General features: G+C 62.5%; 414 protein-coding genes, 9 tRNA genes, 18 pseudogenes and 1 riboswitch (2 of these 442 cut by a window edge). Of the genes and pseudogenes, 162 read left to right on the top strand and 279 right to left on the bottom strand.

Translation table 11 applies throughout. The annotated features are described in order from the left end of the window. On the bottom strand, positions 1–111 hold the beginning of the coding sequence (locus tag ACUCCZ_RS04470; RefSeq protein WP_435916441.1) for an exodeoxyribonuclease V subunit gamma. 3048 nt of this gene lie to the left of the window's left edge; the window shows 111 of its 3159 coding nt (coding positions 1–111); it begins with the start codon at positions 109–111; its stop codon lies off the left edge, out of view. A 140-nt stretch (positions 112–251) separates the two neighbouring features. Here ACUCCZ_RS04470 and ACUCCZ_RS04475 point away from each other — a divergent pair, with 140 nt between their 5' ends. Further along, positions 252–2357 (top strand): UvrD-helicase domain-containing protein, encoded by a 2106-nt coding sequence (locus ACUCCZ_RS04475; RefSeq protein ID WP_435916989.1) that lies wholly within the window; start codon positions 252–254, stop codon positions 2355–2357. Here ACUCCZ_RS04475 and ACUCCZ_RS04480 read toward each other — a convergent pair. Beyond that, positions 2315–2920 (bottom strand): hypothetical protein, encoded by a 606-nt coding sequence (locus tag ACUCCZ_RS04480; protein WP_435916442.1) that lies wholly within the window; start codon positions 2918–2920, stop codon positions 2315–2317. The genes ACUCCZ_RS04475 and ACUCCZ_RS04480 overlap by 43 nt on opposite strands. 516 nt (positions 2921–3436) lie before the next feature. Between ACUCCZ_RS04480 and ACUCCZ_RS04485 the strand changes: the two genes are divergently transcribed. After that, positions 3437–4060: a M48 metallopeptidase family protein gene (locus ACUCCZ_RS04485; RefSeq protein ID WP_435916443.1), complete on the top strand. Its 624-nt coding sequence runs from the start codon at positions 3437–3439 to the stop codon at positions 4058–4060. Here ACUCCZ_RS04485 and ACUCCZ_RS04490 read toward each other — a convergent pair. Beyond that, on the bottom strand, positions 4048–5409 hold the full coding sequence (locus ACUCCZ_RS04490) for a zinc-dependent metalloprotease (protein ID WP_435916444.1): 1362 nt from the start codon (positions 5407–5409) through the stop codon (positions 4048–4050). The genes ACUCCZ_RS04485 and ACUCCZ_RS04490 overlap by 13 nt on opposite strands. Positions 5410–5495: 86 nt before the next feature. Between ACUCCZ_RS04490 and ACUCCZ_RS04495 the strand changes: the two genes are divergently transcribed. From ACUCCZ_RS04495 to ACUCCZ_RS04505, 3 genes are all read left to right on the top strand, one after another. Beyond that, complete coding sequence (locus ACUCCZ_RS04495; protein WP_435916445.1) at positions 5496–6644, top strand: YlbL family protein; 1149 nt, start codon at positions 5496–5498, stop codon at positions 6642–6644. Positions 6645–6661: 17 nt separating this feature from the next. Then, on the top strand, positions 6662–7204 hold the full coding sequence (locus tag ACUCCZ_RS04500) for a PPA1309 family protein (RefSeq protein WP_435916446.1): 543 nt from the start codon (positions 6662–6664) through the stop codon (positions 7202–7204). Positions 7205–7371: 167 nt separating this feature from the next. Continuing rightward, positions 7372–7857: a universal stress protein gene (locus ACUCCZ_RS04505; protein ID WP_435916990.1), complete on the top strand. Its 486-nt coding sequence runs from the start codon at positions 7372–7374 to the stop codon at positions 7855–7857. 74 nt (positions 7858–7931) lie between these two features. On the opposite strand, the gene ACUCCZ_RS04510 is transcribed toward ACUCCZ_RS04505, so the two are convergent. Together ACUCCZ_RS04510 and ACUCCZ_RS04515 are read right to left on the bottom strand one after the other, a co-directional pair. After that, positions 7932–8576 (bottom strand): cation efflux transmembrane domain-containing protein, encoded by a 645-nt coding sequence (locus ACUCCZ_RS04510; RefSeq protein WP_435916447.1) that lies wholly within the window; start codon positions 8574–8576, stop codon positions 7932–7934. A 144-nt stretch (positions 8577–8720) separates the two neighbouring features. Then, positions 8721–8797, bottom strand: a tRNA-Met gene (locus ACUCCZ_RS04515). A gap of 214 nt (positions 8798–9011) precedes the next feature. On the opposite strand from ACUCCZ_RS04515, the gene ACUCCZ_RS04520 reads away from it, so the two are divergent. From ACUCCZ_RS04520 to serA, 6 genes are read left to right on the top strand one after another with little or no spacing between them, the layout of a single operon-like run. After that, entirely contained in the window at positions 9012–10499 is a 1488-nt protein-coding gene (locus ACUCCZ_RS04520) for an ABC transporter substrate-binding protein (protein ID WP_435916448.1), read from the top strand. Continuing rightward, entirely contained in the window at positions 10496–11473 is a 978-nt protein-coding gene (locus ACUCCZ_RS04525) for an ABC transporter permease (protein WP_435916449.1), read from the top strand. Before ACUCCZ_RS04520 ends, ACUCCZ_RS04525 begins: the two co-directional genes overlap by 4 nt. Next, positions 11470–12282 carry an ABC transporter permease gene (locus ACUCCZ_RS04530; RefSeq protein WP_435916450.1) on the top strand — a complete coding sequence of 271 codons (813 nt, stop codon included), beginning with the start codon at positions 11470–11472 and terminating at the stop codon, positions 12280–12282. The genes ACUCCZ_RS04525 and ACUCCZ_RS04530 overlap by 4 nt, the downstream gene beginning before the upstream one ends. Then, positions 12282–13094, top strand: a complete 813-nt coding sequence (locus ACUCCZ_RS04535; RefSeq protein ID WP_435916451.1) for an ABC transporter ATP-binding protein — start codon at positions 12282–12284, stop codon at positions 13092–13094. The genes ACUCCZ_RS04530 and ACUCCZ_RS04535 overlap by 1 nt, the downstream gene beginning before the upstream one ends. Beyond that, positions 13091–13876 (top strand): ABC transporter ATP-binding protein, encoded by a 786-nt coding sequence (locus tag ACUCCZ_RS04540; protein WP_435916452.1) that lies wholly within the window; start codon positions 13091–13093, stop codon positions 13874–13876. Before ACUCCZ_RS04535 ends, ACUCCZ_RS04540 begins: the two co-directional genes overlap by 4 nt. A 46-nt stretch (positions 13877–13922) precedes the next feature. Further along, positions 13923–15113 carry a phosphoglycerate dehydrogenase gene (gene serA, locus ACUCCZ_RS04545; RefSeq protein WP_435916453.1) on the top strand — a complete coding sequence of 397 codons (1191 nt, stop codon included), beginning with the start codon at positions 13923–13925 and terminating at the stop codon, positions 15111–15113. Between the two features lie 80 nt (positions 15114–15193). Here the strand turns inward: serA and ACUCCZ_RS04550 are convergent, their stop codons facing one another. Beyond that, a complete protein-coding gene (locus ACUCCZ_RS04550) occupies positions 15194–15982 on the bottom strand; it encodes an inositol monophosphatase family protein (RefSeq protein WP_435916454.1) in 789 nt (262 codons plus the stop codon). Positions 15983–16062: 80 nt separating this feature from the next. On the opposite strand from ACUCCZ_RS04550, the gene ACUCCZ_RS04555 reads away from it, so the two are divergent. Beyond that, entirely contained in the window at positions 16063–17580 is a 1518-nt protein-coding gene (locus ACUCCZ_RS04555) for a S10 family peptidase (protein WP_435916455.1), read from the top strand. A gap of 18 nt (positions 17581–17598) precedes the next feature. Here the strand turns inward: ACUCCZ_RS04555 and rsgA are convergent, their stop codons facing one another. The 3 genes from rsgA to ACUCCZ_RS04570 are packed head-to-tail and all read right to left on the bottom strand — an operon-like array spanning position 17599 to position 20506. Next, positions 17599–18600, bottom strand: a complete 1002-nt coding sequence (rsgA, locus tag ACUCCZ_RS04560; RefSeq protein WP_435916456.1) for a ribosome small subunit-dependent GTPase A — start codon at positions 18598–18600, stop codon at positions 17599–17601. Then, on the bottom strand, positions 18601–19890 hold the full coding sequence (gene aroA, locus ACUCCZ_RS04565; protein ID WP_435916458.1) for a 3-phosphoshikimate 1-carboxyvinyltransferase: 1290 nt from the start codon (positions 19888–19890) through the stop codon (positions 18601–18603). Further along, entirely contained in the window at positions 19880–20506 is a 627-nt protein-coding gene (locus tag ACUCCZ_RS04570) for a DoxX family protein (protein WP_435916459.1), read from the bottom strand. The genes aroA and ACUCCZ_RS04570 overlap by 11 nt, the downstream gene beginning before the upstream one ends. A gap of 226 nt (positions 20507–20732) precedes the next feature. Here ACUCCZ_RS04570 and ACUCCZ_RS04575 point away from each other — a divergent pair, with 226 nt between their 5' ends. Next, positions 20733–21416: a sigma-70 family RNA polymerase sigma factor gene (locus ACUCCZ_RS04575; protein WP_435916991.1), complete on the top strand. Its 684-nt coding sequence runs from the start codon at positions 20733–20735 to the stop codon at positions 21414–21416. Continuing rightward, entirely contained in the window at positions 21413–21664 is a 252-nt protein-coding gene (locus ACUCCZ_RS04580; RefSeq protein ID WP_435916460.1) for a zf-HC2 domain-containing protein, read from the top strand. Before ACUCCZ_RS04575 ends, ACUCCZ_RS04580 begins: the two co-directional genes overlap by 4 nt. Positions 21665–21750: 86 nt before the next feature. Here ACUCCZ_RS04580 and ACUCCZ_RS04585 read toward each other — a convergent pair whose 3' ends face one another. Continuing rightward, on the bottom strand, positions 21751–21825 hold the full coding sequence (locus ACUCCZ_RS04585) for a 50S ribosomal protein bL37 (RefSeq protein ID WP_369797015.1): 75 nt from the start codon (positions 21823–21825) through the stop codon (positions 21751–21753). Between the two features lie 180 nt (positions 21826–22005). On the opposite strand from ACUCCZ_RS04585, the gene ACUCCZ_RS04590 reads away from it, so the two are divergent. Then, positions 22006–23481, top strand: a complete 1476-nt coding sequence (locus ACUCCZ_RS04590) for a sensor histidine kinase (RefSeq protein WP_435916461.1) — start codon at positions 22006–22008, stop codon at positions 23479–23481. Between the two features lie 68 nt (positions 23482–23549). On the opposite strand, the gene ACUCCZ_RS04595 is transcribed toward ACUCCZ_RS04590, so the two are convergent. The 5 genes from ACUCCZ_RS04595 to ACUCCZ_RS04615 form a co-directional block, all read right to left on the bottom strand. Continuing rightward, on the bottom strand, positions 23550–23801 hold the full coding sequence (locus ACUCCZ_RS04595; protein WP_435916462.1) for a WhiB family transcriptional regulator: 252 nt from the start codon (positions 23799–23801) through the stop codon (positions 23550–23552). Between the two features lie 345 nt (positions 23802–24146). After that, the gene (locus ACUCCZ_RS04600) at positions 24147–24323 is read right to left on the bottom strand and encodes a DUF6104 family protein (protein ID WP_435916463.1); all 177 of its coding nucleotides are present in this window, start codon (positions 24321–24323) and stop codon (positions 24147–24149) included. A 64-nt stretch (positions 24324–24387) separates the two neighbouring features. Further along, on the bottom strand, positions 24388–28116 hold the full coding sequence (locus tag ACUCCZ_RS04605) for a multifunctional oxoglutarate decarboxylase/oxoglutarate dehydrogenase thiamine pyrophosphate-binding subunit/dihydrolipoyllysine-residue succinyltransferase subunit (protein ID WP_435916464.1): 3729 nt from the start codon (positions 28114–28116) through the stop codon (positions 24388–24390). Between the two features lie 186 nt (positions 28117–28302). Further along, on the bottom strand, positions 28303–29532 hold the full coding sequence (locus ACUCCZ_RS04610) for a glycosyltransferase 87 family protein (protein WP_435916992.1): 1230 nt from the start codon (positions 29530–29532) through the stop codon (positions 28303–28305). 149 nt (positions 29533–29681) lie between these two features. Next, a tRNA-Arg gene (locus ACUCCZ_RS04615) sits at positions 29682–29753 on the bottom strand. A 122-nt stretch (positions 29754–29875) separates the two neighbouring features. Here ACUCCZ_RS04615 and lysA point away from each other — a divergent pair. From lysA to ACUCCZ_RS04720, 21 genes are all read left to right on the top strand, one after another. Continuing rightward, positions 29876–31312: a diaminopimelate decarboxylase gene (gene lysA, locus ACUCCZ_RS04620; protein ID WP_435916465.1), complete on the top strand. Its 1437-nt coding sequence runs from the start codon at positions 29876–29878 to the stop codon at positions 31310–31312. A 70-nt stretch (positions 31313–31382) separates the two neighbouring features. Beyond that, a complete protein-coding gene (locus ACUCCZ_RS04625; protein ID WP_435916466.1) occupies positions 31383–32708 on the top strand; it encodes a homoserine dehydrogenase in 1326 nt (441 codons plus the stop codon). A 2-nt stretch (positions 32709–32710) separates the two neighbouring features. After that, positions 32711–33781, top strand: a complete 1071-nt coding sequence (gene thrC / locus ACUCCZ_RS04630) for a threonine synthase (protein WP_435916467.1) — start codon at positions 32711–32713, stop codon at positions 33779–33781. Positions 33782–33791: 10 nt separating this feature from the next. Continuing rightward, positions 33792–34682: a homoserine kinase gene (gene thrB / locus ACUCCZ_RS04635; protein WP_435916468.1), complete on the top strand. Its 891-nt coding sequence runs from the start codon at positions 33792–33794 to the stop codon at positions 34680–34682. A 299-nt stretch (positions 34683–34981) separates the two neighbouring features. Next, positions 34982–36892: a transcription termination factor Rho gene (gene rho, locus ACUCCZ_RS04640; RefSeq protein ID WP_435916469.1), complete on the top strand. Its 1911-nt coding sequence runs from the start codon at positions 34982–34984 to the stop codon at positions 36890–36892. A 115-nt stretch (positions 36893–37007) separates the two neighbouring features. After that, positions 37008–37217, top strand: coding sequence for a 50S ribosomal protein L31 (rpmE, locus tag ACUCCZ_RS04645; protein ID WP_435916470.1), 210 nt, complete (start codon positions 37008–37010; stop codon positions 37215–37217). A 106-nt stretch (positions 37218–37323) separates the two neighbouring features. Then, positions 37324–38412 carry a peptide chain release factor 1 gene (prfA, locus tag ACUCCZ_RS04650; protein WP_435916471.1) on the top strand — a complete coding sequence of 363 codons (1089 nt, stop codon included), beginning with the start codon at positions 37324–37326 and terminating at the stop codon, positions 38410–38412. After that, positions 38409–39284 (top strand): peptide chain release factor N(5)-glutamine methyltransferase, encoded by an 876-nt coding sequence (prmC, locus tag ACUCCZ_RS04655; protein WP_435916472.1) that lies wholly within the window; start codon positions 38409–38411, stop codon positions 39282–39284. The genes prfA and prmC overlap by 4 nt, the downstream gene beginning before the upstream one ends. Further along, on the top strand, positions 39277–40152 hold the full coding sequence (locus tag ACUCCZ_RS04660; protein ID WP_435916473.1) for an L-threonylcarbamoyladenylate synthase: 876 nt from the start codon (positions 39277–39279) through the stop codon (positions 40150–40152). The genes prmC and ACUCCZ_RS04660 overlap by 8 nt, the downstream gene beginning before the upstream one ends. Before the next feature lie 9 nt (positions 40153–40161). Continuing rightward, positions 40162–41265, top strand: coding sequence for an MraY family glycosyltransferase (locus ACUCCZ_RS04665; protein ID WP_435916474.1), 1104 nt, complete (start codon positions 40162–40164; stop codon positions 41263–41265). Between the two features lie 156 nt (positions 41266–41421). Beyond that, complete coding sequence (locus ACUCCZ_RS04670; RefSeq protein WP_435916475.1) at positions 41422–41916, top strand: cyanate permease; 495 nt, start codon at positions 41422–41424, stop codon at positions 41914–41916. Positions 41917–41930: 14 nt separating this feature from the next. Then, positions 41931–42209, top strand: coding sequence for an AtpZ/AtpI family protein (locus ACUCCZ_RS04675; protein ID WP_435916476.1), 279 nt, complete (start codon positions 41931–41933; stop codon positions 42207–42209). Beyond that, complete coding sequence (gene atpB, locus ACUCCZ_RS04680) at positions 42206–42982, top strand: F0F1 ATP synthase subunit A (RefSeq protein ID WP_435916477.1); 777 nt, start codon at positions 42206–42208, stop codon at positions 42980–42982. Before ACUCCZ_RS04675 ends, atpB begins: the two co-directional genes overlap by 4 nt. A gap of 86 nt (positions 42983–43068) precedes the next feature. Then, a complete protein-coding gene (locus ACUCCZ_RS04685; protein WP_435916478.1) occupies positions 43069–43290 on the top strand; it encodes a F0F1 ATP synthase subunit C in 222 nt (73 codons plus the stop codon). 10 nt (positions 43291–43300) lie between these two features. Further along, positions 43301–43855, top strand: coding sequence for a F0F1 ATP synthase subunit B (locus tag ACUCCZ_RS04690; protein ID WP_435916479.1), 555 nt, complete (start codon positions 43301–43303; stop codon positions 43853–43855). After that, positions 43852–44643, top strand: a complete 792-nt coding sequence (locus ACUCCZ_RS04695; protein ID WP_435916480.1) for a F0F1 ATP synthase subunit delta — start codon at positions 43852–43854, stop codon at positions 44641–44643. Before ACUCCZ_RS04690 ends, ACUCCZ_RS04695 begins: the two co-directional genes overlap by 4 nt. Before the next feature lie 53 nt (positions 44644–44696). Further along, complete coding sequence (gene atpA, locus ACUCCZ_RS04700) at positions 44697–46334, top strand: F0F1 ATP synthase subunit alpha (RefSeq protein ID WP_435916481.1); 1638 nt, start codon at positions 44697–44699, stop codon at positions 46332–46334. A gap of 3 nt (positions 46335–46337) precedes the next feature. Continuing rightward, positions 46338–47282 (top strand): F0F1 ATP synthase subunit gamma, encoded by a 945-nt coding sequence (locus tag ACUCCZ_RS04705; RefSeq protein WP_435916482.1) that lies wholly within the window; start codon positions 46338–46340, stop codon positions 47280–47282. A gap of 11 nt (positions 47283–47293) precedes the next feature. Then, positions 47294–48748 carry a F0F1 ATP synthase subunit beta gene (atpD, locus tag ACUCCZ_RS04710; protein WP_435916483.1) on the top strand — a complete coding sequence of 485 codons (1455 nt, stop codon included), beginning with the start codon at positions 47294–47296 and terminating at the stop codon, positions 48746–48748. A 6-nt stretch (positions 48749–48754) separates the two neighbouring features. Continuing rightward, the gene (locus ACUCCZ_RS04715; protein ID WP_435916484.1) at positions 48755–49195 is read left to right on the top strand and encodes a F0F1 ATP synthase subunit epsilon; all 441 of its coding nucleotides are present in this window, start codon (positions 48755–48757) and stop codon (positions 49193–49195) included. Between the two features lie 145 nt (positions 49196–49340). Further along, positions 49341–49826 (top strand): DUF2550 domain-containing protein, encoded by a 486-nt coding sequence (locus tag ACUCCZ_RS04720; RefSeq protein WP_435916993.1) that lies wholly within the window; start codon positions 49341–49343, stop codon positions 49824–49826. Here the strand turns inward: ACUCCZ_RS04720 and ACUCCZ_RS04725 are convergent, their stop codons facing one another. Beyond that, the gene (locus ACUCCZ_RS04725) at positions 49827–50477 is read right to left on the bottom strand and encodes a cob(I)yrinic acid a,c-diamide adenosyltransferase (protein ID WP_435916485.1); all 651 of its coding nucleotides are present in this window, start codon (positions 50475–50477) and stop codon (positions 49827–49829) included. A gap of 165 nt (positions 50478–50642) precedes the next feature. Here ACUCCZ_RS04725 and ACUCCZ_RS04730 point away from each other — a divergent pair. Next, positions 50643–50771: pseudogene (locus tag ACUCCZ_RS04730) on the top strand (MarR family winged helix-turn-helix transcriptional regulator); the annotation flags it as partial. A 249-nt stretch (positions 50772–51020) separates the two neighbouring features. On the opposite strand, the gene ACUCCZ_RS04735 reads toward ACUCCZ_RS04730, so the two are convergent. Both ACUCCZ_RS04735 and ACUCCZ_RS04740 read right to left on the bottom strand, forming a co-directional pair. Continuing rightward, the gene (locus ACUCCZ_RS04735) at positions 51021–51857 is read right to left on the bottom strand and encodes a uracil-DNA glycosylase (protein ID WP_435916486.1); all 837 of its coding nucleotides are present in this window, start codon (positions 51855–51857) and stop codon (positions 51021–51023) included. A gap of 2 nt (positions 51858–51859) precedes the next feature. Continuing rightward, entirely contained in the window at positions 51860–52171 is a 312-nt protein-coding gene (locus ACUCCZ_RS04740) for a hypothetical protein (RefSeq protein WP_435916487.1), read from the bottom strand. A 253-nt stretch (positions 52172–52424) separates the two neighbouring features. Between ACUCCZ_RS04740 and ACUCCZ_RS04745 the strand changes: the two genes are divergently transcribed. The 3 genes from ACUCCZ_RS04745 (at position 52425) to arfB (ending at position 54553) form a co-directional block, all read left to right on the top strand. Further along, entirely contained in the window at positions 52425–52745 is a 321-nt protein-coding gene (locus ACUCCZ_RS04745; protein ID WP_435916994.1) for a MarR family winged helix-turn-helix transcriptional regulator, read from the top strand. 62 nt (positions 52746–52807) lie between these two features. After that, the gene (locus ACUCCZ_RS04750) at positions 52808–53941 is read left to right on the top strand and encodes an MFS transporter (RefSeq protein ID WP_462981558.1); all 1134 of its coding nucleotides are present in this window, start codon (positions 52808–52810) and stop codon (positions 53939–53941) included. A gap of 189 nt (positions 53942–54130) precedes the next feature. Continuing rightward, complete coding sequence (arfB, locus tag ACUCCZ_RS04755) at positions 54131–54553, top strand: alternative ribosome rescue aminoacyl-tRNA hydrolase ArfB (protein WP_435916489.1); 423 nt, start codon at positions 54131–54133, stop codon at positions 54551–54553. 299 nt (positions 54554–54852) lie between these two features. On the opposite strand, the gene ACUCCZ_RS04760 is transcribed toward arfB, so the two are convergent. After that, the gene (locus tag ACUCCZ_RS04760; protein WP_435916490.1) at positions 54853–55311 is read right to left on the bottom strand and encodes a cupin domain-containing protein; all 459 of its coding nucleotides are present in this window, start codon (positions 55309–55311) and stop codon (positions 54853–54855) included. Between the two features lie 231 nt (positions 55312–55542). Here ACUCCZ_RS04760 and ACUCCZ_RS04765 point away from each other — a divergent pair, with 231 nt between their 5' ends. Further along, entirely contained in the window at positions 55543–56280 is a 738-nt protein-coding gene (locus ACUCCZ_RS04765; RefSeq protein ID WP_435916491.1) for a hypothetical protein, read from the top strand. A gap of 18 nt (positions 56281–56298) precedes the next feature. On the opposite strand, the gene lpdA (ACUCCZ_RS04770) is transcribed toward ACUCCZ_RS04765, so the two are convergent. Continuing rightward, complete coding sequence (gene lpdA, locus ACUCCZ_RS04770) at positions 56299–57702, bottom strand: dihydrolipoyl dehydrogenase (RefSeq protein WP_435916492.1); 1404 nt, start codon at positions 57700–57702, stop codon at positions 56299–56301. A gap of 149 nt (positions 57703–57851) precedes the next feature. Between lpdA (ACUCCZ_RS04770) and ACUCCZ_RS04775 the strand changes: the two genes are divergently transcribed. Beyond that, complete coding sequence (locus ACUCCZ_RS04775) at positions 57852–59378, top strand: helix-turn-helix domain-containing protein (protein ID WP_435916493.1); 1527 nt, start codon at positions 57852–57854, stop codon at positions 59376–59378. On the opposite strand, the gene pdxY is transcribed toward ACUCCZ_RS04775, so the two are convergent. Next, positions 59315–60190, bottom strand: coding sequence for a pyridoxal kinase (pdxY, locus tag ACUCCZ_RS04780; RefSeq protein ID WP_435916494.1), 876 nt, complete (start codon positions 60188–60190; stop codon positions 59315–59317). The genes ACUCCZ_RS04775 and pdxY overlap by 64 nt on opposite strands. A gap of 66 nt (positions 60191–60256) precedes the next feature. Between pdxY and ACUCCZ_RS04785 the strand changes: the two genes are divergently transcribed. Together ACUCCZ_RS04785 and ACUCCZ_RS04790 are read left to right on the top strand one after the other, a co-directional pair. Then, positions 60257–61051, top strand: coding sequence for a glycerophosphodiester phosphodiesterase (locus ACUCCZ_RS04785; RefSeq protein WP_435916495.1), 795 nt, complete (start codon positions 60257–60259; stop codon positions 61049–61051). A 161-nt stretch (positions 61052–61212) separates the two neighbouring features. Further along, positions 61213–61545 carry an RNA polymerase-binding protein RbpA gene (locus ACUCCZ_RS04790; protein ID WP_435916496.1) on the top strand — a complete coding sequence of 111 codons (333 nt, stop codon included), beginning with the start codon at positions 61213–61215 and terminating at the stop codon, positions 61543–61545. A 115-nt stretch (positions 61546–61660) separates the two neighbouring features. Here the strand turns inward: ACUCCZ_RS04790 and ACUCCZ_RS04795 are convergent, their stop codons facing one another. From ACUCCZ_RS04795 to metX, 5 genes are read right to left on the bottom strand one after another with little or no spacing between them, the layout of a single operon-like run. Then, positions 61661–62479: a polyprenol monophosphomannose synthase gene (locus ACUCCZ_RS04795; protein ID WP_435916497.1), complete on the bottom strand. Its 819-nt coding sequence runs from the start codon at positions 62477–62479 to the stop codon at positions 61661–61663. Beyond that, positions 62460–64052, bottom strand: coding sequence for an apolipoprotein N-acyltransferase (gene lnt, locus ACUCCZ_RS04800; RefSeq protein ID WP_435916498.1), 1593 nt, complete (start codon positions 64050–64052; stop codon positions 62460–62462). The genes ACUCCZ_RS04795 and lnt overlap by 20 nt, the downstream gene beginning before the upstream one ends. After that, positions 64049–64540 carry an Lrp/AsnC family transcriptional regulator gene (locus ACUCCZ_RS04805; protein ID WP_435916499.1) on the bottom strand — a complete coding sequence of 164 codons (492 nt, stop codon included), beginning with the start codon at positions 64538–64540 and terminating at the stop codon, positions 64049–64051. The genes lnt and ACUCCZ_RS04805 overlap by 4 nt, the downstream gene beginning before the upstream one ends. Beyond that, positions 64537–65187, bottom strand: coding sequence for a methionine biosynthesis protein MetW (gene metW / locus ACUCCZ_RS04810; protein ID WP_435916500.1), 651 nt, complete (start codon positions 65185–65187; stop codon positions 64537–64539). Before metW ends, ACUCCZ_RS04805 begins: the two co-directional genes overlap by 4 nt. Continuing rightward, positions 65163–66389 carry a homoserine O-acetyltransferase MetX gene (metX, locus tag ACUCCZ_RS04815; RefSeq protein ID WP_435916995.1) on the bottom strand — a complete coding sequence of 409 codons (1227 nt, stop codon included), beginning with the start codon at positions 66387–66389 and terminating at the stop codon, positions 65163–65165. Before metX ends, metW begins: the two co-directional genes overlap by 25 nt. A 67-nt stretch (positions 66390–66456) precedes the next feature. Between metX and ACUCCZ_RS04820 the strand changes: the two genes are divergently transcribed. Then, positions 66457–67674: an acetyl-CoA hydrolase/transferase family protein gene (locus tag ACUCCZ_RS04820; RefSeq protein WP_435916996.1), complete on the top strand. Its 1218-nt coding sequence runs from the start codon at positions 66457–66459 to the stop codon at positions 67672–67674. On the opposite strand, the gene ACUCCZ_RS04825 is transcribed toward ACUCCZ_RS04820, so the two are convergent. From ACUCCZ_RS04825 to prcB, 7 genes are all read right to left on the bottom strand, one after another. Continuing rightward, on the bottom strand, positions 67675–68523 hold the full coding sequence (locus ACUCCZ_RS04825; RefSeq protein ID WP_435916997.1) for an HAD family hydrolase: 849 nt from the start codon (positions 68521–68523) through the stop codon (positions 67675–67677). Between the two features lie 300 nt (positions 68524–68823). Next, positions 68824–68897: transfer RNA gene (locus ACUCCZ_RS04830), tRNA-Pro, on the bottom strand. Between the two features lie 63 nt (positions 68898–68960). Then, positions 68961–70319, bottom strand: coding sequence for a ribosome biogenesis GTPase Der (gene der, locus ACUCCZ_RS04835; protein ID WP_435916501.1), 1359 nt, complete (start codon positions 70317–70319; stop codon positions 68961–68963). A 64-nt stretch (positions 70320–70383) separates the two neighbouring features. Then, positions 70384–71055, bottom strand: a complete 672-nt coding sequence (gene cmk / locus ACUCCZ_RS04840) for a (d)CMP kinase (protein WP_435916502.1) — start codon at positions 71053–71055, stop codon at positions 70384–70386. Between the two features lie 62 nt (positions 71056–71117). Continuing rightward, positions 71118–72221 (bottom strand): prephenate dehydrogenase, encoded by a 1104-nt coding sequence (locus ACUCCZ_RS04845; RefSeq protein WP_435916998.1) that lies wholly within the window; start codon positions 72219–72221, stop codon positions 71118–71120. Further along, positions 72202–72879, bottom strand: a complete 678-nt coding sequence (gene prcA / locus ACUCCZ_RS04850; RefSeq protein ID WP_435916503.1) for a proteasome subunit alpha — start codon at positions 72877–72879, stop codon at positions 72202–72204. The genes ACUCCZ_RS04845 and prcA overlap by 20 nt, the downstream gene beginning before the upstream one ends. Next, the gene (gene prcB / locus ACUCCZ_RS04855) at positions 72876–73715 is read right to left on the bottom strand and encodes a proteasome subunit beta (RefSeq protein WP_435916504.1); all 840 of its coding nucleotides are present in this window, start codon (positions 73713–73715) and stop codon (positions 72876–72878) included. The genes prcA and prcB overlap by 4 nt, the downstream gene beginning before the upstream one ends. Before the next feature lie 143 nt (positions 73716–73858). On the opposite strand from prcB, the gene ACUCCZ_RS04860 reads away from it, so the two are divergent. Genes ACUCCZ_RS04860 through ACUCCZ_RS04875 form a run of 4 tightly spaced genes read left to right on the top strand, consistent with a single transcriptional unit; the run spans position 73859 to position 77966 of the window. Further along, on the top strand, positions 73859–74479 hold the full coding sequence (locus ACUCCZ_RS04860; protein ID WP_435916505.1) for a TetR/AcrR family transcriptional regulator: 621 nt from the start codon (positions 73859–73861) through the stop codon (positions 74477–74479). Then, positions 74479–75387, top strand: a complete 909-nt coding sequence (locus ACUCCZ_RS04865) for an ATP-binding cassette domain-containing protein (protein WP_435916506.1) — start codon at positions 74479–74481, stop codon at positions 75385–75387. Before ACUCCZ_RS04860 ends, ACUCCZ_RS04865 begins: the two co-directional genes overlap by 1 nt. A gap of 3 nt (positions 75388–75390) precedes the next feature. Beyond that, positions 75391–77577: a YhgE/Pip family protein gene (locus tag ACUCCZ_RS04870; RefSeq protein ID WP_435916507.1), complete on the top strand. Its 2187-nt coding sequence runs from the start codon at positions 75391–75393 to the stop codon at positions 77575–77577. Beyond that, the gene (locus tag ACUCCZ_RS04875) at positions 77574–77966 is read left to right on the top strand and encodes a DUF3054 domain-containing protein (protein ID WP_435916508.1); all 393 of its coding nucleotides are present in this window, start codon (positions 77574–77576) and stop codon (positions 77964–77966) included. The genes ACUCCZ_RS04870 and ACUCCZ_RS04875 overlap by 4 nt, the downstream gene beginning before the upstream one ends. Before the next feature lie 102 nt (positions 77967–78068). Here ACUCCZ_RS04875 and ACUCCZ_RS04880 read toward each other — a convergent pair whose 3' ends face one another. Both ACUCCZ_RS04880 and metH read right to left on the bottom strand, forming a co-directional pair. Continuing rightward, positions 78069–79709, bottom strand: a complete 1641-nt coding sequence (locus ACUCCZ_RS04880; RefSeq protein ID WP_435916509.1) for an HAD-IA family hydrolase — start codon at positions 79707–79709, stop codon at positions 78069–78071. Beyond that, a complete protein-coding gene (gene metH / locus ACUCCZ_RS04885; RefSeq protein WP_435916510.1) occupies positions 79699–83184 on the bottom strand; it encodes a methionine synthase in 3486 nt (1161 codons plus the stop codon). The genes ACUCCZ_RS04880 and metH overlap by 11 nt, the downstream gene beginning before the upstream one ends. A 51-nt stretch (positions 83185–83235) precedes the next feature. On the opposite strand from metH, the gene ACUCCZ_RS04890 reads away from it, so the two are divergent. Continuing rightward, positions 83236–84042 (top strand): proteasome assembly chaperone family protein, encoded by an 807-nt coding sequence (locus ACUCCZ_RS04890; protein ID WP_435916999.1) that lies wholly within the window; start codon positions 83236–83238, stop codon positions 84040–84042. A 12-nt stretch (positions 84043–84054) separates the two neighbouring features. On the opposite strand, the gene rpe is transcribed toward ACUCCZ_RS04890, so the two are convergent. The 12 genes from rpe to efp all read right to left on the bottom strand — a co-directional run bounded on the left by rpe (position 84055) and on the right by efp (position 96063). Next, the gene (gene rpe / locus ACUCCZ_RS04895; protein ID WP_435916511.1) at positions 84055–84726 is read right to left on the bottom strand and encodes a ribulose-phosphate 3-epimerase; all 672 of its coding nucleotides are present in this window, start codon (positions 84724–84726) and stop codon (positions 84055–84057) included. Positions 84727–85146: 420 nt separating this feature from the next. Next, entirely contained in the window at positions 85147–85992 is an 846-nt protein-coding gene (locus ACUCCZ_RS04900) for a CAMP factor family pore-forming toxin (protein WP_435916512.1), read from the bottom strand. A 397-nt stretch (positions 85993–86389) separates the two neighbouring features. Continuing rightward, positions 86390–87754, bottom strand: a complete 1365-nt coding sequence (locus ACUCCZ_RS04905) for an RsmB/NOP family class I SAM-dependent RNA methyltransferase (RefSeq protein WP_435916513.1) — start codon at positions 87752–87754, stop codon at positions 86390–86392. Next, the gene (gene fmt, locus ACUCCZ_RS04910) at positions 87751–88698 is read right to left on the bottom strand and encodes a methionyl-tRNA formyltransferase (RefSeq protein WP_435916514.1); all 948 of its coding nucleotides are present in this window, start codon (positions 88696–88698) and stop codon (positions 87751–87753) included. The genes ACUCCZ_RS04905 and fmt overlap by 4 nt, the downstream gene beginning before the upstream one ends. Positions 88699–88734: 36 nt before the next feature. Then, the gene (locus tag ACUCCZ_RS04915; RefSeq protein WP_435916515.1) at positions 88735–90744 is read right to left on the bottom strand and encodes a primosomal protein N'; all 2010 of its coding nucleotides are present in this window, start codon (positions 90742–90744) and stop codon (positions 88735–88737) included. 52 nt (positions 90745–90796) lie between these two features. Further along, positions 90797–91993 (bottom strand): methionine adenosyltransferase, encoded by a 1197-nt coding sequence (gene metK, locus ACUCCZ_RS04920; protein ID WP_435916516.1) that lies wholly within the window; start codon positions 91991–91993, stop codon positions 90797–90799. Between the two features lie 40 nt (positions 91994–92033). After that, positions 92034–93266: a bifunctional phosphopantothenoylcysteine decarboxylase/phosphopantothenate--cysteine ligase CoaBC gene (gene coaBC, locus ACUCCZ_RS04925; RefSeq protein ID WP_435916517.1), complete on the bottom strand. Its 1233-nt coding sequence runs from the start codon at positions 93264–93266 to the stop codon at positions 92034–92036. 12 nt (positions 93267–93278) lie between these two features. After that, a complete protein-coding gene (gene rpoZ / locus ACUCCZ_RS04930) occupies positions 93279–93626 on the bottom strand; it encodes a DNA-directed RNA polymerase subunit omega (RefSeq protein ID WP_435916518.1) in 348 nt (115 codons plus the stop codon). Between the two features lie 20 nt (positions 93627–93646). Continuing rightward, positions 93647–94246, bottom strand: coding sequence for a guanylate kinase (gene gmk, locus ACUCCZ_RS04935; RefSeq protein ID WP_435916519.1), 600 nt, complete (start codon positions 94244–94246; stop codon positions 93647–93649). Between the two features lie 51 nt (positions 94247–94297). Beyond that, positions 94298–94618, bottom strand: coding sequence for an integration host factor, actinobacterial type (gene mihF, locus ACUCCZ_RS04940; protein WP_435916520.1), 321 nt, complete (start codon positions 94616–94618; stop codon positions 94298–94300). A 90-nt stretch (positions 94619–94708) separates the two neighbouring features. Beyond that, complete coding sequence (gene nusB / locus ACUCCZ_RS04945) at positions 94709–95497, bottom strand: transcription antitermination factor NusB (RefSeq protein WP_435916521.1); 789 nt, start codon at positions 95495–95497, stop codon at positions 94709–94711. Next, a complete protein-coding gene (efp, locus tag ACUCCZ_RS04950; RefSeq protein WP_435917000.1) occupies positions 95494–96063 on the bottom strand; it encodes an elongation factor P in 570 nt (189 codons plus the stop codon). The genes nusB and efp overlap by 4 nt, the downstream gene beginning before the upstream one ends. A 230-nt stretch (positions 96064–96293) precedes the next feature. Between efp and ppk2 the strand changes: the two genes are divergently transcribed. Further along, positions 96294–97244, top strand: a complete 951-nt coding sequence (gene ppk2 / locus ACUCCZ_RS04955; RefSeq protein ID WP_435917001.1) for a polyphosphate kinase 2 — start codon at positions 96294–96296, stop codon at positions 97242–97244. Between the two features lie 569 nt (positions 97245–97813). Here ppk2 and ACUCCZ_RS04960 read toward each other — a convergent pair. Beyond that, a complete protein-coding gene (locus tag ACUCCZ_RS04960) occupies positions 97814–97963 on the bottom strand; it encodes a P-type ATPase actuator domain-containing protein (RefSeq protein ID WP_435916522.1) in 150 nt (49 codons plus the stop codon). A gap of 386 nt (positions 97964–98349) precedes the next feature. On the opposite strand from ACUCCZ_RS04960, the gene ACUCCZ_RS04965 reads away from it, so the two are divergent. Beyond that, positions 98350–99234 (top strand): endonuclease domain-containing protein, encoded by an 885-nt coding sequence (locus tag ACUCCZ_RS04965; protein WP_435917002.1) that lies wholly within the window; start codon positions 98350–98352, stop codon positions 99232–99234. A 330-nt stretch (positions 99235–99564) separates the two neighbouring features. On the opposite strand, the gene ACUCCZ_RS04970 is transcribed toward ACUCCZ_RS04965, so the two are convergent. The 12 genes from ACUCCZ_RS04970 to ACUCCZ_RS05025 form a co-directional block, all read right to left on the bottom strand. Beyond that, positions 99565–100644, bottom strand: coding sequence for a 3-dehydroquinate synthase family protein (locus ACUCCZ_RS04970; RefSeq protein WP_435916524.1), 1080 nt, complete (start codon positions 100642–100644; stop codon positions 99565–99567). Beyond that, entirely contained in the window at positions 100641–101156 is a 516-nt protein-coding gene (locus ACUCCZ_RS04975) for a shikimate kinase (RefSeq protein WP_270236099.1), read from the bottom strand. The genes ACUCCZ_RS04970 and ACUCCZ_RS04975 overlap by 4 nt, the downstream gene beginning before the upstream one ends. Beyond that, positions 101153–102349, bottom strand: a complete 1197-nt coding sequence (aroC, locus tag ACUCCZ_RS04980) for a chorismate synthase (protein ID WP_435916525.1) — start codon at positions 102347–102349, stop codon at positions 101153–101155. The genes ACUCCZ_RS04975 and aroC overlap by 4 nt, the downstream gene beginning before the upstream one ends. Positions 102350–102362: 13 nt before the next feature. Then, the gene (locus tag ACUCCZ_RS04985; protein ID WP_435916526.1) at positions 102363–103169 is read right to left on the bottom strand and encodes a shikimate dehydrogenase; all 807 of its coding nucleotides are present in this window, start codon (positions 103167–103169) and stop codon (positions 102363–102365) included. 16 nt (positions 103170–103185) lie between these two features. Next, positions 103186–104295, bottom strand: coding sequence for an endolytic transglycosylase MltG (mltG, locus tag ACUCCZ_RS04990; RefSeq protein WP_063279946.1), 1110 nt, complete (start codon positions 104293–104295; stop codon positions 103186–103188). Beyond that, positions 104292–104735 carry a Holliday junction resolvase RuvX gene (gene ruvX, locus ACUCCZ_RS04995; RefSeq protein ID WP_171048567.1) on the bottom strand — a complete coding sequence of 148 codons (444 nt, stop codon included), beginning with the start codon at positions 104733–104735 and terminating at the stop codon, positions 104292–104294. The genes mltG and ruvX overlap by 4 nt, the downstream gene beginning before the upstream one ends. Before the next feature lie 35 nt (positions 104736–104770). Further along, positions 104771–107449 (bottom strand): alanine--tRNA ligase, encoded by a 2679-nt coding sequence (gene alaS / locus ACUCCZ_RS05000; protein ID WP_435916527.1) that lies wholly within the window; start codon positions 107447–107449, stop codon positions 104771–104773. 171 nt (positions 107450–107620) lie between these two features. Then, on the bottom strand, positions 107621–108082 hold the full coding sequence (locus ACUCCZ_RS05005) for a DUF948 domain-containing protein (protein ID WP_435916528.1): 462 nt from the start codon (positions 108080–108082) through the stop codon (positions 107621–107623). After that, the gene (locus tag ACUCCZ_RS05010) at positions 108079–109470 is read right to left on the bottom strand and encodes a replication-associated recombination protein A (protein ID WP_435916529.1); all 1392 of its coding nucleotides are present in this window, start codon (positions 109468–109470) and stop codon (positions 108079–108081) included. The genes ACUCCZ_RS05005 and ACUCCZ_RS05010 overlap by 4 nt, the downstream gene beginning before the upstream one ends. A gap of 107 nt (positions 109471–109577) precedes the next feature. Further along, on the bottom strand, positions 109578–111401 hold the full coding sequence (gene aspS, locus ACUCCZ_RS05015; protein ID WP_435916530.1) for an aspartate--tRNA ligase: 1824 nt from the start codon (positions 111399–111401) through the stop codon (positions 109578–109580). Between the two features lie 183 nt (positions 111402–111584). Beyond that, on the bottom strand, positions 111585–112655 hold the full coding sequence (locus ACUCCZ_RS05020) for a glycosyltransferase family 1 protein (RefSeq protein ID WP_435916531.1): 1071 nt from the start codon (positions 112653–112655) through the stop codon (positions 111585–111587). Positions 112656–112777: 122 nt separating this feature from the next. After that, positions 112778–113431: a TetR/AcrR family transcriptional regulator gene (locus ACUCCZ_RS05025; protein WP_445439669.1), complete on the bottom strand. Its 654-nt coding sequence runs from the start codon at positions 113429–113431 to the stop codon at positions 112778–112780. Positions 113432–113515: 84 nt separating this feature from the next. Between ACUCCZ_RS05025 and ACUCCZ_RS05030 the strand changes: the two genes are divergently transcribed. Genes ACUCCZ_RS05030 through ACUCCZ_RS05040 form a run of 3 tightly spaced genes read left to right on the top strand, consistent with a single transcriptional unit; the run spans position 113516 to position 119230 of the window. Further along, positions 113516–117952 (top strand): acyl-CoA dehydratase activase-related protein, encoded by a 4437-nt coding sequence (locus tag ACUCCZ_RS05030; protein WP_435916532.1) that lies wholly within the window; start codon positions 113516–113518, stop codon positions 117950–117952. A gap of 32 nt (positions 117953–117984) precedes the next feature. Continuing rightward, a complete protein-coding gene (locus ACUCCZ_RS05035) occupies positions 117985–118554 on the top strand; it encodes a GNAT family N-acetyltransferase (protein ID WP_036975979.1) in 570 nt (189 codons plus the stop codon). Continuing rightward, complete coding sequence (locus ACUCCZ_RS05040; RefSeq protein ID WP_435916533.1) at positions 118538–119230, top strand: DUF998 domain-containing protein; 693 nt, start codon at positions 118538–118540, stop codon at positions 119228–119230. The genes ACUCCZ_RS05035 and ACUCCZ_RS05040 overlap by 17 nt, the downstream gene beginning before the upstream one ends. A 71-nt stretch (positions 119231–119301) precedes the next feature. Here ACUCCZ_RS05040 and hisS read toward each other — a convergent pair whose 3' ends face one another. After that, on the bottom strand, positions 119302–120666 hold the full coding sequence (gene hisS / locus ACUCCZ_RS05045; RefSeq protein WP_435916534.1) for a histidine--tRNA ligase: 1365 nt from the start codon (positions 120664–120666) through the stop codon (positions 119302–119304). Between the two features lie 127 nt (positions 120667–120793). Beyond that, the gene (locus ACUCCZ_RS05050) at positions 120794–121465 is read right to left on the bottom strand and encodes an MBL fold metallo-hydrolase (RefSeq protein WP_435916535.1); all 672 of its coding nucleotides are present in this window, start codon (positions 121463–121465) and stop codon (positions 120794–120796) included. Between the two features lie 30 nt (positions 121466–121495). On the opposite strand from ACUCCZ_RS05050, the gene ACUCCZ_RS05055 reads away from it, so the two are divergent. Continuing rightward, positions 121496–122740: a DUF349 domain-containing protein gene (locus tag ACUCCZ_RS05055; protein ID WP_435916536.1), complete on the top strand. Its 1245-nt coding sequence runs from the start codon at positions 121496–121498 to the stop codon at positions 122738–122740. 53 nt (positions 122741–122793) lie between these two features. Here ACUCCZ_RS05055 and ACUCCZ_RS05060 read toward each other — a convergent pair whose 3' ends face one another. The 26 genes and pseudogenes from ACUCCZ_RS05060 to murQ form a co-directional block, all read right to left on the bottom strand. Beyond that, positions 122794–125115, bottom strand: coding sequence for a RelA/SpoT family protein (locus ACUCCZ_RS05060; RefSeq protein WP_435916537.1), 2322 nt, complete (start codon positions 125113–125115; stop codon positions 122794–122796). A gap of 140 nt (positions 125116–125255) precedes the next feature. Further along, positions 125256–126350: a potassium channel family protein gene (locus ACUCCZ_RS05065; protein ID WP_435916538.1), complete on the bottom strand. Its 1095-nt coding sequence runs from the start codon at positions 126348–126350 to the stop codon at positions 125256–125258. Positions 126351–126352: 2 nt separating this feature from the next. Next, positions 126353–126886 (bottom strand): adenine phosphoribosyltransferase, encoded by a 534-nt coding sequence (locus ACUCCZ_RS05070; protein WP_435916539.1) that lies wholly within the window; start codon positions 126884–126886, stop codon positions 126353–126355. After that, entirely contained in the window at positions 126883–128052 is a 1170-nt protein-coding gene (gene secF, locus ACUCCZ_RS05075) for a protein translocase subunit SecF (RefSeq protein ID WP_435916540.1), read from the bottom strand. The genes ACUCCZ_RS05070 and secF overlap by 4 nt, the downstream gene beginning before the upstream one ends. Next, entirely contained in the window at positions 128045–129697 is a 1653-nt protein-coding gene (secD, locus tag ACUCCZ_RS05080; protein WP_435917004.1) for a protein translocase subunit SecD, read from the bottom strand. Before secD ends, secF begins: the two co-directional genes overlap by 8 nt. A 72-nt stretch (positions 129698–129769) precedes the next feature. Continuing rightward, complete coding sequence (gene yajC, locus ACUCCZ_RS05085; RefSeq protein WP_435916541.1) at positions 129770–130207, bottom strand: preprotein translocase subunit YajC; 438 nt, start codon at positions 130205–130207, stop codon at positions 129770–129772. Between the two features lie 61 nt (positions 130208–130268). Continuing rightward, the gene (gene ruvB, locus ACUCCZ_RS05090; protein ID WP_435916542.1) at positions 130269–131291 is read right to left on the bottom strand and encodes a Holliday junction branch migration DNA helicase RuvB; all 1023 of its coding nucleotides are present in this window, start codon (positions 131289–131291) and stop codon (positions 130269–130271) included. Between the two features lie 53 nt (positions 131292–131344). Continuing rightward, positions 131345–131950, bottom strand: coding sequence for a Holliday junction branch migration protein RuvA (gene ruvA, locus ACUCCZ_RS05095; RefSeq protein WP_435916543.1), 606 nt, complete (start codon positions 131948–131950; stop codon positions 131345–131347). Beyond that, a complete protein-coding gene (gene ruvC / locus ACUCCZ_RS05100; protein ID WP_435916544.1) occupies positions 131947–132492 on the bottom strand; it encodes a crossover junction endodeoxyribonuclease RuvC in 546 nt (181 codons plus the stop codon). The genes ruvA and ruvC overlap by 4 nt, the downstream gene beginning before the upstream one ends. 41 nt (positions 132493–132533) lie before the next feature. Next, complete coding sequence (locus ACUCCZ_RS05105) at positions 132534–133328, bottom strand: YebC/PmpR family DNA-binding transcriptional regulator (RefSeq protein ID WP_435916545.1); 795 nt, start codon at positions 133326–133328, stop codon at positions 132534–132536. 150 nt (positions 133329–133478) lie between these two features. Beyond that, positions 133479–134246 (bottom strand): bifunctional 1-(5-phosphoribosyl)-5-((5-phosphoribosylamino)methylideneamino)imidazole-4-carboxamide isomerase/phosphoribosylanthranilate isomerase PriA, encoded by a 768-nt coding sequence (gene priA / locus ACUCCZ_RS05110; protein WP_435916546.1) that lies wholly within the window; start codon positions 134244–134246, stop codon positions 133479–133481. 13 nt (positions 134247–134259) lie between these two features. After that, a complete protein-coding gene (gene hisH / locus ACUCCZ_RS05115; protein ID WP_435916547.1) occupies positions 134260–134880 on the bottom strand; it encodes an imidazole glycerol phosphate synthase subunit HisH in 621 nt (206 codons plus the stop codon). Then, positions 134873–135493, bottom strand: a complete 621-nt coding sequence (hisB, locus tag ACUCCZ_RS05120; protein WP_435916548.1) for an imidazoleglycerol-phosphate dehydratase HisB — start codon at positions 135491–135493, stop codon at positions 134873–134875. The genes hisH and hisB overlap by 8 nt, the downstream gene beginning before the upstream one ends. Beyond that, a complete protein-coding gene (locus ACUCCZ_RS05125; RefSeq protein WP_435917005.1) occupies positions 135493–136620 on the bottom strand; it encodes a histidinol-phosphate transaminase in 1128 nt (375 codons plus the stop codon). Before ACUCCZ_RS05125 ends, hisB begins: the two co-directional genes overlap by 1 nt. Before the next feature lie 32 nt (positions 136621–136652). Beyond that, a complete protein-coding gene (gene hisD, locus ACUCCZ_RS05130; protein WP_435916549.1) occupies positions 136653–137972 on the bottom strand; it encodes a histidinol dehydrogenase in 1320 nt (439 codons plus the stop codon). 4 nt (positions 137973–137976) lie between these two features. Beyond that, positions 137977–138531: a hypothetical protein gene (locus ACUCCZ_RS05135; protein ID WP_435916550.1), complete on the bottom strand. Its 555-nt coding sequence runs from the start codon at positions 138529–138531 to the stop codon at positions 137977–137979. Next, positions 138528–142100 (bottom strand): DNA polymerase III subunit alpha, encoded by a 3573-nt coding sequence (gene dnaE / locus ACUCCZ_RS05140; protein WP_435916551.1) that lies wholly within the window; start codon positions 142098–142100, stop codon positions 138528–138530. The genes ACUCCZ_RS05135 and dnaE overlap by 4 nt, the downstream gene beginning before the upstream one ends. A 104-nt stretch (positions 142101–142204) precedes the next feature. Beyond that, positions 142205–142477: a hypothetical protein gene (locus ACUCCZ_RS05145; RefSeq protein WP_435916552.1), complete on the bottom strand. Its 273-nt coding sequence runs from the start codon at positions 142475–142477 to the stop codon at positions 142205–142207. A 205-nt stretch (positions 142478–142682) separates the two neighbouring features. After that, positions 142683–143012: a PTS lactose/cellobiose transporter subunit IIA gene (locus ACUCCZ_RS05150; protein WP_435917006.1), complete on the bottom strand. Its 330-nt coding sequence runs from the start codon at positions 143010–143012 to the stop codon at positions 142683–142685. Positions 143013–143061: 49 nt separating this feature from the next. Then, a complete protein-coding gene (locus ACUCCZ_RS05155) occupies positions 143062–144339 on the bottom strand; it encodes a PTS sugar transporter subunit IIC (RefSeq protein ID WP_435916553.1) in 1278 nt (425 codons plus the stop codon). Beyond that, entirely contained in the window at positions 144336–144614 is a 279-nt protein-coding gene (locus ACUCCZ_RS05160; RefSeq protein WP_462981559.1) for a PTS sugar transporter subunit IIB, read from the bottom strand. The genes ACUCCZ_RS05155 and ACUCCZ_RS05160 overlap by 4 nt, the downstream gene beginning before the upstream one ends. Positions 144615–144675: 61 nt before the next feature. After that, positions 144676–146106: a glycoside hydrolase family 1 protein gene (locus tag ACUCCZ_RS05165; RefSeq protein WP_435916555.1), complete on the bottom strand. Its 1431-nt coding sequence runs from the start codon at positions 146104–146106 to the stop codon at positions 144676–144678. After that, positions 146103–147119 carry a Tat (twin-arginine translocation) pathway signal sequence gene (locus ACUCCZ_RS05170; RefSeq protein ID WP_435916556.1) on the bottom strand — a complete coding sequence of 339 codons (1017 nt, stop codon included), beginning with the start codon at positions 147117–147119 and terminating at the stop codon, positions 146103–146105. Before ACUCCZ_RS05170 ends, ACUCCZ_RS05165 begins: the two co-directional genes overlap by 4 nt. A gap of 14 nt (positions 147120–147133) precedes the next feature. Then, complete coding sequence (locus ACUCCZ_RS05175; protein WP_435917007.1) at positions 147134–148060, bottom strand: N-acetylglucosamine kinase; 927 nt, start codon at positions 148058–148060, stop codon at positions 147134–147136. Between the two features lie 300 nt (positions 148061–148360). After that, a pseudogene (locus ACUCCZ_RS05180) lies at positions 148361–148531 on the bottom strand (PTS transporter subunit EIIB); the annotation flags it as partial. 16 nt (positions 148532–148547) lie between these two features. Then, on the bottom strand, positions 148548–149462 hold the full coding sequence (gene murQ, locus ACUCCZ_RS05185) for an N-acetylmuramic acid 6-phosphate etherase (protein WP_435916557.1): 915 nt from the start codon (positions 149460–149462) through the stop codon (positions 148548–148550). 180 nt (positions 149463–149642) lie between these two features. Between murQ and ACUCCZ_RS05190 the strand changes: the two genes are divergently transcribed. Next, positions 149643–150506 carry a MurR/RpiR family transcriptional regulator gene (locus tag ACUCCZ_RS05190; protein WP_435916558.1) on the top strand — a complete coding sequence of 288 codons (864 nt, stop codon included), beginning with the start codon at positions 149643–149645 and terminating at the stop codon, positions 150504–150506. A gap of 22 nt (positions 150507–150528) precedes the next feature. Beyond that, complete coding sequence (locus tag ACUCCZ_RS05195) at positions 150529–151188, top strand: HdeD family acid-resistance protein (protein WP_435916559.1); 660 nt, start codon at positions 150529–150531, stop codon at positions 151186–151188. Between the two features lie 444 nt (positions 151189–151632). On the opposite strand, the gene ACUCCZ_RS05200 is transcribed toward ACUCCZ_RS05195, so the two are convergent. The 9 genes and pseudogenes from ACUCCZ_RS05200 to hisI all read right to left on the bottom strand — a co-directional run bounded on the left by ACUCCZ_RS05200 (position 151633) and on the right by hisI (position 158795). Further along, entirely contained in the window at positions 151633–151935 is a 303-nt protein-coding gene (locus ACUCCZ_RS05200; protein WP_435916560.1) for a hypothetical protein, read from the bottom strand. Continuing rightward, positions 151932–152300, bottom strand: a pseudogene (locus ACUCCZ_RS05205) (hypothetical protein); the annotation flags it as partial. The pseudogene ACUCCZ_RS05205 and the gene ACUCCZ_RS05200, both read right to left, overlap by 4 nt. Before the next feature lie 229 nt (positions 152301–152529). Beyond that, positions 152530–153369: a prolipoprotein diacylglyceryl transferase gene (gene lgt, locus ACUCCZ_RS05210; protein WP_435916561.1), complete on the bottom strand. Its 840-nt coding sequence runs from the start codon at positions 153367–153369 to the stop codon at positions 152530–152532. Continuing rightward, on the bottom strand, positions 153366–154199 hold the full coding sequence (gene trpA, locus ACUCCZ_RS05215; RefSeq protein WP_435916562.1) for a tryptophan synthase subunit alpha: 834 nt from the start codon (positions 154197–154199) through the stop codon (positions 153366–153368). The genes lgt and trpA overlap by 4 nt, the downstream gene beginning before the upstream one ends. Next, positions 154196–155452: a tryptophan synthase subunit beta gene (gene trpB, locus ACUCCZ_RS05220; RefSeq protein ID WP_435916565.1), complete on the bottom strand. Its 1257-nt coding sequence runs from the start codon at positions 155450–155452 to the stop codon at positions 154196–154198. The genes trpA and trpB overlap by 4 nt, the downstream gene beginning before the upstream one ends. Positions 155453–155481: 29 nt before the next feature. Beyond that, positions 155482–156281, bottom strand: a pseudogene (trpC, locus tag ACUCCZ_RS05225) (indole-3-glycerol phosphate synthase TrpC). Further along, a pseudogene (locus ACUCCZ_RS05230) lies at positions 156282–156502 on the bottom strand (HGxxPAAW family protein). It abuts the pseudogene before it with no gap. A 419-nt stretch (positions 156503–156921) separates the two neighbouring features. Then, entirely contained in the window at positions 156922–158421 is a 1500-nt protein-coding gene (gene trpE, locus ACUCCZ_RS05235) for an anthranilate synthase component I (RefSeq protein WP_435916566.1), read from the bottom strand. Next, positions 158421–158795, bottom strand: coding sequence for a phosphoribosyl-AMP cyclohydrolase (gene hisI / locus ACUCCZ_RS05240; protein ID WP_435916567.1), 375 nt, complete (start codon positions 158793–158795; stop codon positions 158421–158423). Before hisI ends, trpE begins: the two co-directional genes overlap by 1 nt. Before the next feature lie 88 nt (positions 158796–158883). Between hisI and ACUCCZ_RS05245 the strand changes: the two genes are divergently transcribed. After that, a complete protein-coding gene (locus tag ACUCCZ_RS05245) occupies positions 158884–159519 on the top strand; it encodes a TIGR03085 family metal-binding protein (protein ID WP_435916568.1) in 636 nt (211 codons plus the stop codon). Between the two features lie 31 nt (positions 159520–159550). Here ACUCCZ_RS05245 and gatB read toward each other — a convergent pair whose 3' ends face one another. From gatB to gatC, 3 genes are read right to left on the bottom strand one after another with little or no spacing between them, the layout of a single operon-like run. After that, positions 159551–161044, bottom strand: a complete 1494-nt coding sequence (gene gatB / locus ACUCCZ_RS05250) for an Asp-tRNA(Asn)/Glu-tRNA(Gln) amidotransferase subunit GatB (RefSeq protein ID WP_435916569.1) — start codon at positions 161042–161044, stop codon at positions 159551–159553. Beyond that, entirely contained in the window at positions 161037–162554 is a 1518-nt protein-coding gene (gene gatA / locus ACUCCZ_RS05255) for an Asp-tRNA(Asn)/Glu-tRNA(Gln) amidotransferase subunit GatA (RefSeq protein WP_435916570.1), read from the bottom strand. Before gatA ends, gatB begins: the two co-directional genes overlap by 8 nt. Next, positions 162551–162874, bottom strand: coding sequence for an Asp-tRNA(Asn)/Glu-tRNA(Gln) amidotransferase subunit GatC (gene gatC, locus ACUCCZ_RS05260; protein WP_435916571.1), 324 nt, complete (start codon positions 162872–162874; stop codon positions 162551–162553). Before gatC ends, gatA begins: the two co-directional genes overlap by 4 nt. A 143-nt stretch (positions 162875–163017) precedes the next feature. On the opposite strand from gatC, the gene ACUCCZ_RS05265 reads away from it, so the two are divergent. Together ACUCCZ_RS05265 and ACUCCZ_RS05270 are read left to right on the top strand one after the other, a co-directional pair. Beyond that, on the top strand, positions 163018–163629 hold the full coding sequence (locus ACUCCZ_RS05265; protein ID WP_435916572.1) for an ACT domain-containing protein: 612 nt from the start codon (positions 163018–163020) through the stop codon (positions 163627–163629). A 6-nt stretch (positions 163630–163635) separates the two neighbouring features. Continuing rightward, positions 163636–164148, top strand: coding sequence for a hypothetical protein (locus ACUCCZ_RS05270; RefSeq protein ID WP_435916573.1), 513 nt, complete (start codon positions 163636–163638; stop codon positions 164146–164148). Between the two features lie 28 nt (positions 164149–164176). Here the strand turns inward: ACUCCZ_RS05270 and ACUCCZ_RS05275 are convergent, their stop codons facing one another. The 4 genes from ACUCCZ_RS05275 to ACUCCZ_RS05290 all read right to left on the bottom strand — a co-directional run bounded on the left by ACUCCZ_RS05275 (position 164177) and on the right by ACUCCZ_RS05290 (position 167734). Beyond that, positions 164177–164389, bottom strand: a complete 213-nt coding sequence (locus tag ACUCCZ_RS05275; RefSeq protein WP_435916574.1) for a hypothetical protein — start codon at positions 164387–164389, stop codon at positions 164177–164179. An 18-nt stretch (positions 164390–164407) separates the two neighbouring features. Further along, positions 164408–165352 (bottom strand): methionine synthase, encoded by a 945-nt coding sequence (locus ACUCCZ_RS05280; protein ID WP_435917008.1) that lies wholly within the window; start codon positions 165350–165352, stop codon positions 164408–164410. A 35-nt stretch (positions 165353–165387) separates the two neighbouring features. Beyond that, positions 165388–166470 carry a tRNA 2-thiouridine(34) synthase MnmA gene (gene mnmA / locus ACUCCZ_RS05285; protein WP_462981560.1) on the bottom strand — a complete coding sequence of 361 codons (1083 nt, stop codon included), beginning with the start codon at positions 166468–166470 and terminating at the stop codon, positions 165388–165390. 118 nt (positions 166471–166588) lie between these two features. Continuing rightward, the gene (locus ACUCCZ_RS05290) at positions 166589–167734 is read right to left on the bottom strand and encodes a cysteine desulfurase family protein (RefSeq protein WP_435916576.1); all 1146 of its coding nucleotides are present in this window, start codon (positions 167732–167734) and stop codon (positions 166589–166591) included. A 156-nt stretch (positions 167735–167890) separates the two neighbouring features. Between ACUCCZ_RS05290 and glgX the strand changes: the two genes are divergently transcribed. The 7 genes from glgX to ACUCCZ_RS05325 all read left to right on the top strand — a co-directional run bounded on the left by glgX (position 167891) and on the right by ACUCCZ_RS05325 (position 180432). Beyond that, positions 167891–169981, top strand: coding sequence for a glycogen debranching protein GlgX (gene glgX, locus ACUCCZ_RS05295; protein ID WP_435916577.1), 2091 nt, complete (start codon positions 167891–167893; stop codon positions 169979–169981). A gap of 128 nt (positions 169982–170109) precedes the next feature. Continuing rightward, positions 170110–172359, top strand: coding sequence for an alpha-1,4-glucan--maltose-1-phosphate maltosyltransferase (locus tag ACUCCZ_RS05300; RefSeq protein WP_435916578.1), 2250 nt, complete (start codon positions 170110–170112; stop codon positions 172357–172359). After that, on the top strand, positions 172356–174128 hold the full coding sequence (gene treS / locus ACUCCZ_RS05305) for a maltose alpha-D-glucosyltransferase (protein ID WP_435916579.1): 1773 nt from the start codon (positions 172356–172358) through the stop codon (positions 174126–174128). The genes ACUCCZ_RS05300 and treS overlap by 4 nt, the downstream gene beginning before the upstream one ends. Continuing rightward, positions 174125–175423, top strand: coding sequence for a phosphotransferase (locus tag ACUCCZ_RS05310; protein WP_435916580.1), 1299 nt, complete (start codon positions 174125–174127; stop codon positions 175421–175423). The genes treS and ACUCCZ_RS05310 overlap by 4 nt, the downstream gene beginning before the upstream one ends. Positions 175424–175507: 84 nt before the next feature. Then, entirely contained in the window at positions 175508–177442 is a 1935-nt protein-coding gene (gene glgB, locus ACUCCZ_RS05315; protein ID WP_435916581.1) for a 1,4-alpha-glucan branching protein GlgB, read from the top strand. 22 nt (positions 177443–177464) lie between these two features. Next, positions 177465–178259, top strand: coding sequence for an NUDIX hydrolase (locus ACUCCZ_RS05320; protein ID WP_435916582.1), 795 nt, complete (start codon positions 177465–177467; stop codon positions 178257–178259). A 94-nt stretch (positions 178260–178353) separates the two neighbouring features. Next, the gene (locus ACUCCZ_RS05325) at positions 178354–180432 is read left to right on the top strand and encodes a glucose PTS transporter subunit IIA (RefSeq protein ID WP_435916583.1); all 2079 of its coding nucleotides are present in this window, start codon (positions 178354–178356) and stop codon (positions 180430–180432) included. A 104-nt stretch (positions 180433–180536) separates the two neighbouring features. Here ACUCCZ_RS05325 and ACUCCZ_RS05330 read toward each other — a convergent pair whose 3' ends face one another. The 3 genes from ACUCCZ_RS05330 to ACUCCZ_RS05340 all read right to left on the bottom strand — a co-directional run bounded on the left by ACUCCZ_RS05330 (position 180537) and on the right by ACUCCZ_RS05340 (position 184829). Beyond that, positions 180537–183044, bottom strand: a complete 2508-nt coding sequence (locus tag ACUCCZ_RS05330) for a glycoside hydrolase family 65 protein (RefSeq protein ID WP_435916584.1) — start codon at positions 183042–183044, stop codon at positions 180537–180539. Then, entirely contained in the window at positions 183041–183775 is a 735-nt protein-coding gene (locus ACUCCZ_RS05335; RefSeq protein ID WP_435916585.1) for an HAD family hydrolase, read from the bottom strand. The genes ACUCCZ_RS05330 and ACUCCZ_RS05335 overlap by 4 nt, the downstream gene beginning before the upstream one ends. 115 nt (positions 183776–183890) lie before the next feature. Further along, a complete protein-coding gene (locus ACUCCZ_RS05340; RefSeq protein ID WP_435916586.1) occupies positions 183891–184829 on the bottom strand; it encodes a tetratricopeptide repeat protein in 939 nt (312 codons plus the stop codon). Between the two features lie 110 nt (positions 184830–184939). Here ACUCCZ_RS05340 and pgm point away from each other — a divergent pair, with 110 nt between their 5' ends. Continuing rightward, entirely contained in the window at positions 184940–186571 is a 1632-nt protein-coding gene (gene pgm / locus ACUCCZ_RS05345; RefSeq protein ID WP_435916587.1) for a phosphoglucomutase (alpha-D-glucose-1,6-bisphosphate-dependent), read from the top strand. A gap of 90 nt (positions 186572–186661) precedes the next feature. Here pgm and ACUCCZ_RS05350 read toward each other — a convergent pair whose 3' ends face one another. Next, on the bottom strand, positions 186662–187189 hold the full coding sequence (locus tag ACUCCZ_RS05350; protein ID WP_435916588.1) for a PH domain-containing protein: 528 nt from the start codon (positions 187187–187189) through the stop codon (positions 186662–186664). A gap of 2 nt (positions 187190–187191) precedes the next feature. Continuing rightward, entirely contained in the window at positions 187192–187344 is a 153-nt protein-coding gene (locus tag ACUCCZ_RS05355; RefSeq protein WP_435916589.1) for a hypothetical protein, read from the bottom strand. 251 nt (positions 187345–187595) lie between these two features. Between ACUCCZ_RS05355 and mce the strand changes: the two genes are divergently transcribed. Both mce and ACUCCZ_RS05365 read left to right on the top strand, forming a co-directional pair. Beyond that, complete coding sequence (mce, locus tag ACUCCZ_RS05360; protein ID WP_435916590.1) at positions 187596–188054, top strand: methylmalonyl-CoA epimerase; 459 nt, start codon at positions 187596–187598, stop codon at positions 188052–188054. A gap of 137 nt (positions 188055–188191) precedes the next feature. After that, the gene (locus ACUCCZ_RS05365; RefSeq protein ID WP_435916591.1) at positions 188192–189553 is read left to right on the top strand and encodes a DivIVA domain-containing protein; all 1362 of its coding nucleotides are present in this window, start codon (positions 188192–188194) and stop codon (positions 189551–189553) included. Between the two features lie 81 nt (positions 189554–189634). Here ACUCCZ_RS05365 and nucS read toward each other — a convergent pair whose 3' ends face one another. After that, positions 189635–190396, bottom strand: coding sequence for an endonuclease NucS (gene nucS, locus ACUCCZ_RS05370; protein ID WP_435917009.1), 762 nt, complete (start codon positions 190394–190396; stop codon positions 189635–189637). A gap of 64 nt (positions 190397–190460) precedes the next feature. On the opposite strand from nucS, the gene ACUCCZ_RS05375 reads away from it, so the two are divergent. Together ACUCCZ_RS05375 and ACUCCZ_RS05380 are read left to right on the top strand one after the other, a co-directional pair. Then, positions 190461–190751: a hypothetical protein gene (locus ACUCCZ_RS05375; protein WP_435916592.1), complete on the top strand. Its 291-nt coding sequence runs from the start codon at positions 190461–190463 to the stop codon at positions 190749–190751. After that, positions 190748–191560 (top strand): alpha/beta fold hydrolase, encoded by an 813-nt coding sequence (locus ACUCCZ_RS05380; protein ID WP_435916593.1) that lies wholly within the window; start codon positions 190748–190750, stop codon positions 191558–191560. Before ACUCCZ_RS05375 ends, ACUCCZ_RS05380 begins: the two co-directional genes overlap by 4 nt. Before the next feature lie 10 nt (positions 191561–191570). Here the strand turns inward: ACUCCZ_RS05380 and ACUCCZ_RS05385 are convergent, their stop codons facing one another. Beyond that, positions 191571–192074, bottom strand: coding sequence for a peptidylprolyl isomerase (locus ACUCCZ_RS05385; RefSeq protein ID WP_435917010.1), 504 nt, complete (start codon positions 192072–192074; stop codon positions 191571–191573). A 391-nt stretch (positions 192075–192465) separates the two neighbouring features. Here ACUCCZ_RS05385 and ACUCCZ_RS05390 point away from each other — a divergent pair, with 391 nt between their 5' ends. The 5 genes from ACUCCZ_RS05390 (at position 192466) to ACUCCZ_RS05410 (ending at position 198362) form a co-directional block, all read left to right on the top strand. Further along, on the top strand, positions 192466–193485 hold the full coding sequence (locus ACUCCZ_RS05390; RefSeq protein WP_435916594.1) for a PAC2 family protein: 1020 nt from the start codon (positions 192466–192468) through the stop codon (positions 193483–193485). Between the two features lie 35 nt (positions 193486–193520). After that, entirely contained in the window at positions 193521–195008 is a 1488-nt protein-coding gene (locus ACUCCZ_RS05395; protein WP_435916595.1) for an Hsp70 family protein, read from the top strand. Then, the gene (locus tag ACUCCZ_RS05400) at positions 195005–196759 is read left to right on the top strand and encodes an FUSC family protein (protein WP_435916596.1); all 1755 of its coding nucleotides are present in this window, start codon (positions 195005–195007) and stop codon (positions 196757–196759) included. The genes ACUCCZ_RS05395 and ACUCCZ_RS05400 overlap by 4 nt, the downstream gene beginning before the upstream one ends. After that, a complete protein-coding gene (locus tag ACUCCZ_RS05405) occupies positions 196756–197406 on the top strand; it encodes an IMPACT family protein (RefSeq protein ID WP_435916597.1) in 651 nt (216 codons plus the stop codon). The genes ACUCCZ_RS05400 and ACUCCZ_RS05405 overlap by 4 nt, the downstream gene beginning before the upstream one ends. A gap of 89 nt (positions 197407–197495) precedes the next feature. Further along, positions 197496–198362, top strand: a complete 867-nt coding sequence (locus tag ACUCCZ_RS05410) for a diacylglycerol/lipid kinase family protein (protein ID WP_462981549.1) — start codon at positions 197496–197498, stop codon at positions 198360–198362. A 46-nt stretch (positions 198363–198408) separates the two neighbouring features. Here the strand turns inward: ACUCCZ_RS05410 and ACUCCZ_RS05415 are convergent, their stop codons facing one another. From ACUCCZ_RS05415 to ACUCCZ_RS05425, 3 genes are read right to left on the bottom strand one after another with little or no spacing between them, the layout of a single operon-like run. Further along, entirely contained in the window at positions 198409–199089 is a 681-nt protein-coding gene (locus ACUCCZ_RS05415; protein ID WP_435916599.1) for a 5'-methylthioadenosine/adenosylhomocysteine nucleosidase, read from the bottom strand. Positions 199090–199141: 52 nt separating this feature from the next. Beyond that, positions 199142–199762 (bottom strand): L-threonylcarbamoyladenylate synthase, encoded by a 621-nt coding sequence (locus ACUCCZ_RS05420; protein ID WP_435916600.1) that lies wholly within the window; start codon positions 199760–199762, stop codon positions 199142–199144. 37 nt (positions 199763–199799) lie between these two features. Further along, entirely contained in the window at positions 199800–200120 is a 321-nt protein-coding gene (locus ACUCCZ_RS05425; protein WP_435917011.1) for a hypothetical protein, read from the bottom strand. Between the two features lie 261 nt (positions 200121–200381). Here ACUCCZ_RS05425 and ACUCCZ_RS05430 point away from each other — a divergent pair, with 261 nt between their 5' ends. Continuing rightward, a complete protein-coding gene (locus ACUCCZ_RS05430; RefSeq protein ID WP_435916601.1) occupies positions 200382–201584 on the top strand; it encodes a pyrophosphate--fructose-6-phosphate 1-phosphotransferase in 1203 nt (400 codons plus the stop codon). A 62-nt stretch (positions 201585–201646) separates the two neighbouring features. Here ACUCCZ_RS05430 and ACUCCZ_RS05435 read toward each other — a convergent pair whose 3' ends face one another. From ACUCCZ_RS05435 to ACUCCZ_RS05505, 15 genes are all read right to left on the bottom strand, one after another. Next, positions 201647–202927, bottom strand: a complete 1281-nt coding sequence (locus tag ACUCCZ_RS05435; protein WP_435916602.1) for a YhjD/YihY/BrkB family envelope integrity protein — start codon at positions 202925–202927, stop codon at positions 201647–201649. Between the two features lie 99 nt (positions 202928–203026). After that, entirely contained in the window at positions 203027–203614 is a 588-nt protein-coding gene (locus ACUCCZ_RS05440; protein WP_435916603.1) for a MerR family transcriptional regulator, read from the bottom strand. 183 nt (positions 203615–203797) lie between these two features. Then, positions 203798–204277 (bottom strand): bifunctional nuclease family protein, encoded by a 480-nt coding sequence (locus tag ACUCCZ_RS05445; protein WP_435916604.1) that lies wholly within the window; start codon positions 204275–204277, stop codon positions 203798–203800. A gap of 82 nt (positions 204278–204359) precedes the next feature. Then, complete coding sequence (ftsR, locus tag ACUCCZ_RS05450; RefSeq protein WP_435916605.1) at positions 204360–205070, bottom strand: transcriptional regulator FtsR; 711 nt, start codon at positions 205068–205070, stop codon at positions 204360–204362. After that, positions 205070–205612 (bottom strand): FHA domain-containing protein, encoded by a 543-nt coding sequence (locus ACUCCZ_RS05455; RefSeq protein WP_435916606.1) that lies wholly within the window; start codon positions 205610–205612, stop codon positions 205070–205072. The genes ftsR and ACUCCZ_RS05455 overlap by 1 nt, the downstream gene beginning before the upstream one ends. A 46-nt stretch (positions 205613–205658) precedes the next feature. Next, positions 205659–206051: a glycine cleavage system protein H gene (locus ACUCCZ_RS05460; protein ID WP_435917012.1), complete on the bottom strand. Its 393-nt coding sequence runs from the start codon at positions 206049–206051 to the stop codon at positions 205659–205661. A gap of 64 nt (positions 206052–206115) precedes the next feature. After that, positions 206116–206868: a DUF881 domain-containing protein gene (locus tag ACUCCZ_RS05465; protein WP_435916607.1), complete on the bottom strand. Its 753-nt coding sequence runs from the start codon at positions 206866–206868 to the stop codon at positions 206116–206118. Further along, complete coding sequence (locus ACUCCZ_RS05470; protein WP_435916608.1) at positions 206861–207193, bottom strand: small basic family protein; 333 nt, start codon at positions 207191–207193, stop codon at positions 206861–206863. Before ACUCCZ_RS05470 ends, ACUCCZ_RS05465 begins: the two co-directional genes overlap by 8 nt. A 42-nt stretch (positions 207194–207235) precedes the next feature. Next, positions 207236–207979 carry a DUF881 domain-containing protein gene (locus ACUCCZ_RS05475; RefSeq protein WP_435917013.1) on the bottom strand — a complete coding sequence of 248 codons (744 nt, stop codon included), beginning with the start codon at positions 207977–207979 and terminating at the stop codon, positions 207236–207238. A gap of 20 nt (positions 207980–207999) precedes the next feature. Then, positions 208000–208653 carry a CDP-alcohol phosphatidyltransferase family protein gene (locus ACUCCZ_RS05480; RefSeq protein ID WP_435916609.1) on the bottom strand — a complete coding sequence of 218 codons (654 nt, stop codon included), beginning with the start codon at positions 208651–208653 and terminating at the stop codon, positions 208000–208002. A 45-nt stretch (positions 208654–208698) separates the two neighbouring features. Beyond that, complete coding sequence (pgsA, locus tag ACUCCZ_RS05485; RefSeq protein WP_435916610.1) at positions 208699–209322, bottom strand: phosphatidylinositol phosphate synthase; 624 nt, start codon at positions 209320–209322, stop codon at positions 208699–208701. Beyond that, positions 209315–209875, bottom strand: a complete 561-nt coding sequence (locus tag ACUCCZ_RS05490; RefSeq protein ID WP_435916611.1) for an HIT family protein — start codon at positions 209873–209875, stop codon at positions 209315–209317. Before ACUCCZ_RS05490 ends, pgsA (ACUCCZ_RS05485) begins: the two co-directional genes overlap by 8 nt. Continuing rightward, entirely contained in the window at positions 209868–211937 is a 2070-nt protein-coding gene (gene thrS, locus ACUCCZ_RS05495; RefSeq protein WP_435916612.1) for a threonine--tRNA ligase, read from the bottom strand. Before thrS ends, ACUCCZ_RS05490 begins: the two co-directional genes overlap by 8 nt. A gap of 73 nt (positions 211938–212010) precedes the next feature. After that, complete coding sequence (locus ACUCCZ_RS05500; RefSeq protein ID WP_435916613.1) at positions 212011–212643, bottom strand: response regulator; 633 nt, start codon at positions 212641–212643, stop codon at positions 212011–212013. Continuing rightward, positions 212640–213860 (bottom strand): sensor histidine kinase, encoded by a 1221-nt coding sequence (locus ACUCCZ_RS05505; RefSeq protein ID WP_435917014.1) that lies wholly within the window; start codon positions 213858–213860, stop codon positions 212640–212642. The genes ACUCCZ_RS05500 and ACUCCZ_RS05505 overlap by 4 nt, the downstream gene beginning before the upstream one ends. A gap of 225 nt (positions 213861–214085) precedes the next feature. On the opposite strand from ACUCCZ_RS05505, the gene ACUCCZ_RS05510 reads away from it, so the two are divergent. From ACUCCZ_RS05510 to ACUCCZ_RS05520, 3 genes are all read left to right on the top strand, one after another. Beyond that, on the top strand, positions 214086–214232 hold the full coding sequence (locus ACUCCZ_RS05510; protein ID WP_435916614.1) for a hypothetical protein: 147 nt from the start codon (positions 214086–214088) through the stop codon (positions 214230–214232). Positions 214233–214294: 62 nt separating this feature from the next. Continuing rightward, positions 214295–215146: an FtsX-like permease family protein gene (locus ACUCCZ_RS05515; RefSeq protein WP_435916615.1), complete on the top strand. Its 852-nt coding sequence runs from the start codon at positions 214295–214297 to the stop codon at positions 215144–215146. Positions 215147–215173: 27 nt separating this feature from the next. Further along, entirely contained in the window at positions 215174–215962 is a 789-nt protein-coding gene (locus ACUCCZ_RS05520; protein ID WP_435916616.1) for an ABC transporter ATP-binding protein, read from the top strand. Here the strand turns inward: ACUCCZ_RS05520 and ACUCCZ_RS05525 are convergent. Next, a complete protein-coding gene (locus ACUCCZ_RS05525; protein ID WP_435916617.1) occupies positions 215919–216983 on the bottom strand; it encodes an NAD(P)-dependent alcohol dehydrogenase in 1065 nt (354 codons plus the stop codon). The two genes, ACUCCZ_RS05520 and ACUCCZ_RS05525, sit on opposite strands and share 44 nt — an antisense overlap. Before the next feature lie 140 nt (positions 216984–217123). Then, positions 217124–217198: transfer RNA gene (locus ACUCCZ_RS05530), tRNA-Val, on the bottom strand. A gap of 471 nt (positions 217199–217669) precedes the next feature. On the opposite strand from ACUCCZ_RS05530, the gene ACUCCZ_RS05535 reads away from it, so the two are divergent. From ACUCCZ_RS05535 to ACUCCZ_RS05550, 4 genes are all read left to right on the top strand, one after another. Beyond that, a tRNA-Gly gene (locus tag ACUCCZ_RS05535) sits at positions 217670–217742 on the top strand. 28 nt (positions 217743–217770) lie between these two features. Beyond that, positions 217771–217841, top strand: a tRNA-Cys gene (locus tag ACUCCZ_RS05540). A 1-nt stretch (position 217842) separates the two neighbouring features. After that, positions 217843–217917, top strand: a tRNA-Val gene (locus ACUCCZ_RS05545). 242 nt (positions 217918–218159) lie between these two features. Continuing rightward, complete coding sequence (locus ACUCCZ_RS05550) at positions 218160–218918, top strand: sirohydrochlorin chelatase (protein WP_435916618.1); 759 nt, start codon at positions 218160–218162, stop codon at positions 218916–218918. 54 nt (positions 218919–218972) lie between these two features. Here ACUCCZ_RS05550 and ACUCCZ_RS05555 read toward each other — a convergent pair whose 3' ends face one another. After that, complete coding sequence (locus ACUCCZ_RS05555; protein WP_435916619.1) at positions 218973–219827, bottom strand: PPK2 family polyphosphate kinase; 855 nt, start codon at positions 219825–219827, stop codon at positions 218973–218975. Positions 219828–220039: 212 nt separating this feature from the next. Here ACUCCZ_RS05555 and ACUCCZ_RS05560 point away from each other — a divergent pair. From ACUCCZ_RS05560 to ACUCCZ_RS05570, 3 genes and pseudogenes are all read left to right on the top strand, one after another. After that, positions 220040–220165: pseudogene (locus tag ACUCCZ_RS05560) on the top strand (peptide-methionine (R)-S-oxide reductase); the annotation flags it as partial. A 143-nt stretch (positions 220166–220308) separates the two neighbouring features. After that, entirely contained in the window at positions 220309–220878 is a 570-nt protein-coding gene (locus ACUCCZ_RS05565) for a DUF3000 domain-containing protein (protein ID WP_435917015.1), read from the top strand. After that, on the top strand, positions 220875–222113 hold the full coding sequence (locus ACUCCZ_RS05570; protein WP_435916620.1) for a ribonuclease D: 1239 nt from the start codon (positions 220875–220877) through the stop codon (positions 222111–222113). The genes ACUCCZ_RS05565 and ACUCCZ_RS05570 overlap by 4 nt, the downstream gene beginning before the upstream one ends. A 29-nt stretch (positions 222114–222142) precedes the next feature. On the opposite strand, the gene dxs is transcribed toward ACUCCZ_RS05570, so the two are convergent. The 6 genes from dxs to ACUCCZ_RS05600 form a co-directional block, all read right to left on the bottom strand. Further along, positions 222143–224011 (bottom strand): 1-deoxy-D-xylulose-5-phosphate synthase, encoded by a 1869-nt coding sequence (dxs, locus tag ACUCCZ_RS05575; protein ID WP_435916621.1) that lies wholly within the window; start codon positions 224009–224011, stop codon positions 222143–222145. A gap of 207 nt (positions 224012–224218) precedes the next feature. Next, positions 224219–225340: an alpha/beta hydrolase gene (locus ACUCCZ_RS05580; protein ID WP_435916622.1), complete on the bottom strand. Its 1122-nt coding sequence runs from the start codon at positions 225338–225340 to the stop codon at positions 224219–224221. A 215-nt stretch (positions 225341–225555) separates the two neighbouring features. Beyond that, positions 225556–228225, bottom strand: coding sequence for an aconitate hydratase AcnA (gene acnA / locus ACUCCZ_RS05585; RefSeq protein WP_435916623.1), 2670 nt, complete (start codon positions 228223–228225; stop codon positions 225556–225558). A 539-nt stretch (positions 228226–228764) separates the two neighbouring features. Next, entirely contained in the window at positions 228765–229010 is a 246-nt protein-coding gene (locus tag ACUCCZ_RS05590; RefSeq protein WP_435916624.1) for a DUF6767 domain-containing protein, read from the bottom strand. Position 229011: 1 nt separating this feature from the next. After that, positions 229012–230193, bottom strand: a complete 1182-nt coding sequence (locus tag ACUCCZ_RS05595) for a class I SAM-dependent RNA methyltransferase (protein ID WP_435916625.1) — start codon at positions 230191–230193, stop codon at positions 229012–229014. A 170-nt stretch (positions 230194–230363) separates the two neighbouring features. Next, complete coding sequence (locus tag ACUCCZ_RS05600; RefSeq protein WP_435916626.1) at positions 230364–232388, bottom strand: APC family permease; 2025 nt, start codon at positions 232386–232388, stop codon at positions 230364–230366. A 133-nt stretch (positions 232389–232521) separates the two neighbouring features. On the opposite strand from ACUCCZ_RS05600, the gene ACUCCZ_RS05605 reads away from it, so the two are divergent. After that, complete coding sequence (locus ACUCCZ_RS05605) at positions 232522–233217, top strand: potassium channel family protein (protein ID WP_435917016.1); 696 nt, start codon at positions 232522–232524, stop codon at positions 233215–233217. A 39-nt stretch (positions 233218–233256) separates the two neighbouring features. Next, positions 233257–233916 (top strand): potassium channel family protein, encoded by a 660-nt coding sequence (locus ACUCCZ_RS05610; RefSeq protein ID WP_435916627.1) that lies wholly within the window; start codon positions 233257–233259, stop codon positions 233914–233916. An 893-nt stretch (positions 233917–234809) separates the two neighbouring features. On the opposite strand, the gene ACUCCZ_RS05615 is transcribed toward ACUCCZ_RS05610, so the two are convergent. From ACUCCZ_RS05615 to ACUCCZ_RS05630, 4 genes and pseudogenes are all read right to left on the bottom strand, one after another. Beyond that, entirely contained in the window at positions 234810–235163 is a 354-nt protein-coding gene (locus ACUCCZ_RS05615) for an OB-fold nucleic acid binding domain-containing protein (RefSeq protein ID WP_435917017.1), read from the bottom strand. 41 nt (positions 235164–235204) lie between these two features. Further along, on the bottom strand, positions 235205–235900 hold the full coding sequence (locus ACUCCZ_RS05620) for a DUF3710 domain-containing protein (protein ID WP_435916628.1): 696 nt from the start codon (positions 235898–235900) through the stop codon (positions 235205–235207). A 42-nt stretch (positions 235901–235942) separates the two neighbouring features. Then, positions 235943–236401 carry a dUTP diphosphatase gene (gene dut, locus ACUCCZ_RS05625; RefSeq protein WP_435916629.1) on the bottom strand — a complete coding sequence of 153 codons (459 nt, stop codon included), beginning with the start codon at positions 236399–236401 and terminating at the stop codon, positions 235943–235945. A 38-nt stretch (positions 236402–236439) separates the two neighbouring features. Next, positions 236440–236702 (bottom strand): annotated as a pseudogene (locus ACUCCZ_RS05630) (DUF3093 domain-containing protein); the annotation flags it as partial. Between the two features lie 38 nt (positions 236703–236740). Here ACUCCZ_RS05630 and ACUCCZ_RS05635 point away from each other — a divergent pair. Then, positions 236741–237040 (top strand): DUF4235 domain-containing protein, encoded by a 300-nt coding sequence (locus ACUCCZ_RS05635; RefSeq protein WP_435916630.1) that lies wholly within the window; start codon positions 236741–236743, stop codon positions 237038–237040. 70 nt (positions 237041–237110) lie between these two features. On the opposite strand, the gene ACUCCZ_RS05640 is transcribed toward ACUCCZ_RS05635, so the two are convergent. Further along, on the bottom strand, positions 237111–237407 hold the full coding sequence (locus tag ACUCCZ_RS05640) for a DUF4193 domain-containing protein (RefSeq protein WP_002513666.1): 297 nt from the start codon (positions 237405–237407) through the stop codon (positions 237111–237113). A gap of 209 nt (positions 237408–237616) precedes the next feature. On the opposite strand from ACUCCZ_RS05640, the gene sepH reads away from it, so the two are divergent. Further along, positions 237617–238660: a septation protein SepH gene (sepH, locus tag ACUCCZ_RS05645; RefSeq protein WP_435916631.1), complete on the top strand. Its 1044-nt coding sequence runs from the start codon at positions 237617–237619 to the stop codon at positions 238658–238660. A 59-nt stretch (positions 238661–238719) separates the two neighbouring features. On the opposite strand, the gene ACUCCZ_RS05650 is transcribed toward sepH, so the two are convergent. Genes ACUCCZ_RS05650 through ACUCCZ_RS05660 form a run of 3 tightly spaced genes read right to left on the bottom strand, consistent with a single transcriptional unit; the run spans position 238720 to position 241150 of the window. Further along, complete coding sequence (locus ACUCCZ_RS05650) at positions 238720–239367, bottom strand: thymidine kinase (RefSeq protein ID WP_435917018.1); 648 nt, start codon at positions 239365–239367, stop codon at positions 238720–238722. Next, complete coding sequence (locus ACUCCZ_RS05655) at positions 239364–240491, bottom strand: alkaline phosphatase family protein (protein ID WP_435916632.1); 1128 nt, start codon at positions 240489–240491, stop codon at positions 239364–239366. Before ACUCCZ_RS05655 ends, ACUCCZ_RS05650 begins: the two co-directional genes overlap by 4 nt. Further along, positions 240488–241150: a DUF5998 family protein gene (locus ACUCCZ_RS05660; protein ID WP_435916633.1), complete on the bottom strand. Its 663-nt coding sequence runs from the start codon at positions 241148–241150 to the stop codon at positions 240488–240490. Before ACUCCZ_RS05660 ends, ACUCCZ_RS05655 begins: the two co-directional genes overlap by 4 nt. Here ACUCCZ_RS05660 and ACUCCZ_RS05665 point away from each other — a divergent pair. The 3 genes from ACUCCZ_RS05665 (at position 241131) to ACUCCZ_RS05675 (ending at position 245185) form a co-directional block, all read left to right on the top strand. After that, positions 241131–242228, top strand: coding sequence for an App1 family protein (locus tag ACUCCZ_RS05665; protein WP_435916634.1), 1098 nt, complete (start codon positions 241131–241133; stop codon positions 242226–242228). The two genes, ACUCCZ_RS05660 and ACUCCZ_RS05665, sit on opposite strands and share 20 nt — an antisense overlap. A gap of 65 nt (positions 242229–242293) precedes the next feature. Next, on the top strand, positions 242294–244960 hold the full coding sequence (locus ACUCCZ_RS05670; protein WP_435916635.1) for a DNA gyrase/topoisomerase IV subunit A: 2667 nt from the start codon (positions 242294–242296) through the stop codon (positions 244958–244960). A gap of 75 nt (positions 244961–245035) precedes the next feature. Next, positions 245036–245185 carry a hypothetical protein gene (locus ACUCCZ_RS05675; protein ID WP_435916636.1) on the top strand — a complete coding sequence of 50 codons (150 nt, stop codon included), beginning with the start codon at positions 245036–245038 and terminating at the stop codon, positions 245183–245185. A 70-nt stretch (positions 245186–245255) separates the two neighbouring features. Here the strand turns inward: ACUCCZ_RS05675 and ACUCCZ_RS05680 are convergent, their stop codons facing one another. Together ACUCCZ_RS05680 and ACUCCZ_RS05685 are read right to left on the bottom strand one after the other, a co-directional pair. Then, positions 245256–246587, bottom strand: coding sequence for an MFS transporter (locus tag ACUCCZ_RS05680; RefSeq protein ID WP_435916637.1), 1332 nt, complete (start codon positions 246585–246587; stop codon positions 245256–245258). Between the two features lie 138 nt (positions 246588–246725). After that, positions 246726–248885, bottom strand: a complete 2160-nt coding sequence (locus ACUCCZ_RS05685) for a DNA gyrase/topoisomerase IV subunit B (protein WP_435917019.1) — start codon at positions 248883–248885, stop codon at positions 246726–246728. A gap of 155 nt (positions 248886–249040) precedes the next feature. On the opposite strand from ACUCCZ_RS05685, the gene ACUCCZ_RS05690 reads away from it, so the two are divergent. Continuing rightward, positions 249041–249247, top strand: a complete 207-nt coding sequence (locus ACUCCZ_RS05690) for a DUF7455 domain-containing protein (RefSeq protein ID WP_016667527.1) — start codon at positions 249041–249043, stop codon at positions 249245–249247. Positions 249248–249406: 159 nt separating this feature from the next. Here the strand turns inward: ACUCCZ_RS05690 and ACUCCZ_RS05695 are convergent, their stop codons facing one another. The 5 genes and pseudogenes from ACUCCZ_RS05695 to ACUCCZ_RS05715 form a co-directional block, all read right to left on the bottom strand. Continuing rightward, positions 249407–249988 carry a GNAT family N-acetyltransferase gene (locus ACUCCZ_RS05695; protein WP_435916638.1) on the bottom strand — a complete coding sequence of 194 codons (582 nt, stop codon included), beginning with the start codon at positions 249986–249988 and terminating at the stop codon, positions 249407–249409. 115 nt (positions 249989–250103) lie between these two features. Further along, positions 250104–251378, bottom strand: coding sequence for an FAD-dependent oxidoreductase (locus ACUCCZ_RS05700; RefSeq protein ID WP_435916639.1), 1275 nt, complete (start codon positions 251376–251378; stop codon positions 250104–250106). Between the two features lie 54 nt (positions 251379–251432). Beyond that, on the bottom strand, positions 251433–251726 hold the full coding sequence (locus ACUCCZ_RS05705) for a hypothetical protein (RefSeq protein ID WP_069101449.1): 294 nt from the start codon (positions 251724–251726) through the stop codon (positions 251433–251435). Then, positions 251704–252485: pseudogene (locus ACUCCZ_RS05710) on the bottom strand (hypothetical protein). The gene ACUCCZ_RS05705 and the pseudogene ACUCCZ_RS05710 overlap by 23 nt, the downstream one beginning before the upstream one ends. A gap of 120 nt (positions 252486–252605) precedes the next feature. Beyond that, complete coding sequence (locus ACUCCZ_RS05715; RefSeq protein ID WP_435916640.1) at positions 252606–252845, bottom strand: GNAT family N-acetyltransferase; 240 nt, start codon at positions 252843–252845, stop codon at positions 252606–252608. 133 nt (positions 252846–252978) lie between these two features. Between ACUCCZ_RS05715 and ACUCCZ_RS05720 the strand changes: the two genes are divergently transcribed. Beyond that, positions 252979–253932, top strand: a complete 954-nt coding sequence (locus tag ACUCCZ_RS05720) for an alpha/beta hydrolase family protein (RefSeq protein WP_435917020.1) — start codon at positions 252979–252981, stop codon at positions 253930–253932. Here ACUCCZ_RS05720 and ACUCCZ_RS05725 read toward each other — a convergent pair. Next, entirely contained in the window at positions 253876–254484 is a 609-nt protein-coding gene (locus tag ACUCCZ_RS05725) for a TetR/AcrR family transcriptional regulator (protein WP_435916641.1), read from the bottom strand. The two genes, ACUCCZ_RS05720 and ACUCCZ_RS05725, sit on opposite strands and share 57 nt — an antisense overlap. Positions 254485–254591: 107 nt before the next feature. Between ACUCCZ_RS05725 and ACUCCZ_RS05730 the strand changes: the two genes are divergently transcribed. After that, on the top strand, positions 254592–257162 hold the full coding sequence (locus ACUCCZ_RS05730; RefSeq protein WP_435916642.1) for a glycoside hydrolase family 2 protein: 2571 nt from the start codon (positions 254592–254594) through the stop codon (positions 257160–257162). Positions 257163–257231: 69 nt separating this feature from the next. Here ACUCCZ_RS05730 and ACUCCZ_RS05735 read toward each other — a convergent pair whose 3' ends face one another. Beyond that, positions 257232–258695 (bottom strand): RNA polymerase sigma factor, encoded by a 1464-nt coding sequence (locus tag ACUCCZ_RS05735; protein ID WP_435916643.1) that lies wholly within the window; start codon positions 258693–258695, stop codon positions 257232–257234. 331 nt (positions 258696–259026) lie between these two features. On the opposite strand from ACUCCZ_RS05735, the gene ACUCCZ_RS05740 reads away from it, so the two are divergent. Continuing rightward, positions 259027–259965, top strand: coding sequence for a sigma-70 family RNA polymerase sigma factor (locus ACUCCZ_RS05740; RefSeq protein WP_435916644.1), 939 nt, complete (start codon positions 259027–259029; stop codon positions 259963–259965). Between the two features lie 87 nt (positions 259966–260052). Here ACUCCZ_RS05740 and ACUCCZ_RS05745 read toward each other — a convergent pair whose 3' ends face one another. The 9 genes and pseudogenes from ACUCCZ_RS05745 to ACUCCZ_RS05785 form a co-directional block, all read right to left on the bottom strand. Further along, positions 260053–260949 carry an acyl-CoA thioesterase gene (locus ACUCCZ_RS05745; protein WP_435916645.1) on the bottom strand — a complete coding sequence of 299 codons (897 nt, stop codon included), beginning with the start codon at positions 260947–260949 and terminating at the stop codon, positions 260053–260055. A 107-nt stretch (positions 260950–261056) separates the two neighbouring features. Beyond that, a pseudogene (locus tag ACUCCZ_RS05750) lies at positions 261057–261128 on the bottom strand (hypothetical protein); the annotation flags it as partial. After that, the gene (locus ACUCCZ_RS05755) at positions 261129–261368 is read right to left on the bottom strand and encodes a 1,3-beta-galactosyl-N-acetylhexosamine phosphorylase N-terminal domain-containing protein (RefSeq protein WP_462981550.1); all 240 of its coding nucleotides are present in this window, start codon (positions 261366–261368) and stop codon (positions 261129–261131) included. It abuts the pseudogene before it with no gap. Positions 261369–261682: 314 nt separating this feature from the next. Further along, entirely contained in the window at positions 261683–265774 is a 4092-nt protein-coding gene (gene hrpA, locus ACUCCZ_RS05760; protein WP_435916647.1) for an ATP-dependent RNA helicase HrpA, read from the bottom strand. Positions 265775–266231: 457 nt separating this feature from the next. Next, a complete protein-coding gene (locus ACUCCZ_RS05765) occupies positions 266232–267086 on the bottom strand; it encodes a universal stress protein (RefSeq protein ID WP_435916648.1) in 855 nt (284 codons plus the stop codon). Between the two features lie 83 nt (positions 267087–267169). Beyond that, positions 267170–268102 carry a T3SS (YopN, CesT) and YbjN peptide-binding chaperone 1 gene (locus tag ACUCCZ_RS05770; RefSeq protein WP_435916649.1) on the bottom strand — a complete coding sequence of 311 codons (933 nt, stop codon included), beginning with the start codon at positions 268100–268102 and terminating at the stop codon, positions 267170–267172. 193 nt (positions 268103–268295) lie between these two features. Further along, complete coding sequence (locus tag ACUCCZ_RS05775) at positions 268296–271148, bottom strand: vitamin B12-dependent ribonucleotide reductase (RefSeq protein ID WP_435916650.1); 2853 nt, start codon at positions 271146–271148, stop codon at positions 268296–268298. 81 nt (positions 271149–271229) lie between these two features. Further along, a complete protein-coding gene (nrdR, locus tag ACUCCZ_RS05780; RefSeq protein WP_435916651.1) occupies positions 271230–271736 on the bottom strand; it encodes a transcriptional regulator NrdR in 507 nt (168 codons plus the stop codon). Positions 271737–271960: 224 nt separating this feature from the next. After that, the gene (locus tag ACUCCZ_RS05785) at positions 271961–272311 is read right to left on the bottom strand and encodes a hypothetical protein (RefSeq protein WP_435916652.1); all 351 of its coding nucleotides are present in this window, start codon (positions 272309–272311) and stop codon (positions 271961–271963) included. A gap of 280 nt (positions 272312–272591) precedes the next feature. Here ACUCCZ_RS05785 and ACUCCZ_RS05790 point away from each other — a divergent pair, with 280 nt between their 5' ends. Next, the gene (locus tag ACUCCZ_RS05790; RefSeq protein ID WP_435916653.1) at positions 272592–273275 is read left to right on the top strand and encodes a LexA family protein; all 684 of its coding nucleotides are present in this window, start codon (positions 272592–272594) and stop codon (positions 273273–273275) included. Positions 273276–273284: 9 nt separating this feature from the next. Here ACUCCZ_RS05790 and ACUCCZ_RS05795 read toward each other — a convergent pair whose 3' ends face one another. From ACUCCZ_RS05795 to miaA, 4 genes are all read right to left on the bottom strand, one after another. Further along, entirely contained in the window at positions 273285–275333 is a 2049-nt protein-coding gene (locus tag ACUCCZ_RS05795) for an ATP-dependent DNA helicase (protein ID WP_435916654.1), read from the bottom strand. After that, a complete protein-coding gene (gene hflX, locus ACUCCZ_RS05800; RefSeq protein WP_462981551.1) occupies positions 275323–276771 on the bottom strand; it encodes a GTPase HflX in 1449 nt (482 codons plus the stop codon). Before hflX ends, ACUCCZ_RS05795 begins: the two co-directional genes overlap by 11 nt. A 110-nt stretch (positions 276772–276881) precedes the next feature. Next, complete coding sequence (gene dapF, locus ACUCCZ_RS05805) at positions 276882–277706, bottom strand: diaminopimelate epimerase (RefSeq protein WP_435916656.1); 825 nt, start codon at positions 277704–277706, stop codon at positions 276882–276884. A gap of 4 nt (positions 277707–277710) precedes the next feature. Next, positions 277711–278592: a tRNA (adenosine(37)-N6)-dimethylallyltransferase MiaA gene (miaA, locus tag ACUCCZ_RS05810; RefSeq protein WP_435917021.1), complete on the bottom strand. Its 882-nt coding sequence runs from the start codon at positions 278590–278592 to the stop codon at positions 277711–277713. Positions 278593–278785: 193 nt separating this feature from the next. Between miaA and ACUCCZ_RS05815 the strand changes: the two genes are divergently transcribed. After that, on the top strand, positions 278786–278986 hold the full coding sequence (locus tag ACUCCZ_RS05815) for an antitoxin (RefSeq protein ID WP_435916657.1): 201 nt from the start codon (positions 278786–278788) through the stop codon (positions 278984–278986). 193 nt (positions 278987–279179) lie between these two features. Here the strand turns inward: ACUCCZ_RS05815 and miaB are convergent, their stop codons facing one another. Then, positions 279180–280664 (bottom strand): tRNA (N6-isopentenyl adenosine(37)-C2)-methylthiotransferase MiaB, encoded by a 1485-nt coding sequence (miaB, locus tag ACUCCZ_RS05820; protein WP_435916658.1) that lies wholly within the window; start codon positions 280662–280664, stop codon positions 279180–279182. Positions 280665–281426: 762 nt separating this feature from the next. Here miaB and ACUCCZ_RS05825 point away from each other — a divergent pair. Beyond that, positions 281427–282326 (top strand): aldose 1-epimerase family protein, encoded by a 900-nt coding sequence (locus ACUCCZ_RS05825; RefSeq protein ID WP_435916659.1) that lies wholly within the window; start codon positions 281427–281429, stop codon positions 282324–282326. Positions 282327–282334: 8 nt separating this feature from the next. Here ACUCCZ_RS05825 and rny read toward each other — a convergent pair whose 3' ends face one another. From rny to ACUCCZ_RS05845, 4 genes and pseudogenes are all read right to left on the bottom strand, one after another. Beyond that, a complete protein-coding gene (rny, locus tag ACUCCZ_RS05830) occupies positions 282335–283960 on the bottom strand; it encodes a ribonuclease Y (protein ID WP_435916660.1) in 1626 nt (541 codons plus the stop codon). Between the two features lie 97 nt (positions 283961–284057). Further along, positions 284058–284572 (bottom strand): annotated as a pseudogene (recX, locus tag ACUCCZ_RS05835) (recombination regulator RecX). Positions 284573–284601: 29 nt separating this feature from the next. Further along, complete coding sequence (recA, locus tag ACUCCZ_RS05840) at positions 284602–285648, bottom strand: recombinase RecA (RefSeq protein ID WP_435916661.1); 1047 nt, start codon at positions 285646–285648, stop codon at positions 284602–284604. 325 nt (positions 285649–285973) lie between these two features. After that, complete coding sequence (locus ACUCCZ_RS05845; protein WP_435916663.1) at positions 285974–286168, bottom strand: DUF3046 domain-containing protein; 195 nt, start codon at positions 286166–286168, stop codon at positions 285974–285976. A gap of 150 nt (positions 286169–286318) precedes the next feature. On the opposite strand from ACUCCZ_RS05845, the gene ACUCCZ_RS05850 reads away from it, so the two are divergent. Next, positions 286319–287077, top strand: coding sequence for a DeoR/GlpR family DNA-binding transcription regulator (locus ACUCCZ_RS05850; RefSeq protein WP_435917022.1), 759 nt, complete (start codon positions 286319–286321; stop codon positions 287075–287077). A gap of 122 nt (positions 287078–287199) precedes the next feature. Here the strand turns inward: ACUCCZ_RS05850 and ACUCCZ_RS05855 are convergent, their stop codons facing one another. The 4 genes from ACUCCZ_RS05855 to rimO form a co-directional block, all read right to left on the bottom strand. Continuing rightward, positions 287200–287475 (bottom strand): helix-turn-helix domain-containing protein, encoded by a 276-nt coding sequence (locus ACUCCZ_RS05855; protein WP_435916664.1) that lies wholly within the window; start codon positions 287473–287475, stop codon positions 287200–287202. A gap of 102 nt (positions 287476–287577) precedes the next feature. Further along, positions 287578–288063, bottom strand: coding sequence for a CinA family protein (locus ACUCCZ_RS05860; RefSeq protein ID WP_435916665.1), 486 nt, complete (start codon positions 288061–288063; stop codon positions 287578–287580). Next, on the bottom strand, positions 288060–288680 hold the full coding sequence (gene pgsA, locus ACUCCZ_RS05865) for a CDP-diacylglycerol--glycerol-3-phosphate 3-phosphatidyltransferase (RefSeq protein WP_435916666.1): 621 nt from the start codon (positions 288678–288680) through the stop codon (positions 288060–288062). The genes ACUCCZ_RS05860 and pgsA (ACUCCZ_RS05865) overlap by 4 nt, the downstream gene beginning before the upstream one ends. Positions 288681–288806: 126 nt before the next feature. After that, positions 288807–290225, bottom strand: a complete 1419-nt coding sequence (rimO, locus tag ACUCCZ_RS05870; protein ID WP_435916667.1) for a 30S ribosomal protein S12 methylthiotransferase RimO — start codon at positions 290223–290225, stop codon at positions 288807–288809. A gap of 35 nt (positions 290226–290260) precedes the next feature. Between rimO and ACUCCZ_RS05875 the strand changes: the two genes are divergently transcribed. After that, positions 290261–291067, top strand: coding sequence for a fructosamine kinase family protein (locus ACUCCZ_RS05875; protein ID WP_435916668.1), 807 nt, complete (start codon positions 290261–290263; stop codon positions 291065–291067). Positions 291068–291192: 125 nt separating this feature from the next. Here ACUCCZ_RS05875 and pyrE read toward each other — a convergent pair whose 3' ends face one another. The 11 genes from pyrE to ACUCCZ_RS05930 all read right to left on the bottom strand — a co-directional run bounded on the left by pyrE (position 291193) and on the right by ACUCCZ_RS05930 (position 304419). After that, complete coding sequence (gene pyrE / locus ACUCCZ_RS05880) at positions 291193–291843, bottom strand: orotate phosphoribosyltransferase (protein WP_435916669.1); 651 nt, start codon at positions 291841–291843, stop codon at positions 291193–291195. Positions 291844–291871: 28 nt separating this feature from the next. After that, the gene (gene pyrF, locus ACUCCZ_RS05885; protein WP_435916670.1) at positions 291872–292582 is read right to left on the bottom strand and encodes an orotidine-5'-phosphate decarboxylase; all 711 of its coding nucleotides are present in this window, start codon (positions 292580–292582) and stop codon (positions 291872–291874) included. Between the two features lie 26 nt (positions 292583–292608). Next, on the bottom strand, positions 292609–293532 hold the full coding sequence (locus tag ACUCCZ_RS05890) for a dihydroorotate dehydrogenase (RefSeq protein ID WP_435916671.1): 924 nt from the start codon (positions 293530–293532) through the stop codon (positions 292609–292611). Continuing rightward, positions 293529–294323 (bottom strand): dihydroorotate dehydrogenase electron transfer subunit, encoded by a 795-nt coding sequence (locus ACUCCZ_RS05895; protein WP_435916672.1) that lies wholly within the window; start codon positions 294321–294323, stop codon positions 293529–293531. The genes ACUCCZ_RS05890 and ACUCCZ_RS05895 overlap by 4 nt, the downstream gene beginning before the upstream one ends. After that, a complete protein-coding gene (gene carB, locus ACUCCZ_RS05900) occupies positions 294323–297529 on the bottom strand; it encodes a carbamoyl-phosphate synthase large subunit (RefSeq protein WP_435916673.1) in 3207 nt (1068 codons plus the stop codon). The genes ACUCCZ_RS05895 and carB overlap by 1 nt, the downstream gene beginning before the upstream one ends. Further along, positions 297529–298617: a carbamoyl phosphate synthase small subunit gene (locus ACUCCZ_RS05905; protein ID WP_435916674.1), complete on the bottom strand. Its 1089-nt coding sequence runs from the start codon at positions 298615–298617 to the stop codon at positions 297529–297531. Before ACUCCZ_RS05905 ends, carB begins: the two co-directional genes overlap by 1 nt. Next, positions 298614–299951: a dihydroorotase gene (locus ACUCCZ_RS05910; protein WP_435916675.1), complete on the bottom strand. Its 1338-nt coding sequence runs from the start codon at positions 299949–299951 to the stop codon at positions 298614–298616. The genes ACUCCZ_RS05905 and ACUCCZ_RS05910 overlap by 4 nt, the downstream gene beginning before the upstream one ends. Further along, positions 299948–300892: an aspartate carbamoyltransferase catalytic subunit gene (locus ACUCCZ_RS05915; RefSeq protein WP_435916676.1), complete on the bottom strand. Its 945-nt coding sequence runs from the start codon at positions 300890–300892 to the stop codon at positions 299948–299950. The genes ACUCCZ_RS05910 and ACUCCZ_RS05915 overlap by 4 nt, the downstream gene beginning before the upstream one ends. Next, positions 300889–301464: a bifunctional pyr operon transcriptional regulator/uracil phosphoribosyltransferase PyrR gene (gene pyrR, locus ACUCCZ_RS05920; RefSeq protein WP_435916677.1), complete on the bottom strand. Its 576-nt coding sequence runs from the start codon at positions 301462–301464 to the stop codon at positions 300889–300891. Before pyrR ends, ACUCCZ_RS05915 begins: the two co-directional genes overlap by 4 nt. Before the next feature lie 156 nt (positions 301465–301620). After that, entirely contained in the window at positions 301621–302634 is a 1014-nt protein-coding gene (gene mgrA / locus ACUCCZ_RS05925) for an L-glyceraldehyde 3-phosphate reductase (protein WP_435916678.1), read from the bottom strand. 174 nt (positions 302635–302808) lie between these two features. After that, positions 302809–304419 carry a glycoside hydrolase family 13 protein gene (locus ACUCCZ_RS05930; RefSeq protein ID WP_435916679.1) on the bottom strand — a complete coding sequence of 537 codons (1611 nt, stop codon included), beginning with the start codon at positions 304417–304419 and terminating at the stop codon, positions 302809–302811. Positions 304420–304575: 156 nt separating this feature from the next. On the opposite strand from ACUCCZ_RS05930, the gene ACUCCZ_RS05935 reads away from it, so the two are divergent. After that, the gene (locus ACUCCZ_RS05935) at positions 304576–306813 is read left to right on the top strand and encodes a glycoside hydrolase family 3 C-terminal domain-containing protein (RefSeq protein WP_435916681.1); all 2238 of its coding nucleotides are present in this window, start codon (positions 304576–304578) and stop codon (positions 306811–306813) included. 99 nt (positions 306814–306912) lie between these two features. On the opposite strand, the gene ACUCCZ_RS05940 is transcribed toward ACUCCZ_RS05935, so the two are convergent. Together ACUCCZ_RS05940 and aceE are read right to left on the bottom strand one after the other, a co-directional pair. After that, on the bottom strand, positions 306913–307317 hold the full coding sequence (locus ACUCCZ_RS05940) for a DUF3052 domain-containing protein (RefSeq protein ID WP_435916682.1): 405 nt from the start codon (positions 307315–307317) through the stop codon (positions 306913–306915). A 116-nt stretch (positions 307318–307433) separates the two neighbouring features. Continuing rightward, entirely contained in the window at positions 307434–310187 is a 2754-nt protein-coding gene (gene aceE / locus ACUCCZ_RS05945) for a pyruvate dehydrogenase (acetyl-transferring), homodimeric type (RefSeq protein ID WP_435916683.1), read from the bottom strand. A gap of 365 nt (positions 310188–310552) precedes the next feature. Between aceE and ACUCCZ_RS05950 the strand changes: the two genes are divergently transcribed. The 7 genes from ACUCCZ_RS05950 to ACUCCZ_RS05980 all read left to right on the top strand — a co-directional run bounded on the left by ACUCCZ_RS05950 (position 310553) and on the right by ACUCCZ_RS05980 (position 316724). Next, on the top strand, positions 310553–311674 hold the full coding sequence (locus ACUCCZ_RS05950; protein ID WP_435916684.1) for a PucR family transcriptional regulator: 1122 nt from the start codon (positions 310553–310555) through the stop codon (positions 311672–311674). Positions 311675–311716: 42 nt separating this feature from the next. Next, positions 311717–312082 (top strand): NifB/NifX family molybdenum-iron cluster-binding protein, encoded by a 366-nt coding sequence (locus ACUCCZ_RS05955; RefSeq protein ID WP_435916685.1) that lies wholly within the window; start codon positions 311717–311719, stop codon positions 312080–312082. Next, a complete protein-coding gene (locus tag ACUCCZ_RS05960; protein WP_435916686.1) occupies positions 312079–312993 on the top strand; it encodes a 2-dehydropantoate 2-reductase in 915 nt (304 codons plus the stop codon). Before ACUCCZ_RS05955 ends, ACUCCZ_RS05960 begins: the two co-directional genes overlap by 4 nt. A gap of 188 nt (positions 312994–313181) precedes the next feature. Beyond that, the gene (locus ACUCCZ_RS05965) at positions 313182–314054 is read left to right on the top strand and encodes an ACP S-malonyltransferase (RefSeq protein WP_435917023.1); all 873 of its coding nucleotides are present in this window, start codon (positions 313182–313184) and stop codon (positions 314052–314054) included. Next, positions 314051–315049: a beta-ketoacyl-ACP synthase III gene (locus tag ACUCCZ_RS05970; protein WP_435916687.1), complete on the top strand. Its 999-nt coding sequence runs from the start codon at positions 314051–314053 to the stop codon at positions 315047–315049. Before ACUCCZ_RS05965 ends, ACUCCZ_RS05970 begins: the two co-directional genes overlap by 4 nt. 82 nt (positions 315050–315131) lie before the next feature. Next, entirely contained in the window at positions 315132–315377 is a 246-nt protein-coding gene (locus ACUCCZ_RS05975) for an acyl carrier protein (protein ID WP_435916688.1), read from the top strand. Between the two features lie 72 nt (positions 315378–315449). After that, positions 315450–316724, top strand: a complete 1275-nt coding sequence (locus ACUCCZ_RS05980) for a beta-ketoacyl-[acyl-carrier-protein] synthase family protein (RefSeq protein WP_435916689.1) — start codon at positions 315450–315452, stop codon at positions 316722–316724. Positions 316725–316778: 54 nt separating this feature from the next. Here the strand turns inward: ACUCCZ_RS05980 and ACUCCZ_RS05985 are convergent, their stop codons facing one another. The 6 genes from ACUCCZ_RS05985 to ACUCCZ_RS06010 all read right to left on the bottom strand — a co-directional run bounded on the left by ACUCCZ_RS05985 (position 316779) and on the right by ACUCCZ_RS06010 (position 322229). Continuing rightward, positions 316779–317282: a DUF3145 family protein gene (locus ACUCCZ_RS05985; RefSeq protein WP_435916690.1), complete on the bottom strand. Its 504-nt coding sequence runs from the start codon at positions 317280–317282 to the stop codon at positions 316779–316781. Positions 317283–317356: 74 nt separating this feature from the next. Next, a complete protein-coding gene (locus ACUCCZ_RS05990) occupies positions 317357–318076 on the bottom strand; it encodes a YggS family pyridoxal phosphate-dependent enzyme (RefSeq protein ID WP_435916691.1) in 720 nt (239 codons plus the stop codon). A gap of 54 nt (positions 318077–318130) precedes the next feature. Beyond that, positions 318131–319093: a VWA domain-containing protein gene (locus ACUCCZ_RS05995; protein WP_435916692.1), complete on the bottom strand. Its 963-nt coding sequence runs from the start codon at positions 319091–319093 to the stop codon at positions 318131–318133. Then, positions 319084–320058, bottom strand: coding sequence for a VWA domain-containing protein (locus ACUCCZ_RS06000; protein WP_435916693.1), 975 nt, complete (start codon positions 320056–320058; stop codon positions 319084–319086). The genes ACUCCZ_RS05995 and ACUCCZ_RS06000 overlap by 10 nt, the downstream gene beginning before the upstream one ends. Continuing rightward, positions 320055–321059 carry a DUF58 domain-containing protein gene (locus tag ACUCCZ_RS06005; protein WP_435917024.1) on the bottom strand — a complete coding sequence of 335 codons (1005 nt, stop codon included), beginning with the start codon at positions 321057–321059 and terminating at the stop codon, positions 320055–320057. The genes ACUCCZ_RS06000 and ACUCCZ_RS06005 overlap by 4 nt, the downstream gene beginning before the upstream one ends. Before the next feature lie 48 nt (positions 321060–321107). After that, positions 321108–322229 (bottom strand): AAA family ATPase, encoded by a 1122-nt coding sequence (locus ACUCCZ_RS06010; protein WP_435916694.1) that lies wholly within the window; start codon positions 322227–322229, stop codon positions 321108–321110. A 151-nt stretch (positions 322230–322380) separates the two neighbouring features. On the opposite strand from ACUCCZ_RS06010, the gene ACUCCZ_RS06015 reads away from it, so the two are divergent. After that, complete coding sequence (locus ACUCCZ_RS06015; protein WP_435916695.1) at positions 322381–323295, top strand: hypothetical protein; 915 nt, start codon at positions 322381–322383, stop codon at positions 323293–323295. Then, the gene (locus ACUCCZ_RS06020) at positions 323295–324092 is read left to right on the top strand and encodes an HAD family hydrolase (RefSeq protein ID WP_435916696.1); all 798 of its coding nucleotides are present in this window, start codon (positions 323295–323297) and stop codon (positions 324090–324092) included. The genes ACUCCZ_RS06015 and ACUCCZ_RS06020 overlap by 1 nt, the downstream gene beginning before the upstream one ends. A gap of 145 nt (positions 324093–324237) precedes the next feature. Here ACUCCZ_RS06020 and ACUCCZ_RS06025 read toward each other — a convergent pair whose 3' ends face one another. Next, entirely contained in the window at positions 324238–325206 is a 969-nt protein-coding gene (locus tag ACUCCZ_RS06025; RefSeq protein WP_435917025.1) for an esterase/lipase family protein, read from the bottom strand. 415 nt (positions 325207–325621) lie between these two features. Beyond that, a tRNA-Ile gene (locus ACUCCZ_RS06030) sits at positions 325622–325695 on the bottom strand. A 182-nt stretch (positions 325696–325877) separates the two neighbouring features. Between ACUCCZ_RS06030 and ACUCCZ_RS06035 the strand changes: the two genes are divergently transcribed. Together ACUCCZ_RS06035 and ACUCCZ_RS06040 are read left to right on the top strand one after the other, a co-directional pair. Continuing rightward, the gene (locus ACUCCZ_RS06035) at positions 325878–326075 is read left to right on the top strand and encodes a hypothetical protein (protein ID WP_435916697.1); all 198 of its coding nucleotides are present in this window, start codon (positions 325878–325880) and stop codon (positions 326073–326075) included. A gap of 73 nt (positions 326076–326148) precedes the next feature. Further along, positions 326149–326499 (top strand): hypothetical protein, encoded by a 351-nt coding sequence (locus tag ACUCCZ_RS06040; RefSeq protein WP_435916698.1) that lies wholly within the window; start codon positions 326149–326151, stop codon positions 326497–326499. Here ACUCCZ_RS06040 and ACUCCZ_RS06045 read toward each other — a convergent pair. The 5 genes from ACUCCZ_RS06045 to pdxS form a co-directional block, all read right to left on the bottom strand. Further along, entirely contained in the window at positions 326485–327855 is a 1371-nt protein-coding gene (locus tag ACUCCZ_RS06045) for an APC family permease (RefSeq protein WP_435916699.1), read from the bottom strand. The two genes, ACUCCZ_RS06040 and ACUCCZ_RS06045, sit on opposite strands and share 15 nt — an antisense overlap. After that, positions 327852–328556 carry a dethiobiotin synthase gene (gene bioD, locus ACUCCZ_RS06050; RefSeq protein ID WP_435916700.1) on the bottom strand — a complete coding sequence of 235 codons (705 nt, stop codon included), beginning with the start codon at positions 328554–328556 and terminating at the stop codon, positions 327852–327854. Before bioD ends, ACUCCZ_RS06045 begins: the two co-directional genes overlap by 4 nt. Further along, entirely contained in the window at positions 328553–329809 is a 1257-nt protein-coding gene (bioA, locus tag ACUCCZ_RS06055) for an adenosylmethionine--8-amino-7-oxononanoate transaminase (RefSeq protein ID WP_462981561.1), read from the bottom strand. The genes bioD and bioA overlap by 4 nt, the downstream gene beginning before the upstream one ends. A 139-nt stretch (positions 329810–329948) precedes the next feature. Further along, complete coding sequence (gene pdxT / locus ACUCCZ_RS06060) at positions 329949–330566, bottom strand: pyridoxal 5'-phosphate synthase glutaminase subunit PdxT (protein WP_435916703.1); 618 nt, start codon at positions 330564–330566, stop codon at positions 329949–329951. Position 330567: 1 nt separating this feature from the next. Beyond that, the gene (gene pdxS, locus ACUCCZ_RS06065; RefSeq protein ID WP_435917027.1) at positions 330568–331407 is read right to left on the bottom strand and encodes a pyridoxal 5'-phosphate synthase lyase subunit PdxS; all 840 of its coding nucleotides are present in this window, start codon (positions 331405–331407) and stop codon (positions 330568–330570) included. Between the two features lie 143 nt (positions 331408–331550). Between pdxS and pdxR the strand changes: the two genes are divergently transcribed. Then, the gene (pdxR, locus tag ACUCCZ_RS06070; RefSeq protein WP_435916704.1) at positions 331551–332957 is read left to right on the top strand and encodes a MocR-like pyridoxine biosynthesis transcription factor PdxR; all 1407 of its coding nucleotides are present in this window, start codon (positions 331551–331553) and stop codon (positions 332955–332957) included. A 51-nt stretch (positions 332958–333008) separates the two neighbouring features. Here the strand turns inward: pdxR and cysK are convergent, their stop codons facing one another. The 4 genes from cysK to otsB all read right to left on the bottom strand — a co-directional run bounded on the left by cysK (position 333009) and on the right by otsB (position 336630). Next, on the bottom strand, positions 333009–333944 hold the full coding sequence (gene cysK / locus ACUCCZ_RS06075) for a cysteine synthase A (protein WP_435916705.1): 936 nt from the start codon (positions 333942–333944) through the stop codon (positions 333009–333011). 70 nt (positions 333945–334014) lie between these two features. Beyond that, entirely contained in the window at positions 334015–334242 is a 228-nt protein-coding gene (locus ACUCCZ_RS06080; RefSeq protein ID WP_435916706.1) for a sulfurtransferase TusA family protein, read from the bottom strand. Beyond that, a complete protein-coding gene (locus ACUCCZ_RS06085; RefSeq protein WP_435916707.1) occupies positions 334239–335243 on the bottom strand; it encodes a YeeE/YedE family protein in 1005 nt (334 codons plus the stop codon). The genes ACUCCZ_RS06080 and ACUCCZ_RS06085 overlap by 4 nt, the downstream gene beginning before the upstream one ends. A 493-nt stretch (positions 335244–335736) precedes the next feature. Continuing rightward, positions 335737–336630, bottom strand: coding sequence for a trehalose-phosphatase (gene otsB, locus ACUCCZ_RS06090; RefSeq protein WP_435917028.1), 894 nt, complete (start codon positions 336628–336630; stop codon positions 335737–335739). Positions 336631–336754: 124 nt separating this feature from the next. Here otsB and ACUCCZ_RS06095 point away from each other — a divergent pair, with 124 nt between their 5' ends. Continuing rightward, complete coding sequence (locus ACUCCZ_RS06095) at positions 336755–338158, top strand: alpha,alpha-trehalose-phosphate synthase (UDP-forming) (protein ID WP_435916708.1); 1404 nt, start codon at positions 336755–336757, stop codon at positions 338156–338158. A 124-nt stretch (positions 338159–338282) separates the two neighbouring features. Here the strand turns inward: ACUCCZ_RS06095 and ACUCCZ_RS06100 are convergent. From ACUCCZ_RS06100 to dnaG, 4 genes are all read right to left on the bottom strand, one after another. Continuing rightward, positions 338283–338355: transfer RNA gene (locus ACUCCZ_RS06100), tRNA-Asn, on the bottom strand. A 103-nt stretch (positions 338356–338458) separates the two neighbouring features. Continuing rightward, on the bottom strand, positions 338459–338974 hold the full coding sequence (locus tag ACUCCZ_RS06105) for a hypothetical protein (protein ID WP_435916709.1): 516 nt from the start codon (positions 338972–338974) through the stop codon (positions 338459–338461). A gap of 4 nt (positions 338975–338978) precedes the next feature. Next, entirely contained in the window at positions 338979–339791 is an 813-nt protein-coding gene (locus ACUCCZ_RS06110; RefSeq protein ID WP_435916710.1) for a sigma-70 family RNA polymerase sigma factor, read from the bottom strand. Positions 339792–339878: 87 nt separating this feature from the next. Further along, positions 339879–341750 (bottom strand): DNA primase, encoded by a 1872-nt coding sequence (gene dnaG, locus ACUCCZ_RS06115; RefSeq protein ID WP_435917029.1) that lies wholly within the window; start codon positions 341748–341750, stop codon positions 339879–339881. A gap of 101 nt (positions 341751–341851) precedes the next feature. Between dnaG and ACUCCZ_RS06120 the strand changes: the two genes are divergently transcribed. Next, positions 341852–342574 (top strand): ABC transporter permease, encoded by a 723-nt coding sequence (locus tag ACUCCZ_RS06120; RefSeq protein ID WP_462981562.1) that lies wholly within the window; start codon positions 341852–341854, stop codon positions 342572–342574. Positions 342575–342595: 21 nt separating this feature from the next. Here the strand turns inward: ACUCCZ_RS06120 and ACUCCZ_RS06125 are convergent, their stop codons facing one another. Both ACUCCZ_RS06125 and dusB read right to left on the bottom strand, forming a co-directional pair. Continuing rightward, positions 342596–343714 (bottom strand): HD domain-containing protein, encoded by a 1119-nt coding sequence (locus ACUCCZ_RS06125; protein ID WP_435916712.1) that lies wholly within the window; start codon positions 343712–343714, stop codon positions 342596–342598. A gap of 48 nt (positions 343715–343762) precedes the next feature. After that, on the bottom strand, positions 343763–344830 hold the full coding sequence (gene dusB, locus ACUCCZ_RS06130) for a tRNA dihydrouridine synthase DusB (protein WP_462981563.1): 1068 nt from the start codon (positions 344828–344830) through the stop codon (positions 343763–343765). A gap of 215 nt (positions 344831–345045) precedes the next feature. Here dusB and bluB point away from each other — a divergent pair. Then, positions 345046–346780, top strand: a pseudogene (gene bluB / locus ACUCCZ_RS06135) (5,6-dimethylbenzimidazole synthase). A 3-nt stretch (positions 346781–346783) separates the two neighbouring features. Here bluB and ACUCCZ_RS06140 read toward each other — a convergent pair. Further along, entirely contained in the window at positions 346784–347530 is a 747-nt protein-coding gene (locus tag ACUCCZ_RS06140; RefSeq protein ID WP_435917031.1) for an NUDIX hydrolase, read from the bottom strand. A 98-nt stretch (positions 347531–347628) separates the two neighbouring features. Here ACUCCZ_RS06140 and nadA point away from each other — a divergent pair, with 98 nt between their 5' ends. The 3 genes from nadA to nadC are packed head-to-tail and all read left to right on the top strand — an operon-like array spanning position 347629 to position 351096. Beyond that, positions 347629–348636, top strand: coding sequence for a quinolinate synthase NadA (nadA, locus tag ACUCCZ_RS06145; RefSeq protein WP_435916713.1), 1008 nt, complete (start codon positions 347629–347631; stop codon positions 348634–348636). Then, on the top strand, positions 348629–350209 hold the full coding sequence (gene nadB / locus ACUCCZ_RS06150; RefSeq protein WP_435916714.1) for an L-aspartate oxidase: 1581 nt from the start codon (positions 348629–348631) through the stop codon (positions 350207–350209). Before nadA ends, nadB begins: the two co-directional genes overlap by 8 nt. Continuing rightward, on the top strand, positions 350206–351096 hold the full coding sequence (gene nadC, locus ACUCCZ_RS06155) for a carboxylating nicotinate-nucleotide diphosphorylase (protein WP_435916715.1): 891 nt from the start codon (positions 350206–350208) through the stop codon (positions 351094–351096). Before nadB ends, nadC begins: the two co-directional genes overlap by 4 nt. An 82-nt stretch (positions 351097–351178) precedes the next feature. Here the strand turns inward: nadC and ACUCCZ_RS06160 are convergent, their stop codons facing one another. The 4 genes from ACUCCZ_RS06160 to ACUCCZ_RS06175 form a co-directional block, all read right to left on the bottom strand. Further along, complete coding sequence (locus tag ACUCCZ_RS06160) at positions 351179–351937, bottom strand: succinate dehydrogenase/fumarate reductase iron-sulfur subunit (RefSeq protein WP_435916716.1); 759 nt, start codon at positions 351935–351937, stop codon at positions 351179–351181. After that, the gene (locus tag ACUCCZ_RS06165; protein WP_435916717.1) at positions 351934–354066 is read right to left on the bottom strand and encodes a fumarate reductase/succinate dehydrogenase flavoprotein subunit; all 2133 of its coding nucleotides are present in this window, start codon (positions 354064–354066) and stop codon (positions 351934–351936) included. The genes ACUCCZ_RS06160 and ACUCCZ_RS06165 overlap by 4 nt, the downstream gene beginning before the upstream one ends. After that, on the bottom strand, positions 354063–354722 hold the full coding sequence (locus tag ACUCCZ_RS06170; protein ID WP_462981564.1) for a succinate dehydrogenase cytochrome b subunit: 660 nt from the start codon (positions 354720–354722) through the stop codon (positions 354063–354065). The genes ACUCCZ_RS06165 and ACUCCZ_RS06170 overlap by 4 nt, the downstream gene beginning before the upstream one ends. A gap of 246 nt (positions 354723–354968) precedes the next feature. Continuing rightward, on the bottom strand, positions 354969–356387 hold the full coding sequence (locus tag ACUCCZ_RS06175; protein WP_435916719.1) for a glycine--tRNA ligase: 1419 nt from the start codon (positions 356385–356387) through the stop codon (positions 354969–354971). 213 nt (positions 356388–356600) lie between these two features. Here ACUCCZ_RS06175 and ACUCCZ_RS06180 point away from each other — a divergent pair, with 213 nt between their 5' ends. Next, entirely contained in the window at positions 356601–357011 is a 411-nt protein-coding gene (locus tag ACUCCZ_RS06180) for a Fur family transcriptional regulator (protein ID WP_435916720.1), read from the top strand. Here ACUCCZ_RS06180 and ACUCCZ_RS06185 read toward each other — a convergent pair whose 3' ends face one another. Then, on the bottom strand, positions 357012–357686 hold the full coding sequence (locus ACUCCZ_RS06185; protein WP_435916721.1) for a response regulator: 675 nt from the start codon (positions 357684–357686) through the stop codon (positions 357012–357014). A gap of 338 nt (positions 357687–358024) precedes the next feature. On the opposite strand from ACUCCZ_RS06185, the gene ACUCCZ_RS06190 reads away from it, so the two are divergent. Next, on the top strand, positions 358025–358213 hold the full coding sequence (locus ACUCCZ_RS06190) for a hypothetical protein (protein WP_435916722.1): 189 nt from the start codon (positions 358025–358027) through the stop codon (positions 358211–358213). A 52-nt stretch (positions 358214–358265) separates the two neighbouring features. Further along, entirely contained in the window at positions 358266–359429 is a 1164-nt protein-coding gene (locus ACUCCZ_RS06195; RefSeq protein ID WP_435917032.1) for a sensor histidine kinase, read from the top strand. Between the two features lie 73 nt (positions 359430–359502). Here the strand turns inward: ACUCCZ_RS06195 and ACUCCZ_RS06200 are convergent, their stop codons facing one another. From ACUCCZ_RS06200 to recO, 3 genes are all read right to left on the bottom strand, one after another. Further along, positions 359503–360090 (bottom strand): hypothetical protein, encoded by a 588-nt coding sequence (locus tag ACUCCZ_RS06200; RefSeq protein ID WP_435916723.1) that lies wholly within the window; start codon positions 360088–360090, stop codon positions 359503–359505. Then, the gene (locus ACUCCZ_RS06205; protein WP_016667436.1) at positions 360090–360752 is read right to left on the bottom strand and encodes a hypothetical protein; all 663 of its coding nucleotides are present in this window, start codon (positions 360750–360752) and stop codon (positions 360090–360092) included. Before ACUCCZ_RS06205 ends, ACUCCZ_RS06200 begins: the two co-directional genes overlap by 1 nt. Positions 360753–360930: 178 nt before the next feature. Then, complete coding sequence (gene recO / locus ACUCCZ_RS06210) at positions 360931–361671, bottom strand: DNA repair protein RecO (protein ID WP_279186643.1); 741 nt, start codon at positions 361669–361671, stop codon at positions 360931–360933. 145 nt (positions 361672–361816) lie between these two features. On the opposite strand from recO, the gene ACUCCZ_RS06215 reads away from it, so the two are divergent. Next, complete coding sequence (locus ACUCCZ_RS06215) at positions 361817–362482, top strand: hypothetical protein (RefSeq protein ID WP_435916724.1); 666 nt, start codon at positions 361817–361819, stop codon at positions 362480–362482. A 222-nt stretch (positions 362483–362704) separates the two neighbouring features. Then, positions 362705–363400 (top strand): isoprenyl transferase, encoded by a 696-nt coding sequence (locus tag ACUCCZ_RS06220; protein WP_435917033.1) that lies wholly within the window; start codon positions 362705–362707, stop codon positions 363398–363400. Between the two features lie 21 nt (positions 363401–363421). Here ACUCCZ_RS06220 and leuA read toward each other — a convergent pair whose 3' ends face one another. After that, positions 363422–365146, bottom strand: a complete 1725-nt coding sequence (gene leuA / locus ACUCCZ_RS06225; RefSeq protein ID WP_435916725.1) for a 2-isopropylmalate synthase — start codon at positions 365144–365146, stop codon at positions 363422–363424. A gap of 245 nt (positions 365147–365391) precedes the next feature. Here leuA and ACUCCZ_RS06230 point away from each other — a divergent pair. Next, positions 365392–365628, top strand: a pseudogene (locus ACUCCZ_RS06230) (amidohydrolase); the annotation flags it as partial. A 145-nt stretch (positions 365629–365773) separates the two neighbouring features. On the opposite strand, the gene era reads toward ACUCCZ_RS06230, so the two are convergent. Genes era through ACUCCZ_RS06250 form a run of 4 tightly spaced genes read right to left on the bottom strand, consistent with a single transcriptional unit; the run spans position 365774 to position 369576 of the window. Beyond that, positions 365774–366796, bottom strand: a complete 1023-nt coding sequence (gene era, locus ACUCCZ_RS06235; protein WP_435916726.1) for a GTPase Era — start codon at positions 366794–366796, stop codon at positions 365774–365776. Then, positions 366789–368087, bottom strand: coding sequence for a hemolysin family protein (locus tag ACUCCZ_RS06240; protein WP_435917034.1), 1299 nt, complete (start codon positions 368085–368087; stop codon positions 366789–366791). The genes era and ACUCCZ_RS06240 overlap by 8 nt, the downstream gene beginning before the upstream one ends. After that, positions 368084–368551 (bottom strand): rRNA maturation RNase YbeY, encoded by a 468-nt coding sequence (ybeY, locus tag ACUCCZ_RS06245; RefSeq protein ID WP_435916727.1) that lies wholly within the window; start codon positions 368549–368551, stop codon positions 368084–368086. The genes ACUCCZ_RS06240 and ybeY overlap by 4 nt, the downstream gene beginning before the upstream one ends. Beyond that, complete coding sequence (locus ACUCCZ_RS06250) at positions 368548–369576, bottom strand: PhoH family protein (RefSeq protein WP_435916728.1); 1029 nt, start codon at positions 369574–369576, stop codon at positions 368548–368550. The genes ybeY and ACUCCZ_RS06250 overlap by 4 nt, the downstream gene beginning before the upstream one ends. A gap of 36 nt (positions 369577–369612) precedes the next feature. On the opposite strand from ACUCCZ_RS06250, the gene ACUCCZ_RS06255 reads away from it, so the two are divergent. Next, positions 369613–370755 carry a phosphotransferase family protein gene (locus ACUCCZ_RS06255; protein WP_435916729.1) on the top strand — a complete coding sequence of 381 codons (1143 nt, stop codon included), beginning with the start codon at positions 369613–369615 and terminating at the stop codon, positions 370753–370755. Between the two features lie 191 nt (positions 370756–370946). On the opposite strand, the gene pip is transcribed toward ACUCCZ_RS06255, so the two are convergent. After that, a complete protein-coding gene (gene pip / locus ACUCCZ_RS06260) occupies positions 370947–371951 on the bottom strand; it encodes a prolyl aminopeptidase (protein WP_435916730.1) in 1005 nt (334 codons plus the stop codon). A gap of 37 nt (positions 371952–371988) precedes the next feature. On the opposite strand from pip, the gene ACUCCZ_RS06265 reads away from it, so the two are divergent. Further along, positions 371989–372741: a queuosine precursor transporter gene (locus ACUCCZ_RS06265; RefSeq protein ID WP_036976556.1), complete on the top strand. Its 753-nt coding sequence runs from the start codon at positions 371989–371991 to the stop codon at positions 372739–372741. A gap of 126 nt (positions 372742–372867) precedes the next feature. On the opposite strand, the pseudogene ACUCCZ_RS06270 reads toward ACUCCZ_RS06265, so the two are convergent. From ACUCCZ_RS06270 to tgt, 3 genes and pseudogenes are all read right to left on the bottom strand, one after another. Further along, a pseudogene (locus ACUCCZ_RS06270) lies at positions 372868–373034 on the bottom strand (ABC transporter permease); the annotation flags it as partial. A gap of 233 nt (positions 373035–373267) precedes the next feature. Then, positions 373268–373383 (bottom strand): annotated as a pseudogene (locus ACUCCZ_RS06275) (sensor histidine kinase); the annotation flags it as partial. Between the two features lie 118 nt (positions 373384–373501). Beyond that, a complete protein-coding gene (gene tgt, locus ACUCCZ_RS06280; RefSeq protein ID WP_435916731.1) occupies positions 373502–374743 on the bottom strand; it encodes a tRNA guanosine(34) transglycosylase Tgt in 1242 nt (413 codons plus the stop codon). A gap of 148 nt (positions 374744–374891) precedes the next feature. Here tgt and ACUCCZ_RS06285 point away from each other — a divergent pair, with 148 nt between their 5' ends. From ACUCCZ_RS06285 to ACUCCZ_RS06320, 8 genes are all read left to right on the top strand, one after another. Beyond that, positions 374892–375623, top strand: coding sequence for a hypothetical protein (locus tag ACUCCZ_RS06285; protein ID WP_435916732.1), 732 nt, complete (start codon positions 374892–374894; stop codon positions 375621–375623). 2 nt (positions 375624–375625) lie between these two features. Further along, on the top strand, positions 375626–376855 hold the full coding sequence (locus tag ACUCCZ_RS06290) for a hypothetical protein (protein WP_435916733.1): 1230 nt from the start codon (positions 375626–375628) through the stop codon (positions 376853–376855). Between the two features lie 102 nt (positions 376856–376957). After that, the gene (locus ACUCCZ_RS06295; RefSeq protein WP_435916734.1) at positions 376958–377809 is read left to right on the top strand and encodes an EamA family transporter; all 852 of its coding nucleotides are present in this window, start codon (positions 376958–376960) and stop codon (positions 377807–377809) included. A gap of 41 nt (positions 377810–377850) precedes the next feature. After that, the gene (locus ACUCCZ_RS06300; RefSeq protein ID WP_435916735.1) at positions 377851–379068 is read left to right on the top strand and encodes a UDP-N-acetylglucosamine pyrophosphorylase; all 1218 of its coding nucleotides are present in this window, start codon (positions 377851–377853) and stop codon (positions 379066–379068) included. 61 nt (positions 379069–379129) lie between these two features. Beyond that, positions 379130–381301 carry a RecQ family ATP-dependent DNA helicase gene (locus ACUCCZ_RS06305; protein WP_435916736.1) on the top strand — a complete coding sequence of 724 codons (2172 nt, stop codon included), beginning with the start codon at positions 379130–379132 and terminating at the stop codon, positions 381299–381301. Positions 381302–381504: 203 nt separating this feature from the next. Beyond that, positions 381505–381906: a DoxX family protein gene (locus ACUCCZ_RS06310; protein WP_435916737.1), complete on the top strand. Its 402-nt coding sequence runs from the start codon at positions 381505–381507 to the stop codon at positions 381904–381906. Positions 381907–382087: 181 nt separating this feature from the next. Further along, entirely contained in the window at positions 382088–383995 is a 1908-nt protein-coding gene (locus ACUCCZ_RS06315; protein ID WP_435916738.1) for a PTS mannitol transporter subunit IICBA, read from the top strand. A 27-nt stretch (positions 383996–384022) separates the two neighbouring features. Further along, entirely contained in the window at positions 384023–385069 is a 1047-nt protein-coding gene (locus tag ACUCCZ_RS06320; protein ID WP_435916739.1) for a zinc-dependent dehydrogenase, read from the top strand. An 18-nt stretch (positions 385070–385087) separates the two neighbouring features. On the opposite strand, the gene ACUCCZ_RS06325 is transcribed toward ACUCCZ_RS06320, so the two are convergent. From ACUCCZ_RS06325 to hrcA, 3 genes are read right to left on the bottom strand one after another with little or no spacing between them, the layout of a single operon-like run. Further along, the gene (locus ACUCCZ_RS06325) at positions 385088–385828 is read right to left on the bottom strand and encodes a 16S rRNA (uracil(1498)-N(3))-methyltransferase (RefSeq protein WP_435916740.1); all 741 of its coding nucleotides are present in this window, start codon (positions 385826–385828) and stop codon (positions 385088–385090) included. Further along, positions 385825–387000, bottom strand: coding sequence for a molecular chaperone DnaJ (gene dnaJ, locus ACUCCZ_RS06330; RefSeq protein WP_435916741.1), 1176 nt, complete (start codon positions 386998–387000; stop codon positions 385825–385827). Before dnaJ ends, ACUCCZ_RS06325 begins: the two co-directional genes overlap by 4 nt. Before the next feature lie 3 nt (positions 387001–387003). After that, positions 387004–388023, bottom strand: coding sequence for a heat-inducible transcriptional repressor HrcA (hrcA, locus tag ACUCCZ_RS06335; protein ID WP_435916742.1), 1020 nt, complete (start codon positions 388021–388023; stop codon positions 387004–387006). Positions 388024–388160: 137 nt separating this feature from the next. On the opposite strand from hrcA, the gene ACUCCZ_RS06340 reads away from it, so the two are divergent. After that, complete coding sequence (locus tag ACUCCZ_RS06340) at positions 388161–388889, top strand: MBL fold metallo-hydrolase (protein ID WP_435916743.1); 729 nt, start codon at positions 388161–388163, stop codon at positions 388887–388889. Here ACUCCZ_RS06340 and ACUCCZ_RS06345 read toward each other — a convergent pair. The 3 genes from ACUCCZ_RS06345 to hemW form a co-directional block, all read right to left on the bottom strand. Next, complete coding sequence (locus tag ACUCCZ_RS06345; RefSeq protein ID WP_435916744.1) at positions 388859–389620, bottom strand: inositol monophosphatase family protein; 762 nt, start codon at positions 389618–389620, stop codon at positions 388859–388861. The two genes, ACUCCZ_RS06340 and ACUCCZ_RS06345, sit on opposite strands and share 31 nt — an antisense overlap. Next, complete coding sequence (locus ACUCCZ_RS06350; RefSeq protein ID WP_435916745.1) at positions 389617–390495, bottom strand: DUF3097 domain-containing protein; 879 nt, start codon at positions 390493–390495, stop codon at positions 389617–389619. Before ACUCCZ_RS06350 ends, ACUCCZ_RS06345 begins: the two co-directional genes overlap by 4 nt. An 84-nt stretch (positions 390496–390579) precedes the next feature. Next, the gene (gene hemW / locus ACUCCZ_RS06355) at positions 390580–391758 is read right to left on the bottom strand and encodes a radical SAM family heme chaperone HemW (RefSeq protein WP_435916746.1); all 1179 of its coding nucleotides are present in this window, start codon (positions 391756–391758) and stop codon (positions 390580–390582) included. Between the two features lie 151 nt (positions 391759–391909). On the opposite strand from hemW, the gene ACUCCZ_RS06360 reads away from it, so the two are divergent. From ACUCCZ_RS06360 to ACUCCZ_RS06390, 7 genes are all read left to right on the top strand, one after another. After that, positions 391910–393202 carry an ABC transporter substrate-binding protein gene (locus tag ACUCCZ_RS06360; protein WP_435916747.1) on the top strand — a complete coding sequence of 431 codons (1293 nt, stop codon included), beginning with the start codon at positions 391910–391912 and terminating at the stop codon, positions 393200–393202. Next, the gene (locus ACUCCZ_RS06365) at positions 393199–394203 is read left to right on the top strand and encodes a carbohydrate ABC transporter permease (RefSeq protein ID WP_435916748.1); all 1005 of its coding nucleotides are present in this window, start codon (positions 393199–393201) and stop codon (positions 394201–394203) included. The genes ACUCCZ_RS06360 and ACUCCZ_RS06365 overlap by 4 nt, the downstream gene beginning before the upstream one ends. Next, the gene (locus tag ACUCCZ_RS06370) at positions 394196–395050 is read left to right on the top strand and encodes a carbohydrate ABC transporter permease (RefSeq protein WP_435916749.1); all 855 of its coding nucleotides are present in this window, start codon (positions 394196–394198) and stop codon (positions 395048–395050) included. The genes ACUCCZ_RS06365 and ACUCCZ_RS06370 overlap by 8 nt, the downstream gene beginning before the upstream one ends. 402 nt (positions 395051–395452) lie before the next feature. Continuing rightward, a complete protein-coding gene (locus ACUCCZ_RS06375; RefSeq protein WP_435917035.1) occupies positions 395453–395974 on the top strand; it encodes a rhomboid family intramembrane serine protease in 522 nt (173 codons plus the stop codon). 87 nt (positions 395975–396061) lie between these two features. Further along, positions 396062–396997, top strand: coding sequence for a 1,4-dihydroxy-2-naphthoyl-CoA synthase (locus tag ACUCCZ_RS06380; protein WP_462981565.1), 936 nt, complete (start codon positions 396062–396064; stop codon positions 396995–396997). Positions 396998–397036: 39 nt separating this feature from the next. After that, entirely contained in the window at positions 397037–398203 is a 1167-nt protein-coding gene (locus ACUCCZ_RS06385) for an AMP-binding protein (protein WP_435916751.1), read from the top strand. 277 nt (positions 398204–398480) lie between these two features. Further along, the gene (locus ACUCCZ_RS06390) at positions 398481–399671 is read left to right on the top strand and encodes an isochorismate synthase (protein WP_435916752.1); all 1191 of its coding nucleotides are present in this window, start codon (positions 398481–398483) and stop codon (positions 399669–399671) included. 6 nt (positions 399672–399677) lie between these two features. Here the strand turns inward: ACUCCZ_RS06390 and menD are convergent, their stop codons facing one another. The 3 genes from menD to lepA form a co-directional block, all read right to left on the bottom strand. Beyond that, complete coding sequence (menD, locus tag ACUCCZ_RS06395; RefSeq protein WP_435916753.1) at positions 399678–401228, bottom strand: 2-succinyl-5-enolpyruvyl-6-hydroxy-3-cyclohexene-1-carboxylic-acid synthase; 1551 nt, start codon at positions 401226–401228, stop codon at positions 399678–399680. After that, positions 401225–402166 (bottom strand): o-succinylbenzoate synthase, encoded by a 942-nt coding sequence (locus ACUCCZ_RS06400; protein ID WP_435917037.1) that lies wholly within the window; start codon positions 402164–402166, stop codon positions 401225–401227. The genes menD and ACUCCZ_RS06400 overlap by 4 nt, the downstream gene beginning before the upstream one ends. A gap of 65 nt (positions 402167–402231) precedes the next feature. Continuing rightward, positions 402232–404079, bottom strand: a complete 1848-nt coding sequence (gene lepA / locus ACUCCZ_RS06405) for a translation elongation factor 4 (RefSeq protein WP_435916754.1) — start codon at positions 404077–404079, stop codon at positions 402232–402234. Positions 404080–404221: 142 nt separating this feature from the next. On the opposite strand from lepA, the gene ACUCCZ_RS06410 reads away from it, so the two are divergent. Then, on the top strand, positions 404222–406135 hold the full coding sequence (locus ACUCCZ_RS06410; RefSeq protein WP_435916755.1) for an alpha-amylase family protein: 1914 nt from the start codon (positions 404222–404224) through the stop codon (positions 406133–406135). Between the two features lie 126 nt (positions 406136–406261). After that, on the top strand, positions 406262–406528 hold the full coding sequence (gene rpsT / locus ACUCCZ_RS06415) for a 30S ribosomal protein S20 (RefSeq protein ID WP_435916756.1): 267 nt from the start codon (positions 406262–406264) through the stop codon (positions 406526–406528). Positions 406529–406628: 100 nt separating this feature from the next. Here rpsT and holA read toward each other — a convergent pair whose 3' ends face one another. From holA to ACUCCZ_RS06450, 7 genes and pseudogenes are all read right to left on the bottom strand, one after another. After that, positions 406629–407642 carry a DNA polymerase III subunit delta gene (gene holA / locus ACUCCZ_RS06420; RefSeq protein WP_435916757.1) on the bottom strand — a complete coding sequence of 338 codons (1014 nt, stop codon included), beginning with the start codon at positions 407640–407642 and terminating at the stop codon, positions 406629–406631. Between the two features lie 38 nt (positions 407643–407680). After that, positions 407681–409393 carry a DEAD/DEAH box helicase gene (locus ACUCCZ_RS06425; protein ID WP_435917038.1) on the bottom strand — a complete coding sequence of 571 codons (1713 nt, stop codon included), beginning with the start codon at positions 409391–409393 and terminating at the stop codon, positions 407681–407683. A gap of 145 nt (positions 409394–409538) precedes the next feature. Further along, positions 409539–411821 (bottom strand): ComEC/Rec2 family competence protein, encoded by a 2283-nt coding sequence (locus ACUCCZ_RS06430; RefSeq protein ID WP_435917039.1) that lies wholly within the window; start codon positions 411819–411821, stop codon positions 409539–409541. A gap of 40 nt (positions 411822–411861) precedes the next feature. Continuing rightward, positions 411862–412710, bottom strand: a complete 849-nt coding sequence (locus ACUCCZ_RS06435) for a helix-hairpin-helix domain-containing protein (protein WP_435916758.1) — start codon at positions 412708–412710, stop codon at positions 411862–411864. A 152-nt stretch (positions 412711–412862) separates the two neighbouring features. After that, positions 412863–415343 (bottom strand): leucine--tRNA ligase, encoded by a 2481-nt coding sequence (gene leuS / locus ACUCCZ_RS06440; RefSeq protein WP_435916759.1) that lies wholly within the window; start codon positions 415341–415343, stop codon positions 412863–412865. A gap of 233 nt (positions 415344–415576) precedes the next feature. Then, entirely contained in the window at positions 415577–416599 is a 1023-nt protein-coding gene (locus ACUCCZ_RS06445; RefSeq protein WP_435916760.1) for a DUF4192 domain-containing protein, read from the bottom strand. A gap of 144 nt (positions 416600–416743) precedes the next feature. Then, positions 416744–417058: pseudogene (locus tag ACUCCZ_RS06450) on the bottom strand (hypothetical protein). Between the two features lie 43 nt (positions 417059–417101). Between ACUCCZ_RS06450 and ACUCCZ_RS06455 the strand changes: the two are divergent. Next, complete coding sequence (locus ACUCCZ_RS06455; RefSeq protein WP_435916761.1) at positions 417102–417293, top strand: hypothetical protein; 192 nt, start codon at positions 417102–417104, stop codon at positions 417291–417293. A gap of 44 nt (positions 417294–417337) precedes the next feature. Here ACUCCZ_RS06455 and ACUCCZ_RS06460 read toward each other — a convergent pair whose 3' ends face one another. From ACUCCZ_RS06460 to ACUCCZ_RS06495, 8 genes and pseudogenes are all read right to left on the bottom strand, one after another. Next, positions 417338–419044 carry an NAD-dependent malic enzyme gene (locus ACUCCZ_RS06460; RefSeq protein ID WP_435916762.1) on the bottom strand — a complete coding sequence of 569 codons (1707 nt, stop codon included), beginning with the start codon at positions 419042–419044 and terminating at the stop codon, positions 417338–417340. A 42-nt stretch (positions 419045–419086) separates the two neighbouring features. Then, positions 419087–420055 (bottom strand): L-lactate dehydrogenase, encoded by a 969-nt coding sequence (locus ACUCCZ_RS06465; RefSeq protein ID WP_435916763.1) that lies wholly within the window; start codon positions 420053–420055, stop codon positions 419087–419089. A 97-nt stretch (positions 420056–420152) separates the two neighbouring features. Further along, on the bottom strand, positions 420153–420800 hold the full coding sequence (thiE, locus tag ACUCCZ_RS06470) for a thiamine phosphate synthase (protein WP_435916764.1): 648 nt from the start codon (positions 420798–420800) through the stop codon (positions 420153–420155). After that, a complete protein-coding gene (gene thiM / locus ACUCCZ_RS06475; protein WP_435916765.1) occupies positions 420787–421620 on the bottom strand; it encodes a hydroxyethylthiazole kinase in 834 nt (277 codons plus the stop codon). Before thiM ends, thiE begins: the two co-directional genes overlap by 14 nt. Next, positions 421589–421697: riboswitch (TPP riboswitch) on the bottom strand. Its footprint overlaps the gene before it by 32 nt. Positions 421698–421738: 41 nt before the next feature. Then, on the bottom strand, positions 421739–423085 hold the full coding sequence (lpdA, locus tag ACUCCZ_RS06480) for a dihydrolipoyl dehydrogenase (RefSeq protein ID WP_462981533.1): 1347 nt from the start codon (positions 423083–423085) through the stop codon (positions 421739–421741). Further along, a pseudogene (locus ACUCCZ_RS06485) lies at positions 423033–423149 on the bottom strand (FAD-dependent oxidoreductase); the annotation flags it as partial. The gene lpdA (ACUCCZ_RS06480) and the pseudogene ACUCCZ_RS06485, both read right to left, overlap by 53 nt. A 10-nt stretch (positions 423150–423159) precedes the next feature. Continuing rightward, positions 423160–423405, bottom strand: a complete 246-nt coding sequence (locus ACUCCZ_RS06490) for a 2-oxo acid dehydrogenase subunit E2 (protein ID WP_435916766.1) — start codon at positions 423403–423405, stop codon at positions 423160–423162. Next, positions 423317–424108 (bottom strand): 2-oxo acid dehydrogenase subunit E2, encoded by a 792-nt coding sequence (locus ACUCCZ_RS06495; RefSeq protein WP_435916767.1) that lies wholly within the window; start codon positions 424106–424108, stop codon positions 423317–423319. The genes ACUCCZ_RS06490 and ACUCCZ_RS06495 overlap by 89 nt, the downstream gene beginning before the upstream one ends. Here ACUCCZ_RS06495 and ACUCCZ_RS06500 point away from each other — a divergent pair. Both ACUCCZ_RS06500 and ACUCCZ_RS06505 read left to right on the top strand, forming a co-directional pair. Next, positions 424034–424540, top strand: coding sequence for a hypothetical protein (locus ACUCCZ_RS06500; protein WP_435916768.1), 507 nt, complete (start codon positions 424034–424036; stop codon positions 424538–424540). The genes ACUCCZ_RS06495 and ACUCCZ_RS06500 overlap by 75 nt on opposite strands. Before the next feature lie 189 nt (positions 424541–424729). Then, positions 424730–426094 (top strand): serine hydrolase domain-containing protein, encoded by a 1365-nt coding sequence (locus tag ACUCCZ_RS06505; RefSeq protein WP_435916769.1) that lies wholly within the window; start codon positions 424730–424732, stop codon positions 426092–426094. A gap of 4 nt (positions 426095–426098) precedes the next feature. On the opposite strand, the gene ACUCCZ_RS06510 is transcribed toward ACUCCZ_RS06505, so the two are convergent. From ACUCCZ_RS06510 to ACUCCZ_RS06535, 6 genes are all read right to left on the bottom strand, one after another. Further along, positions 426099–427457, bottom strand: a complete 1359-nt coding sequence (locus tag ACUCCZ_RS06510; RefSeq protein ID WP_435916770.1) for an MFS transporter — start codon at positions 427455–427457, stop codon at positions 426099–426101. A gap of 34 nt (positions 427458–427491) precedes the next feature. Further along, a complete protein-coding gene (locus ACUCCZ_RS06515; protein ID WP_435916771.1) occupies positions 427492–428442 on the bottom strand; it encodes a sugar kinase in 951 nt (316 codons plus the stop codon). Next, positions 428439–429107 (bottom strand): L-ribulose-5-phosphate 4-epimerase, encoded by a 669-nt coding sequence (locus tag ACUCCZ_RS06520; RefSeq protein ID WP_435916772.1) that lies wholly within the window; start codon positions 429105–429107, stop codon positions 428439–428441. The genes ACUCCZ_RS06515 and ACUCCZ_RS06520 overlap by 4 nt, the downstream gene beginning before the upstream one ends. Before the next feature lie 89 nt (positions 429108–429196). Continuing rightward, on the bottom strand, positions 429197–430084 hold the full coding sequence (locus tag ACUCCZ_RS06525; RefSeq protein WP_435916773.1) for an L-ribulose-5-phosphate 3-epimerase: 888 nt from the start codon (positions 430082–430084) through the stop codon (positions 429197–429199). Next, the gene (locus ACUCCZ_RS06530) at positions 430081–430734 is read right to left on the bottom strand and encodes a 3-keto-L-gulonate-6-phosphate decarboxylase UlaD (protein WP_435916774.1); all 654 of its coding nucleotides are present in this window, start codon (positions 430732–430734) and stop codon (positions 430081–430083) included. The genes ACUCCZ_RS06525 and ACUCCZ_RS06530 overlap by 4 nt, the downstream gene beginning before the upstream one ends. 5 nt (positions 430735–430739) lie before the next feature. Beyond that, complete coding sequence (locus ACUCCZ_RS06535; RefSeq protein WP_435916775.1) at positions 430740–431732, bottom strand: phosphotriesterase family protein; 993 nt, start codon at positions 431730–431732, stop codon at positions 430740–430742. 180 nt (positions 431733–431912) lie between these two features. On the opposite strand from ACUCCZ_RS06535, the gene ACUCCZ_RS06540 reads away from it, so the two are divergent. From ACUCCZ_RS06540 to ACUCCZ_RS06550, 3 genes and pseudogenes are all read left to right on the top strand, one after another. Next, positions 431913–432857 carry a sugar-binding transcriptional regulator gene (locus ACUCCZ_RS06540; RefSeq protein WP_435916777.1) on the top strand — a complete coding sequence of 315 codons (945 nt, stop codon included), beginning with the start codon at positions 431913–431915 and terminating at the stop codon, positions 432855–432857. Between the two features lie 273 nt (positions 432858–433130). Beyond that, positions 433131–433346 carry a hypothetical protein gene (locus tag ACUCCZ_RS06545; RefSeq protein ID WP_435916778.1) on the top strand — a complete coding sequence of 72 codons (216 nt, stop codon included), beginning with the start codon at positions 433131–433133 and terminating at the stop codon, positions 433344–433346. Between the two features lie 26 nt (positions 433347–433372). Continuing rightward, positions 433373–433900, top strand: a pseudogene (locus ACUCCZ_RS06550) (Ldh family oxidoreductase). Positions 433901–433945: 45 nt separating this feature from the next. Here the strand turns inward: ACUCCZ_RS06550 and ACUCCZ_RS06555 are convergent. From ACUCCZ_RS06555 to ACUCCZ_RS06595, 9 genes are all read right to left on the bottom strand, one after another. Then, positions 433946–434134: a hypothetical protein gene (locus tag ACUCCZ_RS06555; protein WP_435916779.1), complete on the bottom strand. Its 189-nt coding sequence runs from the start codon at positions 434132–434134 to the stop codon at positions 433946–433948. 105 nt (positions 434135–434239) lie between these two features. Beyond that, positions 434240–434725 carry a PRD domain-containing protein gene (locus ACUCCZ_RS06560; RefSeq protein ID WP_435916780.1) on the bottom strand — a complete coding sequence of 162 codons (486 nt, stop codon included), beginning with the start codon at positions 434723–434725 and terminating at the stop codon, positions 434240–434242. A 22-nt stretch (positions 434726–434747) separates the two neighbouring features. Beyond that, positions 434748–435641: a YhfZ family protein gene (locus tag ACUCCZ_RS06565; RefSeq protein ID WP_435916781.1), complete on the bottom strand. Its 894-nt coding sequence runs from the start codon at positions 435639–435641 to the stop codon at positions 434748–434750. A 130-nt stretch (positions 435642–435771) separates the two neighbouring features. Then, positions 435772–436386 carry a type I restriction endonuclease subunit R, EcoR124 family gene (locus ACUCCZ_RS06570; protein ID WP_435917042.1) on the bottom strand — a complete coding sequence of 205 codons (615 nt, stop codon included), beginning with the start codon at positions 436384–436386 and terminating at the stop codon, positions 435772–435774. A 1-nt stretch (position 436387) separates the two neighbouring features. Next, a complete protein-coding gene (locus tag ACUCCZ_RS06575) occupies positions 436388–437191 on the bottom strand; it encodes a type I restriction endonuclease subunit R, EcoR124 family (RefSeq protein ID WP_435917043.1) in 804 nt (267 codons plus the stop codon). Then, complete coding sequence (locus tag ACUCCZ_RS06580; protein ID WP_435916782.1) at positions 437092–438219, bottom strand: DEAD/DEAH box helicase family protein; 1128 nt, start codon at positions 438217–438219, stop codon at positions 437092–437094. Before ACUCCZ_RS06580 ends, ACUCCZ_RS06575 begins: the two co-directional genes overlap by 100 nt. Positions 438220–438401: 182 nt before the next feature. Further along, positions 438402–439454 (bottom strand): phosphotriesterase family protein, encoded by a 1053-nt coding sequence (locus ACUCCZ_RS06585; protein ID WP_334355094.1) that lies wholly within the window; start codon positions 439452–439454, stop codon positions 438402–438404. A gap of 15 nt (positions 439455–439469) precedes the next feature. Next, the gene (locus ACUCCZ_RS06590; protein WP_435916783.1) at positions 439470–440456 is read right to left on the bottom strand and encodes a DMT family transporter; all 987 of its coding nucleotides are present in this window, start codon (positions 440454–440456) and stop codon (positions 439470–439472) included. A gap of 91 nt (positions 440457–440547) precedes the next feature. Continuing rightward, complete coding sequence (locus ACUCCZ_RS06595) at positions 440548–441294, bottom strand: glutamine amidotransferase (RefSeq protein ID WP_435916784.1); 747 nt, start codon at positions 441292–441294, stop codon at positions 440548–440550. A gap of 113 nt (positions 441295–441407) precedes the next feature. On the opposite strand from ACUCCZ_RS06595, the gene ACUCCZ_RS06600 reads away from it, so the two are divergent. Beyond that, the gene (locus tag ACUCCZ_RS06600) at positions 441408–442403 is read left to right on the top strand and encodes a LacI family DNA-binding transcriptional regulator (RefSeq protein ID WP_334355097.1); all 996 of its coding nucleotides are present in this window, start codon (positions 441408–441410) and stop codon (positions 442401–442403) included. Positions 442404–442560: 157 nt separating this feature from the next. Beyond that, positions 442561–442898 (top strand): annotated as a pseudogene (locus ACUCCZ_RS06605) (ISL3 family transposase); the annotation flags it as partial. 1633 nt (positions 442899–444531) lie between these two features. On the opposite strand, the gene ACUCCZ_RS06610 reads toward ACUCCZ_RS06605, so the two are convergent. The 5 genes from ACUCCZ_RS06610 to ACUCCZ_RS06630 are packed head-to-tail and all read right to left on the bottom strand — an operon-like array spanning position 444532 to position 450874. After that, positions 444532–445317, bottom strand: a complete 786-nt coding sequence (locus ACUCCZ_RS06610) for a hypothetical protein (RefSeq protein WP_435916785.1) — start codon at positions 445315–445317, stop codon at positions 444532–444534. A 13-nt stretch (positions 445318–445330) separates the two neighbouring features. Beyond that, entirely contained in the window at positions 445331–447382 is a 2052-nt protein-coding gene (locus ACUCCZ_RS06615) for a beta-galactosidase (protein ID WP_435916786.1), read from the bottom strand. A 51-nt stretch (positions 447383–447433) separates the two neighbouring features. Continuing rightward, complete coding sequence (locus ACUCCZ_RS06620; RefSeq protein WP_435916787.1) at positions 447434–448393, bottom strand: ABC transporter permease; 960 nt, start codon at positions 448391–448393, stop codon at positions 447434–447436. Beyond that, on the bottom strand, positions 448386–449918 hold the full coding sequence (locus ACUCCZ_RS06625) for a sugar ABC transporter ATP-binding protein (protein WP_435916788.1): 1533 nt from the start codon (positions 449916–449918) through the stop codon (positions 448386–448388). The genes ACUCCZ_RS06620 and ACUCCZ_RS06625 overlap by 8 nt, the downstream gene beginning before the upstream one ends. Beyond that, positions 449915–450874, bottom strand: a complete 960-nt coding sequence (locus tag ACUCCZ_RS06630) for a substrate-binding domain-containing protein (RefSeq protein ID WP_435916789.1) — start codon at positions 450872–450874, stop codon at positions 449915–449917. Before ACUCCZ_RS06630 ends, ACUCCZ_RS06625 begins: the two co-directional genes overlap by 4 nt. 423 nt (positions 450875–451297) lie before the next feature. Here ACUCCZ_RS06630 and ACUCCZ_RS06635 point away from each other — a divergent pair, with 423 nt between their 5' ends. Continuing rightward, on the top strand, positions 451298–452245 hold the full coding sequence (locus ACUCCZ_RS06635) for a LacI family DNA-binding transcriptional regulator (RefSeq protein ID WP_462981534.1): 948 nt from the start codon (positions 451298–451300) through the stop codon (positions 452243–452245). A gap of 1138 nt (positions 452246–453383) precedes the next feature. Here ACUCCZ_RS06635 and ACUCCZ_RS06640 read toward each other — a convergent pair. Beyond that, positions 453384–454781 (bottom strand): aminotransferase-like domain-containing protein, encoded by a 1398-nt coding sequence (locus ACUCCZ_RS06640; protein ID WP_435916791.1) that lies wholly within the window; start codon positions 454779–454781, stop codon positions 453384–453386. 124 nt (positions 454782–454905) lie between these two features. On the opposite strand from ACUCCZ_RS06640, the gene ACUCCZ_RS06645 reads away from it, so the two are divergent. From ACUCCZ_RS06645 to ACUCCZ_RS06655, 3 genes are all read left to right on the top strand, one after another. Beyond that, positions 454906–456132: a Tm-1-like ATP-binding domain-containing protein gene (locus ACUCCZ_RS06645; RefSeq protein ID WP_435916792.1), complete on the top strand. Its 1227-nt coding sequence runs from the start codon at positions 454906–454908 to the stop codon at positions 456130–456132. 18 nt (positions 456133–456150) lie between these two features. Further along, entirely contained in the window at positions 456151–456981 is an 831-nt protein-coding gene (locus ACUCCZ_RS06650; protein WP_435916793.1) for a phosphoenolpyruvate hydrolase family protein, read from the top strand. A gap of 804 nt (positions 456982–457785) precedes the next feature. Next, positions 457786–458799 (top strand): LacI family DNA-binding transcriptional regulator, encoded by a 1014-nt coding sequence (locus tag ACUCCZ_RS06655; RefSeq protein WP_435916794.1) that lies wholly within the window; start codon positions 457786–457788, stop codon positions 458797–458799. A 56-nt stretch (positions 458800–458855) separates the two neighbouring features. Here ACUCCZ_RS06655 and ACUCCZ_RS06660 read toward each other — a convergent pair whose 3' ends face one another. The 3 genes from ACUCCZ_RS06660 to ACUCCZ_RS06670 form a co-directional block, all read right to left on the bottom strand. Beyond that, positions 458856–459098: a hypothetical protein gene (locus ACUCCZ_RS06660; protein ID WP_435916795.1), complete on the bottom strand. Its 243-nt coding sequence runs from the start codon at positions 459096–459098 to the stop codon at positions 458856–458858. 454 nt (positions 459099–459552) lie between these two features. Further along, entirely contained in the window at positions 459553–460779 is a 1227-nt protein-coding gene (locus ACUCCZ_RS06665) for a glycoside hydrolase family 32 protein (protein ID WP_435917044.1), read from the bottom strand. 8 nt (positions 460780–460787) lie between these two features. Then, positions 460788–461373, bottom strand: partial view of a carbohydrate ABC transporter permease gene (locus tag ACUCCZ_RS06670; protein WP_435916796.1) — the 3' portion only. The gene runs 260 nt beyond the window's last position; 586 of the gene's 846 nt are visible here — the last part of the coding sequence; its start codon lies off the right edge, out of view; it ends in the stop codon at positions 460788–460790.

Genomic DNA, 461373 nt, shown 5'->3' on the forward strand with positions numbered 1-461373 from the left:
TGTCACGAGCAGCGGGCGAATGAAAGGGTCCTCAGAAGGTTGCGCAAGGGCCGCCGTCACAGCTTCGCAGACCTGGTGCCAGCTGTGAACAACCTTCACCACTCCTGCCATCGGAGCACCTCCTCGTGACGACTCGGTCCCATCCTGAACTGTTGGAAGCCGAACTGGTCAGTCAGTTTAGGGGCGCTGTCGGACAGGATTTGAGACAGTTGGATACGTGTCAGCCGAACAGCTCGACGGACCATGCCGCCGTGGAGCTGTCGGTACGTGCCTCTAGGGTGAGCACCGTGAGACCCCGATCGGCGGATGCGATCCTGGCAGCACTGGATCCTGAGCAGGTGAAGGTTGCCAAGACCTTCGACGTTCCGGTGTGTGTCATAGCTGGTGCCGGAACGGGAAAGACTCGCGCTGTCACCCACCGCATCGCCTACGGAGCCGCGACCGGAAAGCTTGACCCGCGCCGGACTCTTGCCGTGACCTTCACCACCAAGGCCGCCGGCACGATGAAGGGACGACTCGCTGACCTCGGTGTGATGGGGGTACAGGCTCGCACCATTCACTCGGCAGCCCTGCGCCAGATCAGATTCTTCTGGCCGCGCGCCTACAACTGCGAATTGCCACCGGTGAGCGATTCGAGATTCTTCATGGTTGCCGAGGCCACCCGACGTATCGGCCTGGGACATGACACAGCACTGTTGCGGGATCTGTCTGCCGAGATTTCCTGGGCGAAGGTCTCGAATGTTCCCAACGAACGATATGCAGCCTTGGCGCGAACGGAAGGACGGGTGGTGGCCGGGGTGTCCGCCACCGATGTCGGCAGGGTCCTGGCCGGATACGAAGCGGTCAAACGGGAGCGTTGCGTCATTGACCTGGACGACATCTTGCTGTGTGCCGTCGGAATGTTGGTTCAACACCGCGACATCACTGAGGAAATCCGTTCCCGATATCAACACTTCGTCGTTGATGAGTATCAGGATGTGTCTCCCCTCCAGCACCGGTTGCTCGAGCTGTGGTTCGGCGACCGCAATGATGTGTGCGTTGTCGGGGATCCCCATCAGGCCATTCACTCTTACGCTGGTGCGCGGGCCGACTACCTGATGAACTTTGTGGCAGATCACCCTGGTGCCACACGCATTGACTTGGTCCGGAACTATCGTTCGACTCCGGAAATCATCCGGCTGGCCAATGGAGTTCTCGTCAACCGCATGGCCTCCGATGAAGCTCCCGAACATGGCAGGGGAGTGACCTTGGTCTCTCATGGCCGTTCGGGCCCCGAGCCGATCTACCAGGTGCTTGGTGACGACTCGTCCGAAGCCTCGGCGATCGCGATGTGGGTGGAATCGCGTCATGCCGCGGGGACCCCGTGGTCTGAGATTGCCGTGTTGTACCGAGTGAATCCCCAGGCGAGCCATCTTGAGGCAGCGTTCGCCGAGCGGTCCATCCCATACCTGGTCAAGGGATCCGAGCGGTTCTATGAGAGGCGGGAGGTCCGGCGCACTCTCGATGCCCTCATCCGGATCGTCGCTGATGAACCTGGGGCCGACGCCATGCTCGCCTTCGACCAACTTCTTGCCTCGCAAGGGTGGACGACCGCAGCTCCCCAGGGAGAGGGAGAGGTGAGGCAGCGGTGGGAATCGCTGCAGGCCCTCCATGACCTCGCGGCCTCTGCCGTCAGGGAGGGGGCGACGACCCTGGCGGACTTGGCCACCGTGTTCTCGCGGCGAGCTGCTACCCGGGAAGTCCCTGTTGGAGACGGCGTCACTCTGTCGACATTGCACGCATCGAAGGGGCTCGAATGGGATGTCGTCGCCCTGTATGGGATGAGCGACGCCATGGTGCCGTTCATCATGGCGGAAACTCCCGCCGAGATCGCCTCGGAGCGACGTCTGCTTCACGTCGGCGTCACCAGAGCTCGTCGAGACCTGTGGGTTTCGTATTCCTGGGCGGGATCGAACCGCGACCGCCAGGGGATCTCGCGCTTCCTGCGAGGATTGCCGGGCGCCGCAGACGCATCCACCACACCTCCACACCACCGGAAACGCCGCGCGACCGTCGCAGTGTGTTCGGTCTGTGGGGAGGCGTTGACTGTTGCGCGGGATCGCAAACTCGGCCACCACATTGCATGCGAGGTCGGGGTTGACCCGGCACTGGTCGAGCGGTTGCGCGCATGGCGTAGCGAACGAGCGGAGGCGGATCGCGTACCCGCCTTCGTCATTCTCACCGATGCCACCTTGCTCAGCGTGTCCGAGAAACGGCCAAAATCGGTGGAGGAGCTGCTGCAGGTTCCGGGAATCGGCCGACGTAAGGCCGATCTTTACGCAGCTGATCTCATCCAGGTGTTGCACGACCCCTCCTGAAACGACCAGCAGTGACAACCCGGCTGAGCCGGCACATCGAGACTGCGTTCGCCGGCGTCGGTCTTCACGTGGACGGACTTCGCGCGACACACATCTGAGCCATCGCGAAGGGCCAGAGCTGCCGCTTCGATCTGGTTCACCAGCCACGCGGTGACAGTCGGATCGTGACTGTCTCCCTTCGTCGTACGAGCCATCGTCATCCAATCGGGATCGCGCGCCGCCAGCGCCATGTCCGCGCAGTGCTGGCACCCCGGGTGATGATCGTTGATCGGTCCGAGAACACCCCAACGATGGCGTCCCCAGGCAATGACCGACGGGATGCCGGCTCGATGACACTGCTCGGCAATGTCACGGCCTCCGGACAAGGTACTTGGACAGATGACGACGACGTGGACCTCGGGGCAGGACACCTCGGACACGCACTGAAGGTCGCGAAATCCCCGGGCCTGCCCGCCACGCATCCACATCGTCACCTCGACACGTCGTGCATCCAGACCGTGAACGATGTCCTGGGAGACGCCGTCGTCACTGACAACGGCAACTCGCAGGCCGGTCGGTCTCATCACCATTGCGCACGTGTGAAGGCAATTCGCGATATCTGCAGGAACATCGATGTGTCCGTCATGGCTTGCACGCACGCCTCGCAGCCGAAATGATCGACCGTCTGGGGCAAGCAGGCGCAATCCGCCGGGTACGGGCGTCCAAGGACAATCAAGTTCAACACGCATGCCTTGAGAATCGCGAAAGGCTTGAAGCGCGGGAAGGACCAACAAGACGACGGGCAACACGTCAGCAGTGACGGGCAACACACTGCCCCTCGCGGACAACACATGCGGACGTTCGAACAACACCGAGTCCGAGCACGACCTGGCACGTCAGGACACGAGGCTAGAGGGGACATGGGAACCCCCGGACCACCACGATGTGCCTTCCCCTGCACACCCGAGATCCGGGGGTTGGTCTCAATCTAGGGCAGGTTGGGGTTCTCGTCAACCACTGTGCGCTCAGATTTCGTGATGCCTCAGAGCCGAGCCGCAGCGCAGGACACTGCCTCGCCGACAGTGTCCTACCCACCGGGCATGATGGGTCACATGGCTGGCAGGGCAACCACTGACGAGATCATCGCAGCGCGCGACGGTAGGCCAGAAATCATCATTCGGCGTAGTTCTCGACGCCACCGCACCTTGAGCGCACGAATGGAGGGCACGTCCGTCCTCGTCATGGTTCCCATGGGTATGCGGAAAGCCGATCAGAATCGTCAAGTCATGGACCTGGTCGACAAGGTGACGCGATCCCAGACTCGACGACGATCCAGTGCGACATCTGAAGAGCTGACACGTCGCGCTCGTCGGCTGTGCCGGACTCACCTAGAGCCGCGGGTGAGGCACCCTGTCGAGCCCACCTCAGTGAGGTGGGTGTCAAATCAGAACACTCGGTGGGGATCATGTACTCCGGCGACGGGACAGATCAGGCTGTCAGACCGCATGGTCGGATTCCCAGACTGGGTTCTGGATCATGTTCTGGCCCATGAGCTGTGCCATCTGGTGGAAGCCAGTCACAATCGACGGTTCCACGAGCTGCTCGCAGGATTTCCCAATGCGGAGCGTGCAGAGGGATTCCTTGACGGGTATCAGTGGGCTGCTTCCGGAGGAGTCGATACTCCCGAACACCAGCCCGACGACAGGTTGGCTCAGTCGCCCTGACCGTGATCGCGCAACAGCTTCTCCAACTCGGCATCGAGATCATCGCCGTCTTCAGCAATGTTCTGACGATCGCCTGAGACATAGCCCAACGGGTCATCAAGGTCGGCAGCGGTGGGCACGAGATCGGGGTGGTTCCACACCTGGTCGCGTCCGACCGTGCCACGGGCCTCGCGCAGTGCCGCCCACAGGTTAGCCGCGTCGCGGACGCGGCGAGGGCGAAGCTCCAGACCGAGCAAGGACTGGAAGAACGTCTCGGCGGGGCCAGATGTGGCGCGACGACGGCGCACGGCCTCGGCCAGCTGGTCGTGGCTGGGAAGCCAGGTGCGGGCGACCTGGGATGTCACCTCGTCGACCCATCCCTCAATGAGGGCGAGCAGGGTTTCAAGACGCTGAAGGACGCCCTCCTGCTCCGGCGTGCGGGTCGGCTCGAAGAGGCGTCCTTGCAACCGCTCGGACATCTCCTGGGCCTTCTCCGGGGTCAACTGGGACAGGTCATCAATGTCGATGGCGTCCTCGATGGCAGAGGAATCGATGCGAATTTCGCGAGCATAGTGCTCGACGAGGGCCAACAGCTGCGGTCCAAGCCAACTCACCGCGTTGAACAGACGCTGACGGGCCGACTCACGCAGCACGAGGTAGAGCTCGACATCTCGTGGATCAAGGTCGAGGTCATTCCATGCCGCGGCAATGTTGGCCGGAAGAAGGACGACCTGCGGTACCGGCAACACCTGCAGACCAATTTCGGTTCCCGTCACCGTCGAGGTCGACAGTTCACCAAGGCCCTGGGCCAGCTGTGCTCCGTACAGCATGGCCGACATCCGGCGAAACACCGGTCCCATCATCTGGGTCAGGGCAGCCACCGGGTCATCGGGGCCGCCAGGTGACATCAATCCAGTCATCGCCTCGGTCAGGGAGACCAGTACCGGCTCAACGACCGACTGCCATGAGGAAAAGGTGTGCTCGATCCACTCCGCACGGCTCCAACAGGCAGGCTGCGTGTTGACCTGGGCGAACTCGCATTCTCGGTCGAGCCAGCTCTCTGCAAGACGCGATGCGTCGAGCAGGGCGGTGCGCTCCTGCTGGCCTGGCGTCGGATCAGGGCCGCGAGAGGCAGTGATGTGGCGAGCCATGTCCTTGATGTGAGACCAATCGACCGGTCCGTCGCTCGGATTGGCTCCCGGCATTGCGAAACCAACCGGTCCGTCTGAGCTGAACATCTGCGACAACTGGGTCATGAACGAGGTGAGGTCACCATTGGCGGGCAGGCCCAGTTGCTGCATCATGCGGCGTAACTGCGCGGCCATCTCCTCGGGGTCGGGCTGCCCAGAATTCTGGGGTCCGTCACTCATTCCCGTCTCCGTTCGCTCGTCGTGGTGTCCCTGCCAAGTCTAGAGCTGTCGCCGTGGTGGAAAAGTGATTGCCCGTTCCGGCTAGCATGGCCACCATGTCCGAGTCGATCACGCCCACTTCACCGGCGCAGGACTCCGGCACGCCCGCAGCGACGACCACCGCGGTCGATGCCGAGACCCGCCAGAGGGCGCGTTTTCCCACTCGTTGGACCGCGATCTCGTCGGCTCTTGTCGTGCTGCTGTGCGTGCTGGCCCTGATCCTCGTGCCCATCCCATTCGTAGCCAGGTCGCCAGGACAGACGGTGAATCTGCTTTCGACGAACGAGCAGGGTAAGCCGATGATCCAGATTGACGGCTTGACCACTCGGCACAGCGAGGGCGAGATGAGGATGACCACGGTGTCCACCACCCGTGCGGATTCACGTCTCAGTCTCGCGGAGGCGTTGGTGGACCACATCCGTCAGGACCATGATGTCTTGCAGCGGGAGGCCATCTACCCGCCTGGGCGTTCCCCTCAGCAGGTCAACGCTGAGGAGTCGTACATGATGGACACCTCCCAGCGTGATGCTGCCGTGGCTGCACTGCGCGCCGCAGGTCAGCCTGTCGTTGAAATGCCCATGGTCAATGCCGTCAGTGCGGTTGGTCCCGCCCACGGAAAACTCGAGCCCGGTGACCTCATCGAGAAGGTCGATGGGAAGCCGGTGAGCTCCCTTCTCGACGTCGGCAAGGCGCTTCGCAAGCACGCCGTGGGCGACACAATGGTGTTCGGGGTGTTGCGGAACTCCACTTCGAGGACGGTTGCTGTGACGACGGTCTCATCTGTCAGCGATCGCAGAGCTCCCGCCGTCGGCATCACCGTCGACACCGGATACCGCTACGCCCCGACGGTCAACTATGGAATCCCAGCAGACATCGTCGGCCCTTCAGCCGGACTTGCCATGGCCCTGTCGATCTATCAGATGGTCGCCCCGAATGACCTCATCGGCTCGCTTCGAATCGCCAGTACCGGAAGTATTTCCCCTGACGGCAACGTGGTTGCCATCGGCGGTATCCAGGAGAAGATCGCTGGCGCGGAGCGGGACGGCGCCAAGATCTTCCTCGTGCCGGCAGGCAATTGTCGCGACGTCAGTGGGGTTCGGACCTCGATGCGTCTGGTCAAGGTCTCAAACCTCAAGGACGCGATTGCGGTCATCCAGAAGATCCGCAGTGGAGGAACGGGAGTACCGCATTGCTGAGTGATGAGGGCGAGAAGATGAGTCAGGATGTCGAGAACGCAGGGTCCGAGACACCGTCGGTCAATGATGCGCTCGTGGCATGTCTGGCTGAGATCGAGAGGTTCGTCGGAACATCGAGCTGGGGTGGCCCCCCACGCCTGTTCGCCCTGGCGCGCACCGTCGACCTCATGAAGGCCGAACCTGCACTTGCCGGTCAGCTCGCCCCGGGCAGTCCGGGTAGTCTCTCCAGCATCGAGCAGGACGACTTCCATGCGGGGGAGGATCTGGCCCAGGCCCTCGCCACGACGGCTTGGGGAGAGGCCGTTGACGGGGCGGCCATCTGTGTCGAACGGATCTTCCTGCCCGACGAGTGTGCCAACGAGATTCCGGACGGTCCGGACAAGGCTGCAGCTTTCGTCGCAGCTCATCCCAAGCGTCAGGACGTACGTGTCGTGGCCGGTGCGCTGCGTGATGGCAGCCACTATGGGGTGGCCCGTCTCGTCGATCATCCGGAGGACTTGCTCGGATCGGTCGACCTCGTCCCGGCCTTGGAGTCCGCCGTTCTCGGCACCCTGAGGTGACGACCGGTCGTGAGGTCGTCTCGTGGTCGGTAATGTGCACCGTGTCGGTAACGTGCCGCCACATGTAGGAGACGATCATGACCGAGCAGCAACACGAGCTGGCCAAGGACACCTCCGTGACCGACCGCCGTGCATCCGTGACATACGAGCGTTCGCCCCGGGGGACGATGAGGGGCCGTCCGGTCATCGTCGCGATCATGCCGGACATTCCGCGAGCCGTGCTGGAGGTCGGCGTCGAGCATGCCAGGGCCATGGGCGGCAAGATCGTCTTCGCTTATGTCGCGACCGATCGTGTGCCGAACCCGTCTGATCCCGACCAGAGCCACCCACTGGACCCGAGTGCCCAACGCATTTCGATGGCGACTGCCCGGTCGTCGATCCAAGGCGCTCTGGACACCTTCATGGCGAACTACCCGGAGATGGAGTGGGACCTCATCCACCTGTCCGGCCTGCCGGATCAGCAGCTTGCCCACCTTGCTCACAACATCGACGCCGGATGTTTCGTGCTGGGGACACGGCGTCCCGGGTTCCGTGCTGGTTTGCAGGAGTGGCTGGACGGCTCTGTGGCAGTCCAGTTGGGACGCCGCCAGCTGCGTCCGGTCATCATTGCCCCACTGCGTGGCGAGGACTGGGACCAGCCGCTGTGTCGGTGAGGCCCATGGCGTCTGGCGGTTCCGTGCCGGGAGGTGTGGCTGACGAGGGGCTCGGCGAGACGTTCCGGTGCCGCTCAGTCCTCGTCAATCTCTAGTTGAGGCACCTCCCGGCGAGCCTGCGCCCACACGTCCTTGGCGGCGTTGGCATTGATGGCGGACATCACGAGTCCGACGATGACGTCGGGCCAGACCGTGAACCACACCGTCGTGATGAGACCAGCGACCAGAATGAGCACATTGCCGAGCACGTCATTGCGTGCGGCCAGCCATGCCCCTCGAACCAGGCTCGATCCTTGGTGACGCAATGTCATGAGTGCGATGGCGCACGACAGGTTGATGAGCAGGGCAATGATGGCCGTCACTGACAACGGCACGGGCTCGGGCGGGACCCCTGAGATGATCTTCCAGACGGCAGTTCCCAATGCTGCAGCTGCCGGTACGAGGATGAGACCGGCCAACCAGATGCTGGCCTTCCGTCGTGACTGCACCGACCACCCGAGGGCCACCAGGACGAGTCCGTTGATGAGGACGTCCTCGAGGAAGTCTGCCGCGTCGGCGAACAGCGATGCTGATCCGATTATGGATGCGACCGTGACGTCAATGACGAGTCCGATGGCATTGAGGATCGTCACGAGAGCGATGATCCGTCTGGTCGATGGTGAATTGATCTCGTCGGCTGCGTCGGCGGTACAGGTGGGGGACTCATCGGAATGTGTCACGAGTCGCCAGTCTGTCAGATTACGCATGACCGAGTGACCGTGTCCGATTCCTGCGGACGAGTCCGTCATCCCTCGCGAAGCGAACTCAGGGGGCATGACGAAGGCCGGTTCACAAGGAGAGTTCCTTGTGAACCGGCCTTCTGGTGGTAGCGGGGACAGGATTTGAACCTGTGACCTCCGGGTTATGAGCCCGGCGAGCTACCGAACTGCTCCACCCCGCGTCGACTTGCTCGACTATACAGATCACACCGGTGCAAGACAAATCAGGTCGGGACGTGCTTCACACGCCAGGCGCATCACCCCCCGTCTTCGGCATCCGGCCGGTCCGCAGATCGGGCACATCTCACCCCACTACCAACCTCACTGTCAGTATGAATCCGGGGTCGGTTATGCTAACCCGCAGGGTGCTGAACCCGAGGGGAGCGTGACCATACGATGCGAGGTCAGTTGAAAGCTGCGGGGCTTGCCGTGGCAGTGGCTCTGTCGACCACCGGAATCGCCGGTTGCCAGTCCGCCGAAGAGGGAGTTCTCACCATTGGGGCGACGGCTGCTCCTCCGACACTGGACCTGGTGTCGAATGCCGCCGCAGCGATCCCACAGGTCCTCCTCTACAACGTGTATGAAACCCTCGTCCGCATTGACGACTCGGGCAAGCTCGTCGGTCTGTTGGCCAAGTCGTGGCAGCTGTCCGAGGATGGACTTCACCTCACCTTCCGCCTCGATCCATCAGCGCGCTTCGCGTCCGGGACCGCGGTGAACTCAGCGGCGGTGAAGTCCTCCCTGGAACGGATGAGGGCCGAGTCCGCCAGCCCCGTCAACCAGGCGAACCTGTCGGCAATCAAGGCCATCCGTACCCCCGACGACGACACGGTCGTCCTCGACCTGTCCCATCGCGACAATTTCCTGCTGTTCAACCTCGCAAGCACATCGGGTGTCGTCATCGATCCCGCCACCAAGGACCTGGCCACCCGGCCACAGGGATCTGGGCCCTACGTCGTCACCGAGTTCACACCGGGTCACTCGGTGACCTTGTCGCCGTCCCCTCGCCCGTGGCACGAGGGGGGACGTCCCACCGTTCGTTTCTCGTACTACTCGGACCCGACCTCGCAGACGGCCGCCCTGCTGTCGGGAGATCTCGACGTCGTCTCCGATCTGACGACACCTCAGGCGCTCTCCCGCTTCACCGGCAACCCGGACTACCGGGTACTGCGGGGATCCACGAACGGCGAGGTCGTGCTGGGCATGAACAACACCTCCAAGCCGCTGTCAGACCGACGCGTCCGACAGGCCATCCTCATGGCGATCGACCGCAAGGGATTGCTCGATGTCGTGTGGAATGGCCAAGGAACACTCATCGGTTCGATGGTCCCACCTACCGACCCTTGGTACACTGATCTGTCCCACACCTGGCCCTATGACCCAGCACGGGCGCGCAAGCTTCTCGCTGAGGCCGGATACCCCAATGGGCTGACTCTCAGGTTGCGGGCCGCAGCCCTGCCCTACGCGACGGCAGCATCCCGGGTGATTGCCTCCGACCTGGCCCAGGTCGGCATCACCGTCGACAACGACGAGCTGGAATTCCCGGCTCGCTGGCTTGACGTCGTCTACACCCATGCTGATTACGATCTGACGATCGTCGCCCACGTGGAGGCTCGCGACATCGTCAACTGGGCCAACCCCGACTACTACTGGCGCTACCGCAACAAGGAATTCAACCGTCTCATCGACTCCGCCCGGACCGGCCCAGCCGACCGCACCAACGACACCATGATGCAGGCCAGCCGGATCCTGGCGAATGATGCTGCTGGGGGGTTCCTCTTCCTGATGCCAAAGATCACCATCAGCAAGGCTGACATCAGCGGACTTCAACGCAACACCACCTCAATGAGCTTTGACCTCACCAATGTCAGGAGGTCGAGGTGACCTTCCTCAAACGTGTCCTCCTCCCATTGGGGGAGTTGCTGGTGTGGTTGCTGGTTGCATCCTTGGTCGTCTTTGCCCTGCTCAGCTTGCTCCCCGGTGACGTCGCCCAGGTGATTCTGGGAGCCAACGCGGACCCGAAGGCTGCGGCAGCCGTCCGCACCCGATTGGGCCTGGACCTTCCTTGGCCCCAGCGTTATTGGGATTGGATCAGCTCTTTGATCAAGGGAGACTTGGGTACCTCGATCGTGTCGGCCGAACCGATCGGGCCGCAGATCACCTCACGCCTGGCGGTGACGGGTTGGCTGGTGGGGCTGGCCCTGCTGTTGGCTCTCCTGGTCTGCCTGCCGATGGGCGCCTATGCAGCTGTCCATCGTCGGGAGGGTCGCGGATTCGCCGCCTCGGCACTGTCCCAGATCCTCATGAGCATCCCAGCGTTCCTCGCCGGAATCCTTCTCATCCTGCTGTTCTCGGTGACCCTTGGATGGCTGCCTGCTGGCGGGTATGTCCCGCTGCACGAGGATGTCGGAGAATGGGCAGCACACCTCGTCCTTCCTGTGTTGTCCCTGTCCATTGTCCAGGCTGCGGTCATGACACGTTACGTACGCAGCGCCTTCATCGACGTTCTCGCTGACGATCACCTGCGCACCGCACGCGCTGCCGGCTGGCGGCTGTGGCCCGCGCTTCATCGTCACGGATTGCGTAATGCTTCGATCAGCCTGGCCACCGTCCTCGGTCTGCAGGCAAGCGCAATGCTCGTGGGAGCGATCGTCGTTGAAGAGGTCTTCGTCATCCCAGGTTTGGGGTCCTATCTCCTCGATGCCGTCAGTACCCGCGATCTTCTCGTCGTCAGCGACGTCGTCATGGTCATCGTGGCCCTCGTACTGCTCATCTCCTACCTCACGGATCTTGTCATCGTGGCCCTTGATCCTCGGCTGCGTACCAGTGCCGCTTCCAGACAGGAGGACCGCTCATGAAGAGGGCAAGTCTGGTCATTGGGTGTGTTCTGGTCGGCGTGGTCGTCCTCGCCGGAGTCACCTCCGCGGTGTGGACACCATATGATCCCAATCTCGTCGTTCCGGCAGATCGTCTTCTGGGGCCCAGCAGCCAGCATTGGCTTGGCACTGACGGGTTCGGCTCTGACATTGCATCCCGGATGCTCGTGGGCGCCCGTACCTGCCTGCTCGTCGGTGTGGTGTCAGTACTCATCGCTGCCGGAATCGGAGTGCCGTGGGGGGTGACATCTGCCATGCTTGCCCGGCCTTGGTCCATGATCGTGGGACGAGCTGCCGATCTGCTGTATGCGTTCCCAGCCTTGTTGCTGGCCATCATTTTTGCCGCGGCGGTGGGTGGATCAACCCTGACCGGCATGGTGGCCATCGGCGTCTCGACGGTTCCGGTATTCGCGCGAATCACGAGAACGGCCAGTCGGCAGGTCCTTGCCCAGGATTACGTCGTCGCGGCCCGCAGCTCAGGAATGTCATGGCACTCCGTCGCCTACAACCACGTGCTGCCCAACATTGCTCCACTGATCGGCGTGCAGGCCTCGGTGTCCTATGGCACCGCGATCCTGGCAGAGGCAGCGCTGAGTTATCTCGGTCTGGCCACTCCGGCAACCGTTGCCACCTGGGGACGAATGTTGCGTGATTCCCAAGTGTATCTTTTCGACAACCCCTGGCTAACCGTGGCGCCGGCGTTGGCGATCGCCGGAGTCGTCATGGGCTTCACGCTCCTGGGAGACGGTTTGCGCGATTTCCTTGATCCGAGATTGCGGGAGGTCCGCTGATGGCACTTCTGGAAGTCAACGATCTCGTTGTCGATTTCGGACGGCACCGTCGGGTCGCGGTCGATCATGTCAGCTGGTCCCTGGATCCCGGTGAGCGCCTTGGCCTCATCGGTGAGTCCGGATCGGGGAAGTCCGTCACTGCCCTGGCGATCATGGGCCTGCTTCCTGGAAACGCCCACGTCTCGGGTTCCATCCGTTGGAGGGGCGAGGAGATCATCGGGGCCAGCGATCGAGCTATGTCCGCATTGCGAGGCAGCAGCATCGGGATGGTGTTCCAAGAACCCATGACAGCACTCGACCCGACGATGAAGGTCGGAAGGCAGGTTGGCGAGGTTCCCCTGCTGCACCATGCCATCGCGCGAGGCCGGGCTCATGATCGAGTCATGGAGATGCTGGAACAAGTTGGCATTGAGGACCCGGCCCGAGTGGCCAACTCCTACCCACACCAACTCTCCGGTGGCCAGCGTCAGAGAGTCCTGCTTGCCATGGCCCTGGTCAACTCCCCGGACCTGCTCATCTGCGACGAACCGACGACAGCCCTTGACGTGACGGTGCAGGCACAGGTACTCACAACGATTGACGAGGTGCTTGACTCAGTGGGCGCGGCCTGTTTGTTCATCACTCACGACCTTGCGGTGGTGTCCCACGTCTGCCACGACCTCATCGTCATGACCTCGGGCCGGATCGTCGAAACCGGCCCGGCCCGCACAGTGCTGTCCGAACCAGCTCATACCTACACCCGACGGCTACTGCGAGCCGCCCGACTCGACCTTGTCGAGCCCGGGGCAGCGATCGTGTTGGAGGATTCATGACCACTCAGATCGAGGTTGAGGACCTGCATCTTCATCTGGGGCCGCGTGGCGCCGGGGTTGACGCTCTGGGCGGGGTCTCCCTGCACATCGACGAGGGGGAACGGCTCGGTCTGGTGGGGGAGTCCGGATCAGGGAAGTCCACCCTGCTGAAAGTCATGATGGCCTTGCGGCGGCCGGATTCTGGCTCCGTCCGCTTCCGGGGACGATCCTTGGACGATACCGACGCGGTACGTGATTTGCGTCGGTCGGCCTCGATGGTGTTCCAGGACCCGCGGTCCTCCCTGGATCCGCGTATGAACATCGGTCGAGCGATCACTGAGCCACTGCGGTCCCCGGTCGCGCGCAAGATGACCCGCCAGGAACGAAAGGACCGGCTGACGAAGGCCATGATTGACGTCGGACTGGATCCCGAGTCCGCCAGCCGTTTTCCCCATGAGTTCTCTGGTGGTCAGCGTCAGCGTATTGCCATTGCCAGGGCCTTGGTCACTGAGCCCGCCGTCCTGCTGGCCGATGAACCGGTGTCGGCGCTCGACGTGTCGGTGCGTGCCCAGGTGCTCAACCTGCTGAATGACTTGGTGCGTCGACGAGGACTGACGATGGTCTTCGTTTCTCACGATCTGGCCGTGGTGCGTCATCTGTGCGACACCGTGGCTGTCATGAGCGCTGGACGCATTGTCGAAAGAGGCCCTCTTTCTGACGTCTACCGCGATCCGCACCACGAAGTCACCCAGGAATTGTTGGCAGCGATTCCTCGGATCCGTGTGGGCGATTCCACCCACTGAGACGGGCTCGGCACGTCGACCCTGCTGTCTCCATAGACTGATCGCCATGAAGGCGCTCCTGCTTGAGAACATCCACGATGAAGCCGTTCGAACCTTGAAACAGGCCGGTTATGAGGTCGAGCGGGTGAGTGAGGCCCTCGACGAGGACGACCTCATCAGCGCTCTCGACGGAGTTGATCTGTTGGGTATCAGGTCGCGGACTCGCGTCAGCGGTCGGGTCGTCGAGGCGTGTGGTGACACTCTCACTGCTGTGGGAGCTTTCTGCATTGGCACGAACCAGATGGATCTGGCCACCATGGCCCAGGTTGGTGTTCCGGCTTTCAACGCCCCTTATTCCAATACCCGATCAGTTGTTGAACTGGTGATGGCGGAGATCACTGCGTTGGCCCGTCGTCTTGGTGATCGCAACACCCAGATGCACAACGGGGTGTGGCGCAAGTCCGCCATTGGGTCCCACGAGATCCGCGGTCGTCGTCTCGGCATCATCGGATACGGAAACATCGGCCAGCAGCTGTCCGTGGTGGCCGAAGCGATGGGCATGCAGGTCTTCTTCTACGACATTGCTGACGTCCTGCCCATGGGAAACGCCCACAAGTGTGAATCCATGGAAGAGCTGCTGGGCAGTGTTGAGACGGTGTCCTTGCACGTTGATGGACGCCCGAGCAACGACAACCTCATTGGAGCGCGGGAGTTTTCCATGATGAGGCCGCGCTCGTTGTTCCTCAACCTTTCTCGCGGCAAGGTCGTCGACATTGATGCTTTGGTTGACAATCTGCGTACCGGACACATCGCAGGTGCAGGAATCGACGTCTACCCTGAGGAACCCGCCTCGGGCAAGGAGCCGTTCATGTCCCCATTGCGTGAGCTGGACAATGTGATCCTCACTCCGCACATTGGTGGCTCCACCCAAGAGGCCCAGGTCGACATCGGTCGTTACGTCGCCGGGAAGCTCATTGATTACGTCGAAAATGGCGCAACCGGGATGAGCGTCAATATTCCCGAAATCACTCCGTCTCCGCGTACTGGCGCCCGTATCGGTCATCTTCATCGCAATATCCCCGGTGTGATGGCCACGCTCAACCGACTCGTCGCCGACCAGGGAGGCAACGTCACGTATCAGGCGCTGGCCACCAAGGGGGAGCTCGGCTATTGCGTCCTCGACATTGCCGAAACTGACGGCGAGTTGTTGGCCAATGTCACCGATCTCGAGGGGACGATTCGCGCCAGAATCCTCTGATCCCAACGACACAAGACAGCAGGAGGCGATGATCACCCGTCCGCTCCCTTACCAACGGGTCTGAGGTTGACGGCGGAGCCTCAATCCTCAGGCCTGACCAAGCCCAAGGCCTCGTCGTGAAGGAATCCGTTGGACGCCATGGCATTTCCTGACCAAGGGCCCTCCCTGCCATCGAGGCCAGTGAACTTGCCGCCGGCCTCGGTGACGATGACGTCAAGGGCGGCCATGTCGTGCAGTCCCAACTCCGGTTCGCATGCCAGGTCGACGACTCCCTCGGCCACCATCATGTACGACCAGAAATCACCGAAGGCGCGGGTACGCCACACCGATCTCATGAGCTCGCCGAAACCTCGACCGCGTCCACTTTCCACCCATCCGTGGAGGGAGGAGTAGGACAGGAAGGCGTCGTCAAGGTTGCGCACATTGGACACGTGAATGGGTGTTGCCGAGGCAAGTGACTTGCCGGTCCACGCCCCGGAACCCCTGGCGGCCCACCAGCGTCGTTTCAGGGCTGGAGCCGACACGACGGACGCGACGACCTGGTCCTCGACGCTGAGGGCAATAAGGGTGGCCCATACTGGAACTCCGCGTAGGAAATTCGCGGTGCCGTCGATCGGATCGATGATCCAGCGACGCGGGCCCTCGCCGGTGTCGGCCCGTTCCTCGCCATGTACGGCGTCTCGGGAGCGCATCCGCGACAAGGTGCGACGTACCGAATCCTCAACGGCCAGATCTGCGTCGGTCACTTCGGAACGATCGGGCTTGGTCGAGACCGTCAGGTCCCGGGCGCCGAATCGAGACGTCGTCAAGGAGTCGGCATCGTCAGCGAGAATGTGTGCCAAGCGGAGGTCATCGGTGTGATCGGCCATGTCCTCACCCTACTGGTGTGCGCGGCATCGAGGACACCGAAACTCAGGAGGTTTGCGATCGACAGTCCTAGGCTGAGGTCATGACGACAGATGAAACCTCCACCAAGGGCCCAGAGACACCCGCTCCGACTGATGACCTGGTGACGACTCACCACACCATCTCCACGGTTGACGGTGACCTCAGCTACACCGCAACCACCGGACGCATCGTCCTGGGCAGCGAGAAGATCGTCAACAATGCCTTCACCGCTCACACGCCGCTGGCTCTCATGGGAGTGACGGCCTACACCTTGGACGACATCGATCCCACCACGCGACCGTTGACATTCGTGTTCAATGGTGGCCCGGGATCCTCCTCGGTGTGGTTGCACATGGGCCTGGTTGGACCCCGCGTCGTTGATCCGGGGACCCCTGAGGACCCGGCCACCCCGCCGTTCCACCTCATGGACAACGAGCACACACTACTTCGGGAGACCGACCTCGTCGTCATTGATGCGATGTCGACCGGATACTCCCGAGTTGTTGACGGCGAGGACCCCACTCAGTGGCACGGCTGGAGCAAGGACGTCGAGCTCGTCAGTGAGCTCATCCGACTGTGGGTCACCCGTCATGGCAGGTGGGCAAGCCCGCTCTACCTGTTGGGAGAGTCCTACGGAACTGTCCGGGCCGTGAGTGTTGCGCAGCGCCTGCAGGACACCTTCTCGATGTACCTCAACGGCATCATCCTCGTCTCTTCCGTGCTCGACTTCGGTAACCAGGACTTCGAGGACCTCACCTGGGATCGCGCCTGCGTTGACTTCCTTCCAACTTATGCCGCCGTCGCCCACTACCACGGCCACAACGCTGATCGCAGCCTTGAAGACGTGCTCGCAGAGGCCGAGGAATTCGCCGTCGGTCCCTACCGTCAGGCTCTCGCCGCCGGTCATCGCCTTGACCGTGCGGAGAGGGGTCAGGTCACGGAGACCATGTCCCGGCTCACCGGTCTGAACGGCGGCTACATCGAACGTGCCGACCTGCGTGTCGAACACATGCGCTTCTGCACCGAGCTGCTGCGTGGCGAGGGCAAGGTTGTCGGCCGTATCGACGGCCGCTACAAGGGTGCGTTGCCGAAGCGAACCGACGAGATTGCCGACACCGACCCGAGTGGCGACGACACCGGGGCAGCCTTCGTCCATGGCTTCCAACACTACCTGCGCAGCGAGCTCGGGGTGACCACCGAGTCCCAGTACAACCTGGGCCTGCCGCTGTACAAGAACTGGAATTACAAGGAGTTTCAGGGCCGTCCGGTCAACGTCACCGACAAGCTGGAACGGGTCATGCGAGCTCAGAAGGGCCTGCACATGCGCGTCGAATACGCCCACTACGACCTGGCCACCCCGTATTTTGCGGCTCGCGACACCATCAACCATCTCAAGCTCGACGACGATGCCTTCGATCGCATCGAGGAGGCCTTCTTCGACACCGGTCACATGCCGTACATTGGCTGTCGTGATGAAGAAGCCGACGGGATCGCAACCTTCATCCGTCGTACCAGCGGACGTCTTGCCATCGAGGTGCTTGAGGAGAACGCCGAGGACAACCGGGATGACAGCAAGTGAATGACGCTGCTGCCCTGCTCAGCGCGGGGCGGTAGCGCTCAACAGGCGTCGCAGTGAGTCCACCCGGGACTGCCGCACCCTTCCCGTGGCGAGGGCCTCGTCAATGGCGCACCCGGGACTGTCGTCACTGTGGCGGCACCCGCGTGGGCACTCGACGGCAACCTCGTCGAGTTCCTGGAAACTGGCGAGGATGTCATCGGGCTCGACGTGGGACAGGCCAAAGGACCGCACCCCAGGGGTGTCGATGATCCAGCCGCCCTGGGGCAGCGGGATCGCTTCCGCGCTGGTGGAGGTGTGGCGGCCACGCCCGGTGACGTCGTTGACGTGGCCCGTGACCCGATGGACGCCGGGAACCACAGCATTGATGAGCGTTGATTTTCCGACTCCGGAATGGCCGACGAGTACGCTGATCCTGCCGTCCAGCAGCTCGTGAAGATCCTTCAGATCGCTACCTGGGCGGCTGGTCACGACCGGAATCCCCAAGTCGCAGTAGAGCGCCACGAAGTCATCCCCCGGCGCCAGATCAGCCTTGGTCAGGCAGATGACGGGGGAAACCCCGGAGGCGTGGGCAGCCACCAGAATACGGTCGATCATCCCGGGACGCGGTGGGGGATCGGCGAGGGCGGTGACGATGACCACCTGATTGGCATTGGCAACGATGGGACGCTCATGCGGATCGGTGTCGTCGGCCGTGCGACGCAGGACGGTGGCACGTTCCTCGGTGTGGACGATTCTGGCCAACGTCCCCTCGCCACCCGACACGTCGCCGTCAAGACGCACTTTGTCCCCGACGATGACTGACTTGCGGCCAAGTTGTCGTGCCTTGGCAGCGATGACCTCACTGTCGTCATCGAGACGGCAGCGGTATCGGCCTCTGTCGATGGTGATGACGGTCCCGATGGGCAACGAGGAGTGATCCGGGCGTTGCTTGGTTCGCGGCTTGGTGCGGCGACGTGGTCGGTCGTAGGAGGACCAGTCGCTGGTGTCGATTCCCGAGGAGGCCAGACGTCGTGGTGACACTCAGCTCTCCTTGACGAGGTCAGCCCACATCTGTGGGAACTGCGGCATGGTCTTGGCCGTGCACGTGATGTCGTCGAGCTCGATCCTGTTGACGGCCAGGCCCAGAAGGGCACCGGCATGGGCCATCCGGTGATCGGCGTAGCACCGGATCAACCCGCCATTGAGGGAGTCGGCACCGTGACCGTCGATCTGCAGACCGTCCTCGGTCTGTTGGACGGTGACGCCGATCCTGGACAATTCATGCTCGAGGGCGGCAAGGCGATCGGTTTCGTGGCCGCGAATGTGTGCGACCCCACGAATACGCGACGGCCCCTGGGCAAGGGACGCAACAGCAGCCACAACGGGGGTGAGCTCGCTCGCTTCATGCAGGTCGACGTCGATCGGTTGGAGGGCTTGCCATCCGGGGGATTCCAGTGTCATCGAGCCTTCGGAATGAGTCGCTGTGGCTCCCATCATCGTGGCGATCTGGATGAACTGTGCCCCGGGTTGGGCGCTGGATGCAGGCCATGCCTGCACCGTCACGAATCCGCCAGCGACCAGGGACGCGGCGAGGAAGACGGCGGCATTGGTGAGGTCTGGCTCGATGACGTGGTCAAGGGCGTGAATCGGGCCGGGCCGCACCACCCAGTGGCAGAGCTCGTCACTGGTCACCGTGACGCCACGATCCGCCAGCATCTCGCAGGTCATGGCGATGTGGGGAGCTGACGGCACAGACGTCCCGTCGTGATGAAGATCAATACCACGTGGGAAGCGAGCCGCGGCTAACAACAAGGCCGAGATGAACTGGCTCGACGTCGAGGAATCGATCGTCACCTCGGGGCCACCCAGACGGTCAGGAGCTGTCATGGCGAATGGCAGCTGGTTGGAATCAACTGTCACACCGAGCTGGCGCAACCCGTCGAGAACGGGGCCGATCGGACGTCGGCAAGCCTGCGTGTCACCGACGAAACGGGTCTTGCCGGGGACAAGTGCGGCAACCCCCGGGAGGAACCTCATGACGGTGCCGGCGAGGCCGCAGTCAATCAGACCGGCAGAATGCGCCAGGCCGGGCATGACTCGAACCGAGGACGGGCCGACTGGCTGGATGTCAGCACCGAGGCGCTGCAGCCCGGCGGTCATGAGGGCAGAGTCACGCGAGGTGAGGACACCGTCAAGGACGCTGGGTCCGTCACCGAGTGCAGCGAGAACAAGGGCGCGGTTCGTCTGGGACTTGGATCCCGGGACGACGACACGCCCCGCGAGACGATGGTCGACTCGCGGGGCGGTCCAGCGGTGCTGGTCAGTCAGCAATCTTCTTCTGAGCCTTCTTGGCCTTTTTCTGCGCCTTGACAGCTTCCTTCTGAGCTCTTTCCTGGGCCTTCTTGAGCTTCTTGCGGGCCGACTTCGACAAGTCGTCGACGGAGGAGCTGACGGCCTTGCGCTGGTCGCTGGCAGCAGACGAGACCCGACGCTGGGTGTCAGCAGCGCGCCAAGCCAGGCTGGGACGACCGGCGGTGTCGCGGGAGGCCATCATGGCCCCACCCAGAAGAGCGACGTTACGCAGCAGGACCGAACGGGCCGCGGCGCGCTCGTCCTTCGGCAAGGACTTGTCAGGAATGGAAGCGAGCACATGCGGAATCATCGTGGTGGCGACAACTCCGGCACCGACACGACGGGCGAGACCCGTCGCCATTCCAAGACCGCCACAAGCCTGGGCAGCGCCGGTGATGCGAACCAAGATCTTGGTGTCCTCAGGGATGTACGCGCCGACAGATGCCGGCAGTGCGCGCTGTACCAGAGGAAGGAGACGGTCGGCAACCGGCTCGGCATCCTCCACGAAGGAATCGGGCTTCATCGCGGAGTTCGTCCCCTTGACGATGAAGTAACTGGCGAACATGGTTCGGCCCAAGCCTCGGATGATACTCATGAATACATGTCTACCGCGCCAACGGCCACCGCGGTAGCCGGATGGGCAATATTTTCGTCAGATGAACACGTGCCGTGGGAATAGATCAACCTTTGTGATGTGTTGACCGGACATGAACGCTGTCCTCACCACGCGATGTACCGGGCGGAGCCGTCGCCCCTCCGATCGTCATCGGCGCTGTGCATTAAGCTGGACAGCGATGACCACAGGAGAGCCCAAATCCATGATGAATCGCCGCGGGGACGCGTCGAGCACCATGGATGTCACCAAGGAAACCGAGGCTGAAAGGGCCGAGCGGTTCGAACGTGATGCCCTCGAGTATCTTGATCAGCTCTACGGCGCCGCGCTGCGAATGACCCGTAACGCGGCTGACGCCGAGGACGTCGTCCAGGAGACCTATGCGAAGGCATTCGTGTCATTCCGTCAGTTCCGCCCAGGGACCAATCTCAAGGCTTGGCTCTACCGCATCCTGACGAACACCTACATCAATTCGTACCGAAAGGCCCAGCGCCGACCGCAGACCTCCGACGATGAGGACGTCGAGGACTGGCAGATCGCGCGGGCTGCATCCCATGACAGCAACGGACTTCGATCCGCCGAGTTGGAAGCCTTGGACGGGCTGCCCGACCAGCAGATCCTTGATGCTCTTGACGGGCTGTCCGACGAGTTCCGACAGGTTGTGCTGTTGGCCGACGTCGAGGGATTCGCCTACAAGGAAATCGCCGAGATCATGGGTACGCCCATCGGTACGGTGATGAGCCGGCTCAACCGCGCCCGCAAGCAGCTGCGCACGCAGCTGGTTGACGTCGCAGGTGCGCGAGGGATTGGCCCTCACGCCGGTCAGGTCGACGAGGAGTATCTCGGCCGTCCGGAGTTGGCCCGTGTGGCAGGAAAAGAGGGACCACGATGACACAGCCCCTCGGTGACGAGGAATCCTGTTACTGGGTCATTGACCACCTCCAGGATTTCCTGCACGGTGAGATGAGTGCGCAGGACGCCGACGCGTTCCGCCGTCACATCGTGGCTTGCGAGAGCTGCATGGACGAGGCGGACATGGAGGCAGCCGTGTCCCGTGCCCTCAAGCGATGCAATCGCACTGTTGCTGCGCCGATGCAGTTGCGCAGCCGTGTCGTGCACATGCACGTGGCATATCGCTGACAGTCCTGACACCGCCCACCGGGGCCGAAGCATGTACAAAAGACCCCCGTCCATATGGACGGGGGTCTCGTCAGCCCACAAAAAACTCAGGCGTTGGGACGCTTACCGTGGTTGGCGCCCTTCTTGCGACGCGCACGACGCTTACGACCAGTCTTGCCCATGGCGCTCTCCTTCCTGAGGGGTCACAAACCTCCCTACTGATGAAGGAGGGTCCGCGCGGATGCGCGGCAACGACGACTAATTCTGCCGTATCGGGTGGGCGTGCCCCAAATCGAGACGCACATTCGTCGACAACAGGCGCCGGGTGGAGATCGCTCGATCCTGGTCACTAGAGTGACGGCATGCCTGCCATCAATCGCTTGGTCGCCGACCGGACCAGCCTCGCTGCTGCCGACATCACATGGCTCGAGGAACTCGTCGACGACTGGCAGATGTTGGCCGACACGTCCTTTTCCGATCTTATCCTCTGGGTTCCCGACAAGGACCCCAATGTTTTCTGGGCCGCGGCCCAAGTCCGTCCCGACACCGGCCCGACCGCCCTGGAGGACGACGTCGTCGGCGAGTCGGTCTCCTACGACGACGAGAGCCTCGTCACCGAGGCGTTCATGAGCGCCGAGATGTGCGAGACCAGCGACAACAAGCTGTCGGCGGGTATTCCTGTGGACGTCTGGGCGATTCCCGTCATTCGTCATGACGATGTCATCGCCGTGGTCGAAAGACACACCAACCAGATGGGGGTGCGAGCTCCCGGCAGCACCGAGGACAATTACCTCGAAATCGCCGACATCCTGTCCGAGATGCTTCACCATGGTCGGTTCCCGCTCTTTCCGGACTCTGACCGGGCACTGGCTCCGAAGGTGACCGACGGCGTCATCAGGGTCGCGTCGACGGGAATGGTAACCTTTGCCAGCCCGAATGCCCTGTCGGCCTTCCGCCGCCTGGGCCTGGCAGGAGACCTGGACGGCGAGTACTTCATTCCGACGGTTCGGGACCTGTGCCCCAAGGTGCGCGAGGTCGGGCAGTCCCTCACCCTCGATCTGGAAGGCAGGTGGCTTTCCGAGACCGATGTCGAGAACTCCGAGGCGACCTTGCGTGCCCGCGTCATTCCCCTGCAGACCTGGCTGGATGACGTCGAGGTCTCGGCAGGAACGATGATTCTCATCCGCGATCTCACCGAGTTGCGGGACCGAGATCGTCAGCTCGTCACCAAGGACGCCACGATCCGTGAGATCCATCACCGGGTCAAGAACAACCTGCAGACTGTGGCAGCTCTGCTGCGTCTGCAGTCGCGACGGATCAGGAATCCGGACGCCAAGGAAGCTCTCCAACTGGCCATGGGACGAGTCTCGGCCATCGCCGTGGTGCACGAGATCCTGTCACAGAACTTCGAGGAGCAGGTTGCCTTCGACGAGGTCGCCGATCGCATCCTCCACATGGTCGGGGACGTCGCAGCATCATCAGGATCTGTGGTGGCGCGGCGCGAGGGGACCTTCGGCAGTGTTCCTGCCGAGGCTGCCACAGCATTGTCACTGGCGACGACGGAGCTGTGCCAGAATGCCATTGAGCACAGCCTGGCCTCCTCATCGGGAAACGTCATCGTGCGTCCTCACCGCACCGAAGACTCGCTGGTCGTCGACATCGTCAACGACGGAAAGCCTCTACCGGAGGGGTTCGTGCTCGACCGGCACCGAAGCTCCTTGGGCCTGTCCATCGTCACGACATTGGTCCAGGACCTCGGTGGAACCTTCACCCTCGAGAACAATCCTGACGGCGTGGGGACCTGCGCCAAACTCGTGATCCCGCTTGACCGGTTGTGAGTCTGAGACGCGACCGTCGGTCGGCCCGGGATGGATTCGAATCATTCTGGGCTGCTGTCCGACCTGCGTCAGGACCGACGAACACGCGAGCGGGACTGACGACGCTTGATGGCGCGCCTCTCATCCTCGCTCATGCCGCCCCACACACCGTGATCCTGGCCGGCTTCCAGAGCCCAGGCCAGGCACTCGGTGCGAACCTCGCAGCGGGCACAGACCTTCTTGGCCTCCTCGATCTGGGCAAGGGCCGGGCCGGTGTTCCCAATCGGGAAGAACAGCTCGGGATCCTCAGTCAGGCAGGCAGCCCTGTGGCGCCAGTCCATGCCTCTTCGACTCCTTCTCCCCAGCGCAACCCGGGGCACGTGTGATATGCGGGTGGATGACCCGTCATGCCGTACGACCGACGAGCGACCGTGCGGCGGGCAACCATCAAAGTTTGGCAACCGTCGAATGTTCTGGCAAGAGCATCCACCGAAGGACGAACATCCTCCCACGAATTATCCGGACACGATGAACGTTAATCCGGGAGATGACGCTTCGAGGAGTTCGCGGCCAGTTCGATTATGATACGTCGCCGGTCCACCCGTGCAGGAGCAAAACAATGATTCCCTCAGGCGAGCAGGAGTCATGATCGCCAACGGTCTGCTTCACGTCGTTGCCCTGGTGTCTCAGTCGTCCTCGTCGTCGAGTCGGGCGAGGAAGGTGGCCAGACGCTCAACGGGGACTTCAAACTCTGGGTTGAGGTCGACGAAGTGACGTAGCTCGTCGGCCAGCCACGCGAAGGTGATGTCCTCGTCTCCGCGACGATCCTCCAGTTCCTCAATGCCCCTGTCGGTGAAATACATGGGCACAATGATGCACCACGGCGCCACCCATTGTGGGATGGCGCCGTGGTGGTGATCAGGCGGGTCAGGCGATGGCCTTCTCGAGCAGCTCCTGCTCCTCGCGGACGTGCACGCTGTGCTGGCCCACGGAGGGGGCTGAGGACGGCGGACGCGTCACGGCGGTCAGGTCATCGAGGAAGCCGGGCAGTGTGTGGGACATCGCCTGAGGCAGGTGGGTGAGGATGTAGTACCAGGCACCCTGGTTCTCCGGCTCCTCCTGCACCCAACGAACGTCAGTGACGTTGCTGTAGGGTGCGAGCACCTCGGTCAGCTCCTTGTCTGGTAGCGGATAGAGACGCTCCAGCGGAATAATGGCCAGCTGCCCGTCGAGTCCGGCAGACTTGCGCCGCTTGACGAGCTCCCAGCGCACCTTGCCCGAGCACAGGATGACCTTCTTGACGGTCGACGGATCAGTGATTGACGGATCGGGAAGGACCGGACGCCACTTGCCGGTGGTGAACTCCTCTGGGTCAGAGGTCGCCATCTTGTTGCGCAGCATGGACTTCGGGGTCGCGATGACGACCGGTCGGTGCATGTTGACATAGGCGTGCTGACGCAGCAGATGGCTGTAGCTGGCCGGGGTCGAGGGTTGGCAGACAGCCAGGGCGTCCTCGCTGCACAGGTTGAGGAAGCGCTCCAGACGGGCTGAGGAATGGTCCGGTCCCTGGCCCTCATAGCCGTGGGGGAGCAGCAGGACGACGCCGGACTTCTGGCCCCACTTCGAACCTGCCGAAGCGATGAACTCGTCAATGATTGTCTGGGCTCCGTTGACGAAGTCACCGAACTGGGCCTCCCACAGCACCAGGGAGTCCGGACGGGCGACCGAATACCCGTACTCGAAGCCCATTGCTGCGTACTCGTTGAGTGGGGAGTCGAACACGTCCAGGTGAGCCTGTTCGCCACCGAGGTGGTTGACGGGCACGTAGAACCCTCCGGTCGCACGATCGACCAGGGCCGCGAAGCGCTGCGAAAAGGTGCCGCGGCGGCTGTCCTGCCCGGCCAGGCGGACGTGGACGCCATCACGCAGCAGGGAGCCCAAGGCGATCATCTCGCCGGTTGCCCAGTCGATCCCACCCTCGCGGATGTGCTTGGCGCGACGCGTCATCTGAGGAGCAACCTTGGGATGGGCGTTGAAAGTCTCCGGCAGGTTCTCGTGAGCCCGGGCGACGGCCTCCAAGGTGTCGGCCTCGACCTTGGTCGGATGCAGGCCACTGTGCTTGACGGGGTAGTCCGGAACGCCGCTGTAGGGCTCGGGCTTCGAGGTGGCCTCCCGGACCTCCTTGAAGACCGTCTCCAAGCGAGACCGGAACTTCGACATCACGGCATCGGCGTCCTCGTCGGTGATGTCACCACGACCGATGAGGCTCTCGGTGTAGAGCTTTCGGGTCGAGCGCTTCTCAACGATGAGGTCGTACATGTGCGGCTGAGTGAAGCTGGGATCATCGCCCTCGTTGTGGCCGCGGCGGCGGTAGCAGATCACGTCGATGACAACGTCACGGTGGAAGGTCTGACGGTACTCGTAGGCAATACGAGCAGCATGGACAACCGTTGCGGGGTCATCTCCATTGACGTGCAGGACCGGCGCCCCGACGGCCTTGGCAACATCGGTGCAATAGGTCGAGGAACGTCCGTCACGAGGCGAGGTGGTGAATCCGACCTGGTTGTTGACGACGACGTGGATGGTGCCACCGGTGCGGTATCCGTCGAGCTGGCTCATCTGCAGGGTCTCGTAGACGACACCCTGACCCGAGAAGGCAGCGTCACCGTGCATGAGGATTGGCAGCACCGGGAAGTCGTCCGGGTTGCCCAGAGCGTCGAGCTTGGCCCGGCAGATGCCCTCAAGGACCGGATCGACGGCTTCGAGGTGACTCGGGTTGGCGGCGACCGAGGCCTTGATGGTGTTGCCGGAGGCTGCGGTGAACTCACCCTCGTCACCGAGGTGGTACTTGACGTCACCGGATCCCTGCGAGTTCACCGGTTCGGCATTGCCCTCGAACTCACGGAAGATCTGTCCGTAGGACTTGCCGATGATGTTGGCCAGCACGTTGAGACGACCGCGGTGAGGCATGCCGATACACACCTCGTCGAGGCCGTTGTCGGCAGCCTGGTTACACAGTGCAGCCAACAGGACGATGGCCGACTCTCCACCCTCGAGGCTGAACCGCTTCTGACCGACAAACTTGGTCTGCAGGAAGGTCTCGAAGATCTCGGCCTCATTGAGCTGGTCGAGGATCTGCAGGTGCATCTCGCGGGAGAGGGGCTGGTGCTCCTTCTCGAAACGATCCTGGAACCATTTGCGCTGCTCGTGGTCAGCAATGTGCATGTATTCGATGCCCATCGTCGAGGCGTAGGAGTCACGCAGGATCGTGAGGATCTCACGCAGAGTCATGATGGCGCGACGCTGCCCGGCGAAGTTCGCGATCGGGAAGGTGCGGTCCATGTCCCACAAGGTCAGGCCGTGGCTGTTGAGCATGAGATCGTGGTGGAACCGCGGTCGGTATTCGATGGGATCGATGTCGGCGGACAGGTGGCCGAAGCGACGCCAGGAGTTGATGAGTTCGATGACGCGGGCTTGCTTGCCGACCTGGTCGGGGCGGTTGGCCTGACGGTCGCTTGCCCACTGGACCGGAGCGTAGGGGATGCGTAGCGACTCGAAGATGCTCTCGTAGAAGCGATCGGCGCCCAGGAGCAGCTGGTGCATGCGCCGCAGGAACTCGCCGGACTGGGCGCCCTGGATGATGCGGTGATCGTAGGTGGAGGTGAGGGTCGTCACCTTGGAGATGCCGAGCTCCGCCATACGAGTGGGAGAGTTGCCCTGGTAACCAGCCGGGTAATCGATCGAGCCGACGCCGAGGATCATGCCCTGACCAGGCATGAGGCGGGCAATGGAGTGGTTGGTGCCGAAACCACCGGGGTTCGTCAGGGAGGTCGTGACCCCCTTGAAATCCTCGATAGTCAGCTCATTGGTGCGCCCCTTGCGGACGATCTCCTCGTAGGCACGCCAGAAGTTGAGGAAGTTCATTTGCTCGGCGCCCTTGATCGCGGGCACCACGAGCTTGCGGGAGCCGTCCTTGTTGACGACGTCAATGGCCATGCCGAGGTTGATCTGACGGTTCTCGATGAGGTGTGGCTTGCCGTCAATCTCGGCGTAGGAGTTGTTCATGGCAGGAATGGTTTTCAAGGCCTGAACCATCGCGTAGGCGAGGATGTGGGTGAAGGAGACCTTGCCGCCCTTCGCCTTGCGGAGGAAATTGTTGATCATGGTGCGCTGCTCGATGACAAGCTGCATCGGCACGTCACGCACCGTGGTGGCAGTCGGCATGGTCAGTGACTGATCCATGTTCTTGGCGGTGCGCATCGGCGCACCCTTCATCTTCGTCACCGTCGGCTCGACGGTCTCCAGCTTCGCGCTGTGACGCGGGGCATCGGCCGTCAGCAGAGGACGGGCAGGCTTGCGGGAGACCATCGATGGTTCGGGCTCTGATGCCACGTCCATGGCTCTCGGCGTCGAGGTGGGGCCGGGCTTGAGAGTCCGCTCAGGCTTGGGATCCTGACGCGCAGGCTGTTCGTCGACAGTCGATCCATTCACCTCGTCGTACGTCTGGGTCGCCTCGTGGCGAAAAAAGGTGACCCAGGCGGGATCGACCGAGGTCGGATCATTCTGGTACTGGTCGCGCATCTCCTCGATGAGCCAGTCATTGGCCCCGAAATCAGAAGAGTTGTTGGACTTGTCGTGTGGGGCGGGACTCACCACTGCCTTCTTCCGTCAAACCGTCGTGTCAAGCATTCGCGGAACCTCTGGAAAGGCCCTCCGAGCTGCGTTGCTCCATCTGTGTCCATCGACCCAGACGTCATGATCGTAGCCGGATTGACCAAGCCATCCCAACAATTTGGGCGCATCGGGGAACACCGCCCCCCGATCGCTCAAATGTGAGATTGGTCACCGCGCTTCCAGAGCAGCGTGGGCTGGTCTTGCCGGTGCCGATGCTGGCTGGGTGGGACGGTCCACGCGGAGGCTCGCGATGAGCGCGACAACACAAACCACGAGGGTCACAAGGGTCATGACGTTACGGGCGACCAAGACGCTCGTACTGGCGCGGCCGGGAGACGACCCGATGATGCCGCCGTAATGCAGTGGGTACACCAGTTGGGTCATGCAGGCTGTGATGAGCAGGAACCCCGCGACGATCCAGCACCATGTCCGGGCCCAGGACAGGGCGCTCGGATTGGGAGGATTCTCAGAGGTGTTCTCCCCCCGGACTCGATCGAGAACCATGGCTGCTGGCGCAGCCCACCACACGAAGTACTGAGGGGACAACGTCTTGTTGGCGATGATGAGATCGCCGATGATGACGAGATCAGCCAGCACAGCGCTGCGGTAGTCAAGACCATTGCGTCGCCACGAGAGAAGGGCCATCCCGATCGCCAGCGCCACGGTGAGGGACATGAGGACGGTCGAGATCGATTGCCACGTAGACACGCCTGGTCCATAGATTTCGAAGGCGTTGTACTTCGACATCTCGACCTTGTAACCACCGTCGGGGTTCTTGAACCGTTGGTACATGGGGACGGTTGCGAGTACGGATTCAGCCTGGAGGCCCCGGTCCGACTGCCACGTCAGGGGGGACATGAGTCGGTCCCATCCGCCTGCCAGCAACGAGGCCAGTGCAAGCGCAATGCCAGTCACACTGAACGCGATGAGGCGTCGGACAGCTGCCTTGTGCCGGGAAATCATGGGAAGGATGAGAAGGGCCGGCCACAGCTTCACCGCGGCACCCAAGGCAATCATGACACCACAAGCGGCGGGGTGACGTCGGCACCATAAGACTGCCAACCCCACGCAAACGGCGGGGACCATGTCGAAGCGATTCCACATGATCGGTCCGAGGCATGGCACCAGGACGATCCACCACAGTGCCCCAGCTCGGTGGCCTTCGAGCCACATGGCGACAGCGAGCAGCGCGTCAAGCAGCAGCATCGTCGTGGCGAATGCCGGTAAGAAGTAGGAGTTACCGGCAGACCAGTACAAGGCTCGCAGGAACCACACGACAGGAATCGGATACTCCGGAAGAACTGCTGAATCGGGCTGTCCGCTCTGCATCCACCACAGGTAGTACTGCACATCCCCGGTGATGTAGTTCGACGACGGTTTGATGAAGACGTGGAGCATGATCATGCGTCCGACGACCCACAGCATGATGGCACCGGTCCCGGAGAACAGGGCGGCTCGTGATCTCTGATGAGGAGAGTCGGTGTCAAAGACTTGCACGATGTGAAACCCTAGCCGACAAACTGGTGCCCCGCTGCGTCACTGGTGGGCGCTCCCGGAGGGATTCGAACCCTCGCTCCCGCCTCCGGAGGGCGGTGCTCTATCCCCTGAGCTACGGGAGCCGTTGGGTCCGTGGGCCCCGACTGTCCGTTGACTTTAGCGCACGGGTGGGGTGATTTGCCATTCATGACCACGGGTATGGACACCTGCCAGTCCTGTCGTCACTCTCTGGCAAGGTGGAACCATGACGCACATGCACGTTGCCGGCTCGGTCCATGCCGACGTCGCGGCTGCCGGGCCTCAGTGGCTGACCCTGCCCGATGACGTCAACGCCTTGGATCCTGCGCTCTGGTCAGCGTCAACGGGACGTGGCGATGATGGAATCGTCGATGTCGCAGGCGTTTGCGTGACAGATCTTCTGGCCGAGTACGGTTCCCCCCTCTACGTCCTTGACGAGGCTGACTTCCGCCAGCGCGCCCGGACCTTCCGCGACGCTTTCGCAGGCTGGGACGTCTACTACGCAGGCAAGGCCTTCCTGACGCGCACCGTCGCCTCCTGGATCGACGAGGAAGGCCTTTGTCTGGACACCTGCACCGGTGGAGAGCTCATCACCGCTCTCCAGGGCGGAATGGATCCTGCGCGCATCGGCCTGCACGGGAACAACAAGTCCATTGACGAGCTCAAGTTGGCGCTCAGTACCGGGGTCGGTCGGATCATCGTCGACTCGCTTGATGAAATCACCCTTGTCGAGAATCTATGTCGCGAGCACGGCTGGCACGCCCGTGTCATGGTGCGTGTCACGGCGGGTGTCGAGGCTCATACACACGAGTACATCGCCACCGCACATGAGGACCAGAAGTTCGGTTTCTCGATCACCAATGGTGCAGCCATGGTGGCCATGGTGAGGTGCCACACCAGTGATGTCATTGACCTGTTGGGCATTCATTCCCACATTGGCTCCCAGATCTTCGACACCGCAGGTTTCGAGGTGGCGGCTCGTCGCACCATGAAACTGCTCGAACAGTTCAAGCAGGCTACCGGTATTGCCCTGCCGGAACTCGACCTCGGTGGCGGATTCGGTATTGCCTACACCAGCCAGGATTCTCCGGCCACCGCTGAGAGCCTGGCTGACTCCCTTCGGGAGATCGTCGCCCTTGAGGCCAGGGGGAGAGGAATGGCGGTTCCTCACGTCTGTCTGGAGCCTGGTCGTGCGATCGTCGGGCCGACGACGATGGCCCTGTACACCGTCGGCACTGTCAAGCCGGTGGACCTGTCCACCGGCGCTCAGCGGATCTACGTGTCGGTTGACGGTGGCATGAGCGACAACATTCGTCCTGCTCTCTATGCCGCGGAATACTCCGCCGTCATCGCCAACCGTGCCTCCACGGTCACCCCGTTGCTGTGCCGCGTCGTTGGAAAGCACTGCGAGGCCGGCGACATCCTGGTCCGCGACGTGTACCTCCCCGGCGATGTGTCTCCGGGCGACGTCATCGCAGTTCCTGGTGCCGGCGCCTATTCACGGTCCATGGCATCCAACTACAACCACATACCGAGACCTGCTGTCGTCTGCGTCGGTACCGGAGATCCCCCTGGCACATCGGTATTGCTACGGCGCGAGAGCATTGACGACCTGCTGTCCCTGGATCCGGGCCCTGTCAAGTCCGAGGTGACGTGGCCGTGATAGATCACAAAAGCAGGTGGCCCAGGCCCCCTCAACAATCATCAGCTGACAACAACGAGATGAGGACGAGATGACGAACACCATCGATTCCGCGTCAGCCCAGCCGATCCGCGTGGCCCTCCTGGGGTGCGGGGTCGTGGGTTCCCAGGTGGCCCGCATGATTGAGTCCCGCAGCGACGACGTCACCGCTCGAGTGGGCCGTCGCGTCGAGCTCGCAGGCATCGCTGTTGCCCATCCTGATCGCCCGCGCCAGGGCCTTGACTCGCGGCTGTTCACGGATGATCCGACAGCGCTGGTCAATCGTGGCGACATTGACATCGTCATCGAGCTCATCGGTGGCATCGACCCTGCGCGTCAGCTCCTGACAACCGCCCTTGAGAAGGGTCATTCCGTCGTCACCGCCAACAAGGCTCTGCTGGCCGCCCATGGTACGCAACTGCACGCGGTCGCCGAGGATCATGGCGTCGACCTCTATTACGAAGCTGCTGTGGCCGGAGCCATCCCGATCGTTCGGCCTCTGCGCGAGTCACTCGTCGGTGACCAGATCACCCGAGTCATGGGCATCGTGAATGGTACGACGAATTACATCCTCGACCAGATGACGACCACGGGAGCAGGTTTCGACGAGGCCCTGGCCCAGGCGCAGGCCAAGGGATATGCCGAGGCTGATCCGACTGCCGACGTCGAGGGCTATGACGCCGCTGCCAAGGCGGCCCTGCTGTCCACCCTGGCGTTTCACACGCGCATGCGCGGCGACCAGGTGTACCGGGAGGGCATTACTGCGATCACCCGTGAGGACATTGCCGCCGCTCGGGACATGGACTGCGTCATCAAGCTGCTCGCCGTCTGTCAGGCCGCCCCTGTCGGTATCTCCGCTCGCGTTCATCCGGCTCTGATTCCTGCCGCTCATCCGCTGGGCGGAGTGTCCGGCGCCTTCAATGCTGTCTTCGTGGAGGCCCGCGAAGCCGGACACCTGATGTTCCTCGGGCCGGGTGCTGGGGGTGCCCCGACGGCCTCAGCCGTGATGGGTGACTTGGTGACGGTGGCTCGTAACCTGGTTCGAGGAGTGGCCGGGCCTCCCCAGGACGTCTACGGCGAGTTCCCGATTCTGCCCATCGCCGACGTGCACACCAGGTTCCACCTGCGCCTGCAGGTGCGCGATGAACCGGGCGTCCTCGCCGAGGTCGCGAAGATCTTCGCGAGTCATGGTGTCTCCTTGCAGACCGTCCAGCAGTCAGCGGTGGAGGGCAATGACCGTGCCGACGGCTGGTCCGCGACCCTCAAGATCCTCACCCACGAGGCCCGAGAGTGCGACGTCCAGGAATGCGTCGATGAACTCACCGGACACCATTACGTCAACTCTGATCCTCGTGTCATCCGAGTGGAGGGAATGTGATCATGACCAAGCAGAAGTGTCCCTTCGGCGTCATCGAGAATTACCGAGACCATCTCCCGATGGAGGGTATCGACGAGATCATCACCCTGGGGGAGGGCTCCACACCGTTGGTGCCTGCGTCGCGTCTAGGCGCCGAGCTTGACGCCTCGGTGTGGATCAAGGTCGAGGGGGCCAACCCGACCGGTTCCTTCAAGGACCGGGGCATGACGATGGCCATGACGAAAGCCGTGGCCGATGGTTCCAAGGCCGTCGTGTGTGCCTCCACCGGCAACACCTCGGCCTCGGCCTCGGCCTACGCAACCCGGGCCGGCATGACCCCAGTCGTGCTTCTTCCGCAAGGAAAGATCGCGGCCGGCAAGCTTGCCCAGGCCGTCGTCCATGGCGGTCGCATCATCCAGGTCCTCGGAAATTTCGACGACTGTCTTCGCATCGCTCGTGAGCTGGCCGAGAACTTCCCGGTGTCCTTGGTGAACTCGGTCAACCCGTACCGCATCGAAGGGCAGAAGACGGCTGCCTTCGAAATCGTCGACGTCCTCGGCGATGCCCCTGACATCCATGCCCTGCCGGTCGGCAATGCAGGAAACATCACCGCGTACTGGAAGGGTTATCGTGAGTACGCCGCTGACGGCTCTGCTGGTCACGCCCCGAGGATGTTTGGGTTCCAGGCCTCTGGGGCTGCTCCGCTGGTGTTGGGCCACGACGTCGACGATCCCGAAACAGTGGCCACGGCCATTCGTATCGGCCGTCCGGCATCGGGCAGTCTCGCCCTTGCCGCCCGCGATGAGTCGAACGGTCTCATCGAGGCCGTCACCGATGAGCAGATCCTCAACGCGCAGGCTTTCCTGGCAGCTCGCGAAGGCATTTTCGTGGAGCCAGCCTCGGCCGCTGGGGTGGCCGGTCTTCTCAAGCTGAAGTCTGAGGGTCGTCTGGAGTCCGGGCAGCGCATCGTCATCACGGTGACGGGCAATGGCCTCAAAGACATCGACACTGCTCTGAGCCGTACCACCTTGTCGACCGAGGCCGTCGAGGCGTCGACCGACAAGGTCGCAGCGTTGTTGGATTTCCACTCCTGAGAGGTTGACAATGGCTGACAGTGTGCGGGTGCGTGTTCCTGCCACCTCGGCGAATCTGGGTCCTGGCTATGACTGTATGGGCCTGGCACTGGACCTGTGGGACGACGTTGGAGTCGAAGTCCTTGATCAACCCGGGGTGCAGATCGATGTCACGGGGCAGGGGGCCGACACCGTTCCCCATGACGAATCTCACCTTGTCGTCGCGACGCTGCGACAGGGGTTGGTGGAACTGGGTTACCCCCACCCGGGTGCTGGATTGCACCTGACCGCTGTCAACGCCATTCCGCACAGCCGTGGCCTCGGGTCCTCGGCTGCGGCAATCGTGTCAGGATTGGCCTTGGCCTGGGGACTGGCGCGTCCCGGAGTCCCGTTGGATCGCACCGAGCTGCTGACGATGGCGGCTGCCATCGAGGGGCATCCTGACAATGCCGCCCCGGCCATCCTCGGCGGTGCCCAGCTGGCGTGGTTGAGCGGGGACGTCGTCAATCACATCGGGCTGGCCGTCAACCCGTCAATCATCTTCCGGGTCTTCGTTCCCGACCGCCATATGCCCACTGCACTGGCACGCCAGGTCCTTCCAGAGCAGGTCGATCGTGGCGACGCCGTGCACCAAGTTCTGGCCGCGTCCCTCCTGGTCACAGCGTTGACGACCGCACCGGAACACCTGTTGGCTGCCACTCAGGACTGGCTACATCAGCCTTACCGTCGCACTCTCATGCCGGAGTCAGCTGCGCTCATGGACACCCTGCGCGATCGTGGTGTGGCCACCGTTGTTTCCGGCGCCGGACCCACCGTCCTGGCCTTGGGAACGCGTGAACAGTTCGAGGCAGCCTGCGACGTCGACGCGACCGGTTTCGTCGTCCACGATCTCGTTCTCGGTGAAGGTGTTCATGTCCTTTGACCGCTGTGTGAACGCGATCCGTTGTGTGCGTTATAGTAGTGACGTACACGCGCCGGATGCGCGCAATTCCCCACTGACGATCGAGTCGTGACCCTTGTGTCACAGTCCCGTCCTTGGGGACCATGTCCTCGGCGTTCGAGGGCCTCGAACGCCACACCATGGCCGAGAGTCTCACTCAGCAGACCATCCCGGATCTCCGTGGTGTCAGCCGCCCGACCCATTGTCGATTCCGACGGCAGGCCCGATGAAACCTCGCCCGCCGGAAGTTGCACCGGCCAGGGCAGTTCGAAGGGACTTACGTGACTCAAACCTCACAGCCGGGTGGATCCTCGGATCTGTCCACGAAGTTGCTGCCTGAACTTCGATCCATCGCCACCCAGATGGGTATCAAGGGAGCTCGCAGTATGCGCAAGGCTGACCTCGTGGCCGCCATCTCAGAAGGGGGATACCCAGGAGCCAGGAAACCAGCCCCGCGCCGTGACGGTGGTCAAAAGCCCCACACTTCCGGTGAGGGGGACCAGACCCGTCCACAGCGTACCCAGCGTCGTCGCGACAATGACCTGATCGATTCCGAGTCGCGCTCCTCGAAGGGCGAGAACACTCCGTCGGTCGGTGACCTTCTTGAGTCCGCGGAAGCACACAAGCGCGCCGACAAGACGAAGAAGCTGGAAGGCGACGGCCAGCGTGGCGAGGACGACACCAACGACCGTCCGCACGGCGACAATGGCGACCGTGGCGGCAGAGGAGACCCGCCGCGTCGTCGGGCTCGCAACACCTCCCGCGAGAATTCCAACGGAGATTCCGGCGACAGCAATGTCAACGATGAGGTCGGTGCCCGGTTGGAGGCACTCTCGCGTGGGAAGAACGGCGAGCGTTCCCAACTGGATCGCGGAGGTCATCGTGACCGCACCAACAATGACAACGACTCGAACCATGAGTCCGACGACGACTATGGCCGCTCCTCGGACTACGGCAATGGTGGTCGCCGCTCGCGCCGTCGCCGTCAACGCGATCGACAGAACCGTCGCAAGCGTTCCAACGATCGTTACTCAGATTCCGAGCCGAATGTCCGCGAGGATGACGTCCTCGTGCCGTGCTCCGGCATTCTCGACACTCGCGACCAGTACGCTTTCGTGCGTACCTCGGGATACCTGCCCGGCTCGAACGATGCCTATGTCTCAATGGCCATGGTTCGTCGTCATGGGCTACGCAAGGGCGATGTCATCGTCGGTCAGATGCGTGCACACCGCGAGGGGGAAAGGCGTGAGAAGTTCGCACCCTTGGTCAAGATCGAGCAGGTCAATGGTGCGGATCCTGAGCAGATGAAGCAGCGTCCCGAGTTCTCCAAGCTCACCCCGCTGTATCCGCAGGAGCGTCTGCGTCTCGAGGATGACCCGAAGAACATGACCGGCCGCATCATCGACCTGGTCAGCCCGATCGGTAAGGGCCAGCGCGGCCTCATCGTCTCGCCTCCGAAGGCCGGCAAGACGATGATCATGCAGTCGATCGCGAACTCGATCACCAAGAACAATCCTGAGGTTCACCTCATGGTGGTGTTGGTCGACGAGCGCCCTGAGGAGGTCACCGACTTCCAGCGCACCGTCAGTGGTGAGGTCATTGCGTCGACCTTTGATCGTCCTGCCGACGATCACACCCAGTTGTCCGAGTTGGCCATCGAGCGAGCCAAGCGTCTGGTGGAACTCGGTCATGACGTCGTCATTCTGCTGGACGGCATCACCCGTCTGGGACGTGCCTACAACCTGGCCGCCCCCGCCTCCGGACGTATCCTCTCCGGTGGTGTCGACTCGGCCGCTCTGTATCCGCCCAAGAAGTTCTTCGGCGCGGCCCGAAACATCGAGCACGGCGGCTCCCTGACGATTCTCGCCACCGCCCTCGTGGAGACTGGCTCGAAGATGGATGAGGTCATCTTCGAGGAATTCAAGGGCACCGGCAACATGGAGTTGCGCCTGCGCCGCGAATTCGCAAACAAGAGGCTCTTCCCGGCCATTGATGTCGACGCATCCGGTACCCGGCGCGAGGAATTGCTGCTCTCGCGTGAGGAGACCGCGATCATGTGGAAGCTGCGCCGCGTTCTCTCTGGTCTGGAAGGCTCCCAGGCCCTCGAGATGATGCTCTCGAGGCTGCGCAAGACTCAGACCAACGTCGAATTCCTCTACACGATTTCCAAGACGACTCCCAGCCAGGACTGACACGGCCGAGTGGACCGGTACCGGCCATTCGGTGTACTGTGGAGCGCCGGTTCCGGTTCACGCCCGAGTGGATCAGTCGGGCGACCCGGAGCACGTTTGATTAAGGAGATCACATATGAAGCAGGGAATTCATCCCGAGTACCATGAGACGACCGTGGTGTGCACGTGTGGGAACACCTTCACCACCCACAGCACCGCGAAGTCCGGCACCCTCAATGCCGACGTCTGCTCGCAGTGTCACCCGTTCTACACCGGTAAGCAGAAGATTCTCGACACCGGTGGCCGCGTCGCCCGGTTCGAGCGCCGCTACGGCAAGAAGAACTGACGTCGTCCATCAATGACGTATCACCATGACGCCGGGCTCATGCTCGGCGTCATGGTCGTTTCCGGGGCCTTTCAACGCCCCCCGGGCATGGTTGGTCAGGAGGGTCATGAGTGAATCGACGCAGCAAGCGGTTGACGAGGTTCGTCGTCGGCTGCGGGAGGTTGAGACCCAACTTGCCGACCCACATGTGTTGTCTGACCCGGCAGTGATGGGGCGATTGGGCAAACGCCACTCACGCCTATGTCACGTTGTGTCAGTCGCCGACCGCGTCAACCAGCTGACCGCAGACATCCAGGCCGCTGACGACCTTGCCGACGAGGACCCCGCCTTTGCGCAGGAGGCCGAAACCCTGCGAAACCACCTCGATGCCTTCAATGCTGAACTGACCGAGCTGCTCGTCCCCTCGGACCCACTCGATCATGAGGACGCCTTGGTCGAGATCCATTCGGGTGAGGGCGGCGAGGAGTCCGCCCTCTTCGCCGCTGATCTGCTGCGGATGTACACGCGCTACGCCGAGAGGGTTGGCTGGTCGGTTCGTGAACTCACCAGCGAGTTGACTGACTTGGGTGGTTACCGTTCTGTCGTCGTCGCCGTCGAGGGTGTGCCGTCACACCCGGCGTACGGCTACCTTAAGCACGAGGGCGGCGTTCACCGAGTTCAGCGGGTGCCAGTGACGGAATCCGCTGGACGTATTCACACCTCAGCGGTCGGTGTCCTCGTCATGCCTGACGTCGACGAGACAGAGGTGGACATCGATCCTGCCGATGTTCGCGTCGACGTGTACCGCTCGTCGGGCCCCGGCGGACAAGGAGTCAACACCACCGATTCCGCGGTCCGTCTCACCCACCTTCCAACCGGAATCGTCGCCAGCTGCCAAAACGAACGTAGTCAGCTGCAGAACAAGACCGAGGCCATGCGGATGCTGCGTGCCAAGGTTGCTGCTCTGGCTGCCCAGCGAGCTGCTGATGAGAATGATCGTATGCGCCGGGACCAGGTCCGTACCGTTGACCGCTCGGCGCGAGTGCGGACCTACAACTTCCCGGAGAATCGGCTCACCGACCACCGCATCGGCTACAAGTCCCGCAAACTCGACCAAATCCTCGCGGGTGATCTCGGCGAGGTACTTGATGCTCTCCACACAGACGAGGTGAGACGGCGGATGGCTGACGAGCGTCATGAGCAGGAGGCCTCATGACAGATCCCAGCCCCTCACTGCTTCTGGCACGAGCTACCCGAAAGCTGGCCACCGGAGGTGTCGAAACCCCAGCTGCTGACGCACGGATGTTGCTGTGCGAGGCCCTTGACGTCCAACCCGCCACGCTTGTCTTCGTGTCGAGTGTGAGCCCTCATGACGCGGATCGCTTCGACGAGATGGTGGACCGACGTCGATCCGGGGAACCGACCCAATACATCGTCGGTCATGCCTGGTTCCGCGGGCTGCGCATGGACGTTGGACCTGGGGTCTTCATACCTCGGCCGGAAACCGAATTGCTGGTCGAACGGGCCGTTGACGAGGCACGCCGTCTCGTCATGGCCGGATCCGCCCCGAGCGTCATCGATCTGTGTGCGGGTACCGGCGCCATCGCGCTAGCGATTGCCAGCGAGGTACCAGGAGCGCGTGTCAGCGCGGTCGAGCTCGATGAGGACGCCTTGGTGTGGACTCGTGGGAACCTTGCCGGTTCCGGGGTGGAAGTTCTCGCCGGTGACGCATTGGAGGTGCCGGATGATGGACGTCGCTTCGATGTCGTCGTCACCAACCCACCGTATCTGCGACGCGTCGATGCTGCTGCCATGCCCACTGACGTCACGGACCACGAACCCGACCTCGCGCTGTTCTCCGGGGATGACGGGTTGGACCTTCCACGTCGACTCATTGACCGTGCATCAGAGCTCCTCGTGCCGGGAGGACTGTTCGTGATGGAACATGGTGACACTCACCGCCAGGCCGTGACTGAGTACATGACGACGACGGCACAGTGGGACGAAGTCGAGGATCATGATGATCTGGCAGGTAGGCCGAGGTTCGTCACTGCTCGACGACGGTGGAAGGATGTATGGCATGGATGAGACTGACCAGACGATGGTCGAGGACAACGAGCTGACGGAAGGCGCTGACGTGGAGTCGGCCGACAGTCAGTCCGATCCCATTGAGGCCGAGGCCGACACGGAGGGCATCGGGACCACCCCGCTCATTCTCGATGTCACGAATCCAGACACCTACGAAGCGGCTCTGGAACAGGCCGCGGATGCCATCGCTGATGGCGAGTGCATCGTCCTGCCGACCGACACCGTGTACGGGATCGGCGCTGATGCCCTCGACACCTTGGCCGTTCAGCGTCTTCTCAATGCCAAGGAACGCGGGCGTGACATGCCACCGCCGATCCTCGTCAGTGATTCGGTCGCGCTGCCGGCCCTGTGCCAGCGCATCCCGGCCGCAGCGGAGGCTCTCGCGCAGAAGTACTGGCCAGGTGGTCTGACTCTCATCCTGCGTGCTCAGGAGTCGCTCGGGATGGACCTGGGAGAGACCAACGGGACTCTTGCCGTGCGCGTCCCTGACCAGGAGCAGACCCGTGAGTTGTTGCGCATGACGGGCCCCATGGCGGTCTCGAGTGCGAACAAGTCCGGACATTCGGCTGCGCTGACGGCTCAGGGAGCCGCCGAACAACTCGGCGTCACGGTTGCGGTGTATCTGGACGCCGGACCGAGTCGGGTAGGGGAGGCGTCCACCATCATCGACTTCGTGTCGACCACTGACGGCAAGATCGTTCGTCAGGGTGCCTTGTCCTTGGAGGCCATCCACGAGGTGGCTCCCGATGTTGTCGGAATGGAAGAGCCCAAAGCCGCCGAGGAGGACGTTCGCAAGGCCGACACCACTTCGTCGGACGAGCCCGGTCCAGACTCCGAGCCTCCAGCCACCTCGACCGGCGAGAACTGACCCGCGAACATGCGCGAGTACATCCTGGTGATGCTGACATCAGGTCTGACGACCTATTTGTTGTCGAGCCTGTGTCGGCAGGCTGCTCTGAGATGGGGGGCTGTTGCCAAGGTGCGCTCGAGAGACGTCCACACCAGGCCTGTTCCCTACTTCGGAGGGGTGGCCATGCTCGGTGGAGTGGCATTGGCATGCTTGTTGGCGCGAAACATGCCTTTCTTGGGGCGTCACCTCCTGGTGGCTGATGATGCCCTGACGATTTGCGTCGCGGGGGCCGTCATCTGCGCCGTGGGTGTCCTTGACGACCTGCTTGACCTACCTGCTCTGGCGAAGGCTGCAGGGCAGGTGTTGGCGGCCGGAATCGTCGTCACAGGTGGAGTCCGGATGTTCTGGATTCCGCTGCCCAACTCAATCATTGCCCTGGGGACGCCAACGTCGATCCTCGTCACGGTCTTCTTCATCGTGTTGTGTGCAAATGCGGTGAACTTCATCGATGGCCTGGACGGGTTGGCCTCTGGTGTCGTCGCCATTGGGTCTCTCGCCTTCTTCTTCTACACCTACCTGCTGGCCCACGAGCAGGATTTCGTGGTGGCGACGACGACGAGCCTCATCACCGCTGCGAGTGCGGGAGCCTGTATGGGATTCCTGCCGCACAACTGGCACCCCGCGAAGATGTTCATGGGGGATTCGGGATCCCTGTTGCTGGGTTTGCTTCTCGCCACGTCCACGATCTCTTTGACCGGGCAGATCGACTCCACAGCCCTTACGGCCCACGGTGGTGGGTTGGTTCCCGCCTACCTGCCGATCATCGTCCCGCTCATGGTGCTCGCGATTCCCTTCCTCGACCTCGTCATGGGGTACGTCAGGCGAACGTGGCGAGGAACCTGGTTCTTCGTCGCCGACAAGCAGCACCTTCACCACCGTCTTCTGCAGCGAGGGCACTCCCACATTCGAGCCGTGTTGCTGATGTACCTGTGGACCACTGTGTTGACCTTCGGAACGGTGTTCATCGGCTTGGAGAGAACCTGGTGGGCGGTAGCCATCGTCATCGCGGGGCTGATCATGTGCGTGCTCCTGACGATGGAAAACTCGCGGCATCCATCTGCCGAAACCTGAGACTTCGACGCCATCACGCGTCATGTGTTACGTTTCTCACCGAGGGCGACCTCACCAGGCCAATCACTCGACTCACAGCGTCGCGTTGCCGAGTTCTGATGGTTTGACTCACCACTTTTGGATTCATTGGTCATGACCACGGGGAGGGATGACGAGATGACACGTCTCGCCATGGGTCATGCTCGCGTTGACCGTCGTGCGTCGGCGACATCTCGTGTCGTGTCTCGTGTGTACCGTAGTGGGCTGCTGTGGGCTACAGTGACCGGCCTGCTCGTGACCTCAGTGACGACCGTCATCGTTCGACCCCGCGTACCGTCAGCCTGTAGTGGTCTGGCTGGCACCGTCGTGGCTGTGGCATTTCTTGCGTGCGGCCGTGGTGTTCATCTGCTCAATCGGAGCGGTTCCTGGCTTCTCGGCGTTGGACTCTTCGTCATCCAGATCAGTGTTCTGGGCGGCCTTGGGGTTCTGGTATCCGAGCACCACACTGGGCTTGTCCCGCTTCCATGCGCATCAGCAATAGTCGGGTCCGCACTGGCCTGGACCGTCGGCGCGGCCCTAGCTAGTTCGCAGCCACAGCGGATTTATGAAGATCCTGAAGATCCCAATCCGACCGATGCCGAGTGTCGTCACGACGATGGCAGCCTTCGATGAGTACTAGTGGGGTCATGGCTGCTAAAGTCACCATAGACATGAGTACGAACTCAATGACGCGAACGAGTACCAGCTCCGCGCCGTCCAGTGACGGCGACGCCTGGGGGGTCTTGAGCTATGTCCTCGCGGGCATGCTCTTCTATGGTGGTATCGGCTGGCTACTGTCAAGCCACTTCCATCAAGTGTGGATTTTTGTCGTCGGCATGATCGGTGGCTTTGCGGCGAGCGTCTATCTCATTGTCAAGCGCTACGGGATCGTGCCCGACCAGAACAACGACCGGGAGGGTCAGTGAACGGGATCGTGTCTCCCCTGGAATTTCACACTCCAGGGCTTGAGGACTTCATGTTCGACGGGACCTTCGGGGTGGCTTGGATGGACAAGCCGTTCTGGCAGGCGATCATCGCCTTCATCGTCGTCATCGCCTTCTGGGTATGGATGAGCCGCGGGCTCAAGGTCGTTCCCGGTAAGCGTCAGGTTTTCGGCGAGTACTGCTACAACTTCATCCGCAACGCGCTGGTGCGCGACACCATCGGTCATGGGTTCGAGCCCTGGTTGCCGTACTTGGTAGCGCTGTTCAGCTTCATCCTCATCAACAACTGGTTCGGCGAGCTCTTCGTCTTCATGTTCCCGACCTTCTCCCACGTCGGGTACGTCTACGGTCTCGCGATCGTCTCGTGGTTCGTCTACGTCATCGCCGGCTTCAAGACCAAGGGCATCCGTTACCTCAAGGACTCGATGCTTCCTCCAGGCGTCCCGTGGTACCTGTGGTGGCTCATCATCCCGCTCGAGTTCCTGTCAAACTTCATCACCCGTCCGCTGACCTTGTCGTTGCGACTGTTCGCCAACATGTTCGCCGGCCACCTCATCATCATGATCTTCGTCGTCGGCGGCGGATTCCTTCTCACCTATCCCTCCAGCGTCATGTACAACATCGCTGGTGGTTTCTCCCTGATCCTCAGTTTCGCGCTCTTCGCGCTGGAACTGTTCGTGGGCTTCCTGCAGGCCTACGTGTTCACCGTGCTGTCGGCACAGTATGTGGCATCCTCGATATCCGAGGAACACTGACGGCACGCTGCCTCTAGGACCTCGTCGTCAAACAGACCGGCGACGAAGACAACGCCCCACAGGGGCACAATTCGGAAGGAAACACCATGGTACCCATGCTCATCGGTGGCTCGCTCAACGTGCTCGGCTATGGCCTGGCCACCCTCGGCCCGGCCCTCGGCGTGGCGTGGATCTTCGCTGCCGTCATCAATGGCACCGCTCGTCAGCCGGAGGCCCGATCGGCTATGTGGACGCCGGCAATCCTCGGCTTCGCTGTGGTTGAGGCCCTGGCGCTGTTCGGCTTCGTTCTTGCCTTCGTCGTTAAGTGAGCCCGGACGTATGAACATCCTCGAGATGGATCTCGGGCCGCTTGCTCCTGAGGATCCCATCGAGATCATCGTCGGAGTCATCCTTGTCCTGCTCCTCACGTGGCTCATCGCCAAGGCGGTTGTTCCCCGTTTCGAGGAGCTTTACGAGGAGCGCACCGAGACGATTCAAGGTGGAATTGAGAGGGCCGAGAAAGCTCAAGCTGAGGCGAAGGCGGCTCTGGAGAAGTACCAGGCTCAGCTGGCCAACGCGCGCGGTGAGGCCGCCCAGATACGTGACGACGCCAAGAACCAGGGCGCGCAGATCGTTGAGGAGATGCGTGCCCAGGCCCAGGCCGAGGCCAGTCGCATCACTGAGCGCGCCAACGCCCAGATTCAGGCGGAACGCGATCAGGCTGTGCGCGACGTACGTGCCGAGATCGGTGGCCTTGCGACCACTCTGGCCAGTCGGATCGTAGGGGAGTCCTTACAAGACGACCAGCGCGTCCAGGCGACCGTCGACCGCTTCCTGTCCTCGCTGGCCGAGGAGCCCTCGGCTTCTGACTCGCGGACGGTGAATCGGGTATGACGACGGCGGTGAGCGCATCACAGCACCTAGACGAGGTTGGCGATCGGCGTGGTACAGGTACCGATTTCGCTACTGAGATTTTCGCGGTTGTCGACGTTCTGAATCGTGAGTCCGGCTTACGACGCGCAGTGTCAGACACTGGTTCTGAGGCCAAGGCGCGTCAGGGACTCGTGGACGCGGTCTTCGCGTCGAAGGTCTCTCCTGACTGCAAGGAACTTCTGGACGCGACCACCACGTGCACGTGGCGGTCACCAGCAGCCTTGACGCGCGCCCTGGAGCGTCAGGGTGTTCGTGCCGTGCTGCGCGGAGCCCGACAGGCTGACCGTCTTGAGGCGGTTGCCGACGAGTTGTTCCACATCAGTCGGCTGGTGCGCGGACAGGCTTCACTTCAGGTGGCGATCGGTGATCCGAACCGTTCGGTGGAGGATCGCCAGAAGCTGTTGACGACGCTGATAGGCGACCGAGTCAGCGCGGACACCCTCGCTCTGGCTCGCCGCGCGGTGGTGTCATCCGACAGCACTTTCGAGCAGGTCGTCGACGGCTATCTGCACATTGCCGCCGAAATGGCCGAACGGAGGCGTGCCATCGTGACGACTGCCAGTGCGCTGACTGCCGCACAGCGTGCCGAGATGGTGAAGCAACTGGAACGGATCACCGGCAGCCCGATCGAGCTGTCCGAGGTCGTCGACCCGGCGGTGCTTGGTGGTGCGCTCATCGACCTCGGCACCGAGGTCATCGACTCGACGGTGGCCCACCGTCTGGACAAAGCCCGACGAGAACTGGGCTGACACACGTGACCCCCACCTCGAGTGCGGGACAGGGGAGCTTACAAGGAGACGCAATGGCGGAACTGACGATACGTCCGGAGGAGATCCGCGACGCCCTGGACAACTTCGTCCAGAACTACGAGCCGGAGACGGCGGCCCGTGAGGAGGTCGGCACTGTCGTCACCTCCGGTGACGGTATCGCCCACGTCGAGGGTCTTCCCTCGGTCATGGCCAACGAGTTGCTGCGCTTCGAGAACGGGACGATGGGCATTGCCCTCAATCTGGAAGAGCGGCAGATTGGTGTGGTCGTGCTTGGCGACTCCGACGGCATTGATGAGGGATCGACCGTTCATGGCACTGGCGAGGTGTTGTCGGTGCCGGTTGGTGAGGGTTACCTCGGTCGCGTCGTCGACGCGATGGGCAACCCCGTGGACGGCCTCGGCGAGATCAAGGATGTTGAAGGTCGCCGTGCCCTCGAGATTCAGGCTGCTGGTGTCATGGATCGCCAGGAGGTCCGTGAGCCGTTGCAGACCGGTCTCAAAGCCATCGACTCGATGATCCCGATCGGTCGTGGTCAGCGGCAGCTCATCATTGGCGACCGCAAGACCGGTAAGACCGCCATCGCGATGGACACCATCATCAACCAGAAGGCCAACTGGGAGTCCGGCGACCCCAAGAAGCAGGTCCGCTGCATCTACGTGGCCGTCGGCCAGAAGGGCTCGACGGTTGCCGAGGTCAAGGGCGCCCTCGAGAAGGCCGGTGCGATGGAGTACACCACCATTGTTCACGCTCCTGCGTCCGACCCCGCCGGCTTCAAGTACATTGCTCCGTACGCCGGATCGGCCATCGGACAGCACTGGATGTACCAGGGCAAGCACGTCCTCATCGTGTTCGATGACCTGACCAAGCAGGCCGAGGCCTACCGAGCAATGTCGCTGCTGCTGCGTCGTCCGCCGGGCCGCGAAGCCTACCCCGGTGACGTTTTCTACCTCCATTCCCGTCTACTGGAGCGTTGTGCGAAGCTCTCCGACGAGCTGGGTGGGGGTTCGATGACCGGTCTTCCAATCATCGAGACCAAGGCCAACGACGTGTCGGCCTTCATCCCGACGAACGTCATCTCCATCACCGATGGTCAGATCTTCCTGCAGTCCGATCTGTTCAACGCCAACCAACGTCCGGCTGTCGACGTCGGTATCTCGGTGTCCCGTGTCGGTGGGGCGGCCCAAATCAAGGCCATGAAGTCGGTGTCCGGCACGCTCAAGATCTCCTTGGCCCAGTACCGGGACATGGAAGCCTTCGCAATGTTCGCCTCCGACCTGGACGAGACCTCTCGTCGTCAGCTGGATCGTGGCGCCCGCTTGATGGAGCTCCTGAAGCAGGGACAGTTCTCCCCTTACCCGGTCGAGGAGCAGACCATCAGCGTGTGGGGCGGGACCACCGGCAGGTTCGACGACGTCCCCGTTGATGACGTGCTGCGTTTCGAGGGCGATGTGCTCGAGTACCTGCGCAGCCACGGAAACGTGCTGACCACGATCCGTGAGACCGGCAAGTTCGACGACGACGCCCAGAAGGAGGCTGCGGTCGCCTTCGACGTGGTCAAGCAGGGATTCAAGACCTCTGACGGCAAGGTGTTGGCTGGTCATGAGGAGTTCGATCCGATGTCCGCCGAGGACATCGATCAGATCAAGATCGTTCGCGCGAAGAAGGGCTGAGTCGTGGCCTCAAACCTTCGGGAACTGCGGGAACGGCGGAACTCGGTCGCGACGACGAAGAAGATCACTCGCGCGATGGAGCTCATTGCCTCCTCCCGGATCGTCAAGGCACAGAACATCGTCAAGGCGGCGAGTCCGTACTCCTTGGAGCTGACGCGAGCCCTGTCGGCGGTTGCCTCTCGCACTCACGAGGAGCATCCGCTCACCTCCGTCAATCCGGATCCGAAGCGTTCGGCCGTGCTGTTGATCACCTCCGATCGTGGCCTTGCCGGAGCATATTCCTCAAACGTGATCAAGTCGGCTGAGCAGTTGCACGCTGCTCTCAGACCGAGGCAGGAGGTTGTCACCTATCTGTGTGGTCGCAAGGGAGTGCAGTACTTCGAGTTCCGTGGCCGCAAAGTCGAGCACGTGTGGGGTGGTTTCTCCGACTCGCCTACCTACAAGCAGGCCCGGGACATCGCGGACACGCTGATCGAGGAGTTCCTCCGTCCGACCGAGGATGGTGGGGTTGACGAGATTCACGTCGTGTACACCCATTTCGCCTCGATGCTGACGCAGATGCCGAAGGTCGTGAGGTTGTTGCCGCTGGCCGTCGTCGACCCGGAGGCGACGCCGGAGGGAGAACTCGAGGCTGGTGATCCTGGAGTCGGTACATCTGATGAGGAGATCTTCCACGAGTACCGCTTCGAACCGGATCCGGTCAGCGTTCTGGATCAATTGCTGCCCTTGTACGTCGCGAACCGTATCCATTACGCCCTGCTGCAATCGGCTGCCTCGGAGCTGGCAAGCCGGCAGCGCGCCATGAAAGCGGCCACCGACAACGCCGAGCAGTTGATCCAGTCGCTGAGTCGGCAGGCCAACCAGGCTCGTCAGGCTGCCATTACCCAGGAAATCACCGAGATCGTGGGTGGCGCCGCTGCCCTTGCAGAGTCCGCCCCACAGGAGTGAGAGAGAACATCATGACTGCGACAGCTATGTCCCCCGAGATGAAGGACGAGGTTGCAAGTGTCGGCCGCGTCGTCCGCGTTATCGGCCCCGTCGTTGACGTCGAGTTTCCGGCTGGACGGATGCCGGAGATCCTCAACGCCCTTCACGTCGACACCGAGGTGATGGGGGAGACCCATACCATCACCCTCGAAGTGGCCCTGCACATCGGCGAGAACGTTGTGCGTGCCATCTCCCTCAAGCCGACTGATGGTCTGCGCCGAGGCACCGAGGTCCGTGACACGGGTGCTCCGATCAGTGTGCCGGTGGGCGATGTCACCAAGGGCCACGTGTGGAACGTGACCGGTGACGTCCTCAACGTCGATCCCTCGACCATCGAGGTCACCGAGCGCTGGCCGATCCATCGTGATCCGCCCGGATTCGATGACCTGGAACCTGAGACCGAGATGCTGCAAACCGGCATCAAGGTTCTCGACCTGCTCACCCCGTACGTCAAGGGCGGCAAGATCGGCCTCTTCGGCGGCGCTGGCGTTGGCAAGACGGTTCTGATTCAGGAGATGATTTACCGCATTGCTCACAACTTCGGCGGTACCTCGGTGTTCGCCGGTGTCGGGGAGCGTACCCGTGAGGGCAATGACCTCATCAATGAGATGGACGAGGCCGGAGTGCTGAAGGACACCGCCCTTGTCTTCGGCCAGATGGACGAGCCCCCGGGCACCCGTCTTCGCATTGCCCTGACCGGCCTGACAATGGCTGAGTACTTCCGCGATGTCCAGAATCAGGACGTGCTGCTGTTCATCGACAACATTTTCCGCTTCTCGCAGGCTGGTTCCGAGGTCTCGACCTTGCTCGGCCGCATGCCTTCGGCCGTGGGTTATCAGCCGAACCTGGCGGACGAGATGGGCCAGCTGCAGGAGCGAATCACGTCGACCCGAGGTCACTCGATCACCTCGATGCAGGCCGTCTACGTCCCTGCCGACGACTACACCGACCCAGCTCCGGCCACGACCTTTGCTCACCTGGATGCCACCACCGAGCTCTCCCGCGAGATTGCCTCTCGTGGTCTGTACCCGGCTGTGGACCCGCTGACGTCGACCTCTCGTATCCTCGACCCGCTGTACGTGGGCCAGGAGCATTACGACACTGCGACCCAGGTGAAGCAGATATTGCAGCGCAACAAGGAGCTTCAGGACATCATCGCCATCCTCGGTGTTGACGAGCTGAGCGAGGAGGACAAGGTCACCGTCGCTCGTGCCCGTCGCATCCAGCAATTCCTGTCGCAAAGTACCTACACGGGTGAGAAGTTCACTGGTGTCCCTGGCTCGACCGTCTCCATGGCCGACACCATTGAGGGATTCCAGATGATCTGCCGCGGTGACGTGGATCACGTCCCGGAGCAGGCTTTCTTCAACGTTGGCAACATGGACATGGTGATGGAGAACTGGGACAAGAAGAAGAGGGAGGGCTGAGTCCCCATGGGTCACCCGACGCTTCAAGTCAAGGTCGTCTGTGCTGACGGCGAGGTCTGGAAGGGGGAGTCGATCAACATCATCGTTCGGACCACCGAGGGTGATATTGGTCTCCTTCCCGGACACGAGGCCTTCCTCGCGGCCCTCGTACCCTGCGCGGCCCAGATCATCACTCCTGATGGAGCTCGTGAGGTCATCGCCTGCGACGGTGGCTTCGTGGCTCTCGACAATGACGGGCACGTGTCGATCATCACCCAGTACGCCACGAAGTCGGAGGAAATCTCGGTCGATCAGGCCCACCGTGACCTCGACGAACTGAGGAAAAAGATCAATACGGACGAGCGCACCGAGGAGGACTCCTTGGTCATCCAGGATCTGACCCATCGTCTTCACCTGGCCCAGGCTCAGCTTGCTGCTTCCCGCATCGCCGGGAAGAAGAACGTCTGACAAAGGCCGGGAAGGGGCTGTCGCGACTCATGGCAGCCCCTTCCCCGTATCGTCACCGGCGGTCAACCTTAGGGTGACCTTCATGGACTATCAATGATCTGATGACTAGCGTTGAAACGTGCGTGCTTCCATCGTTTTCATCGGGATGAGACCGATGTTGTCGACACTGGCGATGGATGCCGTCATCATCGGCCTCATTGTTTGTTGTGCCGTCATCTACATGATTTGGCTCCTCGTCAGGCACCGCGTCCTCATGCGTAGACGCGGTGCTTTTTTGTGTGGCTTGCGAGTCATAGGTGGGCCCAAACCCGGTGGATGGATGATTGGATCTGCCCGCTACGTCGACGGCGCCTTCGAGTGGTACCGGGCAATTGATCCACGTCACGTTCCCACCATTGTCCTGAGACGGGGCGGACTCGTCATGGTCGAGCATCGCCCACCGAGTGTGGATGACTCGTTGGCACTTGCCTCCGATGCCTACGAGACCGTCACCCTTGAGACGGGGCGCAAAGGCAAGTATTCGGTGTGCCAGATCGTCGTTGACCCTGGCGTGGTGACTGGCCTCATGTCGTGGCTCGAGGCGGCTCCCCCTGGTGGCGTCGAATACGCCACCAGGGGTCACCTCCTCTGATCATTCCTTGTGAGCCGCCGAGTTGCGTTCGCCGCCCGGAACCCACAACACCTCGTCGGAAGAATCCTCGCCAGCCTTGTTGGCTGTCCGCGACAGGATGAAGAGCAGGTCGGACAAGCGATTGAGGTACGTGATCGCCAGTTCGTTGACGCCTCCCGGAGTCGTCTCGGGATCGTCCGAAACCTCAGTTCCGTATGCTTCCGCAGCGCGCCATGCCGCTCGCTCCGCGGTACGAATGGCAGTTCGGCACACGTGCAACTGCGCACCGACAGGGTTTCCGCCGGGCAGGATGAACGACTTCAGAGTCGGAAGATCGGCACCGAACTCGTCACACCAACGCTCAAGCCGATCAACGCTTCCCGCATCGGTGCGTAGCGGCTCCCACTTCGGGTTTGCGGTAAGGGGGTTGGCCAGATCAGCGCCGACGTCAAACAGCTCGTTCTGGACGATGCCGAGGGCTTCGCGCACCTCATCGGTGAGGACGTGGACCATTGAGTCCAGGGCAACAGCCAGACCGATGTTCGCGTTGGCCTCATCAATGAGACCGTACGCTTCGACGCGCAAATCTGACTTCGCTGCCACGGAGTTGTCGACCAGACGAGTCGAGCCGTGGTCGCCAGTACGGGTGTAAATCTTGGAGAGAATGACCATGTTCCCAGCCTACGAGCATTCTTCATGCGCGGAAGGCGGTCATGGTGCGTGGTTGTCCACATCGCCAGCTATCCTTACGCGATGGATCGAGGTCTCTTCTTCAGTGTCGATCAGGCCGCTGAACTGGCGATGGCGTGCGGCAGGGTGCAGCGTCATGCCAAGAGAATGGCTGGTGTGCCAGGGGCATCTGTGACGTGGCGGGTGCTGCGCACCATCGAAAGCGAAGGCCCCTTGCCGATGGGCGCTCTCACTCGGATCGAGGGGACCAAGCCCGCCACCACGACTGACCTCATCAATCGCCTCGTCGACGAGGGGTATGTCACGCGGACTGTCAAACCCAGCGATGCTCGCACGAAGGTGGTCGCCATCACGGACCAGGGACGCCACTACTGCCGCGAGTCCGAGAGGAAGGTTGGCGAAGGATTGGTTGGCGCCCTCAACGAGATGTCCGTTGAGGAGAGGCGGATCCTGTTGGCCGCACTTCCGACGCTGTCCCACCTGGTCACCGTACTCAGGTACACCCACCACGACGGTGAGGCTGTGTCATCCGAGGGCCAGACCGCGAAGCGTGTGGACGGCGTCGCCGAGCATCTGTCGCGTGAGGCGTCCGGTGTTCGTGTTCTGCCGACTGACGTGGTAACACCCGACGATGTGGACTGTGGTGCCATCTGTCCTCGTGATCTCGGCTCGAGCCCCGTGACCGAAGCGGGGAGCGGGACGGGGGACCTGCCACCCGAGCCTGCGGGCAGCACCCAGAGTTGACGTCCAGGCAATCTGGCCAAGACACATCATGGCGCGCAGGGTGGCCAACGCAGAGAGTTCTCGGTCGAACCAGATCGCACAGGTGCGTTTCTCGTCGGGATTCGGCCAATTGTCTGGGGGCGCGCAGTGCACCGGGGCAATGATGCGACAGTCGTTGAGGCTCAGACCATCAGCGGCGTCGACGCTGTCCGCCTGAGAAGCGATACCGGCGTCATGCAAGGCACGGTACAGCCACTCTCCAGACTGGTCTCCGGTGAACATCCGACCAGTCCGATTCGCCCCGTTGGCCGCGGGAGCCAAGCCGATGACGGCCATTCGGGCCGTCGGATCCCCGAATGAGGGCACGGGCCGTCCCCAGTAGGGCTCGTCGCGCCATTGAGCGCGCTTGCTGATCGCTTTGCCCTCCCGCCACTCGATGAGTCGAGGACATGCCCGGCACACTGAAATTGCGGCGTCAAGGTTGGCAAGTTCATCGCACTGGGCAGCGATCCTCGCAACGGCATCAGCGTTGGTGGCAACTGGTGTTCGTGCTGTTGCCAGATCGCCTGGCCAGCCGGTTCCAGGAATGACAGGGGATGTGAACAGGTTGCCTGTGCGTGGATGGGGGAGAGCAGTCATGGTCACTTCTCAATGATTCGGTCGTGTTCAGTCGGGTCTCGGTCGAAGTGTTTCATGTGGTGGCGGCTCATGACAGTGACGACGAGGACGACCGCAACCAAGGAGTCGGTCACGATGAAAGCGATGGTCGCAAGGAGGTTGAGTAGATGGAACCCTGCCTCATGAAGGTTGGTAGTCGGGCGTCTGGCTCGACGAAAGTGCCGATGATCCAACCAACGGCCCGACACACAGTGCCACACCATGACGCCGCGGGAATGGAATGTCCTCTCTTCACGACCATCGGTGGCGTCGTCGTGTCGCTCGTGGGTCCTCATCAGTAAAGTGTCGCGTCACATGCTAGGGGACATAGACGTGGCGATGACCTCATGATGAAATACTCCGGAAACCGGAGTACTCTGAGATCATGTGACTCCCGGACGCACCCTGCCCGAACCCTTCACTCCGTCCGAGGCCGAATCCGCGGCCGACCTGGTTCTCGCCTGCGGTCGATTACAACGCCTGGCCAAGCGACGTGCTGGCATTCCGCCGTCCTCAGTGACGTGGCGGGTCCTGCACACCCTCGAGGTGATGGGGAACATCAGTACTGGGACCCTCAGCCGTGTGGAAGGCACCAGACCAACCACCACGACGGACATCGTCGAGAGGCTCGAGCGTGACGGATTGGTGACCCGACGGCGTGACCCCAACGACGCCCGCAGCAGGTTGATCGAGATCACCGACGAAGGCCACGACTACTGTCGCCGTTGCGAAGTGTCAGTGGGGAAGTCGGTCGTGCCCGCCCTCAAGGAAATGACCGACGAAGAGCGCTCCATCCTGAGTCACGCGCTTCCAGTTCTGCGGAAGGCGGTCCAGGTGCTGGCTGCCGACGAGAGGACGACAAAGAAGTGACGAGTAAGGAACCCATCAGACCGGCCGTGTGGGCGGTCACCATTGCGGCGGCCTTCTCCTACATGGGGGTGGGCGTGGTTGACCCCATCCTCCCGGAGATTTCGTCGGCCCTGCACGCCAGCCCGGGGCAGACCGAGCTGCTGTTCAGCACCTATCTCTTCGTGTCTGCCGCGTCGATGTTCTTCGCCTCATGGGTGGCCACTCGCATTGGCCGCAAGAAGACCCTCCTCGTCGGACTCATCGTCATCGTGACCTTTGCGACAGCATGTGCATTGTCTGGTCACGTCAACCTCATCATCGGGTTCCGCGGCGGTTGGGGAGTGGGGAACGCCCTCTTCGTCTCAACCGCCTTGGCGACCGTTCTTGGTGCTTCTTCCGATGCCCGTCGCGCCATCATGCTGTACGAGGGGGCTCTTGGAGCAGGGATGGCCCTGGGGCCACTCATCGGTGGCGCTTTGGGGTCTATGTCATGGCGAGGCCCTTTCATCGGCACTGCTGTTCTCATGGCGATCGGTCTCGTCGCCATCGCGTTCTTCGTCCCACCAACCCCGATCCACAAGTCCCAGCGCCGGTCTGCCGCCGAGCCGTTCAAGGCTCTCGTCGATCCGCGGGTCGCGATTCTCATGCTGGCTGCCCTGGTCTACAACTACGGCTACTTCACCTTGCTTGCCTACGCGCCGTTCCCGCTGGCCGAGGCGTCCATTCGAGCTGGTGGTCAATTCACCCCACTCGATCTGGGACTGGTCTTCTTTGGTTGGGGGCTCATGGTCTCATTGGGGTCGGTATGGCTCGGGCCGCGTTCCTGCGAGCACCTCGGTATCCGTCGCACAGTTGTCGTCACTCTGGTCCTGTTCACCATTGACGAGATCCTGCTGGCGACGTGGATCTCGCCCATTCCTCAGGTGATCGGGGTCATCATTGGTGGTCTGTTCATTGGCATCGTCAACACTGCCATGACCGAAATCGTGATGTCTGCAAGCACCATTCAGCGCGAGGTCGCGTCGTCGGCCTACTCCGGGGTTCGCTTCCTTGGCGGCGCATGCGCTCCCACCCTTGCGGGTGCGCTGAGCTCCTTGTGGGGAGTTGGTGGACCGTACTACGTCGGAGCCGGCACCCTCGTTCTCACAATCGTCTTGTTGTGGATTGACGGTCAGCACCGCATGCGGATGACGGCACACAGCGTGGCATTGAAGTGACGTCGATTCCCGTGAAGTCTTGAGTAGCCCACATCAGACTGGTGCGAACCCTCAATCGGGTGGAGAGGGGGAGCTCAGCCGCTCCTTGATGTCATCGGGGAATACAGGCTTTGCGTCACGCTGTGGACACATTCGGCAACAGCTATTCTGGGAATATCAGACTGGGCACATGAAAGCGAGGGGAGTGACATGGTCAAGGAGCTGGAAGTCATTCCTGGTTTCGTCATTCCCGAGTCACAGTTGCATGAGAGGTTTTCCCACAGTTCTGGGCCAGGTGGACAGGGCGTCAACACCAGCGACTCTCGGGTGGAGCTCCTGTTTGACGTGGGTCACTCTGACGCCGTGCCGGAACACTTGCGGTCGATTGTGCTCACATCACTGTCGAAGCGCCTTGTCAATGGTGTGTTGACGGTAACCGTTCAGAATGAGCGGGCTCAGCTCGCGAATCGCCGGTTGGCTCGGGCCCGGTTGGCCACTGTGCTTGAGGAAGCGTGCATCCAACCCCGCCGACGTCGTCCCACCAAGAGAACCAAAGGATCACAACGACGCCGTCTTGACGCGAAGAAACGGCGTGGAGAGGTCAAAAGGAATCGGCAACGTCCAACGTGGTAATCGCGATGATCAGTCATGTTTCTCGCGGGAACTGGCTGGGGAGCGTTACCCACTGGCGTAGTGACATAATGATCCTTATCGGACATACGGGGATGGTCATGTGCGACTGCCCTGTGAGAATTGCATCACGGCTATCTTGGTCTGCTTCGACCGACACGATGCAGCCAGGACCACTGTCCTGGACATCTCCACGATCGCACGCACCCCGTCACCAGGGGGGAAACTGGCTTGGAGTCCTTTGTTCTGGGGGCTCAACGCAGAGTGTCGAGCCCCCATCCATCACTGTTGACCCACCGTCATCACCTGGGCTGGACGGTCCACTCCGGCGGGGTGTCCTTGCCGGACTCCTCGTCCGCCTCGGCGTCGGCAGCGGTCTCATGGATGATTCCCTTGGCGTGGTGACTCGGCGCGTACACCGCGTAGACCTGCATCGGCTCGTCGCCGGTGTTGACGATGTCGTGCCACGTGCCGGCCGGCACCTGCACGGCCCAGCCGTCGCTGACGTCCTGCACGACGGTGGCCTCATCCTGGTTCTCGTTGGGGCCCAGGATGCACTTGCCCGTGCCGCCGTCCAGACGCAGGAACTGATCGGTCTCGGGGTGCACCTCCCAACCAATGGACTCCCCCACCGGGATCGACATGAGCGTCACCTGCAGGTACTTGCCGGTCCACGCCGTCGTTCGGTAGTTGGTGTTCTCCTCGGTGGCTGTCTCGATGTCGAAGACGTTGGGTTCGGGTCCGTTGTCCACAATCTTCACGATGAACTCCATCCTTCGTTGTCAGGCTCACTGTCAGCGTTCGATCGCTTGCGCAATCGTCAACTTCCTACTTTGGCACAACCACAACGTGCCGCCACGTATTCCCCTGTCCATGATCGTCACGCCGGTACGGCTGAGGGGCCACGCCAGTATCGTGCCGAAATACCTCCGTCGATGACGAACGGGATACATTGTTGGGGTGCATTGTGACAGTCAAGGGCCTGTGACGACGTGGTGAGTGACTATGTGGTCGCGCGATCCTTCAACGTTCTCTACATCTGGATCGACGTCATACTGTTGCTGGCCTTCCTCTGCATACTGGCGTGGACGCGGCGTCGTGCTGCGCTCGTCGTTGGCCTGCTTGGTGGCCTGCTCTACTTCGTCGTCGACTACGGCTTCTTCCACATGTTGCTTGGAACCCGGAGCGTGGTCGGGATGGGTGTCCTGTCACTGGAGTTCTGGCTGTCCTTCAGCTACGGCATCACGAACATGGCATGGATGTGGCTCTGGTTCGACGAACCGGACAACCGCTGGGAGTGGTCGATCCTCTTCCCCGCAGGGTGGCTCACCAGCGCTCTGGTCAGCCAAGGACTTGGCGACACCTTCCACAGCGTGGAGATCGCGCGTCATGTCGGCAGTTACCACGGCGCGATGGCTGCCTTCGCTCTCGTGGGATACGGATGGCTTGCGCTGCACAACCTGCGCCACCAGGACGAGCGCTATTCGATTCGCTCGGCATTGACGATCGGTATCGGTATTCAATTCACGTGGGAGGCGGTGCTGATGATCTCGGGCATCAGGCCGTTGTCCTGGCGTCCGCTTGTCGTCGATTCCCTCATCGAGACCAACCTCGGTGCCCCGTTCATGCTCCTCATTGTGCGGGCATGGCGGGTGCGTCATCCCCGGGAATTCTCGGATCCAGCCCCAGCTCACACTGGGCGGTCGGTGATCCGACAGGAATCCATCTGATCTGGTGGGGCGAGCCTGTCAGATGTTGATCATCTCACCGGTAATGCCCTCAACGGCCTCCTTGAGAGCCTCGGACAGCGACGGATGCGCGTGGATGTTGCGTCCGATCTCCTCGGCGGTGATGTCCCACAGCTGAGCCAAGGTCAGCTCAGGCAGCAGCTCGGAGACGTCGTGTCCTACCAGCGAGGCCCCCAGGAGCTCCCCGTGACGGGCGTCAGCAACGATCTTGACGAATCCGCTGCCATCTCCCAGTCCCCAGGCCTTGCCGTTGGCGGCGAACGGGAACTTGGAGACCTTGACCTCGTAGCCCTTCTCGCGGGCCTGGTCCTCGGAATATCCGAAGGAACCGATCTGCGGCTGACAGTAGGTGGCGCGCGGGATCATGTCGTAGTTGATCGGCATGGTTTCAGCCCCGGCGATGGTCTCAGCGGCGACGACGCCCTGGGTCTCGGCGGTGTGGGCCAGCATGAGCTTGGCGGTGCAGTCACCAATGGCGTAGATGCCGTCGACGTTGGTGCGCATGAAGTCGTCAATCCCGATGGCGCCACGCTCGGTGAGCGTGACCCCGGTCTTCTCCAGACCGTAGCCTTCGACACGCGGGGCAAATCCGACGGCCTGCAAGACGCGATCGGCCTCGATGACCTTGGAGTCGCCACCCTTCGAGGGCGAGACAGTGACCTTGACCTTGTCGCCGGAGTCGTCGATGGAGTCGACCTTGGTCGATGTCAGGAGCTTGATGCCGAGCTTCTTGTAGGCCCTGGTCAGCTCGGCCGAGACGTCCTTGTCCTCATTGGGAACCATGCGGTCGAGGAACTCCACGACGGTGACGTCACAGCCGTAGTTGGCCAGCACATAGGCGAACTCGGTGCCGATAGCGCCGGACCCGGCGATGACGATCGATCCCGGGACGTTGCCGGAGAGGATCTGCTCCTTGTAGGTGACGACGCGATCGGACAGTTGGGTGCCCGGCAGGGTCTTGACGACCGATCCTGCAGCGATGATCGCATTGTCGAAGGTGATCTCATCGGTGACATTGCCCTCAGAGTCCTTGACGGAGATGGCCTTGGGGCCGGTGAATTCTCCCCATCCGTTGAACTCTGTGACCTTGTTTTTCCTCATGAGGAAGTGGATGCCCTTGACCATGCGAGCGGAGACCTCACGAGACCGGCTGAAGGCCTTGCCGTAGTCGACGGTGATGTCGCCACCGATGCCGAAGGTCTTGGCCTCCTTGGTGACGATGTGCGCAAGTTCTGCGTTGCGCAGAAGAGACTTCGTGGGGATGCAACCAACGTTGAGGCAGACACCACCCCAGTATTCCTTCTCGATGATGGCAGTCTTCTTGCCGAGCTGAGCGGCACGAATGGCGGCAACGTAGCCACCGGGGCCAGCTCCGAGGACAACAACGTCGAAATGTGAGCTCATGGGTAACACTCTAGTGGGAAGGTCAGTGTGTGACGAAGATCTCACTGAAGAGATTTCGGACGGATCGCACAGCGCCCTTCTTCCCCACATCTGAACTCAGATCTGATATATCGTTGTCGGAAGACTTCTTCTCGTTGAAAGGATCTGCTGTGGATAACATCACCCCCGCTGCCGTTGGTCGCCTCATCCGCGACGCACGCAAGCAGCGTGGCATGACGCAGAACCAACTAGCGGAGCTTCTCAAGACCTCCCAGAGCGCCATCCACCGGGTTGAGTCAGGCACACAGAACCTGTCCCTGGAGTACATCAACCGCATAGCGGAGGCCCTTGAGTCCCCCATCATCACTCAGCCTGGTAGCGGCACGATGAACTACCGCATCGAAGGTGGCCACAAACTTGAGGGCTCCATCGAGGTACGTTCCTCCAAGAACGCTGCCGTCGCCCTGCTGTGTGGGTGCCTCATCAACCGTGGTCGCACTGTGTTGCGCGGGATCGCTCACATTGAGGAGGTCAATCGCATCCTCGAGGTGCTGACCTCCATCGGTGTCACCTACGAGTGGTCCGAGGACGAGCGCGACCTTACCCTCGTTCGTCCCGCTGAACTCAACCTTGACGACATGGACATCGAGGCTGCCCGTCGCACTCGAAGCGTCATCATGTTCCTCGGCCCGCTCATGCGGTTCTACGACTCCTTCAAGCTTCCCTATGCCGGTGGCTGCAATTTGGGCGCCCGCACCGTCGAGCCTCACTTGCAGGTCCTACGCGCCTTTGGTCTGGACGTCGTCGCGACCGAGGGCTTCTACCAGTGCCGCGTCACGGATCGCACGGTGAGGGAGCGTCACATCGTCCTGACCGAACGCGGCGACACCGTCACCGAGAATGCCCTGCTCGCTGCAGCCCAGACTCCGGGCGTGACGGTGCTGCGCAACGCCAGCCCCAATTACATGGTTCAGGACCTGTGCGTCTTCCTTTGTCAGCTCGGCGTCGAGATCGAGGGCATCGGGACGACGACCCTGCGCATCCGTGGCGTCGAGAACATTGACGTCGACGTCGAGTATGCCCCGTCCGAAGACCCGATCGAGGCCATGAGCCTCATCACGGCAGCTGTCGTCACCAAGTCCGAGTTGACGATCACCCGCTGCCCCATCGAATTCCTCGAGATCGAGTTGGCGATTCTCTCGGAGATGGGTCTGGACTTCGATCTCTCCCCCGAGTACGTCTCCCACAACGGATTCACCCGTCTGGTCGACGTCACTGTCCGCCCGAGCGAGTTGCGCGCGGTCGCGGACAAGATCCACCCGATGCCGTTCCCGGGCCTCAACATCGACAACTTGCCGTTCTTCGCCGTCATCGCCGCCGAGGCCAAGGGCCAGACTCTCATCCACGACTGGTGCTACGAGAACCGAGCCATCCATCTGCTCGACCTTGGCAAGCTCGGTGCCGACGTCCAGCTCCTCGATCCGCACCGACTCATCGTGCGCGGACCGACGCGCTGGCGTGGCCGAGAGCTCATCTGCCCGCCGGCCCTGCGCCCGGCCGTCTGCCTGCTGTTGGCTGCCCTGGCGGCCTCCGGCGAGACGACCCTGCGCGACGTCTACATGATCAACCGCGGTTACGAGGACCTGCCCACGCGACTTGGGGCGCTGGGAGCCAAGATCTCGGTCTTCCACGGCTGAGCGAAAGCGTCCTCCGGCCACCAGTTCAGCTCGTCACCGGGATGGTTCCAGGTGCGCTCGAGGACGGCATGGACGACGCCGGACGCTTTGCCGAGAGCGGACTGCCAGGACTCCCCTGCGGCGAGTTGCGCGGTCAGGACTGCCGTCGTGAGATCTCCTGCACCGTTGAAGTGACGATGGATGAGTGGGCCATGGGTCATCGCGGCCCACTCCCGCGCCACCGCAACCATGCCCAGCCCAGCACCGTCCTCATCCTGGTGCGGTACTGAGGTGACGACGACGAGCTGTGGTCCGGTCAGGCCACGAGCTGCCTGCACGATCTGGTCAATGGTGCGCGGCATCGTGTCGGTCAAGATGCCGAGCTCGGCCACATTGGGTACGAGGACGTCGGCACACTGGATCGCTTCTTTCATGAAAGCCACGGTGTCGTCGGGAACGTAGACCCTCACCTGGTCGCCATCCATGTCCCCCATGACGGGGTCGCACACCCACATGGCATTGGAGTGGCGTTCCCGACATTTCTTCACGGTCCGCAGGACGGCGGGACCGGTGAGAGCCGTGAGATAACCCGACAGCACTGCGTCAACATGCTTGAGTTCGCCGTTGGAATCGAGGGCGTCAACCATGCCGTTGATGTGCTGCGCCTCGATCGGGGCGCCGGCGACGCTCGAGCGACCGTTGTGGTTGGACAGCAGGGCAGTCGGCATCCCCCATGCTCGGATCCCCATGGCGCGCATCACCGGAACCGCGATGCTGTTTCCGACGGTGCCCTGAACGACCTGGGACTGCAATGACAAGACGGTGGGGCTCACACATGGACACTGTAGTGGCCAAGGCGATCATGGATCCGAACCAGCTCAGCGGCAGAATGGATAGCCGTGAGAGCCACTGAATACCCGTATTGCCAACGTCCCTTCACCGTTCTTGCTCATAGGGGCGGAGCCGGAATGGCAGTCAACACAGGGATCGAGAACACCCTGGCGGCCTTTGGACATGCGGTGGATCTGGGATGCACCCACCTCGAGACTGACGTCCACGCCACCAGAGACGGTGTGCTCGTGGCCTTTCATGACCCTGTTCTCGACCGAGTGACGGAGTCCAGCGGTGTCATTGCGAAGATGCCGTGGCACGAGGTCAAACAAGCCAGCGTCGGCGGCGAGCCCATCCCGACGCTTGATGAGATCCTCGACACGTTTGCGGAGTCCTTCATCAACATCGACATCAAGCACGACGCCGCCACCATGCCCCTCATCGACGTACTGTCCCGCCACCGTGCCTGGAATCGGGTCTGCGTCGGATCGTTCAGCAGCAAACGAATAAGAACATTCCGCCGGTTGGTGCGCGAACGCACGGCCACCGCAGTGGGACCGCTCGGGGTCGGTTGGGCCGTCATCGGACCGAACAGTCTCCAGATGGCCGAGTCCCGAGGTGAGGCGTACCAAGTTCCCCACCGTGTGACCCGTTACGGTGTTCCCCTAGTGACACCAACCTTCATTGCCGCTGCCCATCGCCTTGGTCGCGCGGTTCACGTCTGGACGGTCAACGAGGTGTCCGAGGCTCTAGAACTCATGGACATGGGAGTCGACGGGATCGTCACGGATCGTCCCGACCTCATGTGTGACTTCGCGCGTATTCACCAGCCCAAGGATGCTCCGACCCTCGTTCCGAGGTGAGTGACGACGAGCTGAATGCCTACTTGGTCACAGGTTGCTCCGCGACGTGAACACCCGTCCCGGAATCCGGTTCTGTTCCCGGGATTTGTGGCTTGTGGGATGCTGGACCTGTGGACGACGGCCCAACCAGGGCCGGACCCCTACGACCAGGAGGGAGCATCATGGCCGACCGTGCACTGCGAGGCATGGGTTTGGGATCCAAGAGCTTCGAGGACGAGGAAGGCGTTGAGATGGCCGAACGCCAAGAGATTGGCTTCGACTGTCACAACGGCCACCACTTCGACCTCACTTTCTCCACCGAGGCGGATCTGCCGAGCTTGTGGGAGTGCCCGCGCTGTGGCGCTGAGGCGCTGCGAAGCGACGGCACCGACCCTCAGTGGAAGAAGCAGAAGCCACAGCGCACCCACTGGGACATGCTCACTGAGCGCCGCTCGATCCCCGAACTCGAGGAACTGCTTGCCGAAAGGCTGGAGGAGATCCGGAAGGAGGACTGATTCCCCGACCACTCCGGCTCCAGGCCACCAGACCGACGTGGCTTGGACTCCAGAAACAGACGGATGTGCCCCGCGGACATCCTCCGCGGGGCACTGTCATGCTCTGTGGTTGCCCTCAGTGCTTCGAGCGGCGTTCCTTGATGTCGCCGGCAACCTGCTCAGCCCGTTCGAGGGCGACGTGTCCGAGATCCTTGAGCTGATGAGAGCGATGATGAACCCCCCACACGGTGGTGCGAAGCAGAGCCTCAACGACGATGTCCTTGCTCATCTTGGAGTTGCCATACTCGCGCTCGATGAACTCAATCGGCACCTCGGCAACGGTCATGTCCTTCTTGAGGGTGCGCCACGTCAGGTCGAGCTGAAAACAATAACCCGCCGAGGCGACCTCGTCCAAGCCGATGGTTCGAAGGGTGTCTGCGCGGAATGCGTTGAATCCACCGGTGGGATCCTTGACATCGATTCCCAGGCACATGCGAGTCCAGAGGCCGCCACCGCGTGAGATGAGCTCACGGTACTTCGGCCAGTTCACGACGGACCCACCCTTGACGTAGCGGGATCCCTTGACCATGTCGGCATGCTTGAGGGCCTCGAGGAGCAACGGCAGCTGCTCGGGCTGGTGGGAGCCATCGGCGTCCATCTCGACGAGGACGTCGTAGCCGTGGTCCAGACCCCAGTGGAAGCCGGCAAGGTACGCGGCGCCGAGGCCTTCCTTGCCCTTGCGATGCAGGACGTGAACGTGATCGTCCGCAGACGCCAGACGGTCAGCGATCTCGCCGGTGCCGTCCGGAGAGTTGTCATCGGCGACGAGAACGTTGACCTTCGGATTGGCGCGGCGGGTACGCGTGACAATCATCTCGACATTCTCCGCCTCGTTGTAGGTCGGAATGATGACGAGGGCCTTGTCGAGCCGGACCTCAGTGTCGGTGGCGGACATCTTTCTCCGATCTGTTGTGGTGTGCTTGTGTGAGCATATCGCGGCGGTGCCGAGGCACCGACATCACTGTTGCCCCAGTCGCAGTGAGAACGACGACGACCCGTAGCCACCTTGCAATTCTTACGGCCGGCGTCAGCCCTGACTCCAGCGGCAGCGTCACCGTGACATTGGTGTGCCCTCCCTCGTCAGTACGTAGCGCGACCGAGCCATCTGGATTGACCAACCCGGAAAAGGAGTTCGTCGTCGAGACGATGATGTGACGGCCGGTTTCAACCGCTCGCGCCCTGGTGATCTGCCACTGCTGACGAGTCTGGCCTGTGTCGATGAAGGACGAATTGTTCGACTGGACGGCCAGTATCCGTGCCCCATGGCGAACCGTGTCCGCGACGGTGTCGTCGTGGGCCACTTCGAAACAGATCGCCACACCAACCGATATCTTCCTGCCAGCAATGGTCGCGTCGAGGACACCGGGGGCCGTCCCCGGAACGGACTGTCGTCCGATGTTCTTCAATATGGGAATGAGCGGCAGGAAGAATGACCTTGCGGGGATCCACTCACCAAATGGCACCAGGTTGCGTTTGTGATAGGTGGATGTCGGCTCAGGTGACGACACCGGCCACCACATTGATGTCGTCTGGCGTTCGTCGTCACCGGGACCGTCAGTCACGGCCCCCACGAGGATTGGCAGCTTCGAGATGGCCAGCGCCCCCATGACGATCTGGTGACTTTCGTCGTCGAGAATCGGATCGATGTCAGTGGAGTTCTCGGGCCACAGAATCATGTCGGGCGCGCCCCTGCCCGAGACGCGGTGCTCGGCGACGGCCATGATCGTCTGGGAGAGATGATTGTCCGTGACGGATCGGGCGTAGCCCATCGCGTAGGGGCCAGCGGTGCCGTCCACTCCTCCTTGGACCACGAGTACCCGAATCTTCTCATCGTTGGTGGCGCGCGTGGCGATCACTCCTGATACCGAAGCCAGGACGGCCACGACGAGAAGCTCCGTGACGAGTGCGATGGCGTGGCAAAGGCGTGACCTTCCACGTGTGACGACAACACGCGCCAGGAGAGCTGCTGCCAAGGCGACGAGAAGGCTTGTTCCCGCCGTGCCAGCCCATCTCAGGGCTCCGACCCATGGAGTGTCGACGACAGTCCATGCCAGCCGAACCCACCCGAAACCGCCGAGCGGGACCGCAGCCGCTCCCACCTCGGTGGCCGTCCAGACCATGGCCTGCCACAAAGGTGCACCGGGAAGCCCGCTGACGCAACGGATGGCCCATCCAGCCAGCAGACACCACATCGCCATGACTGCGACGAGGAGCACCGCCACTGGCGGACCCATGACGCCAACCCAGGCGAGGGTGGTGGTACACAGGCCGAGACCGAAGAGGTACCCCAGACCGGCGGCGGCCCGCCCGGTCGTGGGACGGACGAGCAGGATGAGTACGGCGAGTCCTGGGATGACGAGGATCCACCAGTTCTGCGGATGGAATCCGGCACCCGTTGCGACTCCGGCGACGAGTGCGGCCAAGCCGCGCAGCCACGAGGTGCGCGGGAGACGGGAGAGCCGCGTCACCGGATTCCCAGCATGCCGAGATCGTCGAACATGGTGTCGAGGACGACCACCGTCTCCGTGCCGCAGTGACACTCCTTGCGGATGCGGGTGAGCAGCTGGTCGAGGTGACTGGTGTTGGGGGCCTGGACCCGGGCTAGGTAGGAGGCCGAGCCTGCGATGGAGTGACAGCCGCGCACCTCTGAGAAGGTCCTCAGGATGTCAGGGATCTTCTCGTCCTCCTCAGGATCAATAGGGTTGAGGAAGATGAATGCTGTGATCCCAGCGCCGATGGCTTCCAAATTGAGAGTGGCGTGGTAACCGCGGATGATTCCCTTGGCTTCGAGCCTCTTGACGCGCTGCTGGGCAGCGGAGGTTGACAAACCCGTTTGGTGCCCGAGCTCGGTCCACGACATCCGACCGTCTTCCTCGAGCAGACTCAGGATCTGACGATCGGTGGCCTCCAGAATCGGCGGCCGCTCCTCGTCCTCGTCGTCGTGGTGCTTGGTCATGAATGGCTCCTCCCCGTACCCGGTTCGGCCCAGTGGGATCTCAGCACGTGAATGGTGGACCCGGCGAGCAGATTCGGTCCTGCAGATGCTACCCGGGATGGACGACCTCGGCCGTCGAGGCACACCCTTTCCACGGTCTCCAGATTGAATTCGGCGAACCAGTCCTCAAGGTCTGCCACACCGGAATACGACTGGTTGGGGGTGTCATGCCAGGAGTACGGTAGGTCATGGGAGGTAGGCATTCTGCCTCCGATGATCTTGAGTCGGTTGCGCCAGTACACGAAGTTCGGAACGAGCAGGATGAGCAGGGTACCGATCCGCGCCATTTCTGCGAGCACGACGTCGGGTGAGACGACGGCCTGCAGGGTCTGGGACAGGATGACGACGTCGTAGGAGTCGTCGTGGAACTCCCCCAAGTCCTCGTTGAGATCCATCCCCAGCACCGGCACGCCCGTCGACATGGCCGCCACCAGGGAGGATTGATCGAGTTCAACCCCCGTTCCCAGGCAATCCCGGGTGGTGATGAGATGCCGAAGCAGAGATCCGTCGCCACATCCAAGGTCAAGGACACGGGAATGGGACGGCACCAGCGACGTGATGATGCGTTGATCGGGACGAATTGTCACAGCGTCGTCTCTCTCGTGCATAGATGGCCGTCAACGTGCGGGGCACGCCGTGATGCCCTCATCGGCAGCCGATCGGCGTTGAGGAAGGCCCTGACGAGGTCGTGGTAGGGGTCGAGCTTCATGAGGAAGGAGTCATGACCCCATGACGAGGCGATAGTCGCACAACTCACTGGTAGTCCTGCCCCCTCGAGATGACGGACGATCCGGCGTGAGTGGGCCGGGGAGAACCGCCAGTCGGTGTCGAAGCAGATGACGAGGAAGTTGACCGGATCTGCCACAAGTGCGTCGGTGGCCCCAGCTCGACCGAAGGGGTCGAAGTAGTCCATGACCCGCGTCAGATAGATGTAGCTGAGTGGGTCGAATCGGGTGAGGAAGGCCTCGCCCTGGTGATCCAGGTAGGACTCGACGGCGAAATTGATGCCGAATCCGCGTTTCACCGATTCTGATTGACGGGACCGTCCGAACTTCTCGGCGAAGGCGTCCTCGGACAGATAGGTGATGTGAGCGAGCATCCGCGCAATCGACAATCCGGTGTCGGGACGGACGTCGTCATAAGTACCGTCGGCAAAGGCCGGATCGCGCAGGATGGCTTCGCGCCCCACTGCCGAGAAGGCGATGTTCTGGGCCGTCAATCCACTCGATGAGGCGATGATGATGGCATTGTCCAGGGTGGTCGGACGCGTCAACGACCAGTCGAGGGCCTGCATGCCGCCCATGGAGCCGCCGACGACGGCGTGAAAGTGCTCCACACCCAGGTGCTTGGCGAGTCGTAGGTGCACTTCGACGAAATCGTGCATGTCAATCTGAGGAAAATCGAGTCCCCAGCGTTTCCCGGTGTCCGGGTTGGTCGAGGCAGGTCCGGTGGTACCGGAACAGCCTCCCAGCAGGTTGGAGGCAATGACGAAGAAACGGTCGGTGTCGATGGCGCGCCCTGGGCCGATGATGTTGTCCCACCATCCAGGGCGATCCGCTCCCGGGTGGAAACCCGCCGCATGGGCATCGCCGGTGAGAGCGTGACAGATGTACACCGCGTTGTCACGAGCTTCATTGAGAGCGCCGTAGGTTTCATAGGCGACGGTGACATGATCGAGACGGCCACCTGCGACCAGATGGAGAGGGTCATCCGGTGTGGCGACCGTCGCGTATTGGGTCTCGACGATCCCGATTCCGGGACCGTCGGGGCTAGTTCTGGGCGCTGGTAGACGAGGTGACATCGTGACCATTCTGCCAGTTCTCGTCGTCGTGCCCACGATGTGAAGGCCTTCAGCCACTACGCTCTTTGTCATGCGCATGATGGATCAAGGCGGACTCGAAGGCGTCATGCATGGTGTCAGGGGCCAGCCCCGGGTGATCTGTGGTGGTTCGGGGGCCACTCCCCTGCCACTTCTGGACGTCATCGACCGATGCGTCGAGAGGTGGCGGTTGGTGTGCGTCAATGCGCCACTTGGCGTTCCGACACGCAAGGACGTCGTTCACGAGACGATCTTCATTGGCCCGGGTGGCCGTCGTGCCGAGAGCCTCGAGTACATTCCTTGTCGTCTGAGTCTGGCACCGAGTCTCTACGAGGAACGATTGGCGCCCGACATCCTCGTCCTACACACCAGTACTCCGCGCAACGGCTCAGTGAGCATGGGCATTGAGGTCCAGGTGTTACCGGCTGCCCTGGAGGCGGCCAAGCGTCGGGGGGCCCTCATCATTGCCCAAATCAATCCGAACATGCCCTATGTCCTCGGCGATGGGATCGTCAACGTCGACGACATTGACATAGGCGTGGTCGTCGACGTACCCCTGCCTGCGGTCGCCATGCCGTCGCCGGGTCCACTGGCTTGCCAGATCGGTGACCGAGTAGCATCTCGGATCCCTGACGGTGCCACTCTCCAGGTGGGCATCGGTGCGGTTCCTGATGCGGTCGTCGCTCAACTGCCCGAGGACATCCACGTGGGCGTGTGGACTGAACTCCTCACCGACTCCATCCGTGTCCTGGAGGAGGCTCACACACTGGATGATCGCGTCATCACCGGCACCTTCGCCATGGGAACACCCGCCTTGTACGAATGGCTTGAGGATAACCCGCGAGTGTCGTTGCTGCGCTGTGAGACGACGAATGACCCCGGTACCATCGCCGGCCAGCCCAAAGTCACCAGTGTCAACACGGGTTTGCAGGTGGACCTGTTCGGTCAGGTCAATGCAACTCGAGTGGGAACCAAGATCCATTCCGGGGTGGGAGGCTCCACTGACTTCCTGGTGGGAGCCATGCACTCCCCCAGCGGTCAGGCTCTCATTACCATGCTCAGTTGGCACCCGAAAGCCAACTGCTCGACGATCGTCGACGCGCTGGACTCACCAGTTTCGGCGATCCAGCCCTCGGTGATCGTCACGGAGCAGGGCACGGCTGAGCTGTTCGGCAATTCCCAGAACGAACAGGCCCGTCAACTCATCGAGAACACCGCCCACCCCGCCGCCCGCGACCATCTGTGGCAACGGGCCCGGGAGTTTGGGCTGGTCTGATCAGACCTCCGGAACATCGACGCCGAGCAGCTGAGCAAGGACCGTGATGACGCCGTTGTCCTTGTTGGACGGGGCAACGTAGTTCGAGGCCGCAATGATGTCGGGATGGGCGTTGGCCATGGCAAAGGACCACGTCGCCAGCGGCATCATCTCGAGGTCGTTGAGGAAGTCCCCGAAGATCGCCGTCTGGTCAGGGGAGACCCCCAGGTCGGCCTGCACAGCCTCAACCGCGCTGCCCTTGTTCACTCCTGGGTTCATGATGTCGACCCAGTTCGGGGTGGCAAGGATGACTTGGTGGTCAGGGGCGATGTCCTGCATCGTCGGGTGGGTGACCTCGGAGGCCTCACCGAAGTCGTAGATGGACAGCTTGATGACGTCGTCAATGCGCTCCGTGAGGTCATCGACGACGGTGTTTCTGTGGTAGTAGGTTGCGACGTGGGAGACGAAGGCGTCGTCACCACGCTCGAGGTAAGCGATGGACTTGGTCGCGAGGACCAGCCCGACGTCATGACCATCTTCCACGAGCTTTCGAACTCCCTTGATGACCTTGCGAGCGAGGTTGGGGGCGATGATCGAGGAGGAGACGTCGACGCCATCGCGAACGACATAGGTACCGTTTTCCGAAATGAGTGGCATCCCGTCAAGGTGGGAATGAAACATCGTGGACAAAGTGGTGCATTGACGTCCGGAGGCCGGTACGAAGGCTACGCCACGATCATTCATGATTTCCAGCAGAGGCCACAGCTGGGGCGGGATGTTCCCCTCTCCGTCGAGAAGAGTGCCATCCATGTCGGAGATGACCAGTCGGAGGTCGTCGGCGGGGGCAGGAAATGGGGTCGGCTTCGGCATATCCACGCGATCAGGATAGCGATCGCGGCACGGGCCGGACACACAGGCGCCGTGGCTGTCCTGGGAGTGTGCATGTACTCCTCGCTGGCAGCCTTCGAACTCCTGCGATGTGGCCCAACGGGCGGTCAAGATGTGACTTATGCGGTTTCGTTGTGACGAGGTGCGACACTCGGATGGGGATAATACGAGTCCCATTCGCCGAGGACCACAAAACCGCGTCGTTGCGGGTGGATATGCGGACAGTCCTTCCCCGGAAATGATGAATGCCTGGCGAGAACCACGTTCTCACCAGGCATGTCGTCGGGCTGACAGGATTCGAACCTGCGACCCCTTGACCCCCAGTCAAGTGCGCTACCAAGCTGCGCTACAGCCCGATCGGATCGCTTGGCAATCCGAGGAAGCACATTAGCTTACTTCCACTCCGGCGACCAAATCGGTCACTTCTTCCCGCGCCTGCCGCGCGGTCGAATCTGGACGTGAACTGGCGATCCGGTGAAGCCGAAGTCCTCGCGAAGTCGCCTGATGATGAACCGCACGTACCCCTGGTCGAACATCCCGGAGGTGAACAGGGCGAAGGTCGGCGGGCAGTTGTGGGCCTGGGTACCGAAGAGGATCCTTGGCTGCTTGCCACCACGCACCGGATGCGGATGAGCCGCCGCCAGACGTCCGAGGAACGCGTTGAGCTTGCCGGTCGAGATCCTCGTCTCCCAACCTGCTGCGGCCGTCTCGATGGCCTTCTCGAGCTTGTCGACGTTACGACCCTTGAGAGCAGAGATGTTGACTCGGGGAGCCCAGGTGTAGGCCTGCACATCCCGTTCGATCTCACGCTCCAGGTGACGACGACGCTCATCGTCGGTCAGATCCCACTTGTTGTAGGCGATCACCATGGCGCGTCCGGTGTCCTCGACCATGGTGAGGATGCGCAGATCCTGGTCACTGATCGGCTCCGAGGCATCGATGACGACGACGCACACCTCGGCACGCTCGATGGCAGCCTGGGTGCGCAAGGAGGCGTAGTACTCGTGCCCCGAAGCTTCCTTGACCCGCTTACGCAGACCAGCGGTGTCGATGAACTGGTACACAGTGCTGCCAACGGTCACGAGCTCGTCGACCGGGTCCACCGTCGTACCGGAGACGTCAGAGACCACCGCACGGTTGTGACGGGCCAGACGGTTCAGTAGGGACGACTTGCCGACGTTCGGCTTGCCGACGATAGCGACACGGCGCGGGCCGCCCGTCGTCTCGTAGTTGGCGGGACTGTCAGGAAGCACGTCTATGAGGGCGTCGAGAAGATCACCCGATCCACGACCGTGCATGGCTGACACCGGATGGGGCTCCCCCAGGCCGAGATCCCACATCGTTGCGGCCTCGGCCTCGCCACGCACGTCATCAACCTTGTTAGCTGCCACGACGACGGGCTTGCGTGACTGCCTCAACACCTGGACGACCGCCTCGTCCTCGTCAGTCGTACCGACATTGGCGTCGACGACGAACAACACGGCGTCAGCCGTCGAGATGGCCAACTCTGCCTGCTCGGTGATCATCGCGGCCATGCCCGAGGCATCGGAGGCCCAACCGCCAGTATCGACGAGCACGAACTGCCGACCGGACCACTCGGCGTCATAGGACACCCGGTCACGGGTCACGCCGGGAACATCCTGCACAACAGCCGCTCGGCGACCAAGGATACGGTTGACGAGGGTGGACTTACCCACGTTGGGCCGTCCGACGACGGCGACAACAGGCTTTGGAAAAGTCTCCTCGGTGCCGTCGAGGAACTCGGGCGAGTCGGACATGAGGACACCCTCCTGCTAGGGGACTGGACCACGGTACACGCTCTGGCGCCCGTGGAGATGCTGCTCAACGCAGCGACGGGGGAACCAGATCGATGACGGCGTTGATGACCTGGTCCAGATTGAGGTGGGTGGAGTCGAGCAAGGTAACTCCCTCGGCGGGCTTCTCGAAGGTCGACACCGTCGAGTCGTCACGGTCGCGACGCACGATCGAGTCGATGACCTGTTCCATGTCGACGTTCTCGCCCAGCTCAGCCTGACGGCGCGCAATACGGACGGCGGGATCGGCGACGAGAAGCACTCTTACCTGAGCGTCGGGGTACACCACCGTGGTGATGTCGCGTCCTTCCATGACGATACGCCCGCACTCGTCCGCGATCTGGCGCATGCGAGCGGTGAGGGCGTCACGAACAGGCTGAATCGTGGCAACCGCGGACACCTGGGCACTGGTTTCGGGCCGTCGGATCTCCTCGGTGACATCTTCGCCGTCGATGAGGACGAGGTCATGGTTGGCAGAGGTGTCGAGGTTCAAGTGACAAGTACGAGCCACCTCGATGGCGTCACGAGGATTGGCCTTCGGATCGATCCCGAGGTGGGCAACACGACAGGCCACCGCGCGATACATCGAACCGGTGTCCAGATGGGCCACGTCGAGTTGATGGGCAACCCCGCGAGAGGTCGATGACTTGCCGGACCCGCTGGGCCCGTCAATGGCGATGACAAGAGGTGAGAGGGACACGTTCTGCCTGCCTTTCGATGGCGCTCCGACGAGGTGAGACTATCGGTATCCACCGACAAGGGTCAGGAACGCACCGACCATCCATGATCGCGCATCAAGACCGTCAACTGCTCCGCACCTTCCGGGGCAACATCGATGGACAGGAAACCTATCTCTCGAGCCGGATCATGCTCCACCGACAAATCCTCGACGTTGACCCCGGCAGCCTCGACGTCGGCGAACAGCCTTGCGAGGGCACCAGGGGCATCGGGAATCTCGACAACGACAGCGGTCGTCTCCATCATCTGGTGACCATGCTTACCTGCGACCTTGCGTGCCCCCGACTGCCCGACGCTCAGGAATTCCTCAAGACAGTGCGGGTCGTCCAGACGAGACAACAGGTCGTCAACATCGTCACGAATGGCTTCCAGCTGACGCCGAACCTCAGTGCGATTGGAATTGAGGATCTGGCGCCACATGGCGGTCTGGGAACGAGCCACTCGCGTGACGTCACGGATCCCTGATCCTGCCAGTCTGAGATGTTCGGGGCGAGCATGCCGCAGATTGGCCGCCGTGAGGATGCTCATGAGATGAGGAAGGTGAGACACCTCGGCGACGGCTCGGTCATGCTCGTCAGCGTCCATGCTCACTACGCGAGCACCACATGCCCCAGCCAGTGCAATGACCCGTTCGACGTCGTCATGACGGTTGTCACTGCGAGGAGTGACCACCCAGGTGCGATCGACGAAGAGGTCGTCAGAGGCCGTCAGTGGGCCGGTGTACTGAGTGCCTGCCATCGGGTGTGAACCGACATAACGGGTGAGGTCGACATCGCGGCCAGCTGCCAGGTCAAGGAGGTCGGCGAGTACCGCCCCCTTGACCGACGCCGTGTCCGTGACGACGGCGTGGGGATGACGGTTGAGGCGCTCGACGATGGTTGACGCGACGGCGGCGGGCGGGGTCGCCACCACGACAACCCGATAGGCATCGTCGTCGAGACCGTCCAGCTGTCCTGCGCCGCGTCCGGCTGCCACCAGGGCGTTGGCGCGATCGATATCCCACAGGTGGACGTCAATCCCTGCGGTGACGAGGGCTCTCCCGATCGACGCACCGATGAGCCCGGTACCGACGATGAGAACGGGCCCCCTCAAGGCCGGTGCAACGCTGTCAGGACTCGTCACCATCAGCCTCCAGCACGGTGACAGCGTCGAGACGACGGAAATGACGTCGAGTTGAGGCGTGGCGATCGAGAAATCCTATTTCAAGGCTCTCTGGTCCGGCACCAAGAATGCTCACCGAAGCCCGAACGACGTCAGACACCGCCGCATGGTCCGGCAGATCGAGAGAGTGCTGAGAAGCCACCCCCATGAGAACAGGACCGGTGCTGGCACGCACGGTGCCGTCAAAGTCAATGGTGTAGAAGCGATCCTCGGAAGGGACGAGGCCGAGTTCTGCCACGGTCACCTGAACCTGGTAGGGCTTGACCTCAGGGTGAGCGAAAACCTTGCCTATGATGCGGGAATACATGCTCGCCAAGCTGCGTCCCGTCACGTCGAGCCGGTCATAGGCATAGGCGCGAAGATCGGCGAACCGAATGCCCGCCACCCTCAGGTCCTCGGCCTCATGGAAGATCCCGACCGCGGCGAAGGCGAGCCGATCGTGCGTCTCGGAGATTGACCTCATACCCCTGGGCAGATGTGCACCACTGTGACGCGCGACCAATGCAATGCCTTCGGCACATCGAGCGACGACGACGCCGTCACCTTTATCGCGGATCGAATCAGACACGAAGCTGGCCCGGTCAGCCACCCACTGACGTGGAGGAACGTAGGCAGGAATCGTCATGACCGAGCCTCCTCATGCTCCGTCTCGGCAGTGATCCCATCAACGACTCGCTTCGCCAACATCGCGATCTCCTCGGTGGGAATCCGCGTGACACCGGTGGGATCGGCATGGCACACGGTCGGGTACAGGCCACGGGACAAATCAGGTCCTGACGGCGCCGAGGTGGTGTCGTCGCTGACGGCGGCGTGCAAGGCGCGAATCGCAAGCATGACGGCGTCGTCGCGATCCATACCGGGGCGGTAGCCGTCATTGATGACACCGGTTGCGAAGAGGGTCCCCGCCCCGACGCAGGCGTGGGCGCGCTCCTCAGTGCGTCCACCCGTTCCGTCGTAGGAGAAGATGCGTCCTCGATGAGCGAGGTCATCCCACCCGGCCAACAACGGCGTCACCGCCATACCCTGAGCCATCATCGTGCCGTTCGAGCGAACCAAGCTGGACAGCCTCGCGGCTCGACCGTCCATGCTGATGCGTTGTCCTTGGATCTTCTCGAGGTGATCGACCTCGGCCTGGAAGAGGCGAATCATCTCCCCTGCGAGACCCGCCGCCCCGGCGGCTCCGATCACGCAGCGATCATCGGTACCGAGAATTCGGTCAATGTCTCGCTGGTTCGGGTGCCGCGTCATCGTCGATCCAAGGTCAGCGGCGGCTATCACGCCCCCACTGCAACGAATGGCCAGCACCGTTCTGCCGTGCCTCAACAGCTCAGGAACACTGGTGTCCACCGTCGTCGGGGGCAGCAGCTCAGGGGCCACACGCCTCAAGAACAGGGCAAACGAATCGGTGGTTGTACTCGAGGTGAGGTAGGCCTCATCAAGATCGGACAGCGACAGTGGCATGACCCTCCTCGTCACGGATGCACTCGGGATTTCCAGCCTAGCCGACCGATTTGGGTACGGGCCTCGATGCGGATACCATTGGTATTCGATACCAGTGGTACTGCTTACGATCCCCTTGCTCTTCCAAAGGACGCCAACCTGTGATGCCCACCGCAGTGGAAAGACCTCATCGCGATGAGGTCAGAAACCGTATCCTCGCCGCTGCTACCAAAGAATTCGAACGGGACGGCTATGCCGGCGCAAGTCTGCGTCGTATCGCATCGGATGCCGGATTCACCAAGGGAGCCGTGTACTCCAACTTCGGATCCAAGCCCGACCTCTTCGGGCAGGTGTGCACCGAAAGACTTGCCAGTGGCGAGCGGGACGTCGTCGATGCCCTCTCCCCCATCTTGTCGAACGGTGGCAGCCCTGACGAGGTCATGAGGCAGATCAGCCAGAAACTCACGGAAATCCTCCTGGAGGATGCTCCGTGGCAGGTGATCCTCGCAGAATTCCGCGCTCTGGCCCGCCACGACGAGGAGATCGCCGAGGCCTACGCAAAACTGCAAAAACAGCGGATCGCTCAACTGGTCGATGTGACGACCCAGTACGGTGTACTCGATCACGTCGACTCCACAGAAGCTGCCAACCCACGCAGCCTCGCGGTGGTGGTCCTCAGCCTGGTCAACGTACTCGCCTTGGAATTCTCCGTGGCCAGTGCGGTCATTGACCAGCAGGTCATAACCGATGTCATCGAACGTTCAATCAGGGGGTTCCTTCAGTGATGCGTTTCTCGAAACGTCCTCCGGTCGACACCCAGGCCCTTGAGGACGCCTCGGGAGTGGTGCTCCACGCCCACGACTTGAACGCCCAGGGGCGGCAGGGGATGATCTTCGGGCCTCTCGACATGGACCTGGCGCCGCGTCAGCTCGCCGTTATTCACGGCCCGGCTGGCGCCGGAAAGTCCGCCCTGTTGTTGGCGTTGTCCGGACGATTCCGCAGGACGCGCGGGACTCTCATCATTGACGGTATTGACGCGATGGCCGAACCCTACCGCGCGATTCAGCGCACGTCCGTCGCCCGCATTGCCGATTACGTCGTCCCGGAGGACCGCCTTACCCTCAACGAGTCGCTCGCCGAACGGTGCCATCTCGATGCCGTCAACCTCAAGACAGCCGAGGGCAGGGTGCGTCAGATCGAGGAAATCGTTGGTTTCCGCATCGACCGCTCCTGCGAGTTCGAGCAACTCGATGCCATTGAGCGTGCCGTGGCGTCCGTAGCTCTCGCCATGCTGAGGGAGACGAAGGTTGTCGTCATCGACGATGCCGACGTCATGGTTCCCCACAACCAGCAGCGAGTGTTGTTCGAGATGTTCTCGAAGCTCACCGAGCTCGACGATTCGACCATCATCGCCGCAACGGTCGATGACGACATGGCTCCGCCCGGATCTCTCGACGTCGAGTTGCCGGCCCACCACCGCACCCATGCGGTCACGGACATTCATGGCAACAAGGACGACGACGATAATTCTGGTGGCCCAGAAGTCCCAGAGGTAACACACATTCCTCGCGAGGCCGACGAGGAAGGCGCAGAGACCACGGTGGAGATCGAGTCCAGATCTCCATCCGATGACGAACCCGAAAACAACGCCCTGAGGGAAAGTGACCGTCCCGATGACTCCTCCCGGAGATAACGCATGCTGACTCGATTCATCAGACTCGTACAGTTCGAGTTCCGGCGTTTCAAAGGACGCTCCAAGCTCGGACTCATCTTCATTCTCATCATTCCGCTGCTGTACGGCGGTATCTATCTTCACGCCAACTGGGATCTTTACTCCAATACCGACAAGGTGAAGATCGCCATTGTCAGCCATGACAAGCCGGCCACGTTTGACGGACGGACCGTCGAAGGTGGTAAGGAATTCCAGGAAACCCTGAAGAAGAACCCGCGATTCGACTGGCAGTTCCTCGGAACCGATGAGGACAAGGCTTATCAGGGGCTTCGTGACGCCGAGTACTTCATGGTCATCGAGGTACCTGATAATTTCTCGACGAGCATCGTGTCCGCCGGTGACTTCAAACCAGCTCGCGCGACACTCAAACTCCACCGAGACGACGCCAACGGATTCATCATCGGTCTGTTGACCTCGCAGGTTCAGACAGCCCTCGAACAGGCCTTGGACCAGAGTGTGTCCGAGACCTACTTCAATGCACTCTTCATCAACCTGGGCGTCATCAAGGACGCATTGACCAAAGCGTCTGAGGGGTCAGCGACACTCGATACTGGCATGAAGACCCTCGACGCGGGGGTCAATGAGATGAACACCAGGGTCTTGGGGGCAACCAAGGCTATCGGCGACTCCACCGCCACCATCAACAAGGTCAATTCCGCACTGGCGAACGCCGACTCGGCAGCGGCCAAGACGTCGATGGCAGTTGGCCAGACTCGGGTGGGTGCCCAGGCCATTACCGGGTCCGCACAAAGCGTCATGGCCGATACCCAGGCCGTCAATTCCGCGATGATTCCGCTCATCAACAATGTGACCAAGAATCTCCCTGCCCTGCAGAAGCAAGCCAGGAATCTTGTCTCCGCGACGGCGACGTTACAGAACCCCAACGGGAATTCAGTCGTCAAGATTCAGCATGATGTGAATGGAGCAGCCAACAAGGCATCCTCTCTCGTTGCCAAGCATCCTGAAATTGCCGATGACCCTGACTACATCGCTTTGGTCAAACAAATCAATGGCGCCGCGAGTTCGACGACGACCGTGTCGTCCAACATCGCGGCCGTCGCAAATATCTCTGCCGGTCTCAACTTGAGCCTCAATCAACAGAACGCTGACACCTTGGCCGACAATGCCAAGGCTGCGCTGAATCGTCTCAACAAGGACGCCCAGCAGGTCAACAACGGCCTTGAGACGATCAACGGCGCCATGGACACCGCTGATTCGGCTGCCAAGGATCTCAACAAGGCCGTCAACAATGCCACCGACGCCGGTCGAGACTTCACCGCGAAGGCTCCCGAAATTGCATCCGGCGTCATGCAGTTGAGCAACGGTCTGGGACAGCTCAAGTCGGGTGCTGACGCCCTGTCCAAGGGAGCGACACAGCTCCATCAGGGCCTCGACAGCGGTGCCAAGCAAATTCCCGGCATGACGGACGACCAGCGCACCAATCTGGCCAATGTCATGAGCTCCCCGGTCGACGTCGAGCAGACCATCCTCCACTCCGCAAAGTACTACGGACGTGGCCTTGCACCGATGTTCTTCTCCATCGCGATGTGGATCGCCTGTATCTCCACCTTCCTTGTCGTGCGTACTTTCTCCGGTCGTGCCATGACGGGGCGGGCGAACGCCCTGTCGATCGCGCTCGTCGGCTTCGGTCCGCTGGCCGTCATCGCCCTGGTCGGTGCGTACATCATGGCCTTCGGCGTCTGGTTCACCTTGGGACTCGACCCGGTCCATCCCTGGCACTTCATAGGATTCGTCACACTGACCTCACTGTCATGGATGATGCTGGCCTTCTGGATTCGACTCATCTTTGGCTCTCCACAGACAGCTATCTTCCTCATCCTCCTGGTGCTTCAGCTGCCCACCTGTGGCGGAACCTTCCCCGTGACGATGCTGCCGCCGGTCTATCAAAAGCTGGCAGTCGTCATGCCGATGAAGTACTCCGTCGACACCTTCCGTGTCGTCATCTCCGGTGGACCGATGTCGACGATGGCGCTCGGATTCGCCGTCCAGGGTGGCATCCTCATCATCTCGACGATCATCACCTTGGCGCTCGTCCATCGCCACAAGCTGTTCCGTATGCGTGACCTGCACCCGCCGATGATCACCTCGACCTCCACGGCCGACTTCGCCTTCTCCGTGAGGCCGCGATGAGCGACGACCTGGCATCGCCCTTGGTGCGAAGGGCACTCGTCGCTGACATCATCTGTGTGATCCTGTTCGCGACGATTGGACGGGCCAGCCACGGAAGGGCCCTCTCCCCCGGTGGCCTGTTGCGAACCGGCACTCCCTTCGTGCTGGGACTTGCCGTCGGTTGGGTCATCGTCGTGACGGCCCGTGTCCCGGCACAGCGCTGGGTGGCTGGACTGGTTGTGTGGGCGTCCACCCTCATCGTGGGAATGGCAGTTCGCTACTTCACGAACCAAGCAGTGACAGTCTTCTTCGTGACCGTGGCGGCGAGCTTCTTGGCTCTCGCCCTCATCGGGTGGCGGGCCGTGATGATTGGCATCACAGCGACACGTCGCAAGAAGCCACAAACGTGACCGCGAGAGGGCCGGCGGGATTCACCCTGCCGGCCCTCTGACTGTGGTTGAAACTATGCGGTCGAACGCATCAGCCACAGCGTGGTCATGCCGCTCCAGCCATCACTTCTGCTCCTTCGGCAACCGCCACTGGTCGTGCTCTGTGATGTTGCGTGGCCGAGGGCCGTGATACTCAGGCCCGTAAGCACCCGGGGCAGGACGACGCTTACGCATGGGTGCCGTCACACCAGGAGCAAGACGTCGTGAGATGACAAGGAAACCGGTGTGGCCTGTCGTACCGTGCCCCGGACGGATGGCCAGGCCCTCCGCGTGCCAGTCTCGGGTCGTGGTCTCAGTGGCCTGGGGCTCCGTCCATCCACCGTCGGCACGGAGGGTTTCCATCACCCGACCCATCTGGGTCGTGGTCGCGACGTAACAGCACAGCACGCCGCCCGGAACCAACACCTTGCCAACCGCCTCGACGCACTCCCAAGGAGCGAGCATGTCCAGGATGGCGCGGTCAATCGGCTCAGATGTCATGCCGGTCACCAGGTCGGAGACCTTGAGGTCCCAGCTGGACGGCACCTCGCCATAGAAGGACTCGACGTTCATGCGGGCCACGTCAGCGAACTCCTGCCGCCGCTCGTAGGAATGCAGACGCCCGTTCGGGCCAATGGCGCGCAGCAGTGGGATCGACAGACCACCGGACCCGACTCCTGCCTCCAGCACGCGCGCCCCGGGAAAGATGTCAGCCCACATCGTGATCTGGGCCGCCTCTTTCGGATAAATGATTGCGGCCTCGCGCGGCATGGAGACGGTGAACTCGCTGAGAATCGGTCGCATGGCCAGGAACTCCAGGCCTCCGACTGAGGTGGCGACGACCCCCTGAGGCCCGCCGATGAGGTCGTCGTGGCGAACTGCCCCCTTGGTGGTGTGGAAGATGCCACCTGACTGCAGGACGACTGAGTGTTTGCGCCCCTTGGGATCGGTGAGAGTGATCCGCTCACCAGCACGCAGAACTCCCCCGCCCCCATTGGCCACCGGAGCAGCAGGCTCGTCGGCAAGGTGCCAGAGGCTGACGAGATCAGCCAGCGACAGACCGGACAGGTCCGGGCGATGAACCCGGCGCGGTCCGGGACCGACACCAGCCAGCCCGTCGACGGTGAGTACCGCGGCACCGGCTGTCGTCGCCGAGGTGGCCCCCTTGGGGGAATCCTCGATCGCCAGGCAGTCGGCGATGTCGACGCCAAGCCTGTCGGCAGCCAACAAGTACGGCTCTGGAGCTGGCTTGGCGGTCTCCGGGGTGACGTCGTCGAAGGTCACGACCGTGTCGAAGGGGTTGCCGATAAGGTCGCGGATTGCCTCGAGCACCGGTTCGACGACAGCGTGTGCCGATCCCGTGACGATCGCCATGGGGATGCCAGCCTCACGGATCTGTGTCAGCAGGTCCAGCACACTCGGACGCCACGGCACCTCTCGTTCCCGGTTGAAGGTCGAGACCATCGTGACGAGCTGGTGTTGCACGTCCTCGGCGGTCACCGACTCACCAATCTCCGCAGCCATCGCCTGGCAGACGTCGGTCATCGGTCCGCCGGTGAAGCTACTGGCTTTTTCGGCCTCCCACGGGATCCCGTGGGAGGCCAGAATCGCCAGTTCTGCCTCGACCCAGCGAGATTCGGTATCGACGAGGGTCCCGTCAAAGTCCCACAGCACTGCCGCAAAATGGTCGGCAGTCCAGGTGTGCACGGGCGTCTCACTTGGCATTGAAATAGTTGGCCTCCGGATGATGGACGACGAAGGCGTCGGTGGACTGTTCTGGATGGAGCTGGAACTCCTCCGACAGCTCCACTCCGATCCTCGCCGGGTTGAGCAGTGTGACCACTCTGGCCCTGTCTTCGAGGTTTGGGCAGGCGGCGTACCCGAAACTGTACCGGCAGCCACGGTAGGTCTGATGATCGATGGCATCGGCGACGGAGGAACCGTCGTCGTCAATCCCCAATTCGTGACGCACGCGAGCATGCCACATCTCGGCGAGGGCTTCGGTCAGCTGGACAGACAACCCGTGCAACTCGAGGTACTCCCGGTAGGAATTGACCTCGAAGAGCCGTTGGGTGGCAGCCGAGATGGCCTTGCCCATCGTCACCAGCTGGAAGCCGATGACGTCTGGTCCGTACTCGCCGGCCTCGTCAGTATCCCGGAAGAAGTCGGCCAAGCAGAGTTTCCTGCCATTGCTCTGGCGCGGGAACGTGAATCGAGTGAGCTCCTTCGAGGTGTCCTCGGGATCCAGGACGATGAGATCGCGCCCCTGCGAGAAGCACGGCCAGTAGCCATCGACCACGCCGAACTGGGCCAAGTTCTCCTGACGAACGCGGTCGAGCAGGAGGCGCAGGCGGGGCCGAGCCACCTCGTTGACCATGCGATCCCAGGACCCGTCGGTGCGCGAGCCCTTGAGGCCCCACCGGCCCATGAAGGTGGCGCGCTCATCGAGCCAGACCAGAACGTCGGCCAACGAAATACCCGTTGAGACTCGCGAGCCCCAGAACGGTGGGGTCGGGATCTCGACCGAGCCCGGCACCGGACGTGCCACATCGGCGCGTGGGACGTCGTCATCACAGGTCATGTCGTCGGTCTCACCAGTGGTCCGTCTGATCCTGGCACGACGGCGTCGGGGCTTCGGGAGTTCGGCTCCCGGGACCCCCCTCTTGACGGCCATCACGGAGTCCATGACGCGAAGCCCCTCGAAGGCGTCCTTCGCGTAACGCACCTCGCCCTCGAACAGGTCATTGAGGTCTTCCTCGACGAATGTCCTCGTCAGGGCTGCGCCACCGAGCATGACGGGGTACTTGGAGGCCAGTCCGGCCTGGTTCAACTCGAGCAGGTTGTCCTTCATGACCATCGTCGACTTCACCAGCAGACCGGACATACCGATGACGTCAGCCTGGTGAGTTTCGGCGGCCTCGATGATGGCTGTCACCGGCTGCTTGATGCCCAAATTGACGACGTGGTAGCCGTTGTTGGAGACGATGATGTCCACGAGGTTCTTGCCGATGTCGTGGACGTCTCCTTTGACCGTCGCGAGCACCAGGGTGCCCTTGCCCGAGGTGTCCGACTTGTCCATGTGAGGCTCGAGGTGAGCCACTGCCGCCTTCATGACCTCCGCAGACTGCAGCACGAAGGGAAGCTGCATCTTGCCCGACCCGAAGAGGTCGCCAACCACCTGCATGCCGGCCAGGAGATCCTCGTTCACGATGTCGAGAGCGGGCTTGGTCTCCATGGCCTCGTCGAGGTCGGCCTCCAGGCCCTTCGCATTGCCGTCGATAATGCGCCGCTTGAGGCGCTCGGACAGCGGCATGGCAGCCAACTCAGCCTCACGCTCAGCGCGCATCGAGGCAGCCGTCACACCCTCGAAGAGTTCCAGGAAGCGATTGAGCGGGTCATAGCCCTCATGACGACGGTCGTAGACGAGGTCGAGGGCAACTTCCCGCTGCTCGTCGGGGATGCGATCGATCGGCAGGATCTTCGCGGTGTGGACGATGGCCGAGTCCAGACCGGCCTTGACAGCCTCGTGGAGGAAGACCGAGTTGAGGACGATGCGAGCGGCCGGGTTGAGGCCGAAAGAGATGTTCGAGACGCCGAGTGTGGTGCGCACACCCGGGTAACGCTTCTTGATCTCGGCAATGGCGTTGATGGTCTCCAGACCGTCGCGGCGGGTCTCCTCCTGACCGGTGCCGATGGGGAAGGTGAGGCAGTCGACGAGAATGTCACCGATGTCCATGCCCCAGGTACCAACGAGATCGTCGATGAGCCGAGAGGCCACCCGGACCTTCCATTGGGCAGTGCGGGCCTGACCATCCTCGTCGATGGTGAGCGCGACGACTCCAGCCCCATTCTCGACGACCATCGGCATGACACGCTGGTAGCGCGACCCAGGGCCGTCCCCGTCCTCGAAGTTGACCGAGTTGATGACGCAGCGACCAGGCAGGTGCTCCAGACCAGCGGCCAGGACGTCGGGCTCGGTGGAGTCGAGGATGATCGGCAGCGTGCAGGCGGTGGCGAGGCGAGCGCTGAGTTCCGACATGTCCGCCACGCCATCACGACCGACGTAGTCGACGCACAGGTCGAGCAGGTGGGCACCGTCGCGGGTCTGAGCCTTGGCGATGTCGACACATTCATCCCAGTTCTGGGCCACCATCGCTTCGCGGAAAGCCTTGGAACCATTGGCGTTGGTGCGCTCGCCAATGGCGAGATAAGCGGTGTCCTGGCTCAGCGGGACGTCGTTGTACAGGGAAGCCACAGCGTTGACGTGGTGACTCTCTCGCTGGCGAACCGGGCGGCCTGACACCCGCTCGGCAACAGCACGGATGTGGTCGGGGGTGGTACCGCAGCAGCCGCCGACGACGGACAGGCCGTAACGATCGACGTAGTCGTCCAGAACGGGGGCGAGATCGCCAGGACTGAGAGGATAATGGGCTCCCTCCCCCGTGATCTCGGGAAGGCCGGCATTGGGCATGCACATGATCGGCACCCGTGCACCACGGGACAGGGTGCGCAGATGCTCGGCCATCTCAGCAGGTCCAGTGGCACAGTTGAGGCCGATGGCGTCGACACCGAGGGACTCCAGCACCGTCACAGCGGCACCGGTCTCCGACCCCATGAGCATGGTTCCGGTGGTTTCGACGGTGAGGTCGACGAGAACCGGCAGGTCAACCTTGCGCGCGGCGGCGGCACGATGAGCGCCGATGATGGCAGCTCGGGCCTGCAGGAGATCCTGGCAGGTCTCGATCTGGACGCCGTCGGCGCCGGCGTCAATCATGGCCTCGATGACCTGCTGGTACACGTCGCGAATCGCGGCGAAACCGATCTGACGAAGGGTCGGCAGTTTTGTTCCTGGACCGATCGATCCGACGACATAGCGCGGCTTGTCGGTGCGTTTGTCAGCTGCTTCACGAGCCAGTTCCGTGGCCGCGGCTGCCAGTTCAACAGCGCGTGGGGCAATGCCGTACTCCGTCAACGCCGGTAAGTTCACACCGAAAGTGTTGGTCTCGATGATGTCAGCACCGGCATCCAGATACGCGTCATGAATCCCGGAGATGACGTCGGGTCGGGTGACATTGAGGATCTCATTGCAGCCCTCGAGTCCTTGAAAGTCATCGATTGTGAGATCGCTGCTCTGCAGCATCGTGCCCATGGCGCCGTCAATGACGAGAACGTGCTGGGACAGAGCGGTGCGAATGGTCATGGCTTCCAGCCTAGGGGCCGGGCTAGCCTTGACACCATGCGATTTCGACACATGGACCGGCCATGGGTCGTGGTGGCCTTCAGCGGCTGGAACGACGCCGGCTCGGCCGCCACTCAAGCGGCAACCCTCATCGCTGAATACTCCGAGGCGAAGACCTGGCGCACGATCGATGGCGAGGAGTTCCACGACTTCCGTCAGACCCGTCCGGCCATCACCGTCATGAACGACGTCGAAATCGTCAACTGGCCGCGCACGACGATCTGCCTCGGCAGCTGGCAAGGCCGGCCGATCATCGTCGTCACCGGTCCGGAGCCGAGTCTGCGCTGGCGAACCTACTGCCTGCGCTTGCTGCGACGACTACGCCGGTTCAAGCCGGCCGGCCTGGTCGTGCTCGGCGCAATGGCCACTGATGTCGCCCACACACGGCAATTGCCGGTGATGGTCTCGACGACCAACCCTGACCTCATCAGTGCGCTGGGCGCGGAGAAGCTCACGTACGACGGTCCGACGGGGATCCCCTTCGTCCTCGTCACTGAGGCACGGCGTCACGACTTCAACGCGATCGGGTTGTGGGTCGGGGTGCCGCAATACGCCTGCGAATCCGCCTGCCCGCCGGCTGTGCAGTCCCTCCTCGTCCGGATCGAGGAGCTCACCGGAATTGCCGTACCGCAAGCCGGTCTCGAGGAGGACACGCGGGAGTGGGCCACAGCCATCGACGAGGCCTTGTCAGAGCATCCCGAACTGGCCGAGTACGTCGCAGCCCTGGAGACCGAACAGGACGCCGCCCTGCCCGAGGGGCTCACAGGAGACGTCCTGGCCGTGGAGTTCCAGTCCTATCTACGACACCGCAACACATGAGACCGCGGTGACTCAGTGGCAGCAGCTCTGGGCCGCCTGAGCCTGACTGCGCAGTGAGGCGACGACCTGGTCCGGGTCATCGGATCGGTAGACGGCAGAACCCGCCACGAACGTGTCAGCCCCGGCCTTGGTTGCCCGCTCAATCGTGTCAGCCGAGACCCCGCCGTCGATCTGTAGCCAGATGTCTGCCCCCGACGCGTCAATGAGTGTGCGTACTCGACGGATCTTGGCAAGGACCGGGTCGAGGAATCCCTGGCCGCCGAATCCAGGCTCCACGGTCATGAGGAGGATCTGGTCGAACTCCGTCAGGACATCAGCGAGCTGCTCGACCGGAGTGGCCGGACGCAGTGCCACGGATGCACGCGCCCCCATCGCCCGGAGCTCACGGGCCAGCTTGATGGGCGCGGTGGCAGCTTCCAGGTGGAATGTGACCGACTGGGCACCGGCCTCGACATATTGCAGTGCCCATCTGTCGGGATCCTCGATCATGAGGTGGACGTCAAACATGAGGTCAGTGGTCGGACGCAGGGATTCCACGAAAGACGCCCCCATGACGAGGTTCGGTACGAAGTGACCGTCCATGACATCGATGTGGAGGCCGTCGGCAGAGGGGATTCGCGCCACCTCCCCCGCAAGGTTGGCCAGGTTGGCGTTGAGGATTGACGGTGTGATGCGAACTGTCATGCTGTCAGCCTAGAGGGTCAGGGGACGCGGGGAAGGACTCTCCTTGCCACGACGTCAGGACCGTGCCCACCATCCCCGCTTGAAGTGATGGTGTACCCAGAGTTGATGACGACTACCGCGTCGCTCGTCAACTATCGACACAGGCTTGGGTGCAGGAACACCGACGCCTGACCCGCGACATGTCGCGATGTACGACCACTTGACGGTGGCCGATTCGGTAACCGTCATGGGGGGTGGACATTCGCAATACCCTTTCGATGCATCATCACCAACATCTTGGCTTCCGCATCGTCCATCGGTGACGACTGCGACTCACGTCTTTGTCCCGGATGTGGAAAGGACATTGATCACGACTGACATGACCAGCCACACACAAAGCGATCATCAGGACCACCAGCGTGGTCCTGATGATCATTGGTATCAGGCGAAAGCCACCGGAGCATTGGCAGCCGGCATGCAGAAGGATGGCGAGGCCGGAGCGTCCTTCTTGTTCGGAGCTTTGAGGGCGTCCTGGTAGGCGACCTTGAGGTCCTCCATGGCCTGGTCGACTTCGGCGACCCGCACCCATGCGTTACCACGAATGAGACCAGCCCTGTCAATGGCACGGTTGAGCTGACGGATGGTGTCGTTGTCCTTGTAATTGATGACGCAGGTGTCGCGATCGAACAGAACTTGCGCCATCAAGCGTCCCAGTTTGGCGCGCACGAACTTGGTGGCAACATCGGTCGGCTTAAGGTCGGGCATGGCCTGAGCTGTAGCGAGAGCCTTTTTAAGTGCAGCCACCTCGTCGGTCAACTGCGCGGGGGTGGAATCAAGAGAAATCAGCACGTTGATGGCGTGGGCAATCTCATCGAACACGACAGTATGCGCGTTCTGCACCTTGTCTTGAATGGTGAGAGTCGCGGTGTGCGTGGTGTCGCACATGGTCAGGAACAACTCGACACGAGCCGGAATCGACTTGACGAAGGTGGTGACTCCCTTGATGACCTTCTCAAGTTGAGCCTTGAGAATCTTGGCCTGCTTCAGTAGGTCCGAAATGGTGTCAATGACCTCCTTAGGAGACAGAGAGACCTTGGCGACCTTGAGATCACTGGTCAGCGAGTCAATACGATCATTGACATCGCCGAGCAATGCGTGTGCATCAGAGGTATTGCTCGACACGGCGGAAACAGCCGGTACGGCAGCCTGAGCCGCGGGGGTGGAAAGAGCGGCTGGAGCCATCAGGGCACCGGCAACCAGTGGGGCGGCGATCAACTTGATCCTCATGAGGTTCTCCTCGTTAGAGCGACTTGTCCACGATCTCGGACCACATCACCATCGCAGACGAGCCCGAGTGCTGAGAATGCAAGAGCCGGGACATCCCCCAAAACGCTACCTACATGTATACCAAGGAACTCCGCAGGATGACGAGAGCTAACTTTTGTCTTCCATACCGTGTCGAGCACCACGCGCACCAAGGCTGCTGCCGACTCATGTCACACGTAGCCCGTTCCGACCTACGGTGTGGTTGCCAACCAACCCGGGGGCAACCACTCCCCTCGGCCCCGCTTCCGGAAATACCCAGTGCGTCAAGTGCCGACGTCAGCGTGGACTGGGCTGTTTCTGCATCTTGGGATGTCGTTTGACATCCTTCAGCCACACATATGCCTGATAATCGCATTCCTCACTCGTCATGTCTGCGGAACAATGCGCAACACATGGCGTCGGTGCCGTGACGATGTGGCCACAGTTGGATGACGTTTGAGTTTCCGGACGCAGCGATACCAGGAATGCCCGGGAGCATGGCAGGAGCGTCGAGGACGTCAACTGGCAGGGACGCGCGAGCATACTCAACGATGTCAACGGTTTCGGCTCGGTGCGGTGAGCACGTGACGTATCCGACGATCCCACCTGGTCGGCTGAGATTGACCGCCGAGGTAAGGAGTCGACGCTGCAGGTGGGTCAACTCCTCGACGTCAGCAGGAGTACGACGCCAGCGCGCTTCTGGACGTCTGCGCAGGGATCCCAGACCCGAGCACGGCACATCAGCAAGGACGGCGTCAAAAGACCGAACTGGAAGTGGCGGGCACGTGCCGTCGGCAGTCATGACGCGATGGTTGCCCGGGATGGTCTTGAGGGCCTTCGCCACGAGATCAGCACGATGTTCATGCAGTTCCACCGCGGTCAGATTGGTGTTGTGCTGGTTCGCGAGTCCGGCCAGGAGCGCGGATTTGCCACCCGGCCCGGCACAGAGATCCAGCCATTGACCAAAATTGCCATTCGCCTCGGCTGCATGAAGCAAGGCCAGGATCACCAATTGAGAGCCCTCATCTTGTACGCCGACCCTCCCCTCACGCACCGCAGTGACATCGGACGGGTTTCCTGGACGCACGACACCCCATGGGGAATACCGAGTTGGGGTCCCAGACTCAATTTCGTCGCGCTCAGCGAGGCCAGGGCGGACGACCAGGGTCGGGACCGGCGGCTCGTTGTCCGCCAGCAGGGCGGCCTCCACCTCGTCAGTTCCAAGACGATCCTGGAAGGCCTTGACGATCCAGGTCGGGTGCAGGGTTCGCAGGGCCATGACGTCGACGCCCTCGCGTCCACCGATCTCGCTGGCCCATTCCTCGAGGCTGTGGGTGCTGATGCGCCGGGATACAGCGTTGACAAGACCTGTTACTCGTTCTCCGATGACTTGACGGGACAAATCGACCGAAGTGGCCACAGCAGCCCGGGTGGGCACCCTCATGGCAAGGATCTGGTGTGCCGCCATCCGTAGGACGACGCGCACTCCGGGCTGGAGTTTGGCAGGGTTTCGCCCTGATGCGGCCTCAATGATGCGATCCCAGGTACCCGATCCGCGGGAGGTGCCGTCGACGAGCTCGGTCGCGAACGCCGCGTCACGTCCGGTCATCCCGGTGGCACGCAATTGGTCGGCCAGGGCAAGGTTGGCATAGGCACCATGGGTCTCGACGGCCAACAGTGCGGTGTATGCCAGCCGTCGTGCTGGATCCGTCTTGCGGCGTTTCTGGTGGGGACGCTGATTCATCGCAGCCTGGTTCCGGCGTCAATCCCTGCGCCTCGCGCCCAGTCAGCTCCGTTCATGGCCTTCTTCCCGAAAGCCTGGACCTGCAGCAGTTCGAGGGGCCGAGAACCAGTCCCGAGGAAGAGCTGTTTGCGGGTGGCGACGAGCTGGCCCGGTCGAGCCGTCGTCACGGTGTTCGGGACCGTGGCGTCGGGGCCAAGGTGGCAGGTGCGCAACACTTTGAAGCGCTTGTCATCGAGTTCAGCCCATGCTCCCGGGGTCGGGGACGTGCCACGGACCAGATGGTCGATCTCCTCGGCAGGAGCCGTCAGATCAATGCGGACGTCACCTGGGTGTATCTGTGGGGCGGTCGTCACCCCTTCAGACGACTGAGGCGTCGGCTCGATCCCGGAATCGATGTCCTCGAGTGTCTGAGTCACCAGCGGGGTCGCGGTCTGGGCCAGTTCGGCGAGGAGCTCACCAGCTGTGGTCGTCTCGCCAATCGGCACTGTCATGGAGCGATACACCGGTCCGGCGTCGAGGTCCTTGACGAGTTGGAAGACGCAGGCACCCGTCTCCTCGTCCCCAGCCATGATGGCCCGCTGCACCGGGGCAGCTCCCCTCCAACGGGGCAACAGGGAGAAGTGCAGATTGATCCAACCATGTTTCGGCGCAGCCAGGAGATCAGTGGGGATGAGACCGCCATAAGCGACAACGACTGCGGCATCAATGTCGAGGGATGCGACAGCATCGTGCCCCTCACCTGACTTCACGCTGGCTGGCTTGATGACGGGAATGCCGAGATCCTCGGCTGCCTTGGCGACTGGGCAGGGACGCGGTGTGCGATGACGTCCGACTGGGGCGTCGGGTCGAGTCAGGACGGCGACGACCTCGTGGTGCGGGTCGTCAACAAGGGCCGTCAGGGTGGGGACGGCTACGTCCGGGGTGCCAGCGAAAAGTAATTTCACCCTTCCAGCCTATCGGCCGGACAACGCCTGCCGGCTTCACAAGAGATGCGCAGGATCGATGACGACGCGCAGAGTGCCCTGCTCATGGTTCATGGTGTGTTTGGAACGCAGGTGGAACAGGGCTGAGGACAACTCCCCGACGGAGAGTTGTCCCACCGGACGCACGATGATCCGGTCACGCTCACTCTCTCCAGCTCGCCGCTGTTGGGGGGCCGGGCCCAGCACTTCCAGCTTGTCCCCCATGTCCGCGTTCAGTCGCTCGGCTGCCAGGGCGACCGCTTGCGGTTCCCCGTCGACGATCCCACAGGGAACCGCGGGTGGGAACCGAGCCTCTCGTCGGTCCTCGAGCTCACGGGCCGCCCAACCGATGGGATCGTTGCGAACCATGGCCTGCAAGGCAGCATCCTCCGATGGGCCGACGACGACTACCCGCCCGCCATCGCGAACTGATCTGACGAGGGCCATGATCGCCATCCAGCGATCAACGGTCTGCTCCACCGCAGCCAGCCCCGGTCGAGACAGGGAGGACAGCGCATCGAGGATGACGGCGCAGGAGTATCCCGATTCCGGCGCTGGTTCAGCCCCCGGCGTGGCGACGACGAGTCTGGGAGCTGGGTCGACGCTGTCTCGCACGTGGTTTCCCGAGGAGTCGACGACGGGCACGTCCGGGAAGGCGCGGCCCAGTTCGCCGGCCGTCGTAGTCGCTCCGACGATTCCGGACCTGACGTCGGTGGAACCGCACTCGGGGCAACGCCACCGAGGTAGATGGGTGCCGCACCAAGTGCAGTGCAGGTCAACTCCCGTGTCAGTACGCCGTCCTGTCACCGGGCCGCCGCAGGAAGGACATCTCACGGGTGTCCGACACACCGAGCAGGATGGTGAGACCAGATCCCCAACTCGAGGCACCGACACGAGGACCGGTCCACGCAGCAATCCTTCCCTGATCGTCGTCATCGCCAGATCAGGCAGCCGCACGGACCGGGCCAATGGATCTCGTTCCAGAGCGATGTCGGAATCGCCTGGGATGCGTACCGGCGCACAGACGGATCTCATCGTCTGACGGTCTGCCCCGATGCTGACGAGCCAGCCTGACCTTAGCCACGACGCACAGCGAACCGAGCAGGAGTAGCTCGCCAACAGCAGAGCGCCGTGGTCGACCTGGGCTCGTAGGGCCGCAACATCCCGGGTGTTCGGGTAGGGAGCTCGGGGCTCGTCATGAAGGTCGGAGCCCTCGTCCCAGACTGCGACCAGCCCGATGTTCTCGATGGGCGCCATGACAGCTGACCTGGTGCCGATGACGACCTTGGCTGTACCACGAATGACGGCCAGATAATGACGCCATCTCGTCGACGCCGGTTGATCAGCGTGGAGGACGGCCACCGTCCCCGCCCCCAGGACGGCTTCGAACCTGGAATGGAGGGTGGTGACATCCTCGACGGTCGGACAGCAGACAATGGCACTACGCCCGGAGGCAAGAGCTGCGGAGACGGCCTGCAACAGGCCATTGGCCCAGTCCCCCAGACCTTCGTCATCTCCTGGGCCGCATACTGGGGTGACCCGCCAATGAGCTCGGGGACGCTCGCCGGCTGCCACCAGGTCGAGGAAATGACGTCCATCCGTGAGGGCCCGCAAGGTGCCTGACGGCATCGTCTCGGACGGGTTTGGCCACGGCGGCGGGTCAGCAGCCTCGGTCGTCGCGTGACGGGTCGGAATGGCCCACCTGAGCACCTCGTCGAGAGTGCCAGCCCAGTGATCGGCAACCTTACGAGCCAGCCTGAGCTGGTTCGGGGTCGACACGACCTGTTCGGAGATCAGCTTCACGACCGGGGAAAGCTTGACCCCTGGTTCCTGTTCGTGGTCGACCACCATCACGACGCCGTCACACAGTCGTCCGGCGAGTTTCACCCTGACCCGCGCACCCACCTGAATCCGACCGACGAGGTCATCAGGGATGAGGTAGTCGAAGGGACGGTCTAGGTGCGCCAAACCAGTGGAGACGACCACATGGGCAATCCATGTGGTCGTCTCCAGCAGCGGTTCGGTCATGGGTCAGATGCTACGGCCCACCACCGACGGCATCGCGACAGGTGGTGTTCTCTCAGAGACGGGCGGCCGCGGCCAAGGCCTCGGCACGGTCCGTCACCTCCCAGGTGATGCCGGGGAGCTCGCGTCCGAAGTGTCCTCCGGCGACGAGCTGGGAGTAAATCGGACGAAGCAGGTCGAGGTTCTTAATGATCGCCCCGGGACGAAGGTCGAAGACCTCGGTGACTGCGCGCTCGATCTCGATCTCGGGAACATGGTTGGTCCCGAAGGTGTCGATGCGGAATCCCACTGGACGCGCGGCACCGATGGCGTAAGCCACCTGGCACTCGCAGCGGTCGGCCAGACCTGCGGCGACGACGTTCTTGGCCACCCAGCGCATGGCGTAGGCAGCGGAACGGTCGACCTTGGAGGGGTCCTTGCCGGAGAAGGCACCGCCACCGTGACGGGCCATGCCGCCATAGGTGTCGACGATGATCTTGCGACCGGTCAGACCGGCGTCGCCCATGGGGCCACCGATGACGAACTTGCCGGTCGGGTTGACGAGCACCCTCATGTCCTTGTGATCAAGGCCGTAACGCTCCACCACCGGGTCGATGACAAGACGCCGCAGGTCCGCGCTCATCGTCGCGTCAATGTCAACGCCGTCACGATGCTGACTGGACACAACGACGGTGTCCACCGCCACCGGCTTGTCGTTCTCGTCGTAACGAATCGTGACCTGGGTCTTGCCATCGGGGCACAGGTAGTCCAGCGCACCCTCCTTGCGGACCTTGGTGAGCGTCAGGGACAGGGCGTGTGCCATGTCGATCGGAAGCGGCATGAGGGACGGGGTCTCGGTGCAGGCGTATCCGAACATCAGGCCCTGGTCGCCGGCGCCCTGGGCGTCGACGAGGTCAGTGGAACCGTGCCGTGTCTCGTAGGCCGAGGTCACTCCCCGAGCGATGTCGGGACTCTGGGCATCAATCGCCACCGATACGCCGCAGGAAGCACCGTCGAAACCCTTGGCCGAGGAGTCGTAGCCGATGTCGAGGATGCGGGACCGAGCAATACCTGCGATGTCGACATAGGCCTCGGTGGTGACCTCGCCACAGACCATCACCTGCCCGGTCGTCACGACAGTTTCGACGGCTGCGTGGGAATGCGGGTCCTCGGCAAGAAGAGCATCGAGGACGGCGTCAGAGATAGCATCAGCAATCTTGTCGGGATGGCCTTCCGTCACCGATTCGGATGTGAACAGACGAGTGGTGGGCATGGTGATTTCCTGTCCGCGCGGCCACAAGCCGCGCATCGTGTTACTGAGTGGCCAGCAGCGTGTGGACCTGGTCGAGAATGGCCACTGCAGCCTGCGACTTCGATCCGGTGAAGCGTCGACCGGGCCCCTGCTGGTGGACCACAGTGACGTCGGTGCCGGCCTTGCCGAACACCTTCCCCTCGCTCACGTCGTTGACGACCAACAGGTCGCATCCCTTGCGGGCGAGTTTGGCCTGAGCCAGCTCAAGGAGCTGGTCACGGTCAGGTGCCGTCTCGGCGGCAAACCCGACGACGACCCGGTGCGGTATCGATTGGGCACAGATTCGGGCCAGGACGTCAGGAGTCTGGTGTAACTCAAGGGATGTCGTCGTGGCGCCGACGGAGCCCTCTTCGTATTTCTTGATCTTCGTACTGACTGAAACCGGGGCGAAATCGGCAGCTGCAACGGCCTGGATGACGACGTCAGCCTCCAGTGCCAGATCATCCATGGCCTCGGCGAGGTCCTCGGTACTGGAGATCCGCGTCAGCTCGACGCATGACGGCATGGTGACATCAGTATGAGCTGCCACGACGTGAACGTTCGCACCGCGAGCAGCTGCCACCTGAGCGATGGCCCTTCCCATCCGTCCGGAGGAGGAGTTCCCGAGGTAACGCACTGGGTCAATGGCTTCGCGGGTGCCACCCAACGAGATGACGACGCATTTTCCTGCAAGATCCCGACGACACATTGCGTCAGCGGCATCCGGACAGGTCAACAAAAGCTCAACGAACTCGGCGATCTCGTCAGGATCGGGCAGACGTCCCGGACCGGAATCCCGACCGGTGAGACGTCCGGAGGCCGGATCCTTGACGACGATGCCGCGACGACGCAGGGTTGCGACATTGTCAACAGTGGCTGGATTCTGCCACATCCCGGTGTGCATGCCGGGAGCCAGCAGAACGGGCGCGGACGTGGCGAGAATCGTCGTTGTCAGGAGGTCGTCGGCGTGACCACCGGCGATCCGTGCCATGAGATCGGCGGTCGCTGGGGCGACGACGACCACGTCGGCACGCTCGGCCAGCCGAATGTGTTCGACGCCGGGAACGTCGTCGAAGACATCGGTGTGGACCGGGTGCCCACTCAGTGCCTCCCACGTGGGGCGTCCGACAAATTCGAGAGCAGCCCTGGTGGGGACGACGTGGACCTCATGGCCAGCCTCGGAAAGGAGCCGCAAGAGCAGACATGCCTTGTAGGCGGCAATTCCTCCTCCGACGCCGAGGACAACGACACTCACGCCGGACTCAGATCAGGCGTTCGGATCAGCGAGGTCGGCAAAGGGGTCGTCGAGCTCGATGGCCGGGGCCTCCTGGGCCGCCTCGGCCTGAGCAGCGATCTCCTCGGCGTCCATCTCATGAGCCTCGACGACGCCGGCCTGGATCTCACGCATGGCGATGGACAGCGGCTTTTCCTGGTTGGTGGTCTCCACCAGCGGGCCGACGTTCTCCAGCAGCCCCTCCGCCAGCTGCGAGTAGTACGCGTTGATCTGACGGGCGCGCTTCGCGGCGAAGAGAACGAGGCGGTACTTCGAGTCGACGTGCTCGAGGAGCTGGTCGATGGGCGGGTTGACGATGCCTTCAGGCGTGGTCTCGGTCAAGGAATGTCCTCCCAGTATGGTCATAGACCCAGCAACCCTACCAGAGAGGCAACGGCATGGTCCACGGTGTCGTTGATGACAACGGCGTCGAACTCATCGGCGTTCGCCAACTCCACACGAGCTGTCTGCAGCCGACGCTCCTGCTGTGCGGGAGTCTCCGTCCCCCGACCGATCAAACGGTGCACGAGCTCCTCCCACGACGGCGGGGCGAGAAAGACCTGAGTGGCCTGCGGATAGGTCTGTCGCACCTGACGAGCACCCTGAAGATCGATCTCAAGAATGACGGTGCGCCCGCTCGCAACTGCCTTCTCGACGGGCTTGCGCGGGGTGCCGTACCGGTGACTGTTGTGGACGACGGCCCATTCCAGCAGCCCGTCACCCTCAACAAGGTCATCGAACTGCTCCTGGCTGATGAAGTCGTACTCAATTCCGTCGCGCTCAGTGGGGCGAGGCGGACGGGTCGTCACTGACCTCGAGACGACGATCTCAGGGTGGCGACGCAGCAACGCGCTCACCACCGTTCCCTTGCCAACGGCTGTTGGCCCAGAGACGACGGCCACCTTGACAGGGTCGTTGTGCAGAAGGCCACGGGCCTGTGGGATGGTGGGATCGCTGCTCATGGCAACACCCTAATGGTCCATGGCGACGACGTCGCGCAGGGGCGTGGAACCTCAGGAACGATGGTCGAACTCGGCACGCAGGTCAGCGACCTGATGTCGCCCCAGGCCACGAATGCGACGATTCGGGGCGATCTCAAGGCGCTCCATGATCTCGGCGGCACGCTTGTCCCCCACGCGAGGAAGGGCCTTCAGCAGGTCAACAACCTTGACGTGGGCAAGCACATCATCCTTGGCAGCCTCGTCCAACGCCTCGGACAACGACAAGTCACCGGTGCGAACCTTCGCCTTGAACTCAGCTCGGACTCGCCTGGCCCGTGTCGCTGCTTCACGAGCAGCCGAAAGCTGTTCCGGTGAAAGAGTGGGTATGGACACGAGCCCCTCCGATCAAGTGCGCAGCCATTCCGAACAATGCGAAAGGCTCCCACCAGAACCCTGGTGGAGACCTTTGGCACACTAGTCCGCTTAGTCGGAGTTTGGGTCCGATTTGTGGAGATCTGTATCCAATTCGTGATCTTTGGATGTTGGGTGTTCTTCCGCCTCCAGATCGGCTCCACCAGAGAGTTTCGTGGACTCTACGACATTTTCGGTAGCCAGACCCACATTGTCAGCCTCGTCGGAGACAGAGTCGGAATCTGAGGTGACCTTCATCCGCAGCTGCTCGGTTCCATCTGGTGGTTCGGCTCTGTTCTCGTCTTCACCAACAGTGTGCGGGGGGAGGACGTCCGCAGAGGACACATCCTCCACCCGGGCAGGGCCGTGGGCAATGACGGCGTTCAGCAGACCGTTGAGGAATGGCGCCGAGTCATCCGTCGAGAACTCCTCGCTCAACTCAATGGCCTCAGAGATGACGGCCGGGTCCGGCGTATCCGTGTGCAGAATCTCGAAGGCGGCCAGGCGAGCGAGAGCACGGTCGACGCGCGGCATCCGAGCCAGCGTCCAGCCCTCGGAGAGGCAATCAGCGAGGACCGAATCCAGACCAACCTGGCAGGCAGCCACTCCGCGAACCAGATCAGCTGCGAACGGGCGCACCGGGTTCGTGAAGACCCCTGGGCGAGCGGCCAGGACTTCGAGGGGATCGGTGCTCATGAGGTCAGCCTCGAACAGAATGTCGAGCGCCTGTTTGCGAGCCTTGGACCGCGTAGAGAGATCAGTGTGCTTCTGGATGTCTCCGCTGATGCGCCTGACCTCGAGGTCCCCGATCCTCTCGACGGGGCCCTCGTCGTCAGGCGTGGGAGTGGTGCTCGTACTCACTTCTCGGAAATGCGACCGAGGTAGTCGCCGGAGCGGGTGTCGACCTTGACCTTCTCACCAGTGGTGATGAAAAGCGGGACCTGGATCTCGCGACCGGTCTCGAGGGTGGCTGGCTTGGTGCCGCCGGTGGAGCGATCACCCTGCAGGCCAGGCTCGGTGTAGGTGATCTCGAGTTCGACCGAGGCGGGCAGATCAATGTACAGCGGGTTGCCCTCGTGCAGGGCGACGGTGGCGGTCTGGTTCTCGAGCATGAAGTCCTTGGCGTCACCGACGACCTCGGAGGGAATCGGCAGCTGCTCGTAAGTGGTCTCGTCCATGAAGACGTAAACGTCACCATCTTGGTACAGGTACTGCATGTCGCGGCGATCGACCTCGGCCGACTCGATCTTGACGTCAGAGTTGAAGGTTTTGTCCACAACCTTGCCGCTCAGAACGTGCTTGAGCTTGGTACGAACGACAGTGTTTCCCTTACCCGGCTTGTGGTGCTGGAACCAGATGACCGTCCACAGCTGGCCGTCGAGGTCGAGAACGGTGCCGTTCTTGATGTCATTGGTGGAGATAACCACAGGTCGGTCCCTTTCGAGGTGGATTGCGTCGATCATGGATCAGGATGAGGCCCGCCAGCCGACATCCCGAGCAAGTCTAGCGGACGCAGGCCTTCACCCCTATTGCCGGTAGCGGGCCGGCCCCTGATATACACATCCCAACCACTCGACGCCTTCACGACATGATCCTGTCACGCCCCGTTCATGCCGTTGAGGGCTTGGCCGCGCACCTCGTCAGTAACGTTGTCGCCATGCACGACCTCGACTCCACTGAGCTGCGGGCCCACTTCGATCCCGCCACGGATTCCGACCAGCACTCACTGCGCGAATTCATTGATCTGGTCGCTGATGCCGGATATGTCGTCGATTCCGATGAGCACGGAGACGATCCCGAACTCATCGCTCCTGACGGTTCCGCCGTGGAGACATGGCATGAGGACTACCCCTATCCGAATCTCATGGACAGGCGCGAGTACGAAACCCAGAAAAGGTTGCTGCAAATTGAGCTTCTCAAGCTGCAATACTCCATTGACGACACCGGCGAGCGCCACGTCATCGTCTTCGAGGGACGCGACGCCGCAGGAAAGGGTGGGGCAATCAAGAGATTCAGTGAGCATCTCAATCCCCGTCGCTGCCGTACCGTCGCCCTCGACAAGCCCTCGGACCGCGAGCTCGGTCAGTGGAACTTCCAGCGGTACATCCAACACTTCCCCACTGCTGGCGAGATCGTCCTCTTCGACCGATCCTGGTACAACCGCGGCGGTGTCGAGCGAGTGATGGGGTTCTGTACCGACGAAGAGCATCGAGTCTTCCTGCGTCAAGCACCAATCCTTGAGGAGATGATGATCGAGTCGGGAATTCACGTCACCAAGTTCTGGTTCTCGGTGACCCGTCAGGAACAACGCACCCGATTTGCCATTCGTCAGCTTGATCCAGTTCGCCGCTGGAAGCTCTCTCCTATGGACCTGGAATCCTTGGGACGTTGGGACGACTACACCCGCGCCAAGGAAGAGATGTTCGCCGCTACTGACACCGATGCTGCCCCGTGGATTTGCATCAAGTCCAACGACAAGAAACGCGCGCGTCTCAATGCCATGAGGTATTTCCTGTCCCAATATGATTACGAAGGCAAAGATACCGATGTAGTCAGTCAGCCCGACCCTCGGTTGGTACGTCGAGCCCGAGACATGGTTGGAGACTGAGTGGTGCTGGCTCGACGAGGTTGAGTGGTGGCAGCCCTGACGGCAGAACTCATGGCGTGCTGATGTGCCACGGCCCCCTCCTGGCGACATCGCACTACCCCCCGTCTCGCCTTCCAGCACGTTGAAGGCGCTGGGCAAAGTTGGCAAGGCTCGAGGAGATGAGGATGACGTCGGCAGATCGTCGGGCCATCTCGATGCAGCACCCATGCCCACTCCGACAGTTGCTGCCGAAAGAGCGGGAACGTCGTTGACGCCATGACCGACCATGACCATCTTGTGTCCCGACACCATGAGTTCCGAGGCGACATCGGCGTTTCCGATCGGACGCAGTTTGGCGCGATCCTCGTCAATGAACTGGATTGCGTCAATCCACTCGTCGTTCACCCATACGTGTGACCGCGCGGTCGTATCCGTGGAAAACCCGGTGGGACACGGCGGCTGACCCCGACATGGCGGCCGCTCACGCCACCTGAAACACCATGCCCAAACTCTTGACGGAACTCCGCGGCCATAGGGGCTGGCGAATCACGACCCGCACAGATGACGCAGTCAACCGGATGTTCACTGAACTACTCAACGGCTGCGACCGGCATCGGACCTCCAGTGATCCGGAACTGATCAACCTCGGATACACCAGTTTCGACGGCTCCATCCATGGCGATGCGGTCGCCTGGAGAGATGACGACGAAGTCACCCACGCCTTCGGCCAAATCGTTCACGGGGCCCCTCCGCCACGGGGTCGACGTAGTCGCTGTCGACACCACAAAGACATGGCTGCGTATTTTTCGCTCACATGAAGGTAGTCAGCGTGGTTGATGCCGAGCAGCAACCCTGCGATTCCTGTTGACGGTCATTCCCAGCACGCAACAGGGTGAATCGATGGGCGGTGTGTCGACCTCCCCTCTTCTCCTCCCTGTGGCAATCTTGATGATGCCCAGCGTTGGGCACCGAGCGACGTCGCAAGAACCTCGACCAACAGACAGTTGTCCACAGATCTGACATTGCCTGACAGATTTCACGGTCTCCGACGACAACTGAAGGCGTGAAGACCTTTCAAGACCAGATCGAGCGCCGCGGTGTCGCCCGTATTCACCGCCACAGCTACATTCGAGGCCAAGCGGACCGTGCAGTGGCCCGCGGAGACGCAGTCCGGATCCTGCCCGGAGTAGTTGCCGCAGCCTCGCTTGCTCGCGACCCACAGACGATCATCCGGGCACTCTTCCTGTGGCACCGAGATGTCGTTCTCGTCGGCAAGGCGGCCCTCATCCTTCTCGGCATGAGGGCCCCGGGATCGGCTCGACCGATGGACTTGCGCAGCGTCGCCGAGGTCGAGGCATTCTCCCGAACCCGCAGCCTCGTTCGTCCAGCCATCCAGGTTCATCGCTGGCATGTACCGCACCGATTCATCACTGAAAGGGAGAGAGTTCGTCTCGCCACACCCGAGGTGTCAGTCCTGATGCTGGCCGTCCAAGGCGAATGGGAATGGGTGTGCGAAGCGCTGCGCCAGCGCATCGTCACTCCTGGGAGCTGCCGAAAGGCGCGTAGGGGGCTCACCGGGCGGTTCCCGAAGGTCCAAGTTGATGCCGCTCTGGCTGACATCACGTTGGTAGCCTGGTCGATTCCCGAGTTGGAGATGGGCCGAATGCTGAGGGCAGTTGGGATAACCGGACACAAACCAAACCACAAGGTTCAGGTCGGCGACCGCTACTTCTACCTCGACCAAGCTTTCGAGGAGGAAAAGGTGGCCCTCGAGATCGACGGCAGGAAGATGCATGGCACCGCGGATGGTTACGAGGCGACGATGATGCGGTCCGCCCATCTCGACCGGCACGGGTGGAAGGTGCTCCACACCACCCCGACCATGATCCGGCGGAATCCTCAATTCGTGCTTGACTGGTTGGCCTCTCATCTCCATCGCCGTCACCGACCCAAGGCCATGTTCAGCGAACCGGTGTTGCGGAGCATCATGATGGGCCTTGGCACCGCCTAGCGACCTTCTCGCCAGACACTGGACTAATAAGATCACTGTTCCAGGTTTTCATCCCGTGCGGCTGTGGCGATATCGGTCATGACCACGCAATGTGCTGCCACACGTAGCAATCTCAGCCTTCACAACCGGGATCGCCACACGAGAGGATGAAGACCTCCGAACACACAGATGCACTCGTAATGGTTAGGGGAGGCGGACTCGTCATCGGGGACACCAGCTTGTGATCAGCGAGATGTGACGGGGCGTCGTGATGACGAACGGGCAGTTTTCCCGACCGAAGGGCGAAGAGATCGACGGCAGGAACCGCCTCACAGCGACTGACCCGCAGCATCAGGAAGCCTGCAGGCTCCTGTAACACTCGACCAGCACGTCCTCATCGGGATCCGCGATCATCGCGGCCTCACCAGGCTCACTGATGCCGACGAACCTCAACACACGGCGGCCAGTCTGTGGGTCGAGTCGAGTCTTCTTGTCGAGGTCCATCGTCTCGCGCAGCTCCGACCACGCGACCTCGTCGAAGGTGATGGGCAGTCCGATACCCGACAGGATGGCCCGAGTACGAGAGACCTCCCCGTCGGACAGTCCTAGGTACCGTCGAGACAACTCAGCAGCGAAGACCATCCCGACGGAGTCCGCCTCCCCGTGACGCCAGGTGAAATGCTTGTGGGCCTCGACGGCGTGGGCCAAGGTGTGCCCATAATTCAATCTCTCGCGGCCAACGTGTCCGCTCGAGGAGGTTCGCTCGTGCAGATCACCACTGACAACCTCGGCCTTCACTGCGACCGCCCTGGTCAGCACCTCGACGAAAGCCGCCGAGGTGACGTCGAGAACGTCCTGTCCGGCAACAAGATCCAGGATCACCGGGTCATTGATGAACCCACACTTGACGATCTCCGCCAAGCCCGATCGCACCTCACGAACAGACAGGGTCGTCAAGAGATCGGTGTCACACAGCACGGCCTTCGGCTCATGGAAGGCACCGACGAGGTTCTTCCCGGCAGGAATGTTGATACCGGTCTTGCCGCCGATCGCGGCATCGGCCATCGCGAGCACCGTCGTCGGGATCTGGATGGCGTCGACCCCGCGCATCCAGGTCGCCGCCAGGAACCCGGCGAGATCCGTGGCGGCTCCCCCACCGAGACCGACGATGACGTCGCCGCGAGTCATGCCAGCCTCGGCCAGGCCCTGCCAACCGCGGGCCAGCACATCAGGTGACTTGGCGGCCTCGGCGTCCGGCACCTCGATGACGACCGGATCGTGAATTCCAAGTCGCCCGACGCGGTCCACGAGTGGCTGGGGACACACCACGGCGACCCTGCGTCCTGCCACCAGAGTGGGCAGTTCCGTCACCGCGCCGGGGCCAATCCGCACCTGGTAGGGCTGCGCCGTTGGTACCTCGACACGGCTCATGACTCCCCCTCCAGGTCGGCCAGCTCACTCATGATCGCCTCGACGACCTGGTCAGGGGTCAGTTTGTCGGTGGCCACTCGGATAGTTGCCGGGCGCTCATACACCGCTCGCCTATCCTTCATGAGCCGCACCAATTGCGAGTGCACTTGGCCTCCCAACAGTGGTCGGCCGGTGTCCTTCAGCCCCACCCGGTCAGCCGCGGTACGAGCCGAGACGTCCAGCCAGACGACGCACACCTGGTCCAAGGCCTTACCGACCTCGATGTCGACCGGCGCTCCCCCACCGAGGGAAACCACCCCGCCGCGTTCGATCGCAGCGAGGGTCTCCCGCCTCTCCACCTGGCGGAAGTACGGCTCTCCCTCGACGAGGAAGATCTCCGGGATGTCGCGCCCCTCGACCTGCTCGATGAGAGCATCGACGTCGACGAACTCCTCCTCCAGGCGCTCAGCCAAGAGCGGCCCCACCGTCGACTTGCCGGACCCTGGAGCACCGATGAGGACGATGACACTCACGGGGCCACCACCAGACCGCGTTCGGCCAGGCGACCCAGGTAGGCCTGAGCGTTACGGCGGGTCTCGGCCACCGAGTCTCCGCCGAACTTGTCCAGGGCGCACTCGGCCAGCACCAGGGCAACCATGGCCTCGGCCACGACACCTGCCGCCGGGACCGCGCAGACGTCGGAACGCTGATGATGGGCCGTGGCGGCCTCACCCGTGGTGGTGTCGATCGTCGGCAGGGCACGGGGAACAGTTGCGATGGGCTTCATGGCCGCCCTCACCCGCAACACCTGGCCGGTGGACATGCCGCCCTCGGTACCGCCCGCACGATCACTCATGCGGTGGATACCCGCCTCGGTCGGCTCCATCCAGTCATGGGCCTGAGAGCCGCGACGACGGGCCAGCTCAAAGCCGTCCCCCAGTTCGACGCCCTTGATGGCCTGGATCCCCATGAGTGCTCCGGCGAGACGCGCATCGAGTCGTCGGTCCCCCTGGCTGTGGGATCCCAACCCGGCAGGCAGGCCATATGCCAACACCTCGACGACACCACCCATGGTCTCGCCCTCCTTGCGGCACGCCTCCACCTCAGCAACCATCCGCTCGCTCGTGGCCGGGTCAGTACAACGCACCGGATCAGCGTCAATACGGGCCAGATCCGCCGGTTCCGGCCGCACATCCTCAGGACACTCGATAGGCCCGAGGGACACGACATGGGACAACACATCGACGTCGAGGGCCTGTTTGAGGAAGGCCTTGGCAATTGCTCCCAGGGCCACTCGCGCAGCGGTTTCACGGGCCGATGCGCGTTCCAGGATCGGCCGGGCCTCATCAAAGTCGTACTTCTGCATACCCGCGAGGTCAGCGTGTCCCGGACGGGGACGGGTCAGAGCAGCTCCACGAGCCTGACCGGCCAGCTCCTCGGGGGATACCGGTCCGGGGGCCATGACGGTACGCCACTTATCCCATTCGGAGTTACCGATCTGGATCGCGATGGGATCGCCGAGGGTCTCCCCGCGACGGAATCCCGCGATCAGCTCCAACTCATCGGCTTCGAAGGACATCCGGGCCCCTCGCCCCACCCCGAGGCGACGACGCCGCAACTCCTCTGAAATCTCGTCGGCCCCGACGCGGACATGGGCCGGGATGCCCTCCATCGTCGCGACAAGGGCAGCGCCGTGAGACTCCCCGGCAGTGAGGTAACGCAACATGGAGCCCAGTCTCTCAAAGGCGTGCGCGCTCAGCCAGAGCGTTCTGCGCTGTGGACCTCAAGACATCCATGGGAACGTCATGGCCCGTCATGAGACGAACCTGGTCGACGGCCTGTCCGGCGAGCAGGTCGAGGCCATCGATAATCGTGATGCCGGCGTTCTCCCCAGCCACCGTCAGCGGCGTCGGCCACGGGTCGTAAATGACGTCGAAGACGGCGTCAGCACGGGCAGCGAGGTCCTCAGCCCGGTCCATGAGGGACCCGGCCGGAACCGTCGAGACCATGAGGTCACAACGCGACGGCTCGGACTCGAAGGGCAACCAGGCGACGCGGATCCCAAGACGGTTGGCAAGCTCAAGGATCTCGGTCGACCGATCGCGAGAGCGCGACATGATGATGACCTCGTCTGTCCCCAGTTGGACGGCAGCGGCAAGAACTGACCGTGCCGTCGCCCCCGCTCCGAGCATGACGACCTTCCCAACCCCGGTGACGCCCCGAGACCGAAGCGCAACCCCGGCGCCGGTCACGTCGGTGTTACGGACGATGGCTCTCCCGTCACGACGCACCCAGGTGTTCGCCGCTCCGAGCAGTTCGACGGTCTCGTCGGCCTCCCCCAACTCACTGAGATCAACCTTGTGGGGCATCGTCACCGACAAGCCGCGCCACGACTCGTCCAGCTCATCGACGAAGGTGCGCAGTCCACCGGGCTCGACGTCAACGGCGTCATAGGACCAGTCCAGTCCGAGAACCCGATATGCGGCCCGGTGGATTGCCGGCGACACGGAATGAGCCACTGGATGACCAACAACCGCGCACCGCATCGTCAACTCCCCCCGATCAGCACTTGCCCTTGTGGGCCTGACACCACGCCTGGAACTTCTTCACATTCTTCTCGTGATCGGCCAGGGTCTTGGCATAGGCCGTCGTCCCCTTGTCGGGATCCGTGACGACCCAGTACAGGTAGTCGCTCTTGATCGGGGTCACGGCCGCCTCCATCGACGCCGCACCAGGATTGTTGATGGGAGTCGGTGGGAGGCCGTTGTGCAGGTAGGTGTTGTAAGGAGAGTCCTTGGCACGCTGCTCGTCGGTCGTCGTCAGCTTTCCGTCGGCATGGTTGGCGTACAGCACCGTCGCATCCGACTCCACCTTCATACCCTGGTTGAGACGGTTGTAGATGATGCCGGCGACCATCCTCATGTCCTTGGGGTTCCTGGCCTCCTTCTCCAGGATGGAGGCGACGATGAGGGCATCATAGGGACTGCGCTTGATGGCCTGGGCCTGACCCATGAAGTTCATGGTGTTCACCTGTTTGACGAACTGGTTCGCCTGCATCTGCAGAATCTCCAGCGGTGTCGGGTTGGAACCCACCTCGTAGGTGTCGGGGAAGAGGAAACCCTCCGGACGGTCCTTGGCCCACACCGGCAGGCCAAGCTTCTTGGTCTGCTTGTACGCGACCTTGAAACTGTCGACGGGCATGGTGGTGCCCTTGGCCATGATGGCGAACTGTTCCTCGGTTGTCAGTCCCTCGGGAAGGGTGACGCGAGTGCGCTGGATGTTGTCCGGGTTGCCCAGGATGGAGACAGCCTTCGCCGCGCTCATGTGGGTCTTGAGCTTGTACTGGCCGGCCTGGATCGTGACGTCAGACTCCGACTCGCGAATGGCCTTGTTGTAGGCCTTCGTCGACTTGATGACGTCGTTGTCGAGCAGGATCGATCCGACCTCGCTCACCGACGCGCCCGAGGGCACACGCACCAGGACGTCCTTCTCACCGTCTCCGAGGTAGTCGTCGGCCGACTTGTACGAGATGTAGGCGTCATAGGTCTTGACACCGACGAAGACGCACCCACCAACGAGAACCGCCAAGGACAAGATGACCGCCACAGCACTGCGAAACTTGTACCAGAACTCCGCCTTGGGGTCATCCTGTTCGTCGAACGGTCCGCTCACGAATCCGTCCCTCCTGTCGTCGTCGCCGATCGGGCCGACCGGACTTGCTCCAACACGTGCTCCAGTATGGCCACCGCAGCCACCTGATCAATAACGCCACGCTGTTTGCGCGCGTCTCGCCCGGCATCGTGGAGAGCACGAGCGGCCGTACGTGTCGTCATCCTTTCATCGACCCAGCGCACCGGAATCGGACTGATGGCCTCGGCAAGCTGATGTCCGGCCTGCCGAACATCCCGCGCGGCGATCTTCTCGGTGCCGTCGAGGGCCACCGGGAGGCCCATGATGACCTCGACGGGCTCATACTCGGCGACAATCTCGGCCAGGCGCTGTACCGGACGATTCGCGGTCTGCACCGTTTCGACCGGGAAGGCAAGGATGGCATCACGGTCACTCGCAGCCACACCAATCCGGGCCTTCCCCCAGTCGACAGCGATCCTCACACCGCGCAGGGAGGTATCGGGGCGCTCCTCGGGGTTCACAGCGCAGTCAGCTCAGCATTGACGGCACGAAGAGCGGCGTCGATGCCAGAAGCATCGCTGCCAGCACCTTGAGCCATGTCGTCCTTGCCGCCACCGCGGCCACCGATCGGCCCCGTGCCGGCCTTAATGAGGGCACCAGCCCTGGCTCCGGCGGCGCGAGCGGACTCAGTCGTCGCGACGATCATGGCGGGCTTGTCGTCTGTACCTCCGATGAGGGTGACGACCGCCGGGCGATCCTTGACGCGGACCCGGACCTCGGAGGCCAGGGTGCGCAGGTCGTTGCCAAGAACACCAGGCACCCTGGCCGCGATGAGGTCAAAGGACCCGGCCGGGGTGGCACCGGCGACGATGTCGTCAACCTGCCCCATGAGTTCGCGGGTGCGGGCGGCGGCCAGCCTGTGCTCAGCGTCCTTGAGGTCGGCAGCGAGCTTGGAGACGCGGTCGGCCAGCTGGTCAGGCTGCACCTTGAGGATGCCGGTGAGCTCGTTGACCAGGGCACGTTCGGCAGCCATGTGGCGGAAGGCATCGGTGGAGACCAGCGCCTCGACGCGGCGAGTCCCTGAACCGACCGATTGTTCGCTCAGCAGGCTCAGCATGCCGATACGACCGGTGGAGGCGACGTGAGTGCCACCGCACAACTCGCGGGACCACGGGCCGGCCAGTTCGACGACGCGCACGATCGGCGGGTACTTCTCGCCGAACATGGCCATCGCTCCCATGGCCTTGGCATCCTCAAGAGGCATCTGGGTGTCGGTGACCTCGAAGTCGTCGTGGATGGCGACGTTGCAGCGCTCCTCGATCTCCTCCTTGAGGGATTCCGAGAGTCCCTTGGTGGCCGAGAAGTCGAAACGCAGGTAGCCGGGCTTGTTGTAGGAGCCGGCCTGGGTGGCCGACGGCCCGACCAGCTCGCGCAGGGCTGCGTGGATGACGTGGGTGGCGGTGTGGGCCTGGCAAGCTCCAAAACGGGTGGTCGGGTTGACCTGCGCGGTCACCTTGTCACCGACAGCGAGGTCTCCGTCGAGACGTACCTTGTGGACGATGAGGCCGGGAACCGGGCGCTGGACGTCCAGGACCTCGAGATCGAAGCCATTGGCGCGGATGATGCCGGAGTCGGAGTCCTGGCCACCCATCTCGGCGTAGAACGGGGTCTCGGCGAGCACGACCTCGACGACTGATCCGGACTCGGCAACCGTGACGGAGGCACCGTTGGCGATAATGCCAGTGACGGTGGTGTCGACGGTCAGATCCGTGTAGCCGAGGAAGGGAGTCTCGCCGAGGGCGCGCACCTGGGAGTAAGCCTCCGGGTCGGTGAGCAGGCCCTTCTTGGCCTTGGAGTCTGCCTTGGCACGGGCGCGCTGCTCGGCCATCAGGGCGGTGAACTTGTCACGGTCGACCTGCAGGCCCTGTTCGGCCGCCATCTCAAGGGTGAGGTCAATCGGGAAACCGTAGGTGTCGTGCAACTGGAAGGCCTTATCGCCAGACAGGGTCTTGGAGCCCGCAGCTCTGGTGTCTGCCACCGCGGCGTCGAGCATCGCGGTACCGGCGCTGAGGGTACGACGGAAGGTCTCCTCCTCGGCAGTGGCAGCCCCGATGACGCGATCCCACTGAGCGAGGACGTCCGGGAAGGAAGCCGACATGAGGTCACGGGAGACCGGCAGCAGCTCAGGTAGCACCGGATCCTCCACACCGAGCAGACGCATGGCACGGACGACGCGACGCAGCAGACGACGAAGCACATATCCACGAGCCTCGTTGCCGGGGGTGACGCCGTCGGTCATGAGCATGAGGCCGGAACGGACGTGGTCGGCAACCACGCGCAGCCGGACGTCGTCGTCATGGTTGGCGCCATAACGCCTGCCCGACATCTCCGAAGCCTTCTCGATGACGGGGAAGACCTGGTCAATCTCGTACATGTTGTCGACGCCCTGGAGCAGGTACGCGATGCGCTCCAGACCAGCGCCGGTGTCGATGTTGAGGCTGCGCAGCGGGCCGGCGATGTCGAAGTCGTCCTTGGCGCGAACCGCGGACAGATCCTCGGTCTCGAACACGAGGTTCCAGATCTCGAGGTAACGATCCTCATCGGCCTGCGGACCTCCGTCGGGGCCGTAAGCCGGACCACGGTCGATGTAGATCTCGGAGCAGGGGCCGCCCGGACCGGGGACGCCCATGTGCCAGTAGTTGTCCTTGAGGGAACGGCCCTGGATGTGCTCATCGGGAACCCCGACGGCTCGCCAGGCCTCGCGCGCCTCGATGTCGCCCTCGGGGTAGTCCGGATGGAATCCCGGGCCGAGGACCGTCACCCAGATGCTGGCCGGGTCAAAGCCGAATCCACCCTGATCGGCAGGCTTGGCGACGAGCTCCCAGGCGTACTGGATGGCCTCATTCTTGAAGTAGTCACCGAAGGAGAAGTTGCCCAGCATCTGGAAGAAGGTGCCGTGGCGGGTGGTCTTGCCGACCTCGTCGATGTCGAGGGTACGGACGCACTTCTGGATGCTGGTGGCGCGTTTCCACGGGGAAGGCTCGGAGCCCATGAGGTAGGGCTTGAACGGCACCATGCCGGCATTGACGAACAGCAGGGTGGGGTCGTTGTACAACAGCGAGGCGCTCGGCACCACTGCGTGACCCTTGTTCTCGAAGAAGTCGACGAAGCGCTGTCCGATCTCCGCTGTTCTCATGCCTGGTCCTTCTTGACGTGGTCGCTGATTGTGGCCTGTGGGAAATCCTGACAGATTTTCAGGACATACCGGGTCCCAACCCTACCCGGACGCGCGGTAGGCCACATCTCAGCGCGCCGCGGAAAATGTCGAGCTGGGGAATCGTGGAGCGACGGGTGATCCGATTGTGGATCAGTTCTCGTCGTCGAGGTCCTCAGCTGCTGACGCACCATGACTCACCTCAGCGGGAGCTGTCTCGTTCTCGACCTGGGAGGGATGGTTGCGACGCCTGGGACGACGAATCGTGCGTCGCACTCCCTCACCAAAAGCAGCGGCCTTCACCATCGGCGTCCCGACCGTCTGGGTGAAGGTTTGAGCGAGTTCAGCAGCCTGACCGGTGACGACGGTGCCGTGCTCGGAAATGGTGTGAATGTCCTCGATGACCTGGTCAAGCTTCGAGATCTCACCATTGGTGATGACGACCGTTCCCTTGAGTTCTTCCAAGATCGGCACCGTCGACTCATCCACGTCGCGGACCGTCCTGCGCACCTCATCCAGGACGCCACCAAGTTTCAGCAGGGGAACGGCACACAGCGCGACGAGCACCACCGCCGCGAGAGCAGCGATGAGTCCGGCGATCTGACCCAGGGTCATGACTTCTTCTCCTCGGTGGTATCTCGTCCGAGCAGCATCCGTATCTGGCTCAGACGTTGTGAGATGGCAGCCTCATTGCCGTGGTCGGTCGGGTGGTAATACCGCGTCGAGGCGATGTCGTCAGGAAGATACTGCTGTTCTGCCACCCCGTGCGGAAAGTTGTGAGCGTAACGGTATCCGACCCCGTGACCGAGGTCGTGGGCGGATGAATAGTGCGCGTCCCGCAAATGGGCAGGCACCTCTCCTCCCTTACCGGCGCGGACGTCGGACAGTGCCCCGTCGATGGCGGTGATGACGGCGTTGGACTTCGGGGCGGTGGCCGCTGCAATGGTCGCCTGGGCCAGGTTGAGGCGGGCCTCGGGCATACCGATGAGTTGAACGGCCTGGGCTGCGGCGACACAGGTTTGTAGCACGCTCGGGGCGGCCATGCCGATGTCCTCGCTGGCCAAGATCACCAGACGGCGGCCGATGAACCGGGGATCCTCCCCCGCCTCGATCATCCGGGCCAGATAGTGCAAGGCTGCGTCGACGTCCGAACCACGTACCGACTTGATGAAGGCACTGATGACGTCGTAGTGCTGATCACCGTCACGGTCGTACCGCACCGCAGCGCGATCCACAGCCGTCGAGACGATCTGACTGGTGATGATGTCAGTTCCAGCCGTGCCCGCTCCGGCGGCGGCCTCCTCGAGATAGGTCAGGGCTCGTCGGGCGTCTCCCCCCGCCAGCTGCAACAGGTCGGCTCGGGCATCGTCGTCAAGGGCGTAGAGCCCGTCCGAGTCGGTGCGCAGACCGCGCGGATCACTCAGTGCACGGTCGATGAGGGAGGAGACATCAGCCTCGGTGAGGGGTTTCAGGGTCAGCAGCAGGGATCGGGACAGCAGCGGGGAGATGACCGAGAAGGATGGATTCTCCGTGGTGGCGGCGATGAGGGTCACGGTCCGGTTCTCGACTGCGGGCAGGAGCACGTCCTGCTGGGCCTTGGAGAACCGGTGCACCTCGTCGACGAAGAGGACGGTCGGCTTTCCCAGCGCCAGCTGACGACGAGCGGTGTCGAGTTCCCGTCGGACATCCTTGACTCCGGCGGTCACGGCCGAGATCTCCACGAATCGTCGGTTCGTGGCGTGGGACACCACAGAGGCAATCGTCGTCTTGCCGACCCCCGGAGGGCCCCACAGGAAGACGCTCATGGCCCCGGTGCCCTCAGCCAGCCGACGCAACGGCGACCCGGGGGTCAACAGGTGTTGCTGACCGACGATCTCGTCAATCGTGCGGGGGCGCAGTCGAACGGCCAGTGGCGCGTCAGGGTTGGGAGTGTCCAGGGACCCGCCACTGGTCGCGTCGGGCTGTGCCGGCCCGACGTTGCCGAAGAGATCCTCACTCACCATGGCACCATATCGCCGCGCTGCGACACCCCGACGTCCAACGACGCTCAACATGAGGAACGGGCGACGACCGTACGCATCAGTCGCCGCCCGTCGTCAGCTCGGAATCGTCACTTCTTGGACTTCTCTGCGTCGTCCTTCTGCCCCTCGGGGGACTCGGCCTTCTTCTTCGGCTTGGCGTCCACCCCAGCCTCACGACGCTGAGCCGGGGTGATGGGAGCCGGAGCGGCCGTCAACGGGTCATAGCCGTTGCCGGTCTTCGGGAAGGCGATGACGTCCCGGATGGTCTCGAAGCTGCCGAGCAGCATGACCAGACGGTCCAGGCCGAAGGCGATGCCACCATGCGGCGGAGCACCGAACTTGAAGGCGTCGAGGAGGAAACCGAACTTCTCCTGGGCCTCCTCCGGACCAATGCCCATGACGTTGAAGACGCGCTCCTGGACATCACGACGATGGATACGGATGGATCCACCGCCGACCTCATTGCCATTGACGACGAAGTCGTAGGCGTAGGCGAGGGCCGAACCCGGATCGGTATCGAAGGTGTCCATGCACTCAGGGGTCGGGCTGGTGAAAGCGTGGTGGACAGCAGTCCAGGCACCGTCACCGACCGCGACGTCGCCAGAGGCCTCGGCCTCCTTGGTCGGCTTGAACAGCGGGGCGTCGACCACCCAGCAGAAGGCCCAGTCGGAGGGATCGAAGAGTTCACAACGACGACCGATCTCCAGACGGGCCGCACCGAGCAGCTCCTGGGAGGAGGTCTTCGGTCCAGCGGCGAAGAAGATGGCGTCACCGGGCCTGGCACCGACCTTCTCGGCGATACCAGCCTTCTCCTCCTCCGAGATGTTCTTGGCGACCGGACCGCCAGGCACACCCTCGTCGGAGATGGTGATGTAGGCCAGGCCCTTAGCGCCTCGGGTACGAGCCCACTCCTGCCAAGCGTCGAACTGGCGACGCGGTAGCGAGGCTCCACCAGGCATGACGACGGCGCCCACGTAGGGAGCCTGGAAGACGCGGAACGGGGTGTTGGCGAAGAAGTCAGTGACCTCGGTGATCTTGTTGCCGAAACGAAGATCAGGCTTGTCGGAGCCGTAACGGTCCATCGCCTCGTGCCAGGTGATGCGCGGCAACGGGGTCGGCATGTCGACGCCAATGATCTTCCAGCAGGCCGCCATGGTCTCCTCCGCCAGGGAGATGACGTCATCCTGGTCGACGAAGCTCATCTCGACGTCGAGCTGGGTGAACTCGGGCTGACGGTCAGCTCGGAAGTCCTCGTCGCGGTAGCAACGTGCGATCTGGTAGTAGCGCTCCATACCCGACACCATGAGCAGCTGCTTGAACAGCTGGGGGCTCTGCGGCAGGGCGTACCAGCACCCGGGGGCAAGACGGGCCGGCACCAGGAAGTCACGGGCACCCTCAGGAGTGGAACGGGTCAGGGTCGGGGTCTCGATGTCATAGAAGTTGTGACGGTCGAGAACCTCACGAATGGCGTGAGTCACCTTGGAGCGCAGCACCAGGGCCTCGTGCTGACGTGGACGCCGCAGGTCCAGGTAGCGGTACTTGAGACGGGCGTCCTCACCGACGGTGACGTGCTCGTCGATCTGGAAGGGCAACGGGGCCGAGGGGTTGAGAACCTCGAGCTCGGAGATGGCGACCTCGATCTCGCCGGTGGGAAGGTTCGGGTTGGCATTGCCCTCCGGACGAGCCTCGACGACACCAGTCACCTTGATGCAGTACTCGTTGCGCAGATCATGGGCGCCGGAGGACTCCAGGATCTCGTCACGGATGACGACCTGGGCCAGACCGGATGCGTCGCGAAGATCGATGAAGGCAACGCCGCCATGGTCGCGTCGGTGCCCAACCCATCCGGCGAGAGTCACCTCCTTGCCGATGTCGCTGGCTCGCAGGCTTCCGGCGTCATGGGTTCGCAGCACGTTTCATCCTTCCGTTGTCGCAGGCCACGTATAGACGGTACGGGCCGCGAGCCAGCATACCGGCGGCCACCTCAGCCGTCATCCGGAACGCTCCACCTGAGGGACATGCCTCACGTCACCACATGAGAAGAGCCCCGTAGCGGTCAAAACGCCACGGGGCTCAATCATCGTCCGAGGCAGGGATCAGGCCTCGATCTCGGGGAACCACTCCTCGATCTGCTTGCGGATGGCCTCGTTACCACCGGAACGCTCGTTGTTGGCGAGGATCCACTCGCGCAGCGAGCCGCCGGCAGCGTCATTGATGGCGTTTCGGGCCGTCTCGGGATCGCGCAACACATCCTTCAGCATCGACACCGCCTCGTCAGTGGTGCGATAGAAGTACGGGTAGTCCTCAGGAACGGTCTTGCGGGCCCAAGCAGCATCCGGGAAGACACCGATCGCGCCAGCGACCAGGGCCTCGAGATACTCGAAGCCGTAGGCCTCATTCTTCGCAGTGGCGAGGAATGCCGTCATACGCGCCAGGGCCTCCCAGTATTCCTCGCGCTGACCGAACAGCGGACCGACCGAGGCCCACTTGGGCGAGGACATCTTCATGGCCATGACGCTGGCGAGATCGCGCTGGCTCAGGCGAACCTCCATGCGCACGTCCATCTCAGAGGCGACGCGATTCATGACGTCGAGGAAGACCTTCGGCTGCTTGTTGTCGGTGAGGTGGATGGCCGGGTAGAGGACGGTCGGTACGTCGGGATCGACGTGCTCGCGGACGAGATCGTCACGAATGCCAGGCTGGATCCAGGCGATCCGAGCCTGATGGGCCAGCGGGGAGATCGTCCAGCGACGGACCAACTCGGCCACCTCGCCGGCGGTGCGCTCACCGGAGCACAGGGTCGGGAAGAGAGCGTAGGACAGCCCCATGGCCGCGAAGTTCACCTTGTGGTGGTAATGGGACGGGGGCAGCCACTGCAGATTGAGGATCTTCGGCTCAGCACCCTCACGGTGCATCGTCTGGAACACGCCGACCGAGTCGATGACGTCAAGATTGATGACGAGTGTCTCCAGCGGGTCAAGGCTGGTCAGTGCCTTGGCCTCGAAACCGTCACACTGGCGATCCTCGTGGTCGACGACGACAGCTCCCGGGTACATCTTGAGAAGTCGCTCGACCAGCGCGGTCCCTCCTCCTCGTCCGACAAGTCGACCTTGGTCGTCAACGATGGGGCCACCATCGAGGAAACCCATCTTGATTGCGATGGTCATTGGTCATCTCCCGTTGTCCGTGGGCGGAGGCGCGGCTGTGCGCCAAGCTTGTGGGTATCACTCTATCGCCGGCCGTGGCACAGTGGTGGGCCGCTAAACGTCCCGAGGATCACCAGGATGTGTTATTCCCTGGGAGCCGAACCAGTCAGGGTCTTCTGCAGGGTCGGAGCCTCTCGAGCAATGAGTTCCGAGGCGGAGAGGCTTGCCAGGGATTGCAGTCCGACGACGTAACGAGCCGTGAAGATTCCCAACACATGCGACAGTCCCAGCGAGGCACGGACCCCGGCCTCCTCCTCCCCGAACCGGGGAGCCAAGAGCTCGACGACGGGGGCCAGGATCTGGTCGGTGTAGAACTCACGCACTGTGTCGAAGGCGTCAGGTTGGGTGAGGAGCGCCTGAACCACCCCCTGCATCTGCGGATCTGGTCCGCCCAGGCCGAGGTGACCATCCCAGGCGTCGATGAAGGCCTTCACCAGCGCCTCACCCAGGTGATCCGGGTCTGTGTGGGAACAGACGTCAGCAATGATTCGGTGTGGTCCGTTTGGCAGGGACATTGCTTCGTTGTAAAGAGCCTGTTTGGAGCCGAAGTAATAGCTCACCAGAGAGGTGTCCACCCCGGCCTCGCGAGCAATGGCTCGCAGACTCACCGACTGGAAATCCCCGGCCAGGAAGAGAGCCCTGGCAGCCGCCAGAATCGATGCGCGGGCTGCTCCGGCCTCGCCACGCGGACCACGGCGAGGCGATCGAGTGCACTGTGACTGACGCCGGACAGACATGGCACGACCGTACTCTCCCGACATCTCCCGAAAAACGGGACCCCGGTGGCTGCGGCGTGATTTCCACGGTGATGAAATGGGGGCATGGACGCACATCATGGCAATGCGGTTCCACTGGCCGACCAGGATCTCAGGATGGGCCTTGACGTCGGATCGACGACGATCAAGGCCGTCGTCCTCGACCCCGACGAGAACATTGTCTTCGAGGACTACAGACGCCACCATGCCGACATCACCGGAGCCATGGCGTCACTGCTCGGCGACGCCGTTGAGGCGCTTCCGGGCGCCAAGGTGCGCGCAACCGTCACCGGATCGGCAGGTCTGGGAACCGCTGAGGCCCTGGACCTCACCTTCATCCAGGAGGTCATGGCCGAGACTGCTGCTGTCCAGCACTGGAACCCGGACGCCGACGTCCTCCTGGAACTCGGCGGTGAGGATGCCAAGATCACCTACCTCAAGCCGGTCCCCGAGCAGCGCATGAACGGTTCGTGCGCCGGTGGTACCGGCGCCTTCATCGACCAGATGGCCACCCTGCTCCACACCGATACCCCGGGACTCAACGACCTGGCATCGCGAGCCCACACCATCCATCCCATTGCGTCGCGCTGTGGTGTGTTCGCCAAGTCTGACCTCCAGCCCCTCATCAACGAGGGTGCGCGTCATGAGGACCTTGCGGCGTCGGTCATGCAGGCCGTTGCCACCCAGTGCATCGCCGGTCTGGCCTGTGGTCGTCCCATCCGTGGCAAGGTCATCTTCCTCGGAGGCCCGTTGCATTTCATGCCGACCCTGCGAAACGCCTTCGCGCGAGTACTGGACGGCAAGGTCGACGAGTACATCACCCCGGAGCGCGCCCAGCTCTACGTGGCCATGGGCGCCGCCCTGACGTCGGCCTCGGAGCCCGTCGACCTCGCCGAAACCGCCGAGCGTTCCCGTCACGCCCGCACTCAGAAAGGCATCTCCCAGTCGATGCCGCCGCTGTTCAGGAATGACGAGGAACTGGCCGAGTTCACCACGCGTCACTCCCAGGCCAAACTCCCCCATATGCCACTGCATGACGCCCGCGGCAACCTCTTCCTCGGTATTGACGCCGGTTCGACGACGATCAAGTCGGTCCTGCTCGACGAATCACTCAACATCGTCACCTCCCATTACGCCTCCAACGAGGGCGACCCGGTGAGCGCAGCGGTGCAGATCCTTGCCGATCTCTACGACACCATGCCCGCCGAGGCGACCATCGCTCGTACCTGCACCACCGGTTACGGCGAAGGGCTCGTCAAGGCTGCCCTGGGTGCCGAGGACGGTGAGGTGGAGACCATGGCTCACTACCGGGCCGCCGACCACCTGCTTCCCGGCGTCACCGCCATCATCGACATCGGTGGCCAGGACATGAAATACCTGCGCGTCGTCGACAAGGTCATTGACTCCATTTCCGTCAATGAGGCCTGCTCGTCGGGATGTGGATCCTTCCTCCAGACTTTCGCCGCCGGGATGGACACCGACATCCAGTCCTTCGCCGACATGAGCCTGATGGCCCAGCATCCCGTCGACCTGGGCAGCCGCTGCACCGTCTTCATGAATTCCTCGGTCAAACAGGCCCAGAAGGAGGGTGCCTCCCCCGCCGACATCGCTGCCGGACTGTCCTATTCCGTGGTCCGCAACGCCCTGTACAAGGTCATCAAGCTGACCGATCCGTCCCAGCTGGGTGACAAGGTCGTCGTCCAGGGCGGCACCTTCCTCAACAATGCCGTGCTGCGAGCCTTCGAGAAGCTCACCGGTCGTGAGGTCGTCCGTCCTGCCGAAGCCGGACTCATGGGTGCTTACGGCGCGGCGCTGACGGCCCGTGCCCGCTTCCACGCAGGTGAGCCCACCACCTCTGATGGTCTTCGCGGCCGCGCCGAGCTGGACGGATTTGCCGTCGAGACCTACCGCGACGACTGCACCCTGTGTCAGAACCACTGCCAGCGCACCATCGCCACCTTCTCGGACGGACGGGTCTTCGTCTCCGGAAACAGGTGCGACCGCGGCGCCGAGGTCGACAACCGCAAAATGGCCAAGCTGCCGAAGTCCGAACTGCCCAACGTCTTCGAGGCCAAGTACAAGAGACTCTTCAGCTACCGACGCCTCACTGCCAAGAAGGCCTTCCGCGGCGACCTGGGCCTACCTCGTGCCCTCAACATGTATGAAAACTACCCGTTCTGGTTCACGACTCTTTCGGCCCTGGGCTACCGCGTCATGATCTCGGGACGCTCCTCCCACGCCCTGTTCGAGAAGGGCATGGAATCCATCGCCAGCGAAAACATCTGCTACCCCGCCAAACTCAACAACGGCCACGTCGAAGATCTCGTGGAGCGCGGCGTCAATCGCATCTTTGACCCATGCATCCGCTTCGAGCAGACCAGCGTGACCGATGCCGACGCCCACTTCAACTGTCCGGTCGTGGCCTCCTACCCCGAGGTCATCCGTGCCAATGTCGAGAGCCTGCGTGAGAAGGACATCGAGCTCATCTCCCCCTTCCTGTCCCTGGCCAACCCGGACAAGCTCGCCGAACGACTGGCGGAGATCTTCACCGAGGACGGGGTGACCGTCGAGGAGGCCCGTCAAGCCGTTACCGAGGGGCTCGAGGAGGACAAGGCCTTTCATGACGACGTCCGCAAGATGGGCGAGGACGCCTTGGCCTACATGGCTGAGCACAACGTTCCCGGCATCGTGCTGGCAGGACGCCCTTATCACGTCGATCCCGAGATTCACCACGGCATTCCCGAGATGGTGAATTCCCTGGGCATGGCGGTCCTCACCGAGGACTCCGTGGCCCATCTTGGGTCTGACCTGCTAGAGCGTCCGCTGCGTGTGCGTGACCAGTGGATGTTCCACTCCCGCCTCTACCAGGCAGCCGCCTTCGTGGGCTCCCGCCCCGATCTCGAGCTCGTCCAGCTCAACTCCTTCGGTTGCGGACTGGACGCCATCACCACCGACCAGGTGCGCGAGATCCTGGCAGCGCGTGACCGCATCTACACCACTCTCAAGATTGACGAGGTATCGAACCTGGGTGCAGCCCGTATTCGGATGCGCTCCCTGCAGGCCGCGGCGAAGGAACGCGCCGGCCACGATCGCAAGCTGGTGACCCATCCGCTTTCCGACGACCGGGTCCCCTTCACCAAGGACATGAAGGCGACCCACACCATCCTGGTGCCCCAGCTCGCCCCGTACCAGACCTCGGTCGCCGAAGCAGCACTGCGCGCGTCCGGTTACAACGTCGAGGTGTTGGAGCAAGCTTCCCGAGAGAACATCGACTTCGGTCTGTCGGTGGTCAACAACGATGCCTGCTTCCCCGCCATCGTCGTCATTGGTCAGCTCGTCTCGGCGCTGAGGTCGGGCAAGTACGACCTGGACCACACCACCCTCTTCCTGACCCAGACCGGCGGCATGTGCCGTGCCACGAACTACATAGGTCTGTTGCGCAAGGCCCTCAAGGATGCCGGATTCGGAAGCATCCCGGTCATCGCGGCTTCCCTGCAGGGTGTCGAGGACAACCCGGGCTTCTCCCTCACCGCTCCCCTGATTCACCGCATGGTTCAGGCCATCACGATCGGGGACCTGCTGCAGAAGGTCCACTTGCGTACCCGACCTTACGAGGCGGTTCCGGGTTCAGCTGACGAGCTCATGCATCACTGGACGGCCATCGCCAGGGAGCACTTCCTGGATGGCGGACATTCCAAGACCTGGGGACGGCGCACCTCCTACAAGGCGATCATCAACGGCATCGTCGACGGCTTCGAGCACCTCGAACTCGTCGATGGCCCGCGCAAACCTCGCGTCGGTGTCCTCGGCGAGATCTTGGTGCAGTTCCACCCGGACGCCAACAACCACATCGTCGACACCATCGAGTCCGAGGACTGCGAGGCCGTCCTGCCAGGTCTGATGTGGTTCGTCTACAACTGTTTGTCCGCGGGCGACTACAACTACAAGACCTTCGGTACTGACAAGTGGAGCCGTCACCTCAAGAAGGCCTTCCGTAGTCTACTGATGCAGTATCAGAAACCGGTGACCACGGCGCTGAGGAAGTCGACCCGGTTCGAGGTCCCGACCCCGATCACAGAGCTGATGGAGGACGCCCAACGCATCGTCCAGCTCGGCAACCAGGCTGGCGAGGGTTGGTACCTCGTCGGTGAGATGGTCGACATGATCCGCGAGGGCGTGCCGAACATCGCCGTCGTCCAGCCGTTCGCCTGCCTGCCGAACCACGTCACCGGTCGCGGTATCTTCCGAGAGATCCGCCGTCAGTTCCCGCATGCCAATGTGGTGTCGGTGGACTACGACCCCGGCGCCTCTCAGGTCAACCAGCTCAACCGCATCAAGTTGATGGCAGCTACCGCGCGGGACCGCAATGGTGCCGAGGAGCTCGATGCGAACCAGGCAGTGCGTCCAGAGCCTGACGAGGACATCCCAACCTCACCGCAGACAGCGTCGCGCCAAGATTTCATCACCGGGACACCAGTGATGGAGCTGTCTTCACGCTCGTGAGGGGCCTTTGGAGCAGTGCTAGTGTCAACGTCATGAAACTGGTTGGCACCCGCCCGATCCGAACTGATCGGTTAGTGCTCCGGCAATGGTCTGTTGACGATGCCCAGCAAATGTATGACAACTGGGCCAGTGATACCGAGGTCACCCGTTTTGTGACGTGGCCGCCACACCCACATGTCAATGCAACGCGATCACTATTGACCGGTTGGGTTCAGGGCTATGATGATCCAGCCAGTTTCAACTGGGCGATATGGCTCGACGACGTCATCATCGGCCAGACCGCGGTCGTCCATTGGGAGCCGCAAGTCGAACTCGCCGAGGTGGGTTACTGTTTTGGTGCCCGCTGGTGGAATCACGGTTATGCGACCGAGACTCTGAAAGCCGTCATGGCGTACTTGTTCGATGTCGTTGGGGTCAACAAGGTCGAGGCCAGCCACGACCCAGCCAATATCGCTTCCGGGAAGGTGATGGACAAGGCGGGAATGGTCACTGAGGGGTTGCGACGGGCGTGCCTGGTCGGCGCGCAAGGCCCACGAGATGCCCTGTATCATGGCCTGCTGCGCAGCGAATGGAGAGGCCAGCAACGTGCCCGATCGTCGTGAGGTGACGCTTCGATGCTGGCGCGCCGCCTTCCTCATCCTCGCGTCCTTGACCGCCCTAACCTGGGCCTTCGCGGGCATTCTCAACCCTGCGATGAGCCAGTTGCATGCCTTCGTCTCGGAGTACTCCGCCCGTGACCAACCGTGGCGTTACCTCTTCCAGACCACCGATGTCATCATGGGCACGTCGCTGTGTCTGGCAGGCCTGGTCACTCTCGCCTGGGCTGGTCGTCGTCCCCTCGAACGTCAGGGGTGGTCGGGTATCGGATTCGTCGCTGGCGGGGTCTTCAGCGTTCTTGACGCCTTGGTGACGATGGATTGCTCCCCCAACCGTTCCAAGGCCTGCCTGGCTGCTCAGGAGGCCGGGCACGTGAGTTGGAGTCACTTCATCCACATCGGGACCTCGACGATCGTCGTCATCGGTTTTGCCCTCCCGATCCTGCTGCTCAACTCCACCATGACGAGATTCCGCACCTTCGGTCTGGTGGTGGCATGGGCGTGGGTCGTCTTCACCCTGCTCAATGGCATCGGGGCGATGGACTGGTTCGACGGCACTCCGATGGATTACACCGGGATCTGGCAGCGATTCAGCCTGGCCCTGGGGACCCTGTGGTGGCTGACGCTGGCGGCCGATGACATCCTCACCGCGCGGTCCATGCGACGCTCCGCCACGCACTGAGGTTTCACGTACGAAGGCTCCCGGTTGTCCACCGGGAACCCTTCGTCGGTGAAGCCCGTTGTTCGTGTCACTCACCAGGAGCCGACGACGCCGGGATGAAGATCCTTGGCCGGCGGGTTCCAGCTCGTGGCGTCAGCCTCGACCTGGTCACCGGAGCGAATGTCCTTGACGGTGTCAGGGTCGCGGCGGTCGCTGTGCTCAGCACCCGGGAACCACACGAAGGGGATACCGCGACGATCGGCATGTTTGATCTGCTTGCCGAACTTGTCAGCCCTGGGGGCGACCTCGCAGGGGATACCGCGGGAGCGCAGCGCGTGAGCGATGGCCTCCGAGCTGGCACGATCCCCCTCGGTGTTGACGGCCACGAGAACCGCCGAGGGGACGGAACGAGAGGACGTCAGCTCGCCGCGCGAGATGATCGGGGCTAGCAGACGGGTGAGGCCGAGCGAGATTCCCACGCCCGGGTAGACGTGCTTGCCGTCGGAGGCCAGGGACTCGTAGCGCCCACCCGAGCACACCGATCCCATCGACTCGTGGCCGCTCAGCTCGGTCTCGTAGACGGTGCCGGTGTAGTAGTCCAGGCCGCGAGCGATCTTGAGGTCCGCGACCATGCGTCCGGGCACGACCTTGTTGACGGCGATGACGACCCGGTTGAGGGAATCCAGCCCCTCCTCGAGCATGTCGTTGGACACACCGAGGTCGCGTACCTTGGCGATGAAGGAGTCATCGGCGGACTGGACGGAGGCCAGGGCGACACATTTGCCGGCGACCTCGTCGGACAGGCCGAGCTCGTCGGTGAGGAGTTCACGTACCGCGTCCGGACCGATTTTGTCGTACTTGTCGACCCGCTGCAGGACGGCCATGTGATCCTCGATACCCAGCCCGCGGTAGAACCCCTCGGAGAGCTTGCGGTTGTTGACGTGCATGGTGACGGTCGGGAAGCCCAGCTCGGTGTGCAGACGCTCCAGGGCCGACAGCATCACCAGCGGGGTCTCGATGTCGTGGTGTTCGGAGAGGGTCTGGTCGCCGACGATGTCGATGTCGGCCTGGGTGAACTCGCGGTATCGGCCCTCCTGTGGCCGCTCACCACGCCACACCTTCTGGATCTGGTAGCGGCGGAACGGGAAGTGCAGGTGCCCCGCATTCTCCAACACGTAGCGGGCGAAGGGCACGGTGAGATCGAAGTGCAGGCCCAGACGGTCCTTCTCGGAGCGCGAGTCGTGCGGGTCGGCGTGCAGCCGATCGACGACGTAGACCTCCTTGTCGATCTCCCCCTTACGGGTGAGCTGCCCCATGGGCTCGACGGCACGGGTGTGGATCGGCGCGAAACCATGAAGCTCGAAGGTCTCCTCAAGGATCCGGGTCACATGGTTCTCCACCATCTGTCCTGAGGGCAGGAACTCGGGAAAACCGGACAGGGGCTTGAGACGGGCCATGGAAGGAATCCTTCGACGAGTTGAGTATCTGGGCGGGTTACCCGCAGGGGTCATTCTGCCACCCCGAGGGCGACCGGGTTCATTGGCCACAACGAGGTGAGGCTGCGCGGCGACATTGGGGTGAGGCCTACCGGCGATCGAGGAACACGTTGGAGATCCGTTCCTGGGCCATCGTCGTCGGTCCGCCATGCCCGGGCAGGAGATGTGTGGAGTCGTCCAGGGGCCAGACGACGTCGGACAAGCTGCGCGACATCTGTGCCGGGTCTGCCCCGGGCATGTCGGTGCGACCGATGGACCCTGCGAAGATGACGTCACCTGACATGACGATCGGGCCGAACTCCGCGTCAATCATGCGGATCATCGAACATCCGGGAGTGTGCCCCGGAGCATGCAGGAACTCCAGATCGAGGTCGGCGTACTCGTGATGTGAAAATGGCTCGACGTCGAGAACATCCTCAGGCTCGCGCAAGGTGGTCGACCCATACCACTGCTCGATGAGCGGACGGGCGAAGTCGGACAGGGCTGCCATCGGGTCGGTGAGGAGATGCCGGTCGTCTCGAGGACACAGCACGGGGATGCCGTACTCGTCGCCGGTCTGGCGCGCCGAGCCGACGTGGTCGATGTGACCGTGGGTCAGCGCAACCGCGACCGGGGTCAGATGGTGGGTCTTGAGAGCCTCGCCGAGGAATTCCTCAGCACCCATCCCTGGGTCGACAACGACGCAGTCAGACCCTGGTTCGCGCGCCAGGAGGTAGCAATTGGCCTGAAAGGGACCCGTGACAAATGACGCAATGAACACGTTCGCCACTTTATCGGGCAAGATAGAACCATGAGTCACGCACAACCTCCGCAGTCCTTCGGCCGCGTCGATGATGACGGCACCGTTTACGTCCGAACCGGTGACGGGGAGAGGCCGGTCGGCCAGGTGCCGGACTCCACCAGCGAGGAAGCCCTTGAATTCTTCGTGCGCCGCTATCATGCCCTCGAGACCGAGGTGTCGCTGCTGGAGTCACGAGTGAGCTCCGGGACCGCCTCACCGGAGGAAGCCCGGTCGGCCTCAGGCAAACTCGTCACCTCCATCCGTGAGGCCAACGCCGTCGGCGACCTGGAAGCGCTCGTAGCTCGTGTGGAGGCTCTCAGCCCCACCATCAACGCCAAGGCCGAGACCCACAGGGAGGAGAGGGCCGAGGCCAAGGCCCGCGCAAGGCAGGCCAAGGAGGAGATGGTTGCCAAGGCGGAGGCCATCGCTGCTGGTACCGATTGGCGCGGAGGCATAGGCAAGTTCCGCGACCTGCTCGAGGAGTGGCGTCGTCTTCCCCGTATCGACAAGACCACCGACGACGAACTGTGGCACCGCTTCTCCAGAGCTCGCACTGCCTTCACCCGTCGCCGCAAGCAGCACATGGCCGAGCAGAATCACCTGCGTGAGAAGGCGCGTGTGCTCAAGGAGCAGATCATTGAGGAGGCTCGTCCGCTCGCCGATTCAACGGCTTGGGGGGAGACCTCTCGCCGGTTCCGCGACCTCATGAACCGTTGGAAGGCTGCCGGGCCGGCTCCCCGCGATGTCGATGACAAACTCTGGAAGGAGTTCCGCGCCATCCAGGACACGTTCTTCGGTGCCCGTTCTGCCGCCCAGAGCCAACAGGACGAGGAATACCGTGGGAACCAGCAAATCAAGGAGAAGCTCCTTGACGAGGCTGAAAAGGACATCCTGCCCGTCGAGGACATCGAGGAGGCCAAGGCCAAGCTCCGCGGCTTCCTCGAGCAGTTCAATGAGGCCGGTCGAGTTCCTCGTGACGCCATGAAGCGCATTGACGCCCGAGTCCGTGACTTGGAGCGTCAGGTCCACTCTGCTGAGGAAGCCGAGTGGAAGCGCACCGATCCGCAGACTCGCGAGCGCGCCCGCGCCACCGTCGACATGTTCAGCGCACAAATCGACAAGCTGAATGCCGAGGCTGAGAAAGCTGAGGCCGCTGGTCGGACCAAGGATGCCGACAAGGCCCGCGAGTCGATCAAGACCTACCAGACCTGGTTGGACGAGGCCCAGAAGGCCCTTGACGAGTTCAGCGCCTGATGACGACGCACCCCCATCACATGGTCGGGGTATTACCGGGATGGGGCCAAGGCTCAGGACTTCACACGGAAGACGTCATAGACCCCCGAGATCCGCCGGATGGACTCGATGAGGTGCTTGAGATGAGTCGGGTCGGGGGCCTCGAAGGTGAGCCGTAGCCGAGCCAGATGGGTCTTGGAGGCGCTCATGTTGGCAGAGATGAGGCTGACTCCCTGTTCAGCGAGGACGCGCGAGGTGTCCAGCAGCAGGCCAGCACGGTCAAGGCCCTCGATCTGAATGGTGACCTGGTAGCCCTCCTGCGGGTTCTCCGACCACGAGACCGGTACGATTCGCTCGGGGCGCTCGAGGAGGTCCTTGGCGTTCGAACAGTCCGTACGGTGCACCGAGACACCGTCGTTACGAGTGACGAAGCCCATGATCGCGTCACCGGGCAGCGGGGTGCAGCATCGGGCCAGTTTGACGAGCATGTCGGGATCGCCGTCAACGATAATCCCGGTCTCGCTGCTACGATGACGAGGAGCCTTGAGGCCCACTGCGAGCTCTTCCTCGCCCTCAGCTGTCGTCTCCTCCGGGCCACCGCCGAGGGCAACGAGCTTCTCGACCACCGACTGGGCGCTGACGTTGTGCTCCCCCACCGCAGCGTACAACGCGTTGATGCCGGAGATCCGGAGGTCGTCGGCCACTGCCGTGAGGTACTCCACCGTGAGCAAGGACTGCAGCGGCACACCAGCCTGACGCAGCTGCTTGGCGATGGCGTCCTTTCCGGCCTCGATCGACTCCTCTCGACGCTCTTTGGTGAAGTAGGACTTGATCTTGGAACGGGCACGCGGAGAGGCGATGAACCCCAGCCAGTCGCGACTAGGACCGGCATCAGGGGCATTCGAGGTGAGGACGTCAACGACGTCGCCGTTGGTCAGCTTGGTGTCCAGGGTGACGAGCTTGCCGTTGATACGGGCGCCGATACAGTGGTGACCGACCTCGGTGTGAACAGCATAGGCGAAGTCGACCGGGGTAGCGTCCTGGGGAAGGCCCATGACGTCACCCTTCGGAGTGAAGACGTAGACCTCCGACGAGTTGATCTCGAAGCGCAGCGAGTCCAGGAACTCGCCCGGGTCGGACTCCTCCTTGGACCACTGGTTGAGCGACTGCACCCAGGACAGGTCGGTGCCGTCCGGCTGAATCCCCTTGCCGACGGCGTTGGGGTTCTCCTTGTACTTCCAGTGGGCCGCGACACCGTACTCCGCACGCCTGTGCATCTCGTGAGTACGGATCTGTAACTCCACCGGCTGCCCACCGGGCCCCAGCACGGTGGTGTGCAGAGACTGGTACATGTTGTACTTCGGCATTGCGATGTAGTCCTTGAACCGACCCGGAAGGGGGTTCCATCGCACGTGCATGACGCCCAGTGCGGCATAACAGTCGCGCGGGGTGTCGACGAGGACACGCAGGCCGATGAGGTCGTAGATGTCGGAAAAGTCCCGACCGCGCACGACCATCTTCTGGTAGATCGAGTAGTAGTGCTTCGGTCGACCGTAGACGGTTGCCCTGATGGCGGCCTCGTCGAGGTCCTGACGGACGATCGCGATGACCTCCTTGAGCTGAGCCTCCCGCTGCGGGGCCCGCTCGGCCACCATGTGGACGATCTCGTCGTAGAGCTTGGGGTTGAGGGTGGAGAAGCACAGGTCCTCCAGTTCCCACTTGATGGCATTCATGCCGAGGCGATGAGCCAGCGGCGCGAAGATCTCGAGGGTCTCCTTGGCAATACGGTTCTGCTTGTCCGGCCGCAGGAACCCCAAGGTCCTCATGTTGTGCAGCCGATCGGCAAGCTTGATGACCAGCACTCGGATGTCGCGGCTCATCGCGATGACCATCTTGCGGATGGTCTCGGCCTTCGCCGAGTCCCCGTACTGGACCTTGTCGAGTTTCGTCACCCCGTCGACGAGAAGAGCTACGTCCTCGCCGAAATCTGCCGTCAGCTGCTCGCGGGTGTACGACGTGTCCTCGACGGTGTCGTGGAGCAGACCGGCGCACAGCGTCTGCTCGTCCATGCCGAGTTCGGCCAGGATCATCGTCACCGCGAGGGGATGGGTGATGTAGGGGTCGCCCGACTTGCGGGTCTGCCCACGGTGATAATGCTCAGCCGTGCGGTACGCCCGCTCGATGACAGCGGTGTCAGCCTTCGGGTGATTGGCCAGGACTACGGAGATGAGCGGATCCGTGACGCTCTGGGGCGATCCCGGCGGCTTCGGGGTCCCCCAGCGGACGATGCGCTCACGCATCCTCATCCGGGGCTGGGGACGCTGCTGGTCAGCCTTCGGCTTGCCCAAGGTTCCCTTGCCCGATCCGTACGGACCGTAGACGCTGTCGTCGGCCATCGGGGCACCTCCTGGCAAGTTGGACCCTCCATTCTAGTGGGATTGATCCCCTTGATGTCAGCTGAGTGCGACGAGATGTGAGCAGTCACACCCGTGCTGACAGCTGAATGGGCCTTCTGGCGTGGGAGTATCTGCCGCTTTCAGCGGACCAGACCAGACTCGGTCTGGGTGTCGGCGGCGCGGGGAACCGCCTTCCGCACGACGACGATGACGTCACCGGCCTGTAACTGACCGATCGACGGGTCGTAAAAGTTGCGCAGCACGTCATTGCGGATGACAGCCAGGAGCCGCTCGTTCTGGATGTCGGCCGGACGTGCGCCGATCTCCGTCTTGGAGACCATCCGCTGGACGACCTCCATGCCCTTCGAGCTGGACAGCAGGTCGTCAACGACGGTGCCGACGTGCGGGTTGACCGAGGACAGACCGAGCAGACGGCCCACCGCATCGGCGGAGGTGACGACGGCGTCGGCCCCGGACTCACGCAGCAGCGGAAGGTTCTCGTCCTCCCTGCCGGAGACGACGATGTGGCAACGCGGATTGAGCTGTCGCACCGTCAGTGTGGTGAGGATGGCCGAGTCATCCCGGTTGAGGGTGATGACGACCTCGCGCGCCTTGCTGATCTCCGCTCGTCTCAGCAAGTCTCGCCTCGTCGCGTCGCCTTCGAAAGCAGCCAGGCCTGACCGGTTGGCCTCGGCTACCGCGGAGGGACGGTTGTCGATGACGACGATCTTCTCCACGGGAACATCATGGCTGCGCAGGGTGTTGACGGCACTGCGCCCTTTCGTGCCGTATCCAATGACGACGGTGTGGTTCCTCATGCGCTTCCTCCAAGCACTGTCAAGCAGTCCGCGTCGCCCCTCGTTGGCCAACATCTCGAGGGTGGTACCGACCAACAGCACCAGGAAGGTGATGCGCAACGGGGTGATGATGAAGGCGTTGATGAGTCGTGCATGAGGCGCGACCGGGGTGATGTCACCGTAACCAGTCGTGGTCACGGTGACCGTCGAGTAGTAGAAGGCGTCGATCAAGGAGACGCCGTCACCAGCGGTGGAATCAACATAGGAGTCCCGGTCGACCCAGACGATCAAGGTACTGGCCAACAGCAGAATCGCTGACCAGACCAACCGCTTGACCAGTTCTCGAAAGGGCTTGGTGGTCTTGAACGGAAGCTTGACCAGGGCCGACTGCTCAAAGATGGTGCGACGGCTCGAGGACTCCATTGATTCCGACACCACGATCAGACCGTAATCACGGCGTTGACCGGACCGACACCGGCGCGGTCGAGCTTCTCACGGCCCTCGAGGGCAGACAGCTCCATGAGCACCGACACACCGACGAGCTCTCCTCCGAGCTTGTCCACCAGGGATGCCGTGGCACCGACCGTTCCTGCCGTCGCGAGGATGTCGTCAACGATGAGCACCTTCGAGCCGGGCTGAATGGCGTCCTGACGGACGGTGAGGGTGGCCGAACCGTACTCCAGCACGAAGGACTGGGAGTAGACGTCACCTGGGAGCTTTCCGGGCTTGCGCACCGGGACGAAACCGGCGCCCAAGGACAGGGCCACCGGCCCGGCGAACATGAATCCACGAGCCTCCATGCCGACAACGACGTCTACCCCGCGCGGAGCGGCATCGACGAGTTCGGAGATCGCGGTGGCGTACCCGTTGGCGTTCGCCAACAGAGGGGTGATGTCCTTGAAGGTCACCCCGGGCTCCGGGAAGTCCGGAACATCCCGAATCAGGCCAGTGATGAGGTCAGTACCGTAAGTCATTTCTTCCTCTCGGACCGAGTGGAGCGACGCGGCTGGTGGCGCTCGCTCCCAGTCATGGACGTGACGTCACCAGGGCCTTCGGCGGCGACGGTCTGCGCCGTCACCTGAGGATCCTTGTGAGCAGCACGCTCACGTCGACGCAGGATACGAGCGGTGTGTTCCTTCATGGCCGGCTCATTCTCACGCAGCTGGGTGAACACCGGGGTGGCGATGAAGATCGAGGAATAGGCACCGACGATCATGCCGACGAAGAGGGCCAGACCGAGGTCCTCCAGAGGTCCGGAGCCGAGCACGAAAGCACCGGCGAAGAGTAGTGCTGCCACCGGCAGGACACCGACGATGGTGGTGTTGATGGATCGCACCAGCACCTGGTTGACAGCGCGGTTGGCGCCCTCCGCAAAGGTGTAGTTGCGCTTCTCGATGTCCTGGACGTTCTCGCGCACCTTGTCGAAGACCACGACGGTGTCGTAGAGGGAGTAGCCCAGAATCGTCAGCACGCCGATGACGGTCGACGGGGACACCGTGAAACCGATCAGCGCATATATGCCGATGGTGACGATGAGGTCGTGCAGAAGAGCGATCAGGGCGGCAATGGACATCTTCCAGTGACGGAAGTAGGCCCAGATCTGCAACATCACCAAGACCAGGAAGACGACCAATGCCTTGATGGCCTTGCCGGTGATCTGCTCGCCCCACTGACTACCAATCTTGGAGTACGTGACGGAGTCCGTCTTGGTGGCGGTGGCCTTGGCGATGGCCCCCTGGACCTTGGTGGTCTCGTCGTTGTCGAGTGCCCTGGTCTGCACCTGGACGGCATCCGAGCCGAGACTGACGACCTCGGTGGAGTCCATGTCCGGGACGCCGGAGGACAGCACTGACTTGCGGACGTCATCAACGGTCGAGGTTGCGACGTGGGCAGGAGAACGGAACTGCACGCCGCCCTTGAACTCGATACCAAGGTTCAGGCCTCGCACCAACAGGCCAAGCAGCGAAATCGCGATGACGATGATCGAGATCGCGTACCAGAGCTTGCGGCGCTGGATAAAGCCGTAGGAAATCTCACCCGTGTACAGGGCATGGGTGAAACCATGCTTGTGCTTCTTGCCCTTCTCCTCGTAGCGCTTCAAGGCGACGGACGAGGTCATGGCATTCTCGTCGTCAGTCATGTCTGGCCTCCTCCGTCTCGATGGTGCGCTTGCCCCGCGGGGTGGATCGCCTGCTTCGCCGACCGAGCAGTTGAGCTTCCGTGACACCCATGTGCTCAGCCTCAAGACCGGAACCGCGTCGCCCTTGGCCCCAGAACTTGGTATGCCCCAGCACAGTGACGACGGGATGGGTGAAGAAGAAGCAGATGACGAGGTCAATGAACGTCGTCAGACCCAGGGTGAAGGCGAATCCCTTCACCTGGTCGATCGAGAGCACGAACAGCACGATGGCGGACAACAGGGAGACCCCATCAGCCATCAGGATCGTGCCGCGGGCTTTCCTCCAGCCAGTCTGAAGGGCGGTACGCAGAGTCCGTCCATCTCGGATCTCGTCTCTGATGCGTTCGAAGTAGACGATGAAGGAGTCAGCCGTCACACCGATGGCGACGATCGCGCCAGCAATACCAGCCAGGGAAAGCGTGAATCCGACGGCCTCGCCCAGCAGCACCATGGCCGCGTAGGTCGTGACACCAGCGATGAGCAAGGAGGCGATGGCCACCAAGCCAAGGCCTCGGTAGTACAGCAGGCAGTAAGCGGCAACCAGGATCAGGCCAATGATGCCGGCGATGATCCCGGCGCGCAGCTGTTCGCCACCAAGGGTCGGCGAAACGTTGTCGACGCTGGAGATGTCGAAAGACAGCGGCAGGGCGCCGTACTTGAGGACGTTGGCCAGGTCAGCAGCACTGTCCTGGGTGAAATGACCGGAAATCTCGGCCTGACCACCATTGATCGGGCAGGAGGCTCCCTTACTGCCATCCAGCTGCGGGGAGGAGATGACCTCGCCATCCAGGACGACGGCGAACTGGTTCTGGGGGCTCTGGCGCGAGCACAGGAAGGTGGTCGCCTCACTGAAGGAGTTCGTACCGATCGAATTGAACTTCAGGCTGACCACGTAGGACAGCTGGCCCTGTGGGATCCCGGAGTCGGCACTCTCGACCTGGGTTCCCGTGATGGCGACCGGGGAGAGCAGGTACTTGACCTTGCCCTCGCGGTCACAGGTCACCAGGGCCTTGTTCGGTGGGGAGTCGACGGACTTGGTGCACTTGAACTCTTGGAAAGCCTTCATGTCTTCCGGGGACGGCTTCCACTTCTCGGCATCCTTGACCAACTTGGCTGCAGAGGTCGGATCCTTCTCGTTGTACTTCGGACCGCTGTCCTTGGCGCCAGGCTTCGAGCTGGCAGAGGCAGGTGACGATGCCTTGGCCTTCGGATCGGCTGTGGGGAGGGCCGAAGGCCGTGAAGGCCCCGGAGTCGGGCCCTTCTCACCCGCAGGCTCCTCGGCGTAGACCATGCGGAATCCGAGCTGAGCGGTCTGGCCGACCATTTCGACGAGCTTGGAACTCTCGACGTTCGGGGCCGAGACGACGATGTTGCGATCACCCATCGTCTTTACCGAAGATTCACCGACGCCCAAGGAGTTGACGCGCTGCTGAATGATCAGGCGCGCCTGCTCGAGGCTCGTCGGGGTGGGAGCCTTGCCGTCCTCCGTCTTGGCCGTCAGGGTGACCGACGTACCGCCCCTGAGGTCCAGGCCAAGTTTGGGTGACCACGTACGCGTAACTCCCATGAGCACGTACATGACGATGATGACCACCAGGAAGATCACCAGAGTTCTGCCTGGATGGTGTGTCCGCTTTTTCGTTGCCACGTCGAAAAGATTCCTTGGTCTCGGTGAATGTCAGGCCCGGGGCTGCTCGTCATTGTCTGCAGCGACGGTGGGGTCGATAGCCGAGGTCTCGGGCGGAGTGTCAATCGCCGAATCTGCGGCGAGGGCCTCGTTGCTGACAGGAGCGGTCTGTTCCGCGACGTCGTCAGCGAAGGCGAATTCCTCCTCGTCACCAGCAGGTCGAACGATAGCCTGCTTGAGGACGCTGACCTCGACGCCAGGGGCGAGCTCTACGACGGCCTGCTTGTCACCCAAGTGGGTGATCGTCACGAAAAGACCACTGTTGAGCACGACCCGGGTGCCCTCCTGCAGGTTCGACTCGAGCTGGGCTCGCTCCTCCTGCTGCTTCTTGACCTGCTTCTTGCCCTGCCACACGGTGAATCCGATGAGCACGATGAAGAGGATCAAGATCGGCATGAGACCGCCAAGCGGGCTGGCGAGAAGAAGCATGGGGAGTTCCTTGTCTATGGGGAGTGACCGAGGTCATGCTACCCCGGTGCGGTGAACATGGTCAGAACAGGCCGCCGCCGGTGCTGTTGGAAGGTGGTTCAAGACCGAGGTGGCGCCATGCCCTGTCGGTGGCAACTCGACCCCGAGGGGTGCGCATGAGGAAGCCCAGCCGGACGAGGAAGGGTTCTGCGACCTCCTCAATGGTCTGAGGCTCCTCCGCCACACTGATGGCGAGGGTGGACAAGCCGACCGGCCCGCCCCCAAATTTGAGGCAGACGGCGTTGAGCACGGCACGGTCGAGACGGTCGAGGCCGAGCGGATCTACCTCATAGAGATCCAGAGCCGTCTCCGCCCCCTTCGGTGTGACGGGGGACTCGTCATTGACGTCGGCCCAGTCACGGACGCGGCGCAACAGTCGGTTGGCAATACGAGGTGTGCCGCGAGATCGGGAGGCGATGGCCTGGGCAGTCCCCTCAGCCAGGTCGACTCCGATGACCCCCGAGGAGCGAGTCACGATCCGCTCCAAGTCAGCCACCTGGTAGTAGTCGAGTTGAGCGGTGAAGCCGAATCGGTCCCGCAGCGGCCCGGGAAGCAGGCCTGCCCGTGTCGTCGCCCCGACAAGGGTGAACGGTGGAATGTCAATCGGGATCGCAGTGGCACCAGGGCCTTTGCCCACGACGACGTCGACTCGGAAGTCCTCCATCGCCAGGTAAAGCATCTCCTCGGCAGGTTTGGACATCCGGTGAATCTCGTCAAGGAAGAACACCTCACCGGGAACCAGGGAGGACAGGATCGCAGCCAAATCCCCCGCATGCTGAATGGCGGGGCCGGAGGAGATGCGAATCGGGGCCGACATCTCAGCCGCGATAATCATGGCCAAGGTGGTCTTGCCAAGCCCTGGGGGCCCGGACAACAAGACGTGGTCAGGGGTCGTCCCGCGTGACTTCGACGCGGCCAGGACAAGTCCCAGCTGGTCGGCGACGCGCTGTTGTCCCTCGAACTCCGCCAGTGCGCCAGGACGCAAAGCAGCCTCTTCGGCCTTCTCAGGAGGCTCGGCCCAAGGATCGACGGGCGAATGCTCCACCGAGGTTCTCCTTCCTGACGACGTCAGTCAGTGTGCCAGAGGGGTCCGACATCTCAACGAGCCAGACTGCGCAGGGCCGCACGCATGAGGGCGCCGATCGTCGTCGAGGGATCAGCCTCCTTGAGAGCAGCCACCTCCTCAACAGCCTTGTCAGCATCCTTCTCCGACCACCCCAGACCGATGAGACCATCAGCAACCTGCTCTCGCCACGGTGCCACCGGCTGGCCCGCACCGGCAGGGGTGGACCCGGCAGGAGCGAGAGCTGTCATCTTGTCCTTGAGCTCGAGGATCATCTTCGCTGCCCCTTTGCGGCCAATACCCGGCACGCGGCACAGCGTCGCCTCATCTTCGGCGCTGATGGCCGACGCGAGCTGGTTGGCGTCCAGCACACTCATGATCGCCGCGGCGAGTTTGGGACCGACCCCGGACGCCGTCTGAACGAGCTCGAAGGCGTCCCGATCGTCAGCCTCGACGAAACCGTAGAGGTTCAGTGAGTCCTCGCGGACGACGAGGGAGGTCTGCAACGTCATCGTCTGGTCGACACGTGCACTCGCAGCCGTGGCTGGGGGGCACAGCACCTTGACGCCAATTCCGTGGTTGTCGAGGACGACCCAGGTAGGGCCGGCCGCGCTCACAGTGCCGGAAAGATGGGAGATCACCGGGCAAGATCCTTCCAGGAACGAGGTGCCGGACGGCTACGACGTTGGGCTGCCATGGCAGCTTCGATGCGATTGGTGGCTCCGCCCCGCCACAGATGACAGATCGCCAGGGCCACGGCGTCGGCGGCGTCAGCCGGTTTCGGTGGGGCTGACAACCGCAGCACCCGCGCAACCATGAGACCCACCTGCGCCTTGTCAGCACGCCCCGAACCAGAGATGGCCGCCTTGACCTCGCTCGGGGTGTGCAGGGCAACCGGCAGGCCGTGGCGAGCAGCAATCATCATCGCCATGCCTGCGGCCTGGGCGGTACCGGTGACGGTGTTGCGGTTGTGCTGGGCAAACACCCGCTCGACGGCGATGGCGTCAGGACGGGTGCGGTCGCGCCATTCCTCCAACCCATCATGTATGCGCAGGAGGCGATGGGCGTGATCCAGATCCGCAGGAGTACGAATGACACCGACGGCAATGAGCTTCAACGGGACGCCGGCGCCGCCTTCGACGACCCCAACCCCGCATCGAGTCAAACCGGGGTCGACCCCCATGACCCGCCTGACAAGCGAGTTGGGGGTCGACTCTGGGATGATCACTCGTCCTCGTCGAGAGCCGCAGCAACCTCGGCGGGGATGTCAGCGTTGGAGAAGACGTTCTGGACGTCGTCAAGGTCCTCGAGGGCATCCAGGATCTTGTAGAGCTTGCGAGCATCGTCGAGCTCGACGGGCTGGGTGAAGTCCGGTTTGAAGGAGACCTCGGCCGAATCGTAGTCGATGCCGGCGTCCTGGACGGCCTTGCGGACGTCAACGACGGCGTTGGGGTCGGAGACAATCTCGAAGACGTCGCCCTCGTCGACGATGTCCTCGGGCTCGGCGTCCATGGTGGCCTCCATGAGCTGGTCCTCGTCCACCTCACGGGTCTCGGTCTTGCGTCCCTCCTCGACCTCGTAGGTCTTCGAGACCGCCACGACGCCCTTGCGCTGGAACAGACGCTGCACCGAACCACCGTCGGCCATGGTGCCACCATTGCGGGTGACGGCGACACGAACGTCGGAGACGGCACGGTTACGGTTGTCGGTCAGGCACTCGATGAGGATGGCGACACCGGCAGGGCCATAGGCCTCGTACATGATGGTCTCGTAGTTGACGGCGTCGGCACCCTCACCGGATCCACGCTTGACGGCGCGGGTGATGTTGTCGTTGGGGACCGAGTTCTTCTTCGCCTTCTGAATGGCGTCGTAGAGGGTCGGGTTGCCCGACGGGTCTCCACCGCCGAGCCGTGCCGCCACCTCGATGTTCTTGATCAGGCGGGCGAACAACTTGCCGCGCTTGGCGTCGATTGCCGCCTTCTTGTGCTTGGTGGTGGCCCACTTGGAGTGACCGCTCATGAACGGTGTCTCCCTTCCTCGAATGTCGCAGTTGTCGGCCCAGAGGGGCCAAGCATTCGGCGCAGGACGAGCCCACGCACACAGTGAAACAGTCTACACTTCTCGCCCGACAGCGACTCGGGGTGAAAAGAGCGGACGATGGGCTGACCGTCAGCCAGCGTCGGGAACGGGGGAAGAATCTGCCGGAATCGGTGCCCGGCACACCTCGAGGGCCTCCGGCAGGGTGAAGTTGCCCACGTAAAGAGCTGTTCCCACGACGGCTCCCTCCACCCCGATCGGGACCAGTCCGCGCAGGCGGCGCAGGTCCTCAAGGGCGGCGATGCCTCCAGACGCGACGACGGTTCCTTGAGTGCGCGCGCAGATTCGGCCCAGGAGCTCGTAGTTCGGTCCAGTCAACATACCGTCGCTCGCCACGTCGGTGATGACGTAGCGCTTGCACCCGGCCTCCTCCAGACGAGCCAGGACATCGAGAACCTTGCCACCCTCGCGAGTCCAGCCGCGCGCCGCGAGCCGGTCCCCCTTGACGTCCAGACCGATGGCAACCTGTTCGCCGTAGCGGCCCACGACCTCGTCGCACCAGGCGGGATTCTCCAGAGCGGCGGTACCGATGTTCACGCGGGTGGCGCCAGCTGACAGAGCCGATTCGAGGCTCTTCTGATCTCGGATACCGCCGGACACCTCGACGTTGATGTCCATCTGCTCGACGATACTGCTGATGATCTCGGTGTTGGATCCACGCCCGAAGGCGGCGTCGAGGTCGACCAGGTGAATCCACTGGGCTCCCAGACTTCGCCACTTGTGAGCCACCTCCAGGGGATCGCCGAACACGCGTTCGGAACTGGCCACCCCCTGTTGCAGCTGGACGGCGCGTCCGCCCTGGACATCAACGGCTGGAAGTAGTGTGAGTTCTCCGGTCACGAGGGTCAGGGTATCAACACACCCGATCGAGCCAGCGTTCGAGCAGGGCCAAGCCTGCCGTCCCGGACTTCTCGGGATGGAACTGGGTCGAGGTCACCGGGCCAACCTCAGCGGCGGCCACGAAGGTCGCACCTTGGTGGGTCGCCGCGGTGAAGTGGTCGTCAGGCCCGTGGACGAGCACCCCGTAGGAGTGGACGAAGTAGAACCGCTCGTCATCGACATGTTGGAACAGGGCCGTCCGGGTGGCTGGTTGCACGGTGTTCCACCCCATGTGTGGCAGCCGGTCAACAGGCAGCTCCTCGACGGCACCAGGCAGTACCCCGAGACACTCGACGTCAACGCCGCGCTCGCTGCCACGCTCGAAGAGCATCTGATGGCCCACACAGATCCCGAGCAGAGGCCGTCCCTCGTCAACCCAACGATGCACCAGGTGGTCCCCACCCATGGCGCGCAAGCCTGCCATGCAGGCCGCCAGCGCGCCCACTCCCGGGAGGACGAGGGCGTCATTGTCGAGCAGAATGCCCGGATCCCTGGAAACCGTGACGGTGGCACCGGCCTTGCGCAAGGCACGCTCGGCCGAGTGCAGGTTTCCCGACCCGTGATCGATGATGCCGACCCGCACCAGATCAGACATCAAGAGCGCCCTTGGTGCTGGGGACACAGTCGGCATTGCGCGGATCCAGGGCCACAGCGATCCTCAGAGCGCGGGCCAGAGCCTTGTACTGGGCCTCGCAGATGTGGTGGGGGTCGCGTCCGGCCAGCAGCCGCAGATGCACGCACAGGCCGGCATTGAAGGCCAGTGACTGCACGACGTGATAGGTCATGGATCCCTGGTAGGCAACGCCGGAACCGCCGATACGGGCGTAGATCTGCCCCTCCGGCTCTCCGGTGCACTCCGCCCACGGGCGACCGGCGACGTCGACGACGCACTGGGCAAGGGCCTCGTCGAGGGGAACCATGGCATCACCGAAGCGAGTGATCCCCCGCTTGTCACCGAGGGCCTGGGCCAAGGCCTGTCCCAGCGCGATGGCGGTGTCCTCGACGCTGTGATGGCCGTCGATCTCGACGTCACCGGTGGTGGTGATCGTCATGTCGACGCCTGAGTGCTTCGAGAAAGCCGTGAGCATGTGGTCGTAGAAACCGACCCCGCTGGAGATGGTCGACTCGCCGCTACCATCCAGATCGATGGAGACGTCAACGTTGGACTCCAAGGTCTCGCGGTGAACGTGAGCACAGCGGTGGGTCATCAATCCTCCTCGGGATCGAGTCGACGAGCAGTCACAAGGATGTCGAGCAGTGCAGCCCGGAAGGCTTCGGTCTCGCGAGGAGTTCCGGCGCAGACACGTAGGTACCCGGTCGGGCCCACCTCACGGACGAGAACACCGTGATCGAGAAGGTCCTGGAAGACCGCGTGACGATCGGCAAACCTCCCGAACAGGACGAAGTTCGACTGGGACGAGACGACGTCCAATCCGTGCGCGCGCAGCCAGTCCTCGAGGCTGGCACGGGTCTCACGTAGTTCGTCGACCCGAGCGAGCATCTCGGGAGCATGGGCCAGAGCGACCCGGGCCACCGCCTGGGACACCTCCGAGAGGTGGTAGGGCAACCGGACGATCCGTAGGGCGTCAATCACGGCAGGGGCAGCAACGGCATATCCGAGACGCCCCCCGGCCAAGGCAAAGGCCTTCGAGAGGGTACGCACCACGATGAGGCGTCCGTGCTTGGGAAGCAGGGCGATCGCCGAATCCTCCGGGGCATCGGTGAATTCCTGGTAGGCCTCATCCACGACGACAATCGCGTCGGTGGCCGAACAGACCTCATCGATGACCGCCACTGGGATGGTGGTGCCCGTCGGGTTGTTCGGCGTGGTCAGCAGGACGACGTCCGGCTTGACCTCCTCGATGGCACTCACGATGTCGTCAGTCGTCAGACCGTAGGAGGCATTGCGAGGTCGGGTGACGTAGTCAGTGTGAGTGTTCCGGGCGTACTCGGGATACATGGAGTAGGTCGGCGTGAAGGTCAGGAGAGTACGATCCGGGCCACCGAAAGCCTGCAGGATGTGAGTCATGACCTCGTTGGACCCATTGGCCGGCCAGATCTGATCGCCGCTGACCCCGAATCCGATATACCTGGCCAGGTCCTCGCGCAAAGCCGTGGCCTCTCGGTCCGGGTAGCGATTCAGCCCCTTGCCGGCATTGGAGATGGCCTTGGCCATGTCCTTGCGCACCGATTCCGACGGCGGGTAAGGGTTCTCGTTGACGTTGAGACATACCGGGACGTCGAGCTGCGGGGCACCATAGGGCTTCTCCCCCACCAGTTCGGGACGAAGCGGCAGATCAGCCAGTTGAATGGAGTTCGACTGCGGTTTGGCCACCGGACGGGGGTGGGTCGTGTGTCGACGCTGGGTCATCGCGGCCTCCTCACGGTGATGGCATTGGCATGGCCGGGCAGGTTCTCGGCCACGGCGAACTTCTCGACGGAATCGGCGAGATCGAGCAGGGCGTCCTCGGTGTAGTCAATGACGTGGACCGCTCGCATGAAGGAACGCATCGACAGTCCCGAGGAGTGGCAGGCAGCACCCGCCGTCGGCAGCACGTGGGTGGATCCAGCCGAGTAGTCGCCCAGGGACACCGGGGACCAAGGACCGACGAAGATGGCACCGGCGTTGTGGACTCGCGCTGCTACCGCGGCGGCATCGGCCGTCTGGATTTCTAAGTGCTCTGCAGCATAGGCGTCAACGACCTCAAGACCTTGGTGAATGTCACGCACCATGACGACGGCAGACTGTGTGGAGGTCAGTGAGGTACGGATCCGCTCGGAGTGCAAGGTGGCCTCGACCATCGGGGTCAGTTCCTTCTCCACGGCGTCGACCAGCTCGGTGGAATCGGTGACGAGAACAGCTGCGGCGAGCGGGTCGTGTTCGGCCTGGCTCATGAGGTCGGCAGCGACGTGACGTGGATCAGCGGTCCGGTCGGCCAGGATGGCGATCTCGGTGGGGCCAGCCTCCGAGTCGATGCCGACAGTGCCACGCAGGTAACGCTTGGCAGCAACCACATAAATGTTGCCCGGCCCGGTGACCATGTCAACCCGCGGACAGGAATCGGCCTCATCGGGGCCATCGACACCGTGGGCGAACATGGCGATGGCCTGGGCGCCGCCGACAGCATAGACCTCATCAACCCCGAGCAGGTGGCACAGAGCAAGGATGTTGGGGTGCGGCAGGCCACCGAACTCAGCCTGTGGCGGGGATGCCACCGCGATCGAGGACACGCCGGCTTCCTGGGCCGGGACGACGTTCATGATGACTGAGGAGGCCAGCGGGGCAAATCCGCCAGGGACGTAGAGACCCACTCGACCGACGGGGACGATGCGTTGGCTCACACGAGCGCCAGCAGCCACCTCGACCGGTGCCGACGAGGTCTCCACCTCAGCCTCCCGACAGACCTGACGACGTCGACGAATGGACTCAGTGAAGGCCTGACGCAAGGTGCCGTCAAGATCGGCAGCAGCCTCGGACAGGGCCTGCGCCGGAACCCTCAAATGATCCGGAACCACATGGTCGAACTTCTCGCTGTATTCGCGCAGAGCCTCGGCGCCACGGTCCCTGACCGCAGCGCTGACGGGGATGACGGCCGCCACCGCGGCATCGACGTCAAAGTCAGCGCGCGGCACGGCGCGACGCAGGTCGCCAGTGGTTTCATGGGTCAGATCGACGATTCTCAGCACACCGTCAGTCTAATGAAGCCTCGGTCACCGGCTCGCGGCGTCCACCCCGCGGAGAGCGACGCCAGCCCGTCACCAGGGATGCGATCAGCGTCGGGACCATCGCTGCGAGCAACCAGACCAGCACGGACACCCAGGTGTGGAGGGCGAAATCCACCGGAATGATTTCTCCTGCGTTGGCCGCGGCAATACGCTCGGCGAAGGAGTCCGGGCCGATGAGGACACCCACCCACCAGCAGGCCAGGGCCGACAGACAGGACGACACTCCGGCGGCCAGTACTCCCCAGGCCCCGCGACGGCGCATGAGGACCCAGCTCAGGACGCCGATGATCAGCCCGACGATCAGGCCGACGAAGCAGTAGACGGCGTCGGTCGAGAAGACCTGGATGAGGCCCTCCTCCGTCGTCGAAGCCGCCCCGTCGGATCCCACCGTGTAGGTCGGCAGAATCACCATGGAGTGCCATATCGGAGCAGCAAGTCCGCCCAGGACGACGCCGATTCCCACGACGAGCAGGCTCGATCGCAGTATCGCGAGGCCGTGGGCGCGGGTCGTCTCGTTCATGACTGCCTCCTGGGGATGCACGAGGGGCCGAGCAGGGCCTTGAGGTCGGCCATCAGCGGCTGACCAGGGGCGACCTTGAGTTCATCGGCAAGCTGGAAGGTGGTCGTCACCTTGCCGTCAATGAGTCGCAGTCTCACCTCGGAGCTACCCGGGTGGTTACGAAGTACTCCACGCAGGCCCTCGATGATGCCACTGGTGCATCGTCCGCGACGAAGATCAATCGTCATGGGAGCATTGCTGACATCGGTGAGGTCCAGCAGCCAGACGTCATTTGCCGACATCTCGACGGTCTCATCACGTTCCCTGACGAATCCACGCACCTTGAGAATAGTGTCGACGGCCAGTAATGGCTCCACCCGCTGGTACACCTTCGGGAAACAGGCAATGGTGATGGAGGCGTCAAGGTCCTCCAGGGTGATGGAGGCCCAGATGTCACCGTTCTTGGTGGTACGTCGGACGATCTGGGTGACCATACCGGCGATGGTGTAGCGCCCCTCGTGATGGCCTTCAGGGTTGACGAGCTCAGCCACTGAAATGTCCGATTCGGCCTCCAGAGCAGCTTCCAGACCGCGCAGCGGGTGATCGGAGACGTACAGGCCCAGCATTTCGCGCTCGAAGGCGAGCTTGGTGCTGCGGTCCCAGTCGTCCTCCGGGACGACTCGCTCGACACCCAGCTGGGTGGGTTCGGAGTCGTCCCCCATGCCGAAAAGGTCGTCCTGCCCGTTGGCCTGGTTGCGTTTGATGTCGATGACGGCGTCGACGGCCTGCTCGTAGACCGCCATCAGGCCGCGTCGGGAATGGCCCATGGAGTCGAAGGCGCCAGCCTTGATGAGAGACTCGATGAGCCTCTTGTTGCACACCGTCAGGCTGACCTGATCCAGGAAGCTGAAGAAATCGGGGGCCGGACCGTTCTCCTCGCGGGCTCGAATGATCTCTGCGACAGCGTTTGCACCGACATTGCGGACAGCTCCCAGTCCGAACCTGATGTCCTCGCCGACGGCGGTGAACTCCAGCGAGGAGACGTTGACGTCGGGAGGCAGGATATTGATGTGCTGGGTCCGCATGTCGGCCAGGTACATCGCCATCTTGTCCTTGTCGTCACCAACACTGGTCAGCAGGGCGGCACCGTACTCGGCCGGGTAATTGGCCTTGAGATAGGCCGTCCAGTAGGACACCAGCCCATAACCGGCCGCGTGGGACTTGTTGAAGGCATATCCGGCGAAGGGAACCATGACGTCCCACAGGGTCTGGATGGCGTCGTCGGAGTACCCATGTTCACGCATGCCAGCCTGGAAGGGGATGAAGTTCTCCTCCAGGATGTGCTTCTTCTTCTTACCCATGGCACGACGCAGCAGGTCAGCGCCACCCAGGGTGTAGCCAGCGAGTTTCCGGGCGATCGACATGATCTGCTCCTGGTACACGATGAGGTGATACGTGGGAGCAAGGATCTCGTCGAGGTCCTCCTTGAGCTCGGGATGGATGGGGATGATCGGTTCCCGGTTGTTCTTGCGCTGGGCATACGAGATGTGCGCGTTGGCGCCCATCGGGCCCGGTCGGTACAGGGCCAACACGGCGACGATGTCGTCGAAACAGGTTGGTCCCATGAGACGCAGCAGAGACCGCATGGCCGTGCCATCGAGCTGGAAGACGCCCAGGGTGTCACCTCGGGCCAGCATCTCGTAGGTGTTCTTGTCATCAAGGGCAAGCTCCTTGAGATCGACGTCGACCTCGCGGTTCTCCTTGATGATCTTGATGCAGTGATCCATGATGCCAAGATTTCGCAGGCCCAGGAAGTCCATCTTCATGAGCCCCATCTCCTCGAGCTGGGGATAGGCGAAGCCGGCGATGATCATGCCATCCTTGTCGCGCTTGTGCATCGGCACCAAGTCGAGCAGCGGAGCGCTGGACAGGATGAAGGCACAGGCGTGCACACCGGTGCCGCGGATCAATCCCTCAAGGCCCTTCGCCGTCTCGACGACCTTGGCGACGTCGGGATTGTCGGCAACCAGCTGGCGGAACTCCTGACCTTCGCCGTGCCTCTCGTGAGAGGGGTCGAAGATCTTGCTCAGCGGAACTCCCTTGCCCATGACGTCGGGAGGCATGGCCTTGGTGATCTTGTCTCCGAGGGCGAAGGGGTAGCCGAGAATGCGGTTGGCGTCCTTGACGGCAGCCTTGGCCTTGATCTTGCCGAAGGTGTTGACCTGGCTGGTGTACTCCGCGCCGTACTTGTGAGTGACGTAATCGATGACCTTGTCACGCTGACGATCGTCGAAGTCAAGATCGATGTCGGGCGGGTTGACACGTTCCGGGTTGAGGAACCTCTCGAACAGCAGTCCGTGTTCCAGCGGGTTGATGGCGATGATGCCCGTCAGATAGGCAACGAGGGAACCGGCAGCCGATCCACGCCCCGGCCCGACGGGCACACCCATGGAGCGCGCCGCATTGCAGATGTCGGAGACGACGAGGAAGTAGGAGGAGAATCCCAGAGGCTCGATGACCGACAGCTCGGTCTCGAGACGGTCGAGGACCTCCTTGGGCGGGTTCGGACCGAACTTCTCGTCCATCCCCTCCTGCAGCTTCTTGCGCAGCCAGGACTCCTGAGTCTCCCCCTGAGGGACGTCGAACTGCGGCATCCGATCGACGTACTCGAAGACCTCGTTGTAGGACCCGATCATCTCCGTCAACAGCAGGGTGTTGTCGCAGGCCTCAGGATGATCGGCGAACAGCGCCCTCATCTCGTCAGAGGACTTGATGTAATAGCCCGACCCATTGAAGCGGAAGCGGTTCGGATCGTCCTTGTTACGACCCACACCGACGCACAGCAGCGAGTCGTGAGCGTCAGCCTGGTCCTCGGTGACGTAGTGCGAGTCATTGGTGACCAGCAACGGAATGTCCAGCCGCTTGGCCAGCTTCAGCAAGTCAGAGCGCACCTGCTTTTCGATGGGGACGCCGTGGTCCATCAACTCGCAGAAGTAGTTCTCCTTGCCGAAGATGTCTTGGTAGGCACCCGCGGCTTGGCAGGCCTCCTCGAACTGCCCCAGGCGCAGTCGGGTCTGCACCTCGCCCGACGGGCATCCGGTGGAGGCAATGATGCCACCGGGATACTGGGACATCAGTTCGCGGTCCATGCGGGGCTTCATGTAGTAGCCCTCGTAGGAGGCCAGGGAGGACAACCGGAACAGGTTGTGGAGCCCCTCCGGGTCCTTGGCCCACATCGTCATGTGGGTGTAGCGGCCACCTCCGGACACATCCTTGCCGCCCTCCGCATCCGGATCGCCCGCGTCGCGGGAGGTTCCCCAGAATTCCTGCACCCGGGACTTGCGAGTACTCGGGGCAACATAGGCCTCGATACCGATGATCGGCTTGACCAGCGGGTTCTGATCTCCGTCGTACTTCTTGGAGATCTGGAAGAATTCGTAGGCACCGAACATGTTTCCGTGGTCGGTCATGGCGACCGCCGGCATGCCCTGACGAGCCACCTCGGCAAAGAGCTTCTCGTTGCTGGCAGCACCATCCAGCATCGAGTACTCAGTGTGAGTGTGAAGGTGGACGAAGTCGGATCGGGCCACGGACAGTCCTTTCACGAACCGACCGGAATGGAGGTCACTCCGGCCCTGGGTGGTGCTGACTCGGACAGACTAGTCCGCACCACCGACCGGAGCGACCCGACCACTCACGTCGGGCGGCGAACGACGAAGTCAACCTGCATCCCACCGGCCAACTGGGACACCAGATCCGTGTACGGACCAGCAATCTCACCAACCCTGACGAAGTCCCCGTCAAGCCTGTCGTCATGCACCATGAGGTGGACCTCACCACGATATTTTCCCATGGTGTCCATCTGGAGGGATCCGGCCCTGCGGCACCCGGCGTTGGGGGCGTCACGAAAAGACTCACGCTTCCGTACCCGCTTCTCATGATGCTGCCCGCAATTGCGACGATTCACGCCCCAGACTGCAAAATTCGCGATTTCATACGGATGTCATCGTCGAACTGTTGTTCACTCATCTTGTTTGCCACCGCGTACGAACTGCATCAGCCTCTATTCTGCAAGCGCTGGCAAGGGCTGCCCGCAATGCTGGTCAGCCCAGCAGGCAGCCCTTAACCTCATGTACGGACGTTGAGTAAGCCGAGGTTCAGATCCTGGATAATCAGGAATTCACAATTCTTTGCCCCATCTGCACAAGCCGAATAAGTCGAATCATTTGCTCAATAAGGGACTGTTCAGTCATGGTCGTCATGATTTGATCCTGAGCATGAACAAGAAGAAGTGACATCGGCAGTGACCCATTCAGATCTCGAGTGATGAGTTCAGTCTGAACATCATGAGCAGTCTTCAAGTATTTTTCTGCGTCGATCATACATTTTTCACTCTCCGAAAATTCTCCGGCGTGAGCCTTATCAAGAGCGTCATACAGCAACGACCGAGCCGAACCAGCATTAGTAATTATTTCAAAAATAGAGGCTTCAATATCCTCCATTTCAAATTCTTCGTCTTGACGCATCACAATCTCCTAGCAACAGGACAAATTATTCGTTAGGCTCTTCGAGCTCTTCTTTCTTCAGTTGACTCCTGTCATACATCCTCATGAATGGATAATAAATCACAGTAGCAATCAAAATGTTCAACAGGCAAAGCACAATACTTCGCCAGTCGCCACCGGTTGCCAAAAAAGCGCCTATCGGAGCAGGAAGCGTCCATGGAGGCTGCACTGCCATATAGCTCACCAACCCCCAACTAAATGCACACCATGACACCAGACAAAGAATCAAAGGGGCCAGAAGAAACGGAATGATGAAAAAGGGATTCATCATAACCGGAAGTCCAAACATGATCGGTTCGCTAATATTAAACAGAGCAGGAACCGCTACTGCTCGTGTTATAGATTTTGTATATTTCGCCTTCCCAACTAAAAACCCAGCAATCACTAGCCCTATTGTCGCGCCGGAACCGCCTATCGACACAAACCACTGAAAAAAGGTCTCCGGTGCGATGTGTGGAGCGGGAGAGCCCACGGCAACTGCGCTCGCATTATCGCTGAGGTACTGCAACCAAATCGGCCGGGCAACTGATCCGACTACCGAATCACCGCTAATACCAAAAAACCACAGAAACACTACCAAAAACGCCGGCACTAATACACCAGGCAACGAATCACCTGCTGTAACCAGAGGAGCCAACCCGACCCGTACGATGTCAATAATATCGATACCTAGGACGACAGATACCAGTGCCATGACAACCATTATGGTAAAAGCCGGTACTACTGCCCCGAAAGACTTGCTTACTGATTCAGGCACCTGTTCAGACATCCTAATGGTTAAATTATGCTTGTAGCATACTCGCATCACCTCAACAGCTAATAGAGCCAAGATCATCGCCGGAAATAATCCTTGCGATCCCAGACTCTCGAGATCCAAGAAGACTCCATCACCAATTGCTTTCGGAGTCAGGCTTAGCAAAAATGCGGCAACACCCAACTGACCACCAGCAAGTCCATCAAGATCGTAACTCCGAGCGAGGCTTGAACCGACACCGAAGCATACATATAACGACATTAGCCCAAAGGTCATGCGGTATGGAACTAGAATTTGGTCGATATGCGCTTTCGCCCAAATAGCGAGTCCGGTAGTTTCTGGCACAGGCGGAGCAGCTATGATAAGGACAAAACTTCCCGCAATAATGAACGGTATAGCAGAAATAACACCGTCGCGAATAGCTCGAATATGCCGCTGCTCAGAAACCATGGACATCGGTCCAGCGACACGCCTGTCCAAGAAGTCAAAGAACTTCTCCATTGCGATCACCTTAAATGTTCCTTGACGGTCTTAATTAGCTCCGAACCTCCGAGCGGACCATAGGCGACCGGAGGTATCGAACAAATCGGAGTTCCGCACTGTTCGGCGTACTCTCGAAAAACCTTCATTCTATTTCTTACTTGGGGAGCGACTAAAATCAAATCCCAATTTCCTGTCGATATTTCTTCCTGCGCCTGTCCAGATCCAACAGCCTTGGCATGAACGCTTTCACCTATCTTGTTAAATTCTTTTTCTAGATTCTTTAACACAATCGCACTCGACATGCCACCAGAACAAATCAGCAACACATTTGACATAACCGATACTCCTTGATTGTAGGTTTAATTACTTTCTGGTTGCGATGAAATCATGAAGCCAGTAGTAGCTATCCTTCCGCAACCTGTTATAACTACCATGGCCTTCATTGTCAGCATCAACATAAATAACGCCGTATCGTTTCTCCATTTCACAGCTTCCAGCGCTCACGATATCGATAATTCCCCACACAAAATATGCTTCGACATCCACGCCTTCCCGTACAGCCAACTCAACTTGGTTCATATGGTGTTCGAGATATGAAATTCTGTAATCATCATGAATTCGGTTATCAGGACTTACTTTGTCGCGTGCGCCTAACCCATTCTCGGCGACCATCACAGGCTTTCGATATCGGTCGTACACCTTATGGGCGGCAATCCTTAGCCCAATTGGGTCTATCTGCCATCCCCAGGCAGTGGCTTCAAGGTTAGGATTTTTGAGTGAAGCTACCAAGTTCCCCGGAACTTGTTCCCGCTTTTCATCCACACTGCAGATTGAAGATGAATAATAAGAAAAAGACACGACATCACATGTATTCAATTTCATCGCGTCGCGGTCGTCTTCAGTAATGTCCAGTTCGACATTATGTTCAGACAAAAACCTACCTGCGTAATACCCGTATTCGCCATTTGCTAGCACATCAGCACACCACCACTGATTGATCTGCTCGTCATGAACTAGTTTCATGTTGTCTTCAGGGGTGGGATGCAGAGCATAGTAGTCGAAGCAGCTCACCATACAGACAAATTTTCCCGGCACGCCTATATCGCGACCATATTCTGTTATTAGTGCACTCGCTACCATTTGATAATGAAGACCATTGAATACAGAATTGTAGTCATACGCATGATCATCATTGCCAATTATTCCCAGTCCATTAAATGGGCTGAAATATCCGGCATTAATCTCATTAATAGGGAGCCAGTAATCCACCTCGCTACCCCATCTATCAACGACATATTTCGCCATTTTTAGATAGAGGTCGATGACGTCGCGATGTTTCCATCCTCCGTATTTGTCGACTATCGCAAGAGGGAGCGCATAATGATTAATCGTAATAAAAATCCGGATACCAGCATCAGTAAGACAACGAATGACACGATCATAATATGCCACACCAACTGGATTAGGTTCATCTTCAAACCCAGTTGGGAACAAACGAGCCCAGCTAATTGATAGTCGATATATGTCTAAGCCAAGATCTATGATCTGGCGCAAATCAGACTTCCAGTGCTCGTAGCCTCTCGAGCCGACACGAAAGGGGTATACGGCGTCATCTGCACGGGCTTCTTTTGCATTCTCGACATCATCCTGAGTGAGAAGACGCGTCTGCACCGTATCGTTCGCCGTCCGCGGTATCCATCGACGACAGTCTTGGGTATCGAGCCCCTTCCCATCACAGAGCCCACCTTCATACTGACTAGCAGCAGTAGCGCCACCCCACAGAATACGGTTCATCTCATGCTCCTATCCGCATCAGCATCATGCGACGATCTCCGGCCCCTTATCAACCAGAAGCTATTGGCATCCACCAGCCGTTTCATCTCTTCCGGTGTCATGCTCCGATCCTTAGCAATCTCAGCTAGGGGTGCGCACACATCATCGGGCATCATCACCTCGGTGTGCCACAGTTTCCAAGGCCGATCGATTCGTGTTACGACGGCCCGATGAATTTTATCCACCGAAACAGATTTAATTCCATACCCTGCATTGATATCGGTGTGTGAACCATTGGAAGACCAGTAGTGCAGGATGCTCATAGTATTGCCATCCTGGTCACGCTCACAAGACTTTCCTAGAACAACCACCATGTGACCAGACTCATCTTTTCCTATCTCATCATTCCAGAAGATCTTCATGAAATCGAATTTGTGAATAGTGTCGAACGGAAAATTTCGGTGGCACGAGTTTCTGTACTCATCTGCTGTACCGATGTACATGTTGGTTCCGATTCCCAATTCACGAACAAGTTCAGCGACGCCCGGTCCATTCGCGTTGGCTCGGCCCCACGCACCAACTCCATCGGCTTGAATCGGGTACGCTCGATTCTCGACGGTGTAAGGCTTCAGGTACTCCCACTGTTTCTGTGGGAGAACGTGATCACAGGCATTTTCGTACATTTCAATACTCTTCAGTAGCAGAAGATAGACCGCCGAAGAACAGAACGACGGCGTTGCGAGCTGTGGATTCACCTCAACCCCAGATTCCGAAACGTTAACGGCGCGGTCCATTCCCGCCCAAGTGGTTTGCTGGAAACCTGGAGGAATATTTCTTCCTGTGTGATATCCACCACCCACGGGAAAACACTTCAATGCGCCTTCCATGGATTCTTTCCACATTGTTGTTGGTTTTCTACACGCTGCTTTCGATTCCAACGTGAACTCCGGACTCATGGCCGCCGCCACCGACGCTACACACGTGCCCAGAATCAGCCTTCTTCCCATAATAGGACCGCTAGCGTTCATCGTCATCCCTTCCTTAACTCCTACTGCATTTCTAATTGGGACGTAATTTCATGTTTGGGGAGGTCCAATCCTTTCGATCGTCCTGCCTCCCAACATGCCCCAACTACCGGATGACTTGCGTACATACACCCGCCCAACGATTGTTCAACCATGCTCCGTAACGGGTTGGGACGCACACCGTTGTGGTCAATTCTCGGGGCGAACAAGCCTCCTGCCAGGATTACACGGTTAGCGCTCAGGGTTTTCACAGTTGCTCTTAGTTCGGATGCTGCAGAAGCGACGATGAACGACGCGGTCTCGTCGTCGCTCGCAGACAAAACAATGGGCGCAAAACCTGCCACGTCGGACGGCCGGAGCTCTTTAGTCTCAGCAATGAGGTCCTGCAAACTACATCCGGCAGGCAAGCCAAGAGCGTTGACAACTTCACTAGTAATGGTGGTGTGAGGACCTCGTCCGTCGAGGTCTGCAGCGGCAGCTCTCAAGGCTTTTCTCCCGATCCAGTAACCGGAACCATGGTCGCCAAGCAACCATCCGGCACCGTCTCGGCGATCAACCCAGTGCCACTCCGAGAAACGACCGGCTATCGCTCCGGTGCCTGCCGCAAGAATGGAACCATCACCCGATGTTGCGGCTGACCAATATGCGATTTCTATGTCGGTCGCCACACGAGGGACGACGCGTAGACCGGCAGTGCGGAACGCTTCCTCAACACTGTCCCGAACATGGCGGTTACCAGCCGGACCTGCGCCAGCCGCCCCAACGACAGCTGCTTCCACACGTCCGACCGCAGACTCGGTTAACAGGGCCGTCAAGCAGTCGTTGAGAGCCTGCGACAACGTCGGTCGGCTGATACGAGCAGCACGTTGATATCCCAGTATTGTTCCATCTGCGTCGGTGACGAGGGATCTCACACTCGTTCCACCAATATCGACACCCAAGAAATTCATATCAAGACTCTTTTTCGCGCCTGTCATAGTTCCGCATTAAACATTAAACATATGTCAATATATAAGATTGATTTTTATTCTGTTCTCAACACTGATTTCTATCTACAATTCCGCTTATCTCAAAGATATCCAACTGTGACTCTTTTTTAGAATCCACAAAACCACATGGGGCGATATTCTGGTAATTTTGAATAACGCGACCTACCCCGCGGAAATCAAGTACTCAGAGCACTGAAGAGCCACGCTTCCAGCGTGTTGATGTCGTGCAACAGTCACTTGTTCACGCAAAGTCCGGAACGATCCCCTAGCCTCACTGAACACCCCGTCGAGGCCCATGATGGCCTCAACGTCGGCAGCGTGTGGGGAGACGAGGTTGAGCCGCAACCGGGTCATGCAAATGGTGAACGACTCGACGTTGCCAGGACCACCAACCAGGTCAAGTACTCTCTGCGCGCATTCTTTGTAATCCATGACGTTCTCCTGAAACTCAGTTGTGAGGATGGTCCTCGTCGACAGCGGCGCGAACCGCTCCGCCAGATGTCGTCAGTCGTTCTCGGGCTTGTGCCGCCGTCATGTCCAGCAGGATCATGACGATGGCCGTCTTGGCGTGACCGTCAGCCTCATGAAGGGCGATAACGGCCTGGTCCCGGGTGCATCCCGTCGCGGACACGACGATGAACACAGCACGTTGCCGCAGTTTCTCGTTGCTCGGAGAGACGTCGACCATGAGGTTCCCGTAAGTCTTGCCGAGCCCGACCATGGTCGCCGTGGAGATCATGTTGAGGACGAGTTTTTGTGCCGTTCCGGCCTTCAGACGGGTCGACCCGGTGAGCACCTCTGGGCCGGCGTCGATCTCGACGGGCAGATCGACCTCGTCACTGATGAGGGCGTCATGGTTGCAACACACTGACGCCGTGTGGGCACCGGCCTGCTTGGCGGCGCGCACCGCTCCTATCACCCACGGGGTGCGCCCGGAGGCAGCGAGCCCGACGACGACGTCGTGGAGCCCGGGATGCAGGGCATTGATCTCCTCAGCCCCGCGCTCCTGGTCGTCCTCCGCTCCTTCAACTGCCTGGAACATGGCTTGCTGGCCACCGGCAATGAGACCGACGACCATGGTGGGATGTGTGCTGAAGGTGGGAGGGCACTCGGCAGCGTCGAGAACCCCAAGCCGCCCACTCGTCCCCGCCCCGGCATAGATCAGCCGACCACCGGCCGACAATCCCGCCACCGCAGCCTCGACGATCGCCGCAATGGCAGGAAGCTGCCGGGCGACGGCATCAGGAACACGGTGGTCCTCATCATTCATGACGCGAAGCACCTCGAGGGTCGTCAGCTGATCAAGACCCTCGCTGGCCGGGTTCCGACCCTCCGTGGTGGTGAGCCTAGTGAGATGGTCCATGGACTCGCCTCCTGCGACGACGAAACTTCGTGGTTCCATGTATTGAAACCACGCCCTCTGTACAACGGTGTGGGCCACATAGACCACACTGTCTTCCTGTGGTCCGCATTGGGACCATGCAGTTCAGATGACGTGAAACGATATTACACGAGTATCATTGTTTACGGAAGGGCATTTCATATGGCTGGCAGTCTGTTGCCTCGCATTGACATGGCCAGGTCCACCATGCGCCCGGCGGAGGCGCAGGTTGCCGCAGTGGTCCTTGCTGAACCGGACTGGGCACTCGAAGCATCAACCAGCCGGCTCGCCGAAGCTGCCGGGGTATCCCCCGCATCCGTGGTGCGCTTCTGTCGTGCCCTTGGGCTCAAGGGCTGCCGCGAATTGCGCGCCGAGCTTGCCCGTGACCTGTCTCGCCGCAGCATTGAGATGGAGCGCTCGTCGGTGGCCGAGGGCACCATCTCGCTTGACGACACCTTGGAACAGATGATCTCCAAGATCGCCTTCCATGAGGCTCGCACCATTGAGGACACCGCCCGATCGGTGGACCCGGAAGAGCTCGAAGCTGTGGCCGGCGCCATCTCCATTGCGCCGCGGACCGTCCTCTTCGGAGTCGGTTCCAGCGGGCTCGTGGCCGACGATCTCTCCCAGAAGCTGGAACGCATCGGTCTGGTCTGCCAGCATCACAACGACACCCACGTCCAACTCGTCCATGCCGCACTGTGCGGACAGGCGTGCGTCGCCGTGGGGATCTCGTTCAGCGGTAGCACCCAGGAAGTCGTCGAGGCTCTCACCGTGGCTCGGGCCCACGGTGCCACGACGGTCGCCATGACGGGAGTGCCCCAGTCCCCCGTCGCGCAGCTGTCGGATCACGTTCTCGTCACCCCAGCCCGCGAAACCCAGGTCCGGGCCGGAGCGATGTCTAGCCGAATGTCTCAGTTGGCCGTCATCGACTTCCTCTTCGCCAGGGTCGCTCAGCTGTGCATGGACGATCTTGAAACCCTCCTGACCAGCACCCGAACGGCAGTCAGCACTCACCGGACCTGAGGTCCTCACGTAGACTTGAGCCATGTCGTCACAGACCCTGACAAAGACCTGGAAGTCAATGTGGTGGATCCCCCTCACGAAGGGGATCCTCGCGATCATCGCGGCGGTCGTGGCTGTCGTCTGGTCCCACCAGACCATGGAAGCCCTCGTGGTGATCGTGGGGGTCTACGCCATCGTTGACTCCATCATGACCCTCATCAACGCCCACGCCCTCCACGGCATGGCCGGCACCGGGCTCATGAAGGCCTGGGGAATCATCGGCATCATCGTTGGCCTCGTCCTCGTCATCCACCCCGGATTCTCCCTCCATGTCATCGCCATTCTCATCGGCGTGTGGCTGGTTCTCCTCGGCGTCGCGGCGACCGGTTTCGCGCTGCCCATGAGGTTCATCGCCGAGAAGGCCTGGGGCTGGATGCTCGGCGGTGGCGTCGGACTGTTCGTGCTGGGCATCATCATCGTGGTTCACCCCGGATTCGGTGTGGTGGCGATGAGTTGGCTGCTGGCCATCGGTGTCCTGCTCTACGGAGTCGCTAACATCGCCATCGCAGTAGGGCTCCGAAAGGTCACGAGCTCGATTGTGTCGGCGGTGCGTCGAAACCCGCGCAACACCGTCATCGAGGGCGAGGTCGTCGATTCCCCCAACACTTCTCAGGAGCCCTCGAACCATCGCGAACTCCCGTGAGATGAGTCCGACGTCATCAACCAGGCAGGCCTCAGCGACGAGTCCGTTCGGTGGTTCGACGGCCGGGCTGTGACGCATGTTCGTCGACCGACGTGGATGGCCCAGACCGGCTCGACCATCGTGATCGTTCCAGTCCACTCGGTGTGCCCGAAAGTGGCGGCACTCGGCCCGCCGTGCACGTAGAACCTGTTCGTCCAACACACCTTGGTGGAGTACTTGAGAGCCAGATCCGCATGATGACGTCGTACCCACCGGAATCCACTGCAGGGCGAGCAGTCGGCCACCGGCGTGGACGGCGCTGATGTCCCAGAGCCGCCGCACCGCTCCCAGACCCAGCCGATGCTGGGCGTCAGAAACGATCGTCAATGAACGTCAAGGTAGCGGCCACGACGAGGTCAATGGTGAGGTGGGTCTGCGTCGCAGATCGTCATTCATGACGAAGCATCAGACGGAGGGCGGCCCACGGCGATCATCGTGCTTGTCCTGCATACCGAGGTCGTGATCGAGACGGTCGTCCAAGGACCGAGCCCGGCGCTGGGAGGCCAGACAGGCCCACCAGACCCCGGCACCGATGAAGCCCAGGAAGGACGCGGCCCCACCGAAGGCACCCAGGACGAAGCGCGGATCGCTCAGGCTCGATGCCGTCAGCCCGACGACGTCAAGCACCATGAAGAGGGCGACGCACACCCACGTCAGCACCTCGGCGTGGTGAATCGCCGAATCGAGATCCTGCTCGTCCTCGTTCATCCCAGCAACCTCCTCCCACTCGGTGTACCTTGACGAACCCACAAGGCTTCATCCTGTCGAGCTCGGACCATCATCTGACGATCAGAGGGCTTGACCGGTTTGGGCAGTACCGACGGCGAACCCTTGAGATACGCGTCAAAGCCGTTGGCCACCGCCCGTCCCTCCGCGATGGCCCAGACCACGACAGACTGGCCACGACCCGCGTCGCTGCAGGCGAAGACTCCCGAGACGTTGGTTTCGTAGTCGTCGTTCCGGACGATGTTTTCGCGACTGTCGAATCCCCGACCAAGCTCCTGGACGACTCCATCATGCTCGGGGTGGGCGAATCCCATCGCGAAGATGACCAGGTCAACCGGCCGGTCGTGTCGATGCGGCCCTGATCGAGCCACTCGTCATGAGGCCTGACAGAAGCCAGTCGGGCCTTGATCTGGGACATGCGTCGTCGTGGACGGTGGTCGAAGGTCATCAGTACTCCTTTCGACGCACGCAGGTGTGTTGCACATTCTGTAAACACACTCGGTCCGAGAGACAGGTTGTCACACGGTGACCACTCCTTGACACGAATGTCCGCGTTGTGGACTCATCGAGACACAGCTACTCACCCTGAGCGGCTGGGCGCCCGCTGCACTCGTCATCCTTGCCGTGACGGCGCTGCAGGATGATCAGGATGACGACCGCGCCGATGAAGACCATCAGGGCAGTGACGTCGTTGAGCCGCCATTGTCCCACGTGATGGGCCGGATCAATGCGCAGCCGCTCCACCCAGAAACGACCAAAGGTATAGACCGCTACGTAAAGGGTGAACAAACGGCCATGGTCGAGCTTCCGACATCGATCCGCCCAGATCAGGAATGCTGCTCCGGCCAGGTTCCACAGCAGTTCGTACAAGAAAGTGGGATGGAAGGTGGAGTATTGCAGGTACCCCGAAGGTCGATGGGCAAGGTCGATCTCGAGTCCCCATGGCAGCGTCGTCGGGCGTCCGAAGAGCTCCTGGTTGAACCAGTTCCCGAGACGTCCGATGGCCTGAGCGGCCAGGATGCCCGGTGCCAGGGAATCGGCCACCGGGGCGAACGTTATCCCCTTGTGTCGGCAGTACAGCCAGATCACCACGCTCCCCAGGGCGATGGCACCCCAAATACCCAGGCCACCCTCCCAGATGTAGAAGCAGTGGTACCAGGTCCGACCGGGACCGAAGTAGAGCTGATGGTCTGTGATGACGTGGTACAGGCGCCCACCGATGATGCCAGCGACGACCGCGAGGGCACACAACTCCTCGAAGTGCTCCTGCTTACCACCTCGGGAGAGGTAGCGACGCTCGCCACTGACGTAGGCAATGATGATTCCGGCCAGAATGCACAGGGCGTAAATGTGAATCGTCAGCGGTCCGAGGTGAAAGGCCTCGACCGATGGGCTGGGGATCGACAGCAGGTTCACTGGAGTCGCGCCCGCCGCACTCCGGACACCAGGTCATCGACGATGGTGCGCATCCGGTCGATACCGACGTGTGCAGTCTCCCCTTGCTCCTCCGCCTCGACGAGGGCGCGGACAAGAGCGGACCCGACGATGACACCGTCGGCGAAGGAACCAACCCCAGCTGCCTGGTCACCGTTGGAGACGCCCAGACCGACGCCAACGGGAATCTGTGAGCTGACGGCCTTGACGCGAGACACCAGTTCGGGGGCGGCTGAGGAGGTCTGGATACGAGTTCCCGTCACCCCCATGACGGAGGTGGCGTAGACCCAGCCACGGCAGGCGGCGACGGTGGAGGCCAACCTCTCGTCGGTCGAGGACGGGGCCACCAGGAAGACTCGGTCCAGACCATGGGCCTCCGACACCGCCATCCACTCCTCCGCCTCGTCAGGAGTGAGGTCAGGGGTGATGAGCCCGGCCCCGCCGGCCGATGCCAGATCTCGGGCATAGGCGTCAACCCCGTAGTGCTCGACGAGATTCCAGTAGGTCATGACGACACACGGGGTGCCGGTGTCGGCCACCGCCTCAGCAGCGAGCAGGGTGTCACGAGTGCGCACCCCGCGCTCGAGTGCTCGAGTGGTGGCGTGCTGGATGACGGTCCCGTCCATCATGGGGTCGGAATAGGGCATCCCGATCTCGACGAGATCGACGCCGATACCAGTCGTACCGGTCGTGAGAGCCTTCATGGCGTCGATGGAATCGGGTACCGAGGGGTGCCCCACCGGCAGGTAACCAACCAGGGCCGGACGATTCTCCTCACGGGCCTTCAGGTAGGCACTCGCACTACTGGTCATTCCATACCTCCGGTGGTGGCGTCAACACTGCCGTCGATGTCGAACCACGCGAGAGCGGTGTCGACGTCCTTGTCCCCTCGTCCCGACACGGTGACGATGACGATCGGCGGCTCACCGTCGTGGTCCGGCAGGTCCTTGGCAATCCGCAGGACGCCGGCCACGGCGTGAGCCGACTCAATGGCGGGCATGATGCCCTCGGTCTGGGTGAGGGTGCGCAGAGCCTTCATGGCGTCGCGGTCGTTCACGGGGAGATAGGTGGCTCGCTTGTTGGCGGCCAACCAGGAGTGCTCGGGACCGACACCGGGGTAGTCCAGGCCGGCCGAGATGGAATGGGACTCCATCGTCTGACCGTCCGCGTCCTGCAAGATGTAGGTGCGAGTGCCGTGCAGCACGCCGACCGAACCTCCGGTGATCGACGCGGCGTGACGTCCGGTCTCGAGGCCGTCGCCGCCAGCCTCGAATCCGTAGAGGCGAACCTCGGGGTCGTCGATGAACTGGGCGAAGGAGCCGATGGCGTTGGATCCGCCGCCAACACAGGCACAAACCGCGTCCGGGAGTCGCCCCGTGCGGTCGCGACACTGCTGGCGCGACTCGACCGAGATGACTCGTTGGAACTCGCGCACCAGCTTTGGGAACGGGTGCGGACCCGAGGCAGTGCCGATGAGGTAATGGGTGTCGTCAACGTGGGCGACCCAGTCACGCATGGCCTCGTTCATGGCGTCCTTGAGAGTACGAGAGCCAGCCTTCACGGCGACGACCTCAGCGCCCAGGAGCTGCATACGAGCGACGTTGAGAGCCTGACGCTCAGTGTCGACCTGGCCCATGTAGATCCGGCACTCCATGCCCATCAGGGCCGCCACGGTGGCCGTCGCCACCCCATGCTGACCAGCACCCGTCTCGGCGATGAGGCGATGCTTGCCCATCCGTCGGGCCAGCAGGACCTGCCCCAGCACATTGTTGATCTTGTGTGAACCGGTGTGATTGAGGTCCTCACGCTTGAGCAGGACCCGGACCTCGCGACCGGTGTGCTCAGCCACGTACTCGGAGAACCGGGGAGCCTCCGTCAGAGGGGAGGGACGCCCCGCGTAGTCACGACGCAGTACATCCAGCTCGGCATGGAAGTCAGGGTCAGTGAGGGCGGCCTCGAAGGTCTCCTCAAGCTGGTTAAGGGCAGTCTGAAGTGCTTCGGGGACGAAGCGGCCACCAAAAGCGTCAAAGTGGCCTTGGGCGTCGGGCAGGTCTCGTGCGGACATGGTCATCCTTTCCGTGGGATGTCAGGGGGTCAGACGGTGGCGTCATGGATCTCGCGAAGCACCTGGGCTGGTTCCCGTGGCGAACCAGCATCTCCCCCACCAGCACCGCATCGGCACCACATTCATGAGCCTCGACGGCGTCGTCCACGCAGAGGATTCCGGACTCGGCCACCTTGACGGCGTTCTCTGGCAATTCACCGAGAAGGGTGCCGAAGATGGCGCTGTCGACGTCGAGGGTCTTGAGGTTGCGCGCGTTCACCCCGACGAGGCGGGGGTCAAGGGCTGCTGCCCGAACGGCCTCTTCGGGGGTGTGCACCTCGACCAATGGGGTCATGCCCAGCTCGGTCACAAGGCCGTGGAGGCGTCGCAGCTCGTCGTCGGGCAGGGCAGCGACGATGAGAAGGACGAGATCGGCGCCGTGCGCGCGTGCCTCGAGAACCTGGTACTCGGTGACGACGAAATCCTTGCGGAGAATCGGAATGTCGACCTTCTCACGCACCGCGTCGAGGTCGGCGAGGGATCCTTGGAAACGACGCTCCTCAGTAAGAACACTGATGGCGGCTGCTCCGCCAATACGGTACTGATCGGCCAGCGCAGCAGGATCGCCTATCGTCGCGAGGTGGCCCCTCGACGGACTGGACCTCTTGACCTCGGAGATGACCGACAGACCAGGAGCGGTCAGACGGGGAATGGGGTCGATGGCGGGTGTGACGAGTTCGATCGCCTCGCGAAGATTGTCCGAGGTGATCATGAGCTGACGCTCATGCAGGTCCTCGAGAACACCAGCGATGATCTCGTCAAGAACTGTTCCGGTGGCGGTGGGCGACATTCAGCGCGCTCCGCCGTCACCCGCGGCCCGCATCACCAGGGTGACGACACCGCCAAGAAGGACGAGAGCACCGCCAACAGTGCAATTGGTGCAATCAGCGCTCATGGTGTTCCCTTCGGTGGTCAGGCGCGGAACGATCCACGCAACTGCTCGATGATGCGGGTGAACTCCCCGAGCTGGTCAGGGGGAGCCGTCGGATACCCGCAACGCGGCGAATTCAGTAATAATCCTATCCTGATCAACCGCCGGAGCAGACGTGACGACCATTGTGCGAGCCACTCCCGTCCTCATGTGCCACCTGACCGGAATACGATCCCGCCGATTCGACGTACTCGGGTTCTGCCTTGATCAGAGCCCGCGGTTGAGTCAGGGACTGTGACAGGGTGGGACCTTCTCCTCTGTCCACAGTGTCCCACGCCGATCGCGGATCTGCGACCAGTTCTCCGGTGCAACAAGCCGACCAACAGGCCTACCCATCGTCATGGAGTGACAATCATCAGTCCGCCCGTGACGCGCGCACCCGTCAGCCCGATTCCGGTACACTCCATCCAGGTGTGCCGGGAAGCGACGCTGACAAGAATGACAGCCAGGATCGGGGAGGCGGCAAGAACCATTCACCACCCGGCCCGGATCGACGTCCTCACTGTGCGTCCTCCCACAGCGGATGCAAGGCCCCAGCGTCCTGAATTGCCTGTATGACGGCGGCCGCCTTGTTCTGACACTCGGAATTCTCCTGGGCGGCGAGCGAGTCCAGCACGATTCCGGCCCCGGCCTGTACGTGGGCGACCTCGTCCTTGAGAACGGCGGTCCGGATGGCGATGGCGCAGTCCGAGTTGCCGTGCAGGTCGAAGTACCCGACGACACCGCCGTAGACGCCACGTCGGGTGGTCTCGAGCTCCTCGATGATCCGCATGGCGGAGATCTTCGGCGCCCCGGACAGGGTGCCAGCCGGGAAACACGACATCGTCACGTCGACGGCGTCCAGGCCGTCAACGATCTGTCCGGTCACCACTGCCTCCAGGTGCATGACGTGGGAATAGCGGCCCACGTGCATGAATTCGGTGACGTTGACCGTACCAGGCACGCAGACCCGACCCAGGTCGTTGCGTCCCAGATCGACGAGCATGGTGTGCTCGGAACGCTCCTTGGGGTCTGCCAGCAGCTCGTCCTCCATGGACCGGTCCTCGACCGCAGTATGTCCGCGCGGACGAGTACCGGCAATGGGGTGAGTCGTCGCAACGCCGTCAACCACCGTCACCAGGGCCTCGGGGGAGGACCCGATGACGTCGAATCCAGGCAGTCGTAGCAGGTAGAGGTAGGGGCTGGGATTGGTGCGACGCAGCTGACGGTAGATGTCAAGGGCGTCGGCCTTGGTCTCGACGTCGAAGCGCTGGCTGGGAACGACCTGGAAGATGTCACCGTCACGAATCCGCTCGATGGCGGTGTTGACCAGCTCGCCGAACTCTTCGGGCGTGCGTTGACGTCGTACCTGGCTCACAACGCGGTCCGTGACTCGGGCCGTCAGCACCTTTCGCGGCTCGGCCAACCTCGTCACCATCGCCTCGAGGGCGGCAACCGCGTCGTCGTAGGCCTGATCGACATCAGTGTTGTCCACCACCTGATTGGAGATGAGCCACAGCTCACCGCGCTGGTGGTCGAACACCGCCATCTCCCCGACGAACATGAGGCAGGCCACCGGAAGGCCCAGGTCATCGACGAGATCGTCCCCGATGTCCTCCAGACGACGAACCATGTCGTAGCCGATATATCCAACAAAACCGCTCGTCAAGGGTGGAAGCCCCGGCTCGGCCAGGGTGTTCAGGGCGGCCAGGGCCTCCTTGAGGACCTCAAGCGGGTCATCGCTGACGGTCAACCCAGCAGGCGGTTCGCCGATCCAGTCCATCGAACGCCCGTCGGTGGTCAGAGCACAGCGGGTGTTGACCCCGATGAAGGACCACCGCGACCGGACGCCCGACTCAGCGGACTCCAGCAGGAACGTCAGTCGTCGATTCCCGCACAGATGCCGGTAGAGACCAATCGGGGTGTCGTCATCGCAGACCAGTGTGGTCCGCACCGAGACGACAGTGTGCTCCCCCGCTCGGGCCGCGAAGTCCTCACGTGATGGGGTGACGTCGATCATCACTCGGCCTCCTCATCCAGCAGCACATCGGCGTCGAAACAGGTACGGTCCCCGGTGTGGCAGGCCCCTCCGACCTGGTCGACGCGCAGTAGCAGGGTGTCGCCGTCACAGTCGAGTTGAACTGAGCGAACGTGCTGGGTGTGGCCTGACGTCTCCCCCTTGACCCAGTACTCCTGACGCGATCGGGACCAGTATGTCGCACGACGGGTGGTCAAGGTACGGGCCAGGGCGACATCGTCCATCCAAGCCATCATGAGGACGTCCCCAGTGGTGGCGTCCTGGACCACGGCGGGCACCAGACCAGCGTCGTTGCGTCGCAGACGCGCTGCGATGCCGGAATCGAGAGGATGTTCTTCAGTCAGCACGGGCCTCATTGAACACCGAACCCCCGACAGTGGGAGCCCCCGCCGCGTGTCGGACCAGTGCTGGCAAGATGGACCCATAGCTCGAAGGAGGACCTCAATGTCCATTGCACGAGATGAACGGGCCGGACTGGCTGCAGACCTGTCACGACTTGGCCCCGATGCCCCGACTCTGTGCGAGGGCTGGACGGCCCGAGACCTGTTGACCCACGTCCTGCTCCGGGAGAATGATCCGTTGGCCGTCCCTGGCATGGCCGTCAGTGTCTTCGACGCCGTCACCCAGGCTCGTGCCGACAAATTGGAAGCTTCCGGATCCTTCGAGGATCAGGTGGTACGTTTCGCCCACGGGCCAGATCGTTTCTCGATCTTCCGCATCCCGGGAATGGACGCTGCCGCCAACTCTATGGAGTACTTCATTCACCATGAGGATCTGCTCCGGGCCCAGCCCGGCTGGCAACCCCGGCAGTTGGACCACCGTACTGAGCTTGGGCTCGCGAGGATCATCCGAAAGCACGGACGTGCTCTGACTCGTCGCTGCCCTGTGGGCGTGCGCGTTGAGATGACCGAGTTCAAGGACCCCCTCACCCTTCACCCTGGTGACCGCATCGTCACCATCGTCGGTGCAGCTTCGGAAATCCTGCTGCTGCTCACCGGGCGCACTTCGGTCGCTCAGGTCGATGTTCTCGGCGAGCCGGCCACCATCTCCGAGTTCATGCGCTCCGACCACTCGTTGTGAGGGCCGGAACGCACGAACCCAACCGTGTGGGTCAGGACAGCTTCTCAAGGATGAGCTCCCTGACCCGCTTTGCGTCTGCCTGTCCCTTCATGGCCTTCATGACCTGACCGATGAGCGCGCCGACGGCCTGGACCTTGCCGCCGCGGATTTTCTCGGCAATCTGCGGGTTGGCAGCGATGACACCGTCAACAGCCGCGCCCAGGGCGGCATCGTCGGAGACGACGGCCAGACCGCGGCCACCGACCACCTGCTGAGGATCTCCCTCACCAGCGATGACGCCGTCAATGACCTGACGAGCCAGCTTGTCGGTGAGAGTGCCGTCATCGACGAGCTCCTGCAGTTGGGCGACTTGAGTCGGGGTCATACCGACCTCCGACAGGTCCACCCCGGCCTCGTTGGCACGACGGGACAGCTCGGTGAGCCACCACTTGCGCGCCGCAGCTGGCTGGCATCCGGCATTGACGGTCTCCTCCAGGAGATCGAGGGCGCCGGCATTGACGACCGCAGTCATCTCCAGCTCGGAGAACTGCCACTGGGAGGCCAGACGCGCCTTCTTGGCAGCCGGTAGCTCCGGCAGCCTGGCGCGAAGATCCTCCACCCATTCCCGAGACGGCGCGATCGGCACCAGGTCAGGCTCGGGGAAGTAGCGGTAGTCCTCGGCGTCGGACTTGTCACGTCCAGCGATGGTGTACTCGCCGCTCTCCTGCCACATCCGGGTCTGCTGACGGACCTTGCGTCCCTCGGACAGGATGAATCCCTGACGCTGGATCTCGTAGGTCAGGGCTCCCTCGACCGAGCGCAGCGAGTTGACGTTCTTGGTCTCAGTGCGGGTGCCCAGGGTGCTACTGCCACGCGGCATGAGGGAAACGTTGGCGTCGCAACGCAGGTTGCCGCGCTCCATCCTGGCCTCAGAGACACCCAGGGCTATCATGATGTCGCGCAGCTGAGCCATGTAGGCCCGTGCAACCTGGGGCGCCTTGGCTCCCAACCCACGAATCGGCTTGGTGACGATCTCGATGAGCGGAACGCCAGCACGGTTGTAGTCCATGAGGGAGTGGCTGGCACCTGAGATACGTCCGTCGGAGCCGCCGACGTGCAAGGACTTCCCGGCGTCCTCCTCCATGTGGGCACGCTCGATGTCGACACGGAAGATCTCGCCGTCGACCTCGACGTCGAGCCAGCCGTCATAGCAGATCGGCTCATCGTACTGGGAGGTCTGGTAATTCTTCGTCATGTCCGGGTAGAAGTAGTTCTTCCGGGCCATTCGACAGTACTCGGCGATCGTGCAGTTGAGGGCCAGGCCGATGCGAGTGGCCGACTCCACGGCGCGACCGTTGATGGCCGGCATCGACCCCGGAAGCCCCAGACAGACCGGGCAGACGTTGGTGTTGGGATCCTTCTCGGTGTCCGTGGAACATCCGCAGAACATCTTGGTCGCCGTCGACAGCTCGACGTGAACCTCGAGTCCGATGACTGGCTCGTAGTCGGCCATCACCTCGTCATAGGGCAGCAGTTCGTCAGTCATCGTGCCCCTCCTCTCCCCTCAGCTCGGGAGCCTTCGCCAGCAGCGGGGCACCCCACATCTCGTTCAGCAGCCGTTCCAGCGCCGCACCCACCCGATAGACGCGGTCATCCGCCATGATCGGGGCCATCACCTGCATACCGACGGGCATACCGTTGGTCTCGGACAAGCCAATCGGGAAGGATCCGGCAGGACTGCCGGCCATGTTGGCCGGGATGGTGCACAGGTCGGAGCGGTACATCGCCATCGGGTCGGCGGTGCGCTCCCCCAACCGGAATGCCGTCGTCGGGGTGGCCGGGGAGACGAGCACGTCACAGCTGTGCCAGGCCTTCTCGAAGTCACGCTGGATGAGGGTGCGGACCTTCTGGGCCGAGCCGTAGTAGGCGTCGTAGTAGCCGGCTGACAAGGCATACGTACCCAGGATGATGCGACGTTTGGCCTCGGCGCCGAATCCGGCACCACGGGTGGCCCGCATGACCTGCTCGGCGGAGTGCCTGCCGTCATCGTCGACGCGTAGGCCGTAGCGCATGGCGTCGTAGCGGGACAAGTTGCTGGAAACCTCGGCAGGCTGGATGAGGTAGTAGGCAGGCAGGGCCAGGTCGAAGTTGGGGCAGGAGACCTCGACGATCTCTGCGCCGGCCTTCGTCAGGATCTCGAGGGCCTCGTTGAATCGGGCCTCGACCTGCGGGTCATACCCTTCGCCGGCGAATTCGGTGACCACGCCGATCCGCATGCCGGCGACGTCCGGCTGACTCGCAGCCACGACGATGTCGGGAGTAGGTCGGTCAATGGTCGTCTGGTCCATCGAGTCATGACCGGCTATCACCTGGTGCAGCAAGGCCGCATCCAGGACGGTACGAGCGCAGGGCCCAGGGGTGTCCAGGGAGGAGGCCATGGCAATGACACCGTACCGGGACGTCGATCCGTAGGTCGGCTTGATGCCGACGGTGCCGGTCACCGCACCGGGCTGACGAATGGATCCGCCGGTGTCGGTGCCGAGAGCCAACGGGGACTGGAAAGCGGCCAGGCTGGCAGCAGATCCGCCACCCGAGCCACCAGGAACCCGATCAAGATCCCACGGGTTGTGGGTGGGGCCGAAGGCAGAGGTCTCGGTCGAGGAACCCATTGCGAACTCGTCCAGATTCGTCTTGCCCAGGACCACCATGCCGACGTCCTTGCATCGGGTGACGATGGTCGAGTCATAGGGCGGGATCCATCCCTCCAGCATTCGGGACGAGGCCGTGGTGGCCAGTCCCTTGGTGCAGAAGAGATCCTTCACGGCCAGCGGCACGCCGGCCAGCGGGCCGAGCTTCTCACCGTGGACGATCCGGGAGTCGATACGTCGGGCAGTCTCCAGGGCGCCGTCGTGGTCAACCAACAGGAAGGCATGCACGTCAGCGTCGACCTCGTCAATGCGGTCCAGGTGCGCCTGCGTGACCTCCTCACTGGAGACGTCACGGGACGCAATTCGCGCGCCGAGTTCGGCGGCGGTCAGGGTGACAAGCTCGTTCACTGTGCCTCCTCGTCCAGGATGCGGGGCACGCGGAAGCGCTGATCCTCACTACGAGGGGCCATTCTCAGGGCATCATCAGCCGACATCGACTCCTTGATGACGTCCTCGCGGAAGACGTTGGACAGCGGCAGAGCGTGCGAAGTAGGTGGCACGTCGTCGGTGGCGACGGCTGACACTGCGGCCACCGCGTCGAGGATCGCGTCAAGCTGAGGAGCCAGATACGCGGTCTCGTCGCCGGTGAGGTCGATGCGTGCCAAGCCGGCCAGGCGAACGACGTCATCCGGCGTGAGGGCCACGATGAATCTCCTGGTTGACGGCATGGGGGCGGAATGCCCTCGGACCATCCTAGGACTACTGGTCGACATGACTGCCACATAAGCTCCTTCACCCCCGATGGTGACCCGCCGGAACACGGATTCAGTTTGGGATCGTCGGATCGACCCGCAACAATGAGTGAGTGCTCATGATTCGTATTCAGCTGCCAGACACGCCGGGTTCCCTGGGCTCGGTGGCGACCGCCATGGGCACCGCCAACGCCGACATATCCGCGATTGAGATTGTCGAAAAGGGCGATGGCTACGTCATTGACGACTTCATTTTGACCCTTCCCCCCACCACGATGCCTGACACCCTGGTATCGGCCTGCGACATGCTCGACGGAGTTCATGTGTTGTGGCTGAGCAGATATCTGGAGAACTGGAGTATCGAGTCCGACATTGCAGCCTTGAATCGGATGTCCGAGGACCCGAAGCATTCCGCTGAAGTTCTCTGCGGCGCCGTTCCGGTCGTCTTTCACACTCAGTGGGCGGCACTCTTTGGTGCCGATGAGCAGGTCATCATTTCGACTGCCCTGTCTCCAGAATTCACTCCTGAGGGCATCGCACGCTTGACGCCGCTGGATCACTCCCATGTCGCCGAGCTCGAGGCCGGCTGGATGCCGGGATGGGGTGACACCGTCATCGCCGCTGTTCCGTTGTCAGGGGGGCGCTGCTTGGTTGCTGGGCGTCAGGGAGGTCCGGGATTCCTGGCTTCCGAGCTCAACCGTCTTCAGCACATGGCCGCTCTGGCCAACTGAGGCCACATGGAGGTCTATCTCACCTGGCAGTTCTGGTACCAGGTTCTGTCAGCCTTCGCCTTCGGCGTGGCTTCCAGCTTGGTGCCGGTGCTCAATTCGGAGTTGTTCATCGTCGGCGCCCTGGGATCCAAGCTGCTGGGCCCACTGGAAGTCGCGCTGGGACTGGGTCTTGGCCACGGCGTCGGCAAGCAGATCATGGTCATCGGTATCCGGCGCGGATCAAATTCGCGATGGATCAAGCACAAGGAACCCAAACCGGTTCCGGAGGGATCGTGGAGGTGGCGCCTGCGACGTTGGAATGACACGGCTGCCCACGTGGTCGAGACCCCCCGATGGGGAATGCCGCTGCTGTTCTTCTCGGCCATCACCGGTGTCCCGCCGGTCTACCTCGTCGTCATCTACGCAGCGACGACCAAGATGCACTTCTGGTGGTTTTCGCTGTGGGTCACCCTCGGATTCTTCATTCGGTGTTACCTGCTGGCCCTGGCGACCCAGTACGGATTCCACCTCATCATCTGACGCCAGCGCGACACCGTGCAGGCGCTCGTCACCCACCCATGACGAGGATGCGGAAGAAGTAGTACCCCACTCCCACCAACATCGCGAGGGCGACGACGAAGGCGATGGGTGCGAGAACTCGTTGCACCTTCTTGCGCTTCGTGGTCGGGACTGCGGTCGGAGCCCACCGTTCCTCACCGACACGCGGCCGAGTGCGCTTCGGCGTCTGGCCGTCAAGGTTGAGATTGGTGAAGAAACCCACGGTCGGAACCCTACCTGGTCAGCCTGCCCGGTCCAGCTGCTCATCGACGAGGTCAGCAGCCCGTCTCACCGTCCGGCAGACCTCGGCAGCCGCCTGCCGCGACCATCCGGCCAGCCCGCACGCAGGCGTCAGGACACCGGTCCTCAACACGGCGGGATCGACCTGGAGGCGTCGTGCCAGCCACAGCATCCTGTCGATGAGGCGATCCACTGGTGGCACCTGATCGACCTTCATGGTGTCGACGACTCCCATGCCCAGTCGTCCACCTGACTCCACCCATTGCGCGACGCAATTCAATGACATCGCGTCGGTGATCTCGCACCACATCGTGGCGAATCCGGCCTTGCATGCCATGGACCACGGGATCGGGTGGCCACAACAGTGCATTCCCACCGGAACGTCGTCGCAGCCTCCCACGACCGTCTGCCACAGCTGAGTCGCCGTGGTCTCCTCCATCGCGGGGTGCCGGTACAGACCTGACTGAGTCGGAATCGCCCCCGACAGGACCGCGGGGGCCGCTGGCTCGTCGACCTGCATCGTCCAGGTCACGCGCGGCATCCGGCGTCGCAGTTCGGTCAGGAGCTGGCTGATTCCTTCGGCCAGGCTGGCCGTGACGTCGTTGAGGGCCGAGGCATCCGCGAGGATCGACTCTCCGGCGCGCAGGTGCAGGCACGTGGCAAGGGTGAGCGGACCGGCCACCGAGATCTTGACGGTGGCCTCCCCGTCGACCAGCACCTCCTCGAGGTCATCGAGGTCACTGCGCAGAAGGGATCGCGCTGAGCGAGCGGCATGGTCAGTGGCGTCCGCGAGCCGCCATCCGCCCGGGCCATGATCAACCGGCAGATCAACGAGGAAAGCCGTCGCCCTCCCCACCATCTGAGCACCGGCTCCACGGGCCGGCAGCTCTGGCAGGGCGATGAGCTCGTCGAAGATCTCGGCCATTGCAGCCAGGCTGCCACGCATGTCAGTGCCCGGCAGTGACCCGATACCAGTGGCGATCATGCTGCCTGCTCCGCTGTCGTCCCCGCCCGATCCGTCCCGCAGATGGTTGCTGATCCGACGACGAGGTCACCGTCGTAGAACACCGCCGCCTGGCCAGGAGCGACTCCACGCAGGGTTTCCTCGAGGTCCATCGTCACCCCACCGGCAACCGTGGTGATCGTGGTCTCAACCGGATCCCCATGGGCCCTCACCTGAACCTGGCCACGCCAGGTCCTGGCAGGTTCTCCGGAACACCACACCGGCCGGATGGCCTCGATGTGGCGGACGGTCAAACCCTCAACACCTCCCACGACCACGGTGTTGTTGACCGGTTCGACGTCGAGGACATATCGCGGCTTGCCGTCGGGAGCGGGGACCCCGAGCCGAAGGCCTCTGCGCTGACCGATGGTGAAGTGGTGATACCCATCATGATGACCGACGACAGCCCCTGACTCATCGCGGATCACTCCGTCGGCCGAGCCGATCTTCTCCGACAGCCAGCCGGGCGTGTCCCCGTCAGGGATGAAGCAGATGTCATTGGAATCGGGTTTGTCGGCCACCGACAGACCGAGTTCTGCCGCTTCTCGTCGCACAGCGGTCTTGAGGGAATCCCCGAGCGGGAACAGCGAATGGGCGAGCTGATCCTGGTTGAGGACGGCGAGCACGTAGGACTGGTCCTTGCCCAGGTCTACCGAGCGGTACAGCTTCGTCGTGCCATCGACGACCTCGGTTCGGGCGTAATGGCCGGTGGCGACGGCGTCATATCCCAGGTCGAGACCACGTTCCAGCAGAGCAGCGAACTTGATCCTCTCGTTGCATCGCAGGCAGGGGTTGGGGGTTCGACCGGCCCGGTACTCGGCGATGAAGGGATCGATGACCTCCTCGGCGAAGCGATCGGAGAAATCCCACACGTAGAACGGGATCCCAAGCCTGTCTGCGGCCCGCCTGGCGTCAAAGGAATCCTCCAGCGAACAGCATCCTCGTGACCCCTCGCGATGGGATCGCGGATTGCGTGACAGCGCCAGATGCACACCGGTGACGTCATGGCCTGCCGCGACGAGACGGGCTGCAGCGACAGCGGAGTCGACTCCTCCCGACATGGCAGCGAGAACCTTCACAGTGCTTCCTCTCCGTGGTCGTGCAGGGGCCCAGATCAATCACTAGATCAATGGGGTACGAGATCCCGGCAGGATCTCGATGATAGGGGTTGACGCCGACTCACCGCGCCCCCTTGGCCTGCGCAATGACCGCAGGTAGGATGGTGAGCAGACGATCAATGTCAGTCTCGGTGGTGGTGTGCCCCATCGAGATCCTCACTCCCGACGCGGCTGCCTCGTCATCGCGACCCATGGCCAGCATTGTCGGTGAGGGACGGGAAACCCCGGCATGGCATGCTGACCCGGCTGAAAGGTCGACCCCGTCCCGGTCCGCGAGCATGACGACGTCAGTCCCGCGCGCTCCGGCAACACTGAGGTGAATGATCGTGGGGCTCGTCATGGTGGCATCGTCCACACAGACCCCCGGGATCCGTCGGCACGACTCAACGATCCGATTCCTCCAGGCCTGCCATTGAGGAGCCTTCTCACCGAACTCGCTGAGGCAGGCCCGCAGAGCAGCCGCGAAGCCTCGAGCCAGCGCAACCGGCTGAGTACCGGAGCGAATCCCATACTGCTGCCCACCTCCCGGGGCGACCGGATGCACCTCGACGCCTCTGCGAACCCACAGGGCCCCGATCCCGACGGGTCCACCGATCTTGTGTGCGGACAAGGAGGCCAGATCCACCCCCCACCCGTCGAGGTCCGCCGGGACGTGACCGAGGGCTTGGACGGCGTCGGTGTGCATGAGGGCTCCGGCCCGATGAGTCTTGTCCGCGATCTGATCGACGGGCTGGCATGCGCCGGTCTCGTTGTTGACGGCCATCACCGAGACGACATCAAGGTCATTGCTTAATGGGCTCGCGGCAATCGAGTCAGGGTCGACAACTCCCGTGTCGTCAACCGGGAGCACTCCGGCACGCTGACCGAGCAACCACGGCGAGGTCACCGTGGCGACAGCGGGATGCTCCACGGCGGAGACCAGTGCGTGACCATGGCGAACCGCTCCCATGAGGCCCAGCATGTCCGCCTCTGTTCCTCCGCTGGTGAACACGATCTCCAGCGGACCGACACCGAGCAGGCTGGCGACCTCCTCCCTGGCATCCTCCAGCAAAGCCCTCGAGGCGCGGCCTGAACCGTGAATGGCGCCAGGATTTCCCGGCACTGGTTCGACCATCGCGGCCAGAGCTTCCGGGCGCAGCGGCGAGGTCGCCGCGTGGTCGAAATAGGCACGACCGTGATGTACTGAGCCGAGCTGCGATTGCGACATACCTGTCCTTCCTGACGATTCCTTGACGCTACTGCCGATTGGCAAGGTGTGGAATTGCGCGTTCTCGCTTCTGCAGACGCCGCGACCGACTCAGACTAAAATGATCCGTCGGCCCACTGACGTTCCGATCATCATCCCCGACGAAAGGCCCTTACTGTGACCGACACCAACACGGCGTCATTCGACACCAGTGCGCTTGGCTCCACCCTCATCGACGGCGGTTGCCGTTTCGGGTTGTGGGCGCCACGCGCAGAGCGTGTTGAGCTGGCACTTGTGGCAGACGACAGGTCACAGGTCAACTACGACATGACCATGAACGAGCATGGTGTCTGGACGATTGAGGTCCCCGACGTCACAGCCGGTCGGCGCTACGGATACCGAGTTCACGGCCCGTGGGATCCCGACAGCGGCATGAGGTTCAACCCGGCCAAGCTGCTGCTCGACCCTTACGCCAAGGCCATCACGGCTGGTGTCGACTATCACGGACCAATCATGGATCACACCCCGGAGTCCAACTACGAGCCAGACCCGACCGACGACGCGACCTCGGTCCCGCTTGCCGTGGTGATCGAGGATTCCGAGCCCCCCAAGCCCATCGAGTATCGCCGTGACATCAGCGAGTTGGTCATCTACGAGACCCACGTCAAGGGTCACACCCGGCTCCATCCCCTCGTCCCCGAGCACCTACGTGGCACCTACGCAGGTCTGGCCTACCCAGCCGTCATCGAGCACCTCACGTCCATCGGTGTCAATGCCATCGAGTTGCTGCCCGTCCAGCAGTTCGTCTCTGAGCCTTTCGTCGTGGGACGCGGTCTGTCGAACTACTGGGGATACAACACCCTGGGATTCTTCGCCCCGCACGCCGCGTACTGCTCGGTGGGTTCCCTGGGCGCCCAGGTGCGCGAGTTCAAGGAGATGGTGACGGCCTTCCACGAGGCCGGTATCGAGGTCATCCTTGACGTTGTCTACAACCACACCGGCGAGGGTGGCCACGAGGGACCGACGCTGTCCTTCCGTGGCATCGACCATGAGTCCTATTACCGTCTCACCAACGACCACCGCAACGACTACGACGTCACTGGTTGTGGCAACTCGCTCGACACCTCCCATCCAGAAGTCCTCGCCTTGGTTCTCGACTCCCTGCGGTATTGGGTCACCGAGATGGGTGTTGACGGTTTCCGCTACGACCTGGCAACCACCCTCATCCGCGACAAGTCCCACGAGGTCGACCAGAACCATCCGTTCAAGCAGGCCCTCGTTGACGATCCGGTCCTCAACAAGGTCAAGCACATCGCCGAGCCGTGGGATCTGGGCCCCTACGGTTATCAGGTGGGCGCCTGGGGCCCCCATTGGAGCGAGTGGGATGACCGCTTCCGCAACTACATCCGCGATTTCTGGCGCGGTGCCGTCTGTGGGGTCGAGGAATTCGCCACCCGTCTGTGCGGATCCCCGGACCTCTACGATCAGCCGGCCTCGAGCATCAACTTCATCACCGCCCATGACGGCTTCACCATGCGTGACCTCGTCACCTATGACATGAAGCACAATCAGGACAATGGCGAGGACAACCACGACGGATCCAATGACAACCGCTCCTGGAACTGTGGCTGGGAAGGTGAGACGACCGACCAGTCCATCGTCATGCTGCGTCATCGTCAGGTCCGCAACCTCATTGCCACCTTGCTGCTGGCCACCGGTGTACCGATGATCACCGCCGGCGACGAGATGGGTCGTACCCAGCAGGGCAACAACAACGCCTACTGCCAGGACTCCCCCATCTCGTGGATGGACTGGGACGACGCCGAGGGCTGGTCCGACGTCACCGACCTCGTCCGCACCCTCACCGCCCTACGCCGCGAGCACCCTGCCCTACGCCCCTCGATCTACCGGCACCATGATCCTGTGGGTCTCTCGACCGATGAGCGCCCACGCCGGGCCGACCTGGCGTGGTTCTCCGGTCACGGTGGCGAGATGGTCACCGACGATTGGCATGACGAAGGTCGTCGCACCCTGGGCATGTACACCTCCGACGACAACGAGGCCTTCCTCATCTGGTTCCACGCCGGTGATCACCCGACCGAAATCATCCTGCCGAGTCCCCGCTGGGGTGAGTCCTGGAAGGTGGCTGCCTCCACGGCCCTACCTGGCGAAATCCCTGACGAGCCGGTCCCTGCCGGACGGTCGATCACCCTGCCCAGCAGGTGTGTCGTCGTCATGCAGGCCTCGTTGGCCAGGGACGAGGCCTGATCCCAGACATCGGGTACACGCCGTGCGCACTTTCTCGAACCTGGCCCAGGTGTTTCGGATTGAGATTGTCGGTGCGACGCTGGTTCGAATCATGACGGCCTGGAGCTAGCCACGGTAGCCTGTGACCCGTGTGGAGGATCAACAGGCGAGACCGCCGTCAAGACGAGAATGGCCCCGATGCGCACGACGTGCAGGTGACGCCCCCTGCCCCGGATCCCTCACCCGAACCGGTGGCCCCTGTTCCCCCCGCTGGCACCGACGACGCGTCAGGTTGCCTCGCTATGAATGCCGCGGAAGGTCACACCCGCCAGCACGACGTCGACACCCCCTCACCGCGTCACGCCGCTGAACACGCCTCGGATGACGAGGCCCTCGGGGCAGCCACCTCGGCCATCGACGTTCCTGGTCGTCCCCCACTGCGTGGTTTCGGGCGCATCCCCGTCCACAACGTCCAGCCCGAGGTCGAGAGTGGTCAGCTGCCGATCTATTCCGTCGTCGACGAGGAGTTCGAGGTCACGGCGAATGTCTTCCGTGAGGGCCATGACGCCGTCGGCGCCAGCGTCGTCCTCACTGATCCGGACGGCAACCGCCACGTCACCGACATGCACCAGGTCGATCCCTGGGGCCTGGACATCTGGAAGGCCCACGTGTCGGCCTGTGTCGAGGGTGACTGGACGATGCATGTCGAGGGATGGTCGGACACCTGGGGCACCTGGCACCACAATGCCGACGCCAAGCTAGCCGCCGGGATCGATGTCGAACTCGTCTGTACCGAGGGCCATGCCCTCATCGGTGAGGCCATCGCGCACGCCCAGCAGGCTGGTGACGTCGACGCCGTGACAGCCCTGCGCGAGGCCGATGGCAGCCTCGCTCCTGACCGCGCGCCGGACTCGCTGCGCCAGGTCATCAACACCTTCATGTTCTCCAAGGCGATGCGCGTCCATGCCCCACGCCCGTTGGCCTCTCCCACCACCCCGGTCCCGCTGCGGGTGGAGAGACGTCGTGCCCTCTACAGCTCTTGGTACGAGTTCTTCCCGCGCTCCCAAGGAGCCCACATCGACGAGGACGGCCATTGGGTCTCCGGCACCTTTGATTCCTCCTGGGAGCGACTGGACGCCGCTGCTGCGATGGGTTTCGACGTCGTGTACCTCCCGCCGATCCATCCCATCGGAACCGCGTTCCGCAAGGGCAAGGACAACACCCTGGCCCCCGGTCCCGACGACCCCGGTTCGCCATGGGCCATTGGGTCTCCGGCTGGTGGCCATGACGCCATCCACCCGGATCTGGGCACCTTCGAGGACTTCGACCGCTTCGTCGCCCACGCCCATGACCTGGGCATGGAGGTGGCCCTGGACTTCGCCCTGCAGGCATCCCCGAACCACCCGTGGGTGCGGGAGCACCCGGAATGGTTCACCACCCGTGTCGACGGCACCATCGCCTACGCGGAGAACCCACCGAAGAAGTACCAGGACATTTACCCGATCAACTTCGACAACGACCCGGACGGCATCTACACCGAATGCCTGCGGCTGCTCGAACTGTGGATCTCCCATGGCGTGACGATTTTCCGCGTCGACAACCCGCACACCAAGCCGGTCAATTTCTGGGCCTGGCTCATGGAGCAGGTGCATCGTCATCATCCGGAGGTCATCTTCCTGGCCGAGGCCTTCACCCGTCCCGAAATGATGGCTGCCCTGGGCAAGGTTGGTTTCCAGCAGGGTTACTCCTACTTCACCTGGCGCACCGCCAAGTGGGAGTTGGAGGAGTACCTTGACGAGGTCTCCCATCAGACCTCCCACTTCTACCGTCCGAACTTCTTCACCAACACTCCGGACATCAATCCGATCTACCTCAACGACGGCAACCCGGCAGGATTCGCCATCCGCGCGATCCTGGCTGCCACCATGAGCCCGTCGTGGGGCATGTACTCCGGGTTCGAGATCTGCGAACACGAACCACTGCCGGGACGCGAGGAGTACGCCCACTCCGAGAAGTACGAGTACCGTCCTCGTGACTTCGACTCCGAGCCGAACATCACACAGCTCGTGACTCGTCTCAACGAGATCCGTCGTGCTCATCCAGCTTTGCAGCAGCTGCGTGACACGACCATTCATCATGCTCCCCATGACAACGTCCTCGTCTTCTCCAAGAAAGCCGGGAACGACGTCGTCATCGTCGTCACCTCGTTGGATCCGGTGTGGGGTGTGGAGTCCCAGGTGATGTTGGACATGGCTGCCCTTGGCCTCGGCAGCGACAGCACCTTCGAGGTTCATGACGAGCTCACGGGTGCTGACTTCACCTGGGGACAGCAGGCCTTCGTCAGGCTCTACCCAGCCCAGCCGGCCCATATCCTGCACGTGCGAGAGACCACCTCATGACCCATTCCTCCTGCACTTCCGCCGAGGAGATTCCCGAGACCCTGGCAGCGACCGGGGCCCTCGGGCTGACCTCAGCCCAGTTGCAGGCCAGGCTCGACGCGATCCACCCGGTCGGTTCCATCGATCGGACGCAGACCGAGTGGTTCCGTACCGCGGTGTTCTACGAGGTCCTGGTGCGGTCCTTCAAGGATTCCAACGGCGACGGCATCGGTGATTTCAAGGGTCTGACCGAGAAGCTCGACTACCTGCAGTGGTTGGGGGTGGACTGTCTGTGGCTCCCGCCGTTCTACGACTCCCCACTGCACGACGGTGGCTACGACATCCGCGACTACCGCTGGATCCGTGAGGAGCTGGGGACGATCGAGGACTTCAAGGTCTTCCTCGACGCCGCTCACGACCGTGGCCTGCGCGTCATCATCGACTTCGTCATGAACCACACCTCGGACTCCCACCCGTGGTTCCAGTCCTCTCGCGCAGATCCTGACGGCCCCTACGGCAACTACTACGTCTGGGCCGACACCGACGAGGCCTACTCGGACGCTCGCATCATCTTCTGTGACACCGAGGAGTCCAACTGGTTCTGGGACTCCGAGCGCAAACAGTTCTATTGGCACCGCTTCTTCCACCACCAGCCTGACCTCAACTTCGAGGAGACCCGGGTGATGGAGGAGATGCTTGACGCCGTCCGATTCTGGATGGATCTGGGCATCGACGGTTTCCGTCTCGACGCCGTCCCTTACCTCATAGAGGCCGAGGGGACGAGCTGCGAGAACCTGCCGGGGACCCACAAGATCCTCAAGCAGCTGCGCGCGATGGTCGACGAGGAGTACCCGGGACGCATCCTGCTGTGCGAGGCCAACCAGTGGCCCGACGACGTCGTCGAGTACTTCGGTGACGGCGACGAGTGCCAGATGGCCTTCCACTTCCCCGTCATGCCACGTCTGTACATGGCTCTGAGCCGCGGGTCCCGAGAGTGCATCAGCGACATCCTCGCCGCCACCCCAGATATTCCGCAAGGCTGCCAGTGGGGAACCTTCCTGCGCAACCATGACGAACTCACCCTCGAGATGGTGACCGAGGAAGATCGTCAGTACATGTGGGAGCACTATGCCCCCGAACCGCGCTGGCGGTGCAACCTGGGCATTCGTCGCCGGTTGAGCCCACTCGTCGACAACGACGAGGCCAGGGTCCGCCTGCTCAAGGCCATGTTGCTGTCCCTGCCCGGTTCCCCGGTGCTCTACTACGGTGACGAGATCGGCATGGGCGACAACCCATGGCTTCCTGACCGCGACGGCGTGCGTACCCCGATGCAGTGGGACGATTCCGAAACGGCCGGTTTCTCGACCGCTCTGCCGGAGAACTTCCACCTGCCTGTCATCCACACCTTCGGTCACGACCCGGGACACGTCAATGTCGCTCGCCAGATGGACGACCCGTCCTCCCTGCTGGTGTGGACCCGCGCCATGTTGGGCATCCGCCGTCGTCACCCTGTTTTCGGTACCGGAGGGTTCACCGACCTGGGTGGGGAGGACATGGCCGTGATGTCCTTCCTGCGCCACGACGAGGACGAGACGATTCTGTGCCTGGCCAATCTTTCAGACACCGAGAGAACCGTCACCCTCAACCTGCCCCAGTTCGCAGGTGTGACCGGAACGTCCCTCATTCACGGCCAGGACGCGCAACCGGTGAAGGCTGACGGAACCTTGACGGTTCCGATGCCGCCCTACGCCTACCGATGGCTGCAGATGACCGGAGAGGAGAGGTCATGACCGAGTGGGACGAAGCAGAGGTCAGGGACCGCATCTGGGACCACATCAGCACCGCTCGGTGGTTCTCCGGAAAGGGGCGAGGTGGCACCCTGGCCAGGCTGCTGCCGTTGGCCCCGGTTGTTGACGAGCGCGATCTCAAGGTGATGCCCGTCATTGCCCTGATCTGTTACCCACAAGCGCCGGACGAGTATTACCAGCTCCTGCTCGCCCTGCACCCCGGAGCCTCTGACGCAGTGGCCCGGATTCACATCGATGGTGAGCCCCTCTCGGTCACCGACGCCACCACTGATGAGGAAGCTCGCACGGCGTGGGCCAGGACGATCCTCGAGGCTGATCCCCAGGCCGCGGACGGCTCGTGGCAGCTCCATCGCCGTCTGAAGGCCCCCGAGCCGGTGCGATCAACCGAACGCTTCGGTGGCGAACAGTCGAACACCTCGATCCTGGTTGGCGACGCCATCATCATCAAGATGTTCCGCCGCCTCGAGCCCGGTGACAATCTCGACATCACCATTCACGGTGCTCTCAACGACGCCGGAGTCTCCTCGGTGGCCAAACTCTACGGCCACATCTGCGGGAAGATCCCGGCCGAGGAGGACATCCAGACCGATCTGGCCATGATCATCGAGCGGTTTCCGCAGCCTCGGGACGGCTGGGAACTCATCACCGCCAGGGCAGCTGATCTGGACGACGTCACGGATCTCGTCGCTGACCTGGGCCGGTGCCTGCGAACCATCCACGCCGCGCTGGAGCAGGCCTTCGGGACGGTCGAGTTGGACGGGAACCGGATAGCCGAGGACATGGTTCGTCGTCTCGACGCTGCGGTGGCGGCATCCCCGGTGCTGGAACCGTACCGCAACCTCCTAGCCACTCGTTTCGAGAAGCTACGTGGTCATCAGCTGACCGCCCAGGCGGTGCATGGGGACTTCCACCTCGGACAAACCCTGCTGACACCCGACGGCTGGCGGATCATCGACTTCGAGGGCGAGCCCCTCAAGACCCTGGCCGAACGCCGCTTGCCGGACTCCCGCTGGCGTGACGTGGCAGGAATGATGCGCTCGCTGTCCTACGCCACCTCGGCCCATGCCGAACCCACCGCACCGCAGACCTTGGCCTGGGCACGACGAGCCCGAGAGGCCTTCCTGGACGGCTATGGTCGTCCAGACGATGCCGAACACGACGTCCTGGCCGCTTATGAGGCCGACAAGGCCGGATACGAAACCGTCTATGAGACCCTCAACCGGCCGGCCTGGGTTAGCATCCCACTGTCGGCGATTCGGGTGATGGAGCAGGATTGATGATGTTCACGCCCACCCACACATCTCCATCGAGTCACCGACCCGACGGCCATACCCGCACCCACGACATGCCAGGAGGACGACATGGCTCACGATGAGTTCGGAGGACTCACCGGTTGGGACCTCGAGGGGTTCCACTCCGGTGGGGACACAGAGGTGTGGAAGAGGCTTGGCTCCCACATCGTCACCATTGATGACGACGAGCGCGGCCTCATCACCGGAACCCGCTTTGCCGTCTGGGCACCCAACGCGCAGGCCGTCGAGGTCATCGCGAACTTCAACTGGTGGACCGGCGACCCGATGCGTCTCATCCCGGGATCCGGGGTCTGGGGCCTCTTCGTCGAGGGAGTGGGCGAGGGAACCCTCTACAAGTTCCGCATCCAGGACCAGTGGGGCAACTGGCACGAGAAGGTTGACCCGATGGCCCGCTGTTGCGAACAGGCCCCTCAGAACGCCTCGATCGTCACCGAGACTCACTACGAGTGGAACGATGACGAGTGGATCGCCCACCGTGAAGCCTCCCATGCCCACGTCGAGCCGATGAGCATCTACGAGGTCCACCTGGGCGGATGGCGCCACGGACTGAACTACCGCCAGCTGGCTGACGAACTGGTCAACTACGTGATGTGGCAGGGCTACACCCACGTGGAGTTCATGCCGCTGGCCGAGCACCCCTTCGCCCCGTCCTGGGGTTACCAGGTCACCGGGTACTTCGCGCCGACCAGTCGTTACGGTTCCCCCGACGACCTGCGTTACCTCATCGACAAGTTCCATCAGGCCGGTATCGGCGTCATCATGGACTGGGTTCCGGGACACTTCCCCAAGGACGACTGGGCCCTGGGACGCTTCGACGGCACCGCCCTTTACGAGCACGCCGATCCGCGTCAAGGCGAGCACATGGACTGGGGCACCTATGTCTTCAACTACGGTCGCAACGAGGTGAAGTCGTTCCTCGTCTCCAATGCGCTGTACTGGATCAGTGAATTCCACGTGGACGGTCTGCGCGTCGACGCCGTCGCCTCGATGCTGTATCTGGACTACTCCCGCGAGGATGGTCAGTGGGTGCCCAACAAGTACGGAGGCCGCGAGAACCTGGAGGCCATCGACTTCCTGCGTTACGTGAATACGCACCTGTATTCGCGCCACCCCGGCATCCTCATGATCGCCGAGGAATCGACCAGCTTCCCCGGCGTCACCAAGCCAGTCGACCACGGCGGCCTGGGATTTGGGTTCAAGTGGAACATGGGTTGGATGAACGACTCCCTGCGCTACATGGAGCTCAACCCGTTCCATCGTCAGTACCACCACGGCGACATGAGCTTCGCCATGGTGTACCAGTACTCGGAGAACTTCATTCTGCCCATCAGCCACGACGAAGTCGTTCACGGCAAGGGATCCATGATCAACAAGATCCCCGGGGACGACTGGCAGCAGTTCGCGTCCCTGCGAGCCTTCTACTCCTTCATGTGGTCCTTCCCGGGAAAGCAGCTCATCTTCATGGGTCAGGAGTTCGGCCAGCGCCACGAGTTCGACGAGTCCGTCAGCCTGGAGTGGTTCGTCGCCGATCTGTGGGGTCACGGTGGACTCAAGCGCCTCTTCCGTGATCTCAACAAGGTCTACAAGAAGAACACCGCCCTGTGGCAGCTCGACAGCGATCCGCGCGGATTCGAGTGGATCAACGCCGACGACGCCGGCAACAACCTGCTCTCCTGGCTGCGCCGCAGCGAGGACGGCTCGACGATCGCCTGCTTCACGAACTTCTCCCCCAACCCGCAGACCGACTACCGCGTCGGGATGCCCAAGGAGGGTGTGTGGACCGAAATCCTCAACACCGATTCCTTGGAGTATGACGGGACGGGAGAATTTGGAAACCTCGGCCAGGTCGTGGCCACTGCGCTTCCGGTTCCCGATCGCTTCCCGGCCGTCGCCACGGTGTGCGTCCCCCCGATGGGCTCGGTGTGGCTGCGCCACGATCCCTCGGCGACTGCTGCCCGTCCCGGCGACCCGGGAATGCAGTGACACTGACCAAGGAGGAGTGTTCGTGGTTGATGACGAGTCCGATCTCGAGGATTTTCGGATTCAGGTCGAGGTGGTCGGCGACTGTGGCCGCTTGCTGCTCGACGATCCACCATATCCAGAAGGTCTGACGCGAGCCATCTCGTTGGCCTCCGACGACGCCATTGTTGGTCACGAGGTGCGCCGTCTGGAGGCCCGAGTGGCCATCGACGACGGAGAGGTCATCCATGCCCTGCACCGGGCCGGGTACCGGCGTGAGGGACGGCTGCGTCAGGCTCGCAGCCGAGGAGACGACTGGGCGGACGAATTCGTCTACTCCCGGCTGGCCGCCGACGAGATCTACACCCGGACCGGTTACACCGGCATGCTCGATTCGGTGCTGCCCACCAAACGGGTCATCTCCCATGTCCTGATCCGCGACGGAGTCGGGCGGGTCCTCATGTGCGAGACGACGTACAAGCCTGACTGGGAGCTCCCCGGTGGTGTCGTCGAACCGGTGGAATCTCCTCACGCCGGCGCGGTTCGGGAGTGCCGTGAGGAGCTGGGGGTCACCCTCGACATCCCTGCCACGCCGATCCTCATCGACTGGATGCCACCTGTCCTGGGATGGTCTGACGCCATCGAGTTCATCTATGACGCTGGTATGGTCGACTCGTCGCTGGCTGCCCTCATGAATCCTGCTGACGGCGAGATCAGCCATCTGCACTGGGTGGATCCCGCTGACGTCGGCGAGCACGTCACCGAGTTGTCGGCCCGACGTATCGCGGCGATACTCGCAGGTTGCACTCCACATGCCACCGAGAACGGGTTTTCGTTGTAACCCTGGGGTCGGTGAACGAACGTTCAGCCCTGGTGGTTATGCTACTTCGTCGTCCTGAGAACAGGATGACTGAACACACAGGAGGACCACCTACATGTCATCAACTGCGTCCCAGATCGTGGACGTGGTGGGCGGCCCCGACAACATCGTCGGCCTGACCCACTGCGCAACCCGTCTGCGGTTCCAGCTTCGTGATTCCTCAGCCGTCGACAAGGCTGAGGTGGAGAAAATCCCCGGCGTCATGGGCGCCGTGCCCCAGTCAGGCAACCGTTACCAGGTCGTCATCGGCGGCGCCGTCGGCACCGTCTACAACGACATCATGAACCTGCCGGGTATGCAGAGCCTCGGCTCCGGCAACGACAAGCAGTCCGATGCGGACCTCAAGGCCGCACATCGCTCCAAGGGCCCACGCGGCAAGTTCTCGTGGCTCGACAACCTGTTCGAGTACCTGTCGGACTCCTTCCGTCCAATCATGGGCGCCCTGCTCGGCGCCTCACTGTTCATCACCTTCATGGCCCTCATGGGTTCCATGGGCGTCATCGGCAACTGGGCCGATTCTCGCGTCTCCCTGCCCCCGAGCTGGCAGTTCGTGAACCTGGCGTGGCAGTGTGTCTTCTACTTCTTGCCCTTGTTGGTCGCCTACAACGCCACCAAGAAGCTCAATGCCGACCCGTGGGTTGGATTCTCCGTCATGGCCGTCGTCATGCTCCCGGGATTCGCGGAGCTCGGCAAGGCCGCTCACACTCTGACTCCAGGCGGATTCAAGATCAACGTCGTCGACATCTTCGGCCTGCCACTGACGATCTTCGACTACGGCTCCCAGGTCTTCCCACCCCTCATCATGGCGGCCATTCTGGCTCCGTTGTACAAGTGGCTCAAGAAGGTCATCTCCCCCAATGTCCAGATGATCTTCGTGCCCTTCCTGACCATGCTCATCATGATCCCTCTGACGGCGTTCCTCATCGGCCCCATCGGTGTCTACGCCGGCGCTGGTCTGGCCAACGGACTCAAGGCGGTCAACGACGTCTCCCCCTTCATCTTCGCCGTCCTCATCCCGCTGCTCTACCCGTTCATGGTTCCGCTGGGCCTGCACTGGCCGCTCAATGCCGTCATGCTGCTCAACATCCAGACCTTGGGCTACGACTACATCCAGGGCCCGATGGGTGCCTGGAACTTCGCCTGCTTCGGTGCCACCGCCGGCGTCCTCTTCCTGTCCATCCGTGACAAGGACGTGACGATGCGCCAGACCGCGACCGGTGCCCTGGCGGCAGGTCTGCTCGGTGGTATCTCCGAACCCAGCCTCTACGGCATCCATCTGCGGTACAAGAAGATCTACCCGTCCATGCTGGTCGGCTGCCTCGTCGGTGGCGTCATCATTGGTGTCGGCGGCGGCCTGCACACCCCGGCCTTCGTCTTCACCTCCCTGCTGACGATCCCGGCCTTCGACAACATCGGTCTGTACGCCGTCGCCATCGCGGCCTCCTTCATCACCGCCATGGCCCTGGTCATCGTGCGCGACTACCGTGACGACGACGAGAAGGCTGCTGCCAAAGCTCATCGTGCTGAGGCCAAGGATGCCGACGAGATCCAGGGTAGCAAGGCCGAGCCGACTGCCGCTGACGCCGCAGCGACCGTCACCGCGGTTGCCACCAAGCCGGAGACCGAGACCGCCACGGTCGAGGGAGTCGAGGCCCCGACGGCCGCTGAGGTCACTTCCGAAGCCGTCACCATCACCTCCCCTCTCAGGGGACGTGCGGTTGCGATCTCCCAGATCCCCGACCCGGTCTTCTCCACCGGCGTCGTCGGTGACGGTATCGCCATCGAGCCCAGTGACAACATGGTCGTCTGCCCTGCCGACGCCACCGTCGTCACCGCTCCCGACTCCGGTCACGCCTTCGGACTCAAGCTGGACTCAGGCGTCGAGCTGCTCATCCATGTCGGTATCGACACTGTCGAGCTGGGCGGCAAGGGATTCGACGTCAAGGTCAAGGCCGGCGACCACGTCAGCGCCGGTCAACCCCTGGTCGTCTTCGACCCGGCGATCATCGACGAGGCTGGTTACTCGAAGATCACCCCGGTGTTGGTGACTAATGGGTTCGACTACTCCAACGTCACCGGCATTCCTGCCGATGACGTCACCACGAGCACCCCGGTCATCACCGTCGTGAAGTGAGCCGGGGACGACCGGGTCCCAGACTCGGCCACTCCTACCGCACGAAGGAGGAGGTCGACGCCATCATGGTGCCGGCCTCCTCTTTCGTTGCATTTGTCAGACCGTCACTCCCACGAGGGCGGTATTGAGGAGGCGGCGATCTTCTCAGCGATGCTTCCAGGAACTTCCGCCGTAACGAGGGAACCATCTGCACGCCGCAATCCCGAGATCGGGTGCGTTCCACGCAGACTGGGACGCAACGGGCCCTGGTCGCTCAGCGGGACTCGAACCGACTCGGTGCCGATGTGGTACAGCTGCCCGCGTACCGTCACCTCGCGGTCATGTCCCGACAAAACTTGGAGAGTGAGCGCGTCACGTTCCAGCTTCACCAGCATGTGCGAGTCGCCGATGAGCATGTGGTGCTTGATGGACGTCCACTGGGCCGGCAGACGCGGATCGAAACGCAGGTTCTCCCGGTCATTGCGCATGCCCACGAATCCATGGACCAAGCAACCCCACACACCACCGGTCGATGCAACGTGCACACCATCCGAGGCGTTGTGGTGGGTGTCGGCCAGGTCGCAGTAGAGAGCGTCAAGGAAATATTCCATGGCCATCTCCTGGTGGCCCACCTCAGCCGCCATCACCGACTGGACCACTGCCGAGAGGCTCGAGTCACCGGTCGTGATGGGGTCGTAGTACTCGAAGTCAGCGAGCTTGACCGCTTGGGTGAATTGGTCGCCCTGCAGGAACAGGGCCAGCACGACGTCAGCCTGCTTGAGTACCTGGAACCGGTAGATCACCAGCGGGTGGTAATGCAGCAGGAGCGGGTGCTTGTCATCGGGGGTGTTCTTGAGGTCCCACAGTTCCCGCGAGAGGAATTGGTCGTCCTGAGGATGGATGCCGAAGGTGTCATCGAAGGGGATGACCATTCCTGCGGCGCACTCCTCCCATCCGCCGACCTCGTCCTCGGTGAGATCCAGTTCGGAGCACAGGTGCTCGTACCACAGCGGGTCCTCGTCCCTCATCCGCCTCATGACGCTGGCGGCGTCAATGAGGTTCGCCCGTGCCATGACGTTGGTGTAGAGGTTGTTGTTGACGACCGTGGTGTACTCGTCAGGCCCGGTCACCCCATGGATGTGGAATTCCCGGCCTCCGTTGATCCGCCAGAAGCCCAGATCTGCCCACATCCGCGCCGTTTCGACGAGAACAGGTGCGGCATCGCGGAACAGGAAGGTCTTGTCCCCCGTGGCACGAGCGTGGTTCATGATCGCGTGAACGATATCGGCATTGATGTGGTACTGAGCGGTTCCTGCCGCGTAATAGGCTGACGCTTCCTCGCCGGTGATCGTCCGCCATGGAAAGAGGGCTCCCCGCTCGGACAATTCTTCGGCTCGTCGTCTGGCCTGCGGAAGGGTGTTGACGCGAAATCGCAAGGCATTCTCAGCGATTCGCGGATGGGTGTAGGTCAACATCGGGATGACGTAGACCTCGGTGTCCCAGAAGTACTGGCCCTCGTAACCGGACCCGGTCACCCCCTTGGCAGGGATGCCGAGCTGATCAGCGCGGGCCGAGGCCTGGGCGATCTGGAAGAGATTCCACCGCACCGCCTGCTGAATACCGGCCGGTGCGCCTCCAACCTCGACGTCTGCCGTTGCCCAGTAGTCGTCAAGCCACTCTCGTTGCTCGTCGTAGTACACCCCATGTCCCTGCTCGCGGACTCGATCGAGACTGCGACGAACACGGTCGAACAGTTCGTGTACCGGCGCCCCTCGCGAGGAGTGGTAGGCGACGGCCTTGTCCACTCGGATGGGACGACCTTGGGTGGCCTCGATGCGATACACCCGCTTGCCGCACCCGGGCTCGGTGTCGATGAGGGAGACGTACTCGTTGTCGGTGGTGATCTCATGGTCAGCGCCCACCGCCAGGGTCATCTCGGACCTGGCCGTGTGGAACCCCAGGATCATCCGCCGGTCCGAGTGCCAGTCCTTCTCCGCAACGAGCACCTCGTCTGCGAATTTGCGGGCCTGACGAGGATCGTCGGTCTTCCCCGAGTTCTCAGCATGATACTCATCCATGCCGTCCTCACGATTGAGGATCTGGGAACTGATGACAATGGGAGCGTCTCCCTCGAGCATCGTCACCTCGATGCTCATGAGAGCCATGTGACGGTGGGTGAAGGACACCATGCGAGACGTCGCCACCCGCACCAGCTTGCCCGCCGGGGTCCGCCACACCAGTTCGCGACGGACCACCCCTTCGCGGAAGTCGATCCAGCGCTTGTACGACCGAATCTCGTTGACGCTGAGCAACAACGGCTCGTCGTCAACGTAAAGCTTCATGAGTTTGGCGTCAGGGACATTGACGATCGTCTGCCCGGTGCGCGCAAAACCGTAAGCATTCTCGGCGTGATGAATGTCCCAGATCTCATGGAATCCGTTGATGTAGGTGCCATGGCTGAAGGAGTCACGTCCTTCGGGCGGATTACCGCGCATGCCTAGATAACCGTTACCGACCGAGAACAGGGTCTCGGTCGTCCCCAGGTCATCGGTGCTCGGTGACGTCTCGACGATCGCCCATGGATCGTCAGGAAAGCGCCATCGATCCATCGGGTCGGCGCCCACTCGCGTCATGCCATCTCCTCAACCATCTCGTCCAGGTCATCGACCACTCGGTCAGCACCAGCTTCGCGTAGCCGGTCAGCCCCCACGCCACGATTGACGCCGAGCACCATTCCAAATCCGCCAGCCGCACCAGCGCGCACCCCCGAGACCGCATCCTCGACGACAACGCATTGATCCGCGGGTACACCAAGTAGATCAGCTCCACGCAGGTAGGTCTCAGGTGCGGGCTTTCCAGGCAGGTTCTCCTTCTTCGATCGGTTGCCATCGACCAGCACCGGGAAATCCTTGCTCATACCGGCTGCCCCGAGCACTGCAGCGGCATTGCGCGACGAGGACACCACAGCCATCGTCACGCCCCGTTCGTGCAGCAGGTCCACCCAACGGCGAGACCCCGGATAGGGCTGGATGCCGTCTCGGACCAGCACCGTGTTGAACAGGTCATTCTTCCGGTTTCCCAACCCGCAGATCGTCTCAGCATCGGGACCATCGGAGGGATCCCCCTCCGGGAGGGTGATGCCGCGGCTGGCAAGGAAGTCACGCACCCCGTCGTACCGAGGCTTGCCGTCGACGTAGGCGAAGTAGTCCTCATCGGTGTAGGGGTCCTGGGCCCCGTGTCGGGCCAGCTCCTCGTTGAACATCTCCCCCCAGGCACGCATGTGAATCAGCGCGGTAGGGGTGAGGACGCCGTCAAGGTCGAACAAAACGGCATGGAACTTCTCGTCGAAGGGGGTCGAGTCCATGATCCCATGCTATTGGTCGATGGCGACACGTCCAGCAGGATTGGGGCTACGTGTCACCACGTGCTCACGGCCCGGGAACGTATTCCCAGGCCGTCAACACGTCTGGCGACGAGGATCAGAACAATGCCGCTGCCAGCGAACGGCGCGCGGCTGCCACGTCAGGATCGGACTGTCCGACTATGGCAAAGAGCTCCAGCAAGCGAGTCCGAGCGGCTTCGCGCTCCTCATCATCAGTGGTGCGCACCACCTGGATGATCCGGTTGAAGGCGTCAGCGTTCCGTCCGCCCATGAGCTCGACGTCGGCAGCCGCCAGCTGTGCCTTGACGTCGTTGGGATTCTGCTGGGCAGCGGTGAGCAGGGCAGCGGGATCCTTGCCGTCCAACCTTCCCAACAGCGCCGCCCCATGACGCCCCGCGATGAGGACGGGATCGTTGGGCTCCTTGGCCAGCACGGCGTCATAAGCTGCGACAGCCTCGTCGAACTTCCCGGCCTCCATGAGCTCCTCGGCCTCGACCGTGCGCGGATCAGGCCCAACGACTTCCTCACCGCTCGTCTGGACCGTCACCGGCTCCGCGCGACCTACCATGGCACCAGCAGTTGCGGCCTGAGTCACCTGTTCGGTGATCTCACGAAACTGCTGTTCGTCGATCGTGCCCTGGGCCAGCGGTGCCAGCTTGCCACCGATGACCGCAATGAGCATCGGAACGGCCTGAACACCCACGCTCTGGGCCAATCGGGGCTGGGCGTCGATGTCGACGTGCACCAGCAACCACTTGCCTGCGGCCTCGTCGGTGACTCGACGCAGCACCTGCGACATCTGTTCAGCACCATGGGCCTTCGGTGTCGTGAACTCCACCAACACCGGGTGCTGCACCGACTTCTGGAGCAGCGAGTTGAAATTCTCCTCGGTGCCCTCGACCACCCAGGTCCTGGTGGTTCCCGAACCAGCTGGCGCGGATCCGGCAGCAGAGTCGGAGGAACCGACTGCGGCTGCCAGCCCCGACAGATCGACGGCATCATGACGATGAATCGAGTCAGAAGACATGTCCCCCATTCAATCAGACCCTCTGTGATCCACCCCCGCACTGGTGACGACCAGTGGCGAACTCCCTGATTCCCCACGGCGGCCTGCCGCAGCGCGCCGCTCGGTGAGACAATGGCCCTATGGCTCATGAACGTGCTGGGAAACCTGCCCAGGAATCTGATCTCATCGATGTCGATGCTGTCCTGTCGGCCTACCACGACATCACTCCCGACCCCTCCAACCCGGACCAGATGGTTGTTTTCGGCACCTCAGGTCACCGCGGCTCCTCCTTGGACGGTGCCTTCAACGACGCCCACATCGCCGCCACGACCCAGGCAATCGTCGAGTACCGTGCGTCCCAGGGCATCGCCGGTCCGTTGTTCATCGGTAGGGACACCCACGCCCTGTCCATGCCCGCGTGGACCACTGCCATCGAGGTGCTACGTGCCAACGGCGTCGAGGTCGTTGCCGAGCAGGACGACGAGTGGACCCCGACCCCGGCGGTCTCGCGAGCCATCATCGTCCACAACCGTCTGAGCGAGGGGCGCCAGGCTGACGGCATCGTCGTCACTCCCTCACACAATCCGCCTCGCGACGGCGGCTTCAAGTACAACCCACCGCATGGTGGCCCGGCTGACACCGATGCCACCGGCTGGATCGCCGACCGCGCCAACGAGCTTCTCGCCGATCCGTCGGGTATTAGGCGCACGCCGTACGAACGGGTGCGCGACGAGGTATCCCGTTACGACTATCGCAGCGCCTACTGCGACGACCTACGTAATGCTGTCGACCTCGACGCCATTGACCAGGCCGGCGTGCACATCGGCGCGGATCCGCTGGGCGGCGCCTCGGTGCAGTACTGGGAGTACATCGCCGATCACCTCGGCATTGACCTCACCGTCGTCAACCCCAAGGTCGATCCGACCTGGCGGTTCATGACTCTGGACACCGACGGCAAGATCCGGATGGACTGCTCCTCGCCGTCCGCGATGGCCTCCCTCATCGCCAGCAAGGATGCCTACGACATTGCCACCGGTAACGACGCTGATTCCGACCGTCACGGCATCGTCACCCCTGACGCCGGTCTCATGAACCCCAATGCCTACCTGGCTGTGGCGATCGGCTACCTCTTTGCCCATCGTCCAGGGTGGGGGCCGGACACCGGCATCGGCAAGACCTTGGTGAGCTCCTCCCTCATCGACAAGGTGGCTACTGATCTCGGGCGTCGCCTCGTCGAGGTGCCGGTCGGCTTCAAGTGGTTTGTGCCCGGCCTGATGCGTGGGGATCTTGGATTCGGTGGCGAGGAGTCGGCTGGAGCCTCCTTCCTCGACCTCGACGGCCAGACCTGGACCACCGACAAGGACGGCATCCTCTTGGCCCTGCTCGCCAGCGAGATCAAGGCCGTCACCGGCCGTTCTCCCTCAGAGCACTACGTCGATCTGGAGAGCCGCTTCGGCAAGTCCTACTACGCCCGTGTCGACGCCGATGCCAACCGAGAGCAGAAGGCCCGCCTCAAAGCCCTCTCCCCCGACGACGTGTCCGCCGACGCCATCGCTGGCGAGAAGATCGAGCAGATACTCACCAAGGCCCCGGGTAATGGTGCTCCCATCGGTGGCATCAAGGTCATCACCGGGAACGCCTGGTTCGCTGCCCGTCCGTCGGGCACCGAGGACAAGTACAAGATCTACGCCGAGTCCCTGCGTGACGCCGACCACCTGGCTGCTGTGCAAGCGGAGGCCCGCGAGATCGTCGACAAGGCCCTGCAAGGCTGACGCATCAACGCCATGAGCACTGCATCGCCCCGCCCGCATTCCAGCGGTCGGGGCGATGTCATCTCCACCACGATGTCGCGTTCGACAGGATCACTTGGGACACGCCAGGTTCGTCCGCAAACCGGCCACCTGAATGACGCGCTGGATCGTCAGGTCGCGATCCTCGGGGTGCCCGACGTAGTCGATCTCTCGCAGGCCCTGGTCCTGAGCCGCCGACTCGAAGATGAAATGGCCATAGCCGAGCAGACGACCGAGGAACGGCTGCTCGACCGAGATGTCGAGGATACGAGTCATGGGCATCGTCGCCAGGTGCTGGTCGAAGATGCCATGGACACGGAACACCCGCATGTTGGTGATGACGAAGCGGTCCATGTGATCCAGGTGGAAGCGCAAGGCTCCCCAGGTTGCCAGCGCGATTCCCATCACGAAGGGGATGCCCCACCACCGCTGCGCGAAGACCATCGAGATGAACAGCAGTGTCGCCAACGCCATGGCGATGGTCGGGGCCACCAGTACGATCCAGTGCTTGGGAACCTCGTCAATGACGAACTCCCCCTCGCTGATCAGCAGGTGGCGATCAACATCGGGATCCACGAAACGACGGATGACGTCGGGCAAGGTCAGGACTGCCCGCCCAGTGCCCTGATGAACCCGAAGAGGCCACTGAAGAAGCCACGAATGACGCGAGCAGTGCCATCCGGATCCGTGAAGACGTAGTACAAGCAGAACACAACGAGGAACACGACGACGATCGTGTGGATGGTCTTCTTCACGTTCACTAAGGCTCCTTGCTCGGCACGTGGCCCGGGGAAGGGCTCAGGGGGCACTTCGAGACCATTCTTGACCGAAATTTCTCCTCCGCACCACTCGCAACGCCGAACAGATCCCACATCCTCAGGATCCAACAGTGTGGTCAGTACCTCGCACCGCGCCCCAGGGACGCCCCCGGAAAAGATCGGTCAATCTCACGGCGAATACCCACCCCGGCTGACTCCGGCTTGGCCAGCAGTGCAAGGATTGAGACATGGAGAACTTCAACAATGATCCCTTTGCGTGCATCGACCACGTCGGTTTCGCCGTCAAGGACATGGACGAGGCCATCAAGTACCACTGCGACGTCCTTGGCTTCCATGTCCTCCTTCGTGAGAAGAACGAAGGCCACGGCGTTGAGGAGGCGATGATCGCCACCGGCGAGCGCGGCAAGGAGAGCACCGTCGTCCAGCTGCTTGCCCCCCTCGGCGAGGACAGCACCATCGGAAAATACATTTCCAAGAACAAGAACATGATCCAGCAGGTGTGTTACCGCACCTACGACCTGGACAAGACCATCGCCACTCTGAAGGAGCGCGGTGCCGTCTTCATTGGCGAGCCCTCCATCGGAACCGCGGGCTCCCGAGTCATCTTCCTTCACCCGAAGTACACCGGTGGCATTCTCGTCGAGGTCACCGAGCCCCCGGCCGGTGGCATGCCGTACAACGACTGATGTCACACCGTTGAGGTGAGAGGTTTTCGGGCTCCGGAGACGCTGTCTCCGGAGCCCGTCTCGTCCCGATGAGTAGCGCCGTTGTGATTCGGTACCAATTGGTAAAGTTGGAGTCATCTAATGGAAGGGGACCATCGGTGAGCACAAAAGACGTTTCTGACGGCCAATTCGACGAGGAGACCGGACTCAACCTCTTCGACGACACCGCCAGCGCGGCCGGTAGTTTCACCCATTCGATGTGGGGTTACGACCGTACCAGCGTCGACAACTACGTCCGGGAGATCGAGCAGCAGGTCTCGACCCTGAAACAACTCACCCGGCACCTACGTGGGCAGGTCTCTCAGGCCCAAGCTGAGGCCACCCAGACCGATTTCAAACGTCTGGGAGTCCACGCCACCGAAATCCTCACCGCCGCCGAGGCCCAGGCAAAGGACATCGTCGCCATCGCTGGCAACGAGGCCGAACGTATCAAGGAGGAGGGCCGTCGGGTCGCTGCTGACATGCGCGCCGCCGCCCAGACCGAGTCCGACGACATCCGTGTCGCCGGGCTGGCCAACCAGCGTGAGCTGCGTGACCAAGCTGCCAAGGATTCCCGAGCTTGCGTCGAACAGGCCCGTCTGCAGGCCCGAACCATCGTCGAGCAGGCCGGAACCCATGCCGAGGCCATCGTCACCGAAGCACGAACCAAGGCGTCGACCATCGATCAGAACGCCCGGGCCCAAGTCTCGCAAATCATCGAGAAGGCTCGTTCCGAGGCCGCCGGGATCACCGAGTCCGCTCGTCACGAAGCCGCCGAGATCACCCAGAAGGCTCGTGAAGAGACCGCTGCCATCGCTGCAGAGGCGCGCGCCAACCACGACCAGGCCATGGCGAAGATCAATAAGCTCCTCGAACAGGCCAGGGCTCATCAGCAGGCCAGCAGTGATACCGTCACCAAACGCACGGAAGAGGCCGACGCCATCCGTCAAAACGCGCTCGAGGAGGCCGAGTCCATTCGCAATCAAGCTGCCCGCGACGCGGAGAACCGTATTGCCACGGCTCACCGTCAGGCAGCCATGATGAAGGAACGCCTCGAGGAACAATACGCCTGGCGCAAGGAGCAGTTGGAGCGCGAGACTGCAGCCTTGCTGCAGCGCAAGAAGGCGGTCATCGCCCAGCTCAGCAACCTCAAGGCTCTGGCGGGAGAGGCCGAGAGCGCCTACCCCGACGCCGATCCGTTCGCCGAGCAGGCGGAGGCCGACCGCACCGAGGATGCCACCATCATCATCGATCCGAAGGCAAAGCCCCAGAGCGCCGGCACCTCGGCTGAGTCAGAAGCTCCCAAGGATAATCAGGCCACCCAGGTGCTCCCAACGGTCAAGGGTGGCAAGACCAAGAATGGCGACACGCAGCGCGACGTCAACGCTGCCCAGCAATCTGAGCCCCAGAACTCCGAGGATGATGAGTCCGACAATGAGAGGACCCAGGTTCTCCCTCAGGGCAGCACACCCAAGAAGTGAGAACTGGCCCTGGCATGTGAGTGGCCCCCGATCGTCTGGTCGGGGGTCACGTCTTTCCCAAGAGCCAGGGATGATCCGGATTCAGAACAAACGGTCTTCCGGGTGGTCCATGCCACGCAGGTCGTCATAGTCGACGGTGACGCACTCGATTCCGCGATCGGTGGCCAGGGTGCGCGCCTGCGGCTTGATCCTTTGAGCCGCAAAGACTCCCCTGACCCGGTCACCCAGCAGGTGGTCGCGGTTCATGAGCTCGAGATAGCGGGTGAGCTGCTCGACACCGTCAATCTCTCCGCGTCTCTTGACCTCGACCGCGACATAGACACCCTCGGCATCGCGGCACAGCAGGTCCACCGGACCAATCGGCGTCATGTACTCACGGCGGACCAACGACCAACCCTCCCCGAAGGTGTCCGGGTTCTCGGCAAGCAACTGCTGAAGATGGGCCTCCACCCCGTCCTTCTGCAGACCGGGATCGATTCCCAGTTCCTCGGTGACGTCGAGGATCTTCGGGCCCAGCAGGATTTGCAGATGATCTCCCGTCGGGGCATCAACCTCCCAAACCTCTTCGACCTCGGCGTCAACGGCGGCGGTGGCAGCCGGCTCGTCGGGCAGACAGGGGCGGGTCGTCAGGGTGCATGGGGAACTCATCCAGTTCAGTGGCTTGTATGCGCGGTCGTCAGCATGGACACTCACCGAGTTGTCCGACTTGACGACGATGAGCCGCTTTGCCCAAGGAAGATGGGCCGTGAGACGACCGGTGTAGTCAACCTGGCAGGGAGCAATGACGAGACGCACGAAGTCGGACTCTACCTGCACCTGAGCCTCAACCTCGAACGCCGTCATGGTGGCCGGGCGTGGGGAGCGCCCGGCCTCGGGTGGTGTCGTCTCCGGCACCACATGCGGCACAATGGGCCACATGGGTCATCATCATGGTTCGCGCAAGTGGCAGCGTCGACCCCGACCCCTCACTGCGGCCAGCCATCCCCATTCCGAGTACAAGAGGGACGGTCAGCACGTGGTACGCACGGTGCCCGCTGACCGAGCACTCAAGGTCTACACCTGTCCCGGGTGCCTGCATCCCATCCGGCCGGGGACCCCGCATGTCGTCGCCTGGCCACATAAACCATCGATGTTCTCCACGTCCCCGGTCGAGGAACGTCGACACTGGCACACCGGGTGTTGGAGGTCACGTCCATGAATGAGCTTCACCTGACCACCCTTGGTGACGGTCGTCAGGACGTCTACTGGTGTCACGGGGTCTTCGGGCAGGGAAAGAACTTCACCAGGGTCGCCAACGACCTCCTCGCCACCGATCCGGACGCCTACCGGTGCATCCTCGTCGACCTGCCGAACCATGGCTGTTCCCCCTGGACACAGCGTTTCTCCTACCCTGCCATGGCCGAGGCACTCTCCGAGACGGTCAGGAAGACCAGCGAGGACCGCCCGGTCCATCTCCTGGGCCACTCGATGGGTGGCAAGGTCGTCATGCGGACAGTTCTCGACAATCCTGATCTGGCGCGCAGCCTGACGGTCGTCGACATGGCACCGGTGGACTCACGTCTCACCCTCCTGGCTCCTCTCGTCCATGCCATGAAGTCCGTGGATCTGAGAGCCTTGACCACACGACGCGAGGCCGAGGAGCAGATGTCCGACGAAGTCCCTTCCGCGACGATCCGTCAGTTCTTGCTACAGAACCTGCGACACAACACCGGTGAGAACAACCGCTGGTACTGGCAGATGAATCTTGATCTGCTCGGCAATGCCTTGTCAGACATTGGCTCGTGGCCATCGGTCAATGCGACTTGGGACGGACCGGTGCTGTGGATCACCGCTGAGGAATCTGAGTACGTCGGTCCAGATCATTCCCAGGCCATGCACGAGCTCTTCCCCCAGGTGCGCCGAATTCGAGTGAAGAACTCGGGTCATTGGGTACACTCGGATCAACCCACAGTATTCGTGCAGGTTTTGGCAGCTTTCCTGTCGCGCTGCCCGGGCGATCCCTCCTGAGGGCGCAGGCTCAGCCCATCACCACCGAGCCAATACGGGTGTTGATCTTGGGAGAGCTCCCATCCTCGGCCAACCCCTTGTCAGCGATGTCGGAGATGCTGTCGACACCACCCTGATCGATGCTCCCGATGACCAGGAATGAGTCTGACAGCTTGGAGTCGCCATAGACCAGGGCGAATTGGGATCCGAAACGGTGTTGGGAATCGGTCACCAAGGCCAGGGTGCCCGCTCCGACGGATCCGCCAGTCTTGGCTCCCCTCTCGACCGGGTACGAGTACCCGGGTCCGCCATTACCAGTGCCGCCCGGGTCACCGCACTGGAGGTATTTCGTGTCCCTGGTCACCAACTTGTGGCACGACGTGTCGTTGTAAAACCCCTGCTCGGCCAGGGACATGAAAGAGTTGACGGCGCACGGAGCCGTGGCACGATCCACGGTCAGCACCACTGGAGTGTCATTGATCACCAAGGTCACGCTCGTCGATCCCGCCCTCTCGATCTGGTCGGAATGGGGCATGTCCACAGGACGAGCAGCCTTGCCGGTCACAGCATACCCGCACGGACCGCTGGCTGCCGCTGGTGTCGGCGTCGCCGTCGTTGCTGGGGCAGGGGCGGGACTCTGCTGGGCTTCGTGAGTGCTGGCAGGCTGGCCGGTCGCCGAGGGGGAAACCGTCCACCAATGATCGGGGGAATCGCTGACCCCGGGCACCTCTCCACTGGTCTGTGAGCATCCGGCAAGCAGGGAGAACCCTGCAACGGCGACCACGGTAGCTGCTCGGCGCATCTTCCTCATGTAGTCCGTCCTTCTGTCGTTTTGCAACGCAGTCAGGCTACCCAGCGTCACAACGGAATAGAGTGAGGACTCACGGGGTTGCATCAACCTGGACCTATTGGAAAGGAGGACACCCATGGATCAGCAGAGCGATCGCTTCAGCTGGCATCCCGGCACCGTGGGTCCCGATGAGGAGGTGTCCGCCCTCATCACCCTGGTGCAGTCGTTCAACGACACCGGGCGGGTACAGGCACGGGTACGTGACGCCATCTTCGCCGAACTCCCCCACCACGAGCTCGGAGAATTTGACATCGACTTCCTGCTGGACCACCGCGATTCCCGTCAGCCCATCATCTTTGACACTGACCATTTCGAGGGGTACGAACGCCCTCGTCTGGTCCTCCACGAGGTCACGGACCAACTCGGACAGGCGTTCCTGGTCCTCGACGGCCCTGAACCGGCACTGGGCTGGGAGACCTTGGTGTCCTCGTTGACGAACCTGGTGGACTCCATGGGTGTCCGTCTGACGGTCATCACTGATTCGATTCCGGTGCCGACCCCTCATACCAGGCCGGCCATGGTCACCCGATGGGCGTCGCGTCCCGAACTCATCCTGGGGTCCACCTCGCCGTTCGGCCGCATCCAGGTGCCGGCCTCCTTCCCGGTCGTATTCGGACAGCGTTTGGGCCAGACCAACCACGCCGTCATCGGCCTGGCGTCCCACGTACCGCACTACCTGGCTGACGTGGACTACCCGGAGTCGGCCCGCGCCCTCGTCGAGGCCTTGCGTGGCGCAACCGGCCTGGCCCTGCCCATCAACTCGCTGGCAATGGCCACCAAGACCGTTCGTGCCGAGATCGACGCCCAGGTCGATGGGTCCGAGGAGTTGAAGGCCATGCTTCACGCCCTTGAGGAGCAGTACGACTCGCGAGTTGCCCAACGTGAACTCGGCGCCACTGAGGTCACGGTCCCAGACGCCGAGGACATTGGCGCCGAGGTTGAGGACTTCCTGCGTTCCATTGATGACACCGACGAGTGCGAGGACGACTCGGACAGCGAGGACACTGTGTCCGGCCCGCGGCGCGGTAGCGATGGTGAATCCGACGACGACACACCTGATTACCACCCCCGTCGCGGAGGCGATTCGGACCAGTAATGGCAGTGTTGGTACCCAGCCATAAACTGCCCACCATGGACCTGGGAATCGACTTGGGAACCACCTACACTGCGGTGGCTTCTGTTGACAACGGAAATCATCCCCTGTTGCCCTTCCTCGACACTGACGGAGACTCTCACGACCAGTTGCCCAGCGTGAGCGCAGTCGTTGACGGGTCTGTCCTCCACGGCTTCGAGGCCCGCCAGGCGATGGCCGGTGGCGCTCCTGGCATCCGCTCGGTGAAGCGCCTGCTGGCGGCACCAGGAGTCGGCCCGTCGACCCTGGTCCACATCGGAGAGATGGAGATCCCGTTGGTCGATCTGTGGGCCGACTTCCTGCGCCATGTCATCTCCTGCATCGACGTCCCCGGATCTCATCGCGCCGTCCTCGGTGTTCCCGCCCACGCACACACCGGACAGCGTCTCGTGACGATGGATGCTGCGCGTCAGGCCGGCATTGAGGTGCTCGGCCTCGTCAACGAACCATCCGCGGCCGGGCTGGAATTCGCCCTCCGTCAGGCTCGAAACCTCAATTCCAAGCGCACCCAGGTCATCATCTACGACCTCGGTGGCGGCACCTTCGACGCATCCCTGGTGAACATGGCCAACCAGAGTCCGGAAGTCCTCGACTCCGTTGGTCTCAATGATCTTGGAGGCGACGACTTCGACGAGGTGCTGGCTGATCTGGCAGCCCATCGTCTCGGTGACACCCCCGTTGATCGTGACGAGCTCGTCGAGGCGTGCCGGATCGCCAAGGAGGCCTTACACCCCCAGTCCCGCAATCTCCTGGTCGACCTCGACTCGACTACTCTGCGCATTCCGGTCGCCGAGGTGGCCGAAGTGTGCCAGCCGCTGATCGATCGCACCATCGAGACCATGGATCCGTTGTCCTCCCTGCTCAACAGTACTGACTCCGACGTCGCCGGCATCCACCTCGTCGGTGGCGCCACGTCCCTGCCAATCGTTCCCCGCAGGCTGCGTGAGTTCTTCGGGCGACGAGTGCACCGTTCTCCCAATCCGACCTCGGCCACGGCGATCGGGCTGGCAGTCGCCGCAGACACGGACACCCTGGGAATCCAGGATCGTCTCTCCCGCGGTTTCGGCGTGTTCCGCGAGACTGAGTTCGGACGGGGGGTCGGCTTCGACGTTCTCACCGACCAGAGCACCCGACTGTCTGGAACGATGCCGATCACGCGAACCTACCGTTGCCGTCACAACATCGGTGTCTTCCGCTTCGTGGAATTCTCGCGAACTGACGCCCATGGCGGACCCGTGGGTGACCTCATCCCCTTCACCACGGTTGTCTTCCCCTTCGACGAGACCCTGCAGAACGCCGGAACCGAGCTCGACGTTGACCAGGTCGACGTCCACGAGGTGGACAACGGTCACCTCATTGAGGAGACCTACACCATCCTCGAGACCGGTATGGTCACCGCGACGATCACCGACGTCGACACGGGATGGTCCACCACCGTGACCATGGGGCGTCCCACGACGACGAGCACTGATTCGGTGCATCGATGAACCCGACTGACAAGCCATCCTCACTGCGCCACCTGCTGCACAGGCTGATCATCATTCGCCCGGCCCCGGGACGTAACAAGCAGGCAGTCATCCTCATCATCCCGATGGCCGTGTCCTTGGTGACGATAGGGCTCATCACCGAGCCGACCCATGCAGCCATGGGAATGATGGGGGCCATGGGCGCGCTGGCCGGCAACAGCAATGCCCCACTGTCGCGCGCTCGAATCCTCATCGGCGTCGGCATTGCAACGGTCTTCTCCCAATGTCTCGGCCTGTTGTCCATGCGGGTGGAGTGGCTCATGCCGCTCATCCTCGCCGCGTGGAGCCTCGTCGTCATCTGGGCGTGGCACGCTCTGCAATTGGGCCCGCCAGGGCCTCTCAACATCCTCTTCGCCGGGGCTTTCGGTGCCTACATGGCCAGCCATGGCTGGACGATCACAACGGTCTTCACCTCGACCGGCCCCTCCTTCCTCATCGCCGCCACGGTGTCAATGATCATCTGCGTCATCTCGCCGCACCGACCGGCACGGCTCGCCGTCAAGAAGGCCGAGACAGCGGTCAACAACTACTGCGAGCCCGACGAGGATGCCGACAGCCACGAGATTGCCCGGCTGCGCTCGGCAGCCCACGCTGCCATCCATCAGGCGTGGTGGGCATACAACGATGGTCACGCCTCTGGGGCCGACAACCCGTCGGAGAAATCTGAGCTCTCCCAGCTGAGAGCCCGGCTCGTCACCGCCCACATGCGCCTGGAACACGAGCTGAGGCTGGAGGCCTTCCCGTCCGCCGACGTGTCCCTTCCGGACGATCTGGGCTGGACTCCGCTGGGGCGGCCCAAGACCAGTTATCTGCTCCGGACAGCATTGGAGCGTGGTTCCCGACCGACCATGCTGGCACTTCGAGCAGGCACCGGCGTCTTCTTCGCAGCCTTGCTCATGATCGTGCTGCCCTTCGGCCATCCCTACTGGGCCATCCTCAGCGTGCTGATCCTCATGCACATGGACGCCACCCGATCTGACATGACCATCCGGGCCATCCACCGCGTGCTCGGGACGGCTGTCGGTCTGGGGCTCTATCTGGTCGTGGCAGCATTCGGGCCATCCGGGTGGGTCCAGATCGGCCTCATCATCGTGTTCCTGTGGATCATGCAAGCTCTGGTGACGCGCAACTACGGCATCGCCTGCATCTTCATCACCTGTTTCGCGCTGCTCATGACACCACTCACCCAGCCGGGCGAGATGTACCAGCTCGCCCAGGACAGGATCGTCGAGACAGTCGTCGGTCTTGCCGTCGGTATCATCACGATCCACGTCGTCGGTCGGCGAGCGCCAGTGCTTCTGGTGCGCAGCCAGTACCGTCGCACCTTGCGCTCGATGATGCCCGTGCTGCGGTCACTGTCAGCCGGCCACACCAACACCCCACAGGCCCAGGTGGAACGCAACCAAATGATCCATGAATTGGTCCGCGGGTCTGCTCTGCTCTCTGCTACTCGCCCCGACGCCCCACAAGCTCTACAGGACTGGTCCAAGGTTGATCGCACCGTCACCGAGACCGGCTACGATCTGCTCTCGGTGTGTTGGCACACCACCGACGAGCCCGTGCCGTGGGCACGCCGAGTATTGGCCGACATCGCGATCTTCATCACCAGTCTGCCTCCCATCTCGAATCAGAACCTCGATGCCCACATCGTCGCCCATGAGATGGAGAAGATCCGCCTCGACATGGTCGCCTCCCTGCCGGGGGTCAAGTGAACGAGTACGTCGTCCTGACGGACCAGGTCGAGGCTGAGCTGGAGATCAAACGCTCGATCTTCCGCACCAGGCTGGTCCGCGTCGAGACCGAGGAAGGAGCTCGTGACGTCATTGCCCGGGTGAGACGACATGGCCACGATGCTCGTCACCATGTCTCCGCCTTCGTCCTTGGATCGGATCGTCACATCCAGCGCTGCAGCGACGACGGCGAGCCTGCCGGAACAGCCGGAATGCCGACTTTGAATGCTCTCATGGCAACCAGTAGGTACGACCAACCGCATCTGTCGGACGTCGTGGCCGTCACGAGCCGGTGGTTCGGTGGCATCAAGCTGGGAGCTGGCGGCCTGACCCGCGCCTATGGGAACGCGGTCACCAATGCCTTGAACTCGGCCTCGCTACATCGTCGAGTCCTTGTGGACACCTTCACGACCCTGCTCGACCTACGCCATGCTGGTCATGACGAAGGAGTCATCCGAGCTGCCGGACACAAGGTCATGACGGTCGACTACGCCGCAGACGGGGCCCTCCTGACCCTGGCTTGCCGAGCAGGTCAGGCCGACCATCTGGCCGTCGAACTGGCCGAACTCCTGGGCCGTGACGTCGATCTGACGCCGCGGGCGCAGTGTTGGGTCGACCTCATGCACTGAAATGGAGGTGCCATGACGATGATTTGATGACCTAGGCTGACGACGTGCACACACCTCAGCCGCGCACCGTGGCAGTCATCCACAATTCGATGAAGACTACCAACAATCCCCAGTGGCGCCTTCTCGTCGAGAACAAATGCCAGGAGCACCTGGGGGTCAACCCGTACTTCCTTCCCACCACCGACAATGACTTCGGTCAGGGGTTGGCCAAGGACGCTGTCGCTGATGGTGCCGACCTCGTCCTGGTCTTGGGCGGCGACGGGACGATCCGTCAGGTCGTGGCTGGTCTAGCAGGCACCGGGGTCCCGATGGGGATTCTCGGCATGGGGACGGGCAATCTGCTGGCCCGCAATCTCAATCTGCCCCACACCGATCTGGCAGCCTCCCTCGACGCTGTGCTGACCCGCCCAGTACGGGCCATCGATCTTGGTTACGTACGTTTCGACGAGTCCGAGGAGATGTGCTTCACCGTCATCATCGGCATGGGCATGGATGCACAGACGATGGCCTCCACCCCGGACCGACTCAAGGACAAGGTCGGATGGCTGGCCTATGTGGTGTCAGGCACCCGAGCCCTCATCCAACCCGGGTTCCGGGCTCGCACCAGCGTCAATGGTCGCACACCCGTCGTCACGAGGGCTCGGACGGTGCTGGTGTGCAATTGCTCCGTCCTGCCCGGCGGAGTCGATCTCGTCCCGGACGGCCGCATTGACGACGGAGCCCTGGACGTCCTGACCCTGTCACCGCACGGGATCGTCGGATGGGTCGCCGTCCTCGACCACTTCGTCACCCGGCATCGCCACGGGCACCGGCTGGTTCGTCACGCCCCCTCACGAACAGCGCTCGTGACGTCAGGGTCCGGACCGGTTCTCGCCGAGGTTGATGGCGATCCAGTGGGCATGGTGACGACGATGAGAACACGGGTGGCACCCGGAGCCCTGCTGGTGCGGGCCTGAGGACTCGTGCCTGATGGAGTCAAACCTGACACCTGGGCTGTCAGGCCTAGACCAAGGCGTGAGCGAGGTCGCGTCCGCGATGAGCGGCGTCATCGAGGAAGGCTGGGAAGTCGGAGACGGCTTCGCCATCGGCGGAATCCGACAGGATTCGCACGACGACGAAGGGCACCCTGAGATGGGTCGCCGCCTGTGCCAGAGCCGCACCCTCCATCTCGACGGCACTGGCGTCAAAGGTGGTGCGCAACCACGCAACCTTCTCGGCCTGGGCGATGAACTGGTCGCCGCTGACAATGGTTCCGGCCACGACCTGGTGACCGCGCGGCTCCTCGAGAGCTAGCAGTGCCCCCAACACCTTGGCGAAGAGCTCCGGGTCCGGTTCCCAGAACGCTGGTTCCCCAGGGACGATGCCGATGGGATTACCGAAGGCCGTGTCATCGGCATCGTGCTGGCGGAACCTGTTCCCGACGACGACGTCACCAATTCCCAGACCGGGAGCCACGGCACCAGCAACACCGGTGAAGACGATACTGGTGGCGCCGGCCTGGACCATGGCCGAAGCCGCCAGGGCCGCATTCACCTTGCCGATACCACACTTCGCCAGCACCAGCGCTGTTCCGTCCAACCGACCGCGCAGCAATTCGCACGGACCGTCCAGCTCCACGACCTCGTCGAGGTCCTCGCGAATGAGACGGACCTCGTCCTCCATCGCGCCCATCAGACCAAGCACGTCGTCAAAACCCTTCGTCAGTCGCAGTCACGATTCGGGGGGACAGATGGCGTCACTCGAAAGGGGCCGGATCGCCGGCACCACGGCGTGTGATGACTGCTTCCCCGGAGGTGAAGTCAACCACCGTCGTCGGTTCGATGCCACAGTCCCCCGAATCGATGACGGCATCCAGATGGTCACCGATCTCGTCTTGAACCTGCCACCCGTCAATCATCGGAGACTCCTGTCCGGGCATGATGAGGGTCGAGGAGACGATGGGCTCGTCAAGGGCCTCCAACAGGGACAGGGCCGTCACGTGCTGGGGCACCCTGACGCCCACGGTCTTCTTGCGCGGGTGGAGCATGACCTTCGGTACATCACGGGTCGCCTTGAGGATGAAGGTGTATCGCCCGGGCACGGCCGCTTTGACGGCCCGGAAGACCCAGTTGTCCATCTGGACGTACTGTCCGACTTGGGCGAACTCACTCATTACCAAGGTGAAGTGGTGCTTGTCGGACAGTTCACGAAGCTTGCGAATCCGGTCCAAGGCGTCCTTGTTTCCCAGCCGTGTCCCGAACGCGTACCCCGAGTCGGTCGGGTATGCGATCAGGCCACCGTCGCGCAGGATGTCGACGACCTGGGTGAGGGAACGTTGCTGCGGGTTCTCCGGATGCACCGGGAAATACGTGGACACCTTGTCATGATACCGCCGCAGCGGCGCCACATGGCGGTCAGCGAGCCATCAGCGTGCACATTTCGCGTGCCTGTCCATGGACCGCCGTCACACCAATGAGCGACAGCAGATGCGTTGGTCTGGTCACCTGCGCAGCGACACTGACGGCGTCTCCCTCGACGTCGATGGCCAGCCGACTCACTCCCTTGAGCTGGGCCCCACGAGCCGACTCCTCCGCGGCCTTGCGTGCCGAGCCGGAGCCGTCCCGTCCCACCAGCTGAGCAGCCGATCCCTCCTCGCACCCAGCCCGAGCAGCCTCCGCGGCGACGGTGTGGGCAATCCGCACAGCCCTCGCCTGTTCTGCCCCGTCCACAGCCACTCCAGCAGCAAGGAGAAGGACCGGAAGCAACACCGTCACGACGACGGACAGACTGACGCCACGATCACCACGACGCTGGACACCATCCATCCTCGCCGCACTGACCACATGTCGGCGCAATAAAACAGTACTCGTCATGCACACACACCAGCACAACACCGTGTGTCCTGAAAAGGGTTGACTTTCACTCCCCCGGTGTGCAGTTTCGGCTCATGCCATAGGCTTGACAGCGTCATCGCACGACGAACGAAAGGTTTCCCCATGGCCGTCAAGAAGGTCGCTCTTCTCACCGCCGGTGGATTCGCGCCCTGCCTGTCCACGGCGATCAGTGGTCTGATCCAGCGCTACACCGAGGTTGGCCCCGAGGTCGAGATCATCGCCTACAAGCACGGCTACGAGGGTCTGCTCAAGGGAGACTTCATCGAGGTCACCGACACCGTCCGCAAGAACGCCAACATCCTCAAGCGTTTCGGTGGTTCCCCGATCGGCAACTCCCGCGTGAAGCTCACCAACGCCGCCGACCTCGTCAAGCGTGGTCTGGTCAGGCAAGGCGACGATCCCCTCAAGGTTGCCGCTGACCGTCTGGTCGCCGACGGGGTCGACGTCCTGCACACCATTGGCGGCGACGACACCAACACGACCGCCGCCGACCTCGCCGCCTACCTGGCCAAGCACGATTACGGCCTGACCGTCGTCGGTCTGCCCAAGACGATCGACAACGACGTCATCCCGATCCGTCAGTCACTGGGCGCCTGGACCGCCGCTGAGCAGGGTTCCCGCTTTGCCCAGAACATCGTTGGGGAGCACAACTCCGGGTCCCGCATGCTCATCGTCCACGAGGTCATGGGACGTAACTGCGGCTGGCTGACCGCCGCCACCGCAGCCAAGTACCGCGAGTGGTTGGAGGACCAGGAGTGGGTGCCCGAGATCGGTCTGTCCAAGGAGGCTTGGGACGTCCACGCCGTGTACGTCCCGGAAGCCCACCTCGACCTCGAGGCCGAGGCCGAGCGCCTCAACAAGGTCATGGACGAGATCGGCAACGTCACCATCTTCCTTTCCGAGGGAGCTGGCCTCGACGCCATCATTGAGGAGATGGAGAAGGCCGGTCAGGAAGTTCCGCACGACCCCTTCGGTCACGTCAAGCTCGACAAGGTCAACCCTGGCGCCTGGTTCGGCAAGCAGTTCGCCGAGAAGCTGGGAGCCGAGAAGGTCATGATCCAGAAGTCGGGTTACTTCTCCCGTTCGGCTGCCTCCAATGCGGCCGACCTCGAGCTCATCGGTCGTTGTACCGATCTGGCCGTTGACTGCGCCCTCGCCGGCAAGGCTGGCGTCATCGGGCAGGACGAGGAGAACGGAGACGAGCTCACCAGCATCGCCTTCGACCGCATCAAGGGTGGCAAGCCTTTCGACACCACGACCGACTGGTTCGTCAAGATGCTCGACGAGATCGGCCAGGCCCACTGATCCCAGATGGATGAGGCGATGGTCATGTGATCCGATCCCGTCTGGCCCCACCTTTCTCCGTGTCAGTAGCCGCCTCGGTCCTGGTGCCTGCCCACGAGGAAGGCACCCACGGTGAGTCCTGCCGTCACGAGGACGTGAAGGACAGGTCCACGGCGGTCCTTCTCGGGGGCTGGTGCCAGATGAACGATTCCAGGAAGCTGAGTGTTCTGGTGGCCGGTCAAGGTCGCCGAGATGAGATCGGCAGCACCACGTGGCGGCGTCTCCTCCTCGTCGTCAGTCTGACGGGCAACCCCTTCGATGATGCGGTACCTGCCAGCCGGTTCGGCGACCTCCACGTCGTCTTTCTCAGCCTTCTTGGCGTGTTTGCGGGCGCGGTCTGCCAGAGCCGCCTGCCAGTGTCCTTCAACGGTATGGCAGTCGTCACGGCCGAGCAGGGGCTCGTCGCAGTCGTTCCACTCCTTGCCGACAGCAGGCTGGTTCGCCGTCGCGATCCACGAGGCGATGAAGAGAATCAATCGAGCGATGAGGTCGAAGACCAACATGATGATGATGACTGATCCAAAGGCCTGCACAGCCTTGTTGGAGCTGAAGGCCTGGACAAGGTAGCCGGCACCAACCTGCAGCAGGGCCAGGGCAAAACCTGCGGCCAAGGATCCCTTGAGGATCGGACGCCACACCGGCTTGCCACGCGGCATGACGGTGTACAGGAAGATGAAGAGCAACCAGCCAGCAATCGTCGTGGCGAGCAGGCCCGCCAGAGTCAGCAGAAGGCCATGGCCAGGAACGGTGTCGAGGCCAGTCCACCTCGCCAACAGCCCTGTCATCGAGGAACCAACCTGGGAGGTGATGATCGTCAGCAGGCTCACCAGCAACAGTCCCAGGAATGCCAGCATGTCGGAGAGTTTGGCGCGCAGGAATCCTCGGTCGTCTGCCACCATGTCAAAATCTGGGGCCCATTCCGCCTGAATTCCCTCGCTGATGTTTCCGACCCAGCCGATTCCGGCCCACAATGCGGTGAGGATGGAGACGATGAACGCCCAGATCGATCCGCCGACCTTCATCGCGTTCTCGATAACGCCGCGAATTTGTTCCTTGTCGCTCTGCTGCGTGGCCAGGCTCACGACCGAATCCACCACCTGAGTGAGCAAGTGCGGGCTCAAACGACTCAGAATCAATCCCAGCACAGCAAAAGCAAATGCTATGACCGGGACGATCGCCAGGACCGTGAAATAGGTGATGGATGCGGCGAAATGGTTGCCGAGTCGTCGGGTGAATCTGGTGTGGGCTCGCAGCAGATGAGCGATGCTGGGCCGCTTCACGATAGCGGCAATCATGTCCTTCACAGGGGCCTCCTCATTGCGAATCATTGCATGGAGGGCACTCCCGGCGCACGCTCAACGGGCATGCAGACGGGGACGATTTCCCATCAACTCATCGCCAGTTCAGGAGGCGTGCTTGGCAATTCTTCTGGCAGTGAACTCGTCGAGCTCTTCCCCATCAGCTGGATTGAGGCGCTCACTGGGTAGCTCAGCGAGGCTCCCCTGGACGTCTCGCCACACCCCTCCCAGGGCAATGGCGAACATTCCCTGGCCACCGCGCAGCAGGTCGATGACCTCGTTGTCGTTGGTGCACTCGTAGACCGAGACCCCGTCACTCATGAGGGTGACCTGGGAGAGGTCCTCGACGCCATTGCTGCGCAGATGGTCGATGGCAACCCGGATCTGCTGCAGGGAGACCCCGGCGTTGAGCAGGCGCTTGACGACCTTGAGCATGAGGATGTCGCGGAAGGAGTAGAGACGCTGGCTACCGGAACCGCGAGCAGGTCGGATCTCCGGACGGACCAACCCCGTTCGCGCCCAGTAGTCGAGCTGACGGTAGGTGATGCCGGCTGCGCCGGATGCGACAGGCCCTCGGAATCCGATGTCCTCGGGCATCGGAGCGAAGTCACCCTCGAAGAGGGCGTCCTGGCCGCGACGCGCGGGGCCGTCGAGGGGAGTTCCAACACTCGGCTGCTCACCGGTCGCTGCCATCTCGTCACCCTTCACCAGTTCTGTTCATGGTCTCAACGGCGGAGCACGGTTGCCCCGTCGAACGCCCTCGACGCTACGGCGCCAGCCTCGATCACCGTCGAAGCCACGCCGATCGCTTCACACCGTCCTCACACTCCAGCAACAAATATAGGTTTGACAAGGAATTTTACCGTGGGCTCAAGGTCAACCAGAGGTCAAGGGTCCAGGCCCGAAGTCATCCGGGCTGACCTGGTCCAGGAACTGCCGAAACTCTTCCACTGCGTCCTCCGGGCCGGCATCAAGGAGGATTCCCGCCGAGGAGATGACCTCCTCGGTGCACCAGATCGGAACCGGAAGACGCAGTGCCAGGGCAACCAGATCGGAGGGCCGAGCATCGATCCTCATGTCCCCCAGCACCAACTCTGCGAACCAGATGCCGTCCTCGACCTTGGTGATGACGCATTGCGGTTCTTCCTCACACAGCACCGCGACAACTCGTGCGAGCAGGTCATGGGTGTAGGGCCGGATCGGCTCCTTCTCATTGATGGCGTCGGTGATGGCCACTTTCTCTGGCTCTGCAATCCACAACGCAAGATGGCGACGACCATCGACCTCACGCAACAGCAGCACCGCCGCTCCGGAGACCGGTTCGGTCTGAATCTCGGCAACCTCGAGCAAGACCATGCGGCCAGCCTAGCGCGGCCCCAGCAGCAATCCCTCGGCATGACAACACTCAGGTGGCAAGGACGGGCGCAGCTGACCAGACTCAGTTCGCCGACCAATGGTCCAACATGTCGTAGACCATCGCCGTATGGGCGTGCATCATCACCTTGGTCGTCTCGGCGGCAATCCTGGAGGCCTGCTCGGGATGACGAGCGTGCGGAATGAGGGTCTGCTCAATGAGACCGGCCTCGTGCTCAGCTGCCTGACGGATGGCACGCATGTGGCGGGTGTCCATCCCATAGGCAGAAAGTCGTCGGGCCGCGACGCAGATGACCAGAGCCTCCTGCCCGAAGTAGGACGCCCCTCTCTTGGGACGCACCAGCTGGTGACGCTCGAGTTCCATGAGCAGGGCCTCAGTGATACCCGAGGCTCTGATGAGCTCACGCCGACTCATCCTGATGGGACCACGGGTCTGGACGATTCCCTGGCCTGCCGGAGCCTTCGGGGCAGGAGTCCCCTCACCTTCAGTCGGCAGCGGCGGTGCCTCGGCCACCGGAGGCTCTTCGCCCCGGTCCATCATCTCCAGATGGTCGCGAATGACACGCAGCGGCTGAAAATGATCACGTTGACACGTGAGGATGTACCGCAATCTTTCGACGTCAGAGTCGGAGTACTTGCGATATCCCGATGGTGCCCTCTCAGGGGACAGCAGGCCCTCGGACTCTAGAAATCGGATCTTGGAAATACTCAGATCGGGAAAATCCGGTTTGAGAGTCTTCATCACCTGCCCGATGGTGCGGACAGATCCTGGCATCAGCCGCGACCAGCCCCGTCGGCACCAGATGCCGTCCCGCCGGTGTGGTAGGTCATCCGGAACTTGCCGATCTGCACCTCGTCGCCGTCCCGCAGCACGGCCGAACCGTCGACCAAGGTGCGGTTGACGTAGGTGCCATTGAGGCTGCCTTGGTCCTCGATGATCATGCGACCGTCGGCCTGACGGATGAACTTCACGTGGTGACGAGAGACCGTGATGTCGTCAAGGAAGATGTCAGATCGAGTGGAACGTCCAGCCGTCGTCTCATCCTGGTCAAGCAGGAACTGCGCACCGAGATTCGGTCCGCGTCGCACCACCAGCATGGCGTTCTCGACCGGCAGGTCGGCGATGTCCTGCAACACGTCAGCAGGAAGGTCAAGGTTGGGCGAGGTCTCCTCGGCCACCGTCGGTTCGGTGATGGTCGGGATCACGCCGGTGTTGTCCCCGGGGGTGTCGATGGGCACCCCGAGCCGGGTCCCGCATCGGGAGCAGAAGTTTGCGTCATCTTCATTGACGTGGCCGCACATGGGGCACTTGTTCATGTTCGCGTCCTCGCTCTCGGGGTCTCCGAAATAGTCATTTTAGGGGTCACTCCCCCATGCTCGCGAGGTATTCGTCCGGGTCGAGCAACTCGTCGAGCTCTTCAGGGTCGGACAGTCTCACGTCAAAGAGCCATCCATCACCCCACGGGTCTGCCTCGAGCAGGTCGGCGTCAACCGACTGGTTGACCGAGACGACGTCCCCGGCGACCGGGGACACGAGCTCCCAGCTGCGAGACGAGAACTCCATGTCGCCGCAGGTGTCTCCCGCAACGATCTCCTCCCCGTCGTCAGGAAGGGACAACGACTCCACCGGCCCGAACTGGTCGAGGAGGGCCGACGTGACTCCGACGCGCACCCTGTCACCATTACCGGGCCTGACCCACAGGTGATCCGAGGTGCACAACACATCATCGGGAATCTCGGTCATCGCCACCTCCATGACACGGCCGACGGAAATATCCTCGTACGGGCAGACTACCGCGCTCAACGCCTCGCCGCCCGCGTCATCTCATCGGTGTGGCGTGAGTCATCGGACGCGGATGGGCAACCGCGGAAATGGTGAGGTCCTGGAAGGTCGTGATCTCGACGGAGGCCCCCACCTTGTCGGACTCCATCTGGGAGACCAGGCCACCACGGAACCGTGCACCCTCCCGGAGGGCATGGGGCTCACCGATGACGGTGAGGGTGTAGGGACGACTGATCGTCGTTCCGCTGACCTGGAGACCGTCAGGGCTGGCAGCAAACCAAGTGTCGGCAACGATGCGAACCTTGTTGTTGAGAACCATGGCTTCAGCCCCGGCGTCGCGCATCTCCTCGACGGCGTCGAGCACCATGTCAGAGGTCACCTTCTCATCTGGGTCGTTGATGGTGATCCTGATTCCCGGTCCATGGACCGGAACCGTGCCGGCCAACACCTTCATCCGGGTCAATCGGTCCTCAGCCTGCTGCTGAGCAACCCTGCGTGAATTGGCTCCCGATTGCAGCTCCCTCGTCGTGGCACGCAGGTCAGCGATTTCGGAATCCAGCTGGCGGGAGGATTCCGAGAGAGTGTCCAGCATCGTCACCAAGTCCGCCCTGCTCATCGTCGCGTAGGCGTCCTGATTGTGCTGGGAACGCACCTGAGTGACGATCATGAAGGAACACAGGCACAAGATGATGGCGACGAGGACCTGCCCGGTCGACACCGAGGTCAGGTCCTTGCCGATCTTGCGCCAGTGGTTCTCGGCCCACTCCCGCCGGTCATGGTGCTCAGGCATGGAGCACCTCTCGCCGAATGGCGGCAGCGTTGGTGAAGATTCGGATGCCGAGCACGACGACGACGGCAGTCGACAACTGCGATCCCACACCGATCTGGTCACCCACCCAGACGATGAGGGCCGCGATAGCGACGTTGGAGAGGAATGAGACGACGAAGACGCGGTCGGAGAAGGTGCGGGCCAGATAGGCACGTATCGCACCGAAAATGGCATCAAGGGCAGCGACGATCATGATCGGCAGGTAGGGCTGAAGGCCAGGTGGCAGCGTCGGGTTGACCACGATGCCGATGATGATCCCGACCACCAGGCCGATGAGCGCAATCATGGGTGTCCTTCCTGTGTACCGATGACGTTCATCGTCTCACTGTCATCGATGAGGACTCGCATGACTCACCGACGCCTTCGACCCTGGCACCGAGACCCGATCCCTCGTCGCCACCGTATAAGTGATCGATGAATTGTCTCTCAGATAGGTCATCCAGCGACCTTCAGGTGTGTCAGCCAGTTTCGCCGGGATCGTCTGCGGGGAGCCGATCGCCTCGATGACATAGGGCTGGGAGAGCGACACGTAGTCGACGGTGATCGCCGATCCGGCCGAGCGGATCGCCGTGCGGGGCCCGATTCGGTGGCCATTGACGGCCACGGCCTCCGCCCCGGACTGCCACAAGGCGTTGACGAGTTTGCGCAGGTCGGCGTCACCGAGTTCATCGTCCGGCGCCGCATTGGCGTCATCAAGGAAGATCCGCACCCCGGGGCCCGTCAGTGGGATCAGCGCTGAGTCCTGCCCGGCCTCATCGTCAATGGGCGCTGCGGAGGCAGCTTTCATGGCGTTCACGGAGGCGCGCAACCTGGCCAACTCGGCATGCTGAGCTGATTCGTGGGCCTGGGCCGATTGCACGTGGGCGACCAAATTCTTGCGTTCTCGTGCGTCCAGCGGCGCACGTGCAGCCGTTGAACGCCAGGCGATGCCGATGAGCACCCCGGTGACGAGCAGGATGGCGACGGCAGCGACCCCGACCCGACGTCGCTTCATACTGCTGGGGTTACGGTCGTGGTACTCCTGATACCCCTGGTCCAAGGCTTGTGAGCGGACCTCCCGTAGCAGGTCCATCGACGCATCAGGACGCTGCTTCACGATCGCTCACCCCGACGATCGGCCCGCGGCAGGGTGCGAACGATCTGAACGCTCTGGACGAGGTAGAGGAAGAAGGCCCACCAGTACAGCGTCGTTCCCCAGATCGCGAAGGCCCATCCGAGGACCCGGCAGACCGTCCAGCCACCAGTTCCGAGGTGTCCCAGCAAGACCAGCGGGAAGGAGTACAGCAGGCAGAACGTCGCCGCCTTGCCGACGAAGTGCACCGGCAACGAGGTGAATCCGCGAGTTCTCAGCGCCGGGACCAGACATGCCATGCACACGTCCCGGGCAACGAGCAGGATGACCAACCACAGTGGGATGACGTCGCGCAGGGTCAGCGCAATGACCGTGGCGAAGATGTAGAGACGATCGGCGATGGGGTCAAGCATCTGGCCGATGCGCGAGACCTGGTGCCAGCGCCGGGCGATCTTGCCGTCGAGCCAGTCGGTGATGCCGGCAACGGCAAGCACCGCAACGGCCCAGCCATCCTCCCGTGGCCCCAGAGCGAGCCACAGGAAGACAGGTACGCCGACCAGACGTATCACCGACAAGACGTTGGGAACCGTCCAGAATCGATCGGTGTCCCACGGATTGGCCTCGGACACTTCCTCAGGCGGCAGGGTGCGCGTCACGGCGTCCACCCTAACCATTCCATCCATCCAGTCGAGAGCCTGACCACGCCGCGACCCGACCCATCACGACTGACACGCTCGACGCACCGCCATCATCCGCTGCACCACGGTGATGGCTCCGGCCACCGTTAGGTAGCACAGCGCAATCGGTAGAACGACCAGGCACCAGTGAGGAAAAACCCCTGCCTTGGCCAGACCCGTGATCTCGATGGCCAGCAGGCTGACGAGCAGACGATCCGCACGGGTGGCGATGCCGACCTTGGCCTCCAGCCCCAGGGACTCGGCCTTGGCACGCACGTAGGAAGTGGCCATGCCGAAGACCAGCGCGGCGAGGGACATCGAGGTCCACAGCAAGTTGTCTCCGGAGCCGGCGTAGTACAACGCGACTCCCGCGAAGATGGCGGCGTCACCGAATCGATCCAAGGTGGAGTCGAGGAAGGATCCCCACTGGGACTGACGCCCGATCTTGCGGGCCATGTTTCCGTCGAGTGAGTCGGAGAAGATGAACAGGGCGACCAGCCACGGCCCCTGCCACAACCATCCTTGTGGGAAGCAGATGAGCGCCATGGCGACGGCGCCGATGGTGCCGACCCACGTGACCATGTCGGGGGTGACGTGTGCCCTCAGCAAGGCGTCGGCGATGGGGTTCATGACCTTGGCCCAAGCGGCCCGGAAGTGCTCAAGCATGAGCCACCCACGCATCGGCCAACAGCTGACGTCCGTCTCCCAGCAGCTGCGGGACGGCACGAACACCGGCCACGATCGGAAGGAAGTTCGTATCTCCTGTCCAGCGTGGAATGACGTGCTGGTGCAGGTGGGCGGCCACTCCGGCTCCACCAGAGGGCCCCTGATTCATCCCGACGTTGAATCCCTGCGGGTGGGACACCTCCTGAAGGGTCCGGATGGCGGCCTGGGTGAGGTGGGCCATCTCGATGACCTCCTCCTCGGTGGCGTCAACATAGCCAGCGACGTGACGGTAGGGGCACACCAGCATGTGCCCCGGTCCATAGGGGTAGAGGTTCATGATGACGTAGCAGGTCTGGCCACGGTGAACGATGAGGGCGTCCTCGTCGCTGCGCTTCGGAGCGGCACAGAACGGGCACCCATCCTCCGGGCGGTCACCACGAGGTTTGTTCTCACCACCGATGTACGCCATCCGATACGGGGTCCAGAACCTCCGGAAGGGGTCCGGGACCCCAACCAGGTCCTCGGCGAATTCAAGACGGTAATCCTCAGTCATCGACGACTCCGCGCAAGGTCTCAGCGGTCGGGTCATCGTTGCGACGGTCCTTGTTCCAGGCCGCGATGACACGCGCGGCTTCGTCCTGGGCGATGCCGTTGACCTGGGAACCGTCACGCAGTCGGAAGGAGACTGCACCCGCCTCGGCATCCTCACCACCGGCGATGAGGGTGAAGGGAACCTTCTCCTTCGAGGCATTGCGGATCTTCTTGCCGAAGCGATCAGACGACAGGTCGATTTCGACCCGAATGCCCTGGGATCGCAGCACGTCGGCAAAGGTCGTGACATACCCGTCAAAGGCCTCGGCCACAGGGACCAGACGCACCTGGACGGGAGCCAGCCACACCGGGAAAGCGCCGGCGTAGTGCTCGGTGAGCACGCCGATGAACCTCTCGACGCTTCCCAACTTGGCCGAGTGCAACATGATCGGGCGCTGGTGGGTGCCGTCAGCAGCCGCGTACTCGAGGTCGAAGCGTTCCGGCTGGTTGAAGTCGTACTGAATCGTCGACATCTGCCAAGTACGCCCAATCGCGTCCTTGACCTGGACCGAGACCTTCGGACCGTAGAAGGCGGCACCGCCCGGATCGGGGATCAACTGCAGACCAGTGCTACGGCACACGTCGTCGAGGGTGTCAGTGGCGGCCTGCCAGTCCTCGTCGGAGCCGATGAACTTCTCCTTCTTGGCGCCGTCCTCCTCGCGGGTGGACAGCTCGAGATAGAAGTCGTTCAGGCCGAAGTCGGCCAGGATCGACAGGAAGAACTCGATCTGCTTCTTGATCTCGCCAGGGGCCTGCTCCCGGGTGCAGTACGTGTGGGAGTCGTCCTGGGCGAACCCGCGCATCCGGGTCAGACCATGCACCACGCCCGACTTCTCGTAGCGGTAATCGTGGCCCATCTCGAAGAACCGCAACGGCAGCTCACGGTAGGACCGACCACGCGACTGGAAGATGAGGTTGTGCATCGGGCAATTCATGGCCTTGAGGTAGTACTCCTGGCCGGCCCGGGTGACGTTACCCGCCTCATCACGCTCCTCATCGACGAGCATCGGCGGGAACATGGTGTCGGCGTAGTACGGCAGGTGACCTGAGGTGTGGAACAGCCCGCCCTTGGTGATCTCCGGGGTGTGGACGAAGGAGAATCCCGCCTCCATGTGGCGCGCAATGATGTGCTCCTCGATGAGGTGACGCAGCATCGCACCCTTGGGGTGGAAGACCACCAGGCCCGGACCGATCTCCTCCGGGAAGGAGTACAGGTCGAGCTCGGCTCCCAGCTTGCGATGGTCGCGGCGCTCGGCCTCCTTGATCCGCTCCTGATAGGCAACGAGGTCCTCACGGCTGGCCCATGCGGTGCCGTAGATGCGCTGCAACTGGTCGTTGCCCTGGTCACCCTTCCAGTAGGCAGCCGAGAACTTCGTCAGGGCGAAGGCGTTGGCCAGGTACTTGGTCGACGGCACGTGCGGGCCACGACAAAGGTCCTTCCAGGCAACCTCGCCGTTGCGACGCACGTTGTCGTAGATCGTCAGCTCGGCGTCACCGACCTCGACCGAGGCCCCCTCGGCGCCCTTGCCCTTGGTGCCGATGAGCTCCAGCTTGTACGGCTGGTCGGCAAGCTCCTCGTGGGCGGATTCCTCGCTGGTGACCCGGCGCACGAAGCGCTGGTTCTCCTTGACGATCCGCTTCATCCGCTTCTCGAGCTCGGTGAGCACCTCGGGGGTGACCGGCTCAATGTTGCCGAAGTCGTAGTAGAAACCGTCGGTGATGAACGGACCGATGCCCAGGTTCACTTCGGGGTACAACTGCTGGACGGCCTGTGCCATGACGTGGGTGCACGAGTGCCGAATGATGTTGAGCCCGTCCTCGCTGGTCGCCTCGACGGGCTCCACCTCGGCTCCATCGTGGAGCTCCCGCTGCAGATCGACGAGATTGCCGTCGACCCGCATGGCGACGATGCCACGCTCGGAGCCGAAGAGGTCCAGGCCGGTAGTGGTGGTGTCCACCTGCTCGGTCCTGGAGATACCGGAACGGTGCAGGGTGATGCTGATGGACACGATTGACTTCCTCACTCGATGGCAGCCCGACGGATGCCGGACATGGTCCAATAATGCCGTACCGGGTCGGGTTGCTTCGAGTTGCAGGTCAGCGAATGAGACCAATGTCTCGTGCGCGAGCCACTGCTGCGCTGCGCGAGGTCACCCCGAGCTTGGTGTAGATGTGCGACAGATGGGTCTTGACGGTGGCCTCCGAGACATACAGGGCTTCCGCGATCTGAGCGTTGGAAAGCCCCTCTGCCGAGGCTTCCAGCACGTCGAGCTCACGAGCCGTCAAAGAGGTCTGCGGGGAGCGCATCCGCGCCATGAGGCGAGTGGCGACAGCGGGCGCCAGGGCTCCCTCACCGCTGGCGGCACGGTGGATCGACGACAGCAGTTCCTCGGCGGGAGCATCCTTGAGGAGGTAACCGGTGGCACCCGCCTCGACCGCTGCCAAGATGTCGGCGTCGGTGTCGTAGTTGGTGAGGATGAGGACTTCCGGGGGATTCGAGTGTGACCGAATCTCGCGAGTGACGTCCACCCCGGACGGGGCATTGGCGTCGCTGCTGAATTGTAGGTCGAGCAGCACGAGGTTCAGTTCCATCGTCGCTGCTGCGGCGAGGGCCTGGGCGGGAGTGGCTGCGGTGGCGACGATCTCGATGTCCGGGTCGGTACCGAGCAGGGCCGTCACCCCGGCTCGCACCACCGGATGATCGTCGGCGATGAGGACGCGTACGGTCATGACGGTTCTCCTTGGCGGACGAGGTGTGATTTCTCGGTGGCGGAATGTACCGGCAGATCGACGTTGACGATCGTTCCCTCCCCTGGCCCCGAGGTCAGTGAGACCTCGCCGGACAGCTCGTGGACCCGCTGCCGGATGGCATGCAGCCCGAAAGCTCCCTCGCGCACCGGGGCGTTGAGGTCCATCCCAACGCCGTCATCGGTCACCCTCAGATGGACGTGGGACGCGTCCGGCCGCGAGATCTGAATCGTTGCGTGATGGGCACGGGCATGACGGACCACGTTGGACATGGCTCCCTGGCACAGCCTGAGCAGGGCTGTCTGGATCTCCATCGACAGGTCTGAGGTGTCAGGACAGTCGACGTCGACGTGGAGCCCACCGATTGACCATGCCGTGGCACCCAGTCGCTTGAGAACTGCAGGCAAACCCTGATCGGCCACGGTAGGAGGAGCCAGTTCCGCAATGAGTCCGCGGGTCTCGGACAGTGCCTCGGACGAGGTGCGGTGGGCCAGCTGAACCTGCTCGATTGCCGGATGGTCAGGAGCCGTACGCTCGACCGCCGACAGGAGCAGACCGATGCTCGACAAGGATTGTGCGACGGTGTCGTGGATTTCTCGCGCCAACCTGGCACGTTCCTCGAGCACCCCAGCTTCCCGTTGGGAGGCTGCCAGCCTCTCCTGTACGACGAGCAGGTCGGCATTGAGGCGTTCCAACTTGACCGCTTGAGCCTGCATGGCCTTGAGGGACAGACCGACAACGACGGCCACTGCGGCACCGGCCACCGGGCCGACGACTCCGCCGACGCTCCAGCCACTCGTCAGCCCGCCGCCGAGGACGATGGCCACGGCCCCGACGACGACGGCGATGCAGGCATGAAGAGGGGCCAGATAGTCCAGGTAGACGAAGGAGAGCGGGATCGTCAGGTAGGCGGCATAGGGGAAGTCGATGGCCAACAGGATCGAGACGGCGACCATCGCCGCCACCAAGATGGGCTGCCACCTCTCACGCCGAGTGCGGTCCATGACATGGGACATCATGAGGGCGGTGTGGACGACAACGAGAAGGATCGCCCAGGTGAGGATTCGCCACACGTGGGGTGGGGACAGCACCAGGGCCATGACGACGGTGAAGATGACCAGACCGGCGAAGAGCACCTGGATGCCGATCTGCATGCCCACCCTCACGGCCACCGCACGTCCGCGGTGACTGGCCTCGATGTCGCGCCAACGGTGCAGCCCATCACGAGCAAGTGTGGTCGTCCTCATCAGCCACAAGTGTAGGTGCGCAACCCACATCTTCGTGCCGTCAGGTTCCCTCCCCGCATCATCCAAAAGGTTGACATCCGCCTCCGCCTGGAATCGTCCCACAACCACACCACGCACTGATTCCGCCAAGGGCTCTTACCAAGAAGGTGGTTACGACGACAACGACAAGGAGTTCCCATGTTCCTCGCTCGGCGTGATCTGGCCTTCGCCAAGGGGCGGTTTGCCCTCATGACCGTCGTAGTGGCCCTCATCTGCGTACTGGTCGGTTTCCTCACTGGTCTGGCAGGGGGGGCCTCGCTCAGCGCAGCGTCGCCGCAGTGGTGAAGGTGCCGGCTGATCGGGTCGTACTGGCCAAGATGGCATCAACGACGTAGACCGATTCCCGGGTGACTGAGAATCAGCTCAAAACCTGGCAGTCAGCTGACGGGGTGTCCAAGGTCACTCCCCTGAGCGTCACCCAGACCCGCGCCAGCAAGGACGGCACCGGATCCGCGGTGGCCATCTTCGGGTCCGATGTCGCGGTAACCTCCCTCGGGACCCCGGAGAAGGGGAAGGTCATCATCTCCCGCACCATTGCTGATGACCTCAACCTGGCGGCCGGGGACACGGTGGACATCGGATCCCAGAAGTTCACCGTCGAGTCGATTGGTGGCGACACGTGGTACTGTCATTCGGCCGTCGTCGCCATGGGCCATCAGGACTGGCAGGCCACCGTGACCCGCATGGGACAACCCAAGGCAGAGCCGACCGCTCTGCTTGTGCATGGAGTGCCCGATTGGAAGGCGGTCGACGATGCCGCCGGCACCGAGTCAGCTGCTCCCTGGAAGTCGGTCCGGATGCTGCCGACCTTCGGACCTGAGATCGGCTCCCTGGCACTCATCATCAGCCTCCTGCTGGGCATCTCCGCCCTCGTCGTCGGAGCGTTCTTCACCGTGTGGACAATTCAGCGTCAGCACGACATCGGTGTGCTGCGTGCCCTGGGGGCAACGACTCGAGCCTTGCGTCGTGACGCCCTGGGACAGGCAGGTGTGGTACTGGCCATCGGTATCGGTGCCGGCCTGGTCCTCGTGACGATCGCCGGATTCGCCATTCGCTCGACCATGCCCTTCGCCATGACGTGGTGGACGGTACTCGGCCCGGGGGCCCTGCTCGGTCTCCTGGGCCTTGCCGGAGCTGCTGTGGCCATCCGCTCCCTGTCGAGTGCAGAGCCCGAGCAAGCCCTCGGCTCGACCCGCTGACCTGTCCGTCCACCTCAGGAGTTTCGCATGATCACCCTCGACAACGTCACCTTCACCCGCCCGGACGGCAACCGTCGCGTCACCGCCTTGGAGAGTGTCAGCATGCACGTCGCCAACGGTGAGGTCGCCGTCATCACCGGACCGTCCGGATCGGGCAAGTCAAGCCTCTTGGCCGTCGCCTCCACCTTGGCTCGGCCTGACTCCGGCACCATCCTCATCGACGACATTGACGTCACCGGACTCGACGACGCCGACGCCACCGAACTTCGCAGGAAGAAGATCGGCATCGTCTTTCAGCAATCGAACCTCATCCCCAGTCTCGACGCCGTCGACCAGCTCGTCATGATGGGAGAACTCGACGGTGTGCATCGCTCCACCCGCGGCGAGCGCCTCAGACAGGCCAAGGAGCTCCTTGACGCCGTCGGCCTGACCAACCACATGCACAAGAGGCCGGCGCAGATGTCAGGCGGACAGCATCAGCGAGTCAACATCGCGCGGGCCCTCATGAACGATCCCAGCGTGCTGGTCGTCGACGAGCCGACCAGTGCCCTGGACTCCCAGGCTGGCGCCCGCATCATCGAACTCGTGGTCAAACTGACCCATGAGCACGACACCGCCACGCTGCTCGTGACGCACGACGAGGAGCTCATCGGGCATGGCTCCCAGCACCTGAAGATGCTCGATGGACATCTCATCCAGGTGCGTGGGGCCGGCGACGTAGAGCCGTCACGCAACGGCTCACACGCAACTCGTGGCGGTATCGGCGCGTGGCTCAGTCGGTTGGGGCTGCTTTTTCAAAGGTCGCGGTGTCGATGACAAAGCGGAACCTGACGTCTCCTGCAACAACTCGGTCATACGCCACGTCGACCTCGTCGACGCCGATCTTCTCGACCCAAGCCCCCAGATGGTGCTCGGCACAGAAGTCGAGCATCTCCTGGGTCTGCGGGATACCCCCGATGTTGGATCCTGCGAGCACCTTGGAACCGTTGATGAGGGAACCGATCGGCAGCCCCAGCTCCTCCGGGGGCAGTCCGACACAGGCCATCACGCCGCGCGGCTTGAGCAGCCTGAGGTAGGACTTGAGGTCGATTGGGGCGCTGATGGTGTTGAGGATGAAGTCGAACTCGCCGCGGTGATCGCGGAAGAAGTTCTCGTCACTGGTCGCCAGGGTGCGCGTGGCTCCGAGCTTCTCGGCGAGTTGGGCTTTGCGGAGGCTGCGCGACAGGACGGTGACCTCAGCCCCCTTCGCCGCAGCGATCTGCACGCCCATGTGTCCCAGGCCACCTAGGCCCAGAACGGCGGCCTTGTCGCCGGGGCCCACGTTCCAGGTGGCGATGGGCGAATAGGTGGTGATTCCGGCGCACAGCAGCGGAGCCGCCTCCATGAGGTCCAGGGAGTCGGGGATACGGCAGACGAATCTCTCGTTGACAACGACCTTCTGGCTGTACCCGCCTTGGGTGATGGTGCCGTCGACGTCGCAGGAGTCGTACGTTCCCACGCACCCGTTGAGACAGGCCTGTTCCTCCCCTGCCTCGCACTGCTCGCAGTGGCCGCAGGAATTGACCAAACACCCAACCCCTACCCGGTCGCCGGGCTGGTATTTCGTCACCTCGGAGCCGGCAGCCTCCACGACGCCGGCGATTTCGTGCCCGACGGCGAGCGGAAAGTGTGCCTGACCCCACTCGTTGCGGATGGTGTGGATGTCGGAGTGGCAGACTCCTGCCGCCTTGATGGCGATGACGACGTCGTCCGGGCGCGGATCTCGCCTCTCGATCTCGACGACCTTGAACGGCTTGTCCGGGCCTTCCTTCTGGAGAGCCTTGACGGTGATGGGCATGAGTACACCTCCTGAGTGATCCCCAGTGCCGATCCTTGACACTGACGTCACCAGAATATTGCGAATCAGCCTGTGAAGCTGCCGAGGAGCACAATTCAGGGGCGCGTACGGGCCAATCAATGGGTACACCCATTACCTGATGGTGGGCGATGCGGGGTTCGAACCCGCGACCCCTTCGGTGTGAACGAAGTGCGCTACCACTGCGCCAACCGCCCGCGCTGGAGAAACTATGCCAGAAGCGGGAGTGCTTGTCCAAGTCGACGGGCCGTCATCCACAAACATCACGGACCCAGATGACTGACGTCATCCAACCGGCTGATGACGTCTGATCTGCGTCCGTGTGTGGTAATCAGGGTTCTGACACACCATCATGCAACACACGGTGGCAGCAGACTCGATCAGCAACCGAATTACCACCTCGACCAGCCCCGATCAGGCACCCTCAGCCCATATCCCTCACATCAGAACCTGGATCAACAATCATCAGGGGCCGGCGGCGGGCACGTCCGTCCCCCGAAGCGCGACACGCCGATGGACTACATACTCTGACGAGGGGGTACGCACGTCGTTGGCGCGAGTGTCCCATCCCGATTTGCATTGCCAACGAGGCATCCTCTAGAGTTCTTTTTCGTCGCCCGGCGGGAGCGACAAGGAGCGAACACCCTTCGAGAGCCGCCGGAAAACATGCGGACGTGGCTCAGTTGGTAGAGCATCACCTTGCCAAGGTGAGGGTCGCGGGTTCGAGTCCCGTCGTCCGCTCGGAGAGGTCTTTCGGACCTATCCACGTGGTGGAGTGGCCGAGAGGCGAGGCAACGGACTGCAAATCCGTGTACACGGGTTCAAATCCCGTCTCCACCTCGGGCGGTTGGCGCAGTGGTAGCGCGCTTCCCTGACACGGAAGAGGTCGCCAGTTCAAACCTGGCATCGCCCACCACGAGGTCGACCGACGTACGTCGGTCGACCTTTTTGTTATACCGACCGTTTCTCCCTGCGCCCGAGACCTGTCCAGGTGAAGCGGTGACGCTCGCAGTCACCGCTCATGTGATCCATGTCTTGAGGGACTGGATGCACACCGGTTCACAGAGACATTTTCGCCAATTCGGCGGATCTACTTCGCTAGGGTAAACGCGACGTGTCGGACCTGTTGTCCTGGTAGTTGGGAAAGGGAGTGCTCAGATGGCTGCGCCAGTACTCGACCTCGTCCTCCCCGCGATGTCCGAAGCCTCTGCGACTCTCATTGGCCAGAGGCTTCGGCAGCGAATGTCTCATCTCCACCCGCACATCGAGTCGACGGTCAGTTTCGTCCCGGAGAAAGGCGGTTGCAAGGCTCCTCGCAGCAAGCCGTCGTGGAGTGAGCTGGTCTTGGTCCCCATCAATGTCACTCACCTCCATTCCAGCCCACCGCAGCTGGCTCGCCATGCCGAGGACATTCGTCGGAGTCATCCGGACCTGGCCATCCGCGTGGCCCGCCCCACCGGCCCGACCCCGGCCCTGCTCAACCTCGTCGATGCGCGTCTGCGACTGGCAGCCCATCGCGTGCACGCTCAGGAATTGGATGTGCTCATCCTGTCGGTTTCGGACAGTGGAGATCCGCGGGGCGCGGCCATGCTTTCCAAAATGACGCGCCTGTGGTCCCAGCACCACCACCTCCCGGTTCACATTGCCACCAACAGTGGCGGCGCCACTGACGTCGAGGAGGTTGTCGCCCATCTTCGCCGCGAGGGTCGTCGTCACATTGCGGTGGGAAGCCTGTGGATCTGCGATGACGAGACCTTCCGCGCCCACACTCACAAGGCTCTTCATGCTGGCGCAGAGGTCGTCTCCGCACCTTTGGGAGACGATCCGGTCCTCGCAGCCCTTGCCTTCGAACGGTACTGCTCGGCCGCCATGGGCTTGGTTTCCGGGCCGATCGGTGACGAGGTCATCTCCGAGTAACACCCCCTTCGACGCACCACCGGCCCGGACAAGTGTCCGCGCCGGTCTCATCCGTCACGCGTTGCTGAGGCGCTCCTTCTCCTTCTCGACATCGAAGTCGGCGGGAGGCCAGGTAAGCTTCATGGAGCGCATCGTCTCCAGCAGAATGCGTCCTACCGCCCAGTTGCGATACCACTTGTGATCCGAGGGGATGATGTACCAAGGTGCAACGTCAGGATTGCACTTGCCGAGTACGTCGTTGTAGGCGTCCATGTACTGGGGCCACTTCGAACGAGTATCGAGATCTCCGGGGTCGTACTTCCAGTACTTGGCAGGGTTGTCCAGACGGGCCTGCAGCCTCTCCTTCTGAGTGTCCGGGGAAATGTGCAGGAAGCACTTGATGACCTTGTAGCCGTCAGCAGCCAGTCCGAGCTCGAACTCGTTGATGAGGTCGTAGCGCGCCTTCCAGACCTTCTCCTCGACGAGGTTGTCGACCCTGGCGACAAGGACATCCTCGTAGTGGGAGCGATCGAAGACGCCGAGCATGCCGGGCTCGGGCAAGGCCTTGCGCACGCGCCACAAGAAGTCGTGCTTGAGCTCCTCGTCGGTCGGAGCCTTGAAGCTGTGGTGGTGAATTCCCTGCGGATCAACCAGCCCGAAGACGTGGCGGACCACTCCACCCTTGCCAGCGGTGTCGAGGCCCTGCAGGACGACGAGCACCCGACGGGCCTCCTCAAGACTGCTGCGGCCGCGGGCGAACAGCCTTTCCTGTAACTCCGAGAACTCCTCAGCCATCGGTTCGAGCTCCTTGAGAGTCGCCGTCTTGTCACCCGGGGCCTCCGGAGTTGCGCCGGTGTCGATCTTGTGGACGTCGACCGGGGGTTGCGGGCAGCGCAGCACGTCGGACAGTTGAGGGGAGCCTTTGACCATCGGTGTTCGTCCTTCCTGGGTTCTTGTGCCTCCATCCTGCCGTGACCCGGCGGACTCGGCGCGGGAATGACCCCCACCGAATTACCGTTTCACTCAACACGGAACCGGTGAGATGCGCCGGGCTGAAGGAGATCATGACCGACAAGCACGCCACGTCGCCAGACCTGCAACCGCGCCTCGTGCTGGCCTCTGATCAGTGGCGTCAGCGTCGACGCCCACGCACGGAGGTCCGGTGCGCCCGCGGCGACTCCCACCTTGGACACGTTTTCGCTGGTGAGGGTTTCGACACCCCAACCGACCTGAGGTACTGCATCAATTCGATCTGCCTCGATCTCTAGTCGACAGAAACTGACAACTGACGGCCACCTCGCGGTGAAATCCCTCAACCCGAACAGTTCCGACCAGGGATATCACCGTGTGCGGCGCGTCGGGAGAGCACCAGGTATGCCGATTCCCATAGCCTGAAGAGGTGATTCGGCAGATGTATCCGGTGGATTTCGAAGAGTTGCGTTCCCGAATCCTCGAGTATTCGTGGTCAAGCAAGCTCGAGGTTCACGAGATACCCGCTCCTACCCGCATCTCGCCGTTCTCGGTGGCGATCGAAGGATCCGTCGTCATCACCGGTGACGACTTGGGAAGCGGACGTCTCATCCTGCTCCACGATCCCTCGGGCTCCGAGGCGTGGCAGGGAACGAGCCGATTCGTCGCCATGATCCGTGCTGAGGTCGATCCGTCGATGGCTTCAGACCCTCTTGTCGGCAATGTCGCATGGTCCTGGCTGACCGACTCCCTCGACACCCACCACGCGATCCATCATGCTGAGGCTGGCACCGTCACCTCCGTGGTCAGCCGCCCGTTCGGGCAGCTCGGCGCCGACCCGGAGTCGAATCACATCGAGGTGCGTGCCTCATGGACACCGACATTCTCAACTGCCGAGGACGTCGACTCACATGTGGAATCATGGAGCGACCTCTGCCTGCTCTCTTGTGGGGTCTCCCCGATCCCTGACGACATCGCCGCGATTTCACCACGCCGGGCGAAACTCGCGTGACCGATTATCCCGTCCTCGCAGAGCCTCGGGAAGGCGTACCGCCGGTCGTCGCTTCTCCCGAGGCTCTTCGCCGTACGTGCCAGGCGCTCCGGGACGGCCACGGTCCCATCGCGATCGACACCGAGCGGGCCCATGGTTTCCGTTACAGCCCGCGCGCCTACCTCATCCAGTTGCGCCGTGAGGGATCCGGCACTCACCTCGTCGATCCCGTCGCCCTCGACGAGACAGACGGTTTGAAGCCCCTTGCCGATACCCTCGCCGGGACACAGTGGATCCTCCATGCCGCTACTCAGGACATGCCATGCCTGGCGATGGACGGTCTGCGTCCTGACGACCTGTTCGACACTGAGTTGGCCGGACGCCTCCTCAACCTTCCTCGCGTCGGTTTGGGACCGATGGTCGAGCACTACTGCGGGGTGACCCTGCTCAAGGAGCACTCTGCCTCCGACTGGTCTCGACGTCCCCTCCCCCGTGGCTGGCTCGTCTACGCAGCTCTGGACGTCGAGCTCCTCAATGACGTTCGCGAACAGGTCATCGCCGACCTCCAAGACGCTGGGAAGGACGAGTGGGCTCGTCAGGAGTTCGCCCACCTCGTCGACGTCGCCACGCAACTGCCGAGCGAGGCGCCAGGGGTCGATCCGTCACGCTGGCGCAGGATCAGCCACATCGGTGACATTCGCAGCCGATCCGGGCTACAGCTGGCACGCGACCTGTGGCTGGCACGCGAGAACCTCGCTCATGATCTCGACATCGCTCCGGGCAGGCTGCTGCGTGACGAGGCCCTCATCGCGGCTGCCAAACGCTGCGACCGCACCGTCAACGTCGACGCAGAGAAGCTCCTGTCCATCAACGGATTCCATCGCGGCCAGGCCAAGAAACATCGCCAAACCTGGGTCGATGCGATCAACCACGCCCGCAGCGTCCCGCCGAAGAAGTACCCGCAATTTCGGCAACAGTCCTCAGCAATCCCCCATCCGCGATCCTGGCAGCGTCACCATCCGCAGGAGGCTGCCCGCTGGGTGGCCGCCAGACCGGCCGTCAACGAGGTGGCCGTCGACCATGACCTCCCACCGGAAAACCTCTGTTCCCCGGCATGGTTGCGGCAATTTGCATGGCAGCCACCACACGACCTCTCCGTCACGGGGATCAACGCCTTCTTCGCAGATCTGGGCGCCCGGCCGTGGCAGCGCGAGATCCTCGCGACTCTGCTCAGCGGGGTGATGGCCGAGCTGTGATCAGCCCCTCAAGAGCTGAGAATGTCAGCTCACTGGCAGTCAAGCTGGCTGGCCAACCGGGTGACGGTCTCGGCGATCCCCTCAGCGCTCAGGCCCAGCTCAGCCATGATGGCCGACCGCGAGTCGTGGTCGAGGTAGCACTGCGGAATACCGAGGTTGCGCATCGGGCGCCAGACGCCACGCTCTGACAAGGCGTCAGCCAGATGGGAACCGAGTCCGGAGACGACCAACCCGTCCTCTGCACTGACGATGGCACGAGCCCTTGAGGCCTCGTCAAGAAGCTCCTCACAGACCGGGAGGGACCACCGGGGGCTGACGACTCGTACCGGGAGATCGAGGCTGTCTGCTGCCTTCAGGGCATCGGTGCACAGCTGACCATGTGCGACGACGAGGATGCCGTCCTCCGGTCCGTCGCGCAGGATGTCCAGGCCATGGTGGGAGGACACCGCGGGGATGTCGTCAGGCATGGGAGCCTTCGAGTACCGGACGACGGTGGGCCGGTCATCAATGTCGACGGCCTCGTCGAGTACCGAGATCAGATGCTGACGGTCACGAGGCGCCGAGAGCATGAGGCCGGGCACGATCCCGCACATCGCCATGTCCCACATGCCGTTGTGAGAGGCGCCGTCGGTGCCGGTGACTCCGGCCCGATCCAACACGATGGTCACACCGGCATGGTGCAGCCCCGCATCCATGAGGAGCTGGTCGAAGGCCCGGTTCAGGAAGGTCGAGTACAACGCGACGACCGGGTGAAGACCGGCCGCAGCCATGCCAGCCGCCGCGGTCACCGCATGCTGCTCGGCAATTCCGACGTCGAGGACCCGCTCCGGGTGGCGCGCGGCAAACGGAGCCAGTCCGACCGGGTGGAGCATGGCAGCAGTCACACCGACGACGTCGGGACGCCTTTCCCCCAGCTCGAGCATGGCACCGGCAAAGGCCTGGGTCCACGAGGCACCACCGGCAGCCTTGAGGGACTCCCCCGTCTTGGGATCGATCTGCCCGACGGCGTGGAAGTGGTCCTCCTCGTTGGCCTCAGCGGCAGCAAATCCCTTGCCCTTCATCGTCATGACGTGGACGATGACGGGATGCTCATAACGCTTGGCCAGTTCGAGGGCGCGCTCGAGGGACGAGACGTCGTGGCCGTCAACCGGACCGAGGTACTTGATTCCCAGGTCCGAGAAGATTCCGTTGCCGATGAGGGCGTCCTTGACACCGGCCTTCGCCGCGTGCATGAGACCGAAGACCTGCTTACCCAGCGGCTTCTCGGTGACGTGCCGCTTCATACGATCGAGGGCTTCCTCGTAGTGAGGATCGGTGCGAATGATGGCGAGCTGGTTGGCCAATCCGCCCACCGTCGGGGTGTAGGAGCGTCCGTTGTCATTGACGACGATGACCAGACGCAGGTCCTGCTGGTCGGCGATCGAGTCCAGGGCTTCCCAGGCCATACCGCCCGTGAGAGCACCATCGCCAATGACTGCGACGACCGTACGGTCCTCGCCACGCGAGAGGAATCCCCTGGCAATGCCCTCAGCCCAGGACAAGGAGGTGGAGGCATGCGAATTCTCCACCCAGTCATGGGGTGACTCGGACCGGCTCGGGTATCCGGACAACCCGCCACGCTGACGCAGCTTGTCGAAGCCAGCGGCACGCCCGGTCAGGATCTTGTGGACGTAGCTCTGATGACCGGTGTCGAAGATGATGGGGTCATGAGGTGAGTCGAAGACCCGATGGAGAGCAAGCGTCAGTTCGACAACGCCGAGGTTCGGCCCCAAATGGCCACCAGTCCGCGAAACGTTGTCGATGAGAAAGGTACGAATCTCTTCGGCGAGGTCCTCGGCCTGCTGGGTGGTGAGTTCCCTCACGTCGTCGGGGCAGCCGATGTCATCGAGAAGAGCCATACGTGCCATCTTAGGACGTGTCGCCAGGGCGACGACCCGCTTTGCGCTCCGACTCACCTCACGGCCACTGTCTGGCTTCCTTCCTCGCAACTGGAAAAGCCTTGAAAGGGCCAGGATGCACGAAGGTTCGGCATGCCACGAGGGTGCCGGGCCAATCCCCCACTACCGCCCCCGGAGAGGAGGAATGGCCCGGCAGATCATGGGGACTCAGGCGCGCACGGCCTTGAGGACGAGAGGCAGGTCCTGACTCAGATCGGCGTTCCAGCAAGCCCAGTCGTGGCCGCCGTCACACCTGAACCCGCCGTAGGTACGGGTCGTGTAACGGATGTAGGTGTGAGGAACCTGGCGAGCAGCAAGCCGCGCGTGCAAAGCCGTCGTATTGGCCCCGACAGCAGTTTCAATGGCCATCGCACCTCGCTTACCGATACCCAGCCCGGTGCCCGCGTACAAGGCCAGACGCGTGCCATCGCGCTGAATCCTGGCAAGCTTGTCGGCGCCTTGGGTACTGGACGGATTCGCCTCGACGAGAGCCGTGTTGGCCCGCACCATCGGACCCCAGACCGAGTCAAGCTGATACCCACTCTTGACGAGCTGCTCGGCCACGGTGGCCCTTACCGAGGCGCTCTCGATGTCGACGCCACCCGAGTAGGCCGAGACCGAGGAAAACATCTCTGGACGTTCCATCGCGTAGTGATAGGCACCGTACCCACCCATCGAGAGCCCGGCAATGGCGCGATGCTTTCCTGACGCCAGGGTACGGAAATTCGCGTCGACGAAGGGAATTGCCTCGTCAAGGTGGTGGTGCAGCCAGTCGGCGTCGCCACGCGATTGGTTCGCCCAGTCGGAGTACCAGCTGACCTTACCACCCTCCAACGTCACCGTGATGAGGTCAGCATCAGCAGTGATCTGCTCTGCTTGGCCCTGTGTGCGCGATTCATCGGTCCAGTCACGGACACGGCCGCTGCCACCGCCAGGAAGCAGGTAGAGGACGGGGTAGTGCTTGTCGGGATGAGTGGCGTACCCGGCTGGCAGGGTGACGCGGACGGCCATCTGGCCATCGAAGGTCTGTGCAGAATCGATCGACGGAGTTGAGTAATTGATCTGCCAGGTACGCTCCAGGCCCGAGACCTTCGTCACGGAGGTGACATTGACGCCCCTCGCATCACGAATCTGCGTGTCATGGATCTGTCCGAGGGCTTCTGGACGCGCCGCCGCAACGCCGTGGGCTGGGGAGTCGGAGGTGGCCTGTGCAGCGTGGGCTGTCGTGGGCGTCAGTGCCAAGGCACCACATGCCAGTGCGGTGACAACGGTTCGGGTGAGTCGTCCCATCGGTGTTTCCCCTCGTCGTCGAGATCTTTGAGCCTGTTCTGTCGTCACTGTAGTGACCACAGGGGTCACGGGGGCGAGGGTCGTCACACGGGCTTCAGGCCGTCTCGAGGGCACCCGCCATGTCGCCGTCACTCTCCTGCCTTGGCGCGATTCCTCAGGGGACGGCGAACGGGGGTGGGAGCGACGTCGTTCCCACCCCCGATTGAACGCATGCGTCAGTGCCGAGCCATGTTCCTCAGCACGTACTGCAGGATGCCTCCGTTGAGGTAGTAGGAGCGCTCTCCCGGAGTGTCGATGCGGACGACGGCGTCGAACTCGACGACCTTGTCACCGTTGACAGCCTTGACGTGGACTGTCCTCGGTATCGTCTCGTTGATCTTGTCGACACCAGTGATCTCGAAGGTCTCCTCACCGGTCAGACCGAGGGAATCGGCCGACTCACCCGCCGGGAACTGCAACGGCAGGACGCCCATACCGATGAGGTTGGAGCGATGGATGCGCTCATAGCTCTCAGTGATGACGGCCTTGACGCCCAACAGCTGGGTACCCTTCGCGGCCCAGTCACGGGAGGATCCGGATCCGTACTCCTTACCACCCAGGACGATCAACGGGATCCCCTGCTCGCGGTAGTTCACCGAGGCGTTGTAGACCGTGGTGACGGGGCCGTCGACCGTGGTGAAGTCGCGGGTGAAGCCCCCCTCGGTGCCCGGAGCGAGCTGGTTGCGTAGACGGATGTTGGCGAAGGTGCCACGCATCATGACCTCGTGGTTGCCACGGCGGGAGCCATAGGAGTTGAAGTCGCGGCGTTCGACACCATTGCCGGCCAGCCACTGACCCGCCGGGGAGTCGGTCTTGATATTGCCGGCCGGGGAGATGTGGTCGGTGGTGACCGAATCGCCGAGCCTGAGCAACACACGGGCGCCGGTGATGTCACCGACCGGGTCGGGCTCAGCCTTCATCCCGTCGAAGATCGGCAGCTTACGGACGTAGGTGGATGCGGGATCCCACGCGAAGGTCTCACCCTCGGGGGTCTCCAGCTCCTTCCACCGCGGGCCACCGTCGAAGACGTCGGCGTAGCGCTCGGAGTACATCTCGGCGGAGATGGACGACCCGACGATCTCCTCGATCTCAGTGGTGGAGGGCCACAGGTCGGCCAGACGGACCTCGCGACCATCCGGGGTGGTGGCCAGGACGTCGTTGTTGAGGTCGATGTCCATGGTGCCGGCGATCGAGTAGATGACGACCAGGGGCGGGCTGGCCAGATAGTTCATCTTGACGTCGGGGCTGATACGCCCTTCGAAGTTGCGATTGCCGGACAGGACGGCCGTGACGGCCAGATCGTTCTCGTTGATGGCAACCGAGACCTCGGGGATGAGTGGTCCGGTGTTGCCGATACAGGTGGTGCATCCGTAGCCGACCAGCTCGAAGCCCATGGCAGCGAGGTGCTCGGAAAGTCCGGCACGCTCGAAGTAGTCGGTGACGACCTGAGAGCCCGGTGCCAGCGAGGTCTTCACCCACGGCTTCGGCGACAGACCCAGTTCGTGGGCCTTCTTGGCCACCAGCCCAGCGGCAATCATGACGCTGGGGTTCGAGGTGTTGGTGCAGGAGGTGATGGCGGCGACCGTCACGGCACCATTGCGTAGCTCGAAGGAACGTCCGTCAGCCAGGGTGACCGGAATCGCGGCGCCTGGATTGGTGGTGTAGTCGGGAACCGTCTTCTCGAAGGTTTCCTTCGCCTCGGAGACGAGGATGCGGTCCTGCGGACGCTTCGGGCCAGCGACCGAGGGCCTGACCGTCGAGAGGTCGAGCTCCATGTACTCGGAGTAGCGGGGCTCACGATCCGGGTCGTGCCACATGTCCTGAGTTTTGGCGTACGCCTCGACGAGCTCGACCTGGGCCTCGTCGCGACCAGTGAGGCGCAGGTAGTCCAGGGTGACGTCGTCGATCGGAAAGATGGCAATGGTCGAGCCGTACTCCGGGCTCATGTTGCCCAGCGTGGCGCGATTGGCCAGCGGGACGGCGGCGACACCGGGGCCGTAGAACTCGATGAACTTGCCCACGACCTTCTGCTCGCGGAGCATCTGGGTGATCGTCAGGACGAGGTCGGTGGCAGTGACGCCGTCAAGCAGCTCCCCGGAGAGCTTGAAGCCGACAACGCGCGGAACGAGCATGGAGACGGGCTGGCCGAGCATGGCGGCCTCGGCCTCGATGCCACCCACCCCCCAGCCGACGACGCCGAGGCCGTTGACCATGGTGGTGTGCGAGTCGGTGCCGACGCAGGTGTCCGGGTAGGCAACCTTCTTACCGCCCTCATCACGGACGAAGGTCACACGGGCAAGGTGCTCGATGTTGACCTGGTGGACGATGCCGGTGCCCGGCGGGACGACGCGGAAGTTCTCGAACGCAGTCTGGCCCCACCTCAGGAACTGGTAACGCTCGCGGTTGCGCTGGTACTCGATGTCCTTGTTCAGCTCGAAGGCCTGCGGGGTGCCGAAGCGCTCGACGATGACGGAGTGGTCGACGACCATCTCGGCGGGCGACAGCGGGTTGACCTTGCTGGGGTCACCACCGAGGTCGGCGACGGCCTCGCGCATGGTGGCCAGGTCGACGATGCAGGGCACGCCAGTGAAGTCCTGCATGATGACGCGGGCCGGGGTGAACTGGATCTCCGTGGACGGCCGGGCTTCGGCGTCCCAATGTCCCAGATCGGTGATCTGCCCGGCGGTGATGTTGGCACCGTCCTCGGTACGCAGCAGGTTCTCGAGCAGAACCTTGAGGCTGTACGGCAGGTTGTCAGAACCGTCAACCTTGGTGATGTCGTAGATCTCGTAACACTGGCCGTCGACGTCGAGGGTTCGCCTCGCGTCGAAGCTGTTGACACTCATGTGGACTCCTGACTGGTCGATGCGGATGTCATCATCTCGCGTCGAGCTCCACCACCGCGGCAGAACAAGATATCTTGATATCAAGATATCTTGTTGCGAGGCAGGCCCCAAGTTAGGTTCGACTAAGTAGAAGAACGATCCCACAGACCCACCAGGCCCTGTCGGTATGCTCACGGCATCACAACCCGAGGCACATTGGCCGTTCCGGCCGAGACGAGCCACATTCGTCCGTCCGCGTTCACGCCATTACCATCGGGGCTCAACGGTCGCACCAGTCGAATCCGTGGCCAAGATGTCGAACCAGATGTCAGATCCATACACATTGAGACCAGCGCATACATTCCCGGTGTTCGAGCAATGATCCTGCATCGCCGCACGTCAGACGCGGTCCCGAAAGTCGACCGACGACAAGAATCAGATCCATCCCAGGTGATGTGGAAGATGGCGCACACTGTGTACTCGTGTCAGCAACGCACCACTGCGTCACCAACTCCAGGCCTGCAGCGAACCTTGGGTGCGGGACAGGTCCATCCCATGGATCAGCCAAGCCCCTCAGAATCGGAGCACAACTCACCGTCACCTGCCGCCTCGACCGCACGCGGAGGGGTGGTCTGCTTCTCCCTCTCCCGCGCAGCCTTCCTGTACCTCGCGAGCTCGCCGCGCAGGGCGTCATCCCCCATGACGAGGTACACCAGCCCGCAGTCCTGAGGACCAGTGACGTAGAGCTGGCACAGGCTACAAGGATCTCCCGGACGCAGCGGACACATCGGAACAGGATCTGCCATCTCAGATCTTTGGCTCCAGGATCGCCACGGCCTCAACGTGATGAGTCATCGGGAAGACGTCGAGCGCACGGATCGAACGCGGCACATATCCGCCGACGTCGAACAGGTGCAGGTCACGGGCCAGCGCGGCCGGATCACATGCGACGTGTGCAATCGCCCGCGGTGACGTTCGCGTCACCGCTTGGACGACGGCCTTACCCGCCCCCTTGCGCGGGGGATCCAAAACGACGAGATTCGCCTTGGCCTTCATACGCGGCAGAACCCGTTCCACACGCCCAGCAGTGAAGCGCCCACCGGGGACATTTCGTCGTGCCAGCGCCACCGCCTGACGTGACACCTCTATGCCACGGACGCGAACCCCATGATCTGCAAGCAGGCCTGCGAAGAGTCCGACACCGCAGTACAAATCCAACGCCTCGTCGCCCTGATGGGGATCCAGTCCACCTAGCACGGCGTCGGCCAATGCCTCGGCTGCCCCGGGATGGACTTGCCAGAAGCCACCGGCGCCAACCTTCCAACGCCGCTCACCCACCTGAGTCGTCATCGTCTCGCCGCCGGCAATGAGCTGACCATCCGCGATGACGCTCACCTGCGGATCCTCGGTGAGGCGGCTGGTCACCATGACGATCGCCTGTTGGGCCGCGCGGCACGCTGACTCGGCAGCCGGACGCCCAGCAGGGTGTGCGATGGGGCAACCACCTTCAGGCACCTGCACCAGGTCGTGACTGCGATGGCGTCGCAGAGCGGGACACCCATTGAGGCTGCGATACTGCATGCGTGTCCGCCAGCCCAGGCCGTCGGAGGAACCGTCAACGGCCTCCACAGTTCCAGTCCACTTGATGCCGGCGATACGGTTGAGCTGTTCAGCAATGACCCGACGCTTGAGCTCGCGCTGGAACTCGACGTCGACATGTTGGAAGTCGCAGCCACCGCATACCCCCGCGACCGGGCACGGCGGATCGACGCGATGCGGGTCAGCCGACACAACCTTGACGGCCTGCCCGAACCAGTGCGAGACCTTCGAGGTGTCGGTCAGTCGAACTCGAACCTTCTCCCCCGGCAATGCGCTGCGGACGAAGACCACCCTGCCGTCCAGACGCGCCACGCAGTAACCACCGTGGGCAATCTTGCCCATGACAAGGTCGAATTCCTCGACCGGGGACGCATCAACAGACTCATGCACCCGCGCAAGTCTAGGACCCACAGTGGTGCCGCGTCCGCGCGACTGGGACGTTGATGGGCCTCAAACCCCGTGATTCAGGGGTGGGCCAAGCCAGGTTCGCGAGAAGCTGATGTCGAGGCACGACTGCAATGCCTCGTGGTGAACGTCATCACGAGGAAAGCACCCCGATATCAGTGGCGGGGAGTGATCGTCGCGCTGGGATCTCGCCACGACCGCGGATCGTTGCGCTTCCAGCGCCTCTCCAGAATCGCCGAGCTGCGCAACTGGTACGGCACCGACGAGATGAGCACACCCGGCATGAAGTGCAGCCGCGCTCGCACCACGAGAGCCATTTGGTTGTGCAGGAGGTGTTCCCACCAGTGACCGACGACGTACTCAGGAATGAACACCTCGACCATGTCGCGCGGATTCTCACTGCGGATACGACGGATATGGTCGATGAACGGGTTGGTGATCTCGCGATATGGAGAAGCGATGACGCTGAGGGGAATGTCGATGTCCTCTTCGTCCCAACGCTCCAGCAGGCGGTCCGTGGCGTCGGGGTCGACGTCGACGATGACGGCTTCCAAGAAGGTCGGCACGGTGGCCTTGGCAAACTGAATCGCCCTCATCGTCGGCTTGTTGAGGTCCGAGATCATGATGACCGCGTGGACCCGCGACGGCAGGGCACGGTCGGACGAGCTGTTCAGCTCCAGCTCCTGAGCCACCGAGTCGTAATGCTTCTTGATCCCCGTCATGAGGACGTAGACCACAGCCATGGCGATGAGCGCGAGGTAGGCGCCGTGGATGAACTTCGACGCCAGGATGATGATCAGAACGACACCAGTTCCCACCAGGCCGATGCCATTGATGATCCGCGAGTGCTTCCACCTGCGGCGCTCCTTGACCGAGGCCGAGGTGTCTGTGCGAAGCAGCCGCGTCCAGTGACGCATCATGCCGGTCTGGCTCACCGTGAAGGAGATGAAGACGCCGACCACGTACAGCTGGATCAACGCCGTCACCGAGGCATTGAAGACGAGTACCAGGATGATGGCGCCGGTGGCGAGCGTCAGGATGCCGTTCGAGTAAGCCAGACGATCGCCACGGGTGTGCAGCCGACGGGGCAGGAATCCGTCACGGGCGAGGATCGAGCCCAGCACCGGGAAGCCGTTGAAGGCAGTGTTGGCAGCCAGGAACAGGATGATCATCGTACAGACGATCATGATGTAGAAACCCGGCTTGAAGGAGTCGTAGAAGACGGTTCGGGCCAGCTGACCGACGACCGTCACCTGGTCCTTGACAACGTTTCCGTGGGTGTCGACGAGATGGGACTCCCCTGTTGTGTCGAACATCTTGACGCCCGTCAGATTGGCCAGGATGAGCATGCCCATGAGCATCGAGACAGCAATTCCGCCCAGCATGGCCAAGGTGGTGGCGGCATTCTTCGGCTTTGGTTCGCGGAAAGACGGCACACCGTTGGAGATGGCCTCGACACCGGTCAGAGCGGCGCAACCGGAAGAAAAGGTACGCGCCATGAGGATGACGAAGGCAATACCGACCAAGCCGGTGTACTTCGGCGCCCCGACGACCGTGCAATCAGCGGTGGGGGCACGCAGCTCGTCACCCAGGACGAGAATCCTCGTCAGACCCCAGATGACCATGCAGATCACCGAGACCATGAAGGCATAGGTTGGAATTGCGAAGAGAGTTCCCGACTCCCTGACGCCGCGAAGGTTCATGGCTGTGAGAATCGCGATGATGACGGCAGCGGCAAACCCTTCGTGACCGGCAAGATCGGGGATCATCGCCTCAGCGTTCTGGATGCCCGACGACACCGACACGGCCACGGTCAAGACGTAGTCCACGAGCAGCGCACTGGCCACGACGAGCCCGAACCGCGGACTGAGGTTGGCTGTCGCCACCTCGTAGTCACCACCGCCGGACGGATACGCATGCACCGTCTGGCGGTAGCTCATCACGACGATGAGCATGACGAGGGCAACGGCAATGCCGATCTTCCATGAGAATGCGAATCCGGCAGCACCTGCCAGCGACAGGGTGATGAGGATCTCGTCAGGGGCGTACGCCACGCTCGAGAGAGCGTCGGAGGCGAACACCGGTAGTGCGATCCGCTTCGGCAGGAGGGTCTCACCCAAAGCACTGCTCTCGAGTTTGCGCCCGATGAGCACCCTCTTGACGGCTTGGAAAACCTTCACGGCGGGTCACTCTACTTGCGTAGGACATCGTCGGCACCTTGCCGGTAGCCTCGAGACCGTCAGGCCAGCAAACGCCTCGGACAAGACAGTCAGACCGGGACGCGGCACAATGGCCCCGACAACCACGACACGGATGGGTGCCACCGCCACCCAGGAGAGGGGTCACGTGCACATCGTCATCATGGGATGTGGCCGAGTCGGATCGAGGTTGGCCATCCTGTTGGAGAAACGTGGCCACGACGTGTCGGTCATCGACATTGACGACAACGCCTTCCGTCGGCTTGGCCCCGACTTCAAGGGACAGACGGTCAAGGGTGTCGGATTCGACCGCTCGGTGCTCGAGAAGGCCAGTATCCGCGAGGCTGACGGCTTCGCTGCCGTCTCCAACGGCGACAACTCCAACGTCTTGTCAGCCCGGGTGGTCCGCGAAGAGTTCGGAATCGACAACGTCGTGGCGCGCATTTTCGACCAGGGACGAGCCGAGGTGTACGAGCGGCTCGGTATCCCGACGGTCGCGACCGTGCGCTGGACTGCCGACCAAGTGCTGCGAAGCCTCATGCCGGAGGGGTCTGAGCCTGCCTGGCGTGACCCGTCCGGTCAGGTCCGCCTCATCCGCATCAACACCCACACTGACTGGGTCGGGATGAAGATCTCCACCATCCAGGACCGCATCCACACCCCACTGCCGTTCCTGTTGCGGTTCGGTCAGGGCATGGTTCCTGACGCCGCCACGTTGCTGCAGGACGGCGACGTCGTCTATGCGGCCGTCGAGGTCGAGCGCATCACCGAAGTCGAAGGCCTGCTGGCCAAGCCACCGGTCAAGCGCTGATCGCACCCACAGCGCCACTCACCTGAGGCAAGGAGAATCGTGAGAATCGTCATCGTCGGAGCCGGTAACGTCGGCCGATCCATTGCTCGTGAGCTCACTGCTCATGGACACCAGATCCTGCTCATCGACAAGAATCCCAACGCCATGAAGCCGGACGCCGTTCCGGAAGCCGAGTGGTTGTGTGCAGACGCCTGCGAGTTGGCTACTCTCGAGGAGGCTCGCCTCGACAGCTGTGACATCGCCATTTCGGCCACCGGTGACGACAAGGTCAACTTGGTCCATTCGTTACTCGCCAAGACAGAGTTCGGCGTTCCCAGGACAGTGGCTCGCGTCAATCATCCCGGCAACGAGTGGATGTTCGACCAGGTGTGGGGAGTCGACGTTGCAGTGTCGACCCCGCGGCTCATGGCGGCACTGGTTGAGGAGGCCGTGACCGTCGGTGAGTTGGTGCGCCTGTTCACCTTCCAGAAGGGACGAGCGAATCTCGTCGAGCTCACCCTGCCGGACAATTCGCCGCGCGTGGGGGACCGCATCCGCGACATCTCGATGCCCGGAGATGCGGTGTTGGTTGCCATCATCCGCGATGGTCAAGGACGTGCCCCGGAGCGCGAAGCAGCCCTTGAGGCTGGCGACGAGTTGCTCTTCATGGTCTCGCCGAACTACGAGCCCGACCTGGTCGATCTACTGGCACCTCGCTGATCAGCGGATCCGGATTCTCACAACCCCGGGACTCGGCCCCAGGGTTTCCTGTGTCGGATCACTCTCGGCTGATAGGCCACCTAGCGTGGCCTCCCTGCTCCACTTCGTGTTCCCCCTTCCCCTTTTCCCGCCTTTCCCCTTGTCCGTCCGTGTGGTGGTAATTCCGGTCGCCTGTGGGGCTGGCACCATCTGTCGTGGCAGCGGGGCAGCTCGCATGCAGGATTGCCACGATGGTGGGGGTGGCAGTGACCGGGAAAACAGTGGGGGTGGGGCCGTGGTACCCACGGTGGTGGGGCTCCCCCCTTGGATGTTCGTGGTGATCACGGTTATGAGTGCCGGTGGTGCAAGGACTCGTAGCAGAGGTGCCCACAGTTGCGAAACGGGCCGACCGAGACCAGGGTGTTTGACCAGAACTGGACAGGTGAGAGCCCTTCAAGACTTCCTGGACCACTCCTGGGGTGGGCCGTGTCCACCGCTACAACCCGCCTGCCGGGGCCCACCGTTCCCAGTCGTGGCAAAACCGGTGACAACTTCACCAGTTACCACCCCACACGACACCAAGCCCCGCCAACACCCACATCACCACACCAACAATGACCAAGCCCACAAGGCACGGGAAGGACGACGCGGGGTAAGCAGGAGGCCGACACAGCCGTGAAGGACATTGGCAAAACGTAGGCGCAGGATCAGGTTGCGGCAGCAGTATCGGGAAAACAGGTACTAAACGGTGAGAAGAGGTACTCGCAGTAACCAGAAGCGCGAGGATGCAACAACATCAAGGAGACGACAGAACCACGCCGCGTACCCGTGTCGGCATTAGACTTCCGCCCCGGCAAGGATTCGGCAATCCTGAAATCCTCCACCGAAACCGTCCCCTAGTCGGAAGCTCGCCCTCAGTCAGGAAGAACGGTGTACCTGGGATTGTAAATCACCCGGCGACCATCGGCCTCAGTAATCATCCCCTCAACACTGATCCTTCGTCCGGCACGCAAACCGGGAATGCGACGTCGGCCCATCCAGATAAGCGTGACCGCACCAGTGCCATCGCGCAGCTCTGCTTCGAGCCAACGATTCGTCCCACGCGGGTTGAGGGTCAGCACCTCGATCCGCCCCTGGAGGGCCGCACGGGAACGCATCTTGGCCTCGGCAATGGTCGAGACCCCGGCGTCAATGCTGGAACGCTGCAGGTCGTCATCGGCAAGGTCCTCATTGGACGCCGTGAACCGGTGCAGGGCTCGCAGAAGCATCGACTCGCGGGGAGCGCGAGGACCGGTGCTTTCGGTCATGATCAGGACTCCTCCGGGCGTAGCCCCTCAGGAACCTTCAGCGGGATGACGTCACCGGGAACACGCGGGCTGTCGTCACGACGCACCACAAGATTGCAGAAGAACTCCAGCAGCAACTGGCCTGTAGCGTCGAGCTTCTCCCCGAGAGCCGACTCGCCCATGAGCACACCGCGCAGCAACCAGCGCGGTCCCTGAGCCAGCCACGTGCGCGAGACGTGGTAGCCGTCCTCGCCGTCGGGGCCTTTCATCGGGACGATGCGACGCAACTCGGCACCCATCGGACCCGAATCGACATTGGCCTCGCCACCCTGAGCAGCGGTACCCCGAATCATCTCCTCGTGGACCTCGTCAATCATGAGTGTGGAGGCAGGGGCTGCGAAGAGGGCCACCTCAATGGCGGAATTTCCCTGAACGACGAGCAGGCTCTGCACAGCACCAGAGGTCTGATCCAGCTGGATTTGCATCTGCATGTTCTCGAAGGGAGTGACGATGAGGGACCCGAAATCGATGCGCTCGAAATCGTCAGCATCGAGGTCGACCTCATCTATGTCGAAGGGGCCGTCCTCGCGGTCGAGGTTGATCCGGTAGGAGGAAGTGTCCTTCTCCTCGTCGGACTCGTCCTCCCCGGTGGCCTCGAGCTCCCCGTCGATGACCTCATCCGTCTCGACGTCGTCGTTGCGCTTCTTGCGACCGAACATTGTGTCCTTCCTCGACCGACACCGTGTGCCAACAAAAGCAGTCTAACCGTCAGCGGGACGCACACCAGAAACGCCGGTGGACCCATACCCACCCTGGCCACGTTCGGTCTCGTCCAAGTCATCAACCGGTTGAAACACTGCCTGCACCACCGGCACCACGACGAGCTGAGCTATCCGAGACCCGGCGTCAAGGTGCAAGGACTGCTGGGGATCGGTATTGATGAGCAATACCTTGAGCTGACCCCGATACCCCGGGTCGATGGTCCCGGGCGCGTTGACGATCGACAACCCGTGCCGAGCTGCCAGACCCGATCGCGGATTGACCAGCCCGACACAACCCTCTGGCAAGGCAATACGCACACCAGTCTCGACCATGGCCCTCTCCCCCGGGCCCAGGTCGACGTCGTGACGGCAAGTGAGATCAGCCCCCGCGTCGCCAGGCATGGCATAGCGGGGCATGGCTTCAGGATCTGCCACGGTCGGAACAGTGACGTCAGCCACGGCTACCCTCCTCATCACGAGTGTCGTTGGAAGCGTCCTTCGATCCAGGCACGAAGGACGCGGCGGCCGAATCCGAAGCCGTCACGTCCCCAGTCACGCCGCTGCGAACCCGCCCAGCCTCAACGACGGCGGCAACGACGATGACGGTGACCATCATGCCGATGGACGAACTCGTCCATGCACCGGTCACCGCGATGAGCGAGAGCGCTGCGACAGCACCGATGAGCCACCACGAGAACGGCGCCCAGGGTCTCTCGAGATGGATCACGGATCCAGACGGATGGTGGGAATTCACCGTCACAGCCTAGTCGACGGGCCAGGACGCAATATGATGACGCCATGATCCCAGAAAAGATCCTGTGGAAGGTTTACGCCGGTGCTCTCGGCGCCGTCACCACCATCGTCAGTCAGAAGGTCGTCCAGGGCGTGTGGAAGTACGTCACGGGTGATGAGGAGACTCCCCAGCCTGATGACCCCGAGGTCTCGACCACGAAGGCGCTCTCGTGGGCGCTGGCCAGCGGCATCGGGATCGCTGGATCCCAGCTGCTCATGAACCGCTTCGTCAACAAGCGTTGGATGAAGTTCAGCTCGGTCAACCCCACCACCGGCAAGAGCCTCAAGGACGAGAACGACGACTGAACCTCATCCCACCGACGACAGCTGACCCCCGTCTCATGGAGATGAGGGTCAGCTCACGTCATGGGGAGGATCAGACGCAATCGACGCAGTAGAACTGGCCGTCACGCTCCTCAGCGAGCTGGGAACGTCCCTTCACGAGGAAGCAGGACGCGCACGTGAACTCGCCGGACTGGCGAGGCAGCACGCGAACGGTCAGTTCTTCATGGGACAGATCAGCGCCGGGAAGCTCAAAAGCCTCAGCAGCCTCGACCTCGTCTTCGTCGACCTTTCCGGAGTTCTTGTCGTTGCGCTGGTTCTTGAGCTCCTCGATGGAGTCCTCACTGACCTCCTCATCAGTCTTGCGCGGAGCGTCGTAATCGGTAGCCATGGTCACCTTCCAGTAAGGACTCGAGACGTCGCCAACTCGCCGACTGCGAGCTGCGACCGCACAATATTCGCACCCTTGTGTATCACACCTGTCAAGCCGGCGGACAGCGCGCCGGGGCATCCGGGCGGTACCATCACGCCCGAAGGAAGTAAGTTGGTGACTCACACAGCCAAACCCCGACCACAAGGAGTCGGGAGGGAAGGTGGACGATGGACAGCGCTCTGAGCCCCCGCGAGATTCAGTCGCGGATCCGTTCCGGGGCCACTGTCGAGGAGGTGGCCGCTGAGGCGGGCGTCGGCGTCGATCAGGTGGAGCCCTTCGCCATACCGGTCCTCGCCGAACTGGATCACATCATCGAGGTTGCCATGACGTGCCCGGTTCGCCGTGCCGGCGCGCCTGGGTCCCACCGCGCCCTGGGGACCGTCATTTCCCGTGTTGCCAAGACCAATTCGATCCCCGATGAGAAGATTTCCTGGCGGTCGTGGCGCCACGAGGATCACACCTGGGCCCTCGAAGCCACCTGGCCCGCGACCGAGGAGGGGGCTCCGAGCGCAGCGATGTTCCGCTTCGACCTCAAGGGACGCCACACCTCCCCTGAGGACGCCGGTGCACGTTGGCTCGTCAACGACCGCTCCCCTGCTCCCGCCGAGCCGTTGGCGAACGGTACTCCCGATCCCGATCAGGAACCGACGCTGGATCTCAACGACGAGTTGGCCATTGTTCGCGCAGTGAGCAATCGTCCACAGTCACCGGCCGACCCCGACGCGGTCGCAGGGATGACCAAGCACGACGGGGTCTACGACTTCGTCCCCTCGTCCCCAGCCGACATGGACATGCTCTACGAGATGCTGGCGGGCTTCCAGGAGGACTCGGTCAACATCTACGAAGGCCTGAAGACACCGGTGGTCGACGTCGATTCCACCCCCGGAATCCAGACGTCGGAGGCATCGCAAGACGCGACACACGAGTCCCAGACCGATGACCCGCCGGACGAGAATGCTCCCGCTCCTGAGAAGGAAAGGCCGGAGACGAAGGAGGACGCCGCTGCCAAGAAGCCGACAACAAGGACGACGCCTCGCACGTCGAGGTCCACCACGGACAGCCGGCCTGCCGACAAGGACGAGCCCCAGCAGGATGCCCTCGTCGAGAGTGGCGAGCAGCCGCGCAAGAAGCGCAAGCCTCGCAAGTCCAAGAGGGCGTCTATCCCGTCGTGGGACGAGATCATGTTCGGAGGCCCCACCCCGCACGCGTGACAGGCCCTGAGCTCTGAAACGTTCACACACGATCCCCGGCTGGACAGCAGGGATCGTTGTCAGTCGTCGAAGGGCAGGGTTTGCTCGGAAAGAGTTGCCCTGGACATTTCTGCGGCAATCCCCTGACGGTGGTGACGACGGCACAGCACCTCGTAGTGGATCTCCGATCCGCCGCCGATGTCGCCGACGCCCACCTGGTCCCCCTCACGCATCATGACGCCGCCGACGACACGGGCATTGTGGGTCGCAGGACGTCCGCACCAGCACAGCGGCGAGACGGGCGGATGGACGACGCGGTCGGCGAGTTCGACGAGCCGTTTGGATCCGGGGAAGAGCTCGGTCCGGAAATCGGCCAGGATGCCGAAACAGTAGACGTCGATCCCGAGGTCGTCGACGACCCGGGCGAGCTGGTCGATCTGTTCGGGACGGTAGAACTGGGCTTCGTCGCAGATGAGGTAGTCGATGCGTCCACCACGACTCAGCCGTGCCACGACGTCGTGGTGGAGGTCCAGGGAGTCCGTCACCTCGACGGCCTCGACGCTCAGGCCGATCCGGGAGGTGATGCGGGCGCCGCCGGAGCGATCGTGCATGGCATACCGAACCCCCTGACGGTCATGGGCCGACTGAGCGTGGTCCATCTGCAACGCGAGTGTGGACTTTCCGGAGTCCATCGGTCCAGTGTGAAAGACGAGCTCGGCCATTCTCAGCCCTCGCAGACCTGCGCCAGCAACGGAATTCTCATCTCCGGCGGGGTCAAGGAGCCATGCATGCCGACCAGGGAGAGCTCCTTGGGAGTAGCACGACTCATGATCGCCCAGTCATCACGGGTGATCGCCAGCACGTCACCGAAACGGGAGCGGGTGGAGTGATCCACGACGCCGAAGAGCCCCGCGTCGACGGCGTCGTCACCGAACACGACCTGGGCACGGTCTCCGAGCACCCGTCGCCACCGCCGGGCGACCTCGACGGGGCATTGGGTGTACACGTGGCGGAATCGGGGTTCCCCCGCCAGCAGATCGACGTCTGCGAGCAGTCCCCCCTCGTCCTCCATCATGACGCGGTGGCCCTGCGGCACATCGATCATGCCGTGATCTGCCGTGACGACCAGGGCGGTACCGGGATCCAGCTGGTCAAGAAGGGCTCCGACGAGATCGTCAACCCACATCAGACGTGATCTCCACGCCGCGGACTGCCATCCCTCGCCGTGGCCGACGTGGTCGAGGGACCGCTCGTAGACATAGGTCAGGGAAACGTTCCCGGCCTGAGACGCAGCGAGGGTCTTGTGAACACGCTCGTCGACGTCATCCTCGTCACATATGGCCACGAAGCGCGGACCGCGCAAGCTCGCCCGCGTCAGCCCGGACCTCTCGAACCGAGCCGGTCCCACGCTGCTGACCGCCACCCCCGCTGCCCCCAGGTCCTCAAAGGCCGTCGGGTGGGGCTGAATGACCTCCGGGTCGTCGCCGTTAGCCCAGCTCAAGGCGTTCATGGCCCGTCCGGAGGGAGCGCGGAAGGTGTACCCGGCGACACCGTGGTGTCCTGGAGCGGCACCGGTACCGATACAGCTCAACGAGGTGGCTGTCGTCGAGGGGACCTGGCAGGTCAGATCGTGGCACATGTGCATGTCCGACAGTGTGGGCGCCAGGTGCCGCGACTGCTCAAGGTTCTCCCGTCCCATCCCGTCAACGAGTAAGAAGACGTAACGCTTCGCGTCGGGCAGACCGAGCCCAGCTGGCCCTTGGCCCGTCAACGCTCTCCCCATGGCGGGGACCAGGTCGGAAAGGGTCTGCGGACCCGGCGCCACGAGGTCAGGGGCAAGCAATGGCGTCATCGTGCTGCTCCAGTGGCTACCTGCATTCGAGTGGCAAATCCCATCATCCGCTCGACCTGATCGGCGCCATCAGCGGCAGGGCTCATCCGGATGACGATGTCGTCACCGCTGAAGGTGCCGGTGTAGCCGTGGTCTGCGGTACACATCGGGTCACCGCAGGTGGCGGGCTCGAGCTCGATGTGCGACACCGCGCCCCAGGTCATCTGCAGCCAGGTCTCCACGGTCGTCGCCGAGGGGTCCTTGCCGAACTTGTCGGGGTCCACGACGACGCGCGTCAGCACCACCGAGCGCACTTGCGACAACGGGATCGACTCGCTTGAGGTCACGGCCTGCAGCCGTCCTCCTTCGGTCCGCTCGTCGGTGTGACCGATGAGCATTCGCGTCGCCGTACGCAAGATGACGGTGAGATGCCGGTGGACCTCGTCATTGTCGAAGGCTGCCTCGAGATGAAGCAGATGGTCGAGGACCTCTTCTCCGGCCAAAGAGTTTTCGGCGACGTCAATGACCAGCTCGGGGAAGAATCCACAGGACTGGATCTCGACGGCCAGGGCAGCCGGAAGGGGAGTTCGGGCTTGATCGACAGACTGGCTCACCGGCCCATCGTCCCACGATGGAGCCCGATCCAGTAATCTCCAGGACATGTCGAACCGGCCGTTCATCGGAGCTCGAGTCGAGGATGCCCTTCACAGGCGTCTCAACGCCACGCTGCGCCGACGCGGTTGGATGCCGCGTGTGATCGGATATCGCAGTTACGGATCGGCCACCCATGTGCGCGTTCTGGGCCGAGTCGTCCTCACCAGTCCTCCTGGTGCCAATCCGGAACAGGAGCGTCATCCCGGCCGTTCTCCGCTCACCCGGCGCAACATGTTGTCCATCGACCTGCTGTCCCAGCGGGGGTGGCGCAACTTCCTCGGTCTTCCAGCACCGGGTACCGAGGTCGTGGTCGACGTCAATGGGGAGAAGATCACCGTACGTGCCGACCGTGCCGGATACGTCGACGTGCGCATGAAGAATCCTGGGTTGCAACCGGGATGGCACGAGGTCACCCTCTCCACCAGCGGGGACACCACGAAGGCGAAGGTCCTCGTCGTCTCGCGCAACACCCGTTTCGGCATCGTGTCCGACATTGACGACACCGTCATCGCAACGTCTCTGCCGCGCTCCCTCATCGCCGCCTGGAACTCCTTCGTCCTCACTGAGCAGGCCCGCAAGTCCATTCCCGGCATGGCCCGCATGTATCAGAAACTGCTGGGGCGCCATCCCGACGCACCCGTGGTCTACGTGTCCACCGGCGCCTGGAACACCTACCCCTTCCTGGTGAGGTTCCTGGCCCGCCATGGCTACCCGCAAGGACCACTGCTGCTGACCGACTGGGGACCGACGAACATCGGGTGGTTTCGCTCCGGTGTGGACCACAAGCGGACGGCCCTGCGCGAACTGGCCCGCGATTTCCCCGACATCGAATGGGTGCTGGTCGGCGACGACGGGCAGCACGATATCCGGATATACTCCGAGTTCGACGAGCTGCAACCCGGCCACACCCGCGCCATTGCCATCCGTGAGCTCTCGACGACCCAGCAGGTGCTGGCCCACGGGACGACGACGGTTCTCGAAGACCGTCACCGGGTGCAGTGGGCCCCCGAATCAGCCCCCTTGGTACACGCACCCGACGGTGACACATTGGCCCCGCTCCTGGACAAGGTGCTCAACCATGAGGACTCCCCAGGCCGATCCTGACATGCGGATTTTGCGCCAATCGACCAAAATAGGTCGTTAGCGTGCGCTGCTAGGGAGGTATCACGATGGTCAAGAAGACGGTGGTCGACGACTTCACTGAGAACATCATCGACGTCGACGTCTCCCGCGAGATGGAGAACAGCTTTCTGGAGTACGCCTACTCCGTCATCTACTCTCGTGCCCTGCCGGATGCCCGTGACGGCCTCAAACCCGTTCAGCGTCGCATCCTCTACACCATGGGTGACATGGGGGTTCGCCCCGATCGCGCCCATGTGAAATCGGCCCGTGTCGTCGGTCAGGTGATGGGCCAGCTCCACCCCCACGGCGACGCCGCCATCTACGATGCCCTCGTGCGCACCGCCCAGCCTTGGGCCATGCGACTCCCCCTCGTCGACGGGCACGGTAACTTCGGATCCCTGGACGCCGGACCGGCCGCCATGCGTTACACCGAGTGTCGGATGGCTCCCCCCGCCCTCACCATGATTGACGGGCTCGACGAGGACACCGTCGACTTCGAACCCAACTATGACGGCAAGGAGACCGAACCGTCGGTTCTGCCGGCCGCCTTCCCCAATCTGCTCGTCAACGGGGCGTCGGGCATCGCGGTGGGAATGGCCACCAACATCCCGCCCCACAACCTCGTCGAGGTCGTCGCGGCCCTGCGTCACATGCTCGACCACCCGGACGCCGATCTCGAGGAGATCATGCGCTTTGTGCCGGGGCCCGACCTGCCCACCGGAGGGCGGATCATCGGCCTCGACGGCATCGCTGATGCCTACCGCACCGGCAGGGGCTCCTTCAAGATCCGCGCCACGGCACGCATCGAGAAGATCTCCCCACGACGCCGCGGCATCGTCGTCACCGAGCTGCCGTACATGGTCGGCCCGGAACGCATCATCGACCAGATCAAGACCTTGGTGCAGTCCAAGAAGATCACCGGCATCTCCGACGTCAAGGACCTCACCGACCTGACCAACGGCACCCGTCTGGTGATCGAGGTCAAGAACGGTATCAATCCCGAAGCCCTGCTGGAGCGACTGTACAAGCTCACCAAACTCGAGGACTCCTTCGCCATCAACGCCGTCAGCCTGGTCGAGGGACAACCGCGAACCCTCGGCCTGCACGAGATGCTGCAGGTCTACCTCGACCATCGCCTCGAGGTCACGCTGCGACGTACCACCTTCCAGCTCAACAAGGCCAAGGACCGGCTGCACCTGGTCGAGGGGCTGCTGCTGGCCATTGTCGACATCGATGACGTCATCGCCATCATCCGATCCTCCGACGACGCGGGGACGGCCCGCATCCGGCTCATGGAGACGTTCAACCTCGACGAGGTACAGGCCAATTACATCCTCGACATGCAGCTTCGTCGACTCACCAAGTTCTCGACGATCGAGTTGGAGTCCGAGCGTGACGAGCTGCGCGAGCGCATCGAGGGACTGACCCTCATCGTCAATGACGCGTCCGAACTACGCCGAGTCGTCTCGGAGGACCTGGCCGAGGTGTCCGCCAAGTACGGCACCCCTCGTCGCACCGTGCTGCTGGGGGCGGCCCCTGCAGTCGCTGCAGCCTCCGCCCCGTTGGAGGTCCCCGACAGCCCCTGCTGGGTGCTGCTGTCGGCCACCGGTCTGCTGGCCCGCATTGACACCGACGACGACCTTCCCGGTGTCGGCGACAGAGCGAGCCACGACGTCATCATCTCCCGTGCACGCACCACGGCTCGTGGTGATTTCGGCATCATCACCAGCGCGGGTCGACTCATCAGGACACACGCCATCGAGCTGGCCAGTCTGCCCATGACCGCCACCGCCCCGTCGGTGGCCGGCGGCACCCCGTTGGCAGACCTCGTCGGGTTGGAGACGGGGGAAAAGGCCCTGGCGGTGACGAGCCTTTCCGGTGACGGCCCATCCCTGGCCCTGGGAACCCGCAACGGCATCGTCAAGCGGGTCAATCCTGAGCTGCTCGGCAAGGACTTCTGGGAGGTCATCGGACTCAAGGACGGCGACGAGGTCGTCGGAGCCGTTGAGCTGGACGACGAACACCTTGAGCTGTGCTTCGTCACCGAGGGCGCCTCCCTGCTCCACTTCCCCGCCTCGACAGTGCGCCCCCAGGGGCGTTCCGGTGGCGGCGTGGCCGGTATCAGGGCCAAGGACCCGGTCATCTTCTTCGGAGCGGCCCCCAGCCATGGTTCCTCGGTCGTGACGGTTGCGGCCTCCTCCCCCGCTGCCGCCGGTACGGAACCCGGTTCGGTCAAAGTGACCCCCCTTGACCAGTACCCGCCCAAGGGCCGCGCGACCGGCGGCATGAGGTGTCAGCGCTTCCTCAAGGGTGAAAGGGCCCTGGTGCTGGCCTGGATTGGTCCTGGCCCTGCCGTGGCATGTGCGGCATCCGGCGTTCCTGTCACACTACCGGGGCCGACCATGCGTCGCGACGCTTCCGGGGATCAAGGGCTCCAGCCCATTCTGGCCGTCGGCACCCGCAACCATGATGGGGACGACGTGGCCCAACCCGCGGAACCACTCGACCCCGAACCGCTTGTCGCGGACACGGTCGACGAGGATCTCGGATCCACCGACGTCGAGGATGAGGGGACCCCACATACGGACGGAGCTCTCATCCCTGCCCCGGAGTCGACGCTCGGGGAGGGCTCGGAGGAGTCCAGGCCGCACCGACGTCATCGCCGTGCCAGAACTGACCACGATGACGAATCAGGACCGGATCTGTTCAGCTGATCGGGACGCAATGACCTGGTCGACACCCTGAGTGATGACAATGCTCGCTGTGCCGGATCCTTCGACCTGGCAGACATGCCGGGGACGGGCAACTCTAAGGGGCGAGATCGTCAGATGGCCGGCCTGCGTCACGGCGTCGAGACTCTGCATTGGGGCTCGCTGGTAGCCGCTGAGGTGCGCATGGTCCATGACGTCATGACCGGGCGACTCGAGCGGGTCTGTTGATCCCAGTCGGTCCCAGGATGGTGCTCCATCCAGATGTTCCGGTTCACCTGAACCGCAATACCTGGGCCACTCACGTGTCCTCGGGTTCGGCGGTGCTGACCGGGATCATCGCTACCAGACCGACGACGAGTACCAGGACGATGCCGATGATTCCCCAGTACTGGTTATTGTCGCCTCCCGTGATGGCGTGTCCCATCGTGACGAAGAGACCGAACAGGGCTGGTGCCAGGAAGGACACCGCTTTGCCCGTGGTGGCGTAGAGGCCGAAGACCTCTCCTTGGCATCCCGGTGGGCAAATCCGGGCGAGGAGGCTTCGCGAGGCCGACTGGGCAGGGCCGACGAAGCCACACATCATGAGCCCAAGCACCCAGAAGACCATGGCCGAACCGTTGTGGCCGATGAATATGCCAACGCCGCAGGCAGACAACACGACCAGAGAGAAGACGATGAGATATTTGGGTCCAATTCGGTCGTCCAGACGTCCCATCAGAATGGTCGAGACACCGGCAACCAGGTTGGCCACGATGCCGAAGATGAGGACGTCGGCAGCACTGAATCCGAAGGTCTGCCGGGCCAGCGGGCCACCGAACTGGAAGACGCCGTTGAGGCCGTCGCGGAACAGTGCCGAGGCGATGAGGAAGATGATGGTGTTGCGGCTGATGTGCCAGATTCTCACCACACTGCGCCACAATTCGGCGTAGGCATGGCCCAGCGCACGGAATCCTCGTAGTCTGGGCTCGGATCGGTCCACCGGACGTGGGTTGTCACGCAGGATGAGGAAGGTGGGTAGGGTCAGCACCAGGATCCAGATGGCGCAGAACAACATCGCCACACGGATGTTCATGCCTTCGTGGCTCGTGACCCCGAACCAGCCGACCCCCGGCTTGATCCAGGCGATGTAAATGATGAGCAGGGCAATGATGCCGCCCAGGTATCCCATGCCCCATCCCAGACCGGAGATGCGACCGACCTTGCTGGGCTCCGCGACGTCGTCAAGCATGCCGTTGTACAGCGAGCTGCCGACATCCGAGATGACCGTGCCGACTCCCAACAACACCAGTCCCAGGACGAGGTAGGACGGATGGGGCTTGACGAGGAACAACAGTCCGGACATCACGGCCAGGGTCCAGGTGAGCCATTTCAGGACTGTCACCTGGCGTCCTCGTCTGTCTGCCCATTGACCGACGATCGGCGCCAGCAAGGCGATCGCCAGGCCGGCAAGGCTCATCGTCCACGACAGGGCCGTCACAGTGGTGTCCTTCGACCCGAAGGCGTCGCCCACGAGGTAGACGGCAAAGACGAAGGTGGTGATGACCGATGCGAAAGGCTGAGTGCCCGGATCCCACATGGCCCAGGCGAAGACGCGTTTGCGTTGATCAGCCGGCACGTCGGTGTGACTCATGGTTGTGGAGTTTATCGACGTCGAGCGAACAGTACGTAAACGAACGGATTCGCCCAGCGCCTTGAGACTTCAACCAAGTCCGACCGGAACCGGGTATGACGGAGGGGCCGGCCCCTTTCCAAGAAGGTTCAGGGACACTCAGGCGTCAATCTGTTCGGCGTCGAGACGGTAGGCCCCCTCGACGATGAACTGCTTTCGCGGGGCCACGTCGTTGCCCATGAGGACATCGAACGTGCCCTCGGCCTCAGCGGCATCGTCAACGGTGATGCGACGCAAGGTGCGATGACGCGGGTCCATGGTCGTCTCCTTGAGCTGGGACGCATCCATCTCACCAAGGCCCTTGTACCGCTGCGGTTCCTTGAATCGCACTCCCTTCTTGGCGAGCTGAGCGGCAGTGCGCTGGTACTCGGCGTCGGTGTACGTATACAGGTACTTGTCCATCCCCCGTTTGGGGTTGATGAGCTCGAACCGGTGCAATGGCGGCACGGCTGAGAAAACCCGTCCAGCCTCCACCATCGGGCGCATGTACCGGAAGAAAAGGGTGGCCAACAAACATCGAATATGGGCACCATCGGAGTCGGCGTCCGCCATGAAGATGACCTTGCCGTAGCGGGCCTGGTCGAGGTCGAAGGTCTTGCCCGATCCGGCCCCGACCACCTGGATGATCGACGCACACTCCAGATTCTTGAGCATGGCGCCCAGGTCAGCCTTCTGGACATTGAGGATCTTGCCTCGGATCGGCAGCAGGGCCTGGTGCTCGGAGTTGCGGGCCACATTGGCAGTACCCAGGGCCGAATCACCCTCGACGATGAACAGCTCGGTGATGTCGGGATCTGAGGAGCGGCAGTCCTTGAGCTTGGGTGGCAGGTGGGAGGACTCCAAAGCGTTTTTGCGACGCTGGTTCTCCTTGTGGGCGCGGGCCGCGACGCGAGTCCGGGAGGCATTGACGACCTTCTCCATGAGGGTGCGTGCCACCGGTTTGTCAGCAGCCTTGGACGAGGTCAGGAAGGCCGTCATCCTCTGCTCGACGATGCGAGCCACCAGACGACGCACTGGCGGAGTGCCCAGTACCTCCTTGGTCTGGCCCTCGAACTGAGGCTCGGCCAGGTTCACCGTCACCACAGCGGTCAGACCCTCCAGGACGTCGTCCTTGACGATCTCCTCGGAGGACTTGAGGATGCGGGTACCCTCCAAACCAGCGTTGAAGGCCCGCAGCAGACCCTGCTCAAATCCCTGAACATGGGTGCCGCCCTTGGGAGTGGCGATGATGTTGACGAAGGAGCGCACCGTGGTGTCGTACCCAGTCCCCCATCGCACGGCGATGTCCACCTCGAGGTCACGGTCGACGTCGGTCGGCGTCATGCCGCCATTCTGGTCTAGCATCGGGACGGTCTCGGTGAAGGAGGCCTCCCCCTGCAATCTCGTGACGTCATTGATCGGCTGGTCATTGGCAAGGTACTCGGCAAACTCTGAGATGCCGCCGTCGAAGCGCATCGTCTCGGAGACGGTCTCGAGAACATCGCCGGTCTGCGGATCAGCCTGGATGCCGCGCTCGTCGGTGATGACGATCTCCAGCCCAGGAACGAGGAAAGCGGTCTGACGAGCGCGATCGGCAAGCTTGGACCACGACAACTTGGCATCGGGCAGAAAGATCTGAGGATCCGGCCAGTAACGCACCCGGGTACCGGTGGCTCCCCGCTTGGCCTTGCCAATCTTGCGCACCCCGGACTCGGGGGTGAAGGGGGCATCGGGGTCGTCCCCGTCAAAGACGCCGGGGACACCGCGTCGGAAACTCATTCCCCACACGGTGGACTTACGGTCCACCTCCACGTCCAGGCGGGAGGAGACGGCGTTGACCACCGATGCGCCCACGCCGTGAAGGCCACCTGAGACGTCGTAGGCGCCGCCACCGAACTTTCCGCCGGCATGGAGCTTGGTGTAGACGACCTCGACACCACTCAGCCCAGTCCTCGGCTCGACGTCGACCGGAATACCGCGTCCCTCGTCGGTGACGAGGATCGACCCGCCCTTCTCCAAGGTGACGGTGATACGGCGCCCGAATCCGGCCAGGGCCTCGTCCACACCGTTGTCGAAGATCTCCCACAGACAGTGCATGAGGCCGCGGGTGTCCGTCGACCCGATGTACATGGCGGGACGTTTTCGGACAGCCTCAAGACCTTCGAGCACCAAGAGGTTCTTCGCGCCGTACTCGCGGCTCGTCGACGCCGTGCGCACGGTGTTTCCGATACTGACTGAGGCGTCAGCAGCACCGGATGATGAGGTCGAGGTCTTGTCCATCGTCACGCAGATAGCCTATCGGCAGGCTCGGACAGGGCTCTGCGGAAAATGTCCGCCCCCCGTGGGGTCCATTCCGCGATACTTCTGGGAACATTCCGCCGATGACGTACGTTGTTCAGTACGGTGACCGAACGCATGAACCGGAGGAGGTTGTCATGAGCACCACGATGATCGAGCACCACGCCCTCACCACTGCGGACCGTTGTGATCGTTGCGGCGCACAGGCCTACGTGCGCATCACACTGCGCAATGGTGGCGAGCTCCTCTTCTGTGCCCACCATGCCAGGGCTCACGAGGACAAGCTGAAGCAGGTGGCCCTGCACATCCAGGACGACACCACGAAACTCTCCTCCCATACCTGAGGAACCCGCGATCGTCGGCGTGTCGGGGTCTACCGCCCCGGACGGCGGTGCAGCGCCGAATTCGCCCCCCTGGCTGCCCACGCCGTTGCACTGTCCGGTGCCACCGGCGACCCCCAGAGTTGGGTGTCTGGCAACGACCTACAGCAACCAGGTGGACCGTCATTCGGCTTCGATCACGTCCCCGCGGATGAGCCGTTGGAGCTCCACCCCACCGAGCGAATCGTCGACCGCACCATCGGTGTCGTCGACGTGGAACCCGTGACGCTCGTAGAACGTGATCGCGCGGGCGTTGTCGGCGAAGACCCACACGTAGGCTGAGCGGTGCCCGATGCAGGCGTTGAGGAGATCGTCCGAGGCACCGCAGTTACGAGCTTCGGGAAGGACGTGAAGGGTCGCAACCTCCCACGGGGTGGGAGCATCCGGGCTGGTGGAGATACGTGCCATCGCCACTCCGACGGTCCTCATGTCGAGGCGATCGACAAGGATCTTGAAGACCGCGCCGTCGTCCATGAACTGCTTCCACTGCTCAATCGTGGTGTGGACGATACCGGGGCCAGTAACCTCGGTGAGGATGTCATTGGGGATCACCCCCTGACCAATCTCCCGGAAGCACACTGCTTGAACAGCCGCAGCCTCAGGCAGGTCCTCACGATGAGCATCCCTGACGACGAAACGACCGGGAGCGGTGGCCGAGTCGTGCGCCGATCTTGACGACGTGTCAACATTGACTGACGTATCCATGGCCTGATCCTATCGGTCCGAGGTCTCAAGGAGGCCCGATTCGCAACGGTCAGGGGGGTGGCACCGAGACCGGCACCACCCCCCTTCTGGTCACCTCGCGACCTAGCTTCTCACCTCACTCGAAGAACCGGGTCACCAAGTCCTTGGAGTAGTGGCACACCTCGTCAAAATCGCCGAAGCTCATGATCTCTCCGGCGTAGAAGGTGTTGCGGCGACCCTGCATGCCCTCGACCTTCTCGTACCACCCGGCCTTATAGTCCTCCGAGCTGACGTGCGGGAAGTAGTACCAGGTCTGCTCCTCAATGATCTTCTCAACCGGGTGACCGAAAGTCTCCATGTCATCGAGGACCATCTGGCGGCACTCCTCCTGAGTCTTGTCCGCGTAGTCGGGATGGTTGCGCAGCAGGTAGGTCGTGATGATCTGGTGCGGATCATCGGCCCAGCGGTGGTAGTAGACCATGACGTGGCCGAGGCGTTCAGGCCTCATGTTGTCCGGGATGTACCCGGAGATGGTCGGATACTCCTTCACCAGGCAGGCATCCACCATGTACTGCTCATGGATGATCTTCGAGAAGTACTCCTGCTCGTCCTCGTCGGCGTCGGAGTAGTCGAGGAATTTCTCCAACGGGACGGTGAGGACGAGGACGTCGAACTCGTGGTCCCAGTCAGTGGTGTGGATTTGAACCTTACCGTCCTCGCGGGTGATGCGAGTGATGTCGACGTTGCGCTCGGCCGGGTGATCCAAGGTGGCGTTGAGGTGCTCGAACATCGCCTGAGTGCCGTCAGCCCACGTCCACAGGTCTCCCTTGGCAAACGACATCATGGTGATGAAGTCGAGGTACTTCAGCACATAGGCAGCCGGGACGTTGTCGAAATGCCCGTAGCCGAAGGCCGTGAAGGGGTTGATCCACAGGTCCCGAGCAGCCTCGCACCCGTTGAGGGCGAGGAACTCGTCGAAGGGCAGCATGAGATCCTCATGGACCTTGTTGTAGTGACCGTTGGCGTCATAGCCCTGGTACTTCGTCGCGAGGAGCTCTCCCAGCTTCTGCACTGCGGCCATGACCTGAGGACCACGCACTGGATCCTTCTCCGGCACGTAGATCTCGCCGTCCTCGCGCAGGAACTCACGACGCAGTTTTGGTCCGTCGACCTTGTCCCCGGTGCGATCCATGATCTCTTGGGTGGTGTCATAGCTGGGAACGCCCATGATCGCCCCCATCTCATAACGACGACCGCGGTAGTTCGGTGAGTGACACTTGCCGCCGACGTGGTCGGTTCGTTCCAGGATCGTGTAGTCGTGGAATCCGGCCTTTTCGAGGTACATTCCGGCAGCCAGTCCGGCCGGGCCGGCACCGATGATGGCAATACGTGAATCCTTCGAGACGGACATCGTTCTTCCTTGTCAATACGTGGTGAATAGTTTCGGTGGTTGGGTTGGGAGGTCTCAGCGGGCGGTTCGCCGACCGCGAGCCATCTCATCGAGATGTGCCGCCAGTTCCTTGGCACGGCGCTCGGCCTCGGCGTCATTCGATGCCGGAGTGTCCTTGGTCCACCCGTTGTGGGCATTGTTGCCCTCGATGTCGGCGTGGTACTCCTCCCCCGGGGCCGGTGGCCAGTTGGGATCCTCGGTGAATGGGGCGCGCTCGCTAGCTACCCGCGGGAAGTCGCGAGACCAACGAATCTCGGGGTAGGGAATGCGGTATTGCAGCTCGTCGTCAGTCCCATAGGACTTGCCCATGAAGCGCTGGTAGGCGCGTAGGAAAACGTTCTTGCGGGCGGTTCCGACAGCAGCCTTCTCCAGCCCCTGGAACATTCGACGATTCATCATTCCGCCGCCGTCCATCATGACCAGATCCATGAGGAAGGCCGAGATCGGGCTGGACTCCTCGGAGGCCGAGACGTTCCACCGCGAATAGATTCGCGTCCGGTTGCCGCCGTCGAGGGGTTCCAGAGCGATGGCCCAGCTCCAGCGATTCCACGGCATCCCGGGCGGCAACAGGAAGCTTGCGCCGGGGGTGCGAGTGCCGTCTCGGGTGTCGGCGAACCACACCAAGTACTTGCCGGGAACCATGTCGGCGACTTCGGCACCGAAGCCAGCGTAACTCCAGCAGAACATGTCACCGGGCTTGTAGTAGTCCGGGTCCTGCCATGCCTGTTCGACCATGAAGGTGTTGTCGACCGACAGGCCGAACATCTTCTCGAAGAACGTGAACGAGTAGAACCCGGCCGTGGTGGTGTTGAGCTGGTAGACGTGCTTCCAGACCTCATCACAGGGGGCGTCGAGATCCTCCACGTGCGTCAGACGCTTGAATCGCGGCGACCCCTCCGGGACGAGGTCGTCGCCGGGAAGGGTCATCTCGTACTGCTCAGGGGTCCCGTTGACCTGGCTGGAATAGAACTTCGTCGCTCCCTTGAGGAATCCGTAGGCGCCGAGGGCAGCGGCCACCGGCGCTGAGGCAAGGGCAGCAACCTTGCACCGTCGTGGTGTTCTGGACATGACACTCCTTCGTGACCGGCAACCCTGTGTCGGTTCCACCACGACGCCGTGGCGCATCGACACAGGAAATAGTTAGATTCCACCTATTCTAGCTTGTCGCGAACAAGAACCAGCAGATTTTCAGCGAATCCAGCGCTCCAGGAGGTAGGCCGGGTCTTCATCCCGGTGGTCGTCGAGACAACCGTCCGGAGCGAATCCGTTGCGTCGGTAGAAGGCCTTGGCCCGGGCGTTGTCGGGGTAGACCATGACGTAAGCTGGTGAGTCGCCGCTGGCGGTGTCCATGAGAGCTTGCCCCAGCCCCGTGCCATGCAAGCGGGAACGAACATAGAGACTCTCGAGCTCCAGTGGGGTGGGAGTCAAACCAGTCCAGACACCATGGCGAGTATTCGAGGAAGGATTCCTTCCAGCACGTCCTCATGCATTCCGTGACGGCGTGACCGTCTCCCGCGGCCGCCTGTCTGATCCTGATGGCCATGGTCCCTCCTGCGCGAAGATCCTACCGACCGCGGCCCGTGGGTACGGTGGACGCGCGGCAGGCTCGAAAACCTCTCGTCATTCCTGGCTACGCATCGCCTCCGGTCTCGTCGGTCTGGTGCTGGCCCCTCCGGTACTGGCATGGTCAGTGGCCGCGATCCTGCCATCCCACAATGCCCTGACCTTCGTCTCCTCCGTCCTGGTGGGTTCGTTGGCCGTACCGGCGCTCGCCATCGCCGTCATTGCCCTCGTCCTCGCCCTTCTGGCACGAGGTGGTCTGCGGGTGGTGGCCGTCCTGTTCTCGGTGCTGGCCCTCATCGTGCCAACGGCGGCGACTGCGACGACGACGTGGATCACGGATCGCGTCGGCGGGGAGATCAACGTCTTCTCAGCAGCTGCGGTGTCATCGATGGCAGATCATCCTGACGAGACGGTCCGTTACGGATCCGGGCCCGACGAGACTGCCCAGATCTACCGTCCTCGACGCCACAATGCCCCCGTCCTGGTCGACATTCACGGCGGTGGGATGGTCATCAATCTGGCCTACGATGTCGCGAGCGGGACATTGACGAGCTCCTGTGGACCAGTGCGAGCCCCGAGGTCAGTGCTTGCTCTCTACCCGACGGTGGATGTCGCAGCCGTCCAGTCCGTCACCACCCTGGGAGCAGGGAATGCCGCGACGATGTACACCGGTGGCACCCCGGAGCAATTCCCTGACCGCTACCGCGCCGTCAACAGTTCTACCTGGATCACTCCCAAAGCTCCTCCGACGATGGTCATTCAAGGCAACCACGACACCTTCGTTCCACCCTCGAGCCTGCGAGATTTCGTCGCCCGCGCTCGCCAGGTCGGGGTGGACGTCGAACACGTGCAACTGCCGATGCTCAACCACGCCTTCGACGCCCAGGCGCGAAACTCACTGGGATTCCACGTCACCAACCTTGGGCAGACCTTCCTCAGCGCGCACCAGTGATCCACCGGTGAGCACCCGAGCCAAGGCCTCGAGATCCCCGGCGATGTCGGTGTCCTTCTCCTGGATCCACCTCATCTGCAGGCCCTCGGCTGCCGCGACTGCCAGCCGCACGGCCTGCTCATCGTCAATCCCCAGGGCCATCCTGACGACCTCGTGGACCCGTCGGCGGTGCCTCTCCATGAAGGCATGGGCCGGATGGTTGGGGTCGGCGGCCGCCACACTCATGTCGACGAAGAGCTTGGTCAAACCCGGGGTGCGCGTGGTCCCGGCCATGTATGCCCACACGTGGTCGGGGTCGGTGAGTGCACCGGCGTCGACGGCGTGAGCGTCGCGAGCCTCCAAGATCGCGACGAAGAGCTCGTCCATCGTCCCGAAATAGTGCAGCACGCCGGCCTCGGTGAGACCAACCTCGGCGGCAATGGCTGCCAGGGTGGGTCGTTCGCCGGAGCTTGCACCATAGAGCCGCAGGGCGACGTCAAGGATCTCGGCCCTGCGAGCAACCCCTTTGGCGTATGGTCCACGTCGAATCGAGGTTTTCGTCGTCACTGCCATGGCCCCAACGATAGAGGGAAAACACAGATTGCCTTCCCCCTGACCCACCAATGAATACTGAACCGTGCTAGGTTTTAGAGGTGCTTCGGGCCGACAAAGGAGTTCTCATGAGTGCCCTCTTCCAGCTCACCTCAAGCAACCCGCGCGTCGTCGATCCAGTCGAGTTGACTGCCGAGGCCTGCGAGTGGATCGACGCGGTGGTGCCGGGCGGAGTCCACGAAAGTCTCATCGCGGCCGGCGTGATTGATCACCCCTACCTGCGAAACCACGAGAAGGACTGTCGCTGGGTCGAGGACCGCGCCTGGTGGTACCACGGCACGCTACCCGTGCCGAGCGGAGACGAACCCCTCGTCCTGACACTGACAGGAGTCGACACGGTCGCGGACATCTGGGTCAACGGAGAGCATGTCGGCCGTCATGCCAGCCAGTACCGCCCCTTCTCAACCGTCCTTCCAGCCATTGACGGGGACCAGGCCGAGGTCCTCATTCGCTTCGCTCCCCCGCTGGACGGTCTCACCGAGCCGCCCGCCACCCGGGCGATGGTCAACGCCGTGAGTGATTTCCTCGACGCAGCAGCTCCTCAGGAGCTCGACGCCGAGCCCGGAGCCGGGATCCTCACCCTCAATCTGGCCGCGACTCGCCGCCGCAAGGCGATGTTCTCCTGGGGTTGGGACTTCGCCCCGCGCGTTGCCTCCATTGGTCTGACGGGGACGATCGAATTTGTCCGACGCGCTCCTGTCGAGCTCACGCACCGCCTCGAGACCGTCTCCATCTCCGAGGATTCCGCCCGGGTCAAGGCCACCGTGACCGTCACCCACCACGACGGCCCTCGGCCTCTCGGCGTCGATGTCTCCCTGACATCGCCCAGCGGAGAGCGTACCGGCGGCCACGCCCACATCCATGACGGAGTGGCCACGGTCGAGCTGCACATCGAGCATCCCCAGCTGTGGTGGACCCACGACCTGGGCGAGCCGTCGTTGTATCGCGTCGAGGTCAGCGCCCACGACAAGGACGCCAACACCATCGCCACCGAGACTGGGGCCGCCGGCATCCGGACGATCGAGGCGGATCACTCCCCCGACCCCGATGACCCCGAGTGCGACGGACCTGCTCGTCACTTCCGCTTCATCCTCAATGGTGTGCCGATCTTCGCCCGGGGCGCCAACCTTGTGCCACAGTCGATGCTGGTGGGCTCGGTGACCCCGGAACAGGATCGCGATCTCGTACGTGCCTGCCGCAACGGCGGAATGACGATGGTGCGCGTCTGGGGCGGAGGGGTCTACGCCTCCGACGCCTTCATGGATGCCTGCGACGAGAACGGCATCCTCGTCTGGCACGATTTCATGTTCGCCTGCATCGACTACCCCTGTGACGACCAGGAATTCATGTCCGAGGTACGAACCGAGGCCGACTTCCAGACCAGTCGTCTGGCACATCACCCGAGCCTTGCGCTGTGGGCCGGCGGCAACGAGGTGCAGGCCATGCACCAGGCGGTCTGGAACAACCTGGACCCCGGTCGATGGGGATCGGAGATCTTTGACGAGATCCTGCCTGAGGCCGTTCGCCGCAACAGCCCGACCGTGGGTTACTGGTCCAACAGCCCGGCCACCGACGCCGACACCGACCCGCGTGTCAATGGCACCGGGGCTGGCGATCGTCACGCCTGGGAGGTCTGGCACGGAGCCGATGTCGGGGCCGGGACCCACGAGGACTACGCCAGCTCGGCCCAGGCCATGCACTTCCACCGCTATCGCCACGACACCGGCCGCTTCATCAGTGAGTTCGGCATTCACGCCAGCGCTGATCTGCCAACCCTGGAGAGGTGGCTCGGCAAGGACCACCTGAAGCTCGACGACCCGGCGCTCATCGCGCGCAACAAGGACACCCCAAAGGCCAAGGAAATGGCCCTCATCGAGTACGAGGTCGGCAAGCCGACGTCGGTCCAGTCCTATGTCACCTCCACCCAGGTGGTGCAGGCTGAGGGACTCAAGTACGGCATCGAGCACTATCGACGTCGCTGGCCTCACTGCGCCGGCACCTTGGTCTGGCAGCTCAATGAGCCGTGGCCAGGGATGACCTGGTCCCTTCTCGATCACGATCTGGGGGCCAAGCCGGGCTATTACGCCGCGGCTCGGGCCTTCGCTCCGGCCCTGCCGATCCTGCGACTGACCGACGACGCCCTGGAACTGTGGGTCAGCAACGTCCAGCCGACTCGCGTCACCGACACCGTGACCGTCAGCATCGAGGGATTTGACGGCACGGTTGAGCAGACGCACGAGGTCAGGGTGTCCGTACCGGCATCCACGTCAGAGATGGTGTGGTCAGTACCGCGTGCCCAGGTGCCGGTGAATGGCGGCCATTACGTGTGGGTTGAGGGGGCAATACTGCCGGCCAACCGACTCTTCCTGACGCGCACAGCTGACCTCGCTCTGCCCGACTCCGATCTCGATGTCGAGGTGACACCGACGGGAACCACGACGGCGAAAGTCTGGGTGACAGCCTCGAAGTTCGCCTATTTCGTCCGCGTCCTGACGCCGTGGCCCGGCGCCCGCGCTGATGTCTCGGCCCTTGATGTGCGGCCGGGGAAGACGATCGTCATGAACCTCGAGGGCCTGCCCGACAGATTCAATCCTGACGAGATCACCGTCCGTCATTTCCTTGACGACGTCACACCATGATGCCTTGGTCACTCGGACATGATGAAGGGGCGCTCGATCGAGCGCCCCTTCATTCATCGTGATGATTTCTCAGTCGAGGTAGTCACGCAGCACCTGGGATCGGCTCGGGTGGCGCAGCTTCGACATCGTCTTGGACTCGATCTGGCGAATGCGCTCACGAGTGACGCCGTACACCTTGCCGATCTCGTCGAGCGTCTTCGGCTGGCCATCGGTCAGGCCGAATCGCATCGAGACGACGCCGGCCTCACGTTCGGACAGGGTGTCGAGGACGTCGTGCAGTTGCTCCTGCAAGAGGGTGAAGTTGACGGCATCGGCCGGGACGATGGCTTCGGAATCCTCGATGAGATCGCCGAACTCGGAGTCGCCGTCCTCGCCCAGCGGGGTGTGCAGGGAAATCGGCTCACGGCCGTACTTCTGCACCTCGACGACCTTCTCAGCGGTCATGTCGAGTTCCTTGGCCAGCTCCTCCGGGCTGGGTTCGCGTCCCAGGTCCTGAAGCATCTGACGCTGCACTCGGGCCAGCTTGTTGATGACCTCGACCATGTGCACCGGGATACGAATCGTGCGGGCTTGGTCAGCCATGGCGCGGGTGATGGCCTGCTTGATCCACCACGTCGCATAGGTCGAGAACTTGTAGCCCTTGGTGTAGTCGAACTTCTCGACGGCACGGATGAGGCCGAGGTTTCCTTCCTGAATGAGGTCGAGGAAGAGCATGCCGCGGCCGGTGTAGCGCTTGGCCAAGGACACCACCAGACGAAGATTGGCCTCCAGCAGGTGGTTCTTGGCGACCTTGCCATCCTCGGAGATCCACTCATAGTCCTCGCGATCCTCCTCGGGGACCTTGGCGTCCGGGTCGGCCAGCTGCTCACCGGCGAACAGGCCGGCCTCGATGCGCTTGGCGAGGTCAACCTCCTCGACAGCGTTCAGCAGGGCCACCTTGCCGATCTGCTTGAGGTAATCCTTGACGGGGTCAGCGGTGGCACCAGCGACCATGACCGTCTGCTCGGGCTCGTCGGCGTCGTCGTTGTCGGATAGGGAGAACCCTTCGGTCTCCTTGTTGATCCTCTGCTCGTCCTTGGCAGCCTCGTCCGGGTCGTAGTCCTTGTCATCGACGTCGTCAAGGGAACGTTTCTTGCCACCAACGGTCAGCACGATGTCGTCGCCGTCGCGCTCCACCGTCACGTCAACTTCACCGGAGGCAGCCTCGGCGATGGTGGTTTCCTTCTTGGCCTTCGACCTGGTGGTCGACTTCTTGGCCGTGGACTTCTTCGCTCCAGTTGATTTGGTTCGGGCTGCCTTGGCCCCGGAAGCCTTCTTGGCTGCGGGAGCCTTGGCATCGTCGTCAGACTTCTTGGCCGACGACTTCGTGGTCGATGAAGAGCTCGTCTTCGTCGTCTTCCTGGCCCGACCGGCGGCACCGGTCTTGGCAGAGGTGGAACGTGTGCTCTTCCTCGCGGTGGCTGTCTTCGCCTCCTCGTCTGCAGCGGTGTTTGCAGTGCTGGACGTGGTGGTCGACACAGGTATCCTCTCCAAGGACTGGCCAGTCCTTCAGTGCTGTCCCCTCCAAAATGAGCCCGGGAGAATCGGCGAACGAACACCTGACGGACCCAAGGGCATACGACACCCGGCAGGCGTCAAGACCCTGAAACAATTGTGGCACCCCGTCACCGATGACACAAACTGGGGCACTCCCTTCCACCCTCCTGCCAAGGAATGGCTGCACTGCGCAACCGTGTACGACCACAGTCTTATCCTCCGTTTTCGCCCACGACTGCAGGCACTCTTCAGCCGATGAGGGATGACATTCGACCCCTTCGGACGTTGCTATAGGTGTCAGCCAGTCAGACGGAGAAAGGCGGAGCACATGGACACCAAGTCCCGGGTTCGTACCACCGATGGCATTGATGGAAAGGACGCGGTCGGCCTCTACTTGGACGGAATCGCCCGCACCCCACTACTCAATGCCGCAGAGGAAGTTGCGTTGGCCCGCCGGATCGAGGCAGGTGTGTTTGCACGCGCCATCCTCGAGGGTCATGCCAAGACCACATCGGATGCCACCGAGGAGGAGCTTCGTCTCATCGCGGCTGACGGTGACCAGGCGATGGCCCACTTCGTACGCGCCAACCTGCGGCTGGTCGTTTCAGTGGCCCGCAAGTACGGTCGCTCCCAGATGCCCCTGCTCGACCTCGTACAGGAGGGCAACACCGGCCTCATCCGCGCCGTCGAGAAGTTCGACTACGCCAGGGGTTTCAAGTTCTCGACCTACGCCACCTGGTGGGTTCGTCAGGCCATCAGCCGTGGCATTGCTCAGCAGGGCCGCATCGTCCGCCTCCCGGTGCATGTCGCCGAGCAGGTGAACCAGGTCTCGTCCGCTCGCCGCAACCTCGAGCGTCAGCTGGGCCGCGAGCCCGAGACCTCTGAGATCGCCGACGAGCTGGAGATCACCGAGGAGCGTGTCATCGAGCTCATCCGTTTCGGACGCGATCACGTCTCCCTCGATGCTCCGGTGGAGGACGACGGCGACACCAGCCTGGGTGACCTCATCGCCCGTGAGACCTCCCCCGGCCCCGACGACATCGTCCTGGATGCCGAGGACCGTGGCCGCCTCGAGGGTCTCCTCGACGATCTCGACGAGCGTTCCGCCGACGTCGTGCGTCGTCGCTACGGGCTCGTCGACGGTCGTCAGGCCAAGCTCGCGGACATCGGCAAGGTTTGGGGAATCACCGCCGAGCGCGTCCGTCAGATCGAGCGCGCCGCCTTGGCCACCATGCGTCAGCGCAACCTGGCCACCATGGCTGCCTGACCCCTACAACCAACCTGACACGACGATGGGCCCAGAGACGTCTGGGCCCATCGTCGTGTTTTCAAGGGATTGTCGTTCAACGGATTGTCACTGCCCGGGGCCGAGCGGGAAGGTCACCGAGGCGTCCACCTCATTGGCGTCCACCAGCTTCATGACTCCCTCCTGGCAACAGGACGCGATGAGTTTTCCGTCCTGCATCAAGCGGCCCATGGAAAATCCGAGCAGACCCGAAGCACTCGGGGAAACTTGGTCGTAGAGCATCCACTCATCTGCCTTGGCGGTGCGATGGAACCACATCGCGTGGTCCAGGGATGCCGGATTGACGATCATGCCCGGTGGGATCGACCCCAGATGGGGCATGGCGGCACCGGCCATCAAGCTGATGTCAGAGATGTAAGCCAGAATCGCCCGTTGCACGACGCGGTCATCAGGAAGGCTCGCGGTGGTGCGCACCCACAAGCTCAGATGGGTGGCGTGAGTGGGATCGACGAGGTTGGACCCGTCACTGGCCAGCCGGACGTCGAGGGCGTCCCATTCCTTGACTGTCGGCATCGGCCGTCCGAACATTTGCTCCAGAGCCTGCGCCAGGGTCGGGCACTTGTCCGGGCCAGGCAGGTAGCCCGGCATCGGATCGGAGTGCTCCGGTCCGTTCTCGCGGTTCTTGAAGGACAGCTCGGCGGTGAAGATCGTCCGGCCATGCTGGCGCGCATTGACCCGTCGAGTGCTGAAGGTCCGTCCGTCACGAATCCGCTCGACGTCGAAGATCATCGGCAAATCAGTGCGACCAGCGTGAAGGAAGAGGGCATGCATGGAGTGGGCAGTGCGCTCGGGAACCGTGCGAGCACCCGCCACCAAGGCCTGGGCAAGCACCTGCCCGCCAAAGGTTCGCTGCCACGTTGTGCGAGGTTGTTTGCCTCGGAACAAGTCGAGATCAAGGGCCTCAAGGTCGAGCAGGTCAAGCAATTCAGCGGTTGTCGATGGCATCCACCCACTGTGCCAGATCGGCGGGTCCCACACGGCGGACTCGGGTTCTCGTCGTCCCGCCCAGCTGCCCACCAGATCGCCCGGTGCAGCAGCCGCGAGTTGTCGACGGTGTAGGGCAGGCCAGCCAGGTAGAGCGCAGTCTGCTTGTCGTACAGGGCATGGGCGACCATATGAGTCATTCAGGCGCGACGGGCGCACCAGCAGTTGAGGAGCCCGACACCGAACGCGGCGGTGCGCGAGAGCCTCCCGTCACTGCGCTCCCGGCTGTCTCGCAATTCCTGGCAGATCCGCGAGATCCTCTCTACGAGCTCCGGGTACTGGCTGGCCGGCAGGAGGTGTCCGCCGTCGCCAATGCGGTTGAGGGGGTTGCCGAGGATGGCTCGCCGAGTCTGCACCCATAAGGTGTTCGCCTTTCCCACTGGATCCCCCTCATCGTCGAACACGCCGGGGAATAGGGCAAGAATCGTTCCTCGGTGCAGCCGCCCCAGGAATGTCGCAGATCAATCTGGCAGATGGTGAGCGATCCAACCCAAGCCCACCACGGCATCCAGATCGGTGGGGCGAAGGGGTTGACAGCCCTCCGGGGTGATCTGTCAGCTGGTGCCGGCCTCACAGACCTTCGTGAGGTGGTAGGAGAAGGTCAGGTGGGGTCGCCTTCCAGTGATTCCTCGTGTAGTTGCCCATCCCCCAGCTGGCAGAGTGACTCGTCGCGGGGCACGGGGATCAGACGTGTTCAGGCCGAGGACACCTTGTCCATTGCCGAGCGGATCCGCTTCGGGGAGACGGTGACCCTGGTACCGAGACGCTGGGCGAAGTACTGGACGCGAAGCTCCTCCAGCATGAACCCGATCTCCTCGACCTCAGCGGGAAGCTTGCCGGCCGGCTGTTCCTCACACAGGGCGTCGTACTCGGCCAGCAGTGGCTCCAACTCAGCCATCTGGCGAGGATCACGTGACGGATTCGTCGTGAGGGATTCGATGCGCACGCTCACCCCCTGGATCCATCGCGGCATGTCGTCGTACCAAGGATCCGGGGTGGCCGAGATGAAGTTCTCAAAGACGAGATCGTCAATCTGAGCGGTGATGTCGGCGCGGATGACCGGATCCGAGACCGTTGCCAGGGCCTGACGAGCCTCGACAACTCGGGTGAGGATCCGCCCAACGGTACGCACCACACGCGCCATCCGGTCGGCCTGGTCCTGACGGACTGCCAAGGAAAGGTCATCGAAGGACTCCTTGGTACGGATCCCTGACAGGTCATCAGCCTTCTCGTGGGCAACCGAGGCGACCGCTTTGTGGCGGGCGTCGGCCAACAACGCCGGCACGGTGGGATACGGCGAGGTCGCCAAGGCCAACTTCGTGGCATTGTCCATGTGTGAGACGACCCATTTCGTCGGGTCGGGCAGGGTGAGGACGAGCAGCCTGACGACTCCGGCGGCATGACTGGCGTGTTGAGCCCTTGGAGTGTCGAGGACGGTCGTGCCGACCGCTGTGCCCTCGTCGACCAGGCATGGGTAGCCCACGGCGTCGGCACCCTTGCGCAACAGATCGACCCGTTCCGGAATCGGATCGAAGGTCCACCGCGTTGCCCCATGGATCTGGGGTCGTCCGGCAGCCTTGGTCAAGGATTGCGAGACCTTGGGGGCCAGATCGCTCTGGAGGGACTCGAGGTCCTCGGATCTGGCAATGTGCTTGGGCTGGGAGAGGGCCGACTTGTTCATGCCCTTCTTCCCCGACTCTTTGCCGACGGCACGGCCCTCGGCGTCAATGATGTCGAAACCGACACGCAGGTGGGCCGGGATGACGGCAGTGTTCCAGTCATCCGTGTCGACGATGACTCCGGTGAGGGCCCGCAATGCCCGTCCGAGTTCCTCGGTGAAGGGGGCCTCACGGTCGGCGTCGTTGTCCTCGAGCCAAGTCAGCGCAGCACGAGCGCGGTCAGGGGCGGGGACGAGCTGAGTGCGAATCGGCTTGGGAAGGGCTCTGATGAGCTCGATCGCCAGTTCGGTGCGCAGACCCGGGACTTGCCAGCTGAAGGGCGCCGTTGGAACCTGGTTGAGCAGGGCCAGCGGGATGGTGACGGTGACGCCGTCATGGCCGGATCCCGGTTCGAAGACGTAACGTACCGGAAGGTCGAGATTGCCAATTCTCCAGTGATCGGGAAAGGCATCGGCGTCGACCGAGTCGGAGTCGACGAGGTCGTCAAGGGACAGGTCAAGTTGGTGACGGTCCTGGACACGTCGCCACCACGCGTCGAAATGGGATCCCGAGACGATGCCCTCGGGAACACGACGGTCGTAGAAGGCAAAGATGGCGTCGTCATCGGCGACCAGTCCGCGCTGACGGCTGCGCTCCTCGAGATCGACTGCCTCGTCCCGGATACGGTCATTGTGCTTGAGGAAGCCATGGTTGGATCGCCAGTCTCGCTCCACCAGGGCGGAACGGATGAAGATCTGCCGGGACACGACCGGATCGATGCGTCCGTAATTGACGTGACGATCGGCCCACAGCGGCACCCCGAAGAGGGTTGCCCGCTCCGTGGCAACCACGGAGGCCGACGAAGCTGCCCAATGCGGTGCTGCCCACGTGCGCTTGATGAGCGGTCCAGCGACCTCCTCCACCCACTCCGGCTGGACAGCGGCCACCGTCCGGGCCCACAGCCTGGAGGTCTCCACCAGCTCGACGGCGACGACGAGTTCCGGGGACTTTCGCGCCAACAGGGAACCGGGATTGATGGCGAATGTGGTTCCCCGGGCACCGATGTACTCCTGGGGTCCGGGACGCTGACCCCGACGCTTCGAGGATCCCCGGAGCTGGGCCAAGCCGATGTGGGAGAGCAACCCCGACAGCAGCGCAACGAGGACGCGGTCGGTCGGAGCCGGGGTGCGGTTGACCTCCAGGTGCAGTTCCTTGGCGATCTGGCGCAGCTGGCCGTGCAGATCGTCCCATTCGCGCACGCGCAGGTAGTTGATGTACTCGTCGCGACACATCCGACGGAAGGCCGAAGAGCCCATCTGACGACGCTGGTGCCGCAGGTAGCGCCACAGCCGGTGGATGGCCATGATGTCGCCGCCCTCGTCAATGCCACCAGGCTGGGGCTCAGCAGCGGGCTTGCTCGGACGCGAGTTGGTGTGCGGAGTGTGGCGTGCCGGAGTTCCCGGTTTCAGGGTGTTCGTCGTCTCGTTGCGCACGCGGGACTGACGGACCTGGGACCAGTCCCCCACCCGATTGTTGTCGGAGTTGTCGACGGCCTGAAGGGTCTGCAGCAGGTTCGTCTCGCAGGCGAAACGTCGATGGAAGCTGTCAGCCTCCTCCCGCTTCTCGACAGGGCGCTCCCGGACATCGCGGATGGACAGCGCCGCGACGATGACGAGGACCTCGGCAAGACTGCCCTGTGTCGACCCCTCGAGCAGCATACGTCCCAGGCGTGGATCCAGCGGGACGCGGGCAAGCTGGTGGCCGATCTTGGTCAGTCTGGGAGCATCACGGTGGCCGGGTTTGAGAGCTCCCAGTTCGTCAAGCAGACGGATTCCATCGTTGATCCGGGAACGGTCTGGGGCCTCGACGAAGGGGAAGTCGGTGATGGCACCGAGCCGGGCCTGGGCCATCTGGAGGATGACGGCGGCCAAGTTGGTACGCAGGATCTCCGGCTCGGTGAATTCGGGACGGGACCCGAAGTCGGCCTCGGAGTAGAGCCGGATGCAGATGCCGGGGGCAACGCGGCCACATCGTCCGGCTCGCTGGTTGGCACTGGCCTGGGAGACGGGCTCGATGGGGAGACGCTGCACCTTGGTACGCATCGAGTACCGCGAGATACGAGCAGTTCCCGGATCGATGACGTACCGGATGCCCGGCACCGTCAGCGAGGTCTCGGCGACGTTGGTGGCCAGTACGATGCGCCGGCCACCGTGCGGGGTGAACACGCGATGTTGTTCTGCTGCCGACAGTCGAGCGAAGAGCGGAAGAATCTCGGTATCGGCCAGTTTGAGGTCGGTCAAGGCCTCGGTGGTCTCCCGGATCTCCTGCTCGCCGGCCAGGAAGACGAGGATGTCGCCACTTCTTCCTTCCCGGATGAGTTCCTCGACAGCCCGACAGATGCCGGTGGCCTGATCTACGACCTCGTCATTCAGGTTGCTCGAAGCAGGAGCTGACGGGCGCTCCGAGAAATCCTCGTCGCCATCGTCGTCGACACGGGCCTGCTCGGAGGGGTCAAGAGGACGATACCTCACCTCGACGGGGTAAGTACGTCCGGAAACCTCAATGACGGGGGCGTCATCGAAATGGGCTGAAAACCTCGCGGTGTCGATGGTGGCCGAGGTGATGATGACCTTGAGATCGGGACGCCGCGGCAGCAGCTGTTTGAGGTAGCCAAGCAGGAAGTCGATGTTGAGGCTGCGTTCGTGGGCCTCGTCGATGATGATGGTGTCGTGGGCACGCAGGTCGCGATCATGGGAGATCTCGGCCAACAACACACCGTCGGTCATGACCGTCAAGGCTGTGTCGGAGGTGGCGCGACGGGTGAATCGCACCTGAAATCCGACCTGTTCCCCCAGATCGACCCCCATTTCCTCCGCGACACGTTCGGCGACGCTGCGGGCGGCGATCCGGCGAGGCTGGGTGTGGGCGATGTGTCGCCGTCCCAATGCCAGGCAGATCTTGGGTAGCTGGGTGGTCTTTCCCGAACCTGTCTCACCGGCGACAACCACGACTTGATGGTTCTGAATGAGATCAGCGATCTCGTCGGCATGTGCCGCGATGGGAAGCTCGGTGTCGAAGGCGACGACTCCCCCACCGGGCAGCTCACCTTCCAGTCGTGAATCAGGCATGACCGGCTCAGTCTATGTGAGAGGTCGGACACTCGGCGACGAGCTCCAGAGTGATCAAGGTCGCGTGAGTCAGGCGGAGAAGATCTCCATCCGCTGACACCTCGGCGATCTGGTCGCCCCTGCAGAGCTGTCGTGGACATGTGCGGCGTCTTGCAGACCCCGACGACGTGGTTCAGGGCCATGATGCCATCACCGGTCATCGCATAGTCTTGGTGAAGGAACTGATGATCATGGTGCAACTACCCGTACCAGGAAGGGTCATCATCGAGATGAAGGGCACCCAAACGGCACGTTTACACCGAGGTGACGGCCCGCAACACGCGTTTCATTGTGGTCTGTTTCAATCTCCATGACGACGGTGCTGACCCCCATTGGACGTCAGCACCTTCGACTCATGAACCGTGTCAAGGTGACTCCCGTTCGCAACAATGCCACAGTGGTCCGTCAGGTCACCGGGTCAGTGACAAATGGCCAGTGGGGACTGCGCGTGGGCCATGATGCCGCGGCTGACTCCGCCGGCAGTCCATCCCAGGATCGGGTGCTTCTTCATACCGATGACGAGGAGGTCGACGTCGCCGGACAGGTCGACCAGAGCGTCCACCGGCTCGCCGGAAAGCACCCGAGTCTCGACCTCGACGTCGGTATGCTCGTTGGCGATCGGCTTGACGACCTCGTTGAGTCGCTTGAGGGCCTCGTCATGGACCTTCTGGGAATCCTGCCCGGGAACGGTCACAGCGACCAACTTGCAGCCACGAAGGTCGGCCTCGGCGAATCCGAATCCCAGGGCAGCAGTTCCTGCGCTCTGGGGGCCGACGGCGACGGCCACGCACTTCTTGCCACCGGTCGGGTCCGGGTTGGAGGCACGGGAGATGACGACGACGGGTGCCGCGGACATGCCAGCCACGGCCACCGAGGTCGATCCGACGAACATCCGCTCGAGTCCGGAACTGGCACGACGGCCGACAACGACGAGCTGGGCGTTGGCGCTCCGGTCGGCAAGGATGGCTGCCGGGTTGCCCAGGACCACCTCACCCGAGATGCGATCGGCATCCATGTTGCGCCCCTTGGCGACATTGATGGCGTCATCAACGACGACCTGACCGGCATCCTGCAGGGCGGTCGGGTCATAGACGACACCCCAGGCGCCGGCGACAGCAGCATCGTCAACAGCGTGGAGAACGATGAGATCGGCGTCCATCCTGATCGCGGATCCTGCGGCGTACCGGGCAGCGCGCAGACCGTCCTCCGAGCCGTCGACTCCAACGATGACGGTGGTACGACGAGCCTTCGACGAGGTTCGATCGTCGGTCATGGTGATCCTCCTCAGTAAGACATCAGGGGCATCAACCCCTTCTCACATTGTCCCACCACTTGGCTGGTTGCAAGGCGATCAGGTCAGGATCCTTCTTCAAAAGTCGTTCTGCCACGCAGTTTGCGAGCCAGTTCGTTATCCAATCCGTCAGCCAGCCTGGACATGATGGAGACCGCCTGGTGCAGGTGCGCCGCGACGAAGGGACGAGCCATCACTGACATCGTGACGAAGACCCGATCCTGATGCAGGGCGAAGCGTCCGTAACGTGACTGCACGTTGAGGTCATTGAGAACCTCGACGGCCCGGGATCGTCCCTCGATGTCATGGACGAGGGCTGCGAAGAGCAACAGTTCAGAGGCGTCGGGAGTGGTTCGCACGAACACCATGCAGGTTCCCACCCGGATGGCGAAATCTCCCTCGCTGTCGCGAATCGCAGGGTGCCCGAACATCTGGGACAGTTCGTCGGCCACCAGGCGGTCGAGATGGTCCTTGTCGACCGGCATGATGGCGGGGACGCTGGCCGCCTCGGTGGGAGACAGCGGGGGTTCGGGCTGCAGGATTTCCGCGAGTGGGTCGGGGGCCAGGAAGACCGGGTGAGGGACACCGAAGATGTCGCGAAGGGTCGTCACTGCCAGTTCGGCAAGCTGTTCGCTGTCATCCTGGTTTCGGTAGACCCAGTAGTTGTCAGTCTTGTGAGAGGTACAGGTTCCAGGGTCCTGCCATCCCAGGGAGCTCAGCCCGTCGAGCTGACCGGGGGTGAGCCGAGAGCTGTCCGGCAGACAGCTGTTGCTGGACGCCTCGGCGAGAATCATCGCGGTGTCATTACTGCGATCGGGGTCATCCTGCACGAACCGGATGAAGGGCGCGGTGTCATTGCGCGCCGACATGGTCGAGATCGTCAATTCACCATCATCGTCGATGACGGAGACGACCTCGGCCAGACGCTCGGTGAACTGGTCCCAGGCCTGTGCTGTGCTGCGGTCCAGGTCGAACACGAAGTCTGGTGGCTCGTCCATGCCTCCAACCTAGTAGGTCCGAAACCAGATGTGCAGCCTGGGCTCGGTTTCCAGTGCCACCTGGTGAACATGCATGACGAGGTGCACGCGTGGACCTTGACACCCGGAAACCGGCGGGCGCAGCGAGACGACATGCCAGGTGCCGGGGCACAACCTCTGCTGTACCCCGGCACCTGGTCAGATCAGGACGTCATCAGCTGCAACCGCTGGTGGATCCACAGCCCTCGCAGACGTAGCAGGACCCCGACGGACGCATCTTCGTTCCGCAGGTCATGCACAACGGAGCGTCGACCTCACGGCCCATCCGCTCCTCGAGCAGCTCGGCGCTGGTGTGGGCACCACCGACTCGCTCGGGGGTCTGCTGGGCAGCGAAGAGACCAGGCTGGTTGGCACCGTCTTCGTGGACCCGAACGCGGTCAGCCGGGGTTTCCTTGAGGGTCTCGGAGTCGATGAGCTCGCCCTCATCCTCGTCTGACAGGTAGGAACCGGTCTCCACGTACCGGGCACGCTCGGCAGCAGTGTAGATACCCAGCTCGGCGCGCTCATCGAAGTCCAGGTAGTCCAGGGCCAGGCGACGGAACACGTAGTCGATGATTGACGAGGCGATCCGGATGTCCGGATCGTCAGTCATGCCAGCAGGCTCAAACTTGAGGTTGGAGAACTTCTGGACGAAGGACTCCAACGGCACGCCGTACTGCAGACCGATGGACACCGCGATGGAGAAGGCATCCATGACTCCGGCCAACGTCGATCCCTGCTTTCCGAGCTTGAGGAAGATCTCGCCCAAGCGGCCGGAATCATAGGCGCCGGTCGTGAGGTAACCGCCAGCTCCGGCGACCTGGAAGCTCGTCGTGCGGCCCATGCGCGACTTCGGCAGACGCTGACGACGCGGACGGTACTCGATGCGAACCTCCGGCTCGGGCGTCTCCTCCTCCTTCTTCTTGACCTCGGAGAGGGGCTGGCCAACCTTGCAGTTGTCACGGTAGACGGCCAGGGCCTTGAGGCCGAGCTTCCAGCCCTCCATGTAAACGTTGGCGATGTCCTCGACGGTGGAGGACTCCGGCAGGTTGACGGTCTTGGAGATGGCACCAGACAGGAAGGGCTGAACGGCAGCCATCATCCTCACGTGGCCCATCGGCGCGATGAAGCGGTTACCCATGGCGCAGTCGAAAACCTCGTAGTGGGCCTCGTCAAGGCCGGGAGCTCCAACGACCGAACCGTTGTCGGCGATGTGGGCCACGATTTTCTCGGACTGTTCAGGGGTGTAGCCGAGATTCTTCAGGGCACGCGGCACCGTCTGGTTGACGATCTGCATGGACCCACCACCGACCATCTTCTTGAACTTCACCAGTGAGAAGTCGGGCTCGATCCCAGTGGTGTCGCAGTCCATCATGAAGCCGATGGTGCCGGTCGGCGCCAGCACCGAGGCCTGGGCGTTGCGGAAGCCGTTGACGTGCCCTAGCTTGACGACCTTGTCCCATTCAACCTTGGCAGCAGCCAGGACAGTGGTGTCGTTGTCGTGCAGCGGATGAACCTGACGGTTGGCGTCACGGTGCTTGGCCATGACGGCCTGGTGCGGCTCGACATTCTCTGCGTAGCCAGCGTACGGACCGACGATGGCCGCCAACTCAGCGGAGCGTCGGTAGGATACACCAGTCATGAGGGAAGTGATGGCAGCAGCCAGGGCACGACCACCGTCGGAGTCATACCCCAGGCCCAGAGCCATGAGAAGGGCACCCAGGTTGGCGTATCCGATTCCGAGCTGACGGAAGTTGCGAGTGGTCTCCCCGATGGCTTCGGTCGGGAAGTCGGCGAAGCAGATGGAGATGTCCATCGCGGTGATGACCAGCTCCACGGCCTTGGTGAACTTCTCGACGTCGAAGTGATCGTTCTCGTCGAGGAACTTCAACAGGTTGAGGCTGGCCAGGTTGCACGAGGAGTTGTCCAGGCTCATGTACTCCGAGCACGGGTTGGAGGCATTGATCCGACCGGTGTTTGGGTTGGTGTGCCAAGCATTGATGGTGTCGTCGTACTGCAGACCGGGGTCGGCGCACTCCCAGGCGGCCTGGGCGATCTTGCCGAAGAGCTCCTTGGCATCGACGGTGTCGAGCACCTTGCCCGGCTCGGTGCGGGAGGTCAGCCCAAACGGCTTGCCCTGCTTGACGGCCGTCATGAAGGCATCCGAGACGCGCACCGAGTTGTTGGCGTTCTGGTACTGGACACTGGTGATGTCCCGGCCACCCAGGTCCATGTCGAAGCCGGCATCGCGCAGGGCGCGGATCTTGTCCTCCTCGCGAGCCTTGGTCTCGATGAACTCCTCGACGTCCGGGTGATCGATGTCGAGGACGACCATCTTGGCAGCGCGACGGGTGGCGCCACCGGACTTGATGGTTCCGGCAGACGCGTCGGCACCACGCATGAAGGACACCGGACCGGAAGCCGTACCCCCGGAGCTCAACAGCTCCTTGGAAGAACGAATGCGGGAAATGTTGAGACCGGCACCAGAACCACCCTTGAAGATGAATCCCTCTTCCCGGTACCAGTTGAGGATCGACTCCATGGAGTCGTCCACCGAGAGGATGAAACAGGCGCTGACCTGCTGAGGACTCGTCGTGCCGACGTTGAACCACACCGGGGAGTTGAAGCTGAAGTACTGGTGAACCAGCAGCCAGGTCAGCTCATCACCAAAGACCTTGGCGTCCTCGTCAGAGGCGAAGTAGCCGCTTTGACGTCCGGAGGTCACGTAGCTGTTGACGACGCGGTCGATGAGGGTCTTGAGGCTGTCCTCGCGGGCCGGAGTGCCCAGGGCGCCACGGAAGTACTTGTTCGTGACGATCGTCGAGGCGTTGACGCTCCAGAAGTCGGGGAACTCAACTCCGCGCTGCTCGAAGACCACGTCACCGGTGCGCCAGTTCGTCTGGACGACGTCGCGACGCTCCCACGTCACCTCGTCGTAGGGATGGACGCCCTCGGTGCTGAAGGTGCGCTCGACGTGCAGCCCCTTGGAGCGGCTCGTCCTGCGTGATGCGGACTTGGTCTCAGTCATGGCTCCCTCTAGATACTCGGTGATACGGGTGGTTTGATGTCGGTACTTGTCGTGAACTGAGGCACGCTCGGCCACGGCTCGTCAGAACAGCGGCTCGTCCTGCTTCGAAGGCCGCTTGCGGCCCGAGGACCGCGGTTTCTCAGGGGACTCGTCGCGCAGCCGATCGATCTCAGTGGCGAAGTCCTCGATGGTGTCGTACTTGAGGTACACACTCGCGAACCGCAGATAGGCGATGGGATCCAGCTCGCGAAGTGGGCCCAGGATTGCCAACCCAACCTCGTCGCTCGGAATCTCCGCGACTCCTCGGGCTCGAAGACCGTCCTCGACGCGTTGTCCCAACAAGGCCAGGTCGGCGTCCGTGACCGGGCGTCCCTTGCATGCATTGCGCACACCACGGATCACCTTGTCCCGGGAAAAGGGTTCTTCGATGCCGTTGCGTTTGTGAACCGTCATCTGCATGCGCTCGATGGTGGTGAACCGTCGTTCGCACACGGGACACTGCCGTCTCCGACGGATCGCGGTGCCGTCCTCGCACACTCGGGAATCCAGGACTCGCGAGTCGTCATGCTGACAGAACGGACAGCGCATTGTCGCCTCCTTCCCCGATCTCGCTGGGTTCCTAACGGCAGATTCGCCGTCGACCCGGAACATTACTCCGAACTCGGACCAAAAACACAACTTGTAGGGATGGCAATACTGTCTACCACAACATCTGGTGCCGCGGAGGATCATTGAGGATGCGCGTGATCGTCCGTCAAGCTGCCACGCGCGACACGCCGAAGACGCTCAGTCCATGCGACCACCTTCCACGGTCAGGATCTGACACCAGGCACGTCGCCCGACTGATGTCCATCGATCTGGACGACGGCGGCCGGGTCGGAATGACCACTCTCGGCGTCGCCCCGCCACACCTGGCCAAGACGTCCCAGGGACAGGATCACACCAACGATCATCACAGCAACCGTGGCCATCACGGCGACGTCCCAGAACCGATCGTGGACGGGTTCATGGTGTGCGACGGCACCAGGACGCCCTGCCATCAAGTCCCGACGATCGATGACGACCACCGGTTCGGCCAGCTCATCCTGCCACGGCCCGACAACCAGGTCACCTTGCCGACTGGTCGTCGTCTCAACATCCCACTCGTACGTCTGAGCACTCATCGGATCACCTCTCTGTCAACGAGAGCCATCCGCTCCCGTCAGCGGCCCCGAGATGACTCCCGGGGAGGGCCCGGCGGCGAACCTCCGCCAGTGCCATCAATGACATCCGGCCCAACCGACAGGTTCGCCGCCACCAGGGTGGAACACCAGAAGAACAGCCTAGTCAGAAGTATTTTCCAGGTTCTTTGAAAACTCCTGTCGCCATGGTCCCCACGCTCCGGAGCAGGTGTCGACCAAAGCTGATGGGGAACTGTCGTACCCGACCTATACCGTGACTGCTATGACCATCGATACGTCCGGAACCGACTCCTCGGACCCGGCCGCCGTCTCTTCGGCCGTCCCGTTCACCACCACCCGTGAACCTTCTGCCAAGGAGCGTGCGGTGCTGGCCGCAGTCAAGGAGGGGCTGCGTCGCGACGGCCGCGCACCGACTGTTCGCGCCCTGGCTGACATGACGGGAGCAGCCAGCACCTCGACTATCCAGAGGCGTATCTCCGCGCTCATCGATCTCGGCCTGCTGCGACGCACTGATGGCACCCTCGAGGTCGTTGAGGACGTCGTCGACGTCAACGATCCGCAGGGACCCCACGCCTTTCAGATCGAGGTTTTCAACCCGAGTGAGATTACCGATGCCAAGCATCACGACACTGCCATCGCGGTTCCCTCCCAGTTGCTGGGCCACGGAGACCACGTGGTGGTCGTCGTCCGCGACGACGGGATGACACCCGATTTCCATGTCGGGGACCTTGTCCTCGTCCGGCAACTGCCCGTGACGGACCTTCCCGACAACCCGCCCGAAACCTATTTCGTGGCGGCCACAGTCGGTGGTAAGACCATCGTCCGTTCCTTGGCCAAGCTCGGCGGGAAACCGTGGCTAATGGCCTCGAACCCCGCTCATTCACCGGTCAACCTCGATGATGCTTCTCTCGTCGGCCGCGCCGTCTCGGTCATGAGACGACTATGACTCTGGGGGTCACTCCCCCAGCCTGCGCAGAGCTCCAACAGCCATCTCGCGATCCGTCGTCGTCCAAAACGAGGGCATGGAGGCCCTCAGGAAACCGCCATATCGCGCCGTCGCCAACCGCGGGTCCAGAACTGCAACGACTCCTCGATCGTCGGAACGCCGTATGAGTCGGCCCGCCCCTTGGGCCAGCAGGAGGGCCGCATGCCCAGCCGACACCGTCATGAATCCATTACCGCCAGCATCCTCAACCGCTTTGCTTCGTGCCGCCATGAGCGGGTCATCCGGACGTGGGAACGGAATCCGGTCAATGATGACCAACCGACAGGTGTCACCAGGAACATCAACCCCCTGCCACAAGGACAAGGTTCCGAAGAGACATGTCCGCGGATCAGCCGTGAATCGGCGGGTGAGATCGGCCAGATGCCCCTCCCCCTGGCACAACACCGGAATGTCCGGCATGACCTTGCGCATGTGTTCGGTGGCAGCCACCGCATTACGCTGGGACGAGAACAGCCCGAGGGTCCGTCCACCAGCGCCCCAAATCAGCTCAGCAAGATCGTCGAGCACCTCGGGCGCGATGCCATCTCGGCCCGGGCGCGGCAGGGACCTACCGACATACAGAATCCCCTGCTTCGAATAGTCGAAGGGCGAGCCGACGTTGACCCCCCGCCACCCCATCTGGGTGTCGAGGACCTTCGGCGCCTCCTCCTCGATCTGCTCGCGCGGCGACAGCCCGACGTTCCGTGCCGTGGCCAGGAAATTACCGCCGATGCACAAGGTGGCCGAGGTCAGAATAGTCGTCGCCCCCGCGAAGACGTTCTCCCGCAGCAGGCCTGCCACGCTCAATGGCGCGATGTGGATGCTGCGATACCCCTTCTCTGATTCCGAGACCCATACCACGTCAGCGGCTGCCATCGACACCATACGGTCGACGGTCTCGAAGACCTCGCGCATGGCGGCTTGGGCCTGCACCCTCTCGGCGTCGACGGATTCCTTGGAATCCTCATCCCGTCGACCCAACTGGCTCACTGCTTCCCTGGCCAGATCTCGCAATACCGTGCACGCCTGGATAACCTGGGCACCGGTCTCGGTGACCTGTCCCGGTGCGGTCGCCTCCAAGGCTCTGGCCAGCACGTCCGCTTGATCGAGGAGATCCGCGCTCACGTCGTCATCCAGCCATGTCAAGGCCCGCTTGACCGTCGTCGCCACGAGAGAAGGAGACAGATCCTTGGACGCCGCCCCGGTGAACCGATCCACCAGCTCGTGGGCCTCGTCAATGATGACGGTGTCGTGCTCGGGCAACACGTTGTTGTCATTCAGCGCATCGATCGCGAGCATGGCGTGGTTGGTGACGACGAGGTCAGCGTTTCGAGCCTTCTCACGGGCTGCTTCGGAGAGGCACTCGCTGCCGAAAGGACAGCGCTGAGCCCCTAAGCACTCGTTGGCCGGCACGCTCACCTGGCTCCACGCCAGGGGAGCGTGCGGTGGGGCGTCATCACGATCGCCGAGTCCCGACTCCTCGACCTGTTTCTCGGCCCATTCACGCAGCATAACGACCTCGGCGCCCAGTGCGGAAGCCGGAGCCGTCCCAGCCTCCTTGGTGTCCGCGGCCTCAGCGGCGAGATCGGCTCCGGGGACCAAGGCGTCCTGCCCTCTGACCCCCGTCGATCCACCGCGAACCTTGTGCAGACAGACGTGGTTGTTACGCCCCTTGAGCACGGCAACCTTCGGCCTGCGGAGCAGGACCTCGTCCGAGGCGTTGAGGACCGCCGGAATGTCCTTGTGAGCGAGCTGAGTCTGCAAGGCGAGGGTGGCGGTGGCGACGACGACCTGCGCGCCTTCTTCGACGCAGTGAACCAGAGCAGGCGCCAAATACCCCAGTGACTTTCCGGTTCCGGTACCGGCTTGAACCAACAGGTGCAGCTCTTCTCGCATCGCTTGGTCGACAGCCTCGACCATCGTCGCCTGGCCAGATCTCTCCTGACCCCCCATCCGGGAGACGGCGGTGGCGAGGAGGTCACGACACATCTTGCTGACCTCGGCGGGCTCACGCGCCATGACACGCCTCCTCGACCTCGACGGCCAGAGCAGGATGAAGATGGGCGATGACATGGGTGCCATCGGCGGTGTGGTCAATGAGTTCGATCGTCCCTTTGTGGTGGATCTTGTCCATGAGGTCTCCGCGCACATAGGGCACGACGACGTCAACCTTCTGGGAAGGCACCGGCAGCGACTCCTCGATGGCTGTCACGAGGTCGTCGATTCCCTCTCCGGTATGAGCCGAGATGACATGGGCACCGGGAAAGGTCGACCGCAACGTCACGATGGTGTCGTCGTCGAGACGATCACTCTTGTTGAGCACCAGAATCTCGGGAATGTCACTGGCGCCGATTCCGGCCAGCACACCACGCACGGCATCGACCTGACCGATGGGATCGGGGTCGGCTGCATCGACGACGTGCACCAGGACGTCTGCCAGCGCAGTCTCCTCGAGGGTGGAGGCGAAGGCCTCGACCAGATCATGCGGAAGGTGGCGCACGAAGCCGACGGTGTCGGTGAGGGTGTAGACGCGACCATCCGCCGTCGTGGTCCGACGAGTCGTGGGGTCAAGAGTGGCGAACAGGGCATTCTCGACGAGCACTCCGGCGCGGGTCAGCCGGTTGAGCAGGGAGGACTTTCCCGCGTTGGTGTATCCGACGATGGCGACGGAGGGCACCTTGTTGCGAAAACGATCAGCCCGCTTGGAAGCACGGGTGGACTCGATGTGTTTGAGACGACGCCGCAGCACCGCGATGCGATGACCGATACGTCGTCTGTCCGTCTCGATCCGGGTCTCACCAGGGCCACGACCACCGATACCAGCACCACCGGCGGCTCGACCACCCGACTGACGGGAAAGGTTCCCACCCCATCCACGCAACCTCTGCCTGAGGTAATTGAGCTGAGCCAATTCGACCTGGGTGCGACCCTCCACGCTGCGGGCGTGCTGGGCGAAGATGTCGAGGATCAACGCCATCCGGTCCACCACCTTGACCTTGACGCGGTCCTCGAGGTTACGAAGCTGAGCGGCATCGAGCTCACCATCACAGATGACCGTGTCGGCTCCGGTGGCCCGGACCACCTCGGCCAGCTCGGCCACCTTGCCTGAACCGATGTAGGTCGCCGGATCCGGGGTCGTTCGTCTCTGCATGACGGCCTCGAGAACCTGTGAACCCGCAGTCTCGGCCAGCGCCTTGAGCTCAGTCATGGCGTTCTCTGCATCGGCGACCGACCCCTGGGTCCACACCGAACAGAGCACCACCCGTTCGAGCCTCAGCTGTCGGTACTCGACCTCCGGGATGTCAGACAGATCAGTCGACATGCCCGGCACGCGGGTCAAGGACAATCGGGCATCCAGGTCGAACTGATCACCGTCGTATACGTCCTGATCGTTGCTGAGGTCCCCGACATCGGGCGCATCCTCACGCTCGTCGTCGAATCGTGCGGTGTCGCTCACCCGGTCCCCGTCCTGTTGGTCCACTGTCCCATGCCCTGATACCTCACATTCCGAGGTCGTCGCGCCAAGTGTAGGGGGAGGTGACGACACGTCACCGACCGTGCTGTTCCTCACTCCTCGGGAAGGTCGACCTTTCCAGACGCGAGGATGATCGCAGGGCCTGTCAGCACTGCGTCGTAACCATCATCAGCAGGACGGAGGGCGACAACGACATGACCGCCAGGCACCCGGACGGTCCAGGGGCCACGGTGGCCGGTACGGGTGGCCATCGTTGCTGCCACCGCAACGGTTCCGGTACCGCACGACATCGTCTCTCCCGATCCGCGCTCGTGGACCCTCATCGAGACCGAATGGTCATCCAACCACTCGACGAATTCGACGTTAACCCCTTGGGGGAAGGCCGACCTGGGGCGCCACGTCGGCGACTCGTCAAGGTTGAGTGCGGCGACGGTCGTGTGGTCCGTCACGACCACAGCATGTGGATTGCCGACGTCAACCTTGTATGCCGGCCACCACATGTCCTGATGTTCGATGGTGACGTCGTCACCATCGACATGGACCGTTCCCATCGTCACCGACACGTCACCGTTGTCACGTAGGGTGACATGGCGAATACCAGCGCGCGTCGCGACATCGGCCTGGTCACCTGCGATACGCCCGGTCTGGGACAGATGACGAGCAAAAACTCGCAGGCCGTTGCCGCACATCTGCGCAATGGTGCCGTCGGCGTTACGGTAGTCCATGAACCACAGATCCGGATCGCCATCCCAGCCAGGAACGTCACCGGCCCGCAGAGCCTGCAGGGTGCCATCGGCGCCAATACCGAATCGACGGTGACACAGCCATCGAACCTGTTCAGGGGTGAGAGGCTCGGGACGGTCGACAATGACGAAGTCATTGCCTGTCCCGTGTCCCTTCCAGAACGTCGTCGTCATACCGTCAATCCTCCTCGCCAGTGGACAGGGCGGTCAACACCCGCGCCACAACCTTGTCATCGAGATCAGGATCAAGCGCATCGAACCACTCGACACGGTCGTCGCGTCGGTACCACATGAGCTGTTTACGGGCGAAACGTCGAGTTCGGGTCACGGTGCGACGACGGGCTTCGGCCTCGTCATAGTCGCCGTCAAGGAACCCCAACACCTGTCGGTATCCCAACGCTCGGCTTGCCGTGCGCCCCTCCCTCAACCCGGCATCAGCCAGGGCGCGGACCTCGTCAACCAGCCCTTCGTCCCACATCTGGTCAACTCGCTTCGCGATTCGCCGATCCATGTCCTCACGAGGAAGCTCCAGGCCGATCTGCACCGTGTTGGGCCAGTGAAAGATACCGTCGGGAAGGGTCGCGGTGAACGACCCCGTGAGCTCAATGACCTCAAGGGCCCGGACGATTCTGCGGCCATTTCCGGGCAAGATCGATCTGGCCGTCCTGGGATCTCGCCGCGCGAGCTCCTCATGCAAGGCCTTCGGGCCTTCGGCATCCAACCTTTCCTGCCACTTCGCTCGCACCTTCGGGTTGGTGGGAGGAACGATCATCTCATCGATGACGGCCTTGGTGTAGAGGGCTGAACCCCCGACCAATACCGGAATGACACCGCGTGACACACACTCTTCGGTCTCGTCGCGCGCCAGCTTCTGCATGAGGACGATTGAACAGGGATCGGTGACATCAAGGATCGACACCAAGTGGTGCTTCACCGCACGCTGCTGGGCGAGCGTAGGGGTGGCGGTACCGATGTTCATCCCTCGATACACCACCATTGAATCGGTGTTGATGATCTCGGCGGGGTGCCCCCCCCGTCCCAGGCGTGAACAGACTCGCACCGCCAACCCTGATTTTCCGCTGGCGGTGGGCCCCAGAAGACATATGACCGGCAGATTCACACGTCCATCCTTGCGCACTGCAACGACATCGGAGCCAACGCGTAGAGCGAAAAGCCTCGCATGGGAGGACCACCTCGTGTGTAGCCTGAAGGAGTCATCCCCGAGAGGGGGAAGCCTCCCGAAAGGAGATCACATGGGACTCTTCGACAAGGCCAAGGACGCCATCAACGACCACAAGGACGACATCAAGGGCCAGGTCAGCCAGCACAGCGACAAGGTCGAGCAGGGCATCGACAAAGCTGGCGACGCTGTCGACGACAAGACCGGCGGCAAGTTCTCCGATCAGGTCAACAAGGGCCAGGATGCCCTCAAGGACAAGCTTGGCGACCTCTGAGTCGTCCACGACACGACGCGGCCTGTCCCCTGAGAGGACCCGCTCCGGATGGGAGTGGATGAGCTGCGACACGAGGGGTTGATGCTCCACTGAGCATCAACCCCTCGTTGCATGTCTGAACGGGTTTCGAGACGAGGTTTCCCGGCCACCGGACTCGACATGACGAAATGGCTCGGACGGCCCGGCCAGTCGTTCAGGTCCGTGGCGCACCAACCGAAGGAATACCGAGCATGGTGGCTTCAGACTGAGAGCATGATTCTTCGCGAATCTGCCATGCATCTCCCCCGCGAGTGCGACGCAAATTCACCAAGCCGCCGTCAGCAACTAAATGATGAGGATGGCCGGAGGTGATAACGACCTCGCCGATGTCTCCGGGGCGCGGGACCTCCCCCCCGGGTGCAAGACTGACGTGAACCAGTCGGTTGTCCCGGGCACGACCGGTGACGCGGTGGGTGGCCTCGTCCTTGCGCCCCTCCCCCTCGGCGAACATCACCTCGACAGTGCGACCGACCTGGGCCTTGTCCTCCTGCCATGCGATATCATCGACGAGCTCGACGAGGCGCTCGTACCGTTCCTGGACGACCGGCTTGGGAACCTGGTCCCCCATGACTCCCGCCGGCGTGTTGGGACGGATGGAGTATTGGAAAGTGAAGGCCGCAGAAAACCTCGACTCCTCGACGACGCGCATGGTCTCGGCGAAATCCGCGTCGGTCTCGCCTGGGAAGCCGACGATGATGTCGGTGGTGATGGCGGCGTCTGGAATGGCCTCGCGCACCCGGCCAAGGATGCCGAGGAACTTCTTGGACCGATACGACCGGCGCATCCGACGCAGCACGTCGTCAGATCCCGACTGCAGGGGCATGTGCAGGCTGGGCATGACGTTGGGGGTCTGCGCCATCGCCTCGATGACATCGTCGGTGAAAGCGGCGGGGTGAGGAGACGCGAACCGCACCCTCTCCAGACCGTCAATTTCGCCGCAGGCGCGCAGTAACTTGGCGAAGGCTCCACGATCACCGAACTGGACTCCGTACGAGTTGACGTTCTGACCAAGCAGGGTGATCTCCTGGACACCCTCGTCGACGAGGGCTCGAATCTCCGAGAGGATTTCGCCGGGACGTCGATCGGTTTCCTTGCCGCGCAGCTGCGGGACAATGCAGAAGGTGCAGGTGTTGTTGCATCCCACCGAGATCGACACCCAGGCCGAATATGCCGAATCGCGCCGAGTCGGCAGGTTCGACGGAAAGGTGACCAGGGACTCCTCGATCTCCACCTGGGCCATGGCATTGTGACGAGCCCGCCTGAGGAGGGCCGGCAGAGAACCCACATTGTGAGTTCCGAAGACCACATCGACCCATGGCGCCCGGGCGACGACGGTGTCCTTGTCCTTCTGGGCCATGCAGCCGCCGACGGCCAGCTGCATCCCAGGATGCGCCGACTTCACCGGGGCCATGTGACCGAGCGTGCCGTAGAGACGATTGTCGGCATTCTCGCGAACCGCACAGGTGTTGAAGACGACGACGTCAGCCGGCGCCAAGGTGTCGGTTCTGGGATCGGGAACGTAGCCGGCCTCTTCGAGGAGGCCAGCAATCCGTTCGGAGTCATGGACATTCATCTGACACCCGTAGGTCACGACCCGGTAGGTCGGGGCCTCGGTGTGCGGCACGGTGTTATTGGGCATGGCGCGAACACTCTACGTCATCTGCCCAGCCATAGGACCACTCCGTTTCTCACACCGCAGTGTGCAGCACGAGCACGATCGCGCCATGCACCAGCACGAACACCCCCGAGACCACAGGAACTTCAGCCAGGGTGAGTACCTTCTCCAGAGTTGCGATACCCCATAGGCGTCATCATTGCCCAAGGACCACTGAGCGGAAAAAGCGTCACGACCCTCCCCCAATATCGGAGAATTCCTGATGTGCCTTCACCTTTGGCAAATACCAGGCGAGACAGATGGCGTCAGCTATCGCGCCGTCGACCAGTCCTACACCACGCCAGGACATACCTTCGGCACACCGAAACCCGACCACATTCGCTCCCACCACAGAAGAGGACGTCAATAGTCGAAAAGCACGTGCCAATCGATCCAGCGAGAAAGACTGACGCAAGGATGAGATGGCAGGCGTTGACAAGTACCTGATACTGACACCTAACCCGTCATGGACCCTGCCGTGAATTCTGAGATCTTCATCGCGATCCCCTATTTGTCAAAGGGCTCCTGGGCGGCCGCTCACGTCGTCATGACGTCGCGAGGATGTACAACGATCACCTGAGCCGGCGGAACAACTCATCTTTGAGTAAATTCCCGCCGGGACACACCATATACATACAACAGCGAGAACTGTGGAAAAGAAACGGATGACGAAAACTGACGGAACCCCTCAGGACCGAGAGCTCAAGAATTAGCGTCCGCAAAGGTCTCAGCGATAAACTTTTCATCATGATCAGTGACGTCACCCTCCCCACCGGCACCCAGTACAAGATTTCCCATGGTTCTTGGCAGGCCATCGTGACGGAGCAGGGAGCCACCCTTCGTACCCTTCGCCACAACGAGGACGACGTCATCAAGACCTTCGAGGCTGACCAGTCGCCGGCTTCGTCGCAAGGGCAGCATCTGCTTCCCTGGCCCAACCGCATCCGTGACGGCCGCTACCGGTTCGATGACGTTGACCAGCAGCTGGCGATCAGCGAGGTCGGTCGCAACAACGCCATTCATGGTCTGGTGGCGTGGTCACCGTGGTCCCTCGTTGAGCACACCGACTCCTCGGTGACCCAGGAGATCCGAATCATGGCTCGGCCTGGCTGGCCTGGAACAATTGATGTCCGGCTGACCCACAACCTGGACGATCACGGCCTGAAGGTCACTGTGAGGGCTCGGAACGTCGGGGCCAAGGCGGTGCCCTTCGGCTATGCCGCCCATCCCTATTTCTGCCTCGGCGGATCCATTGATGAGTGGAAGGTTGACGCCCCGTTCGCCTCGTGGCTGCAGGTCGACGAGCGACTGTTACCGGTTCGGATCTGCGAGATGGACGAGGTCCACACCATGAATGGACAGTCTCTCGGTCAGCGCACCTTTGACACCGCCTACACCGTGGGACGGGGAGACACCGTTGGATCGCCGGCATGGCGTTTCAAGGTCACCAGCGGTGAGACGAGCCATGAGCTGTGGGGAGATGTGACCATGGGCTGGGCGCAGATTTACACTCCGGATGACCGCCTCAGCCTCGCTGTCGAGCCGATGACATGCGGGCCGGATGCCTTCAACGAGGGGCCCACCCACGACGACGTCATCCGCCTGGAGCCCAGGGACGAGGTCGTCCTCACCTGGGGAATCGCCTGAGCCACCGCTCAGGACTCTCCCACCATCTCCACGGCTTGGAAGGAACGGATGACGGTGACCCTGGTCCGTCCTGGCACGGTGACCTGTTCCCCCACCGCCAACGCGATCTGGCGTGCGAGTCGAGATGCGTGCACATCGTCGACTGTGCCCGGATCGACGAGGACCTGGACCTCACGTCCGGCTTGCAGCGCGAAGGACCGTTCGACCCCGGGGAAGCTGGTGGCAATCTCCTCGATGGTGTCCATCCGGCGAACGTGGGACTCCAAGGAATCCCGACGTGCTCCTGGACGGGCCGCAGAGATCGCGTCAGCAGCCTTGACGATGAGATCCGTGACGCCCACCGGTTCGATCTCATCGTGGTGGGCTGCAATGGCATGCACGACCTCATCAGATTCCCCATGACGTCGGGCCAATTCAGCGCCAATGGCCGCGTGGGTTCCCTCAATCCCAGGGGTGAGGGACTTACCAAGATCGTGCAGGAAGGCCGCACGACGACAGGTGTCGACATCGGCACCGATTTCGGCGGCCAAGATGGCGGCAAGACGGGCGCACTCGACGCAGTGATCGAGGACCTGTTGGCCGTAGGAGGTCCGGAAGCGCAGGGACCCGAGGATCGGTAGGAGCCGCTCGTCGATGTCGTCGATCCCGGCTTCGGACAGCGCCTCGGACGCGGCTCCCAGGCACATCTGGTCGATGTGGTCGACGGCTCGCTGATGGGCCTTTTCGATACTGATGGGGTGGATGCGACCATCTTCGACCAGATCGACGAGAGCCTGTCGGGCCACCTCGCGTCGCATGGGGTCGAAGCAGCTCAGCAAGACGATACCCGGGGTGTCATCGATGATGACCGTGACTCCCGTCACCTGCTCGAAGGTGCGGACGTTGCGGCCTTCTCGCCCGATGACGCGACCCTTCATCTCGTCGCTGGGCAGTGGCACCACGCTGACAACGGTGTCAGCAACCATCTCGGAGGAACACCGCTGTATGGCATCGGCCACGATGTGACGGGCCTTGCCCTCGGCGTTTTCCGTCACTTCTGCGATGATCGCTCGAGCGTCATTCTCGGCCAGGACGCGGGCCTCTCTGCTGAGGTGCTCTGCAAGTTCGTCCCGGGCCTGGTCGAGGGACATCCCAGCAACTCGCTCCAGCTCGGTGACGATCCGCTCATCCCGTCTATCGAGTTCTGCGTCTCGCTCGTCGAGGCGGAAGCTGCGCTCGGCCAACTCCAAGCGATCCCTCTCGAGCTTGTCGAGGCCTTCGTCGAGGCGGCGACGGGCCTCGCGCAGCTGACGATCACGCTCTGTCAGCTCCTCGACGGAGCGCCGGTTGATCTCGAGCAAAGCCTCCGCACTGTGGCGAGCCTGTTCGGCATGATCAGCCCGACGTTCCTCATCAGCGACCCGAACACGACTGGACTCGAGCGCAACGCGAGCTGACGCGATCTCGTCACGACTGTCCGAAAGGTCTTGAGTAGCACGAGCCAGGCGCTCCTCGCTGCGGGAAAGCTCCAAGGCCTTCGCATCACGTTCAGACTCTGCTCGTTCCGCCCTCCTGCCAATGGCTCGACGGTCTGCCAGCCAGCCAATGATGACTGCCACTGAGAGCACCGCCACCACGACGAGTGCGATGAGCATGACCTCCACCCTTCCTCACATCCTGACTCGGAGCTGCAGCGTCGCCCCCCTGACGTCGGTGCCAGGAAAACCGAGGTGAGGGGCAAACGATACGACCCTAGTCGAAGGGGCCGGTTATCGGCGCTTCGGGGGTTCTTCACCGAGTTCCTCGCGGGCGGCACGGATGGCGGCCCAGGCGACCTGGGGTCCGTAGCCCTTGCGGGCCAGGGCACCCAACACCCGGCGGGTCAGACGGGCTTCCTCGACACCTCGACCTGCCCGCAGCTTGTTCACTGCGAGTTCGGTGGCGGCATCCAACTCGTCAGCCTCCGTGATCTGGGAGGTCGCGTCCTCAATGATCTGGGAATCGACCCCTTTGCGCGACAATTCGACTGCCACTGCTCTGCGGGACAGACCTCGCACACCGTGACGGGACGCTATCCATCGGTTGGCAAAGTCAGCATCATCGACGAGCCCCACCTCGGTGAGGCGATCAAGGACTGTCTCACGCACCTGCTCGGGCACACCTTTGGAATCCAGAGCTGCTGCGAGTTCACTTCGGGTGTTGGCCCGACGATCCAGTCGTTTGAGGCAGATCTCGCGAGCTTCCTCGTACCACTGGTCGTCGGTCAACTCCTCTGGAGAATCCTTGTGTCGCCGGCTCAGAATGCCACCTCACCGGTCTCGGGATCGACCCCCTCGGGGACCTCAACCTCGCGCAGGCCCAGGTGGGTGAGGATCTTGTCCTCGATCTCGTTGGCGACGTCCGGGTTACCCCTGAGAAAGTTGCGAACATTCTCCTTGCCCTGGCCCAGCTGCTCATTGTTGTAGCTGAACCACGATCCGGACTTGGTGATGATTCCGCAGTCCACACCCATGTCGATAAGGCTTCCCTCTCGGGAAATGCCCTGCCCATAGAGAATGTCGAACTCGGCCTGTTTGAACGGCGGGGCGACCTTGTTCTTCACGACCTTGACGCGGGTACGGTTACCAACCATCTCGGAGCCGTCCTTGAGGGTCTCGATGCGACGCACGTCCAGGCGCACCGAGGAGTAGAACTTCAACGCACGTCCACCGGTGGTCGTCTCCGGGGAGCCGAACATGACACCGATCTTCTCGCGCAACTGGTTGATGAAGATGGCCGTCGTCCCGGCAGCGTTGAGGGCACCAGTCATCTTGCGCAGGGCCTGACTCATGAGGCGAGCCTGCAGACCGACATGGGAATCACCCATCTCTCCCTCGATCTCAGCCTTCGGGGTGAGGGCTGCAACGGAGTCGACGACGATGAGCTCGAGGGCGCCCGACCGCACCAGGGTGTCGGCAATCTCGAGTGCCTGCTCACCGTTGTCGGGCTGGCTCACCAGCAGGGAGTCGGTGTCGACACCAAGCTTGCGGGCGTATTCCGGGTCGAGGGCGTGCTCGGCGTCGATGAAGGCGCAGATGCCGCCTTCGGCCTGAGCATTCGCGATGGCGTGCAGGGCCACGGTCGTCTTGCCGGAGGACTCCGGACCGTAGATCTCGACGATCCGGCCACGCGGGAGACCTCCCACGCCGAGGGCGACGTCCAGGGCTACTGACCCGGTCGGGATCGCCGCAATCTTCACTGTCTCCTGTTCGCCAAGGCGCATGACGGAGCCCTTGCCGTGCTGCTTCTCGATCTGCTGCAAGGCCGTGGCAAGGGCCTTTTCGCGATCTGCGGTCGCTGCCATGTCGTTCCTTCCTTGAAGGCGGTCTCCCGCCTCATCTGCCGCGCGGCATCGCCGCAGCGTTGGTCGTATGTCGTGAGTTGGTCGTATGTCGTCATGAGGGAGACTCACCGGTTTCCCCGTGCCATCACCCAAACTGTAGGAGCGGGGGCGGACAATCCGTCAGGCAATGCGTTGCTGTGGACAACTGCCGTCACGACTGCCCCCTCGCTTGTGGACAACCCTTCCAGATACCACTGACGACTTTGCAGCACATCGTGTTCCGGTTTTGTTCCACTTCTGTTCCGACACCACGTCCTCATCGTCGGGACACGTCCCATCCCCCAGATCAGCGCAGCGAATCGGGCAGCTCCAGCGCTTTCCAGCAGGTCCGCCAAATCGTCTTGGCATCGACTCCATCGGCCAAGGCTTCCTGCACCGTTCGTGAGTCGAGACCCGGTACGGCCTGCTGTGCAGCCCAGATTCGGCAGTAGTCGTCGCCCAGAACCTCAGCCAGTCGCGTCCACAATTGGGTCTCTGTCATGAAGACAAGCCTAAGGGCAGGATAAAATCAGCGCAGATGTGCGAACGCTCACTGCGCGGCTCTCCCCCACGAGCCGTGAGTCACGCGAAAGGAGAAGCGATGACGATGCCGTCGGATGCCCGCTCGTCATCCTCACGACGAAACGACCGCATGGTCGCCATTCTCGCCATGTTGCGTGACCACGACGAGGTTCCCCTGCGCGACATGGCGGCCACCTTGGGAGCGAGCGCTGCGACGATCCGACGCGATGTCGCCTCGCTCGCTGAGCAGGGCCTGCTCATTCGCTCACACGGGACAGCTCGTCGCGCTGGAACGGGCGCCGAATTGCCCGTCAATTTGCGAGACGGTCGGCGTCGTGGCGCCAAGGAAGCGATCGCGCACGCCGTCGCATCCGAGCTCCCCGTCGGACGTCATGCGATTGGGCTCACCGGGGGCACGACGACCACCGAGATCGTGCGTGCCTTGCACCACCGTCATGATCTCACCCTCATCACGAACTCCGTGAGCATTGCTCTCGAGGCCGCCAGCCAGGGCCAGCAACGTGTCCTCATCACCGGCGGTGTGCTGCGCCCCTCCTCCTTGGAACTGGTCGGCTCCCTGGCCGAGTCAACCTTCAAGCAGGTCAACGTCGGCACCGCCATCGTGGGGTGTGACGGAATGAGTGCCGAGGGTGGCCTGACGACCCACGACGGCATCGAAGCCGCTGCAAACCACACCATGATCAAGAGGGCAGCTCGCATCATCGCGGCCGTCGACGGCTCCAAGATCGGTCGGGTCACCCTGGCAAAGCTGGCCGATGCCAAGGACGTCGACCTCCTCGTCACTGACGACTCAGCCGATCCCGACAAGCTGGCCACGCTGCGTGCCCTCGGAATCGCGATTCGTATCGTCCACGCACCGACTGACTGATCAGGCCGCGCACGTCGTCCGGAGACGAGGTCAATCCGGACAATTCGCGGCCCCAAAGGCCCACAACACAGAAGTTCCCGGCCCCAGCGGGACCGGGAAACGTCAAAAGTTCAGGATGGTGGTCATGCCGCAACAGTGATGTGGTGATCGGGGGTGCCTTCACTGCTGAGCATCTTGTCGCTGACGATCCGCATCAATTCGGACTGCGGTAGATCCAGAGCCGTGCAAATGGCCAGGATGAGCTCGCTGGAAGCTTCCTTCTGGCCCCGCTCGACCTCCGACAGGTATCCGAGGGAAACGCGTGCGGCAGAAGACACCTCCCGCAAGGTACGGCCCTGTGCGAACCTCTGCTCACGCAGCGACTCGCCGAGTATTTCACGCAGCAGAGCTGATTTCATGGGCGTCTCCTCCTAGGTGATTCATCCATGACAACGCCCCCAACGGATGAAACATTCCCTACGCGGCGAAATTTTTCACACTTTTCCTGCGGGGGGTTGTCGTCAGCTCGGTGAACGGCTCACAACCTCGCATCCGAGGCCAAGAAGTGCCTCGACCGTCAATCGCCTAATGTCTTCACGTGCCCCCCTCAACTGGAGGCGCTTGACGACCGGAGCTCCCTGGTACACCGCACCAATGAAGACCGTTCCGGGCTCCTCACCGTTCTGGGGATCTGGCCCGGCAACCCCGGTGCACGACAGACCGATATCAGCCCGGCACGCCTTGCGACACCCCATCGCCATCTGAGCAGCGGTGATGGAATTGATGACCCCGTTCTCGGCGATCCAGCCAGCATCGACCCCAGCGAGCGTGGTCTTGAGGTCGCTGGCGTACGTCACCAGCCCCCCACGAAACACCGCCGAGGCGCCCGGAACGGTCGTGATCGTCGCCGCGACCAGGCCGGCCGTCAGGGATTCGCAGGTTGCCGCCGTCAGACCGCGTTCCGACAACCCGGCAATGAGTCGACGTGCTCCTTCGTCGCCGATCACTTGACGCTCCGCTTCCCGGACTTCGCCGACTTGCCCCCAGCGGTCTTGGCACGGTCGCGGATCTGGAGGGCGTCCCTGATGTACACCAGGCCAGTGACGACAGTGAGCAGGAAGGCGATGATCATGACAGCCCAGGCAATGACATCGACGAAGGTCGGGGTTCGCCACAGTCCGAGGCAGAACAGCATGATTGCCAAGGCCTGCATCGCCGTCTTGAGCTTGCCACCCCTGTTGGCCGCCATCACCTCATACTTGAGCATCTTCATCCGCATGACGGTGATGCCCCATTCGCGCAGCAGGATGATGATTGTCATCCACCATGGCAGCTCACCGAGGATCGACAGGCCGATGAAGGCCATGCCGGTGAGCGCCTTGTCAGCGACGGAGTCACCAATCTTGCCGACGTTGGTGACGAGGTCGTACTTGCGCGCAATCTTGCCGTCGACGAAATCGGTGAGGATCGCCAGCATGAAGACGATCGTCGTCGCCGTCCGCCAGCTGCCTTCATGGGGATGGGCCAAGAGCATCCATCCGAAGACGGGAACCGCAATGACTCTCAGCAGGGTCAGCGCATTCGGAACGTTGACGTTGCTGGAGCGGTCCTTCTTCGTGGCCATGGGCTCAGTATGTCGCGTGACGACGAGTGATGCGACCCACCGCCCCGAAACGGTTCCGGATTGGTCAATCGGCGTCAGTACCGTGGGACCACGGTAGTGCTCATACCGTTGCGATGACGTTCAGGCCTACGCCGGGCGCGCAATGAGGTCGACGCCGTCAGAGCCGACGAACTCGACGTCGACGATGTCCCCGACGCTCGCCCCGGCAACATCAACGAGGGTCACGACCCCGTCAACCTCTGGACCCTGGTGCTCCGCCCTACCGACAATGGCTTCGTCGGTCTCCTCGATCATGACCCGCCCACGGGTGCCGACACGATCCTCGGCACGCTGGGAGACGAGCTCGTCGATGAGATCGGCAAGGTCCTCGCGTCGAGCAGCGATGACGTTCTCGTCAACATGCCCGTCAAGGGTCGCTCCCTCGGTACCTTCCTCGTCGGAATAGGCGAAGACACCAGCAACGTCGAGACGCGCCCGCTGCAGGAATTCCGCGAGGACTCCGACATCAGCCTCGGTCTCGCCGGGGAAACCGGTGATGAAGTTCGACCTGAAGCCGGCCTCTGGGCAACAGGACCGGATGGACTCGATGATGTCGAGGAAGGACTCGGCGTCGCCGAAGCGACGCATCCGACGCAACAACGGCCCTGACGCGTGCTGGAAGGACAGATCGAAGTAGGGCACGACCTTGTCAGTCGCCACCATGGCCTCGATGAGGCCCGGTCGAAGTTCTGCGGGCTGCAGGTAGGACACCCGGATCCACTCCAGCCCCTCGACCTGGTCCAAGCCGGTGAGGAGCTTCTCCAGCGCGCGTAAATCCCCTAGGTCCTTGCCGTAGGAGGAGGAGTTCTCGCTGACGAGAAAGACCTCCTTGACACCATGGTCAACCAGCCAACGTGCCTCCTCGACAATCTCGGCGGCAGGTCGGGAGAGGTAGGAGCCACGGAATCGCGGGATGGCGCAGAAGGCACAGCGCCGATCACAGCCCAAAGCCATCTTGAGCGGTGCGCTGGGCCCCGAACCGAGACGACGTCGGGTGGCTCGGGGGCCTGAGGCCGGAGCCAGGGAGGCCGGCAGGTCGGGGGCAGTGCCATGACCGGGAACCGAGACGCCGGAGCTGGCTGAACCTCGATCGACCGGGGTGAGGGGAAGCAGGGTGCGACGATCACGGGGAACACGGGCCTCGATCGATCCGCCGTCGAGGATGGTGCGAAGTCGGTCCGCGATGTCGTCGTAGTCGTCGAACCCCAGCACAGCGTCGGCCTCAGGAAGGGACTCGGCCAGTTCACGTCCATATCGCTCGGCCATGCATCCCACCGCGACGACCGACTGGGTGGTTCCTTGAGCCTTGAGGTCTGCGGCAGCCAGCAAGGTGTCGACGGAGTCCTTCTTGGCCTGCGCAATGAATCCGCAGGTGTTGACGACGACCGTCTCGGCCACGCTGGGGTCGTCAACGAGTCGGAATCCGCCAGCCTCCATGCGGGCCGCAAGCTCCTCGGAATCGACGTCGTTGCGGGCGCAGCCCATCGACACGAGATGGACTGTCATGAGGTGATCACCGACGGACACGAGACTCCATTCTGATGGGCGAGGTGGTTTCGGCCGCATCCTACGCGTCTACCGTGGAACACATGACCTTTCATAAGACCGACCACCACAGGAATGCCATCGCCTACGAGGTTGCCGGGCTGACGTGGCTCGCGGCTGCTCAGCCCACTGGGGCTGCGATAGTCGAGGTCTTGGACCACGGCAATGGTTGGCTCACGGAACCCGAGCTCTTTCCGGTCCATCCCACCCGTAAGGCAGCTGAGGAATTCGGTCGACGTCTGGCCCACACCCACGCAGCAGGGGCATCCCACCTGGGAGCGGCTCCCGACGGGTTCACCCCTGACGGCGGGTACATCGGTCGTGCTCCCCTGCCTCTGCCCTGTGAACACATCGACTCGTGGGGAGAGTTCTACGCGCGTTACCGCATCGAGCCCTACATGGACAGCCTTGACGCCGACGCCCGGGCAATCATGTCCGCACTCGTCGACCGGCTTGCCAGCGGGGTGTTCGACCACGACCAGCCCGCGCTGGTGACCTACCCTGCCGCGCGTACCCACGGCGACATGTGGTCCGGGAACCTCATGTGGACCTCCGAGGGGGTCGTCCTCATCGATCCTGCTGCCCAGGGTGGTCACGCCGAGGAGGACCTTGCCTGCCTGTCGGTCTTCGGTGCCCCCTTCACCAACGAGATCCGTGCCACGTACAACGAGGAGTCCCCGCTGGCCGACGGTTGGCAGGAGCGAATCGGGTTGCACCAGCTCCACATGCTCATCGTCCACTGCTTCCTCTTCGGCGGCGGATATGTCGGGAAAACCGTCGAGGTGGCACGCCGCTACCTCTGATCGCTTTCCCAGGAACGAGCTCATGGCCCCGCCATATGACGGGGCCACGAATATGTCTCACCAGCCGGTTCTCGGCATCGATGTAAGCCGATGAGGCCAGCCTGGACGGGCTCACATGAAAGGAATCAGTGGGAGTCGGACCAGGCCTGCGGATCTGAGGACCAGGTCTGCAGGGTGGCCAGCTGCTCCGGGGTGATGCGTCCGGACTCCGCTGCCACCTCGATGAGAGTCGGGTAGTTCGACAACGTGTACAGCGGCAGACTGGCCTCCTCGAACGCACGATGCCCCTTCTCCAACTCGTAGGAGAACAGGGCGAGGACGCCGGCCACCGTCGATCCCTCCCGCTCGACGGCCTGAGCAGCCTTGAGTACGGAGCCGCCGGTGGAGATGAGATCCTCGACCATGACGACCCTGGACCCGGATGGAATGCACCCCTCGATCTGATTGCCACGTCCGTGGTCCTTGGGTGCGGAACGGACGTAGGCCATCGGAACGCCGAGGCGATCGGCGGCCAGCGCGGCATGGGCGATACCAGCGGTGGCAGTACCGGCGACGACGTCGACCTGGTCGACATTCGCGCGCACGAGCTGGGCCAGGCCCGAAGCGATGAGGTCACGGGTCTGTGGGTCCGAGAGGGTCACTCGGTTGTCGCAGTAGATCGGTGAATGCAGGCCGGAAGCCCAGGTGAAGGGGGCATCCGGGGCCAGCGAGACGGCTTCGATGGCGAGCAGACGCTCTGCGAACTGCTGGGCGATCTCCTTGTTGGTGACGGTCATGGCGTTCTTCCTCCAGGTCGTGTTGTCGTCAGGCTGCCGTACGCCCGACATTCCATTCGTCGCGGATGGCGTGGTAAGCCGCGACCGGGTCGTCGGACTTGGTGATGGGACGGCCCACCACGATCGCCGAGGAGCCCATCGACGCTGCGTTGCCGGGGGTGGCGACCCGGGACTGGTCCCCTACTGCGGCGCCTGCTGGACGGATACCGGGGGTGACGCGCAGGAAGTCCGGGCCCGTCACCGAGGCGATGTCGGCGGCCTCATGGGCCGAGCAGACGACACCGACCAGACCCGCCGACTGGGCAAGTTTTGCGTAGTTACGCACCGATTCAGCCAGCGACACCTCAATGAGTTGCTCTGTCCTGAGCGCCTCCGGGGAGGTCGAGGTGAGCTGGGTGATGGCAATGACACGAGTATTCTGGGCCGCATCCCCAAGACCCTCCAGAGCCGCCTCCATCATGGCCCTTCCGCCCGCGGCGTGGACGGTCAGCAGATCCGCTCCCAGCCTCGACAGGCTTGCGGCCGCTCCCTTGACAGTGTTGGGGATGTCGTGGAGTTTGAGGTCGCAGAAGACATCGTGCCCAGCCTCCTTGAGGCTGGTGATGACACTCGGACCAGCGGCGTAGAACAGCTCCATGCCCACCTTGACGAAGAGACTTTCGTCGAACTCCGCGACGAAGTCGAGGGCGGCCTCGGCGCTGGGAAGGTCAAGGGCGATGATCGGGCGGCTGGTGTCCATGTGTACTCCTTGATGGTGGTCGATGATCATCGAGACCGACGGACCTCGGTACGAAGATCCTCGAGGCTGGAGATGTGCAGGTCGTCCATGAGCGGCTCGAGTCCCTCGATGATCTTGGGGCAGGCCAGTGGATCGGTGAAGTTGGCGGTGCCGACTGCGACGGCCGAGGCTCCGGCCATCATGAGTTCCAGCGCATCGGCGCTGGTCGTCACCCCACCCATCCCGATGACGGGAATGTCGACGGCTCTGGTGACGGCGTCGATCATGCGCACTGCGATGGGAAGGACGGCTGGGCCGGAGAGCCCGCCCGTGCCATTGGCGATGACGGGCTTTCGCCATCCCAGGTTGATCCGCATACCGGTGAGGGTGTTGATGAGGGTCAAGCCATCAGCCCCGGCGTCGGCGACCGCCCGGGCGATCTCGGTGATGTCGGTGACGTTGGGAGACAGCTTGACGTAGACCGGCACGCCGGCGGCCGCGACGACAGCCCTCGTCAAGTCATGGGCGGCGGCCGCATTGGTGCCAAAGGTGATCCCGCCGCGCTTGACGTTGGGGCAGGAGATGTTGATCTCCAGGGCTGCAACGTTCGGGGCTGTCGAGGTGACCTCGGAAACCTTGACGTAGTCCTCGGTGGTGTACCCGGCAACGTTCGCGATGATCGGCAGGTCCGGGAAGTGCTCGGCCAGCCACGGCAGCTTTTCGGCCATGACGACGTCGAGCCCCGGATTCTGCAGACCGATGGCATTGAGCATCCCGCCTGGCGTCTCGGCGACCCTGGGAACCGGGTTGCCAGGACGCGGCTCGACGGTGGTCGCCTTGACCATGATCGATCCCAGCACTGACAGGTCGTAGTACTGGGCGTACTCGGCGCCGAACCCGAAACACCCACTGGCGGGCATGATCGGATTCTTGAGCTCCAGGCCCGGCAGGCAGACGGCCAATCTGTTCACAGCACGACCTCCTCGGCCTCGAACACCGGTCCGTCGTAACAGACCCGGAACTGGTGATCGGGATGTCTCGCGTCCGAGATGACACAGGCGTAGCAGGCACCCACCGCGCAGGCCATCCTCTCTTCCAAGGAGAGTTGGGTACGCACCGTCGGTGCCAGCGCCGACCTCACCCACTTCAGCATCGGGGTGGGCCCACAGGCCTGCACGATGTCGGGGGCGAACCGTCGCGCTGCGTCGGTCTCGGCGATCTGGGCAACGGTCCCCTTCGTCCCCACCGAGCCGTCGTCGGTGGAGATGAGCACCTCGCCCAGCTGGGAGAACTCGTCGACCCAGAAGATGTCGTTACGGTCCCGGAATCCAAGTCGGAACTGCACCTGGACGCCACGCTCGACGAGGCAACGACCGAGCAGGTACAGCGGCGGGATGCCCACACCTCCCCCCACGAGCAGGGCGCGCTGGCCTGGATGCACGGCGTCGGGGTCGAATCCGTGTCCCAGGGGGCCGAAAACATCCATTCTTGCCCCGAGAGGCGCCCGTGACAGCTCGTCGGTCCCTCGACCGACCACCCGGAAGATGAGGGTGTATCCCCCCTCGTCGGCGTCAGCGATGGACAGTGGCCGACGCAGCACGTGCAGTCCACCGAGCAGCAGGTCGAGGAAGGTCCCCGGAACGACTCTGGGCATCGGCTGGTCAGGGATGAGGCGCACCGCGTACACTCCGGCGGCGATCTCCCGACGATCCGACAGTTCCATCAGCTGAGGGGCCTGGCACAGCTCCGTCGTATCACTCATCAGATCGACTCCGTCGAGAAGACTCGCGACTCCATCACCCGACAGATAGCCGCAGCGGTGTCGAGAGAGGTGAACAGCGGGATGCCGCGAGCGATGGCCTCACGACGTATCTGCTTTCCGTCGATGATGGTCTCCTGGCCATTACCCATGACGTTGATGACGGCGTCGCAACCGTTGCGGTTGATGAGGTCGAGGACGGACTCGGTGGAACCGGCCTCCCCCGACCCGATCTTCTCGGCCGCGTCGATCCGCAAGCCACCCTCGTCGAAGAATCGCGCAGTGCCCTTGGTGCCGACGAGCTGGAATCCAATCCGGTCGAAGCGGCGGGCCAGGGCGAGGGCCTCGGGCTTGGCGTCATCGGCCACCGTGATGAGGATCTTGCCGTACTCGGGGAGGTGCAGACTGGCGGCCTCGAAGACCTTGTACAGCGCCTTCTCGACGGTGTCGTCGGAACCCATGACCTCGCCGGTCGACTTCATCTCAGGGCCCAGGTGCGAGTCGACCAGGTCGAGCTTGGAGAAGCTGAAGACCGGGGATTTGACGTGGATGCGTGTGGGCACCGGCAGCAATCCGGGCTGCAGACTGAGGTCCGACAGTTTCTCCTTGAGGATGATCCGGGTGGCCACCTCAGCCATCGACACGCCGGTGACCTTGGACAGGAAGGGCACGGTGCGCGATGCACGAGGATTGGCCTCGATGACGTACACGGTGTCCTCGCCATCGGCAGGATCCTTGGCGATGACGAACTGGATGTTGAGGATCCCCCTGGTGTTGAGCCCCAGGGCCAGCTTCGTCGTCACCTCGACGATCCGGTCGGTGACCTTCTGGCTCATCCGCTGCGGTGGGTAGACGGCCATCGAGTCGCCGGAGTGCACGCCCGCACGCTCGATGTGCTCCATGATACCGGGAATGAGGACATCGGTACCGTCACAGATGGCGTCGACCTCACACTCCAGACCATTGAGGTAGCGGTCCACCAACACTGGCTTGTCAGGGCTCGCGTGGACGGCGTCGCGCATGTAGCGCTTGAGCTCCTCGGCGCTCGTCACGATGGCCATGGCGCGACCCCCAATAACGTAGGAGGGACGCACCAGCACCGGGTATCCGAGCTCCTCGGCAACCGCCAGGGCTTCATTGGTAGAGCGTGCGGTACCGCCTGGGGCCTGTGGGATCCCCAGCTCGGCCAGCAGGGACTCAAATCCCTCACGGTCCTCGGCGCGGTCGAGGTCGGCCAGCTGGGTGCCCAGGATCGGCACTCCGGCGGCCTCCAGCGGGCCCGCAAGGTTGATCGCCGTCTGGCCACCGAATTGGACGATGACCCCCTCTGGCTGTTCGAGGTCGATGACGTTCATGACGTCCTCGATGGTGAGGGGCTCGAAGTACAGCTTGTCAGAGATCGAGAAGTCGGTGGAAACCGTCTCCGGGTTGGAATTCATGATGATCGCCTCGTACCCGGCAGCCTGGATGGCCTTGACCGAATGCACGGTGGCGTAATCGAACTCGATGCCCTGGCCGATGCGGATCGGTCCGGAGCCCAGCACCAGGACGCTGGGCCGATCCGACCTCACCGACTCGTTCTCCACCTCGTAGGTCGAGTAGAAGTACGGAGTCGAGGAGTCGAACTCGCCGGCGCAGGTGTCGACCATCTTGTAAATGGGCGTGATCCCGGTCTCGACCCGACGGGTACGCACCTCGTCGGCGGTCGTGCCCCAGGACCGGGCGACGGCCGCGTCGGAGAAGCCATTGCGCTTGGCGATCCAGAGGGTTTCCGGATCGTCGGGGCAAGCTCGCAGCCTCTCCTCGATCTCGAGGATGTGGGCGATCTTGTCGAGGAAGAAGACGTCGATCTTGGTCTGCTGGTGGAGTTCGTGCACCGTGCGTCCGCGGCGGATCGCCTCGGCCAGACAGAAGAGCCGGTCGTCACGGGCGTGCAGCAGGCGTTCCTCGAGGACATCGTCGGGCAGGTCCGCGACATCACGCAGCGCGATGTGGTCGACCCCGATTTCCAAGGAACGCACTGCCTTGAGCAGGGATTCCTCGATGGTGCGGCCCAGGGCCATGACCTCGCCGGTGGCCTTCATCTGGGTGCCGAGGCGACGATCGGCCCGTGCGAACTTGTCGAAGGGCCAGCGCGGAATCTTGGCGACGACGTAGTCGAGCATGGGCTCGAACATCGACCAGGTCGTCCCGGTGACAGGGTTGCGGATCTCGTCGAGGGTCATACCGACGGCGATCTTCGCCGCAATCTTGGCGATCGGGTAGCCGGTGGCCTTGGACGCCAGGGCCGAGGACCGCGAGACGCGCGGGTTGACCTCGATGACGTAGTACTGGAAAGACTCAGGATCCAGGGCGAGCTGGACGTTGCAGCCGCCCTCGATGCCCAGCGCCCGGACGATCTCGATCGACGCGTCACGCAGCATCTCATGTTCGACGTCAGTGAGGGTCTGGGTGGGGGCGAAAACGATGGAATCGCCGGTGTGGACGCCGACCGGGTCGAAGTTCTCCATGGTGCAGACCACCATGGCGTTGTCTGCGCCATCGCGCATCATCTCGTACTCGATCTCCTTGTACCCCGCGATCGACTGCTCGACCAGGCACTCGGTGACCGGGGAGAGCTCCAGTCCCTTCCCGACGACGCGTACCAGTTCAGCCTCGTCACGGCAGATGCCGCCGCCGGTACCACCGAGGGTGTAGGCAGGACGGACGATGAGCGGGTAACCGATGGAGTTGCCCACCTCGACCGCCTCTTCGACGGTGTGGACGATCTCGGACGCGGGCACCGGCTGGCCCAGCTCGTCCATGAGCTGCTTGAACAGATCACGGTCCTCGGCCCTCTCGATGGCGGAGAGCTTGGTGCCAAGCAGCTCGATGCCCAACTCCTCGAGGATCCCGGACCTGGCCAGGTCGGTGGCCATGTTGAGGCCGGTCTGACCGCCCAGGGTGGGGACGATGGCGTCGGGACGCTCCCGACGCAGGATCGAGGAGACGAACTCCAAGGTGATCGGCTCGATGTAGACCTTGTCGGCGATGTCACGGTCGGTCATGATCGTCGCCGGATTGGAGTTGACGAGGATGACCTCGTACCCCTCCTCCTTGAGGGCCAGGCAGGCTTGGGTGCCGGCGTAGTCGAACTCGGCAGCCTGACCGATGATGATCGGACCGGATCCGATGACGAGGACACGATGCAGGTCGGTGCGGCGGGGCATCAGTTCTGGCCTCCAGAGTGATTGGCGTCCATGAGTGCCACGAAGTCGTCGAAGACGTGGGCTGCGTCGTGCGGCCCGGCGGCCGCGTCAGGGTGGTACTGCACCGAGAAGGATCCGAGCCGGGCGTGACGCACACCCATGACCGTCTCGTCATTGATCTCGATGTGGGTGATCTCCAGCTCGGTACCGGCCACTGAGTCGGGATCGACGGCGTATCCGTGGTTCTGGCTGGTGAAGTCGATCCGTCCGGTGGAAAGTTCGCGCACCGGGTGGTTGAAGCCACGGTGTCCGAAGGGCAGCTTGTAGGTGTCAGCACCGTTGGCCAGGGCGAAGACCTGGTGGCCCATGCAGATGCCGAGGACCGGGTATTCCTCCTGGAGCTCACGCACAACGTCCTGGACCTGCGGGATCGACTTCGGGTCGCCGGGACCGTTCGACAGCATGATGCCGTCGGGGGCCAGGGCACGCACCCGGTCGGCCGAGATGTTCCAGGGCACCACGGTGACGGCGCATCCGCGCTTGCTGAGCTCGCGCAGGATGGAGTGCTTGAGGCCGAAGTCGAAGAGCACCACGCTGCGTCCACCCAGCGGCGACGGGTAGGCGGTGCGGGTGGAGACCTGAGCGATCTGGTCGGTGGGAAGCTGGGTGTCGCGCAACTTCTCCTGCTGGGCGTCAAGGTCAGCGTCGGGACCGAGCAGGACCCCCTTCATGACCCCCTCGTTACGCAGTCGTCGCACCAGGGCACGCGTGTCGATGCCGGCCAGGCCAGGAATGCCATGGGTGGTGAGGAACTCGTCAAGGGTGCGCCGGTTTCGCCAGTTGCTGGCCAATCTCGGCACCTCTCGGCAGATGACCCCGGCGGTCGTCGGAAAGAGGGACTCCATGTCGTCGCGGTTGATGCCGCAGTTTCCGATGAGAGGGTAGGTGAAGGTCACGATCTGTCCGTTGTAGGACTGATCGGTGAGGGTCTCCTGATAACCGGTCATCCCGGTGGTAAAGACGACCTCGGCACTCACCTCACGGTCAGCCCCGAAGGCCTCCCCCTGGTAGCTCGTCCCATCGGCCAGCAACAGGGTGCGTCTGCTCATTGCGGATCTCCCATCTCGTGGTCATCAGTCTTGCCGATCTGCTGTCCTCGTCGGTGCACCGTCCGACCACCGACCATCGTCAGCACGCAGTCACCGAGGACGGGGCGACCGGCGAAGGGGGTGTTGCGTCCCATACCGGCTCCCTCCTCGGGGATGATCGTCGTCTGGGTCTGCAGGTCGAAGGCGGCCAGGTCGGCCGGTCCGCCCACTCGCAGTCGTCCTGCTTCGGCCAGCCCGAAGGTGTCCGCAGGCCCGACGGTGAGCCAGTCAACCAGCTGATCCAGGCGGAATCGCCGGTTCAGCACGAAGTTCGTGTACAGCAGGGCGAAGGTGTGCTCGTTCGTGATGACACCGAAGGCGGCACTGCGGAAGGAGCAGTCCTTCTCGGCGGCAGCATGGGGGGCATTGTCGGTGGCGATACAGGTCAAGGTGCCGTCACACAACCCGTCGACCATGGCGTCGACGTCGTCGCGGGTGCGAAGCGGCGGATTCATCTTGTAGAACCCGTCGTCGCTGGGGATGTCGTCGTCGGCCAGCAGCAGATGATGCGGGGCTGCCTCGCCAGTGACGTCTGCCCCGTCCTCCCGGCCACGACTCAAGGTGCGAATCGACTGCCTGGTCGAGGCGTGACACAAGTGGTAATGGGCTCCGGTGGCCTCGGCGATCACGACGTCGCGAGCCACCTGGACGGTCTCGGTGAGGCGAGTCATGGGCGGCAGACCGAGTTCTCGGGCCCGGCGTCCGTCATTGATGACTCCGCCACGTACCAAGGACTCGTCCTCGGCGTGGGCGGCGATGGGACGACCCACCTCGGCGGCAGCGCGCATGGCGTCATACATCGTCCCGGCCAGCTGGACTCCCTTGCCGTCATTGGAGAAGGCAATGGCCCCAGCCTGGGTCAAGGCACCGACATCGACCAGATCGGTACTGGTCAGCCCGACGGTGATGGGAGCGATGGGACGCACTCGTACCAGGGCTGACTCGTCGATCTTGCGCTTGAGGTCGGCCATGAGCTCAGAGGTGTGCGGGTCGGGCACAGTGTTCGGCATCGCGCAGATCGTCGTCCATCCGCCTCGGGCTGCGGCAGCAGTACCGGATGCGATGGTCTCCTTGTACTCCTGTCCTGGCTCGCGCAGATGGACGTGCAGGTCGACCATGCCGGGAGTCACGAGAGCCCCACCCAGGTCGATGACCTCGGCGTCCGCCCCATCGAGGGCCTTGCGACGCCCCCGTGACATGGCTTCGATCCGGTCATCGCGGACGAGGAGCTGGGAGGGAACCGGAGTGGCTCCCTCCAGCATCGTCAAGTGAGTGAGGAGGACTCTTCGGCTCACCTCGCCTCCCTGGCTTGCAGCACCTGTTCCAGAATGGCCGTTCGTACCATGACTCCGTTCCGCATCTGCTCAAAAATACGAGACGAGGGGGCCTCCACGAGGTGACCAGAGATCTCACATCCGCGGTTCACAGGAGCCGGGTGCATGATGATCGCATTCGGCTTCATCCGCTCCGCCCGCTCATCGGTGAGGCCGAAAGCCTGCAGGTAGTCGGTGGCGGAGAAGTCCGGGCCGGCGTCGAACCTCTCGTGCTGGACTCGCAGCATCATGGCGACGTCAACGTCGGAAATGACCTCGTCGAGGGTGGCCATCGTGCCAAGCCTGGTGACGTCGTGGTCCATCCACTCGCGCGGTCCGGTGAAGACGACGTTGGCACCCAGTCGCACGAGGATCTGGGCATCGGAACGAGCCACTCGTGAGTGGGCGATGTCACCACTGATGGAGACCGTCAGGCCATCGATGTGTCCGAATTCCTCGGCGATGGTCATGAGGTCGAGCATGCACTGGCTGGGGTGCTGGCCAGAGCCGTCACCACCATTGACGACCGACAGGCCGAGCATCCCGGTCGCCAGCAGGTAGTCGTAGTAGTGGTTGGTGGAGTGGCGGATGACGGCCACCTCAGCGCCGATGGCGTCGACCGTACGCACCGAGTCGTAGAGGCTCTCACCCTTGGTGACGCTGGAGTGCCCCGGATCGAAGTCCAGGACTTTCATCCCCAGGCGGTGCTCGGCCATCTGGAAGCTCGTCATGGTTCGGGTGGAGTTCTCGAAGAACATGTTGATGGCTACGTGACCGGGCGCGACACGCGCGGCCTCGCCAGCCTTGAACTGACGTCCACGATCGATGATCTTCATGACGTCGTCATTGGACATGTCCTCCACGGACAGGAAGTGACGTCCGGAGTGGTCGACGTCGAACTCCTCAACGACCTCAGCACTCATCGGGAGGCCACCTTTCGAATGGTGACGGCGTCCTCGCCATCAACTTCGGCGACGTGGACGTCGACGGCCTCGCTCAGCGAGGTGGGGATGTTCTTTCCGACGAAGTCGGCACGGACCGGGAGCTCGCGGTGACCTCGGTCGACCATGACGGCCAGCAGGATGCGATCGGGGCGACCGGTGTCGAGCAGGGCGTCGAGGGCAGCTCGCACGGTGCGACCGGTGAAGAGAACATCGTCGACGAGGACGACCGTCTTGCCAGCCAGGTTGGTCGGGACGTTGTTGCCCGACAGCACCGGATTCTGTGGACGCTCGCGGTGCTCATTGGGATCGAGGTCGTCCCGGTACAAGGTGATGTCCAGCTCACTGACGGGCACATCAACATCACTCAGGGACGACAACTTGGTGGCCATACGCTGTGCCAGGTACGCGCCGCGGGTGCGAATACCGACGATGACCAACTGGTCGAGCCCCTCGTTGCGCTCGACGATTTCGTAACAGATTCTCGTCAGCGCCCGCTCCAACGCCTTGGAGTCGAGGACGGTGACTGGGCCGGATGACTGGGTGAGTTGCATAACAGGCTCCTACCGCTGGACACCGCGGGTGCGAGGGTGGAGCACACCGGATGACGCGCACATGCGCAGTCACCTGTTGGCACGACCTTCGCGACCTCACGGGATCGCCATTAAAGGGCGTCGCTAGGAGCGTAGCACGGTCCAGGCTGAGTTATCTCAGCAGGCGTGATCGGCGAGCACCGACTCGATGTTCACCCTCTCGTCGTCGGTGAACGGCGTCGCTCCCAGCGCGTCAATGTCGGAGTCCAGCTGCGGCACCGAGGAGGCGCCGACGAGGACGCTGGTGATGCGGGAGTCCCGCAGGATCCACGACAGGGCCATCTGAGCGAGGGTCTGGTCGCGGTTCTTGGCGATCTCGTTGAGGGCCGAGACGGCGGCGCGGGTGGCGTCGTCGATCTGCTCGGGGCGCAGAGACACCGCTCCCATGCCGGCACGGGACTGAGCCGGGATGCCCCGGAGGTACTTGTCGGTGAGGATTCCCTGGGCCAACGGGGAGAAACAGATGATGCCCATCCCCTCCTGCTCACAGGTGTCGACGAGGCCGTCCTCGATCCAGCGGTCGAACATGTTGTAGCGCGGTTGGTGGATGAGAAGCGGGGTGCCGAGGTCGCGGGCGATGGCGGCTGCCTTCTCGGTTTGCTCGGGATCGTAGGAGGAGATGCCGACGTAGAGGGCACGTCCGGAGCGGACGATGTGGTCGAGGGCCCCCATGGTCTCCTCGAGCGGGGTGTCCGGGTCGAAGCGGTGGGAGTAGAAGATGTCGACGTAGTCCAGACCCATGCGTTTGAGGGACTGGTCGCAGGAGGCGATGAGGTACTTGCGGGAGCCGCCGCCCTGCCCGTAGGGGCCGGGCCACATGTCGTAACCCGCCTTGGAGCTGATGATGAGTTCGTCACGGTAGGGCTTGAAGTCGGTGGCCATGATACGACCGAAGTTGATCTCTGCCTGTCCGTAGGGCGGGCCGTAGTTGTTGGCAAGGTCGAAGTGGGTGATGCCACGGTCGAAGGCGCGACGCAGTACGGCACGCTGGGTGGCCCCTGGGTGAACATCTCCGAAGTTGTGCCACAGCCCCAGGGAGATGGCAGGCAGCAGCAAGCCGCTAGTCCCACAACCTCGGTATTCCATGGTGTCGTAGCGATCCTGAGCTGCCACATAGGTACTCACTGCCATGGTCTCAGCGTACCGACAGTCAGCCGTGGTGGGAGCAAGTGTCCAGGACCTCGTCACATCGCTGCCCGCCACGATCGTTACGGGATAGTGGTCACGACTCAGGATTGGCACAGTGCAAGGACACCAGTCTCGATGCTCAGCCGCTGGGATTCGAGACGCGGTACCTGACCGATCTCAGCGACGAACCCACACCGTCGTCTCCCCCGGGAGCTCATCCGTGACGATGCCCGAGGCCAGTTCGACGGTACCCCCGGGGAGCGGGCTGGGGTCATCACCGAAATTGGAGACGATGAGCCACTCCCCTCGCCGAAAGGCCAGGACGTCGTTCTCGCCGTGACTGGTCCAGATCAGGTCATCGTTACCAATGATCTCCTTGCGCAGCCGCAGCGCGTCGCGATACATCGTCAGGGTTGAGGCGGGGTCGTTTCTCTGCGTCGAGACGGCGTAGTGGGAGAACCACAGCGGCTGCGGTAGGTGGGGCCCTGCCGGCCCGAATCCGTAGGAAGGCCCGATCGGTTCCCACGGCAGGGGGACGCGGCAACCGTCCCGCCCGACCTCCTCGTCACCGCGACGGAAGAATGTTGGGTCCTGACGCTGGTCGACCGGGATCTCAGCAACCTCCTGCAGACCCAATTCCTCACCTTGATAGAGGTAGGCCGAACCGGGCAAGGCCAGCATCACCAGAGCGGCGGCCCTCGCCCGGCGTAGGCCTTGGGCCGCATCACACATCGCCGGGTCGCCACCGGCCTGTAACCAGTCCCCGCCGTATTTGCGGATGGGCCAGCCGTTCTCACCCAGCCCCGGATAGACCGTGCCGTATCGGCTGGCCGACCTGACGGTGTCGTGGTTGTTGAGCACCCAAGTCACCGACGATCCCGATGCGGCCGTGATGCACCGGTCGATGACGTCGGCAAAGACTTCCGCATCGTACTCGGCGGACAACAGATCAAAGAAGAAGGCCTGGCCCAAGGAGGAGGGGTCGGTGTACCGGGGCAAGCGAGCCGCCGGGACCGTTGCCTCGGCCACCGCAGCGCGAGGCGGGTCGAAGGAATCCAGGAGCCGTCGCCAGGAATGGAAGATCTCGATGGTGGCGTCGCGATCCTGCAGAGGGTGGTCCTCGCCGATGGGCCATGCGTCCAGGTCCGCCTTGGAGGGGAGCGGTTCGTGGAGATCCTTGGCCAACAGGGACGCGGCATCAACACGGAAACCGTCAACCCCTCGGTCGGCCCAGAAGCGCAGGATGTCGAGGAACTCCTGCTGCACCTCGGAGTTGTCCCAGTTGAGATCTGGCTGTTCTGGTGCGAAGGAGTGGTAGTACCACTGCCCGTCAGGAACCTGCGTCCACGTCAAGCCACCAAAAATCGACACCCAGTCACTGGGAGGCTCGTCGCCGTCGTGGAAGTGATATCGCTGCCGTGCCGGTGAGCCGGGTCCGGATGCCAGAGCCTCCCGGAACCACGGATGCCGGTCACTGGTGTGGTTGGCGACGATGTCGATGATGACCTTGATGCCGTGCGCATGCAGATCGGCGATGAGGTCATCAAGGTCATCGAGGGTCCCGAAGACTGGATCGACGTCGCGCAGGTCGATGACGTCGTATCCACCGTCAACGAATCCGGATGGGTAGAAGGGGCTGAGCCACACGGCGTCGACCCCGAGCTCGACAAGGTGATCGATGTGGTCGCGGATACCGGCCAGGTCGCCAATTCCGTCACCATTGGCGTCGGCGAAGCTACGCGGATAAATCTGATAGACGGTTCCGTCGCTCCACCACTGCTGGGACATCGCACCTCCTGTTGCCGAGGGCGCCTAGCCTACTGGTCCAGTTCAATCTGGAGACACTGACCCTATGGTCCTGCCCTGACAAGCCAGAACATCGGCTCTCCCCCATCTGTCACAAACGAGGACAATAATGATCCCAAGGTTGACGAAGGAGCCACCATGATCCCATCTGAGATCCCCGACCTCATCTGCCAGCTCACCCTCGAGGAGAAGGCCTCCTTGTGTTCCGGAGGCGATTCCTGGCACCTCCAGGCCATCGAGAGGCTGGAGATTCCCGGCCCGATGGTGACCGATGGCCCACATGGTCTGCGCAAGGTCACCGATAGCTCCATGGCTGGTTTTCATGACTCCGTCCCAGCCACCTGTTTCCCGACTGCTTCTGGGCTGGCGTCGACCTGGGATCCGCAGCTCGTCCATGATGTCGGCGCGGCTCTGGGTGAGGAGACGCGAGCCGAGGCGGTGTCCGTCCTGCTCGGTCCTGGCATCAACATGAAACGCTCCCCACTGTGCGGACGCAATTTCGAGTATTTCTCGGAGGATCCGGTTCTCGCCGGGATTCTGGCCACCGAGTTGGTGCGCGGCATCCAGTCCCAGGGAGTCGGAACGTCGCTCAAGCACTTCGCCGCGAACAACCAGGAGACCGACCGACTGCGAGTCAGCGCCGGGATTGACGAACGCACTCTACGCGAGATCTACCTGCCTGCCTTCGAGATGGTCGTCAAGCACGCGAAGCCCTGGACGGTGATGTGCTCCTACAACGCCCTCAACGGGGTCTACTGCAGCCAGAATCGCTGGTTGCTGACCCAAGTACTGCGCAACGAATGGGGGTACGACGGTCTCGTCATCTCTGACTGGGGCGCCGTCGTCGATCGGGTCGAAGGGTTACGTGCCGGACTCGATCTCGAAATGCCCGGCGATGCTCCCCGCAACGATGCCCGGATCGTCGAGGCGGTACGCAACGGTGATCTTGACGAGGAGGTCCTCGACACCGCTGTGGCGCGGATTCTCACCCTCGTCGCTCAGGCGTCTGCGGCTATGGCTGATCCTGGCAGCTACGACATCGAGGCCCATCATCAGCTGGCTCGTCGGGCGGCTGCTGCCTCGGCGGTGTTGCTCAAGAATGACGGGGACGCCCTGCCACTGACCGGCCCGGACGACGTCGTCGTCATCGGAGAGTTCGCACGCACGCCACGTTTTCAGGGAGCGGGGTCATCCAAGGTCAATCCGACTCGCGTCGACACCGCGCTGGACAGTCTGCGCCATATCTGGGGCGACGTCCCCTTCGCTCCCGGATTCGCCCTCACCGGCGAGTCTGATCCCCGTCTGGCCGAAGACGCCGAGTCCTTGGCCCGGGGTAAGACAGCCGTCCTCTTCCTTGGTCTGCCTGCCGTCGCCGAGTCCGAGGGCTACGACCGCACGAACACCGATCTACCGGCCGACCAGCTCGATCTTCTGGCCTGTGTGAGCAAGATCGCGTTCCGCACCATCGTCGTCCTTTCCAATGGATCATCGGTGGGCATGGCCGAGTGGGACGACCAGGCCGACGCCATCGTCGAGTGCTGGCTGGGTGGACAGGCCAGCGGATCCGGCGTCGTCGATGTCCTGACCGGCAAGGTCAATCCCTCCGGACACCTCGCCGAGACCATCGCGGTGACGCTGTCCGACATCCCTGCCCAGTTGAACTTTCCTGGAGAGTTTCAGCACGTCACCTACGGCGAGGGCAGATACATCGGCTACCGCGGCCTTGACGTCACCGAGCGCGAGGTTGCCTATCCCTTCGGCCACGGGCTGAGTTACACGACCTTTGACTACTCCGATCTCGATCTGGCCGTCCGGCCCGTCACCGACGAGACCGCCCAGGACGAGTCGGTGCTCACCATCACCTTCACCATCTCCAACACCGGTGACCGCACTGGTTCCGCCGTCCCGCAGGTGTACCTGGGATTCCCCGACGCGACTGTCAACCGCTGTGTACGCGAACTCAAGGCCTTCCGCCGCGTGGAGTTGGCCCCCGGCAAGAGCCGATCGATCACCATTGACCTCACTCGTCGAGACCTGTCCTACTGGGACATCCTGCTGCAGTCATGGGCCGTCGAGCCAGGCACTGTCAGGGTTGAGGTGGGCAGGTCAAGTCGCGATCTTCCGTTGACCGGAGAGGTCATTGTCGGTGCCCCGACAGTTCGCCACCCGTTGCGCCGCGATTCCACCGTGGCTGAGTGGATGGCCGCCGACGAGGAGTTCGCCGCGAAGGTCCGACAGGCCACCGAGCAGATCGGCGTCGACCTTGACAGCGACCCGACAACGGCTGCCTTCATTCTTGCCATGCCGGCCTACAAGATGTTGCAGACAGCGCCGATCATGACGCCGGAGGAACTCGACGAGATGCTCGGCGACTAAGGCGCGAATCGGTGGCCCGTGCGGGGCCACCGATGCATGTCAGTGGAAGCGTGCCACGACACGCCTGTGCCGGATCGTCAGCGACTCGGTCCGAGGAGGCTAACGACGTCCACCGCGGGGCCGCACGACCTTGTGGGCCTGCCAGTCCTCGCCGGCGTCATAACTGGTCGTCAGCACCATGCCAGCGGTGTCGACCCCGTCGGAAAGATCTGCCGGATCGATGGTGCCAGGACGTCCCACCTTCGGGGTGACGAGCACAATGAAACCGTCGTCGGACAGGTCGCGCATGGCGTCCACCAGTCCATCGGCCACATCCCCGTCTTCGGCACGCAACCACAACCAGACGATGTCGACGGCATCGATCGAATCCTCGATCATGTCGCCGTCGATGATGTCCATGACCTCCTGACGGAGGTCCTCGTCAACGTCATCGTCCCAACCGAGCTCCTGGACCACCTGCCCGGCCTCGAGACCGAGCTTGTCCAAATCGGTGCCGCTTCCCACGAATCCTCAGCTTCCTCACGTATGTGCGTCTGGCGCGAAAGACGCCTTGGAACAAGCGTGCCAGATGCGAGACGCGGAGGCCACCTCAGGGGTGACCTCCGCGTCGTCAGATTCGATCAGGCGTCGCCGCCGGCATTGCCGGACGACCCGGCGTTGACGTTGAGAAGGTCGTACTTCTCAGCCGCCTTGGCCGGCCAATCCTGCGGAATCTCACCGCGCTCGGCGAGCATCTGCAGGGCTCGGACGGCCATGGACGGTCCATCGATGTGGAAGAAGCGACGGGCAGCGGCGCGAGTGTCGGAGAACCCGAACCCATCGGCGCCCAGGGACGCATAGTCTCCCGGCACCCACTGAGCGATCTGGTCGGGGACCTGACGCATGTAGTCGGTGGCCGCGACGACCGGGCCCGGGGCATCAGCCAGGCGCTGCACGATGTACGGGGTGCGCTTGTCCTGCTCAGGATGCAGGAAGGCGTGTTCCTCGGTCTCCATGGCGTCACGACGCAGCTTGTTCCACGAGGTGACCGACCAGACGTCAGCGACGACACCGAAGTCGTCCTTGAGGAGATTCTGAGCCTCAAGGGCCCACGGCACCGCAACGCCGGAAGCCAACAGCTGGACGCGACGAGCGTCCTCACCAACACCCTCGAAGGAACCCTTCGACAGCAGGTACATGCCCTTGACGATGCCCTCGGCGTCGACTCCCTCAGGCTCGGCCGGCTGGACGATCGGCTCGTTGTAGACCGTCAGGTAGTACATGACGTTCTCGGCGTTTTCGCCGTACATCTGCTCCAGACCGGCCTGGACGATGTGGGAAATCTCGTAGGAGAAGGCCGGGTCGTAGGAGACGACCGCCGGATTGGTGGCGGCCAAGACCGGCGAGTGGCCGTCCATGTGCTGGGTACCCTCACCAGTCAGGGTGGTGCGGCCAGCGGTGGCGCCGATGAGGAATCCCTTGCACATCTGGTCACCGGCGGCCCAGAAGGAGTCTCCGGTGCGCTGGAATCCGAACATCGAGTAGAACAGGTAGATCGGCACCATCGGCACACCCTGGGTGGAGTAGGCCGAGCCGGCAGCGATGAACGCAGCCGTCGAGCCGGCCTCGTTGATACCGGTGTGCAGGATCTGGCCGTTCTTGGCCTCGCGGTAGCTGAGCATGAGCTCGTGGTCCACCGGGGTGTAGTTCTGGCCGTGCGGGTTGTAGATCTTGATCGTCGGGAAGAACGAGTCCATACCGAAGGTACGGGCCTCGTCGGGGATGATCGGGACGACGTGGGGAGCGAAGTTCTTGTCACGCATGAGGTCCTTGAGCAGACGCACGAAGGCCATGGTGGTGGCGACTTCCTGCTTGCCCGATCCACGCTTGACGCCGTCGAAGGCCTGCTGCTCGGGAATCGGCAGACTGGTGAATGTGGAGCGACGCTCCGGCACGAAACCGCCCAACGCGCGACGACGCTCCATGAGGTACTGGATGCGCTCGTCGTCGGCGCCCGGGTGGAAGTACGGGGGGCGGTACGGGTCGGCTTCCAGAACCTTGTCGGAGATGGGGATCTCGAGACGATCACGAAACTGCTTGAGGTCGTCGAGGGCCAGCTTCTTCATCTGGTGGGTCGCGTTGCGGCCCGCGAAGTGGGTACCGAGGTCGTAGCCCTTGATGGTGCAGGCGAGCACCACGGTCGGGGCTCCCCTGAACTCAGTGGCCGCCTTGTAGGCGTTGTAGATCTTGCGGTAGTCGTGGCCACCACGACGCAGCGCCCAGATTTGCTCGTCGGTCCAGTTCTCGACCATCTTGGCGGTGCGCGGGTCGCGACCGAAGAAATGCTCACGGACGTAGGCTCCGTCGTTGGCCTTGAAGGTCTGGTAGTCGCCGTCACGAGTGTTGTTCATGATGTCGACGAGGGCACCGTCGCGGTCAGCTTTCAGCAGTGGATCCCAGCCGGATCCCCAGATGACCTTGATGACGTTCCAGCCGGCACCCCGGAAGACGGCCTCAAGCTCCTGGACGATCTTGCCATTGCCACGCACCGGGCCGTCCAGACGCTGCAAGTTGCAGTTGATGACGAAGGTGAGGTTGTCGAGCTCCTCGTTGGCAGCCACCTGCAGGAAGCCGCGCGACTCGGGCTCGTCCATCTCCCCGTCACCGAGGAAGGCCCACACGTGCTGGTCGGAGCAGTCCTTGACACCGCGGTTGGTGAAGTACTTGTTCATGGACGCCTGGTAGATGGCGTCCATCGGGCCCAGGCCCATCGACACCGTCGGAAACTGCCAGAAATCAGGCAACATGCGCGGGTGGGGATAGGAGGGCAAGCCCTGCCCACCCTTCGACTTCTCCTGACGGAAACCATCGAGGTCGTCCTCGCTGAGGCGTCCCTCCAGGAAGGCGCGGGCGTACATACCCGGGGCTGCGTGGCCCTGGAAGAAGACCTGGTCGCCACCGCTGGGGGCGTCCTGTCCGCGCCAGAAGTGGTTCTGGCCGACCTCGTAGAGGGTGACTGCCGAGGCATAGGTGGAGATGTGGCCACCGACGCCGACGCCCGGGCGCTGAGCACGATGCACGGTGATGGCGGAGTTCCACCGCAGCAGACGACGGATGTTCCGTTCGATCTCGGCGTCACCGGGGTACTCCTCCTCGTCATCGGCGGCGATGGTGTTGACGTAGTCGGTGGAGGTGAGCGCCGACAGACCGAGATGACCGTGGCTACGCGCCCGCTCCAGCATTTTCAGCAGCACGATCCGGGCACGGTTGGGACCGTCAGCCTCGACCATCTTGTCGAGGGATTCAATCCACTCCTGGGTTTCCTCGGGATCGATGTCAGGCAATGTTGTCGGTAGTCCGTTGAGGACTGGTCCGCGTTCTTCACGTGGGATCACGCTGGGTCCTTTCTCATCGACATTGACGCGCTACCAGCGTCGTCACCGGTGACGGTTCGGGGCGGCAGCCCGAGGGCCCACGGCCAACCCATTGTGTCGCGTTGTGGAAGAAAAGTCACTTGAAGATGCCGTAAATCGCCCCGGGGTGACATTCCTGCCTTGATGGTATCTGCGAGGAAAGGCGTCGTGGCCCAACTGCATCCCCACTAGACTGTCCGGAGTTTCACCAAGGGGAGGCTCAGGTGGCCAGGAACGACATCGTGACGACGTCCGCGCACCGGACGTCGAGTACCGGCCGCACCGTCGTGTCCTCCGACCGCACCCGCCGAGCCATCGCGAAGCGGTTGACTGCTCGCACTTCCGCCATGACGACCGCCACCCTTGAGGAGATGGGCCGTCGCCATTCCTGGTTCCGCGATCTCTCCGCCGAGGAAAGATCGTGGATCTCGATCGTGGCCCGCTCCGGTATCGACGGCTTCGTGCAGTGGTTCGCTGATGACGACGCCGAGCCCTACTCCCCGACCGACGTCTTCGACGTGGCGCCGCGATCCATGACTCGCAAGATTTCCTTGCACCAGACCGTCGAGCTGGTCCGCACCACGATCGACGTCGTCGAGGCCCAGATCGAGACCGAGATGCCACGCGGGGATCGTCAGGTCCTGCGTACCGCTATCGTCCACTACTCCCGAGAGGTCGCCTTCGCAGCCGCCGAGGTGTATGCCCGGGCTGCTGAGCGCCGCGGCACCTGGGACGAGCGACTGGAATCTCTCGTCGTCGATGCCGTCGTTCGCGCCGACGCCGACGAGCAACTCATTTCCCGCGCCTCCACCCTGGGATGGCGTCCCGGCATCAATCTGTGTGTCGTCGTGGGTCGTGCCCCGACCACTGAGCATGAACTGCACGTGCTGCGTCGAGACGGGGAGCGGATGCAGATGACCGTGCTGGCGGCCCTGCAGTCCGACCGCCTCGTCGTCATCCTCGCCAGTCAGAAACTCGTCGACGCCCCCGCTGCGGTGGCTGTCACCGAAAGTCTGGCCGAGCATTTTGCGCCCGGACCCATCGTCGTCGGGCCGGTGGTCGCCGACCTCACCCTGGCACCGTCCTCCGCCCGCGCCGCACTGTCGGGCGCTCGCGCCGCGCGTGCCTGGCCGGAAGGCCCGCGGGTCATGGCTGCCATTGACCTTCTTCCCGAGCAGGTCCTCTCCGGTGACACCGAGGCGGCCGCATGGCTCGTCAATGAGGTCTACACCCCGCTGGCCGCCGCGAGTGGGGACCTCATGGACACCACCGTCTCCTTCCTTGACCACGGCTGCTCGGTGGAGGGCACGGGGCGGGCGATGTTCATTCATCCGAACACGGTGCGCTACCGACTCAAGCGGATCCAGGACGTCACCGGCTACTCCCCCTCCGACCCGCGCGAGGCCTACGTCCTGAGGCTGGCCATCACCGTGGGCAGGTTGGTCTCCGGAGGTTCTCGGGACTCCTGATACACCGATGACGCCACGTGGAATCGGTTCTATGGTGAGCCCATGAACGTCATGATTCCGGTTCGCCCAGATGGCTCGGTGGAGCCCCGATTCGGCAAGGCGCCCATGGTGGCCGTCGCACAGGTCGACGACAACGGTCACGTCACGCAGTGGCAGACCTTCGAGGTGGAATGGGACCGCCTCCACGACGAGGGCACCGAAGGCAGTCATCACGCTCGCATTGTTCGTTTCCTGCGCGAGCACGAGGTCGTGGCGTGTGTGGCCACTCACGCCGGAATGGGGATGCAGCGCACCTTGGCAGCGATGAAGGTTCCGCTGCTGCCAGCAACCCTGCCTGACGCCCGGGAATCGGTCGAATACGCGGTGGTCTCCGCCTGCGCCGCTGCCAAGGGTGAGGAGACGTCATGAGAGCAGCTGTGATCGGCGCCGGAGCCATAGGCGCCTTCTACGGTGGGGTGCTGGCTGACGCCGGGGCCGACGTCTCCTTCGTCGCCCGTGGCAAGACCTTGGATGCCATTCGCGAGCACGGGCTGCGCATCGTCGGCACCACCGAGATGACCCTTGACGTTCCCGCCACGGACAACGCTGCCGAGATCGGTCCTGTCGACGTCGTGCTCATGTGCACCAAGACCTTCCAGGTCACCGATGCCGCTCGTACTCACCTGCCTGCTCTCATGGGGCCTGACACCCTGGTCGTCACGACCCAAAATGGCGTCATTGCACCACATGTGCTGGCAGAGATCATCGGCGCCGAGCACGTGGCCCCCGGCGTCTGCAGGGAATGGGTCAAGATTGTCGAGCCGGGCCTCGTCATGGATCTGGGCGGACCTCGCATGTTGGAGGTCTCGACGATGGACGACTCCCCCCATCCGATCATTGACGAGTTGCGAGCTGCCTGTGCGAAGGCCGGCATCGTCTCCCCCGTCATCGACGACATCACCACCACGCTGTGGGTCAAGATGTGTTCCGTTGTTCCCCATGGAGCCTGTGGAGCTGTCCTCGACGTCGCCCTGGGCGACCTGCTCGGCACCTATCGCGACATCTTCGCTCGGTGTATTGACGAAACGGTGCAGGTCGCTCACCGACATGGCGCCAAGATCTCCGACGACTTCGTCGAGAAGAATCTCAAGTTCCTCACGGGGCAGGATCCGGCTTCGACGACTTCATTCCAACGTGACATCCTTGCCGGGCGTCCCAGCGAGTATGCCGCGCAGGTCGGGGCCGTTCCCGGGCTGGGTGACGAGGTAGGCGTCGACACCCCCGTCAATGACGTCATTGCCGCCGTGCTGGGACGTCGGGAGGCCGCCAACCGGGGCTGATCCGGGACACACACCGGGTTTTGGAGGAACCCCCCTGTCTCTTTGTGGGAACCCCACAAAGGCAACCGTGGGTACTTCGTCGGTTCCATGTCTCGCGTCAGGGCCCGTCAGGGGGGCAAAGTGGGAACGTGCTTGCAATTGTCGCTCCGGGCCAGGGAGCCCAGAAACCAGGATTCCTGTCGCACTGGATGTCCGATCCCACCTTCTCTGACCACCTCGCATGGTTGTCAGCGGTGGCTGACATCGATCTGGTGACCCATGGCACGACCTCCGACGAGGCGACCATCAAGGACACTGCTGTTGCCCAGCCGCTGCTGGTCGCTGCCGCGCTGGCAACCGCGTGGTCGGTCGATCCGGAGATCTCCTCCAAGGCGGATCTGCTGGCCGGCCACTCGGTCGGCGAAATCGCTGCTGGTGCTGCTGCCGGCGCTTTCTCCGCCGAAGCCGCCATGGTTCTCGTGCGTGAGCGTGGCCGCGCCATGGCACGGGCTGCTTCTCGCACCGCGACCTCGATGACCGCCGTCATCGGTGGCCGACCTGACGAGGTGCTCGCCGCCATCGAGGCCGCTGGCCTCACCCCTGCGAACCACAACGGCAAGGGCCAGATCGTCGCCGCCGGCACCGTCGAGCAGCTCGAGGCGTTCGCCGCTGAGCCGCCGACTCGTACCCGCCTGTTCCCGCTGTCGGTTGCCGGCGCCTTCCATACTGTTCACATGGAGCCGGCAGTCGATCACCTGCGCGAGGTCGCCGCAGCCATGCCGACGACCCCCCCTTCAGTGGCTCTGTTGTCGAACCGTGACGGCGCTGTCGTCACTGATGGACGCGAGTTCGCTCATCGTCTCGTCAACCAGGTTGCCCACCCGGTGCGTTGGGATCTGTGCATGGACACGATCGCCGAGCGTGGCATCACCGGCATGCTCGAGCTCACCCCGGCTGGCACCCTGACGGGTATCGCCAAGCGCAACCTCAAGGGGGTCGAGTTGTTCAACCTCAACACCCCCGACCAGATTCCGGCTGCCCGCGAGTTCATCGCGGCTCATGCTGGCAAGGAGAATGCATGACCGCCATCAAGACCCGCCCGATAGACAGGTACTCCACGTTCCTGTCCACCGGGTCAACCCGCGGCTCGCGGGTCGTCACCAACGAGGACATGTGCACCGTGATCGACTCCACCCCGGAGTGGATCGAGCAGCGCACCGGTATCACCGAGCGTCGTTGGGGCACCGAGTCCGAGACCGTCCTGTCGATGGGTACCGAGGCGGCTCGCACCGCGCTGGAGCGCTCCGGCCTGCAGACCTCGCAGATTGACGCCATCATCGTCGCGACCGTCTCGCATCACCGTCCCTCCCCCAGCCTGGCGACCTACATCGCGCGCGAGCTCGGCCTGGGCAACGCTGCGGCCTTCGACCTCAACGGCGCCTGCGCAGGGTTCTGCTACTCGACTGCGCTGGCGGATTCGATGATCCGCACCGGCTCGGCGAATTACGTGCTCGTCGTCGGCGTCGAGAAGCTCTCCGAGATGACCAATATCGACGATCGCTCCACGGCCTTCCTGTTCTCGGACGGTGCCGGAGCCGCGGTCATCGGCGCGAGCGACGAGCCGGGAGTCGGCCCGGTCATCTGGGGATCACGCTCCGATCAGCTCAAGACCATCGAGATCGAGGACTGGGCCAGCGCGAGCGCCGATTCCGAGAAGGTCCACCCCCTCATCCACATGGAGGGTCGCGCGGTCTTCAAGTGGGCCATGACCGACGTTGCCAAGCGTGCTGCCGAGGCGGTCGCCGAGGCCGGGATCACCCCCGCGGACCTGGACGTCTTCATTCCGCACCAGGCCAATGACCGCATCACCGACGTCATCTGCCGTCACCTCAAGCTGCCCGAATCGGTGACCGTCTGCCACGACATCGCTGACATGGGGAATACCTCTGCAGCGTCCGTGCCGATCGCCATCGACCGTATGCTTCAGCGTGGAGAGGCCCACAGCGGTGATCTCGCCCTCATCATCGGATTCGGGGCCGGGCTGGTCTACGCCGGTCAGGTCATCCGACTCCCCTGATCCTCATAACCCACACCGCGGAGAACACCCACATACTTCGGGTCGACGGCCCGGGGACATCACGAGAAAAGGAACAATCATCATGGCTGACAAAGACCAGATCCTCGCCGACATGGCTGACATCGTCAACGACATCACCGGTGTCGACCAGTCCGAGGTCACCCTTGAGAAGTCCTTCGTCGACGACCTCGACGTTGACTCCCTCTCCATGGTCGAGATCATCTACGCCTGTGACGAGAAGTTCGGCGTTGAAATCCCCGACGAGGAGTCCAAGAACATCAAGACCGTTGGCGACGCCGTCACCTACATCGTCGAGCACAAGGGCTGATTCCAGGGTGTCCGGGGCGGACCTGCCCCAGACACCGGCCCATCCCAACCCATCACCGATACTGGAGTACTCATGAGCGACGTCGTCATCACAGGTTTCGGGGCCACCACACCGCTGGGACCCGATGCCCCCACCACCTGGCAGGGGCTACTGGAAGGTCGAAACGGGGTGCACACCCTCGACTTCGACTGGATGGACGACGTCCCCGTCAAGTTCGCCGCCTCGGTGGTGGATGAGCCGACGAATCACATTCCACGCCCGCAGGCTCGCCGCCTGGACCGCTCCAGCCAGTTGGCCCTCGTCGCCGCCAAGGAGGCCTGGGCCGATGCCGGTCTGGAACTTCCCGAGTCCGACGACGAAACCGGTGACTCCAACGGCATCGATCCCGAGCGTCTGGTGGTCTGCTGTGCCACCGGTATCGGCGGTCTGCACTCCCTGCTGGGACAGTGGGACATCCAGAAGGACAAGGGATTCAAGCGGGTTAGCCCGTTCACCGTCCCGATGCTCATGGCCAATGCTCCGGCCGCCAACATCGGCCTGCTGGTGCATGCCAAGGCAGGCGTCCACACCCCGGTGTCGGCCTGCGCCTCCTCGTCGGAGGCCATCTCGCTCGGCCTCGACCAGATTCGTCTGGGCCGAGCTGACATCGCCGTCGTCGGTGGCGCCGAGGCCATCATCCACCCGCTGCCGGTGGCTGCCTTCGCCCAGATGAAGGCGCTGTCGACCCGCAATGACGACCCCGAGCACGCCTCCCGTCCCTGGGATGTCGACCGTGACGGATTCGTCATCGGTGAAGGCGCGGCAATCATGGTCATCGAGACTGAGGAACACGCGAAGGCGCGCGGAGCGAAAATCTACGGCACTCTCGGCGGATCCGGCATTTCCGCCGACTCCCACGACATCGTCCAACCCGATCCGACCGGTTCGGGTCAGGCCTCCGCGATGCGCAAGGCTCTCCACTCGGTGGGCCTCTCTCCCTCTGACGTCAACCATGTCAACGCCCACGCCACCTCCACCCCGCTCGGCGACACCGCTGAGGCTCACTCCATCGCCGCGGTATTGGGGGACGCCACCGATCAGGTGCTCGTCACCGGTACCAAGTCGATGACCGGACACCTGCTCGGTGGAGCCGGTGCTCTGGAGTCCTTCGCCTCTGTGATGGCGTTGCTGGACCGCAAGGTTCCTGGCACCATCAACGCCAACCAGCTCGAGGAGGGACTCGAGGTCAACATCGCCACCAGGACGACGGATCTTCCTGACGGCGACCTCGTCGCCCTCAACAACTCCTTCGGGTTCGGCGGACACAATGTCACCCTGGCGTTCACCAACGCCAACGCCACCCGCTGACTCAACGCGCGAGGCCCCGGTCACCGTCGGTGACCGGGGCCTCGTCGTGTCTCATCAGCCAACCTCGCGGGAGAGCCAGGAAACGGCCAGGGAGGGGTCGCACGCGCGATAGGCCTCCAGCTCGACGTCCCAGGGCTCACCAAGCAGATCGCAGATCTCATCGTCAAGCCGACGCCCGGTCTTTCGTGAAGCCGTCATGGCGGTGCGCAACCTCATCTCGTCGACGAGGACCGATCCGGCTTCATCAGTGTGCGCGGAGAAGATTCCCAGGCTCGGAGTGACGCTCCAACGATGCGGAACGGCCCCGGTTTCGACCGTCATCTCGACGCGAACCCGCAGCCAGGCCGCCACGGTGGAGATGAACTTGCCGGCGTCAACGACGTCGCCACGCCACGAGGTTTCTGCCCGCCAACTTCCGGGCTCCACGGGCTGGCTTGTCCAGCGCAGCGGGGTGGGTATGGCGAAGGCGGCATCGGCGGCCCATTCAATATGGCTGCGCAATGCCGTCGGCGCCGAGTGGATGAAGAGGGTTCCACCGGCCAGCTGTGTTGTCTCCACGGTCGTCCTCCCGGTACCACGTGCCTTCCCCTGCAGTGGTGCGGTACGGACACCTCAACGATAGACGACCGGATTCAGGGACGCCAGATCTCCGCAGCATCGGTTCTGCTTCCGAAGATGTCGGTGCCGATACGCACCTGGGTGGATCCGTGCGCGACGGCGATCTCCAGGTCTCCGGACATCCCCATGGACAGTTCGGTCCAGTCAGAGACCTCGTTGGCTTCCTGGCGCAGCTTCTCCTGCACCCCGACGACGGTGTCGAAGCAGTCAGCCACCGCCTGTGGATCTGGACTGTTGAGGGCCACCGTCATGAGTCCTCGCACGTCCAAGGAGTCGAAGGCGGCCAACTCCCTCGCAAAGTCCACGGCCTCCTCGGGGGCTATACCGGACTTCTGGGGCTCGGCCGACGAGTTCACCTGCACCAGGACGCGCAGTTGTCGTCCCTCCTTGTGAAGCCTCTTGTCGAGCTCGCGAGCCACCTTGAGGGAGTCCAAGGCCTGGAACTCGGTGGCGAATCGAGCGACGTACTTGGCCTTGTTGGTCTGCAGTCCACCGATGATGGCCCACTCCAACCCAGGGTGATCGGCGTCCATGAGCTCCGACTTAGCCAGGGCATCCTGCACCTTGTTCTCCCCGAAGAGTCGGTACCCGGCATGATAGGCCTCCTCCACCATGCTCGGTGGTTTGGTCTTGGACACCGGCAATAGGGACACCTCGGCGGGGTCGCGATCACAGGCCCGGCAGGCGTCATCAAGGCGAGTACGTACAGCCGTCAGATTGTCGGCCACACTCATGAGAACTCCTTCTGCGAAGACGTCGAAGAATCTACTCCTGGTCGGGACGACTGGTCAGGGCCAGCGCGCACACAGGGTGACGACGGAGACCGCCGTCAGCACCATGAGGGCCAGGGCGACGCCGACATATTTGTCGGTGACCTCACCGAAGACCTTCTCGTAACCGACAGACTGAGCAATCGACGTGTAGACGTCAGAGAGCTGACCCAGAGACTCCGCAGAGAACTTCTCGCCTCCGGAAGCCTTCGCCACCGCGGCGAGCTCGTAGTGGTTGACCGGAACGGGCTGGCGCTGACCACCCTCGACGACATACCCGCCTGCAGTCCCATAAGCGATGGTGTACACCGGCACGTTCTCGCGTCCGGCATCCTTGGCGGCCTCCAGGGACGGACGGCCAACGTTGGTGGCGCCGTCCGACAACAAGACGATGGCCGCGGGAGGCTTGTGCCCGGGATGCTTCGGGTCGTCTGGCACCAGTGTCAAGGCGTTGAGGCCGGAGTAGATCCCCTCGCCAATGGCGGTGGACGGCAACACCTGAAGGTTGGATATCGCGGTCGACACAGCGGCCCTGTCAGTGGTGGGAGGGACGACGATCTGGGCCGAGGCGGCGAACTTCACCAGCGAAACGTTGAACCGCGGCGGCAGATTGCCGAGGAACTCCTTGGCTGCGGTCTTGGCCGCTGACAACCGGGAAGGATCGACGTCGGTGGCCACCATGGATCGCGAGACGTCAATGGCGACGACGATCGTGGCTCTGTCCCGTGGCACCTCGTGGTGGGCCTTTGGCTGGGCGAAGGCCAACACCATGGTGGCCATCGACACAACCGACAACCCCATCGCCAGATGCTGCTTCCACGGTCGGGAGCTGGGCAACAACCGCTTGAGTTCGTTGCGGCCCTGACGAGGCTGGCGACGCCACATGACGACGATGAGATAGACCACGAGGAATGCCAGGGGCACCAACAGCCACCACAGCCGTTCGGGACGTCCGAAAGCGATGAGAGTCATCATGGCCACCTCACCGCCACCGACAGTGTCGCCAACCCTGAGACGACGGCGAAGCAGAAGGCGTAGAAGGCCCAGGCCGACGTCACCTCCTTCTTGACCGGTTCATAACCCACCGAGGAGTGCACCTGCTTGTAAACCTCCTGGAGCCTGTCAGCCGAGTCGGCGGCCCAGGACTGACCGTTGGTACGGTCAGCAATGGCCGACAGGACCGTGGTGTCAGGAGCGACCCGTTCGCGGGTCCCATCAACGTCGACATACCCGGTCTCGGTGCCAAAGGCGATGGTATACACCGGCACCTTGGCGATAGCTGCGCGATTGGCGGCCACCAGCGGCGATCCACCTTGGGTGTTGCCGCCGTCGCTGAGCATGACGATCGCTGCCGGTACGGGATCCTTGGAGTCTTTGGCTCCTGGAGCCATCTTGACGGCCTGGAGGGACGTGTCGATGGCTGCTCCCAGGGCGGTGCCGTCCTGCAGGTCAATGCCGTCAACGGCACGAAGGACGGTGGGTCGGTCGGTCGAGGGCGGCATCCGAATCTCGGGATGCTCGGCGATACTGACGACCGCCACGTTGAACCCGCCCGGCAGGCTGTTGATGAAGTCCTTGGCCTTGGACTTGGCAGCTGCAAGACGAGTGGGAGAGACGTCGTCAGCCTTCATGGACAAGGACGCATCGATGGCAACGACGATGGTGGCGCGATCGCGCGGAACCTTCTCGATGCCCATCGGGCGAGCCCTTGCGAAGGTGGTCATCACGAGGCACAGCAGCGCGGCAGCAACGGCGATGTGTCTCTTCCACTGCGGCTGCCTGCTCATGACCGAACCGAGGATCGCGGTGTTGGTGAACCTCATCGCGGTCGAGCGGCTGCGGTGCAGGGCCCAGATGTAGAAACCCAGCAACACCGGGATGATGAGCAAGAGCCACAACACCCACGGGGTCTTGACCTCGGGCAGCCCGAGGACCAATGGCGTCACTTCGTCACCCCCTGCGGAGGCTGGTGCAGAATCGCCGCCGTGCGGCGATATCCGAGGACGAAACGGGCAATGTCGGTGACCCAGTCGGAGTCGGTCCGCAGTTGCAGGTGACCTGCCCCGGCTCGGCGGATCGCAGTCGCCACCCGCTCCCGCTGGGCTCGGGATGCGGCATTCATGCGCTCCCGGGTGGCCTTGTCAGCAGTGTTGACGTAGTGGGCGAAGGAGGTCTCAGGATCTCGGATCATGACATCGCCCACATCGGGGAAGTCAACCTCGGCGGCATCGACGACCTCGATGCACAGCACCTGGTTGCGCACTGACAGACGCCGCAAGGACCGTTCCCAGTCAGGACGGTCATTGGGATCGAGGGTGTTGTCTCCCGGGGAGAGGAAGTCCGAGACGACAACCTTCATGCCTCGTCGCCGCCCCGATGCCGCCAGGTTCTCGATTCCCTTGGCCAGGGTCATGCCACCGGCTGCATTGTCGGCGACGATCGGTTCGGTGAGCATCGAGCGCAACAGACCGTAGAGGGCAGTTCGACCAGAGCGTGCCGGTAGACGACGTACTGAGTCCGGGCGCATGATGAGCCCACCGAATCGATCCCCCATCCGCTGGGACAGGAAACCGATGGTGGCAATCGCCGCGATGCCCAAATCCCGCTTGGTCATGGAGACGGTTCCCCAGTTCATCGACCCGGTGACATCCAGCAGGGCCCACACCTCGAGCTCACGGTCAGCGATTGTCTCCCGAACATGGGGAACGGTGGTACGAGCCGTGACGGCCCAATCCATCATGCGCACGTCGTCCTGACCAGGCTCATAGGGACGGGCGTCGTTGACGTCGGCACCTGCACCCGGGAGCAGACCGAGGTGGTCGCCGTGCAGAAAACCCTCCAGACGGCGCACGATCGTCAGCTCAAGGCGGCGCAGAGCGGCCTCAGGGGCCAACTGGTTGAGCGGCAGGGTCGCCCCGGTGGGCGGACTCACCAAGGTCTGCGCCACCGATGGTGGCTGCGGGTCGCGGAATGTCGGTCGCGTCATGGGGCCGCCTCAGAATTGGGCAGGCGGGATCGTCGGAGCGGGGTACTGGCCCAAGCCGTCGGGATAACTGTGCTGGGCGGAGGCCTGATTCTGCTCCTCGTTCCACACCGGGGTGGGCGGCGGAACCATGGCGACGACCCGCTCGATGACGTCCGAGGCCGAGACGTTGTCGGCGATGGCGTCAAAACTGAGCACCAGACGGTGAGCCATGACGTCAACGGCGACGGCCTGGACGTCGCTGGGAAGGACGTAGTCACGGCCATGAACGAGAGCCAGCGCACGGGCAGCGGCGACCAGACCGAGGGTGGCTCGCGGGGAACAGCCGATCTGGATGACGTTGGCGAGGTCGGGTATCCCGAAGTCGCCGGGATTACGGGTCGCCAGCACCAGCCGGACCACATACTCGGCGACGAGGTTGTGGACGAAAACGTCGGAGGCCATGTCCTGCAGGGCGATGACGGCCTCGGGGGTCAGCACCTGTTGAGGCTCGGGAGCCTTGACGCTCATCCGGCCCAGAATCTCGAACTCCTCGTCGCCTCTCGGGTAAGGAACGTCGATCTTGAGAAGGAAGCGGTCTCGCTGGGCTTCCGGGAGCGGGTAGACGCCCTCGGACTCCACCGGGTTCTGGGTGGCGATGACACTGAAGGGATACGGGGCCGGGAAGGTCTGTCCCGCGATGGACACTTGTTTCTCGGCCATGAGCTCGAGCATGGCCGACTGCACCTTTGCCGGGGCTCGGTTGATCTCGTCGGCCAGCACGAAATTGACGAAGACCGGGCCGAGCTCGATGTCGAAGGTCTCCTTGGAGGCCGAGTAGATGCGGGTGCCGACGATGTCGGAGGGAACGAGGTCCGGGGTGAACTGTACTCGAGCGAAGCTGCCGCCAAGCACCGTCGCGAAGGAGCGCACCGCCAAGGTCTTGGCGACACCGGGAACACCTTCGAGGAGGATGTGGCCCTTGGCCAACACACCGACCATGAGCTGTTCAACCATGCGCTCTTGGCCGACGATGACCCGCTGGACCTGCCCGATGGCCTGGCCGATGAGGCGAGCAGCCTCGTCATTGGACATCGGGGCATCCTGATTGCCCTTACCGATGTCCTGACCATCCGAGTAGTTCTGGGTGCTCACTGACGTCTCCTGCCTGGCTAGTGCAAGACCCGCGACGGGCCCGCACTCACGATACCGTCAGAGTGCCGCAGCCCAAGAACGGTGAGAAATCACCAGGCGCGAACGCTCGTCGTTCGGAGGTCGTGGCCGGAATGTGGTGAGATGGTGGACGATGTCGAGTAACCCGTGGCCCATCAAGGCCCTGCCACTGGAACCGTGCGATCCACCCAGGGTCGACGAGTTCTGGCTCGATGTCCGTGTTCTCGCGATGCCCTCGGGAACTGTGTTCGGAGCCCATGATGACGACGGCCAGGCCGTCCTCATCATCGTGTTGTCCCATGGTGCCGCGAGTGATCCGGCGTCCTGGGACCGGTTGGCAGGGGAGGTCAATCACCTGCACTCCGAGACCGTCATTGCTCGCGGTGGCGCGGGACAGAACTCTGGACGCTTGGGCGGGCTGTACCGCCCCGTGACTGGTCCGGCCAGGGCTGGAGGTGAGCCCCTGGCCCCCTGGGTGGCCTTGATCTTTGACGGGTCGGCAGCAGCGGTGGCCGAGGCCCGACGCATTCTGAAAGCCGTCGACATGTCGGCCCTGTCGGGCTCGTCACCTGCAGGCCCGAATTTTCGGTTGCCCTGGATCGACGACACCCTTCCCGGCCAGGTGCGCGCCTGGCCGCTGCCGTGGCCGGGCCGTCGTGACAGGGCTGGCTGGTCAACGACCGTGGTCGCGTGGATGCTCACGATCTTCATCGCCCTGACCGGCCTGCTCATCGCGGTGCTGCTGTTCCAGAACGTTCCGCCCACTCCCCCTCCACCCCCGGTTCCGACCTCGGCGTCGTCGAGTAGTTCTGCCAACAGTTCCTCGAGCCCGAGCCAGGGTCAGGGTTCAGGTCAGAGTCCGTCGCCATCCAACAGCAGCGGGTCTGGTAGCCCGGCACCCAGCACGTCCCCATCGGCGGGTAACAGCACTTCACCGAGCATGTCGAGCAACCCATCACGGGATCCCTCGCGCACCCCATCGATGCAGTCGCCGGGAGCCGGCACCGGAACGTCGTCAGGATCTCCGACCGGACGAGGAAGGTTGTGATGGTCTCCCTCATTGCCACCGATTTGGACGGCACCTTTCTGGGAGCTGACAAGATGCCCAGCGCCGTGAACACCGAGGCGATACTCACCGCGGCCGAGGCAGGGGTCCACGTCGTCTTCGCCACTGGACGGCCCTACCGCTGGTTGACGGTTCTCGACCCGTTCCGCTCAGTCCACCCGACCCTGTTGGCCTCCAACGGGGCGGTAAACGTCGATGCCGCGACCGGCGAGGTCCTCCATGACGTCTTCATGAACCCCACCAGTGTCGCCGAGATCATTGCCGATGTCCGCGAGGCCCTGCCCGAGGCTCTGTTCTGCACAGAGGAGGCCACTCAGTGGTTCGCCGACGAGGGATTTGATCGCTGGCAGATCGGCGGCCCTCCCGACGGCGAGGGACCGATCGAGAACTTCTTGGGAGCCGATCGCCGCATCGTCAAGCTGTTGGTGCGCACTTTCGACTTGCCCAGTGACAAGCTCTTCGAGGTCGTCAATCCGATCGTGGGAGACCGAGGCACTGCAACATTCTCCGCCACCATGACGAACGGTCTCGTGGAGATCGCGGCTCCTGGCGTCTCGAAGGGTATGGCGCTGGCCCAGGTCTGTCAGGATCTCGGCATTGACCCGTCTGACGCCGCTGCTTTTGGTGACATGCCCAACGATCTCACCATGCTGGAACTGGTGGGGCATCCGTATGTCGTCTCAAACGCCCACCCGATATTGCGTGATCGTGGTTTCCCAATGATCGGTCACCATGACGAGTCTGCGGTAGGACGACGGATACGGATTTTGCTGGGTTGATTCGCGTCATGGCCAATCCAGTGTGGCCCTCATGCCTATGAGCCATGGCACTCGACTACCGCCATGACATCGTTAGCGCTGGCTGCCAGGATGGCAACCAGCGCTAACAGGACTCATCACACCAATGAAGCAACAGCGATAACAATCACTGGATGTATCCAGGCACGTATACGCAGCGGATGGCCTTAGCCTTGTCAGGAAGCAACGTGTTGAAGACGACCTGGAAGGCAACGGGGTCATAGGTGAACCCGAAATGATCCGTGTGGTCCTTGGCGCACACTGATTGCATGGTGATATTCGTTACTCCAGGCTCACGGATAAATGCGTTGGTGTATGGAGTCACCACATCGTCATACTTGGTACTGATGACAGTGTACCGGACACCCTGCGCGGTCATCCCACCGTCATTGAGTTCACCCAGGAAGCGAGAGCCTGCAAGTTGCTGTGGAAGCGACTCATAGTTGTGCTTGTCTGCATAGTCCTGCAAAGCCCGAGCGCTCAGGCTTCCGGGCCGGTCGAGGCCAACGAAAGTAGCCAAACCGTAGACACTGGTGCCTTTGTTGGACGGGACGAGACCAATCAGATGGTTGACGACCCGATCTCCCCCAAACCACTTGATATAGGCACGAGGGAGGGGGCCTCCACCCTGGGAATGCCCCACCAGGTCGACCTTTTCGGCTCCGGTCGCTGCCCGTACTTTCTCAACGTAGTGTGCCAGGAACGCGGCACTGGAACGAATGTCACCAGCGGTGGCAGCCCATTCGCGATCAGGATTCGTTTGAATGTTGTAGTTGAAGGTGAATACGCACAGACCGGCCAGTTTGAGCTCAGGCGCGTAATATGACCACGTGGCGAATGCGTCCTCGCCGGTGCCAGGGATGAGGACGACGGGTCGAGTACCTGGCGCAGGCTTGCACGTGAAATCGTTAGCTCCCTTTGGATTCGTACCCACATGCGCGTGTGAATACTGGGAAGCCACCGGCCAGGTGCGGAACTGTGGCCCCGTGCCACTCGACGGGACGCCATCCGGGCTGTGCGGAGCAGCGACGCCACCGGGATGATCGGGAGTGATTCCCGAATCCGCAGCCCACGATGTACCGGCTGCCATCGTCATCGGTAGCGCAGTAGCTGCCGCAGTGAGGACGGCAAGAACCGACCTACGTAGCTTGATAGATCTCATGAATGACACTCCTTGTTGATCAATAACCTGGCTCCTATGCCAAGGCGATGACCACGCTACCGAGGGGATGGTGCACTTCAGGACACCATTACTAAAACGACCAACCGTGCATCCCCTAAAGCATCTCGATGCACAGTTTTTCGCTTCACGGCAGACTCATACCCGTCATTTAACTGACATCTTAACATCCGATTGATTGATTCCTTTCATCATGCGAATGAATGACCATCCATGGCATGTTCATTCCGGGTTCGACGGACGATTTCACACCTCGACGCCGCAGACCCCATAACCGCAGTGGCGGGGGCTGACCAGGGACTACCCGGACAAATTGCAGGATCGTATGAAGTGGGGCGTGCGGGGCTCGAACCCGCGACCCAGGGATTATGAGTCCCCTGCTCTGACCGGCTGAGCTAACGCCCCGAGACGAGTGATCACCTTACCGGGTAATGCTGATGCCGGCATCCTCCTCGGCCCCGTTATGGCTATGTGATCGTGCTTCGTGCCAGCCGTCGCCAACACTTTTCACCGCCCACCGTCACCTTCCTGGCAGCGGTTTTCGCCCTGTCCGAGCCGAAGGGGTCTTCCGCTACTCCGGCGAGCTCATGGCCACTCACGCGAAATCCTCCTCGAATCGCCTTCCGTTGTGGGTCTTCACCGTCGCGTCGATGACGACGGAGGTTCTCAGCCTCGACGCCACCATCATCCTGCTGACACCGATCGTCCTGACGACGACAAGACGACTCGACGCCCGGCCCGAACCCACCTTCGGACGCCTCACCGCCGTCATGGCCCTGCCATAGCTGGCGTCCATCAGCATCGAATGGTTGGCGATGCATGTCGAGTTCCGCGAGAAACTCTCCGGAAAGGTCACTGATGGTACTGAGGTTCGTCCATCACAACGGGAGCTTCGCAGTCGGGCCGGACGCGCCCTGCGCGCCACCAAGCCCCCTCTTCCTGTCCTTCGTTCTGTGTCTGGGAATCATCGTCGAGGCCATCGTCAGCAACGGGCTGGGAGACCTCATCAACCGTCTCGTCCTCTCCGGCCAGACCTCGCTCGGCCTGCTGGCCGTCGCCGCCATCACGGCTCTGTTATCGAACCCCATCAACAACCTGCCCGCATCGGCAGATTCACCCGGCCAACCCTGCTCACCGTCCCCGCGAACATCCTCTCTCACGGTGTGGGCGATGAGCGGCCTCTTCGGGATGGAATCACGCTTGATGTGAGGTCAATTTCCCAGCCTGACGTGACCTGTGCGTCCGAGCGATGATCGCACCGATGACACCAGCCGCGAGCCAGCTGAGGCCCACGATCCGCGTCATCTCCTCGGTCTTGGCCACGGCGATGAGCAAGGTGATCGCACCCAGGATCGGCACCATGAGGTGACGCACCCATGTGTGTGACCTCTCCTTGAACACGCACTGGACAATGACGTCAGCGTGCAGGAAGACGTAGCTTGACAGCGCACCGAAGGTCACCAGGGTCGTCATCGTCTCGACGTGGGAATCGAAGGCGACAGCCAAGATCGAGGTGACGGCGGCGACGGCGACGATGGCCACCCACGGCACACCCTTGGAATTGGTACGTGAGAGCAACGAGGGCATCACCTTGTCACGAGCCATCGCGAAGACCAGGCGGGCCGTCGAGGAGTGGGCGACGACCAGACAGGCGAAGATGGCGACGAAGGCGTTGACGACGATGAAGACCAGGGTGAACCAACTCGGGCACACCTGATCGACGGCGTGGTAAAAGGCCCGGTTGGTCGCTCCTCCGGCAGCGAAATGGGTGGTGTCGGAAACCAGCCCGGCGGCCAGCACCTGTACCCCGAAGACAACAGCGAGCAAGCCAACGAGGCAGAGAGTCGCGATGCCGACGGCTCGTCCTCCCCCGCGGGCCTCCTCGTTGAGGGTGGCGACGGCGTCGAAACCGAGGTAGCTCAGGGCGGCGATGGACACTGCGGAGGCCACCGACGCCCACGACGTCCCGGGGCGCCACAGGGCATGCCAGCTCCACACCACGTCACCGCTGGCCACCGAGCTACCTACGCACACCAGGAAGATGGCGATCGTCCCCAACTGGATGGCCAGCAAGACGATGCCAACTCGGATGGTGACCGTCATTCCCTGCAAGCTGAGGGCCATGGAGGCCAGCACGAAGACCACGGCGAAGATCCCCCTCGGCACGCTGGGCCAGATGTGGGCCAGGGCGACAGCCGAGAGCACCGTCAGCAGGGCGGGCATGAGGATGTAGTCGAGCAGGATGAGCCATCCGGCGATGAACCCAGGAGTGCGACCCAGGGAGAACCGGGTGTACCCATACACCGATCCAGCGACCGGGAAGCGCAGGGACATCTCCCGGTAGCTGATCGCTGACAGCCCCATCACAGCTGCGGCCACCAGGTACACCAGCACCGGCACCCCGCCTGACCGGTTGACCACCGGGCCGAAGACGGCAACCGGGGCCATCGGGACGAAGAAGAGCAGTCCGTAGACCACCAGCGAACCAAAGGGAAGTTGACGGTTCAGACTGGGCTGGTAGCCCAGGTCCTCCAACTGGGAGTCGGGGGCGAGGGTTGCGCTCACTGAGCGTCTCCAAATGTCAGGGCGGTCTGCTGGACGGCGTCGGGGTCCTCTCCGATGCCAGCAGGAACAACTCCGGCCAGCGGGGCTCCGGCGGCATCCTCGATCTCCTCGAGGTTGCATTTCTCGGCCAGGTCAGGCTCGGCCGGCCAGGAACCGATGATGATGGCGTCGACCTGGTGCCCGCGATCGCGGATGGCGTTGCAGGTCAGTCCGGTGTGGTTGAGGGTGCCCAGCACCGAGCGGGTGGCGACGACGACGTGGGGTGCGTGGCCGCGACGCGCCAGGGAATCCATGAGGTCGAGGACACCGGCCCCGTCGTTGTCCAGACCGACGAGGATTCCCCCGGCTCCCTCAACGAGGGTTACGTCGTGACCGTCGGAGTCAACGAGGACTCGCGCCGCGACCTCCTCGATGGAGGGAATCGTCATCCCGGCGCGGGCAGCCGAGGTCGTCGGTGCCAGTGGCTCAGGACAGCGTACGTACTCCGCCAGATTGTCGGCATCAATACCTGCGAGGCGACCTGCGTCATGGACGTCGCCGGGTTCCTCAGGGGCCAACCCGGTCTGGTAAGGCTTGATGATGAGGACGTCCTTGCCTGCCTGCTTCAGGGCCGAGGCGATGACGGCGGTGGTGACGGTCTTTCCGGCGTCGGTGTCGGTTCCGGTGACGATGACAATTCCGTCGAGATCGGTGATCCTCATGAGTCCTCCTGTGATGTGTTCTCCACCTGATCTGTGACGACCGTCCGTATTCCGGCAGCCATCCTCACGAGATCGTCCTCGGTACAGATGTAGGGCGGCATGGCATAGACGAGATCACGGAAGGGACGCAGCCACACCCCGTTCTCGACCCCGGTACGGGTGGCGCGACGCATGACGATCGGGTTCTCGACCTGTACAGCTGCGATGGCACCGAAGACACGCACGTCGGTGACACCATTGAGGTCACGCAGCGGCACCAGCTCACGGGCCATCACCTTGTTGATCCGGGCGACGTCGTCCTCCCAGCCACCCTGGGCGACGATACCCAGGCTGGCCGCGGTGACTGCGCTGGCCAGCGGATTTCCCATGAAGGTCGGCCCGTGCATGAGGGATCCGCCCGGGCCTCGGCTGACCTCACTGGCCAGCTCGTTCGAGCACAGTACCGCGGACTGGGTCATGTACCCGCCGGTCATGGATTTCCCGACGACCATGATGTCGGGAACGATGTCGGCCCACTCGCAAGCGAAGAGCTTGCCGGTGCGACAGAGTCCGGTGGCGACCTCGTCTGCGATGAGGACGAGGTCAAGGTCATCGGCACGCTGGCGAAGGTGCTTCAGACATGCCGGAGACCACGGCCACATGCCGCCCGCCCCCTGCAGGACCGGCTCGACGATGATGCCGGCCAGCTCGTCGCGGTGCCCATCAAGGATCTCATCAGCCTGGACACACCAGGTCTCGACGGCCTCGGTATCGGCATCGAAGGCGGGCGGACGGGGCAGAAAGAGTTGTTGGGGAATCGAGTCGGAGAACATGGCGTGCATGCCACCAACCGGGTCACACACACTCATGGCGCCGAGGGTGTCGCCGTGGTAAGCACCGCGCAGCGCGGCGATCCGAGTACGGGTGAGGGTGCCACCACGCGCTGCAGTGCGCGCAATCTGCACCTGACGAGCCAGTTTGAGACTCACCTCGACACCCACCGAGCCAGAGTCGGCCAGGAAGACCCGATCCAGTGGCTTCGGGGCGAGATCGACGAGGGCCTTGACGGCGTCAACGGCTGCCTGATGAGTGAGACCACCGAACATCACATGGCTGAACTGGCAGCTCTGACGGTTCAGGGCCTCGTCGAGGACGGGGTTGCGATAACCATGAATCTGGCACCACCACGAGGCCATGCCATCGATGACCTCGTAGCGGCGCTCCCCGTCATGGAGCTGCAACCGAACTCCGTCAGCGGCGGTGACGGTAAGCATCGGGTCGGCCCCGACCGTCGGGGCGTAGGGGTGCCAGACATGGCGCCTGTCGTATTCGAGAAGATGCTGTTCAGGACTCACAGCGCAGAATGCTAGTCGTCTCCCTTGAACAGTGTTCAGGAGGGGTCGGACTTGGCCCTCACACAGCCTGGCGGCCCCTGCCGGACAGCTCATCCAGCCACATTCGGTGTACTCGGTCGTCGGTCGTCTCCTCGGGATGGAAGGAGAGGGCGAGGATGGCTCCCTGTCTGACCCCGACGATGGCTCCGCTGGCCTCACCAGCTTCGTCAGGCAGCCTCGAGATGACATCGACACCGGGCCCGATCCGGGTGACGATAGGGGCGCGAATGAAGGTGGCAGGAATTGCCTTGCCCACACCGTCGATGTCCAGATGTCCCTCGAACGAGTCGAGCTGGGATCCGAAGGCATTGCGCCGCACGGTGACGTCAAGCAGGCCAAGGGTCTGCTGATACGTGGCAGCGTCCTCGAGCTCCTTCGCCAGGACGACGAGACCAGCGCAGGTGGCCAGTACCGGCAGACTCCCGGCGATGGCTTCGCGCAGCGGGTCAGCGAGCCCGAAGGAGCGCATCAGCCTGTCGATGACCGTCGACTCCCCACCGGGAAGGACGATCCCGTCGAGTCCGTCGAGATCAGCCTCCCGACGGACCCGACGAGTCGTCGCGCCAAGCGATTCAAGAACCTCGACGTGCTCGGCGAATCCGCCCTGCAAGGCGACGACCCCGATGAGCGCAGCCACCTCACCAACCCCGCTCGGCGAGACGATGCGGTGCCGGGACGTCGGCAACGTTGATGCCAACCATGGCCTCGCCCAGACCACGGGAGACCTCGGCGATGGTGCCGGGATCGTCGTAGGCCGTGGTGGCCTTGACGATGGCAGCGGCACGGGCAGCAGGATTGCCGGACTTGAAAATGCCTGACCCGACGAAGACGCCCTGGGCACCCATCTGCATGACAAGGGCGGCGTCAGCCGGGGTGGACACACCACCAGCAACGAAGAGCACCACGGGAAGCTCACCGGTACGAGCCACCTCGGCGACGAGGTCATAGGGAGCCTGCAGCTCCTTCGCGGCGACGTAGAGCTCGTCAGGAGACATGCTGCTCAGACGTGCCATCTCGCCTCGAATGGTGCGCAGGTGACGGACAGCTTCGGAGACGTCACCGGTACCAGCCTCACCCTTGGAGCGGATCATGGCAGCACCCTCGGTGATCCGACGCAGAGCCTCGCCGAGAGTGGTCGCGCCACAGACGAAGGGGACGTCGAAGGCCCACTTGTCGATGTGGTTGGCGTAGTCAGCCGGGCTAAGCACCTCGGACTCATCGATGAAGTCCACCTTGAGGGACTCAAGCACCTGAGCCTCGACGAAATGACCGATTCGCGCCTTGGCCATCACGGGGATGGACACGGCGTCGATGATCCCGTCGATGAGGTCAGGATCACTCATCCGGGCCACTCCGCCCTGGGCCCGAATGTCAGCAGGGACGCGCTCGAGGGCCATGACGGCACAGGCTCCGGCGTCCTCGGCGATTCGTGCCTGCTCGGGAGTGACGACGTCCATGATGACGCCGCCCTTGAGCATGTCGGCCAGTCCGCGCTTGACCCGCGTGGTTCCAGTGGTTGCAGTGATGTTCTGAGTCATGAACCCCATCGAATCGGCAATTGTGGTTCATGACAAGATCCATATGTGACCACTTTTGTTGGACCGCTTTGCGGGTGGACGGGATGAGACCAGACCTCGTCGTCGACGTGCCGCTGGATCTTCCTCGAGATCCCCGACCGCTGCCGGTGCGGATCTGCGAAGGAATGCGCGGGCTCATCATGGACGGGGTGCTCGCCCCCGGTGACCACCTGCCGAGCACCAGGGCGTTGTCCGCACAGCTCGGGGTGTCCCGCGGTACCGTCGTCGCCTCCTACGAGCAGCTGGAGGCCGAGGGGTATCTCGTCGCAGCGAGCGGGTCGGGCACCCAGGTCAACCCTGACCTGCGAGGTCTCCACCGACGCACCGCGACGCCGATCCTTCCCCCATCTCCTCACCGTCGTCACGGAATTGACCTCACACCCGGGGCACCTGACACCGCCGGACTGGCGAACTCGGCCTGGCGATCGGCCTGGCATCGAGCCTGTGTCCGACCGCGCCGGATCACTGATCCGTTGGGGTCCCCACGGCTGCGTCATGAAATCGCCGAGCACCTGCGTCAGATGCGAAGCCTGCTCACGGACCCGCGTCAAGTCGTCGTCACCGGCGGAGCCCGCGCCGGGCTGGCCGAGCTCGTCCAGGTGCTCTGCGATGGATCTCGACACCTGACGATCGGGGTCGAGAGCCCTGGGTACCCCAGTTTGAGGAAGGTACCGACGGCACTTGGCCATCACACCGTCGGGCTGCCGACTGATGATGAAGGACTTGACCCCGATGGCCTCCCGACCGGACGTGACGCGACGGATCTGGATGCAGTGCTCATCACGCCGAGCCACCAGTACCCCTGGGGAGGATCCTTGTCGGCGAGTCGTCGTGCTGCCGTCATCGAATGGGCTGAGCGGGCGGATTGTTGGATTGTCGAGGACGACTTCGACTCCGAGCTGCGTCACGTCGGTGCTCCCCTCCCGGCGTTGGCCTCTCTGGACGAGGAACACACCATCTTGTTGGGCACCTTCTCGTCCGTCCTCACACCCACCTTGGGATGTGGCTATCTCGTGGTCCCACCCGACCTTGTTCATTCGTTCGCAGGACAGCGCCTGGCCACCGGCCAACCCGTTCCGGCCATTGTCCAGCAGGCCGTGGCGGACTACCTGTCGACCGGGGCGCTACGGCGTCGTACCCAGCGGATGCGTCAGGTGTACCGACGCCGTCGCCACACCGTCATCGAGACCCTGGGATCGGTGCCAGGAGCGACCTTGCAGCCCATCGACGGCGGACTGCACGCGGTGCTGCTCTTTGCCGGATCGGAGGAGGAGGTCGTCCGGCGGTGTCGTCGCGAGGGGGTTGGCGTCACTCCTCTCTCGACCTATTGGGGCTCGACCGATGCCCACGTGTCTGGGATCGTGCTCGGATTCGGCAGCCATGATGACGACACCTTGTCAACAGCGCTGACGACGATCGCTCGGGTGATCGCCGACCACACTGGCTCGTGACACACATCGGCCGGCACCCCGTGGGGTACCGGCCGATCCGCGAATCAGTCGTCAGCCGACGAGACCCTCGAAGAGAGCGGTCGACAGGTAGCGCTCACCAGTGTCGGCGATGACGACAACGATCGTCTTACCGGCGAACTCCGGACGAGCTGCGACCTGACCAGCGGCCTGCAAAGCGCCACCACCGGAAATACCCGTGATGACGCCCTCCTCCGCTGCGGCGCGACGAGCCAGCGCGATGGCCTCATCACCGGGGACCAACAAGATCTCGTCAATGACGGACTTGTCGAGGTTTTCCGGCACGAAGCCCGGCCCCCAGCCCTGGATCTTGTGCGGGGCCTTCTCACCCTTGGTGATGACCGGGGACTCGGCGGGCTCGGCGCCGAAGGTCTTCACCTCAGGGTTCTTCTCTTTGAGGTACTTGCCGACGCCGGTGATGGTGCCGCCAGTGCCGATGCCGGCGACGATGGCGTCAACCTTGCCCTCGGTGTCGTTCCAGATCTCCTCGCCGGTGGCGTCGTGATGGATCTGAGGGTTGGCCGGATTGTCGAACTGGCTGGCCAGGATGGCGCCAGGGGTCTCCTTGACGATCTCGGCGGCCTTGGCGTTGGCACCCGGAACGCCGTCAGCGCCCGGGGTGAGCACGAGCTCGGCACCCAGCAGACGGATGATGGCGCGACGCTCCTTGGACATCGTCTCGGGCATGGTGATGATGACCTTGTAGCCGCGAGCTGCGCCGACGAGAGCCAGACCGACGCCGGTGTTACCGGACGTGGCCTCGACGATGGTTCCACCGGCCTTGAGCTGTCCGGAGGCCTCCGCCGCGTCGATGATGGACTTGGCGATGCGGTCCTTCACGCTGGAAGCCGGGTTGAAGAACTCCAGCTTGGCCAGCACGGTGGCCTTCGACTCCGGGAAGAGTGTGTTGATCTTGACCAACGGGGTGTCGCCGATGAGTTCGGTGACGTCGTGAGCAATCTTCGCCATGGTGTCAGTCCTTTCGATTGAGGTTTGAGTCAGTCAGTGTGCGATTCTGATGTGCACAGATTCGTGTGAGTCATGCCTTTTCGACGGTGATCGTCCAGCCGGCATCACCCACCTTTCGGAAATCGGTGACCGGGTACCCGGCCGTGGCAGCCCATTCCGGGATGGACTCGGTGGCCTGAGTGCAGTCGAAGTTGATCGTCAGCCGGTCTCCGACAGGCAGTTCAGCGATAGCTTTCTGAGCCTCGACCAGCGGGAACGGGCACACCTGCCCACCGGTCTCGAGAACATGGGTGGTCATGACACTCCTTCAGTGACGGTGGCGGTTGGCAGCGTCCCCAGTCCGGGGCCGCGTCGGGTGAAGCCGAGCACGAAGACCTTCGTGCCGAGACCCACACCCAGGAACATGAAGAGGAAGGCGATCCATCCCTGGAAGCTGAACTGAGCGGTCTCGACCATCGCGTTACCGATGGTGCAGCCTCCGGCCCAGCTGGCCCCGACTCCCATTCCAAGACCTCCGACGATCGACTTGACGACCTGGGTGGAGTCAGGAACCCGGACCCGAAACTCGCCGGATACCTTGGCGGCGATGAAGGAGCCGACGAGGATGCCAAGCACGAGCAACACTCCCCAGTCGACGTAGGAGGCATCGCCGGTCACCGCCCACTCCAGCAGGTTGCCGGTCGGGGTGGTGATCCCCAGCCCGGCGTGACGACCCGCAGCCTCGCTGAGCGGGTAGGTGATGATCGCGATCACCGAGATGAGGGCCGCGGTGAGGAACGGATGCCACTTGGCCTCGAAGAGCCAGTGCGCGACACCTGTCTTCTCCGGCGGAAGGGTGGCGACCTTTCGGGTCGGCTTGCGCAGCTGACGCCACACCAGGACGCCGACGACAAGGGCCAGGACGATGGTGGGAATCCAGGGAGAGATTCCCAGAGCAGGGATCGTCGTCACCGGAGCCGTGAAGGACCGCACCGACTGGTTGAGCCCCGACAGGGCGCCATACTTCATGGCCGCCGCGCCAACTGCGTAGAACACCAGGGCAATCCAGGATCCGACAAGACCCTCACCGCTACGGAACCAGGTTCCGGTGGCGCACCCGCCGGCCAGCACGATCGACACGCCGAAAAGCAGCCCTCCAACGATGACGCCGAGCCATGGCAGCGCCTTCCAGGCGAGGTGAATGACGCCGAGTTGGGTCAACGTCGTGACACCGATGGCCTGGAGGGCGATCACGAGCAGAAAAGCTGTGATCCACGTGGTGCTCCTGGCAACCCACACCTGACGAAAGGCGTTCGTCACACAGAAGCGACCGCGTTGCATAACAAAGCCGAAAGCAATTCCAACGAGTAAGCCGGTAAGGATCATGGGGTAATTCCGTTCAGAACAATCCTGCGACATCATTGCGATCTTTTCAAAAGCACGCAGATGGGAGCGGATTCAAGGATGGACATGGTGTGCGCTGGCGTGGACACGAGGGACGTGACGTCTCTTGCCCGGGTCTCTGCGATCAACCTAAGATCAGCAACAACACCGACACATCGAACACATCATCATGATGGAGCTCATGACCGATCGACCGGCACGATGACCCCAGACACGGTGTGTGTTCACCTTTTCGTCCTTCCATTCATGAACCATGATCGATGATTTCGTCGTGACGTCCATCAGCTTTCCCGGGACTGCCCCGCAGCCGCGCCACAACGTTCATCAATGGCGTCTGAAATCAGATAATCACAGTTGACTTGAGGTTTCAAAAAAAGGGCGATTTTGTCTTATATTTCAAGACTGTGTATCACTTTGTGGGACGCACCCGGTCTGCGAGTGCTGACAGGAAGGCCGAGACCCCTTCGGTCTGGTCACAGATGATGTCGGCGTGATCGGCCATGGACGGCTGCTCGTCAGAGTAGCTCACGACGCGGGCACCAGGGTGACCCTGCGCGATCCACTCCGAGATGGCCTTAAGGGCAGGAACGTCCCCCAGGTCGTCACCACACATGATGACGACCCGCGGCGTCACCTCGTCAATGAGCTCGCGCAGGGCCTGGGCCTTGGTGACCATGGCGGACTTGAGCTCGATGATGTTGCGTCCGTCCTCGCAGTGGAGATCCAGTTCCTCGGCGATCTCACGGGCTCTCGGCACTGCGGCGGCCAAGGCGTGAGCCGGATCAGCGGCTCGGCGAGTGTGCAGGGCGACAGCACGACCCTTGTCCTCGATCCGACAGCCACGATCACGCGAATCCTGCTGGCCAAGTTCCTCGGCGAGCTGCTCGAGACGCCTCTTGGCGATGCGCACCGACTTCGGCACCTCCGGGTCCCGCAGCGCCCCGGATGCGGCGTCGTAACGCTCGACCCCGTACTGTCCCAGCACCACCAGGTGCTCCAGACCCGGAGCCTCGTCGACGGCGGTCATACGCCGCACTGCGGCCACGTCGCGTCCGGTGACGATCGCCATGGTGGCCAGCTTGCCGTCCATCCGTGACATCGCCTCTCGGGACTGTTCGGCCATGGCCGAGTCGGCGGGATCGTCGACGATGGGGGCGAGAGTACCGTCGAAGTCCAGGGCAAGCAGCACTGAGCCCGGGTCGGCGGCGACGGCGTCAAGAAGCCCCCTTCCGGCATCCGTGAGAGGGGCCCACGACTTTTCTGCTGGGGCAGGACGGTCAGTCATGGCCCCATCGTCACACACATCGGCCCCTTGGCGGACTCTCAGCCTCCAAATGGCAAGGATCATCCTCGCCGGGAACTCCTGCTTGATAGCGTGAAAGTGGGCCTGCTGTGCGGCAGGAGCTCCATGAGAGGTGTGATCAGAGATGTCGGAGACCGTCCAGGACAAGGTTGATTTCCTTGTCATCGCAAACCGCCTGCCCGTGGACCGAAAAGTCGACGATGAGGGTCACGTCAGCTGGCAGTCCTCCCCCGGTGGTCTGGTGACGGCGCTTGAGCCGGTCATGCAGCGCAAGGGCGGCGCATGGATCGGCTGGCACGGTGCTCCCGACGAGGTCGTCGAGTCCTTCCATCATGATGGCTACGACATCCACCCGATCCCTTTGAGCGCACAAGAGGTCGAGGAGTATTACGAGGGATTCTCCAACGCCACGTTGTGGCCGCTGTATCACGACTGCGTCGTCGAGCCGGTCTTCCACCGCGAGTGGTGGGAGGCCTATCAGAAAGTCAACAGGCGCTTCGCCCAGCAAGCCGCCGAGCAGGCTGCCGAGGGGGCCACGGTGTGGGTGCAGGATTATCAGCTCAACCTCGTCCCCCAGTACCTGCGCGAGATGCGCCCCGATCTGCGCATCGGGTTCTTCCTCCACATTCCATTCCCCCCAATCGAGCTCTACAGCCGTCTGCCTTGGCGCGAGGATCTCGTCGAGGGCCTATTGGGGGCTGACCTGGTCGGATTCCAGACTCCGGGTGCTGCCGCCAACTTCCTGCGTCTGGCCAAGCGTCGTCCTGGTGTCACGGCCTCTCGCGGTCGCGCGCACACCCCCGACGGACGCGACGTCGTCGCCCGTGACTTTCCGATTTCCATCGACTCGCGTGGATTCCACGATCTGGCCACGTCGGAGAAGGTCCAGGTCGAGGCCACCAAGTTGCGCGAGGATCTGGGCAACCCGGAGACGATCATCTTCGGCGTCGATCGTCTGGACTACACCAAGGGTCTTCGTCAACGCATCCGCGCCGTGGGAGAGCTGTTCAAGGAGGGCAGGCTCGATCCACATGAGGTTGTCTTCCTGCAACTGGCCACCCCGTCGCGTGAGCGCGTCGAGGAGTACAAGATCCTGCGTGATGACATCAACCAGCTCGTCGGCCAGATCAACTCCAAGGTGGGCACGATCGCCAATCGTGCGGTGGTCTACCGCAACGAGTCGGTGCCCCGTGAGGTTCTCGCCGCCATGTACCAGGTGGCTGATCTCATGCTCGTCACTCCGGTGCGCGATGGCATGAACCTCGTTGCCAAGGAGTACATCGCATGCCGGTCCAACGACGACTCAGCCCTGGTGCTCTCCGAGTTCGCAGGTGCTGCTCGTGAGCTCAAGCAGGCCTACATGGTCAATCCGTACGACATCGACGGCATGAAGGCCACGATCATGAAGGCCCTCACCGACTCGCCGAAGGTCAAGGCCCGCAAGATGCGCTCGATGCGTCGTCAGGTCTTCGACAAGACGATCGATGTGTGGGCCGATAACTTCCTCACCGAGTTGGAAGGCCGCTGACCGGATGATCAAACCGTTGACGAGGGAGCGGCCGGTCGGTAAACACTCCGCTGGCCACTTTCACGTCCATGAAAAATGGGCATGGAAAATCCCAGATCTGGAATGGGATCTGGGATAACCTGCGCTCCCCCGACTGGACTCGAACCAGTAACCCTCTGATTAACAGTCAGATGCTCTGCCAATTGAGCTACAGGGGATCAACGCCCTGGCGCGAGATAAAACACTAGCATCACCCATTGGCTGATGCCAAATCGATCGCGTCAGCCACACTCTGCGACCGGTCATGTCAGGTCGGCCCCGTCAGCCCCACTCCTTCTTCAGGGCGTCAGTAGCCTCCAACACCTTTTGCCGAGTCTCGGGATCATTGAGATCAGCGGATTCCCTGGCCATCGCCGTCCAGGTGATGGAATCCTCCGCGTCGGCCAGATGGCCGGCTGGAATGCGTCCGGCAATGAGGACATCTCCCCCACGCACCGGGACGCTACGAGTGGCTGCAATGGACTCGGTGACCCGCGCCCGGAACACCTCAGGGATCTTGCCGGGCCTCTCGAGCACCACCGAGGCGCCGGCCCCGTCCAGGAAGTCCCATGTCAACGTCGAGGTGTCACCGTTCCATCCCCCGTGGACGATCTCGTGCCAGGCCACCGCGGAGTCCATGTCGTCGGCGAGGACGACGAGTCCTTCCGTCACCGCGATGACGGTCGTGCCCTCCCCTCGCCCGCAGGCGAGCACCTTGACGTCGTCGAAACCGAGTACGGCTCGCGTCCGGGTCATCTCCTCGGAACTGGGCCCTTTCGTCCACCACATGGTGTCCATCCTGTCACGCCGCCCCAGCCTGCTGCAGACGACGACGCAGGCGACCGAGGGCTCGCTGCTCGATCCGTCTCACGCTGGACGCCGACATCCCCAGTTCCTCGCCAACCGCCTCGTAACTCATGGGATCTCCCTCGAACCCGTGGCGCAGGGACACCACATGCCGTTCTTGCCCTGGTAGAGCGGTGAGCAGATGGGAATCCAGACCCACGGGCTGGTTCTGCGGGGCCGCAACGTGTTCCAAGAGGTTGCTGTCGATTTCCCAGCACTCACCACGTCGCCGCTCAACCCACATGATGTCCTTGCCCATTCGTTCAGCAATGTCCTTACTACTCGGTACCTGATGGGATCGCACGGTCAGCTCTTCCTCGACCCGGGCAACCTCCGCCGACTCCCTCATTGCGGCCCGGGACCTCGCGCCGCGTAGGCGCACCACCTCCTCACCGATACGACGACGGATCCATGTCCAAGCCACCGTCGAGAACCGGGCGCCACGACGCTCGTCATACCTCTCGATGGCCTCCCCCAGCCCGACGCAGCCAGCCTGGACCAAGTCCTCGAGGTTGCACCGATGGGTTGAGGCCGCCTGACGGGCCTGGGTGAGCACCATCGCGAGCATCTGCCGCCAGAGCGCCTGCCTGGCTGCTGCCCCGTCAGCAGAAATCACAGTCAATTCGGTGACGGTGACCGGCGTCGTGGCCAGGAATCGTCCGGACAGGATGGCGTCAGCGATCACTCCGGCATCGAGCCTGCGAAAGAGCTCGTGCTCGTCAGTAGGGTCCAGGGCGACGACACCATCGATGAAATCCGCGTATCTCATGGTCTGACGATGACGCGCACCCGACCACGACGAAAACCTCTCATCTCCCATCTGTGGACACAGAAAAAGTTGTCCACAGATGTCACATCAGGCTGAGGTGGCCCCTCCCGCGACAATGAGGCTCTTACGTATCGCCTCGAGAGTGACGAGATCAGAGAACATGTCGTTATAGAGCTTGCGGTCCTGGTTCGGATTCGTGCGCTGTAGGCGTGATTTGAGGTTCGCGATGTCATCGGTGATCGACAACAACCGCACCCTGGCTGCGTAGGCCTCCGCGTAGTCTCGGCCGGGCTCGTCGCGCAGCACTGGCTCCACAAGCAATGCCACCTCAAGTTGCCTCACCTGCGGATCCGGTGTCGCCTCAGTGACCTTCTCCGCCCATCTGTCCTGCCCACGGGGCACAGCCATGACAGCCTCGAGCACGGCCTGGTAGGCCGGATGGCGCAGATCCTCAACCTCGACCTGGTCCCATTCCTCGTCGAAGAGGTCAGGATGTTGCAATGCGAGCTTGAGGAATCCTCGCTCTGCTGACAAGGAGACGTCTGCCGGATCCGGCCACGGGATACCTGGGCTCTGCTCAGGCTGAGGCTGCGGAACGGCGGTCAGCTGCGGCTCAGAGCGACGCCGCCGTCGGGCGCGCGAAACTTCTCGACGCACCAGGTCGATGTCAGCACCGACCACCTGGGACAGCTCCCGCAAATAGCCGTCGACGAGGGACTGATCGCGAATGCTCGTGACCAGAGGCGCTGCCGCCCTGATCGCGGCAACGCGACCATCTGCGCGGTCAAGATCAAACTGACTGACCGTGTTCTCCATGACATAGCGGTACAGCGGAACCCGACGCGCCACCAGCTCGCGAACGGCTTCTGGACCTCGCTGCATCAGGAGGTCACACGGATCTAGCCCTGTGGGCTCGACGGCAACGTAGGTCTGCGCGGAAAACTGGTTGTCGCCACGAAACACTTTGAGGGCAGCCTTCTGACCGGCGGCGTCACCGTCAAACGTGAAGATCACCTCACCATTGAGGGAGCCGCTGTTGCCCATCAGCCGCTGTATGAGTCGGGCATGGTCCTCGCCGAATGCCGTTCCACACGCTGCGACAGCTGTGTCGATGCCAGAAAGGTGTGCCGCCATGACGTCGGTGTATCCCTCGACGATGACGACCTGGCTCTTCTTGCCAATATTGGCGCGAGCCATGTCCAGGCCATAGAGAACGTGGGACTTCTTGTAGACCGGAGTCTCGGGGGTGTTGACGTACTTGGCCGGCAGTCGGTCGTCGTCATAAACCCGTCTGGCTCCGAAGCCGAGCACGGATTTACCGGAGTCCTTGATCGGCCACAGTACGCGTCCCTGGAAGAAGTCCCAGCCCTGGGAGCGCACCAAGCCGGATTCGATGAGGGCCTTGGGCGTGAATCCCTTGGCCAACAGGTGGTCACGCAGCACGTGACCACCGCGCGGTGCGTATCCCATCCCAAATTGCACCGCGGCATCGTGGGAGAATCCACGACCCGCGACGAAGTCTCGCGCGATCTGGCCCTCCTTCGTCGACATTTGGGCCTGGAAGAACTCCGCGGCCGCTTCGTTGGCGGCCAGGATCTGCATACGCAGACCTGGTTCCAGCCCGGGACGACCGTCATCAACGATGCGCAACTGGACACCGACCTTGTCGGCAAGATGCTGGACCGCCTCGACGAAGGTGAGATTGTCGATCTTCTGAACGAACGAGATGGTGTCGCCGCCCTCGCCGCAGCCGAAACAGTAGAACAGCCCGCGAGAAGGGGTCACCTGGAAACTGGGGGTCTTCTCATCGTGAAAGGGGCACAACCCTTTCAGGGAACCGCCACCAGCATTGCGCAGGGCGACGTACTCTCCAACAACCTCGTCGATCCGCGCCCGTTCCCGGACCAGCGCGATGTCCTCCTCGTTGATCCGGCCAGCCATGTCCACGATCCTACCCACCTGACCTGGCCAGGGCATGCTGCCCATGTGTGCAGCCGGATCCGATTGGTGCCAAACTGGCCGACGTGACCGTAAATCCTACTTGGCAACTCGCGTTGGCGATGGTCCTGCTCGTTGTGCTGGCCGTCGTCGCATCCCTTCTGGGCCGTCTGGGTATTGCCAAAGCCTCCGTCATTGCTTCTGTGCGCGCGGTGGTGCAGCTCGGAATCGTCTCCGTCATTCTTGTTTATGCTTTGGCTCACATGTGGGCGGCATGCCTGTTCACCGTATTCATGTTCGCCATTGCGGTACGTACGACAGTGAATCGTTCCGGAGTCGGCAAGGCCTGGACCTGGGCCACAGTCGCCATGCTCGCCGGCGTCATACCCGTTCTTCTCATCATCTTCGCGACGGGTTGCGCGCCGTTCAGCCCCGCTTCCCTCATTCCGGTGGCCGGCATCATCATCGGTAACATCATGAGCGGTCACACCTTGGCGTGTCGTCGATTCTTTGCCGATCTCCGGGAGGAAATTGGCACCTTTGAAGCAGGTTTGGCCGTCGGTTTTCCGCGCCGTGACGCCATTGCGCTGGTCACTGAACCCAGCGTCACTGAGTCAGTGCTTCCAACTGTCGATCGCACCGCGACTGTCGGCTTGGTGACCTTGCCAGGAGCCTTCGTCGGTGTGCTCCTGGGAGGCGGGTCGGCCCTGCAGGCAGGCGCTGCACAAGCCCTTGTTCTCATCGGTATCCTGGCCGGTCAGGCAGTCACTGTCGTTGTTGCTCATGAACTCGTGAAACGGGCGAAACTCTTGCCTCATGATTTGGCAGACAAACTTCATCCCTGAGGGCGGAAGGGATGGGGGTTCTCAAAAGCCCCTCCCCATACCCCTGGGGAGACGACGTCGATCCCATCCCAACAGATCCGTCGCTTGAGAGAAAGCAAATTGATCTGTCATTCCTCCCACATATGCGACGACTTGACGTATACGGTCACCCTCAGTCTTTAAAAACTCCGTAGGTACCATATTCATATGGCTTTGATAATATGTCACCAACCCATGGAGAACCTCAACGACAGCCTCGGACTGACCCAGTGACTCAGGCCTGGTGTAGATCCGCTCATAGTTAAAAGCTCGCAACGCTGCCAGGGCTTCTGCAACGTCTGCGGCCATCCCTACGTGGCCCGTGGCGCAGGTGGTGTCGATGACGCATCGGATGAAGACCGACAGCTGGGTGCGTCGATCCGTCCCGGCCACCTCGACGACGGCTTCCGGCAGGTCTGCCACGGTGACGATCCCGGCTTTGACGGCATCCTCCAGGTCATGGGCGCAATAGGCGATCCGGTCAGCGAAGGAGACGATCTCCCCCTCGACGGTGCTGGGGGCTGGACGCGACCAGGAGTGGTTCCGGATACCGTCCAGGGTCTCCGCACACAGATTGAGGCTCGCCAGGCTGACGTCGGCTCCCCACGGCCCGTGGTCGAAACCTTCCGGGATGAAGGCGTCAAAGGCCTGCTCCGACGCGTGGCCTCCCGGGCCGTGGCCGCAGTCGTGCCCCAGTGCCATGGCGTCGGCCAGCGTGACATTGGCTCCGACGCCAGCCGCAATGGACCGGGCCACCTGGGCCACCTCGAGGGCATGGGTCAACCGGGTGCGCTGGTGATCTGTGGGATGGACGACGACCTGGGTCTTGCCTGCCAAACGCCGGAAAGACGTCGAGTGGACGATCCGGTCCCGATCACGCTCGAAGCAGGTACGCTCCGGATCCGGCTCCTCCGGGATGGCGCGATTCCCCGCACCGTGCGCACGGGTGGCTCCCGGACGCAGGAGAAGGTTCTCCCTGTCCTCCCGAATCTCCCGTCCGACGACCTCCCCGGTCTCGATTCGGGCACTACCTGACGGATGGGCATGGACGATGTCGTCAAGGCCACGGTGACCCGCCATCGTCAGAGCCCAGGCCCGGGCCCGCTCCCCCACTTCGCACATATCCCCATCTTGTCCTAACCACGGTCGCATAACCAGCTCCAGGTGGAATCAGCCCCCGGACGCATCAATTTCGGCAGCGGACAAGTCATCGTCGTCAAGGGTGCGAGAGTCCAGCCACCCCTGCGGCATGACGACTTTTCGTCGAGGTGCGCCTTGACGACCCCGGGCTTTTCCAAGTTCTTTCACCGGGAAGGGGGCATCGTGGTCAAGGGTGGCCAGCAGGGCATCGAGTTCGTCGAAATTGGATATGTGCCCAAGGGCGTGACGTGTTTCTCCCCCTACCGGGAAGCCCTTGAGGTACCACGCCATGTGTTTGCGCATATCCACGAGGCCATGCATCCCTTGGTACTTCACCAACAGTTCGGCATGGCGACGGATCATGACGCAGACCTGTCCCAGGGTGGGCAGGGTCGTGGTGTCACGCCCGGCAAAGGCATCGGCCAAGTCACGAAATAGCCACGGGCGGCCCAAACACCCGCGACCAACCTCGACGCCGGAGCATCCGGTGCGCTCGACCATTGCCAGCGCGTCACCAGCCTCCCAGATGTCACCATTTCCGATGACGGGGACGTCGACGGCCTCGACGAGGTGGCCGATGGCCTCCCAGTGGGAGTGCCCGGTATAGGCCTCGGCAACGGTGCGGGCGTGCAGGCACACCGCAGCCGCCCCAGCATCGACGGCGACGCGGGCGGAGTCGAGATAGGTGATGTGGTCAGAGTCAATGCCGATGCGGGTCTTGACGGTGACGGGAACGCCAAAGGCGTCGCCGGCCTGGACGGCAGCGGAGACGACGGCTGCGAAACGGCCAAGCTTCCACGGCAAGACTCCCCCGCCGCCCTTGCGGGTAACTTTCGGCACGGGACAGCCGAAGTTGAGATCGACGTGATTGACCCCATATCTCTCACACAGGATCGACGTCGCCTCACCCACCATTCCTGGGTCGACCCCGTAGAGCTGGACTGACCGGATGTCCTCACAGTCGGCGAAGGCAAGCATGTCGTGCGTCTTGTGATCCCCGTACACCAAACCCCGTGACGTGATCATCTCGCAGACATAAAGGCCCGCGCCCTGTTCGGCACAGAGCTGGCGGAACGCCGCATTGGTGACGCCTGCCATGGGCGCCAGCACCACTGGTGTGTTCACCGACACGGTTCCACCGGAAGGCGCAGTCAAGGTCAGGGGATGGGAAAGCACCAGCCCATGGTAAACGTGGCAATCTGGTTCACCAGAAACCGTCGTGCTTGTTCCTGTGGCATGAGGAGCCATCACGACCGAGATGTCCACAGCATCCCGGCGACATGACGCTCTAGGTCGCGCACTACCCTCATGCCGTGACCAACCCTGACGAGAACCCATCCACCAGCCAGCGCTGGAACCGCCCGATTCCCCGAATCGGGGACACGACCTCCTCGGCCACCCGAGCCGCCGACCCCGCCGGTTGGTCTTTGGGCGACGAAGTGCAACGGGGGCTGGAGGCCGCCGTCGACGGGCGGCGAGACATTCGCCGATATCGCCACGATGACGTCCCCGAAGAACTCGTCAACACAGTGTTGTGGGCCGGTCACCGCGCTCCAAGTGTTGGCCACAGTCAGCCGTGGCGGTTCATCGTGGTTCGCGACGCCGACATTCGCGATCGGGCCGCCGTCATGGCCGACCGGGAGCGACTGCACCAAGCTGACGTACTGACCCCGGATCGTCGCGCCCAGCTCCTCGACCTTCAGCTCGAGGGAATCCGGGAAGCGCCAGTCGGCGTCGGGGGTTCTGGGACGCAATACGTTCACCGATGCCGACCTGTGGAGTTGCGCCTGCGCCGTGGAGAACATGTGGCTGACTGCCCGTGCCCACGGACTCGGGATGGGGTGGGTGACCCTTTTCCAGCCCGCCGAGCTTGCCGCCCTGCTTCACCTTCCCGAAAAGGTGGAGACCCTCGGTTGGTTGTGCCTGGGCTGGCCTGACGAACGTCCCCCGGCCCCGGGACTCGAGCGACGCGGCTGGTCCCGACGATTGCCGCTGGCCGACGTCACCCTGGCCGATTGCTGGCCCGACGATGGTCAGCCCAACGCCCCCGTCTCTGCTCTCCGGGAGACCCTGCACTCACCCGAGCGCAACCGGGTGGTGGCAGCCCACGACGACGCCGACGAGCTCCTCACCCCGCCTGGATCCCTCGGCCTGCTCGACCAGACCTTGGACCGTGTCGAGGCGGCGGGTGGAACTGAGATCACCGGCGGCACCCTCGTCCTGGTCGGGGCTGACCACCCGGTCGCCGACCTGGGGGTGACGGCCTTCGATCACACTGTGACCCATAACGTCATGGCTGCCTCGGTTGCCGGAACGGGGCTGGGTGTCTCAACGGCCGCAGCCGCTGGGCTCTCCCATCTCGTTGTTGACGCCGGGGTCGCCCAGCCGGTGGAAGGTGCTCGTTCCATACGCGTTCCCGGCGAGCGCGGCGACCTTCTGCATACTGACGCCATGACCCCAACCCAGGTCGAGGCCCTGCTGTGCGATGGTCGAGCCCTGGGCAAGGAGTCTGCCGAGACCGGCCTGGTGTGTCTGGGAGAGGTCGGTGTCGGCAACACCACCGTCGCCACCGCACTGGCCTGCGCCCTCACCGGTCTGGATCCCGCGGAAGCCGTCAGCCTGGGAGCCAGCAGCGACACCGCCATGGTGGAGCGCAAAGCTGAGGTCATCACAACTGCACTGGCCCGCACCCATGCCAGCCCCGACGACCTCGTGCATCTCTTGGCATCCCTCGGTGGACCGGAGTTCGTCGTCATCGCCGGGGTGTGTCTGGGGGCGGCCCAGGCTGGATCCCCCGTCGTCCTGGACGGGCTGGCCACCAGCGTCGCGGCCCTCATCGCCGCCAAACTGTCGCCAGGCCTCCACGGCTGGCTGGTCTCCTCCCACGCGTCCCGGGAGCACGCCCACCAGACCGTGCTGGCCGAGCTTGGGCTGGAACCCCTCATGGAATTGCGGATGCGAGCCGGTGAAGGCGTTGGCGCCTGTCTTGGAGCCCAGATGATCCTCACCGAATTGCAGGTTCGGCGCACCGCCGCGCGAACCCGCTGATTGTCACGAGGGCCTGTCTCGTGATCCTGGCCTGAGCACCGCAAACGGATCAGTGACCTCGTAGTCGTGCCGGGTGAAGGTCCAGGTTGCCGGTGGACGGCCTCCTCGTTCCCCCGATCCCTCCAGGTGCCCGGTCTTGACGATCTGGCCACGGCGACGCAGCACTCGCGAGAGGTTCGTGACGTCGACATCATGGCCCAGACAGGCGCAATAGATGTCGCGCAACTGGGCCAGGGTGAACTCTGCTGGCGCAAGGGCATGGGCGATGTTGGTGTAGGAGACCTTGCCACGCAGTCTGACGACAGCTTCTTCGACGGCCTGAGCGTGGTCGAACGCCATCGGTGCGGACGCCCGCACCGGTAGCCAGCGCGCTCCCCCGCGAGCTTCGACATCGGGGGCCATCAGACCGAGGTATGTCGTCGCAACCGTCCTCTCGAAGGGGTCACGTCCGGGCTCGGAGCGCGTCGACAACTGCTCGTGGTGACCCAACGACGTGACGTCCACCAGCCCCTTGAGGTGTCGGAGGACAGCCTGCTCCATGGTCTCGTCGACCTCGAGTGGTCCCCCGGGTAGAGCGGGTGTCCCGGTGAACGGTTCACGAGCACGATCCTTGACCAGCACCTCGAGATCAGCACCCGGGACCCTGACGACGACGGCCAGTACCTCGTGACGATACTTCGCCACCCCGCGCCGATCTCGATAGGTCGGACGCGGGGCGGACTCTCCGGTGCCACCGTCAGCCGTTGTCATCACGGGATCAGCTTATCCGGATACCTCGACGATCTAGTTTTCGTCTTTGTGTCGATTAGTTCTAGACTGGGCATCGATTACCTGAAAGGAGTCATTCCGTGACCACCACCTGCGCCACTACCCGCGTTTCCTCAATCTGGGCCGACGATGTCCGTCACCTCGCGAAGGAGCGCGACGCAATCATTCTCGCCCACAACTACCAGGCTCCCGAGATCCAGGATGTGGCTGATCACGTCGGCGACTCCCTGGCCCTCGCACGGCTGGCCGCCACGAGTTCGGCAAGCACCATCGTGCTGGCCGGGGTCCACTTCATGGCCGAGACCGCTGCACTGTTGTGCCCCGACAAGACCGTCCTCATCCCTGACGCCCACGCCGGCTGCTCCCTGGCCGATTCCCTCACCGTCGAGCAGCTGCGGGCCTGGAAGGCCGAGTATCCCGACGCTGCCGTCGTCACCTACGTCAACACCACCGCCGAGGTGAAGGCCGAGTCCGACGTCTGCTGCACCAGCTCCAATGCCGTCGGCGTGGTCAACTCCCTACCTGCCGACCAGGACATCCTCTTCGGTCCTGACCAGTTCCTCGGCGCCCATGTGCGTCGCATGACCGGACGCCACAACATGCACATCTGGATGGGCGAGTGCCACGTGCACGCCGACATCTCCCCCACCGAGTTGTGCGACCAGGTCAAGGCCAATCCCGAGGCCGACCTGTACATCCACCCCGAGTGCGGCTGCACGACCAGCGCCTTGTGGCTGACCAGCAACGGCGACCTTCCCCAGGACCGTACCCAGGTGTTGTCGACCGGCGGAATGCTCGATGCCGCCCGCGCCACCCGCAACAGCCACGTCCTGGTCGCCACCGAGACCGGCATGCTCCACCAGTTACGTCAGGCCAATCCCGACACCACCTTCACCGCGGTCAACCCGGATGCCGTCTGTCCCTTCATGAAGATGATCACCTCGGAGAAACTGCTGCGCTGCCTGGAGACCGGGACCGAGGTCGTCACCGTTGATCCCGCCGTGGCCGAGAATGCTCGCACAGCCGTCGAGCGCATGATCGCCATCGACGCGACGGCCACCACGGTCACGGAGTCGGCCCATGTCTGAGCATCAGTACGACGTCCTCGTCGTCGGCAGCGGGGCCGCGGGCCTATCCTGCGCCCTGGCCGCTGCTGAGGCCGGACGCTCCGTGACAATCATGACTCGCATGGGGATCGACGACTCCTCCACCGATCTGGCCCAAGGTGGCTTGGCTGCAGTCTGGAGCAAGGATGACTCCCTCTCCCTCCATCTCGACGACACCATCACGGCAGGTGCTGGGCTGTGCCAGCGCGACAACGTCGATGACTTGGTTCGACACGCCCCGCAGACCCTGCGTCATCTCATGGACCTCGGAGCTCACTTCGACGCTGGGGCCGATGGCGAGCCGGATCTCCACCTCGAGGGAGGCCACCATGCCCGTCGAGTTCTCCATGCTGAATGCGACCGATCCGGACACGAGGTCCATCGCTGCCTCAGCACTCAGGTGAGGGGAACCGGGATCACCGTCCTGACGAACACCCGTCTCATCGACCTCATCATCGGTGCAAGTGGAACGGTGCGCGGTGTGACGGCTCTGTCTGGCGGACGTACGGTGACGATTCCGGCCCGTTGCGTCGTGCTGGCGACCGGGGGTATCGGTGCGCTGTGGTCGACCACGTCCAACCCCTCGGTGTGTCACGGCGACGGGATGGCGGCTGCCTTGCGCGCCGGGCTGACGATCCGCGACCCCGAGTTCATGCAGTTCCACCCCACCGTTCTCTTCCTCCCCGGGCAGCAGGGCCGGTCTCCCCTTGTCTCGGAGGCGGTGCGCGGCGAGGGTGCCGTCCTCCTGGACATCACCGGTCGTCCCATCATGACCAGGGTCCACCCGCTCGCCGATCTCGCACCCCGCGACGTCGTCTCTGCGGCCGAGCACGAGGCCATGGTCGCCACCGGGTCTGACCACGTGCTCCTCGACGCGACTGGTTTCGGCGAGCAGATGTGGCGGCATCGCTTCCCCACGATTCTGGCGAGCTGTCGAAAACACGGTATCGACCCCTGTACCGAGCCAATCCCGGTCGCTCCTGGAGCGCATTACCACTGCGGTGGCATCGCCGCCGGCATGGACGGACGCACCTCGGTTGCCGGCCTGCTGGCCGTCGGGGAGGCTGCCTGCACAGGGGTTCACGGGGCCAATCGTCTGGCCTCGAACTCCTTGACCGAAGCCCTCATCACCGGCGAGCGCAGCGGGCGCTGCTCCATCAGTCCCACTGGCCCAGTCTCCTCGACGACCCACCTCCCTGAGCACCCGCGTCATCATCGCTGGCTGCCGGGCGAGCAGTTGGAGTCCGTGCGGGCCATCATGGACCGCGACGTCTTCATCAGTCGCAATGCCACCGGTCTGCAACGGGCCCTCCGAAACCTGCACCGGATGACTCCCACCGAGGATCTAGAAGATGCCACCCTCACCGCGACCAATGCCGCTCTGGTAGCGACGGTCTTGGCGACTGCGGCCCTGTGGCGCACGGAATCCCGGGGAGCTCATCGCCGCAGCGATCATCCGCGACAGAACCCGTCCTTCCAGCTGCACACTGACCTGCGCCTCGTTGATGGACGACCCACGGTCATCACGCGCGCGCAGGAGGGGAGGGTCGCATGACTGCGCTGCCCGACAATCTGGCCCGCACCCTCTCGGGACGGGGGCTCGATCCCGACCTCGTCGTCAGAACCATCGAGACCTGTCTGGACGAGGACCTGCGCGGCGGCACTGACGTCACCACCGAGTCGATCTTCGGTACGTCCACCGGACGAGCCGACATCAGATCTCGTCAGAAAGGCTGCCTGGGCGGGGTTCCGGTCGCCGCCGCCGTACTGCACGTCCTGGCCGACCGCACCGGAACTAGTGTCGAGTTCACCACCCACCTCGACGACGGCGCCCGGGTCTCCCTCGGCGACACCGTGGCGACCGTTTCGGGACCGCTGCGCACTGTGTTGGTGGCAGAGCGCACCATGCTCAACCTGGCAAGTCATCTTTCCGGGGTGGCGACGGCCACCTCCCAGTGGGTTGATGCCCTGGCAGGCACCGACACCAAGGTACGCGACACCCGCAAGACCCTCCCCGGTCTGCGTGACCTCGACAAGTACGCGGTGCGCTGCGGAGGTGGGCTCAACCATCGCATGGGATTGTCGGATGCTGCCCTCATCAAGGACAACCACATTGCCGCTGTCGGGTCTGTGACCGCCGCTGTCAACGTGGTGCGCTCCCACCAGCCCGACATCGTCTGCGAAGTGGAGTGTGACACCGTCGACCAGGTGCGCGAGGCCGTCATGGCAGGGGTGACGGCGATCCTGCTCGACAACATGGACGACGCCCGCATGACGGAGTCAGTCGGCATCTGTCGGCCTCGCGGCGTCGTCACCGAGGCGTCCGGTGGCCTGACACTCGAACGAGCCAAGGACGTGGCCGCAACCGGGGTCGATTACATCGCAGTGGGTGCCATCACTCATTCCGCACCGGCGCTTGACCTGGGCCTGGACTTCGACTGAGCCGTATCCGTACGAATCACGCGAGAGGGCTGGTCCCCGTGACGGATACCAGCCCTCTCATCGTCTCAGCTGACTTTTCCACTCAGTTGTCCTTGCTGCGCGCTCCTCGGAACCCAGCACGCCAGCGCTCACGGTTAACCCGGGCGACGGCCACCAGAGGAATGCTCACCGGGCAGGCCTCAACGCACTCCCCGTAGAGGGAGCAGGGCCCGAAGTTCTCGTCGAGGGCGTTGACCATGCGACGGGCTCGCTTCGAGCGTTCCTGACGCCCCTGTGGCATCATCGCCAGGTGCGAAAGTTTCGCGCCCGCGAACAGCATCGCCGCGCCATTCGGGCACGCCGCCACGCACGCTCCACACCCGATACACGACGCGAAGTCGAGAGCCTGCTCAGCCTCGGCATGCGGCTGTGGCACCGAATCAGCATCGGGCGCCGTACCCGTCATGACATCGACCGTTCCACCGGCCTGAATCAGGTGGTCCAGGCTCGTGCGGTCGATGGCGAGGTCACGGATGACCGGGAAAGCCGACGAACGGAATGGCTCAATCTTGAAATGAGTGATGTCGGGGAACGCCCGCAAATGCTGACGGCAGGCCGGAGTATTCGGCAGCGGCCCATGGGGTTTGCCATTGACGACAAACCCACAGCACCCGCACACTCCCTCACGACAATCAGACTCGAAAACAATCGGGTCCCCGCCGTTCTCGACAATCTGATCATTGAGTCGGTCGAGCAACTCGAGGATGCTCCACTCCGGCTCGGCGTCCTCGACGACGTGGTGCTCATAATGTCCCTTGGCGTCCGGGCCGTTCTGACGCCAGATGTCCAGTTCCACCCTCATCGGTAATCCCTCACCTGTAGATCGATCAACGAGAACGACAGCGGCTCGCTGTGGCGCACCTTGGTGCCGTCAGGTCGTGTCTCCCACGCTGAAACCGCACACCAGTCATCGTCATTGCGTTGGGCCTCGCCGCCCTCGGTGGCGTACTCGGTGCGGAAATGCGCACCGGCCGATTCCCGGCGGTCCAGAGCGTCAAGAATCATGACTTCACCAAGCTCGATGAAGTCGGCCACTCGACCAGCCTTCTCGAGTTCTTGGTTGAGCCGATTTCCCGTTCCAACCACCTTGACGTCCCGCCAGAACTCTTCGCGCAAGTCGCGCACCTTCGTCAGGGCGTCAAGCAACCCAGCCTCATCGCGGGAGACCCCGCATCCCTCGTACAGGATGTCACCAAGTTTGCGGTGGAACCACTCCGGCCGATGCGTTCCGCCGCAGTTGAGCAAGGCATCGGTGCGCTTCTGCACCTTCTCGATGGCTGCTTGAACTTCAGGGGCATCGAGGGGAAGCACAGGCTTGCCGACGAATCCGGCCAGGTAGTTCGGCACGGTCAGAGGCAAGGTGAACCACCCGTCGACGCTGGCCGACAGCAGGGAGTTGGCTCCCAGCCGGTTGGCGCCGTGGTAGTTGTTCGAGGCCTCACCACCGACGAACAGACCCGGGATGGTGCTCATCTGGTCGTAATCGACCCACAGGCCACCCATTGTGAAGTGGGCTCCCGGGGCGATACGCATCGGCACCTCGTAGGGGTTCTCCCCGGTGGCATCGAGGTACATGTCGAAGAGGTTTCCGTAACGCTCCGCAATGGTCTTCTTGCCCAGACGCTGGATGGCATCCCGGAAGTCCAGGTACACCGAGTTCTTCAGCGGACCGACGCCGTGCCCGGTGTCGATCTGGGTCCGGGCGTTACGGGAGGCCACGTCACGGGGCGTCAGGTTGCCGAAGGCCGGGTACTTGCGCTCCAGGTAGTAGTCGCGCTCGTCTTCCGGGATGTCATTGGCAGGACGGTCGTCACCGGCCTTCTTCGGCACCCAGATTCGGCCGTCATTGCGCAACGACTCACTCATGAGGGTCGTCTTGGACTGCCAGTACGAGCTGACCGGCAGGGCGGTCGGGTGGAACTGCACGAAGCAGGGGCTGGCGAAGTAGGCCCCCTGACGGTGCGCCCGCCAGGTCGCGGTGGCGTTGGATCCCTTGGCCAGGGTTGACCAGTGGTAGACCGACCCGTATCCGCCGGTGCACAGGATGACGACGTGGGCCGTCCATGCCTTGATCTCACCGGTGAGCAGGTCACGAGTGACGATGCCCTGGGCCTTGCCGTCGGCGACGATGAGGTCGAGCATCTCGGTGCGGTCGTGCATCGCCACCGAACCGGCGTCAATCTGGGCCTGCAGGGCCTGGGAACAGGCAACCTCGAGCTGCTGACCAGTCTCACCGCGGGTGTAGTAGGTACGGGAGACCTGCACGCCGCCAAAGGATCGGGTGGCCAGCTGACCACCGTACTCGCGAGCGAACGGAGCACCGATGGCATACATGTGGTCGATGACCCGGACTGACTCGGTACCGAGTCGAACGACGTCAGCCTCACGTCCTCGGTAGTCCCCACCCTTGACGGTGTCCTTGACGAATCTCTTGAGGGAGTCGCCGTCAACCTTGCGGGAGCGAGCGGCGTTGATACCGCCCTGCGCGGCCACCGAGTGGGCCCGGCGCGGGGAGTCGTGGAAGCAGAAGGCGTCCACGTGGTAGCCAAGCTGGCCCAGGGTCGCGGCGACACCGGAGCCCGACAGCCCCGTTCCCACCACGATGACGTTCATCTTGCGACGGTTGGCGGGGTTGACCAGCTTGTACTCGCTCTGACGACGAGCCCACGCGGTCAGCGGGTCGCCCTCGGGAGCCTTGCCGTCCAGCTCGTCACCGACACGGTATCCGGCCTTCTTCTGAGCCGGTCCGAGCGTGTCACGGGCCTTGGAACCCTTGCGGACCGACCGCTTCGACACACTCACCTCAGCCCGACGCGGCTGGGGCTGCTCAGACGTGGCCAACTCCTTGGTCAGCTCGTCGCCGGCCTCCTCACCGTGGCGACCGACAATCATCCCGAGAGGCTTCTTGATGGCATCAATGACGTTTTTCATGAGATCACCCCGGCGAGAATAAGCATGGGAAGTGCGCCGTTGCACACCACGATGGCCAGTGCGATGAGCAGGCCGATCACCGTCCAAACGGCGCGGAGACGACGACCGGTTCCGCCGAAGTCATTGATGGTGTTGCGCACGCCTTGGCAGATGTGCAACCCGATGATGATCATGACGATGGTGTAGAAAATCGCCATCCACGGACGCGACAGACTGGCAATGAGATTCTGGTACGCGGTGATCTGGATGTCGGGGGTTCCCTCATTGACCGGACCCCGGAAGGATGCGGACGCAACACCCATGCCCAAGGTCAGGTCGAGGATGTGCACCACGATGAAGGCCAGGATGACGATGCCCGACAGCACCATCGTGCGGGCCCCCCATCCCAACGCCTTCATGTTGTGTCGGGAGAACTTTCCGCGGGCTCGTCGACCCCGTGCCCAGATCGTCAGAGCGGCCCACACATGCAGGACCAGACAGACGAGCAGCATGATCCGGAAGCACCACAGCACCCCACCTATGGGGAACAGTGGGTACAGGACCGTGCGGAGGAACTCCGCGTAGGCGTTGTAATCACCTGGGCCCATGAAGGCCTTGAGGTTTCCGACCATGTGCACGAAGACGAACAACGCGAAGATCGTCCCCGTGATGGCCATGATCAATTTCAGTGTGACGTTGGAGGGACGCGCTGCGCTGTGTGCGCGAGTGGACACGGCATCCCCCCTGCGTTCAAGTTCACGTCGCTCTCGAACGTCAGGCACGCTCATGGAGTCATCACCCTTTCGCTGATATTCGATCAGCTTAAAGGACGACGTATTCACCAGGCACACCGGGGTCGGGGTACCCGCAATCGATACCCCGACCCCGATGTCAGAACGTGCCGGATTGGTCCGACCAAGCGATCAGCAGCCAAGCAGCTTTCCGGCGAGGTAGTCCTCGACCTTGTCCACCGCGATACGCTCCTGACCCATGGTGTCACGGTCCCGCACCGTCACAGCATTGTCGTCAAGACTGTCAAAGTCCACAGTGACGCAGAACGGAGTACCAATCTCATCCTGACGACGGTACCGCTTACCAATGGCCTGAGCGTCGTCGAAGTCGACGTTCCAGTGCTGACGCAGGCGAGCCGCCAGATCGCGAGCCTTCGGAGACAAATCAGAGTTACGGCTGAGCGGCAGCACAGCAGCCTTGACCGGCGAGAGACGCGGATCCAGCTTCAGGACAGTACGCTTGTCAACACCACCCTTGGCATTCGGAGCCACATCCTCAGTGTAAGCCTCAACCATGAACGCCATGAGAGAACGCGTAAGACCAGCCGCCGGCTCAATGACGTAAGGCAGGTAGCGCTTGTTGTTGGCCTGGTCGTAGTAGGACAGGTCCTTGCCAGAGTGCCTCGAGTGGGTACCCAGGTCGAAATCGGTGCGATTGGCGATGCCCTCGAGCTCGCCCCAGTCGGAACCGACGAACCCGAACTTGTACTCGATGTCGACGGTACGCTTCGAGTAGTGGGAGAGCTTCTCCTTGGGGTGCTCGTAGTGACGCAGATTGTCCGGGTTGATACCGAGGTCGGTGTACCAGGCAGTGCGGTTGTCAATCCAGTACTGATGCCACTCCTCGTCGGTACCGGGCTCGACGAAGAACTCCATCTCCATCTGCTCAAACTCACGGGTGCGGAAGATGAAATTTCCGGGGGTGATCTCGTTGCGGAAGGACTTACCGGTCTGAGCGATGCCGAACGGTGGCTTCTTACGAGCGCTGGTGAGCACGTTCTGGAAGTTCACGAAGATGCCCTGGGCGGTCTCAGGACGCAGATAGTGCAGACCAGACTCGTCCTCAACCGGGCCGAGGTAAGTCTTGAGCATCATATTGAAGTCGCGAGGCTCGGTCCACTGGCCCCTGTTGCCACAATTAGGACAGTTGATCTCCCCCAGAGAGACGGAATCCGGATCGTCGATCCCGTGCTTGACAGCGTGGCCCTCCTGAAGATGGTCAGCACGCATACGCTTGTGACACGACAGACACTCGGTCAACGGGTCATTGAAAACACCGACATGACCGGACGCGACCCACACCTCGCGAGGCAGGACGACCGACGAGTCAAGGCCGACGACGTCGTCACGACAGGTGACCATGTAACGCCACCACTGCCTCTTGATGTTCTCCTTGAGCTCGACGCCGAACGGGCCGTAATCCCAGGCCGCCCGAGTGCCACCGTAGATCTCACCACAGGGGAACACGAATCCGCGACGCTTGCAAAGGTTGATGACGTTGTCGAGTGTGCTGATGGAGGCCACAGCCGTCCCCTTCTTCCAAGTCCTCATTGGAGTGGACACCCGGATGGCGCCCACGCGGGCAGCGCCACCTACAAATTTGCATATCCAGGCAGCGAGACCGTTGACCAGCCTACCGGTAACCGCACGGCAGCGATGACCACCGGCGCCGCCTCGGAACCGTCCCAGCCGGGTGCACGTGAGGTGATCCACAGGACACTGGGGTAGATTTGGGCCAGTCCCAGACCCAGTAGTGAGGTGATCATGGTGGAGAACCGGCGGCGCACGACAAAACAGCGCCTTGCCATTCGTGCTCTGTTTGACGATGAGTCGTTCTTCCTCACTGCTCAGCAGGTCCACGACCAGCTGAAAGAACGCGGGGATCAGGTCGGCCTGGCCACGGTCTACCGAAACTTGCAGACGATGGCCGAGGACGGCGAGCTCGATGTCCTTCGCTCCGAGGATGGCGAGATGACCTACCGGCGTTGCTCCTCAGCTCACCACCATCACCTGGTGTGCCGCAATTGCGGCAAGGCCGTCGAGATTGACCCGGAGAAGATCCTGGAGGACTGGGCACGCGACCTCGCGGCCAAGCACGGGTTCAGCGAGACCGGACACGAACTGGAGTTGTTCGGGATCTGCTCGGAGTGCTCAGCAAAGCGCGAAAACTCCTGATCAGCGGCGCAACCGCGGGGCGACGAGACCAAGCTCGCAGGCTCGCACCAACACCTCAAGACGGCTGCGCACTCCCAGCTTCTTTGCCAGATGGCCAAGACGCTGTTTGACGGCAGACTCGCTGAGGCACAATTCCTCCGCGATCGCAGCATTCGACAATCCCTCGGCGAGAAGCTTGAGGACATCGTCGTCGGCATCGGAGAGTTCCACCGGTGCCATGTCGACCTGACGAGGTGTCGCTGTGCCCCCGGCTTGGGCCGAGAAGGCCTCAACGACCCCCCGGGCGATCTCCGGCGAGACAGTCACCTGGCCGGCCATGACGGCGCGTACTCCGGCGATGACAGCTTCGGGCTCGGACTCCTTGAGGAGGTACCCGGCCGCACCGGCAAGGATGGCCTCGACGACGATGTCCCGGCGGGCGAACGTGGTCAGGGCGACGACGCGGACACCAGGATGACGGGAAGTGATCACTCGGGTCGCCGTCAGACCGTCCATCTCAGGCATCTTGAGGTCCATGAGGACGACGTCGGGCACCAGTTGATCAACAAGATCGACGGCTTCACGACCGTTGGAGGCCTGACCAACAACCTCCATCTCCTCCACGCGGGAGAAATAGCCCGCGAGGGCCTGCCTCATGATCGGATGATCGTCAGTCACGACGAGTCGAACTGACATCAAACCTCCCTGTGTCTTCGCTGGATGCCATCGTCCCGGGCCCGGGGAATGACCACACGAACGAATGCCTCCAGCGCTCAATCATCTGTCGCCATCAGCGCGAGACCTCCAGGCGGTCGCGCGCAGTCACCATCCTCGCACGTGTGATCGGTTCCACCGCAGTGCGGTACCAGAATCGACCCCACGGTGGTCAAACGTCCACAATCTGAACGCGACCATGCCCATGAGGCCAGGAAAACCCCATCTCACGCGGCTTGTGGCACTCAATACACCCCTATCGTGACATCAGTTGCTGGTCGATCGTTGTAGGTGACCCCGTTCGGGGATAGATTGCTGCCATGAAGAAACTCATCGCCACTGCGTTGGCTGCCCTAGCAGTTAGCTCCTTCTCGATCACCACCATTCCTGCCCAGGCCTCCACCGGGTCCACCCCGGTTCAGAACGCCGTCAATACACAGCCAAAGGCGCATGCCGAGGGAGTCATCGACGGCCTGTGCAGCATCTACCCCAATTGGTGTTGGGACTGATCCAGTACCCGTGCCCAATGTCTAGACCGTCTGGGCCATGGGAACACATCAAATGAATAGTGGTTCGCCTGAACGACGCCTCATTCCCAAAGGGAGTAGTCAGAGTTCTGCTGTCACGGCTACCGTCATCACCGTGCTGGTACTTTCCGGCGTGGACGATCTGCGTGTGGCTGTTGTCACACACCGGTGCAGCAGCGCAATGATCTGGATGATGGCCACTTACATCTTTGTCACGGTGGCCCTGCTGTGCTGGCAGCGTCCTACACTACAGGATTTGCTACTCCTTGCGGGATTGGGCAGTAGTGTCGTCGCAGGAAAGATCGCATTCAGCATTCCCCTGTTGGTCGTGCTTGCATTCTTTGCCAGCCAACACGGCATAAGACGCCATTTCATTCCGATAATTGTCGGGGCCGGTGTCGTCATAGCTCGGGCGACCATTCATGGAACGCGATGGGCTTCCATTTTGTTGGTCACAGGCCTCGCATGCGCAATCGGTGTCGGATTCGGCTCCGCATTTCGCTGGCTCGATCACCGCCGCGAACAGGCGGAGGAACAAGCAGCTGGCGCCCTCGAACAGGCAGCGCATGCCCGTGAGGAGGAGCGTCAACAGCTGGCTGCTGAGCTCCACGACGTCGTGGCCAAGGACCTCACCGTCATCACCATGCTGGCGGGATCCCTTCGTCTCAATACTGCTGATGAAGACGTCATCAGGGCGTCGAAATCGATTGAAACGACGTCCCGAACGGCCCTTGACGACCTTCAGCGCCTGCTCTTGGTGCTACGTAACCAGAATCTTCCGCTAGCTTCCTCCCCCACCCACGAGGAATCTGTCGAGGCCACCGTGGCAGCCGTGGTGACGCGTCTTGAAACCTTGGGATGGCACGTCGATTGGTCGGTTGATTGTGAGCCGATGCCTGTGAGTGTGTCCGACGCCGTCAACCGAATCCTCGATGAGTCGACCGCGAACGCGATCAAACACAATGGCCCAAGCAGGGCAAAGATCATTGTCCACGAAGATGGCGATGACGTCGTCGTCACCGTCTCCAATCCGGTTACCGAATCCGAGATTGAACCCGTCCGTTCCACCGGAATGGGTATTGCACGACTCAAGGAGCGCGTCTCCCTGCTCCGTGGCGAGATCACCATTGGCCTGCGCAATGGTTGGTGGGTCGTCAATGCGCGAATCCCCCGAGCGAAGCCCATTCGCGAAACCTGACAACTACTTTCACACACATGGAAGGGGAGGCCGGTAGGATGCCGGCCTCCTCTTTTTTGTTGTGTCTGGAATCTCAGAAGAGTCCGGCGTTCTGACGGTGATTCATGTCGTTCCAGGTCCACTTCTGGGAATTTATGTCCTGGTCATTCCGCGTGGTGGTATCATTTGGAAGACGACCAACCTGCGAGGTGGTGATCTCCTGGACGATGCGACCCTCGTGGTGCCGGGTCTGGCCATCGGCGAAGTTGAAGTTGGCGACGACCTGGTTCTCGCCCGAGCGAAGTCCGTTGGCGAGGATCACTCGGAAGGTGCGTGTGGAGGTCGACTCGTCGAACCCGAGATCCGTCACGGTGGCACCGTTGTAGCCCTTGGGAGTGATGACACGGTTGACGTCGGTTGGCCCGGAGACGGTGTGGACCTTGACGATGAACTGTACGACCGGCAAGGGGGCGTAGTAGTTCTTCGTACCGACATTGCTCACGTGCAGCGCTACCAGACCGGGATGCCCCGGCTTCTTGAGCGGGGACACGCTGTACATGACGCTGAGGTCGTGGTCAGGACGAGCCGGAGGCTCGGTATCTGCGGCCTGGGCTGCCAGCGGAGCCGATGCCAACAGTCCAGTGGCGACCAAAGACGCACCGAGTGCACGGAACTTCTTCATCAGTTGTCACCTCCGTTGACGAAGCCATCTCCGCCGGGGACGAGCTCGGTCGGATCGTTGTAGACCTTCACCTGAACAGAGGTCGTGCGAGGAGCGTGACCCTTGAAGGTCCAGGCATTTCCCCAGGTGCCATTCATGAGGCAGCGCTGTTGAGTGCCGGAGAACTGGACGACATGGAAGCCGTAGGTGGCACGGGCAGTCTTGTGAGCCGGCACCTTGTACGGGCCGATGGCCTGACCGGTGTGCCAAGACATCTCCCAAGCTATCGTCGAGCTGATCTTGGCCGTCACGCCGGAGAACTGTCCACCGACGTCACCAGTGACGCTGGCCTTGATGCTCTCGTCCTTGCCCACAGTCTGGGTGAGCGTCAACTCCTCGTCCGTGGTGTTCGTCATCTCGAAGGCCCCGTAGGGCTTGAAGGTGTCACTCACCTGCGAGATCACGGTGCGGTAGTCGCCCCGGTTGCACACCGGATGGTTGTTGCGCCGATTGGCCTTCACCGGTCCACTGGTACTGGTGTGGACGATCGGGACGTTGTAATTGATCGTCGAAGTGTCGTCGTTGTAGCCGCTGTGGGCATGAGCTTGGGAAGCAAAGGACCCAGCAAGGGTGATCCCCGCTCCCACGACACCCAGGGCGCGGCGCATCCCGTGACCCATCATGTCCGTCTCCTTCTGGTTCGTTGTATCCAGATCCCCATTGGGATCTGATCCGAACGTTATCCAGAGCGGTGATGTAGTACGCCCCACGAGAGCCAACGGAATACTTCGGTACACAACAGTGTGAACAAAGGTCTGTCCTCGCCACCCCAGATGGCCAAAAGTTGGGCCCCGGGACGGGTCAGCGTTCCAGGAACGGCATCGATCGTAGTCCTCGGTCCATGTGCCAGGACACGAATGCGGCGACAAGCCCCGACCCTTCCCGGATCCTGGGCCACGTCACCTCCCGAGTCGCGGGCCAGTCCCCCACCAGCAGCGCCCGCAGGTAGACGATCGTCTCCTCATGAGGATGCGGGGTGCCAGGGGGCTGACAATTGATGCAGACCACCCCGCCCAGGCTGGGCGAGAACCCAGGATGCGGTCCGGGCTCTCCGCAGCGGACACAATCGACCAGGTCAGGTGCATAACCCGAGGCCGACAAGGATCGCAACAGGTAGGAGTCCAACACCATCTCAGGTGGCCGTGGACCGTCAGCCGTCCCCCACCCAAGGACCCGCAACGCACCTGCAAGCAACCGATACTGGGCCGGAGCCGGCTCCCGATCCACCGGGACCAGGTGATCGGCGGCCTCGACCATGACCTCTGCGGCTGTGAAAAGCCCGTAGTCCTGACGCAGTGGCGCGGAATATGGGTGCAGGCATTCCACTTGGGCGACGACGTCGAGGTTTCGCCCCTGCACGAGCTGCAGATCGACGAGGTTGAAAGGATCCAGCCGGGCCCCGAACTTGCTGGAGGTGCGTCGGACACCTCTGGCCACTGCGCGAATCTTGCCGTGCTCCCGCGACAGCATGGAGACGATGCGATCAGCCTCGCCCAGCTTGTGCGTACGTAGGACGACAGCTTGATCGCGGTAGGTGGGCATGACACCCATTGTCTCCCAGCCGCGGTGCGCAACCGAAAATGCTCTGCGCAAAACTGCCATGCCCCGGCCTTTCAGGGTGTCCGCCTGCCCTGACGATGCTCCCACCCAGTACCGTTGTCGAGAACCCCACACCAGGAGAAGCCCCATGGACACCTTTGTCGCACTGCTCGGCAGCGTGTGGTACTTGGTGCTTGTGGCAGCCGTCAGTCCGGTCATGATCCTCAATGCCAGCGCCGCCGTGCATGGCCAGAAACAGAACCATGGCTGGGCCTTCGTGTCCGGGGCGGGGTTGGTGCTCGGCGCCATTGGCATCACGAGCTTTGGCTTGCTCGGAAGTGCCGCCACAGATTTCGCGTCCCGTCAGCTGGCCTCCCACGCGGTCGACCGCGTACTGGGTATTCTGCTCTTCCTCTTCGGCTGCTATCTGGCGTGGAAGAAATGGGGATCCCATCGAGTCCAGGAATTCCGACGCAAGACATCGTCAGGTCCACGATCCACAGGCGCACACGGCATGTTCACCTGGGGTGCTCTCGGCATGGCCACGAACTTCACCACGATCCCACTGTTCATCTCGTCAAGCCAACGCATCGGAACAGCCGACCTGCCACTCATCGTGCGCATCCTGACCTTCATCGTCTCGTGGTGGATCGTCCTCGTTCCGGCATGGCTGCCGGTCATTGTCGATCGTCTGCGACCCAATTCTTCGGGTATCTCCGGACGAACTCGAGAACGCATCAGCCATTGGACCAGCGTTGCCTCAGTCATCGCCTGCCTCGGCTCGGGAATCATCATCGTCTGGACGACCCTGTGAGGGTCGAAGCACGCTTGCCAGCAGCTGCTGGCCTGCCTGTGCCACTTGGGACGTCGGCTGTACCAAGACTGTCGGATCCCTGACGAGCGCAACGCCACTACGCTGTAACCCATGGCTCACACCACACCGCGCCCCCCGAAGCGCAGCCCGCTGCCGCATCCGTCCGGAGCCCGTCCTCCGGAACTGCCTCCGGAGCTCATCCCCCGACATGTCGCCATCGTCATGGACGGCAACGGGCGGTGGGCCAAGCAGCGCGGCCTCAAGCGAACCGAGGGGCATGCCCGTGGCGAGGACGCTCTGTTCGACGTCATAGAGGGGGCCATCGAGATGGGTATCCCGTATCTGAGCGCCTACGCCTTCTCCACCGAGAACTGGAAGCGCTCCCCCGACGAAGTGCGTTGGCTGATGGGATTCAACCGCGACGTCATCCATCGCCGTCGCGACCAACTCGACGCGATGGGGGTGCGTATCCGCTGGGCAGGACGCCGCCCCAAGCTGTGGAAGTCGGTCATCAAGGAGTTGGAGTCGGCTGAGGAGCAGTCAGCTGGCAACACCGTCCTGACGCTGCAGTTCTGCGTGAACTACGGCGGTCGTGCCGAGATCATCGACGCGGTGCGCGACATCGCCAGGCTTGCGGCTGAGGGCAGGACCGACCCGGGCCACATCACGGAGAAGACTTTCCGCACCCACCTCGACGAGCCGGAGATTCCCGACGTCGACCTGTTCTGGCGCACGTCAGGAGAGCAGCGGACCTCGAATTTCCTGCTGTGGCAGTCGGCCTATGCCGAAATGGTGTTCTCGGACGTGTTGTGGCCCGACGTTGACCGTCGAGACCTGTGGGACGCCATCCTCGAGTACGCCAAGCGGGACCGCAGATTCGGTGGGGCCATCCCCAACGAGGTCAGCCCCACCGCCTGATCTTCTGGTGCCCGGTCCGAGTCAGCGCCGGGAACGATTCACCGCACTGACAACAGCCTTCAAAGACGCCTGAGTGATGTCGGGATCGACTCCGACACCCCAGAGGATCTGCGAGGTCTCGCCGTCTCCGATCTCGCACTCAACGTAGGCGGCTGCCTTCGCGGTGCCGCCAGAGGTCATGGCGTGCTCGGAGTAGTCGAGCACCTGGACGGCGACGTCGAGGGAGGCCAGGGCGTCGATGAATGCCGAGACCGCACCGTTGCCCTCACCATGGACCTGGGTGTCCTCGTCATTGTTTCGCAGGTTGGCGGTGAGCTGGTACGTGCCGGACTCCGTTGAGGTCGTACGGCTGACCAGCTCGATACCGGGCACCTGCAGGTACTCGCGGTTGAACAGGTCCCAGATCTCGTCGTGGGAGATCTCGCGGGCCTGGTCGTCGGTGTAGTTCTGCACCGCGCGGGAGAACTCGATCTGCAGACGACGCGGCAGGTCAACCTGGTGCTCGGTCTTCATGAGGTAGGCCATGCCACCCTTGCCGGACTGGCTGTTGACGCGGATGACGGCCTCGTAGCTGCGGCCCACATCATGCGGGTCGACAGGCAAGTACGGGGCCTCCCAGGCGGTCTCGTTGACGTCAATGCCCTTCTCCTCGGCGCGAAGGGTCAAGTCTTCCAGCCCCTTCTTGATGGCGTCCTGGTGGGAGCCGGAGAACGCGGTGAAGACCAGATCGCCAGAATAGGGCTGGCGAGCTGGAACCGGCAGACCGGTGCAGTACTCGACGGTGCGGCGGATCTTCGGCATGTCGGAGAAATCAATGCCAGCGTCAGCTCCCTGGCTGACGAGGTTCATGCCCAAGGTGACCAGGTCGACGTTGCCGGTGCGCTCACCGTGGCCAAAGAGGCAGCCCTCAACGCGATCGGCACCGGCCATCTGAGCGAACTCGGCGGCCGCGACAGCGGTGCCACGGTCATTGTGCGGGTGCACGGAGACACAGACGTTCTCGCGACCGCGGATGTTGCGGCAGAAGTACTCGATCTGGTCGGCGTAGGTGTTCGGGGTGCTCATCTCGACGGTGGCCGGCAGATTGAGGATGATCTCGCGGTCTGGACCGGGCTGCCAGACGTCCATGACGGAATGGCAGACCTCGATCGCGAAGTCGGTGGGAGTCTGGCTGAAGATCTCCGGGGAGTACTCGTACCCGAACTCGACGTCATCCAGGTACTTCTCGGCGTACCTGACGACCCACTCGGTGCCGCGGTGGGCCAGGTCGATGCACTGCTTCTCGTCGATCTTGAACACGACGCGACGGAAGAGTTCGGCGACCGCGTTGTACATGTGGATGGTGGCGCGGTGAGCGCCGACCAAGCTCTGCGCGGTGCGTTCGATGAGGTCCTCGCGAGCCTGGGTCAGGACAGAGATGGTGACGTCGTCAGGAACGATGCCTGACCCGATGACCTCACGGACGAAGTCGAAGTCGGTCTGGGAGGCTGAGGGGAAACCGATCTCGATCTCCTTGTAGCCCATCTCGACGAGCAGCTCGAACATCCTCATCTTGCGGGCTGGCGTCATGGGGTCGATGAGTGCCTGGTTGCCGTCACGCAGATCGGTGGACAGCCAGCGCGGAGCGTGGTCGAGAGTCTTGTCGGGCCAGGTGCGTTCAGACAGCTTCTGTGGGACGAAGGGCTTGTAGCGACCGATGGGCATGGGGCTGGTCAGCTGGCACGGGCGGGGCTGAATTCGCGTCATCAGTAGTGGTCTCTCCGAAAGTGTGTGACTTCTCGGGCAGCCCGATCACCCGCAGCGAGGAGGCCACCCTTTCAACGGGCCTCGCTGCGGCACACAAGCAGGAACGCGCGCGACCGCGACATGGATCTGAGGGTACACCGCCGTCGCGAAGCCACGGTATCCTTCTCAAATCCGTCCGAAGCGTGACATCGACCGCCGCCGGCCCGAAAGCCTGACAGGGTGCCGCTGATTCCTCGGAGGCGGACAGTACCGAGCCCATCCCGCACGGGTTTGGCTTCCGGTCCTCGGTATGGGGCTCGAGCCCGGATGCCCCACAGCTCGATGCCGTGGCCGGCGACCGTGCGGTCGTCCTCGTCTCGGCTGACCTGTACTCGATGTGGTGCAATACTGCGGCGATGCGCAAACTTGGCGTCCACGGTGAGGGATTCTTCCGTGAGAAGGCCAGCTTCGACGTCCAGACCCCGCTCTCCGACGTCGATCCATGGGGTCCCGTGAGGGTAGCCGTCGAAGGGACCGTAACCCCTCGACCTGCCCGGGGAGGAACTGGCAGGGCTGACCAACGACCTGCCGATCGCCGGCGGTGAGGTGACGGCCTCAGCAATGTGAGACCGTCATCGGCCCCAGACCTCAGAATCCCAGTCGATTGAGATACCTGGGGTCGGACTGCCAGTTCGGCAGCACCTTGACTTGAAGGTCCAAGTGGATCGGCGTGCCCAGCAGAGCAGAGATCTGCTGCCTGGCCTGGGTGCCGACCTCCTTGATGTGGGATCCGTGGTGGCCGATCATGATTCCCTTCTGGGAGTCACGTTCGACGATGAGGGAGGCGTGAACGTCAAGCAGCGGACGGTCCTCCGGTCGTCCCTCACGCAGTCCCATCTCCACGATCTCCACGGCCAGGGAGTGTGGGAGCTCCTCGCGCACACCCTCCAGGGCCGCCTCGCGGATGAGTTCGGCAACGAGGGTCTCGGTCGGCTCATCGGTGACCTCGCCGTCCGGGTAGTAGGCGGGTCCCTCGGGTAGCAGGGAGGCGATGACGTCGTGGACCTCGTCGACCTGCTCACCGGAGACCGCCGAGCAGGGGATGATCTCGGCGAACTCGATGCCGACCTCCTCCTGCAGCTTGTCGATGGCGGTGAGGTGCTCAGCCATCCGCGCCGAGGAGACCAGGTCCGACTTCGTCGCCAGGGCGATGAGTGCGGGCTTCCTGGGAAGGTCAGCGATCTGCTTGACGAGGTAGGTGTCTCCCGGCCCGACCCGCTGATTGGAGGGCAGGCACACGCCGATGACGTCGACCTGGGTCCAGGTGTCGAAGACGAGGTCGTTGAGCCGCTGCCCCAACAGAGTGCGCGGCTTGTGGAGTCCGGGGGTGTCGATGACGACGATCTGGGAGTCCTCGTCGGTGACGACGCCACGGATGACGTGACGAGTCGTCTGCGGCTTCGAGGAAGCAATCGCAATCTTCGAGCCGACCAGAGCATTCGTCAGGGTCGACTTGCCTGCATTCGGACGTCCGACGAAGCACACGAACCCGGAGTGGAACCCGGCCCGGGTGGACTCGGCCACCCGGGCTGCCACGTAGTCGACGTCGGAGATCTCCTCGTCGTCGCTGTCCATGAGATCGGCCAGCGAGGGCATCTCGTCGTCACTCATCGTCGTCCTCCTCCTCTGGAGTTTCCTCGGGGGCCCGCTTCACCAGGCAGGTGTCCACCTGGTGACGTCGACCGGTCGCCTTCTCGGCAGTGATCTCGAGCCCCTCCCAGATGATGACAGATCCGGGGATCGGGACGACGGACAATTCCTTGGCCATCAAGCCACCGACGGTCTCGACATCATCATCGTCAAGCTTGAGGTCGAACAGCTCGCCCAGGTCGTCAACCGGTAGTCGGGAGGAGATTCGGAAGACTCCGTCCTCGATCTCCTCGGTGAGGGCTGGTTCGGCGTCGTACTCGTCAACGATCTCGCCGACGATCTCCTCGACGATGTCCTCGATCGTCACCAGGCCCGCGGTACCACCGAACTCGTCGACGACGACGACGAGATGGTTACGGTCGCGCTGCATCTCGCGCAGCGCCTCGTCGACCGGTTTGGAATCGGGAACGACGACTGCGGGACGCATGATCGACTCGACGGTCTCGGACGCGTAGCCCTCCGGGTTGTCAAGAACTCGACGGGAGAGGTCCTTGAGGTAGACGACGCCCCGAACGTCGTCGAGGCTCTCACCAATGACCGGCACTCGGGAGAATCCGGAACGCAGAGCCAGGGACATGGCCTGACGCAGGTTCTTGGACTGCGGGATGAAGACGACGTCAGTACGCGGGACCATGACCTCCTTGGCGAGGGTGTCGCCCAGTTCGAAGACCGAGTGGATCATCTCGCGCTCGTCGGCCTCGATGAGGTCGGAGGCCTCGGCGTAGTCGACCATCTCACGCAGCTCGGCCTCGGAGGTGAACGGGCCTTCGGCGTATCCCTTGCCAGGGGTCAGCGCATTGCCGATGAGGATGAGCAGGGCCGCGATCGGGCCCAGGACCTGCGCCACCACACCCCACGGACGCGACCAGAAGGTGCAGATCGCGGTGTCATGCTGGCGACCCAGGGTACGTGGGGCCACTCCCCAGGCCAGGAAATCGACGAAAACCATGATGGCCACGACGACGAGTACCTGCTGCCAGGGCAGATCGAAATGACCGAAGATGAGGAGCGCAACGAGAGCCGTCGCAGTCACCTCGGACAGGACTCTCACCAGCATCGCGGTGTTGATGAAGGGAGCTGGATCGGCCACCATGTCCTGCACCCGCAGATGGGGCTTCCGCCCGTCGGCGGCCAACTCCTCGGCCTTGGAATGGGACATGTGCTGAAGGGCCGTCTCCATGGCCACGTTGAGGCTTGCCAACACTGTGAAGATGAAGGCGATCGCCAGAACGACCCACTCCTGCTGCGTCACCGCTGACCTGCCTGACCTCGATGATCGTCCCATGCGGCGATGATCTCGTCGTTGAGCCCGAACATGATGCGCTTCTCCTCTGGCTCGGCGTGGTCGTGGCCGAGCAGATGAAGCAAACCGTGAATGAGGAGGTATTCCGCCTCGCCGTCAGGGGTACGGCCATTCTCGGCAGCCTGACGAGCGGTGACGCTCGGGCACAGAACGATGTCGCCGAGCAGACCGGACGGCGCATCCTCGTCGTCGCCGGGAGCGCGCATCTCGTCCATGGGAAAACTCAGCACGTCGGTCGGCCCGGGCAGGCCCATGAACCTTTCGTGGTAGGCCTCCATCGTGTCCTCGTCGACAAGGATGATCGACAGCTCCGAGGACGGATGGATGCGAAGCCGATCCAGGGCGAAGGTCGCCAGTCCGACCAGCCCCTCCTCATCGGCCGGGGAGCCGGACTCATTGGTGATGTCGATCATCGGGTCTTCCTGTTCTTGCGCGGGTTTCTGGGGCCGTGTGGCTCGACTACGGTGTCGTAACGGTCGTAGGCGGCAACGATCTTGCTGACGAGGCGATGGCGGACAACGTCACGGCTGGTGAGGTTGCAGAAGGCGATGTCGTCGATGCCGTCGAGGATGCCCTGCACCACTCGCAGACCGGAGTTCACCCCGCCGGGAAGGTCGACCTGGGTGATGTCACCGGTGACGACAATCTTGGAGCCGAACCCCAGACGGGTGAGGAACATTTTCATCTGTTGCGGTGAGGTGTTCTGGGCCTCGTCAAGGATGACGAAGGCATCGTTGAGGGTGCGACCACGCATGTAGGCCAGCGGCGCCACCTCGACGGTTCCGGCGCCGATGAGACGCGGGATGGAGTCCGGATCGACCATGTCACGCAGCGCGTCATAGAGCGGGCGCAGGTATGGGTCGATCTTTTCGGACAGTGTGCCCGGGAGGAAGCCGATCTTCTCCCCCGCCTCCACGGCCGGACGGGTGAGGATGATCCGGCTCACTTGCTTGGTCTGCAGGGCCTGAACCGCCTTGGCCATCGCCAGGTAGGTCTTGCCTGTACCAGCGGGGCCTATGCCAAAGGTGACGGTGTTGGCGTCAATGGCGTCGACATAGTGCTTCTGGTTGAGGGTCTTCGGACGAACCGTCTTGCCACGATTGCTGAGGATGTCAGCCGTCATGATTTCGGCTGGCCCCTCTCCGTTGCGGGTCATCGCGACGATCCGGTCGACGTCGTCGACCGACAGCCCCTGCCCAGTACGGATGATGGTGGTCATCTCCGTGAGGATGTCGTTGGCGTCGGCAAGATCGGCGGGATGCCCGGCGAGGTGAATCTCGTTGCCTCGCACCAGGATGTCGGCACCGAGGGCATCCTCGAGATGCTTGAGAAACTCGTCGTTGGGACCGACCAGCGTGACCATGGGAATCGATGCCGGCACCGTCACGACTCGGCGCGCTGGGCCGTGTTTGCCGGTATCGGTGTTGTGGGGGTGCAAGGTGGTGGTCAGGGCTCTCTCCGCTATGACGTGAATGTGTACTCTCTCACTGTAGACGTAGCCAACGACTGTATTGATCGCCGCGGTAGCCAGGAGGTGGAGATGGGACTGGGCTGGCTCGACGACGCCGCGTTCGTCCTGGGCACGGAGTTGTCCCTTGACGAGGTCTTGCGCGACGGGGTGCGCACCAGCGTCGCTCGGTGCTGGGTGGACGGTTCCACCGTGGCCAGCGAGGGAGCCCACACCGTCATTGCCAAGTGTTTTCGCTCCAAAGCCATGGCCCACAACTCCGGCGGTTTCGGGATCGTGCGGGAATGGGCTGGACTGGCGACGATCCCCGAGGCGCCACGGCTGCTGGCCGCTGACCTGGATCTTGGAGTCATCGTCATGGCAGATCTCGCAGCGGTGCGAACTCTCGGCGACGTGCTGTCCGGGTCTGATCCTGATGCCGCTATGGAGGCGGGCCGCGCATGGGGACGCGGTCTGGGGGCGACGATGCGCCACGCCGATGTGGCGACCTTCCGACAGCTCATCAGGAAGGCCGATCCGGAAACGCTGTCCGCAGGTGGCCCGGCCTCCCCTCGGCTATCGGGGCGCGGGGCGGTTAGGCTCGCTGAGCTGTTGGACGACGAGATGCTCAGCCCGGAGGCGTCTGCCGAGGTCAGACTGTTCGCCGAGCTCGCAGGCGGGGATGACGCCGTCCTCACCCAGGCTGATCCGTGTCCGGGAAACGTCGTCATTCCCGCGGATGGGGGTGACGCCACCTTCATCGACTTCGAGGCCAGCAGCGTCCATCACCCCGCAGTCGACGTGGCTCATCTGCAGGTACCGTGGGTCAGTTGTGACGACTCCGGGCAGGTGAATAGGGCCTTCCGAGAAGCTGCCCTGGCCGGGTACGTGGAAATCGGACCCGAGGTCAGTGATGACATGGTCGCCCTCGCTGCAACTGCAGCCACCCTTCAAACCACCGAGTTGTCCGTGGGTCCATTGCAACGTCGAGAGGTTTCCGGACGATTCGGCACTGGGCGTCAACGTCTGGTCTCGCGGTGGCGATGGGTCGCCGAACACCCTGGAAGGACGCCGGAGTTGGCGTCCCTGTGCCGCCGGGCAGCTGATCTGGCCGTCCAGGAGTGGGGTTGGCCCGGGGAATTGGAGACGGTCCCCTGCTTCCGCGGGTGATCAGTCCCGGGACAGGCCCAGGAGCGCTACGTGGTGCGAATGGATCGAGCGTCTTGGCAGGATTCCAGGGCTGTGACGGTCTCAGAATGGGTGGTGTCACCCTTGTCCTCCCGCACGACCGCACTGGTCGACGTCCTCGGACGCGGAAGAGGGCCGACACCTCTCGACGCCGGCCCTCCGAGATCCAGACCTCAGCCGCGAAACTGATCGGTGGCCTTCACCAGCTCGGAGGCGACGAGCGGCTCGAAGGCCGAGTGACCAGCCAGCACGATGCGCAGATCGGCGCTCGGCAGCACCTTGGACAGACAGAGGGCGGTGACGTCTGGGCAGCACATGTCGTAGCGGCCCTGGACGATGATCGTCGGGATGCCGGCAAGCTTGTGGGCATCACGCAACAGCTGTCCTTCCACCATGAACCCGTGATTGACGAAGTAGTGGTTCTCGATGCGGGCGAAGGCCAGCGCGAACTCCGGATCGGAGAACTCCTTGACGTGGGATGGGTCGAAGGAAAGCGAGGTGGTCGCTCCCTCCCAGGTCGTCCAGGCCACGGCCGCAGGACCGTGGACATCGGGGTCGTCGTCCCAGAGCAGGTCGTAGTAGGCGGCGATGTTGTCGCGGGAGAAGTCATGCCCGGCTCGACGCAGCGGCTCGCAGAACTTCTCCCACAGCTCAGGGAAGACCTCGGAAGCACCGAAGTTGTAGTACCAGTTCAGCTCTTGCTCGCGCAGAGTGAAGATGCCGCGCAGCACGAGTTCGGTCACCCGCTCGGGATGACTCTCGGCGTAGGCCAGGGACAGACATGATCCCCAGGACCCGCCGAAGACCTGCCAGCGCTCGATGCCGAGTAGCTCCCGGATGGTCTCGAGATCCTCGACGAGCTTCCAGGTGGTGTTGGTGGTCATCTCCTCCGGAGTGCGAGCCTTGGCAATGTGCGGGGTCGACAGACCGCAACCGCGTTGGTCGAGGACGACGATGCGGTAGGCCTCGGGGTCGAAGAAACGACGGCGCTCGACACCGCCACCGCCGCCAGGGCCACCATGCAGGAAGACCACCGGCTTGCCATTGGGGTTGCCATACTGCTCGACGTAAAGCTGTTGACCATCACCCACATCGACCATCCGGGTGTCATAAGGCTCGATCGGCGGGTAAAGATCTCGCTGTGGGCTGATGCTGAGTTCCGAGCTTGCAAGGGTCACGGAAACCTCCTTTGGTTGTGGTCGTCACCTCGATGGTATTTCTCAACACGGATACCATTTCGCCGTGACATCAGACTCCTCCAGCCGCAGATCATCTGCCACCATCCGCCCGACGTATGCCGATCGCGGGTCTGGGCACTACGACATCCTTCTAACCCTCATGTGTGTCGTGGTCATCCTGTCGAACATCGGCGGATCGAAGGGAGTCCAGCTCGGCCCCATCACCACCGACGGCGGGTTCTTCCTCTTCCCGCTCGCCTACGTCATGGGAGACATCACCACTGAGATCTACGGGATCAAGGCTGCTCGCCGGGCCATCGTCATGGGGTTCATATGTGCAATCCTCTCGGTGCTGTGCTTCTGGGCGATCATTGCCCTTCCGGGGTTCACCGATCCCTACTCTGTGGCTCATGACGCCGCCCTCGAGATGTCGCTGGGACCGCTGTGGCAGATGGTGCTGGCCGGTGCGTGCGGATTCCTCGCCGGGCAGTTCACGAATTCGGTCATCATGGTTCGTCTCAAGGCCAAGTGGTTGGAGCGCGGCCTGGTCGGTCGACTGATGGGGTCCACCGGCGCTGGTGAGGCCGTCGACACCGTCATCTTCTGCGCCATCGCGGCACCAGTCGTCGGAATCACCAGCTTCGGCCAGTGGTGTAACTACGCCTTCTTCGGATTCTTGTGGAAGACCCTCGTTGAGTACGCCTGCATCCCGATCACGACTCGCATCATCGCGTGGATCAAGAAGCGTGAGCCGACCTACCAGGAGAGGCTGGCAGCAGCTCAGCACTGACGCTGTGCCTCGAAATACCGGCGAAATCTGCCAATAAACGCCGATGGTGACGTTGCCATCATGGTGTCGGGCCGATTTTTGGCAGATTTCGCTGACAGTCCCGTACACCAGCACCTTCGAACGTCGCGCCACGAATTCGTTCGGCCTCCAAGCGTTCTCGACGCTGACCCGGCCGTTCGTCCGCAAGATCGAGTGTCGATAGATCCTTTCTCCTGCGAGCACGGAGAACGCCATGAGGACAAGGGCCACCGCCGCGCGCGATGACCGAGCATGCGCAGCGGAATGAAGACCAGCCGTCACCCTGAAACTTGCGATCGGCCTCGGCCTCATCGGCAGCCCGAACCACCTCGATCTTGTCCATTACCTCGCTGACGGCCAGGTCCCACTGGGACACCTCTCGGTAGATCTCGCTCAAGCTCGAGCGAAGATGGTCCAGCTTGATCAGTCCGCCACGGTTCATCGGCTCGGTGACGATGATCTCGAGGAGACGGTCGATCTGAGTGGAACCACGGAATTCGACGAGGGCGATGGTGCCGCCCAGGACCTCGACCCGCTCGGGCATCCCGTCGATCATCACCCTGGTCGAGGGAGCCGATCGAATCGACCGACCATTATCAGTGACCCCACCTCGACGTCGTCATCGACGTCAAGGGCGTCCATCGCCACGAAGGCCACGATCGACTCTCGCGTTCGCGAGCGTCACGAGTGGCGCCTTCAGTCTCTTCCGTCGCGAGGCCGAGGATGAGGGAGAACAGGCATATCAGTTGGCCTTGACCAACCTTCCACCGTTGATATTCCAACGACCCATGAAATCGGTCTCGAGAGCGTCGAGCTCTCCATGCCGCATGGCAGCGCGAATCTGATCGACGAGCCGAACCGTCCAGCGTTCGTTGTGGATCGTCGCCAGGGTGTTGGCTAGCATCTCCCTCGCCTTGAACAGGTGGTGGAGGTAGGCACGGGAGTAATGGGTGCAGGTGTAGCAGTCACAGCCCTCCTCCAACGGACCGAAGTCACGCCGGAATCGGGCGGTGTTGACGTTGTAGCGCCCATCGACGGTGTAGATGGCGGCGTTGCGGGCCACCCGGGAGGGGTTGACGCAGTCGAAGGTGTCGACACCCGCACGGCAGGCGGCGAAGAGGTCGTCAGGCTCGGAGATGCCCAGCAGGTGACGGGGACGATCTTCCGGCAGTTCCTCGGCACACCAGGTGACGATCCGCCCAAGATTGACCTTCTCGATGGCACCTCCCAGGCCAAAGCCGTCGAATCGCTGGCCGTCAATCTCCATCTGCGACAGATCCCGGCAGGCCTTGCGGCGCAGGTCCTCGTACTGAGCACCCTGGACGACCCCGAAGAGGGCTTGGTAGGGCTTGCCGACCCGGGCCTCGGTGAGGCGACGATGCTCGGCCAGGCAGCGTTCGGCCCACCGTCGCGTACGCTCCAACGCCTCCTCCTGGTAGGAGCGGGTGTTCATGAGCGTGGTCAGCTCGTCGAAGGCGAACATGATGTCCGCACCGAGACAGTGCTGAATCCCCATCGACACCTCAGGGGTGAAGCGATGAAGGTCACCGTTGAGGGGGCTGCGGAAGGTGACGCCGTTCTCGTCGACCATGGCCTTACGGTCGGCGTCGGCAGCCATGACGTCATCCTCGGTCAGCTCGGAGATGTCCATCGCCAGAGTCTTCTTGAACCCGGCGCCGAGGCTGAGCACCTGGAAGCCACCGGAATCGGTGAAAGTAGGGCCGCTCCAGTTCATGAACTGGCCCAGTCCTCCGGCCTCATCGACAAGTTCTGGTCCTGGCTGCAGGAAAAGGTGGTAGGCGTTGGCCAGCACGGCCTGAGCCCCCAGTGCCGCCACGGATTCAGGTAGCAGGGACTTGACGGTCGCCTTGGTCCCGACGACAACGAAGGCCGGGGTCTCGACGGAGCCGTGTGGTGTGTGGATGATGCCGGTGCGCCCGCAGGCGTCGTCAAGACGTGAGGTGACCTCGAAGCCGAATGACATGGGCGCCATTGTATTGGCGAGTCCAACCCAGGTACGCCGAACCAGAGGGGACCAATACCCTACCCTGCCCTTCTCCGGTACGGGCCTGTTGCTAGCGTGTAGCTACGCTGTGAGCAATGTGGCTCACCTCCGAGAAGGAAAGATACCCATGAAAGCTGTTCATACTCTGGGGATGGCCGTCGTCGGCGCATTGCTCACCGCGACGACCTCCGTAGCACCAGTACATGCGACTGCGTGGGATAGTGACATCGACACGTTGATGCGGTTCACGCCTGAATCGACGAGAACGGATGTGATCAAAGGCGTTGAGTCCTTGGCTGGTCAACGCAACGAGTCACCGGAACAGACTGCTGAGTTCCTCGTTGCAGAAGTCACTCGCGAAGCCCGCGAGTCGGGTTTCGGCGGCTTCGCGACGAGATCGTCATCGAGCGGTTCCGAAGACTGCCCCGCCCATCCTCTTGAGGCCAAGCATCGTGGTGACATCATGTGGACAGCTGCCGGACCTGCTGGCATATCGACGTGGAATCATGTTGCTCTGTACGCCGATCCTAATCGCCTCGCGGAAGCCCCCGGATTAAGGAAAACTACTCGAACGATTTACGCAAGATCGAAATGTGTATCTCGCAATTGGGGGCGATATGGCCTCAAAGGCATACCCTGGTCGGCGCGAGAAAACGCAAAGACCTGGGCATATGCCCACCTCGGTAGACCATACAAGAAAGAATTCTGGAACAATAAGAAGGTTGAGGACTCCCATTACAATTGTTCCCAGTTCGTGTGGGCAGCATACAAGACCTCCGGATATGACCTTGATTCCGATGGCGGACCAGGTGTTTACCCTGATGACATTCGAGACAGTCATTATCTCGTGCATTACTGAAGATGAAAACCGCATCAACCATCATGAAATCAGCACATGAAGGTCGCAAGCGCACGAGGCTTGCGACCTTCATGGTGGCGGTGATCTGTGTCATCACGACCACCGCCTGCGCAACGGTCCAGACGACGCCCATCGGTGAAACCGATACGCTTCCCGCCGATGTCAGGATCGCGACAGCTTGGAGCCAACCAGATGACCCCATCTTCAATCGTCCGGGGCTCTTGTCCCTCGACGGCGACACCACCCATGCAGTCAAAAAACTGGACAACGCACCCCGATACACTAGCGTCGGCTCCGATACTGACGGGAACGTTGCCTTCATCGACTTCTCCAACATGTACGTCATAGGGAAATCAGGAACCAGGATCATACCCCGGACAGATCCTTACGTATCGGATTCAGCCTTCACCCAGCCTTATCCCCTCAGAGACGGAGAATTCGCATTCTTGTCAAATTGGGGTGACGATCCATCAAATCCCGACAAATACACATTCCTCCTCGAATTCACCGATGGCACATCAATGCACATACCACACTGGGTTTCCGACCTTGCCATGTGCAACAATCAAATCTACGGGATGGCGTGGGACACGAACCGAGATCCCACGAGAGTGCAACTATTCCGCATCGACCAACAACACCGCAAGACAATAGACTTAGGACCCTTTCTGACAACAGAGTGGGGTTTGCACCCCGAAAGCGGCCTCACATGTCGCGGCGGGGAACTCGTCGTGCGACTGGGGGCAACATCATGGAACAAGAAGGCGACATATCCTCAAACCACCCTGGCATTCTTCAACCTGAAAACAGGATCAGCCCGGCAAATCCCGATCACCGATGAACACGGAAAACCCCTCAATACGATCGACGGCGGAGGAGTCCGTGAAGACAGCAGCGGTGGCGGCTCAGACGCGGTCATCATGGGACATGAATTCATCTGGACCCTCCTGTCCGGACAGGTCGTGGCCACTGACCTGACCACTGGAAAATCCCGCCTCATCGTGAACACCCACCTGGCCACAGACCAGGGAAAACCACCTCGAATCCAAGGCAAAACCGTCGGAGTGATCGACACCTCCACCGACACCCCCACCATCCGCCTTTACGATCTGGAAACCGGAGCCATGATCAAAGAAGTGGACTCATCAGCAGCCAAGGAAGCCCACGAACGCTCCGGAGGTGCATTTTCTGACCTAACCCTGTCAGGATTCGCCCTGGTGGTGCCGCGCTGAGGTCAGCCACAGAACCGATACACCGAGTGTGGGGCATCGATCCAGACCCTCCAGGGCGCGACGAGCCGACAGCAGCGCCATGATCGTGGCAGGTGCGCCACTATGGTGGGCCCCGTGCGCGGAGTTCTTTTCATGTTAGGAGCTGTCCTCTCAGTTCAAATCGGGGGAGCTTTGGCTGCCACCCTCATCCCTCAGGTGGGACCGCTGGGAACCGTTGCGTTGCGAATGTCGCTGGCCGCCCTTCTCATGGCCCCTGTCGTCAGACCTCATCTACACGACCACACCCGCGACGACTGGATGAGGGTGCTGGCTCTGGTCATCGCCCTGGGCGGCTTAAACACCGCCTTCTACTTCTCCCTGGAGCGATTGCCGCTGGGTGTGGCAGTGACCGTCGAGTTCCTCGGGCCACTGGGGATGGCCGCCCTGGGAAGCCACTCAGTGCGTGACTGGTTGGCGATCCTGCTCGCTCTGGGCGGTGTCGTCGGGGTCTCCGGGGCCCTCAATGCCGATTGGGCCAGCATCAGCATTCTCGGCCTCCTGCTGGCCTTCACCGCCGGTATCTTCTGGGCCCTCTACGCCAAGTCAGCACAACTCGTCGGGGCGAGTTGGTCGAAGCTCGAGGGGTTGTGGTGGGCCATCGCGCTGAACTCGGTCGTCCTGCTGCCGATCGGATTCGTTGCCCAGGAGGCTGACCTCGTCCAGCCCCGCCACCTCCTCATTGGTCTCGTGGTAGCCCTGATGTCCTCCGCCCTGCCCTACAGCCTGGAGATGTACGCCCTGCGCCACATTGACACCACGGTCTATGGCGTCTTCACCGGTATGGAACCGGCCGTGGCCGCAACCGCAGGATTCTTCATCCTGGGCCAGACCCTCACCCCGGTGCAGATGGTTGGCATGGCTTTCGTCGTCGCAGCGGCCTGGCTCGTCATGGCCCGCGGCCGTCAACACGACTGACTACGCTGGTCGGTACGAACCGCCACCCGAAAGGACCATCGATGGACGTCAACTCCCCTGCGCTGCAACCGCGTGGCCTGGAGAAAGTGGCCACGCTCATCGACAAGGGGGTGCGCATCCCCAATCCGTTGACCGTCGACATTGACGACGACGTCGACGTCGACAACATCAGCGGTGACGGTGTCGTCATTGGCCCCGGATGTCGGATTCGTGGCCGTCGCACGGTCATCTCCGCCGGGTGTGTGCTCGGCGATGAAGCACCCATGACGATCCAGGACTGCCAGCTCGGCACCGGGGTCAAGCTCAAGGGCGGCTTCGCCCAGGACGCCGTCTTCTTGGCTGGTTCGAACATGGGGTCGGGAGCCCACGTCCGAGCGGGCACGATTCTCGAGGAGGAAGCCGGCGGGGCTCACACTGTCGGCCTCAAACAGACCGTCCTCATGCCCTTCGTCACCTTGGGCAGTCTCATCAATTTCTGCGACGTTCTCATGACCGGTGGCACCTCGCGTTCCAACCATTCCGAGGTCGGTTCCTCATATATTCACTTCAACTTCACTCCCGACGGCGACAAGACGACGGCATCCCTCTTCGGTGACGTCCCGCATGGGGTGTTGCTCAATCAGCACCCGATCTTCCTCGGCGGTCAGGGCGGGACGGTCGGGCCGGTGGTGACCGGATTCGGAACAGTGGTCGGGGCTGGGTCTATCCTTCGTGACGACATCACTGACGACGACCAGCTCGTCCTCACTCCTCCGCCCGCCGGTAGGCAGCGTCCGGTGACCCCGGCCAGCTACGCCAAGCTCGATCGCATCATCGCTCATAACGTCACTTATCTGGGCAACCTTTCTGCTCTACAAGCCTGGTACCACCAGATTCGTCGTCTCTTCATGTCCCGTGACCGCCTCTCAGGACTGGTCTGGCAAGGCGCTCTCGACAACCTCACCTCAGCACGAAAGGAGCGAGTCAAGCGGCTCAAGTCCCTCATCGGCAAGGTTCAGCCGACCGATGCCGGGCGTGCTCAGCTGGTCGAGAATGGTGAGGCATTCCTCACGTCCCTCAACGCGGTAGACTCCCCCGCCCCAGCGGAGGTTGTACGCCGCTGCGGCGCGGCTGCCAATGCTGGTGCCGAATACCTCGACGTTGTCCAAGCTCTCGACGAGACCGCCCGAGACCAGGTCGTCGCATGGCTGACGGGAGTCGTCACTGCCCAGCAAGACCAGGCACAAGCAGCCATTGAGCACCTACCTCTGCCGTTCTGACAACGCTGTTCTCCTGTTGCGCCGGAGCTGTCCCACGAAACTGTCATGCGTCCCGGAAAGAATGACGACAGAAGGAGGGGCCATGACGGCAGACACCGAAGCAGTACAGAATACACAGAATTTGCGAGCCCAAGGACTGGCCATCCTTCGCCGTCTCGTCGGTCGCGACGATGCTGATTTCCACCCCGGACAGTGGGAGGCCATCGAAGCTCTCGTCGCCCATCATCGTCGAGCGCTCGTCGTCCAGCGCACCGGCTGGGGAAAGTCGGCGGTTTACTTTGTCGCCACCCTGCTTCAGCGTGCCACGGGTTCAGGGCCAACCCTCATCGTCTCCCCTCTCATCGCTCTTATGCGCGATCAAGTGGCTTCCGCGACACGGGCCGGAGTGCGGGCGGCAGCGATCTCGTCGGCGAATGCCACCGAATGGGCCGAGATCATCCGCCGCCTCGACACCGACGATCTCGATGTCCTCTTGATATCCCCCGAGCGCCTCGTCAATCCCACATTCGCCAGTCGGCAACTGCCCGAGTTGGTGCGGAGAATGGGCATGCTGGTTATTGACGAGGCCCATTGCATCTCAGACTGGGGACACGACTTTCGTCCTGATTATCGACGCATTCGCACACTGGTCTCCGCCTTGTCGCTCACGATCCCCGTACTCGCAACGACGGCAACCGCGAATTCCCGTGTGGTCCAGGATGTGGCCGAGCAGATTGCCCCCAGCGCTGATGATGTGTTCATCCTGCGTGGGCCACTAGCCCGGGCATCATTACGACTCGGGGTCCTCAATTTGTCTGATTCTTCCAGCCGGCTCGGTTGGCTCGTCCAGCACCTCGGTGAGCTCCCCGGGTCGGGAATCATCTACTGCTTGACGGTGCCAACGGCCGAAGATACCGCCCGCGCCCTGGCCATGGCCGGTCACAATGTGAAGGCATACACCGGACGCACCGATGCCGAAGCACGGGGCGAGCTTGAGGAAGCGCTGCGCAATAATCAGGTCAAGGCCTTGGTGGCAACAAGTGCCCTAGGCATGGGCTTCGACAAGCCAGACCTCGGTTTCGTCGTGCACCTGGGAGCACCGAGCTCCCCGATTGCGTATTACCAGCAGGTAGGGCGTGCTGGTCGCGCCACCGACAACGCCGATGTCTTGTTGCTTCCCGGCCCAGAGGATCCCGACATCTGGAGCTACTTCGCCACCGCTTCGATGCCGACCCAGGAACGCGCCGATGGCGTACTCGCAGCACTAGCCGGCGGCCAAGTGCTGTCCATCCCGGCGCTGGAGACGCGAGTCAACATGAGGCGTGGCCAGTTGGGTTTACTGCTGAAGGTCATGGCCGTTGACGGCTCGGTTACGAAAGTTCGAGATGGGTGGCAGGCCACTGGCAAGCCGTGGACGCTCGATACTGAACGTTACGAGCGTATCTTCCTGTCACGTCTTGGGGAGCAGCAGGCCATGCTCGCCTATGAGCGCTCACAGACCTGTCGTATGGCCTTTCTCACTGGGCAGCTTGACGATCCGTTGACGGCCCCATGTGGACGCTGCGACGTTTGCGCTGGGCAGTGGTACCCAACCGGCGTCGATCCGTCAGCCTCTGAAACGGCCATTGAGTCCCTGCGGAGGGTGGGGGTACCGGTAGAGCCACGCACCACCTGGCCATCGGGGATGGAGGCTCTCCAGGTTGGGCTGAAAGGGCGTATCCCTGCCGACGAAATTGCTGAAGAGGGTCGGGGCATTGCCAGGCTCACCGATCTTGGTTGGGGAGAGGCACTGCGCACGCTACTGCGCTCCGACGCCGATGGGGTCCCCATCGATGCCGAGATCACCTCGGCGTTGGCACAGGCGTGCTTACAGGTGTTGGCTGAATGGGACTGGGAGCAGCGCCCAGCCGCGGTCGTGCGCGTCCCGTCACTTACCCGTCCGCGTCTCATTGATTCACTGGCTTCGGGGATCGCCCGGGTTGGCCAGCTGCAAGACCTTGGCTGGCTCGATCTGGCGGACGGAGCTACCCGCCTTCAGTCATCCACCAACTCGGCCTACCGACTCCGTGACGTCCATGACCGCTTTGGTGTCGGGCCGGAACTGATGTCTCGACTATCCCATCTTGGCGGGGCATCGGTCCTCCTTGTCGACGACGTCATCTCTAGCCGATGGACTATGACAGTCGCTGCACGATCGTTGCGACGAGCTGGAGCCGGGCACGTCCTTCCACTGGCTCTCGCCCTGTCTGCTTGACCCTCGTCTCCGCCGCCGCGACCGAATGTTGCCCCCATCGAGGTGTCACGGACGTGAAACGGCAACCCGACGTGAGCTCGACGGTCGAGAGCGGGTTCACGTCACCTACACGCGAACGTCACCGCACCAACAAGCCCCTCACGGCGCACGGCGAGCCGTCATGAGCCACGATAGAAGTAGCGTCAACCTAATCAGGAGGATCAATGTCTTTTGCCAAATTCACCGCCCGTGCCCTGCTGTCGACCATCTTCGTCACCGGCGGCCTTGGGGAATTCAAGAATGCCGATCAGCTTTCCGGGGCCGTCAACGAACGGCTCGCCAAGCTCCCGGGGTCGACCCGCTCCCAGATCCCTGAGGTCGATTCTGAGTTGCTGGTCAAGATCAATGGAGGCACCATGCTGACCGCTGGTTCCTTGCTGGCCCTCGGCATCAAGCCGCGCCTGGCCGCCACCATTCTGGCCGCCCAGCTCGTCCCGGTCACCGCTGCTGGACACGCTTTCTGGGAGAAGGAAGGCGCCGAGAAGCAAGGCGACCAGATCCAGTTCTTCAAGAATCTTGGCCTTGTTGGCGGCCTACTCGCTGTCGCCCTTGATGGCGCCAAGTAATCTCTCGCCCCAACGACGCATACGGGGTCGGACAGATGGCATCTGTCCGACCCCGTTGTTTTTCACCCCGGAAAACCAACACAACGCAACTCCTTGACAACATACACAAACAGATTCAGACTTGTTCACAGATCAATGAGGATCCTGCCGACGATCGGCAGACGAGCACACTGGAGTTGCGATGTCACTACCCGACGCGACGGTCAACAAGGACCTGCAGGGGCACGGCGTACGTGCCTCCGTCCAACGCTTCGGCGGCTTCCTGGCCGGCATGATCATGCCGAATATCGGCGCCTTCATTGCCTGGGGCCTGCTCACGGCTCTCTTCATCGAAACAGGGTGGGCCCCCAACGCGGCCCTCGCCAAGCTCGTCGATCCAACGCTGACCTATCTGCTACCCGTCCTCATCGGCTACACCGGTGGAAAGATCGTCAATGGGACCCGCGGCGGGGTCATCGGCGCGATCGCCACGATGGGCGTCGTCGTCGGCGCCGACATTACGATGTTCCTGGGCGCCATGGTGATGGGCCCGCTTGCCGCATGGCTCCTCAAGCAAGTCGACAAGCTGCTCGAGGGCCGAGTCCATTCCGGATTCGAGATGCTCGTCGACAACTTCGAGGTCGGCATCCTCGGTATGATCCTCGCGATCATTGGACATCTGGGCGTCGAACCTATCGTGTCGACTCTCATGGATTGGATGGCAGCTGGGGTCGGTTTCCTCGTCCACCACAGCTTGCTTCCGCTCGCGTCTGTCCTCGTCGAACCGGCAAAGGTGCTCTTCCTCAACAACGCCGTCAATCATGGTATCTTCACTCCGCTCGGCACCCAGGAGGCTCACACCACCGGGCGTTCAATCCTCTTCATGGTTGAGTCGAATCCCGGTCCCGGATTCGGGCTACTGCTCGCCTACCAATTCTTTGGTTCCCGCCAGATCCGTCAATCCACTCCCGGTGCCATCATCATCCACCTCTTCGGCGGCATCCACGAGATCTTCTTCCCATACGTGCTCATGAAGCCCAAGACGATCCTTGCCACCATTGCTGGTGCCACGAGTGGTCTGGCCGTTGGCATCGCGCTTCATGCCGGCCTCGTCGCTCCAGCCTCCCCAGGATCGATCATCGCGTGGTTCCTGATGTGTCAGCCTGGTCACTATCTGGCCATGATTGCTGACTTCCTCGTCGCAACCGCTGTCTCCTTCATCGTGGCAATGCTGCTCATTCGCACGGATCACGACAAGGACGACGCAGCCGTCGAAGCTGCAGACCACAATGCCACGAGCACTGCTGCCGCGCCCCACGCCGAGGCTCCGCTGACTGACGTTTCCAAGGTCGTCATCGCCTGTGACGCTGGCATGGGCTCGTCGGTGATGGTCGCATCTGCCATGAAGAAGAGGTTGTCCCCTTACGGGGTTGAGGTCGCGCACACAGCAGTCGATCACATCCCCGCAGATGCATCCCTCATCCTCACCCAGGAAGGACTCGTCGACCGCGCCCACAAGCGTGTGCCCGGTGCCCGCATCGTGCCTTTTAGGAACTACATGAACGATCCGGCTTTCGACCAGGTCGAGGCCGAGGTTCGCGCTGCACATGATGGAACCAAGCCTGTCGACGAGGCACTCCCCCACTCGTCGACTACCAACACCACCACTCGCGTGGCCACCAGCGTATTGCCTCGTGACGCCATCCGTTTGGGACAGCGCGCTGCCAGCAAGGAGGAAGCCATCACCATGGCTGGCCAGGTGCTCGTTGATGAAGGTGCCGCAGACGAGGTCTACGTCAAGGGCATGCTCGCCCGGGAACATGAGATTTCCACCTATATGGGCGAGGGGATTGCGATCCCCCACGGTGTCAATGAGGTCCGCACTCACATCAGTAAGGCCACCCTGGGATTCCTCCAATTCCCCGAGGGAGTTGACTGGGACGGGAACACGTGCACCATCGTTATTCCCATCGCGTCGTCCAGCGACGAGCACCTCGACATCATGACGGCCCTCGCAAGAGTCTTGTCCAATCCCGACACCGCTCGACACCTTCGTGAGGCGATGTCCGCCGACCAGGTCCTTGACCTTCTCGGCTCTCAGCAGGCATAACCACCGGATCACAGAAAGGCACACATCATGAAGGCATTGAGGTTCCACGCCCCCGAGGATGTTCGACTGGAGGACGTCCCCGAACCGGAGTGCAAACCCGACGAGATTAAGATCAAGGTTCGCAACTGCTCCACCTGTGGCACTGACGTCAAGATCCTCCACAATGGCCACCAGAACATCACCGGCGTTACGACGATGGGCCACGAGGTTGCCGGTGAGATCGTTGAGATCGGCTCCGAGGCGGCTGGGGACTGGAAGATCGGGGACAGAGTCCAGTCGATCGCGGCCGTCCCATGCGGGGAGTGCCACGAGTGTCGCAAGGGGTGGATGCAGGTCTGTCAGAACCAGACCAGCGTCGGCTACCAGTACGACGGCGGATTCGCCGAATACATGATCGTCCCGCCCCAGGTGCTCAAGGTGGACGGCCTCAATCGGGTCCCCGACGCCGTCGATTTTGACGAAGCGAGCGCTGCTGAGCCCTTCGCGTGCGCCATCAATGCCCAGGAACAGCTCGGTATCGACGACGGTGATGTCGTCGTCATCTTCGGCGCCGGACCGATTGGGTGTATGCACACCCGCATTGCGCGTGGCGTGCATAAGGCCGGCACCATCGTCATGGTCGACATCAACGCCGAGCGCCTCGCGATGTCCGCCGCTGCCGTCAAACCTGACATCACTATCGACGCCTCTCAAGCCGATGCCGTTGCTAAGGTCATGGAGCTTACGAACGGTCGCGGTGCCGACGTCATCATTACCGCAACCCCGGCCAACATCACCCAGGAGCAGGCCTTGGCCATGGCCGCCCGCAATGGCCGTATCTCATTCTTCGGCGGGCTGCCGAAGGCGAATCCGACGATCACGTGCGACTCGAACCTGGTCCACTACCGTCAGCTCCATATTCATGGCGCCAACGGCTCGGCCCCCGAGCACAACAAGCGTGCCCTGCAGTACATCGCGTCGGGGCAGGTGCCGGTCAAGGACCTCATTACGCGCCATGTGAAGCTTGACGACGTCATGACAGTCTTCGACATCGTCGCGAAGGGCGAGGCCATCAAAGTAACGGTCGAGCCCTGATCCCAACCCACGACGTTCTCAACGGCAGGCGGTGAGGTTGGCCATGGCCCGCAACTGGGCTAAGCCAACCACGCCGGCGGTCGAAGTTCTCAACACCCCATCCGATACCGTCACAGGGCATGCACCAGCCGCGACGAGAGCGTCCACTTCTTGGTCGGTGATGCCCCCCTCTGGGCCGACAATGAAGATCACCTCACCGAATGCCGGCAATTCCTGATGCACCAGTGGTTCGGTGGCCGACTCATGCAAAATATAAGCGGCTTCGGCACTGCGAATCCGCTCAACAACCTCACGAGTCTGCGCCAATTCTACCTGCGGTATACGAAAACGTCGAGACTGTTTGGTGGCCTCTCGGGCAGCCGCCTGCCATCTCGCGACACCCTTGGTCTGCTTGTCGCCCTTCCAGCGCACAATGCTCCGATCTGCCTGCCAGGCCAAGATCTCGTGAACTCCCATCTCGGTGAGGGTCGCCACCGCGAGCTCGGCACGGTCTGATTTCGGCAAGGCCTGGACGGCAACCCAGCGGTGGGCAGTGACAGGTGCCTCAAACACCTCGATCACCTTGACGCTCACGGACGCCTTCGTCACCTCGACGGCAGGTCCGCGCACCGCATGGCCCTCACCGTCGGTAACGAGGACGGTCTCCCCCACCCGAATGCGGCGCACCGAACCAGCATGGTGCCCTTCCGCCCCGGTGATCTCGACCACCGACTCGAGGGTGGCCCCAGCAATCTTTCCGAGGAAGCAGGCGTCGCTCATCCGCCGAAGGCTTCCTTGATGCGGGAGAACATGCCGCGTCCACCCGACTTCTCGACGGACGCCGACACCTTGGTCTCTCCGCGGGCCTCGGCCAGCTGGCACAGCAGGTCCTTCTGGTGGGAGTCGAGCTTGGTCGGGGTCTGAACGATGAAGGTGACGCCTAGGTCACCGCGTCCACCACGCCGCAGCCGCGGCACTCCACGCTCGGACACGACGATGCGGGTTCCCGACTGGGTTCCTGCCGGCACCTCGACGTTGACCGACTTCTCGGACTCCTCGAAGTCCTCGCGATCGGCCTCCAGGGTGTGCACCGCGACATTGGTTCCCAGTGCAGCCGCGGTCATCGGGATCGTGACGACCATCTCGAGGTTGTCTCCCTCGCGGGTGAAGACCTCGTGCGGGCTGACCGTCATCTCGATGTACAGGTCTCCGGCCGGGCCGCCACCGGGCCCCACCTCTCCCTGGGAATCCAGGTGGATCCGGTTGCCGTCAGCAACTCCGGCAGGGATCTTGACGTTGATGGTGCGGGTGGTGCGCACCCGCCCCTCACCGGAGCACTCCTGGCACGGATCGGGGATCACCGTGCCGTAGCCACGACAGGTCGGGCAGGGCTGGCTCGTGCGAATGTCACCAAGGAGGGACCGCTGCACCGTGATGACCTCGCCGCGCCCTTGGCAGGTGTGGCAGGTCACCGGCTCCGAGCCGGACTGTGCTCCCTTACCTTGACACTTCGGACACACCACCGCGGTGTCGACGTCCAGCGGTTTGGTGACGCCGAACACCGCCTCAGCCAAGCTCAGGCGCATCCGCACCAAGGCGTCCTGGCCGCGTCGGGTCCGGGAGCGGGGCCCACGTCCGCCACCGCCGAAGGAGGTTCCGCCACCGAACATGGCGTCCACGAGGTTGGTGAAGTCGAATCCGGCAGTGCTGAATCCGCCCTCGCCGAATCCACCCATGCGGGCGTTCGGGTCTCCGCCACGGTCGAAGACGGCGCGCTTCTGCGGGTCCTGGAGCACCTCATAGGCTTCCTGGACCTTCTTGAACTCGTCCTCCGATCCCGGCCCAGCGACATCGGGGTGAAGTTTCATGGCCTTGCGGCGATAAGCCTTCTTGATCTCGTCGGCGCTCGCATCACGGGAAACGCCAAGAATCTCGTAGTAGTCGTTGCTCAAGAATCATCCTTCTGCCAGGAACCGGCCCACATAGCGGGCCACGGCTCGCACAGCTGCCATGGTTGAGGGGTAGTCCATTCGGGTGGGCCCGACGACGCCAAGACCCGACAAGGCGTCCTCAGGACCATAGGTGCTCGCCACCAGCGAGGTCGATTGGAAGGGCACATCAGTGTTCTCAGCGCCAATACGCACCGTGATTTCGCCAGCCTCCCCCGCAGTCGCCTCGCCGAGCAGTCGCATCAGGACAACCTGCTCCTCAAGGGCTTCCAGGACGGGACGCACCGTCGTCTCCCACTGTGCACCGAACGCGGTGAGATTGGGAACTCCAGCAACGACCACCCGGGCGGACGGGTCAATGGCGAGGATCTCGACAATGGCGGCGATCACCGAGGCCGCTTGTCGGCCTTCGCCCGGCCCCAGATCTTCCACGAGCCGAGTAAGGGAGTCGGCCGCCTCAGTAACTGTCAATCCGACGAGAGACTCATTCAGCCGGGTGCGAAGAACGGCGAGATTCTCCTCGTCATGACCAGGAAGCTCGACAACCTGCTGTTCCACCGATCCCGACGACATGATGAGCACGATGAGAACGCGGTCGGTCGACAAGCTCACCAATTCGAGGTGACGGATCGTCGCCGTCGTCGCCACCGGGTACTGCATGATGGCGACCTGGTGGGTGATCTGGGCGAGCAGTCGCACCGTGCGACGCACGATATCGTCGAGGTCGACAGCTCCGGTCATGAAGGCCCGGATGGCTCGACGCTCAGGCTCGGACAGCGGTTTGAGGGTGGCAATCCGGTCGACGAAGAGGCGATACCCCTTGTCAGTCGGAATACGACCGGCGCTGGTGTGGGGGTGGGTGATGTACCCCTCCTCCTCCAGCACGGCCATGTCATTGCGCACGGTTGCCGGGGACACTCGAAGTCCGTGACGTTCCACCAATGCCTTGGAACCCACCGGCTCCTTGCTGGAGACGAAATCGGTGACGATGGCCTTGAGCACGTCGAGCTTGCGGTCGTCGAGCACAATCCCTCCTCACGCGATCCCGTCGGCTACGAGTCCCACTTTGGCACTCTCAGGTGCCGAGTGCCACCTTATCGCGTTCGCCCGTAGTGCTTCGGTCTCTCTCGCTGGTAGCACATTCCCGTGCCACACTGGTGGCCATGTCGACGAACCCCGAGACTCCCCAGTGGTCCGCTCTCACTGCCCGGGTGTGGACGACCGTCGTCGAATCGGAAACCGTCACCTGCGGACTGGTCGCCGGCGACGATCACGTCCTCCTCATCGACACCGGGTCGACTCCCGAGCAGGGACACGCCCTGGCGATGTCGGCGGCACGCATGCTGGGTCGTCCGGTTGATCGGGTCGTCGTCACCCACCACCACTATGACCACAGCGGCGGGCTTCCCGGAATTGACGGGGTTGAGGCCTGGATGCACGAGGCCGCCCTGGCCCACTGTCCTGGTCTCGACGTCGATCACCCCATCTCACTGATGGCCTATGTCGATCTGGGTGGGATCGGCGCTGAGGTCATCCATCCCGGCCCGGCCCACACCGACGGGGACCTCGTCGTCATCATCTGCGACGAGAGGGTGACCTTCGTCGGAGACCTGGTGGAGACCGCTGGCCAGCCACAGTCCGACGAGACGACCGACCTCCGGGGCTGGCCGCGAGCCATCGACTCGGTCATCACCGGTACTGGTGGTGCAGGCATCTACGTGCCTGGCCACGGGCACCCCGTTGACGCCACCGCCGTCATGACACAGAGGGGTGAGCTCGCCGCGAGGATCCCCGTCGACATCCCGCTCACCCCGGTGGGCCGGCACATTCCCCCCAGCTGGCCTGCCGCCAGTCCGACACATCAGCGCAACAGTTCAGCAATCACCCGGTAGGCCTCTTCGTCGGCTGCGACGACGAGTCTCCCCGACATCTCGCGAGGCCCGTACTCGGCCCCGTCCACGGTGCGAACGACTCCGCCGAGCTCGCGCACCATGAGGGCACCAGGCAGGTGATCCCACGGGTAGGAGTGCTGATAGACGGTGACGTCGTTCTCCCCCAGGCAGATCAGGGGGTAGTCGACCGCACAGCACCACTTCGACATCAGCCACTTCACCTGTGGGGAGCCGACCTTGTAGGCCTCGTGGGTGGTCGCGGCACGAATCGGGGTGCGGGCCCCTCCCCGGGTCACCGCCTCACCGTCACAGGTGACCCCGGCACCCTGCTCGGAGCACCACATGTGACCGTGCTGAGGCTGCCAGATCCAGGCCCTCACCGTTTCTCCACGCTTGAGCTGAGCGAGCATGACCCCGTGGTCCACCGACCCGTGGACGAAATTCTTCGTACCGTCGATGGGATCAATGACCCAAGCCAGGTCAGCGTCCGGGACGGCATCAAGGATGGTCGGGTCGGCGAAGGCTGATTCCTCCCCGACGACGACCCCGCCGGCGTGCTCGGTCAACGCCGCACCAAGCGCCTTCTCAGCCTGGCGATCGGCGTCGGTGACGAAGTCTCCGGGCTTCTTCTGGTGGATCTGGTGATCCTGGAGCGACCGGAACCGCGGATCAACGATCCTGGCGCTGACGTCCCGGATGAGGTCGCAGACCGTCTCGACGTCGATGCTCATGCCATCTCCTCATCTTCCAACTCGTCGACGTGGTCGCAGGTGACGAAGTCGATGAGTTTCTCCATCTCGGTGTTGAACCGTGGATCCAGGTCGTGCCAGTCACGCACTCTGCTCAGCATGGCCTGCCAGGCCTTGCCGACATCAGACTGGGTGGAGTGTGGCACACCGAGGCGTTTCAGGGTGCCGAGCTTGAAATCCTCGTCCATCGGGACCTCCGGCCACTCTTGACGACCGATCCGCTCGGGCTTGATGGCCTGCCAGATGTCGATGAAGCGATGTCCGGTGATCATGACGTACTCGCCATATCCGCCACGTCGCACCTCGTCCGCCACGCGAGATTCTTTGGTCCCGGCGACAAGGTGGTCGACGAGAACTCCCAGTCGATGCCCTGGACCTGGCTTGAACTCGGCGACGATCCCGACCAGGTCATCCATGCCGCCCATGTATTCCACGACGACCCCGACATGACGCAGGTCGTCTCCCCAGATCTTCTCGACGAGTTCGGCGTCGTGGCGCCCCTCGACATAGATGCGGCTGGGAAGGGCAACGCGAGCAGGCTCAGCATCTCCGGCGATGGACCCCGACGCGGTGTGCGTGCTGCTCGCACTGCCTTGACGAGGGGGAATACACAGATTGACGGGCTTGCCATCCACCCAGAAACCCGGACCGATGGGGAAGGACTTGCGCTTGCCCATGCGATCCTCGAGCACGACCAGACCGTTCTGCCACGCGACGACGGCCCCGACGTACCCGCTCGACGGATCCTCGACAACCATGTCGAGTTCCAACGGCATGTCGACGCTCTTCTTCATGTGAGAGGTGCGCCAGCCGCTTGCGAGGACGTCGTGGGAGTACCGGTCGATCACAGTAGCCACTGTATTGCCACGCATGACCATGCCGACAAGCCGCGCATCACCAGCTGAAACAACGCACTCGGCATGAGCATCCGCACTATGACCTCACACCAGCAGATCGGTGATGATCCGATCGGCCACCATTCGCCCGGACAGATTGAGCATCAGGCGACCGTTCTGGATCGCCCCGAGCCCTTGCTCCTCGACGTGGTAGGCCCGGTGACGTTCCACCTCCGTCAGCTGGGACAACGGCAACCCGTCAACCAGACGCAGCCGCAACAGCACCGTCTCCTCGTGGCGCTGCCGCGCATTGAGGACCTCGTGGTCCTCAACAGGTAGACGACCCTCGGTCAGCCTGCTCCGGTACGTGGCCGGATGCTTGACGTTCCACCATCTCGTCCCGTTCACGTGCGAGTGGGCTCCAGGACCAATTCCCCACCAGTCATGTCCCAGCCAGTACGCCATGTTGTGGCGACACCGGTGGTCATGACCGTCGCGGGCTCGGCCCCAGTTCGACACCTCGTAGTTGACGTAACCGGCTTCAGTGAGGACCTTCTCGGCGATGAGGTACTTGTCGGCAAGGTCGTCCTCATCGGTCATCGGCAGTTCACCACGCCGGATGCGCGCTGCCAGCCTGGTGCCCTCCTCGACGATGAGGGAGTAGGCGGAAATGTGATCGGGCTCAGCCTCCAGCGCGGCGCCGAGAGTGCGTCGCCAGGAGCCGAGGTCCTCGCCGGGAGCACCGAAGATGAGATCGAGGCTGACGTCGTCGAATCCCACCTGACGGGCCAGCTTCGCCATCTTCACGGCATGACCAGGACGGTGACGACGATCCAGAATCGTCAGGACGGCCTCGTCGGAGGACTGCATCCCCATGGACAACCGGTTGATCCCGGCTTCGAGCAGCCCGGAGAGCACGTCCTCGTCAAGGGTTTCCGGGTTGGCCTCCGTGGTGATCTCGGCGGCATCGTCGACCCCCCACACGGTACGAACGTGATCGACGAGCTCCCCCAGTTGACCTGGGGCGAGCATCGTCGGAGTGCCTCCCCCGAAGAAGATGGTCGACGCCTCCGGACGCCGTCCCAACGTCTGCCCAGCAAGGTCCAACTCGCGATGAGCCGCCTCCAGGTAGCTGGAGATGGCGTCGTGGTCCATGGCTGAGAGGACATAAGTGTTGAAGTCGCAGTACCCACACCGGGAGGCGCAGAACGGAACGTGCAGATAGATGCTCCACGGTCCGTCGGTCGGACTAAGTTGCGGCCGGTCGCCATCTGCGTGCGTCATGATCCTCCTGGGTCACAAGGTACGAATGTCGCTCCTGGATGATGCCACCTGAGTCAGTTACGGCTGGGCCACGACAGGTCACAGCTATTCGGATGGCGAACACCAGGTTCAACGTGTGAAGTTTCAATAGTTTGAGGTTTAAGCTGCCACCATGACTATCTCTCGCCGTCACTTCCTCACCGCATCCGCCGGTTTGGCCACTGCCGCAGTTCTGACCGCATGCGGATCGAACACCGGCGGCGTCTCCACCAATTCGAAGTCGAGCGCCCCTTCGAGTGGCTCCGGAAAGATCGTCCAGTGGTACCACGAGTACGGTGAGAAGGGCGTCCAGCAGGCCGTCAGTCGCTATGCCAAGAATTACAAGGACGCGACGGTCACCGTGAAGTGGAACCCCGGCACCGACTACATGAAGCTGCTGGCCACCACCCTGCTGTCCGGATCAGGTATTCCTGACGTCTTCGAGTCAGAGTACGGGGCCACCCTCGACATGATCCAGAAGGGTCAGGTCGTTGACCTCACCGACACCATCGGTGACGCCAAGTCCAAGTTCTCGCAGCCGGTACTGGATCGCATGACCCTCGACGGCAAGATCTACGCGATCCCGCAGGTCGTCGACATGCAGCTGCTCTACTACCGCAAGTCGGCCCTGGAAAAGGCCAAGCTGTCGGCCCCGACCACCTTCGAGCAGCTCGTCGAGGCTGCCAGAGCCGTCACAACCAAGGAGATGGGCGGATTCTTCGCCGGCAACGACGGTGGCATCGGTGTGCTCGGCAACCTCCTCATCTGGGCCTCCGGCTTCGACCAGCTCAACGACGACCACACTGACGTCGCCTTCATGGAGCAGGCCTTCTTCGACGCCGTCGCCGCTTACCGCGACTTCTACAAGTCCGGCGCCCTGTTGACCGCCGCCTCCAAGGACTGGTTCGACGCCTCCCCATTCGTCAACGGCGAGACCGCCATGCAGTGGGGTGGTTTGTGGTCGCTGGGCGACATCTCCAAGAAGTGGAAGGACGACTTCGACGTCATCCCGTTCCCGGCCATCGGCACGTCCGGCGAGCAGACCGTGCCCTTCGGTGCCTACGGCTCCTGTGTCGCCGCCAAGGGGGCGAGCAACGACGTCGAGGCCGCCAAGAAGTACGCCAAGTGGCTGTGGGTCGATCAGACCGACAAGCAGGTCGACTTCGCCAACTCCTATGGCACCCACATCCCGTCGCAGCCTGACCTCACCGACAAGTGCTCCCAAATCAACAGTGGCGCTGGCAAGGACGCTGCCGAGATGGTCGACAAGCACGGCAAGGCCGCGACCCTGTTCTGGACCTCCAAGATTTCCGACGCCTACAGCGCCGCACTCACGAACGTCGTCAAGAAGGGGGCAGACCCGAAGTCGGCCTTCGCCGGGGTGCAGTCAACGGCCAAGGCCGAACTCAAGCGCGTCAACAAATGAGTTCGTCGGCAGTCTCGAAGCCCCCGACCCGCAACGTCTGGCAGCGGATCCGGGGGCACCAGGGACGCAACCTCTGGTTTGCCCTGTTCGTTGCGCCGTTCCTGATCGGGCTGCTGGTCTTCGTCTACATCCCGATCATCTGGAGCGCCTACTTGTCGTTCTTCGATGCCCGGGCAACCCTGTCCCCCACGAAGTTCATCGGTTTCGCCAACTACCAGAACTTGTTGTCGGACACCCTGTTCCGCAACTCGATGCTGGTCTTCATCGTCTTCGCGATCTTCATCATCCCGCTCACCTACGCCTGTTCTCTGGCCCTCGCGCTGGCCCTCAACAACGTCGGCACGTTCCGGGCCTTCTTCCGCTCCTCCTTCTTCATTCCAACGGCGTGTTCCTATGTCGTCGCGGCGATGGTCTGGCGGCTCAGCTTCTTCAACGGAGCACGGTTCGGTCTGGCGAACTCCCTGCTGCGCAAGATCGGTGGCAACAACATCGACTGGTTGTCCGGAGTGGGCTACTGGTACTGGATCGCGCTGATCTCACTGCGGCTATGGCTGCAAGTCGGCTACTACATGATCCTGCTCATCGCGGGTCTCAACCGCATCCCCACAGACACCTACGAAGCTGCCGCCATTGACGGCGCCGGTCGCTGGGCCACCCTGCGTCACGTCACCATGCCCCAGTTGCGCGGGGTGAGCGCGGCCATTCTCATGTTGTTGCTCATCGGTGCTTTCCAGGCCTTCGACGAGTTCTACAACTTGTTGTCCTCCTCGGGCACCTACCCGCCCTACGCTCGTCCCCCGCTGGTGCACCTGTACCTCATCAGTGTCGGCGGGGCAGATCAGGATCTCGGCATGGGCGGTGCCGGAACCGTCATCCTCACCGCCATCATCGCACTGTTCGGACTGGCCCAGAACTGGCTCATGAGCGGCCACGAGCGCCGCGAGAAGACAGCCGCCAGGCAAGCTGCCAAGGCTCGTCGCAGGGAGGTGTCCCATGGCTGAGGAACATTCCCACATGGTCACGGGCCGCTCCGGGAGATTCCTGCACGGTCTCAAGATCGTCGTGCTGTTCATCCTGGCCCTGCTGTTCCTGCTGCCCTTCTACGTCATCTTTCGCAATGCCTTCAGCAGCTCGGAGGCATTCGTCGCCGCGGACTGGAAGTGGTTGCCCGATAACCTCGACTTCTCGGTGCTGCGGGATCTCTTCTCAGACACTGACCTCGATTTGCCCGGGGCGATGGTCCACTCGGCCATCCAGGCGATCGGACAGACAGTGCTGACGGTCATCGTCAGTTTCATGGCTGGCTACGGGCTGGCAAGGTTCCGCAACAAGGCTGCGACGGTGGTGCTGCGTCTGACAATCCTCACCCTCATGGTGCCGACCGCCGTCACCTTTGTGCCGAGTTTCATCATGACGACCCAGTTCGGGTGGATCGACTCCTACCGAGGCCTCATCATCCCGATGATGTTCTCGGCCTTCGCGACCTACATGTTCCGGCAGTCCCTGCTGGAGTTTCCCAAGGAGTTGGAGGAGGCGTCGAACCTCGACGGAGCCAACCCGTGGACGACGATGTGGCGCATTGTCGTCCCCAATTCCAGGGGAATCATCGCAGCCATCTCGACGATCACCTTCATCGGCGCCTGGAACTCCTTCCTGTGGCCACTGCTGGTTGCTCGAGACAACACCACAACCGTCCAGCTCACGCTGAGTCGATTCATGACGAGCCAGGGAGTCAACTATTCCGAACTCTTCGCCGGTGCCCTGGTGGCAATCGTTCCGGTCGTCATCGTCTTCCTCGTTCTACAGCGCTACTTGGTGCAGGGCCTGGAGACCTCCGGCATGGACTGAGTCCTGGACGCCACCGTCCCCTGCCGACGCCGTCGACAAACATCATGAGGGCCGAGTGGCAGATGAGGGCGGACGTGTGACAACGGACGGTGTTGAGACAGCGGTTCACCGCGTTGGTGACGATGTTCGTCCTGACACCGGTGAACCACGTGAAGACGTCCGGATGATCCGTCATGCGGTCTCCCTCGGCCTTCTGTCGCTCTTGGAAACCTGCTTCGTATGTTGGGCACGGCAGAACCACACTGCCGAGTCTTTTGTGATAAAACTCACAAACGTTTCCGGATTCTTCTTTGCCACACTGGATACATGACTTCCTACCTGCCTCCGTCGTCCACCCCTGTCCGCCGACGTCAGGCCGAACCGCCGAGCCGCACGAACTCCATCGCCAGCAGCGCCAGGGTGATGGCCGTCGTTGTCGCGATGATGTGGGTCCTCGAGATCGTCGACACCATGCTCGGCAACACCCTCGATCAGTTCGGGATCCACTCCTGGACCGGTCAGGGACTGTGGGAGATCTTCACCGCCCCGTGGCTGCACTACGGCTGGGCCCATCTGGCGGGCAACTGCGTGCCACTCTTCGCTCTCGGCATGCTCGTCTACATGGAGTCGACGCGGACCTGGGTCGTCTCGGGGCTCATGATCACGGTGTGCTCGGGGCTCTTCGCGTGGTTCTTCAGCGCGCCGGGAACCATCACGCTCGGCGCCTCCGGAATCGTCTTCGGTTGGTTGGCCTATCTTCTGGTCCGAGGCCTGTTCACCAAGAGACTGCGCGACATCCTGGTGGCCATAGTCGTCTTCCTCATCTACGGGTCAGTGCTGTGGGGTGTGCTTCCGGGACAAGCCGGGGTGTCCTGGCAAGCGCATCTGGGCGGTGCGATGGGCGGCGTCATCGCGGCGTCGTGGCTGGCTCGTCGTCCCAGGTGAGGCAGCGCTGCCTGGAGTGGTAGCTTCCATCGGGTGAGCACCCTTCCTTTCGTCTCCGACACCTTCGACGCGGACCGCTGGCGCGAGATCAGCCTTCCCAGCGATCCGCTGACCGACATGACCTTCCACCGCCTCATCTCACGAGGTGAGGTCGATCACGCCCCGGCTGGCGAGGACCTTCCGGTGGTACGGATCGCCTTCGACCGTCCTGCCATCCGCAATGCCTTCCGCCCACACACCGTCGACGAGCTGTACCGCTGCATCGACGCGGCGCGCTGTACCCCTGACGTGGCAGCAATCATCCTGACCGGGAACGGCCCTTCTCCCCGCGACGGCGGATACTCCTTCTGTTCCGGTGGTGACCAGCGCATTCGTGGCGCAGCCGGTTACCAGTACGAGTCCGATGAGGCGGCCGGCGACGAGGACCTGGCCACCGACGCTCGCCGGGAGCGGATCGCCAAGGGGCGCTTGGGACGTCTCCACATTCTCGAGGTCCAGCGGCTCATGCGCGCCACTCCCAAGCCGATCATCGCCGCCATTCCTGGTTGGACGACCGGCGGTGGCCACTCCCTCATGGTGGTGGCCGACATGGCGGTGGCCAGCCGTGAGAACGCCCGGTTCAAGCAGGTTGACGCCAACGTCGGCTCCTTCGACGCCGGATACGGTTCAGCCCTGCTGGCTCGCCAGATCGGTGACAGGAAGGCCCGCGAGATCTTTTTCCTGGCAGAGACGTACACCGCCGAGCAGGCTGAGCAGTGGGGCGTCATCAACCGCGCCGTCGATCACGCCGAGCTGGAGGACACCGCCATCGAGTGGGGTCTGACGATCGCCGGCAAGTCCCCACAGGCCATCCGAATGCTCAAGTACGCCTTCAACATGGTCGACGACGGCATCGCCGGTCAGCAGGCGTTCGCCGGTGAGGCGACCCGCATGGCATACATGACCGAGGAAGCCCAGGAGGGTCGCGACGCCTTTCTCGAGCACCGCTCCCCCAACTGGTCAAGCTACCCGTACTACTTCTGATTCCTCACCTGTGGACACCACGACCCGATGGGAGGCCCGATGGCCGAGACCGCGAGAGTGCACGTCGTCAGGGTGGAACGCACCCAGGCCGACGTCGACTGGTTGACCGAGCGTTTGACACGTTTCTTGCGTGGCTCGACGCGGTCAGTTCTCGTGCCGACCGGGAGCCAGGAGAATCCAGTGGCCACCCTTGAGGACGTCGAGAGGAGGACGGTGTTCCTGCCCGATGAGGTAGGGCTCGTGATGCGGACGTCAGGCTCGACCTCTGGTCACGGGCGTCTCGTGGGTATCTCGGCGGCTCAGCTGCTGGCGTCCATCAACGCCACGGATGCCCGACTTGGCGGGGCCGGAACGTGGGTGCTCGCCCTTCCCCCCAACCACATTGCCGGTCTGCAGGTTGTCGCCAGGGCCGCAGTCGGCGATCGCTCGGTGGTCGTCGTCGAGGGAAAGGTGACCCCTCGGGCCTTGTCCGACGCCATCGACGAGGCGGTACGCAGGGATCCGGACGGTCGGGTGCATCTGTCCCTGGTGCCGACCCAGTTGACCGACTGCATGGATGATCCGGTTGCTCGTGAGGCCCTGACGCGGTGTTCCACGATCCTCGTCGGAGGTGCCGCAACCTCGTCGCAGTTGGTTGCCGAGGCTCGGGCGGCAGGAATGCCGATCGTGCTGACCTATGGCATGAGCGAGACCTGTGGCGGGTGCGTCTACGACGGGGTTCCGCTCGACGGGGTGCAGGTACGCCTGGATGAGGATGGTCGGGTGTCCCTGTCGGGCCCCATGGTGATGTCGGGGTATCTCGACGAGGGGCCAACCGGGGATTGGTGCCTCACCGGGGACATCGCCCACTGGCAGGACGGTCGGCTCGTCGTCGATGGTCGGGCCGACGACCTCATCGTCTCCGGCGGGCTCAAGATCTCCCCCGGTCAGGTGGCCCATGCCGTCACCGCAACCGGGTTGGCGAGGGACTGCGTCGCCGTCGGGCTGCCCGACGAGAGGTGGGGGCAGGTCGTCACAGCCGTCGTCACGGGTTGCCAGGAGCCCCAGCGCATCCGGGACGCCGTCGATCTGTCACGGGAACTGCGTCCGCACATCGTCGTGACGACCGAAACCATTCCCATGCTGGCTTCCGGAAAGGTGGATCGCCTCGAGGTGAGGCGACTGGCCGAGCAGGCCAGAGCTGACGGATCTGCCTGGACGCGATGACTCCGGTCGCCGCTGCTGCGCATCGGTGACAACGTCAGCGTGGCAACGAGGATTCCGGTGGGCTGCCGCCTGAGGTAGGCCACCTCGGCGACAATGCTCACCACGTCGATGAGCAGACCGAGAATGACTCCATGATGGGGCTACGACTCGCCTGGCACCAGACCCTCATTGCGAGCCCTTTCTGCAGTGGTTCGGCCAGGCGATCACCGATGCAGGATCACCTGCGAGCGTGCCGCCCCCGCGGCCTATTGACAGGCTCAAGGTAGCATCTCCCCTCGTGCACACCTTGTCCTGCGATGTCGACTTGTCCGCTGCGAGTGGGGCTCGGTGGTTGGATGCCGCGCGTCGTTGCTGCCCACCCGAGGTCGACCCGTGGATCTGGGTGGCTCCCGACACCGATGACGCCCCTGCCATGGTTGGTTGGGGCGAGCAGGCCCGCTTCACCGCAAGCGGGCCTGACGCTGCCGAGAAGGCCTTCGACACCTATTCATCGTGGGCTGCTCAGCACTCTGAGGCAGCTCCCGTGGCGTTCGGGTCGTTCCCGTTTTCCCGTGACGAGGAGGGATTCCTCGTCGTCCCCGCTGTTCTCCTCGTCCGGCGCCACTTGGGCGAAGGCACTCTCGTCTTCGGCTCGAAATCCACTCCGATTCATCGCGAGGATTCCGACCTGGCAGTCATTGACGCCCAACTTCCCGATCTTGACGCCGAACACTGGCGCCAGGCGGTCAGCGCCGCAACGACTCGACTCTCCCAGGACTCCGAGCTGGAAAAAGTGGTGCTCTCGCGGTCGGTGACCGTCCGAGCATCCGCCTCGATGAACCGTGGACTCGTCGCGTCCCGCCTCTCGGGCAAGTTCAGCGGCTGCTGGACCTACTGCCATGACGGCCTGGTTGGCGCGACTCCCGAGCTGCTCGTTGACTGCCGCGATGGCCTGTTCCGTTGCCGGGTGCTCGCCGGTACCCGCAAGCCTTCCTGGTCCCACGAGCTGTTGCAGGATCCCAAGGAGCACCGCGAGCACGAGCTGGCCGTGGCTTCAGTGACCGATCGGCTTTCTGAAGCTGGCCTGTCCGACCCTGCCGTTCGAGGACCGTTCCTTCTGGAACTGCCCAATGTCACCCACCTGGCCACGGACATCACCGCCAGGGTCGGCACGACGAATGCCGCACAGATCGTTGACGTCATCCACCCGACGGCCGCAGTGTGCGGCACTCCTCGAGAGCTCGCCTACCAGCTCATCAAGCAGACCGAGATCACGGACCGGGGACGATTCGCCGGGCCCGTCGGATGGATGTCACCGAACGGGTCGGGCCAGTGGGCGCTGGCCTTGCGCTGTGGTCAGTTCTCCGAGGACAACCGATCCGTGCGGGTGCACGCCGGTGCCGGGATCATGCCCAGCTCCGACCCGGACAAGGAGTGGATCGAGACCGGGGCCAAGATGGAGGCCTTCAAGTCGGTGTTGGAGGGCTGAGACTCCTCACACCTGGGGCAAGGTCACCTCGACGATGCTTCGTCCGCGGACGGGTTCAGTCAGGAAATCCGTGCTCTCGACGCGCTGGTAGTCAGCTCCCACCGCCTTCGCCAAACTCGCGAGATCAAGCTCCTGCGGGGCCAGGAAGAACCTCTCCAACACTGGACGAGGGGCAGCTGCGTGCTCCAGCCCGGCGAAGATCGCTCCCCCGCCGTCATTGAGGACGACGACCTGGACGTCGACGTCGCGTTCCGCAGCACCCTTGAGCAGGGCGGTCGCGTCATGGGCTGCGGTGAGGTCCCCGACGACGACTCTTACCGGCATTCCCAGACCAAGGTGCAGGCCGACACCCGTCGAGATGGTGCCGTCGATCCCCGCCAATCCGCGGTTGGCAATGGCCACCGGCCCGCGCTGCTCGGGAACGGCACAGCGATCGAAGGAGCGGATGACGGCGGAGGCGCCGAGCACGAGAAGTGGCCCGACCCCGCGGCAGGCGTCGGCCCAGACAGCCGCGCAGATCTCGTCCTTGCACGTGACGGCGGTCGGACGGTCGGCGCGTTTCCATCGAGCGAGCCAGGCCTCGTCGCGGCTGGCGGTGCGCACCGTGATGGGTCCTGGGACGGTTCGGGCACCACCGGAGACGTCGGTCCAGCGAGAGCGGTCGGCGACGACGGTGACGGGATGAGTGGCCAGGAGTCGTGTGACGGGTCGTGACAAGGTGGGATGGCCTAGGACGAGAACGGCCTCGACCTCGTCAGCCAGATCAGTGCCGAGTATTCCCTGGTAGTCGGTGAGGGCGTTCTGCCCCACTCGGGCCCCGGAACTCGGCTCGGCCAGCAGCGGCCAGCATCCTTCCTCAGCCAGGGTGACGGCGTCGCGTCCGGCACCGTCACCAGCGACGACGACGGTATGAGGAGGCATCGCAACCGGCGTCGCCGGCCTGGCGACCCCGTCGACGACGCGAGGCTTGGGAGGAACGGGATGCCACGGCTCGTCGGGGACGAGCGGGTCACGGAATCCGACATTGAGATGCACGGGTCCGGGATCCGACGACAATGCCCCCCTGGCAGCAGTGACGGCACGCAGCACAAGTGCGTCGAGACGATCGTCGGCGGGGAAACCGGCGGGAATGGCACCGAAGAACCTCGGTGCCGTCCCGTAAATCCCCTCCTGGGTGGTGGTCTGGTTGGCGCCGGTGTGCCACATCTCGTGGGGACGATCGGCAGAGCAGACGATGAGCGGGACTCCACTGGCGTCGGCCTCCAACACCGCCGGATGCAGGTTGGCCACCGCCGTTCCGGATGTCGTCACGATGACGGCCGGACGCCACAGATCCTCCATCATCGAGGCGCGTGACAGGCCGAGGGCGACGAATCCGGCCACACGCTCATCGAGGCGCACATGTACCCGCAACCATCCGGCTGCCTCTGCGTCGGCCAAGGCGTAACCGGTGGGGGCGTCGCGGGACCCGGGGCAGTAGACGACATGTTCAACCCCGGCCCCGACAAGGGCACTCACCAATCGACGGGCAACTGCGGTGGAAGGGTTCACCGTCATCTCCGTTCCAGGTCGGCCAGGGCAGCCACGGTGAGATCCAGCCGCTCGGCCCATCTCGGGCACAGGTCGTCGTCGGGATCATCGGCCTCGACATCGACGACGCCTCGTTGCGGCGTCAGGCAGCCGTCGACGGGTATGAGGGGTGAGTCGCTGACGTCACCGCGGAAGAGCCTGAGGGTCCCCAACCCGCAGGCATGGTCGAGCTCGGGCAGGGCAGCAGCCAGGTGGGTGGCCAGTCCGATGCCGACGCTGGTGTCCAGGGCCGAGGAGACGACGGCGGGCAGCCCGGCGGCGTTGATGACCTCGAGTGCACGGGAGATCCCGGCCAGTGGCTGGACCTTGACGATGATGAGGTCGGCTGCGCCAGCTCGTGCCACTGCAACCGGGTCCTCGGCGCGACGTACCGACTCATCGGCTGCCACCGGGACATCGACCCGGCGTCGCACCTGAGCAAGGTCCTCGATCTGGGGGCAGGGTTGCTCGACGTACTCCAGCCCTTCGGCTGCGGCGTCGAGCTCGATGATGGCTCGTACTGCGGTCTCGACGTCCCATGCGGCATTGGCGTCCACCCGTATCTTGCCGTCTGGCATGGCCTCGCGCACCGCAGCGACCCGACGGCAGTCCTCGCGCAGGTCGCTGCGGGGATCGGCGACCTTGACCTTGGCGGTGGTGCAGGCGGACTCGGCCATCATCGTCCGGGCGCGATCGGCGTTGACGACCGGAATGGTGACGTTGACCGGGATGCGGTCTCGCCGGAGCGGCAATACAGGTTGGGTGGCCCCCTCGATTCCGGCCCGCAACCAGGATGCGGACTCGACCGGGTCGTAGTCCCAGAACGGGGACCACTCCCCCCAGCCCTCCAAGCCGTGCAACAGGGTTCCCTCGCGCACCTCGATACCACGGAACCTCACCGTGAGCGGCACTGTGAAGGCAATCATCTGGTCGATGCCGCGATCAGCCAGCTGGGGCGGAACCTGCAACCGGTGGGCACGCAGCCGGGAGCTCACTTCTTCTCCGTCGCCTCGCCGGTGCGCAGGGCGGCCACGAAGGCCTCCTGAGGCACCTCGACCGAGCCGACGACCTTCATTCGCTTCTTTCCGGCTTTCTGCTTCTCGAGGAGCTTGCGCTTTCGGGAGATGTCACCGCCGTAGCACTTGGCCAACACGTCCTTGCGGACGGCGCGGATGGTCTCTCGGGCAATGACCCTAGCGCCGATGGCGGCCTGAATCGGCACCTCGAACTGCTGGCGCGGGATGAGTTCCTTGAGCTTGGTGGCCATCGCGACGCCATAGGAATAGGACTTGTCGCGGTGGACGATCGAGCTGAGGGCGTCAACCGGGTCACCATTGAGCAGGATGTCGACCTTGACGAGGTCAGCAGTCTGCTCGCCCGCATCGTGGTAGTCCAGCGAAGCATACCCCTTGGTGCGGGACTTGAGCTGGTCGAAGAAGTCGAAGACGATCTCCGAGAGGGGCAGTCGGTACCGAATCTCCACACGATCCGAGGAGAGGTAGTCCAGGCCCTGCTGAACCCCGCGGCGCTGCTGGCACAGCTCGAGGATGGTGCCGATGTACTCGGCGGGGCTGAGGATGGTGGCATCGACGACGGGTTCGCGCACCTCGGCGATCCGTCCAGAGGTCGGGTACTCCGAGGGGTTGGTGACGGTGACGGTCAACCCGTCCTCCATGAGGACGTGGTGCACCACCGAGGGAGCCGTGGAGATGAGGTCGAGGTCGAACTCGCGTTCCAGACGCTCGCGCACGATCTCCATGTGCAGCAACCCCAGGAAGCCGACGCGGAAACCGAATCCCAAGGCGGTCGAGGTCTCGGGCTCGTAGACCAGGGCTGCGTCGTTGAGCTGCAGTTTGTCGAGGGCGTCGCGCAGCTCTGGGAAATCCTTGGCGTCAATCGGGAAGAGTCCCGAGTACACCATCGGCTTGGGGTGCTGGTAGCCGCCGAGATCCGTTTCGGAGGGCTTGGTGGCATTGGTGACGGTGTCGCCGACTCGGGACTGGCGGACATCCTTCACACCGGTGATGAGGTAACCGACCTCGCCGGTCGACAGTCCGTCGGCGGGTACCATCTCCGGGGAGATGACGCCGATTTCGAGCACCTCGTGAGCAGCACCGGTGCTCATCATGAGGATCTTCTCGCGGTGGCGCAGGGCGCCGTCAACGACCCGAACATAGGTGACGACGCCGCGGTAGGTGTCGTAGACCGAGTCGAAGATGAGGACACGGGCAGGGGCGTCGGCCACTCCTTCGGGGGCAGGCACCTCCGCGACGATGGTGTTGAGTAGGTCGCCCACCCCGTCACCGGTCTTCGCGGATACGCGCAGCACCTCTGACTCATCGCATCCGATGATGCCGGCAATCTCAGCGGCGTGACGATCCGGTTCGGCGCCCGGGAGGTCAATCTTGTTGAGGACCGGGATGATCTCCAGGTCAGCTTCCAGGGCGAGGTACAGGTTGGCCAGGGTCTGGGCCTCGATGCCTTGGGCCGCGTCAACGAGCAGAATCGCTCCCTCGCACGCCTGCAGGGACCTGGACACCTCGTAGGAGAAGTCGACGTGACCAGGGGTGTCGATCATGTTGAGGACGTGGGTGACGCCGTCGACCTCCCACGGCATCCGCACCGCCTGGGACTTGATGGTGATGCCGCGTTCTCTCTCGATGTCCATGCGGTCCAGGTACTGAGCGCGAGCGCTACGCTCGTCCAGGACACCGGTCATCTGCAACATCCGGTCGGCCAGGGTCGACTTGCCGTGGTCAATGTGCGCAATGATGCAGAAGTTCCGAATGATGGCCGGATCTGTGCTGCCAGGCTGAGGCGCGGACATCTGCTCCCTCATGTCTCGAAGATGGTACCGGGGGATACCCGGCTCAACCCCCAGTCTCTCACGCACCAGCGACACAGCGCCTGTCCCGGTACTCACCTCGACGGCCACACCGTCAACCATGACGGTCAGTTCCGCACCCGACTAAGATCGAATCATGGTCGCCGATGACAGCCTCCGACACGCGAGCCTTGATCCGCACACCCACCAATCCTTCACTCTGCGCTGGGAGCGTTATCTGCCTGATCTGTGGATCGGTCTCAGCAGGGTTTACGACGATCGCGCCGACGAGACCTTGCAGAGGGTCCGCGACATCCTCATGGCTCGGATCGCCGAGCGTCCCGATGACCTCAAGCGTCTCGACGAGGCTCGACTCCTCCAACCCGACTGGCTACAGCAGTCGTCCATGATCGGGTACGCCACCTACACCGACCGATTCGCGGGCACCCTCAGGGGCATCAACGATCATCTGGACCATCTGTCCGAGATGGGGGTGCGATACCTGCACCTCCTGCCCCTGCTGCAACCACGACAAGGAGCCAACGACGGGGGCTACGCCGTCGCCGACCATCACGCGATCCGTACGGATCTGGGCACGATGGACGATCTCGACGATCTGACGAGCGCGCTGAGGGGTCACGGCATCTCCTTGGTCATGGACCTGGTTGTCAACCATGTGGCAGCCGAGCACGAGTGGGCTCAGCGGGCCCGCGAAGGCCAGCAGAAGTATCGTGATTACTTCCGCATCCTGAAGACTCAGGAGGAGGTCGATGCTTGGGAGAACGATCTCCCGGAGGTCTTTCCGGACTTTGCGCGTGGCAACTTCACCTGGAACGACGACTGTCAGGGATGGGTCTGGACGACCTTCAACGAGTTTCAGTGGGACCTCAACTGGGCCAACCCCGACGTCTTCTGCGAGTTCCTCGACCTCATGTGTGAACTCGCCAACCGAGGGGTCGAGGTCTTCCGCCTGGACGCCATCGCCTTCATCTGGAAGAAGCTCGGCACCAGTTGCCAGAACCTCCCCCAGGTCCACGACCTCACCCAGTCACTGCGCCAGGCAATGCGGATCGTCGCTCCTGCCGTGGCCTTCAAGGCTGAGGCGATCGTCGGCCCCAATGATCTCGTGGGATACCTGGGAGAAGGTCGCCACTGGGGCAGGCTCTCGGACATGGCGTACCACAACAGCCTCATGGTGCAGCTGTGGAGCACCCTGGCCACCCGCGATGTCCGTCTCATGGAGACGGCCTTGAGTCGGTTTCCCGACAAGCCTTCGACGACGACCTGGGCCACCTATGCCCGCTGCCATGACGACATCGGTTGGGCAGTTGACGACGCTGACGCCCGAGACACCGGGCTGGACCCCGCCGCCCACCGTCGTTTCCTCTCCGACTTCTACTCCGGTGAATTCCCCGGGTCATTCGCGCGCGGCCTGGTCTTCCAGGACAACCCGGAGACCGGGGACCGTCGCATCAGTGGGTCTCTGGCGAGCCTCGCCGGGTTGGAAAGTGCTTTGGAGGCCAAGGATCCGGCGCTCATTGACGCTGCCATCGCCCGGATCGTCATGATGCACACCGCGATCCTGGGTTACGGCGGTGTGCCGCTCATCTGGATGGGTGACGAGGTCGGGATGCTCAATGACGACTGGCAGTGCAATCCTGATCATGCTGATGACAACCGGTGGGTTCACCGTCCGGTCATGGATTGGTCGCTGGTGGAGCAGGCCCAGGCCGAGCCGCACAGCGTCCCCGGTAGGATCTGGGGCGGGGTGAGACGCGCCATCAATGCCCGTCGTCGCAGCCCCGAGTTCCACGCGTCGGTGGAGACGGTCGTGCTCCCCTCACCCAACCGCAAAGTCATCATGTGGGGACGACCGCATCCAGAGGGCAGGATGATCGAGCTGTACAACGTCAGCGAGCACGAGGTCTGGTTCCCGATGGAAACCCTACGATCCGAACTCGATGACGTCGTCACCGAGTTGCTGAGCGGGTTCGACTACGACCTCACCCCCATGAACCTGCGTCTTGCCCCGTACGAGTGCCTCTGGTTGAGCGCTCGATCTGCATCCTGACACGACGAGAAACGAGACCGCGGAACGCCCGCTGATTTGGGGCCACCGCGTTGATTTGGTAGCATGTTCTGTCGCGCCTGTCTGGCGCTTTCCACGTACATCGATCAAGGAATCAGAGGCTGCCCAGTGCCGAACATCAAGTCGCAGATGAAGCGCGTGAAGACCAACGAGAAGTCGCGCCAGCGCAACAAGGCCGTCAAGTCCGCCCTGCGCACCTACGTGCGCAACTTCCGCCGCGCCGCTGAGGCCGGAGACGTTGAGGCCGCCACCAAGGCCGCCAGGATCGCCAACCGTCAGCTCGACAAGGCCGTGTCGAAGGGCGTCATCCACAAGAACCAGGCTGCCAACCGCAAGTCGGCCATCTCCAAGAAGCTCAACTCGCTGGCCGCCTGAGTTTCCTCTCCCCGTTACGGGGATACGCACAGCACCTCGGCCCACTGGGTGGTCGGGGTGCTTGACGTGTTTGTCACAAGTATTTTAGGGCACGGTCATCCTACAAGCGGACCGGGCCCCGGTCAGGTTTGCGGGCTTTCTCGACGTCGATGAGCATCGACTCCAGGGCATAGTTGGCGTCCACCGCAGCACCCTTGACGGCGCCGTCACAGGTATTGACGAGCCGGATGGCCTTGGCCACCCCGGCCTTGCTCCAGAACCGGGCCTGCGTGTTGAGCGCCTTGAGTCTCCACGGCGAGACGCCGATCGCCTGAGCCAGCTGCTTGTCCCCCATCCGCTGGCGACGCATGTCCATGAACAGTCCCAGATATCGCAGCCCGCGAGCCATTGCAGCTGTCACCGCTGCCGGCTGGACTCCGGTAGACAGACCCCATCGCAGGGTTTCCAGCGCATCGGGGAGTCGTCCCTCGAGGCTGGCGTCAGCGACGCTGAATGCCGAGATCTCCGCCCTGCCACCGAAATAGGTCGTGACGGCCTCGGCACCGATTCTTCCGTCCGGTGAATCACTGGCCAGCTGATCAATGGCCGCTGCCAAGGTCCGAAGATCGTTTCCGAGAGCCTGGTGCAGGGCGTCGGCGGCGTCATGATCCATATCGAGATGGACGCGACGAGCCTCCTTGGCGATGAAGTCTGGGATGGCCCAGGGCTTGGGGGGATCTGCCTTGACCGTCTCGATCTTGGCCTTGGACAGCTTGGTCAGGAGCCCCTTTCCCTTCACCCCGCCGGGATGGACGAGGATGAGGCACAAGTCATCGGAGGGCTGTGCGGCAGTGTTGGCGACGAGGTCGAACAGATCCTTGTCGAGATCGGCGATGGGGTCGACGACAACGATCGTCGCCTCGCTGAACAGGGATCCTCCGGTGGCTTCCACGAAACGTCCGGCGTCAACCTCGCGGCCCGCCAGCTCAACCAGTTCAGCCTCGGGAACCTCCTGTCGGGCCGCCTTCACGCGGGCGTCAACGGCCCTGTCCGACAGCAGGGTCTCCGACCCGTGAACCACCAATGCTGTGCCGTAGACCGAACTCACCTTCCCAAGGATGCCAGAGGATGCCATCGGGATTGCGTCAGATGGTGTTCTGGCCCGTCAGAGACTCAGTGAGAATGCAGCCACTCCAATCGGGTGCGCAGCAGATCCATCGGTGCCGATTCATTCCTGGGACCCGGCACCTCCCGGTAGAGCTGTCCCCAGCCAGCCTGGGGTGTGAGGTCGTGGTGGCGGGAGTAGTCGAGCAGGGCTCGGTGAATCTCCCGACGCATCTCGCGCGGGTCACGGATGGTGTCGTAGACCGAGCCACCACGACGCTGCAGGGCGATGAGGTCGTCGCGTCGAGCCTGCCTCTCCTCGGCTGCCTTGGATGCCTTGTGAGCACGTCGGGCCGAGGCCACGCGACGCGCCTGCTCGGCGCGGATCTTCTCGTCACGGGCCAGCAGGGCGCGCTCCTGTTCAGGGCTCAAGAGACCGTCGAGGGCGAAGAGTCCACCATCAGACGTGGGAGCGTAGGTGTCGATGACCTCGCCGAGGATGGCGTCAGAAGCGACGGCCTGCCACGTTCCGACATCAGGGTCGGGCTCGGAGCGTTGCCGGGTGTCGAACTCCTCAATGAGGTCCGGTTCCTGCGGGGGTCCGATGACGTGGTCGCGAGTTTCCTCCATCTCGGCGGCCAGGTCGAGCAGACGTCCTACTGCCGGCAGGAAGACCGTGGCACGTTCGCGACGATTTCGAGCACGCACGACACGTCCCACCATCTGCGCGAAGAACAGCGGGGTGGAAGCCGTCGTCGAGTAGATCAGCACGGCGGCGTCGGGGACGTCGACCCCCTCGGTGATGAGACGCACGCACACCGCGCAGATCTTGTCCGGATCGTCGCGGTAAGCGGTGAGTTTCTTGGCCGAAGCCGAATCCTCCGACAGGATCACTGAAGGCTCGTTTCCGGTGACCTCTCGCCAGACCTCAGCATATTCCTTGGCCACCTTCTGGTTCGAGGCCGGGACGAGCACCTTGGCGTGCGGGATCGTCCCGGAATCGCGCAGCTGGTTCACCCGCGCCCATGCCGCGGCCATGACGTGGGCGATCCACTCGCCGTCCGAGTCCAGAGCCGTACGCCAGGCCATCTCCTCGTTGACCTTGGTGAGCTCGGAGTCACCGAGGATGGCGGTGTGGGTCTCCCCAAGCGCGTCGGTCCAGGTGGATCGTCCGGTGTAGGTGGCGAACGTGACGGGACGCACGACTCCGTCGCGCAGGGCGTCACCGTAACCATAGGTGTAGTCGGCCACCGACTCGAAGGCGCCGTCACCGACCTCCTCGTAGCGGACGTGGGCGATCCTGGCCTCGTCGGACCGGAAGGGGGTTCCGGTGACGCCGAGGCGTCGCACCGCACCCGAGAAGGCCTCGATGACGCCAGATCCCCAGCTCATGACGTCGCCGGCGTGGTGGATCTCGTCGAAGATGACGAGCGTGCGCATATTGGTCGCCCGGGCAGCGTGGAGAGCTGGTTTCTGGGCGACCTGGGCATAGGTGACCACACATCCGTGGCAGTCGGGCGGCAGTGCCTCCGCATTCGCTGTGTCGCGCAGGTCGAAGCCAAGTCCGCGTGCCGCACCCATCCACTGGGTGCGCAAATGGTCGGTCGGGCAGACGACGATGACGCGGTTGATGACATGGTCCTGCCACAGGTGAGCTGCGACGGCCAGGGTGAACGTTGTCTTTCCAGCGCCAGGAGTGGCGCACACCAGCCAGTCACGTGGGCTGGAAGACAGGTACGAGTCCAGGGCCTCTCGCTGCCATGTGCGCAACCGCATCGGCATGCGAGGCCCTTTGGTCGTGAACCGTGACGCCACCTGTTCTCCTTCCCGCGAGGGCCCACTTGGGATGAACCGACCGCTCAGGTTAGCGCGCTCGTCCGACACCTCCACATCGATGAATCTCCCTGCGACGCGGAACACGAATCAGTCACGATCGCGTCTGCACCAGGACCGTACCGCCACTACGAGCCAGCAGGACCGTGCCTTCCTCGTCGGTGCGACGGACTTGCATCCCCATCTTCTTGGCCAGGGACATGGCCTTGTGAGAGGGATGTCCGAAGGGGTTTGCCTTCCCGGCCGAGACCACCGCGACGCTCGCACCGGTTGCGGCCCAGAAGTCCTCGTCCTGATGGGCAGATCCGTGATGAGCAACGACGAGGACATCACTCGACAGATCTGCGTGGTCTGCCAGGACATGGCGCTGCTCACCCGGCTCGGCGTCTCCTGGAAGGAGGACTCTCAGACCGTCGACCGTGGCCTTGACGACGACGCAGGAGTTGTTCTCGACAGCTGGCTCCTCCTGCGATTCGCCAGCGTCGGACAACTGGATTCCGCCGAACAGCTCGAGCCTCGCCGTGCCAACCGTCATGACCTCGCCCGAGTGTGCCAGGAGCACCCGTGCCCCCATCCGTGCGACGGCCTGCCTCACCCTCCTGGCTGCCCGTTCCGGAGACGCCAACTGGGACACGACGACAGCCGTCGTCGGCCCATGATCACGAACGGCGTCGAGCCCGTCGATGTGATCGGCGTGGTAATGGCTGAGGACCACCATCGGCACCTGGTCGACGTCAAGGTCATCAAGGCACCGACCCAACGGACTCGGATCAGGACCAGTGTCGACGACGACAGCGGCATGGGGGCCCGCACGCACCAGCGCAGCGCTGCCCTGCCCGACGTCACAGATGGCAACTTGCCACACTCCCGGCCAACCAGGAACGGGAGGCCGGACCACGGTGGCCGAAACCACCGCGAGGCCGGCCACCACTGTCAGCCAGGGCCGTGCCAGGACACCAGGTGTGATCAAGGCCAGACCCAGGCACAGCCCGCCGAGAACGACAAGAGCCACTCCTCCCGACGGCCAGGTCAGCAGACCAGCCGGCGCCTTGCCTCCCAGGTGAGCGATCCAGATGATCGGCTGGACGCACCATCCCGCCAGGCGTCCCAACGGCACGGCCAAGGGTGGCCAGATGAGGGCCACGAGCCCAGCCACCATTCCCAACGCCGAGGCTGGCGGGACGAAGGGAGCCGCAGCCAGGTTGGCAACCAGACCGACGGTGGATACCGTTCCGGCCATCCAGGTGACAACAGGTTGGGTGGCGAGCTGGGCAGCCCATGGCACGGTGACAGCAGCTGCCAACCAGGTCGGCGCCCATGACATCGCAGCCGTCCAGGGTTGTGCCCACCACAGGATCCCGGCAGTGGCACAGGCGGACAGCCAGAATCCCACTGATCGCACCAGCCACGGATCAACGATCATGAGGCCTGTCACCGCGACTGCCAACGTCCGTACTCCCCCGCGGCGGTCGAAGGACACTCCGGTCGCCGCCATGGCGACTGCTCCCATGGCGGCTGCACGCACCACGGATGCCTCTGCCCGACACACCACGACGAAGCCGACGACTCCGATCACTGAGAGCACTCGCAACCCACGTCTCCTCATGCCGCACCGTGCCCCGATCCACCACAGCAGAGCAGTCGTGGAGGCCAGGTTGGCTCCCGAGACGGCCATGAGGTGAGTCAATGCGGTGACGCGAAAGTCCTCCGACATCTCCTCGGAGACCGTAGAGGTATCCCCGACGACCAAGGACGGCACGATGGCCCGCTGCCCGTCGGGGCACCCTTCCACCGCCACCACGAGGCCAGCGCGAAAACGATTGACGGACCGGTCCAGCGGGCCCGCGGGAGTGACCACCTTGGGCGGGGAGCGCAGCTTCATGACGGCGGCTTCCGACCGTCCCTGCCGTGGCGGGGTCAGCAACCCTCGAACCTGGATCTGTTCCCCGACGGACAGCTTCGCAGCGGTGGCCGCTCTGGCTCCCGTTGCCATGACGACGACCTGTGCAGACTGCGTGATGACCCGTTCCTCGGTGGCGACACGACTGACGGCGACGGTGACGGTGACCGTCGATCCGCCCGACCCGTTGCCGTCAAAGGTCCGTGGCTCAACGGCCACACGTCCAATCAGGGTCGCCATGGCCTCCTCGTCGGCGAGCTGTGCCACTCCCACACCGTGGACGATGTGATCGCGCATTCCGGAAGTGACGAGGACGCTGAGACCCACGAGGGCCGTGACGACCACCAACCATCCCCTGCGCCGGGCTGCGATCATGCCGGTGACAAGGCATCCCGCTACAGCGAGGAGGATGAGCCGAGGACGACCACTGATCCCCAGTGCAGCCGCCACACTGGCCGTCAGGGCGACCGGAACCATGCGGACGTCTGGTGTGGCGACCTGCTCGCCAAGGGCGGACTCAGACCATGACATGGGGCTTGATCTTCTCGAAGGTCTTGGGACCGACCCCGGAGATTTCACGCAACTGATCGACCGAGGTGAAACGACCGTGTTCCTGCCGCCACGCCATGATCCGACCGGCCATGACAGGCCCCACGCCATCGATCGACTCGAGCTCACCCTGGCTCGCGGTGTTGAGATTGATCGTTGCGCCAGCCGCCGACGTCCCGCCCGCAGCGCCACCAGTACCACTCGGTCCGGCCTCCTGGGCCGCAATCGCGCTGCCAGTCTGACCAGGCGGGGTCACCGTGCCGTCCCCACGTGCCGGGATCCATATCTGGCAGCCATCACAGACAGGCGCGGCAAGGTTGAGCCGTCCCGGATGAGCTCCCGATGCCATGCCTCCTGCGGCTTCGACGGCGTCAGCCACCCGGGCATCGGAGGGCACCGTGTAGACCCCCGGATGCGTCACCCGTCCTGCCACGTGCACCTGGACACTCTGAGCCTCACTCGGAGTCGGCAACGGGCCCGACGATGCTGAGACAGGCGCAGCCTCAGGCGTCTCCGCATCGCTGCTGGTCGCGCCCGGTAGGGTCGCACCTTCTGGCACCGTTGAGACGACCACTGCCCCGGCGGGTACTTCAGTGGGCTTGGACCTCAGCAGACCGACGGCCACCACCGACAGCACCAGCACGAGCAGGATTCCCACGGCTGAGGCGTGGACCCGGGTCACTGTTCGTCTCGGCCTCACGGGCTCTTCCTCGTCGGGTTCCTCTGCCACGGGGGTTGCGGACCGCCTTGGCCCCAGATTTCGGGCAGGCAGCCGCGCCATGAGACTCTCAAGACGCTCTCGGTACTCGTCGCTCATACCTTCAGTTGTCGTCGCGCGCCGTCGGCATCCGCCATCTTTTTCACATCTGTGGACAACGAGATGCGGCGGCGAGTCTGCTGTCCACAGGCTCGCCGCCGCATCGTCGGGATGTCAGCTCATGACTGTCATGATCACGAGAGTTCAGCGGGTCACTTCGCGACGATGGAGATCATCTTCGGCAACCGGGCAATGACCTTGACGATCTCCTTGCCCTCGGTGAACCGCTGGACGTTGGGGTCAGCCAGTGCCAGCTCGCGGGCCGCGGCCTCGGTGATGTCAGGGCTCACCTGGATCTTGGCGCGGACCTTGCCCGTCACCTGGACGACCATGGTCACCTCCTCGGCAACGAGCAGCTTCTCGTCAGGAGTCGGCCACTGGGAGTTGGCGACGGACGGCTCGAGGCCGAGCATCTCCCACATCTCCTCAGCCAGATACGGGGCCACCAGGGAGAGCGCCTGGGCGGTGAAGGTGACAGCCTCACGCACCGCGGGGTCAGCCGAGCCGCAACCGGAGTCGATCGCCTTGCGGGTGGCGTTGACGAGCTCCATGATGCGCGCCACGACGACGTTGTACCGGCCACCGTCGAGCAGCTCGGTGATGTCGGCGATACTGCGGTGAGTCACGCGGCGAAGGTCGCCGTTGCCCTTACCCAGGTCGACGTCGGGGTCGCTGGTGACCTCGGAGGCAACGCGCCAGGCACGCTGCAGGAACTTCAGGGTCGAGGCCGGGGAGACGTCGGCCCAGTCGATGTCCTCGTCCGGCGGGCCGGCGAAGATGACGGTGGTGCGCACCGCGTCGACACCGAACTGGTCGATCTGCCTGCCGAGGTCGACACCGTTACCCAGCGACTTCGACATCGCCCGGCCCTCGTTGATGACCTGGCCCTGGTTCATGAGCCGCTGGAAGGGCTCGGTGAAGTCAACCATGCCAAGATCATGCAACACCTTGGTGAAGAACCGCGAGTACAGCAGGTGCATGGTGGCGTGCTCGACGCCGCCGATGTACTGGGCCACCGGCATCCAGCGTCGCACGGCGTCGGTGTCGAACGGGCCTTGGTCGAAGTGCGGGGAGCAGTAACGCATGAAGTACCAGGACGAGTCCACGAAGGTATCCATGGTGTCGGTGTCACGCTGGGCGGCCTCGCCACACGTGGGGCAGGGCACCTCGCGCCACTCGCGAGCCTCCTGCCCGGCGAGCGGGGACTTGCCCTTGGGGGCCAACTCGTCACCGCGCAGATCCGGCAGCTTGACCGGCAGTTGGTCATCAGGGACCGGGACGTCCCCGCAGGTGCCGCAGTGGATGATCGGAATGGGGCATCCCCAGAAACGCTGACGGCTCAACAGCCAGTCGCGCAGGCGGTAGGTGATCGTCGGCTCACCAATGCCCTTGTCATCAAGGAAATCACACATCTTCTCGATGGCCTCGGCCTTGGTGGTGACGCCGTCAAGGAATCCGGAGTTCTGGTAGGCGCCGTCACCGGTGGTGGCGGTGCCGGATTCGCGAGGATCGGCCTCGCCGGTGTCGATGACCGGGATGACGTCAATGCCGTACTTGCGGGCAAAATCGAGGTCACGCTGGTCGTGGGCAGGCACGGCCATGACGGCACCGGTGCCGTAGTCAGCCAGCACATAGTCGCCGGCCCACACCGGGACCTTGGCCCCGTTGACGGGGTTGGTGGCCTCGACCCCGAGAGGCACACCGGTCTTCTCGTGCTCGGTGGACTGACGCTCGATCTCGGACTTCTTCTTGACCTCGTCGAGGTAGGCCTCGAAGTCAGGACGGGCCTGGTTGGAGACGATCTCCTGGGCCAGAGCGGAGTCCGGGGCGACGACCATGAAGGTCGCTCCGTAGAGGGTGTCAGGACGGGTGGTGAACACTCGCACCGGCTCCTCGCGACCGTCAATGATGAAGTCGACGTAGGCGCCCTCGGAACGTCCGATCCAGTTGCGCTGCATCGACAGCACACGATCGGGCCACTTGTCCTCGATCTGTACCATGTCATCGAGCAGACGCTGGGCGTAGTCAGTGATACGGAAGTACCACTGGTTGAGCTGACGTTTGGTGACGACGGCGCCGCAGCGCTCGCAGCAACCGTCCTTGACCTGCTCGTTGGCGAGCACGGTCTGGTCGTTGGGGCACCAGTTGGCCCAGGAGTCCTTGCGGTAGGCCAGTCCCTTTTCGAAGAAGCGGTTGAACAGCCACTGAGTCCAGCGATAGTACTCCTCGTCGGAGGTGTGCAGTCTCATCGACCAGTCGAAGGAGACGGCATAACGCTTGAAGGAGGCCGCCTGGGTGTCAATGTTGCTGTAGGTCCACTCAGCGGGGTGGGTGCCGTGCTTGATGGCGGCGTTCTCAGCTGGCAGACCGAAGGAGTCCCAGCCGACCGGGTGCAGGACGTCGAACCCGCGCAGCCGCCAATAGCGCGCCAGCACGTCGCCAATGGCGAACGCCTCGGCATGACCCATGTGGAGGTCACCGGAGGGGTAGGCAAACATGTCGAGCACGTAACGACGTTCCTTGGAGCCGTCGTCAAGGGCTGCGAAGGTGCGGTTCTCCTCCCAGTACTTGGACCACTTCTCCTGGGCTGCGGCTGCGTCGTAGCCCGTCGTCTCGCGCACCTGGTCGCTCACGTCACACCTCTCGGATCTACTACGGGTCTCACCGACCCGCGACACATATGGGCCAGAGTTTAGCGAAAGCGCCCCACACCTACCGTCAGGGTTCTCTGTCATGCCTTGTGAGCATTCGTTGAGCAAGAGCACAGCTGATGTCGTGGGCTCCGAGGCGCACCGCGCGAACACGCCCGACGAGTACACCGTACCGTGACATGCTGCCGTCGTCTCGTCGGTGCCCACGTGTAGCGCTATGCCGACAGGTTCAGCTCTTCGCCATAGGGTCCTTCCAGAAGCCGGTGGGCAATCACAGTCGGGTCATGATCCATGACGTCCCACAGTGTGGGCGGAATGAAGGCATCGACGATGACTGCCAGCGCAGACGGCAGGTCGGCTGTTCCCGCCATGGATCCACACCGACGGGCGCACACGGCTGCGACTGCCCCGTCACCACTCAACCATCCCGCCAGCCCGCACAGCGACAGCGGAGCTGGCGCCATCCGGTCTGGGATGATCTCGACTGCTCGGCTCCATATCGACAGCCACCGCGACGCATCGTCTCGTGTCACCGACATCCACAGCGTGCGCGCTATGGCGGGGCGCTGGGCGGCGACCGCCAACTCTGTCACAACGACATCGCTGCGCTCATGCTCAGAAGCGACAATGGCCTGACACCTGGCTGACACGGCCTCATCATCCTTGCAGGCAAGCCGCCGCCGAGCGTTCGTGAGAAGTCTGCGAGTATCTGGATCGCATGTCCGCCCGGGGCCCGAGAGGGCGTCGACCAGAGTAGTGCGACTGGGAAGCGCGCTCAGACCGCGATAGACCGCTTCGGCTGCAATGGCTGGATCAGGAACAAAACGGTGGTTCTCGCCACAGCCCTGCTCGGCGCAAAAGATACTGCGCCAATGCTCGCCATCGGTCCATGCGGCGTCAGCAATGTTCATGCCTTTCATCGCTTGAACAGCCGATGTCAGCGTGGCCATGGCGCGATCTTGATGAGTACTGAATGCCAGGACCACCGTTCGGCCTTGCCCTGCGAGGGGAACGACCCGTGAGGCGAACGCATCCACAGCTGTACCGGCCTCCAGACCGTCCAGATCAGCTCGAGCGACAAAGCCCTGACATGCGGCGCCATCGTCAGCGACGATAAGAAGCAAACTCTCAGTAGGTTGAAACCCCAAAAGGTAGGGCGCCAAGGTCGCCGCTTGTTCGACGGTCCTGACGGTCAGCGGGTCACGGGCATCTGTATTGGAGGAATGTAGTGATGTCATACCCCCAGTTGTCGTCTCACCCTGCCCACATCTGCCAAGCAATGTCGAATCTGTGGACAACTCCCACCGGCATGGTCTCATCTCGAGAGCATACTGTGGACAACATCATCAGTCAGCGACAACGTACAGTAGAGCCACCATGAGTCAACCGCCTGACATCAGCCAGTACCAGCCGCCACAGCGTCACGGCGGTTGGATCGGCGTCATCATCGTGGCGGCCGTCGTCGTCGCACTGGTGCTCGTCGCCCGCCGAGTCACGACTGAGGCGACGAGCCCCGTCACGCCGACACCATCGGCTACTGCGACGTCCGCGTCCGTAACCCCACCGCGTGTCCCGGCATCGGCTACAGCCGTCGCGTCGTCGTCACCCTTTTCTTCGAAGGATGACGACACCGAGGGACGGTGGTCGATCGACAATGTGACATGGGGGCCCGGCACTGTCACCCTCACGGTCACCATTGAGGTCACCAAAGGCTCACTGGCCGATTACAGCTTTTTCATCATGGAAAACGAATCGACCAACATTCATCAGGAGAGCCAGTCACCGACAGGGTCTCTTGGCACCATCGTGTCCCAGGGCCACAAGGTTCGCGGCACAGTCACCATCGACTGCCCGCGCACCGATGCCACCGTCATGCTCACTCACGCGTCGGGGATGTCCTCGCCCATCTCGGCGTTAACGATCAAGGCGTAGCTCACGCCTCGCACGAAGAGGCGTGAGCCCGGCTTCAGCGTTTCTCAGGCAACCGCAATGCGCGGGTAACGTGGCTGCCACATCGCCGAAAACACCTTCTCGACTGGATTGTCGGTGGACTCGGCCGCCACACCTTCCTCCATCGCCTGCTGGGCCACAGCAATGCCCACCGACGCCGACAGTGATCTCAGGCTCTTGATTGACGGTAGGAGTGAGGCCCCGACAAAGCGACTGTCGGCGTGCAGCGCCACCGCCTGAGCAGCAGCGGCAATCATGCCACTGGTCACCCGGGAGGCCCGAACAGCGATGGTTCCCAAACCAATGCCTGGGAAGACCAGAGCGTTGTTGGCTTGCGCAATCTGATAGGTCACGCCATTCACCATGACCGGCTTGAACGGAGACCCTGTGGCAACCAGGGCACGTCCGTCAGTCCACTTGAGGATGTCGGAGGGCAACGCCTCAGCTTTACGAGTCGGGTTGGACAACGGCATGATCACTGGGCGATCACAGTGGGCAGCCATCGTCGTCACGATTTCCTCGGTGAAGGCTCCAGTCTGAGCAGAACAGCCGATGAGGATGGTCGGGTGAACGTTTCGAACCACGTCGCCGAGGGTGTACTGGTCTGGACTATCGAGGGCCCAACCTTCTAGCTCTTCCTTGCTGCGAGCGAAGGGCTGCTGGAAGTCACGCAGCCGCAAACCGTCGCGCAACAAGCCTCGTGAACCGAGCCCCCAGAAGTGGGAGCGGGCCGTCTTCTCATCAACCCCCTGGCTCACCATGAGCTGCACCAGCAGATTGGCAATTCCGGTCCCAGCCGAGCCTGCGCCGTGAATGACGATCCGGTGCTTGCTCAACGGAATACCCGAGGACTTGACGGCGCTCAGAACCGCTGCGACGACGACGGCCGCGGTACCTTGGATGTCGTCGTTGAAGGTGCAGTAATCATCGCGGTATTTGTTGAGAATCCGCGTGGCGTTACCGGCCGCAAAGTCTTCCCAGTGCAGAAGGGCATGGGGGAACATTCGGTGAGCGGTCTCGACGTATTGCTGGATGAACTCGTCGTATCTCTCGCCACGCACACGGGGGTGACGCACCCCGAGGTAGCCATCGTCGTTGAGACGTTCCATGTTGTCGGTACCGACATCGAGGATGACTGGAAGCACACGGTGAGGGTGAATTCCTGCGGCAGCCGTGTAAACGGCCAGTTTCCCCACCGTGATCGCGACGCCACCAACACCCTGGTCGCCGATGCCCAGGATGCCCTCCGCATCGGTGGCCACGATGAGGTCGACATCGTCGGGGCCGTGGCCCAACTGCGCCAAGGCCTGCTCCATGCCGTCCGGATCGTCAATGGACAGGTAGATGCCACGCGGACGGTCGTACCAGTGGCTGTACTCCTCAATCGCCTTACCGATCGTCGGGGTGTAGACGATGGGAAGCATCTCCTCAATGTGCTCGGCCAAGAGACGGAAGTACAGCACCTCATTGCGATCATGCATGTGGTTGAGGTATAGGTACTTCGCCAAGTCATCAGGCTGCGCCGAGTACTGTGCGTACACCCGCTTGAGCTGATCAGTAATCGTCATGACTCCCGACGGGAGCAAACCGGTGAGACCAAGGGCCTTTCGCTGCTCAATCGTGAACGCAGTGCCCTGGTTGGTCAGGGGGTTCGTCAACACCTCCTGGCCACGAGCCGTAATCCTGAGCAGATCTCCGTCGTCATCGTGCGCATACTGAAAAGGAACTGACATATCCCTTAGCTTATGCGGTCAGCAGCACAAATGGTCATCACTTCACGCGATGGATGACAAAGTGTCACGCAACCGTTCCGCTGAAGTCTTGAGAGACGCGATCTCCTCGGTATCCATGAGGACCGGAACAACCCCTTCGATGCCGTCGCGAGAGACGAGGCAGGGCATCGACAGTGCGACTCCTGAAATTCCGTGCACGTCGGTCACCACGCTCGACAACGGCAGGACGGAGCGGCCTGGGCGCAGCAGCGCCTCGGCCAGACGGGCGCCTGTCAAACCGATGGCATAGTTCGTCGCGCCCTTACCCTCAATAATCTTGTAGGCCGCGAAAGCCGCCTCATGAGCCAGGTCAGCCAGCACCTCCTCGGTGAACACCCACTCGCCGTCGACGGTCCAGTCGCGGATCGGTACACCGGAAATATTGGCTGTTGACCACAGCGGAAACTCCGAATCGCCGTGCTCACCCACGATAGTTGCGTGGACGTGACGCTGTTCCACGTTGGCCCATTGGCGAATGAGCCAACGCAGCCGCGAAGTGTCGAGCATGGTTCCGGTGGAAAAGACACGGTTGGCAGGCAGCCCAGTGGCTTCCTGGGCGACGACGGTGAGCACGTCGCACGGATTGGTCACCAGCACGAAAAGGGCATTCGGGGACTGTTCAACCAGTTGCGGCATGAGAGAGCGCAAGATATTGGCGTTGACGCCAGCGAGGTCCAGACGAGTCTGGCCTGGCTTTTGCCTGGCCCCGGCCGTGATGAAGACGACGTCAGAGTCGGCAGTGTCGTGAACGTCAGCGCCACCCATGACCGACGCAGGAGTGAACTGGGTGCCGTGGGCGAGATCTGCTACCTCAGCCTCGACCTTGTCCTTGGCGATGTCATAGAGGGCAACGAGGTCAGCTGATCCACGAATGAGGCAAGCGTAGGCCAGTGAAGAACCGACCGAACCAGCACCAACAACGGAAATTTTGGAGGCGCGACGGGTGGCGTCAAAAGTGCTCATGCTCATCATCTTAGGGTGCCTCGTGTCTGATGATGGATCCTGCGCACCGGGGCTGCTCATCTGAACAAGCTGTCAGCAAGGCTGGGCGGTTGTGCATGCCTTGAGGTCACCGCCCGTTCGCTCGGCGCCACGCCTGTGCGAGCTCCCGAGCGCTGGACTCGGGATCGGCGCTTCGACAAATTGCCGAGACCACGCTGAGGCCGTCACAGCCCATCCGGGCTACGTCCTGAGCATCACAGACAGTGACTCCCCCGATGACGCATACCGGCCACGGACTGACGTCGACGACAGCGCGTATCGCAGCCAGGCGGAGCTCCCCTGCCTCAGGTTTGGTTCCCGTGCTGTGCAAGGCCCCGACGCCCAAGTAGTCGACAACGTCACGGCCATGAGACAGCGCAGCCTCCACGTGAGCAGGGATCTGCGCGGACAAGCCGATCAGCAGATCGTCCCCGAGAATCTCTCGAGCCTGGGCTACCGGCATGTCGGACTGCCCGACATGGACGCCGTCCGCCCCGATGTCGGCGACCAGATGCACCCGGTCGTCAATGATGAGGGGTACGCCGCTGCACACATTCCGCACCCGTCTTCCTACGACGACGAATTCGTCGTCGGGCATATCGTGGTCGCGAAACTGAACCAGAGTCACTCCACCGGCGACAGCGCGCCGCACGGTCTCGACGACCGCGTCTGGACCACCGCATTGGGCGGTGTCTGTGACGAGGTACACCGACAGGTCGAAGTCAGGACGTGACATCGCGAAGCCCTCCCTGCGCGCCAACTTCATCGGGTGAGACCAGGAACAGTTCGTCGATGAGAGCCTGAGCGAATCCACCCGGACCCACACTGTGATCCGCCGCTCGTTCGGCAGCCACACACACCATGGCGGTTGCGGATGCAGCGGCAATGAGATGATCATTCTGGACGCCTGCAAAGGCCGCCGTGAGAGCCCCCAGCGAGCATCCGACGCCGGTCACTCGCGCCATCCATTCATGCCCCGATGACACGGTTACGTGCCGGTGCACGTCCATGATGTGATCGACGGGGCCACTGATGGCGACCACAGTGCCGTATGTGCGCACGAGATCAGCTGCGGATCCCAATGCGTCCTCGACGGCATCTCCGGCCTCCGGCCCTCGAGCAGACGCTCCTGTTCCGGCCAGTGTCAACACCTCGGAGGCGTTCGCCCTGATGACGGCTGGAGCGCCGACGCACAAAGCGTCCAGGGCGACTTGGGTACGCCATGGCATCCCGACTCCCACTGGGTCGAGCACCCAGGGTGTGTCACCACCTGCTGCGCCCCGCACGGCAGCAACCATGGCCTCGGCGGTCTCCCGGTACGGAGTACCAGTATTGACGAGCACGCCGTCAGCCACCGAGGCGAATCTCTCAGATTCCTCAGGGTTGTCGACCATGGCAGGAACCGCCCCCGCAGCCAACAACACATTCGCGGTGAAATTGGCAACCACGATGTTGGTCAAGCACTGCACCAGCGGCTTGTCCCGACGCAGCCGCTCCACGGACTCCGACACCAAATTCGACAACTCAGTCATGTCAACCACTCCCTTCGCCGGCATTACCCGGACAGGTTCAGGCGGTCGGCACCATCTCGGCACCCTCTCAGCCCTTGTGGTGGGCTCCCGCGTTGTTGTGGTCCACTTTAACGCCGAGCGGACACTTGGCCACACCAACATGTCAGTGGCCAGGTGGCCAAATGGAACGCCCCAGAGCCGCAAGCACCGACTCGTGCATCGCTTCAGATACCGTCGGGTGCGCGACGATCGCCTCAACCAGCGTCTCCGGCGTGGCCTCGAAAGCCTGGGCAACGGTGAAACCCTGGATCATCTCGGTGCCGTCAGGACCGACCATGTGCGCCCCCAGCAACTCACCGGTATCGATGTCGAAGATGGTCTTGACGAAACCGTCAGCCTCCCCCGGCGCAAGAGCTTTACCGTTACCTGACAAGGAAAATCGCCCCACCACAATGTTGGCTCCACTCTTCTTTGCCTCTTCCTCGGACACTCCGCCCGACGCCACCTGAGGTCGGGTGTAAATGCACCCGGGAACCCGGTCGCGTCGCAGGGGATGAGCCGACGAAACCCCGGCCAGATGCTCGACGCACACCACCGCTTCATGGCTGGCTTTGTGGGCAAGACATGGACCGCCTGTCACGTCACCCACTACATAGAGGCCGGCAACCGTGGTACGGCTCCACTCGTCGGCGACGATGAATCCGCGCCGGTCACGTTCGACACACAGCCCATCCAGGCCCAGCCCCTCGGTGTTCGGGGCGACTCCCGTGGCGACCAGTACCACGTCTGTCGTCACTGATTCCTCAGTTCCCTCCTTGGTGGTAAACGTCGTCACCCCATGGGCCGTCGCAACGTCCGACACATCCGTGTGCACACGGATACCCCGGGCACCAAAGTGATGCTCCATGAATGCGCAGACCTCGGGATCCTCAGTCGGGAGTATCCGTGGCAAGACTTCGAGCACCGTCACCTCGACCCCAAGATCGCAGTACAGGCTCGCGAACTCAACGTCAATTGCTCCCGACCCGATGACGAGCAGGGAGTCCGGCAGGGATGAGGGATGCAGGGCCTCGGTCGAGGTCCAGATCCGGTCGTCGTCAGGTGTCACCCCGGGAATCGACTTCGGTCGGGCACCGGTGGCGAGGATGATGTGGTCTCCGCGCAGGGTGCGAGTGCCGTCCTCGCCGTTGACCTCGACCGCCCCCTTGGCGGGAATGGCCGCAGTGCCGGTGATGATCTCGACGCCATTGGCCTTGAGCAACCCGCCGATTCCGGCGCGCAACTGGCCGATGACCGAGTCGGCGTGACCGACGAGGGCGTCGAGATCGATCCCCGTGAGCTCGGCTTTGATCCCTAGGCTGTCGGCCTGTCGGACAGCATGGGCGAGGTCTGCGCCATGGAGCATGGCCTTGGTGGGAATACAGCCACGGTTGGTGCAGGCGCCACCCAGTTCCCCCCTCGACGATGGCGGTGTCCAGGCCCAGCTGGGCGGCCCGGATCGCCGCAACATATCCCCCAGGGCCGGCCCCGATTACGATGACGTCGTGGCGTTCCGTGGCATTGCTGCTCGTCATGGTAACCACCTCAGACCAGCATCTGGGCCGGGGACTCCAGGATCTCCCGAGCCACCGAGATGAACTGAGCGGCCTTGGCCCCGTCGACGATGCGGTGATCGGAGGCCATCGTCAAGGTGACGACGGTCTTGACCTGCACCTCGCCGTCCACGACGACCGGGCACTCCTCACCGTCCCCCAGCGACAAGATCGCGACCTGCGGTGGGTTGATGATCGCGTCGAAGGAGGTGATGCCATACATGCCCAGGTTGGACACCGTGAAAGTGCCACCCTGGAACTCGTCGGGGCTGAGCGTGTGGGAAGCTGCGGACGGTCTGCCCGTCGAACTGCACGTTGACCTCGGGCATCCGCGTCAGCGCCACGGCTGCGGCCTTGACGATGAAGTCGTTGACCGAGACGTGGACGCCTGGGACCGAGTCATTGATCTGCTTGCGCAGGACCAGGACGTCGTCGAGGACGACGTCCTGGTTGACTCGGAAGTGCGGGGCCTCACGCACCGATCCCTGGAGGCGACGAGCAATGATCGAGCGCATCCCGGACAGGAGACTCTCGGTGGGTTCGTTGCTGGGCTGGGCCTCGGCCTGCGGGGTCCCGGTGGCCACCTGCTCCTCAAGGAGCGACAGCCGTTGAGCGGCCTCCTCGACGTCAGCCCGACAGACCCGGCCCCGGCTTCCGCTGGGACGGCGGTCGTGCAGGTTGACGCCGAGCTGTTCGGCGATGCGTCGGGCCACCGGGGTGGCTTCGACGGTGGAATCGTCAAGGGTGGACCTGACGACGAATCCGGATGTGCGTACCGACTTCGGCTCGAAAACGGTGCCGCCTGCGTTGCAGATCGCGGTGGTGACGTCGGCCAGGCTGACGACATTGGTTTCGTCCCAGGACGAGTGTGGGGAGAACGCGACGTCGACACCAACGGCATCGGCACCACCCTCGAGATCGGGGCTCCAGTCCACATCCATGCCGCTGAGCACTATCGCCTGCGTCAGCACCAATGGAGCTGCGCGGCATCCCCGGTGTTGGATCCCCGCACCTCACGCATCGTCAGAGCCATTGACTTGTCCTTCACCGCAGACAGTGCTTGTCCCACTGCGGTGGCACTGGCCTCGTCCTTGGCCCGGCAGGCCGAGTTCGCCTTACGAGCCGCACATCTACGCAGATTGGAAAAGTTGCATCACACCACCAACCGATTACGGATTCGAGGGCCGTGGGTGCTCGTCGACCGGTGGGGGCGGGTGGCTGACAGTTCTGGTGTCACGGTCGCAGACCGTCTACCAGTACCTGAGGCCCCGGCCCGCGGTATGGTCGTCAGTGGGCAAGGAGCGACCCGGTTGGAGCCGGTGGACGGTAGGTGGTTGCCTCTTCCTCGGGGTGACCATCCACGGAAGGGATGACGCAGACACTTCGGTACGGGCCGAGATCCACAGAATCCGCTCCCGTATCGCCTTGCGCCAGGGGTCAAGGTGTCCGACGCGCCCAGTACTCGTGCCTCCGCGTGATCCGAAGCCGAGACCGGAAACGGCCTTGTCCAGTAATACAAGAAGCCGGCCTCCCGACGAAGTCTCAAGTGACACAATGCCGCCATGACTTCCCATCTTGACCCTGTCGTTGACGTTCTCGATGCTGCGTCGTCAGAAGCTGCCGATAGTGGAACCTTGTTGTCCTGGGCAGCCGTTGACGACAGTGAGGTGCGATGTAACGACACTGACGATCACGTCTACAGCATTGCGTCGATGTCGAAATCGTTTACCGCTGCCAGCGTCCTCGGGATCTGTCACGGGCTCATTGACGTGGCTTCTCGACGGCCCAGTCTTGACGACACGCTGAAAACGTGGATCCCACGGCTTCAGCCGCCAGTGGCGGACGCGACGATCCGTGACGCCTTGACGATGTCGACCGGCTTGCCACCCGATGATCCTTGGGCAGACCGTCAGCAGGCCATGCCCCGAGACGAGTTCGAGGCTCTGTTGGGCGAGCCGTTGCTCACGACTTTTGCCCCGGGTACGGGTTATGCGTACTCAAACCTCGATTATGCCATCCTCGGACACATCGTCGAACAGGCCACCGGGCGGTCTTTCCTCGACGTGGTCACGACTGCCTTGCTCGACCGGGTAGGAATGACGCAGTCTTACCTCGACGTCGCGCAGGTGCCCGAGGAAAAGCTCGCCCCGGGTCTCGGCAGAGATGGCAGCATCCAGCCGTTGCTCGGGCCCGGAACCTTCTCCCCCATTGGCGGCCTCATCTGTTCAGCCAAAGATGTTGGTGTCTGGGTCAGTCGCTTCATCACTGCCTGGTCGGGTGACGACGGCTGGGATCGGGTCTTGCGTGACATGCAGCAGATCCAGCGGTATTTCACGAGCTACGGCCCAGTCACCGAAGGATACGGATATGGCCTTCACGTCGCTGTCACGGGACAGGAACATGTCGTCTATCACTGTGGCGGATATCCCGGTTATGGATCGACGATGATGTGGCATCCGCGGTCCGGGGTCGGCGTCGTCGTGCTTGCCAACCAGACATATCACCCGGCCATCCGCGTGGCGGCGCACGCCTTGGAGACCGTCGCTCCTGGGGCTGCCGATCTGCTGCTGCCCTCACAGGCCAAGGATCGTAAGGCCTGTGACGCCGTCCATCCCTCGCCGATGAGCCCGCTGGTGCGGGACCGACTGTCCCATGTTGAGCGCGTCATTCGCGAATGGTCGCAACCCATCGTTGATCATGAATGGAGTCCAACTGTGGCGATGGATCTGCCGCTGGATCAACGTAAGGAAGCGTTCGCGGAGGCCGTCAAGGCCACTGGGGAGTCATCCGACGCCGCTGTCAGCATCGTCGAGGTCACCCCGAATCGTTCGATCTGGCGGGTCGAGGGCCCCCTGGCTACCCGGCAGGTCACAGCGTCAGTTAACCCATTGGGTCAGGTACAGGCCCTCGACGTCAGGATCGTCTGATTGGTCAAATTGTGTCGAGTGAGGTGCCTCGAGTTTCGCGGGCGAACGTATATGTCAGACCGCCGATAACGAGCAGCACAGTGAACAAGATGAACGCCGGGAAGACCGCATCCAAGGTGACATTCTGTTTGACCGCAGATCCGCCCACCATCAGCCCCATAAGCGCTGGTCCGATGATTTTGGCAGTCGCACCGATGCCGTAACCGAGTCCCAGACCGGTGGAGCGTGCTTCGTTGGGAAATTGCTCGGCGCCAAAGGCATTCAGAATGCCGAAAGCTCCGTCACCGAAGGCCATTGCAATAAGTACGCCGGCGAAGAAGACCTGCCAACCCCAATCCAAATGAGCCGAAAGCGCGACGATCAGAGTTCCAGTGGCACCGATGAGACCGAATGACAGCATCGTGATCCTCCGACCGATGCGGTCGGCCAGCCATGCTGAAAGAAAGCGCCCGATGAGATCAGCCAAAGAGACGAACATAAACAGGGTCCCAACTTGCTCTGCAGACTTGCCAAACCCAGTCTTGAGGAGGGTCTGACCCCACGACTGAATCGTGAATGACCCCAGAATGAAGCAGAAGGATCCCAAACTGACAATGAGGAGGCTCTTACGATACTTGCCGAAGACAAGTGAGTACGAAGCGTCTTGGACGTGCTCTACGGACGGCAGATCTCCAATGTCGTCAGCCGGTATCTCCAGCGCCCATGCCAGAGCCTCACGAGCTTCCTTTTCTCGCCCATGACTCTGCAAAAATCTTGGCGACTCGGGAACAAGGCGAATCCACACAAGCAGGAAGACGGGAATGGCACCTAGCGCGATGAGAGCACGCCAATTATCTCCCAAGGCATTTTGCGCAAGTGACCCCAGAAAAAGACCTAGCGGGATGAACACCGACGCCAATCCAGCAAGAAGGCCACGCTGTTTAGCTGGCACAAACTCCTGAACATACGGAATCGACGTGATATTGAGACCGCCAACACCTATCCCCACGCCGATACGCAATATGGCGAGCATAACCCAGCCGCGATCTGGAGTGAACACTGATATGACGGTGAATGCAACAAACATGAGGACGCACCAAAAAAACGATGAACGGCGTCCAATTTTGTCCGCGAGGCGTCCCCACATGATAGCACCGATGACCGTACCCAGGCCAGAACAAGCGAGGATGACGCCCGCCTCAGTGCCGGTCAAATCCCATGGCTTAGTGAGGACGGATACGACAAAACCAATAAGAAAGATATCGAAGAACTCGGAAATATTTCCGACGATAGCAAGGGCGACAAGATTCTTCTGATTGCGCGTCAAGGGACGCGAGTCTATAAGATCTAAGGCTGATTGCTTGGATGCTGTAGAAGTGGACATGTAGGTGTATCTCCTGTCTGCGCCACGATTATTGTCAACGCAGGATGTCTGTGTTCGAAGGAATATTGAGCTCACTGGGGCTCACACGAGTCAAATCACCGTAATGAGTCAGGGCGTAAGCAGATGTCCGCTGCCCGTAATAGATTCCCTGGACCACATCACCTGCAAGATACCCGTGCAATGTTCCTGCAACAAAGGAGTCTCCTGCACCTGGACGGTCGACGACAGGCACCTGAACCACTGGGAAGGTGTGGTCACCGCGCTCGTCGTCGGATAGATAGACACCGCTGATCTGGTCAGTCGACACAACCGTCGGAGCTCCGAACAATTCGCGCAGATCGTGGCATGCCTGTTCCCCGTCGGATTCAATTCCGAATACCGCCCTGCCATCACGCACTGAGCAAAAGACGATATCCGATATGTGAGCAATGGGCTCGAGCACCTCTCGGGCCCGCCTCGACTCCCACAGCAGGGAACGATAATTGACGTCAAGTGCGACGGCTATTCCACGGCAATGGGCTTCCTCGACGAAATGGCTCACGACAGCAGCTGTATTCTCGGTCAGAGCAGCCGTAATGCCAGTCACGAAAACCAGTTTCGTGTCGAGCATGGCATCCCACTCGAGATCCTCGACACGGACGTCACGAAACGGAGTGTGCTCGCGGTCGTAGAGTACACGCGCTGGCATCGGATATTCACCGGGCTCCATGAAGTACAGTGCGACGCGTCCCTCGGGCTTGATGCAGATGTGGGAGACATCGACACCAACACTGCGAAACTCGTTGACAACCCGGTCAGTCAGATCGCCCTTTGGCATAACAGATGTCCAGCAGGCGTCGCGGCCGAGCTGGGACAGCAAGCCTGCAACGTTGGCTTCGGAGCAGGCAGCGGTGGCGCGTAGCTGCTGGGCATTGACCAGCCGTTCTCCCTTGTAGCAGGTGAGTCGGATCTGCCCTTCACCAATAGTCGAGATGTCGTAAGTCATGCCGTCACTCCCTGGGACGCAGCTGCGGTGCCGTAGCGATTGGTGTACCGGTCATGGTTGGAGTCAATCTCCGACTGTGGGAGTGGGGAGATCTCGCCGATGAGCTTGGCAAAAGTCAAGGTCCGGGCTACGTCCTCGACCATAACGGCCGCCTTGACAGCCTTCTCAATGGAAGTGCCGACGGTAAAAACACCGTGTTTCTTGAGTAGCACGGCTGGGGATTCGTCGATGAACCGTACAATTTGCTCACCTATCTGCTCAGTGCCGATCTGAGCGTAATCTCCACACGGGACCCGCCCACCGAACTCGTCGGCGACGGCGGTCATAGCGCAGGGTATGTCCTGGCCTGTGGCCGCCCAGGCGGTAGCGAAGGTGGAGTGAGTGTGAATGATGCTGCGGACATCGTCATGGCGACGGTAGACGTACAGGTGCGAAGCGGTGTCCGAAGATGGCCCGCGATGTCCGTCGACGACTTTTCCGTCGAGGTCGACGACGACCATGTCGTCAGGCATCATGTCGTCGTACAGCATTCCGGAGGGCTTGATGACCACCAGGCCAGTCTCGGGGTCTCGCGCAGATAAATTGCCTGAGGTCCAAGTCACCAGGCCATGTCGGGGCAATTCTAGGTTGCCCTCGCAAACGTCTTTCTTGAGCTTTTCGAGCATCGAACGTTCTCCTTTGAACAGCGGTTTAGAAATTTCTTGGGGTTGGGGTCAGTCAACCCAGGATTCAAGCCGGTGCGACCGGTCCCGAATCAGGCCAGGGTACGACAAACCGGGATTCCAGCGATTCGAAGATGTTCCTCGATGAACTCACGCGCCGACGCACTGCGATCGTTGGAATCGGGGGCATCGTCGTTCCACATCTCGATCATCATTCGGCCGCGCCAGCCCTGCTTGGCAAGGATGGCGAAGGCATCGTCCCAGTCAACGGTCCCCTCCCCCATCGGTACCCGTCGAGGCTCGCCAGGCCGGACATCCTTGACGTGGATCGCGACCATATGGCCGCGTCCAGCCCCGAGTTCGGTGGCAGCGTCGAGCTGTTGCTCAGCAATGTTGCCGAGGTCGGGGTACACCTGCAGGCACGGTGAGTCGGCGAGCTTGACGAACTCCATGGCCTTGCGGATCGAGGTGACGTCGGTGCCGTCAACGTTTTCGATACCCATCACGACCCCCAGCCGTGCAGCCATTGGGACGGCGTCGAGCAGAAGATCGGTGTACCACTGCTCAGACTGATCGTTCATCTGCTCGTAGTAGCAGTAGTATCCCGCCACCTGAAGCACAGGCACTCCGAGATCGTGGCACAGCTGCAACCCTTCGGCCATCACTTCGCGGGCGCGTTGACGCACCGTGGGGTCGGCGCTACCGGGACCAATGCGCCTGTGCACTGACAAGCAGATACCACCGATCGTAGTCCCTGTTTCCTCGATGCAGTGGCGCACCATACGACGCTGGTTCTGATCCCATTCAAGCCGTGCGGTTCGTTCTTCGGTTTCATCGATCGATAGGTCGACGAAACTGAAGCCGGACTCAGGCACCTGGATAAGGAAGCGACGCCAGTCGTCGGCAGTCTCAAGCGGGTTGCCAACGAGGGCCTTCTCGTAGATGCCGAGGGTCACTCCGTCTGACAGGGGCTCAATCATTTCGGCCACACCTCGTCCAGGGTGGAGCGTAGCTGCTGTGCCGCAGCCTTTGGGTCGTGGACGTCGACGATTGAACGACCAGCGATCACAATGCCGACCGGATGGCTAGCAAAAACCGGGAGGTCCTTGGGAGTGATGCCTCCAGTGACGGTGACCGTGAATCCCATCTCAGCGAGTTCGTCGACCCGTCCGAGATCCTCTGGCTTCCAGGAGAGGTCTCCGGCGGCCTCACGGTCGCGGGAACGCTTGACGATGACATGCTCAACGCCCAGCTCACGCCAGCGGCGGGCACGATCAGCGTCGTACCACTCGTCGGCGAGCTCGACCTGAACTTCGCCACCGAACTCCTCTGCCACCTTGCACACCTGGTCGATGGTGGTCAGAGATGCCCCGGCGACACAGGAGACGAGATCAGCTCCGGCTTTGAAACACATCCGGGCGATCTTGGCCCCAGCCTCGGCGATGCGGACATCGGCGAGAATGGTCTTGTCGGGGTAGGCCGCCCGAATGGCGCGCACCACGCCCATGCCCTCGGCGAGAACCAGGATAGTGCCGCACTCAATGATGTCGACGTCATCAGAGACCTTAGCCAACGGGGCGATTGCCGATGGCAGGTCGAATGTGTCAAGAGCGATTTGAAGGCGTGGCATTGCCGTCACCCAGCCAGCGGCTCGAAGCCGAAGAAGGCGGCGGCGTTGTTGATAAGCAGGTCGTCAACGTAGCTGCGGTCAACACCTTCGTCCTCGACCAGGCGCGGGGCAAAGACGGCGGGATCATAGTCGATACCCGAAACCGAACCGTAAACCTTCTGGTACGAGGCCTTGCCGGAATCAGTGCCCAGGAGGATCTGCTTGCCGTAGCCTTTCTCACCAAGGGTCTTGATGAGGTTGACGCGGGTGTTGTCGGGCACGTACTTGATACGGTTGGTGCCGTCGAGTTCAACGTAGCAGCCGAGCTTGCAGATCTGCTCGTGGACCCACGGATCCCAGTTACGCTGCATGTGGCCGATGGCGATCTTGGCGGGATCGACGCCTTGGTCGACGAGGTAGCGAGCCTGCTCGGGGCCACAGGTGCCGGCGGTGACGTGGGTGTTGATGGGGCAGCCAGTCTCCTTGGAGGCGATAGCGACAGCCTTACCGGACTTCTTCTCCCATTCGGTGATCTTGCCGTACGCGGTAGCCCACTTGATGACGCCGGCCTTCACCTTGGTGCGCTCAACGATCGGGCCCATATAGTCGAAACGGTCGATGCCCTCGACAATATCGGCGATCAGCAAATCCGCGATCTGGTTGACGGTGTACTGGTTGACCCAGCTCTGACGCCACTCAAGGTAGACCTTCTGCTGGTGAAATCCGGTGGCCTGGACGACCTGGAGGCCTGGGACCTTCTCGACAACTTCAAGGGTCTTGAGCACACCGCGACCCGAGGATGCGGGGCACATGTCGACGACCGTGGCGCCGTCGGCCCAGCTCATGGAAGCTTCGACGAAGTAGGTGGCCTCTTGAGCGGCCTTGTCGACGTCGTCGAGCAGGTGGTCAGGATCGATGTAGACCTCACCGGCGCCAACACGGATGAGGTGGTCGTGGGCGTTGACGACGCCAAGCGTATCGGGTGAAACGTCGCCAGTGATGGTACGAACGACGGCCATTGGGGTGATTCCTCTCTCACGACTGTGTGACGAGAACCATTCAGCCGTCAGCCCGACATCCTTCGCAAGGCCATGGACTCACATATGTGAATTCACTAAGCGCTAAACCGCCAGTAAGATGGCCTAACACCGCGTTTCAGCGGGGCTTCTAGCATAAAGATTCACATTTGTGAGATACATATGAATGACCGCGAACACATCCAGACCCTACTGACCGTGGCAAAGCGATACTGGTTGGAAGAAGCAACTCAGGCCGAGATCGCTGATGAGATCGGCTACTCCCGATCAATGGTGTCGCGCCTACTCGACGAAGCGCGGCGTCGTGGAATCATCACGTTTACCGTGCAGCACCCGTTACAACGAGCACTTGAGTTGGAACAGGACCTGACGCGCACCTTCGGATTAGCGTGCGCGCGCGTAGCCATGTCAGATGACGACTCTGCGGCTCACGAGGTATCACGGATGGCTTCCGATCTCGTGACTACATATATGCACCCGGACTCGGTCATCGCACTGTCGAATGGGCGTGGAGTAGCTTCGGTGGTGCGCGCCATGACCCCGACACGTCATCCTGAAGCGACAGTGGTCCAGGCAATCGGGGGGACAGCGCGGGGGAATCTACTCCTAGACTCCCCCGAACTGTGTCGTCAACTGGCGGAGCGACTTGGCTGCGCTTACCGAGTGATGCCCGCGCCAGTGTTGGTATCGAATCCGCAAGTAGCAGCGGCTTTAAAGGCGGAGAAGTCCATTGGAATGACAATCGCTATGGCCTCCCACGCCGACATCCTGGTGACGGGGGTAGGCGCGGTCGGAGTGAATTCAGTGGCACCGATTTTCGATCACGTGATGCCCGAACGAACTCACGCCGAGTTGTTGTCGCGGGGAGCGGTCGGCCACATCTGTGGGCACCACATCAATGCTCAGGGCCGTCATGTCGATGCGGACTTCTGCCACGGGTTGATGACGATACCGATCGACCGGATCCCGTCAATCACCCACGTCATCGTCAGTGCTTTCGGAGCTGAAAAGGTGCCAGCTTTATCGGCGATCCTTCGAACCCATCTGGTAACGGATCTGGTAACTGACATCGCAACTGCGAAAGCCGTGCTGGATCATCGCGGCTGAGGTTGGGGTAACTAACGCACTGTTACTGTCGGAAGTATCTCAAGCCGAGGAGGATTCCTGTGGCCCCTGGCCTCACCATCACCACAGACGAGCTCGTCGCGGCCATTGCCAAATGCCGGTCGACACTGGAACATGTGTGGGGGTGGCTCAGGTGTTGGCCACAAACTGTGCATCATGTGAGCGGGATGGCACAACTAGTCACGGAGTGGTTCAAGGTCTCGGAATACGTAAAACAGTCGGACTGACAGGACCGTCACCAGCGGAGCGCACTACGTGGGCCCGCTGTACCTGCGTATTGACGGCCACAACAGTTTCGCCCAGCCCACGGCGACTGCCACCGAAGTGACCACCAAGCGGATGCCCACCGGAGCCGGTGCCGCGATCGTTGCCGGCCATGACGCCCACCACTTCAGTGCCCTCTGGCCCAGTCTCGAGCCGTGGGCTTATAAGGGGTTCATCGGCTTAGGAATGGTCACCAGCTGGCGGTAGCGGCCAAGGGCACAACCGAGGCCGCTATGAGCACTAACCCCATCGCTTTTGCGACGCCGCTACCCGGCCAGGACCCGCTCGTCTTCGACTTTGCGACTTCCTCAATTTCTCACGAGGACCTGCAGCCCATGGCTCACACGGATCAGACGCCCCGGAACCGGTATTGACACCGCGGATAAGGAGACCGACGATCCGTCTGAGATTCTTGAGAAGGGCAACATCCTGCCCCCTTCGATGAGCACAAAGGAACTCTCATCGCCATGATGATCGAGATGACGGCAACTGGATTGACGGGTACAGGGTTTTCCTATCAGGTAGCCGCAGAAGCCCCAGAAGGCGTGTCGACCTTCCGCACCGGCCAGCTGTATATCTTATTGGATCCGACCCGAGACGGGAATGACGCCTATGCCGACCGGATCAGCGAGTTCGTCGAGATACTGGAGCAGGCCGGGTGGGATCACATCCCGGCCCGCAGCAGGCATCGCCGTCGTGACAAGGCGATGGAGAAAGGGATCCTGGTTACTAACGAGCTCGCAGCTTTGCTGGAGAAGTGAACGAAACGCTCCCAGGCAGTCACCACAGCTGATGACATGACGTCGTCACCCCGTCGAAGCCGACTGAAAGGAGGTCATCCACGACAGCCCGGGAACGAATGAATCCCCGGCGAGAAGAGTGCGCTTCGGCTCGCTGTTCCGCACGGCGTGATAGGCACCCTTGGCCATCGGTCCGGGAAGAATCTCGACGGCATCCGTCCGCAGCTTTTCCAGGATTCGAAGAGCTGTCTTCAAGGCAATTGAATCCAGTAGAAAAACTCTGAAAATTGTGTTGAGTCCTCATTTTTGCGCAGTTTCGATCACCCGGGCATTCGCGCTGATGACCGTGTCGACGCCGCACTATTCCTTGAGGAATGACAGGCCCGCCGAATTCGGATGAAGGCCGGACATCATGTCGGCATGCACCACGACTTTCTTCCCTGCCGTCAACACGTCATGGGCAGCCGACATCACAGTATCGAGGGCCACGTCAGTGAGTAGAACGTTATGAAGTGTTACGTACTGTTTTTCGCTATCCGGAAGCGTAAGACCAATCCACTCCTCGATTGAGTTCACGATGCGAGCCGCTTCTGGCTCTGCATTGGGAACTTGGGATTTAATTTCGGTCATCAGCTCATAGCCTGGGCCATCAGTTAGGGAATTTCCTTTGTGAATACGATCGAGCGACGCAACTACATGCGACACCAGCAGCCCCACCGATTCATTGTCCAACTTGTCGTCATCCACCACGTCGCGGATCGCGGTTTCTACCGCATCTATCCACTCTGTTGGCAGAGTAGACGTCTCTCTAATGATTTCGAAACGACATTTAAATTGTTCAGCCATGTAATTCTCGCAAAAATTGGTTTTAGTATCTTGGCATCGTCTGGTGTGCCATTACTGCCCTCACTACAGATATGATGTCTTCGCTACCAAGGACCTTCAATACATCATCCCCAATCGCATCAGAACTGTCCCACTTGACCAGCACGGCGTTTGTGTTTCCAATTCCTTCAAGTTCAGGCATTGGAACTATCACTACATCTGACGGCAGTTTTGAACGAGCTTCATCGGCGTTCCATATGGTGGCGTCGAAGAGATCGCCCTCAAACCCACGAGATAGCTGGTTGTACGTTGTCTCAACTACCATGTCATCGCGGAGCCGAGGGAACGCCTTCCTTGCAAGAAATATCTGGTCGGGAGACGATGGGTCAACGGCGACTCTCAAGTGAGGATCTTGAATGTCACGACCGTTCTTCATCATGATCTGATGCGATCCAACATACGTCCCTGGACCGAAGTCCCTAATGACTTCGAGATGCGGGTTCTCGCTGGATGCCATTTTTGACATCACCGCGAGGTCGATTCGCTCGTCGCGGAGGAGGTTAATGCGTTCATATGCTCCTCGGACATACGGGAGACTAAGAGGAACACCAGCATCCTCAAAGGCGGCATGGAATCCCGTCGCTAATGCTTCATATCGAAGGGTGTAGGGCAATGGCATCGCGATGACGAACGTGCCCCTTCCCGAGATGTCCCACAGAGCGGCTTTGTCGATCTTGGTCACATAGGTACCAAGATGACCGTGGGTCTCCACTCTTAACGCATCCACCTCCGCGAGCACGCCGAGCGCGGCTTGGATCGTTCCTTTTCCGTAGCCGTAACGACTTGCGAGGTCCTGCATCGTCGGGATCTGGTCACCAACTTGTAGGCCCCCAAGGTCGCGTGACAACAGCATCGCGGCCTTGCCAACCCTCGTCATCAGTGCCCCTAGACGTGTCATACAGAGGACAATAGTCAAAAATCTGGATATTGACTGTAGGTGTCCGCACTTCGATCACTGAGGATGATCGGAGACCTCTGTAGGTCAGACGCCGGAAGGATCCGACACGTCAGTCATCGCACTGTAGTCCTGTGCCCCGAGGCCGTAACCGGTACCTCGATGACCGGTTGGAAGATGAGACACCGGGCACCATCAATGTCGCCGCGCGTGGCGGAGGATCCTCAGTCCTCCAACTCCTCACCAAGCCCCAGCCCACGGAACCGCTCAACAATTCCCCCAAGGCCTTGATCACTCGGTTCTTCTTCTCGGCGTGAGGGTTCCCGCCAGACCTGCCTGCACCGCCAAACTGCGACATCGGCCTCATGACCTCGATGATTCCGGTTCCGGTGGTCTGCACCTCTCCGTCGCGGAAGGCATTGCCCATGAAGTTACGCGTCTCTTCAGGGCGCAGGTCCTCATCCCGGATGATCTCGTCGAGCTCTTGGTTCCGTTTTGTGGTGATGAAGCGTCCCCATTGTGAATCAACGGCCTCGTCAACGCTCATGATCGCAACGAATTCTTCGACGAGATCCTTCATGTTGGGTAGGTTCGGGTTGGCGTTAATGGCACGGTAAATGGTCGGGGTCAGTTCGACATCCTCGCCATCACCACACTCCTTGCGGTGCTCCTCGACAAGCATGAGGATGTAATCGACGTTGACGGGGACCTGCTTAATGAGCTCAATCTCAAAGACGACGTCGTCGTGGTCGAGCCTTTCTTGTCAGCGTCCTGCTCACTGCGGGATTCGTTCCACGTTTCAGGTAAAAACTGCGATAGTCCTGCTTCTGACGCTCGGTAAGCATATCGTCGGCCGAGAATTCGTCGAACGAGGTGAGGATGTTCTCAAGCCTGACGATAGTACCGAACAGCTTGACGAACTCCTTGTTCGCTTCCTCTCCGACAATGGGTTGACCGAGTGGAAACCGAGCGAGGAGCTCTTTGACCTTCGCGGCGTAGTCCGTCAGGTAGTCCTTGTAGGGCTTGAGCAGGACGATGCCGCCAGCGTTCTTGTTACCGAAGAGCTCGAGGGCATTGTTGGTGGCGTCCTCAAGATCTCGGAAGCAGACGATGTTGCCGTAGGTCTTGACGGGATTGAGGATGCGGTTGGTGCGAGAATAGACCTGTAGGAGCCTGCGGGCTTTCAACGGCTTGTCGCCGAACAGGGTGTTGAGGGTAGTGGCGTCGAAGCTGGTCAGAAACATGTTGACGACGACGGCCAGGTCGACTTCGCGGTTCTTGAGCCGCTGCGAGAGGTCCTTGTAGTAGTTCTGGAACTTGTCAGAGGACGTGTCGTAGCTCGTTCCGAACAACTGGTTGTATTCCTGGATGGCGTCCTCCAGGAATACCCGCGAGTCCTCGGACAGCGCATCGGTATTCAAGGCCTCGTCGTCTAGGATGCCGCCCTTAGTCGCCTCGTTGGTCCCGTAGGAGTAGATGATGGCGATCTTGAGCTTCTTGTCAGGGACCAGGTCTTCCTGTTGCGCTGGAATTCGTTGTAATAGCGACGAGCGGCGTCAATGGATGCCGCGACGAAGATGGCATTGAACCCGCGAGCACGTTTGCACTGGCGGATGGCTTCGTCGACATGACGGACGCGGGTGGACTCACTGACGTTGACGACAACAGAGTGCTCGTAACTGCTCTCACGCTTAGTCTTCTGGTCAAAGTGTTCCAAGGTGTACCGGACGATCTGACTGATGCGTTCAGGGGCCATGGGGGCCTTCTCGGTGTCGATGCCGGTAACCTCGCGGTCCTCCGGGTTTCCGACCCTCATGGTGTTGATGTAGTCAACGCGGAAGGGCAGCACGTTCATGTTGCTGATGGCGTCGACAACGGAGTAGGTGTACAGCTTGTCGCCAAAGGCCTGCCCGGTGGTGCGCAGCTTCGGGTTGCCGGAGCTACCGCGATTGGCAGCGAAGATGGGCGTACCGGTGAAACCGAAGAGGTGGTAGCGCTTGAAGGCCCGAGTGATGTCGGTGTCCATGTCGCCGAACTGGGACCGGTGGCACTCGTCGAAGACTATGACGACGTGCTGGTTGTAGATGTCGCGGTTCTTGTTGCTGTGGATGAACGTGCTGAGTTTCTGGATCGTCGTAATGATGATCTTGGCGCTCGGATCCTCAAACCGACGCTTGAGGATGGTCGTCGAGGTGTTGGAGTTGGCGGCCCCCTTCTGGAACCGGTCGTACTTGCGCATGGTCTGGTAGTCCAAATCCTTGCGGTCAACGACGAAGATGACCTTGTCGATCCCGGGCATCATGGTGGCCAGCTGGGCGGTCTTGAACGAGATCAGGGTCTTGCCGGATCCGGTGGTGTGCCAGATGTATTCGCCGGCCGCGACAGTGCCAAGCTGCTTGTAATTGATCGAGGTGACTTCGAAGCTGTTGGAGGCCTTCGGGGCCGTGCGCTTCTGCTGATCCTTAAGGTGCTGGTTGCGAGTGGTGTTCAAGTAGTACTTGGTGTGGGTGCCGTTGGAGATGACGAACAGCTGGACGTACTCAACCAGTCCGGAGCCCACCCAGTAACCCCGTTTATCTGTACACCCAAGACGGGGCGTGCCCGACGTGAAATCATACGTGCCGACATTCGAGAACATGATCGCGTCGTATGACGGTGTCAGGCCCGCCATACGACGACCATCATCGTCTGTTGGAGTGGTGTGGCAATCGACCTTGTGAACCCCACACCACTTGACGTTGGTCAGGCAGTAAGCAGCCGCCGAGGGTTATCGATGACGAGACTGCGGCACTGCGCCTCCGAGACACCGCGGCTTCGAAGTTGAGCGAGAAACACCTTCGGTACGAAGGCGAAACCATTCCCACCATTGCAGGTCCACATCTGCTTCAGGAAAAGATCGTGACTGAAGATCAACTGCTGACCGTACCCTCGGGCAATGAGATGAGCGACGGCGTCAGCAGTATCAGAGACCGACGGTGAGACACCCTCCTTCGGAAAATTGATGTCCAAGCCGATCATGTCAAACTCTAGCCACACACCTCGATCAAGGAGCATTTTCTGGTAGTCGTAGTCATGGCCTGATGGGTCACTGTGGGCAAGCGAGACCTTAGCTGGATTGACCCCAACCTCGTCAAGGACCAAGTGCAATACGTCGGCTCCGTATCTTTTCCAACCAGGCATGTGAATATTCAATGCTGTCCGTGGCGATTCAGTCTGTGCCACAGCTGCGGCTCGCAGCGCGCCACGCTCAGCTGGCGTGTAGCTCGGCGATATTCCAACCTCACCGATCATGCCAGCTTGGATTCCTGTGCTCCCGACTCCCTCGTTGAGATCATTGAGGATGTTCTCGGTCTGGATGTCGATCGCTGTTGCGGTGATGCGCTCACCTTCGAATTTCTCAAGGTAGGTGCCCGTGGACATGACGATATTGAGCCCCGTGCGTCGGGCCACCGCCGCTAGTCGTTCGGGGTCTCGGCCAATCGACGTCGACCCCGTCGCATCAACGATGGTCCGCCCGCCCAGCTCGGCGAAGGCTCGAACCTCCTCCGTGACAGCGTCCACCGGCTTGTCCCGCAAGTTGTCCTGATTGCAATAGGGGTCCTGCCGCAGGGCCCACATAAGAGAGGGCTCAACTCGCTTACCGACTAGGATTGAGGAGAACTCATAGCTGGGTTCGTCAACGACGCTCGACAGGTCGTTGAACAAGTGTTCATGAGGCAGCGTCATCCCCATGTTCTCGGCCGGCACATCACCGGTAACGGTAGTCAGAACATTGTTCTCTGACGACATCGTCATTTGAATACCTCCTGCTCAACGGGATTCATGTGTCATGGAATCGATTGTCAATGTGCCCTCGATCCCACTGTCGACATCGGATCTCCTCGAGGGGATCATGGCGATGCCAGATGCGATCAGGGCGACCGCTGCACCCAGGACAGTGACGAAGTAGACCTCATTGCCCAGTGCAGGTATCAGCGTGTCAATAAGAACGGATCCGAGCAGCTGGCCGGCTGTAGAGGACAGCGCCAGAAGCAGTAAGCCGAGTTTGCGTACAAGCAGAGCCATCAGTGCAATCGAGGCGAGCCCGAGTGGACCCCCAAGGTACATCCACCAGCTCCCAGGAAGGTTGAAATGTGCGTGCCCTACAGCCATTCGGAGAAGGAATACGAGAAGCAGAGCAGTGAAACCCACGAAAAAGTTCCACGTGATGGACACGAGCATTGAACCGGACAGACGACCGATATTGGAGTTTCCGGCTGGCTGCCATCCAGCAAGGAGCCCGGCGACAAAAGGAAGAATGGTCAAGGCCACCGCGTGAGGAGCTTGAAAGTTTGGTGACACTACAAGTAGTGTGGCAACAATTGCAAGGGCAGCACCAATGATGCGCGCAATGCTCAGCGGCTGTTTGAATTCGACGCCAATACCCATGCGATCACAGACAATTCCCGAGATAACCATTCCGGAGATAAGGGCCGTCTGGAATGTGGCGACCCCGAGAGGCCCCGCCGAGATGCCTTCAGAAAGGACAACGGCTACGCCGCACAACCCGGCGACGAAGTTAGGCCACGGCACGTCGCAATGCCGCGCCTGGCGAGGCAGGGCGAACAGAGCTCGCCTCTTGGCTCGGTCAGGTAGCACAATCAGGATCATGAGGATCAGGCCACAGCCAAAGGAGATCGTCGCGGCCAGGTGGCCATCTCCGACTTCGGTACCAAGTTGGCCATTGACGGCGGACTGCATTGGGCTCAGCATGCCCGCCAGAACAGTGAGGATCACGAACAACCCGGTCGAAGCCATGACGGCCCCTACTGTGCCGGGAGGTCGGTGATCATAGGATGATTGCGTCATTGCAAAAACATCTCCTTCGTATGGATCATTTTCGTATGGGTCATTTCCCAGCCAGCCAGGCCACCGCGTTGTCAAACAAATCGGTGTATCCAGGCCAGTTCATGAATTCTTCGGGCGCCCAATGGGGCGACACATCTGAGGCGAATGCCAGGGTCCGTCCACTGCCAACCTCTCGAACGGTCAGTAGGGGATCACCCTCGACCACGGCGAGGACGGCGGCATCCGCTCGAGCCTGCAACCGCTGGTACCCAAGCACGATCGGCCACGTTGAGGACAGCCCCTGCGTGACCGGGTGTTGCACTCCGGTCAGTTCGCCGCAGACGCCTTCTGGGCTCTCGACTCGATCATCGTATTTGGAGATCGTTACTGGAAGGATCTCCTCAACCGGTGTACCAGAGTAGTTCGCTTTCGCCTCGAAGCCCTGAAAGCTCAGGTATCCACCAACCATCATGAGCCCGCCGCCCTGGTGAACCCACTCACGCAAAAGCTTTAGTCGGTTGGGCATCGGGCGGCCCGTCTCGAACACCGATGGCGCAAGCAGCAGCGTATTGGCCCCGCAGTCGGACAGAATGACAACGTCATACTGGTCGAGGGCTTGAAGTGTGGTTGGAAAACTCGCGGCGACGTCGTGCGACAGCAGGTGGGTCACCTCGTGACCACGCGACCTGAGCGCATTAAGCAGTTTGGTGCAACCGATGTGCAGCTGAGTGTGGGGGAATGCATCGTAGCCCTTGTGGTCAGTCGTCGCACTGATCCACGACTCACCAGCCAGAAGCACTTTTGACATCTGTGGCTCCTCCTCGAGCAATCATGTTGCGCAATCGTTGCGCAACGTTTTGTGTTGCTTTATACTACGAAGCACAGATCGGCTTGTCAACCAATTTCTGGGGAGGGCGTTGCATGTCACTGTCAGCAGTGGCGCGTGCCGCGGGAGTATCGGTATCCACGGTGTCCCGGTATGTGAAGGGCGAGTTGGCACTGAAACCAGAAACTGAGCGTGTGGTCCTCGATGCCATGCATGCGGTGGGGTTTTCCATGCCGCATGACCACAAACGAGGGTCAAAGGTTGTCCTGGTGATGCCTGAACTGCGAAATCCCTACTTCGCCAACGTCGCGGAGGCCGTAACGAAGGCATGCAACGAACGTGGTTTACAAGCACTCATCTCAGTGACCGGCGGCATCGCACATCAAGAACGCCAATTAATAGATGCAGCAGCGCACATGGATGATATCTACGGTATTCTTTATATTGGAATGACTGCGGAAAACCCCGCCCTCGAGGCCGTGGCCGCCAACGTGCCAGTAGTCGTGCTGGATGAGCCAGTGGGTTCCGGAGGCCAGGATAGGATGCCCTTGGTGACGGCTGACAATTTCGACGGAGCCTTCCAAGCCACAAACTACTTGATCCAACAGGGCCATCGCGTCATCGCTCACGCCGGCGGGCCAGAGGATTTGTCATCCACTCGGCAACGCCTTCGAGGCTATCAAGAAGCACTCGCGTTCCACGGAATCTCGGTAGCGCCTGAGCTGCAGTTCCATGGACCATACAGCGAGACGTACGGGATCAATGTGCTCACACGAATCCAGAGACTGAACACTCAACCAACCGCCATCATGGCGGCCAGTGACATCGTCGCCATCGGCATCGTCTCTGGCGCTGAGCAATATGGCATCTCCATTCCTCAAGATTTATCTATTATCGGCTTCGATGGCATATCAGTGGGCGCTTGGCTCAGACCCAAGCTCACGACTGTCGTACAACCCGTCGAGGGCATGATTTCAGCTGCATTTGAAGAATTACGACACCTTTACGAGAGAGAAGATATACGAAATCATTCCCTGGCAATGGAACTACGCATCCGAGAATCCTGCACAAAGGTCAATTCTGATCAATAATTATTCCGTCCAGCACAGAGCCTGGGCCAGCTCTCGGAACACGAGACAGACTCTTCACAGATGAGCGTGTAAGTGGACAGCCGGGGCTGAGTGGCGACAAGGATCGAGGCCCTTGGATGATGAAAATCCTCACACAGCCATCACCAAAGACCTCGACATGGACGACGCTACCTTCACCGACCCCTGACCTGACCACGTTCTGCCTCCCGGACGAGCCAGGCCCTGAGCGCGCCACGCTGCTGTGCCGACCGGTCGAGCTCGATGACTTGTGTCATCGCTGCGACTGTCGCGGATCACCTCGTGACAGCGTGATCCATAAACTAGCGCATGTCCCGTTCGGTCAGCGCCCCGCCATTCTCCAAGCGCGGCTGCGTTGGGCCTGGAAGCCCTGGTGGTCATCCTTTTGCGATGAGCTCGCCTCCCGAGGTCTCTCGGGGCGCGTGGAACACCGCCAACGATGCGGTACTGACCGAAGGTCACCGGCTGCTCATCGAGCTCACCCCATCTCTACTGACACCGGTGCCAACCACTCGTTCCATATGATCCGGCTGACCGGCGACGCTCTGGATGCGTGACGACATCCGCATTTTCTTCGACCACCACCGTTCCAGCAACAGTCCCACCCCAGCCCTCAGCAGCCAACTCGAACATCTGCTCGGCACAACCCTGGCTTCCGCGACCTCACCCACTGCACCGCCCGATCACTGCTCAAGGCCGACAGGTCCTAACCAGTCCCACACCCCGGATTGTGAAGAGCCGGTTCTTGACCTGGTTGAGCGGTGCACGTTTGAAACATTCGTCAAGCACGTGATCCGGTCGCTACACAAACGGATGTACTCGACGCCGGAGTTTGAGGTGTCCTAGGAGAAGACCATGTCGCGCACGACCTACCGGGGTGAGGCATGACCGCACGGATTTGGTGCAGCCCTGCGTACTCCGAATCAAGGAGGCCCGCAGATTGATCCGATCGACATTCAGGTCACCCCGCGCTGGGCTGAAGATCACCCGTGGTGCCCCGAAGGGCTTGGTTCTTTGGCTCCGTGACAAAGTACTCAAAGAGTGCTATCCGCTGCCAGACACCGTCTTGAAGCTCCAGGAATCGACTTCACTGCCCCGAACGACCACTGACATTTTTCTGACCTCGCAGCATGTGGGTGAGTTCCTGAACCGCTTGAATGACGACATCAAGATGGCCACCGAATGCATTGTAAAAGAGCTCGCTTACACTCTCATCGATGGGATTCAGTACGAGCCAATTGATGGCAGAATTTGCAAACTTCGCGAACTGAAAACTGACGGGATCGAGAAGACGGACCGCTTGATACATTAGCTTTACGAGATGACTGACAAGGAGAAGACATATTCAATCAAGTGTCCTTTGGCTCGGTTATGGAGAAACCGTTCGTCAACTATTTGGATGGCCATGAGGAGGTCAAACTGTTCACGAGCCGGACGACAAGTTCCGCACCCCGTTCCACTCGGGGACTATAACCCGGGCTGGGCAATCATCGATCATTAGGATCAAGGACGGCGCCTATCGGCTGTCTTTGGTGCGTGAGACGAAGTCCAGCCAAGATCCAACAAAGAGAGCCGCTCCGCGAGTATGCGAAGATCACAGCGCCGATGAAGCACTTCACGGTCGTCGGCATGGACTATGCCGTGAGTTCTCCTGACCGTTGGGAAATCCAGGAGACGAATGCGTGTTGCAGCACCAAAATGACTACGAAGCCCAGTTCTATGCCCACGAGCCAGATCGTCCTATTCAGCTCGGCCCGTCACATCTCCTGCTGATGGGAACCATTGCCAGCCTCCTGCGCCACGCGCACCTAGTACTTCGGAGAACGTGATTGAGTGTATTCCTACCCTCCACCAGTTCTGGAGACCATCGCGTTCCGGCCATACGAACAGCGTCGACTGATGAGTCACCAGGCTGAAGCTAGTCTCGATGCTGCGGCTCGTGAGGTTGTCGATTGTGTGGGGCGAAGTAGCGGCAGGCCGTCGTCAAGATGAGAGTCGATGAACGATCCGTCCAATCAAGCGGCTCGGGTGACAGGCGATGATGAGCTCACAATGTTGGTGGGGATACAGCATGCTGTATCCCCACCAACGTCCCCTTCGAGTAGACGTACTAGCGCTGCGGTAGTCGCTGTACAGAAATGCTGTCGCTGAGTTCGGACAACACCGCTCCCTTGTCGTCAGCCGCCAAGAATCGTTCTGCGGCATCACGAGTGGCACTCATGACGAGGCTGACATTTCCTTCCCGCTCATTGGCAAAATCAACCAGACGATTCGTTACGCTTTCTCGATCTCCGTGAATATCAACGAGGCTCGGGTCTGCGGTGCCGATTGAAATAATCTTGTGGTCACCATCAAACTTAAGGATCAGACTGGCCCACAGTGCATTGTCATCGTGAACTGCCAGCACCGCCGTACTGTTTGGCCGTACGAACGACATAGCAGCGGCGGCAACTTCGTCGTGCGACGCGCCAAGCTTCCACTGGAGGCCAAGAGTTTGCGCAGCAGGCGTCGGAGCCGTACAAATGGAATCAACGTACTTATCGGCCAGGAGTGTCCAGCTACGCGTCACGTATACGTCCAGATCCTCATCCGCGGACCAAGCGTTTTGGTACTCGGCGAAGTACTCATCCATTGCATCGCGCTCAGCCACGAGAACGAAGTCGACATCCTGCTTATTCGCCTCGAACAGCGCTTTGGCAGCTTTAGGCAAGTCGGCGACTTGAGCCGGTGGCTCCTTAACTTCCAATCCCTGAGTGTGACGGCATTTCACTACGCTTCCCTTTTCGAGAAGACAGATAATTCTCCGTGATTCTTTTGCTGAACACAGCAGTAGATCTTGCGCATTACGCCATTGATCTACATCAAGGTCAGCCATCAAGACATCGCCATGAAGCATTTCTAAATTCCTTTCATCCCTGCAAGAAGCAGTCATAAATGTTGATGGAGTAAGGCGGCATCGGCACTGTCAATATATTGCCGTCGAACTGCGCTTCAGTGTTGCACCACAGCTCGGTGGCGCTGTTGACAGAAAATGGCAGCTCGATCGTCGCATCAATCTGTTCGGCTGTCGGATTCGCAACAAAGACCACCCGACGGTCATCCGACTCAAGATCGCGGTGAACAACAACGTCAAGACGAGAATCGTTACTGCGAACAGGCAGGACCCCAGCCTTCGCACATGCAGCGTCAACAAGAGCACTCGCGTTGGCTTCGTCATCCAGGACAAACCAACCTGCGTCGGCTGCTTCGACAGCGTCCTTGAGAATGGTGCATGGCTGCATGAGCGAGTCGAACTCAGGCAGCTTCGGGCCAACTACAGCAACTCCGCCCTGGCTGACGAAATCCACCAGTGCTTGTTGCAGTTCAGCGTCAAGGTAATCCAGCGTGGGCACGACGATCACTCGACGCCCCTTCCAACGTGCCGGATCAAGCGCCGTATCGGAGATGACAAAGTCATTCCCGCTGCTCATGAGTGCATCGAAGTAAGCTCCAAAAGCCTGACCCTTGCGGAGCTGAACCGGCTCATCGAAGCCCAGCGGTTCCTCGCTGATGGTGAGCGGATTCGCGTACTCACTGAATCCCGACGGAGTCTCGAGGAAATCACCGGGGAAGGAAACCAGCACAGCCGCGGCCTCGAGGCGATCGTATTCGCGGTTGGCCAACAGCAGTACCTGAGCATCCCGGCGCAACGACGCGAATCCCCCGTCGGACTGCATACGGTTGGCGCTGCCAAACATGGCTGCATGGTCTTCACGAACACGCCCGTCACGACGAATTGGAGAATCAAGCCAACGATCGCGCTCGACAAGCATGTACCGGCTGAATCCCTTAATGCCCTGCATGAGGGCTGCCTTGGTGACGAATTCTTCGTCGGCAAGATTGCCCGGGTGTAGGTACCAAGGCCAGACTCCAGCGATGAACTCCGGGATGTAGGGATACCGGCTCGTGCCTACAACGTATGAACCCACGGTCTTGACGTGGCTGTAGAGCTCCTTGCGCGAGTAGATGTCGAAACCGACAAAGTCGAGCTTCTCCTCCAACCGGGCGATGTTGAACGGGGTGGTAAAGCCCGAAGCAGCGCCGCCAGGGCCGAGGGGGTGAGGGTAGTTGTGGAACAGAGCGATCTTGTCCAAGCCACGCTCACGCATCATGCTGGCGAGGCGATCCATCGACGTGATGAGGTATTCTTCGCGGTATTCAATCCAATCGGCGTACCGAGGAATCTCATGCTGTGTCATGGCCTCGAATCGCCGTGGCGGTTCAATCTCACTTTCAGCTGCGAAATTCGTCCGGTAAGCGGAGTTCAGGTTCGTCAAGCTGCCGTACTTCTCAAGCAGGAACGAGCGGTACTGAGACAGGGAGTCGTCGCTGTAGTCAGCCGCGTAGGCGTTGATGCAGAAGAAGTAGGCCATCTCATTATCAACCTGAGCAGCAACGATGTTGCCCTTGGGATGGCAGTGACGAGCCAGAATCTCACAGATTGCGTCATACCAGAGTGCAGTCTCTTCAAAGAACTCATCCGAGGCGTAGTTCACTGCAGGGATTGGCTTCGGCACCTGAGTGAGGACGGTCCGGCCTCCCTTGGCATTACGCATCTGAAGATTTTCATTCTCCAGAATCCGCTTTGGATAGCCAAACCAAGTCAGTTCCGAGTTGATCTGCGGACCAGGACGAACTACGATATTGAGTTCCCTCTCCTCACAAAGAGTCAAAAAGGCATCAATATCCTTGTTTCCGGAAAAATCAAATACTCCTTTTTCTACTTCATGGATTTCCCAGGGGATGTAGATCGAGATCATGTTGAATCCCATGTCCTTAACCGAGTCAAGGATGGATTCCCACTTATCGCGATCGAGCCGCCAATAATGCACTGCGCCACCGTACAGCGACGCTGTGGTGTCATCGACCTTGAATGCGCCGTCACCGATAGATACCGGACGTTTACTCATGGTCTTTCCCATGATTTTTCCTTTCTTCTGAATTCGACTCTCACAAACGAATATGAAAAGTTGCTAGTCCCTACGAGCCAGCGCCATGGCGAGGATGATAATCACGCCGCGAATGATCTGCTGCTGAGAAGTGTCAAGACCCGCCAGGATTAGGCCGTAGTTGATGGTTGCCATGAGGAGTGCTCCGAAGAAGGTACCGATCACGGACCCCCGTCCACCCGAAAGAGCGGTGCCGCCTAAGATGACTGCAGCAATGGCGTTCATCTCGTCTCCGGCACCCCATTGGAAGCGACCAGATTGAAGTCGGCCAGCGTAGAGCATTCCCGCAATGGCGGCGCTGACGGAGCACAACAACATGACGCGAAAGCGCACTCGTGCGGTCCGAATTCCGGAGTATTCTGCGGCTGTATTATTCGCGCCAGTGGCCATAACCTGACGGCCAAAGCGCATCTTTTTAAGCACGACACTACCTACCGCGACAAAGAGAATCATCCATATAATCAGTCCCGGGACTGGCCCAATGCTGCCTCCACCGAAGTTTGCTATATACGTCATGTCCAGAATAGGTACAGGCGCAGAGTCGGTGACCCACTGCGCGGCCCCGAAGGCAATCCCCATCATCGCCAATGTCACGAGAAAGGACGGAATTCTAGCAAACGCGACCAGTGCACCATTGACACAACCAATCACGACGCCAAGAAGGATTCCTGCGAGAATTCCGGCGATAAGCCCGAAGTGCGAGAGAGCTAGCGCCGTGACAACGCTGGCAAGGCCGGCCACAGATCCCACCGAAAGATCAATCTCCGCGGCAGCGATGACGAAGGTCATGCCCACAGCGATAACGGAGACGATGGCGGCCTGCCGCAGGATATTCCAAAAGCTAGCCGTCGAAAGAAATCCTTGGTCGCGTAGCAGTATCGAGAAAATCAAGAGAACAACGACGAATCCTACGTAAATAATATCGCGTCGCCAGTCAAAAGTGAATCGCCCCGAGCGCTTGGCGGCGGTAGATGAATCAGGCATGGGTAGTCACTCCTTGGATGACAAGCTCAAGGGACTGCTCATCGGACACAGCGGACCGATCCACCTCCTTATTGATCGTGGAATTGCGCATCAGTAGTAACCGGTTGCTCATGGCGAGAAGTTCCGGATATTCAGACGAAATAACGACCACTGCATGACCGGCTGCAGCAAACGAACGAACCATTTCAATGATCTCCGCTTTGGTCCCGATATCAACACCGGCAGTAGGTTCATCCATCAGCAGCACTCGCGGATCTCGGCTAAGCCATTTGGCCAACACAATCTTCTGCTGATTTCCACCGGATAGTAGTGCAGCAGGCTTGTGCGGACGTGCAACTCGAATGTTGAATTTCTCAATCAAATCACTCGAAAGGGTCGCGAGTCCACGCTTGTTTAGCCAGCCGGCTTTTGAGTACTCGCGCAGATGCGGGAGCTCAAGATTGCTGTTGACCGAGTGGGGCAAGACGAGACCCTGCAACCGCCGGTCCTCCGGGACAAGGGCAATGCCATTTTCCAACGCATCTTGCGGATTCCTGACGGAGACTGACTTGCCGTCAACCGCAACCGTTCCGGAGGTGATCTGGTCAACACCGAACAGCGCTCTCACAAGTTCCGTACGACCAGACCCCATCAGCCCGGCCAGGCCAACAACCTCGCCCTCATGTACTTCGAAGCTTATGTCGTGCAGTCCATTGTCGGATGCGATCCCCTCGACCGCGAGTACAACTGGGGCCTGTGGGCAGGATCGGTGCGGGGTGTCAACCAAATCCACGGTCTTGCCCGCTACGCTCTCCACAATCTTCTCGGGAGTGATGTCGTTCATTGCTGAAGTCAACAGCCGCTTCCCATTACGCAGAATCGTGATGCGGTCAGCAATTCGGTATACTTCTTCCATGCGATGGGAGATGTAGACAACACCCATCCCGCTATCCGTGAGTCTGCCAATGAGCTCAAACAGTGAATTTGCCTCATGCTGCGAAAGGGATGCCGTTGGCTCATCCATGATGAGGATCTGTGCGTCCTCGGCAAGAGCCTTAGCAATCTCTGTCAACTGCCAATATGCGGTGGGCAACGATGACATCTCGGCAGTCGGATCGATGGCAACCTGCATCCTCTGAAAGAGTTCTTTCGCACGTTTAACCATTGCCGCGTCATTGATCACACCCCCTGATCGAGGCTCCGCATTCAGGAAGATATTTTGGGCGACGGTAAGTGTTGGCACCAAGCTAAATTCCTGGAAGACCATACCAATGCCAGAACTCTTCGCATCCTGAATACTGGCGAAGTGCTGCTCCTTACCGGAAATCTGGATTAACCCCTTGTCCAACGAGTAAACACCCTGCAGGATCTTCATCAACGTGGACTTACCAGCACCATTGCCACCGGCCAGGGCATGGACCTCGCCATGCAGCACCTCGAAATCGACTGAATCCAGCACCGTAACGCCGGAAAAAGACTTAGAGATTCCAGCCATCCGGACCAGCGGCTCATCGCTGGCCTCACGATGATTCGCGGTGGCGTTCATTTCCTCATCGCTTTCTGGAGATCTGCTGGCGGCTCAGCGTTGTAAACCTGCTTCCACGCTTCAAGTACATTTTCGTGAGTGACGGGCAGGGCCTCGAGGGCGACGTATGAAGGACTCTTCTTTCCGATCAGGGCGCCCGCACCGATACGAGCCTCAGCCACTCCTTGCTGATACGGCTGTTGCGCCCCTAACCCCACCACAAGCTGATCTTGCGCAAGAGCTATTGCAACATTCATTCCTAGATCCTCCGTGGCGATCTTGAGATCGCTACGACCACCCGAGCGGGCAGCTGCCATAACCCCTTCCGCCGGCACATCCCACACCGCCCAGATGGCCGCAAGGTTCGGGGTCTGACTAATCATGGCGTCGGCCACCTTTTGGGCATCGCCGGCAAAGTCCGGGCCAGCAATCCCCTGTGCCTTGATAATCTTGATGTCGCCGTAAGTCTGCTCAATCGTCTTTCGGAAGCCCTCATAACGCTGCTTCGTGACGAAGAAATCAGCCGAATGATAGATGACGCCGATCTCACCTGAACCGTTCAACGACTTCGCCAGGAGGTGGGCAGACACCACACCATTTCCGTAGTTGTCGGCGCTGACCACTGACTCATAGTTCTTCCCGGCTTTGAGGCCGGACGGAACGTTGTCCATGAATATAAGTTTTGCGCCGCTCTCAGTGATCTTTTTGAACGCACTAGCAGTAGCGACCGGGTCGGTGGGAATCGAGACAACGATGTCCGGACGCTTGGCTAGTACCGTCTCGATATTGGAGACCTGTTGCCCCGGATTGAAGTTTGCGTCGGTGACAGCAATTACCTCGACGCCTAGACGTGCAAACTCGGCCTTGAGTCCAGCGATCTGAGCTCTGGCCCAGTCGTTTCCGGCGTAATGCATGACGATGGCAGCAGTGGCTCCGTAGTCCTTAACCTGAGCAATCTCAGCATCGGTCAGCTCCACGGTGCTTGCCTTTGAAGGATCCTCACCGTTGGGGCCCTTGCTCAGAACCTTCCCCTGGACCTCTTTCAGAGCGGTTTCTGCCTTGCTCGCGACCTCACTATTGGTGGTCCCATTGCTAGTTGTCTCTACACTGCATCCCCCTACACCGCATGCCGCTGCGGCTAGCCCGGCAGCCATAAGAAAACTCCGTCGTTTCACTATGCCTCTCCTTTGAGTTGGACTGGTCCGCAACTTTGGGTGTCTGGACCCTCCTGCCATCATTGTGAACGTTCACTGTCAGCTTGTCAAGGGTTTCAGATACGCATGCGACTGGCTCTGACCGCTACAGTCCATCGCATGGACCCTTCAGGTAATACTCGCCGCCCAGGGCTGCACGACGTGGCTCGACTAGCTGGGTGTTCATATCAGACCGTCTCGCGAGTCGTGAACAACACCGGGGCGGTCAGCGACAACACGCGCTCACACGTGATGGCTGCAATTGCCGAACTGGGTTATCGGCGCAATGGTGCGGCGCTAGCCCTCAGAACGGCCAAGGCGGGCGCCATCGGCGTGGTCACCCACTCGTCCTGGCGCTATGGCCCCATGGGCGTATTGCACGGAATCGAGACTGCGGCCCGTGAAGCGGGAAAACACCTGCTCCTCTCAGTTGAGGAACGGGACTCATTTGCATCCTTAAAAGCCACCCTCGACTCATTCCGAGAGACGTTCGTAGACGGAATAATAGTAATAGCACCAATTGTTCACGAAGCAGAGCAGGCTCTGAAGATGATCGGCGAATCGGGGTGGGCCAGCGCACTTCCCATTGTCGTTCTTGCAGCAGACATTACCTCGCTGCCTCACGCAACCGTTATCTCCGAGGACCAAGCCGAGGGCGCACGTATGGCCGTAGGGCATCTTGCCGACCTTGGTCACGACAGTATTGGCCACGTGGCGGGTGGTCAGGATTGGCTGGAAGGCCGAGCCCGGCTGCTGGGCTGGAAGTCTGAGCTGGAGGCCCGAAACCTTCGGGTCAGCGAGCCAATCTTCGGAGACTGGTCGGGCGAAAGCGGTTTTGAGGCTGGGCAGAAGATCGCGGCGATGGCGGATCCACCGACCGCCGTGTTCGTAGCTTCTGACCTCATGGCACTTGGCGTTATGCGAGCTTTTAGAAAGCGGGGGATCAGAGTACCGGAGGACGTAAGCCTTGTCGGCTTCGATGACCACGAGTTCGCCGCACAATTCGATCCGCCCCTGACCACAATCCGTCAGGACTTTGCCGCGCTGGGGCGACTCTGCATTGCTACATTGAACGACTTAGGAACCCACGACGCTCGCATTATCTCACCAAAAATTATCGTTCGCGAGAGTACTGCAACCCCGCCCACGCGTTGAAGAAAGATTATTGCCCTCCTCACCGCAACCCAGTGCAGTTTCCGATGTGGCTCAGTCGCACGAGCCTTGTGTTGTGTACTCCCACTCCCGGGGCTGCAGGCTGTCCGGTCCGGTCTGTGCCCCGCATGACCGCTCATACGGAGTGGAACAGACTGATGCGACTGGTGAGCAAAAGCTTGAAAACATCCCAGATACCTCACAGCCCAGCGTGGGGAGCCACTCGGATTCCCGATGACGGTCAGGCTGGCACGCGATGACGAGGTACGAGATGCCGGACGAGCATGTCAGTAAGGCTGCGGCCGGGTCTTCGACGGCAAGGGCTCCCTCCCCTGCTGCGCTGCGACCTCGGCGTGGAAGGAGCCCTGGAAAGAGTCGAACACTTCTGCGTCAATCACGCGGGTGAGTTCGTCAAAACCCGCACATGTCGGTCCAGCTACAGCATCCCGGCCAAGCTCTCACTAGCTGTTGCGGCTCATGTGGTTGTTGACGGTGTGGGGAGTGCGACCGTGGGCACGTGAGGTCGACCGCCACCTACCAGCGAGGACAACCTCAACGACTCGATGAATCGGCCCGAGCACTGCCTGGTGACCGTACGACATGGCCGTCATCGATGAACTCAGCTCGTTCAAGAACCATCGGGCTCAGCACTTCAAACCCTTGTAGTCGTCAGGCATCGGATCTCGCGGCTTGTAGGGGCCACCGGCGCCTCAGCATCGAATGGGTTGATGGACCTCTGGGCGCAATTCCGACTCCTCAACGAAGGCCAACGTCTCAGACGCAGCATTTCCCACCATCGCAGCCGCTGATTTGTCCCGGACAAGCACAACGGTCAGCAAGCAGAGGGCCGGGTACACCTGACCTCCATTCCGTGGAAGACGGCTTGTCCTGACTGATCTACACCGAGGCCTGCGAGGACAAGACCGCCTCCCCACGATCGGGTTCCTCCACTAGGAACGGCTGTTCTTCGCCGCACACGGCATCACCCGCACCACGCGACTGGTCACCGACAACGGATCGAGCCAACCCCGGCGTCATCCTCAAGTCGTCTCCCTCGAGATCCGCACCCGGCTGTCCCTCATCCAGGGGCCGTCGAAATTCTGCTGTCGGAATGGCCCGGTCCACTCAACGACGAGCAATATCATTGCTGCCACCGTCCCGGAGCCGCTTGATGAAGCATTCTCAGCGCGTCCTCAAGCATCTCCGGCTCATGCCAAACCGGCAGTCGCAACATTGTCCGTTGTCCGTCATAGGCCGAATACCCCGGCCCAGGAGCCAGACGAATTCCCACCCGTTTCGCAGCTTCAGCAAGGGCTTGGGAATCAGTATGAGTATCAACCCACAACCCTGTACCGCCCTGGGACTCAGCCCATGCCCACGTCGGGAACACACCGTTGACAACTTCACACGTCGCTGTGCGTCCAGCCTGAAGGAACGACCGACGCTCCATACGCGCTTCCTCCACGTGCGTCAACAGATTGGCCGCTACCATCTGGGTTGGTATGGGGCCGGCGAGATCCTCCGCCTTACGATGCTCTACCAACTGACGAATCCGCGTCTGGCTGGCTCTAAGCCATCCGATTCTCAGACCACCCCAGAACAGTTTCGACAACGTCCCGACTGTGATCACCAGGTCATCACTCATCTCCCCTGCCAGCATCGGAGCTGGCGACCCTGATGCGGTCAGATCATATGAACAGCAGTCCTCGACCACAGGAACACCATGACGTTCAAGAAGTCCGGCCAACGCCGTTCGATTGCTCGAGAACATCGTCAGCCCCGTAGGATTGTGGATGCTCGTCTGGCAGTACAGCATCACCGGCGCACGTCGCAATCCACGCTCGACGAGCCCAAGATCGAGGCCGCCCTCCGTGAGAGGGACGGTCTCCACACGGGCCCCAACCAGTCGCAATTCTGAGAGCTCGCCCCGGTAAGTTGGCTCCTCAACCAGAACCATGTCACCAGCGGAGACCAGAAGCTGCGATGCAAGGTGGCTCGCGTGCTGAGCACCGTTGGTGACAAGAATCTGCTGTGGAGTCGTCGGAATTCCGTCACGGGTGAGCCGGTCCGCGAGTGCCGCCCGCAATACGGGCAGTCCGGCAGGGAAGTACCCGTCGGTGTCGAAGTAGACGTCGAGCCCTACCTGGCTTTCCGATAGCAGTCGTCTTGCGACCTCTGATGCCGGTAGTGCCCCCGTTGACAGATCGACCACCCCGGACGCGGCGTCACTGAACGAGAACAGCCTGCCATCGGTCCGCACTGCCGCACGGCCCGACCTCACCCGCGTCCCTGACCCGACGAGAGCCGCGATGTGGCCTGAGGCCTCAAGAATCCCAAATGCCTCTGCCACGGTATGTCGCGACACCTGAAGGGTCGCAGCACACGTTCGTTGCGACGGCAAAACCGCACCAGCCGGGAGGAACCCGGCATCGATGAGCTCCAACAGAGCGGTAGCCAGTGCCTCCGGAAGAACCTCTCCCTGCTGACTCCAGTCCCCCAGCATTCGACTCAGACTTGCAGGGTCAACTCTGACGACCACACCCGAAGTATCACTCCTCAGGGCAAGCAGGGCTACGACCCACGGGCCAATTGGGCTCAAGTGGCCCGGCCCGGTGAAAAACGCCGAATTAAGGTCATACACACACGATCACGAAGGAGTGTTCATGGCCACAATTGCCTTGCTAGGAACCTTGGACACCAAGGCAGATGAGTTCGACTGGCTACGCCAGAATGTCCTCGCCCGTGGTGACCACGTAGTCACCATCGATGTTGGCTCATTCTCCACCAGCCCGATGGCCGACTACTCACCTGATGACGTCATTCGCGCAGCAGGGGAATCACCAGCTGAGATCCGCGCACGCCATGACCGTGGAGAAATGATGGACGTCATGGGCCGTGGCGCCTCAGCCATCGCATCGAAACTGGCGGACCTTGGCAAGATTCATGGACTGCTGTCCGCTGGCGGGTCTGGAGGCTCATCCGTTGCAGCACCGGTGATGCAAGCTCTGCCAATAGGATTCCCAAAACTCTTGGTCTCCACGATGGCATCGGGGGACGTTGGCCCCTACGTCGGACAGACCGACGTCACCCTCATGTATTCAGTCGTTGATGTCGCAGGCATCAACTCAGTCTTCCGAATGGTCTTCTCGAATGCCGCAGCTGCCATCACAGGAATGGCGACCGCCTATGAGAAAACCCGGGTGGAAGGCCGCGCTCCTGGTGCCAAGCCGGTCATCGGTCTGACGATGTTCGGATTGACGACGCCTGCCGCCGATGAGGCCCGCCAAACATTGACCGACCTCGGATACGAGGTTCTCGTCTTCCACGCCACAGGATCCGGCGGCAAGGCCATGGACAAGCTCGCATCGTCCGGCCTCCTTGCAGGAGTGTGCGACCTCACAACCACCGAGCTCGCCGACGAACTCTGCGGTGGCGTGCTCTCTGCCGGACCTCACAGGATGGAGGCTGCCAGCGAAGCAGGAATACCTCAGGTCATCAGCCTCGGCGCTCTCGACATGGTCAATTTCGGCCCCACCGACACTGTTCCGCAGCGCTACATCTCCCGTAAACTGCACCTGCACAACCCGACGGTCACTCTCATGCGGACCAACGAGAGCGAGATGGCGGAACTCGGTCACCGTATCGCAAAGAATGCCGCAGCGGCTCGCGGACCTGTCCAAGTCTTCATCCCGGCCCAGGGAGTCTCGGGGATCGATCTCGCCGGAGAAGACTTCCACGACCCGATTGCCGACGAAGCCTTGTTCAAGGCGGTCCGAGACGGTCTCAAGGGCACCTCTGCCACCGTCATCACCCGTGATCAAAACATCAATGACCCCGGGTTCGGAAAGGCGATGGCCGAAGCTCTTCATGGACTCATCAACCAGTACTGACTAGAAAGGAACATCACGATGAACCGCACTGAAATTCTGGACAGATTCCGCAAGCAGGTCGACGAGGGCAATCCCATCGTCGGTGGTGGCGCAGGAACTGGTATCACGGCAAAGTCCGCCGAGGCGGGCGGGATCGACTTGCTCGTCATCTACAACTCAGGACGATTCCGCATGGCCGGACGGGGATCCCTCTCAGGCCTTCTGGCCTACGGTGACGCCAACGAGATCGTGATGGACATGGCCAATGAGGTGCTCCCGGTTGTCACCCACACTCCCGTTCTTGCCGGTGTCAACGGAACCGATCCCTTCCGAGTGATGCCTCGATTCCTGACTCAGGTCAAGGACGCAGGATTCGCGGGCGTCCAGAACTTTCCTACCGTCGGTCTCATCGACGGAACGTTCCGCGCAAACCTCGAAGAGACTGGAATGGGATACGGCTTGGAGATCGACATGATCAAGGCAGCACACGATCTTGATCTCGTCACTTCGCCCTATGTGTTTGACGTTGACCAGGCCAAGGACATGGCTCGAGCTGGCGCCGACATTCTCGTCCCCCACATGGGTCTGACGACCTCCGGAACCATCGGTGCGAAGACTGCCCTCACCATCGAGGACGCGGCTGCCAAGGTGCAAGAGCTCGCCGACGCGGCCAGATCCGTCAACCCCGACATCCTCTGCCTGTGCCACGGTGGTCCAATCGCCAACCCGGAAGATGCGCAATACATCCTCGACCACACTGAAGGCATCATGGGATTCTACGGTGCATCCTCGATCGAGAGGTTCCCCGCCGAGACCGGTATCAAGAAGCAGACCGAGGACTTCAAGGCCCTCACGTTCGAGAAGAACTGACGCGCTACCCCAGATGTCGGCGGGGCAACCACGATGGTCGTGGTTGCCCCGCCGAGCACCGTCGTGGTCCACCAGAGAAAAGGTGGTCGGCCTCACCTGTCCACTTCCGACCGGAGTATCCGCATTGGGAGCCACGCTACTCACTGATACGAATCGATTACTGCGTGACCATCGACTCCATACCCATGCAGGATGACATCCACGCGAAAACTGCACCATGCGACTAAACTCGGGCCAAGACAAAAAGATGCCATCACCACCATTCGAATGCGTCGGCTCAGTGCTCCCTGAAGGACACCGGCCCCCAGCAGGGCTGTTGCCGGGTCCACTGGCCACGAACGCATCTGGCAAATTCAGGTACAGCCCACGGTGACGACATGGGGAAGACCGCATCAAGCGCACTCAAGACCCGAGACGAAGCCCACTCGCCCAAGCCCTTCCGAATGCCCGCAATTAACTCGTGATCGTCCGCAAAGTTGGGTGTGCAGATGCGAACTGTTCCTTGGCAGTCGCCGACACCGCAAGCTCCAAACGTCGCCAACTCTTCCTTGACGCTCACGAGGCGTTACCGAGGTGAGATCCGACAAAAGGGCTATGTCTGCACTGACGCAACCGTCTGGGCTCACCGGCACTGATACGATCACTTGGTAGCGATGTCAGATGCTCTTTCGCGAGGGACTGGTAGCCACTTCACCAAGTGACGATTCAGCCACTACACCTGGCTGAGACACGGACTCGGGAGGAAGCCCCACCACGTCGATCCCACTGCACTTTCAACACAGCTCGAGACCTTGGAGTCCGTAGATGAACAAGAGGGTCACTTCTTACGATGTCGCGAAACTGGCGGGAGTTTCACGGAGCGCTGTTTCCGTCGTACTGAATGGCCGCGCCGACGGGATCGTGTCCGTCAAGAATCAAGAAGCTGTCAGAAGGGCAGCACAACAACTCGGATATCGGCCCAATCGCCTGGCCCGGAGCCTGAGGAATTCCACGACTCACACTGTTGGAGTCGTCACTGACTCAATCCTCTCGGGGGCATTCGGCGGCGCGATGATCAGCGGGGCAACGATGCGGGCCGCGCAAGAGGACTATCTCCTCCTGGTCATAGGCACCGAAAATGATCGGAACCAGGAGAAGCATGCCATCTCTGCTCTCCAGGATCGCCAGGTCGATGCGCTCATCTTTGCGGCGGAAGGTTTGAGCCCGTGGTCTCCCCCAGACTCATTCCGATCCGAGTGCAACATCCTGCTGAACGCCATCGATCCCACGCACGGAACGGCGTGCGTCATTACCGATGAGGTCCGAGGCGGCTATCGTGCTGCAAAGATCCTTATTGAGGCTGGCCATCACAACATCGCATACTTGGCTGGGACGCCTGACCTCATCGCTACCCATCGACGTTTGGAAGGCTTCAACACCGCCATGGCGGAGGCTGGCATCCGTCCACGAGTCCTCACCTGTGGATGGGAAATAGACCGAGGCCTTGAGACAGGTGCAGCGGTTCTCGCTTCGAGTGGCAGGCCGACTGGAATCATGTGCGCCAACGACCGTGTCGCCGCTGGCGTCTTCATCGCCGCAGCCCGGTTGGGGCTGCAGATCCCTGAAGATGTATCCATCGTCGGATACGACGATGACCCAAACGTTGCTCCCCAACTGGGATTGAGCACGGTCGGCATTCCTCACTGGGACATGGGAGCAAAGGCCATCGATCTACTGCTCGAGCAACTCGGAGGTTCTCAGGTCGATCACGACGAGGTCCTCGTCCAAGGACCTGTGATCAAGCGATCCTCGGTCTGTTCGCCTGTCGACCATCGGTGAGTCTGCAAGGTTGCAAGAATGGTGTGTCTCGTCAGATCGAGATCCACAATGCGGCATCACATCCGTGAGGGCAGATCAACCTGGTTCGTTCCAGCATGGTGGATTGGCGCCGGCTCGCTCCCGGGAACACGGATTTCGACGCCAGCGGCTGTCATGGCCACCACACAGTGTTCCCCATCGTCAGGATGCCGATTTGTGGCCCTGTTCTCATCCGGCAACCCAGCAAGCATCTCGACGGGATCGACTCCCTCTCCTAGCCACGTCATGTCTTCATCCGAAGCCTTGACCACGTCAGCCATCAACACAATATGGTCCAGATCATGGCGGGCACTATGCGAACTGTCCAGCAAGCTCAGGCGAACGTTCGGCCAGAGGTGATCGTGGCGGAGTACCGTGCTCTGCCCACCGTTTCGCCACAGCCTCGCGGCCTGGAGCAATACCGCAAGCCAATGAACCAGTAGAACGGCCAGGGAGTCACCGGAAATCCCGATACGAGGAAGCGCCCTATCCACGCGGCTAGGTCGACACCGCGTCCAAGACGCGCCAACCAACCGCGACATTCATTGGCGACCCTCCAGGATGTTCGCTGATCTGACCAGCATCGTTGACAACATCAATTTATGATTCACCGGTAACAAGGGCCCTCGACATGACCTTCTCCTTACATCGGTTCGTCACGGTGGTCATGGAGGTACACCCGGTATCTCACGATTCCAGTACTGAGGACACAGCACAGACGCTGACAGTGACCACTTACACACGGGACAGGGCCTGAGCATCATCACTGGTGACGCTCCACTCGGATCCCTCTTCTGGATAGATTCGAGTGGTGCAGCTACGTCCGCCATGGAATAGCTCGACCAATGAACCATCAACGAGCAAGGAACCGCCGGCAGGCACCCGCATAGTGCGGACATCACCGCAGACCGACGAGCAACTCACTACCGCCGACTCCTTTGCATTGACGACAAACGATGGGCATGCTGCCGCGTTCCAGGATGTATCGAGCTCACGACAATGCTCTCTCACGTACTCCTTGATCGGTGTCTGACACAGCCTTCCGCTCACAAGCGTGAGCTCACGAGGTGTCGTCAACGTACCGGCCCATCCTTGGGCGTCAACGGCATTGTCGTCCAGCAATTCCCATGACCAACCCCAGAGTAAAGTGCGACCGTGTGCTTGGTGTGCCTGCGGAGCATAAAAGGCAGGACCCGTGTCCAGAATGCCGCCGTCCGCCGGGAGGAACCGTGGCCCATCATCTGTCTGCGCCAGGTCCCCCACCATCCAGCGCACACCAGAGAGGTTTCCCTTGCCCCCCTCCCACACCCACAACGAAACAAGCAATACCCACTCACCGCCGATGTGGAGCAGATTCGGGCACTCCCAAATATTCGCTGGAGCCACACGAGACGCAACCGAGTCACGAGCATCAAGGAACGTCCCGAGCATCTTCCAGTGTTCGAGATCATCGGCTTCGTAAACCAGTACTTTCCCGTACCCGTCCGGCCCAGGTCTCCCCGAGCCCTGAATGACATATCGATGGCCACCAAGGATGAAGGGGAAAGGGTCACGTGTTTCTTCCACATCGTCACCCGTTGCGGGGGCGCTATATCGGTTCCTGGGAACCCAGACCTCCATGTCTGGGGACCCAGTTGCCGTCACGGCGACTGCTTCATTAGCATGCTCAGGAACAGCGGTGTACAGAAGCGTTGGCATCTCCCCGTCCATAACGAATGAACCGCTCCAACATCCTCCGGCGTCAAGACATCCTGCCCGAGGGACTAGCGCAAGATCATGCTCGTGCCAGGACACTAAGTCCCGGGTACTCCAATGACCCCAGCAAACCCGGTCATGTCTAGCGGAGTATGGGTTGTACTGAAAAAAAACATGCCATTCCCCATCGACATATGAAACACCATTCGGATCATTCATCCAGCCCTTATTCGGCCTCACGTGATTCCTCGGGAACGCTAAGCTCATATTTCCACTCACTTCACAGCTCCTGCAGTTAGACCTTCACGCAAGGGTCGCTGACCGACAACGAACACGATTAGAGCTGGAATCATCGACAGCACGACGCCGGCCAGCACTGTGGACATCGACCCTGTTCCAAGTCGCCCCTGAAGACTCACCAAGCCGAGTGGCAAGGTGAAGTTCTCGTTACTGATCGTCATAATGAGGGGTCGGAAAAACTCATTCCATATGCCGTTAAAAGCAAGGATACCCACGATGGCCATTCCAGGCATCGCCAGTGGCAGATAGATCCTGCTGAACGTCTTCCACGGTGAGGCCCCATCAACCCGGGCAGCTTCATCCAATGAGTCAGGAATGCCAAGAAAGTACTGCCTCATGAGAAAGGTACCAAACGCAGTCGGAAGAGCCGGAAGGATCAGAGCCAGAAGAGTATCAGATAGATGCATTCCTCTCATAACCATGAACACTGGAACTATCGTCACCTGCATCGGAATCATCATGGTCGCAAGGATGAGCGCAAAGAGGACATTATTTCCCTTGAAGCGCAACTTGGCAAACGCATAACCCGCCAACGCCGAGGTAACCATCTGACCAATAGCA

Source organism: Cutibacterium nasicola (assembly GCF_052654715.2).

What these genes read in the sequence shown, in the direction of transcription:
- ACUCCZ_RS05785 (WP_435916652.1), bottom strand. Translation starts at nt 272,311, where the DNA reads ATGAGTGCTCAGACGTACGAGTGGGATGTTGAGACGACGACCAGTCGG.
- ACUCCZ_RS05290 (WP_435916576.1), bottom strand. Translation starts at nt 167,734, where the DNA reads ATGTCGCAATCGCAGCTCGGCTCAGTACATCACGGTCGTGCCTATTTC.
- yajC (WP_435916541.1), bottom strand. Translation starts at nt 130,207, where the DNA reads ATGCTTCTTCTCGCCAGCCCGCTTGGCGGTCTCATGCCGATCTTGATC.
- ACUCCZ_RS05010 (WP_435916529.1), bottom strand. Translation starts at nt 109,470, where the DNA reads ATGGTGAGTGAGGATCTCTTCGGCAACGTCGGGCCGGCACAGCCCGAC.
- trpB (WP_435916565.1), bottom strand. Translation starts at nt 155,452, where the DNA reads ATGTCCGCACGAGACCTGCCCGACGCCCAAGGCCACTTTGACGCTTTT.
- ACUCCZ_RS04735 (WP_435916486.1), bottom strand. Translation starts at nt 51,857, where the DNA reads ATGACTGCTCTCCCCCATCCACGCACAGGCAACCTGTTCACATCCCCT.
- ACUCCZ_RS04690 (WP_435916479.1), top strand. Translation starts at nt 43,301, where the DNA reads ATGAACATCCTCGAGATGGATCTCGGGCCGCTTGCTCCTGAGGATCCC.
- aroC (WP_435916525.1), bottom strand. Translation starts at nt 102,349, where the DNA reads ATGTTGCGTTACCTCACTGCCGGGGAGTCTCACGGCGCTGCCCTTGTC.
- ACUCCZ_RS05725 (WP_435916641.1), bottom strand. Translation starts at nt 254,484, where the DNA reads ATGGCAGTGACGACGAAAACCTCGATTCGACGTGGACCATACGCCAAA.
- trpE (WP_435916566.1), bottom strand. Translation starts at nt 158,421, where the DNA reads ATGATCGACGTCACCCCATCACGTGAGGACTTCGCGGCCCGAGCGGGG.
- hisB (WP_435916548.1), bottom strand. Translation starts at nt 135,493, where the DNA reads ATGACCCACCGCTGTGCTCACGTTCACCGCGAGACCTTGGAGTCCAAC.
- gmk (WP_435916519.1), bottom strand. Translation starts at nt 94,246, where the DNA reads ATGAGCAGCGATCCCACCATCCCACAGGCCCGTGGCCTTCTGCACAAC.
- ACUCCZ_RS04890 (WP_435916999.1), top strand. Translation starts at nt 83,236, where the DNA reads ATGGACCGGCCATGGGTCGTGGTGGCCTTCAGCGGCTGGAACGACGCC.
- ACUCCZ_RS05845 (WP_435916663.1), bottom strand. Translation starts at nt 286,168, where the DNA reads ATGACAGAGACCCAATTGTGGACGCGACTGGCTGAGGTTCTGGGCGAC.
- leuA (WP_435916725.1), bottom strand. Translation starts at nt 365,146, where the DNA reads ATGACGCGAATTCAGCCCCGCCCGTGCCAGCTGACCAGCCCCATGCCC.
- ACUCCZ_RS05950 (WP_435916684.1), top strand. Translation starts at nt 310,553, where the DNA reads ATGACGACCGCCACCCTTGAGGAGATGGGCCGTCGCCATTCCTGGTTC.
- ACUCCZ_RS06125 (WP_435916712.1), bottom strand. Translation starts at nt 343,714, where the DNA reads ATGTGCGAAGTGGGGGAGCGGGCCCGGGCCTGGGCTCTGACGATGGCG.
- hrpA (WP_435916647.1), bottom strand. Translation starts at nt 265,774, where the DNA reads ATGCCTGATTCACGACTGGAAGGTGAGCTGCCCGGTGGGGGAGTCGTC.
- ACUCCZ_RS05270 (WP_435916573.1), top strand. Translation starts at nt 163,636, where the DNA reads ATGGAGGTCTATCTCACCTGGCAGTTCTGGTACCAGGTTCTGTCAGCC.
- ACUCCZ_RS06200 (WP_435916723.1), bottom strand. Translation starts at nt 360,090, where the DNA reads ATGAAGAAGTTCCGTGCACTCGGTGCGTCTTTGGTCGCCACTGGACTG.
- ACUCCZ_RS04875 (WP_435916508.1), top strand. Translation starts at nt 77,574, where the DNA reads ATGAGCGACGACCTGGCATCGCCCTTGGTGCGAAGGGCACTCGTCGCT.
- ACUCCZ_RS05730 (WP_435916642.1), top strand. Translation starts at nt 254,592, where the DNA reads ATGAGTGCCCTCTTCCAGCTCACCTCAAGCAACCCGCGCGTCGTCGAT.
- ACUCCZ_RS06525 (WP_435916773.1), bottom strand. Translation starts at nt 430,084, where the DNA reads ATGATTGAGCCCCTGTCAGACGGAGTGACCCTCGGCATCTACGAGAAG.
- ACUCCZ_RS04660 (WP_435916473.1), top strand. Translation starts at nt 39,277, where the DNA reads ATGGATGAGACTGACCAGACGATGGTCGAGGACAACGAGCTGACGGAA.
- ACUCCZ_RS06595 (WP_435916784.1), bottom strand. Translation starts at nt 441,294, where the DNA reads ATGTCAAAAGTGCTTCTGGCTGGTGAGTCGTGGATCAGTGCGACGACT.
- ACUCCZ_RS05060 (WP_435916537.1), bottom strand. Translation starts at nt 125,115, where the DNA reads ATGGCCGACGACAGCGTCTACGGTCCGTACGGATCGGGCAAGGGAACC.
- ACUCCZ_RS04535 (WP_435916451.1), top strand. Translation starts at nt 12,282, where the DNA reads ATGGCACTTCTGGAAGTCAACGATCTCGTTGTCGATTTCGGACGGCAC.
- nadC (WP_435916715.1), top strand. Translation starts at nt 350,206, where the DNA reads ATGACTGCGCTGCCCGACAATCTGGCCCGCACCCTCTCGGGACGGGGG.
- ACUCCZ_RS06535 (WP_435916775.1), bottom strand. Translation starts at nt 431,732, where the DNA reads ATGGCCGTCGTTCGTACCATCACTGGCGACGTTTCACCCGATACGCTT.
- ACUCCZ_RS06385 (WP_435916751.1), top strand. Translation starts at nt 397,037, where the DNA reads ATGGCCGAGACCGCGAGAGTGCACGTCGTCAGGGTGGAACGCACCCAG.
- ACUCCZ_RS05245 (WP_435916568.1), top strand. Translation starts at nt 158,884, where the DNA reads ATGTCCATTGCACGAGATGAACGGGCCGGACTGGCTGCAGACCTGTCA.
- ACUCCZ_RS05615 (WP_435917017.1), bottom strand. Translation starts at nt 235,163, where the DNA reads ATGCTTCTGCGAGCCCTGCACCGGTTCACGGCGTCCAATGAGGACCTT.
- ACUCCZ_RS05445 (WP_435916604.1), bottom strand. Translation starts at nt 204,277, where the DNA reads ATGGTCTTGCTCGAGGTTGCCGAGATTCAGACCGAACCGGTCTCCGGA.
- ACUCCZ_RS06620 (WP_435916787.1), bottom strand. Translation starts at nt 448,393, where the DNA reads ATGCCTGATTCATCTACCGCCGCCAAGCGCTCGGGGCGATTCACTTTT.
- treS (WP_435916579.1), top strand. Translation starts at nt 172,356, where the DNA reads ATGACCCATTCCTCCTGCACTTCCGCCGAGGAGATTCCCGAGACCCTG.
- ACUCCZ_RS05490 (WP_435916611.1), bottom strand. Translation starts at nt 209,875, where the DNA reads ATGACTGAGGATTACCGTCTTGAATTCGCCGAGGACCTGGTTGGGGTC.
- ACUCCZ_RS05770 (WP_435916649.1), bottom strand. Translation starts at nt 268,102, where the DNA reads ATGGACGAGCCACCAGACTTCGTGTTCGACCTGGACCGCAGCACAGCA.
- prmC (WP_435916472.1), top strand. Translation starts at nt 38,409, where the DNA reads ATGACAGATCCCAGCCCCTCACTGCTTCTGGCACGAGCTACCCGAAAG.
- dapF (WP_435916656.1), bottom strand. Translation starts at nt 277,706, where the DNA reads ATGACGACGACGTTCTGGAAGGGACACGGGACAGGCAATGACTTCGTC.
- ACUCCZ_RS06445 (WP_435916760.1), bottom strand. Translation starts at nt 416,599, where the DNA reads ATGACATCACTACATTCCTCCAATACAGATGCCCGTGACCCGCTGACC.
- ACUCCZ_RS05400 (WP_435916596.1), top strand. Translation starts at nt 195,005, where the DNA reads ATGAACCCGACTGACAAGCCATCCTCACTGCGCCACCTGCTGCACAGG.
- ACUCCZ_RS06325 (WP_435916740.1), bottom strand. Translation starts at nt 385,828, where the DNA reads ATGAGCGACGCCTGCTTCCTCGGAAAGATTGCTGGGGCCACCCTCGAG.
- ACUCCZ_RS04805 (WP_435916499.1), bottom strand. Translation starts at nt 64,540, where the DNA reads ATGACCAAGCACCACGACGACGAGGACGAGGAGCGGCCGCCGATTCTG.
- ACUCCZ_RS06370 (WP_435916749.1), top strand. Translation starts at nt 394,196, where the DNA reads ATGGCTGAGGAACATTCCCACATGGTCACGGGCCGCTCCGGGAGATTC.
- ACUCCZ_RS06105 (WP_435916709.1), bottom strand. Translation starts at nt 338,974, where the DNA reads ATGGACACCATGTGGTGGACGAAAGGGCCCAGTTCCGAGGAGATGACC.
- ACUCCZ_RS06170 (WP_462981564.1), bottom strand. Translation starts at nt 354,722, where the DNA reads ATGGCCATCACGGGGACGATCTTCGCGTTGTTCGTCTTCGTGCACATG.
- ACUCCZ_RS05500 (WP_435916613.1), bottom strand. Translation starts at nt 212,643, where the DNA reads ATGACCGTACGCGTCCTCATCGCCGACGATCATCCGGTGGTGCGAGCC.
- ACUCCZ_RS06590 (WP_435916783.1), bottom strand. Translation starts at nt 440,456, where the DNA reads ATGGCTTCGACCGGGTTGTTCGTGATCCTCACTGTTCTGGCGGGCATG.
- ACUCCZ_RS05470 (WP_435916608.1), bottom strand. Translation starts at nt 207,193, where the DNA reads ATGATTGCGCTCATCGGCCTGGTGGTCGGGATCATCATCGGCATCGTG.
- lepA (WP_435916754.1), bottom strand. Translation starts at nt 404,079, where the DNA reads ATGAGGGAGCAGATGTCCGCGCCTCAGCCTGGCAGCACAGATCCGGCC.
- hemW (WP_435916746.1), bottom strand. Translation starts at nt 391,758, where the DNA reads ATGACGCACGCAGATGGCGACCGGCCGCAACTTAGTCCGACCGACGGA.
- ACUCCZ_RS06305 (WP_435916736.1), top strand. Translation starts at nt 379,130, where the DNA reads ATGACGACAGAAGGAGGGGCCATGACGGCAGACACCGAAGCAGTACAG.
- mce (WP_435916590.1), top strand. Translation starts at nt 187,596, where the DNA reads ATGGAGAACTTCAACAATGATCCCTTTGCGTGCATCGACCACGTCGGT.
- ACUCCZ_RS04590 (WP_435916461.1), top strand. Translation starts at nt 22,006, where the DNA reads ATGCCTGCCATCAATCGCTTGGTCGCCGACCGGACCAGCCTCGCTGCT.
- ACUCCZ_RS04750 (WP_462981558.1), top strand. Translation starts at nt 52,808, where the DNA reads ATGGGGGTGGGCGTGGTTGACCCCATCCTCCCGGAGATTTCGTCGGCC.
- prcA (WP_435916503.1), bottom strand. Translation starts at nt 72,879, where the DNA reads ATGACGATTCCTGCCTACGTTCCTCCACGTCAGTGGGTGGCTGACCGG.
- ACUCCZ_RS06455 (WP_435916761.1), top strand. Translation starts at nt 417,102, where the DNA reads ATGGAAAACGAATCGACCAACATTCATCAGGAGAGCCAGTCACCGACA.
- rimO (WP_435916667.1), bottom strand. Translation starts at nt 290,225, where the DNA reads ATGACAGTCCATCTCGTGTCGATGGGCTGCGCCCGCAACGACGTCGAT.
- ACUCCZ_RS04820 (WP_435916996.1), top strand. Translation starts at nt 66,457, where the DNA reads ATGATGGATCAAGGCGGACTCGAAGGCGTCATGCATGGTGTCAGGGGC.
- ACUCCZ_RS05665 (WP_435916634.1), top strand. Translation starts at nt 241,131, where the DNA reads ATGTCGAACCGGCCGTTCATCGGAGCTCGAGTCGAGGATGCCCTTCAC.
- ftsR (WP_435916605.1), bottom strand. Translation starts at nt 205,070, where the DNA reads ATGCCAGGATCTGTCCGCACCATCGGGCAGGTGATGAAGACTCTCAAA.
- ACUCCZ_RS04825 (WP_435916997.1), bottom strand. Translation starts at nt 68,523, where the DNA reads ATGCCGAAGCCGACCCCATTTCCTGCCCCCGCCGACGACCTCCGACTG.
- ACUCCZ_RS06625 (WP_435916788.1), bottom strand. Translation starts at nt 449,918, where the DNA reads ATGAACGCCACCGCGAATCATCGTGAGGCCAGCGATGAGCCGCTGGTC.
- ACUCCZ_RS06315 (WP_435916738.1), top strand. Translation starts at nt 382,088, where the DNA reads ATGTCACTACCCGACGCGACGGTCAACAAGGACCTGCAGGGGCACGGC.
- ACUCCZ_RS05395 (WP_435916595.1), top strand. Translation starts at nt 193,521, where the DNA reads ATGGACCTGGGAATCGACTTGGGAACCACCTACACTGCGGTGGCTTCT.
- gatC (WP_435916571.1), bottom strand. Translation starts at nt 162,874, where the DNA reads ATGCCGTCAACCAGGAGATTCATCGTGGCCCTCACGCCGGATGACGTC.
- hisS (WP_435916534.1), bottom strand. Translation starts at nt 120,666, where the DNA reads ATGGCCCGTCTCAAGCCCCTGTCCGGTTTTCCCGAGTTCCTGCCCTCA.
- lysA (WP_435916465.1), top strand. Translation starts at nt 29,876, where the DNA reads ATGACGCACATGCACGTTGCCGGCTCGGTCCATGCCGACGTCGCGGCT.
- pgsA (WP_435916610.1), bottom strand. Translation starts at nt 209,322, where the DNA reads ATGCTTGAGCACTTCCGGGCCGCTTGGGCCAAGGTCATGAACCCCATC.
- ACUCCZ_RS05775 (WP_435916650.1), bottom strand. Translation starts at nt 271,148, where the DNA reads ATGACTGAGACCAAGTCCGCATCACGCAGGACGAGCCGCTCCAAGGGG.
- ACUCCZ_RS04570 (WP_435916459.1), bottom strand. Translation starts at nt 20,506, where the DNA reads ATGAGTATCATCCGAGGCTTGGGCCGAACCATGTTCGCCAGTTACTTC.
- ACUCCZ_RS05375 (WP_435916592.1), top strand. Translation starts at nt 190,461, where the DNA reads ATGGGCCACATGGGTCATCATCATGGTTCGCGCAAGTGGCAGCGTCGA.
- ACUCCZ_RS05740 (WP_435916644.1), top strand. Translation starts at nt 259,027, where the DNA reads ATGGACACCAAGTCCCGGGTTCGTACCACCGATGGCATTGATGGAAAG.
- ACUCCZ_RS06095 (WP_435916708.1), top strand. Translation starts at nt 336,755, where the DNA reads ATGTCGGAGACCGTCCAGGACAAGGTTGATTTCCTTGTCATCGCAAAC.
- ACUCCZ_RS05580 (WP_435916622.1), bottom strand. Translation starts at nt 225,340, where the DNA reads ATGGGACGACTCACCCGAACCGTTGTCACCGCACTGGCATGTGGTGCC.
- ACUCCZ_RS05525 (WP_435916617.1), bottom strand. Translation starts at nt 216,983, where the DNA reads ATGCCCATCACCGTCAAGGCTCTCCAGAAGGAAGGCCCGGACAAGCCG.
- thiM (WP_435916765.1), bottom strand. Translation starts at nt 421,620, where the DNA reads ATGCCGGCGAAGGGAGTGGTTGACATGACTGAGTTGTCGAATTTGGTG.
- ACUCCZ_RS06365 (WP_435916748.1), top strand. Translation starts at nt 393,199, where the DNA reads ATGAGTTCGTCGGCAGTCTCGAAGCCCCCGACCCGCAACGTCTGGCAG.
- ACUCCZ_RS04905 (WP_435916513.1), bottom strand. Translation starts at nt 87,754, where the DNA reads ATGAATCAGCGTCCCCACCAGAAACGCCGCAAGACGGATCCAGCACGA.
- ppk2 (WP_435917001.1), top strand. Translation starts at nt 96,294, where the DNA reads ATGCACGACCTCGACTCCACTGAGCTGCGGGCCCACTTCGATCCCGCC.
- ACUCCZ_RS06190 (WP_435916722.1), top strand. Translation starts at nt 358,025, where the DNA reads ATGAAGAAACTCATCGCCACTGCGTTGGCTGCCCTAGCAGTTAGCTCC.
- bioA (WP_462981561.1), bottom strand. Translation starts at nt 329,809, where the DNA reads ATGCTTACCGTCACCGCCGCTGACGGAGTTCGGTTGCAGCTCCATGAC.
- ACUCCZ_RS06195 (WP_435917032.1), top strand. Translation starts at nt 358,266, where the DNA reads ATGAATAGTGGTTCGCCTGAACGACGCCTCATTCCCAAAGGGAGTAGT.
- ACUCCZ_RS04490 (WP_435916444.1), bottom strand. Translation starts at nt 5,409, where the DNA reads ATGAGTGACGGACCCCAGAATTCTGGGCAGCCCGACCCCGAGGAGATG.
- ACUCCZ_RS06340 (WP_435916743.1), top strand. Translation starts at nt 388,161, where the DNA reads ATGTCGACGAACCCCGAGACTCCCCAGTGGTCCGCTCTCACTGCCCGG.
- ACUCCZ_RS04695 (WP_435916480.1), top strand. Translation starts at nt 43,852, where the DNA reads ATGACGACGGCGGTGAGCGCATCACAGCACCTAGACGAGGTTGGCGAT.
- ACUCCZ_RS04495 (WP_435916445.1), top strand. Translation starts at nt 5,496, where the DNA reads ATGGCCACCATGTCCGAGTCGATCACGCCCACTTCACCGGCGCAGGAC.
- atpA (WP_435916481.1), top strand. Translation starts at nt 44,697, where the DNA reads ATGGCGGAACTGACGATACGTCCGGAGGAGATCCGCGACGCCCTGGAC.
- ACUCCZ_RS04970 (WP_435916524.1), bottom strand. Translation starts at nt 100,644, where the DNA reads ATGAGCCGTGTCGAGGTACCAACGGCGCAGCCCTACCAGGTGCGGATT.
- ACUCCZ_RS06180 (WP_435916720.1), top strand. Translation starts at nt 356,601, where the DNA reads ATGGTGGAGAACCGGCGGCGCACGACAAAACAGCGCCTTGCCATTCGT.
- ACUCCZ_RS04740 (WP_435916487.1), bottom strand. Translation starts at nt 52,171, where the DNA reads ATGAGGACCCACGAGCGACACGACGACGCCACCGATGGTCGTGAAGAG.
- era (WP_435916726.1), bottom strand. Translation starts at nt 366,796, where the DNA reads ATGAGTGACGACGAGATGCCCTCGCTGGCCGATCTCATGGACAGCGAC.
- ACUCCZ_RS04670 (WP_435916475.1), top strand. Translation starts at nt 41,422, where the DNA reads ATGACACGTCTCGCCATGGGTCATGCTCGCGTTGACCGTCGTGCGTCG.
- holA (WP_435916757.1), bottom strand. Translation starts at nt 407,642, where the DNA reads ATGGCATCCTCTGGCATCCTTGGGAAGGTGAGTTCGGTCTACGGCACA.
- thrC (WP_435916467.1), top strand. Translation starts at nt 32,711, where the DNA reads ATGACCAAGCAGAAGTGTCCCTTCGGCGTCATCGAGAATTACCGAGAC.
- murQ (WP_435916557.1), bottom strand. Translation starts at nt 149,462, where the DNA reads ATGGACCATCTCACTAGGCTCACCACCACGGAGGGTCGGAACCCGGCC.
- rpmE (WP_435916470.1), top strand. Translation starts at nt 37,008, where the DNA reads ATGAAGCAGGGAATTCATCCCGAGTACCATGAGACGACCGTGGTGTGC.
- ACUCCZ_RS06215 (WP_435916724.1), top strand. Translation starts at nt 361,817, where the DNA reads ATGGACACCTTTGTCGCACTGCTCGGCAGCGTGTGGTACTTGGTGCTT.
- ACUCCZ_RS06360 (WP_435916747.1), top strand. Translation starts at nt 391,910, where the DNA reads ATGACTATCTCTCGCCGTCACTTCCTCACCGCATCCGCCGGTTTGGCC.
- ACUCCZ_RS04790 (WP_435916496.1), top strand. Translation starts at nt 61,213, where the DNA reads ATGGCCGACCGTGCACTGCGAGGCATGGGTTTGGGATCCAAGAGCTTC.
- ACUCCZ_RS06080 (WP_435916706.1), bottom strand. Translation starts at nt 334,242, where the DNA reads ATGACCACCCATGTTCTCGAGACCGGTGGGCAGGTGTGCCCGTTCCCG.
- ACUCCZ_RS05905 (WP_435916674.1), bottom strand. Translation starts at nt 298,617, where the DNA reads ATGAGCAGACGCACCCTGTTGCTGGCCGATGGGACGAGCTACCAGGGG.
- ACUCCZ_RS05675 (WP_435916636.1), top strand. Translation starts at nt 245,036, where the DNA reads ATGCCGGGGACGGGCAACTCTAAGGGGCGAGATCGTCAGATGGCCGGC.
- ACUCCZ_RS05680 (WP_435916637.1), bottom strand. Translation starts at nt 246,587, where the DNA reads ATGAGTCACACCGACGTGCCGGCTGATCAACGCAAACGCGTCTTCGCC.
- ACUCCZ_RS06600 (WP_334355097.1), top strand. Translation starts at nt 441,408, where the DNA reads ATGTCACTGTCAGCAGTGGCGCGTGCCGCGGGAGTATCGGTATCCACG.
- carB (WP_435916673.1), bottom strand. Translation starts at nt 297,529, where the DNA reads ATGCCCCGCCGCACCGACCTGCATCGTGTCCTCGTCATCGGATCCGGT.
- pgm (WP_435916587.1), top strand. Translation starts at nt 184,940, where the DNA reads ATGGCTCATGAACGTGCTGGGAAACCTGCCCAGGAATCTGATCTCATC.
- ACUCCZ_RS04685 (WP_435916478.1), top strand. Translation starts at nt 43,069, where the DNA reads ATGGTACCCATGCTCATCGGTGGCTCGCTCAACGTGCTCGGCTATGGC.
- ACUCCZ_RS05850 (WP_435917022.1), top strand. Translation starts at nt 286,319, where the DNA reads ATGGTCGCCATTCTCGCCATGTTGCGTGACCACGACGAGGTTCCCCTG.
- ACUCCZ_RS04595 (WP_435916462.1), bottom strand. Translation starts at nt 23,801, where the DNA reads ATGGACTGGCGCCACAGGGCTGCCTGCCTGACTGAGGATCCCGAGCTG.
- ACUCCZ_RS05410 (WP_462981549.1), top strand. Translation starts at nt 197,496, where the DNA reads ATGAAGACTACCAACAATCCCCAGTGGCGCCTTCTCGTCGAGAACAAA.
- ACUCCZ_RS05855 (WP_435916664.1), bottom strand. Translation starts at nt 287,475, where the DNA reads ATGAAATCAGCTCTGCTGCGTGAAATACTCGGCGAGTCGCTGCGTGAG.
- pdxS (WP_435917027.1), bottom strand. Translation starts at nt 331,407, where the DNA reads ATGCTCAAGGGCGGCGTCATCATGGACGTCGTCACTCCCGAGCAGGCA.
- ACUCCZ_RS05690 (WP_016667527.1), top strand. Translation starts at nt 249,041, where the DNA reads ATGAGCACCACGATGATCGAGCACCACGCCCTCACCACTGCGGACCGT.
- mnmA (WP_462981560.1), bottom strand. Translation starts at nt 166,470, where the DNA reads ATGTCGGGAGGAGTCGACTCCGCTGTCGCTGCAGCCCGTCTCGTCGCG.
- ACUCCZ_RS05915 (WP_435916676.1), bottom strand. Translation starts at nt 300,892, where the DNA reads ATGAGTGCTGAGGTCGTTGAGGAGTTCGACGTCGACCACTCCGGACGT.
- ACUCCZ_RS04530 (WP_435916450.1), top strand. Translation starts at nt 11,470, where the DNA reads ATGAAGAGGGCAAGTCTGGTCATTGGGTGTGTTCTGGTCGGCGTGGTC.
- ACUCCZ_RS05190 (WP_435916558.1), top strand. Translation starts at nt 149,643, where the DNA reads ATGGCTGGCAGTCTGTTGCCTCGCATTGACATGGCCAGGTCCACCATG.
- ACUCCZ_RS04900 (WP_435916512.1), bottom strand. Translation starts at nt 85,992, where the DNA reads ATGAGGATCAAGTTGATCGCCGCCCCACTGGTTGCCGGTGCCCTGATG.
- ACUCCZ_RS06300 (WP_435916735.1), top strand. Translation starts at nt 377,851, where the DNA reads ATGGACGTCAACTCCCCTGCGCTGCAACCGCGTGGCCTGGAGAAAGTG.
- ACUCCZ_RS06465 (WP_435916763.1), bottom strand. Translation starts at nt 420,055, where the DNA reads ATGATGAGCATGAGCACTTTTGACGCCACCCGTCGCGCCTCCAAAATT.
- ACUCCZ_RS06410 (WP_435916755.1), top strand. Translation starts at nt 404,222, where the DNA reads ATGGTCGCCGATGACAGCCTCCGACACGCGAGCCTTGATCCGCACACC.
- ACUCCZ_RS04745 (WP_435916994.1), top strand. Translation starts at nt 52,425, where the DNA reads ATGGGGAACATCAGTACTGGGACCCTCAGCCGTGTGGAAGGCACCAGA.
- ACUCCZ_RS05790 (WP_435916653.1), top strand. Translation starts at nt 272,592, where the DNA reads ATGACCATCGATACGTCCGGAACCGACTCCTCGGACCCGGCCGCCGTC.
- ACUCCZ_RS05550 (WP_435916618.1), top strand. Translation starts at nt 218,160, where the DNA reads ATGGCTGCGCCAGTACTCGACCTCGTCCTCCCCGCGATGTCCGAAGCC.
- ACUCCZ_RS06375 (WP_435917035.1), top strand. Translation starts at nt 395,453, where the DNA reads ATGGCCGTCGTTGTCGCGATGATGTGGGTCCTCGAGATCGTCGACACC.
- ACUCCZ_RS04580 (WP_435916460.1), top strand. Translation starts at nt 21,413, where the DNA reads ATGACACAGCCCCTCGGTGACGAGGAATCCTGTTACTGGGTCATTGAC.
- ACUCCZ_RS05440 (WP_435916603.1), bottom strand. Translation starts at nt 203,614, where the DNA reads ATGGCAGCGACCGGTGAGCAGCCGAGTGTTGGAACTCCCCTCGACGGC.
- miaB (WP_435916658.1), bottom strand. Translation starts at nt 280,664, where the DNA reads ATGCCCAATAACACCGTGCCGCACACCGAGGCCCCGACCTACCGGGTC.
- ACUCCZ_RS04505 (WP_435916990.1), top strand. Translation starts at nt 7,372, where the DNA reads ATGAGGGGCCGTCCGGTCATCGTCGCGATCATGCCGGACATTCCGCGA.
- ACUCCZ_RS05955 (WP_435916685.1), top strand. Translation starts at nt 311,717, where the DNA reads ATGAACGTCATGATTCCGGTTCGCCCAGATGGCTCGGTGGAGCCCCGA.
- ybeY (WP_435916727.1), bottom strand. Translation starts at nt 368,551, where the DNA reads ATGATCGACATCACCAATGAGTCCGGCTCCCCGGCCGATGAGGAGGGG.
- ACUCCZ_RS05020 (WP_435916531.1), bottom strand. Translation starts at nt 112,655, where the DNA reads ATGACCATCGCAATCAAGATGGGTTTCCTCGATGGTGGCCCCATCGTT.
- ACUCCZ_RS05035 (WP_036975979.1), top strand. Translation starts at nt 117,985, where the DNA reads ATGAAACTGGTTGGCACCCGCCCGATCCGAACTGATCGGTTAGTGCTC.
- ACUCCZ_RS06310 (WP_435916737.1), top strand. Translation starts at nt 381,505, where the DNA reads ATGTCTTTTGCCAAATTCACCGCCCGTGCCCTGCTGTCGACCATCTTC.
- ACUCCZ_RS06515 (WP_435916771.1), bottom strand. Translation starts at nt 428,442, where the DNA reads ATGACTTACGACATCTCGACTATTGGTGAAGGGCAGATCCGACTCACC.
- ACUCCZ_RS05970 (WP_435916687.1), top strand. Translation starts at nt 314,051, where the DNA reads ATGACCGCCATCAAGACCCGCCCGATAGACAGGTACTCCACGTTCCTG.
- pgsA (WP_435916666.1), bottom strand. Translation starts at nt 288,680, where the DNA reads ATGGCCACGAAGAAGGACCGCTCCAGCAACGTCAACGTTCCGAATGCG.
- ACUCCZ_RS05605 (WP_435917016.1), top strand. Translation starts at nt 232,522, where the DNA reads ATGGGTGCCACCGCCACCCAGGAGAGGGGTCACGTGCACATCGTCATC.
- ACUCCZ_RS05930 (WP_435916679.1), bottom strand. Translation starts at nt 304,419, where the DNA reads ATGTCCCAGCAGTGGTGGAGCGACGGAACCGTCTATCAGATTTATCCG.
- ACUCCZ_RS06140 (WP_435917031.1), bottom strand. Translation starts at nt 347,530, where the DNA reads ATGACAACGGCTGACGGTGGCACCGGAGAGTCCGCCCCGCGTCCGACC.
- tgt (WP_435916731.1), bottom strand. Translation starts at nt 374,743, where the DNA reads ATGTCATTCGGCTTCGAGGTCACCTCACGTCTTGACGACGCCTGCGGG.
- ACUCCZ_RS06660 (WP_435916795.1), bottom strand. Translation starts at nt 459,098, where the DNA reads ATGGCTGACGTGGTCAAGGCTTCGGATGAAGACATGACGTGGCTAGGA.
- ACUCCZ_RS05935 (WP_435916681.1), top strand. Translation starts at nt 304,576, where the DNA reads ATGATCCCATCTGAGATCCCCGACCTCATCTGCCAGCTCACCCTCGAG.
- ACUCCZ_RS04675 (WP_435916476.1), top strand. Translation starts at nt 41,931, where the DNA reads ATGGCTGCTAAAGTCACCATAGACATGAGTACGAACTCAATGACGCGA.
- ACUCCZ_RS06610 (WP_435916785.1), bottom strand. Translation starts at nt 445,317, where the DNA reads ATGCTTCATGGCGATGTCTTGATGGCTGACCTTGATGTAGATCAATGG.
- ACUCCZ_RS04985 (WP_435916526.1), bottom strand. Translation starts at nt 103,169, where the DNA reads ATGCGGTGCGCGGTTGTTGGTCATCCAGTGGCTCATTCCGTGTCGCCG.
- ACUCCZ_RS06025 (WP_435917025.1), bottom strand. Translation starts at nt 325,206, where the DNA reads ATGACGATGGCAGCCGGTACATCGTGGGCTGCGGATTCGGGAATCACT.
- ACUCCZ_RS04625 (WP_435916466.1), top strand. Translation starts at nt 31,383, where the DNA reads ATGACGAACACCATCGATTCCGCGTCAGCCCAGCCGATCCGCGTGGCC.
- sepH (WP_435916631.1), top strand. Translation starts at nt 237,617, where the DNA reads ATGGACAGCGCTCTGAGCCCCCGCGAGATTCAGTCGCGGATCCGTTCC.
- secF (WP_435916540.1), bottom strand. Translation starts at nt 128,052, where the DNA reads ATGACTGACGACGAGAATGCCATGACCTCGTCCGTCGCCTTGAAGCGC.
- ACUCCZ_RS06400 (WP_435917037.1), bottom strand. Translation starts at nt 402,166, where the DNA reads ATGATTGCCTTCACAGTGCCGCTCACGGTGAGGTTCCGTGGTATCGAG.
- ACUCCZ_RS05635 (WP_435916630.1), top strand. Translation starts at nt 236,741, where the DNA reads ATGATCCCAGAAAAGATCCTGTGGAAGGTTTACGCCGGTGCTCTCGGC.
- ACUCCZ_RS05025 (WP_445439669.1), bottom strand. Translation starts at nt 113,431, where the DNA reads ATGTCTGTCCGGCGTCAGTCACAGTGCACTCGATCGCCTCGCCGTGGT.
- ACUCCZ_RS06185 (WP_435916721.1), bottom strand. Translation starts at nt 357,686, where the DNA reads ATGTCAGTTCGACTCGTCGTGACTGACGATCATCCGATCATGAGGCAG.
- dxs (WP_435916621.1), bottom strand. Translation starts at nt 224,011, where the DNA reads ATGGCTCTTCTCGATGACATCGGCTGCCCCGACGACGTGAGGGAACTC.
- ACUCCZ_RS05825 (WP_435916659.1), top strand. Translation starts at nt 281,427, where the DNA reads ATGATCAGTGACGTCACCCTCCCCACCGGCACCCAGTACAAGATTTCC.
- ACUCCZ_RS04555 (WP_435916455.1), top strand. Translation starts at nt 16,063, where the DNA reads ATGACGACAGATGAAACCTCCACCAAGGGCCCAGAGACACCCGCTCCG.
- dusB (WP_462981563.1), bottom strand. Translation starts at nt 344,830, where the DNA reads ATGGCAGGCGTCACCAATGCGGCGTTCCGCCAGCTCTGTGCCGAACAG.
- ACUCCZ_RS05005 (WP_435916528.1), bottom strand. Translation starts at nt 108,082, where the DNA reads ATGACCCTGGGTCAGATCGCCGGACTCATCGCTGCTCTCGCGGCGGTG.
- ACUCCZ_RS04575 (WP_435916991.1), top strand. Translation starts at nt 20,733, where the DNA reads ATGAATCGCCGCGGGGACGCGTCGAGCACCATGGATGTCACCAAGGAA.
- metH (WP_435916510.1), bottom strand. Translation starts at nt 83,184, where the DNA reads ATGACCATTCGCACCGCTCTGTCCCAGCACGTTCTCGTCATTGACGGC.
- ACUCCZ_RS06665 (WP_435917044.1), bottom strand. Translation starts at nt 460,779, where the DNA reads ATGAGCTTAGCGTTCCCGAGGAATCACGTGAGGCCGAATAAGGGCTGG.
- ACUCCZ_RS06285 (WP_435916732.1), top strand. Translation starts at nt 374,892, where the DNA reads ATGAAAGCTGTTCATACTCTGGGGATGGCCGTCGTCGGCGCATTGCTC.
- ACUCCZ_RS06320 (WP_435916739.1), top strand. Translation starts at nt 384,023, where the DNA reads ATGAAGGCATTGAGGTTCCACGCCCCCGAGGATGTTCGACTGGAGGAC.
- lpdA (WP_462981533.1), bottom strand. Translation starts at nt 423,085, where the DNA reads ATGTTGCGGCGATCCGGGCCGCCCAGCTGGGCCTGGACACCGCCATCG.
- ACUCCZ_RS04870 (WP_435916507.1), top strand. Translation starts at nt 75,391, where the DNA reads ATGCTGACTCGATTCATCAGACTCGTACAGTTCGAGTTCCGGCGTTTC.
- ACUCCZ_RS05280 (WP_435917008.1), bottom strand. Translation starts at nt 165,352, where the DNA reads ATGCGTGGCAGCCTGGCTGCAATGGCCGAGATCTTCGACGAGCTCATC.
- ACUCCZ_RS06020 (WP_435916696.1), top strand. Translation starts at nt 323,295, where the DNA reads ATGGTCTCCCTCATTGCCACCGATTTGGACGGCACCTTTCTGGGAGCT.
- ACUCCZ_RS06120 (WP_462981562.1), top strand. Translation starts at nt 341,852, where the DNA reads ATGGTCCTGCTCGTTGTGCTGGCCGTCGTCGCATCCCTTCTGGGCCGT.
- ACUCCZ_RS05475 (WP_435917013.1), bottom strand. Translation starts at nt 207,979, where the DNA reads ATGGACCTGCTACGGGAGGTCCGCTCACAAGCCTTGGACCAGGGGTAT.
- hisH (WP_435916547.1), bottom strand. Translation starts at nt 134,880, where the DNA reads ATGTCTGATCTGGTGCGGGTCGGCATCATCGATCACGGGTCGGGAAAC.
- ACUCCZ_RS04715 (WP_435916484.1), top strand. Translation starts at nt 48,755, where the DNA reads ATGGGTCACCCGACGCTTCAAGTCAAGGTCGTCTGTGCTGACGGCGAG.
- ACUCCZ_RS05565 (WP_435917015.1), top strand. Translation starts at nt 220,309, where the DNA reads ATGTATCCGGTGGATTTCGAAGAGTTGCGTTCCCGAATCCTCGAGTAT.
- ACUCCZ_RS06040 (WP_435916698.1), top strand. Translation starts at nt 326,149, where the DNA reads ATGGTACTGAGGTTCGTCCATCACAACGGGAGCTTCGCAGTCGGGCCG.
- ACUCCZ_RS06655 (WP_435916794.1), top strand. Translation starts at nt 457,786, where the DNA reads ATGAACAAGAGGGTCACTTCTTACGATGTCGCGAAACTGGCGGGAGTT.
- arfB (WP_435916489.1), top strand. Translation starts at nt 54,131, where the DNA reads ATGGTCAAGGAGCTGGAAGTCATTCCTGGTTTCGTCATTCCCGAGTCA.
- pyrE (WP_435916669.1), bottom strand. Translation starts at nt 291,843, where the DNA reads ATGACCGTCACCAACAAGGAGATCGCCCAGCAGTTCGCAGAGCGTCTG.
- rny (WP_435916660.1), bottom strand. Translation starts at nt 283,960, where the DNA reads ATGCTCATCGCACTCGTCGTGGTGGCGGTGCTCTCAGTGGCAGTCATC.
- ACUCCZ_RS05875 (WP_435916668.1), top strand. Translation starts at nt 290,261, where the DNA reads ATGGGCGAGGTGGTTTCGGCCGCATCCTACGCGTCTACCGTGGAACAC.
- ACUCCZ_RS06560 (WP_435916780.1), bottom strand. Translation starts at nt 434,725, where the DNA reads ATGGCTGAACAATTTAAATGTCGTTTCGAAATCATTAGAGAGACGTCT.
- metX (WP_435916995.1), bottom strand. Translation starts at nt 66,389, where the DNA reads ATGGTCACGATGTCACCTCGTCTACCAGCGCCCAGAACTAGCCCCGAC.
- ACUCCZ_RS05390 (WP_435916594.1), top strand. Translation starts at nt 192,466, where the DNA reads ATGGATCAGCAGAGCGATCGCTTCAGCTGGCATCCCGGCACCGTGGGT.
- ACUCCZ_RS05895 (WP_435916672.1), bottom strand. Translation starts at nt 294,323, where the DNA reads ATGAGTGATACGACGGAGCTGTGCCAGGCCCCTCAGCTGATGGAACTG.
- ACUCCZ_RS06205 (WP_016667436.1), bottom strand. Translation starts at nt 360,752, where the DNA reads ATGATGGGTCACGGGATGCGCCGCGCCCTGGGTGTCGTGGGAGCGGGG.
- ACUCCZ_RS05960 (WP_435916686.1), top strand. Translation starts at nt 312,079, where the DNA reads ATGAGAGCAGCTGTGATCGGCGCCGGAGCCATAGGCGCCTTCTACGGT.
- ACUCCZ_RS04600 (WP_435916463.1), bottom strand. Translation starts at nt 24,323, where the DNA reads ATGTATTTCACCGACAGGGGCATTGAGGAACTGGAGGATCGTCGCGGA.
- ACUCCZ_RS05660 (WP_435916633.1), bottom strand. Translation starts at nt 241,150, where the DNA reads ATGAACGGCCGGTTCGACATGTCCTGGAGATTACTGGATCGGGCTCCA.
- nadB (WP_435916714.1), top strand. Translation starts at nt 348,629, where the DNA reads ATGTCTGAGCATCAGTACGACGTCCTCGTCGTCGGCAGCGGGGCCGCG.
- ACUCCZ_RS05620 (WP_435916628.1), bottom strand. Translation starts at nt 235,900, where the DNA reads ATGTTCGGTCGCAAGAAGCGCAACGACGACGTCGAGACGGATGAGGTC.
- ACUCCZ_RS05195 (WP_435916559.1), top strand. Translation starts at nt 150,529, where the DNA reads ATGTCGTCACAGACCCTGACAAAGACCTGGAAGTCAATGTGGTGGATC.
- ACUCCZ_RS06510 (WP_435916770.1), bottom strand. Translation starts at nt 427,457, where the DNA reads ATGTCCACTTCTACAGCATCCAAGCAATCAGCCTTAGATCTTATAGAC.
- ruvC (WP_435916544.1), bottom strand. Translation starts at nt 132,492, where the DNA reads ATGGGGGTCGACCCCGGTTTGACTCGATGCGGGGTTGGGGTCGTCGAA.
- ACUCCZ_RS06565 (WP_435916781.1), bottom strand. Translation starts at nt 435,641, where the DNA reads ATGACGAGGGTTGGCAAGGCCGCGATGCTGTTGTCACGCGACCTTGGG.
- ACUCCZ_RS05765 (WP_435916648.1), bottom strand. Translation starts at nt 267,086, where the DNA reads ATGACCGACGATCGAACCTCGTCGAAGGCTCGTCGTACCACCGTCATC.
- nucS (WP_435917009.1), bottom strand. Translation starts at nt 190,396, where the DNA reads ATGACGGCGTTCGAGGTTGAGGCTCAGGTGCAGGTAGAGTCCGACTTC.
- menD (WP_435916753.1), bottom strand. Translation starts at nt 401,228, where the DNA reads ATGACGGTGAACCCTTCCACCGCAGTTGCCCGTCGATTGGTGAGTGCC.
- ACUCCZ_RS05165 (WP_435916555.1), bottom strand. Translation starts at nt 146,106, where the DNA reads ATGAACCGTATTCTGTGGGGTGGCGCTACTGCTGCTAGTCAGTATGAA.
- ACUCCZ_RS05330 (WP_435916584.1), bottom strand. Translation starts at nt 183,044, where the DNA reads ATGACGCGAGTGGGCGCCGACCCGATGGATCGATGGCGCTTTCCTGAC.
- ACUCCZ_RS05705 (WP_069101449.1), bottom strand. Translation starts at nt 251,726, where the DNA reads ATGGGCAAGTCCTATGGGACTGACGACGAGCTGCAATACCGCATTCCC.
- ACUCCZ_RS06505 (WP_435916769.1), top strand. Translation starts at nt 424,730, where the DNA reads ATGACTTCCCATCTTGACCCTGTCGTTGACGTTCTCGATGCTGCGTCG.
- mgrA (WP_435916678.1), bottom strand. Translation starts at nt 302,634, where the DNA reads ATGGCAGTGAGTACCTATGTGGCAGCTCAGGATCGCTACGACACCATG.
- ACUCCZ_RS04480 (WP_435916442.1), bottom strand. Translation starts at nt 2,920, where the DNA reads ATGAGACCGACCGGCCTGCGAGTTGCCGTTGTCAGTGACGACGGCGTC.
- ACUCCZ_RS05335 (WP_435916585.1), bottom strand. Translation starts at nt 183,775, where the DNA reads ATGGACTCGACCCCCTTCGACGAGAAGTTCCATGCCGTTTTGTTCGAC.
- ACUCCZ_RS05670 (WP_435916635.1), top strand. Translation starts at nt 242,294, where the DNA reads ATGGTCAAGAAGACGGTGGTCGACGACTTCACTGAGAACATCATCGAC.
- ACUCCZ_RS05430 (WP_435916601.1), top strand. Translation starts at nt 200,382, where the DNA reads ATGGCCGTCAAGAAGGTCGCTCTTCTCACCGCCGGTGGATTCGCGCCC.
- trpA (WP_435916562.1), bottom strand. Translation starts at nt 154,199, where the DNA reads ATGACCAGTAGTGCGAGTGCCTACCTGAAGGCCCGTGAGGAGAATCGT.
- ACUCCZ_RS06540 (WP_435916777.1), top strand. Translation starts at nt 431,913, where the DNA reads ATGAATGACCGCGAACACATCCAGACCCTACTGACCGTGGCAAAGCGA.
- ACUCCZ_RS05030 (WP_435916532.1), top strand. Translation starts at nt 113,516, where the DNA reads ATGGACGCACATCATGGCAATGCGGTTCCACTGGCCGACCAGGATCTC.
- ACUCCZ_RS06290 (WP_435916733.1), top strand. Translation starts at nt 375,626, where the DNA reads ATGAAAACCGCATCAACCATCATGAAATCAGCACATGAAGGTCGCAAG.
- ACUCCZ_RS05200 (WP_435916560.1), bottom strand. Translation starts at nt 151,935, where the DNA reads ATGAACGAGGACGAGCAGGATCTCGATTCGGCGATTCACCACGCCGAG.
- ACUCCZ_RS06425 (WP_435917038.1), bottom strand. Translation starts at nt 409,393, where the DNA reads ATGCCGATGCGGTTGCGCACATGGCAGCGAGAGGCCCTGGACTCGTAC.
- ACUCCZ_RS05160 (WP_462981559.1), bottom strand. Translation starts at nt 144,614, where the DNA reads ATGTCGAGTGCGATTGTGTTAAAGAATCTAGAAAAAGAATTTAACAAG.
- ACUCCZ_RS06435 (WP_435916758.1), bottom strand. Translation starts at nt 412,710, where the DNA reads ATGAGCGACGAGTACCGAGAGCGTCTTGAGAGTCTCATGGCGCGGCTG.
- ACUCCZ_RS06645 (WP_435916792.1), top strand. Translation starts at nt 454,906, where the DNA reads ATGGCCACAATTGCCTTGCTAGGAACCTTGGACACCAAGGCAGATGAG.
- ACUCCZ_RS05105 (WP_435916545.1), bottom strand. Translation starts at nt 133,328, where the DNA reads ATGAGCGGTCACTCCAAGTGGGCCACCACCAAGCACAAGAAGGCGGCA.
- ACUCCZ_RS05175 (WP_435917007.1), bottom strand. Translation starts at nt 148,060, where the DNA reads ATGAATTTCTTGGGTGTCGATATTGGTGGAACGAGTGTGAGATCCCTC.
- ACUCCZ_RS04540 (WP_435916452.1), top strand. Translation starts at nt 13,091, where the DNA reads ATGACCACTCAGATCGAGGTTGAGGACCTGCATCTTCATCTGGGGCCG.
- glgB (WP_435916581.1), top strand. Translation starts at nt 175,508, where the DNA reads ATGGCTCACGATGAGTTCGGAGGACTCACCGGTTGGGACCTCGAGGGG.
- metK (WP_435916516.1), bottom strand. Translation starts at nt 91,993, where the DNA reads ATGCCCACCACTCGTCTGTTCACATCCGAATCGGTGACGGAAGGCCAT.
- ACUCCZ_RS04665 (WP_435916474.1), top strand. Translation starts at nt 40,162, where the DNA reads ATGCGCGAGTACATCCTGGTGATGCTGACATCAGGTCTGACGACCTAT.
- ACUCCZ_RS05480 (WP_435916609.1), bottom strand. Translation starts at nt 208,653, where the DNA reads ATGGTTAGGGTGGACGCCGTGACGCGCACCCTGCCGCCTGAGGAAGTG.
- pyrF (WP_435916670.1), bottom strand. Translation starts at nt 292,582, where the DNA reads ATGGACACCAGCCGCCCGATCATCGCCCTTGACCTTCCCAGCGCCGAG.
- ACUCCZ_RS06015 (WP_435916695.1), top strand. Translation starts at nt 322,381, where the DNA reads ATGTCGAGTAACCCGTGGCCCATCAAGGCCCTGCCACTGGAACCGTGC.
- ACUCCZ_RS04795 (WP_435916497.1), bottom strand. Translation starts at nt 62,479, where the DNA reads ATGTCCGCCACCGACACTGAGGTCCGGCTCGACAAGGCCCTCGTCATC.
- rpe (WP_435916511.1), bottom strand. Translation starts at nt 84,726, where the DNA reads ATGACAGTTCGCATCACACCGTCAATCCTCAACGCCAACCTGGCCAAC.
- ACUCCZ_RS05510 (WP_435916614.1), top strand. Translation starts at nt 214,086, where the DNA reads ATGTTCCTCGCTCGGCGTGATCTGGCCTTCGCCAAGGGGCGGTTTGCC.
- ACUCCZ_RS04500 (WP_435916446.1), top strand. Translation starts at nt 6,662, where the DNA reads ATGAGTCAGGATGTCGAGAACGCAGGGTCCGAGACACCGTCGGTCAAT.
- prfA (WP_435916471.1), top strand. Translation starts at nt 37,324, where the DNA reads ATGAGTGAATCGACGCAGCAAGCGGTTGACGAGGTTCGTCGTCGGCTG.
- ACUCCZ_RS06295 (WP_435916734.1), top strand. Translation starts at nt 376,958, where the DNA reads ATGGTGGGCCCCGTGCGCGGAGTTCTTTTCATGTTAGGAGCTGTCCTC.
- ACUCCZ_RS06165 (WP_435916717.1), bottom strand. Translation starts at nt 354,066, where the DNA reads ATGAAAAACGTCATTGATGCCATCAAGAAGCCTCTCGGGATGATTGTC.
- acnA (WP_435916623.1), bottom strand. Translation starts at nt 228,225, where the DNA reads ATGAGTGTCAACAGCTTCGACGCGAGGCGAACCCTCGACGTCGACGGC.
- ACUCCZ_RS04915 (WP_435916515.1), bottom strand. Translation starts at nt 90,744, where the DNA reads ATGACCGAACCGCTGCTGGAGACGACCACATGGATTGCCCATGTGGTC.
- pdxR (WP_435916704.1), top strand. Translation starts at nt 331,551, where the DNA reads ATGAGACCAGACCTCGTCGTCGACGTGCCGCTGGATCTTCCTCGAGAT.
- ACUCCZ_RS04485 (WP_435916443.1), top strand. Translation starts at nt 3,437, where the DNA reads ATGATGGGTCACATGGCTGGCAGGGCAACCACTGACGAGATCATCGCA.
- ACUCCZ_RS05265 (WP_435916572.1), top strand. Translation starts at nt 163,018, where the DNA reads ATGATTCGTATTCAGCTGCCAGACACGCCGGGTTCCCTGGGCTCGGTG.
- der (WP_435916501.1), bottom strand. Translation starts at nt 70,319, where the DNA reads ATGTCCGACTCGCCCGAGTTCCTCGACGGCACCGAGGAGACTTTTCCA.
- ACUCCZ_RS05695 (WP_435916638.1), bottom strand. Translation starts at nt 249,988, where the DNA reads ATGGATACGTCAGTCAATGTTGACACGTCGTCAAGATCGGCGCACGAC.
- ACUCCZ_RS05455 (WP_435916606.1), bottom strand. Translation starts at nt 205,612, where the DNA reads ATGAACAAGTGCCCCATGTGCGGCCACGTCAATGAAGATGACGCAAAC.
- ACUCCZ_RS06585 (WP_334355094.1), bottom strand. Translation starts at nt 439,454, where the DNA reads ATGACGATGTCGTCAGAGAACAATGTTCTGACTACCGTTACCGGTGAT.
- ACUCCZ_RS05310 (WP_435916580.1), top strand. Translation starts at nt 174,125, where the DNA reads ATGACCGAGTGGGACGAAGCAGAGGTCAGGGACCGCATCTGGGACCAC.
- ACUCCZ_RS06345 (WP_435916744.1), bottom strand. Translation starts at nt 389,620, where the DNA reads ATGAGCATCGACGTCGAGACGGTCTGCGACCTCATCCGGGACGTCAGC.
- ACUCCZ_RS06530 (WP_435916774.1), bottom strand. Translation starts at nt 430,734, where the DNA reads ATGCCACGCCTTCAAATCGCTCTTGACACATTCGACCTGCCATCGGCA.
- ACUCCZ_RS06520 (WP_435916772.1), bottom strand. Translation starts at nt 429,107, where the DNA reads ATGCTCGAAAAGCTCAAGAAAGACGTTTGCGAGGGCAACCTAGAATTG.
- ACUCCZ_RS06175 (WP_435916719.1), bottom strand. Translation starts at nt 356,387, where the DNA reads ATGAGGACTTGGAAGAAGGGGACGGCTGTGGCCTCCATCAGCACACTC.
- ACUCCZ_RS05700 (WP_435916639.1), bottom strand. Translation starts at nt 251,378, where the DNA reads ATGTCCGTCTCGAAGGATTCACGTATTGCCATCATCGGTGCCGGCCCG.
- ACUCCZ_RS05055 (WP_435916536.1), top strand. Translation starts at nt 121,496, where the DNA reads ATGAGTCACGCACAACCTCCGCAGTCCTTCGGCCGCGTCGATGATGAC.
- ACUCCZ_RS05460 (WP_435917012.1), bottom strand. Translation starts at nt 206,051, where the DNA reads ATGGAGGTGGCGATGACCGAGATTCCCGATGATGTGTTGTGCACCTCG.
- ACUCCZ_RS05385 (WP_435917010.1), bottom strand. Translation starts at nt 192,074, where the DNA reads ATGCCCCATTCCGACCAGATCGAGAGGGCGGGATCGACGAGCGTGACC.
- ACUCCZ_RS05380 (WP_435916593.1), top strand. Translation starts at nt 190,748, where the DNA reads ATGAATGAGCTTCACCTGACCACCCTTGGTGACGGTCGTCAGGACGTC.
- ACUCCZ_RS06460 (WP_435916762.1), bottom strand. Translation starts at nt 419,044, where the DNA reads ATGTCAGTTCCTTTTCAGTATGCGCACGATGACGACGGAGATCTGCTC.
- nrdR (WP_435916651.1), bottom strand. Translation starts at nt 271,736, where the DNA reads ATGCGCTGTCCGTTCTGTCAGCATGACGACTCGCGAGTCCTGGATTCC.
- pyrR (WP_435916677.1), bottom strand. Translation starts at nt 301,464, where the DNA reads ATGCAACTCACCCAGTCATCCGGCCCAGTCACCGTCCTCGACTCCAAG.
- thrB (WP_435916468.1), top strand. Translation starts at nt 33,792, where the DNA reads ATGGCTGACAGTGTGCGGGTGCGTGTTCCTGCCACCTCGGCGAATCTG.
- ACUCCZ_RS05135 (WP_435916550.1), bottom strand. Translation starts at nt 138,531, where the DNA reads ATGAACGAGACGACCCGCGCCCACGGCCTCGCGATACTGCGATCGAGC.
- ACUCCZ_RS05745 (WP_435916645.1), bottom strand. Translation starts at nt 260,949, where the DNA reads ATGCCATCGACAACCGCTGAATTGCTTGACCTGCTCGACCTTGAGGCC.
- ACUCCZ_RS05325 (WP_435916583.1), top strand. Translation starts at nt 178,354, where the DNA reads ATGTCATCAACTGCGTCCCAGATCGTGGACGTGGTGGGCGGCCCCGAC.
- ACUCCZ_RS06495 (WP_435916767.1), bottom strand. Translation starts at nt 424,108, where the DNA reads ATGGATGTGGACTGGAGCCCCGATCTCGAGGGTGGTGCCGATGCCGTT.
- recA (WP_435916661.1), bottom strand. Translation starts at nt 285,648, where the DNA reads ATGGCAGCGACCGCAGATCGCGAAAAGGCCCTTGCCACGGCCTTGCAG.
- gatB (WP_435916569.1), bottom strand. Translation starts at nt 161,044, where the DNA reads ATGACTGACGAACTGCTGCCCTATGACGAGGTGATGGCCGACTACGAG.
- ACUCCZ_RS05980 (WP_435916689.1), top strand. Translation starts at nt 315,450, where the DNA reads ATGAGCGACGTCGTCATCACAGGTTTCGGGGCCACCACACCGCTGGGA.
- ACUCCZ_RS06035 (WP_435916697.1), top strand. Translation starts at nt 325,878, where the DNA reads ATGGCCACTCACGCGAAATCCTCCTCGAATCGCCTTCCGTTGTGGGTC.
- bioD (WP_435916700.1), bottom strand. Translation starts at nt 328,556, where the DNA reads ATGAGGATCACCGATCTCGACGGAATTGTCATCGTCACCGGAACCGAC.
- atpD (WP_435916483.1), top strand. Translation starts at nt 47,294, where the DNA reads ATGACTGCGACAGCTATGTCCCCCGAGATGAAGGACGAGGTTGCAAGT.
- ACUCCZ_RS05465 (WP_435916607.1), bottom strand. Translation starts at nt 206,868, where the DNA reads ATGCCTGAGCACCATGACCGGCGGGAGTGGGCCGAGAACCACTGGCGC.
- ACUCCZ_RS05990 (WP_435916691.1), bottom strand. Translation starts at nt 318,076, where the DNA reads ATGAGTGTGGCCGACAATCTGACGGCTGTACGTACTCGCCTTGATGAC.
- ACUCCZ_RS05590 (WP_435916624.1), bottom strand. Translation starts at nt 229,010, where the DNA reads ATGGCAGATCCTGTTCCGATGTGTCCGCTGCGTCCGGGAGATCCTTGT.
- ACUCCZ_RS06615 (WP_435916786.1), bottom strand. Translation starts at nt 447,382, where the DNA reads ATGGGAAAGACCATGAGTAAACGTCCGGTATCTATCGGTGACGGCGCA.
- ACUCCZ_RS05150 (WP_435917006.1), bottom strand. Translation starts at nt 143,012, where the DNA reads ATGGAGGATATTGAAGCCTCTATTTTTGAAATAATTACTAATGCTGGT.
- ACUCCZ_RS04725 (WP_435916485.1), bottom strand. Translation starts at nt 50,477, where the DNA reads ATGGTCATTCTCTCCAAGATTTACACCCGTACTGGCGACCACGGCTCG.
- ACUCCZ_RS05685 (WP_435917019.1), bottom strand. Translation starts at nt 248,885, where the DNA reads ATGGACAAGACCTCGACCTCATCATCCGGTGCTGCTGACGCCTCAGTC.
- ACUCCZ_RS06430 (WP_435917039.1), bottom strand. Translation starts at nt 411,821, where the DNA reads ATGGTTCCGGTCGCCCTGACGGCCAGTGTGGCGGCTGCACTGGGGATC.
- ACUCCZ_RS05520 (WP_435916616.1), top strand. Translation starts at nt 215,174, where the DNA reads ATGATCACCCTCGACAACGTCACCTTCACCCGCCCGGACGGCAACCGT.
- ACUCCZ_RS06110 (WP_435916710.1), bottom strand. Translation starts at nt 339,791, where the DNA reads ATGAGATACGCGGATTTCATCGATGGTGTCGTCGCCCTGGACCCTACT.
- hisI (WP_435916567.1), bottom strand. Translation starts at nt 158,795, where the DNA reads ATGAGGCCCGTGCTGACTGAAGAACATCCTCTCGATTCCGGCATCGCA.
- ACUCCZ_RS04610 (WP_435916992.1), bottom strand. Translation starts at nt 29,532, where the DNA reads ATGCTCCACGTCTTCATCAAACCGTCGTCGAACTACATCACCGGGGAT.
- ACUCCZ_RS04865 (WP_435916506.1), top strand. Translation starts at nt 74,479, where the DNA reads ATGCGTTTCTCGAAACGTCCTCCGGTCGACACCCAGGCCCTTGAGGAC.
- ACUCCZ_RS06220 (WP_435917033.1), top strand. Translation starts at nt 362,705, where the DNA reads ATGGACGGCAACGGGCGGTGGGCCAAGCAGCGCGGCCTCAAGCGAACC.
- cysK (WP_435916705.1), bottom strand. Translation starts at nt 333,944, where the DNA reads ATGGCGAAGATTGCTCACGACGTCACCGAACTCATCGGCGACACCCCG.
- ACUCCZ_RS05340 (WP_435916586.1), bottom strand. Translation starts at nt 184,829, where the DNA reads ATGGGGGACATGTCTTCTGACTCGATTCATCGTCATGATGCCGTCGAT.
- ACUCCZ_RS04860 (WP_435916505.1), top strand. Translation starts at nt 73,859, where the DNA reads ATGCCCACCGCAGTGGAAAGACCTCATCGCGATGAGGTCAGAAACCGT.
- ACUCCZ_RS05795 (WP_435916654.1), bottom strand. Translation starts at nt 275,333, where the DNA reads ATGGCGCGTGAGCCCGCCGAGGTCAGCAAGATGTGTCGTGACCTCCTC.
- ACUCCZ_RS04880 (WP_435916509.1), bottom strand. Translation starts at nt 79,709, where the DNA reads ATGCCAAGTGAGACGCCCGTGCACACCTGGACTGCCGACCATTTTGCG.
- ACUCCZ_RS05965 (WP_435917023.1), top strand. Translation starts at nt 313,182, where the DNA reads ATGTCCGATCCCACCTTCTCTGACCACCTCGCATGGTTGTCAGCGGTG.
- ACUCCZ_RS05170 (WP_435916556.1), bottom strand. Translation starts at nt 147,119, where the DNA reads ATGACGATGAACGCTAGCGGTCCTATTATGGGAAGAAGGCTGATTCTG.
- ACUCCZ_RS04720 (WP_435916993.1), top strand. Translation starts at nt 49,341, where the DNA reads ATGAGACCGATGTTGTCGACACTGGCGATGGATGCCGTCATCATCGGC.
- ACUCCZ_RS05815 (WP_435916657.1), top strand. Translation starts at nt 278,786, where the DNA reads ATGGGACTCTTCGACAAGGCCAAGGACGCCATCAACGACCACAAGGAC.
- ACUCCZ_RS04550 (WP_435916454.1), bottom strand. Translation starts at nt 15,982, where the DNA reads ATGGCCGATCACACCGATGACCTCCGCTTGGCACACATTCTCGCTGAC.
- ACUCCZ_RS05655 (WP_435916632.1), bottom strand. Translation starts at nt 240,491, where the DNA reads ATGACGCCATTGCTTGCCCCTGACCTCGTGGCGCCGGGTCCGCAGACC.
- ACUCCZ_RS05975 (WP_435916688.1), top strand. Translation starts at nt 315,132, where the DNA reads ATGGCTGACAAAGACCAGATCCTCGCCGACATGGCTGACATCGTCAAC.
- ACUCCZ_RS05070 (WP_435916539.1), bottom strand. Translation starts at nt 126,886, where the DNA reads ATGACTTACGGTACTGACCTCATCACTGGCCTGATTCGGGATGTTCCG.
- prcB (WP_435916504.1), bottom strand. Translation starts at nt 73,715, where the DNA reads ATGCCACTGTCGCTGTCCGATCTTGATGAGGCCTACCTCACCTCGAGT.
- serA (WP_435916453.1), top strand. Translation starts at nt 13,923, where the DNA reads ATGAAGGCGCTCCTGCTTGAGAACATCCACGATGAAGCCGTTCGAACC.
- ACUCCZ_RS06650 (WP_435916793.1), top strand. Translation starts at nt 456,151, where the DNA reads ATGAACCGCACTGAAATTCTGGACAGATTCCGCAAGCAGGTCGACGAG.
- metW (WP_435916500.1), bottom strand. Translation starts at nt 65,187, where the DNA reads ATGCACGAGAGAGACGACGCTGTGACAATTCGTCCCGATCAACGCATC.
- lpdA (WP_435916492.1), bottom strand. Translation starts at nt 57,702, where the DNA reads ATGAGCTCACATTTCGACGTTGTTGTCCTCGGAGCTGGCCCCGGTGGC.
- ACUCCZ_RS05640 (WP_002513666.1), bottom strand. Translation starts at nt 237,407, where the DNA reads ATGGCTACCGATTACGACGCTCCGCGCAAGACTGATGAGGAGGTCAGT.
- ACUCCZ_RS05555 (WP_435916619.1), bottom strand. Translation starts at nt 219,827, where the DNA reads ATGGTCAAAGGCTCCCCTCAACTGTCCGACGTGCTGCGCTGCCCGCAA.
- ACUCCZ_RS06160 (WP_435916716.1), bottom strand. Translation starts at nt 351,937, where the DNA reads ATGAGGGTGGAACTGGACATCTGGCGTCAGAACGGCCCGGACGCCAAG.
- ACUCCZ_RS04520 (WP_435916448.1), top strand. Translation starts at nt 9,012, where the DNA reads ATGCGAGGTCAGTTGAAAGCTGCGGGGCTTGCCGTGGCAGTGGCTCTG.
- alaS (WP_435916527.1), bottom strand. Translation starts at nt 107,449, where the DNA reads ATGAGAACAGCGGAGATCGGACAGCGCTTCGTCGACTTCTTCGAGAAC.
- thiE (WP_435916764.1), bottom strand. Translation starts at nt 420,800, where the DNA reads ATGTCACGTCCTGACTTCGACCTGTCGGTGTACCTCGTCACAGACACC.
- recO (WP_279186643.1), bottom strand. Translation starts at nt 361,671, where the DNA reads ATGCCCACCTACCGCGATCAAGCTGTCGTCCTACGTACGCACAAGCTG.